This is a genomic window from Arthrobacter sp. CJL-S3 (assembly GCF_056711635.1).
Window position 1 is genome coordinate 1,652,260 of record NZ_CM160046.1, and the last position, 461,373, is coordinate 2,113,632.

The 461,373-nt window shown below is 67.4% G+C and carries 398 protein-coding genes, 7 tRNA genes, 11 pseudogenes and 1 riboswitch (2 of these 417 cut by a window edge); of the genes and pseudogenes, 236 read left to right on the forward strand and 180 right to left on the reverse strand.

Going from position 1 to position 461,373, the window contains the following annotated elements:
- Positions 1–2,499 carry the 3' portion of a pyruvate carboxylase gene (locus AC06G6_RS07470; RefSeq protein WP_479827768.1) on the forward strand. Its footprint begins 897 nt before the window's first position, so only the last 2,499 of its 3,396 coding nucleotides appear in the window; the start codon falls outside the window, past its left edge; the stop codon is at positions 2,497–2,499.
- A 104-nt stretch (positions 2,500–2,603) separates the two neighbouring features.
- Here AC06G6_RS07470 and AC06G6_RS07475 read toward each other — a convergent pair whose 3' ends face one another.
- Positions 2,604–4,424, reverse strand: coding sequence for an AMP-dependent synthetase/ligase (locus AC06G6_RS07475; protein WP_479827770.1), 1,821 nt, complete (start codon positions 4,422–4,424; stop codon positions 2,604–2,606).
- A 181-nt stretch (positions 4,425–4,605) separates the two neighbouring features.
- Here AC06G6_RS07475 and AC06G6_RS07480 point away from each other — a divergent pair, with 181 nt between their 5' ends.
- Positions 4,606–5,697, forward strand: coding sequence for an ROK family glucokinase (locus AC06G6_RS07480; RefSeq protein WP_479827773.1), 1,092 nt, complete (start codon positions 4,606–4,608; stop codon positions 5,695–5,697).
- A 72-nt stretch (positions 5,698–5,769) separates the two neighbouring features.
- Here the strand turns inward: AC06G6_RS07480 and AC06G6_RS07485 are convergent, their stop codons facing one another.
- Genes AC06G6_RS07485 through AC06G6_RS07495 form a run of 3 tightly spaced genes read right to left on the reverse strand, consistent with a single transcriptional unit; the run spans position 5,770 to position 8,094 of the window.
- Complete coding sequence (locus tag AC06G6_RS07485; RefSeq protein ID WP_479827775.1) at positions 5,770–6,477, reverse strand: hypothetical protein; 708 nt, start codon at positions 6,475–6,477, stop codon at positions 5,770–5,772.
- Positions 6,470–7,273: an alpha/beta hydrolase gene (locus tag AC06G6_RS07490; RefSeq protein WP_479827777.1), complete on the reverse strand. Its 804-nt coding sequence runs from the start codon at positions 7,271–7,273 to the stop codon at positions 6,470–6,472. Before AC06G6_RS07490 ends, AC06G6_RS07485 begins: the two co-directional genes overlap by 8 nt.
- Positions 7,270–8,094, reverse strand: a complete 825-nt coding sequence (locus AC06G6_RS07495) for an alpha/beta hydrolase (protein WP_479827780.1) — start codon at positions 8,092–8,094, stop codon at positions 7,270–7,272. Before AC06G6_RS07495 ends, AC06G6_RS07490 begins: the two co-directional genes overlap by 4 nt.
- Positions 8,095–8,206: 112 nt before the next feature.
- On the opposite strand from AC06G6_RS07495, the gene AC06G6_RS07500 reads away from it, so the two are divergent.
- On the forward strand, positions 8,207–8,950 hold the full coding sequence (locus AC06G6_RS07500) for a lysophospholipid acyltransferase family protein (protein ID WP_479827782.1): 744 nt from the start codon (positions 8,207–8,209) through the stop codon (positions 8,948–8,950).
- A 124-nt stretch (positions 8,951–9,074) separates the two neighbouring features.
- Positions 9,075–10,463: a class II 3-deoxy-7-phosphoheptulonate synthase gene (locus AC06G6_RS07505; RefSeq protein ID WP_479828576.1), complete on the forward strand. Its 1,389-nt coding sequence runs from the start codon at positions 9,075–9,077 to the stop codon at positions 10,461–10,463.
- Between the two features lie 142 nt (positions 10,464–10,605).
- Here AC06G6_RS07505 and AC06G6_RS07510 read toward each other — a convergent pair whose 3' ends face one another.
- Both AC06G6_RS07510 and AC06G6_RS07515 read right to left on the reverse strand, forming a co-directional pair.
- Positions 10,606–12,741, reverse strand: coding sequence for a Stk1 family PASTA domain-containing Ser/Thr kinase (locus tag AC06G6_RS07510; protein ID WP_479828577.1), 2,136 nt, complete (start codon positions 12,739–12,741; stop codon positions 10,606–10,608).
- A gap of 140 nt (positions 12,742–12,881) precedes the next feature.
- On the reverse strand, positions 12,882–14,267 hold the full coding sequence (locus AC06G6_RS07515; RefSeq protein WP_479827785.1) for a lytic transglycosylase: 1,386 nt from the start codon (positions 14,265–14,267) through the stop codon (positions 12,882–12,884).
- Between the two features lie 332 nt (positions 14,268–14,599).
- Here AC06G6_RS07515 and AC06G6_RS07520 point away from each other — a divergent pair, with 332 nt between their 5' ends.
- Complete coding sequence (locus AC06G6_RS07520) at positions 14,600–14,953, forward strand: Rv2175c family DNA-binding protein (RefSeq protein ID WP_307463183.1); 354 nt, start codon at positions 14,600–14,602, stop codon at positions 14,951–14,953.
- A gap of 120 nt (positions 14,954–15,073) precedes the next feature.
- Here the strand turns inward: AC06G6_RS07520 and AC06G6_RS07525 are convergent, their stop codons facing one another.
- Positions 15,074–16,168 carry a polyprenyl synthetase family protein gene (locus AC06G6_RS07525; RefSeq protein ID WP_479827788.1) on the reverse strand — a complete coding sequence of 365 codons (1,095 nt, stop codon included), beginning with the start codon at positions 16,166–16,168 and terminating at the stop codon, positions 15,074–15,076.
- Positions 16,165–16,698, reverse strand: a complete 534-nt coding sequence (locus tag AC06G6_RS07530) for a hypothetical protein (protein ID WP_479827791.1) — start codon at positions 16,696–16,698, stop codon at positions 16,165–16,167. The genes AC06G6_RS07525 and AC06G6_RS07530 overlap by 4 nt, the downstream gene beginning before the upstream one ends.
- Positions 16,699–16,847: 149 nt before the next feature.
- On the opposite strand from AC06G6_RS07530, the gene dinB reads away from it, so the two are divergent.
- The 23 genes from dinB to dnaE all read left to right on the forward strand — a co-directional run bounded on the left by dinB (position 16,848) and on the right by dnaE (position 44,641).
- Positions 16,848–18,035 carry a DNA polymerase IV gene (gene dinB, locus AC06G6_RS07535; protein ID WP_479827793.1) on the forward strand — a complete coding sequence of 396 codons (1,188 nt, stop codon included), beginning with the start codon at positions 16,848–16,850 and terminating at the stop codon, positions 18,033–18,035.
- A 278-nt stretch (positions 18,036–18,313) separates the two neighbouring features.
- The gene (locus AC06G6_RS07540) at positions 18,314–18,688 is read left to right on the forward strand and encodes a DUF3040 domain-containing protein (protein WP_282383623.1); all 375 of its coding nucleotides are present in this window, start codon (positions 18,314–18,316) and stop codon (positions 18,686–18,688) included.
- A 381-nt stretch (positions 18,689–19,069) separates the two neighbouring features.
- Positions 19,070–19,498, forward strand: a complete 429-nt coding sequence (gene mraZ / locus AC06G6_RS07545; protein ID WP_479827795.1) for a division/cell wall cluster transcriptional repressor MraZ — start codon at positions 19,070–19,072, stop codon at positions 19,496–19,498.
- 196 nt (positions 19,499–19,694) lie between these two features.
- Positions 19,695–20,693, forward strand: a complete 999-nt coding sequence (gene rsmH / locus AC06G6_RS07550; protein ID WP_479827798.1) for a 16S rRNA (cytosine(1402)-N(4))-methyltransferase RsmH — start codon at positions 19,695–19,697, stop codon at positions 20,691–20,693.
- Positions 20,690–21,388 carry a cell division protein FtsL gene (gene ftsL / locus AC06G6_RS07555; RefSeq protein WP_479827800.1) on the forward strand — a complete coding sequence of 233 codons (699 nt, stop codon included), beginning with the start codon at positions 20,690–20,692 and terminating at the stop codon, positions 21,386–21,388. The genes rsmH and ftsL overlap by 4 nt, the downstream gene beginning before the upstream one ends.
- A gap of 42 nt (positions 21,389–21,430) precedes the next feature.
- Positions 21,431–23,233 carry a peptidoglycan D,D-transpeptidase FtsI family protein gene (locus tag AC06G6_RS07560; RefSeq protein ID WP_479827802.1) on the forward strand — a complete coding sequence of 601 codons (1,803 nt, stop codon included), beginning with the start codon at positions 21,431–21,433 and terminating at the stop codon, positions 23,231–23,233.
- A gap of 126 nt (positions 23,234–23,359) precedes the next feature.
- Positions 23,360–25,024, forward strand: a complete 1,665-nt coding sequence (locus AC06G6_RS07565) for a UDP-N-acetylmuramoyl-L-alanyl-D-glutamate--2,6-diaminopimelate ligase (RefSeq protein WP_479827804.1) — start codon at positions 23,360–23,362, stop codon at positions 25,022–25,024.
- Between the two features lie 6 nt (positions 25,025–25,030).
- Complete coding sequence (locus tag AC06G6_RS07570) at positions 25,031–26,578, forward strand: UDP-N-acetylmuramoyl-tripeptide--D-alanyl-D-alanine ligase (RefSeq protein ID WP_479827806.1); 1,548 nt, start codon at positions 25,031–25,033, stop codon at positions 26,576–26,578.
- Complete coding sequence (gene mraY, locus AC06G6_RS07575) at positions 26,575–27,684, forward strand: phospho-N-acetylmuramoyl-pentapeptide-transferase (RefSeq protein WP_479827808.1); 1,110 nt, start codon at positions 26,575–26,577, stop codon at positions 27,682–27,684. The genes AC06G6_RS07570 and mraY overlap by 4 nt, the downstream gene beginning before the upstream one ends.
- Positions 27,666–29,267 carry a UDP-N-acetylmuramoyl-L-alanine--D-glutamate ligase gene (gene murD, locus AC06G6_RS07580; protein WP_479827810.1) on the forward strand — a complete coding sequence of 534 codons (1,602 nt, stop codon included), beginning with the start codon at positions 27,666–27,668 and terminating at the stop codon, positions 29,265–29,267. Before mraY ends, murD begins: the two co-directional genes overlap by 19 nt.
- Positions 29,268–29,269: 2 nt before the next feature.
- Positions 29,270–30,712: a putative lipid II flippase FtsW gene (ftsW, locus tag AC06G6_RS07585; RefSeq protein WP_479827812.1), complete on the forward strand. Its 1,443-nt coding sequence runs from the start codon at positions 29,270–29,272 to the stop codon at positions 30,710–30,712.
- A 6-nt stretch (positions 30,713–30,718) separates the two neighbouring features.
- Positions 30,719–31,891: an undecaprenyldiphospho-muramoylpentapeptide beta-N-acetylglucosaminyltransferase gene (gene murG, locus AC06G6_RS07590; protein ID WP_479827814.1), complete on the forward strand. Its 1,173-nt coding sequence runs from the start codon at positions 30,719–30,721 to the stop codon at positions 31,889–31,891.
- Between the two features lie 4 nt (positions 31,892–31,895).
- Positions 31,896–33,311 (forward strand): UDP-N-acetylmuramate--L-alanine ligase, encoded by a 1,416-nt coding sequence (gene murC, locus AC06G6_RS07595; protein WP_479827816.1) that lies wholly within the window; start codon positions 31,896–31,898, stop codon positions 33,309–33,311.
- On the forward strand, positions 33,304–34,185 hold the full coding sequence (locus AC06G6_RS07600) for a cell division protein FtsQ/DivIB (RefSeq protein WP_479827818.1): 882 nt from the start codon (positions 33,304–33,306) through the stop codon (positions 34,183–34,185). The genes murC and AC06G6_RS07600 overlap by 8 nt, the downstream gene beginning before the upstream one ends.
- Before the next feature lie 211 nt (positions 34,186–34,396).
- Positions 34,397–35,617 (forward strand): cell division protein FtsZ, encoded by a 1,221-nt coding sequence (ftsZ, locus tag AC06G6_RS07605; protein WP_282383607.1) that lies wholly within the window; start codon positions 34,397–34,399, stop codon positions 35,615–35,617.
- 99 nt (positions 35,618–35,716) lie between these two features.
- On the forward strand, positions 35,717–36,544 hold the full coding sequence (locus AC06G6_RS07610) for a purine nucleoside phosphorylase YfiH/LACC1 family protein (protein WP_479827820.1): 828 nt from the start codon (positions 35,717–35,719) through the stop codon (positions 36,542–36,544).
- Between the two features lie 12 nt (positions 36,545–36,556).
- Entirely contained in the window at positions 36,557–37,303 is a 747-nt protein-coding gene (locus tag AC06G6_RS07615; RefSeq protein WP_479827822.1) for a YggS family pyridoxal phosphate-dependent enzyme, read from the forward strand.
- Positions 37,304–37,391: 88 nt separating this feature from the next.
- Entirely contained in the window at positions 37,392–37,922 is a 531-nt protein-coding gene (locus AC06G6_RS07620) for a cell division protein SepF (protein WP_307463137.1), read from the forward strand.
- A 138-nt stretch (positions 37,923–38,060) separates the two neighbouring features.
- The gene (locus AC06G6_RS07625) at positions 38,061–38,369 is read left to right on the forward strand and encodes a YggT family protein (protein WP_307463135.1); all 309 of its coding nucleotides are present in this window, start codon (positions 38,061–38,063) and stop codon (positions 38,367–38,369) included.
- A gap of 150 nt (positions 38,370–38,519) precedes the next feature.
- Complete coding sequence (locus AC06G6_RS07630) at positions 38,520–39,206, forward strand: DivIVA domain-containing protein (RefSeq protein ID WP_479827825.1); 687 nt, start codon at positions 38,520–38,522, stop codon at positions 39,204–39,206.
- Between the two features lie 139 nt (positions 39,207–39,345).
- A complete protein-coding gene (gene lspA, locus AC06G6_RS07635) occupies positions 39,346–39,930 on the forward strand; it encodes a signal peptidase II (RefSeq protein ID WP_479827827.1) in 585 nt (194 codons plus the stop codon).
- A 202-nt stretch (positions 39,931–40,132) separates the two neighbouring features.
- On the forward strand, positions 40,133–40,990 hold the full coding sequence (locus AC06G6_RS07640; protein WP_479828578.1) for an RluA family pseudouridine synthase: 858 nt from the start codon (positions 40,133–40,135) through the stop codon (positions 40,988–40,990).
- Between the two features lie 93 nt (positions 40,991–41,083).
- Positions 41,084–44,641 (forward strand): DNA polymerase III subunit alpha, encoded by a 3,558-nt coding sequence (gene dnaE, locus AC06G6_RS07645; RefSeq protein WP_479827829.1) that lies wholly within the window; start codon positions 41,084–41,086, stop codon positions 44,639–44,641.
- 114 nt (positions 44,642–44,755) lie between these two features.
- On the opposite strand, the gene AC06G6_RS07650 is transcribed toward dnaE, so the two are convergent.
- Positions 44,756–45,214, reverse strand: a complete 459-nt coding sequence (locus AC06G6_RS07650) for a flavin reductase family protein (RefSeq protein WP_354349070.1) — start codon at positions 45,212–45,214, stop codon at positions 44,756–44,758.
- Between the two features lie 208 nt (positions 45,215–45,422).
- Between AC06G6_RS07650 and AC06G6_RS07655 the strand changes: the two genes are divergently transcribed.
- The 3 genes from AC06G6_RS07655 (at position 45,423) to nrdR (ending at position 48,130) form a co-directional block, all read left to right on the forward strand.
- Positions 45,423–46,016, forward strand: coding sequence for a hypothetical protein (locus AC06G6_RS07655; protein WP_479827831.1), 594 nt, complete (start codon positions 45,423–45,425; stop codon positions 46,014–46,016).
- An 83-nt stretch (positions 46,017–46,099) separates the two neighbouring features.
- The gene (gene hisD, locus AC06G6_RS07660) at positions 46,100–47,491 is read left to right on the forward strand and encodes a histidinol dehydrogenase (RefSeq protein ID WP_479827833.1); all 1,392 of its coding nucleotides are present in this window, start codon (positions 46,100–46,102) and stop codon (positions 47,489–47,491) included.
- 147 nt (positions 47,492–47,638) lie between these two features.
- Positions 47,639–48,130: a transcriptional regulator NrdR gene (nrdR, locus tag AC06G6_RS07665; protein ID WP_307463116.1), complete on the forward strand. Its 492-nt coding sequence runs from the start codon at positions 47,639–47,641 to the stop codon at positions 48,128–48,130.
- Positions 48,131–48,274: 144 nt separating this feature from the next.
- Here nrdR and ppgK read toward each other — a convergent pair whose 3' ends face one another.
- Together ppgK and map are read right to left on the reverse strand one after the other, a co-directional pair.
- Positions 48,275–49,078: a polyphosphate--glucose phosphotransferase gene (gene ppgK / locus AC06G6_RS07670; protein ID WP_282383593.1), complete on the reverse strand. Its 804-nt coding sequence runs from the start codon at positions 49,076–49,078 to the stop codon at positions 48,275–48,277.
- 89 nt (positions 49,079–49,167) lie between these two features.
- Positions 49,168–50,046 carry a type I methionyl aminopeptidase gene (gene map / locus AC06G6_RS07675; RefSeq protein ID WP_479827836.1) on the reverse strand — a complete coding sequence of 293 codons (879 nt, stop codon included), beginning with the start codon at positions 50,044–50,046 and terminating at the stop codon, positions 49,168–49,170.
- 69 nt (positions 50,047–50,115) lie between these two features.
- On the opposite strand from map, the gene AC06G6_RS07680 reads away from it, so the two are divergent.
- Both AC06G6_RS07680 and AC06G6_RS07685 read left to right on the forward strand, forming a co-directional pair.
- Positions 50,116–50,283 carry an SPOR domain-containing protein gene (locus tag AC06G6_RS07680; RefSeq protein ID WP_128081649.1) on the forward strand — a complete coding sequence of 56 codons (168 nt, stop codon included), beginning with the start codon at positions 50,116–50,118 and terminating at the stop codon, positions 50,281–50,283.
- 126 nt (positions 50,284–50,409) lie between these two features.
- On the forward strand, positions 50,410–52,443 hold the full coding sequence (locus AC06G6_RS07685; protein WP_479827838.1) for an alkaline phosphatase family protein: 2,034 nt from the start codon (positions 50,410–50,412) through the stop codon (positions 52,441–52,443).
- 123 nt (positions 52,444–52,566) lie between these two features.
- Here the strand turns inward: AC06G6_RS07685 and AC06G6_RS07690 are convergent, their stop codons facing one another.
- The 4 genes from AC06G6_RS07690 to panB all read right to left on the reverse strand — a co-directional run bounded on the left by AC06G6_RS07690 (position 52,567) and on the right by panB (position 55,374).
- A complete protein-coding gene (locus tag AC06G6_RS07690; RefSeq protein WP_479827840.1) occupies positions 52,567–53,325 on the reverse strand; it encodes an MBL fold metallo-hydrolase in 759 nt (252 codons plus the stop codon).
- Positions 53,326–53,338: 13 nt separating this feature from the next.
- Positions 53,339–53,656 (reverse strand): carboxymuconolactone decarboxylase family protein, encoded by a 318-nt coding sequence (locus AC06G6_RS07695; protein ID WP_307463100.1) that lies wholly within the window; start codon positions 53,654–53,656, stop codon positions 53,339–53,341.
- Positions 53,657–53,763: 107 nt separating this feature from the next.
- Positions 53,764–54,159, reverse strand: a complete 396-nt coding sequence (locus AC06G6_RS07700; RefSeq protein ID WP_307463097.1) for an SHOCT domain-containing protein — start codon at positions 54,157–54,159, stop codon at positions 53,764–53,766.
- 261 nt (positions 54,160–54,420) lie between these two features.
- On the reverse strand, positions 54,421–55,374 hold the full coding sequence (gene panB / locus AC06G6_RS07705; RefSeq protein WP_479827843.1) for a 3-methyl-2-oxobutanoate hydroxymethyltransferase: 954 nt from the start codon (positions 55,372–55,374) through the stop codon (positions 54,421–54,423).
- A 266-nt stretch (positions 55,375–55,640) separates the two neighbouring features.
- Here panB and glnA (AC06G6_RS07710) point away from each other — a divergent pair, with 266 nt between their 5' ends.
- From glnA (AC06G6_RS07710) to AC06G6_RS07725, 4 genes are all read left to right on the forward strand, one after another.
- A complete protein-coding gene (gene glnA, locus AC06G6_RS07710) occupies positions 55,641–56,981 on the forward strand; it encodes a type I glutamate--ammonia ligase (protein WP_306918712.1) in 1,341 nt (446 codons plus the stop codon).
- A gap of 9 nt (positions 56,982–56,990) precedes the next feature.
- On the forward strand, positions 56,991–60,002 hold the full coding sequence (locus tag AC06G6_RS07715; RefSeq protein ID WP_479827845.1) for a bifunctional [glutamine synthetase] adenylyltransferase/[glutamine synthetase]-adenylyl-L-tyrosine phosphorylase: 3,012 nt from the start codon (positions 56,991–56,993) through the stop codon (positions 60,000–60,002).
- Positions 60,003–60,128: 126 nt separating this feature from the next.
- A complete protein-coding gene (locus AC06G6_RS07720) occupies positions 60,129–60,545 on the forward strand; it encodes a VOC family protein (protein WP_479827847.1) in 417 nt (138 codons plus the stop codon).
- A 54-nt stretch (positions 60,546–60,599) separates the two neighbouring features.
- On the forward strand, positions 60,600–61,115 hold the full coding sequence (locus tag AC06G6_RS07725; RefSeq protein ID WP_479827849.1) for a GNAT family N-acetyltransferase: 516 nt from the start codon (positions 60,600–60,602) through the stop codon (positions 61,113–61,115).
- A gap of 43 nt (positions 61,116–61,158) precedes the next feature.
- On the opposite strand, the gene AC06G6_RS07730 is transcribed toward AC06G6_RS07725, so the two are convergent.
- On the reverse strand, positions 61,159–62,748 hold the full coding sequence (locus tag AC06G6_RS07730; protein ID WP_479827851.1) for a hypothetical protein: 1,590 nt from the start codon (positions 62,746–62,748) through the stop codon (positions 61,159–61,161).
- A 169-nt stretch (positions 62,749–62,917) separates the two neighbouring features.
- Between AC06G6_RS07730 and AC06G6_RS07735 the strand changes: the two genes are divergently transcribed.
- Complete coding sequence (locus AC06G6_RS07735) at positions 62,918–63,118, forward strand: AsnC family protein (RefSeq protein ID WP_479827853.1); 201 nt, start codon at positions 62,918–62,920, stop codon at positions 63,116–63,118.
- A gap of 93 nt (positions 63,119–63,211) precedes the next feature.
- On the opposite strand, the gene glnA (AC06G6_RS07740) is transcribed toward AC06G6_RS07735, so the two are convergent.
- The gene (glnA, locus tag AC06G6_RS07740) at positions 63,212–64,636 is read right to left on the reverse strand and encodes a type I glutamate--ammonia ligase (protein ID WP_307463079.1); all 1,425 of its coding nucleotides are present in this window, start codon (positions 64,634–64,636) and stop codon (positions 63,212–63,214) included.
- 296 nt (positions 64,637–64,932) lie between these two features.
- Here glnA (AC06G6_RS07740) and AC06G6_RS07745 point away from each other — a divergent pair, with 296 nt between their 5' ends.
- A complete protein-coding gene (locus AC06G6_RS07745; RefSeq protein ID WP_479827855.1) occupies positions 64,933–65,370 on the forward strand; it encodes an RDD family protein in 438 nt (145 codons plus the stop codon).
- Positions 65,371–65,587: 217 nt separating this feature from the next.
- On the opposite strand, the gene AC06G6_RS07750 is transcribed toward AC06G6_RS07745, so the two are convergent.
- The 4 genes from AC06G6_RS07750 to lipB form a co-directional block, all read right to left on the reverse strand.
- Entirely contained in the window at positions 65,588–65,950 is a 363-nt protein-coding gene (locus AC06G6_RS07750) for a DUF3817 domain-containing protein (protein WP_479827857.1), read from the reverse strand.
- Between the two features lie 113 nt (positions 65,951–66,063).
- Entirely contained in the window at positions 66,064–66,825 is a 762-nt protein-coding gene (locus AC06G6_RS07755) for a DUF4191 domain-containing protein (protein ID WP_479827859.1), read from the reverse strand.
- 89 nt (positions 66,826–66,914) lie between these two features.
- Complete coding sequence (gene lipA, locus AC06G6_RS07760) at positions 66,915–67,922, reverse strand: lipoyl synthase (RefSeq protein ID WP_479827861.1); 1,008 nt, start codon at positions 67,920–67,922, stop codon at positions 66,915–66,917.
- Complete coding sequence (gene lipB, locus AC06G6_RS07765; protein WP_479827863.1) at positions 67,919–68,587, reverse strand: lipoyl(octanoyl) transferase LipB; 669 nt, start codon at positions 68,585–68,587, stop codon at positions 67,919–67,921. Before lipB ends, lipA begins: the two co-directional genes overlap by 4 nt.
- A 108-nt stretch (positions 68,588–68,695) precedes the next feature.
- On the opposite strand from lipB, the gene AC06G6_RS07770 reads away from it, so the two are divergent.
- Positions 68,696–70,648 carry a serine/threonine-protein kinase gene (locus tag AC06G6_RS07770; protein WP_479827865.1) on the forward strand — a complete coding sequence of 651 codons (1,953 nt, stop codon included), beginning with the start codon at positions 68,696–68,698 and terminating at the stop codon, positions 70,646–70,648.
- 60 nt (positions 70,649–70,708) lie between these two features.
- Here AC06G6_RS07770 and AC06G6_RS07775 read toward each other — a convergent pair whose 3' ends face one another.
- On the reverse strand, positions 70,709–71,611 hold the full coding sequence (locus AC06G6_RS07775; protein ID WP_479827867.1) for a TIGR01777 family oxidoreductase: 903 nt from the start codon (positions 71,609–71,611) through the stop codon (positions 70,709–70,711).
- A gap of 74 nt (positions 71,612–71,685) precedes the next feature.
- On the opposite strand from AC06G6_RS07775, the pseudogene AC06G6_RS07780 reads away from it, so the two are divergent.
- Positions 71,686–75,298, forward strand: a pseudogene (locus AC06G6_RS07780) (hypothetical protein); the annotation flags it as partial.
- Positions 75,299–75,403: 105 nt separating this feature from the next.
- Here the strand turns inward: AC06G6_RS07780 and AC06G6_RS07785 are convergent.
- Positions 75,404–75,832: an OsmC family protein gene (locus tag AC06G6_RS07785; protein ID WP_307463050.1), complete on the reverse strand. Its 429-nt coding sequence runs from the start codon at positions 75,830–75,832 to the stop codon at positions 75,404–75,406.
- Positions 75,833–75,966: 134 nt separating this feature from the next.
- Between AC06G6_RS07785 and AC06G6_RS07790 the strand changes: the two genes are divergently transcribed.
- Positions 75,967–76,233, forward strand: a complete 267-nt coding sequence (locus tag AC06G6_RS07790; RefSeq protein ID WP_479827869.1) for a VOC family protein — start codon at positions 75,967–75,969, stop codon at positions 76,231–76,233.
- A gap of 195 nt (positions 76,234–76,428) precedes the next feature.
- Here AC06G6_RS07790 and AC06G6_RS07795 read toward each other — a convergent pair whose 3' ends face one another.
- The 4 genes from AC06G6_RS07795 to AC06G6_RS07810 form a co-directional block, all read right to left on the reverse strand.
- The gene (locus tag AC06G6_RS07795) at positions 76,429–76,779 is read right to left on the reverse strand and encodes a hypothetical protein (RefSeq protein WP_479827871.1); all 351 of its coding nucleotides are present in this window, start codon (positions 76,777–76,779) and stop codon (positions 76,429–76,431) included.
- Positions 76,780–76,941: 162 nt separating this feature from the next.
- Positions 76,942–78,720 (reverse strand): 2-oxoglutarate dehydrogenase, E2 component, dihydrolipoamide succinyltransferase, encoded by a 1,779-nt coding sequence (gene sucB, locus AC06G6_RS07800; RefSeq protein WP_479827873.1) that lies wholly within the window; start codon positions 78,718–78,720, stop codon positions 76,942–76,944.
- 125 nt (positions 78,721–78,845) lie between these two features.
- On the reverse strand, positions 78,846–80,231 hold the full coding sequence (gene lpdA / locus AC06G6_RS07805; protein WP_479827875.1) for a dihydrolipoyl dehydrogenase: 1,386 nt from the start codon (positions 80,229–80,231) through the stop codon (positions 78,846–78,848).
- 253 nt (positions 80,232–80,484) lie between these two features.
- The gene (locus AC06G6_RS07810) at positions 80,485–82,011 is read right to left on the reverse strand and encodes a leucyl aminopeptidase (protein WP_479827877.1); all 1,527 of its coding nucleotides are present in this window, start codon (positions 82,009–82,011) and stop codon (positions 80,485–80,487) included.
- A 289-nt stretch (positions 82,012–82,300) separates the two neighbouring features.
- Here AC06G6_RS07810 and AC06G6_RS07815 point away from each other — a divergent pair, with 289 nt between their 5' ends.
- The 4 genes from AC06G6_RS07815 (at position 82,301) to AC06G6_RS07830 (ending at position 87,944) form a co-directional block, all read left to right on the forward strand.
- Positions 82,301–83,239 carry a proteasome assembly chaperone family protein gene (locus AC06G6_RS07815; protein WP_479827879.1) on the forward strand — a complete coding sequence of 313 codons (939 nt, stop codon included), beginning with the start codon at positions 82,301–82,303 and terminating at the stop codon, positions 83,237–83,239.
- Between the two features lie 35 nt (positions 83,240–83,274).
- Entirely contained in the window at positions 83,275–84,606 is a 1,332-nt protein-coding gene (locus tag AC06G6_RS07820) for an MFS transporter (protein WP_479827881.1), read from the forward strand.
- Between the two features lie 193 nt (positions 84,607–84,799).
- On the forward strand, positions 84,800–86,188 hold the full coding sequence (locus AC06G6_RS07825) for a DUF4192 family protein (protein WP_479827883.1): 1,389 nt from the start codon (positions 84,800–84,802) through the stop codon (positions 86,186–86,188).
- Positions 86,189–86,609: 421 nt separating this feature from the next.
- Positions 86,610–87,944, forward strand: a complete 1,335-nt coding sequence (locus tag AC06G6_RS07830; protein ID WP_479827885.1) for an RNA polymerase sigma factor — start codon at positions 86,610–86,612, stop codon at positions 87,942–87,944.
- Between the two features lie 178 nt (positions 87,945–88,122).
- Here AC06G6_RS07830 and AC06G6_RS07835 read toward each other — a convergent pair whose 3' ends face one another.
- Entirely contained in the window at positions 88,123–88,344 is a 222-nt protein-coding gene (locus tag AC06G6_RS07835; protein ID WP_282383279.1) for a DUF7455 domain-containing protein, read from the reverse strand.
- Between the two features lie 235 nt (positions 88,345–88,579).
- On the opposite strand from AC06G6_RS07835, the gene AC06G6_RS07840 reads away from it, so the two are divergent.
- Both AC06G6_RS07840 and AC06G6_RS07845 read left to right on the forward strand, forming a co-directional pair.
- Positions 88,580–90,688 (forward strand): DNA gyrase/topoisomerase IV subunit B, encoded by a 2,109-nt coding sequence (locus tag AC06G6_RS07840; RefSeq protein ID WP_479827887.1) that lies wholly within the window; start codon positions 88,580–88,582, stop codon positions 90,686–90,688.
- Between the two features lie 169 nt (positions 90,689–90,857).
- Positions 90,858–92,381 (forward strand): M20/M25/M40 family metallo-hydrolase, encoded by a 1,524-nt coding sequence (locus AC06G6_RS07845; RefSeq protein WP_479827889.1) that lies wholly within the window; start codon positions 90,858–90,860, stop codon positions 92,379–92,381.
- 220 nt (positions 92,382–92,601) lie between these two features.
- On the opposite strand, the gene AC06G6_RS07850 is transcribed toward AC06G6_RS07845, so the two are convergent.
- The 3 genes from AC06G6_RS07850 to AC06G6_RS07860 all read right to left on the reverse strand — a co-directional run bounded on the left by AC06G6_RS07850 (position 92,602) and on the right by AC06G6_RS07860 (position 95,568).
- Complete coding sequence (locus AC06G6_RS07850) at positions 92,602–93,591, reverse strand: M56 family metallopeptidase (protein WP_479827891.1); 990 nt, start codon at positions 93,589–93,591, stop codon at positions 92,602–92,604.
- A 6-nt stretch (positions 93,592–93,597) separates the two neighbouring features.
- Positions 93,598–93,984 carry a BlaI/MecI/CopY family transcriptional regulator gene (locus AC06G6_RS07855; RefSeq protein WP_069951345.1) on the reverse strand — a complete coding sequence of 129 codons (387 nt, stop codon included), beginning with the start codon at positions 93,982–93,984 and terminating at the stop codon, positions 93,598–93,600.
- Positions 93,985–94,131: 147 nt separating this feature from the next.
- The gene (locus AC06G6_RS07860; protein ID WP_479827892.1) at positions 94,132–95,568 is read right to left on the reverse strand and encodes a DUF2252 domain-containing protein; all 1,437 of its coding nucleotides are present in this window, start codon (positions 95,566–95,568) and stop codon (positions 94,132–94,134) included.
- A gap of 283 nt (positions 95,569–95,851) precedes the next feature.
- Between AC06G6_RS07860 and AC06G6_RS07865 the strand changes: the two genes are divergently transcribed.
- The 4 genes from AC06G6_RS07865 to AC06G6_RS07880 are packed head-to-tail and all read left to right on the forward strand — an operon-like array spanning position 95,852 to position 103,143.
- Positions 95,852–97,453: a cytochrome ubiquinol oxidase subunit I gene (locus AC06G6_RS07865; RefSeq protein WP_479827893.1), complete on the forward strand. Its 1,602-nt coding sequence runs from the start codon at positions 95,852–95,854 to the stop codon at positions 97,451–97,453.
- Between the two features lie 35 nt (positions 97,454–97,488).
- Complete coding sequence (gene cydB, locus AC06G6_RS07870; protein WP_479827895.1) at positions 97,489–98,538, forward strand: cytochrome d ubiquinol oxidase subunit II; 1,050 nt, start codon at positions 97,489–97,491, stop codon at positions 98,536–98,538.
- Between the two features lie 6 nt (positions 98,539–98,544).
- Positions 98,545–102,129, forward strand: coding sequence for a thiol reductant ABC exporter subunit CydD (gene cydD / locus AC06G6_RS07875; RefSeq protein WP_479827897.1), 3,585 nt, complete (start codon positions 98,545–98,547; stop codon positions 102,127–102,129).
- Positions 102,130–102,150: 21 nt separating this feature from the next.
- Positions 102,151–103,143 (forward strand): GNAT family N-acetyltransferase, encoded by a 993-nt coding sequence (locus AC06G6_RS07880; protein WP_479827899.1) that lies wholly within the window; start codon positions 102,151–102,153, stop codon positions 103,141–103,143.
- A 30-nt stretch (positions 103,144–103,173) separates the two neighbouring features.
- Here the strand turns inward: AC06G6_RS07880 and AC06G6_RS07885 are convergent, their stop codons facing one another.
- From AC06G6_RS07885 to AC06G6_RS07895, 3 genes are all read right to left on the reverse strand, one after another.
- A complete protein-coding gene (locus AC06G6_RS07885) occupies positions 103,174–103,692 on the reverse strand; it encodes a DinB family protein (RefSeq protein ID WP_479827901.1) in 519 nt (172 codons plus the stop codon).
- 155 nt (positions 103,693–103,847) lie between these two features.
- Positions 103,848–104,144 carry a hypothetical protein gene (locus AC06G6_RS07890; protein ID WP_479827903.1) on the reverse strand — a complete coding sequence of 99 codons (297 nt, stop codon included), beginning with the start codon at positions 104,142–104,144 and terminating at the stop codon, positions 103,848–103,850.
- Positions 104,145–104,508: 364 nt separating this feature from the next.
- Complete coding sequence (locus tag AC06G6_RS07895) at positions 104,509–107,028, reverse strand: DNA gyrase/topoisomerase IV subunit A (protein ID WP_479827905.1); 2,520 nt, start codon at positions 107,026–107,028, stop codon at positions 104,509–104,511.
- A 67-nt stretch (positions 107,029–107,095) separates the two neighbouring features.
- On the opposite strand from AC06G6_RS07895, the gene AC06G6_RS07900 reads away from it, so the two are divergent.
- The 3 genes from AC06G6_RS07900 (at position 107,096) to AC06G6_RS07910 (ending at position 111,876) form a co-directional block, all read left to right on the forward strand.
- A complete protein-coding gene (locus tag AC06G6_RS07900; protein WP_479827907.1) occupies positions 107,096–109,780 on the forward strand; it encodes a bifunctional acetate--CoA ligase family protein/GNAT family N-acetyltransferase in 2,685 nt (894 codons plus the stop codon).
- 121 nt (positions 109,781–109,901) lie between these two features.
- Positions 109,902–110,648, forward strand: a complete 747-nt coding sequence (locus AC06G6_RS07905; protein ID WP_479827909.1) for a DUF5998 family protein — start codon at positions 109,902–109,904, stop codon at positions 110,646–110,648.
- 1 nt (position 110,649) lies between these two features.
- A complete protein-coding gene (locus AC06G6_RS07910; protein ID WP_479828579.1) occupies positions 110,650–111,876 on the forward strand; it encodes an alkaline phosphatase family protein in 1,227 nt (408 codons plus the stop codon).
- Positions 111,877–111,930: 54 nt separating this feature from the next.
- Here the strand turns inward: AC06G6_RS07910 and sepH are convergent, their stop codons facing one another.
- Entirely contained in the window at positions 111,931–113,286 is a 1,356-nt protein-coding gene (gene sepH / locus AC06G6_RS07915; protein WP_479827911.1) for a septation protein SepH, read from the reverse strand.
- 356 nt (positions 113,287–113,642) lie between these two features.
- Here sepH and AC06G6_RS07920 point away from each other — a divergent pair, with 356 nt between their 5' ends.
- Positions 113,643–113,942: a DUF4193 domain-containing protein gene (locus AC06G6_RS07920; RefSeq protein ID WP_354348955.1), complete on the forward strand. Its 300-nt coding sequence runs from the start codon at positions 113,643–113,645 to the stop codon at positions 113,940–113,942.
- Here AC06G6_RS07920 and AC06G6_RS07925 read toward each other — a convergent pair.
- Positions 113,939–114,424: a DUF3093 domain-containing protein gene (locus AC06G6_RS07925; protein WP_479827914.1), complete on the reverse strand. Its 486-nt coding sequence runs from the start codon at positions 114,422–114,424 to the stop codon at positions 113,939–113,941. The two genes, AC06G6_RS07920 and AC06G6_RS07925, sit on opposite strands and share 4 nt — an antisense overlap.
- A gap of 120 nt (positions 114,425–114,544) precedes the next feature.
- Here AC06G6_RS07925 and dut point away from each other — a divergent pair, with 120 nt between their 5' ends.
- From dut to AC06G6_RS07945, 4 genes are all read left to right on the forward strand, one after another.
- Positions 114,545–115,099, forward strand: a complete 555-nt coding sequence (gene dut, locus AC06G6_RS07930; protein WP_479827915.1) for a dUTP diphosphatase — start codon at positions 114,545–114,547, stop codon at positions 115,097–115,099.
- A 168-nt stretch (positions 115,100–115,267) separates the two neighbouring features.
- On the forward strand, positions 115,268–115,996 hold the full coding sequence (locus AC06G6_RS07935; protein ID WP_307462982.1) for a DUF3710 domain-containing protein: 729 nt from the start codon (positions 115,268–115,270) through the stop codon (positions 115,994–115,996).
- Positions 115,989–116,426, forward strand: coding sequence for a hypothetical protein (locus AC06G6_RS07940; RefSeq protein WP_479827917.1), 438 nt, complete (start codon positions 115,989–115,991; stop codon positions 116,424–116,426). Before AC06G6_RS07935 ends, AC06G6_RS07940 begins: the two co-directional genes overlap by 8 nt.
- Positions 116,423–117,244, forward strand: coding sequence for a DUF3159 domain-containing protein (locus AC06G6_RS07945; protein WP_479827919.1), 822 nt, complete (start codon positions 116,423–116,425; stop codon positions 117,242–117,244). Before AC06G6_RS07940 ends, AC06G6_RS07945 begins: the two co-directional genes overlap by 4 nt.
- Positions 117,245–117,318: 74 nt before the next feature.
- Here AC06G6_RS07945 and AC06G6_RS07950 read toward each other — a convergent pair whose 3' ends face one another.
- Together AC06G6_RS07950 and AC06G6_RS07955 are read right to left on the reverse strand one after the other, a co-directional pair.
- A complete protein-coding gene (locus AC06G6_RS07950) occupies positions 117,319–118,083 on the reverse strand; it encodes a potassium channel family protein (protein ID WP_479827923.1) in 765 nt (254 codons plus the stop codon).
- Complete coding sequence (locus AC06G6_RS07955) at positions 118,084–118,755, reverse strand: potassium channel family protein (RefSeq protein WP_479827925.1); 672 nt, start codon at positions 118,753–118,755, stop codon at positions 118,084–118,086.
- 225 nt (positions 118,756–118,980) lie between these two features.
- Here AC06G6_RS07955 and AC06G6_RS07960 point away from each other — a divergent pair, with 225 nt between their 5' ends.
- The 13 genes from AC06G6_RS07960 to AC06G6_RS08020 all read left to right on the forward strand — a co-directional run bounded on the left by AC06G6_RS07960 (position 118,981) and on the right by AC06G6_RS08020 (position 135,412).
- On the forward strand, positions 118,981–120,957 hold the full coding sequence (locus AC06G6_RS07960; RefSeq protein WP_479827927.1) for an APC family permease: 1,977 nt from the start codon (positions 118,981–118,983) through the stop codon (positions 120,955–120,957).
- Positions 120,954–122,327: a class I SAM-dependent RNA methyltransferase gene (locus tag AC06G6_RS07965; protein WP_479827929.1), complete on the forward strand. Its 1,374-nt coding sequence runs from the start codon at positions 120,954–120,956 to the stop codon at positions 122,325–122,327. Before AC06G6_RS07960 ends, AC06G6_RS07965 begins: the two co-directional genes overlap by 4 nt.
- Positions 122,328–122,497: 170 nt before the next feature.
- Positions 122,498–125,311: an aconitate hydratase gene (locus AC06G6_RS07970; protein WP_479827931.1), complete on the forward strand. Its 2,814-nt coding sequence runs from the start codon at positions 122,498–122,500 to the stop codon at positions 125,309–125,311.
- A gap of 161 nt (positions 125,312–125,472) precedes the next feature.
- The gene (dxs, locus tag AC06G6_RS07975) at positions 125,473–127,446 is read left to right on the forward strand and encodes a 1-deoxy-D-xylulose-5-phosphate synthase (protein ID WP_479827933.1); all 1,974 of its coding nucleotides are present in this window, start codon (positions 125,473–125,475) and stop codon (positions 127,444–127,446) included.
- A complete protein-coding gene (locus AC06G6_RS07980; RefSeq protein WP_479827936.1) occupies positions 127,443–128,000 on the forward strand; it encodes a DUF402 domain-containing protein in 558 nt (185 codons plus the stop codon). The genes dxs and AC06G6_RS07980 overlap by 4 nt, the downstream gene beginning before the upstream one ends.
- A complete protein-coding gene (locus tag AC06G6_RS07985) occupies positions 127,997–128,554 on the forward strand; it encodes a hypothetical protein (protein ID WP_479827938.1) in 558 nt (185 codons plus the stop codon). The genes AC06G6_RS07980 and AC06G6_RS07985 overlap by 4 nt, the downstream gene beginning before the upstream one ends.
- Positions 128,555–128,649: 95 nt before the next feature.
- Positions 128,650–128,868, forward strand: coding sequence for a helix-hairpin-helix domain-containing protein (locus tag AC06G6_RS07990; RefSeq protein WP_307462951.1), 219 nt, complete (start codon positions 128,650–128,652; stop codon positions 128,866–128,868).
- Between the two features lie 119 nt (positions 128,869–128,987).
- On the forward strand, positions 128,988–129,965 hold the full coding sequence (locus AC06G6_RS07995) for an aldo/keto reductase (RefSeq protein WP_479827940.1): 978 nt from the start codon (positions 128,988–128,990) through the stop codon (positions 129,963–129,965).
- Positions 129,966–130,067: 102 nt separating this feature from the next.
- Positions 130,068–131,099, forward strand: a complete 1,032-nt coding sequence (locus AC06G6_RS08000) for a nucleoside hydrolase (RefSeq protein WP_479828580.1) — start codon at positions 130,068–130,070, stop codon at positions 131,097–131,099.
- A 62-nt stretch (positions 131,100–131,161) separates the two neighbouring features.
- On the forward strand, positions 131,162–132,010 hold the full coding sequence (locus AC06G6_RS08005; protein ID WP_479827942.1) for an ECF transporter S component: 849 nt from the start codon (positions 131,162–131,164) through the stop codon (positions 132,008–132,010).
- Between the two features lie 13 nt (positions 132,011–132,023).
- Positions 132,024–132,788 (forward strand): energy-coupling factor transporter transmembrane component T, encoded by a 765-nt coding sequence (locus AC06G6_RS08010; RefSeq protein ID WP_479827944.1) that lies wholly within the window; start codon positions 132,024–132,026, stop codon positions 132,786–132,788.
- Positions 132,785–134,389 carry an ABC transporter ATP-binding protein gene (locus AC06G6_RS08015; protein ID WP_479827946.1) on the forward strand — a complete coding sequence of 535 codons (1,605 nt, stop codon included), beginning with the start codon at positions 132,785–132,787 and terminating at the stop codon, positions 134,387–134,389. The genes AC06G6_RS08010 and AC06G6_RS08015 overlap by 4 nt, the downstream gene beginning before the upstream one ends.
- Positions 134,390–134,440: 51 nt before the next feature.
- Complete coding sequence (locus tag AC06G6_RS08020) at positions 134,441–135,412, forward strand: hypothetical protein (RefSeq protein WP_479827948.1); 972 nt, start codon at positions 134,441–134,443, stop codon at positions 135,410–135,412.
- 96 nt (positions 135,413–135,508) lie between these two features.
- Here the strand turns inward: AC06G6_RS08020 and AC06G6_RS08025 are convergent.
- From AC06G6_RS08025 to AC06G6_RS08065, 9 genes and pseudogenes are all read right to left on the reverse strand, one after another.
- Positions 135,509–137,688, reverse strand: a pseudogene (locus AC06G6_RS08025) (3-hydroxyacyl-CoA dehydrogenase NAD-binding domain-containing protein).
- Positions 137,685–138,926, reverse strand: a complete 1,242-nt coding sequence (locus tag AC06G6_RS08030; RefSeq protein ID WP_479828581.1) for a thiolase family protein — start codon at positions 138,924–138,926, stop codon at positions 137,685–137,687. Before AC06G6_RS08030 ends, AC06G6_RS08025 begins: the two are co-directional and overlap by 4 nt.
- A 283-nt stretch (positions 138,927–139,209) precedes the next feature.
- The gene (locus tag AC06G6_RS08035; protein WP_479827950.1) at positions 139,210–140,652 is read right to left on the reverse strand and encodes an HRDC domain-containing protein; all 1,443 of its coding nucleotides are present in this window, start codon (positions 140,650–140,652) and stop codon (positions 139,210–139,212) included.
- Positions 140,653–140,738: 86 nt separating this feature from the next.
- The gene (locus AC06G6_RS08040) at positions 140,739–141,389 is read right to left on the reverse strand and encodes a DUF3000 domain-containing protein (RefSeq protein ID WP_479828582.1); all 651 of its coding nucleotides are present in this window, start codon (positions 141,387–141,389) and stop codon (positions 140,739–140,741) included.
- Positions 141,390–141,491: 102 nt separating this feature from the next.
- The gene (locus tag AC06G6_RS08045) at positions 141,492–142,580 is read right to left on the reverse strand and encodes a threonine aldolase family protein (RefSeq protein WP_479828584.1); all 1,089 of its coding nucleotides are present in this window, start codon (positions 142,578–142,580) and stop codon (positions 141,492–141,494) included.
- Positions 142,581–142,636: 56 nt separating this feature from the next.
- Entirely contained in the window at positions 142,637–143,395 is a 759-nt protein-coding gene (locus AC06G6_RS08050) for an SDR family NAD(P)-dependent oxidoreductase (RefSeq protein ID WP_479827952.1), read from the reverse strand.
- Complete coding sequence (locus AC06G6_RS08055) at positions 143,392–144,813, reverse strand: DUF6421 family protein (protein ID WP_479827954.1); 1,422 nt, start codon at positions 144,811–144,813, stop codon at positions 143,392–143,394. The genes AC06G6_RS08050 and AC06G6_RS08055 overlap by 4 nt, the downstream gene beginning before the upstream one ends.
- A 246-nt stretch (positions 144,814–145,059) precedes the next feature.
- Positions 145,060–145,571: pseudogene (gene msrB, locus AC06G6_RS08060) on the reverse strand (peptide-methionine (R)-S-oxide reductase MsrB).
- 14 nt (positions 145,572–145,585) lie between these two features.
- Complete coding sequence (locus AC06G6_RS08065; RefSeq protein WP_307462929.1) at positions 145,586–146,074, reverse strand: hypothetical protein; 489 nt, start codon at positions 146,072–146,074, stop codon at positions 145,586–145,588.
- 158 nt (positions 146,075–146,232) lie between these two features.
- On the opposite strand from AC06G6_RS08065, the gene AC06G6_RS08070 reads away from it, so the two are divergent.
- Entirely contained in the window at positions 146,233–147,516 is a 1,284-nt protein-coding gene (locus AC06G6_RS08070) for an alpha/beta hydrolase family protein (protein WP_479828588.1), read from the forward strand.
- On the opposite strand, the gene ybaK is transcribed toward AC06G6_RS08070, so the two are convergent.
- The 3 genes from ybaK to AC06G6_RS08085 form a co-directional block, all read right to left on the reverse strand.
- Positions 147,513–148,010: a Cys-tRNA(Pro) deacylase gene (gene ybaK / locus AC06G6_RS08075; RefSeq protein ID WP_479827956.1), complete on the reverse strand. Its 498-nt coding sequence runs from the start codon at positions 148,008–148,010 to the stop codon at positions 147,513–147,515. The two genes, AC06G6_RS08070 and ybaK, sit on opposite strands and share 4 nt — an antisense overlap.
- 42 nt (positions 148,011–148,052) lie before the next feature.
- Positions 148,053–148,511, reverse strand: a complete 459-nt coding sequence (locus tag AC06G6_RS08080; protein ID WP_479827958.1) for a SufE family protein — start codon at positions 148,509–148,511, stop codon at positions 148,053–148,055.
- Between the two features lie 80 nt (positions 148,512–148,591).
- Complete coding sequence (locus tag AC06G6_RS08085; protein ID WP_479827960.1) at positions 148,592–149,509, reverse strand: sulfurtransferase; 918 nt, start codon at positions 149,507–149,509, stop codon at positions 148,592–148,594.
- A 231-nt stretch (positions 149,510–149,740) separates the two neighbouring features.
- Between AC06G6_RS08085 and zapE the strand changes: the two genes are divergently transcribed.
- Positions 149,741–150,778, forward strand: a complete 1,038-nt coding sequence (zapE, locus tag AC06G6_RS08090; protein ID WP_479827962.1) for a cell division protein ZapE — start codon at positions 149,741–149,743, stop codon at positions 150,776–150,778.
- Positions 150,779–150,980: 202 nt separating this feature from the next.
- Here the strand turns inward: zapE and AC06G6_RS08095 are convergent, their stop codons facing one another.
- From AC06G6_RS08095 to AC06G6_RS08120, 6 genes are all read right to left on the reverse strand, one after another.
- Complete coding sequence (locus AC06G6_RS08095; protein ID WP_307462914.1) at positions 150,981–151,250, reverse strand: antitoxin; 270 nt, start codon at positions 151,248–151,250, stop codon at positions 150,981–150,983.
- 223 nt (positions 151,251–151,473) lie between these two features.
- A tRNA-Val gene (locus tag AC06G6_RS08100) sits at positions 151,474–151,548 on the reverse strand.
- Between the two features lie 38 nt (positions 151,549–151,586).
- Positions 151,587–151,659: transfer RNA gene (locus tag AC06G6_RS08105), tRNA-Gly, on the reverse strand.
- Positions 151,660–151,715: 56 nt separating this feature from the next.
- Positions 151,716–151,790 (reverse strand) — tRNA-Val (locus AC06G6_RS08110).
- A 39-nt stretch (positions 151,791–151,829) separates the two neighbouring features.
- A tRNA-Cys gene (locus AC06G6_RS08115) sits at positions 151,830–151,900 on the reverse strand.
- Between the two features lie 45 nt (positions 151,901–151,945).
- A tRNA-Gly gene (locus AC06G6_RS08120) sits at positions 151,946–152,018 on the reverse strand.
- A 317-nt stretch (positions 152,019–152,335) separates the two neighbouring features.
- Here AC06G6_RS08120 and AC06G6_RS08125 point away from each other — a divergent pair.
- Positions 152,336–152,407, forward strand: a tRNA-Val gene (locus tag AC06G6_RS08125).
- A gap of 106 nt (positions 152,408–152,513) precedes the next feature.
- Positions 152,514–153,362 (forward strand): cytochrome, encoded by an 849-nt coding sequence (locus AC06G6_RS08130; protein ID WP_307462911.1) that lies wholly within the window; start codon positions 152,514–152,516, stop codon positions 153,360–153,362.
- Between the two features lie 216 nt (positions 153,363–153,578).
- Here AC06G6_RS08130 and AC06G6_RS08135 read toward each other — a convergent pair whose 3' ends face one another.
- Complete coding sequence (locus AC06G6_RS08135) at positions 153,579–155,291, reverse strand: HNH endonuclease (RefSeq protein ID WP_479827966.1); 1,713 nt, start codon at positions 155,289–155,291, stop codon at positions 153,579–153,581.
- A gap of 336 nt (positions 155,292–155,627) precedes the next feature.
- Here AC06G6_RS08135 and def point away from each other — a divergent pair, with 336 nt between their 5' ends.
- From def to hisF, 12 genes are all read left to right on the forward strand, one after another.
- Positions 155,628–156,224, forward strand: coding sequence for a peptide deformylase (gene def, locus AC06G6_RS08140; protein ID WP_479827968.1), 597 nt, complete (start codon positions 155,628–155,630; stop codon positions 156,222–156,224).
- On the forward strand, positions 156,221–157,141 hold the full coding sequence (fmt, locus tag AC06G6_RS08145) for a methionyl-tRNA formyltransferase (RefSeq protein WP_479827970.1): 921 nt from the start codon (positions 156,221–156,223) through the stop codon (positions 157,139–157,141). The genes def and fmt overlap by 4 nt, the downstream gene beginning before the upstream one ends.
- On the forward strand, positions 157,138–158,778 hold the full coding sequence (locus tag AC06G6_RS08150) for an RsmB/NOP family class I SAM-dependent RNA methyltransferase (protein WP_479827972.1): 1,641 nt from the start codon (positions 157,138–157,140) through the stop codon (positions 158,776–158,778). The genes fmt and AC06G6_RS08150 overlap by 4 nt, the downstream gene beginning before the upstream one ends.
- Before the next feature lie 74 nt (positions 158,779–158,852).
- Positions 158,853–159,509: a ribulose-phosphate 3-epimerase gene (rpe, locus tag AC06G6_RS08155; RefSeq protein WP_479827974.1), complete on the forward strand. Its 657-nt coding sequence runs from the start codon at positions 158,853–158,855 to the stop codon at positions 159,507–159,509.
- A gap of 123 nt (positions 159,510–159,632) precedes the next feature.
- A riboswitch (FMN riboswitch) is annotated at positions 159,633–159,783 on the forward strand.
- 271 nt (positions 159,784–160,054) lie between these two features.
- Positions 160,055–161,212 (forward strand): bifunctional diaminohydroxyphosphoribosylaminopyrimidine deaminase/5-amino-6-(5-phosphoribosylamino)uracil reductase RibD, encoded by a 1,158-nt coding sequence (gene ribD, locus AC06G6_RS08160; RefSeq protein ID WP_479828590.1) that lies wholly within the window; start codon positions 160,055–160,057, stop codon positions 161,210–161,212.
- On the forward strand, positions 161,212–161,868 hold the full coding sequence (locus AC06G6_RS08165) for a riboflavin synthase (RefSeq protein WP_479827976.1): 657 nt from the start codon (positions 161,212–161,214) through the stop codon (positions 161,866–161,868). The genes ribD and AC06G6_RS08165 overlap by 1 nt, the downstream gene beginning before the upstream one ends.
- A 131-nt stretch (positions 161,869–161,999) precedes the next feature.
- Entirely contained in the window at positions 162,000–162,602 is a 603-nt protein-coding gene (ribB, locus tag AC06G6_RS08170) for a 3,4-dihydroxy-2-butanone-4-phosphate synthase (RefSeq protein ID WP_479828592.1), read from the forward strand.
- A gap of 13 nt (positions 162,603–162,615) precedes the next feature.
- The gene (gene ribA / locus AC06G6_RS08175; RefSeq protein WP_307462898.1) at positions 162,616–163,308 is read left to right on the forward strand and encodes a GTP cyclohydrolase II; all 693 of its coding nucleotides are present in this window, start codon (positions 162,616–162,618) and stop codon (positions 163,306–163,308) included.
- Positions 163,309–163,415: 107 nt separating this feature from the next.
- Positions 163,416–163,901: a 6,7-dimethyl-8-ribityllumazine synthase gene (gene ribH, locus AC06G6_RS08180; RefSeq protein WP_479827980.1), complete on the forward strand. Its 486-nt coding sequence runs from the start codon at positions 163,416–163,418 to the stop codon at positions 163,899–163,901.
- A gap of 146 nt (positions 163,902–164,047) precedes the next feature.
- Positions 164,048–164,311 (forward strand): phosphoribosyl-ATP diphosphatase, encoded by a 264-nt coding sequence (locus AC06G6_RS08185; RefSeq protein ID WP_018772463.1) that lies wholly within the window; start codon positions 164,048–164,050, stop codon positions 164,309–164,311.
- Positions 164,312–164,445: 134 nt separating this feature from the next.
- Positions 164,446–165,288, forward strand: coding sequence for an ATP phosphoribosyltransferase (gene hisG / locus AC06G6_RS08190; RefSeq protein WP_479827983.1), 843 nt, complete (start codon positions 164,446–164,448; stop codon positions 165,286–165,288).
- Between the two features lie 43 nt (positions 165,289–165,331).
- A complete protein-coding gene (gene hisF, locus AC06G6_RS08195; RefSeq protein ID WP_307462892.1) occupies positions 165,332–166,108 on the forward strand; it encodes an imidazole glycerol phosphate synthase subunit HisF in 777 nt (258 codons plus the stop codon).
- A 106-nt stretch (positions 166,109–166,214) separates the two neighbouring features.
- On the opposite strand, the gene AC06G6_RS08200 is transcribed toward hisF, so the two are convergent.
- Positions 166,215–166,859: a TIGR03085 family metal-binding protein gene (locus AC06G6_RS08200; protein ID WP_307463400.1), complete on the reverse strand. Its 645-nt coding sequence runs from the start codon at positions 166,857–166,859 to the stop codon at positions 166,215–166,217.
- Between the two features lie 155 nt (positions 166,860–167,014).
- On the opposite strand from AC06G6_RS08200, the gene hisI reads away from it, so the two are divergent.
- The 15 genes from hisI to AC06G6_RS08275 all read left to right on the forward strand — a co-directional run bounded on the left by hisI (position 167,015) and on the right by AC06G6_RS08275 (position 185,416).
- The gene (hisI, locus tag AC06G6_RS08205) at positions 167,015–167,479 is read left to right on the forward strand and encodes a phosphoribosyl-AMP cyclohydrolase (protein ID WP_479827986.1); all 465 of its coding nucleotides are present in this window, start codon (positions 167,015–167,017) and stop codon (positions 167,477–167,479) included.
- Positions 167,480–167,622: 143 nt separating this feature from the next.
- On the forward strand, positions 167,623–169,188 hold the full coding sequence (locus AC06G6_RS08210; protein WP_479827988.1) for an anthranilate synthase component I: 1,566 nt from the start codon (positions 167,623–167,625) through the stop codon (positions 169,186–169,188).
- Positions 169,185–169,820: a Trp biosynthesis-associated membrane protein gene (locus AC06G6_RS08215; RefSeq protein ID WP_479827990.1), complete on the forward strand. Its 636-nt coding sequence runs from the start codon at positions 169,185–169,187 to the stop codon at positions 169,818–169,820. The genes AC06G6_RS08210 and AC06G6_RS08215 overlap by 4 nt, the downstream gene beginning before the upstream one ends.
- A gap of 114 nt (positions 169,821–169,934) precedes the next feature.
- Complete coding sequence (locus AC06G6_RS08220; protein ID WP_479827992.1) at positions 169,935–170,225, forward strand: HGxxPAAW family protein; 291 nt, start codon at positions 169,935–169,937, stop codon at positions 170,223–170,225.
- A 2-nt stretch (positions 170,226–170,227) separates the two neighbouring features.
- The gene (gene trpC / locus AC06G6_RS08225; protein WP_479827994.1) at positions 170,228–171,046 is read left to right on the forward strand and encodes an indole-3-glycerol phosphate synthase TrpC; all 819 of its coding nucleotides are present in this window, start codon (positions 170,228–170,230) and stop codon (positions 171,044–171,046) included.
- A gap of 96 nt (positions 171,047–171,142) precedes the next feature.
- On the forward strand, positions 171,143–172,471 hold the full coding sequence (gene trpB / locus AC06G6_RS08230) for a tryptophan synthase subunit beta (protein WP_479827996.1): 1,329 nt from the start codon (positions 171,143–171,145) through the stop codon (positions 172,469–172,471).
- Positions 172,468–173,310: a tryptophan synthase subunit alpha gene (gene trpA / locus AC06G6_RS08235; protein WP_479827998.1), complete on the forward strand. Its 843-nt coding sequence runs from the start codon at positions 172,468–172,470 to the stop codon at positions 173,308–173,310. The genes trpB and trpA overlap by 4 nt, the downstream gene beginning before the upstream one ends.
- Positions 173,311–173,313: 3 nt before the next feature.
- Entirely contained in the window at positions 173,314–174,579 is a 1,266-nt protein-coding gene (lgt, locus tag AC06G6_RS08240) for a prolipoprotein diacylglyceryl transferase (protein WP_479828001.1), read from the forward strand.
- Between the two features lie 263 nt (positions 174,580–174,842).
- Positions 174,843–179,462 (forward strand): glutamate synthase large subunit, encoded by a 4,620-nt coding sequence (gene gltB, locus AC06G6_RS08245; protein ID WP_479828003.1) that lies wholly within the window; start codon positions 174,843–174,845, stop codon positions 179,460–179,462.
- Positions 179,455–180,912 (forward strand): glutamate synthase subunit beta, encoded by a 1,458-nt coding sequence (locus AC06G6_RS08250; RefSeq protein ID WP_479828005.1) that lies wholly within the window; start codon positions 179,455–179,457, stop codon positions 180,910–180,912. Before gltB ends, AC06G6_RS08250 begins: the two co-directional genes overlap by 8 nt.
- Before the next feature lie 83 nt (positions 180,913–180,995).
- Positions 180,996–182,495, forward strand: a complete 1,500-nt coding sequence (gene pyk / locus AC06G6_RS08255; RefSeq protein WP_479828007.1) for a pyruvate kinase — start codon at positions 180,996–180,998, stop codon at positions 182,493–182,495.
- Between the two features lie 104 nt (positions 182,496–182,599).
- Complete coding sequence (locus tag AC06G6_RS08260; protein ID WP_479828009.1) at positions 182,600–183,010, forward strand: rhodanese-like domain-containing protein; 411 nt, start codon at positions 182,600–182,602, stop codon at positions 183,008–183,010.
- A 150-nt stretch (positions 183,011–183,160) separates the two neighbouring features.
- The gene (locus AC06G6_RS08265; protein ID WP_479828011.1) at positions 183,161–184,576 is read left to right on the forward strand and encodes an MBL fold metallo-hydrolase; all 1,416 of its coding nucleotides are present in this window, start codon (positions 183,161–183,163) and stop codon (positions 184,574–184,576) included.
- A gap of 88 nt (positions 184,577–184,664) precedes the next feature.
- Entirely contained in the window at positions 184,665–185,033 is a 369-nt protein-coding gene (locus tag AC06G6_RS08270) for a YidH family protein (RefSeq protein ID WP_479828013.1), read from the forward strand.
- Entirely contained in the window at positions 185,033–185,416 is a 384-nt protein-coding gene (locus AC06G6_RS08275; RefSeq protein ID WP_479828015.1) for a DUF202 domain-containing protein, read from the forward strand. Before AC06G6_RS08270 ends, AC06G6_RS08275 begins: the two co-directional genes overlap by 1 nt.
- Positions 185,417–185,478: 62 nt before the next feature.
- Here AC06G6_RS08275 and AC06G6_RS08280 read toward each other — a convergent pair whose 3' ends face one another.
- Positions 185,479–186,084, reverse strand: coding sequence for an ANTAR domain-containing response regulator (locus AC06G6_RS08280; RefSeq protein WP_301226264.1), 606 nt, complete (start codon positions 186,082–186,084; stop codon positions 185,479–185,481).
- A 205-nt stretch (positions 186,085–186,289) separates the two neighbouring features.
- On the opposite strand from AC06G6_RS08280, the gene AC06G6_RS08285 reads away from it, so the two are divergent.
- Positions 186,290–186,371 (forward strand) — tRNA-Leu (locus AC06G6_RS08285).
- Between the two features lie 1,221 nt (positions 186,372–187,592).
- On the opposite strand, the gene AC06G6_RS08290 is transcribed toward AC06G6_RS08285, so the two are convergent.
- Positions 187,593–188,363 (reverse strand): isocitrate lyase/PEP mutase family protein, encoded by a 771-nt coding sequence (locus tag AC06G6_RS08290; protein ID WP_479828596.1) that lies wholly within the window; start codon positions 188,361–188,363, stop codon positions 187,593–187,595.
- Between the two features lie 103 nt (positions 188,364–188,466).
- On the opposite strand from AC06G6_RS08290, the gene AC06G6_RS08295 reads away from it, so the two are divergent.
- Both AC06G6_RS08295 and AC06G6_RS08300 read left to right on the forward strand, forming a co-directional pair.
- Positions 188,467–188,916 carry a DUF4913 domain-containing protein gene (locus AC06G6_RS08295; RefSeq protein WP_479828598.1) on the forward strand — a complete coding sequence of 150 codons (450 nt, stop codon included), beginning with the start codon at positions 188,467–188,469 and terminating at the stop codon, positions 188,914–188,916.
- A gap of 370 nt (positions 188,917–189,286) precedes the next feature.
- A complete protein-coding gene (locus tag AC06G6_RS08300) occupies positions 189,287–189,730 on the forward strand; it encodes a hypothetical protein (RefSeq protein ID WP_479828017.1) in 444 nt (147 codons plus the stop codon).
- 303 nt (positions 189,731–190,033) lie between these two features.
- Here the strand turns inward: AC06G6_RS08300 and AC06G6_RS08305 are convergent, their stop codons facing one another.
- Positions 190,034–190,813 (reverse strand): alpha/beta fold hydrolase, encoded by a 780-nt coding sequence (locus tag AC06G6_RS08305; RefSeq protein ID WP_479828020.1) that lies wholly within the window; start codon positions 190,811–190,813, stop codon positions 190,034–190,036.
- Positions 190,814–191,069: 256 nt separating this feature from the next.
- On the opposite strand from AC06G6_RS08305, the gene AC06G6_RS08310 reads away from it, so the two are divergent.
- From AC06G6_RS08310 to AC06G6_RS08335, 6 genes are all read left to right on the forward strand, one after another.
- On the forward strand, positions 191,070–191,990 hold the full coding sequence (locus tag AC06G6_RS08310; RefSeq protein WP_479828023.1) for a nuclease-related domain-containing protein: 921 nt from the start codon (positions 191,070–191,072) through the stop codon (positions 191,988–191,990).
- A 1,437-nt stretch (positions 191,991–193,427) separates the two neighbouring features.
- Positions 193,428–193,727 (forward strand): hypothetical protein, encoded by a 300-nt coding sequence (locus AC06G6_RS08315; protein ID WP_479828027.1) that lies wholly within the window; start codon positions 193,428–193,430, stop codon positions 193,725–193,727.
- Positions 193,728–194,184: 457 nt separating this feature from the next.
- The gene (locus AC06G6_RS08320; RefSeq protein WP_479828029.1) at positions 194,185–196,296 is read left to right on the forward strand and encodes a hypothetical protein; all 2,112 of its coding nucleotides are present in this window, start codon (positions 194,185–194,187) and stop codon (positions 196,294–196,296) included.
- Between the two features lie 15 nt (positions 196,297–196,311).
- Positions 196,312–196,566, forward strand: coding sequence for a hypothetical protein (locus AC06G6_RS08325; RefSeq protein ID WP_479828032.1), 255 nt, complete (start codon positions 196,312–196,314; stop codon positions 196,564–196,566).
- Between the two features lie 640 nt (positions 196,567–197,206).
- Positions 197,207–197,926 carry a TSUP family transporter gene (locus AC06G6_RS08330; protein ID WP_479828035.1) on the forward strand — a complete coding sequence of 240 codons (720 nt, stop codon included), beginning with the start codon at positions 197,207–197,209 and terminating at the stop codon, positions 197,924–197,926.
- A 1,522-nt stretch (positions 197,927–199,448) separates the two neighbouring features.
- The gene (locus AC06G6_RS08335) at positions 199,449–200,234 is read left to right on the forward strand and encodes a PASTA domain-containing protein (RefSeq protein WP_479828038.1); all 786 of its coding nucleotides are present in this window, start codon (positions 199,449–199,451) and stop codon (positions 200,232–200,234) included.
- Between the two features lie 436 nt (positions 200,235–200,670).
- On the opposite strand, the gene AC06G6_RS08340 is transcribed toward AC06G6_RS08335, so the two are convergent.
- Positions 200,671–201,150 carry a hypothetical protein gene (locus tag AC06G6_RS08340; protein ID WP_479828040.1) on the reverse strand — a complete coding sequence of 160 codons (480 nt, stop codon included), beginning with the start codon at positions 201,148–201,150 and terminating at the stop codon, positions 200,671–200,673.
- 476 nt (positions 201,151–201,626) lie between these two features.
- Positions 201,627–202,601: a LodA/GoxA family CTQ-dependent oxidase gene (locus AC06G6_RS08345; protein ID WP_479828042.1), complete on the reverse strand. Its 975-nt coding sequence runs from the start codon at positions 202,599–202,601 to the stop codon at positions 201,627–201,629.
- A gap of 364 nt (positions 202,602–202,965) precedes the next feature.
- Here AC06G6_RS08345 and AC06G6_RS08350 point away from each other — a divergent pair, with 364 nt between their 5' ends.
- Complete coding sequence (locus AC06G6_RS08350; RefSeq protein ID WP_479828044.1) at positions 202,966–203,778, forward strand: hypothetical protein; 813 nt, start codon at positions 202,966–202,968, stop codon at positions 203,776–203,778.
- A 34-nt stretch (positions 203,779–203,812) separates the two neighbouring features.
- Here the strand turns inward: AC06G6_RS08350 and AC06G6_RS08355 are convergent, their stop codons facing one another.
- Complete coding sequence (locus tag AC06G6_RS08355) at positions 203,813–204,424, reverse strand: IS110 family transposase (RefSeq protein ID WP_479828046.1); 612 nt, start codon at positions 204,422–204,424, stop codon at positions 203,813–203,815.
- A gap of 387 nt (positions 204,425–204,811) precedes the next feature.
- On the opposite strand from AC06G6_RS08355, the gene AC06G6_RS08360 reads away from it, so the two are divergent.
- A complete protein-coding gene (locus AC06G6_RS08360; RefSeq protein WP_479828048.1) occupies positions 204,812–205,030 on the forward strand; it encodes a three-helix bundle dimerization domain-containing protein in 219 nt (72 codons plus the stop codon).
- A gap of 266 nt (positions 205,031–205,296) precedes the next feature.
- Here AC06G6_RS08360 and AC06G6_RS08365 read toward each other — a convergent pair whose 3' ends face one another.
- Entirely contained in the window at positions 205,297–206,592 is a 1,296-nt protein-coding gene (locus AC06G6_RS08365) for a PucR family transcriptional regulator (protein ID WP_479828050.1), read from the reverse strand.
- A 211-nt stretch (positions 206,593–206,803) separates the two neighbouring features.
- Here AC06G6_RS08365 and AC06G6_RS08370 point away from each other — a divergent pair, with 211 nt between their 5' ends.
- From AC06G6_RS08370 to AC06G6_RS08390, 5 genes are all read left to right on the forward strand, one after another.
- On the forward strand, positions 206,804–208,363 hold the full coding sequence (locus tag AC06G6_RS08370; RefSeq protein ID WP_479828052.1) for an FAD-binding oxidoreductase: 1,560 nt from the start codon (positions 206,804–206,806) through the stop codon (positions 208,361–208,363).
- A gap of 34 nt (positions 208,364–208,397) precedes the next feature.
- Entirely contained in the window at positions 208,398–209,852 is a 1,455-nt protein-coding gene (locus AC06G6_RS08375; protein WP_479828054.1) for a carotenoid oxygenase family protein, read from the forward strand.
- A 43-nt stretch (positions 209,853–209,895) separates the two neighbouring features.
- Positions 209,896–211,371 carry an aldehyde dehydrogenase family protein gene (locus AC06G6_RS08380; protein WP_479828057.1) on the forward strand — a complete coding sequence of 492 codons (1,476 nt, stop codon included), beginning with the start codon at positions 209,896–209,898 and terminating at the stop codon, positions 211,369–211,371.
- An 815-nt stretch (positions 211,372–212,186) separates the two neighbouring features.
- A complete protein-coding gene (locus tag AC06G6_RS08385) occupies positions 212,187–213,737 on the forward strand; it encodes a serine hydrolase domain-containing protein (protein WP_479828059.1) in 1,551 nt (516 codons plus the stop codon).
- 920 nt (positions 213,738–214,657) lie between these two features.
- The gene (locus AC06G6_RS08390) at positions 214,658–215,347 is read left to right on the forward strand and encodes a nucleoside/nucleotide kinase family protein (protein WP_479828063.1); all 690 of its coding nucleotides are present in this window, start codon (positions 214,658–214,660) and stop codon (positions 215,345–215,347) included.
- A 382-nt stretch (positions 215,348–215,729) separates the two neighbouring features.
- On the opposite strand, the gene AC06G6_RS08395 is transcribed toward AC06G6_RS08390, so the two are convergent.
- Positions 215,730–216,419 (reverse strand): PAS and ANTAR domain-containing protein, encoded by a 690-nt coding sequence (locus AC06G6_RS08395; protein WP_479828066.1) that lies wholly within the window; start codon positions 216,417–216,419, stop codon positions 215,730–215,732.
- Positions 216,416–216,682: a YegP family protein gene (locus AC06G6_RS08400; protein WP_479828069.1), complete on the reverse strand. Its 267-nt coding sequence runs from the start codon at positions 216,680–216,682 to the stop codon at positions 216,416–216,418. The genes AC06G6_RS08395 and AC06G6_RS08400 overlap by 4 nt, the downstream gene beginning before the upstream one ends.
- 753 nt (positions 216,683–217,435) lie before the next feature.
- Here AC06G6_RS08400 and AC06G6_RS08405 point away from each other — a divergent pair.
- Entirely contained in the window at positions 217,436–218,206 is a 771-nt protein-coding gene (locus AC06G6_RS08405; protein WP_479828071.1) for a VldE C-terminal domain-containing protein, read from the forward strand.
- A gap of 515 nt (positions 218,207–218,721) precedes the next feature.
- Here the strand turns inward: AC06G6_RS08405 and AC06G6_RS08410 are convergent.
- The 6 genes and pseudogenes from AC06G6_RS08410 to AC06G6_RS08435 all read right to left on the reverse strand — a co-directional run bounded on the left by AC06G6_RS08410 (position 218,722) and on the right by AC06G6_RS08435 (position 224,508).
- Complete coding sequence (locus AC06G6_RS08410) at positions 218,722–219,048, reverse strand: hypothetical protein (protein WP_479828073.1); 327 nt, start codon at positions 219,046–219,048, stop codon at positions 218,722–218,724.
- A gap of 451 nt (positions 219,049–219,499) precedes the next feature.
- A pseudogene (locus tag AC06G6_RS08415) lies at positions 219,500–220,657 on the reverse strand (IS30 family transposase).
- Positions 220,658–220,837: 180 nt separating this feature from the next.
- Positions 220,838–222,202: a DUF2252 domain-containing protein gene (locus AC06G6_RS08420; protein WP_479828075.1), complete on the reverse strand. Its 1,365-nt coding sequence runs from the start codon at positions 222,200–222,202 to the stop codon at positions 220,838–220,840.
- A 267-nt stretch (positions 222,203–222,469) separates the two neighbouring features.
- Positions 222,470–223,237 carry an SCO1664 family protein gene (locus AC06G6_RS08425; RefSeq protein ID WP_479828077.1) on the reverse strand — a complete coding sequence of 256 codons (768 nt, stop codon included), beginning with the start codon at positions 223,235–223,237 and terminating at the stop codon, positions 222,470–222,472.
- A complete protein-coding gene (locus tag AC06G6_RS08430; protein ID WP_479828080.1) occupies positions 223,237–223,791 on the reverse strand; it encodes a DUF3090 domain-containing protein in 555 nt (184 codons plus the stop codon). The genes AC06G6_RS08425 and AC06G6_RS08430 overlap by 1 nt, the downstream gene beginning before the upstream one ends.
- 24 nt (positions 223,792–223,815) lie before the next feature.
- The gene (locus AC06G6_RS08435; RefSeq protein ID WP_479828082.1) at positions 223,816–224,508 is read right to left on the reverse strand and encodes a histidine phosphatase family protein; all 693 of its coding nucleotides are present in this window, start codon (positions 224,506–224,508) and stop codon (positions 223,816–223,818) included.
- 1,059 nt (positions 224,509–225,567) lie between these two features.
- Here AC06G6_RS08435 and AC06G6_RS08440 point away from each other — a divergent pair.
- Complete coding sequence (locus AC06G6_RS08440; RefSeq protein WP_479828084.1) at positions 225,568–226,227, forward strand: dihydrofolate reductase family protein; 660 nt, start codon at positions 225,568–225,570, stop codon at positions 226,225–226,227.
- A 40-nt stretch (positions 226,228–226,267) separates the two neighbouring features.
- Here AC06G6_RS08440 and AC06G6_RS08445 read toward each other — a convergent pair whose 3' ends face one another.
- The 4 genes from AC06G6_RS08445 to AC06G6_RS08460 all read right to left on the reverse strand — a co-directional run bounded on the left by AC06G6_RS08445 (position 226,268) and on the right by AC06G6_RS08460 (position 230,211).
- Positions 226,268–226,723, reverse strand: coding sequence for a nucleoside deaminase (locus AC06G6_RS08445; protein ID WP_479828086.1), 456 nt, complete (start codon positions 226,721–226,723; stop codon positions 226,268–226,270).
- 83 nt (positions 226,724–226,806) lie between these two features.
- Positions 226,807–227,193 (reverse strand): VOC family protein, encoded by a 387-nt coding sequence (locus tag AC06G6_RS08450; protein WP_479828089.1) that lies wholly within the window; start codon positions 227,191–227,193, stop codon positions 226,807–226,809.
- A gap of 56 nt (positions 227,194–227,249) precedes the next feature.
- Positions 227,250–228,065, reverse strand: a complete 816-nt coding sequence (locus AC06G6_RS08455; RefSeq protein ID WP_479828090.1) for a hypothetical protein — start codon at positions 228,063–228,065, stop codon at positions 227,250–227,252.
- Between the two features lie 349 nt (positions 228,066–228,414).
- Positions 228,415–230,211, reverse strand: a complete 1,797-nt coding sequence (locus tag AC06G6_RS08460) for an alpha-amylase family glycosyl hydrolase (RefSeq protein WP_479828092.1) — start codon at positions 230,209–230,211, stop codon at positions 228,415–228,417.
- Positions 230,212–230,542: 331 nt separating this feature from the next.
- On the opposite strand from AC06G6_RS08460, the gene AC06G6_RS08465 reads away from it, so the two are divergent.
- From AC06G6_RS08465 to AC06G6_RS08500, 8 genes are all read left to right on the forward strand, one after another.
- Positions 230,543–231,277 (forward strand): AfsR/SARP family transcriptional regulator, encoded by a 735-nt coding sequence (locus AC06G6_RS08465; protein ID WP_479828095.1) that lies wholly within the window; start codon positions 230,543–230,545, stop codon positions 231,275–231,277.
- A gap of 97 nt (positions 231,278–231,374) precedes the next feature.
- Positions 231,375–231,773 carry a RidA family protein gene (locus tag AC06G6_RS08470; RefSeq protein WP_479828097.1) on the forward strand — a complete coding sequence of 133 codons (399 nt, stop codon included), beginning with the start codon at positions 231,375–231,377 and terminating at the stop codon, positions 231,771–231,773.
- A gap of 1,042 nt (positions 231,774–232,815) precedes the next feature.
- The gene (locus tag AC06G6_RS08475) at positions 232,816–234,177 is read left to right on the forward strand and encodes a phenylacetate--CoA ligase family protein (RefSeq protein ID WP_479828100.1); all 1,362 of its coding nucleotides are present in this window, start codon (positions 232,816–232,818) and stop codon (positions 234,175–234,177) included.
- A 130-nt stretch (positions 234,178–234,307) separates the two neighbouring features.
- Entirely contained in the window at positions 234,308–235,351 is a 1,044-nt protein-coding gene (locus tag AC06G6_RS08480; RefSeq protein WP_479828102.1) for a Gfo/Idh/MocA family protein, read from the forward strand.
- A gap of 156 nt (positions 235,352–235,507) precedes the next feature.
- On the forward strand, positions 235,508–236,305 hold the full coding sequence (locus AC06G6_RS08485; protein WP_479828105.1) for a dioxygenase family protein: 798 nt from the start codon (positions 235,508–235,510) through the stop codon (positions 236,303–236,305).
- Positions 236,306–236,494: 189 nt separating this feature from the next.
- Complete coding sequence (locus tag AC06G6_RS08490) at positions 236,495–237,145, forward strand: alpha/beta hydrolase (protein ID WP_479828107.1); 651 nt, start codon at positions 236,495–236,497, stop codon at positions 237,143–237,145.
- The gene (locus AC06G6_RS08495) at positions 237,142–238,176 is read left to right on the forward strand and encodes an LLM class flavin-dependent oxidoreductase (RefSeq protein WP_479828109.1); all 1,035 of its coding nucleotides are present in this window, start codon (positions 237,142–237,144) and stop codon (positions 238,174–238,176) included. The genes AC06G6_RS08490 and AC06G6_RS08495 overlap by 4 nt, the downstream gene beginning before the upstream one ends.
- Before the next feature lie 241 nt (positions 238,177–238,417).
- Positions 238,418–239,449, forward strand: a complete 1,032-nt coding sequence (locus tag AC06G6_RS08500) for an NADPH:quinone reductase (protein ID WP_479828111.1) — start codon at positions 238,418–238,420, stop codon at positions 239,447–239,449.
- 226 nt (positions 239,450–239,675) lie between these two features.
- On the opposite strand, the gene AC06G6_RS08505 is transcribed toward AC06G6_RS08500, so the two are convergent.
- From AC06G6_RS08505 to AC06G6_RS08530, 6 genes and pseudogenes are all read right to left on the reverse strand, one after another.
- Positions 239,676–240,452 (reverse strand): SDR family NAD(P)-dependent oxidoreductase, encoded by a 777-nt coding sequence (locus AC06G6_RS08505; protein WP_479828115.1) that lies wholly within the window; start codon positions 240,450–240,452, stop codon positions 239,676–239,678.
- A 27-nt stretch (positions 240,453–240,479) separates the two neighbouring features.
- Positions 240,480–241,859: an MFS transporter gene (locus AC06G6_RS08510; RefSeq protein WP_479828119.1), complete on the reverse strand. Its 1,380-nt coding sequence runs from the start codon at positions 241,857–241,859 to the stop codon at positions 240,480–240,482.
- A gap of 139 nt (positions 241,860–241,998) precedes the next feature.
- Positions 241,999–242,145, reverse strand: a pseudogene (locus AC06G6_RS08515) (3-hydroxyacyl-CoA dehydrogenase NAD-binding domain-containing protein); the annotation flags it as partial.
- Between the two features lie 2 nt (positions 242,146–242,147).
- Positions 242,148–242,246 (reverse strand): annotated as a pseudogene (locus AC06G6_RS08520) (D-erythrulose-4-phosphate isomerase 1); the annotation flags it as partial.
- Positions 242,228–242,506, reverse strand: a pseudogene (locus AC06G6_RS08525) (sugar phosphate isomerase/epimerase); the annotation flags it as partial. The pseudogenes AC06G6_RS08520 and AC06G6_RS08525, both read right to left, overlap by 19 nt.
- 187 nt (positions 242,507–242,693) lie before the next feature.
- Complete coding sequence (locus AC06G6_RS08530) at positions 242,694–243,377, reverse strand: DedA family protein (RefSeq protein ID WP_479828122.1); 684 nt, start codon at positions 243,375–243,377, stop codon at positions 242,694–242,696.
- 354 nt (positions 243,378–243,731) lie between these two features.
- Between AC06G6_RS08530 and AC06G6_RS08535 the strand changes: the two genes are divergently transcribed.
- The gene (locus AC06G6_RS08535; RefSeq protein WP_479828124.1) at positions 243,732–244,166 is read left to right on the forward strand and encodes a DUF7144 family membrane protein; all 435 of its coding nucleotides are present in this window, start codon (positions 243,732–243,734) and stop codon (positions 244,164–244,166) included.
- A gap of 127 nt (positions 244,167–244,293) precedes the next feature.
- Here AC06G6_RS08535 and AC06G6_RS08540 read toward each other — a convergent pair whose 3' ends face one another.
- Complete coding sequence (locus AC06G6_RS08540; protein WP_479828126.1) at positions 244,294–244,821, reverse strand: DUF427 domain-containing protein; 528 nt, start codon at positions 244,819–244,821, stop codon at positions 244,294–244,296.
- Between the two features lie 97 nt (positions 244,822–244,918).
- On the opposite strand from AC06G6_RS08540, the gene AC06G6_RS08545 reads away from it, so the two are divergent.
- Positions 244,919–245,704 (forward strand): SRPBCC family protein, encoded by a 786-nt coding sequence (locus AC06G6_RS08545; RefSeq protein ID WP_479828128.1) that lies wholly within the window; start codon positions 244,919–244,921, stop codon positions 245,702–245,704.
- A gap of 181 nt (positions 245,705–245,885) precedes the next feature.
- Here AC06G6_RS08545 and AC06G6_RS08550 read toward each other — a convergent pair whose 3' ends face one another.
- Together AC06G6_RS08550 and catA are read right to left on the reverse strand one after the other, a co-directional pair.
- Positions 245,886–247,184, reverse strand: a complete 1,299-nt coding sequence (locus tag AC06G6_RS08550) for a benzoate/H(+) symporter BenE family transporter (protein ID WP_479828130.1) — start codon at positions 247,182–247,184, stop codon at positions 245,886–245,888.
- Between the two features lie 105 nt (positions 247,185–247,289).
- On the reverse strand, positions 247,290–248,186 hold the full coding sequence (catA, locus tag AC06G6_RS08555) for a catechol 1,2-dioxygenase (RefSeq protein WP_479828132.1): 897 nt from the start codon (positions 248,184–248,186) through the stop codon (positions 247,290–247,292).
- Positions 248,187–248,506: 320 nt separating this feature from the next.
- On the opposite strand from catA, the gene benA reads away from it, so the two are divergent.
- From benA to AC06G6_RS08580, 5 genes are all read left to right on the forward strand, one after another.
- Positions 248,507–249,889: a benzoate 1,2-dioxygenase large subunit gene (gene benA / locus AC06G6_RS08560; protein WP_479828134.1), complete on the forward strand. Its 1,383-nt coding sequence runs from the start codon at positions 248,507–248,509 to the stop codon at positions 249,887–249,889.
- Positions 249,890–249,925: 36 nt separating this feature from the next.
- Positions 249,926–250,462, forward strand: a complete 537-nt coding sequence (gene benB, locus AC06G6_RS08565; protein ID WP_479828138.1) for a benzoate 1,2-dioxygenase small subunit — start codon at positions 249,926–249,928, stop codon at positions 250,460–250,462.
- Positions 250,463–250,585: 123 nt separating this feature from the next.
- The gene (gene benC, locus AC06G6_RS08570) at positions 250,586–252,157 is read left to right on the forward strand and encodes a benzoate 1,2-dioxygenase electron transfer component BenC (RefSeq protein ID WP_479828140.1); all 1,572 of its coding nucleotides are present in this window, start codon (positions 250,586–250,588) and stop codon (positions 252,155–252,157) included.
- Positions 252,157–252,984, forward strand: a complete 828-nt coding sequence (locus AC06G6_RS08575) for a 1,6-dihydroxycyclohexa-2,4-diene-1-carboxylate dehydrogenase (RefSeq protein ID WP_479828142.1) — start codon at positions 252,157–252,159, stop codon at positions 252,982–252,984. The genes benC and AC06G6_RS08575 overlap by 1 nt, the downstream gene beginning before the upstream one ends.
- 62 nt (positions 252,985–253,046) lie before the next feature.
- Entirely contained in the window at positions 253,047–255,878 is a 2,832-nt protein-coding gene (locus tag AC06G6_RS08580) for an ATP-binding protein (RefSeq protein WP_479828146.1), read from the forward strand.
- 50 nt (positions 255,879–255,928) lie between these two features.
- Here the strand turns inward: AC06G6_RS08580 and catC are convergent, their stop codons facing one another.
- From catC to AC06G6_RS08600, 4 genes are all read right to left on the reverse strand, one after another.
- Positions 255,929–256,207: a muconolactone Delta-isomerase gene (catC, locus tag AC06G6_RS08585; RefSeq protein ID WP_479828148.1), complete on the reverse strand. Its 279-nt coding sequence runs from the start codon at positions 256,205–256,207 to the stop codon at positions 255,929–255,931.
- Between the two features lie 25 nt (positions 256,208–256,232).
- Complete coding sequence (locus AC06G6_RS08590; protein WP_479828153.1) at positions 256,233–257,336, reverse strand: mandelate racemase/muconate lactonizing enzyme family protein; 1,104 nt, start codon at positions 257,334–257,336, stop codon at positions 256,233–256,235.
- Positions 257,336–258,277 carry a LysR substrate-binding domain-containing protein gene (locus AC06G6_RS08595; RefSeq protein WP_307464311.1) on the reverse strand — a complete coding sequence of 314 codons (942 nt, stop codon included), beginning with the start codon at positions 258,275–258,277 and terminating at the stop codon, positions 257,336–257,338. The genes AC06G6_RS08590 and AC06G6_RS08595 overlap by 1 nt, the downstream gene beginning before the upstream one ends.
- Before the next feature lie 135 nt (positions 258,278–258,412).
- Positions 258,413–259,798, reverse strand: a complete 1,386-nt coding sequence (locus tag AC06G6_RS08600) for an MFS transporter (RefSeq protein WP_479828600.1) — start codon at positions 259,796–259,798, stop codon at positions 258,413–258,415.
- 283 nt (positions 259,799–260,081) lie between these two features.
- Here AC06G6_RS08600 and AC06G6_RS08605 point away from each other — a divergent pair, with 283 nt between their 5' ends.
- Entirely contained in the window at positions 260,082–260,780 is a 699-nt protein-coding gene (locus tag AC06G6_RS08605; RefSeq protein WP_479828156.1) for a maleylpyruvate isomerase family mycothiol-dependent enzyme, read from the forward strand.
- Positions 260,781–260,890: 110 nt separating this feature from the next.
- On the opposite strand, the gene AC06G6_RS08610 is transcribed toward AC06G6_RS08605, so the two are convergent.
- Positions 260,891–261,706: an alpha/beta fold hydrolase gene (locus tag AC06G6_RS08610; protein ID WP_479828158.1), complete on the reverse strand. Its 816-nt coding sequence runs from the start codon at positions 261,704–261,706 to the stop codon at positions 260,891–260,893.
- A 781-nt stretch (positions 261,707–262,487) separates the two neighbouring features.
- Here AC06G6_RS08610 and AC06G6_RS08615 point away from each other — a divergent pair.
- A complete protein-coding gene (locus tag AC06G6_RS08615) occupies positions 262,488–262,826 on the forward strand; it encodes a hypothetical protein (protein WP_479828160.1) in 339 nt (112 codons plus the stop codon).
- A 98-nt stretch (positions 262,827–262,924) separates the two neighbouring features.
- On the opposite strand, the gene ligD (AC06G6_RS08620) is transcribed toward AC06G6_RS08615, so the two are convergent.
- From ligD (AC06G6_RS08620) to AC06G6_RS08630, 3 genes are all read right to left on the reverse strand, one after another.
- Positions 262,925–264,169 (reverse strand): non-homologous end-joining DNA ligase, encoded by a 1,245-nt coding sequence (gene ligD, locus AC06G6_RS08620; RefSeq protein WP_479828162.1) that lies wholly within the window; start codon positions 264,167–264,169, stop codon positions 262,925–262,927.
- Positions 264,170–264,268: 99 nt separating this feature from the next.
- On the reverse strand, positions 264,269–265,435 hold the full coding sequence (locus AC06G6_RS08625; protein ID WP_479828164.1) for a cytochrome P450: 1,167 nt from the start codon (positions 265,433–265,435) through the stop codon (positions 264,269–264,271).
- 260 nt (positions 265,436–265,695) lie between these two features.
- Entirely contained in the window at positions 265,696–266,337 is a 642-nt protein-coding gene (locus AC06G6_RS08630; RefSeq protein WP_479828166.1) for an NADPH-dependent F420 reductase, read from the reverse strand.
- 447 nt (positions 266,338–266,784) lie between these two features.
- Here AC06G6_RS08630 and AC06G6_RS08635 point away from each other — a divergent pair, with 447 nt between their 5' ends.
- Positions 266,785–267,723 carry a 5'-3' exonuclease gene (locus AC06G6_RS08635; RefSeq protein WP_479828168.1) on the forward strand — a complete coding sequence of 313 codons (939 nt, stop codon included), beginning with the start codon at positions 266,785–266,787 and terminating at the stop codon, positions 267,721–267,723.
- Positions 267,724–267,880: 157 nt separating this feature from the next.
- On the forward strand, positions 267,881–269,350 hold the full coding sequence (locus AC06G6_RS08640; RefSeq protein ID WP_479828170.1) for an APC family permease: 1,470 nt from the start codon (positions 267,881–267,883) through the stop codon (positions 269,348–269,350).
- Between the two features lie 125 nt (positions 269,351–269,475).
- On the opposite strand, the gene AC06G6_RS08645 is transcribed toward AC06G6_RS08640, so the two are convergent.
- Positions 269,476–270,885 carry an aldehyde dehydrogenase family protein gene (locus AC06G6_RS08645; protein WP_479828172.1) on the reverse strand — a complete coding sequence of 470 codons (1,410 nt, stop codon included), beginning with the start codon at positions 270,883–270,885 and terminating at the stop codon, positions 269,476–269,478.
- 330 nt (positions 270,886–271,215) lie between these two features.
- On the opposite strand from AC06G6_RS08645, the gene AC06G6_RS08650 reads away from it, so the two are divergent.
- Positions 271,216–272,697 carry an APC family permease gene (locus AC06G6_RS08650; RefSeq protein ID WP_479828174.1) on the forward strand — a complete coding sequence of 494 codons (1,482 nt, stop codon included), beginning with the start codon at positions 271,216–271,218 and terminating at the stop codon, positions 272,695–272,697.
- A gap of 161 nt (positions 272,698–272,858) precedes the next feature.
- Here AC06G6_RS08650 and AC06G6_RS08655 read toward each other — a convergent pair whose 3' ends face one another.
- Positions 272,859–273,818, reverse strand: a complete 960-nt coding sequence (locus AC06G6_RS08655; protein ID WP_479828176.1) for an AraC-like ligand-binding domain-containing protein — start codon at positions 273,816–273,818, stop codon at positions 272,859–272,861.
- Between the two features lie 112 nt (positions 273,819–273,930).
- Positions 273,931–274,572, reverse strand: coding sequence for a TetR/AcrR family transcriptional regulator (locus tag AC06G6_RS08660; protein ID WP_479828180.1), 642 nt, complete (start codon positions 274,570–274,572; stop codon positions 273,931–273,933).
- 122 nt (positions 274,573–274,694) lie between these two features.
- Between AC06G6_RS08660 and AC06G6_RS08665 the strand changes: the two genes are divergently transcribed.
- Entirely contained in the window at positions 274,695–276,611 is a 1,917-nt protein-coding gene (locus tag AC06G6_RS08665; RefSeq protein WP_479828182.1) for a primary-amine oxidase, read from the forward strand.
- A 10-nt stretch (positions 276,612–276,621) separates the two neighbouring features.
- A complete protein-coding gene (locus AC06G6_RS08670) occupies positions 276,622–277,080 on the forward strand; it encodes a hypothetical protein (RefSeq protein ID WP_479828184.1) in 459 nt (152 codons plus the stop codon).
- 9 nt (positions 277,081–277,089) lie between these two features.
- Here AC06G6_RS08670 and AC06G6_RS08675 read toward each other — a convergent pair whose 3' ends face one another.
- The 3 genes from AC06G6_RS08675 to AC06G6_RS08685 form a co-directional block, all read right to left on the reverse strand.
- Complete coding sequence (locus tag AC06G6_RS08675; protein ID WP_479828186.1) at positions 277,090–278,220, reverse strand: serine hydrolase domain-containing protein; 1,131 nt, start codon at positions 278,218–278,220, stop codon at positions 277,090–277,092.
- Between the two features lie 81 nt (positions 278,221–278,301).
- Positions 278,302–279,645, reverse strand: a complete 1,344-nt coding sequence (locus AC06G6_RS08680) for a GntP family permease (RefSeq protein ID WP_479828188.1) — start codon at positions 279,643–279,645, stop codon at positions 278,302–278,304.
- Between the two features lie 397 nt (positions 279,646–280,042).
- The gene (locus tag AC06G6_RS08685) at positions 280,043–281,146 is read right to left on the reverse strand and encodes a baeRF11 domain-containing protein (RefSeq protein WP_479828190.1); all 1,104 of its coding nucleotides are present in this window, start codon (positions 281,144–281,146) and stop codon (positions 280,043–280,045) included.
- 186 nt (positions 281,147–281,332) lie between these two features.
- Here AC06G6_RS08685 and AC06G6_RS08690 point away from each other — a divergent pair, with 186 nt between their 5' ends.
- The 6 genes from AC06G6_RS08690 (at position 281,333) to AC06G6_RS08715 (ending at position 285,507) form a co-directional block, all read left to right on the forward strand.
- Positions 281,333–281,770, forward strand: a complete 438-nt coding sequence (locus AC06G6_RS08690) for an SRPBCC family protein (protein ID WP_479828192.1) — start codon at positions 281,333–281,335, stop codon at positions 281,768–281,770.
- Positions 281,771–282,058: 288 nt separating this feature from the next.
- Entirely contained in the window at positions 282,059–282,658 is a 600-nt protein-coding gene (locus tag AC06G6_RS08695; protein ID WP_479828194.1) for a ferritin, read from the forward strand.
- Positions 282,659–282,670: 12 nt separating this feature from the next.
- Positions 282,671–282,976 carry a DUF1905 domain-containing protein gene (locus tag AC06G6_RS08700; protein WP_479828196.1) on the forward strand — a complete coding sequence of 102 codons (306 nt, stop codon included), beginning with the start codon at positions 282,671–282,673 and terminating at the stop codon, positions 282,974–282,976.
- 96 nt (positions 282,977–283,072) lie between these two features.
- Positions 283,073–284,338 carry an MFS transporter gene (locus tag AC06G6_RS08705; protein WP_479828602.1) on the forward strand — a complete coding sequence of 422 codons (1,266 nt, stop codon included), beginning with the start codon at positions 283,073–283,075 and terminating at the stop codon, positions 284,336–284,338.
- A gap of 296 nt (positions 284,339–284,634) precedes the next feature.
- Complete coding sequence (locus tag AC06G6_RS08710; protein ID WP_479828198.1) at positions 284,635–285,015, forward strand: VOC family protein; 381 nt, start codon at positions 284,635–284,637, stop codon at positions 285,013–285,015.
- A gap of 189 nt (positions 285,016–285,204) precedes the next feature.
- Complete coding sequence (locus AC06G6_RS08715) at positions 285,205–285,507, forward strand: hypothetical protein (RefSeq protein WP_479828201.1); 303 nt, start codon at positions 285,205–285,207, stop codon at positions 285,505–285,507.
- Between the two features lie 10 nt (positions 285,508–285,517).
- Here AC06G6_RS08715 and AC06G6_RS08720 read toward each other — a convergent pair.
- Positions 285,518–285,645: pseudogene (locus AC06G6_RS08720) on the reverse strand (EamA family transporter); the annotation flags it as partial.
- Positions 285,646–285,728: 83 nt separating this feature from the next.
- Between AC06G6_RS08720 and AC06G6_RS08725 the strand changes: the two are divergent.
- Complete coding sequence (locus AC06G6_RS08725; RefSeq protein WP_479828203.1) at positions 285,729–287,192, forward strand: protein adenylyltransferase SelO; 1,464 nt, start codon at positions 285,729–285,731, stop codon at positions 287,190–287,192.
- A 79-nt stretch (positions 287,193–287,271) separates the two neighbouring features.
- Here the strand turns inward: AC06G6_RS08725 and AC06G6_RS08730 are convergent, their stop codons facing one another.
- The gene (locus AC06G6_RS08730) at positions 287,272–287,529 is read right to left on the reverse strand and encodes a metal-sensitive transcriptional regulator (protein ID WP_354173995.1); all 258 of its coding nucleotides are present in this window, start codon (positions 287,527–287,529) and stop codon (positions 287,272–287,274) included.
- Positions 287,530–287,660: 131 nt separating this feature from the next.
- Here AC06G6_RS08730 and AC06G6_RS08735 point away from each other — a divergent pair, with 131 nt between their 5' ends.
- From AC06G6_RS08735 to AC06G6_RS08765, 7 genes are all read left to right on the forward strand, one after another.
- Complete coding sequence (locus AC06G6_RS08735; RefSeq protein ID WP_479828206.1) at positions 287,661–288,308, forward strand: rhodanese-like domain-containing protein; 648 nt, start codon at positions 287,661–287,663, stop codon at positions 288,306–288,308.
- Entirely contained in the window at positions 288,305–289,213 is a 909-nt protein-coding gene (locus AC06G6_RS08740) for a sulfite exporter TauE/SafE family protein (protein ID WP_479828208.1), read from the forward strand. Before AC06G6_RS08735 ends, AC06G6_RS08740 begins: the two co-directional genes overlap by 4 nt.
- Positions 289,214–289,260: 47 nt before the next feature.
- Positions 289,261–289,557: a rhodanese-like domain-containing protein gene (locus AC06G6_RS08745; protein WP_479828210.1), complete on the forward strand. Its 297-nt coding sequence runs from the start codon at positions 289,261–289,263 to the stop codon at positions 289,555–289,557.
- A 61-nt stretch (positions 289,558–289,618) separates the two neighbouring features.
- The gene (locus tag AC06G6_RS08750; RefSeq protein WP_479828212.1) at positions 289,619–289,981 is read left to right on the forward strand and encodes a thioredoxin family protein; all 363 of its coding nucleotides are present in this window, start codon (positions 289,619–289,621) and stop codon (positions 289,979–289,981) included.
- A gap of 130 nt (positions 289,982–290,111) precedes the next feature.
- Positions 290,112–291,527: an MBL fold metallo-hydrolase gene (locus AC06G6_RS08755; RefSeq protein ID WP_479828215.1), complete on the forward strand. Its 1,416-nt coding sequence runs from the start codon at positions 290,112–290,114 to the stop codon at positions 291,525–291,527.
- 107 nt (positions 291,528–291,634) lie between these two features.
- Positions 291,635–292,927, forward strand: a complete 1,293-nt coding sequence (locus AC06G6_RS08760) for an MFS transporter (protein WP_479828217.1) — start codon at positions 291,635–291,637, stop codon at positions 292,925–292,927.
- Between the two features lie 224 nt (positions 292,928–293,151).
- A complete protein-coding gene (locus tag AC06G6_RS08765; RefSeq protein ID WP_479828219.1) occupies positions 293,152–295,890 on the forward strand; it encodes a hypothetical protein in 2,739 nt (912 codons plus the stop codon).
- A gap of 52 nt (positions 295,891–295,942) precedes the next feature.
- On the opposite strand, the gene AC06G6_RS08770 is transcribed toward AC06G6_RS08765, so the two are convergent.
- On the reverse strand, positions 295,943–296,953 hold the full coding sequence (locus AC06G6_RS08770) for a LacI family DNA-binding transcriptional regulator (protein WP_479828221.1): 1,011 nt from the start codon (positions 296,951–296,953) through the stop codon (positions 295,943–295,945).
- Between the two features lie 247 nt (positions 296,954–297,200).
- Here AC06G6_RS08770 and AC06G6_RS08775 point away from each other — a divergent pair, with 247 nt between their 5' ends.
- The 9 genes from AC06G6_RS08775 to AC06G6_RS08815 all read left to right on the forward strand — a co-directional run bounded on the left by AC06G6_RS08775 (position 297,201) and on the right by AC06G6_RS08815 (position 308,753).
- Positions 297,201–298,745, forward strand: coding sequence for a sugar ABC transporter ATP-binding protein (locus AC06G6_RS08775; protein WP_479828223.1), 1,545 nt, complete (start codon positions 297,201–297,203; stop codon positions 298,743–298,745).
- The gene (locus AC06G6_RS08780) at positions 298,742–299,788 is read left to right on the forward strand and encodes an ABC transporter permease (RefSeq protein ID WP_479828225.1); all 1,047 of its coding nucleotides are present in this window, start codon (positions 298,742–298,744) and stop codon (positions 299,786–299,788) included. The genes AC06G6_RS08775 and AC06G6_RS08780 overlap by 4 nt, the downstream gene beginning before the upstream one ends.
- On the forward strand, positions 299,781–300,863 hold the full coding sequence (locus AC06G6_RS08785; RefSeq protein ID WP_479828227.1) for an ABC transporter permease: 1,083 nt from the start codon (positions 299,781–299,783) through the stop codon (positions 300,861–300,863). The genes AC06G6_RS08780 and AC06G6_RS08785 overlap by 8 nt, the downstream gene beginning before the upstream one ends.
- Before the next feature lie 76 nt (positions 300,864–300,939).
- Positions 300,940–302,001, forward strand: coding sequence for a rhamnose ABC transporter substrate-binding protein (gene rhaS / locus AC06G6_RS08790; RefSeq protein WP_479828230.1), 1,062 nt, complete (start codon positions 300,940–300,942; stop codon positions 301,999–302,001).
- 206 nt (positions 302,002–302,207) lie between these two features.
- Positions 302,208–303,656: an arabinose isomerase gene (locus AC06G6_RS08795; protein WP_479828235.1), complete on the forward strand. Its 1,449-nt coding sequence runs from the start codon at positions 302,208–302,210 to the stop codon at positions 303,654–303,656.
- Complete coding sequence (locus tag AC06G6_RS08800; RefSeq protein ID WP_479828237.1) at positions 303,653–304,030, forward strand: L-rhamnose mutarotase; 378 nt, start codon at positions 303,653–303,655, stop codon at positions 304,028–304,030. Before AC06G6_RS08795 ends, AC06G6_RS08800 begins: the two co-directional genes overlap by 4 nt.
- Before the next feature lies 1 nt (position 304,031).
- Entirely contained in the window at positions 304,032–305,198 is a 1,167-nt protein-coding gene (gene rhaI, locus AC06G6_RS08805; RefSeq protein WP_479828239.1) for an L-rhamnose isomerase, read from the forward strand.
- Between the two features lie 4 nt (positions 305,199–305,202).
- Positions 305,203–307,239 (forward strand): bifunctional aldolase/short-chain dehydrogenase, encoded by a 2,037-nt coding sequence (locus AC06G6_RS08810; RefSeq protein WP_479828241.1) that lies wholly within the window; start codon positions 305,203–305,205, stop codon positions 307,237–307,239.
- Positions 307,236–308,753 (forward strand): rhamnulokinase, encoded by a 1,518-nt coding sequence (locus AC06G6_RS08815; RefSeq protein WP_479828243.1) that lies wholly within the window; start codon positions 307,236–307,238, stop codon positions 308,751–308,753. Before AC06G6_RS08810 ends, AC06G6_RS08815 begins: the two co-directional genes overlap by 4 nt.
- On the opposite strand, the gene AC06G6_RS08820 is transcribed toward AC06G6_RS08815, so the two are convergent.
- The 3 genes from AC06G6_RS08820 to AC06G6_RS08830 all read right to left on the reverse strand — a co-directional run bounded on the left by AC06G6_RS08820 (position 308,750) and on the right by AC06G6_RS08830 (position 312,011).
- A complete protein-coding gene (locus AC06G6_RS08820) occupies positions 308,750–309,016 on the reverse strand; it encodes a hypothetical protein (RefSeq protein ID WP_479828245.1) in 267 nt (88 codons plus the stop codon). The genes AC06G6_RS08815 and AC06G6_RS08820 overlap by 4 nt on opposite strands.
- Positions 309,017–309,113: 97 nt before the next feature.
- On the reverse strand, positions 309,114–310,790 hold the full coding sequence (locus tag AC06G6_RS08825) for an alkaline phosphatase D family protein (RefSeq protein WP_479828247.1): 1,677 nt from the start codon (positions 310,788–310,790) through the stop codon (positions 309,114–309,116).
- Positions 310,791–310,910: 120 nt separating this feature from the next.
- The gene (locus AC06G6_RS08830) at positions 310,911–312,011 is read right to left on the reverse strand and encodes a M20/M25/M40 family metallo-hydrolase (protein WP_479828249.1); all 1,101 of its coding nucleotides are present in this window, start codon (positions 312,009–312,011) and stop codon (positions 310,911–310,913) included.
- 352 nt (positions 312,012–312,363) lie between these two features.
- On the opposite strand from AC06G6_RS08830, the gene AC06G6_RS08835 reads away from it, so the two are divergent.
- The 3 genes from AC06G6_RS08835 (at position 312,364) to AC06G6_RS08845 (ending at position 316,018) form a co-directional block, all read left to right on the forward strand.
- Positions 312,364–313,725 (forward strand): hemolysin family protein, encoded by a 1,362-nt coding sequence (locus AC06G6_RS08835; protein ID WP_479828251.1) that lies wholly within the window; start codon positions 312,364–312,366, stop codon positions 313,723–313,725.
- Entirely contained in the window at positions 313,718–314,758 is a 1,041-nt protein-coding gene (locus AC06G6_RS08840) for a hemolysin family protein (RefSeq protein WP_479828253.1), read from the forward strand. Before AC06G6_RS08835 ends, AC06G6_RS08840 begins: the two co-directional genes overlap by 8 nt.
- 72 nt (positions 314,759–314,830) lie before the next feature.
- On the forward strand, positions 314,831–316,018 hold the full coding sequence (locus AC06G6_RS08845; RefSeq protein ID WP_479828257.1) for a TerC family protein: 1,188 nt from the start codon (positions 314,831–314,833) through the stop codon (positions 316,016–316,018).
- A 61-nt stretch (positions 316,019–316,079) separates the two neighbouring features.
- Here the strand turns inward: AC06G6_RS08845 and AC06G6_RS08850 are convergent, their stop codons facing one another.
- The 5 genes from AC06G6_RS08850 to AC06G6_RS08870 all read right to left on the reverse strand — a co-directional run bounded on the left by AC06G6_RS08850 (position 316,080) and on the right by AC06G6_RS08870 (position 318,895).
- Positions 316,080–316,682 (reverse strand): nucleoside/nucleotide kinase family protein, encoded by a 603-nt coding sequence (locus tag AC06G6_RS08850; RefSeq protein ID WP_479828604.1) that lies wholly within the window; start codon positions 316,680–316,682, stop codon positions 316,080–316,082.
- A 106-nt stretch (positions 316,683–316,788) separates the two neighbouring features.
- Complete coding sequence (locus AC06G6_RS08855; RefSeq protein WP_479828259.1) at positions 316,789–317,313, reverse strand: hypothetical protein; 525 nt, start codon at positions 317,311–317,313, stop codon at positions 316,789–316,791.
- 34 nt (positions 317,314–317,347) lie between these two features.
- Positions 317,348–317,674, reverse strand: coding sequence for a GYD domain-containing protein (locus AC06G6_RS08860; RefSeq protein ID WP_479828260.1), 327 nt, complete (start codon positions 317,672–317,674; stop codon positions 317,348–317,350).
- Between the two features lie 112 nt (positions 317,675–317,786).
- Positions 317,787–318,263, reverse strand: a complete 477-nt coding sequence (locus AC06G6_RS08865) for an NUDIX hydrolase (RefSeq protein ID WP_479828262.1) — start codon at positions 318,261–318,263, stop codon at positions 317,787–317,789.
- Positions 318,260–318,895, reverse strand: coding sequence for a hypothetical protein (locus AC06G6_RS08870; protein WP_479828267.1), 636 nt, complete (start codon positions 318,893–318,895; stop codon positions 318,260–318,262). The genes AC06G6_RS08865 and AC06G6_RS08870 overlap by 4 nt, the downstream gene beginning before the upstream one ends.
- 131 nt (positions 318,896–319,026) lie before the next feature.
- On the opposite strand from AC06G6_RS08870, the gene AC06G6_RS08875 reads away from it, so the two are divergent.
- Complete coding sequence (locus AC06G6_RS08875; protein WP_479828271.1) at positions 319,027–320,250, forward strand: alanine racemase; 1,224 nt, start codon at positions 319,027–319,029, stop codon at positions 320,248–320,250.
- Positions 320,251–320,283: 33 nt separating this feature from the next.
- Here AC06G6_RS08875 and AC06G6_RS08880 read toward each other — a convergent pair whose 3' ends face one another.
- The gene (locus AC06G6_RS08880; RefSeq protein WP_479828274.1) at positions 320,284–321,198 is read right to left on the reverse strand and encodes an MBL fold metallo-hydrolase; all 915 of its coding nucleotides are present in this window, start codon (positions 321,196–321,198) and stop codon (positions 320,284–320,286) included.
- Positions 321,195–321,632 (reverse strand): winged helix-turn-helix transcriptional regulator, encoded by a 438-nt coding sequence (locus AC06G6_RS08885; protein ID WP_479828278.1) that lies wholly within the window; start codon positions 321,630–321,632, stop codon positions 321,195–321,197. Before AC06G6_RS08885 ends, AC06G6_RS08880 begins: the two co-directional genes overlap by 4 nt.
- Before the next feature lie 98 nt (positions 321,633–321,730).
- On the opposite strand from AC06G6_RS08885, the gene AC06G6_RS08890 reads away from it, so the two are divergent.
- Positions 321,731–322,591, forward strand: coding sequence for an SDR family oxidoreductase (locus AC06G6_RS08890; RefSeq protein ID WP_479828284.1), 861 nt, complete (start codon positions 321,731–321,733; stop codon positions 322,589–322,591).
- On the opposite strand, the gene AC06G6_RS08895 is transcribed toward AC06G6_RS08890, so the two are convergent.
- The 8 genes from AC06G6_RS08895 to AC06G6_RS08930 form a co-directional block, all read right to left on the reverse strand.
- Entirely contained in the window at positions 322,578–323,993 is a 1,416-nt protein-coding gene (locus AC06G6_RS08895) for an MFS transporter (RefSeq protein ID WP_479828287.1), read from the reverse strand. The two genes, AC06G6_RS08890 and AC06G6_RS08895, sit on opposite strands and share 14 nt — an antisense overlap.
- An 11-nt stretch (positions 323,994–324,004) precedes the next feature.
- On the reverse strand, positions 324,005–324,718 hold the full coding sequence (locus AC06G6_RS08900) for a FadR/GntR family transcriptional regulator (RefSeq protein WP_479828293.1): 714 nt from the start codon (positions 324,716–324,718) through the stop codon (positions 324,005–324,007).
- Between the two features lie 9 nt (positions 324,719–324,727).
- Positions 324,728–325,855 (reverse strand): L-talarate/galactarate dehydratase, encoded by a 1,128-nt coding sequence (locus tag AC06G6_RS08905; RefSeq protein WP_479828297.1) that lies wholly within the window; start codon positions 325,853–325,855, stop codon positions 324,728–324,730.
- 96 nt (positions 325,856–325,951) lie between these two features.
- A complete protein-coding gene (locus tag AC06G6_RS08910; RefSeq protein ID WP_479828303.1) occupies positions 325,952–326,872 on the reverse strand; it encodes an AEC family transporter in 921 nt (306 codons plus the stop codon).
- Between the two features lie 125 nt (positions 326,873–326,997).
- Positions 326,998–328,326, reverse strand: a complete 1,329-nt coding sequence (locus AC06G6_RS08915; RefSeq protein WP_479828308.1) for an enolase C-terminal domain-like protein — start codon at positions 328,324–328,326, stop codon at positions 326,998–327,000.
- A complete protein-coding gene (locus AC06G6_RS08920; RefSeq protein WP_479828311.1) occupies positions 328,323–329,954 on the reverse strand; it encodes an aldehyde dehydrogenase (NADP(+)) in 1,632 nt (543 codons plus the stop codon). Before AC06G6_RS08920 ends, AC06G6_RS08915 begins: the two co-directional genes overlap by 4 nt.
- 10 nt (positions 329,955–329,964) lie before the next feature.
- A complete protein-coding gene (kdgD, locus tag AC06G6_RS08925) occupies positions 329,965–330,879 on the reverse strand; it encodes a 5-dehydro-4-deoxyglucarate dehydratase (protein WP_479828314.1) in 915 nt (304 codons plus the stop codon).
- Positions 330,880–331,009: 130 nt separating this feature from the next.
- Positions 331,010–331,894: a LysR family transcriptional regulator gene (locus AC06G6_RS08930; RefSeq protein ID WP_479828318.1), complete on the reverse strand. Its 885-nt coding sequence runs from the start codon at positions 331,892–331,894 to the stop codon at positions 331,010–331,012.
- A gap of 143 nt (positions 331,895–332,037) precedes the next feature.
- On the opposite strand from AC06G6_RS08930, the gene AC06G6_RS08935 reads away from it, so the two are divergent.
- The 7 genes from AC06G6_RS08935 (at position 332,038) to AC06G6_RS08965 (ending at position 341,271) form a co-directional block, all read left to right on the forward strand.
- A complete protein-coding gene (locus AC06G6_RS08935; RefSeq protein WP_479828323.1) occupies positions 332,038–333,039 on the forward strand; it encodes a tripartite tricarboxylate transporter substrate binding protein in 1,002 nt (333 codons plus the stop codon).
- Between the two features lie 5 nt (positions 333,040–333,044).
- Complete coding sequence (locus AC06G6_RS08940) at positions 333,045–333,671, forward strand: tripartite tricarboxylate transporter TctB family protein (protein WP_479828327.1); 627 nt, start codon at positions 333,045–333,047, stop codon at positions 333,669–333,671.
- A gap of 10 nt (positions 333,672–333,681) precedes the next feature.
- Entirely contained in the window at positions 333,682–335,214 is a 1,533-nt protein-coding gene (locus tag AC06G6_RS08945) for a tripartite tricarboxylate transporter permease (RefSeq protein WP_479828331.1), read from the forward strand.
- A complete protein-coding gene (locus AC06G6_RS08950; RefSeq protein WP_479828333.1) occupies positions 335,211–335,615 on the forward strand; it encodes a universal stress protein in 405 nt (134 codons plus the stop codon). The genes AC06G6_RS08945 and AC06G6_RS08950 overlap by 4 nt, the downstream gene beginning before the upstream one ends.
- A gap of 472 nt (positions 335,616–336,087) precedes the next feature.
- Positions 336,088–338,967 carry a SulP family inorganic anion transporter gene (locus tag AC06G6_RS08955; protein ID WP_479828337.1) on the forward strand — a complete coding sequence of 960 codons (2,880 nt, stop codon included), beginning with the start codon at positions 336,088–336,090 and terminating at the stop codon, positions 338,965–338,967.
- A gap of 103 nt (positions 338,968–339,070) precedes the next feature.
- Entirely contained in the window at positions 339,071–340,687 is a 1,617-nt protein-coding gene (locus AC06G6_RS08960) for an MFS transporter (RefSeq protein WP_479828340.1), read from the forward strand.
- 197 nt (positions 340,688–340,884) lie between these two features.
- Positions 340,885–341,271, forward strand: a complete 387-nt coding sequence (locus AC06G6_RS08965; RefSeq protein ID WP_479828343.1) for an SHOCT domain-containing protein — start codon at positions 340,885–340,887, stop codon at positions 341,269–341,271.
- Between the two features lie 49 nt (positions 341,272–341,320).
- Here the strand turns inward: AC06G6_RS08965 and AC06G6_RS08970 are convergent, their stop codons facing one another.
- The 5 genes from AC06G6_RS08970 to AC06G6_RS08990 all read right to left on the reverse strand — a co-directional run bounded on the left by AC06G6_RS08970 (position 341,321) and on the right by AC06G6_RS08990 (position 346,140).
- The gene (locus tag AC06G6_RS08970; RefSeq protein ID WP_479828345.1) at positions 341,321–341,986 is read right to left on the reverse strand and encodes a GAP family protein; all 666 of its coding nucleotides are present in this window, start codon (positions 341,984–341,986) and stop codon (positions 341,321–341,323) included.
- Between the two features lie 36 nt (positions 341,987–342,022).
- Positions 342,023–343,177, reverse strand: a complete 1,155-nt coding sequence (locus tag AC06G6_RS08975; RefSeq protein WP_479828349.1) for an AI-2E family transporter — start codon at positions 343,175–343,177, stop codon at positions 342,023–342,025.
- A 49-nt stretch (positions 343,178–343,226) separates the two neighbouring features.
- Positions 343,227–345,107: a glycoside hydrolase family 15 protein gene (locus AC06G6_RS08980; RefSeq protein WP_479828351.1), complete on the reverse strand. Its 1,881-nt coding sequence runs from the start codon at positions 345,105–345,107 to the stop codon at positions 343,227–343,229.
- A 91-nt stretch (positions 345,108–345,198) separates the two neighbouring features.
- Positions 345,199–345,585 (reverse strand): SHOCT domain-containing protein, encoded by a 387-nt coding sequence (locus AC06G6_RS08985; RefSeq protein WP_307464195.1) that lies wholly within the window; start codon positions 345,583–345,585, stop codon positions 345,199–345,201.
- A gap of 93 nt (positions 345,586–345,678) precedes the next feature.
- The gene (locus AC06G6_RS08990; RefSeq protein ID WP_479828352.1) at positions 345,679–346,140 is read right to left on the reverse strand and encodes a hypothetical protein; all 462 of its coding nucleotides are present in this window, start codon (positions 346,138–346,140) and stop codon (positions 345,679–345,681) included.
- A gap of 454 nt (positions 346,141–346,594) precedes the next feature.
- Between AC06G6_RS08990 and AC06G6_RS08995 the strand changes: the two genes are divergently transcribed.
- Both AC06G6_RS08995 and AC06G6_RS09000 read left to right on the forward strand, forming a co-directional pair.
- Positions 346,595–346,972, forward strand: a complete 378-nt coding sequence (locus AC06G6_RS08995; protein WP_479828353.1) for a PLDc N-terminal domain-containing protein — start codon at positions 346,595–346,597, stop codon at positions 346,970–346,972.
- A gap of 107 nt (positions 346,973–347,079) precedes the next feature.
- Positions 347,080–347,910: a class II glutamine amidotransferase gene (locus tag AC06G6_RS09000; protein ID WP_479828354.1), complete on the forward strand. Its 831-nt coding sequence runs from the start codon at positions 347,080–347,082 to the stop codon at positions 347,908–347,910.
- Positions 347,911–347,979: 69 nt separating this feature from the next.
- Here the strand turns inward: AC06G6_RS09000 and AC06G6_RS09005 are convergent, their stop codons facing one another.
- The 4 genes from AC06G6_RS09005 to AC06G6_RS09020 form a co-directional block, all read right to left on the reverse strand.
- Complete coding sequence (locus AC06G6_RS09005) at positions 347,980–349,398, reverse strand: hypothetical protein (RefSeq protein ID WP_479828355.1); 1,419 nt, start codon at positions 349,396–349,398, stop codon at positions 347,980–347,982.
- Between the two features lie 179 nt (positions 349,399–349,577).
- A complete protein-coding gene (locus AC06G6_RS09010; protein WP_479828356.1) occupies positions 349,578–349,949 on the reverse strand; it encodes an SHOCT domain-containing protein in 372 nt (123 codons plus the stop codon).
- Complete coding sequence (locus tag AC06G6_RS09015; protein ID WP_307464184.1) at positions 349,906–350,334, reverse strand: DUF6325 family protein; 429 nt, start codon at positions 350,332–350,334, stop codon at positions 349,906–349,908. The genes AC06G6_RS09010 and AC06G6_RS09015 overlap by 44 nt, the downstream gene beginning before the upstream one ends.
- Positions 350,335–350,674: 340 nt before the next feature.
- On the reverse strand, positions 350,675–351,235 hold the full coding sequence (locus tag AC06G6_RS09020; protein ID WP_479828357.1) for a potassium channel family protein: 561 nt from the start codon (positions 351,233–351,235) through the stop codon (positions 350,675–350,677).
- Between the two features lie 178 nt (positions 351,236–351,413).
- On the opposite strand from AC06G6_RS09020, the gene AC06G6_RS09025 reads away from it, so the two are divergent.
- From AC06G6_RS09025 to cls, 3 genes are all read left to right on the forward strand, one after another.
- A complete protein-coding gene (locus AC06G6_RS09025) occupies positions 351,414–354,047 on the forward strand; it encodes a helix-turn-helix transcriptional regulator (protein ID WP_479828358.1) in 2,634 nt (877 codons plus the stop codon).
- A gap of 151 nt (positions 354,048–354,198) precedes the next feature.
- A complete protein-coding gene (locus AC06G6_RS09030) occupies positions 354,199–354,585 on the forward strand; it encodes an SHOCT domain-containing protein (RefSeq protein ID WP_479828359.1) in 387 nt (128 codons plus the stop codon).
- Positions 354,586–354,651: 66 nt separating this feature from the next.
- A complete protein-coding gene (cls, locus tag AC06G6_RS09035) occupies positions 354,652–356,118 on the forward strand; it encodes a cardiolipin synthase (protein WP_479828360.1) in 1,467 nt (488 codons plus the stop codon).
- Between the two features lie 39 nt (positions 356,119–356,157).
- Here the strand turns inward: cls and AC06G6_RS09040 are convergent, their stop codons facing one another.
- Both AC06G6_RS09040 and AC06G6_RS09045 read right to left on the reverse strand, forming a co-directional pair.
- A complete protein-coding gene (locus AC06G6_RS09040) occupies positions 356,158–356,853 on the reverse strand; it encodes a DsbA family protein (RefSeq protein WP_479828361.1) in 696 nt (231 codons plus the stop codon).
- 85 nt (positions 356,854–356,938) lie between these two features.
- Positions 356,939–357,277 (reverse strand): YnfA family protein, encoded by a 339-nt coding sequence (locus AC06G6_RS09045; RefSeq protein ID WP_479828362.1) that lies wholly within the window; start codon positions 357,275–357,277, stop codon positions 356,939–356,941.
- Positions 357,278–357,705: 428 nt separating this feature from the next.
- On the opposite strand from AC06G6_RS09045, the gene AC06G6_RS09050 reads away from it, so the two are divergent.
- Together AC06G6_RS09050 and AC06G6_RS09055 are read left to right on the forward strand one after the other, a co-directional pair.
- The gene (locus tag AC06G6_RS09050) at positions 357,706–358,008 is read left to right on the forward strand and encodes a DUF4193 domain-containing protein (protein WP_479828363.1); all 303 of its coding nucleotides are present in this window, start codon (positions 357,706–357,708) and stop codon (positions 358,006–358,008) included.
- A 174-nt stretch (positions 358,009–358,182) separates the two neighbouring features.
- Complete coding sequence (locus tag AC06G6_RS09055) at positions 358,183–359,199, forward strand: hypothetical protein (RefSeq protein ID WP_479828364.1); 1,017 nt, start codon at positions 358,183–358,185, stop codon at positions 359,197–359,199.
- A 40-nt stretch (positions 359,200–359,239) separates the two neighbouring features.
- Here the strand turns inward: AC06G6_RS09055 and AC06G6_RS09060 are convergent, their stop codons facing one another.
- The 3 genes from AC06G6_RS09060 to AC06G6_RS09070 form a co-directional block, all read right to left on the reverse strand.
- Positions 359,240–359,575, reverse strand: coding sequence for a YegP family protein (locus AC06G6_RS09060; protein ID WP_479828365.1), 336 nt, complete (start codon positions 359,573–359,575; stop codon positions 359,240–359,242).
- A gap of 206 nt (positions 359,576–359,781) precedes the next feature.
- Complete coding sequence (locus AC06G6_RS09065; RefSeq protein ID WP_479828366.1) at positions 359,782–360,759, reverse strand: dienelactone hydrolase family protein; 978 nt, start codon at positions 360,757–360,759, stop codon at positions 359,782–359,784.
- Positions 360,760–360,838: 79 nt separating this feature from the next.
- Entirely contained in the window at positions 360,839–361,570 is a 732-nt protein-coding gene (locus AC06G6_RS09070) for a TetR/AcrR family transcriptional regulator (RefSeq protein ID WP_479828367.1), read from the reverse strand.
- A gap of 107 nt (positions 361,571–361,677) precedes the next feature.
- On the opposite strand from AC06G6_RS09070, the gene AC06G6_RS09075 reads away from it, so the two are divergent.
- The 4 genes from AC06G6_RS09075 to AC06G6_RS09090 all read left to right on the forward strand — a co-directional run bounded on the left by AC06G6_RS09075 (position 361,678) and on the right by AC06G6_RS09090 (position 364,879).
- Complete coding sequence (locus AC06G6_RS09075) at positions 361,678–362,400, forward strand: DUF2306 domain-containing protein (RefSeq protein ID WP_479828368.1); 723 nt, start codon at positions 361,678–361,680, stop codon at positions 362,398–362,400.
- A complete protein-coding gene (locus AC06G6_RS09080) occupies positions 362,397–363,392 on the forward strand; it encodes an NAD(P)-dependent alcohol dehydrogenase (RefSeq protein ID WP_479828369.1) in 996 nt (331 codons plus the stop codon). Before AC06G6_RS09075 ends, AC06G6_RS09080 begins: the two co-directional genes overlap by 4 nt.
- Positions 363,393–363,487: 95 nt before the next feature.
- Positions 363,488–364,501 carry an isopenicillin N synthase family dioxygenase gene (locus tag AC06G6_RS09085; RefSeq protein WP_479828370.1) on the forward strand — a complete coding sequence of 338 codons (1,014 nt, stop codon included), beginning with the start codon at positions 363,488–363,490 and terminating at the stop codon, positions 364,499–364,501.
- Positions 364,502–364,672: 171 nt separating this feature from the next.
- Entirely contained in the window at positions 364,673–364,879 is a 207-nt protein-coding gene (locus AC06G6_RS09090; protein ID WP_479828371.1) for a hypothetical protein, read from the forward strand.
- An 87-nt stretch (positions 364,880–364,966) separates the two neighbouring features.
- On the opposite strand, the gene AC06G6_RS09095 is transcribed toward AC06G6_RS09090, so the two are convergent.
- The 4 genes from AC06G6_RS09095 to AC06G6_RS09110 all read right to left on the reverse strand — a co-directional run bounded on the left by AC06G6_RS09095 (position 364,967) and on the right by AC06G6_RS09110 (position 367,033).
- Positions 364,967–365,434, reverse strand: a complete 468-nt coding sequence (locus AC06G6_RS09095; protein WP_479828372.1) for an SRPBCC family protein — start codon at positions 365,432–365,434, stop codon at positions 364,967–364,969.
- 82 nt (positions 365,435–365,516) lie between these two features.
- On the reverse strand, positions 365,517–365,930 hold the full coding sequence (locus tag AC06G6_RS09100) for a VOC family protein (protein WP_479828373.1): 414 nt from the start codon (positions 365,928–365,930) through the stop codon (positions 365,517–365,519).
- A 145-nt stretch (positions 365,931–366,075) separates the two neighbouring features.
- A complete protein-coding gene (locus tag AC06G6_RS09105; RefSeq protein ID WP_479828374.1) occupies positions 366,076–366,426 on the reverse strand; it encodes a hypothetical protein in 351 nt (116 codons plus the stop codon).
- A 112-nt stretch (positions 366,427–366,538) separates the two neighbouring features.
- Entirely contained in the window at positions 366,539–367,033 is a 495-nt protein-coding gene (locus AC06G6_RS09110; RefSeq protein WP_479828375.1) for a hypothetical protein, read from the reverse strand.
- A 61-nt stretch (positions 367,034–367,094) separates the two neighbouring features.
- Here AC06G6_RS09110 and AC06G6_RS09115 point away from each other — a divergent pair, with 61 nt between their 5' ends.
- Positions 367,095–367,736, forward strand: a complete 642-nt coding sequence (locus AC06G6_RS09115; RefSeq protein ID WP_479828376.1) for a universal stress protein — start codon at positions 367,095–367,097, stop codon at positions 367,734–367,736.
- A 22-nt stretch (positions 367,737–367,758) separates the two neighbouring features.
- Here the strand turns inward: AC06G6_RS09115 and AC06G6_RS09120 are convergent, their stop codons facing one another.
- Positions 367,759–369,273, reverse strand: coding sequence for a CYTH and CHAD domain-containing protein (locus AC06G6_RS09120; protein WP_479828377.1), 1,515 nt, complete (start codon positions 369,271–369,273; stop codon positions 367,759–367,761).
- A gap of 146 nt (positions 369,274–369,419) precedes the next feature.
- On the opposite strand from AC06G6_RS09120, the pseudogene hrpB reads away from it, so the two are divergent.
- From hrpB to AC06G6_RS09135, 3 genes and pseudogenes are all read left to right on the forward strand, one after another.
- A pseudogene (gene hrpB, locus AC06G6_RS09125) lies at positions 369,420–372,100 on the forward strand (ATP-dependent helicase HrpB).
- 104 nt (positions 372,101–372,204) lie between these two features.
- Positions 372,205–372,477 (forward strand): hypothetical protein, encoded by a 273-nt coding sequence (locus AC06G6_RS09130; RefSeq protein WP_479828378.1) that lies wholly within the window; start codon positions 372,205–372,207, stop codon positions 372,475–372,477.
- The gene (locus AC06G6_RS09135) at positions 372,474–372,773 is read left to right on the forward strand and encodes a hypothetical protein (RefSeq protein ID WP_479828379.1); all 300 of its coding nucleotides are present in this window, start codon (positions 372,474–372,476) and stop codon (positions 372,771–372,773) included. The genes AC06G6_RS09130 and AC06G6_RS09135 overlap by 4 nt, the downstream gene beginning before the upstream one ends.
- A 26-nt stretch (positions 372,774–372,799) precedes the next feature.
- Here AC06G6_RS09135 and AC06G6_RS09140 read toward each other — a convergent pair.
- The 4 genes and pseudogenes from AC06G6_RS09140 to arsD all read right to left on the reverse strand — a co-directional run bounded on the left by AC06G6_RS09140 (position 372,800) and on the right by arsD (position 377,411).
- Positions 372,800–374,121 (reverse strand): annotated as a pseudogene (locus AC06G6_RS09140) (nicotinate phosphoribosyltransferase).
- Positions 374,122–374,188: 67 nt separating this feature from the next.
- Positions 374,189–375,181, reverse strand: a complete 993-nt coding sequence (trxB, locus tag AC06G6_RS09145; protein WP_479828380.1) for a thioredoxin-disulfide reductase — start codon at positions 375,179–375,181, stop codon at positions 374,189–374,191.
- 91 nt (positions 375,182–375,272) lie between these two features.
- The gene (gene arsA, locus AC06G6_RS09150; RefSeq protein WP_479828381.1) at positions 375,273–377,009 is read right to left on the reverse strand and encodes an arsenical pump-driving ATPase; all 1,737 of its coding nucleotides are present in this window, start codon (positions 377,007–377,009) and stop codon (positions 375,273–375,275) included.
- Between the two features lie 6 nt (positions 377,010–377,015).
- Positions 377,016–377,411, reverse strand: coding sequence for an arsenite efflux transporter metallochaperone ArsD (gene arsD / locus AC06G6_RS09155; protein ID WP_479828382.1), 396 nt, complete (start codon positions 377,409–377,411; stop codon positions 377,016–377,018).
- 116 nt (positions 377,412–377,527) lie between these two features.
- Here arsD and ligD (AC06G6_RS09160) point away from each other — a divergent pair, with 116 nt between their 5' ends.
- A complete protein-coding gene (gene ligD, locus AC06G6_RS09160; protein ID WP_479828383.1) occupies positions 377,528–378,550 on the forward strand; it encodes a non-homologous end-joining DNA ligase in 1,023 nt (340 codons plus the stop codon).
- A 6-nt stretch (positions 378,551–378,556) separates the two neighbouring features.
- Here the strand turns inward: ligD (AC06G6_RS09160) and AC06G6_RS09165 are convergent, their stop codons facing one another.
- Entirely contained in the window at positions 378,557–379,477 is a 921-nt protein-coding gene (locus AC06G6_RS09165) for an amidohydrolase family protein (RefSeq protein ID WP_479828384.1), read from the reverse strand.
- A gap of 83 nt (positions 379,478–379,560) precedes the next feature.
- A complete protein-coding gene (locus AC06G6_RS09170; protein WP_479828385.1) occupies positions 379,561–379,833 on the reverse strand; it encodes a hypothetical protein in 273 nt (90 codons plus the stop codon).
- A gap of 221 nt (positions 379,834–380,054) precedes the next feature.
- Between AC06G6_RS09170 and AC06G6_RS09175 the strand changes: the two genes are divergently transcribed.
- Positions 380,055–380,771 (forward strand): TetR/AcrR family transcriptional regulator C-terminal domain-containing protein, encoded by a 717-nt coding sequence (locus AC06G6_RS09175; protein WP_479828386.1) that lies wholly within the window; start codon positions 380,055–380,057, stop codon positions 380,769–380,771.
- Between the two features lie 7 nt (positions 380,772–380,778).
- A complete protein-coding gene (locus AC06G6_RS09180; RefSeq protein WP_479828387.1) occupies positions 380,779–381,009 on the forward strand; it encodes a zinc-ribbon domain-containing protein in 231 nt (76 codons plus the stop codon).
- A gap of 81 nt (positions 381,010–381,090) precedes the next feature.
- On the opposite strand, the gene AC06G6_RS09185 is transcribed toward AC06G6_RS09180, so the two are convergent.
- On the reverse strand, positions 381,091–381,456 hold the full coding sequence (locus AC06G6_RS09185) for a hypothetical protein (protein ID WP_479828388.1): 366 nt from the start codon (positions 381,454–381,456) through the stop codon (positions 381,091–381,093).
- Positions 381,457–381,604: 148 nt separating this feature from the next.
- Between AC06G6_RS09185 and AC06G6_RS09190 the strand changes: the two genes are divergently transcribed.
- Entirely contained in the window at positions 381,605–382,888 is a 1,284-nt protein-coding gene (locus tag AC06G6_RS09190; RefSeq protein ID WP_479828389.1) for a class I SAM-dependent methyltransferase, read from the forward strand.
- A gap of 13 nt (positions 382,889–382,901) precedes the next feature.
- On the opposite strand, the pseudogene AC06G6_RS09195 reads toward AC06G6_RS09190, so the two are convergent.
- Positions 382,902–383,572 (reverse strand): annotated as a pseudogene (locus tag AC06G6_RS09195) (alpha/beta hydrolase family protein).
- 61 nt (positions 383,573–383,633) lie between these two features.
- Here AC06G6_RS09195 and AC06G6_RS09200 point away from each other — a divergent pair.
- The 3 genes from AC06G6_RS09200 to AC06G6_RS09210 all read left to right on the forward strand — a co-directional run bounded on the left by AC06G6_RS09200 (position 383,634) and on the right by AC06G6_RS09210 (position 387,055).
- Positions 383,634–384,632, forward strand: a complete 999-nt coding sequence (locus AC06G6_RS09200) for a pirin family protein (protein ID WP_479828390.1) — start codon at positions 383,634–383,636, stop codon at positions 384,630–384,632.
- 67 nt (positions 384,633–384,699) lie between these two features.
- Positions 384,700–385,047, forward strand: coding sequence for a GNAT family N-acetyltransferase (locus tag AC06G6_RS09205; RefSeq protein ID WP_479828391.1), 348 nt, complete (start codon positions 384,700–384,702; stop codon positions 385,045–385,047).
- A 142-nt stretch (positions 385,048–385,189) separates the two neighbouring features.
- Complete coding sequence (locus AC06G6_RS09210; RefSeq protein WP_479828392.1) at positions 385,190–387,055, forward strand: glycoside hydrolase family 15 protein; 1,866 nt, start codon at positions 385,190–385,192, stop codon at positions 387,053–387,055.
- Here the strand turns inward: AC06G6_RS09210 and AC06G6_RS09215 are convergent.
- On the reverse strand, positions 387,044–389,311 hold the full coding sequence (locus tag AC06G6_RS09215) for a putative bifunctional diguanylate cyclase/phosphodiesterase (RefSeq protein ID WP_479828393.1): 2,268 nt from the start codon (positions 389,309–389,311) through the stop codon (positions 387,044–387,046). The genes AC06G6_RS09210 and AC06G6_RS09215 overlap by 12 nt on opposite strands.
- Positions 389,312–389,425: 114 nt before the next feature.
- Positions 389,426–389,728, reverse strand: coding sequence for a DUF4193 domain-containing protein (locus tag AC06G6_RS09220; protein ID WP_024367177.1), 303 nt, complete (start codon positions 389,726–389,728; stop codon positions 389,426–389,428).
- Positions 389,729–389,991: 263 nt separating this feature from the next.
- On the opposite strand from AC06G6_RS09220, the gene AC06G6_RS09225 reads away from it, so the two are divergent.
- Entirely contained in the window at positions 389,992–390,258 is a 267-nt protein-coding gene (locus AC06G6_RS09225; RefSeq protein ID WP_479828394.1) for a hypothetical protein, read from the forward strand.
- A 35-nt stretch (positions 390,259–390,293) separates the two neighbouring features.
- Here the strand turns inward: AC06G6_RS09225 and AC06G6_RS09230 are convergent, their stop codons facing one another.
- Positions 390,294–390,797: an HtaA domain-containing protein gene (locus AC06G6_RS09230; RefSeq protein ID WP_479828395.1), complete on the reverse strand. Its 504-nt coding sequence runs from the start codon at positions 390,795–390,797 to the stop codon at positions 390,294–390,296.
- A gap of 181 nt (positions 390,798–390,978) precedes the next feature.
- Between AC06G6_RS09230 and AC06G6_RS09235 the strand changes: the two genes are divergently transcribed.
- Entirely contained in the window at positions 390,979–391,959 is a 981-nt protein-coding gene (locus AC06G6_RS09235; RefSeq protein ID WP_479828396.1) for a S1C family serine protease, read from the forward strand.
- A gap of 508 nt (positions 391,960–392,467) precedes the next feature.
- The gene (locus AC06G6_RS09240; RefSeq protein WP_479828397.1) at positions 392,468–393,253 is read left to right on the forward strand and encodes an AfsR/SARP family transcriptional regulator; all 786 of its coding nucleotides are present in this window, start codon (positions 392,468–392,470) and stop codon (positions 393,251–393,253) included.
- 34 nt (positions 393,254–393,287) lie between these two features.
- On the opposite strand, the gene AC06G6_RS09245 is transcribed toward AC06G6_RS09240, so the two are convergent.
- The 3 genes from AC06G6_RS09245 to AC06G6_RS09255 form a co-directional block, all read right to left on the reverse strand.
- The gene (locus AC06G6_RS09245; protein WP_479828398.1) at positions 393,288–394,580 is read right to left on the reverse strand and encodes a Y-family DNA polymerase; all 1,293 of its coding nucleotides are present in this window, start codon (positions 394,578–394,580) and stop codon (positions 393,288–393,290) included.
- Positions 394,573–395,004, reverse strand: a complete 432-nt coding sequence (locus tag AC06G6_RS09250; protein WP_307464106.1) for a LexA family protein — start codon at positions 395,002–395,004, stop codon at positions 394,573–394,575. The genes AC06G6_RS09245 and AC06G6_RS09250 overlap by 8 nt, the downstream gene beginning before the upstream one ends.
- 110 nt (positions 395,005–395,114) lie before the next feature.
- Entirely contained in the window at positions 395,115–396,056 is a 942-nt protein-coding gene (locus tag AC06G6_RS09255) for a GNAT family N-acetyltransferase (protein ID WP_479828399.1), read from the reverse strand.
- A gap of 255 nt (positions 396,057–396,311) precedes the next feature.
- On the opposite strand from AC06G6_RS09255, the gene AC06G6_RS09260 reads away from it, so the two are divergent.
- Positions 396,312–397,076 (forward strand): class I SAM-dependent methyltransferase, encoded by a 765-nt coding sequence (locus AC06G6_RS09260; protein WP_479828400.1) that lies wholly within the window; start codon positions 396,312–396,314, stop codon positions 397,074–397,076.
- Between the two features lie 283 nt (positions 397,077–397,359).
- Here AC06G6_RS09260 and AC06G6_RS09265 read toward each other — a convergent pair whose 3' ends face one another.
- Both AC06G6_RS09265 and AC06G6_RS09270 read right to left on the reverse strand, forming a co-directional pair.
- The gene (locus AC06G6_RS09265; RefSeq protein ID WP_479828401.1) at positions 397,360–398,028 is read right to left on the reverse strand and encodes a hypothetical protein; all 669 of its coding nucleotides are present in this window, start codon (positions 398,026–398,028) and stop codon (positions 397,360–397,362) included.
- Positions 398,029–398,254: 226 nt separating this feature from the next.
- Positions 398,255–399,142 (reverse strand): methyltransferase family protein, encoded by an 888-nt coding sequence (locus tag AC06G6_RS09270; RefSeq protein WP_479828402.1) that lies wholly within the window; start codon positions 399,140–399,142, stop codon positions 398,255–398,257.
- A gap of 440 nt (positions 399,143–399,582) precedes the next feature.
- On the opposite strand from AC06G6_RS09270, the gene AC06G6_RS09275 reads away from it, so the two are divergent.
- The gene (locus tag AC06G6_RS09275; RefSeq protein WP_479828403.1) at positions 399,583–399,861 is read left to right on the forward strand and encodes a hypothetical protein; all 279 of its coding nucleotides are present in this window, start codon (positions 399,583–399,585) and stop codon (positions 399,859–399,861) included.
- A gap of 10 nt (positions 399,862–399,871) precedes the next feature.
- Here the strand turns inward: AC06G6_RS09275 and AC06G6_RS09280 are convergent, their stop codons facing one another.
- The 3 genes from AC06G6_RS09280 to AC06G6_RS09290 are packed head-to-tail and all read right to left on the reverse strand — an operon-like array spanning position 399,872 to position 402,407.
- Positions 399,872–400,462, reverse strand: a complete 591-nt coding sequence (locus tag AC06G6_RS09280) for a dihydrofolate reductase family protein (protein WP_479828404.1) — start codon at positions 400,460–400,462, stop codon at positions 399,872–399,874.
- An 8-nt stretch (positions 400,463–400,470) separates the two neighbouring features.
- Positions 400,471–401,337 carry a class I SAM-dependent methyltransferase gene (locus tag AC06G6_RS09285; protein WP_479828405.1) on the reverse strand — a complete coding sequence of 289 codons (867 nt, stop codon included), beginning with the start codon at positions 401,335–401,337 and terminating at the stop codon, positions 400,471–400,473.
- A gap of 5 nt (positions 401,338–401,342) precedes the next feature.
- Complete coding sequence (locus AC06G6_RS09290; protein WP_479828406.1) at positions 401,343–402,407, reverse strand: NAD(P)/FAD-dependent oxidoreductase; 1,065 nt, start codon at positions 402,405–402,407, stop codon at positions 401,343–401,345.
- A gap of 121 nt (positions 402,408–402,528) precedes the next feature.
- On the opposite strand from AC06G6_RS09290, the gene AC06G6_RS09295 reads away from it, so the two are divergent.
- Positions 402,529–403,113 (forward strand): helix-turn-helix domain-containing protein, encoded by a 585-nt coding sequence (locus AC06G6_RS09295; protein ID WP_479828407.1) that lies wholly within the window; start codon positions 402,529–402,531, stop codon positions 403,111–403,113.
- Here the strand turns inward: AC06G6_RS09295 and AC06G6_RS09300 are convergent.
- Complete coding sequence (locus AC06G6_RS09300) at positions 403,108–403,638, reverse strand: methyltransferase family protein (protein ID WP_479828408.1); 531 nt, start codon at positions 403,636–403,638, stop codon at positions 403,108–403,110. The genes AC06G6_RS09295 and AC06G6_RS09300 overlap by 6 nt on opposite strands.
- A gap of 266 nt (positions 403,639–403,904) precedes the next feature.
- Between AC06G6_RS09300 and AC06G6_RS09305 the strand changes: the two genes are divergently transcribed.
- Positions 403,905–404,198 carry a hypothetical protein gene (locus tag AC06G6_RS09305; protein WP_479828409.1) on the forward strand — a complete coding sequence of 98 codons (294 nt, stop codon included), beginning with the start codon at positions 403,905–403,907 and terminating at the stop codon, positions 404,196–404,198.
- Between the two features lie 13 nt (positions 404,199–404,211).
- Here AC06G6_RS09305 and AC06G6_RS09310 read toward each other — a convergent pair whose 3' ends face one another.
- The 10 genes from AC06G6_RS09310 to AC06G6_RS09355 all read right to left on the reverse strand — a co-directional run bounded on the left by AC06G6_RS09310 (position 404,212) and on the right by AC06G6_RS09355 (position 414,949).
- On the reverse strand, positions 404,212–404,832 hold the full coding sequence (locus AC06G6_RS09310; RefSeq protein WP_479828410.1) for an L-threonylcarbamoyladenylate synthase: 621 nt from the start codon (positions 404,830–404,832) through the stop codon (positions 404,212–404,214).
- A 441-nt stretch (positions 404,833–405,273) separates the two neighbouring features.
- Positions 405,274–406,401, reverse strand: coding sequence for an XdhC family protein (locus tag AC06G6_RS09315; RefSeq protein WP_479828411.1), 1,128 nt, complete (start codon positions 406,399–406,401; stop codon positions 405,274–405,276).
- Complete coding sequence (locus AC06G6_RS09320) at positions 406,394–407,251, reverse strand: SRPBCC family protein (protein ID WP_479828412.1); 858 nt, start codon at positions 407,249–407,251, stop codon at positions 406,394–406,396. Before AC06G6_RS09320 ends, AC06G6_RS09315 begins: the two co-directional genes overlap by 8 nt.
- Positions 407,251–408,579 carry a vWA domain-containing protein gene (locus AC06G6_RS09325; RefSeq protein ID WP_479828413.1) on the reverse strand — a complete coding sequence of 443 codons (1,329 nt, stop codon included), beginning with the start codon at positions 408,577–408,579 and terminating at the stop codon, positions 407,251–407,253. Before AC06G6_RS09325 ends, AC06G6_RS09320 begins: the two co-directional genes overlap by 1 nt.
- A gap of 5 nt (positions 408,580–408,584) precedes the next feature.
- Positions 408,585–409,508 (reverse strand): AAA family ATPase, encoded by a 924-nt coding sequence (locus tag AC06G6_RS09330; RefSeq protein WP_479828414.1) that lies wholly within the window; start codon positions 409,506–409,508, stop codon positions 408,585–408,587.
- The gene (locus AC06G6_RS09335) at positions 409,505–410,155 is read right to left on the reverse strand and encodes a nucleotidyltransferase family protein (RefSeq protein WP_479828415.1); all 651 of its coding nucleotides are present in this window, start codon (positions 410,153–410,155) and stop codon (positions 409,505–409,507) included. The genes AC06G6_RS09330 and AC06G6_RS09335 overlap by 4 nt, the downstream gene beginning before the upstream one ends.
- Positions 410,139–411,104, reverse strand: a complete 966-nt coding sequence (locus AC06G6_RS09340) for an XdhC family protein (protein WP_479828416.1) — start codon at positions 411,102–411,104, stop codon at positions 410,139–410,141. The genes AC06G6_RS09335 and AC06G6_RS09340 overlap by 17 nt, the downstream gene beginning before the upstream one ends.
- Before the next feature lies 1 nt (position 411,105).
- Entirely contained in the window at positions 411,106–413,499 is a 2,394-nt protein-coding gene (locus tag AC06G6_RS09345) for an aerobic carbon-monoxide dehydrogenase large subunit (protein WP_479828417.1), read from the reverse strand.
- Positions 413,496–414,065, reverse strand: coding sequence for a (2Fe-2S)-binding protein (locus AC06G6_RS09350; protein ID WP_479828418.1), 570 nt, complete (start codon positions 414,063–414,065; stop codon positions 413,496–413,498). Before AC06G6_RS09350 ends, AC06G6_RS09345 begins: the two co-directional genes overlap by 4 nt.
- 5 nt (positions 414,066–414,070) lie before the next feature.
- Entirely contained in the window at positions 414,071–414,949 is an 879-nt protein-coding gene (locus AC06G6_RS09355; protein WP_479828419.1) for an FAD binding domain-containing protein, read from the reverse strand.
- Positions 414,950–415,069: 120 nt separating this feature from the next.
- Between AC06G6_RS09355 and AC06G6_RS09360 the strand changes: the two genes are divergently transcribed.
- The gene (locus tag AC06G6_RS09360; protein WP_479828605.1) at positions 415,070–416,050 is read left to right on the forward strand and encodes a LysR family transcriptional regulator; all 981 of its coding nucleotides are present in this window, start codon (positions 415,070–415,072) and stop codon (positions 416,048–416,050) included.
- 170 nt (positions 416,051–416,220) lie between these two features.
- Positions 416,221–416,538 (forward strand): DUF6457 domain-containing protein, encoded by a 318-nt coding sequence (locus AC06G6_RS09365; protein ID WP_307464072.1) that lies wholly within the window; start codon positions 416,221–416,223, stop codon positions 416,536–416,538.
- Between the two features lie 324 nt (positions 416,539–416,862).
- Here AC06G6_RS09365 and AC06G6_RS09370 read toward each other — a convergent pair whose 3' ends face one another.
- Positions 416,863–419,214 carry an FdhF/YdeP family oxidoreductase gene (locus AC06G6_RS09370; protein WP_479828420.1) on the reverse strand — a complete coding sequence of 784 codons (2,352 nt, stop codon included), beginning with the start codon at positions 419,212–419,214 and terminating at the stop codon, positions 416,863–416,865.
- 212 nt (positions 419,215–419,426) lie between these two features.
- Here AC06G6_RS09370 and AC06G6_RS09375 point away from each other — a divergent pair, with 212 nt between their 5' ends.
- Both AC06G6_RS09375 and AC06G6_RS09380 read left to right on the forward strand, forming a co-directional pair.
- On the forward strand, positions 419,427–420,272 hold the full coding sequence (locus AC06G6_RS09375) for a dienelactone hydrolase family protein (RefSeq protein WP_479828421.1): 846 nt from the start codon (positions 419,427–419,429) through the stop codon (positions 420,270–420,272).
- On the forward strand, positions 420,269–420,793 hold the full coding sequence (locus AC06G6_RS09380) for a TspO/MBR family protein (protein WP_479828422.1): 525 nt from the start codon (positions 420,269–420,271) through the stop codon (positions 420,791–420,793). The genes AC06G6_RS09375 and AC06G6_RS09380 overlap by 4 nt, the downstream gene beginning before the upstream one ends.
- Before the next feature lie 30 nt (positions 420,794–420,823).
- On the opposite strand, the gene AC06G6_RS09385 is transcribed toward AC06G6_RS09380, so the two are convergent.
- A complete protein-coding gene (locus tag AC06G6_RS09385; protein WP_479828423.1) occupies positions 420,824–422,623 on the reverse strand; it encodes a long-chain-fatty-acid--CoA ligase in 1,800 nt (599 codons plus the stop codon).
- Positions 422,624–422,932: 309 nt separating this feature from the next.
- On the opposite strand from AC06G6_RS09385, the gene AC06G6_RS09390 reads away from it, so the two are divergent.
- Together AC06G6_RS09390 and AC06G6_RS09395 are read left to right on the forward strand one after the other, a co-directional pair.
- The gene (locus AC06G6_RS09390) at positions 422,933–424,315 is read left to right on the forward strand and encodes an MBL fold metallo-hydrolase RNA specificity domain-containing protein (protein WP_479828424.1); all 1,383 of its coding nucleotides are present in this window, start codon (positions 422,933–422,935) and stop codon (positions 424,313–424,315) included.
- Positions 424,312–425,625, forward strand: coding sequence for an erythromycin esterase family protein (locus AC06G6_RS09395; RefSeq protein WP_479828425.1), 1,314 nt, complete (start codon positions 424,312–424,314; stop codon positions 425,623–425,625). Before AC06G6_RS09390 ends, AC06G6_RS09395 begins: the two co-directional genes overlap by 4 nt.
- Here the strand turns inward: AC06G6_RS09395 and AC06G6_RS09400 are convergent.
- Entirely contained in the window at positions 425,622–426,329 is a 708-nt protein-coding gene (locus AC06G6_RS09400) for a hypothetical protein (protein WP_479828426.1), read from the reverse strand. The genes AC06G6_RS09395 and AC06G6_RS09400 overlap by 4 nt on opposite strands.
- A gap of 195 nt (positions 426,330–426,524) precedes the next feature.
- Here AC06G6_RS09400 and AC06G6_RS09405 point away from each other — a divergent pair, with 195 nt between their 5' ends.
- The 5 genes from AC06G6_RS09405 (at position 426,525) to AC06G6_RS09425 (ending at position 430,430) form a co-directional block, all read left to right on the forward strand.
- On the forward strand, positions 426,525–427,391 hold the full coding sequence (locus AC06G6_RS09405; RefSeq protein ID WP_479828427.1) for a universal stress protein: 867 nt from the start codon (positions 426,525–426,527) through the stop codon (positions 427,389–427,391).
- Between the two features lie 102 nt (positions 427,392–427,493).
- Positions 427,494–428,177: a hypothetical protein gene (locus tag AC06G6_RS09410; protein ID WP_479828428.1), complete on the forward strand. Its 684-nt coding sequence runs from the start codon at positions 427,494–427,496 to the stop codon at positions 428,175–428,177.
- Positions 428,178–428,377: 200 nt separating this feature from the next.
- A complete protein-coding gene (locus tag AC06G6_RS09415) occupies positions 428,378–429,589 on the forward strand; it encodes an inorganic phosphate transporter (protein ID WP_479828429.1) in 1,212 nt (403 codons plus the stop codon).
- A complete protein-coding gene (locus tag AC06G6_RS09420; protein ID WP_307464053.1) occupies positions 429,589–429,810 on the forward strand; it encodes a hypothetical protein in 222 nt (73 codons plus the stop codon). Before AC06G6_RS09415 ends, AC06G6_RS09420 begins: the two co-directional genes overlap by 1 nt.
- Positions 429,811–429,878: 68 nt before the next feature.
- Positions 429,879–430,430 (forward strand): dihydrofolate reductase family protein, encoded by a 552-nt coding sequence (locus AC06G6_RS09425; RefSeq protein ID WP_479828430.1) that lies wholly within the window; start codon positions 429,879–429,881, stop codon positions 430,428–430,430.
- 33 nt (positions 430,431–430,463) lie between these two features.
- Here AC06G6_RS09425 and AC06G6_RS09430 read toward each other — a convergent pair whose 3' ends face one another.
- On the reverse strand, positions 430,464–430,928 hold the full coding sequence (locus AC06G6_RS09430) for a hotdog fold thioesterase (protein ID WP_479828431.1): 465 nt from the start codon (positions 430,926–430,928) through the stop codon (positions 430,464–430,466).
- A 223-nt stretch (positions 430,929–431,151) separates the two neighbouring features.
- Here AC06G6_RS09430 and polA point away from each other — a divergent pair, with 223 nt between their 5' ends.
- From polA to AC06G6_RS09455, 5 genes are all read left to right on the forward strand, one after another.
- Entirely contained in the window at positions 431,152–433,788 is a 2,637-nt protein-coding gene (gene polA / locus AC06G6_RS09435) for a DNA polymerase I (protein ID WP_479828608.1), read from the forward strand.
- A gap of 73 nt (positions 433,789–433,861) precedes the next feature.
- Positions 433,862–435,151: a GNAT family N-acetyltransferase gene (locus AC06G6_RS09440; RefSeq protein ID WP_479828432.1), complete on the forward strand. Its 1,290-nt coding sequence runs from the start codon at positions 433,862–433,864 to the stop codon at positions 435,149–435,151.
- A 199-nt stretch (positions 435,152–435,350) separates the two neighbouring features.
- Entirely contained in the window at positions 435,351–436,832 is a 1,482-nt protein-coding gene (gene rpsA, locus AC06G6_RS09445; RefSeq protein WP_282379167.1) for a 30S ribosomal protein S1, read from the forward strand.
- Positions 436,833–437,219: 387 nt separating this feature from the next.
- Positions 437,220–437,942 (forward strand): nucleotidyltransferase domain-containing protein, encoded by a 723-nt coding sequence (locus tag AC06G6_RS09450; RefSeq protein ID WP_479828433.1) that lies wholly within the window; start codon positions 437,220–437,222, stop codon positions 437,940–437,942.
- Between the two features lie 94 nt (positions 437,943–438,036).
- Positions 438,037–438,969 (forward strand): hypothetical protein, encoded by a 933-nt coding sequence (locus AC06G6_RS09455; protein WP_479828434.1) that lies wholly within the window; start codon positions 438,037–438,039, stop codon positions 438,967–438,969.
- A 53-nt stretch (positions 438,970–439,022) separates the two neighbouring features.
- Here AC06G6_RS09455 and AC06G6_RS09460 read toward each other — a convergent pair whose 3' ends face one another.
- The 3 genes from AC06G6_RS09460 to AC06G6_RS09470 form a co-directional block, all read right to left on the reverse strand.
- Complete coding sequence (locus AC06G6_RS09460; protein WP_479828435.1) at positions 439,023–439,154, reverse strand: hypothetical protein; 132 nt, start codon at positions 439,152–439,154, stop codon at positions 439,023–439,025.
- Between the two features lie 161 nt (positions 439,155–439,315).
- Complete coding sequence (locus tag AC06G6_RS09465) at positions 439,316–439,840, reverse strand: GNAT family N-acetyltransferase (protein WP_479828436.1); 525 nt, start codon at positions 439,838–439,840, stop codon at positions 439,316–439,318.
- Positions 439,824–440,525 (reverse strand): IMPACT family protein, encoded by a 702-nt coding sequence (locus AC06G6_RS09470; protein WP_479828437.1) that lies wholly within the window; start codon positions 440,523–440,525, stop codon positions 439,824–439,826. Before AC06G6_RS09470 ends, AC06G6_RS09465 begins: the two co-directional genes overlap by 17 nt.
- A 22-nt stretch (positions 440,526–440,547) precedes the next feature.
- On the opposite strand from AC06G6_RS09470, the gene coaE reads away from it, so the two are divergent.
- The 4 genes from coaE to AC06G6_RS09490 all read left to right on the forward strand — a co-directional run bounded on the left by coaE (position 440,548) and on the right by AC06G6_RS09490 (position 446,563).
- Positions 440,548–441,807, forward strand: a complete 1,260-nt coding sequence (gene coaE / locus AC06G6_RS09475) for a dephospho-CoA kinase (RefSeq protein WP_479828438.1) — start codon at positions 440,548–440,550, stop codon at positions 441,805–441,807.
- Positions 441,808–441,847: 40 nt separating this feature from the next.
- Positions 441,848–443,929 (forward strand): excinuclease ABC subunit UvrB, encoded by a 2,082-nt coding sequence (gene uvrB, locus AC06G6_RS09480; RefSeq protein WP_479828439.1) that lies wholly within the window; start codon positions 441,848–441,850, stop codon positions 443,927–443,929.
- A 174-nt stretch (positions 443,930–444,103) separates the two neighbouring features.
- A complete protein-coding gene (locus tag AC06G6_RS09485; RefSeq protein WP_479828440.1) occupies positions 444,104–445,132 on the forward strand; it encodes a TerC family protein in 1,029 nt (342 codons plus the stop codon).
- A 27-nt stretch (positions 445,133–445,159) separates the two neighbouring features.
- Positions 445,160–446,563, forward strand: coding sequence for an MFS transporter (locus AC06G6_RS09490; protein ID WP_479828441.1), 1,404 nt, complete (start codon positions 445,160–445,162; stop codon positions 446,561–446,563).
- A 77-nt stretch (positions 446,564–446,640) separates the two neighbouring features.
- Here AC06G6_RS09490 and AC06G6_RS09495 read toward each other — a convergent pair whose 3' ends face one another.
- The 3 genes from AC06G6_RS09495 to AC06G6_RS09505 form a co-directional block, all read right to left on the reverse strand.
- Complete coding sequence (locus tag AC06G6_RS09495; protein WP_479828612.1) at positions 446,641–447,915, reverse strand: alpha/beta fold hydrolase; 1,275 nt, start codon at positions 447,913–447,915, stop codon at positions 446,641–446,643.
- 139 nt (positions 447,916–448,054) lie between these two features.
- The gene (locus AC06G6_RS09500) at positions 448,055–448,555 is read right to left on the reverse strand and encodes a GNAT family N-acetyltransferase (RefSeq protein WP_307464029.1); all 501 of its coding nucleotides are present in this window, start codon (positions 448,553–448,555) and stop codon (positions 448,055–448,057) included.
- Positions 448,556–448,607: 52 nt separating this feature from the next.
- On the reverse strand, positions 448,608–451,154 hold the full coding sequence (locus AC06G6_RS09505) for a DEAD/DEAH box helicase (protein WP_479828442.1): 2,547 nt from the start codon (positions 451,152–451,154) through the stop codon (positions 448,608–448,610).
- Positions 451,155–451,265: 111 nt separating this feature from the next.
- On the opposite strand from AC06G6_RS09505, the gene AC06G6_RS09510 reads away from it, so the two are divergent.
- The 8 genes from AC06G6_RS09510 to uvrC form a co-directional block, all read left to right on the forward strand.
- Positions 451,266–452,045 (forward strand): trans-aconitate 2-methyltransferase, encoded by a 780-nt coding sequence (locus AC06G6_RS09510; RefSeq protein ID WP_479828443.1) that lies wholly within the window; start codon positions 451,266–451,268, stop codon positions 452,043–452,045.
- A gap of 146 nt (positions 452,046–452,191) precedes the next feature.
- Positions 452,192–453,919, forward strand: coding sequence for an ABC transporter ATP-binding protein (locus AC06G6_RS09515; RefSeq protein WP_479828444.1), 1,728 nt, complete (start codon positions 452,192–452,194; stop codon positions 453,917–453,919).
- 236 nt (positions 453,920–454,155) lie between these two features.
- Entirely contained in the window at positions 454,156–455,937 is a 1,782-nt protein-coding gene (locus AC06G6_RS09520; RefSeq protein WP_479828614.1) for an ABC transporter ATP-binding protein, read from the forward strand.
- Positions 455,934–456,326 carry a GntR family transcriptional regulator gene (locus AC06G6_RS09525; RefSeq protein ID WP_479828445.1) on the forward strand — a complete coding sequence of 131 codons (393 nt, stop codon included), beginning with the start codon at positions 455,934–455,936 and terminating at the stop codon, positions 456,324–456,326. Before AC06G6_RS09520 ends, AC06G6_RS09525 begins: the two co-directional genes overlap by 4 nt.
- 89 nt (positions 456,327–456,415) lie before the next feature.
- Positions 456,416–459,403: an excinuclease ABC subunit UvrA gene (gene uvrA, locus AC06G6_RS09530; protein ID WP_479828446.1), complete on the forward strand. Its 2,988-nt coding sequence runs from the start codon at positions 456,416–456,418 to the stop codon at positions 459,401–459,403.
- Between the two features lie 122 nt (positions 459,404–459,525).
- A complete protein-coding gene (locus AC06G6_RS09535) occupies positions 459,526–460,302 on the forward strand; it encodes an HAD hydrolase-like protein (protein ID WP_479828447.1) in 777 nt (258 codons plus the stop codon).
- Positions 460,289–460,957, forward strand: a complete 669-nt coding sequence (locus AC06G6_RS09540) for a lysophospholipid acyltransferase family protein (protein ID WP_307464018.1) — start codon at positions 460,289–460,291, stop codon at positions 460,955–460,957. Before AC06G6_RS09535 ends, AC06G6_RS09540 begins: the two co-directional genes overlap by 14 nt.
- 92 nt (positions 460,958–461,049) lie before the next feature.
- Positions 461,050–461,373 carry the beginning of an excinuclease ABC subunit UvrC gene (gene uvrC, locus AC06G6_RS09545; RefSeq protein WP_479828448.1) on the forward strand. Its footprint extends 1,707 nt past the window's final position, so the window shows 324 of its 2,031 coding nt (coding positions 1–324); it begins with the start codon at positions 461,050–461,052; its stop codon lies off the right edge, out of view.

Here is a 461,373-nt window from a genome sequence, read left to right on the forward strand (position 1 = left end):
GAGCACACCGTCACCGAGGAAGTCACCGACGTCGACCTCGTCCAGGCACAGCTGCGCATCGCCGCCGGCGAGACCCTCGCGGACCTGGGCCTCTCCCAGGAGACGGTCCAGCTCAAGGGCGCCGCCCTGCAGTGCCGCATCACCACCGAGGACCCGGCCAACGGCTTCCGGCCCGACGTCGGCAAGATCACCGGCTATCGTTCGGCAGGCGGCGCCGGCGTCCGGCTCGACGGCGGCACCGTCTACTCGGGCGCCGAGATCAGCCCGCACTTCGACTCGATGCTGGTCAAGCTGACCTGCCGCGGCCGCGAGTACCCGGCCGCCGTGGCCCGGGCACGCCGGGCCCTTGCCGAGTTCCGCATCCGCGGCGTCTCCACCAACATCTCGTTCCTGCAGGCCGTCCTGGACGACGCCGACTTCATCGCGGGCGACGTGGCCACCTCCTTCATTGACGAACGCCCTGAACTGCTCAAGGCCCGGGTCTCCGCGGACCGCGGCACCAAGCTGCTGACCTGGCTCGCCGAAGTCACCGTGAACAAGCCCAACGGCGAGCTCACGGTCCACAGCGATCCCGCCGCCAAACTCCCGGCACTGGACGACGCCGCCGCCGCGCAGGGCTCCCGCCAGCGGCTGCTGGAGCTGGGCCCGGAAGGCTTCGCGAAGGCCCTGCGCGCGCAGAACGCCGTCGCCGTCACGGACACCACGTTCCGCGACGCCCACCAGTCCCTGCTCGCCACCCGGGTCCGCACCCGCGACCTCGTGGCCGCCGGCCCGGCCGTGTCCAAGCTCCTCCCGGAACTGCTCTCCGTCGAGGCCTGGGGCGGCGCCACCTACGACGTCGCCCTGCGCTTCCTCGGCGAGGATCCCTGGGACCGCCTCGCGGCGCTGCGCAAAGCGCTGCCGAACGTCTGCCTGCAGATGCTCCTCCGCGGCCGCAACACGGTCGGCTACACCCCGTACCCGGAAGAAGTGACGGTGGCCTTCGTCAATGAGGCGGCCGCCACCGGCATCGACATCTTCCGCATCTTCGACGCGCTCAACGACGTCAACCAGATGGCCCCGGCCATCCGCGCCGTCCGCGACACCGGCACGGCCATCGCCGAGGTGGCCCTGTGCTACACCGCTGACATGCTGGACCCGGACGAGACTCTCTACACCCTGGACTACTACCTGGAGCTGGCCCAAAAGATCGTCGACGCCGGCGCGCACATCCTGGCGATCAAGGACATGGCCGGGCTCCTGCGTCCCGCCGCCGCCGCCCGCCTCGTGACGGCCCTGCGCGAACGCTTCGACCTCCCGGTCCACCTGCACACGCACGACACCGCCGGCGGCCAGCTGGCCACGCTGCTGGCAGCGGTCGACGCCGGAGTGGACGCCGTGGACGTGGCCTCCGCCTCGCTCGCGGGCACCACCAGCCAGCCCTCAGCCTCCGCGCTGGTGGCGGCTCTGGCCCACACGCCCCGCGACACCGGGCTGAGCCTGGCAAACGTGTGCGCCCTGGAACCGTACTGGGAGGCCGTCCGCCGCGTCTACGCGCCGTTCGAATCCGGCCTTCCGGGCCCCACCGGCCGGGTCTACCAGCACGAGATCCCCGGCGGCCAGCTCTCCAACCTGCGCCAGCAGGCGATCGCGCTGGGCCTGGGGGAGCGGTTCGAGGCCATCGAGGACATGTACACCGCGGCCGACCGGATCCTCGGCCGGCTGGTGAAGGTCACCCCGTCCTCCAAGGTCGTCGGCGACCTGGCCCTGCACCTTGTCGGTCTCAACGCCGATCCCGCGGACTTCAACGAGAACCCGCAAAAATACGACATCCCGGATTCCGTGATCGGCTTCCTCTCCGGTGAACTGGGCGATCCTCCCGGAGGCTGGCCGGAACCGTTCCGCACCAAGGCGCTGCAGGGCCGCACCGTGAAGGTGCGCGACGTCGAGCTCAGCGCCGAGGACAGCGCCGCGCTGAAGTCCGATTCAAAGACCGTGCAGCAGACCCTGAACCGGCTGCTCTTCGCCGGTCCCACCAAGGACTACCAGAAGAGTGTGGAGTCCTACGGCAACCTCTCGGTGCTGGACACCCGCGACTACCTCTTCGGGCTGCAGCGCGGCGCCGAACACGAGATCGAGCTGGAGAAGGGCGTCCGCCTGATCGCCTCGCTCGAGGCGGTGTCCGAACCGGACGAGAAGGGCATGCGCACCGTGATGTGCACGCTCAACGGACAGTCCCGCCCGGTGGTGGTCCGTGACCGGTCCGTGGTCAGCAACGTCAAGGCCGCCGAACGCGCCGACACTACCCAGCCGGGCCAGGTGGCCGCACCGTTCGCCGGGGCCGTCACCCTGACCGTCAAGGCCGGCGAGACGGTCAAGGCCGGCGACACCGTCGCCACGATCGAGGCCATGAAGATGGAGGCGTCCATTACGACGCCGGTCGCGGGCACGATCTCCCGGCTCGCCGTGGGCGCGATCGAACAGGTCCAGGGCGGAGACCTGCTGCTGGTCGTCGAATAGCCGCCAGCACCACCGCGCAGCACTACCGCGCACCACCGCACGACAGCAAAGAAGGGTCCTTCCGGCCGAGAGGCTGGAAGGACCCTTCTTTGGTGGTGCGCTGGTTAGACCTGGGCGGGACGCGGTGTGCCGTACATTTCCTCGATGACGTTCTCGAAGTCCTTCATCACCTGGGCCCGCTTGACCTTCATCGACGGCGTGAGGTGCCCGGAGGCCTCGGTGAAGTCGGCCGGCACGATCCGGAAGGACTTGATGGCCTCGGCCTGGGAGACCGTCTGGTTCGCGCCGTTGATGAGTTCCTGCACCGCGGCCTTGACCACCGCGTTGTCGGTGGCCTCGGCAAGGGTCGTGGAGGCGGGCAGCCCGTGGCGGTGCAGCCAGCCGGGCAGGGCCTCCTCGTCCAGGGTGACCAGCGCGCCGATGAAGGGGCGGTTGTCACCGACCACCAGCACCTGGGAGACCAGCGCGTCGGCACGGATCTGGTCCTCCAGCAGGGCCGGCACGACATTCTTGCCGCTGGCCGTGACGATGATTTCCTTCTTGCGCCCGGTGATGGTCAGGAAGCCCTGCTCATCGAGCTGTCCGATGTCGCCGGTCCGGAACCAGCCGTCGACGAAGGACTCGGCGGAGAGGTCCTCACGCTTGTAGTACCCGCGCATGACGCAGACACCCTTGGCGAGGATCTCGCCGTCGTCGGCGATCTTCACGGCATTGCCGGGAATCGGGGCGCCGACCGTGCCGATCTTGATCAGATCCGGCGTGTTCACGGTGACGGGGGCCGTGGTCTCGGTGAGCCCGTAGCCTTCCAGGATCTGCATGCCGATGCCCTGGAAGAAGTGGCCCAGCCGCTCGCCCAGCGGGCCGCCGCCGGAGACGGCGTGGGCCACCTCGCCGCCCATGGCCGCGCGGAGCTTGCTGTAGACGAGCTTGTCGAAGACGGTGTGCTTGAGCTTGAGGCCCAGGCCGATCTTGCCGGCCTGGCGGGCGCGGGAGAACTCGATGGCCGTGTCCGCGGCGCGGTGGAAGATGGCGCCCTTGCCGCCGTCCTCCGCCTTGGTCAGTGCCGAGTTGTAGACCTTTTCGAAGACACGCGGCACCGCGAGGATGAAGGTCGGCTTGTAGCTCTGCAGGTCCGGCAGGAGGTTCTTGATGTCCGGCGTGTGCGCCACCGTGACGCCGGCGGCGACCGCGAGCACCGAAATGAAGCGCGCGAACACGTGGGCCAGGGGCAGGAACATGATGGTCCGGGCCTGCTCGTGGACGATCTTGTTCAGCGACGTGGCGAGCGCGTTTTCGGAGAGTTCCACGAAGTTGCCGTGGGTCAGTTCGCAGCCCTTGGGCCGTCCGGTGGTCCCCGAGGTGTAGATGATGGTGGCGAGGTCGTCCAGGGAGGCCAGGCTGCGCCGGGTCTCCAGCTCCTCGTCGCTGACCGCGGCGCCGGCAGCGCGGACCTCGTCCAGGCCGGCTCCTTCGAGCTGCCAGACGTGGGCCAGGGCGGTGAGGCCTTCGGAGGTGGCGGCCTGCCGGATGACGTTCTCATGGTGGGCGGACTCGCCGAACGCGGCGACCGCGCCGGAATCGCCCAGGTTCCAGGCGACCTGGGAGGGGGAGGAGGTCTCATAGATCGGCACGGAGACGGCACCGGCGAACCAGATGGCGAAGTCGATGAGGGCCCACTCATACCGGGTGCGGGACATGATGCCGACCCGGTCGCCGGCGCCCACGCCGCTGGCCATCAGGCCCTTGGCGAGCAGCGAAACGTCCGCCAGGAAATCGGTGGCCCGGATGTCCTGCCATTGTCCGGCCGCGTCGAGGCGGGAGAACAGGGCCGGGTTGGACGCCTTCGCGGCCTGGCGCAGGACCAGGTCGGTGACGTTCGTTTCCGGGGGGACGGTGACCAGGGGCGGGACACTGATTTCTCGCACGTTAGCTCCTTTGATATCCATGGACCCGCGAGGGGTACGACTAACACTAGTATGCGGTCGAAGGCATGTGTGTTCCACCACACCTACTGGCGAGTAACCTTACGTTTTGGTAACCGCCGGTTCCGGCCGCAGCGGTGATGCGGCCCCTGCCCGGCCGCTCCGGCGAATAGGATGGGGAACCATGCACACACCTACACCCGGCCAGCAGCCCGGACCCTACCGCAGGACCGCCGCCTGGCGGCGCAGGACGCTGGCGGGCGCAGCCGCCGGACCCTCCGGGCAGGGCCTCCGGGAGCACCTGCGGCTGGGCCGGAAAGGCCTCGCCATCGGTGTGGACATTGGCGGGACCAAGGTGGCGGCCGGTGTGGTCGACGCCGAGGGCAGGATCCTTTCCCAGGCCAAGCGGTCCACTCCCGGCAACGATCCCCGTGCGGTCGAACAGGTGATTGTCGAGCTCGTCGAGGAACTGGGCGAAGGCCATCGGATCTGGTCGGTCGGAATCGGTGCGGCCGGCTGGATGGACCTCGACGGCGGGACCGTGCTGTTCAGCCCCCATCTTGCCTGGCGCAACGAGCCCCTCCGGGACAACCTGCAGCGGCTGCTCCGCCGGCCTGTGCTGCTGACCAACGACGCCGACGCGGCCGGCTGGGCGGAATGGCGCTTCGGGGCCGGGCAGGGCCAAAGCCGCCTGGTCTGCATTACCCTCGGCACCGGGATCGGCGGGGCCATGGTGATGGACGGCCGGCTGGAACGCGGGCGCTTCGGTGTGGCCGGGGAGTTCGGCCACCAGATCATCATGCCCGGCGGACACCGCTGCGAGTGCGGCAACCGGGGATGCTGGGAGCAGTACGCTTCCGGCAATGCCCTCGGCCGGGAAGCCCGGGAACTCGCCGCCGCCAATTCACCAATGGCCCAGGAGCTGCTCAAGGCGGTGGACGGCCACGCGGAGCGCATCACCGGAGTGATTGTCACCGAACTGGCCAAGGCCGGTGACCCGACCTCCCGGGAGCTGCTGGAGGATGTCGGGGAGTGGCTCGGTCTGGGCCTCGCCAATCTCGCCGCTGCGCTGGATCCGGGCAAATTCGTGATCGGCGGCGGACTCTGCGACGCCGGGGAGCTGCTGGTCGGCCCGGCCCGGAAGGCCTTCGCCCGGAACCTGACCGGCCGCGGGTTCCGGCCGGCAGCGGACATCGAGCTCGCGGCCCTGGGCCCGAATGCGGGCCTGATCGGTGCTGCGGACCTGTCCCGGGTCAGCAGCCGCATGCACAGTTAGCCGGACCCGGGCCGGCCCGCGCCCGACCTGTGCGGAGGGAAGCGCATTGCCCGATCGGCCGGGCCAGGTCAGTTAGATGCGCGCGCCGTCGTCGTGTTCGTCCTTTTCGCCCGGCAGCTTCATGATCAGGAAGACCACCGACGCAGCGAAGGCGGCCACCATTCCCAGGATGGCCAGCAGCGGGGCGGAGCGCCAGAACATCGCGGAGATCAGGAGCGCCACGGGGCCGCCGACGGCTCCCAGCCAGGCCAGCATGGTCAGCGGGTCGGTTCCGGCGAGGCTGGGCGGTTCCTCCGGCACGAACTCGCCCGGGCCCAGCGGATCGTCCTCCGTGCCCTCGTAGTCCCGCGGCCCGGGGGCAGCCCCGGGGCGATCGGCGCCGGACGGGGGGCCGCCGTCCGCGTGGCGCTGCGCCTGCCGCTCCTCGGCGGAAAGCTCAATCGGCACCCCGACGGAAAGTCCCAGCGGGTCGAAATCGCTGAAGGGCCGCGGGCCGGAGCCGGCGGGGTCCGCTGCGGGCGCATCGTCTGTGCCGGGTGCGTCCGTCGCGTCCTCGCGCTCCGCGCCTTCCCGGGCGCCACTGCCTTCCCTGGCGTCCTTGCCTTCCCGGCCATCCTTGCCGTGCCGGGATTCCGGACCTTCTGTGCCTGCCGTGGCCGCGGTCACGGGGCCGGCGGCCGCGTCCGTGTCCCTGCCTTCCAGCCTCGCGACCAGGTCCAGCCAGACGGCGTCGTCCTGGTTGGCGCTGGAATCCGCGGAGTTGGGGTCCGGTCTAGTCATCTGCCGTGTCCTTTTGGCTAGCGTGGGCGGCGTCCGGGCCGCCTCCCGCGCCCAGCGACCGGATAAATTCGGCCGTGCCGCGGAAGATCTCGGGCGCGTCGTTGTCCATCGTAGCCACGTGGTAGCTGTTTTCCAGCCGGATCACCTCCAGCGGCGCGTGGGTCAGTCCCCGGCGCAGGGCCACCATGCTCGAGTCGGAGACCACATGATCCACCGCGGAACGGTACACCCGCACGGGCGCGGTGATCCGGGGGAGCAGCCGCACGGTGTCCTTGAACATCCTGTTCAGTTCGTGTGCCGCGGCAACGGGCGTCCGGGGGTAGGCCCCTTCGTCGATGCCTTCCCTGAGGATGTCGTTGGCGATCGCCGGGGTGCTCTTGAGCACGAATTTCAGGATGCCCGCCAGCGGTGCCCGGGGATCGTCAATGACCAGGCCGGGGTTCACCAGCACGGCGCCCGCGACCGGACGCGTGGCCGCAATCCGCAGCGCCAGCGCCCCGCCCATCGACAGCCCGGCCACGACGACCTGCTCACATTCCCCGGCGAGCTCAAGGTAGGCGGCGTCCAGCGACGCGTGCCAGTCCTGCCAGCGGGTCCGGGCCAGTTCCTGCCAGCTGGTGCCGTGTCCGGGCAGCAGCGGCATCCGCACTGCGTAGCCGGCGTCGGCCAGCGATCTGGCCCAGTCCCGGACGCCGTGCGGGCTGCCGGTGAAGCCATGCGACACGACGACGCCGGTGCGGGTCCCGGTTCCAGTGAACGGGCTGCTGAACGGTGTGTGGTCCAGGGGGATGGTCATGGGGTCTCCGGGGTGCTGGTGGCGGGCTGGTCTGGCCCCGCCGCGGACGGCGGCGCGGCGGCTGCATGGTGCAGGAAGAACCGGACGGACTGCTCGAAGATCAGCGGGGCGTCGACGTCGAGCGTCGCCACGTGCCCGCTGGCCGGCAAACTGACCACTTCCAGCTCCCGGGACCCCAATCCCTTCCGCAGCAGCTCGATCGAGGAGGGCGGGACCACGATGTCGGTGGCGGACTTGAACACGAGCGCCGGGGCGGCGACGGCGGGCAGTTCGCGCCGCGCCGCCTTGAAGAGCCTGCTCAGCTGGTGGACGGCTTCCAGTGGAGTCAGCGTATAGTCGCCGTCCTCGGTGGCGGCCGCCGTCGGATGCGGTTCCTGGACCGGGACGGTGGTGCGCTGGATGTGCTTGAGCAGGCCGATGTAGCGCACCCTGCGGTCGTAGAAGCTCAGTCCCGGGTTGACGACGGCGACCCCGGTGACGTTGTGGCGCGCCGCGGTGCGCAGGGCGATGGTTCCGCCCATGGACAACCCCGCCACGTAGCAGTGCCCGGTTCCGGCGGAGAGCTCCAGATAGGCAGCCTCAAAGGCCCGGTACCAGTCCTGCCAGCCGTGCCGGGCCAGGTCGCGCCAGTCCGTGCCGTGTCCCGGCAGCAGCGGGACGGACACCGCGAAGCCCTGCCCGGCCAGATGCTCAGCCCAGGGAAGGACGCTCAGGGGGCTGCCGGTGAAGCCGTGGCAGATGGCCACGCCGATGCCCGCGTTGGCGCCGTGGCCGGGATAACTGAACGCTGCGGGCGCCAGGGGAGTGCTGCTTCCGGTCATGTGCCCATCGTGTCACTGTTCCGGACAAAACTCACTAGAGTAGGGTGTCATTTGAAGTGCCGGCCGGGTCCGATGGAGGGCCGGCCGGACACGTCCCGGAGAGGTTCACCACGTGTTTTATTGGTTCATGAAGACGTTCGTTCTCGGACCCGTTCTGAAGACGCTTTTCAGGCCGTGGGTCAAGGGCCTGGACAACGTCCCCGCCGAAGGCGCAGCCATTCTGGCGTCCAACCATCTCTCCTTTTCCGACTCCATCTTCATGCCGCTGATGGTGCCCCGCCCCGTCGTGTTCCTCGCAAAATCGGAGTACTTCACCGGCAAGGGGATCAAGGGCAGGCTGACGGCCACCTTCTTCCGGCTGACCAACCAGCTGCCGATGGACCGATCCGGCGGTGCCGCGTCCGCCCGCTCACTCGATGCCGGCATGGACGTGCTGAAGAACGGCTCGCTGCTGGGCATCTACCCGGAGGGCACCCGCAGCCCTGACTCCCGGCTCTACCGCGGCAAAGTGGGGGTGGCGCGGCTGGCCCTGCAGGCCCGCGTCCCGGTGATCCCGGTCGCGATGATCGGCACGGACAAGGTCCAGCCGATTGGCAAGCGGATGCCCAACATCCGGCGCATCGGGATGATCTTCGGCGAGCCGCTGGACTTCAGCCGTTACTACGGCATGGAGGATGACCGGCTGATCCAGCGGTCCGTGACCGATGAGATCATGTACGAACTCATGCGGCTCTCCGGCCAGGAATACGTCGACGAGTACGCCGCCGTCGTCAAGCTCCGGCTCGCCGGGAAAGCCACCGAAGTGCCCGGGGACGGCGCCGCCGGCACCGGACCCGCTGCCCCGGAGAGTGTGTAACCGGAGCGTGTGACGGGCCGGGCACAGTCAATGACGGCCCGGGTCCGACGATCGCCACGGAGGCAACTATCCTTAGAGGGTGACTGAGCTATCTGCGCCTTCGGCCTCCCCCCTGAACAGTTCCCTGAGCGGCTCGCCCGTGGCGGGCTCTGCCCTGACCAGCACCGCCCAGAGCGGTGCCGCCAACTATCCCGGCCTGGACCACTGGCGGGAGCTGCCGGCCTCCCAGCAGCCGAGCTGGTCGGACAAGGCCGTCTTCGAAGCCTCCGTCAAGGAACTCTCCGTGCTTCCGCCGCTCGTGTTCGCGGGCGAGGTGGATATCCTGCGCGAACGCCTCGCGGCGGCGGCGCAGGGCAAGGCGTTCCTGCTCCAGGGCGGCGACTGCGCGGAAACGTTCGAGGCAGCCACGGCGGACAAGATCAGCGCCCGCGTCCGGACCATCCTGCAGATGGCGGTGGTCCTCACCTACGGTGCCGCCATGCCGGTCATCAAGATGGGCCGGATGGCCGGACAGTTCGCCAAGCCGCGCTCCTCCAACGATGAGACCCGTGAGGGCGTCACGCTGCCGGCCTACCGCGGCGACATCGTCAACGGCTACGACTTCACGCCGGAGTCCCGGGCCCACGACGCCAGCCGGATGCTGAAGGCCTACCACACCTCCGCCTCCACCCTGAACCTGATCCGTGCGTTCACCCAGGGCGGCTTCGCGGACCTCCGCCTGGTGCACCAGTGGAACAAGGGCTTCACCGAAAACCCCGCCCACGCCCGCTACGAGTCGCTGGCGCGGGATATCGACCGGGCCATCAAGTTCATGTCATCCTGCGGCGCGGACTTCGAAGCCCTCAAGCGCGTGGAGTTCTACGCCAGCCACGAGGCGCTGCTGCTCGACTACGAGCGCGCACTGACCCGCATCGACTCCCGCACGGGCTTCCCGTACGACACCTCCGCCCACTTCCTCTGGATCGGTGAGCGCACCCGCGAACTGGACCACGCCCACGTCGACTTCCTCTCGCGGGTCCGCAACCCGATTGGTGTGAAGCTGGGGCCGGGCACCAGCGGCGACGACGCGCTGCGCCTGATCGACAAGCTGGACCCGGACCGCGAACCCGGCCGCCTGACCTTCATCACCCGGATGGGCGCCGGCAACATCCGCGAGAAGCTGCCCCCGATCGTGGAGCGGGTCACCGCGTCCGGCGCCCAGGTCCTCTGGGTCACCGATCCGATGCACGGCAACACGGTCACCTCGCCGAACGGCTACAAGACCCGCAACTTCGACGACGTCATTGATGAGGTGCGCGGCTTCTTCGAGGTCCACCACGCGCTCGGCACGGTCCCCGGCGGGCTGCACGTCGAAATGACCGGCGACGACGTGGCCGAGTGCCTCGGCGGGGCCGATCCGGTGGACCAGGAGTCCTTCCTGGACCGCTACGAATCGGTCTGCGATCCGCGCCTGAACCACATGCAGTCCCTCGAGATGGCCTTCCTGGTGGCCGGGGCCCTGGCCAAGCGCTAAGGAACGGTCCAGGCACCAAAAAGCTCCGCCCGGCTGGTTTCAGCCGGGCGGAGCTGTTTAACGCGGAGCCTGCCTGACGCTGGCGCTGTTTGACGCCGGGCCTGCTTTGACGCGGGGCCTGCCTGACGCTGGACCGACCCGGTCAGACCACGGTCAGGGTGATCACGGAGCCTTCCGGAACCTTCTTGTTCACGGGGTCCTGGTAGCGGACCGTACCGAAGAACCCGCCCAGGATATCCTCCACCTGGACTTCAAACCCCAGGTCCTCGAGTGCTTTGCGGGCCTCGTCGACCTGCTTTCCGACGAAACTCGGAACGTCAACGAGCCTGGGCCCCTTGGAAACGGTCAGGGTCACCGCGCCGCCACGGGTGAGGTTGCCGGAGGCCGGATCCTGCGCCACCACGGAGCCCTTGGGCACGGTCCGGTCAAAGACGGTTTCCGGCGAGATCACGGCCTTCAGTCCGGCGGCCTCGATGGCCTTGACCGCGTCCCCCTGCTCCTGGCCCCGCACGTCAGGCACCGGAAGGGGCTGCGGGCCCTTGGACACGGTGAGGTCCACCGGGGTGCCGTGCCGGACCGGATTGCCGCTGCGCGGTGCCTGCGCCAGGACGGTGCCGGCGGGCGCGGCTTCGTCAAAGGTCTCGGAGATCTGTCCGAGGGCCATGCCCGCGCCGTTGAGGGCGGTCTTGGCCTCGTCGAGGGATGTCCCGACCAACTCCGGCAGCGGGAACAGCTCGGGGCCCTTGGAGACCGCGAGGGACACCGGCTGGAACTTCCGGATGACTTCCCCGGCTGCGGGTTCGGATCCGACCACCAGCCCGGGGGCGACGTCGTCGTGGAACACGTCCTGGATGGTGGACTGGAAGCCGGCCGTGCGGAGCAGCTGCTGGGCCTCCGCCACCGTCTTGTTCTCGAGCTCCGGAATCGTGCCGGGGGAGCCCGGCCCCATGCCGAAGAACCAGCCGGCTCCGCCGGCCAGCAGCGCCGCGATGACCAGGACCAGTACCCAGAGCAGCCCCCGTCGCCGGGGGTTCCCCTCGCGCAGGCTCCGGACCGGCGTAGCCGCGGCACGCTGCCGCGCCTTCTCCTCGTCACGGTCGTATTTGCGCTGCAACCGCTTGCTGGCAGGAAGCGCCGCGTCGTGTGCGTCGTCGTCGCCGTCATGGTTGCCGTAGTTGTCGTAGTTCACGTCGTCGGGGGCCGACAGCGGGCCGTAGCCGGGGTGCCGCGGGGCCGCGGACATCACCGTGGTCGGGTTGCTGCCGCGGGCGATGAACTCCGTGGGCTGCTGCCGTCCGCCGATGACTTCGGTGGCTCCGTTGGCCTCGCGCGGATCAGGCGAACCACCCGGGCGCCGGGCCGGCGGACCCGGCGGGGGCGGCACGGCCGGCAGGACCGGACGCGCCCCAGGGGGCTGCAGGTCGAGTTCGGCGTCGCTGAGATTCCTCCGGATGTGGCGGAGCTCGGAAAGCAGGGCGTAACCGTCGACGGGGCGTTTGTCGGGGTCGTTGGCCGTGCACCACTGCACGAGTTCGTCGATTTCCGCGGCGAGTCCGGGCACCAGCACGGAGGGGGCGCCGACGGACGAGTTGACGTGCTGGTAGGCGACCTGGATGGGAACCTCGCCGTCGAACGGCTGGCGGCCGGTGATCATCTCATAGAGCATGATCCCGACCGAGTAGATGTCACTGCGCGCATCGGCCTGCCGGCCCAGCACGAGTTCGGGGGAGAGGTAGGCCACGGTGCCGATCAGCGCGCCGGTGCTGGTCGACGTCGAAATGGCGCGGGCCAGCCCGAAGTCGCCGAGCTTGATCCGCCCGTCGTCGGCGATCAGCACGTTCTCGGGTTTGATGTCCCGGTGGATGAGGCCCGCTTCATGGGCCGCGCCCAGGCCTTCGACGACGGGGTCGATCAGCGCCAGGGCCAGGCGCGGCGGAAGTGCGCCCTTTTCCTTGAGGACGTCGCGCAGGGTGTGGCCCTTGATGTACTCCATCACCAGGTAGGCCACCCGGTCATCCTCGCCCTGGTCCAGCACGCCCACAACGTGCGGATGCGACAGCCGGGCGGCGGCCTTGGCCTCACGGCCCAGCCGGTCGAGGAACTGCGGGTCGCCGGCCATGTGGGGGTGCAGCACCTTCAGTGCCACGTCCCGCTCCAGCCGGCGGTCGGTGGCCACGTACACAGTGGACATGCCGCCGCTGGCGAGCCTGAACTGAATCAGGTAGCGGCCATCCACCAGGGTGCCAACGAGCGGGTCCGACGAATAATCCTGCACTATACGATCCTAATCGCTGCACGGAAACGGGCCCGAATCAACATGCGATCCGGGCCCGTATCGTTATCCTTCGGGGCTTGGCAGTGCCTGGGCAGTGCCCTGGCCGGGGCGGCCGGCGCCGCGGCCGTGGTTGCCCTGGAGGCCTAGCCGAAGTTCTTCTGGTGTGCCTTGATGGACTCCACGTAGCTCTTAGTGTCCTCGTACATGCCGTACTTGCTGACCGAGTACTGGCCCTGGTAGTAACCGGCGATGGCGCTGTCCTGGTCCGGGCTGGTGCGGATCAGCTGGCGGATGATCGCGACGCCGGCCGTGACGTTGTCGTACGGGTCCAGCAGGTTCAGCTGGCGGCCGACGAGGTCCGACGCCCACTCGCCCGAGGAGGGGATGACCTGCATGGTTCCGATCGCGTTGGCCGGGGAGACCGAGCGGTGGTCGAAGCTGGATTCCTGGAACGCGAAGGCGAGGGCGAGTGACGGGTCGACGCCCATGCGGCGGGCGGTGTCCGCGATGATGGTCTTCATCTGTTCGCGGCTGGGCACCGGCGAGGCGTTCAGCAGGGCCTTGTTCTGGTTGGCGGAGCTGACGACGGCGGCCGGATACGTGTAGCCGAGGAAGGTGCTCGGGACGAGCGGCGTGACGGTGGCGGCGGGCGGAGTGGCAGCCGGTGCGAGGGACGCGCCCGGGAGCGCCAGCTTCTGGCCGGGGTAGATGATGCTGGACATTGTCAGGCGGTTGGCGGACAGGATGTCGGCGAGCTTGACGCCGTTCCTGGCAGCGATGCCGGAGAGGGTGTCCCCGGACTTGATGGTGTAGGAACCCGAGGCGGGGGCCGTCGCGGCCGGTGCCACCGGGGCGGGGGCAGCAGGGGCCGGGGCAGCCGGGGCCGACGGGGCAGGTGCCTCGGTGCCGCCGCCGATCTTGATCTGCTGGCCGGGGTAGATGATGGAGCCCAGGTTGAGCCCGTTCCAGCCGAAGACCTCGGAGAGCTTGACGCCGTGGCGGGCTGCGATGGCGCCGAGCGTGTCGCCCGACTTTACGGTGTAGACGCTGCCGGCGGCCGCGGCGGCGGGAGTGGCGGGAGCCGCCGGCTCCGGCTCCGTGGACGAGCCGCCAAGCTTGATCTTCTGGCCGGGGTAGATCAGGGTGTTCGCCTGCAGCCCGTTCAGTTCCAGGATGGCGTAAGTGTCCAGGCCGAACTTGCCGGCGATTCCGCTGATCGTGTCACCGCGGGCAATGGTGTACTCCTCGGGGACGGAGACCTGGGCGGGCCGGAACGCGGACGGCACGGCCGCCGGTACCGAATTGGCAGGGATCAACGCCGAACCCAGCGAGCGGGCGGTCTGACCCTGTGCCTGTGCCTGCATTGCCGCGGCGAGGGTGGCCGGGATGGCGCGGGTGCGGGATTCGGCCGCAGCCGGCTGGGCCATCGCCAGTGAAGAAAGGACGACGGCGGGGAGGGCAGCCGTCGTGGCCGCAATCATCGGCAGGCTGGACCGCGTGGTGGGCTTTGGCGAACGTGACGTCGTCATGGGAAAGGTCCTCTTCTCAGCGGCGAACGCTGCGGGTCTGGCCGGCAATACTGGTGTTACCAGTGTGACTCAAGTTATAGCTGTTACAAATGTGATCCATGTGAATCTCTCATGATTTGCGAATTAGCACAAGAACTGTTTGACATTCCGCAAACAAGTGTTTGCGGAGTGTCGGTCCGGGAGCCCCGGCGCGGAAACGCCGCCGCTGCCCGGCACCCGGCATTGAGCTGCCCGGCACCCGCATTGAAAAGAAAGCCGCAGCCGGGGCAGCCGGCATTTAATCGGCGGGCGCCGACTAGGCGCAGAGCCTGCCGGCATGGCAATCTTGATCCGTGAGTAATGTAGAAAGCCTTGTGGGCGAATGGCTGCCCCTGCCCGATGTCGCACAGCTGCTGAACGTTTCGATTACGAAGGTCCATGCCCTCCTGGACGAGCGCGCGCTGGCGGCACTGCGGGTCGGTGAGCGCCGGATCCGGTGCGTTCCTGCCGACTTCATCCAGGACGGCCACGCCGTGGAGAGCCTCAAGGGAACGATTGTGGTCCTCGCGGACGCCGGCTATTCCGACGAGGAACTCATTACCTGGTTGTTTACGCCGGATGAATCCCTGCGCGGCCGTCCGATCGATGCCCTCCGCGAGGGGCGCAAAACGGAAATCCGGCGCCGGGCGCAGTCCCTGGCCTGGTAGCACCGAAGAACGCTCCGGTCCTCAACGACTGCAGGCCCTGCACCTCCCATGTGAGGTGCAGGGCCTGCAGTCGTTGATGCCGCAGTCGATGCCTGCGTGGAGTGCCGCCGGGGCCGCGGCTCAGGCCGCGCGGCTGACAGTGGCCTCGGCCAGCTTCCGCAGCGCCGTTTTGGGCAGTTCGTCCAGCGGCAGCAGATCCAGGGCGGCAAAGGCCGCGCGGCCGAATTCCTCGATCAGCACCTCCGTGGCCTGGAGTGCGCCGCAGTCCGCGATGATGCGGCGGATTTCATCCACGTCGGCGTCGCCCAGCCCCGGGCTGCCGAGCTTCGCGTCGATGAACTCGGACTCGGCAGGGCCGGCCAGGTCCAGGGCAAAGGCGATCAGCACGGTCCGCTTGCCTTCACGCAGATCGTCGCCTGCAGGCTTTCCGGTGGTGACCGGATCGCCGAAGACGCCCAGGACGTCGTCGCGGAGCTGGAAGGCCTCGCCCAACGGAAGGGCAAAGGCCGAGTAGCCACGCAGCAGCTCGTCGCCGGCGCCGGCCAGGGCGCCGCCCAGGGCCAGCGGATGCTCGGTGGAGTATTTGGCCGATTTGAAACGGATGATGGACTGGGCGCGGCTGACTGCTCCGGCCCGGTCCCGCCGGGGCCCGGCAACCTCCTCGAGGATGTCGAGGTACTGGCCCGCCATGACCTCGGCGCGCATCAGGTTGAAGATCAGCCGCGCCCGGCTCCCGGAGGCTGCGCTCTGCCCGATTTCGGTGAAGGACTCCTCGCTGAACGACAGGCACAGGTCACCGGTCAGGATGGCTGCGGCGTGTCCGAACCGTTCACTGTCCAGGGCCCAGCCCTGCGTCTCGTGCAGGTCGCTGAAGCGGCGGTGCACGCTGGGGCCGCCCCTGCGGGTGTCAGAGCGGTCGATGATGTCGTCGTGGATCAGGGCGGCCGCCTGGAACAGCTCCAGCGCGGAGCCTGCAGTCACGACCTCGTTGGCCCCCGCCCCGCCGCCGGCGCCGCGCCAGCCCCAGTAGCACATCAGTGCCCGGAGACGTTTGCCGCCGGTGACGAGGTTCGAGATGGATCCCATCAGCGGATCGATGTCCGGGGAGATCGAGGACATCACCGCCTGGCGGGTGGTCAGGAAATCGGTGAGTTTTCCGGCGACGGCGGCCACATAGGCGGCCTGTTCCAGACGCAGCTGCTCCGCGAGGGTCACTTGACGGACTCGGCGGCGACGTTCGCACCGATGGTGAAGGTGGAGACCCCGGCGGTTTCCAGCACGGAAATGTTGACCGTTTCGGTCTCACCGCGGAGGAAGTCCTTGGACGGTACTGCCCCGACAGTTTCCCCCGGAACCGCCTTGAAGCCCTGGGCTTCCAGTTCCTTCGTGTAGAAGGCAAGCACCTCGGCCGACGGCGCGGAGATGCTGCCGACGAGGGCCACCGTGGCGGGCTCCGTGGTCTTGTCAAAGCTGCTGGAGACGACCTTCGCTCCGGGCATCACCGGCAGGAGCGTTTCCGGGAACCCGGGAACCATCGCACCGACGGTGGCCGAGGTCCCGGGTTCAGCGGAGGGGCTGGCCGGCGCGGTCGTGGTGGGCTGGGCCGCGGACGGCGCAGCCGAGACCGACGAGGAGCCCGAGGCAGCGGCCCCGGGGTTGGCGGGGGTGCATGCCGCCAGGGCCATCAGCGTGCCCGCCGCCAAAACGGCTGCCGCGGCACGCTTGCGCTGTCCAAATACCTTCACAGGGACTTTCCTCCTGGTGTTGACGCCGGATTCAGCCTCCAGTTTAGTCAGTCCCGGGGCATAGGATTGAAGTTGTGGTGCCGGACGAGGATATACAGCAGCGGGAGCAGTCTCCCCAGGGCGCAGCCAGGCGGCCCAGCGAAGCGCAAATGCGGGAGCTCCGGCGGAGCAGCATCATGCACGTCGACATGGACGCGTTCTTTGTGTCCGTGGAGCTGCGCAGCCGCCCGGCGCTCGTGGGCAGGCCCGTTATCGTGGGCTACCCTGCGGACCGGTCCGTCGTGCTCTCCGCCTCCTACGAAGCCCGGAAATTCGGCGTCAAATCCGCCATGCCGATGGTGGTGGCCATGCGGATGTGTCCCTCAGCCGTCGTCATCGAGCCCCGGCACAAGCTGTACTACGAGGTCTCCGTCCAGATTATGGAGATCTTCGGGTCCATCACCGAACTGGTGGAGCCGCTCAGCGTGGACGAGGCCTTCCTTGACGTCGGGGGAGCGATCCGCCGGCTGGGCCCGCCCCGCGCGATCGGCGAACTCATCCGCACCCGAGTCCGCAGTGAACTGGGCATCACCGCGTCCGTGGGGATAGCCGCCAGCAAGTTCGTGGCGAAGATTGCCTCCACCCGGTGCAAACCGAACGGGCTGCTGCTCATCGGTCCGGAGGAGACCGTCCCGTACCTGCACAGCCTTCCGGTCAGTGCCCTCTGGGGCGTCGGCGCCAAAACGGTGGAGGTGCTATCCCGGATGGGCATCCGGACCGTGGCCGACGTCGCGGCCTCCCCGCTCCCGTCCCTGAAGAAGGTGCTCGGTGCCTCCGGGGAACATGTCTACCGGCTGTCGTGGGGAATTGACCCCCGCCCGGTGACCCCCGTCCGGCTCGAGAAGAGCATTGGCGCGGAAGAGACCTTCGCGGTGGACACTGCGGACGAGGCACTGCTGCACCGGGAACTGCTGCGCCTCTCGCACCGCACGGCGGAGCGGCTCCGCAGTGCCGGCATGCACGCCCGTACCGTGGCCCTCAAGCTGCGCTATGCGGACTTCTCCACGATCACCCGCAGCCGCACTGTCAGCACGCCGATCGACAGCGCCCAACTGCTGTACGCCGTCGCCCTCCAGCTCCTGGAGTCGGTCGGCGACCGCCCCATGACCGTGCGGCTCGTGGGCATCCGCGCCGAACAGCTCGAAGAGGCCGCACAGGCGCCCCTGCAGCTCAGCCTTGACCGCCGGGACGACAACTGGCGGGCCGCGGAGCAGGTCCTGGACCAGGTGACCAGGAAATTTGGCACAAAGTCCGTGCTTCCGGCCAGGCTCCTGGACCCCGGGAGCAACTCAGGCTGATCCCGGGTTGTCAATCACGCACTTCTTGAAGTCAAGGGGACGTTCGGCATCTTTCAGAACAGGGCGCAACAAACTATCCTTATTTATACGTAAGTTTGGAACGACTGGAACGAGCGTTCGGACTAAATGCAGGACCAGCTGAACACCCCGGAAGGGGCCGTGGAGAACCCCATTCGACCAATGGCGGCGATTGGGAACCACGCGGGGATCCCGCACGTTGTGGGTTTAGGGACACTGGCCGCGTCAGTCTGGACGTCGGCCGATTTAAGGAGGTCGTGATGCCGCTCTCGGAGCACGAACAGAAGTTGCTGGAGCAACTTGAGAAGCAGCTGCATGAGGACGACCCAAAGTTCGCCAGCTCGATGGGCTCGGACGCGGGACGTTCATGGTCAACCCGCCATTTGGTGATCGGTGTCCTGGCCACGCTGGCCGGCGTCGTGCTCCTGCTCTTTGGCGTGACGATCCAAAATATCTTCGTCGGAGTCCTCGGCTTTGTGGTCATGGGGGCCGGTGTCTACTACGCCACCATGCGCGGTGCTGCCGCCGGCAAGGCCAAAGCCTCCGGTGCGGCCCGGAAGTCCGGGAAGCCCAGGAGTTCGTTCATGAGCAATCTTGAGGAACGCTGGGACGAGAGGCACCGCGGGGAACCCTAAACCCCGGCCCGGCTCGCCGAACCTCCAGTCCGTTCTCCACTTTCCACCACAGGGAAACCCCAGGTGGCATAGAAGACCCGCCCCGGCGGGTCTTTTGTCGTTAACCAGGGTTGGCCATGCCCGGACGGGGCCGGGAGCCGCGCCGTGCGCCGGATGCCGTGGCGCCGTCCGATAAATCCCCTCCACTTTCCCTCCACTGCGCCCCACGGCCCCGATTCCCAGCCATTACGGGGAAGAAAGCGGCCCTCGACCCACAAATTGACGCCGAATCGTTCGGCGTGTCGTTGACTGGGGAGGGATGTGGAGTAATGTGGAGGACGTAAGAGGGTAGTGGCAGCACAGGGGACGTTGGGCTTCCTACGATCAGACAGGCGGTGGGCCGTGTTTCTCGGCACACATTCGCCGCATCTGGACGAAAAAGGTCGAATCATCCTTCCCGCGAAGTTCCGCGAGGAGCTTGCCGGGGGACTGGTTCTCACAAGGGGCCAGGAACGCTGCATCTACGTCTTCAGTGAGGCGGAATTCGGCCGGGTTCACGAGCAAATGCGGGAGGCCCCAATCTCCAGCAAGCAGGCTCGTGACTACATCCGTGTTTTCCTCTCTGGAGCCTCCGACGAGGTACCTGACAAGCAGGGGCGCGTGACGATTCCGCCGGCGCTCCGGGAGTACGCAGGGCTCGGCAGGGAACTCGCCGTTATTGGTGCAGGAACCCGCGCTGAGATCTGGGACGCCCAGGCCTGGAACGAGTACCTCGCCGAGAAGGAAACGGTCTTCTCGGAGACCGACGACGCAATACCGGGGATTCTCTGAGTCCCCACAGGAACCAGGCAGCACTGCATGATTCTTGACCGAGATCTCCAGCCGCCCATCCGGTTGTTTTCCTGGCTCACTTCCCCGGAGCCAGGCGGACGCAGGGTAGGCGCGGATGGGGATCTGGATTAAGAAGCGGCACGCGCAGCCAGCACCGCACTCCAGGAACCAGCCGGACAAACGAAAGGACGCAGGCATGACGGACCCTGACCAGTCGAAGCCCACGTCCGAACGCCATGTACCGGTCCTCAAGGACCGGTGCATCAATTTGTTGGCACCAGGGTTCGAGGCGGCGCGCAGCCGCGGCGAGACCCCCGTGGTCATCGACGCCACCCTGGGCATGGGCGGCCACGCCGAGGCCATGCTGCAGCGCTTTCCGGACCTGCACCTGATCGGCATCGACCGTGACGAGGAAGCCCTGGCCCTCGCGGGGGAGCGCCTCCAGCCCTTCGCCGGCCGGATTGACCTCGTGCACGCCGTGTACGACGAAATCCCCGAAATCCTTGCGGACCTGGGCTTCGCGGAGGTCCACGGGGTCCTGATGGACCTCGGCGTCTCCTCCCTCCAGCTGGACGAACGGGAACGCGGCTTCGCGTACTCCTTCGACGCCCCGCTGGACATGCGCATGGACACGAGCCGCGGCCAGACCGCCGCCGACGTCGTCAACAACTACAGCGAAGAGGATCTGGTCCGGATCATCCGGAAATGGGGCGAGGAGAAGTTCGCCGGCCGCATCGCCAACCGGATCGTCACCGCCCGCGCCGTGAAGCCTTTCACGACAACGGGGGAGCTCGTCGAGCAGATCCGCGATGTTGTCCCCTCCGGCGCCGCAAAAACGGGCGGACATCCGGCAAAGCGCACCTTCCAGGCGCTCCGGATCGAAGTCAACGAAGAACTCGATGTCCTGGAACGCGCCGTCCCCGCGGCCATCAACGCCATCGCCGTCGGCGGCCGCGTGGTCGTCATGTCGTACCACTCGCTGGAGGACAAGATCGTCAAGGGCTTCTTCCAGGCAGGATCCAAATCCTCCGCACCGCTCGGCTTCCCCGTGGAACTCGAAGAGCACAAGGCCGAGCTGAAAACCCTGACGAAGGGCACGGAAGTGCCCACCGCCGCCGAAATCGCCGAGAATCCACGCGCGGCGTCCGCCAGACTCCGCGCCGTGGAACGCATCAAAGCCAGGAGGGCCGCATGAGCACCGCCGCTGTCAACAGATTCCCCGTTGCCACAGGCGCGACGGCCCGCGCCCTGCCCGGGATCACCCCCGGCACCGGCCCCGCCCGGAAGGCGCGCACTCCGCTCTCCCTGGTCCGGTCAACCCCGCAGAAGCGCCGCGCCCCGTTCGTTGTGCTCTGCTTTGGCCTCCTGGCCGTGGCGCTGATGGCGGTACTGGTCCTCAACATTTCCGTGTCCACCGCGCAGTACCAGCTGGTGCAGCTGCGGAGCGAGCAGTCCACGCTGACGAAACAGAACCAGGACCTGACCCAGCAGGTGCAGAACTTTGACGCCCCGCAGAACCTGGCCGCCAAGGCCACCGAGCTGGGCATGGTGGCTTCGACCGCCAAGGGCCAGATCGACCTTTCCACCCTGACCGTCACCGGCAAGGCCAAGCCCGCGGTGAAGGGCGACGCCCCCGGCGCCGTCATTGCCGCCCCCGCCGTGGCCGGACAACTCAGCGTCGTCCCGCCGGCCACCGTGAAGGAGCCGCTCGCGAACCGTAAACCCGCAGCCCCGGCCGACTCGGCCGATGGGCCTGCTGCCGCCGCACCGGCTGCCGCTGCCGCCGCCAAACCGGCCGCCGAGGCCGTGCCGGTCCCGCCGGCAAAACCGGCAGTCGAACTCCACGGAGGCTCCGTTCCTGCCCCCGCGCAGAAGGTGCCGGGACAGTAACGCAGGACGGACCACCAGCCAGGCAAGCAGCAAGGAAACATCGTGGCCCAGAACACCGGCAAGGCACGCAAAGCGAAAGCGCCGAGCGCGACCCGGCGGCTGCGGCTGGGCCTCGGCGTCATGCTGACGCTACTGCTCGTCGTCGGCGGAAAGCTCTTCCTGGTCCAGGGCCTCGACGTCGGCGGCATGGCTGAGGCCGCCCTGCAGAACAGGCTCACCCCCATCGAACTGCCCGCCGAGCGCGGCAGCATCCTGGATGCCAACGGCACCGTCCTGGCCAGCAGCGTGATCCGCTATAACCTCGTGGTCGACCAGACCGTCAACACCAAGACCGAGGAGTTCCGCCGGCTGGAGCCGGTGGACGGCAAGGAAGAGCTCGTCAAGGTCTCCCGGGACCAGGGCATCAACGAACTCGCAGCCGTGCTGGGAATGGCCAAAGACACCCTCAAGGACGCACTGACGGGGGACCAGCGCTACTACATCGTGGCCAAGGACCTGAAGCCCGACGTCGAGGACCGCATCGCCAAGCTCCAGATCCCCGGCATCGTCACCGAAGGCACCAGCAAGCGGGTGTACCCCAACGGATCGGTGGCCGGCGGGATCGTTGGCTTCCTCAAGGACGGCACCACCGGCCAGGCCGGCCTCGAGCAGACCCAGGACGAGGTCCTCCGGGGAACCGCGGGCAAGCGGCTCTTCGAAATCGGCGCCGACGGGCTGCGCATCCCGGTCGGAGTCGACCAGCTGACCCCGGCCGTCAACGGCAAGGACATCAAGCTCACCCTGAACGCGGACCTCCAGTACTTCGCCCAGCAGGCCATCCAGAGCCAGCGGGACAAGCTCAGCGCCGAGTGGGGCGTGGTGATCGTCCAGGACATCAAGACCGGCGACATCATCGCCATGGCGGACACCAACTCCCCGGACCCCAACGACCCGGGCAAGTCCGATGCCCAGGACCGCGGCGTCCGTGCCGTCACCGCGGCCTACGAACCCGGATCGGTGCAAAAGATGATCACGGCCGCGGCCCTGATCGAGGAAGGCGAGTCCTTCCCGCTGGACAAGTTCACCATCCCGTCCTCGTACACCGTGGACGGGCAGACGTTCAGCGACTCCTTCGCGCACGGCACCGAGGAACGGACCCTGGCCGGCATCCTGGGCTGGTCGATGAACACCGGCACGGTCATGGCCGGCGAACGGCTCAGCAAGGAGCAGCGCTACGACTGGCTGAAGAAGTTCGGCATCGGCGAAGCCCCGGACATCGGACTGCCCGCCGAGGCCACGGGCATCCTGACCCCCCACGAGCAGTGGGACGGGCGCCAGGAGTACACCGTGCTGTTCGGCCAGGGCGTCTCGCAGTCCACGCTCCAGACCGTCCGGGCCTTTCAGAGCGTCGGGAACAACGGGGTGATGCTCCAGCCGCGGCTGATCGACAGCTACATCAACCCGGACGGCACCGAGGAAAAGGTTCCGGCGCAGCCGTCGCGGGAGATCGTCACCCCGGACACCGCCCGGCAGGTGCGGGACATCCTCGAGAGCGCCGTCACGGAGGGCCAGATCAAGGAGGCCGGCCTGGACGGCTACCGGGTCGGGGCGAAGACCGGCACCTCGCAGTCGCCGTGCGACGACGGCACCGCCGGCTTCTGCGGCTTCACGGCGTCGATGGTGGGGATGGCGCCGATGGACGATCCGCGGTTTATTGTTGAAGTGGTCCTGCAACGGCCCAAGGGCGATATCTACGGCATCTCGAACGGACCGGTGTTCCGGTCCGTGATGAGCCAGGCGCTGCGGACGTACAACGTCCCGCCGTCCACCGGGGAACCCGTCCGGCTGCCGCAGTTCGTCAAGTAGCACCCGCGCGGGAACCAGCACCACGCACGTCCGCCACCAACCTGTACCGGGAATACTGAGCCTGCGGGCCGGAGCAATCCTCCGTGCGCAGCGCCAGATCCACCAGCACCACCAACGGAGATCCACGTGTCAGACCAGAATGCCCCCGGCGCTTCCGCAGCGCCGTCCGGCCCGGGCTCCACCCCGGGCTTCCGGCCCACGGCCGTAGCTGCCGTGCCGCTCGCCACCATCGGCGAGGCAATCGGCGTCGTGGTCCCCGGAGCGTCCGGCTCCGTCCCGGTCACCGGGATCTCCCTGAATTCCCGCACCGTCCAGCCCGGCGACCTCTACGTGGCCCTGCCCGGCGCGAGCCGGCACGGTGCCGACTTCGTCTCGCAGGCCGTGGCGGCCGGAGCCGCCGCCGTGCTGACGGACGACGCCGGCGCGCGCCTGCTGGCGTTCTCCCACGACATCGCCGTGCCGGTGCTGCTGGCCGAGGAACCCCGCAGCCTCGTGGGGCGGCTGTCCGCCCTGATCTACCGGAGCCGGCCGCAGGACCAGCCCGCTCCGGCCCTCTACGGCGTCACGGGCACCAACGGCAAGACCACCACGACCTACTTCATCAACGCCCTGCTGCAGGCCCTCGGGCAGAAGACAGGACTGATCGGCACCATCGAGATCCTGGCCGGCGGGGAGCCGATCCCCAGCCTCCTCACCACCCCGGAGTCCACCGACGTCCACGCCCTGCTGGCCCTGATGCGCGAACGCGGCCTCGATGCCGCCTCGATGGAAGTCTCCTCGCACGCGATCTCCTTCCACCGCGTGGACGGGGTCGAGTTCGACGTCGCCGGCTTCACCAACCTGACCCAGGACCACCTCGACCTGCACGGCAGCATGGAGGAGTACTTCCAGACCAAGGCCCGGCTCTTCACCCCCGGGCGGGCCCGCCGCGCCGTCGTGACCGTCGACGACGACTGGGGCGTGCAGCTCGCCGCCTCCGCCGGCATCCCGGTGACCACGCTGGCCACGCACGTCACCGGCGGGGCGACAAGTCTGCCCGCGGCCGCGGCCGCGGACTGGACAGTCCTCCAGCCGGCCCCGCGCGGACTCGGCACGGTCTTTACCCTCCGCCACCGCGACGGCACCGAGCTGCGCGTCCACACCGGGCTGCCCGGAAGCTTCAATGTGGCCAACGCCGCGCTGGCGACCGTCATGGTGCTCGCGGGCGGCCATGATGCCGCCGCGGTCCAGGCCGCCCTCGATACCGGTGACCCCTTCACCGTCGCCGTCCCCGGCCGGATGCAGCTCGTCTCCACCGCCCCGGCCGCGGTGGTCGACTTTGCGCACAACCCCGACGCCCTGGCCCGCGCACTGGAGGCCGTCCGCTCCCCGGAGCCGGGGTCCCGGGTGATCATCGTCTTTGGCGCCACCGGACAGCGCGACCAGGGCAAGCGCCCCGCCATGGGTGCCATCGCCGCCCGTCTCGCCGACATCGTCATTGTCAGCGACGATGACCCGCACGACGAGGACGCCGCGGAGATCCGCGCCGACGTCCTGGTGGGCGCGGTCGAGGCGAAGGAGCACGAGGGCCTGGACTGCAGCATCATGGAGGTTTTCCCCCGCGATGCCGCCATCCGGAAAGCCGTGGAACTCGCGGAGCCGGCCGACACCATCCTCGTCGCGGGACGGGGCCACGAAATTTGGCAGGAAGTCAAGGGCGTCAACCTCGCCCTGGACGACAGGGTGGAGCTCCGCTCTGCCTTGACAGCCCGGGGATTCACCGTTCTCGAAGACCAGCGGATAGAGTCCTAAACCGAGATGATTGCATTTACCGCGGCGGAAATCGCCGACATAACCAATGGCCGGCTGGCCGCCGAACCGGGAACCACCCCCGGCTCCGTGGTCACCGACTCCCGGGAAGCCACCCCGGGTTCCCTCTACGTGGCCAAGCCGGGCGAGGCGGCCGACGGCCACAACTTCGTCGGGGCTGCCTTCGACCGCGGCGCCGTGCTGGCCTTGGTCGAACACGACGTCGCCGACGCCGCCGGCGGCAACTACCCCGCCGTCGTGGTCCAGGACTCGGTCCTCGCGATGGGCGCCCTGGCCGCGGAAACGGTCCGGCGGATCCGCGCGGGCCGCGCGGCCGACGGCGAGCCGCTGACCGTGATTGGCATCACCGGGTCCGCCGGCAAGACCACCACCAAGGACCTGCTGGCCGGGATCCTGGCCGCGGAAGGCAACACGGTTTCCCCGCAGGGTTCCTACAATGGCGAAGTCGGCGTCCCGCTCACCGTCTTCAAGGCCGGGCTCGACACCCGGTACCTGGTGATCGAGATGGGCGCCACCGGCGTCGGACACATCCGCTACCTCGCCGAGATGGTCCGCCCCGACATCGGGGTGGTCCTTGGTGTCGGCACGGCCCACGCCGGTGAATTCGGCGGCGTGGACAACATCGCCCTCGCCAAGGGCGAGCTCGTCGAAGCCCTGCCGGCCACCGGCACGGCCGTCCTCAACCTGGACGACGCCCGCGTCGCCGCCATGGCCGCGCGCACCCGGGCCACCGTGCTCGGCTACAGCGCCCAGCCGGCCCGCGACAGCCTGACTGCCGAAATCCGTGCCGGGGTCCGTGCCGAAGGCCTTGAGCTGACGGCCGGCGGCAGCCCCGAATTCGACCTTTTCCTGCCGGGTGAAAGCGCCGGGCAGCACGTCGCGGCCCGGCTGATCGGCGCCCACCACATCGCCAACCTGCTGGCAGCGGCGTCGGCGGCCCACGCCGCCGGCGTCCCCGCCGCACGCATCGCGGCCTCCCTGAGCGCCCAGACTGCCGCCAGCCGGTGGCGGATGGAACGCACCGAACGGCCCGACGGCGTCACCGTTATCAACGACGCGTACAACGCCAACCCGGAATCCATGCGCGCCGCGCTGCGCACCCTCGCCGACCTCGGGCAGGGCCGCCGCACCTGGGCCGTGCTCGGGGCCATGCTGGAACTGGGCCCCGACTCCATCCGTGAACACATGGCGGTGGGCACCCAGGTGGTCCGACTCAACATCTCCCGGCTCGTCGTCGTCGGACGCGAGGCCCGGTCGCTGTATGTCTCAGCCGTCAACGAGGGGTCCTGGGGCGACGAGTGCGTCTTCGCCGAGACCTCGGAGGAGGCCTACGAGCTGCTGCAGGCCGCGCTGGAGCCCGGTGACCTGGTGCTCTTCAAATCCTCCAACAGCATCGGCCTGCGCCATCTGGGCGATCGGATAGCATTACCCCCACAGACCCCCGGGGCCGCTGCCGGTCCCGCTGAGGGAGGGGCTGCCGTAAACGCAGCCGGAGACGCCGCCGGAACCGCCACTGAAGGGAGTGCGCTGCTGTGATTGCACTGCTGATGGGCTCTGGTCTGGCCTTGCTGTTCGCCTTCCTGGGCACCCCGCTCTTTATCCGCTTCCTGGTCCGCAAGAGCTACGGACAATTCATCCGGGATGACGGACCCACCACACACCACACCAAGCGCGGCACTCCCACCATGGGCGGGACTATCGTGGTCCTGGCGGTGCTCGCCAGTTACGGCATCACGCACGGCGTGATGTGGATGATCAACCCGGCATCCCCGGGCCCGTCCGCCTCGGCCCTGCTGCTGTTGTTCCTCATGGTCGGCATGGGGCTGGTCGGTTTCCTGGATGACTTCATCAAGATCTCCAAGCAGCGAAGCCTGGGCCTGAACGCGAAGGCCAAGCTGTTCCTGCAGGCCGCCGTCGGCATCATCTTCGCGGTCCTGGCCCTGCAGTTCCCGGACGAGAACGGCGTGACTCCCGCGTCCTACCAGATCTCCCTGGTCCGCGACATCCCGTGGCTGAACCTGGCCTTCGCCGGCACCCTGATCGGCGCCATCCTCTTCGTGCTGTGGTCGAACCTGATCATCACCGCCGCCACCAACGGCGTGAACCTCACGGACGGCCTCGACGGCCTCGCCGCCGGCGCCTCCATCATGGTCTTCGGCGCCTACACGCTGATGGGGATCTGGCAGAGCAACCAGTCCTGCGGTTCGCCCCGGCAGGCCGGCGCCGGCTGCTACACCGTCCGGGACCCGCTGGACCTGGCCCTGCTCGCCGCCATCCTCAGCGCGGCGCTGGTCGGCTTCCTGTGGTGGAACACCTCACCGGCCAAGATCTTCATGGGCGACACCGGGTCGCTGGCCATCGGCGGCGCCGTCGCCGGCTTCGCCATCCTGTCCCGGACCGAGCTGCTGCTCGCCTTCATCGGCGGCCTCTTCGTCCTGATCACCCTCTCGGTGATCATCCAGGTCGGCTACTTCAAGATCACCAAGGGCAAACGTTTCTTCAAGATGGCCCCGCTCCAGCACCACTTTGAACTTAAAGGCTGGGCCGAGGTCACCGTCGTCGTCCGGTTCTGGATCCTCTGCGGACTCTTCGTCGCTGCCGGCCTGGGCATCTTCTACGCCGAATGGGTGGTCCTGCTGTGACCGGTCAGATTCCCGCACCCCTCACCACCTCACCGCGGCTCCAGGGCCTGGTCAGCTGGGACTCCGACTGGGCCGGACTCCGCGTCGTGGTCACCGGCATCGGGGTCTCCGGCTTCGCCGCCGCCGACACGCTGATCGAACTGGGCGCCCGCGTGGTTGTCGTAGACGCCGCCACCAGCCCCACCGCGCTGGCCCAGGCGGACACCCTCCGAATCGTCGGCGCCGCCGACGTCCTGCTGGGCGAGGATGCCGTGGAGACCGTTCCCAAAATCGATGGCGCCAAGCCGGACCTGATCGTCACCTCCCCGGGCTGGCGTCCGGACCAGGCGCTGCTCGCCGCCGCGGCCCGGGCCCACATCCCGGTCTGGGGCGACGTCGAACTCGCCTGGCGGCTCCGCGAACGCCAGGGGCGCAAGACCGCCGACTGGCTGACCATCACCGGCACCAACGGCAAGACCACCACCGTCGGGCTGACTGAGTCGATGCTTCAGGCGGCCGGGCTCAAGGCCATCGCCGTCGGCAACGTCGGCACGCCGATCCTGGACGCCCTGCGCGATCCGGTGGACTACGACGTCTTCGCCGTCGAGCTCTCCAGCTTCCAGCTGCACTGGAGCCACTCGGTCTCGCCGGTGGCGAGCGTCTGCCTCAACGTCGCGGAGGACCACGTCGACTGGCACGGCTCCTACGCGTCCTACCTGGCGGACAAGGCCAAGGTCTACGAAAACACCCAGAAGGCGGCCATCTACAACGCCGAGCAGATCGAAACCGAACGCATGGTTGAGGACGCCGACGTCGTCGAAGGCTGCCGTGCGGTGGCCTTCACCACGCTCACGCCGGCCGTCAGCATGCTCGGCGTCGTCGAAGGTCTGCTGGTGGACCGCGCCTTCATCGCCGAGCGCAAGGACAGTGCCGCCGAACTGGCAGCGGTGTCGGACCTCGGCCCGGTGGCTCCCCGCCACATGGTGGCCAATGCCCTCGCCGCCGCTGCCCTCGTCCGGGCCTACGGCGTCGAACCGGCCGCCGTCCGCACGGGCCTGCTGAACTACCTGCCGGGGGACCACCGCATCCAGCCCGTCGCCCGCCACGAAGGTATCCTCTGGGTCAACGACTCCAAGGCCACGAACCCGCATGCCGCCGCCGCCTCGCTCTCCGCATTCGAGAGCGTCGTGTGGATAGCCGGCGGGCTGTCCAAGGGCGTCAACTACGAGCCGCTGGTCCAGGAGCACGCCCGGCGGCTCAAGGCCGTGGTCCTGATCGGGGCCGACTCCGGCGATCTCCGCTCCGCGCTGCAGCGACACGCACCCGATGTCCCCGTGATCGATGCGGGGAAGGGCGAAAATGAAGACGTGCAGACTGCCGGGACGGCCGGCGCCGTGGCAGGATCCCCACCGATTACCGGTGCGACTGTGATGGCCCAGGCCGTTGCGTCGGCGGCGCAGCTGGCCGCCTCAGGGGACACTGTGCTCCTGGCCCCGGCGGCAGCATCCATGGATCAGTTCTCTTCCTACGCTCACCGTGGCGACGCCTTCATCGAAGCTGTCCGCGAGCTCGTGGAAGGGCAGGCTCAGACCAGCGAGGAGTAACAATGGTCAGCACGCCCACACGTCACCCCGCGGCCGCATCGGCCGCAACCAAGACGCCCGTCGCGAAGTCACCGTCAGCGAAAGCCCCGGCGCCCGCGGCGGCAACAGGCCCGCAGGCGGCCGTCCGGAAGGCCCAGGGCTGGCACCGGGCCTTTTGGTCCGCCCTGGAAGGAACCGGGAAGTCCCGCAACGGCTCCACGTACTACCTGATCCTGGGATCGACCCTCGCGCTGACGGCCATCGGCATCATGATGGTGCTGTCCGCTTCTAGCGTCGAAGCCATCGCGGCCGGGGAGTCGCCCTACTCCGCGGCCCTCAAGCAGGGGATGTTCGCCGGGATCGGCCTGTTCAGTATGTTCCTGCTCTCGCGCGTCAACGTGGTGTGGCTCAAGCGCGGCGCCTGGTTCGCCATCCTCGTGGCGTTCGTGCTGCTGGTGCTCGTGCTGCTCATCGGCCGCAGCGCCCTCGGCAACCAGAACTGGATCGACGTCGGACCCTTCACGTTCCAGCCCTCCGAGGCGGCCAAGCTCGCGCTTGCCCTGTGGATGGCCACCGTCCTGGACCGCAAGGCCAAGCTGCTGTCCCAGGCCAAGCATGCCCTGATTCCCGTCGTACTGCCGGGCGCCGCCGGCGTGATCGGGCTCATCCTCATGGGCAACGACCTCGGCACCGCCATGATCGTCATGATGATCACCGCCGCCGCCCTGTTCTTCGCCGGAGTGCGGCTGTACCTGTTCGGCATCGCCGGGATCTTCCTCGCCGCGGCCACCGCCGTCCTGGCCATCACGAGCCCCAACCGTGTCTGCCGCATCCTGTCCTGGACCGGGCAGACCTGCGCGGACGGCTCCGACCTGAACTACCAGTCCACCAACGGCCTCTACGGGCTCGCCTCCGGCGGATGGTTCGGCGTGGGGCTGGGCCAAAGCCGGCAGAAGTACAGCTGGATCCCGGAAGCCCACAATGACTTCATCTTCGCCATCATCGGCGAGGAGCTCGGACTCGTCGGAACCCTGGTGGTGCTTGTCCTCTTCGCCATCCTCGGCACGGCCATCTACCGCGTCGTGGTGGCCCAGAAGGCCATGTTCCACCGGGTCCTGGCCGGCACCATCATGGTCTGGCTGCTCGGCCAGGCGACGGTCAACATGGCCGTGGTCACCGGACTGGCCCCCGTGGTCGGCATCCCGCTCCCGTTCATTTCCTACGGCGGCTCGGCGCTGCTCATGTCGCTGTGCGCGATCGGCGTAGTCTTGTCACTGGCCCGCGCCCAGATGGCGCCCGGCCTGCAGCCCAAACGGCTGTTCAGGTTCGGCCCGGCCGGGCTCGCCGCGTCCCTGCGGAAGCGGACCGCGGCGCGTGCCGCGGCCGGCAAATCGGAAAAACCCGGCAAATCCGGCAAACCCAGTAAATCCGGCAAACCCAGCAATCCCGCACGAAAGCGTAATTAGGCCTCTATGAGCACCGAATCCTCCTTGTCCGTCGTCCTCGCCGGCGGCGGAACAGCCGGGCACATCAGCCCGCTCCTGGCCATCGCCAACGCACTCCGCGAGGCCCGCCCCGGGGTGCGGCTCCTGGCTGTCGGAACGCCCGGGGGGATGGAAGCCCGGCTGGTCCCGGCCGCGGGACTGGACCTCGCCACGGTCAGCCGGGTGCCCTTCCCGCGCAGGCCTTCCATGGACCTGCTTCGGCTCCCCGGCCGGCTGGCCGGTGCGGTGAAGCAGGCCGGCGTCATCCTCGATGAGGCCGAAGCGGACGTCCTGGTCGGCGTCGGCGGGTACGTCTGCACCCCGATGTACCTCGCCGCCTGGCGCCGGAAAATTCCCATCGTCATCCACGAGGCGAACACCCGCCCGGGACTGGCGAACCGCGTGGGTGCCCGGCTGGGCGGACACGTCGCCGTGGCCTTCGCTGCCACCAGGCTGGGCGCCTCCCGGCACGTCGGCATGCCGATGCGCAAGGAAATCTCCGGCCTTGACCGGACCGCGGCCAGGACCGCGGCCCGGGCCGCCCTCGGCCTGGACCCGGACCGTCCGGCACTGATTGTCACGGGCGGCTCCTCGGGCGCCCAGAGCATCAACCGCACCATCGCCGCTTCGGTCGGCCTCCTGGCGGAGGCCGGCATCCAGACCTTGCACCTCACCGGACGCGGCAAGGCAGTCCACGACGCTGGCGGCAAGCCCCTCGCGGCACCCGGCTACCAGCAGCGCGAGTACGTCGACGGCATGGAAACCGTGTACGCCGCGGCAGACCTGCTGCTGGCCCGGTCCGGAGCCGCGACGGTCTGCGAGGTCGCCGCCGTCGGCCTGCCCGCCGTTTTCGTTCCGCTGCCGATCGGCAACGGCGAACAGGCGCTCAACGCCGCCGGACTCGTCGCAGCGGGAGGTGCCCTGCTCGTGGAGGACAGCACCTTTTCGCCCGGCTGGGTCAGCGAGCACATCATCCCGCTGCTGCAGGACCCCGACAGGCTCGCCCGGATGGCGGCCAGCGCCGAACAGCTCGGCATCCGGGACGCCGACCAGCGCATGGCCGGCCTCGTCCTTGAAACGGCGGCCTCGGTGCACGCTAAGCAGTCGAAGGCACAGTCGGCAAAAGCAAAGCCCCCGACGCAGCACAGCAGGAAGCGGTAACGGAATGACCCAGCCCGAACACCAGCACGCCCCCGCGGCGGCCCGCACCGGGGACGACCTCGGCCGGGTGCACTTCATCGGCATCGGCGGTGTCGGGATGTCCGCTGTCGCCCGCATCCTGGTGGCCCGCGGCCTGCCGGTCAGCGGCTCCGACGCCAAGGACCTGCCGGTCATGGCGGACCTCGCCGCCGCCGGCGCCCGCATCTGCGTCGGCTACGACGCCGCCAACCTGGGCGACGCGCAAAGCGTGGTCGCCGGTTCAGCGATCCGCCCGGACAATCCCGAACTGGCTGCGGCCCGGGCCGCCGGGCTGCCCGTGCTGCACCGCTCCGAGGCCCTGGCGGCCGCGATGGCACAGGACACCGCCGTCACCGTGGCCGGCACACACGGCAAGTCCACCACGACGTCGATGATCACCGTCCTCCTGCAGGGCGCCGGCCTGGACCCGTCCTTCGCCATCGGCGCGAACGTCCCGGCCCTGGGCGTCAACGCCGCCAGCGGCAGCTCGCCGGTCTTCGTCGCGGAGGCCGACGAATCCGACGGCTCCTTCCTGAACTACCGTCCGCAGATCGCCGTCGTGACCAACGTGGAGCCGGACCACCTCGACTACTACGGCACCGCCGAGGCCGTCTACGCCTCCTTCGACCGTTTCACCGCCCTGCTCCCGGCCGACGGCGTGCTGGTTGCCTGCGCGGACGACGCCGGCGCCCGGGCCCTTGCGCAGCGGACCCTGGAGCGCGGCAACACCCGCGTCGTGCTGTACGGCACCGGCGATGACGCCCAGGTGGTGCTGCACGACGGCGGCCCCGGGGACGTCGCGATCACCACCCCGGCCGGACGCTTCCCCCTCGAGCTGCACGTTCCCGGGCGGCACAACGCCCTGAACGCGGCGGCGGCCTTCGCCGTCGCCCTGGAACTCGGAGTGGACCCCGGCACGGCCGCCGGGGCCCTGGCCCACTTCACGGGGGCGTCCCGGCGCTTCGAATTCAAAGGCGAGGGCCGCGGGGTCCGGGTCTATGACGACTACGCCCACCACCCCACCGAAGTGCGGGCAGCCCTGTCCGCCGCCCGGTCAGTGGCCGGCGGCCACAAACTGCACGTCCTGTTCCAGCCGCACCTGTTCTCCCGGACCCGGGAATTCGCCGAGGAGTTCGCCGCGGCGCTCAACACCGCCGACACCGCCCTGGTCCTGGACATCTACCCCGCCCGCGAAGATCCGATTCCGGGCGTCAGCAGCCAGCTGATCGCTGCGCATCTTGGCTCCGGAGGCCGGCTCGTCGGACCGGGCGACGAGGCGGTGCAGTCCGTTGTCTCCGCCGCCGGGGCCGGGGACATCGTGCTCACGGTCGGAGCCGGCGACGTCACCGCCTACGGGCCGCTGATCGTCACTGCCCTGAACGACGGTGCCCACGGTGCCTAGCACCCGCCGGCCCAGCTACCGGGCGGGCGCACGCCGGCCGCCCACCGCCCGCGGGGAGTCGGGGTCCTCCGACGTCATCTCCGCCTCCAAGGACAGCCCGGCGACCGGCCACGCCACCGCACCGGCGGCCCCCGCGGCCCCCGCGGCCCCCGACAACGTCCTGTCCTTCCCTGAACCCAAAGCCAAACGCCGCAGGCGCATCCTGCAGGGCACCATCGCGGCCCTGGCGGTGCTCGTCGCGGGCATCCTGGCCGCCGCCGTCTACTCGCCGGTCCTGGCCCTCCAGACAGTCACCGTGGAGGGGACCAAACTGCTGACACCGGACCAGGTCCGGACGGCCCTCGCGCCGCTGCAGGGCAAGCCGCTGCCGCAGATCAGCGACAACGACGTGACAGCCCTCCTGCAGCCGCTGGTCCAGGTCAAGAAGGTCACCGCCGAGGCCCGCCCGCCGTCGACACTGCAGGTCACCGTGACCGAACGCGTGCCGGTGGCGCTGGTCAAGCAGGGCGAGGCGCACCAGCTTGTCGACGTCGACGGCGTGAAGCTCAGCGACACCGCAGACCCGGAGTCGATTCCGCTTCCGGTCATCGACGGCGGAGGCGGCACACTGCCCAAGGACCTGTTCCATGCGATCACCGGAGTCCTTGGGGCCCTGCCGGCCGATGTGCTGGCCAGGCTCTCGAACGCCTCGGCGAAGTCAGTGGACGCCGTTGAGCTCAAGCTCGTCGACGGCCAGACGATTGTCTGGGGCAACGCGGGGGAGAAGGAACTCAAGGCCAAGGTCCTCGAAGCCCTGCTGAAGGCGCCCGCGGACCCCAAAAACCCGGTGCGGACCTACGATGTCAGCGTGCCGCGGCACCCGGTCACCCGATAGCCGCCGCTCACTTCCGGGAAGCTATTTCAGCGGTAATACCGCGACACGCGGCGCCGGTAATTGAATGTCCCCGGCATAGGAAATAGCGTCACAACATGAGTTACTTGACATAACTATAACCTTCAACTCGAAGGTTAGGGTTTAAAGCTTCAAGCTCGACTCCATCAGTTTTCGCAATAGCGCAATAGAACACGAACAAGGGACACGTAACGTGGCAGCTCCGCAGAATTACTTGGCCGTCATCAAGGTCGTCGGCATCGGCGGCGGTGGCGTGAACGCAGTCAACCGCATGATCGAGGTGGGTCTTCGCGGCGTCGAATTCATCGCGGTCAACACCGATGCTCAGGCACTGTTGATGAGCGATGCAGACGTCAAGCTCGACATCGGGCGTGAGCTGACGCGCGGCCTGGGAGCCGGTGCGAACCCGGAGGTCGGCCGGCAGGCTGCAGAGGACCACGCCGAGGAAATCGAAGAGGTCATCCGCGGCGCGGACATGGTCTTCGTCACCGCCGGCGAAGGCGGCGGCACCGGCACCGGCGGCGCTCCCGTCGTGGCCCGCATCGCCCGGTCGCTCGGCGCGCTGACCATCGGCGTCGTCACCCGCCCCTTCACCTTCGAAGGCCGCCGCCGCGCCGGCTCCGCCGAAGCCGGCATCGACGCCCTCCGCGACGAAGTCGACACCCTGATCGTCATCCCGAACGACCGCCTGCTCTCCATCAGCGACCGCAACGTCTCAGTCCTTGACGCGTTCCGTTCCGCCGACCAGGTCCTGCTGTCCGGTGTCCAGGGCATCACCGACCTGATCACCACCCCGGGCCTGATCAACCTCGACTTCGCCGACGTCAAGTCCGTGATGCAGGGTGCAGGCTCGGCACTGATGGGCATCGGCTCGGCCCGCGGCGAGGACCGCGCGGTCAAGGCTGCGGAACTCGCCATCGCCTCCCCGCTGCTGGAGGCATCAATCGACGGAGCCCACGGCGTGCTGCTCTCCATCCAGGGCGGCTCGGACCTTGGACTCTTCGAAATCAACGAGGCGGCCCGCCTGGTCCAGGAAGTCGCCCACCCCGAGGCCAACATCATCTTCGGCGCGGTCATCGACGACGCCCTCGGCGACGAGGCCCGCGTCACGGTCATCGCGGCCGGCTTCGACGACGTCAAGGCCACCTCGCCGTCCATGGACCAGTCCCTTCCGCAGTCGGCTCCGCAGCGTCCGGCAGCGCCGGCAGCAGCCCCGGCCCAGGCTCCGGCCTCGGCCCAGGTCCAGCCCCTGCATGCCACGGTCGGCGCCTCCGGCTACGGCGGCTGGGGCCAGCAGCGTCCGTCCGCGGTCCCGGCAGACTCCGGCTTCGACGTCGACCTGCCCTCCGTCGTGGAGCCGGACCTGTCCGGCCGCCACTCCGACGACCTGGATGTCCCTGACTTCCTCAAGTAGATCCTGAAGCACCATGGCACTGCCGGATGGCAGTGCCATGGTGCTTTCTCGTAGGATCGAAGTTCTGCAAACAAGTTTGGCAACGATTCGGGGTTTTGAGTGTTCTCGTGGCGGGCGGAAGTCCGGCCCGGCGTGTGGGTGGCTTTCACCGACGCCGCCGCCGGCAACCTGGCGCTCCATGTCGGCGACGACCCGGCCGACGTCGGACGACGGCGCCGGACCATCGAGGCGGCGCTGGGGCTCAGCGGCCGGCCCTTCCAGTACATGAACCAGGTCCACGGCAACAACGTCGCCTTCGTCGGCCCCGCCTCGGCGGCGGCTGCCGGTTCTGGCGTCCCGGCGGACGGTGCCTCGACCGCTGGTGCCCCGGCTGCCGGTGCCCTGACGGCTGTTGCCCCGGCTGCCGGTGCCCCCACCGCCGACGCCATGGTGTCCTTCGGCGAACCCCTGGCCGTGATGGTGGCGGACTGCGTGCCGATCGTCCTGGTGGGGGACAGGGCCGGCGGGAAAGCCCCCGTCCTGGCGGTGGTGCACGCAGGGCGCCCCGGCGTCGCGTCCGGCGTCGTCCCGGCGGCGGTGGCGCGCATGCACGCACTGGGCGCGGCGGGGCTGGGCGCCTGGATCGGCCCGTCCGTCTGCGGGCGCTGCTACGAGGTCCCCGCGGACATGCGCGACGACGTGGCCGCCCGCGTGCCCGCGGCCCGGTGCACCACCTCCCGCGGCACCCCCGGCCTGGACCTGCCGGCCGCCGTCCGCAGCCAACTGCAGGACGCCGGCGTCAGGGTCGAATACTCCGGGGGATGCACGCTGGAAGACGACACCCTGTTCTCCTACCGCCGTGATCCGAACACCGGACGATTCGCAGGACTTGTATGGACCGACGCCGGGCACTCCGGCCAGGGACCCCTCGGGCGAATGAGCAAATGAGTGAATGAGCGGATGACTGAACACGAGCCCGCACCCGGGCAGCACGATCCCCGGCTGGACCAGCTCCGCGAGCGGCTTGCCGCCGTCCGGCAGCGCATCGACACCGCCGTCGCGGCGGCCGGCCGACAGGAACAGCCGCCCCAACTGATCGTGGTCACCAAGTTCCACCCCGCCGAAGACGTCCGGCGGCTCGCTGCGCTTGGTATCACCGACGTCGGCGAGAACCGGGACCAGGAGGCTGCGGAAAAGGCCGCCGCACTCGGCGGACTGCAGCTCCGCTGGCACTTCATCGGCCAGCTCCAGAGCAACAAGGCCAAGTCGGTCGTCAAATACGCCCACGCCGTGCACTCCGTGGACCGGCCGCAACTGGCCAGCGCCCTGGCCAAGGCCATGGCCGTCGAACAGGAACGCACCGGACGGGCGCCGCTTGAGTGCTTCATCCAGGTCAGCCTCGACGACGACGCGGGCGCCCACCGCGGCGGCGCCCTTCCGGTCGACGTCCCGGCGCTGGCGGACCAGCTGGCCGCTGCGGAGGGCCTCCGCCTGGCCGGCGTCATGGCGGTCGCCCCCTTCGGCGGGGATCCGGTCCCGGCATTTGAGAAGCTGGCGGAGCTGTCCGCCGAACTGGCCGCCGTCCATCCCGGCGCCACCGGCATTTCCGCGGGCATGAGCCAGGACCTGGAACAGGCCGTCCGGTTCGGGGCGACACACCTGCGCGTTGGCTCCGATATTCTCGGTCCGCGTCCGGCGTTGCGGTAGGTTCGACGTATTGGAAGGTAATGGCGGGGATTCCAAGGCTACTAAGTCAAATGATCGGCCCGCTGACGGACACGATTAGGAGTCGACCATGGCCGGCGCTCTGCGCAAGACAATGATCTATCTTGGGCTCGCCGATGGCGACGAACACTATGAGTCCGAGCACCAAACATCACACAAGGATGAGGACAATTCCATGGATCATGACCGCGAGGAACGCCGCGCACCGGCGCCTGTCCGCGAGGTCCCCAAGGAAGAGCCCTACGCCGCTGAAGAGGAATATCGCGCACCTGTGACACCCATCAAGCGAGCGGCATCAAGCCGTGAAGAGCACACCGGACTCCGCCAGATCACCACGATCCACCCGCGGTCCTACAACGACGCCAAACTCATCGGTGAAAGCTTCAGGGACGGCATCCCCGTCATCATGAACGTCACTGACATGGGCGAAGCGGACGCCAAGCGACTCGTCGACTTCTCCGCGGGGCTGGTCTTTGGACTCCGCGGCAGCATCGAGCGGGTCACCAACAAGGTCTTCCTGCTGTCGCCGTCGTACGTTGAAGTCATCGGCGATGACAAGAAGGTCAGCGAGACACAGGCAAGCTTCTTCAACCAGAGCTAGCCAAGGATTCTTCCGACAGATGCCAGGCAAGGACACCTTGTCTGGCATCCGTGCTGAAATTTCCGTGTTGAAATAGAGGCGTAACCATCAAGAGGACACTGCGGTATCCGGAATGAACATGGAGATATGAGTTAACTCATGGGAATTGTTTTCGGACTTGTCTATATCGCCCTGCTGTTGTTCTTTGTTGCCCTCATCATCCGGCTGATCTTCGACTGGGTGCAGATGTTTGCGCGGAGCTGGCGGCCGCACGGCGCGGCCCTCGTCACCGCGCACGCTGTGTATTCGGTCACAGACAGGCCCCTCAAACTGCTCCGTCGGCTCATCCCGCCGCTGCGGCTGGGGGGAATCTCCCTGGACCTCGGCTTCCTGCTGCTCTTCGTGGCGGTCACCATTGCCATGGCGGTAGCCAAGTTCCTGGTGTTCTCCCAGCCCGTCGTGGCGTAGCCGGGCCGCGGACCCTGTCCGCAGCCACCAACAGATAGAAAACTCCGGTTTGACACTGCGGTGTTGAATTAGAGTAACCAGACCATATTTAGGTACCGTAGTTTGATGGCCGAAAGGCCTACTGACTAACTAGACCAACGAGGTGACCAGATGGCTTTGACGCCAGAAGACGTTGTCAACAAGCGCTTTCAGCCGACCAAGTTCCGCGAAGGCTACGACCAGGATGAAGTTGATGACTTCCTGGACGAGATCGTCGTCGAACTGCGACGCCTGAACCAGGAGAACGACGAGCTTCGCAAGAAGCTCGCCGAACTGGGCGCCGGCACGCCTGCCAGCTCCGCCGCCGCGGCTCCGGTCGTGGAAAAGGTTCCGGCACCCGTCAAGGTCGAGAAGGATGACCGCGCCAAGGCCGAGGCCGAGGCCAAGGCCGCCGAAGCTGCCAAGGCTGCTGAAGCTGCCAAGAAGAAGGAAGCCGAGCAGGCAGCCACCCCGGCACGCACCGTCGCCTCCCCGGCAGCCGAGTCCGCTGCAGGCCTGCTGGCCATGGCGCAGCAGATGCACGACAAGCACGTCGCCGACGGCGAGCAGCAGCGCGACAAAATCATCGCCGAAGCGCAGATCGAGGCCAGCAGCCTCGTCAACGACGCCCAGGAGAAGTCCCGCAAGATCCTCGGCGCCCTCGAGCAGCAGCGCTCCGTGCTGGAACGCAAGGTCGAGCAGCTCCGCGGCTTCGAGCGCGACTACCGCTCACGCCTCAAGGCCTACATCGAAGGCCAGCTGCGCGACCTGGATGCCCGCGGCTCCGTCGCGGCCCCTGAGGTTGAAGCCAACAGCTAGGGCGGAAAGCCAAGTATTCTGAAAGCCGGTGGCTGAGGATTCCTCGGCCGCCGGCTTTTGGCATTAACCACCGGTTCCCCGGCGGCCGTGACCAAGCACCAGCTCCCAGTCCCCGCACTGGCCCCTGAACGAAAGCCCTATGACTGACGCACCGACACCTGACGCCACGCAGCCCGCCGAGCCGGTCGACGCTGGTCCCACCAGACCGCGGCCGCGCCGTGCCCTGCTGCTCGCCGTCTTCTTTGGCCTGGCCGTGTTCGCCTACGTCTTCGACCAGCTGACCAAACTGTGGGTTACCGGGAACATGACCGAGGGGGAGCGGATCCCGGTGCTGCCCCCGCTGCTGCACTGGTACTACATCCGCAACTCCGGCGCCGCGTTCTCGATCGGCGAGAACGTCACCTGGGTGTTCACCATCATCATGACGGCGGTCTCCATCGCCATCCTGCTGCAGCTTCGCAAACTGGGGTCGCTCTGGTGGGCCCTGGCCCTCGGCTTGCTGCTCGGCGGCGCGCTGGGCAACCTCACGGACCGGCTCTTCCGCGAGCCCTCGTTCGCCATGGGCCACGTCGTGGACTTCATCCAGCTCCCCAACTTCGCGATCTTCAACATCGCCGACTCCGCCGTGGTGTCCTCCGTGGTGATCATCTGCCTGCTGACGCTGCGCGGGATCTCCCTGGACGGCACCCACCTGACGAAGGACACAGTGAAACATGACTCCTGAGCGTACGGCGCCGGAGCACAACACGCCCGAGGACCTGGCCCCCGAGGACCTGGCCCCGGCCGGTGCCCCGGCGGAGGACATCCTGCCCGAAGACGTCGACGATGACACCGACGCCGGCGGCGCCACGGCTGCCGCCTCCTACCGGTTCGTGGTGCCCGATGAACTGGCGGGAAGCCGGGTGGATGCCGGGCTGGCGAAACTCATGGACATTTCCCGCTCACAGGCCGCCGTGCTGATCGCGGAGGGCAACGTCATCAGCAAGGACAGGGCGGTCGGAAAGTCGCTCAAGCTCGCCCCCGGCGCCGTGCTCGACGTCACCGTCCCGGCACGCCGGGACCCCCTGGAAATTGTGGAGGAAGTCGTGGAAGGCCTGAACATCCTGCTGGACGATGACGAGTTCGTCGTCATCGACAAACCGGTCGGTGTGGCCGCGCATCCCTCGCCGGGCTGGGTGGGACCCACGGTCGTCGGCGGCCTGGCCGGCCTCGGCTACCGGATCTCCACCTCCGGCTCCCCGGAGCGCGCTGGCATCGTCCACCGGCTCGACGTCGGGACCTCCGGGGTGATGGTGGTCGCCAAGACCGAAGAGGCGTACACCGCGCTCAAGCGGGCCTTCAAGGAACGCACCGTGGACAAGGTCTACCACGCCGTGGTCCAGGGCCTTCCGGATCCGCTGGCCGGCACCATTGACGCGCCGATCGGCCGCCACCCGGGCCACGACTGGCGTTTCGCCGTGATCGAGGACGGCCGGGACTCCATCACGCACTACGAGGTCCTGGAAGCCTTCGGGAAGGCCTCTCTCGTGGAGGTCCACCTCGAGACCGGCCGCACCCACCAGATCCGGGTCCACTTCGCCGCCCTGCGCCACCCCTGCGCCGGCGACCTGACCTACGGCGCCGACCCGCGGCTCGCCGCCACCCTGGGACTCACCCGGCAGTGGCTGCACGCCCGGCAGCTGGGCTTCGACCACCCCCGCACGGGGGAGCGGGTCACGGTCACCAGCGAGTACCCGCAGGACCTGCGGTACGCGCTGGAGGTCCTGGAGTCCGGACAGGCCTGACGGTCCTGCTGCGCCGCCGGATGTGACCTGTCCGATCCGGCGGCGGCCGGAGTGCCGCGCCGAAAGGTCGGTGCGCGGCACTAGAATGATTCGGTGACTTCCAGCAACGACTCGTTTGTCCATCTCCACAACCACACCGAGTACTCGATGCTGGACGGCGCCGCCCGGCTCAGTGAACTGTTCGACGAAACCGAGCGGCTCGGCATGCCGGCCCTCGCCACGACGGACCACGGCTACCTGTTCGGCGCCTTCGACTTCTGGAAACGGGCCACCGACCAGGGCATCAAACCGATCATCGGCGTCGAGGCCTATGTCACGCCCGGGACGGCCCGCACGGACAAGACCCGCGTCCGCTGGGGCGAGGAGAACCAGCGCAAGGACGACATCTCCGGCGGCGGCGCCTACACGCACATGACGCTGCTCAGCTACAACAACGTGGGCATGCGGAACCTGTTCCGTGCCTCGTCGATCGCCTCCCTGGACTCGGTCTTCGGCAAATGGCCCCGGCTGGACCGCCAGCTGCTCAACACCTACTCCGAAGGCTTGATCGCCACCACCGGCTGCCCGTCCGGTGAGGTCCAGACCCGGCTGCGGCTCGGTCAGTACCGCGAAGCCGTCGAGGCGGCCGCCGAGTTCCGCGACATCTTCGGCGCGGAAAACTACTTCTGCGAACTCATGGACCACGGCCTGGACATCGAGCGGCGCGTCACCGGTGACCTGCTGCGCCTGGCCAAGGAACTGAACCTGCCGCTGGTGGCCACCAACGACCTGCACTACACTCACGAGCACGACGCGAAGGCGCACGAGGCCCTGCTGGCCATCCAGTCAGGCTCCACCCTGCTGGAGCCCACATATGACAACGGCGGCTCGCGCTTCGCCTTCTCGGGCAGCGGATACTACCTGAAGTCACCGCAGGAAATGCGGGAGCTGTTCCGCGACCACCCGGAGGCGTGCGACAACACCCTCCTGATCGCCGAGCGCTGCGAAGTGTCCTTCAACACCGGCGCCAACTACATGCCCCGGTTCCCCTGCCCCGAGGGGGAGGATGAGACGTCCTGGCTGGTCAAGGAAGTCGACAAGGGACTCCAGTACCGCTATCCCAAGGGCATCCCGGACAAGGTGCGCACCCAGGCCGACTACGAACTCGGTGTCATCACGTCCATGGGGTTCCCGGGCTACTTCCTCGTCGTGGCCGACTTCATCAACTGGGCCAAGAACAACGGCATCCGGGTGGGTCCCGGACGCGGTTCGGGCGCCGGGTCCATGGTGGCCTACGCCATGCGCATCACCGACCTCGATCCGCTGCACCACGGCCTGATCTTCGAGCGCTTCCTCAACCCGGACCGCGTCTCCATGCCTGACTTCGACGTCGACTTCGATGACCGGCGCCGCTCCGAAGTCATCGACTACGTCACCCGCAAATACGGCGACGAACGCGTCGCGATGATCGTCACCTACGGCACTATCAAGACCAAGCAGGCCCTCAAGGACTCCTCCCGCGTGCTGGGCTACCCGTTCAGCATGGGCGAACAGCTGACCAAGGCCCTTCCGCCGGCCGTGATGGCCAAGGACATCCCGCTGGCGGACATCCAGAACAAGGACTCCAAGCGCTACAGCGAGGCCGGTGACTTCCGGCAGCTGATCGCCACGGACCCCGAGGCCGCCAAGGTGTTCGAAACGGCGCTCGGCATCGAGGGCCTGAAACGCCAGTGGGGCGTCCACGCGGCCGGCGTCATCATGTCCTCGGACCCGATCATCGACGTCATCCCGGTCATGCGCCGTTTCCAGGACGGCCAGGTCATCACCCAGTTCGACTACCCCACGTCCGAGGGCCTCGGACTGATCAAGATGGACTTCCTAGGCCTGCGGAACCTCACGATCATTTCCGACGCCCTCGAGAACATCAAGATGAACCGCGGGATCGACCTGGACCTGGAGGCGCTGGAACTCGACGACACCGCGTCCTACGAGCTGCTGGCCCGGGGCGACACCCTCGGGGTGTTCCAGCTCGACGGCGGACCGATGCGCTCCCTGCTCAAGCTCATGAAGCCTGACAACTTCGAAGACATCTCCGCCGTGCTGGCCCTCTACCGGCCCGGCCCCATGGGCGCCAACGCGCACACCGACTACGCCCTGCGCAAGAACAAAATCCAGGAAGTCATCCCGATCCACCCGGAGCTGGAGGAACCCCTCTCCGAAATCCTCGGTGGCACCTACGGCCTGATCGTGTACCAGGAGCAGGTCATGGCCGTGGCGCAGAAGCTCGCCGGCTACACCCTGGGCCAGGCCGACATCCTGCGCCGCGCCATGGGCAAGAAGAAGAAGTCCGAGCTGGACAAGCAGTTCGCCGGCTTCTCCCAGGGCATGCAGGACAACGGTTACTCCATGGCCGCGGTCAAGACCCTCTGGGACATCCTGCTGCCGTTCTCCGACTACGCCTTCAACAAGGCCCACTCGGCCGCCTACGGCGTGATCTCCTATTGGACCGCCTACCTCAAGGCCCACTATGCGCCCGAGTACATGGCCGCCCTGCTCACCAGCGTCGGGGACGACAAGGACAAGTCGGCGATCTACCTCAACGAATGCCGTCGCATGGGCATCACCGTGCTGCCGCCGGACGTCAACGAGTCCGCGCTGAACTTCACCCCGGTGGGCACCGACATCCGCTTCGGCATGGGGGCCATCCGCAACGTCGGCGTCAACGTCGTCGAGGCCATGGTGGCCGCCCGGGACACGGAAGGCGCCTACACCTCCTTCAAGGACTACCTGGTGAAGGTCCCGGCGGTGGTGTGCAACAAGCGCACCATTGAGTCGCTGATCAAAGCCGGCGCGTTCGATTCGCTCGGCCACCACCGGCGCGCCCTGGCAATGATCCACGAAGAAGCGATCGACTCCGTCATCACGCTCAAGCGCAACGAGGCGATCGGCCAGTTCGACCTCTTCGCCGGGTTCGACGAGGCGGAATCCGAGGCCTCGCTGAGCATCGAGATCCCGGATCTTCCCGAATGGGAGAAAAAGGACAAGCTCTCCTTCGAACGGGACATGCTCGGCCTGTACGTCTCGGACCACCCGCTGCAGGGGCTCGAGGGGGTCCTGAGCCAGCACGCCGACCAGTCCATCACCTCGCTCATCGCCGAGGACGGCCCGCACGACGGCACCATCGTCACCATCGCCGGCATGATCACCTCACTGAGCCGGCGGATCGCGAAGGCCAGCGGCAACGCCTACGCCCGCGCGGAGATCGAGGACCTGGGCGGTTCCGTCGAGGTCATGTTCTTCGGCCAGGTCTACGGCCCCATCGCCTCCGTCCTCGCCGAAGACCTGATCGTGGTGGTCAAGGGAAGGCTGCAGCGCCGCGACGACGGCGCCGTCGCCCTCAACTGCATGGAACTGTCCGTTCCGGACCTCAGCGAGGGCCTCAACGGCCCGGTGGTGATCACCATGCAGACCCACAAGGCGACCGAAGCGGTCGTGACCGAACTCGGAGACGTGCTGCGCACCCACCGCGGCAAGTCCGAGGTCCGGCTGCACCTGCAGGGCGACTCCAGGGTGGAGATCATGGGCCTGCCGGTGCATCTGCGCGTGAACCCCAGCCCCTCCCTGTTCGGGGACCTGAAGGTCCTGCTCGGCCCGACCTGCCTGGACAACTGATATGCAGGGGTTCGCCGGCCCGGGTTAGCCTGCGCACCCGCGAGGTGACAGTTAACGCCCATGCCACTCAAAGACATGGGCGTCAACTGTCACCTCGCGAGGCGAGGTAGCCGGTCAGATCTCGTAATCGAGCGGGGCGGGCTGCCCGTAGGCGCCCGAGTGGTAGAGCAGGGGAGCGCCGTCGGCGCCCACCTCACCCTCCACGACCTCGACCACCACCACGGCGTTGTTCTCGAAGGAGAGCCGCATCTGGACCTTGCCGATCAGCCAGCCGGCCACGTCATTCAGGATCGGCACTTCGTGGGGGCCGAGCGCCCAGTGATCGCCCTCGAAGCGGTTGCTGGTGCGGGCGAAGCGGTCGGCCAGCGACTGGTTCTCCAGCCCCAGCATGTGGACGCCGATATACGTGGTGTTGGCCACGGCCGGCCAGGAGCTGGACGTGCGGGCCATGTTGAACGTGAACCGGGGCGGCTTCGCCGAGAGCGAGGCCACGGAGGTTGCCGTGAAACCGAAGGGGACGCCGTTGAAGTTGGCGGTGATGATGGCCACGCCGGCCGCATGCCGGCGGAACATTTCCTTGAAGGTTCCCTCGAAGGCTTGGTCCTCTGTGGCCACTGCGATCCAACTCCCTGCTGCACGTGTGTGATGTTCCTACCTTCCAGCGTATGGCGCCCGCGAACGGCGGCGGTACTTGTTTACCCGGAGGCGTCATGTGGAACGTCACCCGCGGACACACAGTGTCATGTGCCCCGCCGGGGGAAAGCTTGTTAAGGTTTGTTGCATGACACAGCCCGCAGTGCACGGCCAGGTCCCGCAACATGCCCCGGGAGCCGCTCCCCGGTTCCCGCTCCCGGGGTCCGGTCCGGACGCAGCGGACGGCCAGCCGGTCCACGACGCCGGCGTCCGCGCCACGTCGTGGCGGAAGGCCGCCGTCATCGCCGCCGCAGGCATCCCCGTGGGGCTGCTCTGGTGGCTCCTGGCGCCCTCCGGGCTGAACCTGCTCTCGGGCGATCCGGAGCTGCGGAGCGGCGGCAACACGGAAGGGTGGCTGCCGCGGGACCTCGTTCTGGCGGGCCTGTTCCTGCTCGCCGGCTGCATTTCGGGCGCTCTCGCCTCCGGCAGCAAGCACAACCCGCCGTCCGGCTTGGACGTTGTCCTCGCTGTCGCGGCCGGGGCGATGGGCGCCCTCGCAGCCTGGGGAACCGGCGTCGTGTGCGGCTTCTGGTGGGGGACGCCCGAAGACGCCTCGGCCAGCGCCAGTATTGCCTTCTCGCTGCGGTCCTTCGCCGTCCTCGCGATCTGGCCCGCCGCAACCGCACTGACCATCTTCCTGAACACAGTCTTCACGACGCCGGACCCCGGGCCCGGGGCCTGACCACGATGCCGCAGGGCAGCCCCAAACCGCAGTCCCGATGTAACAGGCGCGGGACCCGCCGGGGCTGCCCGTAAAATGAACGGGTGACCCCTTCAGCTGACAGCTCCGTGCCCGCCGTTACTGCGCCCCCGGTTCCCGCCGATCTCAATTTCCGCACCGTCGACCTCCGCGGCCAGCGGCTGACCCTCGCCGGCCTCCGCGCCGCAGTGCCCCGGGCGCAGGCCGGCACCATGGCCGATGCCGAGCACAAAGTCCTGGACATCATCGACGCCGTCCGGACCCGGGGCTTCGAGGCGCTCAGCGAGCTTGCCCTTGCCTTCGACGGCGTGGAGCAGTCGCACCCCCGGGTCCCCGCCGACGCTCTGACGGCGGCCCTGGCCGGGCTCGACCCCGCCGTGCGGGCGGCACTGGAAGAGTCCATCCGGCGCGCGCGGCTTTTCGCCGACGCCCAGCGGCCGGCGGACACCGACGTTGAACTCGGCGAAGGCGCGGTGGTCAGCCAGAACTGGGTCCCGGTGGCACGCGTGGGCCTCTACGTCCCGGGCGGACTGGCGGTCTACCCGTCCTCCGTGATCATGAACGTCGTCCCGGCCCTCGCCGCCGGCGTCGAATCCATCGCCCTGGCATCTCCGCCACAGAAGGACTTCGGCGGGCTCCCGCACCCCACGATCCTTGCCGCGGCGTGCCTGCTCGGGATTGACGAGGTCTACGCCATCGGCGGCGCCCAGGCGATCGCGGCCTTCGCCTACGGCATCCCCGCCGGGGAGGACCGGGCCGGGCTGGACCCGGTGGACGTCGTCACCGGCCCGGGCAACGTCTTCGTCGCCACGGCGAAGCGCCTCGTCAAGGGGGTCGTCGGCATCGATTCCGAGGCCGGTACCACCGAGATCGCGATCCTCGCCGACGCCACGGCACAGCCGGGGCTCGTGGCGGCCGACCTGATCAGCCAGGCCGAGCACGACCCCAAGGCGGCGTCCGTGCTGATCACGGACTCCGAGGACCTCGCCGCCGCCGTCCGGGTGGAACTGGAGCGACAGGCGGCAGCGACCAAGCACAGTGCGCGGGTCCGCGAGGCCCTCTCAGGCCCGCAGTCCGGCGTCGTCCTGGTCGACAACCTGGACGGGGGCATCGCGGCGTGCAACGCCTACGCCGCCGAACACCTGGAGATCATGACGGCGGACGCGGCAGCCGTCGCGGGCCGGATCCGCAGCGCCGGGGCGATCTTCGTGGGGGACTACAGCCCCGTCAGCCTGGGCGATTACTGCGCCGGCTCCAACCACGTGTTGCCGACCAGCGGCACCGCGGCGTTCTCCTCGGGGCTGAACGTGACCACCTTCCTGCGCGCCATCCAGGTGGTCAACTACACCCGGGCCGCCCTGGCAGAGGTCAGCGGCCACATCGTGAGCCTGGCCGGGGCGGAGGACCTGCCGGCGCACGGCGAGGCGGTCACCGCCCGGTTCCCGCAGGGCGCCTGACCACAACATGTAGTAATTACAGGCTTGTTATTCAGCTACATCTAGTCGTAAACTGATGGCGGAGCCAACCGCTCCGGCGATCTACAACGGCGATCCCTAACGGCGATCACCGTCCGGCCATTCGCGTGCGACAGGGGAGGAAACGTCATGTACTGTCCGTTTTGCCGTAACCCTGATTCGCGTGTGGTGGACAGCCGGATCGCCGACGACGGTTCCGCCATCCGGCGTCGCCGGCAGTGCCCCGAGTGCGGCCGCCGGTTCACCACGGTCGAGACCACCAGCCTGACCGTGATCAAACGGTCGGGTGTCGGTGAGCCGTTCAGCCGCAGCAAGGTCATCAACGGCGTCCGCAAGGCCTGCCAGGGCCGTCCCGTCACCGAGGACGACCTCGCGATGCTTGCCCAGGAAGTCGAAGAGGCGATCCGAGCCTCCGGCGCCGCGGAAATCGACGCGCATGAAGTCGGCCTCGCCATCCTGAACCCGCTCCAGCGGCTCGACGAGGTCGCCTACCTGCGCTTCGCGAGTGTTTACCAGGCCTTCGAATCCTTGGAGGACTTCGAAGCGGCCATTTCGCTGCTCCGCCATGAGGCCGAGACCAAGGGCCGCGAGGGCACGAGCCAGCAGAAGAGCGCGCTCTAAGCCCGTTCCAGGAGCGCCGGCTCACAGACTCCGGTGGTGGCAACGGAGGGGAAGCCGCGGCCACCACCGGCACCACACAACAAAGAGCTATCACTCCGGGTCGTTCCCAGCGTTCAGAACGACCCGGAGTGATAGCTCTTTTGGCTACTTGGCGAGCTTGTGTTTCAGTGCGATCTCGAGGGCGGCGCCGACGATGCCGGCGTCGTTCTTCAGCTCGGCCGGAACGATGGGCGTGCGCAGCTGCAGCCGCGGAAGGTATTCGTCGGCGCGCTTCGAGATGCCGCCGCCGATGATGAACAGTTCCGGGGAGAAGAGGAACTCCACGTGTGACAGGTAGCGCTGGAGCAGCACGCTGTACTCTTCCCAGCTCAGGCCGTCCCGCTCACGGGCAACCGCCGAGGCCTTGCTTTCGGCGTCGAACCCGTCAATTTCCAGGTGTCCGAGTTCGGCATTGGGGACAAGCTTGCCGTCGAAGATGAAGGCGGAACCAATACCGGTGCCGAGCGTGATGACGAGCACGGTGCCCTCGATGAATTCACCGGCGCCGTAGCGTGCCTCCGCGAGGCCCGCGGCGTCGGCGTCGTTGATGACCTCCACGGGCCGGCCCAGGCGGGCGGTCAGCATTGCGTCGATGTCCATTTCCAGCCAGGATTTGTCGACGTTGGCGGCGGAGTGGACCACGCCGTGCTGGATGATGCCTGGGAAGGTGACGCCCACCGGCGAGTCGGGGGCCGGAGCATCGGGCCGGGCGGACAGCTCGGCGACAACCTGTGCCACGACCTCGGCCACGGATTCGGGAGTGGAGGGCTTCGGGGTGGGCATGCGCAGGCGGTCACCGACCAGCTTCCCCTTCTTCAGGTCCACGATCCCGCCCTTGATGCCGGTGCCACCGATGTCGATGCCGATCAGCGGGGCGTTCTTCTTCGACTTCTCGTCCTTCTTGGCCAATGTGGTTCCGTTCGTGGCAGGGGGCGGGGCTAGGAGGGTGCGGCCCAGGGCCGACGGGCGAAGACCGGGATCTTCTGGTGGAGCGGGAATCAGGGGAGCGTCAGAACTTCGGCGCCGGACTCCGTGACAAGCAGGGTGTGCTCGAACTGTGCGGTGCGTTTGCGGTCGCGGGTAACGACGGTCCAGTCGTCGGCCCACATGTCCCAGTCCACGGTGCCAAGCGTCAGCATCGGTTCGATCGTGAAGACCATACCGGCTTCGATGACGGTGTTGTACGCGGGGGCGGCGTCGTAGTGCGGGATGATCAGGCCGGTGTGGAAAGCCTCGCCCACGCCGTGACCGGTGAAGTCGCGGACCACACCATAGCCGAAGCGCTTGGCGTAGGACTCGATGGTCCGGCCGATCACGTTGATTTCACGGCCCGGGGCCACGGCACGGATGGCGCGGTTCAGCGACTCCTGCGTGCGCTCCACGAGCAGCCGGGATTCCTCATCGACGTCCCCGGCCAGAAAAGTGTAGTTGGTGTCGCCGTGCACGCCGCCAATGAAGGCGGTGATGTCGATGTTGAGGATGTCCCCGTCCCGGACCACAGTGCTGTCCGGGATGCCGTGGCAGATGACTTCGTTCAACGACGAACACAGGGACTTGGGAAAGCCGCGGTAGCCGAGGGTGGACGGGTACGCGTTGTGGTCGAGCAGGAACTCGTGGCCCACCCGGTCCAACTGGTCCGTGGTGACGCCGGGCTGGATGTGCTTCCCGACCTCCACGATCGCCTGCGCGGCGATCCGTGAGGCGATTCGGATCTTCTCGATGGTCTCCGCCGACTTGACCTCGGAGCCGGTGAACTTGGCCGGTGCGGGCTTACCCACGTATTCGGGACGCGGGATCGACGCCGGAACGGGAAGCTGCGGACTGACGGCTCCCGGGACCAGGGTACCGATGGGTGCAGTCGAGGCTAGAGAAGGCATACATTGATCATATAAGGCACGGCCGGAGGCAAATAAACAACGGCCACGAAAATCAGTGAAGGAGCATCGATGCCGGAGTACTGGTACAACGTCAACACGCACGAGGTTGAAGAGGACGCCATGTCCGATTGGAGCCAGCTGATTGGCCCGTACAAGACCCGGGAAGAAGCTGAGCACGCCCTCGAGAAGGTCAAGGCCCGCAACGAATCCTGGGAAAAGGGCGACGAGGACGACTAGGCGCCGACCGCCGCGCCGCTGAAAGTGTCCCGGGCGGCCACGGACGGGCCGCCCCGCCCGCGGGGCCGATTTTTCTCACCCGGTGCGGATGAGTGCCCGCCGGTCGACGCGGGCCATACTGGGGAAATGCCGACGAGCGATACCCGCACCCGCGGCGTCCGAGTCACCGACCTGACCCGGCTGGGCGCTGCCTGGGCCGCCTCGACGGTTGCCCTCATCGTCACCGGTGCGCTGTTGCCGGGGTTCTCTGCTTCCAGTTGGTGGGACTACGCCGTCGTGGCAGCAGTGGCCGGCATCGTCGGTCTGGTCCTCCGCCCCGCGCTGGTGGAGATCTCGGCCAGGGTGGGCTGGCTGGCGGTGCTTCTCACCGCTGTTGTCGGTCAGGCCCTGATCATGTATGTCGCCATCCGTCTGGTGCCCGGCATCGAGTCGACGGCATGGACCGCCCTTGCCGCAACCTGGGTCAGTGCCGTCGTGGCCACCCTCATCTCGTGGGCCACCACGGCCGGGACTGATGACGGCCTGATCACCTCCCTGGCCGGCAGGGCACGCCGGCAGAACACGGTCACCGACCCGGAGGTTGACGGCGTCCTGATCGTGCAGCTCGACGGTGTCCCTTTCCCGGTGCTGCAGTGGGCCGTCCAGTCCGGGGCGGTTCCGAATATCCGGCGCTGGCTGTCCTCGGGGGACTACACGTGCCGCGAATGGACTCCCCAGCTCCCCTGCACCACCCCAGCCAGCCAGATGGGCATTCTGCACGGCACCGTTGACGGGATCCCCGCTTTCCGGTGGTACGACCGGGAGCTCAAGCGGGTCCTGGTCGCCAACCGGCCGGCGGACGCCCGGGTGATCGAGGAAAGGCACAGCACCGGACAGGGCCTGCTGTACGACGACGGGGTCTCCATTTCGAACCTGTTCACCGGTGACGCGCCCCGGTCGCTCCTGACGATGAGCCGGGTGGAGGTCCGGCGCGGCTCCACACAGACGCGCCGTGCGTTCGCCTGGTTCTTCACCTCGCCGAACGGGTTCATGCGCAGCCTCACGCGGACCGTCGGGGAGGTCCTCAAGGAGCGGTGGCAGGCCCGACGACAGGTCCGGCGTGACTTCGACCCGCGGGTGCACCGGGACTGGACCTTCGCCCTGCTGCGGGCAGTGACCAACAGTCTCCTGCGTGACCTGAACACGGCCCTGGTCGCCGAGGAACTGCGTCGTGGCACGAAGTGCATCTATGTCGACTACGTGGACTACGACGAGATCGCCCACCACGCAGGCGTGTTCCGGCCCGAGTCGCTCGCCTCCCTGGATGGCCTGGACCGCACGCTGGGGTCCCTGGCCCGGCTTGCCGGTTCCGCTCCCCGACGCTACCGGCTGGTCGTACTCTCGGACCACGGCCAGTCCCAGGGCACTCCCTTCGCTGACCGGTACGGCCAGACGCTCGGCGACCTGTGTGCCGAACTCATGCAGGAACACGTACAGACTGTTGATGCGTCCGTCGAAGGGCTGGGGCGCGCCGACTCCATCGCCGGCGACATCGCGGCCGGGGGGATGACCGGGAAGCTCGCCGCCCGCGCCGACGAGGGGCTGACCAAGGCCCAGCGGACACAGGATCACGGCAACGCCGCCGAGGAGCCGGTAGTCGTGCTGGGCTCGGGCAACTTGGGCCTGGTCTACGTGCGGGGTGACCGGCGCTGGACGCTTGAGGCGCTCGAGCGGGAGTGGCCTGCGCTGGTTCCCGGCCTGGTGGGCCATCCCGGCGTCGGGTTCGTTGCGGGCATCGATGAAGCCGGCCGGGAATGGGCGGTCGGGAACGGCGGACGCCTCAACATCGCGAGCGGTGCGGTGGAGGGGACGGACCCGTTGGCCGGCTTCGGTCCGCACGCGGCGCGGGTCCTCCGGCGGGCCCTGATGGACCCCGCAGCGCCGGACCTCTACGTCAACAGCATGGTCGATCCGGTCACCAACGACGTCGCGGCCTTCGAGGGCCTGGTCGGATCCCATGGCGGCCTCGGCGGCTGGCAGGACCGCGCGGTGCTGATCGGTCCTGCCGATCTCATGGCCGGGCTGCCCGAGCGGATCGAGGGGGCCGATGAGCTCCACCGGGTGCTGGTGGGGATGCTCGAGGCCTGCGGCCAGCGCGCCACGACGGCGTCCCCTCATTGAGTGGCAAGGACCATTTCCTGGCCTGCCCTGCCCTGGCCTGGCCTGCCCTGCCCTGCCCTGGCCTGGCCTGGCGCGCTGGCGCGCTGGCCCGTTGGCCCGCAGGCCAGTTCGCCGGGCCCCGGCTCACTCGGGCGCGGCCCACGAGTCGCCGGGGGAGAGGACGACGGCGGTGCAGCCGGGGGCCTGCTCAGCCACCGCGTCGGCGAAGCGGCGCCCGGGCAGCTCGAGCCAGCTCCGGGCGAAGTGTGTGACGAAGGGAGGGTGCAGCGTTCCCCAGTGCACCGGCAGGGCGTACCGCGCGCCGCTCAGTGCGACGGCGCGGGCAGCGGTCTCGGGGTTCAGGTGCCCCGCAGAGAGCCTCGGCCCCCACCCCCAGACCGGCACCACGGCGACATCGATCGAACCGCCCGCCATGGCGGGGATCCCGGCCATCCCGGCAAACAGCCCCGTGTCACCCGCGATCCAGACGGTGCCCGAAGGGCCCCGAACCAGCTGCCCGTGGGCGTCGTTGGGCCGGTGCGGCATCGGGCGGTGACGGTGCTCCGCCGGCACCTGGCGTATCTCGACGCCGGGGCCTGCCGGGGTCCAGCCGTCGCCCAGGGAAACTGTGTTCAGGAACTTGCGGCGGCGCAACCAGGCGACGTTCGCCGGGGCACTCATCAGGGCCGCTCCGGGCAGCATGCGGAGGGAGCGCAGCTCCGCGTGGTCGTGGTGCAGGTGGGAGAGGAGTACGACGTCGGGCCGGCTCCACGACGCCGGGTCCGGCCGGGGTGCCAGCCGCCGCAACAGCCCGGCATGAGGACGAAGCAGCGGATCGGTCAGGACCCGTACGCCGTCGAGATCCAGGACCACCGAGGAATGGCCCAGCCAGGTAAGTCTCATACCGGGACCTGCGTTACTCCGTCTCTTCCTCCATGACGGCGATCGCGAAACCAAGTGCCTCGGTGATGTTGATCGCGGCCGACATCGTCCGGGCCGTTCCGATGATGGGGGCCACGGCGACGAGCACGTTTTGAACATCCTTCGCCGTAACCCCTGACTCGATCGCGGGGCCAACATGGGCAAGGTAGGAGATGGGCCGGGCGTCGACGGCGGCCAGGGCTGCGATGCGAATCATGAGCAGCGCGTCGGCCGGCAGGTCGGAGCGTCCCAGGGAGGCGTCAGTAATGGCGCCGATGGTCTCCAGAACCGGGTTCTCACTCTGAGCGGACATGGTCGATCTCCTTCACATGGGTGGCCAGGACAGCCACAGGATGGGGCTGCCGATCGTGCAGAGCTATGAACGCGCCCCGGACTCCGGGCGCATCCCGCCGACTGGGGTCAGGCCATGGCCTTTGCCTTGAGGGACTCAAACTCGGTCTGGCTGATGGCTCCGGAATCGAGCAGGGCCTTGGCATCGGCGATCTGGCTGGCCGGGCTGGCCGACTTGCCGGCCACCTTCTGGATGTACTCCTGCTGGGCGGCCTGTTGTTCGGCCACGAGGGCCATCTGCCGCTCGGTCATGCTGCGGCCGCGGGCGATCAGGTAGATGAGGGCGCCAAGCCAGGGCACGAAGACCAGCAGTATCACCCAGCCGGCCTTGCCCCAGCCGCTGAGCGATCGGTCGCCGAACAAGTCGAACAGGCAGCGGAACCACACCATCAGGGCCGCGATCCAGATGAAGAACCAGAAACTCCACAGCAGGACGTCCCAGAAGTCAGTCGTAATTGAGTCCATGGCTACTCCTCCACTAGTGTCCGCCGCTGTCTGGCCCGTCGCGCCGCGCACGAAGCACGGAGCAGGATCCAATGGCGGAACTTCTGCCGGGGCCCGATGCAGGCCCTCAATGGCCAGACTGCCTGCACTGGCGGAGCACCGCATCGTTCGTCAAGGATGAGGTGGCCCCGCGACCCCGCAGCCGCGGCCTGAAAGGTCGGCCCGCGGCGGCGTGAAAGGGCGGCCCGCGGTGACCTGGAGGGTTAGCCCGCGGCCGGCCGCCTAGAAGGAGTGCTCGGGGCCGGGGAACTGGCCGGAGCGAACGTCCTCGCCGTAGGCCTTCGCGGCGTCGCTGAGGGAGGTGCGCAGGTCCGCGTATTGCTTGACGAACTTGGCCATCCTGCCGCCGCGGAGGCCCGCCATGTCCTGCCACACGAGCACCTGGCCGGTGGTCGCGTTGCCGGCGCCGATGCCGATGGTGGGGACGTCGACGGCGGCGTCCACGGCTGCCGCCGTCGCCGCCGGCACCATTTCCATCAGGACGCAGAACGCGCCGGCGTCGGTGAGGGCGACGGCGTCGTCGATCAGCCGCTGGGCGTCATCGCCGCGGCCCTGCACCCGGTAGCCGCCGAGGGCGTGCTCGCTTTGCGGGGTGAATCCGATATGGGCCATGACGGGAATGCCGGCCTGGACCATGGCCCGGACGGTTTCGGCATAGAACTTACCGCCCTCGATCTTGACCGCGTGGGCGAGTCCTTCCTTGAGGAACCGGACGCCGGTGGCCACCGCCTGCTGGGCGGAGACCTCGTAGCTGCCAAAGGGAAGGTCCGCCACCACGAGGGCGCGCTTGGCCGAGCGGGTGACGGCGCGGCACAGGGGGAGCAGTTCATCGACGGTGACGGGCAGGCTGGTTTCGTTGCCGAAGACATTGTTGGAGGCTGAGTCGCCCACGAGGAGCACCTCGATGCCGGCTTGGTCGAAGATTTCCGCCGTGTACTGGTCGTACGCGGTCAGCATGGCAAAGCGCTCACCGTTGAGCTTGGCCTGGCGCAGGTGGTGGGTGCGGATCTTCGCCACCTGCTTCCGGGCCCCGGGCTCCTGGCCCGCCGTCGAGCCCGGGGCCGCAGCCGGGGACGTCTCCGCAGCCGCGGACGTGCCCGCGGGAGCCGGTCCGTTGCCGTAGGGGGCGGCTAGTTCTGCGGGCATGCTGGAATCGGGGCTTGTGCTTGAGGCCATGGCACGAGCGTAGTGCGACACCTCGCGTCCTAGCTACTGGGCTCCAGCCCGTGGGCGCGTGAGTCACATCACACGGTCCCAGGCGGAACGACCCGGGAACGGGTCCGGGGCGTCGAATTCGGGGCTCCCGGTGTTAACGCTGTGTTACGCGGGGCAGCTGCGCCAGCAATCGGTGGCAATGATTAGTAAAGTGAACGGTGAGCAGCTGCGGGACCCATGCACGACGGGCCTGGGGCACGGACGAAAGAACCGGAAAGAGGGCCAGTATGGACCGCCAGCAAGAGTTTGTCCTGCGGACGATCGAAGAGCGCGACGTGCGGTTTGTGCGGCTGTGGTTCACCGACGTCGTGGGATCGCTGAAGTCCGTGGCGTTGGCCCCGGCCGAAGTGGAAGGCGCGTTCGAGGAGGGCCTGGGTTTTGACGGCTCCTCCATCGAGGGCCTCGCCCGTGTTTTCGAGTCCGACATGCTGGCCCAGCCGGACCCCGCCACCTTCCAGATCCTGCCGTGGCGCGGCGAGACCGAAGCGACGTCCCGGATGTTCTGCGACATCCTGACGCCCGACGGCGAACCCTCCGCCGCTGACCCGCGCAACGTCCTCAAGCGCAATCTGGCCAAGGCTGCGGACATGGGCTTCACCTGCTACACCCACCCCGAGATCGAGTTCTACCTGCTCAAGTCCCAGCAGCCGGGCCCGGACGGTGCCCCCGTGCCCGTCGACGAGGGCGGCTACTTCGACCACGTTCCGGGCGGTGTGGCGCAGGACTTCCGCCGCACGGCCGTGACCATGCTGGAATCGGTCGGCATCTCCGTCGAGTTCAGCCATCACGAGGCCGGCCCCGGCCAGAACGAGATCGACCTGCGCTACGCGGATGCCCTGCAGACCGCGGACAACATCATGACGTTCCGCACGGTGATCAAGGAGGTCGCGCTCCAGCAGGGCACGTATGCCACCTTCATGCCGAAACCGTTCACGGCCCACCCGGGTTCCGGCATGCACACCCACTTCTCGCTCTTCGAGGGCGACACGAATGCCTTCTACGAGGCCGGTGCGGAGTTCCAGCTTTCCGAGACCGCCCGGCAGTTCATCGCCGGCATCCTCAAGCACGCCCCGGAATTCACCGCCGTCACCAACCAGTTCGTGAACTCCTACAAGCGGCTCTGGGGCGGCGGGGAAGCCCCCAGCTACCTCAGCTGGGGCCACAACAACCGCTCCGCCCTGGTCCGCGTCCCGCTGTACAAGCCCGGCAAGGGCCAGTCCGCGCGGATCGAATACCGCGGCATCGACTCGGCCGCCAACCCCTACCTCGCCTACGCCGTGCTGCTGGGCGCCGGGCTCAAGGGCATCGAGGAGGGCTACCAGCTGCCCGCCGCCGCCGAGGACGACATCTGGTCGCTGAGCTCGGCCGAACGCCGCGCGATGGGCCACGACCCGCTCCCGGCCAGCCTGCACGACGCCATCCGCTCGATGGAGGAGTCCGAACTCATGCCGCAGATCCTGGGTGAGCAGGTGTTCGAACACTTCCTGCGCAACAAGCGTGCCGAGTGGCAGGACTACCGTCTCCAGGTCACGCCCTACGAGCTGCAGCGCAACCTCGGCATCCTTTAGGCGGCCCCGGTGAGCCTGGCACGACGCCTCATCGCCGCCGGTTTCAGCGATCTGGAAAACGGCGAACGGTGGCTGGCCGCCCCGGAACTGGAGGGCCTGGACCAGGACCTCCTCTTCTCCGGGCTGCAGCTGGCCGCGAACCCGGACACGGCACTGCAGTCGCTGGTCCGGCTGATCGAAAAGCACCCGGACCTGCGGAAGCTCGCGGTCGCGGACCCGGAACGCAGCGAACCGATGTACCGGGTGCTGGGCGCCTCGGAGGCGCTGGGTGAGTTCCTGATCCGGCACCCCGAGCATCTTGATGTCTTCGAGGTGACCGCCAGCCCGGAACCGCGGGCCGCGGACGCCGCGGAACTGCGTGCCCGGCTGCTGCGGTCGGTGCAGGCCGATCCGAAATCCGCCCGCCCGGTCGCGGCGCTGACCGGGCAGGAAGGCTACGTGGCGCTCCGCACCGAGTACCGGCGCGGCCTCGTCGAGCTCGCCGTCAAGGACCTCTGCGCCGCCGATCCGCTGGACTTCATGCCCTCCGCGGGTGCGGAACTGGCGGATCTCGCCGGCGCCGCGATCGAGGCGGCCCTGGCCGTCTCGCGGGCCGAGGCCGCCGAGCACTTCAGCGCCACCGAGGTGGCCGACGTCGGGCTGGCCGTCATCGGCATGGGCAAGTGCGGTGCCCGCGAGCTCAACTACATTTCCGACGTCGACGTCATCTACGTGATCGAGTCCGGCGAGCTCGACGATTCGCGCGCCAACACGATCGGCACGGCCCTGGCCTCCGGCATCTCCCGGGCGATCATGTCCATCGGCCGTGAACCCGGGCTGTGGGAGGTCGACGCCAACCTGCGGCCCGAGGGCAAGTCCGGGCCGCTGGTCAGGACCCTTGCCTCGCACGAGAGCTACTACGCCCGCTGGGCCGAGAGCTGGGAATTCCAGGCCCTGCTCAAGGCCCGGACCATCGCCGGGGACACCGAACTCGGCGCCCGCTACGAGGCCGCCGTCGCGCCGCTGATCTGGTCCTCCGCCGGCCGGGAAGGCTTCGTGGAGTCCGTCCGCTCGATGCGCCGACGGGTCACCGAACACATCCCTGCCGAGGAGGAGCAACGGCAGATCAAGCTGGGCCGGGGAGGCCTGCGCGACGTCGAATTCACCGTCCAGCTGCTGCAGCTGGTGCACGGCAAATCCGACGAGAGCCTGCGCTGCCGCGACACCACCTCGGCCATCGCCGCGTTGTCCGCGGGCGGCTACATCGGCCGCTCCGACGCCGCCGAGTTCGACCGCGACTACCGCTACCTCCGGCTCCTCGAACACCGGATCCAGCTCTTCCAGCTGCGCCGCACCCACCTCATGCCGGTCAAGGAAGCCTCGCTGCGGGCCCTGGCCAAGGCCGTGCTCGGGCCCTTCTCCAGCGAACGGCCCAAACCCGACGCCCTGGTCGCGGCCTGGCGCAAGACCAAACGCTCCGTCCGTGAGCTGCACGAGCGCATCTTTTACCGGCCGCTGCTCAACACTGCGGCGGCGCTCAGCAGCGAGGAAGCAAGGCTCAGCCCGGAAGCGGCCCAGGGGCGCCTCGCCGCCCTGGGCTACCTCGATCCGAGCGGCGCCATGCGCCACATCGAGGCCCTCACCGGCGGAGTCAGCCGCCGCGCCGCGCTCCAGCGCCAGCTCCTGCCGATCCTGCTCGGCTGGCTCGCGGAGGGTGTGGACCCCGACGCCGGGCTGCTGGCCTTCCGGCGGGTCAGCGAAGCGCTCGGCACCACGCACTGGTACCTCGGGATGCTCCGGGACTCGACGGCCGCGGCCGAGCGGCTTTGCCACGTGCTGTCCAACTCCCGCCTGATCGCGGACCTGCTGGAAGTCTCACCCGAATCCGTGGCCTGGCTCGGCTCGGACAAGGAACTGGTGCCCCTGACCTTCGAGGCTCAGTGGCTTGAGATCGTCTCGAAGATGTCCCGGCACGCGGAGCCGGAAAGCGCGATGCGCCTGATCCGGCTGATCCGCCGCCGCGAGATCCTGCGGATTGCGATCGCGGACAGCGCAGGGCTGCTGGACCAGGACCAGGTGGGCGCGGCGCTGGCCGACACTGACCGGGCCGCGGTCCTGGGCGCACTGCGCGTCGCGGAAACCGTCGTCACCGCCGACGAGCCGCTCAAGACGCATGTGCTGGTGGTCGCCATGGGCCGGCAGGGCGGCCGGGAGATCGGCTACGGCTCGGACGCGGACGTCATGTACGTGCACCGCGGGCTTCCCGGAGTCCCGGAGGACGAGGCCCAGCAGCAGGCCCTGCAGATCGTCAGCAGGCTCTCCAACCTGCTGACCCAGCCGCTCAAGCCCGCCATCCTCGCCGAGCGCGTCCTCATGGTGGACGCGGACCTGCGTCCGGAGGGCAAGAGCGGGCCGATGGTGCGGTCGCTGGAGTCCTATGCGGAGTACTACCGCCGGTGGTCGCTCGTCTGGGAGGCGCAGGCGCTGCTGCGTGCCCGCCCGATGGCCGGCGACGACGAGCTGGCCGCCGGGTTCGTGGCGCTGATCAACCCCATCCGGTACCCCGAGTCGCTCTCCGAACAGGACGCGCGCGAGGTCCGGCGCGTCAAGGCCCGGGTGGAGGCGGAGCGGCTGCCCCGCGGCGCCGATCCGGCCCGGCACCTGAAGCTGGGCCGCGGCGGCCTGAGCGACGTCGAATGGCTGGCCCAGCTGCTCCAGCTGCAGCACGCCGGACGGCATCCCGAGCTGCGGACCACCTCCACCGTCGAGGCGCTCGAGGCGGCTGCCGCCGTCGGGCTCCTCGATGCGGGGGATGTGGCGATCCTGCTCCGCGCCTGGCGCCTGGCGAGCCGGATCCGGTCCGCCAACGTGATCTGGACCGGCCGGGCCTCGGATGTGCTGCCGTCTTCCCGCAGGGACCTGGAGGCGGTGGCCCGCTGGTGCGGTTACGGGCAGGGCAACGCGGCCGCGCTCGAGGAGGACTACCTGCGGCTCAGCCGCCGTGCCCGGAGTGTGTTCGAGCGGGTTTTCTACGGCCAGTAGCGTTGACCGCGGGGATCCTTGGCAGGATCCTGGCGGACTTCGGCTGGGGTCCGCCGGGGCCGGCCGGGGCTCGAGCGGGGGCGTCAAGGGCTGACACGCGCCGGGCGCCGATGCTACTTTGGGCCCATGGCCAAGCAAATGTTCCTGAACCTCCCCGTAAAGGACCTCAACAAATCGGTCCAGTTCTTCAACGCGCTGGGGTTTTCCTTCAATCCCGACTTCACCGATGAGAACGCCACGTGCATGATCATCAACGACGACGCGTTTGTGATGCTGCTGGTGGAGAACTACTTCAAGACCTTCACGTCCAAGACCATCGCCGACGCCCGCAGCACCACCGAGGCGATCATGTCCTTCTCCCTAGACAGCCGCGAAGCCGTGGACGAGCTGGTTAGGACGGCCCTCACCGCTGGCGGGACCCCGTCCGAGGAAGCCCAGGACTACGGCTTTATGTACACCCACAGCTTCCAGGATCCGGACGGCCATCTGTGGGAGGTCTTCTGGATGGACCCGGCCGGGCCGCCCAAGGACGCGGCACTCTGAGCTGACCGAAGCGTCCGGGGGCGGGGCACCCGCCGGCGTGGGTAGGCTTCTTTTATGGCTGAACACGTGTGGCTGCTGCCGCTGAAGGACCTCGACGACGACGCGCGCGCCGTCAAGCTCGGGGAGATTGCCGAACTCGAGGTGCTGGAAGGCCAGCGCAAGTTCGTTGGCGATCCGCTGCGGATGGTGTTGATCGGGCTGGAAGAGGAGTCCCGGCACCCCTTTGCGATCGACGCCAACGGGTCCGCCGTCGGGGTCCTGACGCTACAGACCGGCGCCGCGACCCTGGCTGGCTGGGCGGACGACGACTCTGTCTGGCTGCTGCGTGGCTTCCTGATCGACCGCCGGCAGCAGGGCAAGGGCTTGGGCACACTGGCAGCGGAGGCCGCCGTCCGGGCCGCAGCGAAACTGACGGCAGCCCTCGGCGGCGGGCAGGCCGGCGTCGTGCTCTCGGTCAACGACCAGAACCCCGCCGGGCAGGCCGCCTACCGCAAGGCCGGGTTCGAGGACCGCGGCCAGTACCTGGGCGGCGACGCCGGCCCGCAGCGGACCATGTACCGGCCCTTCTGATTCTCGACGGACGCCGGGGGACGGACGCGGGTCCTGTCGGGCCCTAGGGGGCTTTCCGGCCCGCGATCCTTAGCACCGAAGCGCGGAGCGGGCGGATGATCCAGACCAGGCCGGCGGCGATCAGGACCCCGGCGACCGTGAAGAATACGGGCAGCGGGTTAAAGGGGTTGGCTGCCGTCTGGGTTGTGGCGGTCGCATGTCCTGATGGTGACGACGTCGACGGCGACGGGTTTGCCGCGGCAGCCGGTGCCTGGGCCGAGGGGGCGGACGCCGTCGGGGCAGCAGGCATGTCGGCCGGTTCGACAGCGCCGGTAACGGCAGCCTGTGCCGGTCCTGCGGCCTGGGGCTGGACGTCACCGACGGTCTCCACCGGAACGTACTTCTGAGCGGGGGACGTCCGGGCCAGCGGCTGGACTGCAGGGGACTGGCGGGCAGGTGCCTGTGGGGCGGGTGCCTGAGGGGCGGGTGCCTCGTCGGCGGGTGCCGGTTCCGGGGGTGCTGGGTCGGTGGGTGCCGGGACGGGCGCGGGTTCCGGGGCAGGTTCCGGGACCGGCACGGGGACGGGCGCGGGGGCCGGTTCGCCGCCGGGCTCCACTCCTTCGTTCCCGCCCGAGTCGCCGTCGACGATATCGTTGTACAACGTCGTCTGGGCGTTCGGATTGTAGCCCGGCGCCGTTGCGGTGACCCTCGCCCGGACCCAGTGTCCGCTGTCGGCGGCCACGACGGTGTAGGTGCTTGCGGTGGCCCCGGCGATCGCCTGGCCATCCCGCTCCCACTGGTAGAGAAGAGTCACCAATTCGCCGCCGGCATACCACCCTTGGCTGCGTTCCACACTGAGGGTGCTGCCGACCTTGTCCCCGCCGGACAGCCACATTTCATCGGTGGGCTCGATGAAACCGGGAGTGACCGCCGTCGAAGTGTTTGACATGGATACGCTGGGCACGCCGGCCGAACTCCCGGTCGCCTTCAGGGTCACCACCTTGCCCAGGTCGGCCGCCTTGATCGTGTAGGTGTCTGCGGTGGCCCCCTCGATGTCCACGCCGTCGGCCTGCCACTGCAGCTTCAGGATCATCCAGCCGGGAGACCAGGTCCCCAGGCTCTGGACCTCCAGCGTGGATCCGACCCTGGTCCAGCCCCCCACGGTCGGAACTTCGCCGGTGATGCCGGGCCGGGCGGTGTACTCCGCGGTGTTGGTATTACTGACCTTCGGGGACGGCAGGGTTGTCTCGACCCCGTCGTTCACCCCTGGGGCGGACGCGCTCACACGCAGCGCCAGGGAATGGTCAGTGTCGGACTTCGTGATCCTGTAGGTTTCCCCGACGGCTCCGGGGATGCCGACACCGTCGCGCAGCCACTGGTATTTCAGCGTATCTGTTCCGGACCCCTCGCCGTAGAGCCATACGCCTGGGGAGGATGTGAGAGTTTGTCCCGCTTTGAGGATGCCGGTGAAAGTCGGCTGCTCCGCCGCCCGAACCTTGGCAAGGCCCGCGGCGCTTTCGCGGTAGTCGCGGCACGTCGACCCCGGACCGCTCCAGCAGGCCTCAGTGGCTTGGGCGGGGCCGGCGAAGCCGGCGGTGGACAGGATGATTGCGGCGCCGACGGCTGAAACCGCGCGCGACAGAGATCTCTTCAATTTTCCCCCAAAGAATGCCCTTGCCGTGACCGGGAAGGGACCAAGGACACATGCTACAAGAAAAATCAGTCTGCTCCGGTCCGGCGATCGGGCGGTCCGCTACAACGTCGTCAATCTACGTTGACTTCCGAAGAGAGTGTCAACTATGGTTGACGCCAGGAGGTGTCCGATGAAAACTCTGATCGGTTCGATGGACGGCAAGGGCCCGGCGGAGGCGCTGTACGAGGTGGCTGAACTGCGCAAGGAAGTGGCCCGCGCCGAGACGGAAATCGTCCTCCGTGCCCGCAAGGCAGGGTTGTCATGGGAAGCCATAGCGACGTGTCTCGGCGTCAGCAAGCAGGCCGTGCACCGGAAGTATGGGAAGCGCTGAACCGGGTTGCGGTCGGCGCATGCTTTAAAGACTAACGGCCCCCACCGAAAGGTGGGGGCCGCCGTCGTGCAATCCCTGGGGGACAGCTTCTAGTTAGACGCCGTAGTACAGCTCGAACTCGAACGGGTTCGGGCGCAGCGAGAGCGGACGGATCTCGTTCTCGTACTTGTACTCGATCCAGGTGTCGATCAGGTCCTGGGTGAAGACGCCGCCGGCCTGGAGGAACTCGTTGTCCTCGGCCAGGGCGTCCAGGGCCTCTTCGAGCGTGCCCGGAGCCTTGGGGATGTCCTTGGCTTCCTCGGCGGGGAGCTCGTAGAGGTCCTTGTCGATCGGGGCCGGCGGTTCGATGCGGTTGCGGATGCCGTCAATGCCGGCCATCAGCTGGGCAGCAAAGGCCAGGTACGGGTTGGAGGAGGGGTCCGGCGCGCGGAACTCGATGCGCTTGGCCTTCGGGTTGGAGCCCGTGATCGGGATACGGATACCGGCGGAGCGGTTGCCCTGCGAGTAAACCATGTTGACCGGAGCCTCGAAGCCCTTGACCAGGCGGCGGTAGGAGTTCACCGTCGGGTTGGTGAAGGCCAGCACGGCCGAGGAGTGCTTAAGCAGGCCGCCGATGTACCAGCGGGCCATGTCGGACAGTCCCGCGTAGCCCTTTTCGTCGTAGAACAGCGGCTCGCCATTGGTCCACAGCGACTGGTGGCAGTGCATGCCCGAACCGTTGTCACCGAAGACCGGCTTCGGCATAAAGGTGACGGACTTGCCCCAGGCGTCGGCCGTGTTCTTGACGACGTACTTGAACTTCTGCAGGTCATCAGCCGCGTGGGTCAGCGTGGTGAACTTGTAGTTGATCTCAGCCTGGCCGGCGGAACCGACCTCGTGGTGGCTGCGCTCAACCTCAAGGCCGGCTTCGTCCAGGGCGACGCACATGGCGTCGCGGAGGTCGGCCTGCTTGTCGGTGGGGGAGACCGGGAAGTAGCCGCCCTTGATCGGGGTCTTGTAGCCGAGGTTTCCGCCCTCTTCTTCGCGACCGGTGTTCCAGTGTGCTTCCTCGGAATCGATCTTGTAGAAGCTGCCCTGCGGGGAGGACTGGTACTGCACGTTGTCGAAGACGAAGAACTCGGCCTCGGGTGCAAAGAATGCGGTGTCGGCGATGCCGGTGGAAGCCAGGTAGGCCTCGGCCTTCTCGGCTACGCCGCGCGGGTCGCGGTGGTACGGGTCACCGGTGCGCGGGTTCACGATCGAGAAGTTCAGTGCGAGGGTCTTCTCCATGCGGAACGTGTCGAGGAATGCCGTCGTTACGTCCGGGATGAGCTGCATGTCCGACTCGGCGATGCCCTGGAAGCCGCGGATCGACGATCCGTCGAAGAGCTGGCCGTTGACGAAGAAGTCCGCGTCAACGCTCTTGGCGGGCACATTGAAGTGCTGCTGCACGCCAGGGAGATCGGTGAAGCGAATATCGACGAACTTAACGTCTTCGTCTTTGATGAACTTGAGGACTTCGTCCGCAGTCTTGAACATCTATGCTCCTTATGCATGTGAAAGATCTGGCCGTCAGGCCGTGTGGTCCAGCGCAATCCGACAGCGGGGAAAACACAAAAGTGTCCCCGCTCCTATGCCGCTAGCAACTGTTACCACCCTAAGGACACGGGATTTCCCCGCGGTGTCCGCTTTGTTTCCGGCAGGTTACAGAATGCCCTGACAGGTAAACGGTAGTCGCTGTCCACAACGTGGCCTATCCGTGACCAGAGTGTGGCCCCTGAATGTCCACACTGTGAACAGCGCGGGGAGGTATCCATTGCCGATAGTCTTGGAGGGTGGTTGATCGTAAAGACATAGGTTCATGGCTCACCGGGCCGGACACGTCCGGTATTTCGAAGTACCCGGGGGAGCGGCTGGGCCTGCCCGAGTCCGGGCCGGGATCCATTGCCCGTGCCGGCCGGCGCATCGTCGCCATCTGCGTTGACTGGGCCATCGCGCTGGTCATCAGCAACTACGCTTTCGCCGGCGACCCTTGGGCCACCCTGGCCGTGTTCGCCGTCGAACAGGCGCTGCTGGTCGGCACCCTGGGCTACAGCATCGGCCACCGCATGGTGGGGATCCACGTCGTCCGGCTCGGCGGCGGCCCCGCCGGCCCCGTGCCGGCCGTGGTCCGCAGCCTCCTCATATGCCTCGTGATCCCCGCCGTCATCTTCGACCCCGATCACCGCGGGCTCCATGACAAGGCCATGAACACTGTCCTGGTCCGGATGTAGCTTCCGCCGGGACCCGCTGGGACCCCTTGGCCGCCGGGCAGCGCCGGGTCGCGCCGCAATGTCGTCGGTTCGCCACGAATGGTCGCTACCCGCCGTCGGTTCGCCACGAATGGCCGCTAAACTGCCCGGTTTAGCGGCCATTTGCGTCAGATGGACGTGGGCGCCGGGCTTGGGCTGGCCCGCAAGGGCGGGAACCTAAGCGCGGACACCAGTGGGGCTAAACCCCGGCCGGTTCCTGCGCGGGCTGCGCAGCATCCTGTCCGGCCTTGACCGTCAGGTAGCCGTGGCGGCCCGCCCAGCGCTCAAACCAGACCGTGGCGAACGGGAACACTGCTGACAGCCCCGCGAACAGGGCCACCCGGAACGGCCAGCGCTGCATGCCCCACAGGCTCAGAGCCGCGACTCCGTAGCCGACAAAGAACGCACCGTGGATCGCGCCCGCGATCTCCACGCCGAGTTCCGTGGTCCGGGTGACCCATTTGAAGAACATTCCCACCAGCAGGGCGGCCCAACTGAAGGCCTCGGCGATGGCCAGGACCCGGAAAATACGGATCACGGCAGAAGTGGACGGACGTTTCATGACGGGGTCTCCGGGTTCTGTCCCGAGGGGACGGTATGAGCTGGGCAAAGAAACGCCCCGGCTGCCGGCCTGAAAGGCGGTTACCGGGGCGTTTCTGCGGGCTGGCGTGTGGCCTAGCGTCCGCGGGCCGCCTTGCGGTCCGGACGGGCCTTGTAGGGATCAATGCCCTTGGGGATGGGCAGGCGGCTTCCGAGCGATGAGATCCGCTTGGAAACCGTGCTGACCTCGAGCTTGGTCAGCTCATTCTTCATCTTGGTCATCTTCTTGGAGACCTGGCTGATCGGAACCTGGCCCTCGCCGCGGCCGCTTTCAATCACGTGGATGGTGACGTTGGGCAAGATGCGTGCGAGCCGCTTGCGTTCGGCGTCGAGCAGCGGCTTGACCCGGTGGCTGGGGCCCTCGCTGACCAGGACAACGCCGGGACGGCCGATGGCACGGAAGACGGCGTCCTGGGTGCGGGGGTTCACCGCGACGGGCTGTTCTTCGACGATCCAGCCGCGCTTGAGCGTGCCCAGCGCGGCGCCCGATGCCCCGGGCTGGTTTTCAATCCGTGCGAAGGCGGCGCGCTCGGCGCGGCGGGACAGGATCAGGGTGGCCGCGAGAAGACCCAGCGGGATGCCGATCAGCAGGCCCGTGATCCAGTTCTCCAGCACGAAACCGACCGCGAAGCTGACAGCCACGACACCGAGGAACGCCAGCAGCATGAGCCACGGCACCATCGGATCGTGCTGGCGGGTCATCTGGAAGACCTCGCGGATTTGCTTCAGACGGCTCGGCTTCTTGACCTTGGCCACCTTGGGCTTGCGCGAAAAGAGACCGCGCTTCGGAGCATCAGAAGCCGGAGTGGAGTTGCTGGAATCAGGGGAATTCGCCATAGTGCCTTAATTCTACGTGATGGACGGCGAAAGGCCGGACGCCGGATTCCTCCGGTGCCGGCCCTTCGCCGCAATCATTACAACTGGTTTCAGGCGCGCGCCGCGAGCAGCGAGCTGGCTTCCTGGCGGGTGCTTCCCGAGCTTTCGATGTGCGCCAGCTGGGCCGGGATTTCCAGACCCTTCTTGCGCATCGCGGTGGCCCAGAGCCGGCCCGCACGGTAGGAGGAACGCACCAGCGGACCGCTCATGACGCCCAGGAACCCGATCTCGTCGGCTTCCTGCTGCAGGTCCACGAACTCCTGCGGCTTGACCCAACGGTCAACCGGCAGGTGCCGCTCGCTCGGGCGCAGGTACTGGGTGATGGTGATCAGGTCGCAGCCGGCGTCGTGCAGGTCCCGGAGCGCCTCGGAGATTTCCTCGCGGGTCTCGCCCATGCCCAGGATCAGGTTGGACTTAGTTACCATGCCGAGGTTGCGGCCCTGCGTGATGACGTCCAGCGACCGCTCGTAGCGGAAGGCCGGACGGATGCGCTTGAAAATCCGCGGGACCGTCTCGACGTTGTGCGCGAACACCTCGGGCTTGGAGTCGCAGATCGCGTCGATGTGCTCCGGCTTGCCGGAGAAGTCGGGAATCAGGAGTTCGACGCCGGTGCCCGGGTTGAGTTCGTGTATCTTGCGGACCGTTTCGGCGTAGAGCCAGACGCCCTCGTCGGCGAGGTCATCGCGGGCCACACCCGTGACCGTGGCGTAGCGGAGCTGCATCGCCAGGACCGAGCGGGCCACCTTCGTGGGTTCGAAAACGTCCACGGGGGAGGGTTTGCCGGTGTCGATCTGGCAGAAATCGCAGCGCCGGGTGCATTCGGAGCCGCCGATCAGGAAGGTGGCTTCCTTGTCTTCCCAGCATTCGAAGATGTTGGGGCAGCCGGCCTCTTCACACACGGTGTGGAGGCCCTCTTTTTTGACGAGGTTCTTGAGCTGCACGTACTCGGGACCCATCTGGACCTTGGCCTTGATCCATTCCGGCTTGCGTTCCACCGGGGTGGCCGCATTGCGCTGCTCGATTCGCAGCATTTTCCGGCCTTCTGGTGCCAGGGTCACAGTAGAGCTCCTTCATGGGTTGCAACTAGCGCTTCTTCATTGTTGCGCAGTTCTTCGATGATCCGCGACACGAGGTCGGCGGGAGTGATGTCCCGGCCCGTCTCCTGCGAGATGGTGGTGACGCCGGCGTCGGTGATGCCGCAGGCGATGATCTGGGCGTACGGCGCCAGGTCGTTGTTGCAGTTGATGGCGAAGCCGTGCATGGTGACGCCCTCGTGGACGCGGATGCCGATCGCGGCAATCTTGCGTGCGGGGCCCTTCTCGTCCTGCTCGATCCAGACGCCGGCACGTCCCTTGATGCGGACCGCCTCGATGCCGTAGTCGGCCAGGACGGCGATGATGACGGCTTCCAGCCGCTCCACGTAGTCGCGGATCCCGGCCGGGTTCCTGAGCTTGATGACGGGATAGCCGACCAGCTGTCCCGGGCCGTGCCAGGTGAGCTTGCCGCCGCGGTCCACCGGGACCACGGGGGTGCCGTCAAAGGGGCGTTCGTGGTCTTCGGTGCGTTTGCCGGCCGTGTAGACGGCGGCGTGCTCCAGCAGCAGGACCGTGCTGGGGGCGGTACCGGCGAGGACCCTCCCATGGAGTTCGCGCTGGATGTCCCAGCCGCGCGTGTAATCGACGAATTCCGGGTCGAGACCCAGCTGGGAGAACTCAAGAGTCATGGCATCCAGCTTAGACCCCGGCTGTCGCAGCGGCCGATTCTGTGGCGAACCTCTCACCCCCTGTGGATAACTCCTGCGGGATTCCGCGGGATCCGCTATTCCTAGGTTATGGAAGATCACGCACCCTCCGGCGCAGCGGCGCCCGAGGTTCCCGGATACGACGTCGGCCGTTGCCTCGGGCGCGGCGGCGGCGCCACCGTCTGGCTGGTGACCGAACAGTCGACCGGCCGTGACTACGCGCTGAAGTGCTTCTCTGCCGGCGGTTCCGCCGACCGCGGCGAAGGGGAGGACGCGATCCGGCGCGAGGTGCGGATCCTGTCCACGCTCGACCACGAGCACCTGGTCAAGGCGTACGACGTCGTCCGGCTGGACGGGCCGTCGGGCGGGAGCCTCGGGTTAATCATGGATTATGCCGCGGGCGGCTCGCTGGGACAGCTTACGGCCGGCCGGGGAAGCCTGGGGCCGGGGGAGACCGTGACCGTCCTTACTCCGATCGCCCAGGCCCTCGCCTACCTGCACGGTCACGGCTTTACCCACGGCGATGTCGCTCCCGGCAATGTGCTGTTCACCGCCCACGGCAAACCGCTGCTGGCCGATCTGGGCGTGGCCCGCATGGTGGCTGACGCCACGGCGGTGCCCGACGCCGGCACCGAGGGCTTCCGCGACCCGGCGCCCGTGGACGCCGTCCGGGCCGGGCTGCAACCGGAACGCGATGTGTATTCCCTGGCGGCCCTTGGGTGGTACTGCCTGACCGGGCGCGCCCCTGAGCCGGGCGCGCAGCGGCCGCCGCTGCCGCTATTGATACCCGGGGTTCCGCCGGCGCTGGCTGCGGCGCTGGAATCCGGACTTCAGGAGGACCGCCGGCTCCGGCCCACGGCCGCCGAGCTGGCCTCCGCAGTCCACCGCAGCGCCGTGGCCGCGCCGGTGGACCTCTCGGTTTCCGTCCACCCCACGGTCATTCCGCAGCTGCTGACCCGGCGCACCCTGCCCGGTACGGCACGGGGGCGTCGGGTCGAACAACTCCGGTCCCTGCCGGGCCGGTTCCGCAGGCCGCACGCGGACGCCGCGCTGCCAGCCGCCGCGCTGCCAGCCGCCGCGCTGCCAGCCGCCGCGCTGCCAGCGGGCCGTTTCCGCAGGAAGCGCGCGGACGCCGCGCTGCCAGCCGCCGCGTCGCCTGGCGCCGAGGTTCCCGCGTCCGTCCGTGCGGGCGCCGGGCGCGGGGCAGGCGGCATTGGCGCGCGCCGCTCGGCCCGCCGGGGCATCACCGGCAGGCGATCCTTCGGGCGGCAGTCCATCCGGCCCGGCTCCGCCCTTCCTCCCGCCGCCAGTCCGGCACGGCCGGGCGGGAGCGGTATCCGGGCGGTGGCCGTCGGCCTGGCCCTCATGGGTGTCCTTGCCGCCGCGTGGGGGTTTGCCGGTGCCAGACTGCCGGCGGCGTTCCCCGGCTTTGCCGTCAACGAGGCCGGCTCCGCTACCGAGTCCGCCGCGGCGTCCGACGCTGGCGCGGCCCACCCGGCGCCCGCCCCTGACGCTGGTGCTGATGCTGGTGCTGGTGCCGGCGCCGGTGCCGCTGCGGCGGCCCGGGCGCCCGATCTGCAGGCACACCTCGCATCGCCGGACCCCGGCGAAGCCGTCCGGGGACTGGCCCGGCTTCGCTCCCTGGCGTTCAGCTCGGGGGATTTCGGCTTGCTGGAGCAGGTCAACGTGCCAGCGTCGGCGGCGGCAGTGGAGGACGGGCGGATCAGTGCCAGGCTCAAGGATTCCGGCCGGGTGCTGGCGGGATTCACGACCATCGTGACCCAGGTCGCGCATGATGCGGCCCCGCCGGGGGACAGCGGCCCATCCCTTGCCGTCGTGGCCGTCACCGCGGGCACCTCCGCCTACCAGGAACGCGACGCGAGCGGGGCGGTGCTGGCGGACGCGGCGGCCGCACCGGAACAGCAGCTACGGCTCGTCCTGGCGACGGTCGAGGGACGCTGGCGGATTCAGGACATCCTTCCCGCAGCCGGAACCCGCGCCGACGTCGGTGCCCCTGGTGTCTCCGGTGATACTGGCGGTTAATCTCAGATAATCCCAGATTGGTCCCCACAGGAACCGGCAGGGATCAGCAGCTGCCGGGGTTCAGGACTTCGGGCCGCGTTCCGCCACCCATGCGGCAGCCTCGGCGAGCGAGGGGTGCTGCCATTCGAAGCCCGCCTCGCTCAGGACGGCCGGTTCCATCCGCTGGCTGGAGAGCAGCAGCTCCTCGGCAAGCTTGCCCATCACCAGCCGCAGCACGGGGGCGGGCACACGGAACACCGCCGGCCGGTGCAGGGCCGCGGCCAGCGCCGCGATCAGCGAGTTCACGTCAGCGACCTCCGGTGCGCAGAGGTTCACAGGCCCGGACACCCGGCTGTTGAGCAGAAAACCAAAGGCGCCGGCGACATCCGGGAGCGTGACCCACGGCCAGTACTGCCGGCCGTTGCCCAGCGGACCGCCCACGCCCAGGCGAAGCAGCGGCATCAGCCGTCCCAGGGCGCCACCCGAACGGCTCAGCACGACTCCGGTGCGCGGAGTGACCACCCGGACGCCGGCCGGAGCCTCGTGCGCGGCGGCCTCCCAATCGACGCAGATCCGGGCCAGCACGCCGTCGCCGGCGGGGGCGTTCTCGCGGAGCAGCGCCTGTCCGGCGTTGCCGTAGTAGTTGGCGCCCGACTGGCTCAGGAAGACCGCCGGCGGAGTGTCCAGGCGCCCCATGGCCGCCGCCAGCGTCCGCGTCGGCCCGAGACGGGAGTTGCGGAGTTCGTTGATCCGCGACCGGGTCCAGGGCCGGTCGCCGATGCCGGCGCCGGAGAGGTTGATGACGGCGTCGGCCCCCTTCAGCGCGGTCTCGTCGATGCTGCCTTCCGCGGGGTTCCACTGGAATTCCGACGCCGCCGCAGGAGCCCGCCTGACGAGCGTGCCGACGTCGTGCCCGGCGCTGCGCAGCGAGCTGGAAATGGCGGTCCCGATCAGCCCTGAGGCCCCGGCAATAATGATTCGCATGATCCATCTCACCATGCCCGGCTCGGCAGGGATACCTCCCGGGCGGGAAGGCCCGTCTTGACTATGATCTAACGATGACCTCTTCGAGTTACTTCCGTTTCCCGCATCTGCACGGCGATCTGGTCACCTTCGTGGCCGAGGACGACGTCTGGATTGCGCCCCTCGGCGGGGGCCGCGCCTGGCGCGTTTCCTCGCTGCAGTTGCCGGCCCGCAACCCCCGCTTCACGCCGGACGGCAAGCGCCTGGTGTGGACGGTCGTTCAGGGTACGGCCCCGGAAGTTGTCACGGCGGACGTCGACGGCGGCGGCTACCGGCAGTTGAGCTACTTCGGCCACGCCACCACCAAGGTCAAGGGCTTCACCCCCGACGGCGACGTCCTGGTCACGAGCGCCTTCCGCCAGGCCGACAGCCGCCTCGCCCACGCCTACAGCCTGCCCGTCGCCGGCGGCTGGGCCTCGGAACTCCCGCTGGGCCCGGTGGAGTCCGTTGCCTTCGGCCCGGTGGTCGGCGACGAGCGCCCCGTCGTCCTCGCCAGTGTGCTCTCCCGCGAACCCGCGTGGTGGAAGCGCTACCGCGGCGGCGCTGCCGGCAAGCTGTGGATCGACGCCGACGGAAACGGCGAATTCGAACGCCTCGCCGCCGAACTGGACGGCAACCTGACCGACCCGATGTGGGTCGACGGCCGGATCGCCTTCCTCTCCGACCACGAGGGCTACGGCAACCTCTACTCCGTGCTGCCCAACGGCTCCGAACTGCGCCGCCACACGGACCACGAGGACTTCTACGTCCGGCACGCCGCCACCGACGGCCGGCGTGTCATCTTCGAATCCGCCGGTGAGCTCTGGCTGCTCCCGGACCTCGGCTCGGAGGCCATCAAACTTGAGATCTCCCTGGGATCCGCTTCCCAGGCCCGCCGCGGGACGCCACTTAAGCCGTCAAAGCACCTCGGCGATGTGGTTCCCGACCGTACCGGCGGCTCCAGCGCCGTCGAGTCCCACGGCACCCTGCACTGGCTGCGGCACAAAGACGGCCCGTCGAGGGTTCTGGAAGCCACCCCCGGCGTCCGCGCCCGCCTGCCCCGCCCGTTCGGCGCGGGCCGGATTGCGTACGTTGCCGACCATGACGGTGTCGAAGCCCTGTACCTGAAGGCGATCGCGGCTCCCTTGGAGACCGGATCCGCGCATTCCGGAAACACGGACGCTGGAAACCCCGCAGGAGACCCCGCCGGGCACGAGTCCGGGGGGCAGCCGGGCCGCGCCGGCGCCGCAGACGGCAGCCCATCCGGGCGGAGATTCCGACGCCGGCACACCCCTTCCCAGCCCGGTCCCGGCCGCAGCCAGCGCCCGTCCCGGCACCATAGCCGCGGTCCCCGCAGCGCGTCCGGCCACCCCTGACGATGCTGCAACCCCGCCCACACCGGACACTGCCGACGCGGCCGACACCGCCGGGCCTGCGGACGGCAACGTCCCGGCGCGGCAGGAACCGTCCGGCCGCCTGACCAGGATCGATTTCCCCAAGCCGACCAGAGCCAGCGCCATCGAGGCCAGCCCGGACGGCAACTGGCTCGCCGTCGGCACCGCCTTCGGCGACATCTACCTCGCCGACACCCGGACCGGGGCCCTGTCGCTCGTGAGCAGCATCGGCGAGGGCAGCATCGAAGGCTTCAGCTGGTCCCCGGACTCGGCCTGGCTGGGCTGGTCCGAGCCGGTTACGTCCTTCGGCTCCCGCAGCCGGCTGCGCCTCACCGGCGTGGAAAATACCGGCGCCGCAGCGGACGGGAAGCGCACCATCATCGAGGTCACCGACGGGCGCTTCCGCGACGAATCGCCGTCGTTCACCCCCGACGGCAAGTACCTGGCGTTCCTCTCCAACCGCAGCTTCGACCCGGTCTACGACGGTCACTCCTTCGACCTGTCCTTCCCGAGCCCGATCAAGCCCTATCTCGTGGCCCTCGCCGCGGACACACCCTCGCCCTTCGGCCCCAGCGTTGACCTGCAGGACGACGAGGACGCAGACGCCGGCACCGGTGCCAAAGCCGAGGGTGCAGACCAGGACCAGGTGCCCGCGGTCCGAGTCGACGCCGAGGGCCTGGCCCACCGCGTCATCAGCGTGCCGGTGCCGCAGGGCAACTACTCGGCCCTCACCGCGACCGACGGGGCCCTGCTCTGGCTCGACCACGAGCTTTTCGGCGTAACCGGCGACGGCCGTGCAAGCCTCGAGGACAAGAACGCGGCACCCTGCCTCGTGCGCTTCGACCTGGCCCGGCGCAAAACCACCACCATCGTGGACGCCCTGGACAGCTACCGGCTCTCCGGCGACGGCGAGAAGGTCGTGATCCTGCAGGACAAGCAGATCCGCGTCTCGCCCGCCAACACCAAAGCGGACGAGGAATCCGGGCAGCTGGTCAAGGTTGACCTCAGCCGCATCCGCGTGCAGCTTGACCCGCTCAGCGTCTGGGGACAGGCCTTCGACGAGGCCTGGCGGCTCCAGCGCGACTTCTTCTGGACCGAGGACATGGCCGGGCAGGACTGGGACTCGGTGCACGCCCGCTACCGACCGATCGTGGACCGGCTCGGCTCGCACGACGACCTCGTGGACCTGCTGTGGGAGCTCCACGGTGAACTGGGAACCTCGCATGCCTACGTCCGTCCGTTTGCCGTCACCGAGAACGGCAGCAACGGCCAGGGCCGGCTCGGCGCGGACCTCGCCTTCACCGGAGAAGGCTGGGAAATCACCCGGATCCTCGCGGGGGAGTCCTCCGACCCGCTCGCCACCTCGCCGCTGACCCGCCCCGGTGCGGACGCGAAAACCGGCGACGTGCTGCTGGCGATCGACGGCGTCGAACTGACCGAAGCGCGCACACCAGCCATGCAGCTGGTCGGCGCCGCGGGACGCGCCGTCGAGCTCACGCTGCGCAATGGCGCCGGGCACGGCAGCCAGGCAGGGAAGCAGCGCCGTGTGGCAGTGGTTCCGGTCAAGGACGAAGAGCGGCTGCGGTACCAGGAATGGGTGGCCGCGAACCGCCGGACCGTCCGGCAGGCGTCGCAGGGAACCTTCGGCTACCTGCACATCCCCGACATGATGGCCAACGGCTGGGCCCAGCTGCACCGCGACCTCGACACAGAGACGGCCCTTGACGGGCTGATCGTCGATGTCCGCCGCAACCGCGGAGGGCACACCTCCCAGCTCGTCGCGGAGCTCATCGGCCGCAAGGTCACCGGCTGGAGCATGCCGCGCGGGGAGCGGCCGCGGACCTACCCGCACCACGCACCGCGGGGACCGGTCATCATCCTGACCGACGAATTCGCCGGGTCCGACGGCGACATCATCACCCAGGTCTCCAAGCTGCGGGGGATCGGCCCGGTCATCGGCACCCGGACCTGGGGCGGCGTCGTCGGCATCGACAACCGCTTCGCCCTGGCCGACGGGACCGGCGTGACCCAACCGCGCTACGCCACCTGGTTCTCCGGCGGCGTGGGCTGGGGCGTCGAGAACTTCGGCGTCGCCCCGGACATCGAAGTGACCTTCCCGCCGCACGCGTATGCCGCCGGCACCGACCCGCAGCTGGAGTACGGCATCGGCGCCCTCAAGGAAATGATCCAAGAGCTGCCCACCGACCGGCCGCCCCTGCGCGAGGGCTACCGACAGGTTCGGCCCGCCCCGCTGCCGGCCCGCCAGCCCGGCAGCTAGGCCCAGCGCCCGCCGCGGCCCGCCCGCCGCGGTCCGCCCACGGAGAAGGCCCCCGTTCCCTTGGTCAGGGAACGGGGGCCTTCGCCGTTAGTGCGTGGAAAGCTAGGAGGCCAGGGTGGCGTCCAGGGTGATCTTGAGGCCGGTCAGGGCGCCCGAGACGGGGCAGCCCACCTTGGCTTCCTCGGCGATCCGCTGGAAATCATCTTCCGTGATGCCGGGGATCCGCGCGTTGACGGTCAGGTGGCTGTCGGTGATCCCGGTACCGGGCACGAAGGTCACATCGGCCTTGGTGTGGACTTCCTCGGGGGTGTGGCCGGCCTGCGCGAGGGCATGGCTGAACGCCATGGAGAAACAGGCCGAGTGTGCTGCGGCGATGAGCTCTTCGGGGCTGGTCTTGCCCTCGGAGGCCTCGGTGCGCGCCTTCCAGGTGACATCGAAGTTGCCCAGGCCGGAGCTGTCCAGCGTGGTGTTGCCTGCGCCCGTCATCAGGTCGCCATTCCATACAGTGTGTGCGGTGCGTGTAGCTGCCATGTCCACTCCTCAAGTTCGTTGAAATCCCACAGACCCGGCGAAACCGGATCATGCCGTGTCCCATCCTAGGGATTCGGCGCCTCCGGCGCACCGGTGTCCGCTCTCGGAGGATTGTGACCACGTACAGTGTCGGCATGGACATCAGCGACTCCGGCGCGGCGCCCTCGGCGCGCATCGCCACGATTATGGTCAACGCGGTGGACGCAGAGCGCCTGGCAGGATTCTGGGCGGCACTGCTGGGCACCCCGGTTTCGGCGCGCTTCGAACAGTTCGTCTGGCTCCGGCCCGCCGGCCCGGGCGCCCCGCAGCTGGCCTTCCAGCAGGTCGGGCTGCCCACCGGGGGCAGGCGCCGGCTGCACCTGGACATCCACGGGCCCGATCCCCGGGCGCTGCGGCCCTAGCCGAGTCGATCGGGGCCGGGTTCGTGGAGGGCAATGACATCGGCGATTTCCACTGGGACGTGATGCAGGATCCCGAAGGCAACGAATTCTGCATCGCCGGCGACTGAGCTTTCGGGGGGACGACGACGGCGACGCACCCCCGCGGGGGTACGTCGCCGTCGCTGCTGGAAGGAGAGCTGCTGCCGGGAGGGAGGGCTACTGCCAGAGGGTGGCGATGGCCACGTTGAGCAGGGCCAGGCCGCCGACGGCGTGCGCGAGGCCGTTGCCGACCTCCTCGCCCTTCTTGTACTTGCGGCGGCCGATGAAGGCCAGGACGCCCACGGCCAGGGCCACGGCCAGCTTGATGCCGAGCTTGGCGTAGTTGGCATCCATGTCCAGGGCCGGGATGAGCCCCATCATGGCGATGCCGGTGAGCAGCTGCAGCATGGCGCCGTCGAACTGGCGCGGGTGCACGGTGGGCTGTTTCATCTGGCCGATCCAGATGCCCACGATCATGGCGGCGCCGACGATGTGCAGGAAGACCATGACGTTATAAACGATATTCATGGCCCCAGTCTAGCCAGAAGGTTCTACGCTCCGTAGTAGGACCCGCCCGGTCCGGGAGCGCGCCATGCGGGCCACGAAAACGGCGACGGCGGCGCGGGTTCCGGTGGTTGCCCACCGGTGTCCCGCACCGCCGTCGCCGTCGGTGTTCCTTGCCCTTGGAGGCTAGAGGCCCAGATCGGCCTCGAAGGCGCCTTCCTCAAGGCGTGCCTTCAGCGTCTGCAGGAAGCGTCCTGCGTCGGCGCCGTCGACCAGCCGGTGGTCGTAGGTCAGGGAGAGGTACATCATCGAGCGGATGGCCAGCGAGTCATCGCCGTTCTCATCGGCGACGACGACAGCCCGCTTGACGATCGCCCCGGTGCCGAGGATGGCAACCTGCGGCTGGTTGATGATCGGGGTGTCGAACAGGGCGCCCACGGAACCGATGTTGGTGATGCTGAACGTTCCGCCGGAGAGCTCGTCCGGGCCGATCTTGCCGTTGCGGGTGCGGTCTGCGACGTCAGCGATCTTGCCGGCCAGGCCAGCGAGGTTCAGGTTGCCGGCGTCGGCGATGACCGGAACCAGCAGGCCCTTGTCCGTGTCTACCGCAATCGCCAGGTGCTCGGCGTTGTGGTAGGTGATCTCCTGCTTGTCCTCGTCGTAGGACGCGTTGACCTTCGGGTGCTGCTTCAGGGCCTCGGCCACAGCCTTGGCGATGAAGGGCAGGAAGGTCAGCTTGGACCCGTTCTGGGTCTGGAAGGAGTTCTTGGCCTTGGCGCGCAGCTTGGCGACCTTGGTCATGTCGACCTCGTGCACCTGGGTCAGCTGGGTGGAGATGTCCAGCGACTCGCGCATGCGGCGGGCAATGACCTGGCGGATCCGCGGGGCCTTCTGCACGGTGCCGCGCAGCGAGGACTGGTCAGCGGAGGGACGCGCCGCCGGAGCAGCGGACGGGGCCGGGGCAGCTGCTGCGGGCGCGGGGGCGGCCTTGGCTTCTGCCGCCGCCAGCACATCCTGCTTGCGGATGCGCCCGCCGACGCCGGTGCCGGAGAGCGCGGAGATGTCCACGCCCTGCTGGTTGGCCAGCTTGCGGACCAGCGGGGTGACGTAGCCGGACTCCGCGGCCGCGGCGGCCGGAGCAGCAGCTGCGGGCGCAGCCGGGGCGGCTTCCGCTGCCGGTGCGGGGGCTTCCTGCTTCGGTGCCTCCTGCTTCGGTGCCTCCTGCTTGGGGGCCTCGGCGGGGGCGGCTTCCTGCTTCGGGGCTGCTGCCGCTTCCTTCGGGGCTTCCTTGGCGGGAGCCGCCGCGGGGGCCGCGCCGGAACCGATCACGGCGAGGACGGAACCGACCTCGGCCGTTTCATCCTCGGCGACACGGATTTCCTGCAGGGTGCCGGCGACCGGTGACGGGATCTCGGTGTCGACCTTGTCGGTGGACACCTCCAGCAGCGGCTCGTCGACCTCGACGGTGTCGCCGATGCTCTTGAGCCAGCGGGTGACGGTGCCTTCGGTGACGCTCTCGCCGAGGGCGGGGAGCGTGACTTCGTGGCCTTCGCCGGCGGGAGCAGCGGCCTCGGCGGCCGGTGCTTCAGCTTCGGGGGCCGGAGCTTCGGCGGCGGACGGGGTCTCGGCGGCGGGGGCTTCAGCCTCGGCTGCCGGTGCTTCCTCGGCCGGCGCTTCCTCGGCCGGGGCCTCGGCGGCGGGGGCTTCGCCTGCGCCGGCGGAACCGGAACCGGAGCCGATGCGCACCAGCGGCGCGCCAACTTCAGCGGTCTCGTCTTCGGCGACGAGGATTTCCTCGATCACGCCGGCGATCGGAGAGGGGATCTCGGTGTCTACTTTGTCGGTGGAAACCTCGAGCAGCGGCTCGTCCACCTCTACCCGGTCACCTACCTGCTTGAGCCAGCGGGTGACGGTTCCTTCGGTGACACTCTCACCGAGGGCGGGCAAGTTAACGGATTCAGACATGTCGTCCCCGTTCTCCTTATTGATCTTTGTGCGGATGATTGCTGCCTTGGTCGAGCTTAGTGCACCCGGCGTTTCGGGCCGGGTGCACTAAGCACGGAGTTCTTGCGGTGGTGCGGGGGGAACTGCTAGCCGTGCAGGGGCTTGCCGGCCAGAGCCAGGTGGGCCTCGCCCAGGGACTCGTTCTGGGTCGGGTGGGCGTGGACCAGCTGGGCCACGTCCTCCGGGTAGGCTTCCCAGTTCACGATCAGCTGGGCCTCGCCGATCTGCTCGCCCATGCGGGCGCCGATCATGTGGACGCCGACGACGGGGCCGTCCTTCTGGCGGACCAGCTTGACCAGGCCGCTGGTGCCCAGGATGGAGCTCTTGCCGTTGCCGGCGAGGTTGTATTCCTGGGTCTGGATCTGGTCGTCACCGAACTTGGCCTTGGCGGCCTTTTCCGTGTAGCCCACCGTGGCGATTTCCGGCTCGGAGTAGGTGACCTTGGGGATGTTGACGTCTTCGACGACGACGGGCTTCAGGCCGGCGATTTCTTCGGCGACGAAGATGCCCTGCTGGTAGCCGCGGTGTGCCAGCTGGACGCCGGGGACGATGTCGCCCACGGCGTAGACGTTGCCGACACCGGTGTGGAGGCGCTCGTTGGTGATGACGAAGCCGCGGTCGATGGTGACGCCGGCTTCCTCGTAGCCAAGGTTGGCCGTGACCGGGCCGCGGCCGACGGCGACGAGCATGAGGTCGGCTTCGAAGGTCTTGCCGTCCACGAGGGTGACCTTGACGCCGTCGGCGTTCTGCTCAACGCCCTGGAAGAAGGTGCCGGTGGAGAACTTGATGCCGCGCTTCTTGAAGGCGCGCTCGAAGGCCTTGACGATCGTCGCGTCCTCGTTCGGGACCAGCGAGGGCAGGCCCTCGATGATGGTGACGTCGACGCCGAAGGACTTCCAGACTGAAGCGAACTCGACGCCGATCACGCCGCCGCCCAGGATGATCGCGCTCTTGGGGATGAAATCCATGGTGAGGGCTTCGTCGGAGGTGATGACCTTGCCGCCGATTTCCAGGCCCGGCAGCGAGCGGGAGTAGGAGCCGGTCGCGAGGACAACGTTCTTGCCCTTGTACGCGGTGCCGTTCACGACGACGGTGTCGGTGCCCTGGAGCTTGCCTTCGCCCTCAATGACGGTGATGCCCTTTTTGCCCTTGATCAGACCCTGCAGGCCCTTGAACTTGCCGGCGATGATGCCGTCCTTGTAGGCGTTGACAGCGGTGATGTCGATGCTGTCAAGGGTGACGTTGACGCCGTACTTTGCCGAGTCACGGGCGTGGTCGGCCAGTTCCGCCGAGTGCAGCAGGGCCTTGGTGGGGATACAGCCGTTGTGCAGGCAGGTGCCGCCCAGCTTGCCCTTTTCGATCAGGCCGACGGTGAGGCCGAGCTGAACGGCACGCAGGGCAGTTGCGTAGCCGCCGCTGCCGCCGCCGAGTACCAGGATGTCGAATTCTTGCGCAGTTGCCTGATCGGCCACTAAAACGCTCCCTCGCGTGAACGATGACACGAGAGTACGCATCATCTGGTCTTGGAACTTCCCTGCCGTGATTATGCCAGCAGGTAAGTTCCCTTTCATTTGTGACTACCGGTGTTCACCTTAGCGAACCACTAATACATGCTCCACCTTGCCGTGGCGTTTGTGGAGCCCTTGTGTCCAGAGTCACGCGGCCCTTGTGGCCGGGGCAGGCTGCCCCGGCCACCAGGCCGCGCGACGGCTGGGCGGATTGCGCCTAGGCGGTTTTGGCCGAAATGTCCTCGGCATAGGCCACCAGCGTGCGCACGGTGCAGCCCGTGCCCTGCTTGTGGTTGTAGCCGTAGGGGCTGCCGTTGTTGAACGACGGGCCGGCGATGTCGATGTGGGCCCAGGGGATCGGCTCGCCGTCCTTGCCCTTGCCCACAAACTCGCGCAGGAACACGGCGGCCGTCATCATGCCGCCGTGGCGTTCGCCGATGTTGGCGATGTCCGCAACCTGCGAGTCGAGGCTGGGGCGCAGCTCTTCGGGCAGCGGCATCGGCCAGACCAGCTCGCCGGCGCGGTCCGCGGCCGCCTTGAGCGGGCCGGTGACGGAGTCGGCGCCCATCACGCCGGCGGTGCGGTTGCCGAGGGCGACCAGCTGCGCGCCCGTGAGCGTGGCGACGTCGATGATGGCGTCCGGGAACTCCTGGCTGGCGGCGACGATGCCGTCCGCCATGACCAGCCGGCCCTCGGCGTCGGTGTTGAGGACCTCGACGGTCTTGCCGCCGAACATGGTGAGCACATCGGCCGGGCGCTGCGCGGCGCCGGAGGGCATGTTCTCGGCGATGCAGAGCCAGGCGGTCGCCTTGACGGGCAGGCCGAGGCCGGCGATGGCCAGCACGCTGTTAAGGACGACGGCGGCGCCTGCCATGTCGGACTTCATGTCGCCCATGCCGAGGGCCGGCTTGATTGAGATGCCGCCGGTGTCGAAGGTGATGCCCTTGCCCACGAGGGCGATCTTGGCGGTGGCCCGGGCGGGGGAGTATTCGACCTTGACCAGGCGCGGCTGCCGGGTGGAACCCTTGCCGACGCCGAGGATGCCGCCGAAGCCTTCCTTTTCCAGGCGCTTCTCGTCCCAGACGGTGACCTTGACGGGCAGGCCCTTGGAGAGCTCCTTGGCGGCGTCCGCGAAGGATTCCGGGTAGAGGTGGCTCGGCGGCTGGTTGACCAGCGAGCGGGTGGCGTTGACGGCCTTGCCGATCAGGGCGGCACGGTCCAGTACCGGCTTCAGGGCCCTGTTGGTGGCAAAGTCCGTGACGATCACAACGTTCTTGACCGGGTCCTTCAGGTCGTCCTTCGAGGACCGGTATTCGGTGAAGGAGTAGGCGCCCATCGCGGCGCCCTCGGCGACGGCGGCAACGTCGCCGAGCGACGCCGTCGGGAGGGCCAGGGTGACCGTGCCGACGCCGGCCAGCTGGCGGACGGCCGAGCCGGCGGCGCGGCGGAGCGCCTCTTCGGTGAGCGGCTGCGCGGCGGAAATCTTTCCGACACCGGCGAGCACGACGACTTTCGCGCCGGCTTCGCTCAGGCCCGGGAGGCGGTGGGCCTGGTCGGCTGCGCCGGTGATGCCAAGAACACTCAGTGATTCTGCCAGGGCTTCGGCGGCTTTGGCCGTCAGGGGGTTGCTGAGCAGGACGGGGCCGTCCGTACCCTGCCCGACGCCGATGACAAGGGCGTCGCTGGGGGACTTCTTAAGGTCCCCTGCGACTGCACTAAGTTTGACTTCAGTATTCTTGACCACGAGGACAGTCCTCAATTCTCTGAGTTTTTACGGCAGGAACTGCATGTTCGGCGCCCTGCCTTGGAGCCTGGGCCGCTGCCGGTTGAGACGTAACCCAAGTGTCTTCAAGCCGTCATAAGGCCAGCTCCGATCGTAGTCTCTCCGCGGCGCGGGTGTTCAATTGAATGAGAGCTGGAGCACACCCCGATCCGGAATGCGCGGGCACTCCGCCGTGTTGTACCCCATATCAGCGCCGGCGCCCCGCAGGGCCCGTCCGGCTGCCCTCTGACTACGACGAAAGGAACATGCCGTGCTTGAACGGATTTCCGGCTCCCTGCTGGACCCCGAATCGCTTTACCTGCGTGATGACGCGCTGTTCCACAGCCCCGAATTGCAAGGGCTGAACCTCGTCATGGGCTTCACCGGGTTCGCCGACGCAGGACACGTCGTCCGGCAGATCACCGCCGAACTGCTGGACACCCTGGACTCCGAAATGGTGGCCGAATTCGACGCGGACCAGCTGATCGACTACCGGTCCCGCCGCCCGCAGATCAGCTTCGTCGAGGACCACCTGCAGGACTACCAGGCGCCGCGCCTGGCGCTCTACCGCCTGGTCGACGGGCTGGGCAGCCCGTTCCTGCTTCTCGCCGGATTCGAACCGGACCTGCAGTGGGAGCGGTTCGCGCGCGCCGTCGTGGGCATCGTCGAGGAACTGGACGTCAACCTCGTCACCTGGATCCATTCCATCCCCATGCCGGTCCCGCACACGCGGCCCGTCGGGGTGACGGTGCACGGCAACCGCCCGGACCTCATCGAGGGCATCTCGGTGTGGAAGCCCACCGTCGAGGTGCCTGCCGCCGTCGGCCACATCCTGGAACTGCGGCTCACGGAGGCCGGCCGCAACGTCGCCGGCTACGTGATGCACGTGCCGCACTACCTTGCCGAGGCCGAGTACCCGACGGCGGCCGTCGCCGGCCTCGAATACCTCGGGGCGGCCACCTCGCTGATGCTGCCCGCCGACCGGCTCCGCGAAGCGGGCCGGGATGTCGGGCGCCAGATCGCCGAGCAGATCGAGGCTTCGGAGGAGGTGCAGCAGGTGGTCTCCCGGCTCGAAACCCGGTACGACGAGAACGCCGAGGGAACCGTGCGACGGTCCCTGCTCGCCGATGAGAACGACCAGCTGCCCAACGCCGATGACCTCGGGGCCGCCGTCGAGGCCTACTTGGCCCGTAAAGAACCCGGCGAATAAATACTATTTCTATCTCCGCTGGGCATAATGGGGGAGTGACTTCACCCCGCGCCTGGCTGATCTGGATCGTCGGGGTCTTCGCGTACCTTGTGGCGGTCAGCCAGCGCACCTCGTTCGGTGTCGTGGGGCTGGAAGCCACGGAACGCTTCCACGCCAGCGCGGCCGAGATCTCCTTCTTCACCGTGCTGCAGCTCCTCGTCTACGCGGCCCTGCAGATTCCGGTCGGCATCCTGGTGGACCGCTTCGGCTCCCGGGCCATGATCGCCGGCGGCGCCGTGCTGATGGGTCTGGGGCAGCTCCAGCTGGCCTTTGCCGAGAACATCCCCGGAGGCGTGCTGGGCAGGGTCCTCGTGGGGGCCGGCGATGCGATGACGTTCATCGCCGTGATCCGGCTGATCCCGATCTGGTTCGCCACCGCCCGCGTCCCGCTGCTCACCCAGCTGACCGGAATGTCCGGCCAGCTCGGCCAGCTCTTCAGCGTGGTGCCCTTCGCCATGATCCTGCACCTCGCCGGCTGGACCCCCGCATTCCTGACGCTCACGGGCATGTCTGTCCTCGCCGTGGTCCTCGTGCTGGTCCTGCTCCAGGACCGCCCGCCCGGGCACCCGGCACCGGAACCGTCCCAGGGGCTGCGCGCCACGGGAATCTCCATCTCCCACGCCTGGCGGCAGCCCGGCACCCGGCTGGGGCTCTGGAGCCACTTCACGGTCCAGTTCAGCGGCACCGTCTTCGCGATGACCTGGGGCTACCCCTTCCTGATCTCGGCGCAGGGCCTGGAAACGCCGGCCGTTTCGGCGCTGATGACGCTCTACGTGGCCGCGGCCATCGCCGCCGGGCCGCTGATGGGCAGCTTCGTCGCCCGGCACCCGCTGCGGCGCTCCACCATGGTGCTGCTGATTTCCGCCGCCACCGCCGCGGCGTGGGCGGCCGTGCTGCTGATTCCGGGACGCTCCCCGCTGTGGCTGCTGGCCGGCCTCGTGGTCGTGCTCGCCATCGGCGGCCCCGGTTCCATGATCGGCTTCGACTTTGCCCGCACCTTTAACCCGGCCCACCGGATCGGCACCGCGACCGGGATTGTGAACGTGGGCGGCTTTATCGCCTCCCTGATCGCCATCTACCTGATCGGCCTGGTCCTGGACGTGCTGTACGCCACCGGCTTCTCGCAGGGCGAGCTGTACGGGCTCGATCCGTTCCGGATCGCCCTGAGCGTGCAGTTCCTGCTGCTGGCCGGAGGGGCCGGAGCCATCGTTGTCAGCCGCCGGAAGGTGCGGAAGCAGATGGCGGCCCAGGGCGTCCGGGTGCCGCCGCTGCTGGCGGCCCTCGCCGAACAGCGCCGGCGCAGCGCAGAGCGGCGCCGCACGCCCTGACGCGGTGACCTGGCCCGGCCTCCGGCCGTGGTCCACGCCGCGTTGTCCAGCAGGGTTGTAAAGCCGCGTTGTTCGGCCGCGTTGTTCGGCCGCGTTGTCCAGCAGTCTTGTCCAGCTGTCTTGTCCGGCCGCGTTGTCCACATAGGACAGGCCGGCCCTAACGCGGGCGTGCCCGGGCCGCGAAGCTGGCTTCATGACAGCTCCCGATCACCTGAGAATCACCGGCCCGGAGGACATCCTCGGGTTCATCCCGCATTCCCTGGGCTACTGGCCGGCGCGCAGCCTCGTCGCCATGACCATGCAGGGCAAACGGCTCGGCGCCACGCTGCGGGTGGACCTCCCGGGCGACGGAGGAAGCCCGGACTGGTCCGGCACTCCGGGGCCGGCAGGCTTTGCCCGTTCCGTGGCGTCCTATCTGGCGGCCGACGCCGAGGCGGACGGCTCGCTACTGGCCCTCTTCACCGAAACCGACGGGGACGGCGCGCCGTGGGCGGAACTACTGGCGGCGCTGGAAAACACGCTGGCCGACGCCGGCATGCCCGTGCGGGACACTTGGCTCGTCGGCGCCGACTACTGGCGCAACGCCTACTGCCTGGACCCGTCGTGCTGCGCACCGCCGGGGCGTCCGGTGGAGGAGATCAGGAACAGCAGGCTCAACGCTGAGATGGTCTACCGCGGCAGCACCGTGGGAGCGGCGCCCGGCGCCGCGCTGCTCACGCCGCCGCCGGGTCCGCCGGATCCCGCCGTGCTGGATGCCCAGCGGGAGTGGGCGCAGCTGTTCTCCGCCGTCGTGCGGGACAGGCGCCAGTTCAGCCAGGTCCTGGACGTGTGGGGGCGGGTGCTGCAGGCCCACGCGCCGACACTGTCCATAGCGCTGACCGGCTACCTGCGCGCATCCCTGTGCGTCCCGTCCTGGCGCGACGCCGTGCTGGTCATGGCGGCTGCCGGGTCGGAGGCAGCTGAGCGCGGAGCCGACGACTTCGGTGTGTTCCACGGCGGGCCACCGGATCCCGATGGGGACGGTTCCCTTTCTGCCTCCGAACAGTCATCATGGCCGCTGGCTCCGTTGCCTCCGCTGGAAGGCTTCCCTCCGCGCGGCCCGGCCCCCAGTCGGCAGCGCCCCGGGGGAGCGGGCACCAGGGGCGAGACGCCCAGGGGAGGGGCGCCCAGGAAAGGTGGCGCCAGGAAAGGGGGCCCCCGGAAAGAAGACACCGGCCGAGCGGGAGGCTGCGGTGGTGCCGGCCATGAGCGGCCGGATGTTCCCGGGTACGGTGAAGTCCTGCTGGGTCTGGCGCCCCCATTGCCGGACTGGGCCTTGATGGCACGCCTGGACCGGGTGCTGGAGCATCTGTGCGCCGCCGGCGGTGAGGCGGGAGCGGCCGCCTTGACCGGGCGGGGGTGGATTGAGTGGTGCAGGGGCAAAGGATCGTTTGCCGATGCACTCTTCCGCCGCGCGGACCAGGAGCTTCCGGGCTACCGGCTGGCCGAACTGCTGGCGGAGCTCGTCCGCCGCGGGACGCTCTGCGGCTGGGCGGCGCGGAGGGAGACGGCCTGGCAGCGGTTCGAGCCGGACGTTGCCTGACACCGGGCCAACACGAAGCCACCACCGGGCCACCGCGGCCGCGGCGCAGCCAACACCAAGCGGACGCCGGGCCAACGCCGGGCCGCGCCGTGGCCATCACCAAACGAACGCCGGGCCGGAGCCGGGCCGCGGCGGCGCCACCGCCGTGGGCCGTGGGGGTGCCGCCGGATATCGGGGCCTACGCCCCGCGTCGGTCCCGATCGAGAAAACCGTGAGACAATGGTTGCCGAGACCCGGTTGGGTCCGTGTATTAAGTGCTTGTAGTGAACCTTGGAAACAGGGAACATTACGGTCACCCCAGGAGTTCTACTTAGTGGCTCTGCTGGTCGTGATCGCACCTGATGTGAAACACGGACTTGACAGGGTCATAGTGGTGTTGCCCGTATGGTGATTCCACAGACCGCCGCTAGAAAGGTTTTCTGTGACCCCGTCTTCCGCGAAGAAGGAACCCGCCGACCAGGCCGTATTGTCCCCCGAGGAGAAGAAGGCGGCGACGAGCGCCAAGCGCGCCGCCACGCGCGCAGCCAACAAGGCTGTCAAAGACGCAGCCTCGGCCGAAGGTGACAGCACCGCATCGGCAGTCGCCAAGCCTGAACCCAAGAAGCGCGGGCCCAAGCCCGGCGCTAAAGCCGCGGCGCAGGCCGCCGGCAAAGCCAACGGTGACGATGACACCGATGAGGAAGTTGAAGTAGATCTCGACGACGTCGTCGTGGAGGCCGTCGAGATCGGTGAGGACGGGGAGGAAATCCCCGCCAAGGCCGCCGCCGCAGCCACCGGCTCCGGCTTTGTCTACTCCGACGCTGACGACGATGACGCCCCCGTGCAGCAGGTCATGTCCGCCGGCGCCACCGCCGACCCCGTCAAGGACTACCTGAAGCAGATCGGCAAGGTCGCCCTGCTGAACGCCGAGCAGGAAGTCGACCTCGCCCTGCGCATCGAGGCTGGCCTCTTTGCCGAGGAAAAGATTAACGCCGACGACGGAACCATGGATCCGAAGCTCAAACGTGAGCTCGAATTCGTCATCCACGACGGCAAGCGTGCCAAGAACCACCTGCTGGAGGCCAACCTCCGCCTCGTGGTCTCGCTGGCCAAGCGCTACACCGGACGCGGCATGCTGTTCCTGGACCTGATCCAGGAAGGTAACCTGGGCCTGATCCGTGCGGTCGAGAAGTTCGACTACACCAAGGGCTTCAAGTTCTCCACCTACGCCACCTGGTGGATCCGCCAGGCCATCACGCGTGCCATGGCCGACCAGGCCCGCACCATCCGCATCCCGGTGCACATGGTGGAGGTCATCAACAAGCTTGCCCGCGTGCAGCGCCAGATGCTGCAGGACCTCGGCCGCGAACCCACACCCGAAGAGCTGGCCCTCGAACTGGACATGACCCCCGAAAAGGTCGTCGAAGTCCAGAAGTACGGCCGCGAGCCGATCTCCCTGCACACCCCGCTGGGCGAGGACGGCGACTCTGAATTCGGTGACCTCATTGAGGACTCCGAGGCAGTGGTCCCGGCCGACGCGGTGAGCTTCACCCTGCTGCAGGAACAGCTGCACTCGGTGCTGGACACCCTCTCCGAACGCGAAGCCGGCGTGGTCGCGATGCGCTTCGGCCTGACCGACGGACAGCCGAAGACTTTAGACGAAATCGGCAAGGTCTACGGGGTCACGCGCGAGCGGATCCGACAGATCGAATCCAAGACCATGTCCAAGCTGCGGCACCCGTCGCGGTCCCAGGTCCTCCGGGACTACCTGGACTAGGCACGCACCAAACAACGCGGGGTCATTTCCCGCCCGTCCTCCCCGGAGGATTGGGCGGGAAATGGCCCCGCGTTGTTCGTTAACTGACGTGCAATGTTCGCGGAAGTTGCCGTTAACGCGGAAAGAGCCCCTCCGTAACCGGAGGGGCTCTTTCTCACGTGGTCTAATCGACCGGACTCTAGTCGACCGGGACTGCCGGCTTCTCGTGAAGGCGTCCGGTCTCGTCGTGCCAGTCTGAGCTGAGCGGCCTGAGCGTCGGTTCTACGGCGCGGGCGTGGTGGCCGCAGAAAAGAAGCTCACCTCCGGAGGCGCCGAGAACAACCCGGACATACGCCTGTGCTCCGCAACGATCGCACCGGTCGACGGTGGTGAGTGTGCGGTCCGCAACTGCTGTTGTCATGTTCGGCCTCCTTGGTAGATCGGTATACCTATATAACCAGCATTCGCAGCGAAACCGTGGCACGGATGGCCCACTTTCGCTGTACGCGTATCACGTCTCGGTAACGGGTTCCGGCACGTGGGGCGCCGGAAGAGTGGCGGCACGCCGGACGCCGGCACTCCGACTACCCTAGGAAGAGCGCCAAAAACCTTTGTCCGTCCAATGACGGTCCCGTTCCTGAAGGAGTTTCCGCCCCGTGGCACCAAGTTCTGATTACACCGCCCGGCATCTCTCCGTGCTGGAAGGCCTTGAGGCCGTCCGCAAGCGACCGGGCATGTACATCGGTTCCACCGACTCCCGCGGACTCATGCATTGCCTCTGGGAAATCATCGACAACTCCGTCGACGAGGCCCTCGCCGGGTTCGGCCACGACATCAAAATCATCCTGCACGCGGACAACTCTGTGGAGATCCACGACGACGGCCGCGGCGTCCCGGTGGACATCGAACCGAAGACCGGGCTCAGCGGCGTCGAAGTCGTCTTCACCAAGCTGCACGCGGGCGGCAAGTTCGGCGGCGGTTCCTACACGGCCTCCGGCGGGCTGCACGGCGTGGGCGCCTCGGTCGTGAACGCCCTGTCCGCCCGGCTGGACGTCGAAGTGGACCGCGGCGGCAAGACCTACAAGATGTCCTTCCGGCGCGGTGAGCCAGGCCGTTTCAAGGACACCGGCACGCGGCCGGACCCGGCTTCGGTGTTCTCGCCCTTCGTCGACGGTTCCGTCCTGGACATCGTGGGCAAGGCCAAGCGCGGCGTCACCGGCACGCGGATCCGCTACTGGGCGGACCGGCAGATCTTTACCCCGGACGCCAAGTTCTCCTACGACGAACTCGCCGCCCGCGCCCGCCAGACCTCCTTCCTGGTGCCCGGTTTGAAACTCACCGTCCGGGACGAGCGCAAGCTCCCCGGCACCCCGGGCGAGCTCGGCGGGCACGAGGAGGTCTTCCACCACGACGGCGGCATCTCCGAGTTCGTTGAGTACCTCGCCGCCGACCCCGCCGTCACGGACGTCTGGCGGCTGCACGGCGCCGGCAAGTTCAAGGAGACCGTCCCGGTCCTGGACGACAAGGGCCACAGCCACCTCACCGAGGTCGAGCGGGACTGCGAGGTCGACGTCGCCCTCCGCTGGGGCATCGGCTACGACAGCACGGTGCGCACCTTCGTCAACATCATCTCCACGCCCAAGGGCGGAACCCACCAGACCGGGTTCGAGCAGGCGCTCCTCAAGACCTTCCGCAAGGCGGTCGAGACCAATGCCCGGAAGCTGAAGGCCGGCAACGACAAGATCGAGAAGGACGACATCTTCGCCGGGCTCACCGCCGTCCTCACCGTCCGGCTCGCAGAGCCGCAGTTCGAGGGCCAGACCAAGGAAATCCTGGGCACCTCGGCCGTACGCGCCATCGTCGCGAAGGTGGTGGAACAGGAAATCAACGCGAAGCTGACCTCGTCCCAGCGCAACGACAAGGCCCAGTCGGCGCTGCTGCTGGAAAAGGTCGTCAGCGAGATGAAGTCACGCATCTCCGCCCGCGTCCACAAGGAAACCCAGCGCCGCAAGAACGCCCTTGAGACGTCCTCCATGCCCACCAAGCTCGCCGACTGCCGAACGGACGACGTCGCGCGCTCCGAGCTGTTCATCGTCGAAGGCGACTCGGCGCTCGGCACCGCCAAGCTGGCCCGCTCCTCCGACTTCCAGGCGCTGCTGCCCATCCGCGGCAAGATCCTCAATGTCCAGAAGGCCTCGGTGGGCGACATGCTCTCCAACGCCGAATGCGCCGCGCTCATCCAGGTCGTGGGCGCGGGATCCGGCCGGAGCTTTGACATCAGCGCCGCCCGGTACGGCAAGGTCATCCTGATGACCGACGCCGACGTCGACGGCGCCCACATCCGCACGCTCCTGCTTACGCTGTTCTTCCGCTACATGCGGCCGATGATCGAGGAGGGCCGGGTCTTCGCGGCCGTCCCGCCGCTGCACCGGGTAGAGGTCATCAACGCCGGGCAGAAGGCCAACGAGATGATCTACACCTACTCGGAGGCCGAACTGCATGTCCTGCTGGCCAGGCTCGCCAAGGAAGGCAAGCGGTACAAGGAGCCAATCCAGCGGTACAAGGGCCTGGGTGAGATGGACGCGGAGCAGCTGGCCGAGACCACGATGGACCCGAGGCACCGCACCCTGCGCAAGGTTGGCATCGACAACGCCAAGCACGCCGAAGAGACCTTCGACCTGCTGATGGGGTCCGACGTTGCACCGCGCAAGGACTTCATCATCGCCGGGGCGGCGGGCTTGGACCGGGAACGCATCGACGCCTGACCCCTGCTGTATTGACGTACGACGGCGCGCATTGTCCTTGCCGTTGCCGGATCGCGCCAGTGCCCAAATGCCCTCTAACCCGGTATGCCTCCTTCCGATAGTGTCGTCTCACGGCCCCGGGCAATGACGCCCGGGGCCGGATTCCGCAGCATAAATCCAGGAGACCCCTATGAGGCAAACTCGGAATATCCAGCGCGCGGCCATCGCCGCCACGATCGGGCTGGCGGTCAGCTTCGCGCCGCCGGCCCTTGCAGCAACCGGCACCAATACGGAGGCTCTGCGCTCCGCGGTGTCGGCAACAAACATCACTGCCCATCTCGAAGCCCTGCAGGCCATCGCGGATGCCAACGGCGGCAACCGCGCGGCGGACAGCCCGGGCTACGAGGCGTCGGTCGAATACGTAAGAGGCCTGCTGGATGGCGCCGGCTACACTACGCAGCTTCAGCCGTTCAGCTACGACCGCTACGACTTCACGTCGGCTGCTCTGCAGCGCATCTCACCCAATCCGGAGACCTACACCTACGGGACCGGTTTCGTGGACATGTCCTATTCGGGCGCCGGCGACGTGACTGCCCCGCTGACCGCCGTCGACCTTAACCTCGCCGGTGACCATGCCTCGACCAGCGGCTGCGAAGCGGCCGACTTCGCCGGCTTCACGCCGGGAAACATCGCCCTGATCCAGCGCGGCACCTGCACCTTCCGGATCAAGGCGGACAACGCCGCCGCGGCCGGGGCCTCGGGGGCCATCATCTTCAACCAGGGCAACGTCGTCGCGGGCGATGACCGCCTCGGCCTCTTCGGCGGGACCCTGGACCTGCCCCAGGCTGACATCCCGGTGGTCAGTACGAGCTACGCCACCGGCGCCGAACTCGCCGCGCTCAGCGATGTGGTGATGCGTCTGGCTGTCGAGGCAGGCGTGAGCAGGATCGAATCCTTCAACCTCCTCGCGGATTCCCCAGTTGGACGTGCCGACCGCACCGTGGTGGTGGGCGCGCACCTGGACTCCGTGGCCGAGGGACCCGGCATCAACGACAACGGCTCAGGCTCAGCCGCCATCCTGGAGACCGCGCTCCAGATGGCTGCTCTGGGCATCACGCCGACCAACCGGATCCGCTTCGCGTTCTGGGGCGGGGAAGAGGACGGCCTGATCGGGTCCGAGCACTACGTCTCCCAGCTGACGACCCGCCAGGTCAAGGACCACGCGGTCAACCTCAACTTCGACATGGTCGGTTCGCCCAACTTTGTCCGCTACGTCTACGACGGCGACGGCTCGGCGTTCGGAGAGAAGGGCCCCAACGGCTCCGCGCTGGTGGAGAAGGTGTTCCTGGACTACTTCAAGTCCCAGAACCTGCCCGTTGCGCCCACGGCCTTCGACGGACGGTCCGACTACTTCGGGTTCATCAACAACGGCATTCCGGCCGGCGGATTGTTCACCGGAGCGGAGGACCTGAAGACCGCGGAGGAAGCGGCGATCTTCGGCGGCACGGCCGGCGCCCCGCTGGACCCGTGTTACCACGCGGCCTGTGACACCATCGCCAACGTGAACGAGACGGTGCTGGAGGAGATGGCCGACGCGATCGCGCACACCACGCTCACGTTTGGCATGACCACCTCGGCGGTCAACGGATCGGCGAAGGGGAACGGGGCCGGCAATGTGGACCTCGAATACAAAGCCAACAAGCTGCTGAAGTAACCGCTGAATCACAGCGGTGCAACGGGTGCCGGGCCGCTCCGCCTTCGGGCGGGGCGGCCCGGCCTCTGCGTGGGGGCTGGCCGGCACAACAAGGCACCGGCCATGGCCGGTGCCTCGGAGGGGCTCAGCCCAGCGGGACAACCAGGAGGGGCTCAGCCCAGCAGGCCGGGGACAACCAGGAGGGGCTCAGCCCAGCAGGCCGGGGACAACCAGGAGGGGCTCAGCCCAGCAGGCCGGGGACAATCAGCAGGGCCGTTGGAACCGCCAGCAGGAGCAGGCAGGCCGCCAGGACCGCCGCGCGCAGGGGCTCCGGGAGCGGAGGCTGCGGCGAGAGCAGGCGGCTGACGCGGGACGCCGTCGTCCGGGCGGAACCGGCCCCTCCGGTGGCACCCGGCTGGCCTGGCTCGCCGTCGGACAGTTCCGGCTCGCCGAAGGCCATCCGGGCAGCGGGCGAGCCGGGGGAGCCGCTCGCCACAATCGCGATCGCCTTGATCAGGGTGGCCTTGCTCTCGGTCTTCAGCGCGACGTCGTCGGCGAGCATCTCGATCAGCGAGCTGACGGCTTCCTGCGCCAGCCGCGTGGTGGGCAGCCACGGCAGCGCCTGCCGCCAGGCCGCGAAAGCCCAGAGCAGCAAGTGGTGGCGCTGGTCCAGATGGGCGTTCTCGTGGTTCAGGACCGCACGGAGTTCGGCGGGTTCCAGGGCCGCCATGAGCCCGTCGGAGAGCACGGTGACTGAACGCGCTCCTCCCGGCAGGCAGTACGCGACGGGGGAGTCGACGTTGATCACCATGGTCCGCGGGCCGTCAGCGGACGGGGACGCGAGCAGGGCCAGCAGTTCACGGTGCCGGCGCCGCTGGCGCTGAATCTTGTAGTACGTCAGCAGCAGCGTGAAGACCAGATGTGCCGTCAGCAGGGCCGCGGCCGAGAGCGCAAAGATGTGCCAGAAGCCCAGTGCCGTGGTGGGCGCATTGTTGAAGACCATCCCGGCCAGGGCCTTGAGGCCGGCCAGCAGGTTGTCCCCGATCGGTTCCAGCCCGTAGACCAGCATGGCGCCGATCATGGACAGCCCGCCGGCAAGGGCGATCGCCTGCCAGAGCAGCATTGCCGTGAACGGCGAACGTGCCGGCCACTGGGCGCGGGAAAGCAGGATAGGCACCGGCCAGGCCAGCGCTATCGCCAGGACCGCCAGAAACCATGAGGTCCAGAACATTGGGCGCTAGCTGAGTCCCAGCAGCTTGCGCAGCGTTTCTGCCTCGGTGTCGGTGACGGAACCGATAAAGCGGGCCAGCACGGCCTCGCGGTCGGGTGCGGAGCCCAGCACCTCGTGCATGAGCTCAGCGGTGTGGTCCTCACGGCTGGAGACTGCCTGGTAGCGGTGCGGGCGGGTGCCGCGTTCGCGCTCGACCAGGCCCTTGCGCTCCAGGCGGGAGAGCACGGTCAGTACCGTGGTGACGGCCAGATCCTTGCCCTCATGGCCTGCGGTACCGTTTTCGGGGCGCGTGCTCTGCGCGAGCAGATCCCGCAGGGTGTTCGCGGTCGCAGCCTCATGGCCTGCCCAGAGCAGATCCATCACTGCCCGTTCCAGTTCACCGAGACTTGCCATTCCGTACATCCTTCGTGAGGGCCGCCCGGCGGATCGACTCTGCCGGGCGGTCAGTGGATACTTCAGTCTTAAATTTAGCGTGTTTTGCGGATAGTTTCTACATGAGGTAGAAGTACCGGCCGTGGGCGTGTCGTGGGCGATGTTGACCTAGAGGCCCTCGATTGCTTCCAGCCGGCCGGAGCGGACCGCGTCGGCGAAGGCCTGGTAGTCCCGTTCGTTCTGGTCGGCGTAGCGCTCGGAGAAGTCGGTGACAGCCACATCGAACTTGTCGCTCTTGCCCAGGTAGGTGGCGATCGCGACGGCGTCACCCGAGCGGGCGTGGGCGCGCGCAAGTGTCCACCCGCAGGCGTTGGCGTAGAAGTTCATGCCGAGCGGTTTCATCGCTTCCACAACGGCTGAGCCCTTCATGTCACGCAGTTGGCGCCAGTACAGGTAGCGGTTCTCCTGTGCGCCCTTGGTCCACCCCAGGAAGATGTCGCTCGCAGCCTGCATCATCCGCTGCCCCTGCACCACGCGCTCGCCCGGCTGTTTGAATTTGCTCTTGGGCAAGTGGTCCTCCAGCACGGATCGTGTGGCCTCCTTGACCTGGAGGAACAGCGGGTCCTGTTGATCGCGCCCCTGGAGCAAGGCGATAAATGCCCGGGTCCCGACACTGCCGACGCCGACGACCTTGCGGGCGACGTCGATAATTTCGAAGCGCTCGAGGAGGTGGCGCCGGTCCTCCTGGAGTGTGGCCCGGTAGGAACGGAGCTGCTCGCGGATCACGTGCTCAAGTTCATCGGCGGACATGCTGAACGATCCGCCCAGTTCCCGGGCCGGGATGACGATCGGTGGCTGGCTGACGATCCGGTACTTCCCGTCCACACGCTCGGCGAGTTTGGACAGTGCCTGCAGGCTGTCCCGCGTGTGGGCCTTGGCGACGTTCGCCCGCGCGGTCTTTGCCATGCCCTGGGCTGCCTTCTTGAGGGCTTTTCCCTTCTGCGTTGCCGCGGCCAGGTCAATGGCTTCAATCAGTTGCTCCTCGGACAAGCGGGCGTACCAGATGTCCAGGGTGCGCATTTGTGCGAACTGGGCCATCGCTTCCCGGTAGGCCCGAACCGCGGCCAGTGTCACGTCGCGGGTTTCTTCCGTGGTGAACGCGTTGTTCCGGGCCGCGATGGTGAAACTCGCGGACATACGCTTGACGTCGTATTCAAACGGCCCCGGAAGTGTTTCGTCGAAGTCGTTCAGGTCGAACAGCAGTGTCCGCTCCGGCGAGGCGAACACGCCGAAGTTCGACAGGTGGGCATCCCCACACAGCTGCGTGATGAGGCCTGCCCGTGGCGTGTCTTTCAGGTCGGCGGCCATGATTTTGGCCGCGCCCCGGTAGAAAGTGAACGGTGAGACCATCATCCGTCCGTGGCGCACCGGGACGAGATCCTGTTCGCGGGTCAGGTTCTGTTCCTTGAGGAGCGCGACCGGATCCGGCCGGTCCGGCGCCGGAACCCAGCCCGTGGAGCTGGACACCGGCGTCTTCTCCCGGTATCCCTTGCCCTTCGCAGCCCGCTCTTCAACGCTCCGGTGCTTGACTTTCGTCTCGGCCATGATCGACGACCTCCCTTTGACGTCAGGTACCGCCGCCGGGCACTCGCTGCCTGGGGCAGTACCTGCTGAGTTGCGCAAACGCGCCTCGGCTTCGCGCTCCATCAGAATGGCTGCGCAGGTATTTGCGATTGTGGCCCTGAAGCTGCCCGTGGTCAACGCCTCCATTGCGGGCCGTTACGTGCCGTGGGACTCTGGGTGCAGTGAACCATCAAAGTGTTCTACACTCTGTAGAAGAATCTTTCTACGTCATGTAGAAGTTGCTCCTAGCAAGTGAGGGACTGCCTTGGACGCCTTGGAAATCGCACGGTGGCAATTCGGAATCACCACCGTCTACCACTTCATGATGGTGCCGCTGACGATCGGCCTCGGGCTCGTCGTCGCCGTGATCCAGACGATGTGGCACCGGACCGGCAAGCCCGAGTACCTCCGGATGACCAAGTTCTGGGGCAAGCTCTTCCTGATCAACTTCATCATGGGCGTCGCCACCGGCATTGTGCAGGAATTCCAGTTCGGCATGGCCTGGAGCGAATACAGCCGCTTCGTCGGCGACGTGTTCGGGGCGCCGCTGGCCATGGAGGCCCTGCTGGCGTTTTTTGTGGAGTCAACGTTCCTGGGGCTCTGGATCTTCGGCTGGAAGCAGCTCAAGCCCGGCGTCCACCTGGCCTGCCTCTGGATCGCCGTGATCGGTTCGGTCTTCTCCGCCTACTTCATCATCGTCGCGAACAGCTGGATGCAGCACCCCGTGGGCGTGGAGATGATCAATGGCCGTCCCGTGATGACCGACGCCTGGGCGGTCTTTACCAACAACACCGCCCTCGTCGCCGTCCCGCACACCATCTTCGGCGCCCTCGCCGTCGCCGGCGCCTTCCTGCTCGGCATCGCCTGGTACCACCTGTGGCGCCGCCGGCACGACGGGATCGACACCATCGGCGCGGACGGCAAGGTCATCCCCGGCGAGGCCGCCATCCCCGGCCGGGACCGCGCCGACCACGCCGTCTGGATCCGTTCCCTGCGGATCGGCGCCGTCGTTGCCATGATTTCCTTCGCCGGCACCGCCATCACCGGGGACCTGCAGGGCAAACTCATGTTCGAACAGCAGCCCATGAAGATGGCCGCCGCCGAAGCGGCCTGCCACGACGGCACGGGCTTCTCCATCCTGAGCATCGGCAATGTCGGTTCCAAGAACTGCGATGACATCGTCGCGCTCATCGAGGTCCCCGGGATCCTGTCCTTCCTCGCCAAGGGCGATTTCACCACCGAGGTCAAGGGCGTCAACAGCCTGATCGACCAGTACAAGGCCGACTACGGCACCCACCTGCCGGACAACCCCATCTACGGGGAACGCGCCGGGCAGGAGATCCAGTACGTCCCGGTCATGGAGGTCACCTACTGGGGCTTCCGGATGATGATCGGCTTCGGCGGACTGGCGGCCCTGGCCGCGCTGGTTGCCCTCTGGGTTACCCGCAGCGGGACAGTGCCCGCCTCCCGCGGCCTGATGCGGCTGGCTGTGTTCGGGATCCTGGCGCCGTTCGGAGCCAACGCCGCCGGCTGGATCTTCACCGAGATGGGCCGCCAGCCGTTCGTCGTCGCCCCCAACCCGGACCCCAGCGGGATCGACCAGGTCTTTATGTTCACGGCCGCCGCCGTCTCGCCCGGTGTCTCCGCCGGCGAGCTTATGACCTCCCTCGTGGTGCTCACCGCCGTGTATGCGGTTCTGCTGGTGGTCGAGGTGAAGCTGCTGGTCAAGTACATCCGCGGCGGGGTGGTCGCGGCCATGCCGGAACTGGCGCACGTGCCCGCGGACGAGAACGAGGATGCCACCCCCAAGGGCGGTGGCCCCGGCAAGCCCGGGGACGCCGACGACGTCCTGGCCTTCGCCTACTAGCCTTCGCTCCCCAAGAAACGCAGAGGATACTCAGCATGGATCTCCTTCCCACCATCTGGTTCATCGCCATCGCGGTGCTATGGACGGGCTATCTCTTCCTCGAGGGCTTTGACCTCGGCGTCGGGATGCTGATGAAGGGCTTCGCCCGGAACAACACCGAACGCCGCGTGCTGCTCAACACCATCGGCCCGGTCTGGGACGGTAACGAGGTCTGGCTCCTGACCGCGGGCGGCGCCACCTTCGCGGCCTTCCCGCTCTGGTACGCCTCCCTGTTCTCCGCTCTGTACCTGCCGCTGCTGCTGGTCCTCGTCGCGCTCATCTTCCGCGCCGTGGCCTTCGAATACCGCGGCAAGGTGGACAACCCCCGCTGGCGTGCCCGCTGGGACTGGGCCATCTCCCTCGGCTCCCTCGTGGCGGCCTTCGGCATCGGCGCAGCCCTGGGGCTGACCACCACGGGACTCCCGCTCAACGCCAACGGCGACCGCGAAGGCGGTCCGTTCGCCTGGTTTAGCGCCTACGCGGTGCTCGGCGGCCTCGCCGTCGTCGGTTTCTCGCTGCTCCACGGCCTCGCGTTCCTGGCCCTGAAGACCGACGGCGACGTCCGGCACCGCGCCCGCCGGTGGTTCGTCCGGCTCCTGCCCGTGCTGCTGCTGCCGATCGCGGGCTGGGCGATCAGCCTGCAGCTGCTCAGCGGCGAGGTGTGGACCGTGCTCGCGGTCGTCGCCGCCGTCGTCGCCGCCGTGCTGGCGTGGAACTTCGCCCGCACCGGAGCCGAAGGCCGCGCGTTCCTGTCCCTGGGCGCCTTCCTGCTCCTGGGCAGCGCCTCGATCTTCGGCGCCGCGTTCCCGGTGGTGCTGCCGTCCACGCTGAACCCGGACTTCAACCTCACCGTCTCCAACGCCTCCTCCTCGGACTACACCCTGGGCCTGATGAGCGTCGTCGCCCTCATCGGGCTGCCGCTGGTGCTCGCCTACCAGGCGTGGACCTACTGGGTGTTCCGGCGCCGGGTGAGCGACGCCCACATCCCCGAGGCGCACAGCTTCCTCCCCGCCATCGCCGCCAAAGCCCTGGCACCCAAGGACTAGCACCTGATGAGACCGCAGTTCCCCCCGGGCCCCGCCAACCGCGCCGCCCTCTACCTGCTGGGCCTGCTCGCGGCCCTGAAGGCCCTGTCCCTCGTGCTGATCGCGCAGGCGGTCGCATCCATGCTGGCGGGGCTCATGGCCGGCGACCCGGCCTGGGGCGGGCAGCTGTACTGGGGGATTGCGGGAGTGGCGCTACGGTCCCTGACGGTCTGGGCGCAGGCTGTCGCGTCGCGCCGGGCGGCACTGGGTGTGAAGGAGGAGCTGCGCTCGCAGCTGCTCGAGCGTGCGCTGCGCAACGGCACCCGGTCCGCCGGCCCCTCCGACGGCGGCCTCGCGATCCTGGCGACCCGGGGGCTGGACGCCCTGGACAGCTACTACACCCAGTTCCTTCCCGCCCTGGTGAACTGCGCCGCGATCCCGCTGCTGCTGGGGGCCCGCATCCTGTACGCCGACTGGATCAGCGCCGCCGTGATCGTGCTGACCGTGCCGCTGGTCCCGCTCTTTATGGTCCTGATCGGCCGCTACACCGATGACCGCGTCCGGGAAGCCCAGTCGGCCCTGTCACGGCTCTCCGGCCACATGCTGGAGCTCGCCAAAGGCCTGCCCGTCCTCGTGGGACTGGGCCGGGCCACCGCGCAGCGCAAGGCCCTCGAGGACCTCTCCGAGGAATACCGCCACCGGACCATGGGCACCCTGCGGACCGCCTTCCTCTCCGCCCTCGCGCTGGAACTCATCGCCACCATCTCCGTCGCCGTCGTCGCAGTGTTCATCGGCGTCCGGCTGGTCCATGGCGACATGGCGCTGGAAGCGGGGCTGCTGGCCCTGATCCTCGCCCCGGACTGCTACCTCCCGCTCCGGGAACTGGGCACCGCCCACCACGCGAGCGACGACGGCCGTGCCGCGCTCGCCGAAACCACCGCCGTCCTCGACGCGCCCGAGCCCACGCCGCTGCGGCCCGCCGGGCCCGGGGCGGACACCGCCTCCGCTGCCGCCGTCACCGGGACGGCCGCAGCTGCCGCCTCCACCGCCGCTGCCACCTCCACCGCCTCTGCCGCCGCCTTTGCCGGGGCTGACGGCGGAACCGGCCGACCCCCCGCCCTGAGCGTGGCCGGGCTGACCGTCCGCTACGGCGGCCGGCCGGATGCCGCCGTCGGGCCGCTGACTTTCACCGCAGCCCCGGGGCGCATCACCGCCCTCGACGGCCCGAGCGGCGCCGGCAAGAGCACCGTCCTGGGCGTGCTGGCCGGTACCATCGGGACCGGCAGCGGCACGGACCAGGAAACCACCGTCACCGGACGGCTTGAAGGATTCACGACGGCGGATGTCGCCTGGGTGCCGCAGCATCCCGTGATGGTGGCCCCCACCGTGCTGGACGAGATCCGCCTGTATCTGGGTTTCGCCGCGGGAACTGCTGCGGACGGCACCGGCGATCCGGGGCACGCCGCGGCCCTGCGCTGCCTGGCCGCCTGCGCCGCGGAGCACCTCGCCGAAAAGCACCCAGCCGAACTCAGCCCGGGGGAGCTGCGCCGCGTCGCACTCGCCCGCGGCCTGGCGAGAATCGACGCCGGGGCCCGGGTGCTGCTGCTGGATGAACCCACCGCCCACCTGGACCGGGAATCCGCCACCGCCGTCAGCCGTGCCATCGCCGCGCTCCGCGGAAAGGTCACCGTCCTGCTGGTGGCCCACGACCGGCTGACCCGCGAACTCGCCGACGAAATCGTGGCCGTGGCACCCGGTGCCCAGGCTCCCGCGCCCGCGACGCCGCCCGGCGTCACAGCATCCGCCGCCACAGCGTCTGCCCTTGAAACGTCGGCTGCCGGTTCGGCCACCGCCGTGGACCCCGCCACCCAAGCCGCACTGCTTGAACCCCGGCCGGCCGCCGTCGGGCAGCCCGGACGCACCCCGCCCGGGTCAACGGCAACCCGGCTCCGCCGGCTGCTCGCACCCGTAGGCGCCAAGTTCGCCGCGGCCGGCGCCGTCGGCACCCTGGCGGCGCTCTTCGCCGTCGCCCTCGCCGGGCTCTCCGGCTGGCTGATCATCCGCGCCAGCGAGCAGCCGCCCATCCTGTATCTGCTCACCGCGATCGTGGGCGTGCGCTTCTTCGGCATCGGCCGCGCCGCGCTGCGCTATCTGGAACGCCTCCTGCTGCACGACGCCGTCTTTGCGGCCCTGACCCGGCTCCGCGGCCGGCTCTGGGAGTCGCTGAGCCGGCGCGCCCTCTCGCTGCGCCGGCTGCTGCAGGGCGGCAACGTCCTGGGCACCGTGGTGGACGACGTCGACACGGTCCGGGAACTCCTGCCGCGGGTGGTCCTGCCTCCGCTCACCGCCGTGGCCGTCGCCGCAGCCTCCGTCACCGGCATCGCGCTGCTCCTGCCGGCGGCGCTCCCCGCCGTGATTGCCGCCGCGGTGCTGAGCCTCGTGGCGGCCCCCGCCCTGGCGCTGGCAGCGGACCGGATGTCCGCGGGCACCGAACAGCGGCTGCGCTCCGGGGTCCTCCGCCAGGTGGCGGCCGCCCTCGACGCACGCGCCGAACTCCACGCCAATGGCGTCTCCGCGCCGGTGCTCGCCGCCATCACCCGCGCAGACCGCTCCGCCACCGCCGCGTCCCAGCGCTCGGCGTGGGCCGAAGGGCTCGGCCAGGGACTGACGGTGCTGGCCTGCGGCACCGCCGCCCTGGCCAGCGCGGTGCTGGCCGCTCCGCTGGCCCTCAGCGGAGCCGTTGAGGCATCCACCGTCGCCGTCGTGGTGCTGCTCCAGCTCGCGCTCGTGGAGCCCTACGCGGCCATCACGACGGCGGTCCGGCAGTATCCCGCGCTGCGGGCCGTGCTGGAGCGCATCGGCGAAGCGGGCGTCCTGGACGACGGCGACGCCGACCCGTCCGGCGGCCTGGTCCCGGTCGCCGGACGGCCCGGCGGCAGGCCCGGCATCGAGCTCCGGGACCTAGCGGCCGCCTGGCCCGGCGGGCCGCCGGTCTTCACCGGCCTCACTGCCACGGCGGAACCCGGGCGCTGGCTGGCCGTCACCGGGACCTCCGGCTCCGGCAAGTCCACCCTGCTCGCCGTCGTCCTGGGCTTCCTCCCGGCATCCGGGGGCCGGATCCTGCTGGGCGGGCGTGCCGCCTGGTGCCCGCAGGAGGCGCACCTGTTCGACTCGACCATCCGCGGCAACCTGCTGCTGGGGCTGCCCGAGGGCCAGCGCGGGGGAGAACCGGAGGCCAGGCTGCAGGACGCCCTGGCCGCCGTGGGCCTCGGACCGCTGATCGCTCGGCTGGAGCACGGCCTGGACACCCGGATCGGACCCGGCGGAGCCTTCCTCAGCGGAGGCGAACGCCAGCGCCTCGCCGTCGCCCGCACGCTCCTGACCGGTGCGGACGTGATCCTGCTCGATGAACCCACGGCACACCTGGATGCGGAGTCCGGCCGGGCGATGCTGGCCGAGCTCCGGCACGGCCTGCGGGACCGCACCGTTGTCCTGGTGACCCACAACCCGGATGACATCGCCGCGGACGACAGCCGGCTGGACCTTGACCGGGCGGCGGCCGCGCAGGCTGCGCTGGCCCCGGAGCCAACGCCGTTGCTGGCGCGGGGGTAGGCCGGACGTTAGCCTGTTGCCATGAACGGACACGCCGACGCCCTGGCCAGCCTGGACCCCCGCCTTGAGTGGCGGGCCGCCGGCACCGCGGACCTGGACGACTGGGCCGCACTGATCGCCCGGACCGCCGCCGTCGAACGGCCCGTCTGGTATGAGCGCCGCGCCGACCTGGAACAGGTCCTCGAATCACGGACGAACCCGGCCGCAGCGAACACGGTTCTCGGCTTCGACGCGCGGGGCGCGGTCCGCGCCTACGGGCGGATCACGAAGAACCCGGACGGCGAGAAGGCGATCGGGTACGGCTGCGTCGACCCCGCATGGCAGGGACACGGGATCGGCACCGGGCTGCTGGGCTGGATGGAGGCGAGAACGCGGCAGCGTTTTGCCCAGGACGCGGTGCCGGGTTCCACGCCCAGGCTGCGGCTTCATATGGAGCAGCAGCACATGCACCAGGCCGCCCTGTTCGGGGACGCGGGCTACCGGATCGTCCGCTACTACAACGAGATGCACCGGCCGCTGGCGGACGGTTTTCCCGAGGCCGTGCTGGGCGGGGGGCTGGAACTCGTGGGCTTCGGCCCGGAGCTGCACGAGCCGGTGCGGCTCGCACACAACGAGGCGTTCCGGGACCATTGGGGCAGCGAGCCGCGGGACGAGGAGGCCTGGGGCTTCGTGGTGAACGATCCGCTGGCCCGGCCGGACCTGAGCGCCGTCGTCGTGGAGCTGTCCACCGGGAAGGTGGCCGGCTACCAGCTCGCCAGCCATGACGCGGTCAGCGCCGGGTCGCGCGGCTACAAGGAGGGCTACACGGACCTGCTGGGCGTGCGGCGCGAGTTCCGCGGCCGCGGGGTGGCGCAGGCGCTTCTGGCCGACGCCATGCGCCGCTTCGCCGCGGCCGGGATGGACAAGGCCTCGCTCGACGTCGATTCGGAGAACCCCACCGGGGCCCTGGCCCTCTACGCCAAGATGGGCTACGTCGCCGTCAACACCAGCATGGCCTGGGACAAGGAACTGTAGCTACCCGTCCACGCGCTACCCGTCCACACGCTATCCATCCACATCGTGGAGATGATGGACGACGTCGTGCAGGAAGTACTGCGAGAACGTCAGCACGGTGAACTCCGAACCGTTGCTGCGGGTGCCCGTGCGGCCCCACTGCTCCTCCGGAACCCGTCCGAAGGAAGCGGCGATCTGCTCGCCCTCCGCGGTGAGTTCCGCACTGACCTCCGCCGGGTCGGCGTTCGCGTAGTCCTTCTCGACCGCGGTCGCGTCCTGGTCCCAGTCATCGAACCGGGCGTCCTCCTCGCGGAGCATCAGGTCCAGCCGGTGGTCGAACAGGCTGAAGACGTCCCGGACGTGGCAGGCGTACTCCAGCACGGACCACGTGTCACTATTCGGGCGTTCCGTCACGTCCGGACGCCGCAGCGCGGCGCGCCAGCGGGGGAGCATGCTGGCCAACTGGCCCGGCACCGTGGCCGGGGTGCAGGCTGAGACGTCGAAACCGCACTCGGGGCAGGGCCGCTGCAGCACCCAGGTCCAGTCCTTGTTGTCCGCGATGATAGGCATGCGAGCAGTCTAAACGCATTTTCCCGGCTGCGGTCGAGGGCCGGATGCGCTGCACGACCCGGCCAGCCAGGCGGCGGAAGGCCAACGTGCTCTTGCCCAAGGCAGGCGAACGGCGTGGCTTTTCCCTCTTGCGTCACACCGGTCCGCCGAGGCGGTCATCGAGCCATAGGTCGAGACACCGTCTCGGGCGGGTCCTCATTATCGCGCCACTCCTCCCAAGCCTTTTGCTCGGAGGGCGAGAGGTAGCCGTAATTGTCCTTCTCTCGCAGGGCAACAAGCCTTTCGCGGGTGGCCGGACTGGCTGCTTCCCACAGGGCATCTCGTTCACGGAGTAGATACTGCAGTTCGATCCAGCGGATCTTCACGAAGCGGGTTCTGGGGCGCTGTTGGGCTGCCTGTCGCATCTTGATCAACCAGTACGGTTCGGACTTGCTGTAACCAGAGAAAGTCATGCCCTTACCATAGGCGTGTCGGACCAAGGACAGCTATGGCGAGCTAGCTGAGTAAGGCAACCTTGTTGGCCGCCGTTGGCGCGTAAGAGGTCATACTTACAAGTTGTCCCGTTGTCCCGTTGTCCCGTTGACCCGTTGACCCGTTGTCCGCTGTCGTGCGACGCCACCGTTGCGCCGCTTCGTGCCTGCACGTTCCACCCCGGCCATTCACCACGAATGGCGGCCATGGCGGGCCCCATGGCGACCACTTGTGGTGAATGGATGAGCGATAGCGACCCCTTGTGGCAAACGGGTGAGCGGCGGGCGTCACGGATGCGGGGCGCTGCCGGGAAACCCGGCGCCGGGCGCCTGCCCCCCGGTGGGCCTACTCGTCGGCCCCGGCGACCGGCTGCCAGGACATGCTCGGACCAATCGCGTCGATGGCCTGGGAGAGCGGGAGGCCGGAACCGTCGCGGCGGCCGTGTTCCCCGGGCAGGGAACGGGCCACCCCGGCCTGGGAGGACGCCTTCGCGGGGCCGTGGCCGGCCCACGCGAGCAGCAGGCTGTCCTCGCCCTTGAGGAAACGGTGCGCCCGGACGCCGGCGGTCGCGCGGCCCTTGGCCGGGTATTCACTGAGGGCGGTAACTTTGGCGGCCCCGGGGGCGGTGCCCGGGAGTGCCCCGTCCGGGCCGGCGATGGTCACCACGACGGCGTCGGTGTCGGCCGGGCTGGCGGCGCCGAAGAACATCACCTGGTCCCCGGCAGCCAGCTTGATGCCGGCCATGCCGCCGGCGGTCCGGCCCTGCGGACGGACCGCGGAGGAGGGGAAGCGCAGCAGCTGCGACTGCCGCGTCACGAAGACGAGGTCGACGTCGTCCGAACCCGCGGGGGCGACACCCACCACGGTGTCCTTGTCCTTGAGCGCGATGACTTCCCAGTCCTCGCGGTTCAGCGGGTAGTCGGGCTGGACACGTTTCACCACACCTTGGGCCGTGCCGATCGCCAGGACTTCATCCAGCGGCGCGAACGCCACCAGCGATTCGCCCTTGAGCAGGGTGATGAAGTCTTTGGCCGGCACACCGCCTGCCATGTTCGGGGTGCCCTGCGTCGGCGGAAGCACGGGCATGTCCATCACCTGGAGCCGGAGCATGCGCCCCTGGGAGGTGACGGCGGCAATCTCGCCCCGGGCCGACGTCTTCACCACGGAGGTGAACACGTCGTGCCGGGTCCGCGGGCCGGACTCGGCGAGGCTGTCCTGGTTGGCGGTGCGCGCGATCTGGCCGGAGGCGGTCAGGATCGCCCAGCAGGGATCGTCCGCGATCTCCAGGGCCAGTGGATTGGCCTTGCCCTTGGCTCCGTGCGCGGCGGCCAGGGCGGCGACGGTGGGGGAGACGGCCTCGGATTCGAGCAGCACGGTCCGGCGCGGCGTGCCGTATTTCTCGGCGATCTCGGCCAGCTCGGACGACACCAGGGCGCGGAGCCGCTCGCTGGAGCCGAGGATGGCTTCGAGTTCGGCGATCTCCCGGCGTAGTTCCTCCTGCTCCTTCTCCAGTTCGATCCGCGAGTACTTGGTCAGCTGCCGGAGCCGCAGCTCCAGGATGTAGTTGGCCTGGATCTCGGAGAGGTCGTAGATGGACATCAGCCGGGTCCGGGCGGCGGCCGGCTCGTCCGAGGAACGGATGATCTGGATGACCTCGTCGATGTCCACGATCGCGATGAGGAGGCCCTCGACCAGGTGCAGGCGGTCCTTCTTCTTGCCGAGGCGGAAGGCGGTGCGCCGGCGCACCACGGTGATGCGGTGCTCCACATAGACGGTCAGCAGCTGCAGCAGCCCCAGGGTCTGCGGCTGCCCGTCGACGAGGGTGACGTTGTTGATGCCGAAGGAATCCTCCATCGGCGAGTAGCGGTACAGCTGCTGCAGCACGGCGTTCGGGTTGAAGCCGTTCTTCAGCTCGATCACCAGGCGCAGGCCGTGCTTGCGGTCCGTGAGGTCCACGATGTCGCTGATCCCGGCGAGCTTCTTGCCGTTGACGGCGTCCTTGATCTTCTCGATCACCTTTTCCGGCCCCACCATGTACGGCAGTTCCGTGACCACCAGCCCGGTGCGGCGGGCCGAGAGCTGTTCGACCTCCACCTTGGCGCGGGTCTTGAAGGAGCCGCGGCCGGTGGCGTAGGCGTCGCGGATGCCGTCCAGGCCCACGATCCGGCCGCCGGTGGGCAGGTCCGGGCCGGGGACGAACCGCATGATGTCCTCAAGCGTGGCGTCCGGATGCTCGATCAGGTGCCGGGCCGCGGCGATCACTTCCACCAGGTTGTGCGGGGCCATGTTCGTGGCCATGCCGACGGCGATGCCGGTGGCGCCGTTGACCAGCAGGTTCGGGAACGCGGCCGGCAGCACGTCCGGCTGGGTCAGCTGGTTGTCGTAGTTGGGGACGAAGTCGACGACGTCCTCGTCGAGGTGGTCCGTCAGGGTCAGGGCCGCCGCCGCGAGCCGGGCCTCGGTGTACCGCGGGGCTGCCGGGCCGTCGTCGAGCGAGCCGAAGTTGCCGTGCCCGTCGATGAGCGGCAGCCGCAGCGAGAAGTCCTGCGCCATGCGGACCATGGCGTCGTAGATCGCGGTGTCGCCGTGCGGGTGCAGCTTGCCCATGACCTCGCCCACCACGCGGGCGCTTTTGACGTGGCCGCGGTCCGGGCGGAGGCCCATCTCGCTCATCATGTACAGGATGCGCCGCTGCACCGGCTTCAGGCCGTCCCGCGCGTCCGGAAGCGCCCGCGAGTAGATCACCGAATAGGCGTACTCGAGGAACGAACCTTCCATCTCGGAGGTGACGTCGATATCAACGATGTTCTCTACGAAATCCTGGCTGGCTTCCCCTGCCGGGGACGGGGTTTGGCGGCGGGCCATGAGGCTGGTGGGTCCTTCTGAGCGGTGCTGAACGGGTGCGGCGTGAGTTTATGACTAGGCTAAGCCTATGGTGGATCAGCCCGTGGACGGCGTATATCCGGAATATTGGGAAGCCGATGTTGTGCTGCGCGACGGCGGGACGGCCCATCTGCGCCCGATCCATCCGTCCGACGCGGACGCGGTGCAGACCTTCCATGTGGGGCAGTCGCAGAAATCGATCTACATGCGGTTCTTCGCGTTCAAGTCCAAACTCTCCGCCAAGGAGCTCAAACGGTTCACCGAGGTGGACTACAAGGACCGTGTGGCGCTCGTGATCACGATCGGCGGGGAAATCATGGGCATCGGCCGCTACGACCGGCTCGATGACCCCGAGGAAGCCGAAGTCGCGTTCAACATCTCCGACGCGCACCAGGGCCGCGGCATCGGCTCCATCCTGCTCGAGCACCTCGCCGCCGCCGCCCGCGAAAACGGGATCCGGAAATTCAGCGCCGAGGTGCTTCCGGAAAACCGCAAGATGCTCATGGTGTTCTCCGACGCCGGCTACGACGTCAAACGCCACTTCGACGACGGTGTGGTCAGCCTCGAATTCAACATCGACCCCACGGACAAGTCCCGCGCCGTGATGGAATCCCGGGAGCACCGCGCCGAGGCCCGCAGCATCCAGGAACTGCTCGCCCCGTCCTCCGTCGCCGTCATCGGGGCCAGCCGCAAATGGGGCACCGTGGGCTACCAGCTGCTGGAGCACATCATCGAAGGCGGGTTCACCGGCCCGGTCTACGCAATCAACCCGGAGGCCTTCGAGCTCGCCGGCATGCTCTCCTTCGCCCGGCTCTCCGAAGTGCCCGGACCGGTCAAACTCGCGATCATCGCGGTCCCGTACGCCGAGGTCCCCAAGGTCGTGGAGGAATGCGGCGCCGCCGGGGTCAAGGGCATCGTGGTGGCCACCGCCGGCTACGCGGACGACGGCGAACGCGGCCTCGCCCGGCAGCGTGAGCTCGTCCGGCAGGCCCGCGCCGACGGCATGCGCGTGATCGGCCCGGCCTCGCTGGGCATCATGAACACCAACCCTGACGTGTCCCTCAACGCCTCGATGGCGCCCTCGCTGGGCCGCCGCGGCGGCCTGGGCCTGTTCAGCCAGTCCGCAGCGATCGGCGTCTCCCTCTACGCGGCCTCCAGCCGGCGCCGCGTCGGGATCTCCACGTTCCTCTCCGCCGGGAACCGCGCCGACGTCTCCGGCAACGACATGATGCAGTACTGGGAGGACGACGCCGACACGACCGCCGTCGGGCTCTACCTCGAATCGATCGGCAACCCGCGCAAGTTCTCCCGCCTGGCCCGCCGCCTGGCCCGGACCAAGCCGGTCATCGTGGCGAAATCCGACGCGATGGGGCTGCCCCCCGGCCACGCCGTCCGCACCACCCAGGCCCCGCCGGAGGCCCTCGACGCGATGATGCGCCAGGCCGGCGTGATCCGCGTCGAAACCATCGAACAGCTCATGGACGTCGCCCAGATCGTCTCCAGCCAGCCCCTGCCGAAGGGCCCGGGGATCGCCGTGTTCAGCAACTCCCGGGCGCTCGGCAAGGTCGTCGCGGACAGCGCGGCCGTGCAGGGACTCGGTGTGGTGCGGATCGTCACCGACGTCGACCTGGACGCCGGGATGTCCGTGGCGCTGCCCGCACTGCGGCACAGCCTCCAGGAAGTCCTCACCGCCGACACCGTCCACGCCGTGGTGGTCGCGCTGCTGCCGGCCCACGGCCTCACGGTCGAAAAGATCGCCGGGGTGCTCGCCGAATGCTCGGTCGCGGCCGGCAAACCCGTTGTGGCGGCGTTCAGCGGCCTGCTGGACCCGTCCATCTACGTTGAAGGAATGGTGGGCGACGAGGCGGGGTCGCCGGTTGTTCCCTGCTACTCCAACCCCGGCGCGGCCGTGGCCGCGCTGGGATCCGTGGTCCGCTACGCCCAGTGGCTGGACCGGGACCAAGGCCTGTTTGTGGAACCCGAAGGCTGTGACCCGGACGGCACCCACGACGAGCTGGAGCGCCTGCTGGACAAGGTGGGCGGCGAGCAGCTGGTCCGGCTGGACGCGGAGACGGCCTCGGGCCTGCTCGCCCGCTACGGCATCCGGGTGGTGCCGTCGGTCGGCTTCGACACCCCCGACGAGGCCGTCGCCGCCGCGGACCGGCTGGGCTGGCCGGTGGCGCTGAAGACCACCGACCCCGCCCTGCGGCACCGGCTGGACCTCGGCGGGGTGCGCCTGGACATCCAGGACGCGGAGTCGCTGCGGCGGAATGTGCTGGAAATGCGCAAGTCCCTGGAGCGCTACGGCTCGCCGTCGCTGGAAGTTCAGACCATGGCCCCGGTGGGGCAGGCCTGCACGTTCCGCGCCATCGAGGACCCGCTGCTGGGCCCCGTGGTGTCCTTCGGCCTGGCCGGTGACGCGGTCAACCTCCTGGACGACTGGGCCCACCGGGTGCCGCCGCTGTCCGGCTCGGACCTGCACGACTTCATCCGGGCCCCCCGCGCCTCACGGAAGCTCTTCGGCTACCAGGGCTTGCCGGCGGTGGACGCCCGGGCCCTGGAGGACCTCGCCGCGCGGCTGACCAGGCTCAAGGACAACCATCCGGAAATCGCCCTCGTCGACTTCAACCCCGTGCTCGCCGGGCCGGAGGGGGCGTCGATCCTCGCCGCCGACGTGCGGATCGCCAACGCCGCCCAGCGCACCGACAGCGCCCGCCGCGCCATGCGCAGCTGACGTTCCAGTAGTTCTTCGCCGCGGCTGCGGGGCGCCTGCGTACGGTCACGGTGCGCCGGCGGTGGCGCCTCGCCGCGGCGATGGTTAGCATGTCCCCAGCCGATCTGTGAAAATGGAGACCATGAGCTTTCAGTCTCCGACACCCAAGCCCCAGGCGACCATCTCCGGACGCCCGGGCGGCGCGAACCACCACGGCCTGCATGACCACAGCGCGCAGGGTCAAAGCCTGGAAGGTGCCCTCCAGCAGGCCGGCTTCTACCCGCGGCTCGTGGCCGACGTCGTCGCCGACGCCCTCGACGGGCGCGACTGCGTGGCCCACCTGGTGCACCTCGAGACACACTTCGACCGCGCCGAGGTCCGCCGCCACATCACCGTGCTGGTCCTGACCGAGGACATGCTGGTCATTACCCACGTGGACGACCAGCAGCTGGATGAGGCGGGGGAGCAGACCGTCGCGCAGGTCTCCACGGAATCCGTGCCCGTGACGCAGATCCGCTCCGTGGTGCTCAGCTACGTGTACGCGCAGCCGCAGGAATACAAGTCCTCGGATCCGGTCCGCGAGCTGACCCTGTCCATCGCCTGGTCCGGCGGCCAGCGCCTGGACATGGGCCCGGCCAGCTGCGGCGACCCGCAGTGCGAGGCCGACCACGGCTACAGCGGCACGATCGCGCAGGAGGACATCGTCATCCGGATCAGCGCCGAAGCCGACGGCCTGCAGGCGGTCCAGGACGCCAAGCTATTCGCCCGCGCCCTCCGTGCCGTCAACACCGGATCCACCGCCCCGGTGCCGCACACCGGCCCCGGACTGCCGCCGCGTCCCCGGATGGGCGTTTTTGGAAACCGCGCCAGCCGCGGCCACCAGCGCTGAGATGACGCCGGTCCGCATGCCCGAACCGCTGTCCACCGCCCGGACCCTTCCGCAGAGCCTGCCCGCGGCCCCGGCCTTCGGCGAACGCTCCATTGCCGAGGTGCTCACGAGCGCCGCGGCAAGCGTGGGTGTTCCCGGCTTCGAGAACCGCCTGAACCTGCCTGCGGCCAAGCGCATCTGCGTCGTGCTGGCCGACGGGCTGGGCCGTAACCTGCTCAAGCAGAAGTCCGCGCACACGCCGTTCCTGCGCGCCGTGATGCAGTCCGGCCAGGGACAGGTGCCGGTCTCCCTGGATTCGGCGTTTCCGTCCACCACGGCAGCGTCCCTGGCCAGCTTCGGCACCGGACTCGCGGCCGGGCAGCACGGCATGGTGGGCTACGACGTGCTGGATCCGGACCAGGACCAGGTGGTCAACATGCTGGGCGGCTGGGATGCCGGCGTCGATCCGGAGCTGTGGCAGCCCTTTCCCACCGTCTTCCAGCGGGCCGCGGAGCACGTCGATGTCACCACCGTCAGCCTCCCGCAGTTCAGCGACTCCGCCATGACCCGGGCTGCGCTCCGGGGCGGCCGTTACGTCACGGCCACCACCTCGCATGCCAGGACCGCGGCTGCCGCCGAGACGATGGCCGGGTCCGGCGCCTCGCTGATGTACTTCTACGTCAACGAACTGGACAAGGCCGGGCACCGCCACGGCTGCCAGTCGCCGCAGTGGGAACACCAGCTCGAGGAACTCGACGCGACGGTAAAACGGCTCAGCGAGACCCTGCCGGCAGGCACCACCATCCTGCTCACGGCGGACCACGGCATGCTGGACGTGCCGGAATCGCAGCGGATCGACTACGCGGCCGACCCGGCCCTCGTTGCCGGCGTCCGCCACACCGCGGGCGAGCCGCGAATGGTCCACCTGTATCTGGAGGAGTCGGAAGGCGAATCCGGCCGGGTCCGGCTGCTGGAGGCCTGGCGGGCGCGTTTCGGCGACCGGATCTGGGCCTTCACCCGGGAGGAGGCCATCGCCGCGGGGCTTTTCGGTGCGGTCCGGGCCGAGGTCGGCCCGCGGATCGGCGACGTGATGATCGCGGCCCGGGACGCCCTGGCCTTCTATGACACCCGCCGGGTCCGGCCCACAGCCCTTGAAGTCGTGGGCCAGCACGGTTCGCTGACAAAAGCCGAACGCGAAGTCCCGCTGGTGTGTTTCCAGGCCGACGGAAAAAGGGCCCCCCGCGCCTGACTGCGCGTGAAGGGCCCTTGTGCGCGTCGCCGCGCCGTCACTCCGTGCTGAATGCTAGTCCCCGCGGGCTCCGAAGACGATGTCATCCCAGCTGGGAATGCTGGAGCGCTTCGGCTTCGCCGGCTGGCGTTCGGGCTGTTCCGCGTCCCGGTCATCGCGGGCGGCGGGGGTTTCCCGCTGCTGGCGCCGCGGGGTTCCGCCGCCGAGCAGTTCGTCCAGCCCCGGGCTGGAGGTGGGACCCTGCTGGCCGGCGGGCCGCAGCTGCGAGGCCGCGATGGTGATTTCCCGGGTGTCGGTGCTGACGCCGTCATGCAGTTTCAGTGCGTCGTCCGGCGCCTCCTCCTGGCGGGGCGCCAGGCTCAGCCTTGACATGATCGAGGGCCGGCCGTCGCGGCGGCGTTCCCAGGGACCGGCGGCGGTCCGGGGTTCCTTGTCCGCTGCGTCCGGTTTCTCCGGCCCGCCCGTTGACTTCCCGGACCCCGCGGGTTCCGGCTCGGCCGGCGGCTCGGCAAGGAGCTCCGAGGGCCTCGGGTGGGCTGCGGGAACACCGTTGGTCAGCAGCGTGGCGAGGGCGTCGTCGGCGTCCTCGTCCACACCGAGGCGCTGCCCGCGGCGGGAGCGCAGCATGTCGAGCAACCCGTCGGATTCCTGTTCCTGCTGCAGCTGGAGCTGCTGGACGACCTGGAGCTGGGCGGTCGCCGTGCGGGCGGCAGCATCGGCGTCTGTTTCAAAATCAAAGGGCCGGTCCGAGACGGCGGTCAGCCGGCGCGCGGGGACGGGACCGTCGAGGGGCTCAAGTTCGCTGAGCTGCTGGGCCCAGCGGTTGGCGTTCTGCAGGGATTTGCGGGCCGGGCTGAAGGTCCACATGGCCGGCGGTTCCTCGCCGATGCCGGCGGGGCCGCCGGGCTTGGCCTCGAAGCGGGCCACCACGTTCCAGCTCCCGTCCGGGCGCCGCCAGGAGTCCCACTCCACGGTGGCGGCATCAATGCCGTGCGCGCTGAGCCGGTGGTCCACCATCTCCCCGAGCGAGGCCGGCTGGTCACCAAACACGGAGCGGTACACGTCGTGGCCGGGGGCGGGGGCGGCGACCTCCACCTTGCGGGCCTGCCGGGCGACGTGCTCGCGCTCGGCGAGTACCGGACCCTCGTAGCGCTGGACCTTAGCGAGCGGGATTCCGGAGAGTTCCGCCACCTCGGCCGCCGTCGAGCCGCTGCGGATCCGCGCCTGAATATCGCGCGGAGACATGGCAATGGGCGCGGCGACCGCACCGGAGGCGGCCTTGACCGTCGTCCGGCTGGCTGCCACCCGAAGTGCTTCATCGATTGGCAGCTGGAACATCTCGCCGCCGGCGCCGCTCAACAGGAGATGCTCCCCGTCGTCGTGGACGCCTACAAGCCGTAGATCCTGCATACAAATCCTCCACCCTGGCATTACTAACAATCGAAACTCTGCCACCGATGCGGGCGAAATCCGGTGAGGACAGAGGGCGCGCCGTCAATTTCCGCGAATTTCCGCCACTTTCTGACCCCTCGGCGGGTCGGGAGCCCTCCGGGTCCCGGATGCGGCACCCCGGGGCCCAAAGCCCGGACCGGAGGACTCTGGCTTTCACCGGGCGCTTAAGCAAAAATGACGCGACATCGGGCACAAAAACCGCGTGTCCGGCGTTGACATCGGAGAACCGCTCCGGGGACCCAGGGCTACCGCCCTTGAGGACCCTCCGGGCCCGGCGAACCAACCGAACGACTGCGGAGTGTGAGCAACAAACAATGGCGACAGACTACGATGCGCCGCGCAAGACCGAGGAGGACCTCAGCGAGGATTCCCTCGAGGCGTTGAAGGCGCGGCGTACGGAAAAGCCTTCCGCAGTGGTCGATGAAGACGAATCGGACCTTGCGGAAGGCTACGAACTCCCCGGCGCGGACTTGTCCGGGGAGGAACTGCTGGTCCGGGTCCTGCCGGCCCAGGCCGACGAATTCACCTGCGCCTCCTGTTTCCTCGTCCGCCACCGTTCGCAGATTGCCCGCGAAAAGGACGGCCTCAAGTACTGCAAGGACTGCGAGGGCTAAGGGTTCAGCACGGCGATCAGCTTGTCGGGGTGCCGCGTGGACGTCAGCCAGTACGGCGTGCGGTCCGAGGGGTCGGTGATTTCAATGCGGACCACCGGATCGATCCAGCCGCGGATGCACATGAACGCGAGGCCGTTGAGCCGGGTTCCGCGCTCCGCTGTCGCCTCCGGGCCCCGGAACGCGGTCGCGGCGCCGACGAAGCGGCGTTCGATCGTGGCGCGGCCGACGCGCAGCGTGGAGCCGGTGACCGTGATGGCGGGGGTCGAGAGGACCAGCAGCACGGTGAGGATCGTGAACAGGACGACGGCGGCGGTGAGCCCGGCGGTCATGCTGATCGGGGCGAAGACCAGGATCCCGGCGCCCGAGAGTCCCGCAGCCATCACCCAGATCCAAAAGTTCGGCCAGAGCTTCTCGCTGTACAAGACGGTGGCGTCGCTGGGGGTGCTGTTGGGGGCAGGCACGGCTGCACTGGATTCGGGCATAAGCCCAGCTTTCCACTTTTCCCGGGCTATTTCACCTTGACGGCCGAAGCCGGACCAGGGGTCCGCGCCCGCCGGCCGCGGCTAGGCCTATCTTCCCGGCGGGCGTTAGAGTGAGGGACTGTGACTGAAGAAACGACTGCACTGGACGCCGCCGAAGCGGCAGGGCCGGTAGACCATCCAGATACACAGACAAAAGACCAGCCAGCGGCAGTGTTCGGGGCTCCCACCCTGACGGTGCAGCTGAAGATGCTCGACGACGGCCTGGAACCGCCGTCGTACGCGCACCCGGGCGACGCCGGAGCGGACCTCCGCGCCCGCGAGGACGTGGTGCTGGAACCGGGGGAGCGCCGGCTGGTGCCCACCGGTGTGGCCATTGCCCTCCCCGACGGCTTCGTGGCCCTGATCCACCCGCGGTCCGGGCTCGCGACCAAGCACGGACTGACCGTTGTGAACGCCCCGGGCACAGTTGACGCCGGTTACCGCGGAGAAATCGCGGTGACGCTGTTGAATACCGACCGCGAGCACGCGATTGAACTCAAGCGCGGCGATAGAATTGCACAAATGGTTATTCAGCGCGTGGAGTACGCCAGGTTCCTGCCGGTCCAGGACCTCAGCGGCTCGGTTCGCGGCGGCGGAGGCTTCGGATCCACCGGCGGCTTCGGCGCGCCGGTCTGACCCGAAGCCGGCCAGACCGCAGTATTGCAGTGACTTATGAGCAGGACCCATTGGCAGGACGTACCAGCCGACCACTGTTTCTGCTGAGTGCAGAATGAGACAGCAGCAGGCGCCGCGCGGTCGCGGGGCGACGCGGCGGCACGGAATCACAACTAAGGAGACAACCCCATGGTTTTTGGGCGTGGCAGGAAAGCCAAGCAGGAACAGCTGACAGATCCCGGGGAAACCCAGGAGGCCGTCACTGACGCTTCCGCCGACGACTCCGCCGGGACGTCCGCCGCCCCCGTGCGCGGCGCCACGGGTCCTTTCGACGTGTCTGAAATCGAGGACCAGGAAGGCTACGTGGATCTCGGGGCGCTCCTGATCGCTCCCGCCGAAGGCCTGCAGCTCCGGCTTGAGGTCGAGGAAGCCACGCAGCGGGTCGTCGCCGTCACCATGGACCTGAACGGCTCCAGCCTCCAGCTCCAGGCTTTCGCGGCCCCCCGCTCCGAGGGCCTGTGGGAGGAAATCCGTGAGCAGATCGGCCAGTCGGTGGGCAGCCAGGGCGGCCAGATCGAGGAGATCCAGGGCGGGTTCGGGACCGAACTGCTCGCCAAGCTCCCCGCCAGCGGCGCCGACGGAAGCCACGGCTACCGCGTGGCCCGCTTCATCGGCGTCGACGGTCCGCGCTGGTTCCTCCGCGGCGTCTTCGGCGGCGAGGCCGCTGTGGACCGCGACGCCGCCGCCGGCCTCGAAGGGCTGTTCCGGCAGATCGTGGTGGTGCGCGGCGAGAACCCCATGCCGCCGCGCGACCTGCTGCAGCTGCGCCTGCCGAAGGAAAACGCCGTGCCCGCACCGCAGTCCGCCCCGGACCTCGGGCAGCCGGAACGTGGACCGGAGACTACCCAGATTGGCTGATGCCCCCCGCCAGGATCCGGCCTCCTCCATCTCCGTGAGGGGGTTGCCGGACCGCGGCCGCGTGCTGTGCCACGGCTACATCGAGTCGGTCACCTACGCACCGGCCAGCCAGGTGGCCGCCTTCACCGCCGTCGTCGTCGACCACGAAGCGCCCAAAACCCGCGGCGCCAAAGCGGGCCCCGGAGGAACCGTGACGGCAGGCGCCCAGCCCGCTGCCGACACCGCAGCGCAGCCCGCCGCCGGACCGCGGCGCCAGCGGCCCGCCGTCCCGAAGGACCGGCTCCGCGTGGTCTGGCTCGGGCGGCGCAGGATCCCCGGGATCGACGCCGGCACCGAACTCCGGCTGCAGGGCATGGTCACCGTGCGCGACGGCCTCCCGACCATGTTCAATCCCCGCTACGAAATAGTCTCCCGCCAGGAGGAACAATGACCGTTCCCGAGAAGCCCGAGCCCGCTGTTCAAACCGGCGCAACCCAGCCCGGCGCAGCCCAGCCGGGCGCTGTTCAATCCGGCGCAGCCCAGCCGGGACCGGCCCAGCCGGCGCCGGGCGGGGACACCGCCGCAGCCCAGCCGACCGTCGCTCAGCTCGCCGAGGGCTACGCGGCCAAGGCCGGACTGCACCGTTCCGGCAACGGCAACATCGACGTGCTCAAGAGCGCCGGCGGGGCCCAGGGCATTGCCGAAAGCATTCTCCCGGGCCTGGTGTTCCTGGTTGCCTTTACGGTAACGCGGGAGCTGCCCGTGGCGCTGATCGCGGCACTGTCCGTGGCCGCGGCCTTCACCGTCGTCCGGCTGGTCCAGCGCAAACCGCTGACGCAGGCACTGGCGGGGATCGTCGGCGTCGGGATCTCCGCGTGGCTGGCCAACACCACCGGCAAGGCCGAGGACTTCTACGTTCCGGGGTTCTTCACCAACTTCGCCTACATCGTGGCGATGACCATCTCGATTGCCGTGCGCTGGCCCTTTGCCGGGCTGATCTTCGGGTTCATCCGCAACGAGGGTCTGGACTGGCGCAAGGACCCTGCCCGGGTCAAGGCCTACCAGATCGGCACGTGGGTGATCATCGCGGTGCTGGCGCTGCGGCTGCTGGTCCAGGTTCCGCTGTACTTCATGGGGGAGTCCGGCTTCGCGGCCCTCGCCACGACGCGGCTGCTGATGGGTGCGCCGCTGTACATCCTGGGCATCTGGGTCGCGTGGCTGCTGACCCGGCCCGCCCCGGCTGCCGCACAAACCACCCCAACGGCCTAGCCGGCCTGCGGTTGCGCTATCACTCTTGGTGCTTCTGAGAGCTCAGAAGCACCAAGAGTGATAGCGCAACCGGGCTAGCCGTCGAAGCCGTCGTCCTCCGGCAGCGGGTTCTCGTGGCCGAGCCGGCCCGAGGGGACGGGGTGCTGCCCGGCGGCGTCCTCGTCCTCGTCCTCGTCCTGCGACTCCGGCGAGAGCAGGGCCCGCAGCTGATCCTCGGCCGCGATCGTGGTCACAAAGAACAGCTCGTCGCCGCCGTCGATCACATCATCACGGCTCGGCGTGATCGGTGCCTGATCCCGCAGGATCGCCACCAGGGTCGAATCCTCCGGCCAGTCGATGTCGCCCACGGTCAGGCCGATCACATGCGAATCGTGGGGGACCGTGAACTCCACCAGCGATGACACACCCGTCTGCAGGGTCAGCAGGCGGACGAGGTCGCCGATCTCCACGGCCTCCTCGACCAGGGCGGTCATCAGCTGCGGGGTGTTGACCGCGACGTCGACGCCCCAGGAGTCGTCGAACATCCAGTCGTTCTTGGGGTTGTTGACCCGACCCACCGTGCGTCCGACGCCGAACTCGGTCTTGGCCAGCAGCGAGACCACCAGGTTGACCTTGTCGTCACCAGTCGCGGAGACCACGACGTCGGCGTCCTCCAGTTTCGCGTCCTGGAGCGTGCTCAGCTCGCAGGCATCGCCGACCAGCCAGTGCGCGCCGCGCAGGCCGCTGCGGCCGATCACCTCAGGTTTCAGGTCGATCAGCAGGATCTCGTGTTTGTGGGCCAGCAGTTCGCGCGCGATCGAGGAACCGACGCTTCCCGCCCCGACAATGACGACTTTCACTTAGGACTCCTTGGCGGGGGACTTGGCAAGAATGTGGGCGACTTCGGTGCTGCGGTCCACACCCAGCATGGCGTGCACGGTGTCGCCGTCCTGGTAGAGGGTGCCGGCCACGGGCAGCATGCCCTCGCCGAACCGTGTCAGGTAGGCGACGCGGACCCCGGCGGCCCTCTCGATCGCGGTGACCGGGTGGCCGATCCAGTCAGGGTTCAGATCCACCTCGGCGAGCACGAGCCGGCCGGAGGGGTCCCGGAAGTCGCCGGCGAGGTGCTGTTCGGGCAGGATCCGGCGGAGCACCTGGTCCGCGCTCCAGCGCACGGCGGCGACCGTGGGGATGCCCAGGCGCTGATAGATCTCGGCGCGGCCGGGGTCGTAGATCCTGGCGACCACGTGCGGGACATGGAAGGTCTCGCGGGCCACGCGGGTGGCCAGGATGTTGGAATTGTCGCCGCTGGAGACCGCGGCGAAGGCATAGGCCTCCGCGACGCCGGCCTGCTTAAGGGTTTCCCGGTCAAAGCCGACGCCGGTGACCTTGCGGCCGGTGAAGCCCGTGCGGAGCCGCCGGAAGGCGCGGTCGTCCTGGTCGATGATGGCCACGGAATGGCCCGCGTCCTCGAGTGTGTGCGCGAGGGTTGCCCCCACGCGGCCACAACCCATAATCACGAAGTGCGCCAACCGTGCCTCCTGTTGTTCCTGTACTGCTGCTGGGTAAAACTCTACCGGCCACCACGGCCCGGGCAGCCAGCCCCGCGGGCGCCGCATGGGCCCTCCCGACAACAGGCCCGGGAGCCCGCAAGTCAGCGGCCTCTGGTGCAGGTCATGCGGCCCTCCCGGAGCTGCCCGGACGACGGGGAGCGTCGCCGTCATGACATCGCGTCCGAATCGGACTAGCTTTGTCTGGTGCCGACAATTTTCAATGCCGTGAAGCGGGTGCTGGTAGGCAGGCCGTTCCGGAACGACAACCTGGCTCACACCCTCCTTCCCAAGCGGATCGCCCTGCCCGTTTTCGCCTCCGACGCGCTGTCCTCCGTGGCGTACGCGCCGGACGAAATCCTCCTGACGCTGGCGCTGGCCGGCGTCAGCGCCGTGGCGTTCTCGCCCTGGGTCGGACTGGCCGTCATGGTGGTGCTGCTGACCGTCGTCGCCTCCTACCGCCAGAACGTCCACGCCTACCCCTCCGGCGGCGGCGACTACCAGATCGCCAACGAGAACCTGGGCAAATATGCCGGGCTCACCGTCGCCTCCGCGCTGCTGGTCGACTACGTGCTGACCGTCGCCGTGTCGATGTCCTCCGCCGCGACGTACCTGACCACCGCGGTGCCCTCGCTGCACGGCCAGCAGGCGCTCATCGCGACGATCGGCGTCGTGATCCTGGCCCTCGTGAACCTGCGCGGGGTCAAGGAAGCCGGGACCCTGTTCGCCCTGCCGACCTATATCTTCATGGCCTCGATCCTCGGCATGACCGCCATCGGCGTCTTCCAGGCCGCCACCGGCCAGCTGGGCGAGGCGCCCTCGGCGGCCTTCACAATAGTTCCCGCGCCGGGCTTCGACGAGGGTCTGGTCGGCCTCGCCGGCGCGTTCCTGCTGCTCCGGGCCTTCTCTTCCGGAGCCGCGGCGCTGACCGGCATCGAGGCCATCAGCAACGGTGTGCCGAACTTCCAGAAGCCCAAGAGCAAAAACGCGGCCACGACGCTGCTGCTGCTCGGCGTGATCGCCGCTTCCATGCTTGCCGGGATCATCTACCTCGCGAACGCCACAAAGGTGCACATCGTGCTGGACCCGGCCACCGAGTTCCTGCTGAACGGCGAGCCGCTGCCGGAAGGCTATATCCAGAGTCCGGCGATCAGCCAGATCGCCCAGACGATCTTCGGTGCAGCGTCCATCCCCTTCTTCATCGTGGTCGCCGCGACCGGCGTGATCCTCGTCTTCGCCTCCAACACAGCCTTCAACGGTTTCCCGGTGCTCGGCTCGATCCTCGCCCAGGACGGCTACCTGCCCCGCCAGCTGCGCACCCGCGGGGACAGGCTGGCCTTCAGCAACGGCGTGCTGGCGCTGGCCGCCGGCGCGCTGGTGCTGATCATCGCCTTCAACGCGGACGTCACCAAGCTCATCCAGCTCTACATCGTGGGCGTCTTCATCTCCTTCACGATCAGCCAGCTCGGCATGGTCCGGCACTGGGGCCGGGAGCTCAAGCTCGCCAAGGACCCCGCGGTGAAGCGGCGGATGCTCAAATCGCGCACCATCAACGGCATCGGCTTCGGCATGACCGCCACGGTCCTGCTGATCGTCCTGATCACCAAGTTCGAACAGGGTGCGTGGATCGCGCTGCTGGCCATGTTCGTGCTGTTCCTGATCATGTGGAGCATCCGGGCGCACTACGACAACGTGGCCAAGGAACTCGCCGTGGACGAGGACTCGTCCCCGCGTGCCCTGCCCACCCGGGTGCACGCTGTGATCCTCGTCTCGCACGTCCGCAAGCCGGTGCTGCGGGCACTGGCCTATGCCCGCGCGTCGCGGCCCTCCCGGCTGGATGCCATCACCGTGGACATCAGCAACGAGGAGACCGAACAAACGGTCGCGGACTGGGAGAAGCTGGAAATCCCGGTACCGTTGACAGTGCTGGCCAGTCCGTTCCGCGAAACGGTGACGCCCATCATGGAGTACATCAAGAACATGCGGCGCGATTCGCCCCGCGACCTGATCGTCGTCTACATCCCCGAGTACGTCGTGGGCAAGTGGTGGGAGCAACTGGTGCACAACCAGACCGCACTGCGCATCAAGACCCGGCTGCACTTCGAGCCGGGCGTCATGGTGGCCAGTGTGCCGTGGCAGCTGAAATCATCCGAAGAAGCCAAGAGACTGCAGGACATCCAATGAGCTCCGACACCCAGACCCAACCGCACACCGAACTGATCGTCGACGTCGGGCCGGTCGCCCACGGCGGGCACTGCGTGGCCCGGCACGAGGGGCGTGTGGTGTTCGTCCGCCACGGCATCCCCGGCGAGAAGGTCCGCGTCCGGCTCACCGAGTCCGGTCCGGACGCCAAGTTCTGGCGCGGCGACGTCGTGGAGGTACTGGAGGCATCCCCCGACCGGGTAGGGCATTTCTGGGACCTGGCCGATTCCGTGCGTTCCTGGTCGCACCGCCACCCGCCGGTGGGAGGCGCCGAACTGGGCCACATCTCCCTGGCGCGCCAGCGCAGCCTCAAGGCCGAGGTGCTGGCCGAACAGCTGCGCCGCCTCGCCGGCGTCGACCTCACGCACGTGGGGGAGGGACTCACCGTAAAGGGCGCGGTGGAAGCCGTGGGGGAGCCCGGAACCGAAGCGGCGGCGGGCCTCGCCTGGCGCACCCGCGCCGGTTTTGCCGTGACTCCTGCCGGAAAGCTCGGCATGCACGCGCACCGCTCCGACCAGATCCTCCCGGTCCGGGAGATGCCACTGGCGTCGGAGGCCATCAACGCCCTCCGGCTCTGGGACATCGACCTGCAGGGCATCGAACGCATTGAGGTCGCCGCCCCGGCCAACGGCTCCCGCCCGCTGGTGCTCCTGGTCCCGGCCCCGGGAACGCGGGCCAAGCGGCTCAGCGCGGTCCTCGCCCAGCTGCCCGAGGACGTCTCGGTGGCGAGCTTCGATCCGGTCAAGGGCGAAGTGCTGCGGCTGCGCGGACGCACCTACGTCCAGGAGACCGCGTCCGGCCACGACTTCCGTGTCACCGGCGACGGTTTCTGGCAGATCCACCGGGACGGCCCGGACACCCTCGCCGCGGCTGTGACCGGATTCCTGCACGACGGCGGCTTCCTGGAACCGGGCGCCGTGGTGGCGGACCTGTACGCCGGGGCGGGGCTGTTCACCGCTCCGCTCGCGGACGCCGTGGGTGTCACCGGGTCCGTGCTGTCCGTGGAAGGATCGCCCGGCAGCAGCCGGGACGCCCGCAAAAACCTCCATGACGCGGCCCAGGTGGAGATCGTCCAGGGCCGGGTGGAACGGGTCCTGCGCGAGAAAGCCCGCAGCTTCGACGCCATCCTGCTGGACCCGCCCCGGGCCGGTGCCGGCAAGGCCGTCGTGAACCAGCTGGTCGGGGCGGGTCCGCGGGCCGTGGCCTATGTGTCCTGCGATCCGGCGTCCTTTGCCCGCGATGTGGGCTACTTCCAGCAGTACGGCTGGGAACTGGCGGGGCTGCGGGCCTTTGACCTGTATCCGCATACGCACCACATGGAGACTGTGGCGCTGCTGACTCCCCGGGGCTGAGGCCACTAGGATGGGCGGAGTAGTCCGACGTCGCGCTCCGTAATCACGGCTGACCTCCTGCACCCTGTACCGGACCTTGTACGAACAAGGCCGGCACTAGTTAGGACAACCTAACTAGCAAGGGGTCTGCGGCGCGACAAAGATGAAACTGTTGCGAGAGGAGTCCTGCGATGAGCATTGTGGACAGCTTCGGTTCAAAAGGCAAACTTAATGTAGCCGGTACCGAATACGAAATTTTCCGGTTGAACTCCGTTGAAGGTGCAGAAAACCTTCCGTTCAGCCTCAAGGTATTGCTTGAAAACCTGTTGAGGACCGAGGACGGCGCCAACATTACGGCCGATCACGTCCGAGCACTGGCCGGCTGGGACCCCAGCGCCGAGCCCGACACTGAAATCCAGTTCACGCCGGCGCGCGTGATCATGCAGGACTTCACTGGCGTGCCCTGCGTTGTGGACCTTGCCACCATGCGTGAAGCAGTCAAGGAGCTCGGCGGTGACCCCAAGCGGGTCAACCCGCTGGCACCTGCCGAAATGGTGATTGACCACTCCGTGCAGATCGATGCCTTCGGTAACTCCGGCGCACTGGAGCGCAATATGGAGATCGAGTACCAGCGCAACGGCGAGCGGTACCAGTTCCTGCGGTGGGGCCAGACGGCGTTCGACGACTTCAAGGTCGTCCCGCCCGGAACCGGCATCGTGCACCAGGTCAACATCGAGTACCTGGCCCGCACCGTCATGACCCGCGAAATCGACGGCGTTGTCCGGGCCTACCCGGACACCTGCGTCGGCACCGACTCCCACACCACCATGGTCAACGGCCTGGGTGTGCTGGGCTGGGGCGTCGGCGGCATCGAAGCCGAGGCGGCCATGCTTGGCCAGCCCGTCTCCATGCTGATCCCGCGCGTCGTTGGCTTCAAGCTGACCGGGTCCATCCCGGCCGGTGCGACCGCCACCGACGTCGTCCTGACCATCACCGAGCAGCTCCGCAAGCACGGTGTGGTCGGCAAGTTCGTGGAGTTCTACGGCGAAGGCGTCGCGGCTGTGCCGCTGGCCAACCGCGCCACTATCGGCAACATGAGCCCGGAGTTCGGCTCCACGGCCGCCATGTTCCCGATCGACGACGTCACCCTCGACTACCTGCGCCTCACCGGCCGCTCGGACGAGAACGTTGCCCTCGTGGAGTCCTACGCGAAGGAACAGGGCCTCTGGCACGATCCTTCCAAGGAGATCAAGTTCTCCGAGTACCTCGAGCTGGACCTGTCGACGGTTGTCCCGTCGATCTCCGGCCCGAAGCGCCCGCAGGACCGCATCATCCTCACGGAGTCCAAGGACCAGTTCCGCCAGGACCTGCGCAACTACGTGAAGGAAGAGCTGGTCGGCGGCAGCGTGGACGAGGCAATCGACGAAAGCTTCCCCGCTTCCGACGCGCCGTCGTTCACCGGTTCCGCGAGCCACCTCACGGACGAGGCCCCGCACGCGCACGGCCCGGCGGCCGACGGCCGCCAGTCCAACCCGGTCAGCGTCAAGACCGCGGACGGCCGCGAGTTCGAACTGGACCACGGCGCGGTGTCGATCGCCTCGATCACTTCCTGCACCAACACGTCCAACCCGTCCGTGATGCTGGCCGCCGCACTGCTGGCCCGCAACGCCGTCGACAAGGGCCTGAGCTCCAAGCCGTGGGTCAAGACCTCGGTGGCTCCCGGGTCCAAGGTCGTCACCGACTACTACAACAAGTCGGGCCTGACCCCGTACCTGGAGAAGCTTGGCTTCTACATCGTCGGTTACGGCTGCGCGACCTGCATCGGCAACTCCGGCCCGCTCGACGCCGAAATCTCCGAGGCCATCCAGGCCAACGACCTTTCCGTCACCGCCGTGCTGTCCGGTAACCGCAACTTCGAAGGCCGGATCAACCCGGACGTGAAGATGAACTACCTGGCCTCCCCGCCGCTGGTCATTGCTTACGCCCTGGCCGGCACCATGGACTTCGATTTCGAGAACGACGCCCTGGGCCAGGACGAGGCCGGCAACGACGTCTTCCTGAAGGACATCTGGCCGAACCCGGTCGAGGTCCAGCAGGTCATCGACTCCTCGATCGACAAGGAAATGTTCGCCCGCGGCTACGAGGGCGTCTTCGAAGGCGACGACCGCTGGAAGGCACTCTCCACCCCGGCCGGCGACACCTTCGCCTGGGATCCGAAGTCCACCTACGTCCGGAAGCCGCCGTACTTCGACGGCATGAAGGCCACGCCGGAACCCGTCACGGACATCACCGGCGCTCGGGTGCTGCTGAAGCTCGGCGATTCCGTCACCACGGACCACATCTCCCCGGCAGGTTCGTTCAAGTCGGACACCCCGGCCGGGCAGTACCTGCTGGCCAACGGTGTGGAGCGCAAGGACTTCAACTCCTACGGCTCGCGCCGTGGCAACCACGAGGTCATGATCCGCGGAACGTTCGCGAACATCCGGATCAAGAACCAGATCCTGGACGGCGTCGAGGGTGGATTCACCCGCGACTTCACCCAGGCCGACGGCCCGCAGGCCTTCGTCTACGACGCCGCGCAGAACTACCAGGCCGCCGGCACCCCGCTGGTCGTCCTGGCCGGCAAGGAGTACGGCTCCGGCTCATCTCGTGACTGGGCAGCCAAGGGCACCGCACTCCTGGGCGTCAAGGCTGTCGTGGCCGAAAGCTACGAGCGCATCCACCGCTCCAACCTGATCGGCATGGGCGTCCTGCCCCTGCAGTACCCGGCCGGCCAGAACGCTGCCAGCCTCGGGTTGACCGGCACGGAGACCTTCGCGGTTGAGGGCGTGACCGCCCTCAACGAAGGCACCACGCCGAAGACGCTCAAGGTCACCGCCACGGCCGAAGACGGCACCGTCACGTCCTTCGATGCGGTCCTGCGCATCGATACCCCGGGCGAGGCTGACTACTACCGCAACGGCGGCATCCTGCAGTACGTTCTGCGGCAGATCTCCGCCAGCTAGCACAGCGCTCCTCCCGCAGGGGAGGAACAGGTGCCAGGTGCGAAAGCCCCGGCCGGTCCCAGACCGGCCGGGGCTTTTTCGTGCCCAGCGCGTTCCGGCACGAGGGCTACCCCGGAGGCGTTAGAGTTAAAAGGCATGTCTACCACCCGAAGGAGGGGCCGTTGGGAATCTTGGAGACCATCCGGAATCCGCAGGACCTGAGCAAGTTGTCCGAGGCGCAGCTGGATCAGCTGGCCGCCGAGGTCAGGGAATTCCTGATCGGCAACGTTTCCCAGACGGGCGGGCACCTGGGCCCGAACCTCGGCGTCGTCGAACTCACCATCGCGGTCCACCGGATCTTCGATTCCCCCCGCGACAGCATCGTCTTCGACACCGGCCACCAGTCCTACGTGCACAAGCTCCTCACCGGACGCCAGGACTTCAGCACCCTGCGCCAGCAGGGCGGCATGTCCGGCTACCCGGACCGCGCCGAATCCGAGCACGACATCGTCGAAAGCTCGCACGCGTCCTCCTCGCTCTCCTGGGCGGACGGGATCTCCCGCGCCCGGCAGCTGACCGGCGACGGCGACCGCTACGTCATCGCCGTCGTGGGTGACGGCGCCCTGACCGGCGGCATGGCCTGGGAGGCCCTGAACAACATCGCCGCGGACAAAAAGCGCCGCGTCGTGATCGTCGTGAACGACAACGGCCGCTCCTACGCCCCGACCGTGGGCGGCTTCGCGGACTACCTCGCCTCGCTGCGCCCCACCATCGATTCCTTCCGCGCCGCCCCGGCCTACGAGGGCACCCTGGACTGGTGGCGGAAGAGGCTGCAGAACGGCGGACCCGCGGGCCAGTTCACCTACCGCAGCCTGCACGCCATGAAAAAGGGCGTCAAGGACTGGTGGGCCCCGCAGGGCATGTTCGAGGACCTCGGGATGAAGTACATCGGACCCGTGGACGGCCACAACCTCCAGGCCATGGAGCACGCCCTGGCCACCGCCAAAAACTACGCCGGTCCCGTGATTGTGCATGCCATGACCGAGAAGGGCCACGGCTACGCGCCGGCCCGCGCCCATGAGGCGGACCAGTTCCACGCCGTCGGGATCATCGACCCGGAGACCGGCGAACCGACCGAGGCCGGCGGCGCCAAGTCCTGGACCGCCGTCTTCGCCGACGAGATCGCCGACATCGCGGACGAGCGCAAGGACATCGTCGGCATCACCGGCGCCATGCTGATCCCCGTCGGGCTGCACAAGTTCGCTGCCCGGCACCCGGAGCGGGTGTTCGACGTCGGCATCGCCGAACAGCACGCCCTCACCTCTGCCGCGGGCATGGCCTTCGGCGGGCTGCATCCCGTCGTCGCGGTCTACGCGACGTTCCTGAACCGCGCCTTCGACCAGCTCCTGATGGACGTCGCCCTGCACAAGGCCGGCGTCACGATCGTCCTCGACCGCGCCGGCGTCACCGGGCCCGACGGCGCCAGCCACCACGGCATGTGGGACATGGCCATGGTCCAGATCGTCCCCGGCCTGCACCTCGCGGCCCCCCGCGACGCCAGCCGGCTGCGCGAGGAACTCCGCGAAGCCGTCGCCATCGAGGACGCCCCCAGCGTGATCCGCTACTCCAAGGGCACCGTGGGCGCCGAGGTGGAGGCCATCGAGCGGCTCAACGACGGCGTGGACGTGCTCGCCCGCCGCCCGGCCGGCTCCAGCGACAACGACGTGCTGATCGTCAGCGTCGGGGCGATGTCCGAACTCGCCCTCGACGTCTCCAACCGGCTCGGCGCGCAGGGCATCAGCTCCACGGTCGTGGATCCCCGCTGGCTGCTCCCGGTCCGGAAATCGATCATCGCCCTCGCCTCCCACCACCGCCTCGTCATCTGCATCGAGGACGGGGTGCGTGCCGGCGGCGTCGGGTCCCGGATCCGCCAGGAAATGCGGGCCGCCGGGGTGGACACCGCGCTGAACGAGGTCGGCCTCCCGGTCGAGTTCCTCGTCCACGGAACCCGCAGCCAGGTGCTCGAACGGGTCGGACTGACCGCCCAGCAGATCACCCACGACGTCGTGGCGCAGGTCCTGGGGACCAAAGTGCCCTTCGCGCGGCCCCTCCCGGGCCAGGAACACCCCAGCACGGGCAGCCTGCCGATCCTGTGAGGGACTCTGTGAGGATTCCCGATGGACTGGCGCCGGGGGACCTGGTCGTGTCCCGGAACCGGAAATGGAACGGCAAGGCCCACTGGGTGGTGCCCGGCACCTACCTCGGCGAGGACCACCACGGCTGGTGGATCTTCCAGGGAACCAACGAGTTCTGCTCCCGCCCGGGCGCGGCGTTCTACGCCGAATCCGACGCCGTGCTGCTCATCCCGCGCACCGGGGAGTACGTGGCCACGTTCTACGACGAGGCCCATCCCGCCGGCGTCCAGGTCTACGTGGACCTGGCGACCGGCCACGGCTGGACCACGATCCGGCCCGGAGTCACCGAGTTCCACCTGATCGACATGGACCTGGACGTGATCCGCACCGCGGACCGCGGCGTGTACGTGGACGATGAGGACGAGTTTGCCGAGCACCGGATCGAGATGGACTACCCCGCAGACGTGGTGGACCGGATCAGCGCCGCGTCGGACCAGCTTTACCAAGCCGTCAAGGCACAACAGCCACCGTTCGACGGCGCAGACCGCGAATGGTTCAGGAAAGGACGGGCATGAGCGGAATTATCCGGGTTTACAAACGCAACGACGACGGGGTCCTCGAATTCCGGGAGGGCTGGTTCGACGAGGATTACAGCCAGTTCGTGATGAACCACGGCGTCGTCGGGCACCAGAGCAAAACCGATGAGACCGACGTCGCCGACGCCGCCGCCGCGGAGGGCCTGATGGATGCCTTCGCCGTGCAGTGCGCCGAGGACGGCTTCGCCGAGATCCCCGAGGAGGAGCAGTTCTGGGTCGTGGCCCAGTACGCCCTGAAGACCAAGGACGGCACGGACCGCGACCGCTACCTCGAGGAAAAGGCCAAGGACGCCCTGATCAGCCACCTGGCCTGGCGCGGGCTCGGCATCGTGGACCGCTCGGAATTCTCGGATGCCAAGCTCAACATCTTCATCCTCACCCCTGACGTCAACAAAGCCGTCAACGCGATCAAGGTCTGCATCCGCGGCGAGGACCTGGACTTCACCAAACTGAGCATCGGCGCCGCAGCCTTCGGCGAGACCGCCTTCAAGCTCAAGCACTCTCCGAAGCCGGCCAACAGCTTCAGCCTGTAGGACCTGTAGGACCTGTAGGACCCTGTTGCACCAGGGCAGTTTCACCGGCACGATCCACATCAGTTTTGGGGGACACCGACTGGAAGGCATGCATCATGGCACCGAAATCCGTTGAACCCGGCCGTACCCCGCTGCCGCGGGGGATCGCGGCACCCGCCCGCCGGTCACTGGCCCACGCCGGCGTCGAGACCCTTGAGCAGGTGGTGGCGCTGGGCGGCCGCGCACTTGCGGGGATGCATGGGATGGGTCCGCGGACCCTCGCCCAGCTCGAGGATGCCCTGGATGAACACGGTCTGGAACTGCCCGCAGGGTAGGCGCTGGACCTGCAGTGCCGGGCCTGTAGCGCCGGTCCTGCAGTGCCGGGCCTGTAGCGCCGGACCTGCAGGTACGGCCGTGCCCAGGCGGCGCTGCCGGCCGTTATAGGCTGAACACCATGACTGAATACCGCCGCGTAGGAAATTCCGGACTGACCGTCTCTGTCGTAGGGCTTGGCTGCAACAACCTGGGCCGCTCCAACACCGCGACCGAGTCGCAGGAGGGAACCGACGCCGTCGTGCATGCGGCTTTGGACGCCGGGATCACCTTCTTCGACGTCGCCGACAGCTACGGCCGGGAGCCGGGCCTCAGCGAGACGATGCTGGGCAAGGCCTTGAAGGGCCGCCGCGGCGATGCCGTCGTCGCCTCGAAGTTCGGCCTGGACATGCGCGGGACCAACGGCAACGACTTTGGGGCCCGCGGCTCCCGCCGCTACATCATCACCGCCGTCGAGGCCTCGCTGCGCCGGCTCGGGACAGACTGGATCGACCTCTACCAGTTCCACACCCCCGACCCGCTGACCCCGATCGAGGAGACCCTCGCCGCCCTCGACGAGCTCGTCACCAGCGGCAAGGTCCGCTACATCGGCCACTCCAACCGCGCCGGCTGGCAGATCGCCGAGGCCGAGTTCGTGGCCCGCGCCCGCGGGGGAGCACGCTTCATCTCCAGCCAGAACCACTACAACCTGCTGGACCGCCGCGCCGAGCTCGAGGTCACGCCCGCCGCCGAGGCCTACGGACTGGGCGTCCTGCCGTACTTCCCGCTGGCCAACGGCCTGCTGACCGGCAAGTACGCCAAGGACACCGCGCCCGAGGGCTCACGCCTCAGCCACACCCGCACCAACCTGGTCCACGACGCCGACTGGGACCAGCTGGCGGCCTTCAGCGCCTTCGCCGCCGAGCGCGGCCTGACGGAGATCCAGGTGGCGTTCTCCTGGCTCGCAGCCCAGCCCTCGGTCAGCAGCGTCATCGCCGGTGCCACCCGGCCCGAACAGGTCCGGCAGAACGCCGCCGCCGTGGCCTGGATTCCCAGCGCCGCGGAACGTGCCGAACTGGGCGACATCTTCCCGCGGACGCCGAAGGTCGCGCTGTTCTAGATGGAACCGCTGTCACCGGGGGCCGCCGACGGGTCCGCCGCCGGGTCCGGGTCCGCCGCCGGGTACGGGGCCGGCGTGCCCGCACCGGCGCACACCATCCTGATGGACGTCGACACCGGAATCGACGACGCCCTGGCCCTCGTCTACCTGCTGTCCCGGCCGGAGGTCCACCTGCAGGCCATCACCTGCACCGCCGGGAACGTCGGTGCCCGCCAGGTCGCGCTCAACACCCTGGCGCTGCTGGAACTGTGCGGGCGGCCGGGCGTCGAGGTGGCCACCGGCGCCGAGGCTCCGCTGGAAATCCCGCTGGTCACCACCGAGGAGACCCACGGGCCGCAGGGAATCGGCCACGCAGAGCTGCCGGCGCCCGCGCAGCAGATCTCGCCGCGCCACGCCGTCGACGTCTGGGTGGAGGAGGTCCGGGCGCACCCGGGGGAGATCACCGGGCTGATCACCGGTCCGCTGACCAACTTCGCCCTGGCCCTGCGCCGCGAACCGGAGCTGCCGATGCTCCTCAAGGGCCTCGTGATCATGGGCGGAAGCTTCTACTACCAAGGCAACACGACGCCGACGGCGGAATGGAACGTCTCGGTGGACCCGCACGCGGCCCGGGAAGTCTTCGCCGCCTACCGCGGCCTGCCGGAGGACAAGCTGCCGGTGGTGTGCGCGCTGGAGACCACGGAGCGGATCGAGATGCTCCCGGACCACCTCCGGCGCCTCGGCGAGGCCGCCGGCGCCGGGCCCGAACTCGTCCTCCCGGAGCAGCCCGAGGGGCTCCGCAGCGCCTCGGCCAGCCCGCTTGTGGCCTGCCTGTCGGATGCGATCCGGTTCTATATGGAGTTCCACCGGATCTATGACCAGGGCTACGTGGCGCACATGCATGACGCGTTCGCGGCCTGCGCCGCCGTCGGACGGACCCCGTTCACCACCCGCCTGGCCACCGTCGACGTCGAAACCCGCTCGCCCCTGCTGATCGGGACCACGGTGGCGGACTTCCGCGGGCTGTGGGGCCTGCCGCCCAACGCCCGGATCGTCACCTCCAACGACCCGGAGCACTGCTTCGAGGAGCTGATTTCCTCCGTGGGGGCGCTGGCGCGGCGACGCATGTCCTCCGGGCCGCCCGCCACTGGCTAGGATGGTAGCTGCGCCGAGGTGACATAGGCGGATGTTGCAGCCCCCACCGAAGGACCATCCCTATGTCACAGCAGTCCCTGATCCTCCCTGCCCCCGGAAGCGGCCCCGGCGCCGGTACCGGGTCCGCCAAGGCACGGCGCAACCGCCGCCTGCTGGAGCTCGCCGGCGCCGCCGCGATCGCGGCCACCTACATCTTCCTTGTCCTGACCCAGCCAGCGGACATCGCCAACGGACCGGCCAGCTTCTCGGCGCTCGTGGCCCTCGGCGGGTTCCTGCTCGGCGCGGTCCTGCTGATCGCCGCGGCACTCCCGGTCCTGCCCACATCGACCCTGGTGCTGATGCCGGTGGCGCTGGTCCTGAACGTGGTCCTGGGCCAGCTCATGGGCAGCACCGGGCTGCCGTTCTACTTCGACGCCATCGGCACCGTCCTGATCGCCGTCCTCGCCGGCCCGGCGGCTGGAGCCGCCACGGGCGCCCTCAGCAGCATCGTCTGGTCCTTCTTCAACCCGACCGTGCTGCCCTTCGCGGCCGGGGCGGCGCTGATCGGCTTCCTCGCCGGACTGGCAGCCCGCGGCGGGCTGTTCCGCCGCTTCTACCTGGCACCCGTGGCCGGCTTCGTCACTGGCATCCTCGCCGGCGTCGTCTCCGCCCCGATCGCAGCCTTCGTCTTTGGCGGCACCGCGGGCCTCGGCACCGGAGCGGTCGTCAGCGCCTTCCGCGCCATGGGCGACACCCTGCTCGCAGCCATCACCAAGCAGGCGCTGATCTCGGACCCGATGGACAAGGCCATCGTCTTCGCGATCGCCGCGCTGCTGGTCTACGCATTGCCGCGCCGCACCACCTTCCAGTTCCCCTTCGTGCGGCGCTTCCGGGTGCTCGCCGGCAAGGGGCCGGAAACGCCCGAAGCCTGAGGCCGGCACCCCATTGAGAACGCCCTCTACCCTCCATCCGCTGACATCACTGACGGCAGCCGGCTGCACCGCGGTGATCACGACGGCGGCAGGCACCTGGCCGCTGTCGCTCGCGGTGGCCCTCGCAGCCGTGCTGCTGGCCCGGCGCGCCGGCGCCGGACGGCGGGTGTTGGGAACGGCCGCGGCGGTGCTGCTTCCGCTGGGCCTGTCCCTGCTGCTGCTGCACGGGCTGTTCTTCCCGGAGGGGCGCACCGTCCTGGCGGCCTGGGGGCCCGCCCGGGTCACGGCAGAAGGCCTGGCCTTCGCCTGGGAGGCAGGCACCCGCACGGGCGCCTGCGTGCTGGTGCTGCTGCTCTTCTCCTTCACGGTCAGCGCCCCCGATCTCGTCGCCGCACTGGCCGCGCGGGGGCTGTCGCCGCAGTTCGGCTTCGTCCTGGCCTCCGCCCTCACCCTGCTGCCGGCCATGGTCGGCCGGCTGGAGCGCATCAGGGCAGCACAGGAGTCCCGCGGCCTGGTGCTCCGCGGCGGGGTGCTGCCAAGGCTCGCCGCCGCCCGGCTGCAGATGGTCCCGCTGGTGCTGGGCCTGATCGAGGATTCCGGCAGCCGCGCCCAGGCCCTCGACGCGCGCGGCTTCGGCGCCGCGGGTCCCCGGACCAGCTACCGCGAAGTCACCGACCCGCCCGCCCAGCGCCGGCTCCGCACCGCGCTGCTGCTGCTCACCGCCGCAGCCGTGGCACTCCGGCTCGTGGCCTCCTGGCCCGGCGCGGGGTCCGTATGACAGCCACGGAGCCCGCCGCCGCCGGGGTCGCCAGCACCGCGGCAACCGCGGGGATGGCAACCGCCGGGACCGCAGGCACCACCGTCACAACCGCCTCAGTGCTTGCCCCCGCCGCAGGCGCCCCCTTGCTGGCCGCCCGGATCGGCAGCTTCAGCTTCCACGGCGAGGCCACCCCGGCGCTGCACGGCATCGATCTCAGTATCCGTCCGGGCGTCCTGACGGCGGTCCTCGGCGGGTCCGGGAGCGGCAAAACCACCCTGGGCAAGCTGCTGGCCGGCTGGCTCCGGCCCGGACACTCCGGAACCCTTACCGGATCGCTCACGCTGGCCGGGGAACCGCTGACGTTCCGGGGCCTGGAGGACGACCCCCGGATCAATCCCTCGGCATGGTCCACCCGGGTGGGCTACGTCCCCCAGGATGCGGCCGCCATGCTCTCCACGGTCCGCTCCACCGTGGCCGAGGAACTGGCCTTCGGCCTGGAGAACCGCGGCACCCCGCGGCCCGACATGCTCCGCGCCGTGGCGGGCACGGCGGAGCAGACCGGCCTCACGGCGCTCCTGGACCGGGATCCCGCCACCTTGTCCGGCGGTGAACTGCGCCGGCTGGCCATGGCCTGCGCCGTAATCCAGAACCCCGGGGTGCTGGTCCTTGACGAACCGCTCGCCTCCCTGGACGCGGCGGGCATCATCCAGGTCCGGGACCTCATCAACCGGCTCACCGGCGCCGGGACCGCCGTCGTGCTGCTGAGCCAGTCCGCCGACGGGCTCGCCCGCTCCGCCGAACACTGGATCATCCTCGACGGCGGCACCGCCACCGCGAGCGGCCCGCCCCGGGAACTGATCCGGTCCGCGGAACTGGCCCGGACCGGGACCGTGCTGCCCACGGTCATCCACACCCTGCCCGCCGTCCGGGCCGGCGCGCCCGAGCCGGAGGCCGCACCGGTGCTGGAACTGGAGGGCCTCGGGTTCGGCTACCCCGGGACCGGCGACGCCCCGGGGGAGCCGATGCTGCGGGACCTGGGGCTCACGGTGCGGCCGGGGGAGATCGTGGCGATCACCGGCCCGAACGGGGCCGGCAAATCCACGCTGCTGCGCCACTTCAACGGACTGCTGCGGCCGCACTCCGGGGACGTGCGCGTCCGGGGACGCAGCATCGCCGGGATCCCGACCGGCCGTATCGCCGCCTCGGTCGGCCTGCTCTTCCAGCATCCCCGCGACCAGCTGTTCGAGCGGACGGTGCTGCGGGAGGCCAGCTTCGGCCTCCGGCGGCTGCATGGCAGGGACGCCGGCGCCAGGGCGTACGAGGCGCTGGCGGCCGTCGGGCTGTCCGGGGCCGCCCGGTCGCACCCGGCGGAGCTGCCGGCCTCCCAGCAGCGGCTGCTCGCCCTGGCCACGGTCCTGGCCCGCCGCCCGGCCGTGTTCGCCTTGGACGAGCCGACCGTGGGGCTGGACCGTCATGGCCTCGACCGGCTGGACCACGCCTTAGCCGCCGCCGCGGCACGGGGCGCCGCCGTCGTGCTGGTCACCCACGATGCCGCCTACGCCCGGGCCACGGCGGACCGTGTCCTGGCGCTCGACGGCGGGAGGCTGCGGGAATACTGACGGGGGCTTGTGACTCTACCGGGCTGCCCTCCGGCACCCGAGGATGGGGCCATGGGCACCCCAGCAGACACCGCCACAACCGCGAATCGTCCGGCCGTCCTGGCCATTTCAGCCCAGCTCTGGCTGATTCTCGGAACCCTCGGTGCTCTCTGGACGCTCTCGCGGCTGCTGCTGATGATGGTCATGGGTGGGTTGCTCGCGCCCGAGGCGTACCTCCCGACTCTGTTGCTTTACCTGGCCAACGGGGCTGTGTTTGTGGCGTGCATTGTGTTTGCCCAGCTCCTGGGTCAGGGCAGGCGGCTGGCACGCCTTGTCCTGTCGGCGTATGTGGTGATCCTTCCGGCGCTCCTCTACATCCCTGACCTGGCGGCCGGCCCGCCCGCCGCCGGGATGCCCGAACGGGACGTGCTGCTCTCGCCCGCCAGCGCCGCCGTGGTGCTTGCGGTCGCCGCGACTGTGCTGATGTGGCTGCCGCCGGCCAACGCGTATGTCGCCCGCGGCGGTGCGCGCACGCTGGAAACCCCGGACGGTTCGCAGGCCGCGTCCGTCAGTGTGCCGCCAGCCGTCCGGGCGGCTGTCGTGATCCTGGTGGTCTCCGGGGTGATCGCCGCGCTGGAGGCAGTTGCGGGCCTGCTCCTCCTGACGGAAAGTATCGGTACTGATGCGAAGACGACGCCGGCACTGGTGCTGTTTCTGACGCTGGCCGCGGTGGCGGTGGGGAACCTCGCCTGCGCCTGGGCGGTCCGGCGGGGAAAGCCGTCCGTCCGGCCCGTCCTCACGGTCATCTCTGTGGCGGGACTCGTCCTGGTCGTGCTGGCGACGGTCGGCGCCTTCTCCAACGTACGCGCCGGGGACCCGTGGGCCGAGGCCGGGCTGCCCGCGCTGATCCTCATGACCGTTTTCTCCCAGGGGCTGCCGGTCGTCGGGTGTCTGGCCGCTGCGGTCCTCATCTGGCTGCCTTCTGCCCGGCATCACTTCGGCCGCGGCGCGGTAGTTCATCCGGCCGGCACCATCGCATCCTGACACGGCAGCGCCGCCGCCCGCACTCGTTAGGAGTGCCGACGGCGGCGGGTACGGTGCCCGGGACTGGCCCCGGGTCCGGCAAGGATCAGCCGCGGGTCAGGCGGCCGGTTCGGACGCCACGCCGGGCGCCAGGAACTTCCGGCCGTTGACGCGCTCGGAGGCCCCGACCCGGTCCAGGTACGGGGTGATGCCGCCCAGGAACATGGGCCAGCCCGCACCGAGGATCATGCAGAGGTCGATGTCCTCCGGGCCCGCGACCACGCCTTCGTCCAGCATCAGACCGATTTCCTCGGCGAGGGCATCCTGCGTGCGGCGCAGCACCTCCTCGCCGGTGGAGGGTGTGTCGCCGAAGGACATCAGCGCGAGGGTCTCGGCGGGGATGAACGGCTTCCCGTCCGGTCCCTTTTCCGGCGTTCCGTTCTGCACGGCCCAGATGGACTTCACCCCGTTGTCGATGAGTTTCTGCAGGTTCTGCGAAACGGTGAAGCGGCCGGGGAACGCGGCGTGCAGGGACTCCTGGACGTGCTGTGCGACCGGCAGCCCCACCATGGCGCCGAGGACGAACGGCGTCATCGGCAGTCCCATCGGGCGCAGCGCGTTGTCCGCCACCTCGGCCGGGGTGCCCTCGTCGAACGCGGCGGTGACTTCGCCCATGAGGCGCAGCAGGAGGCGGTTAACCACGAACGCGGGCGCATCCTTGACGAGCACGGCGGACTTCTTGAGGCCCTTGGCGAGCTCGAACGCGGTGGCCAGCACGGCGTCGTCGGTCCTGGGGGCGCGGACGATTTCCAGCAGCGGCATCACGGCCACGGGGTTGAAGAAGTGGAAGCCCACCAGGCGCTCCGGATGCTCCAGGTCTTCGGCCATGGCGGTGACGGACAGCGAGGAGGTGTTGGTGGCGAGGATGCACTCGGCGGAAACGATCGCCTCGACTTCCTTGAAGACCTGCTTCTTGACGTTGAGCTCCTCGAACACCGCCTCGATCACGAAGTCGGCGTCGGCGAAGGCTTCCTTGGAGACCGATCCGGTGACGAGCGCCCGGGTCCGGTTGGCGGCGTCGGGGCTGATCCGGCCCTTCTGCAGCAGTTTGTCCACCTCGGCGTGCACGTACCCCACGCCCTTGTCCACTCTGGCCTGGTCGATATCGGTCATCACGACGGGCACCTTGAGCTGGCGGGCGAAGAGCAGGGCGAGCTGGCTGGCCATCAGGCCGGCGCCGACGACGCCGATTTTGGTCACCGGGCGGGCCAGCTTGCGGTCCGGGCGCCGGCGGGGCGCTTGGACCGGCGCTGCACGAGGTCCAGGAAGGCGTAGACGGTGGAGCGGAATTCGTCGGTCTGCATCAGGTCCGCAAGGGTTTCGCATTCCAGTTCCGCGGATTGGGCCTGCGTCAGCGTGCGGTTGGCCTCCATCACCTCGAGGACCTTGGCCGGGGCGGGGGAGGCGTTGGAGGTCTTGGCCTCCACGAAGGCCCGGCCCGCGGCGATGGCGCCGGCCCAGCGGGCCGCGACCTCCGGGGTGGAGGGGTCGACGGCGTTGGCGCGTGCCGGGCTCGCAGCGCCCGCGATGACCTGCGCGGCCCAGGCGACGGACTGTTCGACGAAGTCGGCGGGCTCGAACAGGGCGTCCGCCATGCCGAGCTTGAACGCCTGCGGACCGGTCAGCGTCCGGTTGTTGCTCAGCGGGTTCTCGATCATCACCTTGACGGCGTTTTCCGGCCCGATCAGCCGCGGCAGGATGTACACCCCGCCCCAGCCGGGGATGAGCCCGATGAACGCCTCGGGCAGGGCCAGGGCCCCGGCGCCGGTGGACACGGTGCGGTAGGTGGACTGCAGGGCGATCTCCAGCCCGCCGCCGAGGGCGAGTCCGTTGATGAAGGCGAAGCTCGGCACCCCCAGGTTCGCCAGCGTGCCGTAGACGTCGTGGCCGAGCTGGGCCATCCAGAGGCCGTGTTCGCGGCCGCTGATCGACTTGACCGTGGACAGGTCCGCGCCGGCGACCAGGAAGTAGGGCTTGCCGGTGACGCCGACGCCGGCGATCTCGCCGCGGGCGGCACGCTCCTTGAGTCCTTCCAGGACGGTGCCGAGCTCGATCAGGGTGTTGGGGCCCAGCGTGGTGGGCTTGGAGTGGTCCAGGCCGTTGTCTAGCGTGACCAGGGCGAAGGTGCCGGGGCTCTTGCCGTCCACCGCGGGGAGTTTGATGTCCTGGACGTAGGAGTGGGTGACCGTCTCGTTCGGGAAGAGGTCGGCAAGCTTGCGGAAATCGGCGGCGCTCATGCTGCGGCTCCAGTCTCGGTGGTGGTGGCGGTTGTCTCTTCAAGGGCGAGGCCGTAGGCGGCGTGGTGCGGGTTTTCCCAGATCACGGTGGCGCCCATGCCCAGGCCGATGCACATCGTGGTCATGCCGAAGCGGACCGAGGGGTCCTCCTCGAACTGGCGGGCCAGCTGGTTCATCAGCCGCACGCCGGAGGACGCAAGCGGGTGCCCGACGGCGATCGCCCCGCCGTAGCGGTTGACCCGGGGGTCGTCGTCGGCGATGCCGAAGTGGTCCAGGAAGCTGAGCACCTGGACGGCGAAGGCCTCGTTGATTTCGAACAGGCCGATGTCCCCGATGCCCAGCCCGGCGTTCTTGAGGGCCTTTTCCGTGGCGGGGACCGGGCCGATGCCCATGACTTCGGGTTCGACGCCGGCGAAGGCGTAGCTGACCAGGCGCATCTTGACCGTCAGTCCCAGTTCCTCGGCGGCGTCGGCGGAGGCCAGCAGGGCGGCGGTGGCGCCGTCGTTGAGTCCGGCGGCGTTGCCCGCGGTGACCCGGCCGTGGGCACGGAATGGGGTCTTGAGCGCGGCGAGGTCGTGCACCGAGGTGCCCGGCCGCGGCGGCTCGTCCACCGTGTTTACCGTCCAGCCCTGTCCCGGTTTCATCGTGGCGACGGGCACCAGGTCCGGCTGGATCTGGTCCCTGGCGTAGGCGGCCGCGAGCTTGTCCTGGGAGGCGACGGCGTAGGCGTCGGTGCGGTCCTTGGTGATGGCCGGGAAGCGGTCGTGCAGGTTCTCGGCGGTGTTGCCCATGTTCAGGGCCGCCGGGTCCACGATCCGTTCGGACATGAAGCGCGGGTTGGGGTCCGCGCCGGCGCCCATCGGGTGGTTGCCCATGTGTTCGACGCCGCCGGCGATCACGACGTCGTAGGCGCCGAAGCCGATGCCGCTCGCCGTGGTGGTCACCGCCGTCATGGCGCCGGCGCACATCCGGTCGATCGCAAAGCCCGGCACGGTCCGCGGCAGTCCGGCCAGCAGGGCGGCGGTGCGGCCGATGGTCAGGCCCTGGTCGCCGGTCTGGGTCGTCGCCGCGATGGCCACTTCGTCGATCCGGTCCGCCGGCAGGGACGGGTTGCGGCGCATCAGGTCGCGGATGCATTTGACCACCAGGTCATCGGCGCGCGTTCCCGCGTAGATGCCCTTCTCGCCGGCGCGGCCGAACGGGGTGCGGACGCCGTCGACGAAGACGATCTCGCGCACGGCGCGGGGACCTGCGGCGCGGGGACCCGCGGTTCTGGGACCCGCGGTGCGGGGATTCGCGCTGCTCTGTTCTCCGCTGCTGGGTGTTCCGCTGCTGGGGGGCTGGCTCACGTGTTACTCCTCATCGAGACATGGGTGCCGGATCCGCGCCCCTGGCGTAAGGAGCCAGGGACAGCAGGGGGCCGGGCGACATCAGACAACATGTTACTCGTCAGTAACATAGCTGGCAAGGAGTCCGGTGGCGCGCCGCCCGGGAGACCTTCCGGCAGCCGGGCGGGCGGGCCTAGTGCGCCGTGTCCGGTGCTGCGGTGTCCGGTGCTGCGGCGGCCGTCGTGGCGGAAGCGGTCGCTGCGGGAGTTGCGGCAGCCGCTGCAGTTGCGGCCGGCACGGATCTGGCCTCCTTGACCGGCAGCGGCTGCGGGTTCTGGAAGGCCTCGGTGATCAGGGGAGCCACGAGTTCGATCTGCCACTGGCGGGCCCCCAGGTTCGCGAGTTCCTCGGCGATGCCTTCCTCGCTGGGCTCGACCGGCGGGCGCCAGCAGACACGGCGGAGGTAATCCGGCGTCAGCAGGTTTTCCACCGGCATGTTCAGCTCCTCGGCCTTGGCCTGCAGCAGCGGCCGGGCGGTGGCGAGCCGGGCGGCGGCCTCCGGATCCCGGTCGGCCCAGACCCGCGGGGGCGGGGGGGCGTTGGTGGGCAGGTGCAGGGGAGGGAGCTCCTCGAGGGCGCGGGCGGTGCTGATGCAGCGCAGCCACCGCGGCGCCTCGCGCTGGGCCGCGCGGCCGTGGAAGCCCTTGGTGCCCAGCAGCTGGGGCACGGTGGCGGGCATGGCCTTGGCCGCGGCGACGAGGGCGGAATCGGGGATCAGCCGGCCGGGTGCGACGTCGCGCTTCTGCGCCAGCGAGTCGCGCTCGAGCCACAGTTCGCGGACCGCGGCCAGCTGGCGCCGGTCGCGGATCTGGTGCAGACCGGATGTCTTGCGCCACGGGTCGATGCGGGGCGGCGCCTGCCCGGCCTCGAGGATGGCGGCGAATTCCTGTTCGGCGAACTCCAGCTTGCCGTCGGCGACGAGGAGTTCAATGAGTTCCTCGCGCAGTTCGGTGAGGACCTCGACGTCGAGCGCGGCGTAGCGCAGCCAGGGCTCGGGCAGCGGACGGGTGGACCAGTCGGCCGCGGAGTGTTCCTTGGCGAGGCCGAAGCCGAGGAGCTGTTCGATCACGGCGGCGAGTCCCACGCGGGGAAGCCCGGCGAGGCGGGCGGCGAGCTCGGTGTCGAAGAGCTTGTCCGGCCACATGCCGAGTTCGGACAGGCAGGGCAGGTCCTGGCTGGCGGCGTGCAGGATCCATTCGACGCCGCGCAGGGCGTCGTTGACGATGGCCAGGTCCCCGAAGGGTTCGGGATCGATCAGCCAGGTGCCGGAACCCTCCCGGCGGATCTGGACCAGGAAGGCGCGCTGGCCGTACCGGAAGCCGGAGGCCCGCTCGGCGTCCACGCCGGCGGGGCCGTGGCCCGCGGCGAGGGCCGCGGCGCAGCGTTCCAGGCCGGACTGGGTTTCAATGACGAGCGGCACGCCGTCGCGCGGTGCATCGAGGTCGATGATCTCGGGGACCAGGCTGTCGAAGCCGTCCACCGCGATGTGGGCTGTGGTGTCAGCCGCCTCGGTCTTGTTCGGCACTGTGTTGGCGGCCGCGCCCGCGGTGGTGATTTCCGGAATATGAGGGGTCATGATGACTTCAGTTTAGCGACAACACGGTGCCGGGGGCCGCGCACCCGCCAAAACGAAGCGGGTTCCGCCGGTGCGCGGGCCGCATCTCAGGCCGGTCCGCGGCGCCAGCGCGGCAGCGGCGTGACGCCTTCGGGCAGCGGGGGAAGGCCCGCGAAGGTGCAGACCATGTCGGACCAGGCTTCAAGGTGGGAGGTGATGTCGGGGGTGGCCGGCGTCCAGGATGCGCGGAGTTCGATGTCGATGGAATTGGGCCGGTCCGCGAGGGTCCCGAAGCTTTCGGACAGCACCCGCGTCGCGGTGCCGCCGGCCGAGCGGTACGGTGCGGCATGGTTTTCGAGGGCCTCGACGAGCCAGGCCCACGCGACGGAGCCGAGCATTTCGTCGTTGCCCATTTCCGGCTCGAGCTGGGCGCGGATGTAGGTGACGACCCGGAACTCGCCCTCCCAGACCGCGGAGCCGTCGGGATCGTGCAGCAGGATGAAGCGGCCGGTGGCCAGCTCGATGTCGTCGCTTCCGGACGCACGGGCCAGGGCCGCGGCCGCCGGGCCGTGCACGGCACCGGAGGGCGTCACCGCGCCGGGGGCGACCACTTCCGCCCCGAGGGCGACGGAGAACGGTGCCAGCCGCGCGGGCGCCGGGATCTCCTCCAGGCGCAGCTCACTGCGGGTTCGTGCCTGCCGAAGGGTTCCCAGGGCAAAGAGAAAATCCGGCGGAACCTGGTCGAGTGCGTTCACAATGGAAGATTATGCACGGGGCGCCCCCAAGCCCGGCAGGCTCGCCGCCGCTGCCCCGCCCGGCTTTCACCGGGCCGGGCGGCGGCGGCCGTCCTGCCGCCAGGGTCAGCCGGCAGCGAGTTCGCGCTTGATCGCAGCGATGAAGGAATCAACGTCGTCCTCGGTGGTGTCGAAGGAGCACATCCAGCGGACCTCGCGGGCCGCCTCGTTCCAGTCGTAGAAACGGAAGGACTCGCGCAGCCGGTCCGCCACCCCGGCCGGCAGGATCGCGAAGACGCCGTTGGACTCGGTCTTCTGGCTCAGCTCGACGCCGGGGATGGACTCGACGCCGGCGCGCAGCCGGGCTGCCATCGCGTTGGCGTGCGAGGCGGAGCGCAGCCACAGGTCGCCCTCGAGCAGGGCGATGAACTGGGCGGACATGAACCGCATCTTGGAGGCCAGCTGCATGTTCATTTTGCGCAGGTAGATCAGCCCCTGGGCCGCGGCCGGATTCAGTGCCACCACGACCTCGCCGAAGAGCAGGCCGTTCTTGGTGCCGCCGAAGGAGAGGATGTCCACGCCGGCGTCGCGGGTGAAGGCCCGCAGCGGCACGTTCAGGTGGGCGGCGGCGTTGGCCAGCCGGGCGCCGTCCATGTGCAGCTTCATCCCCTTGGAATGGACATGCTCCGCGATGGCCCGGACTTCCTCGGGGGTGTAGCAGGTTCCGAGCTCGGTGGTCTGGGTGATGGAGACCGCCAGCGGCTGGGCGCGGTGCTCGTCGCCCCAGCCCCAGGCTTCCCGGTCGATCAGCTCGGGGGTGAGCTTGCCGTCGGCCGTGGGGACCTGGAGCAGTTTGATGCCGCCGATCCGCTCCGGTGCGCCGTTCTCGTCCATGTTGATGTGGGCGGTCGACGCGCAGACCACGGCGCCCCAGCGCGGCAGCAGGGATTGCAGCGACAGCACGTTGGCGCCGGTGCCGTTGAAGACCGGGAAGCATTCGATTCCTTCGCCGAAGTGCTCCTCCATCAGCTGCTGCAGCCGGGCGGTGTACTCGTCCTCGCCGTAGGAGACCTGATGGCCCTCGTTGGCGGCGGCCAGGGCGGCCAGCACCTCGGGATGGACGCCGGAGTAGTTGTCCGAGGCAAAGCCGCGGACCGAGGGATCGTGGAGCCGCACTGCTGTGCTGGCAGGGGCAGTTTCAACTGTGCTTGTCATCGGTTTGCTCACGCTTTCAGTCTAAGGAGGTCCGGGGTGAAGTTCAGCGTCCGGGCTCAGTGCCGGGGTTCCGGGCCCAGCAGTAGCCGCCGGCCGTTCAGTTCCGCCGCGGGGGAGGTGAAGAGCCCGACGGCGGCAGCCGCCAGGTCCTCCACGTCGGTGAACCCGGGGAAGCTGCGGTCCGGGGACTTGGCCCGCATGCCCGCGTCCACGAGGGCCTTCACCACGAAGACCACGGCGGCGCTGTGCTGTTCCGTCGGGTCTTCCTTGCGGCCCGACTGGCCGCGGTGGAAGCCGTCGGCGACGGCCAGGGTCCAGGCTTCGGCGGCGGCCTTGGCCGCCGCGTAGCTGGCACCGCCCGCCGTCGGCTTGCCCGCGGCGGTGGAGGACATCATGGCGAAGCGCCCGGCGTCCGAGGCGGCGAGGTCGTCGTAGAAGACCCGCGTGACATTCCGCAGTGTGGTGATGGCGCCGCGTTCCAGGAATTCCCAGTCCTCGTCGGTCTGGTCCGTGATGCCCTTCGCGCCACGCCAGCCGCCGACCAGGTGGATGACGCCGTCGACGGACCCGCCCGTGTCGGCCAGCCGGGCCTGCACCGTGGTGTGCAGCGACCGGACCTGCGCGAGGTCAGCGAGGTCGCACACCATTGGCGTGACGCCGCTGCCGGCTTCCGCCGCGGCTGCCTCAATCCGGGGGCCGTCCGAGCCCACGGTGAAGACGGTGTGCCCGGCGCGGCGCAGGGCGCGGGCGGTAGCGATCCCCGAAGGGCCGCTGCCGCCCGTCACCACGACGTTCAGGGGGCGTCCGGTGCTCATCCGGCGTTCAGGGCGGTGTGTGCCGCGCCGGCGGAGGTGCCCGTGGGGGAGCCCGTGTCGGAGGTGCCGGTGATGCCGGCCGTGGACTCGATGACGGGGCGCATCTTCTTCTCGAGGGCCTCGTAGAACATCGAGAGCGGGAACTCGTCGTCGAGCACCTGGTCGGTGAGGCCGCGCGGCGGGCCGGCCAGCGGCAGCGCGTCCGGCCCCTTCGCCCAGACGGAGGCCGGGTTGGGCGTGACGGTGCCGGAGATCAGCTCGTAGGCAGCCAGCCAGTGCGCCATCTTCGGGCGGTCAATCGAGCGCCAGTAGAGCTCCTCGATCTTTGCGCCGAGTTCAACCACGACGTCGGCCGCCGCGTCCCAGTCGATGCTGAGTTTGCTGTCGGTCCAGTGCAGGACGTGGTGCTGGTGCATCCACGCGAACAGCAGCTGGCCGCCGAGGCCGTCGTAGTTGCGGACCCGGGTGCCGGTGATGGCGAAGCGGAAGATCCGGTCGAAGATGACGGCGTACTGCACCAGCTTGGCGTGCCGGCGTGCCTCGGGATCGGCGTCCTCGTCCTTTTCGATCTTCACGGATTCGCGGAAGGCGGTCAGGTCGCAGCGCAGTTCCTCGAGCGAGTAGAGGAAGTAGGGCATGCGCTGCTTGATCATGAACGGGTCGAAGGGCAGGTCGCCGCGCATGTGGGTGCGGTCGTGGATGAGGTCCCACATCACGAAGGTTTCCTGGGTGAGTTCCTGGTCCTCGAGCAGGGCGGCGGCGTCCGCCGGCAGCTGCAACGAGGTGATGTCCGCGGCGGCGCGGAGCACGCGGCGGAAGCGCGCGGCCTCGCGGTCGGCGAAGATGGCGCCCCAGGTGAAAGTGGGGGTCTGGCGGACGGCGACGGTCTCCGGGAACAGCACCGCGGAATTGGTGTTGTAGCCGGGGGTGAAGTCCAGGAAGCGGATCGGGACGAAAAGCTTGTTGGAGTATTCGCCCTCCTCCAGGCCGGCGATGAACTCGGGCCAGATCACTTCGATCAGCACGGCCTCGACCAGGCGGTTGCTGCTGCCGTTCTGGGTGTACATCGGGAAGACCACGAGGTGCCGCAGGCCGTTGACCCGGTGCTGCTGCGGCTGGAAGGCCTGCAGGGAGTCCAGGAAGTCGGGCACGCCGAAGCCGCCGTCGGCCCAGCGGCCGAAGTCCGTCACGAGGAGGGCGAGGTAGTCGGCGTCGTGCGGGAAGGCCGGGGCCAGGGCCTCGATGGACGCCGTGATGGTGCGGACATGCCCGGCGGCCGCCTCGTGGTCCGCGGTCTCCGGAACGGAGCCGTCCTGAACCTGCAGTGCCTGCAAGGCGGTGGCGGCAGCCTTGAGCTGCAGCCATTCCGGGGAGCTGGCGGAGATCGGGGCAGTGGTGGTGATAGCGGTGGTGGTCATCGTCAGCGGGCGCCTTTCTGTGTACTGGGAGCGTCGCTCGTCAGTGATTAAAACGAGCGTAGCAAGCAAACAGGAGCCCTAATGCAAAATAGGCCTGAGCGTAAGAAAGTCTGTGGCAAGTGGGCCGCGCAGCCCGGGTCAGCTCCAGCGGACGAGGGGCTGCCCGCACAAAGCAGGGGACCCCCGCCGGCGCCGCTGGTGCGGCTCCGGACGGGGGTCCCTGGTCAAATGCGGCCTCGGCGCCGGTTACTGCTTGGCGTCGTCTGTTGTGACCAGCCTCAGCGAGACGGAATTGATGCAGAAGCGCTGGTCGGTCGGGGTTCCGTAGCCCTCGCCCTCGAAGACATGGCCCAAGTGCGAATCGCAGTTGGCGCAGCGAACCTCGACGCGTTCCATCCCCAGGGTGCGGTCGTGGATGTACCTGACCGTGCCGTCCGCGAGCGGGGCCCAGAAGGAGGGCCAGCCGCAGTGCGAGTCGAACTTTTCCTGGCTGGTGAAGAGCTCCGAGCCGCAGGCGCGGCACTGGTAGACGCCGGCGGTGTGGGTATCCCAGTACTCGCCGGTGTAGGGCCGCTCGGTCCCCGCCTGGCGGAGCACCCGGTACTCCTCGGGTGTCAGTTCCTGGCGCCACTGCTCGTCGGTCTTTCGGCCGGCGAGCTGCCGGCCGGTGCGGTGCCGTGGGCTGTGGCGCTGTCGGTATCGGACCCGGCGGGGGCGGCGACGGGCGAAACTTTTGGCTTGTTACTAAAGATGCTCATAGCCTCAATAACGCTTAGGAGTCCCCGATAAATCCCGATCCGGCGTAGAGATGCAGGACCGGCAGGCCGAGCTTGTCCTGCGCCTTGGTGGCCCAGTCGGTGTGGAACGTATCCGCGACGGCATGCGGGCGGGTGATCACCACGGCCTGCCCGGCGCCGAGTTCCTTGACCTTGGCGACCATGCTGTCGACGGCCTTGCCCTCGAGGATTTCGCCGGTCACACCGCTGCCCAGGCCGGCCAGGGCGGCGAGGGAAACGGCCAGGGTCTCGGCGGCCTCGGCGCGTTCCCCGGCAGGGTCGGAGTGTCCCGTCAGCTCACGGAAGGCCTTGGAGATCTCCAGCAGGGAGAGGTTCTCCAGGAAATCCACGAGGAGGTGCCGCTCCGTGCTGGCCGGAACCAGGACCACCAGCGGTGCATCACCCCCGGCGAGCAGGGTTTCGATGTTGACGCGGTCGTCCGCGCCCAGGGGCTCTTCTGTCAGGATGACGATTGGATCACTCATGCCCCCAGCCTAGTCGCGCCCCGGTGGGCCCGCACGGATTGGTGCCCGTGTGCCCGGCGCCGGTGGTCCCCGGCGCCCCGGATGCCACTCCCGGCGGTGAGTTCGGTAAGAATGGTGCCATGGCTTCCTCCTCACGCCTCCTGTCGGACCCGCAGCTGATGTCCACCGTCCGTGGAAAAGCTGCCCGCGCCGTCGCGGACTCCGCCGGCGAAGTTTCGGTCACAGGCAGTGCCAAATGGGCTCTGGGCGGCATCATCGGCGGCAGCGCCGCGGCCGGACTGCTCGCCGCCGGGTCCTCCGCCCTTGCCCTCTATTTCGCCCGCCGCGTGATCACCCCCGCCCGGGTCCGCGAGGAGGACCAGGAGATTCTCGCGGTGATCCGCGGCAGCCACCGGCTGCAGGTCATCCTCGCCGCCACGCCCGAGGCGACGGTCGAGGGGGTCTACGGGTTGTTCTTCGACGGCGGCCGGGGGCACGCCCGGATCGGCCGGATCGTGTCCTATTCGCCGGCGGAGCGCACGGTGCAGCGAGAAGTCGAGGCCGTCTACAGCGGCGACCTGAGCAAGACGCGCCGCGGCTACTGGAGCGGCGCCGCACACCCGGACCCTGCCAGCATCGGCCTGCCGTCGGAAGACGTGGACATCGAGGTCGAGGGCGGGACCGCCCCGGCGTGGCTGGTCCGGGCACCGCAGGAATCCGGCATCTGGGCGATTATGGTGCACGGCCGCGGCGCGAGCCGGCAGGAGTGCCTGCGGGCCGTCCGGACGGCCCGGGAACTGGGCATGTCCAGTCTGCTGATCACCTACCGCAATGACGGCCTGGCGCCCTCGGCGCAGGACGGACGCTACGGGCTGGGCTCCACCGAGTGGCGCGACGTCGAGGCAGCCATCGGCTTCGCCCTGGAACAGGGCGCCCGTGAAGTGGTGCTCTTTGGCTGGTCCATGGGCGGCGCCATCTGCCTCCAGACCGCCGACTTGTCCCGGTATCACCACCTGATCCGGGCCATGGTGCTCGACGCCCCGGTCATCAACTGGGTGAACGTGCTGGCACACCACGCCGAGCTCAACCGGATCCCGTCGGCGGTGGGCCGGTACGGGCAGCTGATGATGAGCCACAAGCTGGGCCGGCGGCTGACCGGCCTCGCCGCGCCGGTGGACCTGAAAGCCATGGACTGGGTGTCCCGTGCGGTGGAACTGCGCACACCGACGCTGATCATCCACAGCGTCGACGACGAATACGTCCCCTACGGCCCGTCCGCCGCCCTGGCCGAGAAGAACCCGGAGATGGTCACCTTCGAGATGTTCGACCGCGCCCGGCACACCAAGGAATGGAACGTGGATCCGGAGCGCTGGGAACGGCTGGTCGCCGCCTGGCTGGGGCAGCAGATTGCGCCCCGCCCGAATCCGGGCCAGCAGGACCCCGGGGCCCCTGTTCCCGGCTAATTCCTGCCGCTGCCGATCCGCGCCGTGTGCGCACCGGTGAGCCGGATCAGTTCGGCGGGGCTCAGCTCGATGTCCAGTCCGCGCCGCCCGCCCGATATCAGGATGGTGTCCAGTCCCAGGGCGCTGTCGTCGACCACGGTGGGGGAGGACTGCCGCTGTCCCAGCGGCGAGATCCCGCCGAGCACATAGCCCGTACGGCGCTCGGCGGCCGCCGGGTCGGCCATGGTTGCCTTCTTGCCGCCCAGCGCGGCCGCCATCGCCTTGAGGTCCAGGTTCCCGCTCACGGGCACGACGCCGACGGCGAGCCGGCCGTCGACGTCGACCATCAGGGTTTTGAACACCCGGGCCGGATCGACGCCGAGCACCTCCGCGGCCTCCAGCCCGTAGCTGGCGGCGGCGGGGTCATGGCTGTAGGGGTGGGCGACGAAGGGAACCCCGGCGGCCGCCAGTGCTGCGGTGGCCGGGGTTCCCTGTGACGCCTGTTTGCGTGCCATTCGGTCCGTGTGTCCCTTAGTGCCTGCGTGGCCGGGTGTGGCTCAGGGCTGCTGCGGGAGGGCAGCAACCTTGCGCTTGATCCGGCCCAGCATCGCCGTCATCCCGCGCATCCGTAGCGGCGTGATGGCCCGGGTGAGGCCCAGCAGCTCCGGCATGTCATCCGGAACGGCCAGGATCTCCGCCGGGCTCAGCCCGTCGAGGCCCTCATGCAGCACGCTGGCGAAGCCGCGCGTGGTGGGGGCTTCGGGCGGTGCCTTGAAGTAGAGCCGGACGCTGTCGGCAGCGCCGCCGTCGGACTTTTCCGTTTCGATGGTCAGGAACAGCGGCGACTGGCACTCGACCACCTGCTCCATCAGTTCCGGGTGGTCCTTGAGCCGGTCCGGGAGCTCCGGGAGTTCACGGGAGAACTCAAGCAGCAGCTGGAGCCGTTCAGGTTCGGTAACGGCCTGGAAGTCATCAACAATTTCCGCCAGTGCGGTGGGGAGGGCAGCAGTATTCATCTCTTCCAGCTTACGCACGCGCGGCGATTGTGTCCCGGTCGCGGTGGCAGCGTCCATTCACGGCGGCTACTTGACGGCGCCTACTTGACGGCGGGGACCGTGCCGCGTTCGCTGCCCTTGACGATCGGGACGCGGACGGCGTTGCCCCATTCGGTCCAGGAGCCGTCGTAGTTGCGGACCGTCTCGAAGCCCAGCAGGTACTTCAGCGCGAACCAGGTGTGGCTGGAACGCTCACCGATGCGGCAGTACGCCACGACGTCGTCGCCCTCCTTCAGCCCGGCCTCGCCCAGGTACAGCGCCTCGAGTTCGGGGCGGGACCGGTAGGTGCCGTCCTCGGCGGCCGCCCGGGCCCACGGGATGGAGGCCGCGGTGGGAATGTGTCCGCCGCGCAGGGCGCCTTCCTCGGGGTAGGCGGGCATGTGCGTGCGCTGGCCGGTGTACTCCTCGGTGGAGCGGACGTCGATGAGCGGCTTGCCGAAGTGGGCCAGCACGTCGTCCTTGAAGGCACGGATCGGGGCGTCGTTGCGCTCGACGACGGGGTACTCGCCCGGGGTGACCGCGGGCTTGTCCGTGGTCAGGGCGCGGCCCTCGGCGATCCACTTGTCCCGGCCGCCGTCGAGCAGGCGGATGTCCTCATGGCCGAAGAGCTCGAAGACCCAGAGGGCGTAGGCCGCCCACCAGTTGGATTTGTCGCCGTAGATGACAACGGTGCTGTCGCGCGAGATGCCCTTGGCTGCGGCGAGGGCGGCGAACGCCGCGCCGTCGACGTAGTCGCGGGTGACCTCGTCGTTCAGGTCGGTGTGCCAGTCGATCTTGACCGCGCCGGGGATGTGGCCCATTTCGTAGAGCAGCACATCCTCGTCGGACTCCACCACGACGAGCTTTCCGTCAGCGAGGGCGCCGGAATCGATGGCGGCGGCCAGCCACTCGGTGGACACGAGCCGCTCGGGGTGGGCGTAGGCGGCGAACTTCTCGTTCTGCTCAACGGGGTAGGGCATTGGAATGGCCTTTCACTGAAACGGTCAGGGGGCCGGGCCATGGAAGGATCGAGCGCGGCGCCGGGCCTTCTCCAACACTAGCCACGCCCCGCCGGGATTGCCCCTCAGGGTTCACACTCGGAAATATGGCCTTCGTCACGTGCTGCCCCGCCCGTCCCGCGGGTGCCGACGGGCGGCCCGCGCATTGCCGGTATTCTTTCTGGGGACAAGAGACCAGCAGAACGGACCACCTTGGTACAGATCGAACAGCTCGCCGCCCGCACCCCGGCAGTTTCAGTGGATGAACTCCTCAACGGGTTTTATCCGTCGCCGCGCTTCGGTGAGGTTTCGTTTTCCAGCTACCGGCCGGATCCGGAGCAGCCCAGCCAGGCCGCCGCGGTCAGGGCGCTGTCGGGATTCGCGGCCAACGTCGGTGCGCGCGACGGCGACGGGCTCTTCAAGCGCCTCTTCGGCAAGAAGGACATGTCCCGCGCCGGGATCTACCTCGACGGCGGTTTCGGCGTCGGCAAGACCCACCTGCTCGCCTCGCTGTGGCATGCCGCCCCGGGACCGAAGGCGTTTGGCACCTTCGTCGAATACACCAACCTGGTCGGGGCGCTGTCCTTCCGCAAGACGGTCGAGGCCCTGAGCCACTACAAGCTGGTCTGCATCGACGAATTCGAGCTCGACGATCCGGGCGACACCGTGCTGATGTCCCGCCTCATGCGCGAGCTGGCCGACGCCGGCGTCAAGCTCGCTGCCACCTCCAACACCCTGCCGGGATCCCTCGGCGACGGCCGCTTTGCCGCCGTCGACTTCGCCCGGGAAATCCAGGTGCTGGCGGACCAGTTCGACGTCGTCAGGATCGACGGCGAGGACTTCCGCCACCGCGGCCTGCCCGCCGCGCCGCAGCCGCTGCCGAACGACAAGCTGACGCACCACATGCAGCAGGAGTTCCACGGCAAGACGGTGGCCCGCGACGAGTTCAGCACCCTGATCAACCACCTGGCCGGTGTCCACCCGAGCCGGTACCGCCAGATGCTCGACGGGATCGAGGGTGTGGTCTGGAAGAACGTCCACACCATCACCGAGCAGGCCGTCGCGCTGCGCTTTGTGGTGCTCGCAGACCGGCTGTACGACAAAGATGTGCCCATCCTGGCCAGCGGTGTTCCGTTCGACCAGCTCTTCACCGAGGAAATGATGACCGGCGGGTACATGAAGAAGTACTTCCGCGCCGTCTCGCGGCTCACCGCCCTGGCCCGTGAAGGCCAGAACCACGAACCCTCCTGACGCCTAAAGCAACGCGGGGTCAGCTTCGGCCCATCCTGACGTACCGGATGGGGCAGGGGTGACCCCGCGTTGCTGCTTTAAGCGCGCCCTTGGACGCCGGATCGCCGTAACTAAACGCCGGAGGTCTCGTTAACCGCCGTTAAACGCCGGAGGTGCCGGCGCCACCTCTCGGCGGGACCGGCACCTCGCTGACGTATCTGGGTCAGAGGCCTGGCTTGCGGGGCTCCCCGGTTACGGGGGGCTCTCCGGCAACGGGATTCTGCTCGGCGACCGGCGGCGTATTCGGCCGGTTGTTCGCCTTGTCCACGAAGTCGGAAGCGCCTCGCTGCGCAGCATCGATCTTGTCGGCGTGCTTTCCGCCGGTCTTAGTGTCGACGAAATCGCCGGCCTTTTCGATGCCGTTCTTGATGGCTTGTTCGTTGCCACCAATCACTTTCTGAGCCTTGCCCTTTAGATCGTCAAGTAATCCCACGGGCACCTCCCTTCGGTCGCGGAGCCAGATCGCTCCTAGCGGTTTCTACCCTAGCGGGAGGCGCGGGGAGTGCCAAGGGTGTCCGCCCACAGGGTAAAAGCTGCCGGACCGGATGCACAGGGTATAACGGCCCCACAGAGCCCAGGACCCGGGCCCTGGAACCCCCACCGCGACCCGGGGCGGCAGGGTACAAAAAAGAGCAGCTCCGGGGGAGCCGCTCTTGTGGTGGGCGATACTGGGATCGAACCAGTGACCTCTTCCGTGTCAGGGAAGCGCGCTACCGCTGCGCCAATCGCCCGCAACCGGAAGGATCCGGAGTGGAGTTGTAATGAAGAGAGCGGACGACGAGATTCGAACTCGCGACATCCACCTTGGCAAGGTGGTGCTCTACCAGCTGAGCTACGTCCGCATTTTAGTCCATGCCGGCTGGGCCGGTGGTGCTGCATCAAGCAAGTTGCCTTGCTTTGGTGGGCGATACTGGGATCGAACCAGTGACCTCTTCCGTGTCAGGGAAGCGCGCTACCGCTGCGCCAATCGCCCCTTGCATCCAGTCGAAACCGGAAACCAGGGTTTTCACCGAGGTGGGTACGGGATTCGAACCCGTGTTAACGGCTTTGCAGGCCGCTGCCTCGCCTCTCGGCCAACCCACCGTGTAGATAGGATTCCGAAGAACCTTACCGTGACAGTGTCCTGCGAGCGGACGACGAGATTCGAACTCGCGACATCCACCTTGGCAAGGTGGTGCTCTACCAGCTGAGCTACGTCCGCAGTATTGTCTGCAATTCCCCGCCGCAATCGGCATTTCCTCGCGTTCCAACGAGTAAGAACTCTATAGGAGGTTCAGGGAACTTACAAATCGGGACGACGACGGCGGACGCGGGGAGCGCTGCATCGTTGAGTTCTAGCGGTTCCTGCGAATTACAGCCCTGTAATTCGCGCGCCTTTTCCGGGCGGCACCCGGACGGCTGCGGGTGCCTGCCGGGGGTCGCAGGTTCCCCGGTGGAGGACTCATTCGCTGACTTCGGCGGAACGCAGCGCCCCGATTTCTAAATTCCGCCGGGGTGGGCTAGCATTCAATGGCATTGGGGCGATTGGCGCAGTGGTAGCGCGCTTCGTTCACACCGAAGAGGTCACTGGTTCGAACCCAGTATCGCCCACCCAATAAATGGTCCGTTCCGCTCACCGAGCGGGGCGGACCATTGTTGTTAGTGCAGTGGTGCCACTGTTTGCCTCACTGTCAGAGCCCCGTGAAAGAGTCTTGCCATGACCGCCCCACTTCTTGCCCACGCCACGGACTATGGCCGGATGTATGCCCGCTCCACGACGGAGCAGTTCTCCGTGCCGTCCATCACCACGGTGATCGGCCAGCAGCCCCACGGCCTGGACGGATGGTTTGGGTACATGGGCGCCAACAGCCTTGCCCAGGATCCGACTCTGCCCGGCATTCTCGGCAGCCCGGCAAAAGTGCGCCAGGCAGTGAGCCGCGCGGCGAAGGCGGCGGAGACTTACCGCGACGACGCGGCGAAGCGAGGGGACCGGGTGCACAACTACTGCGAGCAGGTTGCCTTGCGTGCCCTGGGCCGCCCCCACCAGATGAAGGAAACGCGCGAAGCCCTTGCCGCCAACGGCGAGGAAGGGTTTGCGGCCCGCTTCGACGAGTGGTGGGAACTCTTCCAGGTGGAGCCGATCGCCCCGGAAATTACCGTCTGGAACAAGACCGTCGGCTACGCCGGCACCTTGGACCTTGTGGCCAAGATCAATGGCCGGACCTGCCTCATCGACTACAAGACCAAGGGCACCAGCCGCGACGGCACCGTCAAACCGCTGGATGACAAAGTAGTCATGCAGCTCGTGGCCGGCATGAAGGCCGAGGAAAGCCTCGTAGACCCGGTTGCAGGGGAGTGGGAGGCCTGGCAGCACGGCGAATCCCCGATCCTGCTGGCGGTGGCGATCGGCGAGACCGAAGTCCGTCCGCTGCGCGCCAACCCGGACGTCCTGAAGCACCACTGGTGGAAGTTCTGCGCCCTGCGGCGCGTCTGGGAAATGTCCGCCGACACCACTGCTGCCGGAACGGCGCTGCTCCCGCTGGCGCCGCCGCCTATCACCCGGTAGTCCCAACTCGGCCGACCCTGCCCGCCGCGCCTCAGGCTGGTGGCGGCGCGGCCAACATTCGTGCGGGTGCCGGAATTAGCTGCGCTGTCCTGCAGGCTCCCGAGTTGCCCAGCTGCACTGTCCTGAACACTCCCGAGTTGCCCAGCTGCGCTGGCCTGCACGCTCCCGAGTTGCGACGTTACTGGCCACCGCAGCCTTGCGGCCGGGCTGGACCCATCAGGCGGCGGTGCCGAGGTCTGCGGGGCGGAAGTAGTGGTTGCGTCTGGGTTTTTGGCGTGGGTCGAGGTGGGGTGGCGGGGTGAACCAGGGGATGCCGGTGCGGACCTGGATGGTCCAGTGTTCTTTGTGGATTACGTGGTGGTGGTGGGAGCAGAGAAGTGCCGCGTTTTCGGTGCCGGTGGTGCCGCCGCGGGACCAGTAGTCGATGTGGTGTGCTTCGCACCAGGGGGCGGGGATGGTGCAGCCGGGGAACGCGCAGCCCTGGTCGCGGGCGGTGAGGGCTTTGCGGATGTGCGGCGGGAAGACCCGTGAGGTGCGGCCGATGTCCAGGATCCGGCCTTCGCTGCCGAGGAGGATGGGGATGATGTCCGCGTCGCAGGCGATCTTGCGGACCGTGGAGGCGGTGACGGGTCCGGTGAAGAGCAGGTTTCCGGTGTGCTCCGGCGTGGCTCCCGGGCGGAAGGGGTCGCCGGCGGCGCTCCGGACGTCCGTGTCGCTGGTCCCGTCGCTGGTCCCGTCGCCGTGTCCGAGCCGGGCGAGGAGGTCGCGGTAGTCGATGGTGACCATGACCTGGGGCCGGAGTCCGCCGGCGGCGGGCAAGGTCCCGGCGACGAGGGCCACCTTGGCGGCGCCGACGAGGCCGTCGAGTTGCCGCTGCGGCCGGGTGCGCTGATCCAGCCGTTCCGCTGCAGCCGTGTCGTCCGCATCACCGTCGACGGCGGAACCACCCCCGGCCCCGGATACGACGCCGGTCCGCGGATTGGTGGCGGTGTTCATGACGGTCAGGAGGTGTTCGAACTGTTCGGCGGTCGCGAAGATTTCCAGGTGCTGGAGTCCGTGGCGGGGTTTGCGGATGAAGGCGCCCTGAAGCTGGCGCAGGAGTTCCTCGGAGGGCTCGGCGCCGTCCTGATCCAGCGCATCGGTCCAGCTCCGAGCGACCCGGGTCAGGAAGTCCGGGTCATTCTCCACCGCGGTGCGGGTCAGGGCGTGTTCCATCCGGTCGGTGGCCTCGGCGTCGCAGACGTGCCGGACACGGTCCAGGGCCAGGGTGATGATGGTCGCGGCCCGGGACGCGACCTCACCGGCGGCAACGGCGGACCCGAGGTCCCCGTGCACCGGCGGGAGGGTTTCGCCGGTGAATCCCCGCCGCGGCAGCAGACTGTCGGCGAGGGACAGCCGGCGGCGGGCCTCGCCGGCGCTGATCCGCAGCCGCGCCCGCAGGAACTCCGTGGTATTCCGGTACCCGTCATCCGCAGACACAGCCGGGGCGTCAGCAACAGCGACAGCAACCGCCCGGCCGTCAGCTGCTGCCGGGGAATCCACAGCACCAGCCCCAGTGCCGACCCCGGCCTCCGTGGAAGCGGCGGGGCCGGTGGTTTCCCGCCAGCCGGTGGTCCACGAGGTGCTGGCTTTCGTGGCGGCGGCCGTGGCCTGTCGCCGGGTCCGGTCCACGGCCCCGGCCGCCACGAGCTGCAGGTACTCCGCGACCCGCGAGAGCTCCTCCACGGTGCCGGCGAAATCCGACGCGCCCTGGAACCCCAGCAGCGCCGCGTCCTCGACCGCCGTCAAACCAACTTCCCGGAGGATGGCGAGGGCCTCCTCCACACCGTCGATACCGGGCTGTCCGGCCCGGGAGGATCCGAGGCCGGTGCTGCGTTCAGCGTCCCGGTCCGTGTCCTCGAAAGGAATGAAATCCCTGACGGTTTCCATGAAACAAAATCTACCGTCGAGCTCTGACATTCTTCGGAAGCCCGGAACGGGGCAACAGTTCTGCGGGCGGGCTTCTTGCACAGGGCGACACTTTCGCCCTCCACCCAGGGCGACACCGCCCCCGCCCACGGGCGACACTTCGCCCTCCTCCCAGGGCGACACTTCGCCCTCCTCCCAAGGCGACACCGCCCCCGCCCAAGGGCGACACTTCGCCCCAGCCCGGGGCGCCGATGACCCCGCCCAAGCCGATTCCTCGGAACCCGTCCGGGCCGAGACCCGGTGTGCAACTAAACTGGACTGGATCCCGTCGCCGCCCACTGTAAGGACAGATTGCACATGGCCATTTTGAATATCCGCATCATCGGGGATCCTGTGCTGCGCACAGTTGCCGATCCCGTGACGGAATTCGGGCCTGAGCTGGCGAAGCTTGTTGCCGACATGACCGAAACCATGGAGGACGTGGACGGTGCAGGCCTGGCCGCGCCCCAGGTCGGCGTCAGCCAGCGCGTCTTCACGTACCGCATCGGCGGCGTCGAGGGACACATCATCAACCCCGTGCTGGAAAACAGTGACGACTTCCAGCCCGACGAGGTCGAGGGCTGTCTTTCCATCCCCGGTCTCGGCTTCCCCGTCCGCCGGCACCGGCACACCCGCGTCACCGGCGTCGATCTGCACGGCAACCCCGTGACGGTGGAGGGCGAAGGCATGCTGGCGCGGGCCTTCCAGCACGAAACCGACCACCTCGACGGCATCCTCTTCACGGACCGGCTGGAAGGTGAAGACCGGAAGACCGCGCTGCGCGCCATCCGGAACGCCAACTACGACTCCATCACCGAACAGACGACGGCGAAGCGCGCCAGGACTGTCGGCACCAGCTTCGGGTCCGGCAACGCGGGTTCGGGCAGCTTCGGCACTTTCGGTAACTCCCAGTGAGGGTTCTCTTCGCCGGGACGCCGGCCGTGGCCGTGCCGTCCCTGGACGCCCTCGTCGCGGCCGGGTTCGACGTCGTTGCCGTTCTCACCCGCCCGGACGCGCCGCTCGGACGCAAACGCGTGCTGACGCCGTCGCCCGTTGCTGCCCGTGCGGCGGAACTGGGCATCAGGATCATCCACGCCGCCAAGGTCGACGCCGCGGTGACGGAGCAGATCGCGGCCGCCGCTCCCGACGTCGCCGCCATCGTGGCGTACGGCGGGCTCATTCCCCGGCCGGCCCTCGACCTTCCCCGGCATGGCTGGATCAACCTGCACTTCTCCCTGCTGCCGGCCTGGCGCGGCGCGGCGCCCGTGCAGCGGTCCCTGATCGCCGGAGACGACGTGACCGGGGCGGTCACCTTCCGGCTGGAAGAGGGACTGGACACCGGCCCGGTGTTCGGCACCCTGACCGAAGCCGTGCGGCCCGACGACACCGCCGGGGCCCTGCTTGAGCGGCTGTCCCACAGCGGCGCCGTGCTGCTGACCCAGACACTGTCAGCCGTCGACGCCGGCCAGGCCGCAGCGGTGCCGCAGCAGGGCGAGGTCAGCCTCGCCCCCAAACTCACCCTCGAGGACGGCCGGCTCGACTGGCAGCAGCCCGCCCTCGCAATCGGACGGCGGGCCCGCGGGGTCACCCCTGAACCAGGCGCGTGGACCACCCTCGACGGCCATCGGATCAAGCTGGAACCCGTGATTCTGCGGCCCGGCGACCCGGCGTTGAAACCCGGACACCTGGCCCTGGAGGGCAAGAGTGTGCTGGTGGGGACCGGCTCGCACCCGGTGGAGCTCACCCGGGTCCAGCCTTCGGGGAAGAAAATGATGACCGCCGCCGACTGGGCGCGCGGACAGGCAACACTGGAAAGCGTGGTATTCGAATGAGCGAGTCCGGGACGAGCGGCAGCGGCCGCGGCAACGGCCCCCAGCGCGGCGGAGCCGGCGGCCAGCGCGGCGCCGGCCAAAGCGGCCAGGGGAGCCAAAGCGGCCAGGGCGGTCGGGGCCGGGACGGGAGCCAGCGGAACGCGCAGGGCCGGGAACGCAACCGCGGGCCGCAGCGGGGCTTCACCGAGAACGCGCCGTCCCAGCGCACCCGACGGGCGGACCCCGCCCGGCTCGTGGCCTTCGAGGTCCTGCGCGCCGTCGCCGCCGAGGACGCCTACGCCAACCTCGTGCTGCCCGCCCGGATCCGGCACCATAACCTCGACAAGCGCGACGCCGGCTTCGCGACGGAGCTGAGCTACGGGGCACTGCGCGGCCAGGGCACCTACGACGCGATCCTGGCCCGCTGCGTGGACCGGCCGCTGGACCAGTTGGATCCGGCCATCCTCGATGCGCTCCGGATCGGCGCCCACCAGCTGCTGGCCATGCGGGTCCCCGCCCACGCCGCACTGGACCAGACCGTCGGCCTGGCCCGCGCCGTGATCGGCGCCGGGCCGTCGGCGCTCATCAACGCCGTGCTGCGCAAGGTCTCCGCCCGCACGCTCGACGAGTGGCTGGACCTGCTGCTCAGCGACGAGACCGACGAAACCAAAAAAGCCGCCATCCGCTACGCCCACCCGGAATGGATTGTCCGGGCCCTCCGGCAGTCCCTGGTGGCCCACGGGCGCCCCGTCAGCGAAATCAGCGACCTCCTCGAGGCGGACAACGCCGCCCCGGTGGTCAACCTCGTGGCACTCCCGGGGCTCGGCAGCCTCGACGAGGCCCTCGACGGCGGCGCCACCCCCGGTGAACTCGTCGAAGGTTCGGCGCTTTCCAGCGGCGGAGACCTCGGCCGGCTCGCCTCCGTCCGTGAAGGCACCACCCGCGTCCAGGACGTCGGCTCCCAGCTCGTGGCCCGCGCCATGGCCGCCGTCGAGCTTGACAGCAAAGGGACTGGCACCGGGACTGCAGGGAACCCAGGCGCCGGGACGGAACCGGCAGCCGAACGCTGGCTGGACATGTGCGCCGGCCCCGGCGGCAAGGCGGCCCTGCTCGGAGCCCTCGCCCGCGAGCGGGGCGCCACCCTGCTGGCCAACGAACCCGCACCGCACCGCGCCAAACTGGTCCGGCAGGCCCTCGCTGCCGTGCCGCACGAGGTCTGGCATGTGCGGACCGGCGACGGCCGCGAGGTGGGCACGGAGATGCCGGAGAGCTTTGACCGCGTGCTCGTTGACGCGCCCTGCACCGGACTCGGCGCCCTGCGCCGCCGCCCGGAATCCCGCTGGCGCCGGACGCCGAAGGACCTGACGGACCTCGGCCCGCTGCAGCGCGAGCTGCTCAAATCCGCGCTGGCCGCCGTGAAGCCAGGCGGCGTGGTCGCCTACGTGACATGTTCACCGCACCCGGCGGAGACAACCGCCGTCGTGAGCGATGTCATGCGCAAACGTGAGGACCTCGAACTGCTCGACGCCGGTGCGGTGCTGGACAGCGTCAGCCTCACAGGCCACCTCGACGCCGGACACGAGCTCACCGCCCAGCTCTGGCCGCATGTGCACCGGACGGACGCCATGTTCCTGGCGCTCATCCACAAAAAGGCCTGACCAACAGGGAATACTGGGGCACTGGAGCCCGCGCCTTCCACCGGACATCTCAGCAGAACGACAAGGAATTCCACATGGCCAAGTGCTGTATCAACCCGAGCATCCTCTCCGCCGACTTCGCCAACCTCGAAGCCGAACTGCGCAAAATCAGCACCGCCGATGCGGTGCACGTGGATGTCATGGACAACCACTTTGTCCCCAACCTCTCGCTGGGGCTCCCGGTGGTGGCGCGCCTGCAGGAGATCAGCCCGGTGCCGCTGGATGCCCACCTGATGATCGAGCACGCGGACCGCTGGGCTCCGGCCTACGCCGACGCCGGCGTCGCCTCCGTGACGTTCCACGCCGAGGCCTCGATTGCGCCGATCAAGCTCGCGCGGGAGCTGCGGGCCCGCGGCGCTAAGGCGGGGCTGGCGCTCCGGCCGGGCAGCGGTGTGGAACCGTTCCTGGACATGCTCGGTGAGATCGACATGCTGCTGATCATGACTGTGGAACCGGGATTCGGCGGCCAGGAATTCCTGGACCTCACGCTGCCGAAGATCCGCCGGGCCCGCGCGGCGATTGACGCGTCCGGGCTGGACGTGGCGCTGCAGGTCGACGGCGGCATCACCGAGGACACCATCGGGCGTGCCGCGGACGCGGGTGCCAACGTCTTCGTGGCCGGATCCGCCGTCTACGGTAACGATGATCCGGCCAAGGCCATCGAACGGCTCCGCGCCGCAGGCCAGCGCTAACCGCACTAATGGCCGTGCGCCACGGGCGGCCCGCGCGGCGGGGCGAAAATGACGCAAGCTGTAACATCCAGCCGGCGGGAATAGCCAAAGCTACCCTGCGGTTGTGCCAGAATAGCAAGACACATACGTGCTCCGGGGTCGGTGTAAGTCCGAACCGGCGGTTATAGTCCGCGACCCGCGCGCCGGCGCTTCCCTCGGGAAGGCCGCCGGCAGACGGTTGAACCGGTGGAACTCCGGTACCGACAGTTAAAGTCTGGATGAGAGAAGCACGTACAGCTGTTACTGCGGTGCCCTCGTGGCGCCGCGGAAGTTCGCTGTCGTATACCCCCGGAGCCATCGCGGCTTTTGAGGGAAGGAACGACACACAACATGAACTCTCTGCGATGGCTCTTCACCACCACTCCGGTCTTCGAAAGCCCGGTGGCAGGTTGATGAGCCTCAAACACTCAACACACGAGACGGCCGACTCCACAGACGAAACTGTGGCCGACGCCGTCGCCGACGCCGTGGCCGTTGCCGGCTTCAGCGCAGCCGAAGTCGCCGCCATGGAGGCCGCCCTCGCAGCAGCCCGGCAGGGGCCGCGGGGCGCGAACCCGCTGGTCGGCGCCGTCGTCATCAACGCTGACGGAACCCCGATAGTCACCGGCCACCACCGCGGAGCCGGCACCGCCCACGCGGAAGCCGACGCGATCGACCAGGCAAAAGCCGCCGGCCTGGACCTCAGCGGCACCACGATGGTGGTCACGCTGGAGCCGTGCAACCACTCCGGACGCACAGGGCCCTGCGCCCAGGCGATTATCGGGGCCGGCATCTCGGACGTCGTCTACGCAATCGACGATCCGCACGACCCCGCCGCCGGCGGCGCGGCAACCCTGCGCGCCGCGGGAGTCCGCGTCCGCTCCGGCCTCGGCGCCGAGGCTGCGTTGGAACTGAACCGGCGATGGTTCGACGCCGTTGCCGAGACCCGCCCCTTCGTCACCCTGCACATCGCACAGACCCTTGACAGCCGGATCGCCGCCAGCGACGGCACGAGCCAGTGGATTTCCAGCCCGGAATCGCTCGCCGACAACCACGCCCTGCGCGGCCGGATCGACGCGATCCTGGTCGGAACGCAGACCGTACTGGTCGACAATCCGCGGCTCACCGCCCGCGGTGCCGACGGCGAACCTGCCGGCCGTCAGCCGCTGCGCGTCGTGATGGGCTACCGGGGGATTCCCGACGGCGCCGCCATCAACGGCGACGACGGCAAGGTCCTCCACCTGCCCACGCGGAATCCGCGGGAAGCGCTGGACGAGCTGTTCGCCGCGGGAGTCCGTCACCTCATGGTGGAAGGCGGCTCCCGGATCCTCAGTGCCTTCCTCGCCGCCGGGCTAGTGGACGAACTCATCGTCTACCTCGCCCCGACGCTCCTCGGCTCCGGAACGTCGGCACTGGAGGACCTTGGCATCACCACCCTGGCGGACGCCCAGCAGTGGGAATGGGACCCCGCCTCCGGCGGGGCGGTCCAGCAGCTCGGCCGCGACCTGCGGCTGCATTTGCGCCCCGCCCTGACAGCCAGCGCCTCAGCCAGCGCCCGGACTGCCAGCGCCCAGACGGCCAGCGCTACAGCCACCGCCCCGGCACCCGTGCCGGCCGCCACCAACACTTCAGCCGATTCAACCCCGCTCCGCACAGGTGCGGACACCGCCGCAGGAGGCAACTGATGTTCACCGGAATTATTGCCGAGCAGGGGAAGGTGTTGTCCGTTGACCGCAACGGCGACATCAGCGCCACCGTCCGGCTCCACGCACCCGGCAGCACCGAGGGACTAGCGCTCGGCGGCTCCATCGCCGTCAACGGCGTCTGCCTCACGGCCACGGAAATCGACGGCAAAGACTTCAGTGTTGACGTGATGGGCGAAACCCTGACACGCAGCACCATCGGCGAACTCGCCGCCGGCGACCCCGTCAACCTGGAACGCTGCGTCCCGGCCGGCGGCCGGCTCGACGGGCACGTCGTCCAGGGCCACGTCGACGGCGTCGGGCAGCTGCTCGAGCGCGAGGCGCTGGGCAACTGGGACCGGCTCCGCTTCGGCGTTCCCGCCGGACTGGCACGCTACATCGCCGAGAAGGGGTCCATCGCCGTCGACGGCGTCTCCCTGACGGTGACCGCCGTGAGCCCGGCCGCGGAACCGGCGCCGTGGTTCGAGGTCGGGCTCATCCCCACCACGCTGGCGGACACGGGACTGGGCGCGAAAACCCCCGGCAGCCACGTGAACCTCGAAGTTGACGTCCTGGCGAAGTACACTGAGCGCCTGCTCGCTTTTTCAGGTGCGGCAGCCGGGGGAGCAGCAGTACGCGCGAAGGGGGCAACAGCGTGAACAACGTCAAGGACATCCCTGCCCCGCAGCCCCTTCTCACCGAGCCCGCCGAGTCTGCCCTGCCCGCGGAGCTTGCCGCCCCGGTCATCCCGCCGGTGGGCCTGGACCTGATCGAGGACGCCATCCGGGCGATGGCCGCCGGCCGCCCCGTCCTCGTGGTCGACAACGAGGACCGCGAAAACGAAGGCGACATCATCTTTGCCGCCCAGCACGCCACTCCGGCGCTGATGGGCTGGACCATCCGGTACAGCTCCGGTGTGATCTGTGTACCGCTCGACGCCGGCCGGGCCGACGCCCTTGCGCTGCCGCCGATGGTCGAAATCAACGAGGATGCCAAGGGCACCGCCTACACGGTGTCCTGCGACGCCGCGGTGGGCGTCAGCACCGGAATCTCCGCCACGGACCGGGCCCTGACCGCCCGGATCCTGGCCGATCCCGGCAGCCAGCCGGCGGCGCTGACCCGCCCCGGGCATGTTTTCCCGCTCCGCGCGGTTAAGGGGGGAGTGCGGGAACGCCCCGGCCACACCGAAGCGGCCGTGGAACTGTGCCGGCTGGCCGGACTCGAGACCGTGGGAGTGATCGCTGAAGTGGTGCACGACAACGGGGAAATGATGAGACTGGACGGACTTCGGGGCTTCGCCCGCGAGCACGGCTGCCCGCTGGTCTCGATTGCGGATCTGGTGGCTTACCTTGAGGCCGGACAGCCTGCCGGCCCCACGACGGACCCGGTTTGATGGAGGAGAAACGATGACGACGTCGGAAGCACAAGAACAGCGGTCTGCCGGACGCCAGCCGCATCCGGTCAGCGCCGGCCCGGTCGTCCAGCTGCCCACCGCCTTCGGTGAATTCGTGGCGCAGGCCTGGACCGACCTGGCCACCGGCGCCGAGCACCTGGCGGTCAGCTCCCCGCTGCCGCCGGTTGACGGGATGGCCCCGCTGGTCCGGCTGCATTCGGAGTGCCTCACCGGGGACGTTTTCGGCTCCTACCGCTGCGACTGCGGGGAGCAGCTGGCCTACGCCCTCGAGATGATCAACGAATTCGGCGGGACCCTGCTGTACCTGCGCGGCCAGGAGGGCCGGGGGATCGGCCTGGCCAACAAGATGAAGGCCTACGCCCTGCAGGAAGCCGGCTTCGACACCGTGGAGGCCAACGAACAGCTGGGCCTGCCGGTGGATGCCCGCTGCTACAAGGCCGCGGCCCAGATCCTCGCGGACATGGGACTGCACGAGGTCCGGCTGCTGAGCAACAACCCGGACAAGCAGGACCGGCTGGCCCAGGCCGGGGTCCACGTTGTGGAGATGGTGCCCACGGAGGTTCCCTCCCGGGAGCAGAACATCCGGTACCTGCAGACCAAAAAGGACCGGATGGACCACCGGCTGGTCCTGGACATGGAGCCGGCTGCGCCGGTATCCGGCCCCCGCGGGTTCGACCAAGACTGACAGACTTCCGGGCGGCCCCGCGCGGGGCCGCCCGACGTTTCAACGCGCACACGTGTCGACGCACACGTGTCGACACACACCACGACTGAACAGAACAAGGATTCCCAATGAGCGGACACGGCGCACCACAGATTGACCTCAGCACCTTCAAGCCGGAGGAAACCTCCCAACTGAAACTGGCCATCGTGGCCGCGAGCTGGCACACCCAGATCATGGACGGGCTGCTGGACGGCGCCCTGCGCGCGGCGAAGGACGCCGGCATCAGCGAACCGACCGTGCTCCGCGTCCCCGGCACCTTCGAGCTCCCGGTCGCCGCGGCTAGGCTGGCACCGCACTTCGACGCCGTCGTGGCGCTCGGCGTCGTGATCCGTGGCGGAACGCCGCACTTCGAGTACGTCTGCGAGGCGGCCACGCTGGGCCTGACCGAGGTCTCGGTGCGCACCGGCGTCCCTGTTGGCTTCGGCGTGCTGACCTGCGACACGGAACAGCAGGGCATCGACCGGGCCGGGCTGCCCGGCTCCACCGAGGACAAGGGCCACGAGGCCGTCACCGCCGCCCTGGCCACCGCGGTGACGCTCCAGCAGTTCAGCTAAGCCCGCAGTCACCAGGTCCGGCCGTGCCCCCCGCGGGGCACGGCCGGACCCCGACCGACCCGCCCAATGTGCAATCGCTCACATCCCCGCCGTCATGCAAGGGCCCGGCAGGCGCCCTCCGCCCGCGAGCAAGTAGGCTGGAGGGTGTGAAGAATTTCGAATCGCTGTTCGCAGAACTGAGTGAGAAGGCAGCCGTCCGTCCGGAGGGCTCCCGCACCGTCGCCGAACTGGATTCCGGAGTCCACGGCATCGGCAAGAAAGTCGTGGAGGAAGCAGCCGAGGTCTGGATGGCTGCCGAGTACGAATCCGATGAAGCCGCCGCCGAGGAAATCTCGCAGCTGCTCTATCACCTGCAGGTTCTGATGCTCGCCAAAGGACTCACCCTGGAAGACGTCTACAAGCATCTCTAGCCACGTCCGCGCCGGTTCCCGCCAGGCCCTGACCTGCGATTCCGGTGTATAGCGTGGCCCGCTGTGCCTGAACTGACTGACCCCGGACGGGCTGTTCCCTAACGGACCCGTCCCCACCAAGAAAGACTTCCCCCATGCTGAGAGTTGCCGTCCCGAACAAGGGATCCCTGTCCGAAGCCGCCTCCGCCATGCTCGCCGAGGCCGGCTACCGCCAGCGCCGCGACACCCGCGAGCTGGTCATGCTGGACCCGGACAACGACATTGAATTCTTCTTCCTCCGCCCCCGCGACATCGCCGTCTACGTCGGCCAGGGCACGCTCGACGTCGGCATCACCGGCCGCGACCTGCTCCTGGACGCCGAGGTGGAGGCCGAGGAACTGCTTCCGCTGGGCTTCGCCGCGTCCACCTTCCGCTTCGCCGGCCCGGTCGGCGACTTCGCCACGGTCGAACAGCTCGAAGGCAAGCGCCTCGCCACCAGCTACGACGGGCTGCTCCGCGGCTACCTCGCCGAGCGCGGCATCAAGGCCAAGGTCGTCCGCCTCGACGGCGCCGTCGAATCCTCCGTGCGCCTCGGCGTCGCGGACGCGATCGCCGACGTCGTCGAAACCGGCAACACGCTCAAGGCCGCCGGCATGGAGATCTTCGGTCAGCCCATCCTGCACTCCGAAGCCGTCCTGATCGGCCGCAAGGGCGAGCAGAACCCGGCCGCCGACGTGCTGATCCGCCGGCTCCAGGGCGTCCTCGTGGCGCACCAGTACGTCATGATGGACTACGACATCCGCAAGGAACTCGTGGAGGAAGCCGCGGCCCTCACGCCCGGCCTGGAATCGCCCACGGTCTCGCCGCTGCGCGATTCGGACTGGGTTGCCGTCCGCTCGATGGTGCCGAAGAAGCAGACCAACCGGATCATGGACGAGCTCTACGACCTCGGCGCCCGCGCCATCCTGGTCAGCACGATCCACGCCTGCCGCATCTGACCGGCGCGCGTCAACCTTTCGTAAGCGAATACCAGGAGAAGTCATGGCTGTAGCCGTCCGCGTTATCCCGTGCCTGGACGTCGACGCCGGCCGCGTCGTCAAGGGCATCAACTTCGAGGGCCTGCGCGACGCCGGGGACCCGGTGGAACTGGCGCACCGCTACGACAACGGCGGCGCCGACGAGCTGACCTTCCTGGACGTCACGGCGTCCTCGGGCAACCGGGAGACCACCTTCGACGTCGTCCGGCGCACCGCCGAGGAGGTCTTCATCCCGCTGACCGTCGGCGGCGGCGTCCGCGGCGTGGCCGAAGTGGACAAGCTCCTGCGCTACGGCGCGGACAAAGCCGCGATCAACACCGCCGCCGTCGCCCGGCCCGACGTGATCGACGAGATCACCCGGCACTTCGGGTCCCAGGTGCTGGTGCTGTCCCTCGACGCACGGCGCACCCGCCCGGGCTCGCAGCCCACCGCCTCCGGCTTCGAGGTCACCACCCACGGCGGACGGCAGGGCACCGGCATCGACGCGATCGCCTGGGCCCGCGAAGCGGCCGACCGCGGGGTGGGGGAGATCCTGCTGAACTCGATCGACGCCGACGGCACCAAGGACGGCTTCGACCTGGAACTGATCCGCCTCGCGCGGGCCGCGGTCAAGGTTCCGCTCATCGCGTCCGGCGGTGCCGGCAAACCGGAGCACTTCCCGCCGGCCGTGGCGGCCGGCGCCGACGCGGTGCTCGCCGCGTCCGTCTTCCACTTCGGCCCGCTGGACATGATCGCCCAGGTCAAGGCCGCGATCCGCGACGCCGGATTCGAAGTCCGCTGACGCCCACTACCCGGCGGCTTAAAACAACGCGGGGTCACCTGGCGCCCATCCCGGAGGGGATCACGGGCGGCAGGTGACCCCGCGTTGCTGCGTTGTGTGGGGAGGCTCAGAGCCCGACTTCCGCCGACTGCAGGAGCGCGACGGCGTCCGGCTGGCCCTCGAAGGTCACGAGCGCGTGGCGGGTGCGCCCGTGCGCGTGCATCAGGAGTTCGCCCGGTTCGCCGACGATCGCCACGGAGACGGGGGCGCGCTTGGCGACGTGCCGGGGGCCGGAGGGGCGCACCAGCACGATTCCGAGGTCTACGCCGCGGTAGAGGATGGCCGCACGCTTCACCAGTTCATCCCAGAGGGCGTCCGAATACTCCTCATCGAGGGCGCGCGGCGCCCAGCGGTCCACGGCGCGGCGGACGTCCTCGGTGTGGACGAAGTATTCGATCAGGTTGGCGCTTTCGTCCACGGCCTTGATCTTCATCGGAGAGAACGCGGAGGGGCCGGCGCGGAAGGAGTTGACCAGCTTGTTGTACTCCTCCGGCGTCGTGAGCTTGGCCGCCAGCGCGGCCGTGGCCTGGTCCGACGCCTTGGCCAGGCGCTTGATCAGCAGGCCGAGTCCGACGGCGGCCTTCCGCTCGCGCAGGTACAGGTGGGCGGCAAGGTCCCTGGTACGCCAGCCCTTACAGAGCGTGGGGGAGTCAGGACCGGCCGCCAGCAAGGTTTCGGCCAGAACTTCTCGGGAGGGATCGACGAAATACATCACTTGTGAAACTAGCACGAGACGACGGCGCGTGCGCACCTGAACCGCCGTCGTTCTGGCCCCGGGGAAGTGATCCGCGCCGCGGTGACGCTGATGTTAAGCCGGCCGCCGGGGAACTGGGCGGCGGCCCGCGCCGAGGCACTAGACTTGAGCTGATGTCTGAGCAGCCCGCCCCCGCCCTTATTACTGGAAGCCCCGCTGATGGAACCACCGTCACGGGCGAGCCCGTTGGCACCGCCGTTCCCGGCCCGCCCGCGCCCGCAAGCCCGCTCCCGGCGGGCCTCGCCGAGGCACTGAAGCGCGACAGCGCCGGCCTGGTCGCGGCGATCGTGCAGCAGTACGACACCAACGAGGTGCTCATGCTGGGCTGGATGGACGACGAGGCCCTGCACCGCACCATGACCAGCGGACGGGTGACGTTCTACTCCCGCTCCCGCCAGGAATACTGGCGCAAGGGGGACACCTCCGGCCACGTCCAGTGGGTCAAATCCCTCGCGATGGACTGCGACGGCGACGCGCTGCTGGTCCGCGTGGACCAGGTCGGCGCGGCCTGCCACACCGGGACCCGCACCTGCTTCGAGGGCCGCGGACTCGACGTCGTCACCGGCCACGCCGGCTGACCCGGTCAACGCCGGCCGGCCGGTGAGCGCCGGTCGGCCCGGCAGCTGAGGCGGCGTACAGCCGCCCGACACAGCCGCACCGGGTCACCACCCCAGACACTCAACCTTCAGGACCACTGAAAGAACAGGCGGAAACCACAGCCATGCAGGACCTTGGAATCATCAGCCCGGGCCTGGAGGAGTTCCGTGAACTCGCAGGCCACAGCCGTGTCATCCCCGTCCGGCTGAAGGTGCTGGCTGACGCCGAAACCCCGATCGGGCTGTACCGCAAACTCGCCCAGGGCCAGCCCGGCACGTTCCTGATGGAATCCGCGGCCGTCGGCGGCTCCTGGTCCCGCTACTCCTTCATCGGCGCCCGCTCACGGGCCACCCTGACCACCAAAGACGGCCAGGCGCACTGGCTCGGCGAACCGCCCGTCGGCGTTCCGCTGGGCGGCAGCCCGGTGGACGCCATCCGCGACACCGTCGAGGCCCTCCGCACCGACCGTTTCGACGGCCTTCCGCCCTTCACCTCCGGCCTGGTCGGCTTCCTCGGCTGGGAAACCGTCCGGCACTGGGAGAAGCTCACCAGCCCGCCCGAGGACGATCTGGAGCTGCCGGAAATGGCGCTGAACCTCGTCACCGACATGGCGGTGCACGACAACATGGACGGCACCGTGCTGCTGATTGCCAACGCGATCAACTTCGACAACAGCACCGAACGGGTCGACGAGGCCTGGCATGACGCCGTCGCCCGGGTCAAGGCCCTGCTGGCGCAGGTCAGCACGCCCGTGAAGCAGCCGGTCTCCGTGCTGGACCCCGCCGCCCTGGACTTCGCCTCCAGCGTGCAGGAACGCTGGGACGAGACCGACTACCTCGCCGCCCTGGACCGCAGCAAGGAAGCGATCGTCGACGGCGAGGTCTTCCAGGTGGTCATCTCGCGCCGCTTCGAGATGGAATGCGGCGCCGACCCGCTGGATGTCTACCGGGTGCTCCGGAACACCAACCCCAGCCCGTACATGTACATCTTCAGCCTCGAGGACGCCAACGGCCGGCAGTACTCCATCGTCGGGTCCTCCCCGGAGGCGCTGGTGACCGTGACCGGCGAGGAAGTCATCACCCACCCCATCGCCGGTTCCCGCCCGCGCGGCAAGACCGTGGAGGCCGACAAGGCCCTGGCCGAGGAGCTCCTCGCGGACGAGAAGGAACGCGCCGAGCACCTGATGCTGGTGGACCTGTCCCGCAACGACCTGTCCAAGGTCTGCGTGGCCGGCACCGTCGACGTCACCCAGTTCATGGAGGTCGAACGCTTCAGCCACATCATGCACCTGGTCTCCACCGTTGTCGGCAAACTCGCGCCCACCGCCAAGGCCTACGACGTGCTGAAGGCGACCTTCCCGGCCGGGACGCTGTCCGGCGCCCCCAAACCCCGCGCGCTGCGCCTGCTCGACGAGCTGGAGCCGCACCGCCGCGGGATCTACGGGGGAGTCGTGGGCTACCTCGACTTCGCCGGTGACATGGACATGGCCATCGCCATCCGCTCTGCCCTGCTGCGGGAAGGCCGCGCCTACGTGCAGGCCGGCGGCGGCATCGTGGCCGACTCGGTGAACGCCACCGAGGCCCTGGAAACCGTCAACAAGGCCGCCGCCCCGATGCGGGCCGTCCACACCGCCCGGTCGCTGCGCAACATCACGCCGGAATCCATTTCCGACGCCGGGACGCAGTCATGAGCGGCACCACGGTCCGGAGCACCAGCCCCGCCGTTCCCCGCTGGGCCAGGAAATCCACCCTCGTGCTGGCCATCGCCGCCCTGGCGCTGGCCGTCTTCGGCACCACCACGCAGACCTGGCTCACCGTCCACCTCGACCCGGCCCAGCTCGGGGCGGCCGTCGACAGCCAGGGCGGCCTGCAGGTGCAGGGCAGCAAAGCCGCGACCACGGTGACGGCCCTGGCGCTGGTGGCCCTCGCCGGCGGACTCGCCGTGTCGATTGCCGGCCGGATCGGCCGCTGGATCATCACGGCGCTCATACTGCTCGCCGCTGCCGGCATCGTCAGCGCCGCAGCGGTTGTGATCGCGGACCCGCTGGCCGCCGCCCAGGGCTCCATCGCCGCGGCCACCGGGATCACCGGCAGCGACGTGCAGGTGGACGTCACGGTGTTCCCGGCCCTTGCCGTCGTGGCCGGCATCCTGCTGGGGCTCAGCGCCCTGCTGGTCATCCCGGCGGGCCGCTACTGGAAGACGCGCACGAAATATGACACCGCCGTCACGGGCGCCGCAGCCGGCGGCTCCGCGGCGCCGGCCGGGCCGGCGGACGAGATCGACAGCTGGGACCGGTTGTCACGCGGTGACGACCCCACCTGAGCCGGTGCCGCGTGCGGGCCCGGTAACGGAGCCAGTAACGCGGCCGGTAATCCGGACAATAGCGCCGCCAATAAATGGCAGAATGTAAGCAGTATTCACCCTGAGGAGATTTCAATGAGCAAAGCATCTGTTTCCGCCCCCAAGCCCGCTGCCGGGACCGGCTACTCCTACGACGACATCGATCACCGCGAACCGACCGGCCACGGCAACAGCCCGGCCGCCTGGACCACGGTATTCGTCATGCTCGTCGGCGCCCTCATCATGTCCGTCGCCTTTGTCATCGCCAACACCACGATTTTCATCGCGGGCGGCGTTGTGATGCTGCTCGGCCTGGTCGTCGGCTTCATCATGCGCAAGGCCGGATACGGCGTGGGCGGCAGCAAGCTGAAGAACTCCGGCCACTAAGGGTGACTGTTCTCGATGACATCAATGCCGGTGTCAGGGAGGATATGGAGGCCCGTCAGCGCCTCGTCACGCTCGCGGAACTGAAGGAGCGCGCCGCCGCGGCCGCTCCGGCCCGCGACGCGTGGACCGCCCTGGGCGGGGCATCGGCGACACGCGGGGAGCTGAAGGTCATCGCCGAAATCAAGCGCCGCAGCCCCTCCAAGGGCGATCTCGCGAGCATCGCGGATCCCGCCTCGCTCGCCGTGCAGTACGCCGACGGCGGCGCGGCCGCGATCAGCGTCCTGACCGAACAGCGCCGCTTCAACGGCTCCCTCGCCGATTTTGACGCCGTCCGGACCGCCGTGGACACCCCGCTGCTGCGCAAGGACTTCATGATCGACGAGTACCAGATCTGGGAGGCCCGGGCACACGGGGCCGACCTGATCCTGCTGATCGTGGCGTCCCTGTCCGACGCGCAGCTGCGCGAGTTCAGCGCCCTCAGCCGCGAACTCGGCATGAACGTGCTGGTCGAGACGCACACGGCCGAGGAAATCGAGCGGGCGGTTGCCGCCGAAGCCCGGATCATCGGCGTCAACGTGCGCAACCTCAAGACGCTCGACGTCGACCGTTCCGTTTTCGCCGAACTCGCCGGAGGCATCCCCGCCGGCGCGCTCGTCATCGCGGAATCGGGCGTGCGCGGCGTCGACGATGTCCGGCACTACGCCGCGAACGGCGCCAACGCGGTCCTCGTCGGCGAAGCCCTGGTCAGCGACGCGACCCCGCGGGAGCGGATCGCGGAATTCATGGCCGCCGGAGCCGAAGCAATCGCCGCACGTTCCTGACCAGCGGTTCCTGCGGGGCACCTCCCGTCGGGACGCCGGCAGCGCCTCCGTGCGGCACCCAGATCTAATCAACAGTGGAACAGGATGGTGAGACCGATGGTCGATGCGCCAGCAGCCGGCTCAGACGAAAGCGCCGTGGACGCGTTCCTGCAGGGTGGAGAATCCCTGCGGCACGCCCCCGGACCCTACTTCGGCTCCTACGGCGGCCGATGGATGCCCGAGTCACTCATCGCGGCCCTGGATCAGCTTGAGGACACCTTCGAGAAAGCCAAGGCGGACCCCGAGTTCACCGCGCAGATCGCGGAGCTGAACAAGAACTACGCCGGCCGGCCTTCGCTGCTGACCGAGGCCAAGCGCTTCGCCGAGCATGCCGGGGGAGTCCGGATCTTCCTCAAGCGCGAGGACCTCAACCACACGGGCTCGCACAAGATCAACAACGTGCTGGGCCAGGCACTGCTGGCCAAGCGCATGGGCAAGACCCGGGTCATCGCCGAAACCGGCGCCGGCCAGCACGGCGTCGCCAGCGCCACCGCCGCGGCCCTGATGGGCCTGGAATGCGTCGTCTACATGGGCGCCGAGGACTGCCGCCGGCAGGCCCTCAACGTCGCCCGGATGGAGCTCCTCGGAGCCACCGTCATCCCGGTGACCAACGGCTCCCAGACCCTCAAGGACGCCATCAACGAGGCGCTCCGCGACTGGGTCGCCAACGTGGACAACACCCACTACCTGCTGGGCACCGCCGCCGGCGCGCACCCGTTCCCGGCCATGGTCCGCTACTTCCACGAGGTCATCGGCGAGGAGGCCCGCGCCCAGATCCTGGAGCAGACCGGCCGGCTGCCCGACGCCGTCTGCGCCTGCATCGGCGGCGGCTCCAACGCCATCGGCATCTTCCACGGCTTCCTGGACGATCCCTCGGTCAAGATCTACGGCTTCGAGGCCGGCGGCGAGGGCGTCGAAACCGGCCGCCACGCCGCCACCATCACCCTCGGCAAGCCCGGCGTGCTGCATGGCGCCCGCTCGTACCTCATGCAGGACGACGACGGCCAGACCATCGAGTCGCACTCCATCTCGGCGGGCCTGGACTACCCCGGCGTCGGCCCGGAGCACTCCTACCTCGCGGACATCGGACGGGTCAGCTACGAGCCCATCACGGACAGCGAGGCCATGGACGCGTTCCGGCTGCTGTGCCGCACCGAGGGCATCATCCCGGCCATCGAGTCGGCCCACGCCCTGGCCGGCGCCATGAAGGTCGGCCAGCGGCTCGCCGCCGAAGCCGGGGAATCCGGCGATGCGTCAGAGAAGATCGTGCTCGTGAACCTCTCCGGCCGCGGCGACAAGGATGTGGCCACCGCAGCGGAATGGTTCGACCTGCTGGACAAGGATTCACCCGAGCACGAGATCGCCAAAGAGGGGGAGCAGCTGTGAGCACCGTCCAGGATCCGGGTACCGCCCGGAACGCCAGCAAGTCGACGGCCAGCAAGTCGGCCGCGGCCATCGACCGCGCCAAGGCCCAGGGCCGCGCGGCCCTGATCGGCTACCTGCCCGCCGGCTACCCGAGCGTCGAGGAGACCATCGCGGCCGGCATCGCCCTGGCGGAAAACGGCGCGGACCTGATCGAAATCGGCATCCCGTACTCCGACCCGGTCATGGACGGCCTGGTCATCCAGGCCGCGACAACCGAGGCCCTCGCCAAGGGCTTCCACGTCAAGCAGGTCTTCGACGTCGTCCGCGGCATCACCAGCAAGACCGACGCCGCCGTGCTGGTCATGACCTACTGGAACCCCGTGGTCCGGATGGGCGTGGAGGAATTTTCCCGCCAGCTGGCCGAAGCCGGCGGAGCCGGGCTCATCACCCCGGACCTGATCCCGGACGAGGCGTCCGAATGGATGGCAGCCTCGGACAAGTACGGCCTGGACCGGGTGTTCCTGGTGGCGCCGTCATCCTCCCCGGAGCGGATGAAGCGCACCGTGGAGGCAAGCCGCGGCTTCGTCTACGCCGTGTCGATCATGGGCGTCACCGGCGCCCGCAGCTCGGTCAGCTCCGCGGCCAAGGACGTCGTGGCCGCCGCGCACGCCGCCGGCGCCGAGCGCGTCTGCGTCGGGCTGGGCGTGTCCAACGCGGACCAGGTCCGGGAGATCGCCGCCTACGCGGACGGCGTGATTGTGGGCACCGCGCTGGTTGTCGCCATCGGCGACGGCGGCGTGGACGCGGTAGCGTCCTTGACGAAAGACCTCAGCACCGGCCTTACCAGGGAAGAAGCCTAAGCAATGCAGTCAGTCCTCCACGCGGCGGCGATGATCCCCGCGAGTATTCCGAGCCCGGACTGGTCCGGTTTCGACATCCCGCTGCCGTGGGGGTCACTGCGCATCCACGCCTACGCCCTGTGCATCCTGCTCGGCATCATCGCCGGCCTCTGGCTCACCTCCGTGCGCTGGGCCAAACGCGGCGCCCCCGAGGGCAGCGTCTGGGACATCGCCATCTGGGCCATCCCGTTCGGCATCATCGGCGGCCGGCTCTACCACGTGGTGTCCTCCCCGGACGCCTACTTCGGCCCCGGCTTCGACGGCACCGGCGACCTGTCCCTGATCCCGCAGCTCCAGCGCGGCGGGCTCGGCATCTGGGGCGCAGTGCTGCTGGGTGCGGTGGGTGCGTGGATCGGCTGCCGCAAGGCGGGCGTCAAACTGAGCGCCTTCATGGACGCCGCGGCCCCCGGGCTGCTGCTGGCCCAGGCGATCGGCCGCTGGGGCAACTACTTCAACCAGGAACTCTTCGGCGGGCCCACCACGCTGCCGTGGGGGCTGCAGATCGACGCCGAGAACCCGAACTTCCCTCCGGGCATGGCCGCGGACACGCTCTTCCACCCGACCTTCCTGTACGAATCCCTCTGGAACTTCGCCGGCGTCGGCATCCTGCTGCTGCTGGACCGCAAGTTCCGGTTCCGCCGCGGCCGCCTGTTCTGCCTGTACGCGGTCTACTACACGCTGGGCCGGGTCTGGATCGAAGCGATGCGGATCGACGACGCCGAGCTGATCAGCCTCTTCGGCATCACCACCCGGCTGAACGTGTGGACCAGCATCTTCGTCCTGCTGGGCGCACTGGCCGCGTTCATCATCCTGGGACTGCGCAAGCCCACGGAGCCCGACACGGTCTACCTGCCCGGACACGAACCGTCCGAATCCGACACCCGCACGGACACCGACGGCGGCACTGACAGCGGCACCGACGGCGGCACCGACTCCGGCACGGCGCGCTCCGGCACCGGGGATAACACTGCGGACAAGGTGCCGGCCACCGTTCCGGCGGGCGCTGTTCCTGCCCACAGCAATGTCCGCCATTCGGATTCTGCTGTCTCAGATAGTGAATCGCGTGATAATCTCCCTGATAACCAAAGCGGTCCAGGCCACGTTTCCGCCCCAGCTGAAGCGTCAAAGGAATCCACCGGCGGCACCAAGCCCGCCAGCGGAGTACCGGCGGCCGGAGCACCCGGCCACCAGGCCACCGGAACCGCGCCGGAAGCTGAGGGCACCAAGTAGCTCAGCGCCGGCAAACCGGGCCGCGGAGTCACCCCTCGCAGGGCCCGTATCCACAGCGTCGTGGCAGCAGGGAACGCAGCGGACTGCAGAGTGTTGCGGTTCGCGCAAACCCGGGTCTGTGGTCGCGTAACTGTTAGTGCAGAAGGCGGCCCTGACCTACAATTCGAGTAAGAAAATACTTTGTTGTGCCCATCACACCGGCGCACCGATGCGGGCCAATGTTGTCCCTCCCATACGCACGATCAGGAGGAAGGACGTCTCCCATGACCCAAACCCTGCACAGCCCCAGTTGGTCCGACACTAGCGAGCCCCAGCAGCCCGCCATGTCACCCTTCAAGCGCTTCGCGGCGCTTCCCGAAGCGGCCGGGCTCTACAACCCGGAGCAGGAGAAGGACGCCTGCGGCCTCGCCATCATCGCCACGCTGCGGGGGGAGCCAGGCTATGACATCGTTGACGCCGCCCTGACGGCCCTGCGCAACCTCGAGCACCGCGGCGCCGTGGGCGCCGACGAGGGCACCGGCGACGGCGCCGGACTGCTCATGCAGATCCCGGACGAATTCTTCCGCGCCGTGACCGACTTCGAACTTCCCGCCCCCGGCCAGTTTGTCGCCGGCACCGCGTTCCTCCCCGCGGAGCAGCGCGAATCCGACGCGGCCAAGGCCGGCATCGAAGGCCTCGCCGCCGACGAGGGCCTGAAGGTCCTCGGCTGGCGCGAAGTGCCGATCGTCGCCGACCTGGTCGGGGCCATGGCCCGGGCCTGCATGCCCTACTTCTCCCAGCCGTTCTTTGCCTCGAGCACCGGGGAAGTGCTGGAGCGCAACGAACTCGACTCGCGCGCCTGGCGCATCCGGAAGCGGGCGCAGAACAAGTTCGGCGTGTACTTCCCGTCGCTGTCCTCCCGGACCATCGTCTACAAGGGCATGCTGACCACGGCCCAGCTCGAGCCGTTCTACCCGGACCTCTCGGACAAGCGCTTCAAGACCAAGCTCGCGATCGTCCACTCGCGCTTCTCCACCAACACCTTCCCGTCCTGGCCCCTGGCCCAGCCCTTCCGGACCATCGCCCACAACGGCGAAATCAACACGGTTAAGGGCAACCGGAACTGGATGCGCGCCCGCCAGTCGCAGCTGGCCAACCCGCTGCTGGGGGGCTCGCCCGAGGAGCTGTACCCGATCTGCACCCCGGGGGCCTCCGACTCGGCGTCCTTCGACGAGGTCGCAGAACTGCTCTGGCTCTCCGGCCGGCCGATCACCCACTCGATCATGATGATGATCCCCGAGGCCTGGGAAAACCACGCCACGATGGACCCGGCCCGCCGCGCCTTCTACGAGTACCACTCGCTGCTGATGGAACCGTGGGACGGCCCCGCCGCCGTGTCCTTCACCGACGGCAACCTCGTCGGCGCCACCCTGGACCGCAACGGCCTGCGCCCGGGCCGGTTCTGGATCACCGAGGACGGCCTGATCATCTTCGCCTCCGAGGTCGGCGTGATCGACGTCGAACCCTCCAAGGTGGTCAAAAAGGGCCGCGTCTCACCCGGCAAGATGTTCCTCGTGGACACCGACGCCGGCCGGATCATCAGCGACGCCGAGGTCAAGGCCGAGGTCGCCGCGGCGAACCCCTGGGCCGACTGGGTCAAGGAAAACCTGATCGACCTCAAGGACCTGCCCGAGCGCGAGCACGTGGTGCACACCGCCGCGTCGGTCAACATCCGCCAGCGCACCTTCGGCTACACCACCGAGGAACTGAAGATCCTGCTTGGCCCGATGTCCCGCACCGGCGCCGAGCCGCTCGGCGCGATGGGCTCGGACACCCCCGTGGCCGTGCTCTCGAAGCGGCCCCGGCTGCTGTTCGACTACTTTGTGCAGTCCTTCGCGCAGGTCACCAACCCGCCGCTGGACGCCATCCGCGAGGAACTTGTCACGTCGCTGACCTGCGCGATCGGGCCCAACGGCAACCTGCTGGACACCAAGCAGGTCCGCCAGCCGCAGGTTTCGCTGCCGTTCCCGGTGATCAACAACGACCAGCTCGCCAAGATCGCGAACATCGAGAACGCCGACGGCGACAAGGTCGCCATGAAGGTCCGCGGCCTCTACCGCCCCGAAGGCGGCGAAAACGCACTCCGCGCCCGGCTGACCGAAATCTGCGAGCAGGTCTCCGGCGCCATCAACCGCGGCGTCCAGTACGTCGTGCTCTCGGACCGTGACTCGAACGCCCAGTGGGCGCCGATCCCGTCCCTGCTGCTGGTCAGCGCTGTGCACCACCACCTGCTGCGCAGCGCCAACCGCACCAAGACCGCCCTGGTGGTCGAGGCCGGCGACGTCCGCGAAACGCACCACGTGGCCGTGCTGATCGGCTACGGCGCCTCCGCCGTGAACCCGTACCTGGCCATGGAATCCGTGGAGCAGCTCATCTCCACCGGCGACGTCCTCGGGGTCACCCCGCAGGACGGCGTTTACAACCTGATCAAGGGCCTCGGCAAGGGCGTCCTGAAGATCATGTCCAAGATGGGCATCTCCACCGTCGCCTCCTACACCGGAGCCCAGACCTTCGAGGCCCTGGGCCTCGGCCAGGACCTGGTGGACGAGTACTTCTCCGGCACGCACTCCCAGCTCGGCGGCGTCGGCCTGGACGTCATCGCGGCCGAGGTCGCGGCACGCCACCGGATGGCGTACCCCGAGAACGGCATCGAACAGCCCCACCAGGCCCTGATGGGCGGCGGCGAGTACCAGTGGCGCCGCGACGGCGAGCCGCACCTGTTCAACCCGGAGACCGTGTTCCGGCTGCAGCACGCCACGCGTGAACGCCGCTACGACATCTTCAAGGCCTACACCCGCGGTGTGGACGACCAGTCCGAGAACCTGATGACCCTGCGCGGGCTGCTGAAGTTCAAGGCCGGGCTGCGCCCCGCGGTCCCGCTCGAGGAAGTGGAGTCCGTCTCCAGCATCGTCAAGCGGTTCTCCACTGGCGCGATGAGCTACGGCTCCATCTCGCAGGAGGCCCACGAAACCCTCGCGATCGCCATGAACCGGCTGGGCGGCAAGTCCAACACCGGTGAGGGCGGCGAGGACGTGGACCGGCTGCTCGATCCGACCCGCCGCTCGGCGGTCAAGCAGATCGCGTCCGGCCGTTTCGGCGTGACGAGCCTGTACCTGACCAACGCCGATGACATCCAGATCAAGATGGCGCAGGGTGCCAAGCCCGGCGAAGGCGGCCAGCTGATGGCGCAGAAGGTCTACCCCTGGGTGGCCCGGACGCGGCACTCGACGCCCGGCGTCGGGCTCATCTCCCCGCCCCCGCACCACGACATCTACTCGATCGAGGACCTCGCCCAGCTGATCTACGACGCGAAGCGGGCCAACCCCTCGGCACGGGTGCACGTCAAGCTGGTCTCCGAGGTCGGGATCGGCACGGTGGCCGCCGGCGTCACGAAGGCCAAGGCCGACGTCGTCCTGGTCTCCGGGCACGACGGCGGCACCGGCGCCTCGCCGCTGAACTCGCTCAAGCATGCCGGTGTGCCGTGGGAGCTGGGCCTCGCCGAGACGCAGCAGACCCTGATGCTCAACGGCCTGCGCGACCGCGTGGTGGTGCAGGTGGACGGCCAGCTCAAGACCGGCCGCGACGTCGTGATTGCCGCGCTGCTCGGCGGCGAGGAGTTCGGTTTCGCCACCGCCCCGCTGGTGGTCTCCGGCTGCATCATGATGCGCGTCTGCCACCTCGACACCTGCCCGGTGGGCGTCGCGACGCAGAACCCGGAGCTGCGCTCCCGCTTCAACGGCAAGCCGGAATTCGTGGTCAACTTCTTCGAGTTCCTTGCCGAGGAAGTCCGCGAGATCCTGGCCGAGCTGGGCTTCCGCAGCATCGAGGAAGCGATCGGCCACGCCGAAATGCTCGACACCCGTGAGGCGATCAACCACTGGAAGGCCGAAGGGCTGGACCTGGACCCGATTCTGCACGGGCTCGAGTTCGACGACGACGCCCCGCTGCGCAACCTCACCGGCCAGAACCACGAGCTGGACAAGCACTTCGACCAGCGCCTGATGGTGATGGCCGCGGAAGCCCTGAGTGACCGCACCCCGGTCAAGATCGCCGTCAACGTCATCAACACGGACCGCTCCGTCGGCACGATGCTGGGCCATGTGGTCACCAAGACCTTCAGCACGGACGTGCTGGCGACGGACACCATCGACATCACGCTGACCGGCACCGCCGGGCAGTCGCTCGGTGCGTTCCTGCCGGCCGGCATCACGCTGCGGATGTTCGGTGACTCCAACGACTACGTCGGCAAGGGCCTTTCCGGCGGGCGTATCATCGTCCGGCCGGACCGCACCAACGTGTTCCCGGCCGAGCGCAATGTGATCGCCGGCAATGTGATCGGCTACGGCGCCACCAGCGGCGAGATGTTCCTGCGCGGCCAGGTCGGCGAACGCTTTATGGTCCGCAACTCCGGCGCCACCGCGGTGGTCGAGGGAATCGGCGACCACGGCTGCGAGTACATGACCGGAGGCCAGGTGCTCATCATCGGGCGCACCGGCCGCAACTTCGGCGCCGGCATGTCCGGCGGCACGGCCTATGTGCTGGACCTGCAGACCGAACGCGTCAACAAGCAGGCTCTCGAAGCCGGCGAGCTGCAGCTGTGCGAACTGGACGCCGAGGACCGTGAGATTGTCCATGGGCTGCTGCTGAAGCACTCCGAGGAGACCGAATCGCTGCTCGCGGCGCGGCTGCTGGAGAACTTCGACGACACCGCAGCCCGCATAACCAAGGTGCTGCCGCGCGACTACGCGGCCGTCCTGCAAACCCGTCTCGACGCCATCGAAGAGGGCCTTGACCCCGACGGCGAAGAAGTTTGGTCTCGAATCCTGGAGGTGACCGGTGGCTGATCCACGCGGATTTCTGAAAGTACGTCAGCGCGAAACCCAGCCCCGCCGTCCCGTTCCGGTCCGCATCATGGACTGGAAGGAAGTCTATGAGGCCCAGGAAAAGGGTGTCCTGAAGGCGCAGGCCGGCCGGTGCATGGACTGCGGCGTGCCGTTCTGCCACCAGGGCTGCCCGCTGGGCAACCTCATTCCGGAATGGAATGACCTCATCTGGCGGGACAAGGGCGAGGAGGCGATGGAGCGGCTGCACGCCACCAACAACTTCCCCGAGTTCACCGGCCGGCTCTGCCCGGCCCCCTGCGAGGCGTCCTGCGTGCTGGGCATCAACCAGCCCGCCGTGACCATCAAGCAGGTCGAGGTCTCGATCGTGGACCAGGCCTTCGAGAACGGCTGGGTCAACCCGCTGCCGCCGGCCCGCCTCAGCGGCAAGACGGTCGCCGTCGTCGGCTCCGGCCCCGCCGGGCTCGCCGTCGCGCAGCAGCTGACCCGGGTGGGCCACACCGTCGCCGTCTACGAGCGCGACGACAAGATCGGCGGCCTCCTGCGGTACGGGATCCCCGACTTCAAGATGGAAAAAGAGCACGTGGACCGCCGCCTGGAGCAGATGAAGGCCGAAGGCACCCGCTTCCGGACCGGCGTCGCCGTAGGCACGGACGTGACCTGGGAGCAGCTGCGCCGCCGTTACGACGCCGTTGTCATCGCCACGGGCGCCACCGTCCCGCGTGACCTGCCGATCCCGGGCCGCGGGCTCGAGGGTGTGCATTTCGCGATGGACTACCTCGTCCCGGCCAACCGGGTGGTGGCGGGGGAGACGGTCGAGAACCAGATCAACGCCGCCGGCAAGCACGTGATCATCCTCGGCGGCGGCGACACCGGCGCGGACTGCCTCGGCACCGCGCACCGGCACCAGGCCGCGTCCGTGACCACCCTGGCGATCGGCAAGCAGCCGCCGGCGGAGCGCGCCAGCCACCAGCCGTGGCCGACGTTCCCCACCCTGTTCGAAGTTGCCAGCGCCCACGAGGAAGGCGGCGAACGCACCTACCTCGCCTCCACCGTGGAGTTCGTCGGCGAGAACGGCAAACTGACCGGCGTGAAGGTGGCCGAAACCGAATTCGTCGACGGCAAGCGCCTCCCGAAGGCCGGCACCGAGCGGATCATCCCGGCGGACCTGGTCTTCCTGTCCCTGGGCTTCACCGGCCCGGAACCGGCCGGGATCACCGAGCAGGTCAGCGCAGAGTTCGACGGCCGCGGCAACGTGGCCCGCGACGGCTACTACATGACCAACACGGAAGGCATCTTCGTCGCCGGAGACGCCGGCCGCGGACAGTCGCTCATCGTCTGGGCCATTGCCGAGGGACGCGCCTGCGCCGCCGCGGTGGACAAGTTCCTGATGGGCAGCACCATCCTCCCGGCTCCCGTGGCGCCGACCGACCGGGCCATGGCCGTCCTGTAGGCCGAAGCCGCTTCCCGGTGCCCGGCGACGGTCACATTCTGCCAATAACTTCATCCAGACAATCGACTACATAGGGTAGGTATATGAGACGCGCTAAAATAGTGGCCACCTTCGGACCGGCAATCGCGAGCTTCGAGAACACTCTCGCCGTGCTGGAAGCCGGCGTCGACGTGGCCCGCATGAACATGAGCCATGGCGACTACGCCGTCCACGACACCACATACGAGAACGTCCGCAAGGCCGCCGGCCAGCTCGGCAAGCCGGTCGCCATCATGGCCGACCTGCAGGGCCCGAAGATCCGCCTCGGCCGCTTCGTGGACGGGCCGCACCTGCTGGCCGTCGGTGACACCTTCACCATCACCACCGAGGACGTCCCGGGCACCAAGGACATCTGCTCCACCACGCTCAAGAGCCTCACCGAGGACGTCAAGCCCGGCGACGCGCTCCTGATCGACGACGGCAAGGTCGCCCTCCGCGCGATCGACGTCGACGACGTCAAGGTCGTCGCCCAGGTCATCGTCGGCGGTTATGTGTCGAACAACAAGGGCATCAACCTGCCCGGTGTTGCCGTCAACGTGCCGGCGTTGAGCGTCAAGGACGAGGACGATCTGCGCTGGGCCATGCGCCGCGGCGTGGACATGGTCGCCCTCTCCTTCGTCCGCGACGCCTCGGACATCAAGCGCGTCCACGAGATCATGGACGAAGAAGGCCGCCGCGTGCCGGTCATCGCCAAGATCGAGAAGCCGCAGGCTGTGGAGCAGCTCCCCGAGATCATCGACGCCTTCGACGCCATCATGGTGGCGCGTGGCGACCTCGGCGTGGAACTTCCGCTGGAGGAAGTGCCGATCGTCCAGAAGCGCGCCGTTGAACTGGCCCGCCGCTGGGCCAAGCCGGTCATCGTGGCAACCCAGGTGCTGGAGTCCATGATCGACAACCCGCGTCCGACCCGCGCCGAGGCCTCCGACTGCGCCAACGCCGTGCTCGACGGCGCCGACGCGGTCATGCTCTCGGGCGAGACCAGCGTGGGCAAGTTCCCGATCGAGACCGTCAAGACCATGGCCCGGATCATCGAATCCACCGAGGTCCACGGCCTGGAGCGCGTCCCGCCGCTGGGCACCAAGCCCAAGACCCGCGGCGGCGCCATCACCCGTGCCGCGGTCGAGATCGCCGACCAGCTGGATGCGAAGTACATCTGTGCGTTCACCCAGTCCGGTGACTCCGCCCGGCGTCTGTCGCGGCTGCGTCCGATCCGCCCGGTCTTCGCCTTCACCCCGGTGGAGCATGTCTGGAACCAGCTCGCGCTGACCTGGGGCATCCAGCCGGTGCTGGTCCCGATGGTGGGCCACACCGACGCGATGACCGCCCAGGTTGACCGCAGCCTGCTGAACATGGACGTCGTCGAGGACGGCGACATGGTGGTTATCGCCGCCGGGTCGCCTCCCGGAAAGGCCGGTTCGACGAACATGCTTAAGGTCCACAGGGTCGGCGACCTCGCCGACGCCGGCAGCACCGGCGACGCCGAAGTAGCCAAGGACAAGCTCGGCCCCTGGCCGGAAAAGAAGAAGCGGAACAACAAGATCTAGTTCCGCGCTTCAGCACAAGGGAGGGTTCCCGCCGTTCACGCGGCGGGGACCCTCCCTTTTTGCGTTCTTCAGGGCCGATACCCTAGGGGGTATACGATGGGATTATGGCAAGCAGCGGCAACATACCCATTCCCGTCCGCACCGTCTCTGCAGATGATCTCGCGGGCGTCTGGCCCGGCGTTGCTGTGGTTGACGTCCGCAGCCGGGAGGAGGCTGCCGTCGCCAGCATTCCCGGAAGCGTCAACATTCCGCTGGATGAGCTCCCGTCCCGCCTGAAGGACGTGCCGAACACCACGGTCTACCTGCTGTGCGGGTCCGGCAAGCGCAGCCGTCAGGCGGCGGAGCTGCTTTCGGCGCGGGGCTACGACGTCGTGAACGTTGCCGGCGGCATCACCGAGTGGTACCGCGCCGGTTATCCCGTGACCTGCACCCCGGACCTCGGGGAGGCGCCCCGCCCCGGCTTCTGGCGGTCGCTGGCGGTCCGGCTCCGCGGGCGCGGGCCCGGTGTGGCCTGACCGGTGGCGGGGCTGACCGGGCGCCGCCCGGGAGGTTCCGGGCGCCGGACCGCCGGCGCCCGCCCGCCTTGCAAGATACCCCCGGGGGTATTATTGTTGTTAGTAGTAGTCGACGGGGGACACAGCCCATTTCTTTACGAAGGAGAGCACATGCTTCTGGAACGCATTTATGATGAGGACCTTGCCCAGGCCAGCTACCTGATCGGCTGCCAGGCCAAGGGCGAGGCCGTGGTCGTGGACGGCCGCCGGGATATCGCGGTATACCAGGCGCTGGCGGCGAAGAACGGCATGAAGATCGTTGCGGTCACCGAGACCCACATCCACGCCGATTACCTCTCCGGGACCCGGGAACTCGCCGCCGCGACGGGGGCGAAGATCTACCTCTCGGGCGAGGGCGGACCGGACTGGCAGTACGGGTTCGAGGGCGAGCGGCTCTTCGACGGCGACACGATCACGCTGGGCAACATCAGCATCCAGGCCCTGCACACCCCGGGCCACACCCCGGAACACCTCTCCTTCCTGGTCACCGACGGCGCGTTCAGCGACCAGGCCGGGTACCTGCTCTCGGGTGACTTTGTCTTCTCCGGGGACCTGGGCCGCCCGGACCTCCTCGATGAGGCCGCCGGCGGGATCGACACCCGCTTCGCCGGGGCGAAGCAGCTCTTCGCGAGCCTGCGGGATAAGTTCCTGACCCTCCCGGACTACGTCCAGGTCCACCCGGCCCACGGCGCCGGCAGTGCCTGCGGCAAGGCCCTGGGCGCGATCCCGTCCTCCACGGTCGGCTACGAACGGCTCTACGCCTGGTGGGGCCCGTACCTGGCCGCCAACGACGAGCAGGGCTTCGTCGATGAACTCCTCGACGGCCAGCCCGACGCGCACGCTTACTTCGGGCGGATGAAGCGGGAAAACCGTGAGGGCCCGGCCGTCATGGGCGACCGTGCCCCGCTGCAGGAACTGGACCTGGACGCCGTCGCCCGGGGCCTGGCCGCTGACACGCTGACCTTCATCGACACCCGCCCGAACGAGGCGGTCCACCAGGGCACCGTGACCGGGTCCCTGAACGTCCCGGCCGGCAAGTCCGTCGCCAGCTTCGGCGCCTGGGTCGTGAACCCGGAAACCGATCCGAACCCGCTGGTGCTCCTCGCCGAAGACCAGGACGCCGCGCAGGAGATGTGGGACCACCTGGTCCGGGTCGGGATCGACAACGTCGCCGGGTACGTCACCGGCTTTGACGGGCTGCCGACCAGCACCCCGAAGCTGATCTCCCCGGCGGACCTCGAGGGCTTCGAGGCCGCCATGATCCTGGACGTGCGCAACCGCACCGAGCACACCGCCGGGCACATCCCGGGCTCCCACCAGCTCAGCGGCGGCCGCGTGATGTGGCACCTGGACGAACTCCCGGCCCGGGGCACCATCGTGTCCTACTGCCAGAGCGGGGTCCGGAACTCCGTCGCTGCCAGCGCGCTGCGCCGCGCCGGCTACGACGTCGTCGAACTCGACGGCAGCTACAACGCCTGGACCGGATACCAGCAGGCACAGGCACGCGAAACCGTCCCCGCCAGCTAACCCCGCCACCAGCACCTCACCGACCAGCACCCCGGCGGCGGCCCTGACACCAGGGCCGCCGCCACAACTTTGCCAACCAGAAAGAGCCATGACCGACGCAACGAGACGTTTTCCCGCAGCCCTGTTCGCCCAGGGATCCGATCCGGATGCCCGGTTCAGCCTCGCCAACGAGCGCACCTTCCTGGCCTGGATACGGACGTCCCTGGCTCTGATTGCGAGCGGGGTCGCCCTGGAGGCCCTGGGGCTGAATCTTCAGGAAGGACTGCGCCTGTCGGCCTCCATTGTGCTTATCATCGCCGGGATCGCCGCGCCCGTGCAGGCCTGGTTCGGCTGGATCCAGATCGAACGCGCACTGCGCCTCGATAGGCCGCTGCCTGCCGCCCGTCTCACGTTTCCGATCGGTGCTGCCGTTTCCGTGGCGGGAATCCTGGTCTTCCTCGGGGTTGTCCTCGCCTGATGGCCGGCGCTCCTGGGAACGAACCCGGCCGGGGCCACCGGCCCTTCGACGCCGGCCTGCAGCCGGAGCGGACCGCGCTGGCCTGGCGCAGGACGGCGCTGGCGGTCGCCGTCGCGTCGCTGGCGGCGCTGCGCATCTTGCCCGAGGTGCTGGGCGTATGGGCGATGATTCCGGCGGCGCTGGGGGCTGGCGTGTCGGTCGTGGCGGTTGTTCTCACGCACCGGCGCTACCGCCGCATTCACACGATGCTGACCTCATCCGGGAGCGACAGGGTGGCGCTCAGCGGGGGATTTCTGCCGGCCTTGATGGCCGGGGCCACCCTTGGTGGCGGGGTCATGGCGCTCGTTGCCGCGGTGCGTTTCAGCGAGTACTTGACCCACTAGCGTTAAACTGCCGGATCCGGGAGGCCGCGGCTGCGGCGTCCCGGATCCGGGGGAGAAGTGTCCTAGTTGACCTGGTTGATGATGGTCTCGGCAACCTCGCGCATGCTGAGGCGGCGGTCCATGGAGGTCTTCTGGATCCAGCGGAAAGCTTCCGGCTCCGTCAGGCCCATCTTGGTGGTCAGGAGGCTCTTGGCGCGTTCGACAAGTTTGCGGGTGGCGAACTGCTCCTGCAGGTCGGTCACTTCACTTTCGAGGGCCTTGATTTCCTCGTGGCGGGAGAGCGCGATTTCCAGGGCGGGGATGAGGTCCGCGGGGGTGAACGGCTTGACGACGTAGGCCATGGCCCCGGCGTCGCGGGCGCGTTCGACGAGTTCCTTCTGGCTGAACGCGGTCAGCAGGACGACGGGGGCGATCCGGGCCTTGACGATCTTCTCTGCGGCGGTGATGCCGTCCATGACGGGCATCTTGACGTCCATCAGGACCAGGTCCGGCTTGAGTTCTTCGGCGAGCTGCACGGCCTTCTCGCCGTTGTCCGCTTCGCCGACGACGTCGTAGCCCTCGCCCCGCAGGATCTCGATGATGTCGAGCCGGATGAGGGTCTCGTCCTCGGCGACGACCACGCGGCGCGCCGGTTTGGACGTGGGGTTTGACTCCGTCTGTTCTGACACGGGAACTCCTTGGAAAGGTACGGCGGGAACTAGACCATCTTAGGTTGTCACCGCTGCTGTACTGGGACCGGATTGGTTCGATGCGGCGTCACTGGCGCGATTCTGGAATTCAGCCTATCTGCATGTAGAGTAATTTCGCGCACTGGAAGCGATCGCGTTGCTCACAGCACTGTGGTTGGGCGATTATGACACCGGTGTACTCCGCGCCCGAGTGGCGGAATTGGCAGACGCGCCGCACTCAAAATGCGGTATCGAAAGGTGTGTGGGTTCGAGTCCCACCTCGGGCACAGTGTTTCCGCAGGTCAGGGGCTTTCCGGTGTTTTTTTCGTGTGGACAGTGTCCACACTCTTGCCTCTGACCTAATGTTCCGGGTGTGTGGGGTCCCGGAAACGGCCTATTCGGTTGTGTGGGGGAGCGGCTGACTACAGGGGACCGGGTACCTCCCTCCGGGGCCCTTGTGCGTGTTCATACTCGTTCGTCCTTCCCTTTGTTTTTCGCGTTCACCACTTCATGGTGGCCAGGGACGCGTACAACATGATTTGCTGATTGCCTTTTTTGATCGATCTGGGATTGCGGCCGATCCGGAATTTTTGCTCTGATACCTGTTCATGCAGGAATGCGGGGGGAACGGCATGACTCGGCAACTGCTTCGGAGCTGATCATGAGCTCGCTTAGCCTGGCCAGTCGGTAGGCGGCCCGGTTTCGAGGGCGATTCGCAGGGACTGGTGGTTTTGCTGTCATGGCCTTCCCACCAGTTACCTCACCGCGGCACTTACCGGAAGTGACCTGCACGTTATTCACGGTGCACAGCACGGCTGCAACGTGAGTGACCCCGATGAATTCAACCAGGCATTGCTGGACTCCTACAAAAATAGCGGTCCAGCGCCACAGTCGCGGACCATTGAACCATCGAATGTGGTGAGGCGCCCATCAGGGCGCCTCACCACCTTCTAGGTTCTTCCTGTAGGGACGCCGTCTCCCTCATTGCTTGAGCCAGCAAGCCATGCCGTTCAGAAACCCGACAGCCGCCAATAACTGCTATTTAGACACTTCCTCCGCACCGGAAACGCCCACACCCGAGGGTGCGGGCGTATGCGCTGACAGGCCCTGTCTTATGCGGCGCACGCGGTACCGGCACCGCGGCCAGCGCAGTGCTGATCTCCGGCCCGGTGCGGCCGGTGACGGCGGCGAGGCCCCCGCCAGCCACGGGCCCGCCCATGGCCACCAAGTGCAGTCAGAGACCCTACGTTTCACGCCGCGGCGGGGGACGAGTCCGGTGCCCGTACCCAGCGGCAGCCGCCGCCGCCGGAACTTCCGGCGGCGGTTTCCCGCCCCTTCCGGAGCGGGGTCGGGCGCCGCCCGCGCAACTCGAAAGCAGGAACAGCCCGGCCAACACTGCCTGAACGAACTTCGGTGATCCGGGCATCGCAAAGCCCAACTCTGTTCATACATCACCAACGCTGTCATCTGCTGTTCGCAGCGGCACCATCCGCCAACTTGGTTTTCGTCTAATTCAGGGGCGGGGTATCGGCGGGAAGGACGCCCGTCCCGTAAAGGTCGGTGGCGAGGTCGCGGAGCGCGCGCAGGGCCACACGCTGCGTGAACGGGCCGTAGGAGACCCGGGCTACCCCGAGGTCCTGCAGTTCGGCTGCGGGGAGGGCCCCCGGTGCGCCGATGACTGAGAGTTTTCCGCTGCCGAGTCCCTCCACCAGAGGCTCAATGACCTCGCGGGTGAGTGCTCCCGGCACGAAGACCAGCGCGGCGCCGGCGTCGAGGAACGCGCGGCCCCGGCTGATGGCGTCATCGATGCTGACCTTGATGGGCCTGTCACCGGCCCGTGCGATCGCGTCCGTGCGGGCGTTTAGCTGAAATGCGATGCCTTCGTCGTTGGCTGCGGCCATGATGGCCTGCACGCGGGCGACTGCTTCATCGAAGGGCACCAGCCGGTCTTCAACGTTGGCACCGACAACGCCGAGCCCGATAGCCCTGCGAATCGTCTCGGCCGGGTTGTCGTAACCATCATCAAGATCGGCCGTGACGGGAACGTCAACGGCGCCCACGATGGTCTTGATTCCTGCCAGCGCTATTTCCAGGGGCATCGTCCCGTCGGCGTAGCCGTACGCGGCGGCGATAGAGTGGCCCGCGGTCGCAATCGCCTTTGTCTCCGGCAACGCTGCGACCGTCGCTGCGCTGATGGCATCCCAGACGTTGACAACCCGAAGGATCTCCGGGGCCTCATGCAGAGCTTTCAACTGCTGTGCCCACTCTGACGTGTTCATGTTCATGCCGGTCATCGTATTTTTCTCCGTTTTCTGTTGGTCACTTGGCAAGGAAGCTGAGGAGTATGTTAGCGCCTGGGGATGCAGCCGCGTGGCATCACCGATGCCTACTACGACGAGCGCAACCTGTTGTTCGAGAAGACGTTGCCCCGGTAGGGGTTCCCGCCAGGACGTCACAATCACTCTTGCTACCTCCGTTGTTGGATGCGGGATTGGCGGCCTTAGATCGACCGACTTACGGGACGGTTTGAGGGCTCTATACGGGACGCCCCTTACGGTGCAGCCCCGGCCGGTCCTAGACCCGCGGCGATACGCTGTGGACCCCGAGTGGTACAAACGCCCCGAAGCCCTCATCCGGATGGAAGCAATCTGGCGTGCTTGGGAGCACCTCCGCACGGAGCCGGCCCTCGGCATCAGCACCTGGTGGCTAAACCACGCCGACCCCCACATGCGCGTCCTCATAGACAAAGAAGGCCCGTTCAAGAAATGCGCCTACGACGGACACAAACCACCCCGGTCCCAACTTCTCGTGTCGCTCCCTCAGACCGCCTGAGGGCGGCATTTTTGACTAAGAAATTTTGCCGACGACCACGACTAGGAGAAGTTTCGTTCAGTTGGACATCTCGCCCTGACTACACGCCGAAATGACCGCCTCCTTCAGGGAGCGTTTTGCAGACAAGGTGCTGCTCGCACCTTTGTAAAACGTTGAGGAGTGGAGTCCTTCGCTTCTTGTGGAAAGCCCAATAACCCCTTGCCGGACCCGTCCGGCTCAGATCGGGGAAACGAAACCGAAAAAGAATCGCAAAAAACATCGATTGGAGCAATGACAGAAAGCACTCCTTGCTGTGATAATAGTCGCGGCTCGGCCCCACTGGGTGGAGTTCAATAGGGCGGGCTCTTCGCTAGCCTGGGGGGAGATTTGCATGTTTAGAGTCGAAAAAACCGAGGGCAATCTGGTGCCTCGAGTAGCAGATGCCGACGCCGGCGTATATCTCGAATGGTTAGTAACAGGCAGCCGCTACACCACGGAAGTTTTCGAGCTGCTAACTGAAAGCGGCGGAATTCCTTTCACCACGTCGCGAGAATCCGACGTTGACGCTAAAACTGGACTTAGGTTCACGCTTTTCAAATTTAACACCTTTGGAAGTGCCCCTCGATCTCAAAGTAGAGCCGCGCACCTAGTCAATCGCACATTCAGCGACGAGAACGAAAAGCAATATTGGATGAAAATTGCAGTGGAGGCTCTGCTAGTCTTTGGAACTGCTTTCAATGGCTTGGATGCGCCTTACAAAGGGTTCACGCGAGTTGAATTGAATAACAATATCTACACGATTGAGGATTTCGGATATACGCTACACCATAAATAGAGCTATTTACATTGGATGATTTCGAGAAACTAGTTCGCCAGGCATCCGGGGCCCAGAGAGATGGTTCAACCCCACCTGTCGCTTATGCGGACAGCGGGCCAAGCAATCCGTAGGAGTGGGACCATCGCTTCCTTTGCAGAAGAACTTAGATCAAGGCTGGTAAAGACTTACAGACCATGGGAAACGTCGCCGCTGGTGACCGCCGGTGTCCAGGCTGTGCATAGCCGCCGGCCCCGTTGGTGAGGCGCGAGGCTGAGGTTCACTGGCGGTTGTCATGGCTCCGCCCAGGCGGTCAGCCGCAGCTCAGCTGGTGCTATCGAGGATCAGGCGCGCCGCCTCCGTTGGTTGGTCCCAGTGTGGGAAGTGACCGCAGTTTTCGAACCAGTGGAGCGTTGCATCCGGGAACAGCTCCGTGGCCCGCGCCGCCTCGCCGGGAGCGGTGACTTTGTCCTTCCGCCCCCATCCAATGACCATTTTGCCCTTGAGTGAACCGGCCGGTGCGCCTTCCTGGCGTGGTCCGTGAATCAGCGCGTTGAGGGCCGGGTCCAGACTGGTCGACGTCTTGAACCCGCGAAGCTCATGCAGGACCAGATCCTGCGGCAGCTTCCAGGGGTGGGCGGAGAACTGAGCCAACAGGGCCGTGCGGCCCACGGGGTTGCCCGTGAGGAAGGGCAGCGCCGGTTGGATGCGGCGCACCAGTGCGACGGATGCTTTGATGCTTGCACCAAAGATCGCTGCCTGGCGGTCATTCCAGAATCCACCAGGGTCCAGTGCGATCGTGGTGCCAGCGTGCCCTCGCCGAGCCATTTCCATCGTTATCCGGGCGCCCATGGAGCTGCCTACCAGATCAAGGTCACCCAGTTCCCCGTCGCGGATAAAGGCTTCGACGGCATCGGTCAGCGTGGCAATGGTGGTTTCGCCGGTCAGCGGCGCGGATTCGCCGCAACCGGGGAGGTCGACGGCGATTACATCGCGTTCAGCGGCCAGCGCCGGGACTACCGGGTTCCAGTTACCAATACTGGAACCGAGCCCATGGATCAGGAGGAGTGGCTTGCCGGAGCCTTGCCGGGTTGAGTGCAGCATGACTTCACTGTAGGGGCGCTGCAACATATATGGCTAAAAGTCATCTTACGAAAGGCCCGACGGCACAGCGATAGGCGATTAGGCAGCGCATCCAACACACCTCAGGTCGAACACATCGCCTGGCTCAACGAGCTTCCGAGTACGTGCCTTAAATGCCCGGAATTGGAGCCGGCGGACTGCTAACCAACCTCCACTACTAGACTCGCTGGAAAACACGATGCTCGCTGGATAAAGCGAGAAACTTTTGGGGGACAGCATGGTTCAAGGCGTGCAGGATTTGCGGCAGTATGGCATCCGACCGGAGGACTGGCATTGGTACCGCCAACACGGCCGGGTACGCCCGGATCGGTCGCCGCATTACCGGACCACGACGCGGCGGGTCGCTCGAAAGTCTGTGATCCTTCTGGCCTTAGTCCTCGTAGCAGTCGTGCTGGCCATGCCAGTGATTTACTGGACGGCAGTGATTGCTCATGTCAGCCTGTACCAGATTGCGCCGGCAACACTGGTTGTCCTTGTGGTGGGAGTGGCGTTGTTCCTCGCTATCTGCGTCGCGTGGGCCCGTGCAGTGCGCGAGGCGCGTGTCGAGGCGGTCAGGGAAGCCAACAGCGGCCGAATCTTTGGTGCCCCGGGCGGTGTGCTAGCCGCGGCGGCCAAGTTTGGTCAGGGCAGGGTGGAAGCAGGGGCCAAGGGCGAAGAGAGCACGGCGCTCCTGCTGGAGCTTTTGCTGCGAATCCCCGGGACCACCGTGTACCACGGGCTCCAGTTCCCGGGAAACGACGACGCCGACGTGGACCACGCGGTTGCCTTCGGGAACTTTGTCTACCTGCTGGACTCCAAGCTCTACCGCTGGGGACAGTATGAATGGCGGGCCGGCGGGGAGAAGGATCTACTTGTCCGCTCCGACGGCTACGGGCGCGGCAAGGCAAACTGGATGCACGCCGCCGCCGCCGGATACCGGACCCTGCTCGGGCCCGAAGTGGAAGTGATCCCCCTGGTCATGATCCATGGACGCCGCACGTCCGTTGGGTCGTGCAGCATTTCGGCCCACGGGGTCCATATGCTTACCGCCGGGGATGCGATGCAGCGGATCGGCGACACTGTTGCGGGATCTATCGGCCTCTGGCAAGACAATCCCGACGTGCGTGCTGCCCTTATCAGCAAGCTGAAGACAGGCTAGGCACCCCTTCTTCTCGGAGGTCTTCGCCGCCGATGTTGCCACCGGCAGGCAACAGGCAGTTTGGGAGATCAAGGAACAGCTACGGGTATGGCCTCGCACCGACTCCCTGGCCGAAGTGATCACCAATATCAGCACAGCATAGGCAGCGCGTCTTAAGCGCCGGAATTGCACCTGGCCGATTCGGCAACACTAGAGAACCGGTCATGCGGCTGTCGGACATTCGGACCATGAAGGGAATGAAGGGAGGCGGAATCGCTATGCAGAGACTGGAGACTCAGTTCGCCTTGCGGGCGTGGGCGTGGCCGGTAGTCCGTAGCGAGTGCGGGCAGGACTCGGTTGCAGTCGAGGTTGATCTTCTCCGGCAGGATCAAGTTTTCAGGGCGAAGAAGCGCCGCACCCTGTGAAACGCGGTGTGCGGCAGTTTGGGGGAGGCCTCTGGTGGGGAGAGTTGGGGGTGTGGACAGTGTCCACACTTTGGGTCACGGACTGGGCCGTACCGGTGCCGGACTGGCCCGGATTCCCTATGTTTGGGCGGGAGTCCAGTGTTTGTAAGGGCTGGAACCCGGTTCGAGTCCCACCTCGGGCACGTGTTTTCCCTGCTCAGGGGCCTGAGGGCCTCTGGGTGTGCACAAATCTCCTTTTGTGGGCCCCTGCGGGGGCCCATTTTTGTTGGTGGTCGTTGTTTCGGCGTCAGCCAGCCAGGGACTTTGAACAGACCATTCCACACGGGATCCGGCTTTTTGCGGCCCCGGAAGACGCCAGTATCGATGCCCAGTTCGTATTCCGCCCGTCGTGCCCGACTGAGCAAATCGTCGTACAGGTCATCATTCCGGCGGTCATATACGCGTAGTCCAAGGACTACCAGGAATCCGAAAACCGCTGCGGCCACCCTGACGGGGCTGTCCGCTTCCTCCAAGATGCCCTTCGGCGAGACGATTGCGGTCAAAGCCAATGCCGAGATTGGAGGCAGGAGAGCCAGCAGCTTAAAGCGGACATCCGTGAGCATTCGCCATGCCGTAGCGGCTTCGTTCAGTTCCGCCAGGAGCACCTTTCTAGAGACCTCATCGTTGGCGACGATCGGTACCGGGGTGAGTACCGGCAGACCAGAACACTTGTACGCCCGGTTCTTCCGATCCTTTTGCTCACGGGCCTGCGCGCCATCACTGTCAGGCTCAGGATCTTTGGCGCCTTCACCCGGGATGTCTGCCATATTGGTCCCTTCCTTGGCTTTCTGGGCCACCTGCCCCGCAACTCACCGAGCGAATTCCTAACTCGCCCATTGCACCTGCCTGAGCGTCACCGCTGCGTTACTGGCTGCCCCGCCCTGCCGTGCCGAAAATTTCCCATTACCTGTAGAACGCTGCCGTAACGCTGCCGTAACGCTTGCTTCCTACCGTGGTATTTGGCAGACCGGACTTCCCGAAGGCGGTAGAGCGCATGAACGCTAAGCACGAACATGAGCCACATGAAGGCGACGACGGCAACGGCGCCTTGACCAAAGACGACGAATACTACGCCAGCAAGAGCGGCGGCCGGCAGGATGACGGTGAAGGCGGCCACGCCCGGAGGCGCCTGGACGAATTACTCTCCCAGCGTGTGCCCGACCAACCGGATGCCGGGGAGACGTCCACCAAGGATTTTCCCGACAAGGATTCAAAGGCGGAACCGCCGTCTTCAGACCAGGCGCCTCCCCCTTCTAAGAAACAACCAGACAAAGGAGCACCCGGTGAAGGGTGAAGTGGATGGCACAGTCCCGGGACGGCTGGATTCTGGCAGTGATGAAGGCGCGGAACGCGATACGGCCGACGATGGGCTGCCGGGAGGAAAAGTCCTGCTGCGGCTCCTGCAGATTCTGGAACGAGAGGGACTTGACGAGGTGGCGGCCGAAACCATGGCCGTGACCGTGCCGGGGGAAGATCTTGGCCGCCTGACCCGGGTACTGGAAGGTTTCACGTCCTCGCCTACTGGCGACACTGCGGCAGCACCTCCTGAGGCGCGGGCGGGAACGTCCAGGGACTCCGCCGGAAGCCAAGAGGAGAGCCTGGCCCAGGCCATGGCGGAGGCAGCGGAGGCGGCGGGCCCGCCCACTGCGGCTGGGCCACAATGGCGTTCGTTGGGTCCGTGGACCATCCCGAACGGTCAGACATACGGTTCCAACAGGGTGAATGTTTCCGGGCGCGTGTCCTCCGTGGCCGTGGACCCCGCCAACCCCGCTCATGTTCTGGTCGGTGCAGCACAAGGCGGCGTGTGGGAGAGCTTCAACCGCGGCATCAGCTGGGCGCCCCGGACCGACTACGCAGCCACCCTCACAGTCGGTGCCGTAGTGTTCGATCCGACGGATTCAAGGACGGTGTTCTGCGGCACGGGTGAAGGTAATTTTTACTCATGGCTCGGGGCCGGAATACTCCGCTCAGCCGATGGAGGCAGCACCTGGTCCACCCTGTGCACTACACCGTTCGTGGGTCAGGGGTTCTACGACCTGGTCATCGACCGCGCCGACCAGCGCCATCTTCTGGCCGGCACAACCCATGGACTGTACGTTTCCACGGATCGCGGGGTCACGTGGACGCGCCGGCGAACCGCCCGTACCTGGTCGCTGTCGATGGCCCCGGCTGGAGGTGCCGCGGCGGAGATTCTTGCAGCCTGTCGTGACGGGCTCCACCGGTCCACAGATGGCGGCACCGGGTGGAATCCGGTAGCCCTACCTGGCGCACCCGGTACATTTGACAGGCTCGAAGTGTCGATCGCGCCGTCCAATCCCGACGTCGCCTATGCGTGGGGAGCCGCCGGTGCTACCGCGTACCTGTGGCGCCGCGCCGGTGGTACATGGACTGCCGTTGCCGCCCCGCCCGGCGTCAGCGTCAACCAGGCGTGGTACGACTGGTTCCTGTCCGTCTCACCAGACCGGGACAACCAAATCTACTGCGGTGCCATCGAAGTCCACCGGGGCGACCTCGCCGGAACAGCCTGGACTTGGCGTAACCTCAGCAACAAAGGCGCAACCGGACAGTCCATACACCCTGACCAGCATGCCATTGCATTCGAACCGGGTGCCCCCGATGCGATCTACATCGGCAACGACGGGGGCCTGTTCCGAAGCGCTGATCGGGGCATCACGTGGCAGCACTGCAACAACGGGCTTGTCATCAGCGAGTTCGAATATTTAGGCCAGGACCACGGATCCTCCCGATGGCTGCTCGGCGGTACGCAGGACAACGGCACTCAGCGCTGGACCGGGCCCTCCACTATGGAACATGTGGCCGACGGTGACGGCGGTGACTGCGGGGTCAACCGAAGCAATCCGAACACTGTCTTCCACACCTTTTACAGCATGACTCCCCAACGGTCCACCACGCGGGGCGGCTTTGGAACCTGGACCAGCATCTTCCCGCCGGTACCCGCTGGAGAGGGCAGCCTGTTCTATCCGCCGTTTGAAACCAGCGCGACCACGGGAGACACCATCGCAATGGGAGGTGACTCGCTCTACATTTCCCGTAACAACGGAACCGCGTGGACGCGCCTGGCGTTCCCTTCCGCGGCCCGTTCCAGTGCCCTATACATTCCCGGTCCGGACGACGTCTATGTGGGAACCACCACTGGCGGGGTATTCCACAGCCACTGGAACGGGACGTCCTGGGGCACGCTCACCGCCCTGACCTCGCCCCGCGCCAACGCAAACATCAGCGATCTGCATGTCCGGCCGGGCGGGAACAGGATCTGGGCGACTTCGACCACGCTAAACGGCGGACGGGTGTTCCGCTCCGATGACGGCGGAGCCGCTTGGACCGACCAGTCCGCCGGTCTTCCCCCACTCCCAATCAACGCCATCGAAGTCGACCCGGGCAACACCAACCGGTTCTGGGTGGCCGCGGACGTAGGCGTTTACCAGTCCCTTAATGCCGGTGCTTCATGGGCCGACTTTTCCAACGCGCTGCCGAACTCGATGATCGGCGATCTGATCTTCCATCCGCACGCTCGGGTGCTCCGTGCGGGCACCCGGAACCGCGGAATCTGGGAGATACCCGTTGACGGCTGGCAGACCCAGCCCCAAAACGGCATCCAGTTCACTGGCTCCCTCGCCGCCAACGAATCGCGCCGATGGTTCACCTTCAACTGGCCCGCCACCTGGCACATCGTCTGGACCGTGATGCCGGTGACCCCCCGTCCCGGTTCACCGCAGGTCAACTGGACCGTACAGGTGGAGCGCGCCACCGCTGAGTACGTCACGTACTGGATCACAGTACGCAATCTCACCCCCGCCCCGCTCACCTTTGAGGGCCGGTACAGCATCTTGAGCCGATACTGAGCAAAGGACAAAGACATGTGGACCAACATTCAATTCACCGGTTCCCTGGGCCCTGGGGCCTCCAACAGGTGGTTCACCTTCAACTGGCCCACGGCCTGGCACGTTGTCTGGTACATGATGCCCACCTCGCCACAGGGGGGAAATCCTCAAGTGGATTGGGACGTCGCGGTTGAACGGGCAAACGCCACGCAGTGCACTTACTGGATCACCGTGAAGAACCTCACGAACCAGACCGTGACCTTTGAAGCCCGCTACGCGGTCCTGAGCTAAGGAGACCAGCCCCATGCGCGTCGTCATTAAAATTGACAGCGGAGACGAGAAACCGGCCATTGCCATGAATTCAGGGAGCACGTCGCAGGAACCCACGGGTGCCCAGGGTACGGACGCCGGGTCAGTCCCGGCTTGGCCAGTCCCGGAACCAGGGATACCGACGTCCCGGGACTTCGCCGAGCATGACGCACTTTACGGCGGGGCTGCCGGAGCGGAAGGACAACCGGGACCGGCTCCGTCTGCCGCCCCATCCTCGGACCTGCTGACGAGGGCGGGAACCGTAGGAGCGCTTGACGGCGGTCCCGCACCGAGTGCCCCGCCATCTGATGCAGCGCCGCCACCTTTCACCGGGGCTCCCCCCTCTGCGGCATTCGCCGAAGGAGACGTTCCGGCCGACGGGCACTTCTCAGGCCTCGCTGTCGATATATCCGCGGGCCCCGCTCCAGCAGAGCCTGAGACCGATGACTATGTCACCACCATAACCGGAACCGGAACCGCAGAAGATGACGTCGAAAAGCCTGAACCACCGGAAGCCAAACCCGCAGGGAATAAGCCGGACCATAGGGAAAAGAAATAGGCCCGAGACCCAACGGGACCCGCTCCAAGGGCGGGTCGTCGGGATGACACGGAGATCCGCGCCATGACACCGGAGATCATAGCACTGACGCTGCTGGGAACTGCCTTGGCGTGCACGCTGTCCGCTTCGGCCGGACTTGGCGGTTCCCTCGTGCTGGTGCCAATGCTTGCACTAGCCATCGGCACAAAGGAGGGCGTGGCTCTGGCAGCCCTGCTGCTGGCGGCAAATAACCTGGTCAAACTCGTCGCCTACCGGGGCACCATCCCATGGCGAAAATCCCTGATCGTCCTGGTGCTGGTGGTGATCGGTTCCGCGTTGGGTGCTGCCCTTCTCATCGCCGCCCCCGAAACATGGGTGAGCGCCGCAGTGGTCTTAAGCATCGTATTGGCGCTGGCTGCCGAGCGTCTCAGACTCCCCGCGATGCAGAAGATCGGAGCACCGGTGCTTGCCTTGGCCTCCGGCGCGACCTCCGGGTTCTCGGGAACATCGGGACCGTTGAAGGGGGTCGCCCTGCGCCTACTCAGTTTGGACCGAAGCCACCTGGTCGGCGCTGCTTCGGTTGTTTCCCTGGCCGGAGATGCCACGAAGGCCAGCGTCTACGCCGGAGCAGGGCTGCTTAGCACCGAGTCTCTGCTGTTGATGGCGGGACTCTTTCCTGTCATGATCGCCAGCACCTTTTTCGGCCGGTATCTGAACTCACGGGTCGGAGAGCGCGGCTACGCGGTCCTCTTTTGGACCGTCATGGGCGGCTATTCCCTGAGACTGCTTGGCTTTGCACCCTAAGCCCGGTGGTCCGTCACGACGAAATGTACGGTCACACAATTCCCAGGAATGAGGGAACGTCAGATGAGCGCAGTGGAAAATGTAAGCCTGGTCAGGGAGCGGTCGGACCCGGCCGTCTACCTCATCGTCGGCGACACCAAATTCCGGATCGAAGATACTGCGGAATTCGCAGCACTGGGAATGCGCTTGGAGCGGGTGCGCATCGTCAGCGACGGATCCCTTCAGGGGTTCCGCGAAAGCCGGCTGCATGCACCCCCTGGCGTACGCCCCAGTGATGTTTTCTTTGACTGCCGGGAATCCTACGATGCGATAGACGGCAAGTACTACAGCAATTGCTGCTCGTCCAAACACTTGGTACGCAAGGACATACTCATCGCTGGGTGGCTCAGTGCCGCCCCATATTTCAACCGTGCCCCGCATGGACTGGAAGACGTGTTTTACGACCTGGCGCTTGACGCTGCCTTCCTGGACCGGATGTACGGAACCACAGGGCTAAGCAACGCGTTAGCGGGGGCACGATGGCCGGGAAATCCTCTGGCTCCCTTAGCTCTAACCATGGCAACGACCCCGGCCCCAGCGGGCGGGCAAGCCGGGACACCATACTCTTCATGGTTTGTGCCGGGCCTTTCGGCCGGAGGAACTCAGATACATCCCGAACTGCAGGCATGGCACCCCCAAGACCAACCACCGTTTGGCAGTTTTACATCGCACTGGCAGGGCCGTGGTCCCGCACCGGCGGCCTGGCGACCCCTCCCAGATGATTCGAATTCGTGGTTCCCATTCAACCCCCGGGATCCAGAGGGAACCGGTATATCACTGGCCGTCGGCGACTACGTTGTTATGCGGGGTTCGCTCTGGCAGGACCATGGCCACGGCCCAAGCTCGTGGGATAACGGTCCGACGAAAGGCCACAGCGGCTGGTCCGAAATTCACCCGCCCGACTGGATCGTCCGGGTAAGAAATCCTGGACCTAACGCCAGACTGACCGGACGCTCAATCGGGCTGAGCACGAATGAAGTCACAGGTGGTGAATTTCTTGAGGAGGCCGAAATAGTCCCGGACTTTCAGCCGTCTTCCCCGTCGCACTACCTACGGGTCAGAACGGTGAAAAGGGAAATCCAACCCGCGGCCACGTACAGTTCCACCTTAACCACATCCCAGATCAGCCGGGCATCCTGACAAGGTTGTCACCCGGTTCGGTGTCACGCCGACAGGTGGCTTGCAGGGCCGGGTCAAGGGTGCCGTCATTGTGGGCTGGGCCGAGCAGCACGTACGGGATCAGGTCTGGGTTGACGACTCCCTGCCCGCCGGTGCGACGGTCGGCAGCAGCGGAGGGGACAGCTGGGAGTGGACCCTGGCCGGACCAGGTCCCTTCACCAGCTATCTTGCGCACCGCTCCGCACCGGCGCCCGGTTTACACCAGCACTTTTTCTGGGGATCATCCCAGCCGCTCACTCTGCTGCCTGTCGACCGGATGTTCTGCATGGTCCACATGGACCCCTCGCTCCCCCCAGAAGAATTGATGCTTCAGTTTTTCGACGGTACATGGGAACACCGCGCGTTTTGGGGGGAAGATCTGATCGGGTGGGGAGTCCCGGGGACTGCCAGCAGGTTCAGGGCCGGAGACCTGCCCGCCAGCGGTGAGTGGGTGAGGCTGGAAGTTGACGCCGCCGCTCTGGGATTGAGCGCAAACCCGATCAGCGGAGTGGCGTTCACCTGCTACGGCGGTGCCGCTTTATGGGATTACACCGGAATAAAGCGAGCCCCGACCCGCGACGCCTCGTTCGTTTCACAGACGGTCCCCGATTCCTTGGTGACCGGTCAGATACAGGACGTCACCGTAACGATGCGGAACACCGGATCTGAAACTTGGACGCCGACCGGGCAGTATCGGCTGGGGTCGCAGGGCCCCCAGGATAACCAGATCTGGGGCCCGGCCCGCGCGGGATTGTCCGGTCCTGTCCTCCCCGGCGAAGAGGCCACCTTCGCATTCCGGATCACAGCGCCATCGTCCACAGGGTTCTTCCGCTTCCGGTGGAGGATGCTCCAGGAAGCAGTCGAGTGGTTCGGAGATTACACTGCCGACATCCGGGTTCGCGTCTTCTCTGGCACAGGTCCGGTCATGGTGCCGGATGTTACCGGCATGCGCCGGGCGGAGGCGGGCCGGGCGATACGGGAGGCGGATCTGGTACCCGCCTTCAGCGGTCCTGCTGGCAATCTCACCGAGGTGGGCGGACAGTCGCCGCCAGCTTTCAATATGGTGGAAAGAGGTTCCACTGTCAGGCTTCGGATGGTGAACATGGTCTGACTACAGACAGGGCCTGTCGATCTGTCCAGCCACCGGCGCCTCCAGCCCTCATCCTGTCAGGTTGAGTTCTAGGCCCGTCTCAGAATGAAGTCAAGACCTCCGGACCCGCTCGTCAGGTTGAGGTGTACCAACCTGACGTCTTTTCGGTTATACAGGTTAGCCTAAATGGCTCCACCTGGCAGATTCCTTTTGGCGGATCTACGGTCCAACTCACGAGGCGAATGTTCTCCGGTTGAAGGGAAAACGGAAGTCCGCGGAGCCGCCAGAGAACGTGGCCAAATTGAAACTGAGAACCAGAACAGCGGCTGCGTCCCGGTGGCCATTGCGGCAAACAGCGGCGGGCGTCGGGGTTGCAGAGCCAACCGGCAACTGCAGGGGAACTTGGCGAGGGGTTGAAAGAGTAGCCGTGATCCATCTCTCTGAGGATCGGCCACTCCTAGGCGTCGGAGCCGAGCCTCGCCTGGAACGGCCCCCAGAACGGTGATGCGTAGGGTACGGCTTCATAGGCTGCGCGCCCCGCACGCTCGTGTCCGTCAGCCTGCTCATTCAGCCATAGGGGGTAGTCCGAGTCGGAACATCGCATGGCGCTCTCGAAGGCGATCGTGAGGCCGTGCCCGGAGAGCGGGTCGACGCTAAGGGCAGCATCTCCGACCCGTAAGTCTGCACCTGCAGCGTCGAGGGACAACCTGCTGCGGACCGGACGGACGCGGGGCGCGGCCTTGGCGGTTGCGGCTGGCAGCCATCCTGGGCCGTACGCAACGCTCCGCGCCCACAACCGCCGGACAGCGTCCTTTCCCCCCGAGAAATGGGCCAGATCTGTAGTGAACGTTACGGCCAGGAGCCTGCGGTCGTCGAGAGCAGACCACCATCCGTCGTCGACGGCTTCAACTAGGAGCCGGGCGGCCAGTCCAGACACAGATCCAGCCGGCAGGGTGGCTGTTAGTGCGACCAAATCGGGGCCGAGCGGACGGCGGGCTTTGGACGACGGAGCGTGCTTGCCCGTCGCCAGGACGAGGCGATGATCAGTCGGAGCCTCGGGGCGGTGCGCGACAGGCACGACGCCGTCGCGCGCGGCGAGCCAACGTAGTAGCGGATCGAACCAGGCCCGGTCTACAATCCAGCCGAGCCCTCGGGGCTCGAGGATTTCCAACCGCCCGACGTAAGAGCCATCGCTCCATCGCGAGATGATCGCGTCACACGGCAGGCTGCGGCTGATAACTGCGTCATACCAATCCAAAGAGCGCAGGCTGTCCGTCGCCCGCGCGGATAGGAGTTCCAGGGTTCCTTCCCGATGGTTTCGCCCGCGACCGACGAGCCAGGCAGACTCACCCCGGCGGGCAACTACGGCAGCGGCGGCCGCCCCTGCCGGTCCGTCACCGACAACGACTGTGCTCACGGAATGCTCCCTGCGCGTTCAGACTCTGCGAAACCGGTGACCGGAGTTCCTGTGATGTACGCCAATTTCCACCAGTTCTGCACCATTTGGGAGTAGGACGGCGTTTCCGGCGCCCGATTGGGCCCCTCACCCGGCACGGGTGGCCAAGTGTTCCCGGCGCCCGCCTGGGCCCTTGTCCAAGCATGCATTGTGCCTTGCGTTGCCGCTTCGGCTGTGGAGGCGTAGACGAAGTCGGGGCGTTGGCTGGGCCACCATCCCCAATCCGATTTGGGCACCGCATTCGCCTGCTCTTCGGTTTTACACTGTAGGAAGTCCGCTAACCAGGGCAGAGCCATCTGGCGCGAAAAGTAGCCGGGCCCAATTACGGTCCCAGCCTTGTCACCAACGTAACGGCTGCCAGTCCCGGTTTTGATCCGGAACGGCTCCGAGAAGACACCGGCCTCGCGGATCATCCGTCCGACTTCGATGCCGGGAAAGAACGCACCGCCCGACGCAAATTCGAGGGCCGCGCGATCCAATCCCTCAGGCGTAACCGCCAATGCGACACGTGGCGAGTTCAGTGACCCTGGGCCCAGTCCAGACGCAAGGAACGCCCCCTTGGCCCATCGTTCCATGACGGTATACTGCGTTACCGTCAGGCTGAGGCCGATCCGGCCGGTCTTGAAATTGTCATAGGGATCATCACCTAGCAGCCGAGGCATGTCGTCCTGCGGTGTGCGTCCGGGAGTACCGGGCTTACGTAGCCGCTTGAAGATGATGTCGCGAGTGGTGTTGGGCTGCGCCGGATCCGAAAGAAGTGGCCAGAGCGCCGCTGGTGGAGCGGGTCCGCCGAGCGTCGTGTGAGCGTACTGTCCGGGATCAAAGGTCCATCTGGATGCAATCGCCGAGCGCAGGATCGGCGCGACGTCCTCGTCGAAGCGGACCTTGTACGACGAGAACGTCGTAGCTCCATGGTTCAGGTCCTTGGCCATTCCGCTCATCCAGGCTAGGGGACCGGTCGTGTAGAGCGACTCGTCCTTTGGGACCAGGCCGGTGCGGACCGCGAGGTCGAGAAGTACGTCGTACAGGGTCACCATTTGCCGCCGGCGATCGTCCAGCCGCCGAACTCTGGGCCGACTCAGTCGGCGGCCTCTTAGGACACTTGCTGCAGCCGGCGTCCCAGAAGTTGGGCCCAAGCAGCAGTACATTTCTCAGCAAAGCAAGCCGGCGTTTGCGGCACCGTTTAGGTATGACGCACCCTCAGCTCCCTTGCCTTATCAGGCTAGCGAGCAGATTCTTGGGTTCATGACCGTAACGTTACGCCGCCTACTGGCAGTGATTTACCATTGCCGAAGGATGATCGGGTCCTCGGACACGGACGAGACCGCACTGCTTGGCTCGGAAAAGCACCCGATATCGTGCGCATGGCTCGTCAAACGACTTGACCGCGAGAAATCCCGCGACTTCGATATCCCTAAGCTCGAGGGCTTCATCCACGTAGAAATCATTAGGGGACAGGATGTTCCCGGGCCGGATATCAAGCCCTTGGAGAACCACTCGGAAGACGGCGGCACAGACAAATGGGTCCTGCTGGCTTCCGGCCACTCCCGCTACGTGCAATCGGTCCTACCCTTATTGGGCGTTGGCACGGTCCGTCAATTCGAACTCAAATTGGGCAAGGAGCGCCTCGCCGATCGGCTTGGCAGTGAAGTGGTTCAGGCTGGCGAGAGCGGAATGCTTGTCGATGCCCGCAAGAACATGCCTTTGGCAGTGTATTCCGAAATCGGCGCGCAAATGCGTGCGCTCACTGACATCCGTTTCAAGCTCTTGGCACTCGTTCCGCCACTTAGTGCCATCGCTTTAGTGTCCGTCATTTCCCCGGATGGACCTCTGAAGGGGGTACCTCCATTTGTGCGCGTTGCTGCCGCCTTGTCGGGTACCGCAATCACCCTTGGCCTTCGAATCTACGATGTCCGCAATTCGCAGCTTTACGACGACCTCGTGAGCCGTGGCCGCGCCCTTGAAGCTGCTCTGGGGGTACAGCGGGGACCGTATTTCCGACGCCGCAGCAGCCTTTGGCCGGTTCAGCATGAAACCGCATTACGGCTCATCTATGGCGCAGTCCTTCTGGCTTGGATCGGTGCCGTGATATTGGCGCCGTTTGTCTGAGGAGAGATCAACCCGCCTCTCGCTGATGAAGGTCTTAGCCCGGCTGACCGTCAAATGTCGCTCGTTGGCGCAACGGCTGGGGGCGGATACAAGAGCGGGTTGTAACGCCGCGATAACGCATGTGCGCTGATCCTTGGTGCACATGTTCGGAGCAAGACGAGGGGCCCGATGAACGAGTGACCCTGCGGGTCCGGTGCGCCGCCCACGGGCCCAGCTCACCGGTCACGGCCTCACGGGCGGAGACCGGGATGCCCCGGCCGGCCAGCACCAGCTCAGTGATCGCCTCCAGATCCAGGGCGTCCGTCTTGAGCCGCCGGCGTCCCTGGACCCTGCGCTGCTCGGCTACATGCGCCGGATTCAGCTCCAGAACCTGCCAGCCCGCCAGCCACACGGACGGTCCCAGCAGCGGCCGGTGATAATGACCGGCGGCCTCGATGCCCACCCTTACCGGAGCATCGACCCCGACCAGTTTGGTCCTGATCAGAGCAAGGACCCCGTCCAGGCCCCGTCCGGTCATCTCGAAGTCCACCGGACCCAACAGACGATGCCGGCCAGCATCGGTGACCGACAATGCGACCACCGTCTTGCCGACATTGACAGCCACTACAACTGGCAAATCCACCATCGGGACTGACTCACCAGACATAACCCCACCTCCGACGCTCAGGGGGGATCCCACGGAACCACGCCAGATCCCCAAAAGAATCAGATACATCCCGTCCTGACAGCTCCGGAAGTGTTTGGGAAGGACTACCTCAACTCATATCAGCGGAGCGCATCGATTCCCCTGCACCAACCGATACCTATCGGGTGTCACCCCGCGGACTTCCCATCGCAACAGCCTGTCAAAGAGCACGCCGAACTCATCGGCTGAACAACACCAGTCCGGAAGGTGCGTGCTGCGGAGGGCCGACTGCGCCCCTACGGGGTTTTCGCAGATTGCTGGTCAGGGCCGGGCATCCTGTGACGCACAGCGTCGTGCTCCGGCATTTTTGGATTGACCAAGGCCCGTGCCCGGGTCGACACCAACCTCGTGAGCGAGACTGAGAAGGAGCCCACGATCCGGAAGGTCACTGACCGTCTGGTCGTCCGGTTTCCTGATGCCCGCAAGACCGTGATCGCCGGAATCATGGTGGAGGAGTATGACTCCCTGGACACGGGCCGGATCAGAATCTACATACCCACCCTGATCGAGAACTCCGCCAGGAACCGTCTGCGCCGCGAATTCGGTACCGTCACAACCACCGACTGAGGTACTCGGGGACCCGCCGTCCCGGGCCCAGCTCCGTCCCGCCCCGGCCGTGGCCGAGGGAAATGGGCTGATGCTGGTCGAGATAGCTGAGGTGCGGGCTATTCAGAGGTGCCCCTGTGAAACAGACCGGAAGAATCCACCGCCCGTTCGGCCGCAAGAGCTGAGGCGCCATCGATCAGTCTGGCAGCCTCCATGGCCCGGCGTTATTGCTTTGAGGGACGAAGCGAGCAAGCACTGGAAGCCTAGCGGGACGCAATACTTCGGGATCAGCTCTCAGCCCACTCGGTTCCTGGCTGCATGAGGCGGGGGAATGCATGTGCCAGTTCCAGCGCCACGAGCGTGGTCACAGGGTTTTCATTGGCAGCCCGACCGAGGAGATCGGCGGCACGTTTGACCCGGTACGCCACGGTGTTGGTGGCCAGATGAAGGGCTTGGGCTGCGGCGATCCGGCTGCTGCCGGCCAGCAGGAAGTGCCGTAGGGTGTCGCGGATGTCGGTCAGTTTCTGGTCCGGTCCGAGCAAACCCGCGAGCTGGACCTGCACGAATCTCGCGGCCCCCTGCGGGTCGGCAATTAGCAGCGCCAGCAGGCCGGCGTCGTCGTAATCCCAGAATTTCCGCTGCGGCGAAATCCTGGCGACCCGGGCGGCCTGCTGTGCCTCGAAGTGGCTTTCACGCAGGCCTGCCAGCCCGGAGCCTGGCCGTCCCGCCGCAAGCCGGATCCAGCCGGGGCGGGGCACCGCCCGGAACGCGTTCACGATCGAGGGGTCCGGGCGGGTGTTGAACCCCCACCAGAAGAGGGTGGTGCCCTGGTACTCGACGCTCAGGACGCCGGCCGCGCCCAGCGCCTTCGCCGCGTCGGTGCCGAATCGCTGGCGCGCCGCCTCGCGGTCCGGGATGTGCCCGCTGGTGGCGGGCCAGGCCAAGGCGACCAGATGGTGCCTGCCGAGCCGGATGCCCAGGATGCGTTCGGCGTCTTCGCCCGGCTCTTCACCGTCGAGGATTGCCGTGAGAACCCGCAGCCGTTCGGCTGGAAGCCTGCCATGCCACAGGGAGAGCTCGTCCTCGTACCCGTGCATGAGGTCGCTGACGTAGGAGTTCACGTAAGCGAAAAGCGCCGCGTTCAGCTCGCGCACTTCGGCGACCATTCGATCCGCAGGAATTTCCCGCTCGATGACGGCGAGCAGCGCATCCTGGACCCGGGTGTGGCAGGCCCAGACGGTGCGCAGCACGGAACCGATCGGGACGCCCTGCCGCACGGACAGCCGAACGTTCTCCTGTGCGCCGCGAGGGGCCACAATGTCCGCAGCCGCGGTGCCGCGGTGCAAGCCGATCAGGGTCGTGAGCAGGCACGCTTCACAGCCCTCCCGCTCGGTGCCTGTCATCATGCCGGTCGTTCCGGCAAGACTGAAGTCCTCATCTACCTGACGGACTATCTCTGCGGCAGCCTCGGCTGCCCATGCAGTAGCGGGCGCGCCGATTTCCGCCTCAGCGCTGGCAATGATCTCCGGATCCGACGCCGGACCGTCGCCCGCGCGGTTCGCTGTCGGGCGGAGACTCTCCATCCAATTCATCACTGCTACGAACCACCTTTGGTCTTGGCCATCGGAAGCCAAGTATAGGGATTGCGTACCGAGCCCTTTGCTCCCGGACGCCATACCGGACGACTTTTCTTGCCGTCCGGCACCAAGAACCACCTACGTGTCCCAGCCCACACTGGATAGCAACGGTGTTCGGAGGTGAACACCCGTCAAGCAACGGAGCGTGACACAGCACATGACAACAATCTCTGAGCTCAATAACTCATCTTCGGTCCTGACTAGGGCGATTGCGCAGATGATCGAGGCCCTCGGCGCCGACGCCGTCCTCCTGGACGACAACCAAGTCAAGGATTTCCGCGACCCCTACGAGGGCGACGACGCTAAGGACTACCAGCCCTCCTTCGTGGTCCAGCCCTCCACCGTGGAGGAAATCCAGGCCGTGGTCCGGATCGCCAACGAACTGCAGATCCAGCTCTGGACCTCCTCCACCGGACGCAACTACGGCTACGGCGGCTCTGCCCCGGTGGTCAACGGTTCCGTGGTCCTGAGCCTGCGACGGATGAACAAGATCCTGGAAATTAATGAAGCCGCCGGCTACGCGTTGCTTGAGCCCGGTGTCAGCTTTTTCGACCTCTACAACGAGATCAAGGCGCGCGGGCTGAAGCTCTGGATTTCGGTCCCGGACCTTGGCTGGGGAAGCATCGTCGGCAACACCCTGGAACACGGGTATGGCTACACCGTCAACGGTGACCACGCCAGCGCGGTCTGTGGCATGGAGGTGATCCTGGCCTCAGGCGATGTCGTCCGGACCGGGCTTGGCGCCATGAGCAACAGCCCGATGTGGCAGCGGCACAAGCGCGGTTTCGGCCCTTCTTTGGACAGCCTGTTCATGCAGTCCAACTTCGGCATCGTGTCCAAGATGGGCGTTTGGCTCATGCCTGAACCCCAGGTATTCACCACGGGGGCGATCATCTGCCATAAAGACGAGGACATCGCCCCGCTGATCGATGCCCTCCGCCCGCTGGTGCTGGACGGCACCATCCAGGGCCTCCCGCTGATCACCAGCTCGCCTGAACCAGAGGACGGCCGGGCGAACCCGATGCAGGATACTGCCGGTATGTCGAAGGCGGCGAAGCTGTCTGCGACACTGCCCCCGGGACGGTGGCATGCCCGCATTGCCTTCTACGGCCACGAAGCCATCGTGGAGGCGCGGCGCCGCATTGTCACCGACGCCGTCGCCCACCTTCCCGGCGTCACCGTGGACCTACGGTCCTACCGCGGCGACGTCAGCCCCGCCGAGGTCCACCCCCTGGACCTGGTCCCGGCCGGCATCCCCAACATGTTCCTGCTGGACATGATGAAGAAGCACATCGGCGAAAACGTGGGCCACATCGACTTCTCGCCCGCGATCCCGTTCGACGGCGAATCCGCCGCCAAACACGAGCTCATGGTCCGCACCATCCTGGAAGAAGCCGGACTGGTGGCAGGCTTCGGCTGGATTGCCAACACCCGCAGCCTCGTCGGCGCCTGCATGGTCTTCTTCGACGTGAACGACCCGGCCGAAGCGGCAGCCGCGCACGCCGCCGTCGACCTCATGTGTGAAAAGGCCGCCGAATGGGGCTGGAGCGAATACCGCGCCCACCCCTCGCTGATCGAGCACGTGGCAGAGAACTTCGACTTCAACGACCACGCCCTGACCCGCCTCTACACCTCCATCAAGGACGCCCTGGACCCCGCTGGAACGCTCTCGCCGGGCAACCACGGCATCTGGCCCTCGTCGGCCGAGAACTCCTAGAACTTCAAGAACTCCAATACCGAAAGGCACCACCATGTGGGAGACAGACAACAAGTTCCTCAACGGACCCTTCACCCCCTGGCATGAGGAGACCGAAGCCTTCAACCTTGAGGTCATCGGCAAGATTCCCGATGACCTGGACGGAGCCCTGTTCCGCACCGGGTCCAACCCAAAGTTCAAGCCACGCAATTCGGACCGCTATCACTGGTTCGAAGGTGACGGCATGGTTTACGCAACCTATCTCCGCGACGGAAAAGCCGCCTACCGGAACAAGTGGGTCATGACCGACGCGCTGAAAGTCGAGATGGAGGCGGGGGAGGCGGTCTACTCCGGGTTCGTCAACGGCGGCACGGCCCCATCACTGCCGGCCGGCGCCCCGCCCATGAAGAACGTGCCCAACACCAACGTCGGCGTCCTCGCCGATCGTCTGCTTGTGTTCTTCGAGGGCGGCCTGCCGCACCAGATGAATCCGCAGTCCCTGGAAACATTCGGAACATATGACTTCAACGGCGATGTCCCGTTCAGCTGCACGGCCCACTACAAGCTCGACCCGGACACCGGCAACATGCTCTTCTACTCCTACATGGGCACCAACGTCACCTGGTACGAGGCGGACCGACACGGAAAGGTCCTCGACACCTTCGCCTTCAGCACCAGTGCCCCGTCAATGTTCCACGACTTCGCGGTGAGCAAGAACCACGCGATCTTCTTCGTTACCCCTGGACTGTTCCTGGCACCCAACATCGGCCAAGGGAAGCCGGGCCTGGTGTGGGACCCCGCAGCCACGAACAACGGCGTCGAGATCGTCACCATGCACCGGACGACCCACGAAGTTCGGACCTACCGGGTCGACGAGACGTTCTTCCCGACGCACTTCTTCAATGCCTACGAGCGAGGCAACGAAATCGTCATCGAAGCCCCCCGCATCAAGGAACGCTTCGGCACCCCGGCGGACCGTATCACCCGCCCCGTCGACTCCCATGAGTGGTTCATGAACGCAATCCCGTGGCGCTGGACCGTCAACACGGCCACCGGACGCGTCACTAACCAGGCCACCAGCCACATCGCGGGCGAATTCCCCGCCATCAACCCGAACAAGGTCGGCCTGGAACACAAGTTCGGCTACTTCGCCACCACTCGTGGCCGGGACGCCGACACCATGAGCGACGGCCTTGCCAAGACGGACCTCACCAAGGAAACGGTCACGGTGATCGAGGGACTGGATGACCTGACCAACCCCTCAGAACCGATCTTCGTACCACGGGCCGGGGCCGTGAATGAGGACGACGGATACCTGCTCTCGATCTGGTGGAACCGCCAGACGGAACTATCAGAGCTGTGCATCTATGACACTTCCGATTTCGGGCGTACCCCGCTCGCCCGGGTGAAGCTTCCCGGGCGCGTTCCCTTCGGCTTCCACGGCAGCTGGTCTGACCGCGAGCAGATTGAAGATTCACTGCGGGTCCTCGCCAGCGAACACGCCAACTAATCCAGCCGCACAGTCCCGCACATCTAAACAGGAGCGACACCCCATGAGCATCACCACCACCGAAGCCCCAGCGACATTCGCCGGTCAGGCTACAACCCTCCAGTACATCGCCGGACAGTGGCGTGAGGGCCGGTCAGCGAAGACCCTCAACGTGACCAACCCCTACGACGACAGCGTGCTGACGACCATCCGCCAGACCTCCGTGGCCGACGTCGACGACGCCTACAGTGCCGCCGAGGCAGCCCAGGTCGGGTGGGCCGCACTGCCCCCGGCCAAGCGCCAGCAAGTGATGCGCCGTGCCGCGCAAATCCTTGAGGAGCGCCGCGAAGAGATCGTTCACTGGCTGGTACGCGAGTCCGGCTCCACCGTACTGAAGGCCAACATCGAGGTTTCCCTCGCCATCGGCATCACTCAGGAGTCGGCATCGTTCCCCACCCGGGTCCACGGCAAGATCTTCGATTCCAACACCCCTAACCGAGAGATGCGCGTCTACCGCAAAGCGATCGGCGTGGTGGGCGTTATCAGCCCCTGGAACTTCCCACTCCATCTATCCCAGCGGTCCGTCGCCCCGGCATTGGCTCTGGGTAACGCAGTGGTCCTCAAACCGGCCAGCGACACTCCCGTTACGGGCGGCCTCATTCTGGCACGGGTCTTCGAGGAAGCAGGCCTGCCGGCCGGGGTGCTCTCCGCTGTCATCGGAGCGGGCTCCGAAATCGGCGACGACTTCGTGGCCCACTCCGTGCCGGGGCTGATCTCCTTCACCGGCTCCACCCCGGTCGGACAGAACGTGGGTAAGGTGGCCACCAGCGGCGAACACCTGAAGAAGGTGGCCCTGGAGCTTGGCGGTAACGCCCCCTTGGTCGTTCTTGACGACGCCAACCTCGAAGCGGCCGTGGCCGCCGCCGTCCCGGGCGCTTTCCTGCACTCAGGCCAGATTTGCATGTCCGTCAACCGGATCATCGTCGAAGCCCCGGTCTACGAGGAGTTCGTCTCCCGTTTTGCCGAGGCTGCCCGGTCCGTGGCCCACGGCGATCCAGCCGCCGAGGGCACCCTGGTGGGCCCGGTGGTCAACGACTCCCAGCTCGCAGGACTCAAGCACAAAATCGCATGGGCCCGGGAGGCCGGTGCCCGTACCGTGGTCGAAGGCGAGATCAGAGGCAGGGTCGTGCCCCCGCACGTCTTTGCCGACGTCACCCCTGACATGGAGATCGCCCGCGAGGAGATCTTCGGTCCCATGGTCGCCATCCTGAGAGCCGAGGATGAGACGCACGCACTTGAACTCGCCAACGATCACGCTTACGGCCTCTCCAGCGCCGTCTTCACCCAGAACCTCGAACGCGGTCTGCAGTTTGCCCACAAGGTCAAGGCCGGTATGACCTTCATCAACGAGATGACAATCCAGGATGAAGCGCACGTGGCCTTCGGCGGGCAACGCAATTCCGGGTTGGGTCGCTTCAACGGCGACTGGGCCATCGAGGAGTTCACCACCGACCACACAATCGGAGTCACTCGTCTCTGAATCAAGCGGGAACAATCGAAAGTGGCCTGCACGGAAACCACGTCCGGGCAGGCCACTTTCGTGCCGCCAAAGCACCAATTGGGCATGCAGCGTGGCGCGGGCCGAAACACACGGACTGGTCATCCCAGGCTTATGCAACGGCGCAGCGCAGAGCCTTCGTGCCCCACTTCTGCAAGGGGTCCGGTGAGTGTCGGTCATGCCGTTATGTACCCGCTTTGGCTATGAGATGTTCGGAAAAGAGGAACGAACAGCCATTGACCCTTGTCGATTCCCAGACTGTGCAATGCCAACTCGGTGGGTGTGTGATCGCAGTCATCACCGACGCTTCGAGAGCATTAGGCCGGAGCGGGGCCACATCACGGACAGCGTGAACTTGTCGTGGCCCGCACTGTCCCGGCAGACTTCTGGGCCCGGCAACAAAATGGGCAAAAATGAGGGTGTGCACAATGTGCACACCCTGGGCTTCGGATCGGGCCGTACTGGTGCCGGTCTGGCCCGTACTCGGCAACCTAAGATCGCCGCCAGCGGCAGGCACGTCGCCATCCCGGTCTTCTGGGTGATGACTGTCGAAGACTGCAGGATCGCCAGAGTCAGCGACTACCGGGACGTGTTCCGGATATTGGCGGGGCTTGCGGTGGCCGCCCGCAACTGTTCACGGTGCCGCCCCGCTTGGGCAGCGTGTCTGAATCCGCTGGCCTATGTGTGCGCCGAGCCGTGGGACGTTCGGCCCTGTCAGCCTCCGGCCTGGGGTGCTCACGATTGGAACGGGGGCACCTGAGTTCAGCCGCGCCGGGGGGTGTGCGAGGGAAGGGACAATGATGGGCGAAAGCGACAAGAACCAGGACCAGCCATCGTCGGATTTGACCGGTAGCTCCGAAGTCGACCTTGAGGGGAGGGTGGCGGCGCTCCTAGCCCGCTGGCCCTCGGCCGGCCTCGCGGCCGCCGTGGTCAGGAACGGAGCCGTGGACTGGTTCCTAGGGCACGGAGCGGCGGATATCGAGTCTCGGACGCCGATCACCGCCGACACCGTGTTCCGTGTGGGTTCGCTGACCAAGACTGTCACGGCCGTCGCGGTGATGCAGTTGTGTGAGCAGGGCCGCGTCGATCTCGACGCGCCCGCCAACGAATACCTGCGTACCTTCCCGCTGATCCCGGCCCACCCGAGGTTCCGCCCCGCAACCATCCGGCACCTTCTAACCCACACGGCCGGCATCGGCTACTGGCGGCGACTGTCGGATGTGATATACCCGGGCTTCGGCTCCGGAGACACCGCACGCTCGGCGCCTTCGCTCGCGGACTACTACCGGAAAGGTTTGCTGGTCGAGGTGGAGCCCGGCACCAAGTGGGCTTACACCAACCACGGCTTCGCCGCACTCGGCCAGGTCGTCGAGGACGTCACCGGCGAACCTTTCGACCAGTACCTGCGCGCCAGCATCTTCGACCCACTCGGCATGGACCACACAGATCTCGTCCGCTCGGCTCGGGTCCTGGGCCGCTTGGCCTCAGGGTACGTGATGCGTTCGCATGGGTTGGCGGCCGTCGCCGATTTCGCCGTACCGACAGCCGCGGGCTGCGGCGCCTACTCCACCCCCAGAGACATCGCACGCTACATCGCCGCCCTTTTGCAGGGAGGCACCAACGACCACGGCTCGGTCCTGAAACTCGAGACCGTCGCATCAATGTTCGAACCCCATTATCGACCCGATCCCGGGGTGGCCGGCATGGGGCTCGGCTTCGAACCCGGCGAGGCGGACGGTCACCGGACCGTCGGCAAGGGTGGCATCTTATCCGGCTTCCTGTCGGCGATCCTGCTTGCACCCGACGACGGCGTAGGTGTCGTGGTTCTCGGGAACACCGGGCGGCTCGACGGTCGTGGCGTGCCCGAACCGCTGGCAGAGGCCCTTCTGCGCCGACTTCTCTCGCTGCCCGACGACCCGGTCCGAGCCGACATCGCCCCGCACGCAGAGAACTGGCACAGGTTCTGCGGCTGGTACGGCCCCGAGCCGGGCCCGGTCACGAATCTGTTCACCAGAGTGGTGCTCGGGGCCGGGGTCGAGGTGGTGGTCCGGAACCGCTGCCTCATGCTCAAGCCGCTTACCCTGGTCCCCTCCATGCGCCACGGCGTGCCCCTCCGCCCCGATGATCCCCACGATGACCGCGTGTTCCGCGCAGTGTTCCCTGACTTCGGCAAGAGCTTCCGCGTAGTGTTCAGCAAGGAGCAGCGAGGCGGCAACGCCGCCGGGCTTCTCATCGATCTCGTGTCCCTTCGACGGCGGTCCGACAACAGCAACCCGAGAACCTGGATCGCCGGCGCCGCGGCGGTTACAGGCATCGCGCTTGCGGCGCGGCAGGTACGGAAGATCTGACCAGGGGAAGAGCGCTACCGCAGCTACCTTGAGCCCGAGGAGTTTGGAGCTGCCGATTCAAGGCTCAATCGAGACGGTGAGGGTAAACGGTCACTGATTCCGCCGGGACGCTGACGACGATCCCGATGCTGGGCGCTTAGCCTTCTCTCATCGAGACTCAGTGCGCCGTGCGGGTTGGCCCCGTGGGCCGCACCGGGCGCTACAGGACCCAGTTGCAGCCGCGGTTGGACTTCTCCAGCAGGACCAAGTTTTCAGGACAAAGAAGTGCCGCACACATCTCGATGCTGGGTGCGGCAGTTGGCGGGAGGTCTTTGGCGGGGAGAATTGGGGGTGTGGACAGTGTCCACACTCTGGGTCACGGACTGGGCCTTACCGGTGCCGGACTGGCCCGGATTCCGCATGTTTCGGCGGGAGTCTAGTGTTTGAAAGGGCCGGAACCCGGTTCGAGTCCCACCTCGGGCACGTGTTTTCCCTGTTCAGGGGCTTGCGGTCCGCTGAATGTGTACAAATCTCCATGTATGGGCCCCTGCGGGGCCCATTTTTGTTGGTGGCCGTTGCGGTTTGGCGGCTCCTTCACCTGGCTTGACAGCTGTGTTGCTGCTTTCTCCTTCATGGCCGGGAGCGCTGCATGACTTGCTGAGACTTGGGGTCAGTCGGGCCTCCTTTCCTGCTGTTTGTGTCGGGCGTGGTTCGCCTTGTACCTATTCATCTCCCAGAGTTGTGGTGATGACATGACCTGCGGGAAGTTTCTGGGAGATTTTCTGGTCCTCGATTCGTTCCTTTTCTTGGCCGGGGAGAGATGGGCGGGCGTTTGTCCGGCAAAGGTTGTGCGGACATTGTCCACACCGATGTAACGTGATGCCGTAGAACACCGGTGACCCTCCTGCCCTGGTCCAGGCGAGTGCCGGAAAGGAGAAGCGATGAAGACCCCTCCCTACCTGCGCTGGGACGAATCAGGCCAGCAGCAGCTCCTCGCCCGGGCCGAAGCGCTGCTCCAACGGCGAAGACGGTGCCTGCTCGGAATAGCCGGGGCGCCCGGCGCCGGAAAATCCACCATCTCCGATTGGCTGCTGGAGCACCTGCTCACCAACCATCCCCGGCAGGTCGCCCTGGTCCCCATGGACGGATATCACCTGGCGCAGTCGCTGCTGGAGTCCCGCGGGCTGGAGCACCGCAAGGGCGCTCCGAACACCTTCGACGGTGCCGGGTACGTCGCCTTGCTGCGCCAGCTGCGCTCAGAGACTTCGCGGGAGATCTTCGCACCGGTGTTCCGCCGCGAAGTCAACGACGCGATTGCCGGGGCAATCGCCGTCCCGCCGGAAACACGCCTGATCATCACCGAGGGCAACTACCTTCTCTTAGACGAGGCCCCATGGAACGAGGTTGCATCCCTCCTGGATGAAACCTGGTTCGTGGAGCTCGAACAGGACGAACGCGTGCGCCGGCTCACCGCCCGGCACCTGAGGTTCGACAACGACGCCGCCATCGCCGAATGGCGTGCAACCGGCAATGACGAACGCAATGCCCGGCTGGCAGCTGCAGGAAGCCAGCGGAGCACGCTCGTCATCAAACACACACCCGCGACCGTCGCCGCGCCCGGCCGCGAGTAAGCGACCGGAAACCGAGCCGCGGCTCCGGCGGCGTTACTCGCTACCTGGAACACAAAATGCCCACAAGCCTCATCATCGATGAGTGCCCACCAAACGTGCCTTCGTAGCTCTTCTGAGCGGCGCAGTAATAATCCGGGCTATCGGCCAGCGGCTATGGGAGCCCGGAGAGTGGCCTGAGGGCGAGACAGGTCTTCGCCTGCTGAGCTTCCCAGCAAGCACCAAGGTTGACGTACCCATAATGGACCGAAGCTCCGGTCAACCGCTATTTGATCGGAGCTTCGCCAATTGACAGGCATGAGCGTCACGACACCCGCTGCCCTGGAATGTGTCATCTTCCCACTAGAAGCCTTCTGCACTAACAACTAGACGGCGGTCCCCATACCTAAGCCAAACCCTCGCTGGGCGTGCCCCGGCGTACCGCAGGGGCATGAGATGTGTGGCGTTGAAGGTCATGGATGAACGCAGTGAGCGCGGCCGCGTTGCGGGCGTCGTCGGCGAGGCCGACAAGCTGAGAGGCGATGGTGGCCAGTTTTTTGTTGGTGTGGTTGCTGTGGACACGGAGCAGAGCGAACGCTGCATCGGCACCGATGCTGAGCCGTCCCATAAGAATGCCCACGGCTCTTTCGATGACGGCGCGGGCGCGGACGGCTCCGGCGACGGCATCCCTTGTGGCCCGTTCAGTTTCGGCGCGGACAGTTGAGGTCAAGTCGACCATGATTCCCGTGATGGAGAAGAGCCTGCCGTTTGCGTCGAGGACGGCCTCCCCGGTAGTCAGTACCCTGTGTTCGCGCTGGCGGGAGTCAATCAGGCGGTGGTAGGTGGTGAAGTACCCCCCGACCTCGGCCAGGTCGGTGTGCAATTCCCGTATTTTTGCCCTGTCGCCCGGGTGCTTGTGCGCCAGGACGAGCTCAACGGTGGGCACGACCTCTCCGCGCTGGTATCCGTGGATCCGGTAGAGCACATCGGACCACACCACCACCCCGGTCACGGCATCGATGAGAAACGCCCCCGAGGTGCAATCACTAGTCTCCAGCGCGCTGGAGTACGTGAACATGCTGTCCAAAGTACTCATACCGTTCGCACCAGTCCTCCGTGGGAATCCCCCGGCATGGGGCAAAGATCGGTGATCAAACCCACTCCGACACACTCACGGACGGCACGGATACCCTCGACAGCCGGCACCTTGTCCGGGAACAGGCCGGATACCGCCACGACCGTCCCATCGGGAGCCTTCAACCTAAAGCCGAAAGACGGGTTCCCGTCGTGAAAAAGCTCGAACGCTCCGATCATAGTTACCCTTCCGGACGCCCGGCGGAAAACCCAGGGCGACCTCATCAAATCCGAAAGGCACCGCTGTGCCCCGGCTGGCCCGGTAACGGGAGAGGGCGTACCCAATGCGACCCCAGCCACACCCACTTCTACGGTACGGACGAGACCGCGTACGGGCGAGTAGGCGGTCGCCAGCCAGGAAGACCGGCGGACGGGTTCGGACAACTCGTCCTGGTTCCTGGGAGTTCATCTTTGTTCGGCCTTCCTTCGGGATTCCGCGTTCACCGCTTCATGGTGCGAGACCCGGTCGACGCGTACTACCGCGACGTGCTCGCGGACTACCAGGCCGCATCCGGCGATCGCATGCAGGTGACGATCAGCGTCGGACGGTATTAGCCGCGAAGACCTCGCCGATCTACTCCCTGCCTTATGCCATCGCCGAGGGGGAGTTCTTTATCGTCGGCCCGAATCCCGCCGTGCTGGCAAACCAGCGCCTGCTGCGGAAAGTAGGAGTCTCTGCGGGACGGATCCATCAAAAACGCCTCACACAATGTGAGTGCAGCCCGGCGACCTCCGTGCCAGGCCACTGGTCGACTCCCTGTCGCGTCGGCCATCAGAAGGCGGTTCTTTGCCTGCGCCAGCTATGAAAGTACACAGGACAAAGTGCTATGACTGAATCATTGCCACACAAGGAAAGGGACACATCATCGTAAGCAACATTGCCGTGGTCGGCCCTGAATTCTTCGGATCGGCCCTGGCCTGTGAACCTGACGATACCGGGACCCCTGGGGTTCCCGCGCGGCATGCACGTTTGTGCCCGTGTTGACCAACGACAAGACGCTCAGGGCCCGGCGCGGCCCGCTTCAGCTGATCTTCGGCCTTTTCCTGCTCGGGGTGCTCGCCTTCGCGCTGGGACTTCTCGGGCCCGGCTTGCTCAGTGGTTTGCGCACTGAGAACGGCCCGTTGTTGCTGTCCCCGGAATGCATTGTCGAAACCGCTGAAGGGGACGTCGGCCTCAACCGTGAACAGGCCGAGCTGGCAACGACGGCCGTCGCGCTCCTGGCCCGCGGGATGGGGGCCCCGGACACCTCCGGCATCGACGAGGCAGTGTTGCAGCGCCTGGCCGAAGGACCCCCCGAAAACGCTGGTCCTGCCCTAGCCTGCCGGGGCTCGGACGCCGGCGATCTGCAGGAACAACAGCTGGGTGTCACTGGCCTGACGCCGCGCGCCGAGGAGGTCCGCGAAGCAATGACCGAAGTGTTCGGTGACCAAAGCCTGGGCGGGTTCGCCCCGGGTGGGATCGGTCAAGGACACGGAGCGGACTCAACGCACTACGACGGCCGGGCAATTGACATCTTCTTCCGCCCGGTGACCGAGGAGAACCGCCGTGAGGGATGGATACTTGCCCACTGGCTCGTCGCTCATGCCGAGGACCTGGACATCCAATACGTGATCTTCGACGACCGGTTCTGGAGCGTTCACAGCTCCCGGGGGCAGTGGAACGACTACGACGCACCCGAGCCTGGCAACGAGATCCTGCGTCACCTTGACCACGTACACGTGGACGTGCTCGGCGGAAGTTCTGACTAAGACTGAGGTCAGCCCGGGCTCATCCCCTCAGTCCCCCTGTCCAACTCCATTGCTGGAAAGCCGAATGCTGGCGCCACAGTCTAAATGGAAGGGTCCCATCGGCTGTAGGTGGCTGACCGGATAGACAGCCCTGAGCACAAGGCGGCATCTTGGCCACCGGATCAGCCATGTCAGCAGAACAACGCGAGCCCCCAGTACTCCTGGCAGGCGCACTGGTATTCGCCACCATGGTCGCCTTGTGGGCACTCTATCTCGGTGGTTCGGACAGGCTCGTCAGCAACCGTGCCGAGTCAACCACTGATACTATCCGAGCTGCCCGAATGGTCCCGAACTAATCATGGTTGTTGAAGCAAGCCCCCGGACCTAAGCCGCTGAGCATATCGAAGGCAGGCAGGACCCTGGAACGTGTTGCAGTGGGGGATCCCTCAGCGGTGCACCTCATCCCCGAATAAGGCACTCCTAAGAAGACGGGCCGCATCTTCCGCCAGGGTGCGGCCCGTCTTTTCGCCCGGTGGTCAGGACTTTATGCGTTGCGAACGGACGGCAACCCCGCCGATGATCCCGGCAAGTCCCAGCGGCACGGCTGCCAGGGCCGCGAGGTGCGGCAGCAGGCTGTCGCCCGCCACGAGGTTGAGTCCGCCAATGATCACGGCCGGGGCGGCGATCATCCCGGTGACCCAGACGGGGTCACCGCGGTACAACGCCCAGCCTGCGGCGGGCAGCCCCAGGAGCGCGCCGGCCAGGATGAGTGTGTTCCCGATCTGGTCCCGCTCAAAAGCATTCGTGACGGACCCGAGGTAGAGCTTCTGGCTCAGGCCCAGGCACAGCAGGACGAGGCTCACGGCGGCCGCTCCTGCCCATGCTGCCCTTGCGGGAACGGTCGATCCTCTCATGAGCCCTCCCCCTATCACTTGGTGAACTAGAACCGGGCTGACTGGACGCTGCCGACATCGAGCGTCACGGTGAAGACCCAGCCCGTGCCTTGTCCGTTTTCCAGACGTAGCTGTAAGTGCCGCTAACCGGATCGTACGCCAGGGTGCTTGCTCCCGGTGTGGTTGTCGGGGTAATCCATAATTCCTGACGGCGGCGCTTCGGACACGAACGAGTGACTATCCACAGCGGGCATCTCTTATGACCGACGATCCATGCCGACGCCTGTTGCCGACAGGGGAAGCGGCTGGCCCAAGGGACTGAGGCTGCAACATCATGAAGTCCTGCCCTAGCGGCTAGTCCTGTCGCGCCCACCGGTACGGACTTGCAATGTCCCGTTAGAGGATCGGCGGATTCAGGCGGTCATTGCAACAGGAGTCCTTCGATCAATTCGATCGGTTTTCTGAACTCTAGTCTTTTGCGTGGCCGGTCGTTGAGTTCCTGGGCGACCCAGTCGAGGTCTGTCGCGCTGTGGATGCCCAGATCGGTGCCTTTCGGGAAGTACTGGCGGAGCAGGCCGTTCGTGTTTTCATTGATGCCGCGCTGCCAGGGCGAGTGCGGGTCGCAGAAGTAGATGTCGATGCCGGCGTCGATCTTCACGGTTTTCCAGTCCTGCATCTCGATGCCCTGGTCCCAGGTGAGGGAATGCCTCAGCGCCTCGGGAAGCGTCTTGATCTTCGCGATCAGCGCATCACGCATCTGCTCGGCCCGGTACCCGTCCGGCAGATGAACGAGCATCGTGTAGTTGGTGGTTCTCTCCACGAGGGTCCCGATCGCGGACTGGTTGCCTTTGCCGATGATGAGGTCCCCCTCCCAGTGCCCCGGCATGGCCCGGTCCTGAACCTCGGGAGGACGTTCGGAAATGTTGATCATGCCCGGGATCCGGTTCTTCCGCTGGCCGGCTTTCCTGCAGGGCTGCCTGACCGCCCGCCCGGTGCGCAGGCACGCCGTCAGATCACGCTTCAGCGCCCCGCGGGACTGCACGTACAGGGACTGGTAGATCGTCTCGGGTGACACCCGCATCTCCGGCTCATCGGGGAACTCGACCCGGAGCCGTCCTGCGATCTGCTCCGGCGAGTACTTCTTTTTCAGGTCTTCTTCCACCTTCGCACGCAGCACGGTGTTCGTGTGCAGTTTCGCCGGTTTCGGCCGCGAGGCCCGCTCATACGCCAGCGCGTGGGCCGAGGTCGCCCGGTAAGGCAATCCTGCCACCGAGTTACGCCGCAGCTTCCGGGACACTGTCGAGGCCGACCTGCCCACCCACCGCGCCGATCACCCTTCGGGAGCTTCCCTGGGCTTGCAGAACCGCGATCTCTCCCCGCTGGGCGAAGGTCAGGCACCGGCCCTTCAGATCCCGGCCGCGGCGGGGCCTGACACCCCCGGCCCCGCCAGGACCCGGCGCCCGGTCCGCCTGCTCGTCTTGATCGGCACCACCGCGTCGGTGATGAAATCACCGGCCTGCATCCCGGCCCAAAACACCTGCAGCCAATCCGGTCTCACGTAGATCGAATACCTCGCCATACAACACCCATCCGCTAAGTGTTGCAATCACCGCAAGAACCCAAGGATCCTCCTAAGGCGCATCCCCGCTTGCCGGCCGCGCACCCGGGTCCGGGCTTGCGGCGGGTGCTTCCCGGCGAGGGACGTGTGTACCCCCGCCGGGTGGCTCGAACGCGGTCAGTCAGTGTCCGCACCTGACGGTCAGTGCGCAGCCCGAAGGGCCTCATAGTCGAGCAGCGATTGCCGGGCGTAGCTGAACGACCAGTCGACAACAGCTTCGGTGGCGGCCTCGGATTTGCCCAGGTAGCCGAGGATTTGGCCTGCCGCGGGGCTTTGCGCGTGGGCGCGTGCGAGCAGGAGTGCGCACGTGCGGACGTAGTCGAAGAACGGGACAAACTCGAGTCCCGCCAGGTCGATGGATCCTTTCATGTCATGGAACTGGCGCACGTAGTAGTCGCGTTCGTCGTTCTGCAGATGCCCTAGGAACGGATCCGACACTGCCTGCAGCACCCGTTGGAGCTGGACCACGCGCTTACCCTCACCATGCGCTGCCACATCCAGCACGCTGCTGCTCGGCTGCGGGATGCCGCCATAACGTTGCAGCACTGACTGCCCGGCCTCCTTCACCTGGAGCAGCAGCGCATCCCCATCGGGGGACTGCAGTAACTGCAGGAAGCAACGGGTCCCGACGCTCCCGACGCCGACGACACGGCGGGCCAGATCGGTAGGGGTGTACTGGGCCAGAACGGTGCGGACGTCGAGACTGACCGTGCGGCGGTATTCGGCGAACAGGCGCGGTACCACGTCGGTGATCTGCGCGGGCGCAGTCGTCATTGCCGGAGGCCGTTCAACGAAACGCAGGCGACCGTCGTGGTCTATCTGCGTGGTGCGACGCACGGCCCGCTGGTTGGTGCGCTTCCTGGCCGTCCTGATCGCGTGGTGCAGCACCTTCTGGGCGTCCGCGCTCAGGAGGCTGCGGGCGAATTTGATGTTGCTATGCATGTAGTAGCGCTCGTACGGGTTTCGTTCTAGCATCGTCGTCAGTGCGCTGCGGTACGCCCTCACGGTCCCTTGTGCTGCCTTGCGCACCTCGCGTTCCGTGTACTCGGCGTGCATTCCACCGACCACCACGCTCGTGACGAGCCGCTTGAGGTCCCAGTCCCACGGGGCTGCGCCGGCCTCGTCGAAGTCGTTGAGGTCGAAGACGAGTTTGCGTTCCGGGGAGGCATAGAAGCCGAAGTTGCTGATGTGCGCGTCACCGCATGCCGCGACCACGATCCCCGAGTGCGGGTCGCGGGCGAGGTCCATGGCCATCAGCCCGGCCGTCCCTCGGTAGAACGCGAAGGGGTTCTCGAGCATGCGCTCCATCCGCAGGGGCACCAGTTCCTGGTTGCGGTCTTCGTTCTGCTCGCGGATATGAGCGACGGCGTCACGATGTGCAGTGCTCCGCTCGGCCAGTGCACTCCGCGGCGTGGTCCGGCGCAGTTGGCGGCCGCGGGCATACGCATCGGCACGGCTCAACTGCAGCTCTTCGTGAACCGGTGCGGAGTAGGACTCGGCAGGCATGACGTCATTGTGGGCGCTGCCACCCCGTTCCGCAACCACCCAGAGCGAGGTGGCGATCAGCCAGCCCTTGTTGAACGCATACGCATCCTCGAAGGGGGCTTGAAGGTGGCCGGCCGGCCGGTGGGGAACGGCTAACGGGACAGTCTGTGCGGGCGGGGGTCCGATAATGTTTCGCTGTGTCTCGCGGGTGCCCGTTGCCGGTAGGGGTCCCGGCAACGGGCACCCGCGGCCCCGGCAAATTCTGCGAAGACCGTAGCCGCAATTCCCCTAGAACAGCGGCCAGGGCACCGCCGACATCTCACCGCTCGGCGCCGGAAATCGCCCTGCCAAGCGCAACCGGGCGCAGCGCGCAGCGAGCGATGCGATTTCTTCGGCGCTGAGCAAGTCCGCCAGGTTTCGGCCCAGCCCACCGTGCAGTCCTTCGCTGACACGGTCGATGCCGTCGCGTTCCTCGGCGGTCAGAGCGTCACCCAGCCATCCCCACAGCACCGTGCGCAGCTTGTGGTCACGGTGAAAGGTGAGCCCATGGTCCACGCCGTGCCGGTGTCCGTCCATCATGGCAAGAACGTGGTCGCCTTTGCGGTCGGCGTTGTTGACGACCGCGTCGAACACCGCCATGCGTCTGAGCGCCGGCGAGTCTTCGTGAACGAGGGCGACCATCCGTCCGTTTTCATCTCGTCCCTTGAGAACGTGTTTCCAGCCCGTCTCCGGCACGTGCTCCGTTGCGACCAGTTTTACGGCGCTTTGGGCGGGGTCTTGCTCCTGCCAGAGCTGCACCATTCCTTCGCCCAGCGGACCATCGCGCAGCCAGGTCTGCGGCGCGACGTCCCAGCCGAAGACCTGCGAGACCAGGTAGGCGGCCACCTCCCGGTGAGCTAGGGTGCCGTGGGGAAAGTCCCACAGCGGACTTTCGCCTGCTATCGGCTTATAGACGACCGCCACGTCTCCGATGCTGCCCAGAAACGTGGCGTTTGAAGCCGTCGTGATGCGGCCGGTGAGCGTCAGCTCGGCGGTCACTAGGTCCGGCGCTGGCATCAGACCTCGGGAAGGGTGCAGATATGCCCGCCGGCGTCTATGGGGTAACCGCAGAGCGAGCACGTCGGACGCCCGGCGCCCACGATCTCACGGGTGCGCTTGGCGAATGCGCGGGCGGTGCCGACCGGCATTCGCACCAAGAGCATTTCGGACTCGTTGTCGCCGTCCTCATTAAGCGATTCGTCGATGTCATCAGCATCGACATCGGTGATGGGGTGGGCCTCTATTACGACCTGGGCCGTGGTTGGGTCCCAACCTAAGCTCATGGCGCCGGTGCGAAACTGCTCCTGAACGGACTCGAGCTGGTCATTGTCGACAAGTTCAATGGGAGTATTCGTGGGAACGCTGAAGGGGTTGCCCTCGACGGTGATGAGCTGGTCGAGAATTTCGTCGATCTTCTCCGCGAGCAGGGCCGACTGCTGCTTCTCCAGGGCAATACTGACGATCTGTGCCCCTGCGCGCACCTGAAGGTAGAACGTGCGCGCTCCCGGAAGGCCAATGGTGCCAACGACGACGCGATCTGGCCAGGCAAACTCATGAACACGTGTAGGCATGTCAGTATTTTAGGCACATGAGGTTCATGGAGCCTTTTGCCCTGCGCCGCCGCCCACCGGCGCGTCGCCAGAGTGGATGCCGTTTGACAGCCACGACAGATCACCGGCGTCGGTGTTGGTCGCGTAGACGCTCGGCCGACTAGCGCCGTAGCGCACGATTGATACGGAGGCGGGGCCCACGTTGATTCGCTGGAACAGGTCAAGGTGCATGCCGAGCGCGTCGGCGAGGATTGACTTGATGATGTCACCGTGACTCACCGCCACCCACACGGCCCCTGGCCCGTGCTCGGCTTCGAAGGCTGCATCGTGGCGTCGAATCGCTGCCACCGACCGAGCCTGCATCGCGGCCATGGATTCACCGCCGGGAAAGACGACGGCGGATGGTTGCGACTGCACAACCGGCCATAAATCCTCGGTCGCGAGATCACTGAGCGCGCGGCCCTGCCACTGGCCGTAATCGCACTCGGTGAGATCGAGATCGACAGGCGCGTACGGCGTGCCAGCCTGGCGGTCGAGGATGAGCTGGGCGGTCTGCTGACAACGCTCAAGAGGGCTCGACACCACCCCGACTACGGGCACGGCCGCGAGCCGTTCTCCAGTCAGAGACGCCTGGTCGCGCCCGATCTGGTCCAGGCTGACGCCGACGGCCCGACCGGCCAGCAGTCCAGTGGCATTTGCTGTGGTGCGGCCGTGCCGCACGAGAATCACTGTCGCCATCCACCCAGCCTAGCCACCCCCTCGACCGCGACGTGAACCGTGCCGGGCCGCGCGTCGAACTGGAGGCAGATAAAGCACTAGCGGAGCCCTTCAAGCACACCGACGCGATAAAAGCCGCCCAGAACGCACCAGAGCCGGCCTCGCCGCAGCCGCGGTCAACAACCGCCACGGTGGAAGACCCGAAAAATGTCGCCATCAAGACCCATGGCCGTTTCGTCACTTGCTCGCTCTCGCGCGGATTCTAGCCCGCGGTAGCTGTACGCAGGTATGTCAAGCACCCGCATCGGACTTTTCGTCGTTGATCTGGCCTATCTCGCACCAGCTATGCTGGATTTAGCCAAGCAGCCGGCTCCCCGATCACTCCGGAAGGCTCCGGCATGGCACTCTCCTCAGAGCACCCGATCCCACACCTCAATTCAATCGCCTCCGTCCCTTCAGCTGAAGGCGAGGTACGGGCTGCGCGTCACGTGTTTGGCCGTTGGCCGCTTGTTCCTTCGCGGGAACTTAGACGCATCCGTCAGATCCTGCTGCACGCCGAGAGCGCCGCTGGAAATAGATTGACGGACGACTTGCCTGAGTCCGCGAGGGACCTCCTCGAGCATGTGACAGTGGAGCTGCAGCATCGAGGACAATTAGGTAGCCCCATCCAGCCTGCGCATAGCCATTCAGTCCAGGCACACACGTGGCCTTGGAAGAAAGGGGCGCAAGTTCATGGTCGGTCCCTTTGAACTCATCGCGGCCACGGAATTTTATAGCTGAACGGTACCAACGGGAGTTAGGCGGCTGAATGTTCGGGATGTCCTTGGATTAGTTGATCCACGCGGTCGGGGGAGCGCGAGGATTCTGGGTCCCTGGTGGTGGTGAAGCGTTCGGGGAGTCTCGCCCGTGCGGCAGCGAGGGTTGCCGAGCGCCGGCCACGGTGAATGCCACGAGGTGCATTCCGCCGGCGAGGATCCAGGAGGCCGGCCGTACCCTACTCTGACTTGGCCAGCAGACCTTGAGTCGTTGGGTTCGATCACCATAAAGTGATTGCGAACGACAAGCACTCCAGGAGATGACATGTCCCTCGTCCGCGTGCATAACTTCTCGGTCTCCCTCGACGGCTTTGGCACCGGCGAGGGCCAGCAACTAGATGCCCCGTTCGGTCACGCAGGCTCACGGCTGGTGGAGTGGGCTTTCGAGACGCGCACATTCCGCGAGATGGGCCTCCACGGGGAGTCGGAGGGATCCTTCGGCGTCGACGAGGCGTTCGCCAGCCAGTGGGGCCCCGGGATCGGCGTGGAGATCATGGGGCGCAACAAGTTCGGCCCCCAACGCGGTCCCTGGGAGGACGATGAATGGAAGGGATGGTGGGGCGATAACCCTGTCTTCCAAACCCCTGTCGTTGTTCTTACACACCATCCCAGGCCGGTCCTTGAGATGGAAGGCGGAACAACCTTCCATTTCGTGGACGCCGACCCCATCTTCGCGCTCAAGCAGGCCCGCGCCCTGGCCGGTGACCTCGATGTCCGGATCGGTGGCGGCGTCAGCACGGTTCGACAGTTCCTCGAGGCCGACCTGATCGACCACATGCACATCGTCCAGGTGCCGATCGTCCTGGGCCGGGGCGAGCGGCTCTGGGATGGACTCGAAGGACTCGAACAACGCTTCGAAATCGAAGCGACCCCTTCTCCAGCCGGAGTTCTCCATCTGATCTTCACCCGTCCCGCCGCCCGGTAGGCCGGCATGGGGGCGGGTCCTCGCCCTCGGTCAACTGAGACTACTCGGCGATGTCCTCCGCCCATAGTTCGGCGTGTTCGTCCTGGAATGTGCGCATCATCTCGACGCATCGGGCATCATTCAACACCACCACTTCTACGCCGCGTGAGCGGAGAAGTTCGAATTCGCCGGGGAATGTCTCGGCCTCTCCCACCACCACGCGCGGAATCTTGAATTGGATGATGGTCCCGGTACACATCGCACACGGCGCCAATGTGGTGTAGAGGGTTGTGTCCCGGTAGCTCTTCTGGCGTCCGGCAGCACGCAGGGCAGACATCTCGCCGTGGGCGATTGGATCGCCGTGCTGGACACGCCGGTTGTGGCCGCTGGCAATGACGACGCCGCCGCGGGCCAAGGCAGCACCGATCGGAATACCGCCCTCTCGAAGGCTCTTTTGTGCGGCCTCGTAGGCAGCCTCGAAGACCGGGTCTGTGATGGTTCGTTCAGTTTCGGACATGGGTGCAGTCTAAATCCCGCGCGTCGAAGAATAGTTGGTGGATAGGGCGAGCTGCCAGGGCGGCCGTCAGCGTACCCAGGACTTCATGCAGCACCCGATCCGTACGGACGAGTGATCGCTTCGAGGAAATGCCCATCAGGATCCGCGAAGTAGATGCCACGTCCGCCGTCGTTGTGGTTGATCTGCTGCGGGCGGGACCGTCCCGGGTCTGCCCAGTAGGGGATGCCCTGGGCCCGAATCCTTGCGTGAATTCCGTCAAAGTCCTCCTCGCTGACCAGGAAGGCGTAGTGCTGCGGTGAGATGGGCCGGTCTGCCGTGGCGAAATCGAGGGCCACTCCGTGGTCGAGGGACACGGTCATGAATGACCACATGGCCTGGGGTCTCGGCAGTCCGAGCACGTTGGCCAGGAACTCCGCCGAATGGCGCTTGTCTGTGGCATAGACGATGGTGTGGTTGAAACTGACCGTCAAGGTGGCCTCCTCGGCTGTCTTGTCTGCGACAATCTACGTCCAGCGCTCCTGCGGTATCAGGAGTTGGCGATCGGCAGCACCAGCATGTAGCCGGTCGGCAGCTCGCTGCTCCAGCGTCGCGGCTCGCGGACGACGAACTGCGTCGCCAACTGTTCGGGGGTGAGCAGGGCGTTGGGCGCGGGGGACGGTCCCCACCGGTCGTCGCCGTAAGGGTAGAGCGGATCCTGGACACGGATGCCGGTGACCGGGAACTCCGGGAACTGGTCGGGATCGCCGAGTGACTCGAAGCCGCTCATCACCCATACGTGGCGGCCGCGCCACATGACCAGCCCGACCGGCCGATCCGTGTCGGCAATGGCCCTCGCCGCGGTCTGCAGCGCTTCCTCATAATCAGCGACGCTCACAACGGCGTACGGCCCCATCCCGAGCTCGTTCAGCACCTGCGCCCAACCCAAGGGGTTGGCACCGTTGAACGAGTTGGACGACCGTGCCCGGGCCATCTCCCACAGCTCGCCTTGCTGAACGCGATCGGCCCACGTGCCGGCCCCGGTGTCGTCGATGAGGTTGTGCATCATCTGGATGCTCGCCGCCACACACCAGTCAAAGGTGTACTGCCGCACGAAGTCCCCCTCCTGGTAAATGTTCAGCGCAAACGCCTGGGGCGCCGGGGGCGGCGTGGAAACCGGCGTCGGGGTGGGGGACGGGGGCCGGTGAGGAGCGGGGACCTCATCGCGTGCGGCCGGCGGGGCCGAGGAGGTCTGGGCCGGTGGAACGGTGGTGGCCTCATCGAGTCTGATCGCCGGCGAGCAGGCCGAGAGCAGGGTCGCCAGGATGACGAACCAGGCCAGAGGACGGAGCGGGGCACCGTTCATGATCGGTCCAGTTTATCGCGACGCGGCGGGAGTTCGTCGGGGATCGTCGGTGGCTGTTTATGCTTTGGGGCCTCAGGATGGACTGAGGCTCACTTGCGCAGCATGATGAACCCGTGACAACTGATGATGCCGTAATCGGGGCGGCACGTTCACGACATTAACGTCGATGGCGAGGACACGGGGGCCCGACGATTCTATGATCAATGGCTGGCCGGCCTGAACTTCTCGAACTGCGCAGTACTCGAAGGGTTGTTTTTTCGGAACATCGCGGCATTTTGGACGGGTATGCGGGGATACCGCGATTTTCCGGGTCAAGGCGGCTAATGAGGCGAAGGGCTCGGCGGAAGTATTAAAATGAGCGTCCCAGCATCCGGATCTCTAGTGGGCGTAGTTGCACAGCTACTGATGCCAAGCCGTTAACTGTGCTCACCTGTCCCGGCGTCCCCGAAGTGGCCTTATTCGTGAAGAGGTCGGAGAAGGTGCTGCCCGCTGGGTTCAGGATGCTGTCGACAAGGACCCGGCCACTCCAGTCGGACGCGGTGCTGGTGTTTGCGGCCACCACAATCTCCGTATCATTGAGGATCCGCGAGAAGGACACGACGCCGCCGGAGTACTGGGAGATGCCGAAATCCGTGCCGTTGCCTGACACCGGCCGGAAATACTGCCGCCCATACCGCAGTGCAGGCACCTGCCGACGGATTTCGGACAGTTGCCGGATGGCACGGTAGAAGGCGTGGCCCGTATCAAAGGCCCCAGGTTTTCCCCAGAGGGCCTCGCGCACGGCTTCCAGTACGTTTCCGCCGCCGTTTAGCCCTTGCTCGGTCCCGTAGTAGAGGCAGGGAATGCCCTGCAGCGCGAACAGGCATCCGACTGCCAGAGTCAGTTGATCGTCGAATTTGTGCGGATCTGCGGGATCGGTGAAATATAGCCGCTGGTGCTGGTCGTGGTTGTCCAGGAAGGTCACGAAGAACCTGCCGGCATCACCATGGGAACTCAGGATTCCGCGTTGGACATTCTTGCGGTGGTCATACAGCCCTGCCAGCGCTGACGGCGGGCGCAGGCCTTTGGCCACCCAAGGCAATTCATAAAACAGCGGGAAGTCAAGCGCGGCGTCGACTCCGATGAGGTCAGAGGAGTCCGTAATCGTATTACGGCCGATATAGGAGGCGATTTTTTCCTCGTCGTCGTAAACCTCGCCAAATGTAAAGAAGTTCTTTTTGCCGATGCTCAGCGCATATTCCCTCATGGCGTTGCCGAACACCCGCGCGAATTCCGGTTCGATGAACTTGAGTGTGTCGATCCGGAACCCGTCCGCGTCGAACTTGGCGACCAGGTACTGATGAGCCCTGATGAGGACGTTGCGCAGATACTCCGAGCGCTCGGTGGCCAGCTCCTTCAGTGAGGCGAAATCCCCGGCCCCATCCCCGATCCCTTTACCCTGTCGACGAAAGAAACCGTTGTCCTGCAGTTCGCGCGGCCACACCAGTTCGCTGGCCGAGGCTCCTGTGACTCCGGCCGCATCCGCCCAGTCAGTCCGACCGTGCCCGCTACTGTCACGCCAACGGACCGCGTAAGGATTCTCACGGAAGGGCGCCTCCGACGCGCCGCCGCCGTTAGTGGCATATTCGAAAACATCGCCGACGTGATTCAGGACGACATCGAAGATGACGTACAAACCGCGGGCATGGGCGGCATCCACCAAGTCGGTCAGCTCGCTTTCTACGAGGCTGGGGTCATTTAGGGCTGCTGTGGGGTCGGAGGCCAGGCGCGGATCGAACTCAAGAAAATTCTGAATCCCGTAGCCATGATACGAAGGCCGGTAGAGGCAGTTCATCTGGACCGGTGATAGCCAGATGGCCCCCACCCCGAGATCTTGCAGGTAATCCAGCTTTGCACGTACACCGTTCAGTGTGCCGCCCTGGAAATCCTCTGTGGTGTCGTCCCAGTGCCGGTGCGGCTGCGCCAGAGGATTGTTGAAGCGATCAGTCACTAGTTGGTAGATCCAGACGTCCCGCCAGTCCTGCGGTGACGGGAACGGCACCGGGATGGTCCGCGTCTCGCCCGCGACGTCGATGTTTCGCTGCTCCGTTGCACGTGACCGGAGGAAGATCTCGTCGACTTCGGGACCGAAAACAGATGCTGTCATGATCATTCCTTGCGATTGAGCTGATGGACTACAACCCAGCATCGGTCGCCTTCCACACGCATTAGGGCGACTCGGGTTCCTGCGGGAATTGTGCTTGTCCGTTCCGCGGTGGCCCCGGGCAGATATGCCACGTCGCTGACATGAGTAGCGAAGCACCCGTCCGTTACACGAGCGTTACAGATGTACGCCCGAATCGACGTGATACGGGTCTAGCTGTGGTTCCGGGCGGGAAGTTCAGGCGGGCCATTGACATCACTCTCTGAACTGCGGAAAGGTCGTTGCTACACAGGTTTCCAGCTCTTCAGGCCCACGCCGGATTTTGGGGGTGCCCATGGGCAATGACGGCTATGGTTTTACGTTGAGCCTGCTTCAATCGTGGCAACTTCGTCGGGAGGCGGAGGTCGTGCGCGTTGCAGCCCGGCAGCAACGGCTGATTGCTGCTCTGGCCATTAACGGTCCCCGTCCCCGAGGTTTTCTCGTCGGCCTGTTGTGGCCTGAGTGTCGCGAGACCAGAGCGCTCGAAAGCCTGCGCGTCAGCATGCATCTCGTCTCGCGGCAGGTCCCTGGCCTGCTCATCAACGGCGGCAAGGTGCTGTCCCTGAGCGAACTGGTCGACGTCGACCTGCACAGGGTCCGGGCCCAGATCCGGGAGCTGAAACGGGCTGGACTCAACGGAAACGTGGCCTCGTGTCTGCACCAGTTGCGGGACGCGGAATTGCTCCCGGGTTGGTACGACGACTGGGTGCTCTTCGAACAGAGCAGGTTGCGGCAGGACCGGCTACACGCGTTCCAGATCATTGCTCGCGAGTCGCTGGCGCGCTGTGACTATGAATCGGCCTTGGAGGCCTCGGAGGCAGCGCTGGAAATCGAACCGCTCTATGAAAGCGCCGTTGGGATTCTCATTCAGGCTGAAAAACGGCAGGGCAACATTGCTGCCGCGCTTTGGGCGTTCGAAAGGTATAAAGCGAAATTGAAGGAGGACGTGGGCCTTGTGCCATCGGAGGCCATTCGGCATCTCGTTGCGGACATTTCGTCACAATCCGGCCGCAAACATAATGAGAGATAACCGCTAATGCGTGCCCCCTTGGCCCATCAGGCCAGCCTCCAACAAAAGTGATCGCCAGATTGTGCCTGGCCCTCCCCAACAGAAAGCAGGGATTCCAATGTCAAGCCGTAAGTTGTTGAACCCACCCGCCCTTCATGCCGCACCCGGATTTACGCACGTCGTCACCGCGCCCGGGGCCGGGCTCGCCTTCCTCTCCGGGCAGGTCGCGCTCGACTCCAACTTCGCCATAGTCGGCGGGGACGATCTCGCAGAGCAGACTAAGGCAGCGATGCGAAACATCAAGACCGCACTCGATGCCATCGGAGCTTCCTGGGAAGACGTGTACCGACGCACCATTTACACCCTGCAGCCCACTCAATATGAAACGATCACGGCCGCTATCGAGGAGGTGCAGGGTTCTTCGGACCATCCGGCCCAGACGATTGTCGGCGTCACCGGCCTCGCACTGGACGGCTTGCTGATCGAAATCGAGACCACCGTCGTGCTGCCCGAATAGCAGGCTCAAATGGCGCCCGGCCGATTGTGGGATGCAGATGTTCCTCTTCCCGACGAAATTTCGGTGGTGGCGGGTTTCGACCTTTCCAGCCGTGCCGCGGGCGTTCAACTGACAGGAAGCTCTCCTGCGAACAAGGGTGAGGTCGGGGATTGCCCGCCATCACGCTCGATCTCATCGAACAACGGTGCCGCACACAGCCCGATTCTTGATCTCGCGACACCCTTCATGATGACCGTCCGCTGGGGAGCCGTCTGCCACGTTCTTGCAAGCATCAGTACGGACAACGCACTGCCATGGTAAGATTGCTTAGTATCACTCTCTTTCTAGAAAAAGGCGGAGAGGGAAGACGCAGAAAAACCCCGTTCGCCCATCGAGGCCAGCGGGGTTTTCTGCGAAAAACCCGCGGCATGGACCTTGCCACCGTGCAGGGCGCGTCAGATCAGGACCGTTCTACATCAAAAAAGCGGCCGTCGACGATTGCTGCGCTAATACCCTGGCCGCAGCTCGAAACTCTTCGTTTACGAGACTGCTTAGCGCAGAGAAGAGTTCGACGGGACAATGCCTCTTGCGCCCCGGGGTCGTTTCCAGATGGAATTCGGACAGGCGCCACCGATGGCGGTTGCGCCAGCCCTCACGGCAAACGGGAGGGCCATCGTGAGTGAGATCGAGGGAGCCTCCATGGAGAAGCTAGGACGAAAGCTCGCGGCGGGCCTGCTGGTTGCGTCGTTCGGCGTGATCGGGTCGGCCCTACCCGCTGCTGCAGAGCCGGGTCCGGGGCCAGGTCGCGAGTTCGGGCAACACGTGGTCGCATGCAACGACCACTTCAGCGGCGAGCACAACCCGGGTGTCCACCATCGAGGGTTCTCCGGATGGCCAATGCACGACGACTGCAATTGACTGGCGCTGCAACAGGAGTCCGAAGAGAACGGACGGGCCTGCTGCTCCAGAGGCTCAGGCTGCCCTGGCCGGAGACACGCGGGGCCACCACCACGCGTGATTTCCGGCCGCTGGCCCCGGCCGGAAACCGCTAGACAACCCGGCCATGGATCTCCGCCTCATCTCCCGCGTGCTGTTCCTGCGCGCCGCGTGGCGGCGACGGGACCACTGGGACGCGCCCCGGATCGCCGCCCATCAGGCCCGCGCCCTCCGCGAGCTGCGCCGGGAAACCTACGCGGGCTCGGAGTTCTACCGGCGCCATCACGCCGGCCTTCACGATGCGCCCCTGGACCGGCTGCCGTCCGTGACGAAAGCGGACCTGATGGAGCACTTCGACGAGGCCGTCACCACACCGGAGCTGAGGCTGGCGGATCTGGAGAACCACCTTCTGTCCCTGACGCAGAGCGGGGGAGACCCGGGGGTGCCGTGGAAGGGCCGGTGGTGGGCTGCGGCAACGGCCGGAACCACCGGCCGGCGCGGAACCTTCATCTGGGACCGTTCCGAATGGGCGACCGTCCTGGCCTCCTACGCCCGCGCCAACGACTGGGCCGGGATCTCCGCCGGGCTGACCCGGCCGCTGAAGATGGCCTTGGTGAGTTCCCGCGTCCCCACCCACCAGTCCGCCGTCGTCGGTGCGTCCCTGCGCTCCGGGGTTGTCCCCGCCCTCCGCCTGGACGTGACCGCACCGATGGAGGAGACGGTCGCGGCGCTGAATCGGTTCCAGCCCAGGATCCTTGTCGGCTACGCCTCGGCATTGAAACCCCTCGCGGCTGAGCAGCGCGCTGGACGGCTGCACATTTCACCCCAGGGCGTGATGTCCGCCTCCGAAGTTCTCACCCCGCACACCGCCGCCGAGCTGGAGGCCGCCTGGGGAAGTGCGCCCTTCGATGTCTACGCCGCCACCGAAACTGCCGGAATAGCCTCCCCCTGCGCCTACCGGAACCGCCACGTTTACGAGGACCTGCTGATCATCGAACCCGTCGACCAGAACGGAAACCCCGTGCCCCCGGGGACAACCGGGGCAAAGCTCCTCGTCACAGTCCTGTTCTCCCGAACGCTTCCACTGATCCGTTACGAAATGTCCGACACCGTGAGTCTGGGAGGACGGGGCTGCCCCTGCGGGCGGGCCTTCACGATGCTGGAGGACATCGAAGGGCGCATCGAAGACGTCCTGCAGCTGCCGGGGAAGGCAGGCGCGGCAAATGTCCACCCGATCGTGTTCCACCACATTCTCGACCAAGCCGCGGCTGCGGGGTGGCAGGTCATCCAGGAGACGTACGGGCTGCGGGTCCTCGTGGCGGGCCTCGCGCCCGGAGCCTCCACCGAGGGGGTGCGGAGTGCCGTAGCCGCCGCGCTCGAGGACGCCGGTGTAGTGGACACCCACGTGGAGGTGCATGTTGTTGAACGCGTTGAACGGACGGCTTTGGGGAAAGCACCCTTCGTGCGGGGGCTGCCGGGCCGGCGGTGACAAGGCTTTCCTCCTGAACGCAACCCTGCCCGTCTGGTCCAGAGCGAAGGGGTTTTGTTATTATGTCAGGACAAAATGTGGCGGGCCTGGGCCTTCCCTGAGAAGCGATATCGACTTAAGGCGGACGAATTTGACCGGCAACCGCTCGCTCCCTGAGTCCCGGGTTCCAGAATCCCGCGATGCACCCGCGCTCCGCTGGGGGATCATGGGTCCCGGATGGATTGCGGAACGCTTCACGGAATCCGTGCAGGCGCACACCTCGCAGGTGATCGCCGCGATCGGATCCCGCTCGCTGGACCGATCCGAGGCGTTTGCCGGTCGATACGGCGTCCCTGCGGCCTATGGCAGCTACCAGGAGCTGGCGGCCTCCGACGTGGACGTGATCTACGTGGCCACGCCGCACAATTTCCACTACGAAGCTGCGCTCATGGCGCTCGACGCCGGCAAGCATGTCCTGGTTGAAAAGCCGATCGGCATCAATCGCGAACAGGCGGCAGGCATCGCGAGCCGGGCAGCCGGGGCCGGCCTGTTCGCTGCCGAAGCCATGTGGACGTTCTTCCTGCCCAAGTTCGACGTCATCCGTCAGGTGCTCGACTCCGCAATGCTCGGTGACCTCACCACGGTCTTCGCTGAATACGGCGAGTATTTCGACCGCAGCCACCGGATCTTCGACCCGGCCCTGGCAGGCGGCCCGCTGCTGGACCTCGGGACCTATCCGCTCTCGCTCATCACGTCCGTCCTCGGCGAACCGGACCGCCTCGTGGCCCTCGGCGAACCGCATGAATCCGGAGTCAACGCCCAGCTTTCCGCTGTTATGTCCTTTACCGGCGGACGCCAGGCCATAATGAACACCCAATTGCACAATTTCACGCCGACCTCGGCCACCATCGTGGGCACGAAGGCCTCCCTGACCATTCACGGGCCGTTCAACATGCCTGGCGGCTTCACCATCCGCTTCCCGGACGGCACCCGGCTGGCCTATGAGGAGCCGGTCGGAACGCAAGTGGACGGCCTGCACTATGAGGCTGCCGCTGTCGCCCGGGCCGTCGCGGCAGGGCAACTGGAAGTCCCGCAGCGGCCGCTCGCCGAATCCATCCGGACCATGGCCGTAGCCGATGCCATCCGGAACCAGCTCGGAATCGAGTTCCCGGGCGAACGGCCACGGAAGCCATGAAGTCGGGGGCCAGAGGCCGCTGCAAGCATCAGAGCCCTGCGCTCTTAGGGGTGCCGGGCCCTGTTGCTGGCCCGGTTTTGTTTGGCGGCGGACGGTGGGTTCGATCGGCTGCCAGATAAGCTTGAACCTTCAAGTAAACCAGGGTAGGCTGATTGCATGACAACGACCCTCGACCGCCCGCCAGTTCTCTTCCTCAGCCATGGTGCCCCGCCGCTGGCTGACGATGCCACGTGGACCCGCGAACTCAAGGATTGGTCCGGCACTTTTGACAAGCCCAAGGACATCCTTATGGTGTCCGCCCACTGGGAAAACGCCCCCGTCACGCTCAGCGCCACCCGGCGTAACCCGGGACTGGTCTATGATTTCGGCGGCTTCGCCCAGAAGTACTACGACGTCACCTATGACGCCCCGCAGGCCCCCGGGCTGGCCATTGAGGTGGAGAAGCTCGTGGCGGGCCATGGCCACCATGTCGAACGCGACGAGGGCCGCGGCTTGGACCACGGCGCCTACGTTCCGCTCAAGGAAATGTTCCCGGACGCGGATGTACCGGTGGTGCAAATGTCCATGCCCACCCTTGATCCGCAGGGCCTGTTCGACCTGGGCAAGTCGCTGGCGCCGCTGCGTGACCGCGGCACGCTGATCGTCGGTTCCGGGTTTACCACACACAATCTGCGCTGGTTCAACCCCGCCGGCGGGCCCGACAGCACACCGCCGTCGGTCTCCCGGGAATTCGATCAGTGGGCCGAGGAAGCGATGGCGCGCGGCGACGTCGACTCCATCCTGGACTTCCTCCACAAGGCCCCGGCAGCCCGGGAGGCGCACCCTCGCAGCGAACACTGGGCCCCGCTGTATGTCGCGCTCGGGGCAGCCTACGAGTCCGGCGACCTGCAGGCCAAAACCGCGATCGACGGGTTCTGGTTCGGCCTGTCAAAGCGCTCCTGGACCCTGACCTAAGCCGCTCTGACACCGCTCGCCGTTCCCGCCGTCGAGGCGACCATCGTTGAACCCGGAGAACTGCCCGCTGCCGTGCCTGTGGCCGGACGGCTGTTCGTTCCCTGCCATCCTCCGATCTCAGGTCTCCGCGGTCCACGAGCCGCGCGCCGGATCCCGGATTCCCTTTGACCCAAGGAGCTAAGTCTTCGAATGAACACCACACTGCGCGACGTGCGCTCGCAAAACTGGACCGCCGATGCGGTTCCCGATGCGGTCGCACTCTTACTGCATGGCTTCGGCTCCAACGAGCACGACTTGGGCTCGCTGGGCCCCGCGCTTGGGTTGAACCTGCCTTGGGCTTCCCTGCGGGCACCGATTGAGCTCGGCAACGGCGGTGCGGCATGGTTCTCGATCACCACGCCCGGAAACCCAGCGGCCGGGCCTGTGGAGAAAGCAACCGACGCCATCTGGGCCTGGGTCGAGGCAAACGTGGACCCCGGCACGCGCATCGTGCCCATCGGGTTCTCGCAGGGAGGGCTCATGGCCAGCCAGCTGCTGCGGGCGCGGCCCGAACGGGTGCTGGCCCCCGTAGTGCTGGGCGGATTTGTGCTGGGCGCACCGCAGCCGGGCGACGAGACACTGCGCGGCAGCCGACCAACCCTGTTCTGGGGCCGAGGCTCGGACGACCGCGTCATCGCCCCCGCGGCGATTCGCCGCAGCAGCGAGTACCTCCCACAGCACACGACGCTGATTGAGCGGGTGTATCCAGGACTGGCACACGGCATCAACTCACCCATGCTCGACGACGTTCGCGACTTCCTCGCCAGTGGCGTCGGTTCTCAGGCGGTGCCACGCGCATGAGCGCCACCGTCCCCTTCGAGATCGGCATTTTCACCTTTGGCGAGCTCACCCGCAACCCTGAGGGGAAGCCGATGGATGCAGGTGCGCGAATCCGCGACATCCTTGAATGGGCGAGGGTCGCCGACGAGGCGGGGCTGGACGTCTTTGGCGTCGGCGAGCACCACCGGGAGGACTTCGCGGTGTCCTCGCCCCCGGTCCTGCTGGCCGCAGCGGCCGCGCAGACCCAGAGAATCCGCCTGACCAGCACCGTCACGGTCCTTTCGAGCGCCGATCCGGTCCGCGTCTTCGAGGACTTCGCAGCGCTGGATCTCATCAGCGCCGGACGCGCCGAAATCACCGCTGGACGCGGTGCCTACCTGGAGTCCTTCCCGCTCTTCGGCCAGCCCCTGGAGCGGTACGACGAATACTTCGAGGACCGGCTCGAGCTGCTGCTGCGGATCCGCGACGAAAACCCCGTCACCTGGAAGGGAACCACCCGCCCCTCGCTGACGGATGCGGGAATCTGGCCACGCCCGGCCCAGGCCGTCTTGCCGATCTGGGCTGCGGTCGGCGGGACGCCCGCCTCGGCAGTGCGTGCCGGAAGGCTTGGGTTGCCGTTGTACCTGGCGATCCTCGGGCGACCGGAGGGGTTCGGACCTTTGGCCGAACTATATCGACGCTCGGCGGCACAGGCTGGCCATATGCCGGGGCGGATCGGCGTGACCTCGCATTTTTACGTCGAGGAGACCTCCCAGGGAGCGAAGGACACGTTCTTCCCGCACTACTCTTCATACATCCAGCAGAACATGCCCCGCGCCGGGCGGCTCGATCGCGCAAGCTTCGAGGCCTGGGCGGCCCCGCGCGGTGCGCTTTTCGCTGGCAGCCCGGCCGAGATCGTCGACAAGATCCTTTGGGAGCACGAGATCCTAGGCCATACCCGCTTCCTCGCCCAGGTCGGTCTGGGCGGTCTGTCGCAGGCGGACACTCTGCGCTCCATCGTGATGCTGGCGACCGAGGTGCTGCCTGCTGTCCGGGCGGCGCTGAAGCAATAAGAACGCGTCCGCGACTTCCGGACATCGATAAAGTCTGTCGGCCCCGCCGCTGTGATGTTTCCGCTGGCCAGGCCTCGTTGAGTCCCTGAGCGTCGATCGCGAACCCCGCTGCGGAGGTCTTGACGTCCGGCCGACTGCCCCGCCATAGGCTCACTGAGGGGGCATCTGATACCGGTTCGTGCCCAGCACCGGTCCGGCACCCGGCGGGAATTTTCGGTCCGGGCCGGTGTTAGGTCTGAGTATGAAAGCAATCGTGTACCGTGCCACCGGCGATCCGTCTGTTCTCGAGCTCGTCAACCGCGTGATCCGGGACCCGGGGCGCGGGGAGGTGCGCGTGCGGATAGTGGTCTCCGCGGTGAACCCCACCGACTGGAAGTCGCGCCGTGGTGCCAAACCGGGGGAGCCCCTGCCCTTCGCGGAGGTCGTGCCGAACCAGGACGGCGCCGGAGTGGTGGACGCCGTCGGACCGGGCGTCGAGCACCTCCACGTCGGCGACAGGGTCTGGCTGGCCTTGGCCGCCTACCAGCGCGCCGACGGCGGGACAGCGCAGGAGTTCGCCGTCCTGCCGGCCGGGCGGGTCTTTCCGCTGCCGGAGAATGCCGGGTTCGACCTCGGCGCAAGCCTGGGCGTTCCCGCGATCACCGCCCACCGGGCCCTCACCATCGCCGAGGACGGCCCGCGGCGGCTGCGCCCGGGCGCCTTGGACGGCAAGGTAGTTCTCGTTGCTGGAGGGGCAGGCGCCGTCGGCCATGCGGCGATCCAGCTCGCCAAGTGGGCCGGCGCCGTAGTGGTCACGACCGTGAGCGGACCGGCGAAGGCTGCGCTGGCCACGGCCGCCGGCGCCGACCACGTCATCAATTACCGGGAAACCCACGCCGCCGCGGAGATCCGACGGATCGCTCCCGACGGCGTCGACCAGATCGTGGAGGTGGCGCCCGCGCGGAACGCGGAACTCGACCTGGCAGTAATCCGCAACCGCGGCTCAGTCGCGGTCTACGCCAACAACGGCGGCGATCAGGTGACCCTGGACGTACGCAGGCATTTCAGCCTCAATATCCGCTACCAGTTCGTGTTGCTCTACACCGTTGGCATGGAAGCGGTGCACGCTGCCGCCGAGGACATCAATGCGGCCCTCGCCGACGGCGCCCTTCCGGTGGGGGAGGCCGCTGGCCTGCCGCTGCATCGCTTTGACCTGACTGACACGGCTGAGGCCCACGCTGCGGTGGAAGCGGGCATCGTCGGCAAGGTGCTGATCGATGTGTCAGCGGGCTAGCCGATAACGCCTCGGGGGCCTCGCGGGGGTCATCACGCCGTACAGGCGCGGCGCTGAGCCGCCCGAGCAGCCCGCCCTGCGGACCGGTACCCCGGCACTGAAGACCCCGGCCTCCGAATCGCCGGAAGTCTCAAAGCCGGGGAGTAGATCCGAGGATGAGATTCCTTCGTCTCCTGGTGCGGCTGCGGGAGAAGGGCAAAGGCCACTCAGACAGACGGCATTCTCTTCAGGAAATCTGCAGTCCGCCGTTGATGTCATACGTCGCGGCCGTGATGAAGCCGGCGTCCTCGCCCATGAGGAATACCATCAGCGCGGCGATGTCCCGCACGGTTCCCACCCGGCCCACGAGGATGTCTGCCGCCATGGCGGCCTTTCGCTCCTCCGTCAGGGTTCCACCCATGATGTCAGTGTCCACGGGGCCGGGGGCCACACAATTGACGGTGACACCGTGCTGGCCCATTTCCCGGGCCAGTGCCCTGGTGAAGCCGATGATCGCAGCCTTTGAGGCACTGTAGGCCACCTTGGAGTAGGTCCCGCCTCCGCGCTGGGCGGAGATGGACGAGACGCTCACGATCCTGCCTAGCTTCCGCTCGATCATGCCCCTGAGCACGCGCTGGGTGACCAGGAACGTACCGGTCATGTTGATCTTGAACACCCGCTCCCAGGCCTCGAGCGTCTCGTCCATGAACTCCGTGGGTGAGCTGATGCCTGCCAGGTTGGCCAGGCCAATGATCGGCGGCAGCGTGGATTCGACCTCATCGATGGCAGCGTTGACGGCGGCCGGATCGGACACGTCAGCGCCAACCCCGACCGCCTTGACGCCGTAGGCTTCGGTGATTTCCTCCGCCGCTTTCCGCGCCGCGCCGCCGTCGATGTCCAGGATCGCCACCGCCCAGCCTCCGCCGGCGAGCATTTCAGCCGTCGCCCGTCCGATGCCGCGCGGAGAGGCGGCGCCGGTCAGCACCGCCGTCCGCTCTGCCGGGAACTTTGCTTGCTGAGTCATGTCCTCAAGCCCCTTGTCACCTGGTTGTCAGCTCTTGATGTCAAAGTCGTCGGCGGCTACAGCTTCCTCGCCGACGGTGGCCGGCGTACCGGGCCTCACATGCCCTTCCGGACGCTTGCGTGCGTAGAGATAGGTGGCCACAGCGGTGATGCCGAGGCAGGCTGACAGGAACACGAGGCCGGAACGGTTGTCTCCGGTGGCGTCATTGAACAGCCCCACGGCGTAGGGAGCCACGAACCCGCCGAGGTTACCGAGCGAGTTGACCATCGCCAGCCCGGCCGCTGCCGCAGCGCCGACCAGAGCCGTCGCAGGCATGGCCAGGAACGGGGCAATGGCGGAGTAAATACCCATTGCCGCCAGGGTCAGGGCCAGAAGTGACAGGATCGCGTTGACCTGGACCAAGTAGCCGGCGGCCAGGAGGCCAATGGCCGCCATGACCATGCTGAGGGTCGCATGAAGGACCCGGTTGCCGGTCCGGTCCGAGCGCTTGCTCCAGAAGTACACGAAAACCGCCGCAATTGTGTAGGGGATGGCAACGATGAAACCGACCTGCGTGGTAGTGAAGTCGCCCAGTGCGGCAACGATCGTCGGCATCCACAGCCCGAGTCCATAGATACCGCAGACCAGTCCGAAGTACAGCGCGGAGTAGGCAATGGTCCGCGGGTCCTTGAGGCCGGCCAGGAAGTGATGCGGCCGCCCCTTCTGGTGTCGGGCAAGCTCATCGTCCATGGTTGTGGTCAGCCATTCGCGCTCGTCGTCGGCCAGCCAATGCGCCTGGCTGGGACGGTCGGTCATCAGGACCGGGGTCAGAATGCCGAGGATAATGGCCGGGATGCCTTCAATGATGTAGAGCCACTGCCACCCCTGCAGGCCCCATGTTCCGTCCATTTGCAGCAGCAGGCCCGAAACGGGTGCGCCGAGGGCGTTGGAGATGGGCTGCGCCAGGATGAAGATGCCCAGCACCGTGACGCGCTGGGCGGCCGGGAACCACAGGGTCAGGTAGAACAGGATGGCCGGGAAGAACCCTGCCTCGGCCGCGCCCAGCAGGAACCTGATGATGTAGAAGCTGGTCTCGCCGGTCACCAGGCACATGGCCGTGGCGAAGATACCCCAGGAGATGAGGATCCGGGCGATCCATTTGCGGGCGCCGAACTTGTACATGCCGGCGTTGCTCGGGATTTCCAGCAGGGCGTAGCCGAGGAAGAAGATGCCTGCGCCAAGGCCATAGGCAGATGCGCTCAGGCCAATGTCCTCGCTCATGGTCAGCTTCGCGAAGCCGACATTGTTCCGGTCGAGATACGCAATGAAGTAGAGCAGGACAATGAGCGGCATAATGCGGCGGCGCACCCGGCGCAGAGTGCGCTGGCCAAGCTCGTCGAGTTGATTAGCAGGATTGCTGGACGTCATGGTGCACCTCGCTGTCAGAAACGAGCCAGCCGGGTTCCTCAGCGGAACAGTTCTGGTTTACCACTCTGTGGCGCAATAGTCACCAAATTCCGTGCAACCGCGCTTGCCCGGGAGGGGCTCAGTTGATGGGGGCTGGGCCAACTTCGGCGGACACGTCTGCCAGTGCCACCCGGGCACCGCCGAGGGCCAGGACCTGCGCGATCCCGCGGCCCATGTACCCGGAGCCGACGACGGCGATCTTGCGGGCGGCGTTAAGGGCGGCCGCGGTGGTGGTTGATTCGGTCATGATCAGACTGCCTTCGTGTAGTGGGGCTCATAGGAGCAGATGGCGTCCACCTTGGCGGCGGAGGAAGAGGTCTCGTCGAAGCGGTGGCTGAGCCATTCGCCAGGTTCGCTTCCCCGTTGCCTTCCTCGATGACGCTGCGGCGGATGGCGGAGATGACGGGGATGCCGATGCCGACGTTTGCGGCGGTCTGCTTGAATTCGGCGAGGCGGGCGGGGCTGAGGTCACCGGGGCGGACCCAGCTGTCGGTGAGGTCCGCGTTGGTGAATCCTGCGTCCTTGACCTCGGTGAGGACCTCGGCCCTGGCGGAGGCCTCGGCGTCGTTGATCTCGGTTCCCGCGGCGTCGGTTCCCGGGAACTGCAATCCTGTTTCCTAGGAACTGCGCGCGACAGGCAGGATGGAGTCAACGACACGCTGACTGTCCTGGCGCCACTCAAAACCTTTCGGGGGTGGCCCTGCCTTGTGAAGGGTCACCTCTGAACCGGCCCTGACTGGAGCACTGACCTGCTGGCGCTGGGGACGCCGGTCGTCGGTCACGTAGGCGCCGGCTTCATTCGGCGTCGGGCACGCCGTCCCCTGACCCTTCCGCTGGCTTGAGCTTCCGGCGTCTGCGCCGGCGGCGGACGATCACCAGGCCAAGCACGACGATGGGGACCAGCACCCAGCCGCCGATGTCGAGAGCGTCACCGATGGCCTGTGCGAGAGCACCGGCCAGGGCGGCGAGAACGCTCAGGCTCGCGACCCAGGCAATGGACCCTGTGACGGTCCACAGCAGGAACTTGGGCCACGGCATCTTGGCAGCCCCCGCGGCAATGGCGCCCCAGAGCCGGACGACAATGACCCAGCGGCCGAAGAACAAGGCTGTGCCGCCGTGCCGGTCGAAGAACGACTCCAGCTGGACGATGCGGTTCTCGTCGGCGTGGAAGCGGTGTGCAAGTCGCAGCATCAACGGGCGGCCTCCCACGCGCCCAAGTATGTAGCCAATAGTGCTCCCGAGCATGGCGCCCAGGCTGCCGACCGCGATCACGGCTGCAAGGTTCAGATCTCCGTGGCGTGCCGAGGCGTAGGCCCCAAGCAGAACGGCCACGGCGGGAAGCGGTACACCGGCGCACTGGGCCAGCACAATCACGAAGACGCCGAAGTAGTACGGCCAATCGTCCGCCACCCCTGCCTCCGCGGCGACGAAGCCTGCCCAGCCGAGCGCCACGAAGCGGAGGGTAGAAAATCCGGTCATCGCTCACACCTCACTCCGCCGTGTCTTCCTCATGGCGGTCCCGCGCTCCCCGCGGTTATTTTGCGGTCGTTGCGCCCGCGACGACACCGGGATGGCCCTTGTATACCCTTGTGGCCCGGGCCGCGTCAAGAGCACGCTGCAGTCACACCCTGACCCGGTGCGTGAATTCACCCGGAGCGGATGAGGTGCCGCACTTCACAGAGGGCACAGGATGGAGCTGCAGCGGTCCGTCGGATCCCGCTTGACCGGCCCGGACTGTGAGGAACATCAGCGGAATCGGTACCAGCTTCACGACACGACTGCGCCGACCACAAGGCCGACGGCAGAACATTTCAACGGAAAGCGGTCGACAAAATGAGTACTGCCCATCATCCTGTCGCTTCAACTGGCTGGACCGGTTGGGTCCGTTTCGCCGGAGTCATTCTGATCATCAACGGCGTTTTCAGCGGCCTTCAAGGTCTCGTCGCGCTCACCGGGCCCGATACCTACTACCTGTCGACCCAGGGCGCGCTGTTCCTCTTCGACGCGGAGGGCTGGGGCTGGTGGAATGTGGCTCTCGGGGTGCTCCTGATCCTCACCGCTGTCGCGCTCTTCTCCGGTGCAACGTGGGCTCGAATCGTTGCTGTCGTCGTTGCGGGCGTCAGTGCGGTCGTTCAGCTGATGCTGATTCCGGCGCAGCCGTGGTGGTCCTTGATCGTCATCGCCATCGACGTGCTGATCATCTACGCGATCATCGCCCACGGCGACGAGCTACGGACCGGTGAAACGCCGTCGAACGTCGCCTCCTGAACTGGGAAGCAAACGAGTTTCCACTTGACCGGGAAGGCAAGGGAAACCGGCAGGGTGCCCCGGTTCCGCATCCTGACATCCCGCGCCGGCGCTCCGATGGGACCGTCCCGGCGCAAGGGCGATGCGCTCACCACCCCGCCGTGCCCGGGCCACCCTTGAACGGACCAACGATCTGCGCGGTGATCCAACCGCCGTAGAAGTCCCCCTCCTGGGAGGTCACCTGCTCGCCGTCGACCTCGCAGGAGTCCATGTGACCCGGGTAGAGGGCCACCCGGATACTGAGCGCCTCGAAACCCCGGGAGGGTTCCGGGTAGGTCCACCCGGCACGGGGAACAACGACTCCGCCGGAAACGACGTCGAAGTAGTGCGCTTCCCCCTTGAACTCGCAGAAGCTGGTGCCCTCGACCGGGACGAGTACACCGGCAGGGAAAGCGTCAAAGGGCAGGTAGTAGACAGGGGGATGACTCGTCTCCAGGACGCGGACTGCATCGGTGGTGTCGGCTATAACCTGCCCGCCAAGCCGCACGATAACCCGTTCGGATCGCGGCTCGACCCGTGGCGGCCGCGGGTAGTCCCACACCGATTCCTGACCGGCCCTGGGTTTGATGGGCTGGGGACGCCGGAAATAGCCGGAAAAACCTTGAACGGGAGTCATCTCCCCATGTTGCCATCTTCTGCTGGGAGGCCACCGTGAATGCCCGGGTTCCTGGGACCCCTGGACGTGCTCCTGAACGGTGTAGTGGAAGGCGTGAATGAATTCAGCACTGAACCCGATGAAACCAAGCGCCACGTTGGTTACCAAACCGGGGGTTAGCGCCGGACATCCATTTCGGAGTGGGCGGGCCTCGGGGCTTATGGCCCGTGACAGCGGACTCGGCGGTCTGGAGGATTGCCCGATGACGATGCCCCAAATCATGAAACAGCCTTACAAGCCAGCCGCGGTGTTCGTGGGGCTGGTGGCATCGGGCTTCCTGTTCCGGCGCTTTCAATTGCGCTGGGGTGCCACCCCCGCCGAAGCCGACGGCGGGCTGCCGGGCGACGACTTCCTGGCCAGTGCCGGCCTGCAGTTAACGCGGGCGATCACCATCGAGGCTCCGGTGGATGCGGTGTGGCCCTGGCTGGCGCAGATGGGTCAGGGACGCGGCGGACTCTACAGCTACGACTTCCTTGAAAACCTGGCCGGTTTGGACATCCACAGTGCTGACCGTATCCACCCGGAGTGGCAGGACATCAAGGTCGGCGACCGCTTTCATCTGGCACCGGCTGCTTCCGCGGACTTGGAAGTGGGGTTGGTGGAGCCGGGCCACGCCCTTGTGCTGCGCGTTCCTCCCGGTTCCCCGCCCGGCCCGTTCGATTTTTCCTGGGCATTTGTCCTGCAGCCCCGGCCCGGCGGCACCACCCGGCTGCTGGTGCGGGAGCGGTATGCCTACCGGCAGTGGTGGGCCCGGTGCCTGGTCGAGGCGGTGGAGGTTGCCAGTTTCATCATGTCCCGGCGGATGCTCCAAGGGATCAGGAGCCGCGCGGAGGGCAACGCTTAGCAGCGTTCCTTGAACCTCTGGGGAAGGCCGTCACCTGTCGTCCGGGCGAGCCCGGTCAAGCCAGTCACTGAGCAGCGCGGCGAGGAGCTCTGGCCGCTCGTTCAGGTGCAATTGCGCGAAGCTGCCTGGCAGGAGTACGGGGAATTGAAGGGGTCAGGTGCCGAACGCGCAAGACGTGCCACTAGCGATCTTGGCGTTGGGACTTGGCGTGGTCCGGGCGTTCAAGCAGTCGGGACACCGTGTAGCCGGTGACGAGGCCCCAGAACGCCGGATGGATGTTGAAGAGACTCAAACCGGAGATGGTGACGACGAATGTCACCAGGGACCCCAGGGTGAAGGCTGTGGCGAAGGCGGTCACGAAGGCCTGCTGGAGAGCCCGCAACATCGCAATGCCGCCCAGGGCCAGGATGAATTCCTTGGGCGCGGCGAGCATGAGGCGGGTGAGGGTGGGGGCCAGGAGGGCACAGACCATGGCCAGGATGCCGAACACGACGGCAGCTGTGTACTGGCGCTGCCTGCTTCCCGAGGAGGTCATGAGGGCGTTGGTGGGCCCGGTCACGCAGGCTGAAACGGCGCCGCAGCAGGCGTTGAGCAAGGAAAACGCGCCTGAAGCGATGGCGAAGACGTTGACCGGCGGATTGTGGCCGGCGGCGCGGAGCACGGCGACGCCCTGACCATTCTGAACAAACAACACGGTGAGGGCCAGGGGAACAACCAGCTCGAGCTGGGCAGCCCAGGTGAACTCAGGAAGCGTAAAGACGGGGGTGGCCAGGATTGGCCCGCCGTCCCGGAGGGCAAATTGGCCACTTGCCGCCACTGCGAGGCAACCGACCACAAGGGTGCCGAGCACCGGCGGAACGAACCTGCCCAGGGCGGGCACGGCTGTGAGGACCAGGAATGCCGCCACCATCGGGACAGCAACCACAGGGTTGGCCTGGGTTGAGGCGACGATGTCCGTGCCGAATTTCAGGAACACAGCGGCCACCATGGCCATCACAATGGGCATCGGGACCGCCGCCATGATGCGCCGCACCATTCCGGTGGCACCCAGGGCGAGGATGAGAACAGCGGACGTGAAGAAGGCGCCGACGACCTCAGGAAAGGACAGGTGCTGCAGCGACGGGCCAAGGAGCACCGTGCCGGGAATGGACCATGCGAAGCCCAGGGGCTGGCGATAGAGGAGCGACATGAAGACTGTCGCGGCCCCGCCCGAGAAAAGGATGGCAAACACCCAGGATGCGAGCTGGCCCTGGGTAAGTCCGCCCGCTGCTCCAACGGCCAAGGTGACCGCTATCGGGCCGGAGCTGGAGAAGATGAGACCGATCACCCCATTGGATACATAGGGAGGGCCCAGGTCACGGAGGAATTGGCGTACGCCTGCGGGGCGACCCTCGGGGCGTTCAAGCAGCGGTTGGGACTCCGCAGCCACAGCGGCCTCCGCGTGGGGCATGGCGGGCGGGATCAGACGGGATCGCGGCATTCTGGCTCCTGGGATCGGCGGAAAAATACTGGCGCCCCGGAGCTGACACTCCGGGGCGCCTTCCGTGCCAGATCCGGGGCCGGCACCGATTGCGAGGGGTGGTTCCTACTTGTGCTGGCCTTCCTTGGCGAGGACGTAGTCATAGACCACTTCTTCGCCGGTCTGGCCGTCCGTGCGCGGACGCGGGTCCAGCATCAGCTCGGGCTTGACTGCCGATGCGATGTCATCGGCGTTGTGAGCATCGCCGGGGAAGTACAGCTGCTGGGTGACAGGCTGGAAGCCGGGCGCGGAGACCTTGATGTGGATGTGCGCCGGGCGCCAGGCGTGCCACCCGGCCGCGTTGATCAGCTGTCCGCAAGCTCCGTCGGTGGGAATCTGGTACGGCGCCGGGCGCATCGTGTTGATTTCGAAGCGGCCGTCGTCGTCTGCCTTGACCGTGGCGCGGAAGAGCCACTCGGGGAGGCCCGGGGCGTACTGGGAGTAGAACCCGGCGCTGTCCGCGTGCCAAATTTCCACCTGGGCTCCCTGGATTGCATTGCCTTCGGTGTCAGTGAAGTGGCCCGTGAAGTGCAGCGGGGTGCCCTCCTCGTCCTCGCGCATCTCCACGGTGCCAGGGCTCTGGAGCACGGGGGCGCCGGGCACGTAGTAGGGTCCCTCGATGGTGCCCACGGTGCCTGGACGGTCCTGGGAGTTGACGTCCTCGACAGTGTGTTCCAGCCACACGTCCAGGAACAGCGGCCATTCCCCGTCCGTCCCTACCTTGATCAGCCAGGCCTTGAGTGCGTTGTATTCCTCGTAGGTGACCTGGTGTTCGACGACGATGTCGTTGGCGGCCTTGATAAGTGCCCCTGCCAGCAGGCTCACCCGTTCCTTCGGCACATCCAGATGAGCGAGCTTTCCTGAGGCGGTGAAGCGTTCGGTGGCCTTTGAGCCGGCTTCGACGGCAGTGCCCTCGTCCTCTGTGCGGGTGTCCGCTTGGGTCTCAGTCATGGTGTTCTCCATACTCTTCATTGAACAGGGGAGGAAAGGTCCCTGCACCCGTTGCGAGCCTCCGTGCGTCAGGATTTGAATCCGCGGTGACGTGGCTGCGCGTGATGTCTGTCTCATGGTAAGCCTCGCGATAAGGACGCCACAAATATCTATTTGGGGGCTTTTGTGTCATAAAGCCTACATAGTTGCACCCTTGGTCGAACCTAGGTATTTGCCTGATGTGAGGGTGGTCACGATAGGACAAAATTGGCGGACAACGTTCCCCGTCGGCGCCACCGTCTGACCCTGACCTGCCGCCAATCCGCACAGCACTCTCCAATGAAGGAGCAGCCATGACCGAGAACCTGAACCATGTCCGTGAGGTCCTTGCCGACGCAGTGATCGACGACCGTGAGAACGGCGTCATCCGGGCCAAGCGCGAAATTTTTACCGATCAGGAGATTTTCGAACTGGAGATGAAGCACATCTTCGAGGGCAACTGGGTTTATCTCGCGCACGAGTCCCAGATTCCCAACGTGGGGGACTACTTCACCACCAACATTGGCCGCACCCCCGTGGTGATTACCCGAGACAAGGACGAGAACCTTAACTGCATCGTCAACGCGTGCTCCCACCGCGGCGCCATGCTGTGTCGCCGGAAGACGGACAACCGCACGACGTTCACTTGCCCGTTCCACGGCTGGACGTTCAAGAACTCCGGTGAGCTGCTGAAGGTCAAGGACTCACGCAACGCCGGCTACCCGGAGAGCTTCAACAAAGAGGGTTCCCACGACCTCACCAAGGTTGCCCGCTTCGAGTCGTACCGCGGTTTCCTGTTCGGTTCCTTGAAGGCTGACGTTCTCCCGCTCGAAGAGCACCTGGGTGACGCCACCAAGGTGATCGATTCCATCGTGGATCAGTCGCCGGAGGGCCTCGAAGTGCTGCGTGGGGCATCCACATACACCTACGACGGCAACTGGAAGGTGCAGGCCGAGAACGGCGCCGACGGTTACCACGTCACCGCCGTGCACTGGAACTACGCCGCCACCACGGCCCGCCGCAACTCCGGCGACTCCGCCAACACCACCAAGGCCATGGACGCCGGCAAGTGGGGCAAGGTCAAGGGCGGCTTCTATTCCTACGATCACGGTCACCTGCTGCTGTGGCAGGAATGGACCAACCCGGAGGACCGCCCGCTGTGGGACCGCCGCGAGGAGCTCGTTGCCAAGTACGGCGAGGAGATGGCGAACTTCATGATCAACATCTCGCGAAACCTCTGCCTGTACCCGAACGTCTACATCATGGACCAGTTCTCCTCGCAGATCCGGCACTTCCGTCCCATCTCCGCGGACCAGACCGAGGTGACGATTTACTGCATCGCACCCAAGGGCGAATCGCAGGAGAACCGGTCCAAGCGCATCCGGCAGTACGAGGACTTCTTCAACGCCACCGGCATGGCCACCCCCGACGACCTCGAGGAGTTCCGGTCCTGCAACAAGACCTACTGGGCCACCTCGGCGCCGTGGAACGACATGACCCGCGGGTCTACCCACGAGATTGCCGGCCCCGACGAACAGGCCAAGGCGCTGGGCATGACCAAGGTGATCGCGTCCGGCGTGCGCACCGAGGACGAGGGGCTCTACCCCATCCAGCACGGGTACTGGAAGGAAGTCATGGACCGGGCCCTGGCGGAAGAGGAACAGTCCGCACTGGACACCGTTCCTGTCACCGCATGACCTAGACCACGTGGAACCAGAGAGAGTGCATAACCCATGACAAACCTGATCAGAACAGTTGCGGCGCTCAAGAGCGCTGAGGAGATCGCCACCCTCGAAACCGTCCGCGCCTTCCTTTACAAGGAGGCCCGGCTGCTGGATGAGCGCCAGTTCGATGAATGGCTCCAGTGCTACCACCCGGACTCCGAGTTCTGGATGCCCGCATGGGACGTCGACGACCGGTTGACCGAGGACCCGCAGAACGAGATCTCGCTCATCTATTACGATAACCGCGGCGGCATTGAGGACCGTGTCTTCCGGATCAAGACAGACCGGTCGTCGGCAACCTCCCTCCCGGAGCCCCGCACCGGGCACAACCTCACAGGCATCGAGATCGTGGAGCACGACGGCGACCAGGTGAAGGTGCGCTTCAACTGGTTCACCCTGTACTTCCGCTACAACACAACCGACACGTACTTCGGCACCAGCTTCTACACGATCGACCTCGCCGGCGAGGCGCCGGTCATCATGAAAAAGAAGGTCATCCTGAAGAACGACTACATCCACCACGTGGTGGACGTCTACATGATCTAACGGCCGCGTGCCGGTGCCCGGCACTTCCCGGGCACCGGCGCGGACGGTTCCAAACCCCGTGCCCACACAGGCACATCCGCACTTTCCGGATCGCGACGACGCGACCCCCAGCAGGAGGAAATCATGGGCCACAAAGTAGCCCTCAGCTTCGAAGACGGCGTCACCAAAGTCATCAAGGTAGGCGACTACGAGACGGTGATGGACGCCGCATACAAGGCCCGGATCAACATTCCGTCAGATTGCCGGGACGGCGCCTGCGGCACCTGCAAGGCCTTTTGCGATTCCGGCTCCTTCGACCCCGGCGACTTCATTGACGACGCGATGACGGAGGACGAACTCGCCAAGGGCTACATGCTGACCTGCCAGGCGGTCCCGGAGTCGGACCTGGCCATCCAGATCCCTGCCACATCGGCATCCGCGAAAACCTCGGCCACGACCTTCACGTCCACCCTGACGGAACTCAACAAGCATTCGGAAACCACGGTTTCCTTCAGCCTGGAGGTCGAAAACCGCGACGCCCTGGCCTTCCTCCCGGGCCAGTACGTCAACCTCAAGGTCCCCGGAACCGACGCGGAGCGCTCCTATTCGTTCAGCAGCGGCCCCGAGGTTCACACCGCCTCCTTCATGGTGCGGGTAACGCCGCAGGGCGCGATGTCCGAGTACCTGCGCGACCGGGCGGCGGTGGGCGACACCATCGAACTCACAGGTCCCTACGGTTCATTCTTCCTGCGGGAGCCCAAGCGCCCCCTGCTGCTCCTGGCGGGCGGCACCGGTCTGGCCCCGCTCCTGTCCATCCTCGAGAAGCTCACCGAGAACCCGCCGTCGACGCCGGTCCACCTGATCTACGGGCTGACCCGCGAGGCGGACATCGCCGGCCTGGGCTGGCTGCGGGAATATGAGGCGAAGCTGCCCGGATTCACCTGGGACTACATTGCTTCCGAACCCGGAACGTCCGCTCCCCACACCGGCTATGTCACGCAGATCATCGAGCCGTCCCACCTGAACGACGGGGACGTTGACATCTACCTGTGCGGCCCGCCCCCCATGGTCAATGCCGTGTCGAAATGGCTGGACGCCGAGGGCATCAAGCCCGTCAACTTCTACTTCGAGCGCTTTGCCCCGAAGGAGGCCACCGGCGGCGACGCCGAGACCGGTGCACCGGCACCCGTGGAAAAGATCCAGGCCGAAGGCGACACGATGACCCGCAGCGAGGCCGTCTCGTCGCTGGAGACCGGCCGGCTGGATTTCCGCAAGGAGGACAGCTTCGCCCAGCTGGACGCCCGCATGGGCCTGGAGCTCGCGGTGAGCGAGCTGATGCTGGGCCGCCTCACCGAGGAACAGCTGCACCAGTTCCGGCGGCTCGCCGAGGCCACCACCCGCTCTGTGGCGGCCGGCGTCGTTCAGGAACCGGGTGAGTTCGCGCGGACCAACGAGGAGTTCCACGAATACCTCTTTATGATCTGCGATAACCCCATGCTGCTGGAGTCCTACCGCCGGCTCGATGTCCACGCGCAGATGGCTGCGGCCTTCGAGATCGGGACGCACATCTTTGAGCGGGTCACGCAGGACCACGTTGATGTCGTTGATGCCTTCGAGCGTCAGGACAAGGCGCGGGTGCGGGAGGTCATCATGGCCCATGCGCACGACGCCAAGGAAACCATGGCCACGGCGATCGATGCCAAGGCTGGCCAGTGATGCCGCAGCCATATGCTGGTCAGTTCATTACTCCGGGCCGCTATGCCGGCAAGGTGGCCCTTGTGACCGGCTCCGCCCAGGGCATTGGCCAGAAGGTAGCGGAGCGGATCGGGGCCGAGGGCGGCGCCGTTGTCCTCGTGGACCGGTCCGACCTGGTCCACGAGGTGGCGCAAGGGATCGAGGAGGCCGCACAGGCCTCCGGTTCAGGAAGCTCGGCCACCGCCGTGACCGCAGATCTTGAGACCTTCGCAGGTGCGAAGCAGGCCGTGGAGGCTGCGCTGGCCGCCCACGGCCGGGTGGACGTCCTGGTCAACAATGTCGGCGGCACGATTTGGGCGCGCCCGTACGAAGAGTACGACGAGGACCAGATCGAGAAGGAGATCCGCCGCTCACTCTTCCCCACCCTCTGGACCTGCCGGGCGGTGCTGCCGGCCATGCTGGGACAGGGCTCCGGCACCATCGTCAACGTTTCATCGGTGGCCACCCGCGGGATGCACCGGGTGCCCTATGCAGCGGCGAAAGGCGGGGTCAATGCCCTAACGCAGTCGTTGGCCATGGAGGTGGGCGGACGCGGCATCCGCGTGGTCGCAACCGCCCCGGGGGGTACCGAGGCGCCGCCGCGCAAGGTCCAGCGGGGGCCGGAGGCCGAATCCTCCATGGAAAAGGCCTGGTACCAGGTGATCGTCGACCAAACCGTGGATTCTTCTTTCTTCAAGCGCTACGGGACCTTGGACGAACAGGCCGCGCCGATCGTATTCCTTGGATCAGATGAAGCGTCGTACCTCACCGGAACCATCCTTCCAGTTGCTGGCGGGGACCTGGGCTAAGGCCACGGGCGATGAATTCCCGCAGCCCGGGGCGGGCGGTCCGCTCCAGTAGGATTGCGGTCATGACGACGGGCTCCATAAGCGGCGAAATGGCGGAGGACCTTCCGCTCGTCGGCCGGCGGGGGGTCTTCGAGGAGCTGTTGGAGATGCTCCGGACCGTCCGCAAGTCAGAGGTGGGCGCAGTGGTGATTTCCGGGCCATCGGGCTCCGGGAAGACCGCAGTGCTCGATTTGTTTCTTGAGCACTGCCGCTCCGGCTTCCGTGGTGTCCGCGTGCTGTCCGCCATGGGCGACGAGTGGGAGGCTCAGTTTCCCCTCGCCGGCTACTCCCAGCTTATGCTCACGGTGCCGCTCCGCTCGGCCAAGGATGACGACGGCGGCCCGCCCGTTCCCTCGGGCCCCGTCGCGGCTCTCACCCCGGCCCAGGTGGTCAACTACGCGTCGACGCTGAGCGCCCACCTGGAAGGGCTGCAGTCGCACGGCACCGTAGTTGTCGCCGTCGACGACGTTCACAAACTCGACGCCGAGAGCCTGCGCATCCTCACCTTCGTCATGCGCAGGCTGCACGGAAAACGGATTCTGTTCCTGCTCACGATCAACCCTGATGACGCAACACGAGTCCCCGTAGGTGCACTGGACTTCCTTTCCGGTCATCAGGTCACCCGTATCCCGCTGGATCCGCTCACTCCGCAGCAGGTCCAGCATCTTGCCCGGACAACGCTCGGCATCGACCTGAGTGCCACGGCGGCCCACGGGCTGGTCCAGCACACCGGCGGAATTGCGCAACCGGTCGTCGAGCTGCTCCGCGAGTTACCAGCGGAGACGTGGCAGTCGTGGTTTCCCTCCCTGCCCCCGACCTCCCGGGTGCGCGCCCGGATGCGCAGCGTACTGGCAGCGGCCTCTCCCGGGCTGGTCTCTCTGGCAGAGGCTGCGTCCGTGCTTGGACGCAGCGCGGGTCTGGCAGAGGTTTCCCAGGTCAGCGGGCTGGAGTCGGTCATGGAGGTACTCGACGAGGGACACCGGGCAGGGCTGCTGGGGCTGACTGTGGATCAGGCCCGTTCTTCCGTGGTGTTCTTTGAACCAGGCATAGCCGAGGCCATCTACGAACAGATCGTCCCCAGCCGGCGCATTGCGCTGCACCGGCTGGCAGCTGAGGCCGTACAGGCCGAGGGTGAGCGTCTGGGGCACCGCGTCGCAGCGACTCCCGGTCCAGACGAGGCCCTTGCTGAGGAGTTGGAGGAGTATGCCCGGGGCCAGGCCGTGCTGGGGGTGTGGCAGGATGCCGCGACGGCACTGTTCTCCGCGTCCCGGCTTTCGAAGGACATCCGGTCCCGGAACGACAGGCTGTTGAGGGCCGTGGATGCCCTGGTGGGCTCCGGGAATATAGCCCAGGCGCAGATGTGGAGCGCGGCAGTGGACGCCCTGCCGTCCTCACCGCTCCGCTCCTCAGTCCTGGGATACCTCTCTACCGTGTCCGGACAAAATGACAGCGCGCAGACGCAGCTGGAGATGGCCTGGCGCACCTGCAACCCGCAGCGTGATCCCGCGGCCGCGGCGCAGGTCGCGCAGCGCTTCGTCCTGCACGGGGTGGCGTCCTGGGACGGCCCGCTGATCACCGGCTGGGCTGAACGGGCCATGGAACTTACGCAGCCGGGAACTCCCGCGCACATTGAATCAGAGGCGATCTACGGCTTGGGACTGTATGCACAGGGCCGGCTTTCCGAGGCGGAGGCCTCTTATCACCGGGCCTTCGAACATGCTGCCGAGAACGCCCAAAAGCAGCGGGTGCAGATGGGTGCCGGCTGGCTGGCATTGCGCCTTGATAACGTTGAGTCGGCGTTGGTGAACTTCGAGGCGGCTGCTCCCACTGAATACCGTGGCGGCTCGATGCGGATTTCCCTGTGGGCGGAGGCCTGGCTGGCGCGCACCCACCTGGTGCTTGGCAACTGGGATGCGGCTGCCGCCACCGTGGCGCGCGCCTCCGTCCGCCTCGAGACCACGCGGATGCCGCTGATCCGGCCCCTGCTTTACTGGACGGCTGCGGAACTTTGGTCCATGCGGGGGGACTGGGACCGGGCCCGATACTACGTTTCACAGGCCGCGGTGCAGCCGGGGACCTACCGGGCCATGCAGGTGCCGGCAAGCCTTGCCCGGGCCCGCTTCCACGAGGCGCGGGCCGACTATGAAAGTGCTTTGGCTGTGCTGCAGCCGCTGACGGAGCTGGACCCCTGGACGGAGAACCGGGTGTCCTTCTGGCCCTGGCAGGACACCTACGTCAACGCCCTGGTCATGACTGACCAGCTCGACGCCGCCGACTCGTTCCTCACCGCGTTTGAACGGGTCCCGCGAGAGCGGGAAGTGCCGTCGGATCTGGCGCGGATGGCGTGGGCAAGGGGCCGGCTCGTGGCCGCCCAGGGGGACCCTGACACTGCCAGGGAACACTTCGAGGCGTCCCTGGGCCACCTCCGCGGACTTAACCGGCCGTATTTGCGGGCCCGGATCAGCTTTGCCTTCGGCCAGAGCATGCGCCGGGCGGGCAAACGTCGTTTGGCGTCCTCGGTCCTGCGCGTGGCCCGGGACCTGTACGACACCCTTGGGGCGGCCACCTACGTGGAGCGGTGCGACCGTGAGCTCAAAGCAACAGGTCTCGACATTGGTAACCTGCCCGATCCGGCCGATCCCGTGCTCATGGCGGCCAGCGAGCACCACCTACAGCTCACAGTGCAGGAACGGGCGGTGGCCGAACTGGTAGCGGCAGGGGCCACCAACAAGGAGGCGGCCCGCGCCCTGTTCCTGGCGGAGAAGACGGTGCAGTACCACCTGACCCGGGTCTTCCGGAAAATGGGGATCCGCTCCCGCAGCGAACTTGCGGCTGCGTTCCGGGCCAAGGACTGACCCGGGACACAGCTTGTTCTGATGCAAGCAGGGGTAATTTGGCCCGGCGTTTACTTGACGTCGGACGGGTGCTTGGCGAGCGGCACCACCGAGATGTCCATGAACGGGAACAGCGGCAGGTTCTGCAGGATCTCGTGAAGTTCGTCGTTCGAATCGACGTCGAAGATTGAGTAGTTGGCGTACTCCCCAACCACCCGCCAGATTTCCGGCCACTTTCCCGAGCGCTGCAGCTCATGCGAGTAGGCCTTTTCCTTGGCCTTGATCTCCGCGGCTTCAGCGGCGGGGAAGTCGGCGGGCAGGTTTACGTCCATGTGGACCAGATATTTCACGGGTGTACTTTCGGAAGTTGGGATGTTATCGGTCTGAGCGGTACAGGGAGAGCTTGTCTTCATCAACAGCTGTGCCTACGCCCGGTCCCTCGGGAACACGGATGCGACCGCCGGTGATGGCCAGGGGCTCGGCCAGGAGGTCGTCGGCCATGTCCAGGTAATTGGACAGCTCCGCTGCACGCTTGGCCGTATGGGCGAAGGCGGCGCCGAAGACCACCGAGGCAGCCGTGCCGACCTGGGTGTCGATCTGGTTGCCTATATAAACATCGATGCCCATACCCTCGGCCATCCCGACGATTTTGGCCGCCTCGGTAAAACCGGACCGTGCCGTCTTGACAGCCAGAAGGTTTGCGCCGCCGGTGAGGATTTCCCGTGCGGCCTCACCAAGATTGGCGGCAGACTCGTCCGCGGCAATGGGGATAGGGGAGTTCGCCACGAGGCGACGGCGCCCGAGGACTTCGCGCGCATCGTCGGGCTCCTCCAGGAACTGAAGTCCCAACTCCGCCGTGCGTCGCAGCACCTCGGCGGCCTCGTTGGCGGACCACCCGCGGTTGGCGTCCATGTAAAGCTCAGCGTCCTCGCCAAGCCCATCCCGCAGTACCCGGGCGGCCTCGATGTCGAGGTGAAGGGGGCGGCGGCCGGTCTTGAGCTTGAACGTGTTGATGCCATAGGTCTCGCGGAACTCCAGCGCCAATGCCAGCAATTCCTGGGCAGGCTTGAAGCCGAGCATATGGGAGACCCGGAGCGAGTCGGAGTACCCGCCCAGCAGCTTTGTGACCGGCTGCCCGAGAGTCTTGCCAATGACGTCCCACAGGGCGATATCCACGGCTCCCTTGGCCGTCTGGTTGTGGACAGTCCGATTCAGGATCTCCTGGACCTTCTCGCGGTCAAAGATGTCGACCCCGATCAGCTGCGGGGCAAAAATATCCTCTACCACCGCGACGATGGACTTCTGCGTCTCCCCATAGGTGTAGGGGCGCGGCGGTGTGTCGGCAGTGCCCACGACCCCGTCGTCGGTGCGAAGCCTGATGAGCACATGGTCTGCCTCGTGCACGGATCCGGAGGCGAAGTGCAGGGGGTGGAGATAGGGGATCGAGTAGGGAATCGCCTCAATGGCTGCGATCTTCATCAGCGGGTCAGCCTTTCATCAGTGGGAAACGGTGCGGGGCCGGGGTGCGGGGGCAGGTGCCCGGGCTCTGCAGTCGCGGTGTCAACGACTTCGAGGAAATTCTGCAGCAGGGCGGAGGGATGCCCTCGCATCCAGGCGACTGCGAGTTCCACCGCAGGGACGTTTTCAATTTCCCGGTAGACAACGCCTTCGAGTTGAATGGCCCGCACGCTGGACGGCATGACGGCCACCCCGCCCCCTGCGGCTACAAATGCCAGCATCGTGGAGGTCTCTCCTACCACCTGGGCAATGCGCGGCCGGAAGCCCGCCTGGCGGCACAAGTCTGACGTGGTGCGGTAGAGCACAGACTCGGGTGCATAGGCGATGAACTCCTGGTCCTGCAGTTCGTGCATGGCCACGTTCCGGTCTATCGCCAGGGCGCTGAACGAGGGAAGCGCGACGACGAGCGGCTCCTTGGCCACAATCCGGTAGTCGATGTCCGGGGACGCAACGGGGGGGCGCAGCAACGCGGCGTCCAACGTACCCTCCCGCAGCCCTGCTTCCATGGAAGGTGTGAGCATCTCGCCGTGCAGCGCCAGCGACAGTCCGGGCAGGACCTGCTTGGCAAGGCGGGCGATCTGCGGCATAACGCCGTAGGTTGCCGACCCTGAGAAGCCCACCCTCAGAACGCCGGTGGCGCCCTTACCCACTTGAGAGACATCGGCCTGAAGTGTCGCCAACTCGTTGACGATCTGCCGACCGCGATCCAGCAGGAGTTGGCCAGCCGCTGTGAGGTCCACCCTCCGCGTAGTGCGGTTGAGCAACTTCACGCCAAGCTGGTCCTCCAACTGACGGATCTGCTGCGAGAGAGGTGGCTGCGCCATGTGGAGGCGCTTGGCGGCGCGGCCAAAGTGCCGTTCCTCGGCCACCGCGATGAAATAGTTCAATTGGCGGATGTCCAAGGTGCTGCCGTCCTTCTGCCGGGACCGGCCTCAAGGATGCTGCCCTGTGCGCGGTGATTAGTTCAAATAATAACCATAATAAGCACTACTAGGTCATTTAGCACGCGTAATAATGTCAGGGCAGCATCACGCGGGCTACCTGAGTTGCTCCGAAGGGATGCTGTCCCTTGTCCGCCCTTCGACGATCTCCTCCACTCTGTGCTCGGCTTCCTCCAGCTTTCGCTGGCGGGGGACCAAAATGGTCACGACAGCGCCGACGAGGGCTACGGCCCCATAGATATAAAACGCTGTGGCCCCGCCAATGCCTGCGGCAGCCAGCCAGCCACCGATGATGGGCCCTAGAATCCCGCCGAAGCGTCCCACACTTGCACACCATGCCACGCCAGCGGCCCGGGCATTGGTGGTGTAGTAATTCGACTGGAACCCATAAATCAGGACCTGGGTGCCCAGTGTGCCTACGCCGGCGAAGGCGATGAAGGTGAACAGCAAGGGCAGCGGGAAGCTGAAGGTCATCAGCACCAGGCTGATGGTCGCCAGAACAAAGGTGGAGGCGATGACCCGCTGGGGGCCGCTCTTGTCAGCGAGGCGCGAAAGCAGGAGACCGCCCGCGACGGCACCCAGGTTCAGCGCCAGGGGGAAGAACAGGGAGTATGTGCGCCCGTAGCCGTAGCCTTCCATGATTTTCGGCAACCATGTGTTCAGGCCGTAAGTCAGGAGCAGGCCACAGAACGACATCAGGCCAAGCAAAATGGATGGCACAGCGAACTGCCGGGAGAACACTGCGGCGAAACCTGTTTTTTGCGGTGCGGCGCCCACCTGTTGAATGACCCGTTCCTCGATAAGCGGAACGCCGGTGCGTTGTGAAGCGGCCTGGGCTTCCTGCTCACGGCCGCGGGCCAGCAGCCAGCGCGGAGACTCAGGGAGCTTGAACCACGCGATGGGCACGAGGAGGACGAGGGGTAGTGCGCCGATCATGAACAGCCCGCGCCAGCCGATGTCATTGAGCAGCAGGATGCCCAGGATTGATGCCAGGACGCCGCCCGCAGGGACTCCGGAATACACAATTGCGTTGTAGAACTGACGTCTTCCGGCGGGTGCGAATTCAGCCATGGTGGCGCCGGCAGTAGCGATAACCACTCCCAGGCCAAGCCCGGTAACAAACCGCAAGGCTCCAAAAGCAGTGACGCTGGTGGCAAAGGCCGTCACGAACATGCCCACGGAGAACCAAGAGATGCCCAGGAGCATCAGCCGGCGCCGGCCGAAGAAGTCGCCGACTGCGCCGCAGACCAGGGAACCCACGAGGACTCCGATGAGCGCCCAGGACCCCAGGAGGCCGGCGGCAACTGTATCAAAAGCGCCGATCTGGCTCGGGTCCGCAAGCAGTCCCGGAAGGACGGTGCCGTAAATAACGAGGTCGTATCCGTCAAACACGAGGGCCGCGCAGATGATGAAGGCGACCCAATTCGCCGTGCGCGCCTCCTTTTTTGGATTTTCGGCTACAACGGCATGTGGTTGTGTCATGGTGCCAGGTCCTCTCTGCGCGAAGTGAAGACGGAGCGGCGCAGCGAAGGATCTTCGGGGCCAACTTCCGATTGCTTTCAGCCTGACAGAGGTGTGATTCAAGTCATATGAGGGAAATGCCCTGCTTTTCGCCCGGGGGTTATTCATATGCTGCTGATATCAAACAGCCTGATTTAGGAGGTGCCGCCCTGGCAGTCCTGTCTGTCTCAGTCCATACGATCTGGATATGGAACAGCGGGCAGGAACGCTGGTCCTTACCCGGGCGCATGGATAGGCTGGCAAAATGATCAAGCCCGCACGCCTTCACTCAGACCTGTCCCGCCTCGGCAGGGAGTCGGACATGTTCCTGGCTACCGTCGAGTCACTTGTCGACGACGAGCTGACCGCTCCCTCGCTGTGCGAGGGATGGACGCGCGCCGATGTCATCGCCCACGTCACGTCCAACGGGCGCGCTCTGGTAAAGCTCGTCGACTGGGCCGTCTCAGGCGAGGAACGTTCCTTGTATGCCTCGCCGGACGCCCGTTCCCAGCAGATCGCCGCCTTGGCCGCTCTCCCGCGGAAAGAGCTCGTCGCGGAACTGCGGGACTCGGCCCGGAGCTTTGCCGAGCAGGCACAGCGGCTGGGCGGGGAGCTTGCGGCCCCCGAGGTGCAGCTGAACGGCAGGGCCCTCCCTGCCACGTCCATCGTTGCGCTCCGGATTGCCGAGGTGGTGGTGCATCACCATGACCTCGACACCGCCTGGACCATCGAGGAGGCCGATCCGGATTCGCTGCTGAACGCCCTTGAAGCCGTGGTGCGTTCGCTCCGGGCCAAAGGGTCACCGGGAATGACGTTGGTGACCGAGGAGCGTGACGAGTGGGTGATCGGCGACGGCGGTCTGCGCGTGGTGTCCGACCGCGAGGGGCTGCTCCAGTGGCTGGCCCGCGGGGACGCGGAACATATTGACGTGGACGGACCGGTGCCGGTGCTGCCAGCCTGGTGAGCCAGGATGAGAGCGAGCCCACATGGGCCGGCCAGAAAAGCGCGGTGTCCAGCGCCGCCCTGCAGCCCCGGCCCGACGGCACCACCCAGCTGCTGGTTGGGGGAAGGCCGTTACCTGTCGTCTCGGCGAGCCCGGTCAAGCCAGTCTCTGAGCAACGCGGCAAGGACCTCTGGCCGCTCGTGCATGAGTGCATGGCCCGCGCCGTCTACCACTGCCAGGGTGGCGTGCGGATAGCGCTCGAGTAAGTCCATTGCGTCGGTGTATCCAACGACCGAATCGCGTCGTCCCGCCGCGATCAGGGTCTGCCCCAGGAAGGTGCCCGACCCGACGTCGACCGTCCATTCCGCGAAAATCCGGCCCAGCCCGGTCGCGTCGACCAGCCTCGTGCCCGGCACGATATGGCTGCGGTAGCGGCGGGCGGTGGCCGGTGTGCGCACGACGAAGTATTCATCGAAACCTTGCCGATGCTCAGGTTCGAGTTCGTCGTACGCGTCAGCGTCCTGACAAATCACCTGATGGTCGGGCACATTTTGTGAGCGCTCGGCGACGGGGCATAGCAAAGCCAGGGCGCGCACGACGTCCGGCCGCTGCGAGGCCACGCCGCGCGCAAGATATGCGCCGTAGGAATGCCCAAGCAACATCACCGGTCCGGCCTCGAGACCATCAATGAAGTCGGCGATGAGCCCGACCACGTCGTCGTTGCAGGCCAGGTCCCCGGTGGTGGAGCGGCCCATTCCTGGCAGATCCGGATAGATCCGCCGGTATCCCGAGCCGGGGACGACGGCCTCGATCGCCGCCTCAATCTCGCGGTGATCAACACCGGCGCCGTGCAGCGCAATCAGCGGCACGCCGCTACCGTGCTCGACGTAATGAATCAGGACGTCATTGATCCGTCGCTCCATGTCAACATCGTATTGATCGATCATTAACAGCAACACCGCCCTCAATAGTGTGGCCTCCCGGGGCCTGTTGGCGGGGTTTTCCCGCTGGTCCGCTGACGATTGCCCCAAGGCATCAGCACCTCCTGATGGGCCGTTCTGGCGTGACCGATTTCGTTATGAAGCAGTTATGGTCATGCCCCTGAATAAGCTCTGACAGGGCAATTTCTTCCGTCTAGTCTTTGACTAATGCCGCTGGTCCCGATAAAGGGGCTGTTGAGGGGGCAGACACTGCGCTATTACGCGCCTTTCAGGGGGAACTAGAAACATGACGTCCAAACGCTTCAGACTCTGCAGTGCCGTGACTATGACCGGTCTTACTCTCAGCCTTGTGCTTTCAGCCTGTGGACCCCAGCCGGCGGAGAATGCGACAGCACAGAGTGCGGCCCCCAGTCTGAGCGCCTCCGCGACACCTTCCGCCACGGCCCTTGCCACCCCGACAGCCACTCCCAGCGCCGACGTGCCTTCCACTGAAGTCCCCGCCCCGCCAGCGGCGCCTGCGGCCCCGCCTGCTGCGCCTGCTGCCCCGCCAGCTGTCCCTGCCGCGCCGCCTGCTGCGCCGGTCCAGCCAGCTCTGAAAACCTTCACATTTCCCGATGGGCACATCTCCTTCTCCTACCCGGGTTCCTGGTCCGTTAGGACGCAGCGGGGGCCGGGCCAGGAGGGGCCGCCCTGGCAGCCGGTTGAAGCGATCGTCTCGGACGGCACGGGCGCCGACCTCTTCAGCGTCTCAAGCGGCGCCAATGGCATCGGCTGCTCGGCGGGACCCGTGAACCGCACGGTGTTCGACAAGGCACCCGTCCCCGGAATGCGCGAAGTTGACGGCACGACGCCGATGTTCGGATTTATTGTGGAAAGGAGTGGCGGGGATGACTCGTACTTCATGGCGGTCATGAACCCCAGCAACCTGGAGCAGGGGGACGTCGCGTCGCAGTGCACGTTGCTCAAAATGGGAAACGGCGCAGCGCAGAACCGGGTCATCTTCAACCAGTCGGTCTACCCGAACCACGTGCCGGGCTTCCCGAGCCGCCAAGCGGCGAAATCGTGGATGGCCACGCAGCAGTACGCGCAGCTCAAGGCCCTGATGCTGAGCCTGAAGTACTCCTAGGGGTCCTCTCAGCGGTCGATTGCGCTGCTGGCACGGAGGGGGCGGTCAAGGACTTCGTGCGACGTCGGCATCCACCTGCCCGATCCGGCCCGGTGGTGTCAGGGCCCAGGCCGCCCCGGCCACTCTTTGCCCGCCCATGGGTCGAAGTCGGCGATGAGTTCCTCCTGCGGCGGACGCTCCTTTTCGGGGACGTGCTGCAGGTTCACCCGCACCCGGTACCAGAGCGAACTCGACCCCCGCATCCCGTCGACGAGTACGTCGGCGGGATGCAGGGCCGGGACGAGGTCCGCATGCCGGGCCTTCCATTCATCGAGCGCCGCAAGCGCCTCGGGCTTGGTCTTGGTTCGTGCCACTTCGATCAGGGGCATCACCGACTGCCGGCGACCCGAGCCGTCGCCGCTCCGCGGCGGCTTTTCGGCGGGACCGAGCTCGGCAGCCAGGGTGAGGAGCCCGTCCAGTGACCCCACGGCGTCGTCGATGCCCTCGTGGGGGTCGCCCGCCGCGGCGAAGCGCTCGAGCACCGTGGGCACCGTGAATTGTTCCGGGCGGGTGGAGGCCACCTCGTCCCAGGTGAGCGGCGTCGAGACGCGGGCGTCGGGCAGCGGCCGGACGGAGTACGCGGACGCCACGGTGCGGTCCTTGGCGTTCTGGTTGAAGTCGACGAATACACTTTCGCCGCGCTCCTCCTTCCACCACCGCGCGGTGGCGAGTCCCGGGGCGCGGTTTTCGACCTCGCGGGCGAGAGTTTCGGCGGCGAGCCGCACGTCGCGGTAGGACCACAGGGGCGCGATGCGCACCAGGACGTGGAGTCCGCGCGACCCGCTCGTCTTCGGCCATCCGACCAGCCCCATGTCGTCGAGCACCTCCCGCGCGACGTAGGCGACGTCGACGATCTGCTTCCAGTCGACCCCCGGCATCGGATCCAGGTCGACCCGGAGCTCGTCGGGGTGTTCCAGGTCCTCGGCGCGGACGGGGTGCGGGTTCAGGTCCAGGCAGCCAAGATTCACAACCCACGCCAGGCCCGCAGCATCCCGGATCACGGCCTCCTCGGCTGACGTCCCCGACGCGTAGTGAAGCGTCGTTGTGTGGATGAAGTCGGGGTGGTTTTCCGGCACGCGCTTCTGGAAGAACGGCTCGGCGTCGATTCCCTTCGGAAAGCGCTTAAGCACCATAGGCCGCCCGCCGGCGCCCCGCAGGGCACCATCCGCGACCGCGAGGTAGTAGCGAACCAGGTCCAGCTTCGTCAGCCCGGGCTCGGGGAACACCACCCTGTCCGGACTCGAGATGCGAACCTCCGTGCCGGCGATGCTGAGGATCTCGGCCGGGGTCTTCGACGGGTTCATGCCGCCACGCTAGCAACGATCAGATGTCCCGGCCAGACCCGTTGCACGGCAGGCGGATTGACCCGGGGACCTCCGACTCCTGGCACGACGGGTCTGCGGTCAGGCTGCCTGCCAGCTCGCCGGGAGCGACTTCACCCCGTAGACGATGGTGCTGTCCATCCGTTCCAGCTGGGCCCCCGGGGCGAGGGTCAGTCCGGGCAGCCGGGCCAGGGTGGCCTCCAGCGCGATCCGTGCTTCCAGTCGTGCCAGCGGGGCACCGAGGCAGAAGTGGATGCCGTGGCCGAACGCCAGATGCCGGATCTGGCCGCGGTCGATGTCGAACCGGGCAGGCCGCTCGAACTGCCGCTCGTCGCGGTTCGCGGAGCCGATCCACGCCACCACCGGGGCGCCGGCCGGAATCCCCATGTCGCCCAGGGTGGTGTCGGCAACTGTCACCCGGTACATGGACTGGACGGGGGACCGAAAGCGGAGGACCTCTTCTATGGCCTGGGGGAGCAGCGCTGGTTCCTGCACCAGCCGTTCGATCGTGCCGGGCACTTCGGTGAAGCAAAGAACCGCGTTGCCGATCAGGTTGGTGGTTGTTTCATTGCCGGCGACGAGCAGCAGGGCGCAGAAGCCCAGCAGTTCGGCCACGTTCAGCTTCTGCCCGTCGATCTCGGCGGCGAGCAGGTTGCTGATCAAATCATTGCCGGGCCGGCTGCGTCGCTGTTCGATCAGGGCCAGGAAGTACCCGGTCATCTCCTGGTTGGTGGCCTGGTGGTCCTCCGTCGCCGCGCCGGTCCGCGTCTGGCTGACGATGACGTCGGACCACTGCTTGAAGCGGTCACGGTCAGCGGCCGGTATGCCCATGAGTTCGGAGATCACGATAACCGGCAGCGGGTACGCCAGCGCCTGGATCAGGTCCGCTGTTCCGAGCGAAGCGATCCCCTTCAGAAGCTCGTCGGTGAGTTCTGAGATGCGGGGAGCCAGCGCGTCCACAGCTTTCGGTGTGAACGCCTGGGTCACCAGGGAGCGCAATTGCCGGTGCCGCGGGGGATCGGTGGTGATCAGGCTCGACGCGAACAGGTGGCCTGTCTCGGATGGATCGTCGCCTTGCATGCGGGAAGAAAACCTGGCATGTTCGGAGAGCACCCGCTGCACGTCGTCATACCGGAAGACATGCCAGCTTCCGGATTGCTCGTCGTGAAATACCGGTGCGGCTTCCCGCATGCGCTCGTAATGGGGAAAAGGGTCCAGCGGATGCTCACTGGCCGGGGCGAAGTCCATGGCTGGCCTCCCTGCTCAGCCCGGCGATCTATCGGCCTTGATGACCGTCGGGGCGTCGAATTGATGGACCCGTGGAACCCTGAGTTTATTCGACCCCCGCTCGGCCTGTCAGTAGCTAACTGTGGCGGCTTCGCCCTTGACCGGGGGCCGTCCACCCGGAGCGAGGGACTTGTCGGCGGCGTACTAAAGAGGACGACGGCGGGAGAGTTCCCGCCGTCGTCCTCTTGGCTATTTGGGTGTCGGCTGCGGCCAGACCCCTACTACTTGGTGACCTGGAGTCCGGTGTCCCAGTTGAAGTCGGCGAACTCCGGGTTGGCCTGCATGGTCATGAGGACGAACTGGAAGCCTTCGAGTTCGCGGGCCCGCTTGAGCGGACCGACGACCAGGGGGCGCATGCCGCCGGCGCTGACGAAGCCGCTGACGGCGGCATTGGCCTCTGCGTTGTCCCCGGCGATGAAGACGTCCAGCGGCTGTCCGCCGGACTCGCCGGCCACCAGGGTGCCGGCGAAGGTCGTGTTGAACGCCTTGACCACCTTGGCGCCGGCGGGAACAAGCTGCGCGATTTCTTCGGCGGCGGAGTTCCCGGCCTCGACCACCAGGGAATCGAAGGTCTCAAAGTTCACCGGGTTGGTAATATCCACGACGGTCTTTTCGGCCAACGCATCGCCATAGCCGCGGACCACGGACTTTGCGGCGTCGAACGGGACGGCAAGGACCACGATGGCGCCCTGCGGAGCATCGACCGTGGTGCCGAAGGTGACGCCGGCGCCGAGCTCTGTGGCCAGTTCCTTTGCTTTGGTGGCGTCCTGTCCGAGGATCTCGACGGTCAGGCCGCCAGCGAGGGCACGGGTGGCGATGCCGCGGGCCATGTTGCCGTTGCCGATGATGGTGAGGTTCGTCATGGGGGTCTTCTTTCCGAAAATGCGGGCCAGGAGGGTTTTCATCAGGTTCTGTTCTACTGGAGGAGCGTTTGTTGAAGCTACAACTAATGTAGCCCTCGCTGCTTGAAGCGTCAAGTATCTGCGCCGGCCCGACTTCAGCACTCCATGCCAAGGCGGAGACGGCGGGATTGAAAACTTCACCGCCTGAGCTGGTATCCCCGGGGGTCCCAGGCTTCCGAAACGTCCCAGGACCCGAGCAGCGTACGCCAGGGTGAACGCCGGCTCATTGCGCCCATCATGATGAAGCGGTGACTGCTGATGTGTGGCACGCCGCTTCTACGAAACACGCGGTTTCACCAACACCCAGCCCAATGGCACAGAGCCGATGCTGTATCTCTACCGAGAGCCCTGCACGGCAGTCCGGGCACGTCGGGTTCTCAGGGAAGGTCTTCCGTGTCAGGATCAGGTATGCCCGACCGCCTGATGCTGCTCGACACCGCGTCGCTGTATTTCCGCGCCTTCTACGGTGTCCCCGACACGATCCGCCGCGACGACGGCACTCCGGTGAACGCCGTGCGCGGGCTGCTCGACATGATCGCGCGGCTCACCACCGACTACGACGCGACGCATCTAATTGCGTGCTGGGACGACGACTGGCGCCCGCAGTGGCGGGTCGACCTCATCCCGAGCTACAAGTCGCACCGGGTCGCGGAGGAGGTCGCGGCTGGCCCCGACGTGGAGACCGTGCCGGACGCGCTCGAGGCGCAGATTCCGATGATCCGCCGGGTGCTCGAGCTCGCCGGCATCGCCGTCGTGGGGGCTGCCGGACATGAGGCCGACGACGTCGTCGGCACCTACGCCAGCCACGCTCAGCTCCCCGTCGACGTGGTGACCGGCGACCGCGACCTCTTCCAAGTCGTGGACGACGCCCGTCAGGTGCGCGTGATCTACACCGCGCGGGGCATGAAGAACCTTGAAGTCCTCACCGACGCGGTCGTCGTTGAGAAGTACCGCGTGCTGCCCGGGCAGTATGCAGACTATGCGGCCCTCCGCGGCGACACCTCCGACGGGCTGCCGGGCGTCGCCGGCATCGGCGAGAAGACCGCCTCGTCTCTGCTTGGCGAGTACGGCACGCTCGACGGGTTGTTGACCGCCGCGGCGGATGCGGGAAGCGGTCTGTCCGCATCCGTGCGGTCAAAGCTCGCCGCGGCCACGGACTACCTCGCGGTTGCGCCCGCCGTCGTCAACGTCGTCCGCGACCTGACGCTGCCGACGCTGGAGCAGGCGGGCGCGCAGCTGCGCCCTGTCGCGGGCGATTCGCGCGCCGAACTCGAACGTCTTGCGACCGACTGGAACCTCGGCGGCTCGGTCAGAAGGCTCCTCGACGCGCTCGACCGGCGTGGCTGAGGGGAAGCCGCACTACTGGACCGCGCCGGAACGGGACTCCGGTACTCCGCCCTGACTGTTGCCAAAGCGACGTGACAAGGCCAAGGTGAAGTAGGTCACATCGAGATCGGGAGCCGCGGCCCATCAGGGAGCCGCCTACCTGTTGTGGAGGTCAAGCATGAGCACAACTGAAGACAAAGTGTTCGACGCAACTCCCGAAGGCAACCCGCCCGAACTCAAGCGGGTCCTGGGACCGAAGCTCCTACTGCTGTTCATCGTCGGTGACATCCTTGGCGCCGGTGTGTACGCCGTCACCGGAACCATGGCCGGCACGGTCGGCGGCCTCGTATGGCTGCCGTTCTTGCTCGCGTTCATGGTCGCGACGCTGACCGCTTTCTCCTACCTGGAGCTGGTCACGCAGTACCCCCAGGCAGCCGGTGCGGCGCTGTACACGCACAAGGCGTTCGGTATCCACTTCGTGACCTTCCTGGTGGCGTTCGCCGTCGTCTGCTCCGGCATCACGAGCGCCTCGACCTCCGCGAACGTCCTCGCCCAGAACCTCTTTGGGGGTTTTGAGGTCAACGGCTGGATGGCCATGCCCGGACAGGGAGCGATCACGGCCGTCGCGATGGGCTTCATGCTGCTGCTGGCGGCGATCAACCTGCGCGGCGTGGGCGAGAGTGTGAAGTTCAACGTGGTCCTTACCCTGGTCGAGATGACCGCCCTGTGCATCGTGATCGGCGTCGGTTTCTACGTGATGGCCCAGGGGACCGGGAACCTCGCGGAGATCACGGTCTTCACCGACTCCCAGGACAAGGGGTTGTTCCTGGCCGTCACCGCCGCCACCTCCATCGCGTTCTTCGCAATGGTCGGCTTCGAGGACTCGGTGAACATGGTCGAGGAGACCCAGAATCCCGAGCGGATCTTCCCCCGGACCATGCTGACCGGTCTCGGCATCGCGGTGATCCTCTACATGCTGGTGGCGGTGTCCGTGGTGACCGTGCTGACGCCCACCGAACTCGAAGGGATCAGGGAGGCCGAGGGCGCCGCGCTCCTCGAGGTGGTGGGTAAGGGCTCACCGGACTTCCCGATTGACCAGGTGTTTCCATTCCTCGCGGTCTTCGCAGTCGCCAACACCGCCTTGATCAACATGTTGATGGCCAGCCGCCTGATCTACGGCATGGCCCGGCAGGACGTCCTGCCGCGGGCGCTGGGAAAGGTCCTCCCGGGGCGCCGCACGCCGTGGGCCGGGATCGTTTTCTCGACCGTCCTCGCGCTGGGGCTGATCCTGTACGTCACGTCCGACCCGGACAGCAACGTCGTCGCGAACCTCTCCGGCACGACGGCGTTCCTGCTCCTGTGCGTCTTCACCGTGGTGAATGTTGCCTGCCTCGTGCTCCGCGGCAAGAGGGACCCCCACCGCAAGGTGTTCTTCACCTCGCCCGGGCAGCTGCCGCTCGTCGCGGCCCTGCTGTGTGCCTTCCTCGCCGGTCCATGGGTCGGCCGGCCCGTCATTCAGTACCAGATCGCCGGGGGGCTGATGGCGATCGGCGTCGTGCTGTGGTTCATCACGTGGCTGATCACGAAGCGGACCAACACCCGGCCGGGCGAACCTGTCGGCATCCAGAACATCGGCAAGGACGGGTAGCGTCCGCGTCGCGGATCACCAGGATCAGGGAGTTGTCCGCGGCCCGCAATGGCGGGGCTGTCTCATGGCTGAGGGCCGGCGCCATCGACGCCGGCCCTCAGCCATGGTGCTGAACTGCTGCACCCTCAGCCGTTGATCACCTGCGGGACACCCAGGGCCTTGAGCCCTTCGACGCCGAACTCGAGTCCATAGCCGGACTGCTTGGCCCCGCCGAAGGGAACGCGCGGGTCCACGGCCCCGTGTTTGTTGATCCACACTGTTCCGGCTTCGATCCGGGCTGCCACCGCACGGGCCGCGGCCGGGTCTGCTGACCAGACGGAGGCGCCGAGGCCGACGTCGAGGGCGTTCGCCATGGCCACGGCCTCATCGACGGTGCTGTAGCGGATGATGGGCAGGGCCGGGCCGAACTGTTCCTCGGCGACGAGGGGGTTGTCATTGTCGATGTCGGCCACGAGCGTGGTGGGGTAGAAGTAGCCCGGCTGGCCTGACTCCGGGTTGCCTCCCAGCAGGATCCGGGCGCCGGAGTCGCGCGCCGCATCGACGAGCCGGGCCACGACGTCGAACTGCTGCCTGTTCTGCAGCGGGCCGAGGACGTTCACCTCGTCGAGTCCGACGCCCATCGGCATGGCCGCGGCGACGGCGGCGAGTTCCGTGCAGACCGCATCGTAGATGTCGTCGTGGACGTACAGCCTCTTGAGCGCCGCGCAGGTCTGCCCGGTGTTGATGAAGGCGCCCCAGAACAGGCCTTCCGCGATCGACTTCGGGTCGGCGTCAGGGAGGACGATGCCGGCGTCGTTGCCGCCGAGTTCGAGGGTGAGCCGTTTGACGGTGCCGGCGGAGGATCTGATGATCGCCTTGCCGGTGGCGGTGGAGCCGGTGAACATGATTTTGCCGATGGCGGGGTGCTCGGCCAGGCGTGCGCCGACCTCGCGTCCGCCGGACACGACGGACAGAAGGCCCTCCGGCAGTTCCTGGTTCAGGACGCTGACCAGCGCCAGGACGCTGAGCGGCGTGTACTCGGAGGGTTTGACCACCACGGCGTTGCCCATCCGCAGAGCGGGGGAGATCTGCCAGATGCTGATCATCATGGGCCAGTTCCACGGCCCGATCGCACCGACGACGCCGATCGGGCGGTAGCTGACGACGGCGTGCGTCTCGCCGTCGTCGACGACGGTGTCCGGCTCCAGCCCGGTGGTGGCCGCGGCACGGAGCCAGGCCGAGCAGGCGCCGACCTCGAAGCGGGCGTTGGGGCCGTTCAGCGGCTTGCCCTGCTCGCGGGAGAGGAGCCGGGAGAGTTCCTCGGCGGAACGGTCGACGGCGTCGGCGGCCCTGAGCAGTGCGGCGCTGCGGGCGTCGTGACCCAGTGCGGCCCAGGCCGGCTGGGCGGCCGCGGCGGCGGTGATGGCGCGCTCCAGGTCCGCCACGTCATGAACAGGTGCTTCCCCCACGGGCTCGCCCGTGGCCGGGTCAAGAATCGTGCGGGTCGGGCCGGACGACGGCGTGATGGCGGCGAGAAGGGCATCGTAGGTTTCCATCGGTACTCCACTTCGAGTAGTTAAGGCGCAACTGGTGATCCGTCCCGGCCCTGCGGCCTGAAGACGCTGCTCCAAGCGTCCTCCTGCGGAAGCCCGGTGGCTTGTCTCTGCGGGAACGACTCTTGACGACGAGCGAACGATGGCGGCCAGGTTCCGGGCGAAGCACGTCAATCGGGGGAAGCGCGGATCGGTGCGGAAAAGGCGTCGCTGCGCTCAGCTACAACAAACGGTCACTGATCGACAAAAGCCGGACACGGGGCCGCTGCCATGCTGGTTTGCACGGTGCCAGGCACCACTGACCCAGCACTCATGACCGTGAAGAAGGATCCAATGAGTATTTCAAATTCCGAGTCCCGGACCGCAGAAACCACTCCCCGGCACGAGCACTCCACTGCCCTCCGCGCCGGCAGCGTCGGTGTCATGGGCATTCTGTTCTTTGTTCTTTCCGCACAGGCGCCGCTGACCGGCATCGTCGGGGCGTCCCCGCTGGCCGCAGCGCTCGGCAACGGCCCCGGAGCGCCCGGCGCCTATCTGGTGGTCGGCATCGTCATCGTGATTTTCGCGGTGGGTTTCGTTGCCATGAGCCGGAAGATCCAGGCCAACGGCGCCTTCTACGCCTACGTCACGGCGGCGTTCGGGCGGAAGATCGGCGCCGGCGCCGCGTGGCTGGCGCTGCTGGCCTACAGCACCGTGCAGGCCGCCATGTACGGCCTCTACGGCGCGGCTTTTTCCGGCCTCCTCGGCAGTGCCGGAATCAGCGTCCCCTGGTGGGTGCTGGCTGTGGTGACCATGGCCGGCGTGCAGGTCCTGGGTTCCCTGAACATCGAACTCGGAGCCCGGGTCCTGGCAGTTCTCGTGGGCCTGGAGGTCGCGATCCTGCTGATGTTCGGGCTGACTGTGCTGTTCCGGGGCGGGGGACCGGAAGGGCTCAGTATTGCCGCGTCCTTCTCACCAGACGCGATCGCCAGCGGCGCCCCCGGCGTGGCCATCATGTTCGCGGTCGCTTCCATGTTCGGATTCGAATCCACCGCCATCTATTCGGCTGAGGCCAAGGACGCGCAGCGGACCGTGGCCCGGGCCACCTACCTGTCCGTGGGCGTCATTGCCGTCTTTTTCTCCTTCATTTCCTGGATGCTGGTCAGCTATTACGGCCCGTCGCAGGTCGTCGGGGCGGCGGGGGCGGCGCTGGAGTCCGGCGACTCCACGGCGTTCGTGCTCACGCCCATGGTGGAGCTGTTCGGGCCGTGGGCAGGGGTCACCACCGGCATTCTGCTCGTGACGTCCCTGCTGGCCGGCATCATCGCCTTCCACAACGGCATCAACCGCTACCTGCATTCGCTGGCGCTCCGCGGTTCCCTGCCCGGCGTCGTCGCACGGACCAACGCTCACCGGGCCCCCGCGGTGGCAGCCCGGATCCAGACCGGCATCGCCCTGCTGCTGGTGGCGCCCTTCGCGCTGCTCGACCTGGACCCGGTCCTGACCCTCTTCTCCTGGTTCAGCGGGCTGGCCGTTGCGGCACTGCTGGTGCTGTACATGCTGTCCTCCCTTGCCGTCGTCGTGTATTTCCGGCGCGAACGGGTCTCCGGGCAGTACTGGCAGACGCTCGTGGCGCCGGTGCTGGCCACCGTCCTCCTGGCCTGGGTGCTTTACCTGGTGGTCAGCAACTTCACGTCCCTGATCGGCGGCAGCGCCGAAACGGCCGTGGCGCTCCTGGTGGCCGTCCCCGCGGTGTTCGTGGCCGGCCTGCTGGTGGAGGTCCGGGTCCTGAGCCGGGGCGGAGACCGGGCCGGAGTGGCGGAGTTCGCCGGTTAGGCCATCACTGCGCGCGGAAACCGGAAGCCGGACGCCGGGCGTTAGGACGACGACGGGCCAGGACGACGACGGAGGGTGCGGTTCCGGATATTCCGGAACCGCACCCTCCTCACTCGTTAAAGCGTTGCAGCGGTCGTTGCAGTGGCCTATGCAGGCGCCTCTCAGGCGCCGCGGCGCCAGTCGCTGGGGGACTGGCCGAAGGCATCCCGGAACGTGCGGCTGAAGTGCGCCGCATCCAGGAATCCCCAGCGGGCGGCGACCGTGCCCACGGAGTCCCCGGCATGCAGCGGATCCCGCAGGTCCCGCCGGGTCCGTTCCAGCCGCTGGGTCCGGATCCAACCGGAAACGGTGGCTCCTGATTCGTGGAAGACGTTGTGCAGATGGCGGGTGGAGATGAAATGGGCCGCAGCAATTGAGGCGGGGGAGAGCGCGGGGTCGGAGAGATGCGCCTCGATGTACTCGCGGACGGAGGTGGCGAGGAGCGCCTGCGGCTTCATCCGGTCCGGAGTCATGGACAGTTCTGCATGGAGCATCGTGGACACGAGGTCGAGGGCGTTGGTGGTCAGCCGGGAACCGCTGGGGCCGTTCAGGACGTCCAGGTTTTCCGCGAGCCGGGCAATGAACGGCCCGACGATGCCGGTCAGGCTGCCGCCTGCGGCCATCCGCACGGCCGAAAGCTGCCCCACGCAGTCGGGCGGCAGCGACAGGGCATCGTAGGGGAACATCACGACCATCACGCGGGCCTGCTCCTCGAACGCCAGGGTGTACGGCCGGTCGGTGTCATAGATCGCCAGGTCCCCCGGGCGCAGCACGGCTTCGCGGTTGTCCTGGATGAGGAGCCCGGTTCCGTGGAGCTGGAGGTTGAGTTTGAAGTAGCGCTGGCCGGAATGGGCGATCAGTGCGGGCGTGCGGTGGACTTCGTGGCTGGATGCCGTGACCTCGACGATGCACACGCGGTCGAGCAGCCGGGACCTCATGCGGCCGCTGAACGTGTCCGGATCCTCCGTCTGGGCCACGAGCGGGACAAAGGACTCCGCGACCAGGTGCCTCCAGTGGTCAAAGGAGGTTGCCGTGCTGGTGCAGACGTCCTGGGAGTCTCGGTGGGTTGTAGCTGTGGCCATTGCAGATCCTGACGCCGTCATAATCCTGGGGGTGTGTCTTGGGACACAGTCCTTTCAGATTAGCGCCGGAGGCCGCCGGTGTCATCTTTTTTCGACGCTCGGCGAAAAAAGATTAGCGGGCCGGGCCAAGAAGGCCCAGGTAGCCCTCCAGCTGGGCCACGAGGGCCGCGCTGAGCGGCTGCCCGGCGGCGGGGCGGTCGGCCGCGGGCCCCTCCGCCGCCTGCGCCGCGGGCGCAAGGGCGGCGGTAATCTGCGCGCCCAGCAGCATGTTCAGCAGCTGGCCGGCTATGGCGTCATCCGGAATCGGGGTGGTGACGTCGCCGTTCTTCCTGGCCTGGTCGAGGTATCCGAGGATCATGTGGTGCCACTGGTCCATCGAGGCGCGGTGGATTGCGGATTTCTCCTCGTCATTGACCGCCTTTTGCCAGAAAGGGATCACGATCCGCGCCTCGTTGACGCGCTCCTCGTCCAGCGGGAGCACTTCGCGGCAGAAGTCCCGCAGGGCCGGCAGGCCTGACTTCCCGGCGGTGACCGCTGCCACCCGCGCGTTGGTCCGGTTGAAGACATGGTTGAAGGCAAAGGCCAGCAGGACGTCCTTGGTCGGGAAGTAGGGCTTGAGGGCGCCGTTGGCGAACCCTGCCTCGATGGCAATTTCGCGCATGGTGGCACCTTCGATGCCCAGCCGGGCAATGATCCGCCACGTCGCGTCCACGAGTTCCAGGCGGCGCTCGTCATGATCAACAATCTTTGGCACGGAACTGCTCCCCGGGAAAATATTTCGTGGCCGACTCTTGTGGCACATCTTACGGATCGGTATTCTCTACAACTATAGAAAATAAACATCCGACCCGCAAAGGTCCCGGACAGAAGGCCCCCATGATGCCCCCAATGACTGACACCGCTGCGCCGTACCGCCTGGCGACGGGCGCCGAAATCGCCGAAGTCCGGAGCGTTCTGCTCGCCGCCGGCCTGCTCGGACCGGAGAAGCGCATTGCCTACCTGGGCCTGCTGGATCCGGCCCGCGAGGCCGCCAGGGACCGTGAAGACCGCCGCTTCCGTGTGTTCATTCACGACGTCGACGGGGGCCGCCCGGCGGACGTCACGGTCTCCGTGACGGCCCAGGCGGTGGTGTCCGCCGTTGAACTGGACACCGCCGTCGTGGGGGAGCTCCCGGTCCTGGAGGAAGAGTTCGAGGTGGTCGAGGAACTGCTGGCAACGGATGAGCGGTGGCTCAAGGCGCTGGCCGCGCGCGGCCTGGACGCCGGCAAGGTCAGGGTCGCACCGCTGTCTGCCGGTGTCTTCGAGTATCCCGAGGAGAGGGGCCGCCGCATCCTCCGCGGGCTGGCGTTCGTGCAGGAGTTCCCGGAGGACAGCGCCTGGGCGCACCCCGTCGACGGGCTCGTGGCCTACGTCGATGTGGTCAGCAAGACGGTGACCCGGGTGCTGGACACCGGAGCTGTGCCGGTTCCCGCCGAACACGGCAACTACACCGATCCGGAGCTGACCGGGCCGCTTCGGACCACGCAGAAGCCCATCAACATCACCCAGCCCGAAGGGCCCAGCTTCACCGTGACCGACGGGAACCACGTGGAATGGGAAAAGTGGAGCGTCGACGTCGGCTTCGACGTCCGGGAAGGCGTCGTCCTGCACAATATCGCCTTCCAGGACGGAGACCGGCTGCGACCGATCATCAACCGGGCGTCCATCGCCGAGATGGTGGTGCCCTACGGTGACCCGTCGCCGATCCGCTCCTGGCAGAACTACTTCGACACCGGCGAGTACCTCGTGGGCCAGTACGCCAACTCCCTGGAACTGGGATGTGACTGCCTGGGGGAGATCACCTACCTCAGCCCGGTGATCAGTGATGCCTTCGGCAATCCGCGCGAGATCCGCAACGGCATTTGCATGCACGAGGAGGACTGGGGCATCCTGGCCAAGCACAGCGACCTCTGGTCCGGCATCACGTACACCCGGCGCAACCGCCGCCTGGTGATCTCGTTCTTCACCACCATCGGGAACTACGACTACGGGTTCTACTGGTACCTCTACCTCGACGGCACCATCGAGTTCGAGGCCAAGGCCACCGGCGTCGTGTTTACCAGCGCCTATCCCGAAGGCGGCTCGGCCAACATCTCCCAGCTGGCGCCGGGACTGGGCGCCCCGTTCCACCAGCACCTCTTCAGCGCCCGGCTGGACATGGCCATCGACGGCTTCACCAACCGCGTTGAAGAAGAGGACGTGGTCCGGCAGGTGATGGGCGAGGGCAACGAACGCGGCAACGCCTTCTCCCGGAAACGGACGGTACTCAGCCGCGAATCGGACGGCGTCCGCGAGGCCGACGCCCGCAGCGGGCGGACCTGGGTCATCTCGAACCCCGAATCGCGGAACCGGCTGGGCGAAGCCGTGGGCTACAAACTCCACGCCCAGGGCCAGCCCACCCTGCTGGCGGATCCCGGATCCTCGATTGCCCGCCGGGCGGCGTTCGCCACGAGGGACCTCTGGGTGACCCGCTTTGCCGACGACGAACGTTACCCCACTGGCGATTTCGTGAACCAGCATGCGGGGGGAGCGGGGCTGCCGGCCTATATCGCGCAGGACCGGGACATCGACGGCCAGGACATCGTTCTCTGGCACACTTTCGGGCTGACCCATTTCCCCCGGACCGAGGACTGGCCCATCATGCCGGTGGACACCGTGGGCTTCAAGCTGCGGCCGGACGGCTTCTTTGACCGCAGCCCCGTGCTGGACGTCCCCGCCTCCGCCCAGCCGGCCGGCGGCCACTGCCATGCGTAGCAGCTAGCCCATGGCACGGATTCGGGCGTGGGGCCGGTCGGCCGGCCCGACGCTCCACGCCAGGATGTGCGCCGCCGTGACGGCCGGCTCCTGCCTCTTCCACGTGTGGCTGGTGGCGGAGAACCAGCACGCACTGTGGCTGAATGCGGTGATGGTTGCCATGGTTGCCGTGTGTCTCCCGTGCACCGTGCACATTTGGCGGTACCTCCGCGTCGGCGCCCTGCAGCGGGTTATGGCCGGTGCGCTGGCGATGGCCCTCCTGCACGCGTTCCTGTTCCTGGGCGCCGGCGCCGCCGGCCACAACCACGCACCGTCGGCCGCGGCCGTGACAGGGCCGGGAGGCCATCCGGCGGCCATGACGCTGGGAGTCATCGGGTTGGAACTTACGACGGCGTTGCTCGCCGCGACGTTGGTGGCCCGGCTGCGAATCCGGCGCCGGCGTGCATCAGCATTGGGCACCGCGGCCTAATGCGGCCCGTTACGACCATGGCGCTGATGCCAGAAGCGCGAGGAGCGGTTCGAAGTCGTACCTGCGGGTGCTGTTGCTCATAACAACGACGCCGAGCCCGGGGCCGGGGTAGAGGCGCATGACGTTCCAGAAGCCCGCGCCGGCACCGAAATGCTCCACCCACTGCCCCGGGGTCTTCGTCGGTTGGCGGAACCAGCCGGTTCCGTGGTCGAACGGCTTGCCCGCCTGGTCAATGGTGCGCATGCTGCGGGCCGACCCGGGGGAGAGGACCCGGGTGCCGTCGATCTCGCCGTCGCGAAGGTGCAGGCGAAGGAACCTGCCCGCATCCAGGACGTCGCCCACCAGGCCGCCGTACGCCGGACCGTCCACGAAGAAGGGGTTCAGTGACAGGTACGGCCCGTGACGGGATCCGGCGATCCCGCCGGGCAGCAGGCTGCGCAGCAGGGGGTCCGCGATCCGGGGCGCCTTGACGTAACCGGTCGCCCTGGCCGCGCCGTCGGGATAGCGGAATCCGGTGTGATCCATGCCCGCAGGCCGCAGGACGGACTGGCGGACATAAGCCTCGAAGGGCATCCCGGCCGCGGCGGCGATGACCTGTCCGGCGGCAAGGTAGCCGACGTTGGAGTACCGGGCATGCCGCCCCGCCGGGTACCGGTAGGCGCGGCGCCTGCCCATCAGGCGGCGGAGCAGGGCCTCGGGATCCGGGGGATCCGCGTCCGACGGGTGCACCCAGCGGATGGGCATCGGGTTGCCGAGCCCGGCGGTGTGGTTGAGCAGTTGGCCCACGTTCGGCGTCGCCGTCCCGGGCGCCCGCAGATAATCCACGTATTCGTCGGCCGGGGCATTCAGGTCGAGGCGGCCCTCGTCGACGAGCCGGCACGCCGCTGTCGCCGTCACGATCTTGGACATGGAGAACCACAGGTACGACGTCGAGGCGGTTGCCGGCGTCTCCGCGGCACGGTCGGCGAGGCCGTAACCGGCGGCGAGGAGCACTCGATCGCGGTTGACCACGGCCAGGGAGAGGCCCGGGACGCCTCCCCGGCGCATCATCGCGGTCACGGCCTCCGTCACGCCGTCGGGTGTTCTGCCCGCTGCGATGTTTTCGCCCGGCGCGCCCGGGTTGATGCCGTCAGTCACCATGGTTCATCCTTCTCGGCCCGGCCAGCGAACGTGCCGGTTCACCACTTCCCTCGTCGTTTCTCTGCAATCGCGGCCCCGTCCCTAAGCAATGAGTGCCACCGCCATGACCATCGGCAGCGAGACCACCGAAGCGATCGAGGTGACCATCGTCAGCGTCTTGAAGGTTCCTTGGGTCGACAACCCGAGGAGCGACTTGAACATCCAGAAGAAATTGCTGTTGACCTGAAGGGCGAACATCGCGCCGGACGCGATGGCAAGGCCGATGGTGATCGGCGAGACGTTGATGGATTCGAGTACCGGGGCGATGATCCCGGCAGCCGTGATGGCAGCCACCGACACCGACCCGATCGCCAGGTGCAGCACAGCGGCGATGAACCAGGCGAGCAAGATGCTGAGTATGACCGGAGCCGCCGCGTCGGCGGTGAAGAGGTCGGCCAGGATTTTGTCGAGCCCGGTCTCCTTGATGACGGCGCCCAGGGACCCGCCGATGCCGGTGATGAGTAGGATCTCGCCGCTGGTGTGGAAGCCCTCGCTCATCGCCGTCCCTGTACCCGCCGAGCCGAGGGTGCGCCGGGAGAGCACGTATGCACCGAGCAGGCCGACGAAGAGCGCGAAGTTGGCGTCGCCGACGAAGGCGATGAAATCATTGGAGAAGCCGAACAGTTGGGCGAAGGCACCGAAGGCGATCATCACCAGGGGCACGAGGATAGGCAGCAGGCAGACAAACAGCGGCGGCGTCGCGGTGTCCTCCTCGGCCAGTTCGGTGGTCTCTTGCACGACCATCGCCTCATCGACCTCTTCATCCTTGGCCGGATTCCAGTATCGGCCGCGCAGGAGCAAGCGGAAGATCAGCGTTGTCGCGATCGCCGTCAACGGCCCGAGCACGAAGCCGTAGATCAGCCACGTGCCGAGTGGGATGCTCAGAAGGCCCGCGATGGAGACCGCTGCCAGTCCCGGGACCACGAAGACGTAGCCGGCGAAGATCCCGGTCCCGAGTGCACCGCACATGTGCGGCAAACCGGTCCGGCCGATGAAGGGCCCGGTCGAGCGCGCCACCGGAGAGGCCAGCACAACCTGCACGTCCACGTAGATCGACGGGAAGATCGTCGCCATCGCAGCCGTCAACGCATATGGGAGCCGGCGCGCGCCTACGCCGTTGACGAGCATCGTCACCATCTTCCGGAAAGCGCCCATCGCGTGGAGCATCGCCCCGATGAGCACACCGAATCCGATAAGCAGGCCCACCTCGCCCATGATCTCGCCGAAGCCGGTGGCGATCGCCGTGATCGTCGCCGTGAAACCGACACCGGTTGCGAGGCCCAGGTAGAGCGAGCCGATCATCAGGGAGATCACCGGATCGACCTTGACCTTGATGATGAGCACGACGACGACGACGATTGCTATAACAGTGTGAAGGGCGATCATGACCTGCTCCTGCCGATACGGGCAGGGGCGGGATCATCCGACACCGTCGCCGCGTCGATCCCAACGACTGGCACCGATCGGGCTCGGCCGTGCGGCTGCCGACGCCGGGCTTGCCCTTGTAGGTACGCACTCACTGCAGGGTTCCGCGAGAGTGAACAGCGGGTTCTCCGCGGTGAGCTCGTAGTTTGCCTGATCCCAGTTGATACTCCGTGCCGGCCCGCAGTGTCAAGACTGACTGCTGCGCTCTTCGGCAAGAAGCAACCCCTGGTCGACCGGGTGCGCGACGCCGCCGCGCACACCGATGAGCAGGTCTGGCAGCTGCCGCGGGAGCGCCAGTACCGGAAGCAGCTGCCGCCACCGCCACCGCCACCGCCCTTCAGACCGAATAGTGCACGCGTCAGATGGCGTAGCGAAGAATTCCGGCGGCCTGCACGTTCTCCGGCATATCGGATCGCCGCACCGCGAGCACGCGGGCACCCGACCCGAGCGCCCGCCGCGCAATCTCCTCGATCGCGTCCAGGCCCGTATCCCCATCCAGGCTGAGCAGGCCATCGTCTCCGACAGAACCTTTGACCTCTGCATCCATGTCCACCAGGAGCGTGGCAACCGCACCGAAGGCAGCCGCCCGCGCCAGATCGCTGAGGTCCGTCGAGGCACGCCCGTTGGTGCGGCGCTCTTCAAAGGTCGCTTGCAGCCCAACGAGATCGGCGGCGTAGATCCGGTCGAGTACACCGCGCGCCGCATCCGCCAATTGGGCCGCGGTCAGTTCGTCAGGGTTCCCCTCAATGACCTCTGAAGCGAGGTGTGCGTAGCCTGTGAGATTGCGGTAGATGCTCCTAAGCGGCTCCGTCGCAGCGATAACCAGCGGCAAGGACTGACCGTTCAACATTGGACGGAGCGCGTGGTCGACGGACCGGGCATACTGGGTCAGCCGCACTTTGCGTCCCTCGTCGCCCTGCAGCCGCCCGGAGGGGGCACGGCCGCCGATGGAGTCGAGCCCAACGGCACTCGCGGCATCACTGGGCATGCCCGGCACGGTCACTTCTTCGGCAGGCCGGTCAGCCGAGACTTCCACGAGGCGGGCCCCGTTCTGGGAGATTGCGAGCACGAGCGCCGCGTTCGGGAAGGTCAGGGCCCGGAGGAGCGGCGTAATGGCAAAACGATCAGCCACGCTGACATGGTCTTCGAGGTCGTTGGGCAAACGGAACTCAAGAACGGACGACGGCGTTGCGAAGATGGCCAGGCTGCGCCCCATGTCAAACCAGAACTCCGGGGCCTCCAGTAGCTCGTTGAGAAACGTTTCTATCGCCGCGACCGATTCCTTGTCTCCCCCCTCACGCAGCTGATCCACTGCGGAACCGAACAATGACCGCGCCCTGGTCTGGTTCTTCTCCGAATCGGCCGGCACGCTGCTTGTCGAAAGATAGACTGTGACGCTGTGCGGATCGCGTGCGGCTGCGAGACGTTCCACGTCGTTTCGGGTCGGCATATCAATGTGCATGGGGTGCTCCTTTGCTATATCTCCGGTGGGTGCATGGTGAGGGGGCATAGTCCTGCAACTCCTCGGTGCTGACTATCCCGCCGATTGGCAGCACAACCTGATCAGCCCAGCTTTGGACCCTCGGATGCCGGTGTCAACAGACGGCGGAACAGACCCGCGCCCGACGCCTGACGGAAGAGAAAAACTATGGTTGATGTGGCAACAGAGATTGTCATCCACCGACCGCGCGAAGTCGTTGCCGGTTATGCTTCGGACCCCGAAAACGCCCCCAAGTGGTACACCAACATCAAGACGGTCCGCTGGGAATCCACGCCACCCCTGGGGGTCGGATCCCGGGTGGCCTTCCGTGCCCACTTCCTGGGCCGGAATTTGGAGTACGTCTACGAGTTTCTCGAGTTGGATCCGGGGACGAAACTCGTCATGCGGACAGCGCAGGGCCCGTTCCCGATGCAGACCACCTACACCTGGGCGGACGCAGACGGCTCCGCAACCCGGATGACACTGCGCAATACCGGCACGCCGGCGGGATTCTCCGCCGTCGTAAACCTCCTGATGGTGCCGATGATGCGCCGCGCGATGCGGAAGGACCTCGCCGTGTTGAAGCAGATCCTCGAGGCGGCCTGATCGCCCTGCCGGTACACACGAGGCACGATGTAGTGTCGCGAGCTTGTGGCCCAGGTGAAGAAGCCGGCTCTGCAGGCCGTCATTGAGGACTGGATCCGGGACCGGTCCTAAGTCGCAGCCGTTGTCATTTTCCGGGTCGGCTGCCCCGTCGTCAGAAGATACGGCAGGGTCTTGACGCGGAGATCCCTAGCGGAGGACGCTCGTTGCAGGCCCTCCGGCAGCCCCGGGCCCAGCAGAGGCCCGGCGCCGCAGGTCCACACCCCTGAACAGCGACCTGAGGAGAGCCCAATGAGCCCCCAATTCAACGAGCTGCTGACCCGCCAGGTGGGTAATGAATTCGCGGCCTCCCAGCAGTACATCGCCATCGCCGCCTGGTTCGACGGACAGGACCTGCCCCAGCTGGCCAAGCACTTCTACCGCCAGTCGCTGGAGGAACGGAACCACGCCATGATGATGGTCCGCTACATCCTGGACCGCGGCATCAAAATCACCATCCCGGGAATCGACCCGGTCCGGAACGATTTCGCCTCGGCGGAGGAACCACTGGTCCTCGCCCTCGCCCAGGAGATCGAGGTGACCAACCGCATCAAGGAACTGTTCGCGGCGGCCCGGGCGGAAAACGACCCGCTGGGTGAACAATTCATGCTCTGGTTCCTCAAGGAACAGGTCGAGGAGGTGGCATCGATGTCCACACTGCTCAATGTCGCACGACGGGCCGACAACCTCTTCGACGTCGAGACGTTCCTTGCCCGCGAAAAAGTGGGCGACGCAGGCCAGTACGGGGGAGGACACGGCGGACACCATGGCCGCGGAGGCGGCCACGGAGGCGGCCACGGGGGACCCTCCGATGACACGGGGACGCCGGAAGTCGCCGGCGGCTCGCTCTAGGCTCCGGCAGGAATGGCGCTGAGCTATGCCTTCACGGCCACCCTGTGGCACTATCCGGGAGAAGCGGGGTGGCACTTCCTCACCCTTCCGGAAGAGCTTGCAGCAGAGATTCGGGAGGAGACGGCAACGCTCCGTCGCGGCTTTGGCTCCGTCAAAATCACGGCCACGGTCTCGGGCCACAACTGGTCCACGTCCCTCTTTCCCGACAGCAGGAGCGGGACGTATCTGCTGCCCGTCAAAAAGGCCATCAGAACGGCGGCCGGCCTCGAAGCAGGAGACCAGGTCGCGGTTCACCTTGAGGTGCCCGACTCCGGCTGAGCACCCCCGGATGCGGTCCCTGTTCCTCTGGTGCGGGCGGGCGAAGGAGACGAGAATGGGCCCGTGGTTCCCCGCCCTGACGGGCACGGCCCTCCGATGAACGCCGCCGCCCGCAAGATCCAGCGCATCTACCTCACACTGACGCTGGGCAATACCCTCGCGGCCTCGTTTATCTGGGGGATCAACACGCTCTTCCTGCTGGACGCCGGTCTCAGCAACCTCGAGGCCTTTGCCGCGAACGCGTTCTTCACGGCGGGGATGGTGCTGTTCGAGGTGCCCACCGGGGTGATTGCCGACGGTTGGGGCCGCCGAATGTCGTTCCTGCTCGGGACCGTGACCCTGGCCGTCTCGACCTACCTCTACTACTTGCTCTGGCAGCTTTCCGCCCCGTTCCTGTGGTGGGCGGTGGTGTCGGTTCTGCTCGGGCTGGGATTCACGTTTTTCTCCGGTGCGGTCGAGGCGTGGCTCGTCGACGCGCTGCGCTATTCGGGCTATGAAGGCGGTCTGGAGGCGGTGCTAGGGCGGGGACTCATGGTCTCGGGTGTAGGAATGCTCGTGGGTTCGGTAGCCGGCGGGGTGATAGCGCAGGTCACCAATCTGGGCGTGCCGTTCCTGCTGCGCGTCGGTGTGCTGCTGGTGATGTTCGCCGTGGCCTTTGCCCTCATGCGCGACGTCGGATTCACCCCCGAACGTTCGACCCATCCTCTGCGGGCAACCCGGGCCGTCCTCTCCGCCTCAATCGAGAACGGATTGAAAAATCCGCCGGTCCGTTACGTGATGCTGGCAGCGCCGTTCAGCGCCGGCGTCGGGTTCTACGTGTTTTATGCCCTCCAGCCGTACCTCCTTGAGCTCTTCGGCGACCCGCGCGCGTACTCCGTGGCAGGCCTGGCGGCGGCGCTCGTGGCCGGAGCGGAAGTGCTCGGCGGCTGGCTGGCGCCCCGCATCCGGAACCTCGTCGGCAAACGCACGACGGTGCTGATTCTGAGCAGCATCTTCAGTGCCTTGATTCTGGTCGTCCTCGGGTTCACCCGGGTGTTCTGGGTGGCCCTGGTGCTGCTGGCGCTCTGGGCCGTGGTCGCCTCGGCGGGGACCCCGGTGCGGCAGGCGTACCTGAACGACATGATCGCCTCGAAGCAGCGGGCGACGGTGCTGAGCTTTGACTCGCTCATCGGCTCCAGCGGGGGAGTGGTGGTGCAGCCGGTGCTTGGGCGGGCGGCCGACGTGTACGGCTATCCCGCCTCGCTGGCAATCGGCGGAATCATCGAGTTGATCGCTGTGCCCTTCCTGCTGGCGAGCCGCCGGCAGCACCACCAGTCCGACCAGGTCAACGCCCCGGCCAGCACGACGGACGCAGGTTCCTAGCCTTCCCCACCGGCGCCGCCACGCCCCGGCGGCCACGAAGTTCCTGCCGCGACGGCAGTGATGCCGGACGGTCTTGACTCCCGCGGCGCCGAGCCTACGATAGTGCGCATCAGCACCTGCGAGTGTGTCCACCGCTGATGCTGGGCATGTCGATGGCCCCCGGGACGCTTGGCCCCGGGGCATGCACGGCGGGGCCGGATACGTAGAGTTGCCGGCGGACGTCGATCACATCGTGGATGGCAGCTGGGGTGACTTCCAGGAACCTGATCAACACTGATCAAAAGGGAGAAACAATCATGCTGAAGGATCTCGAAATCATCGCAGTCCTCCCCGCGAAGGACATCGTCCGGGCGCGCAACTACTACCGTGACGTGCTGGGACTGGAGCCCGCCGACAGCCTGGACGAGGAGAATCTGCTGTATCGCTGCGGCAAGGGAACGGCCTTCCTGCTCTACCAGACGGACAATGCCGGAACGGCGAAAAACACCCAGATGGGCTGGGTAACAGGCGACATCGACGCCGAGATGCAGGATCTGCGCAGCCGCGGCGTCGTGTTCGAGGAGTACGACTTTCCTGGTCTGAAGACCGAGAACGGGATCGCTGCGACTCCGGCCGGCAAGGTTGCGTGGTTCCTGGACAGCGAAGGCAACATTCTCAATGTTTCCGAAGGCCTGTAGCGCTGGAGCCTGATAGCGCCGCCCCCGCACTTGATGCAGGGACTTTGCGGGGACGGCGCACCAGCACGCCCGGCTGCGGGAGCGACGGCGAGGACCCGGCCGGAAACAATCTCCTGCTCGCCGTCTTACGTGGAGCCGCCTTCCGGGCCTACAGTTGGGCATGTACAGGCCGTCGACAGGAGTGCCCCAGTGATTACCCTGCAGATCGAACACCAGGTCCGGGACTTCGGCATGTGGAGGAGGGCCTTCGACACTGACCCCCTGAACCGCGCCGCGTCAGGGGTGCGGTCCTACCGGATCTCGCGTCCCCTCGACCAGGAGGACTACGTGATGCTGGAGATGGATTTCGATACGCAGGCGGCTGCCGTGGATTTCCTGGGCCGGCTGCAGAACGACACCTGGAAGACCGGTGTGACGGCGCCGGCGCTGGTCGGTGAGCCGTCGACCAGGATCATCGAGACGGTCGCCATCGAGAAGGTGCCTGCGCTCTAGTTCCGCTGTTCACCTGGCCGACCTGGGCCATCGGACCGATTGCAAGCCCGTGGTAGCAGGCGAAGAACCCGAGGAACATACTGACGATGCCGAGGTAGCGAAGGCTGCCCACTGCACTGGTGTGCCCGAGGGCGGATGCTGGGACATCGAAGGAGCGCGTATCCTCGGCCTAGCACTGGAACGTCACAGCCGCTGAAGGCGCCGCAGGATATTCTGTTGGTATGACTGCCGCAGCCCCCTCAACCGTCGCCTTTGACGGACGCTTCGCCAAGGAGCTCGCGGAAATGGCCATACCCTGGCAGGCAGAGGAAGCACCCGACCCGAGGCTCCTCGTGCTCAACGAGCCGCTGGCCGCCGAGCTGGGCCTGGACCCCGCTTACCTCCGGGATGCCGACGGGGTACTTTTCCTGATCGGCAATCTGGTCCCGAGCGGCGCCACTCCGGTGGCCCAGGCTTACACCGGCCACCAGTTCGGATGGTTGGCCCCCCGGCTGGGCGATGGCCGGGCGCTGCTGCTCGGTGAGATCACGGACACGGACGGCCACCTCCGCGATGTCCACCTCAAGGGCTCCGGGCGAACCCCGTTCGCCCGCGGCGGCGACGGTTTGGCGGCGGTGGGCCCGATGCTGCGGGAATACATCGTGAGCGAAGCGATGCACGCCATGGGCATTCCCACCACACGCTCCCTCGCCGTGGTGGCGACGGGCCGCCCGGTGCTCCGCGACACCATGCTGCCGGGCGCCGTGCTCACCCGGGTCGCCTCCAGCCACCTGCGAGTAGGCAGCTTCCAGTACGCCCGGGCCACCGGCGACCTGAACCTCCTGCGCCGGCTCGCCGATCATGCGATCGCCCGCCACCACCCCGGCGCCGCCGACGCCGGGAAACCCTATCTCGCGCTGTTCCAGGCGGTTGTCGCCGCCCAGGCGTCACTGGTGGCCCGGTGGATGCTGGTGGGATTCGTTCACGGCGTCATGAACACCGACAACATGACCATCTCCGGCGAGACCATCGACTACGGGCCCTGCGCCTTCCTGGACGCCTTCGACCCGTCCGCGGTCTACAGCTCGATCGACGAGACCGGGCGCTACTCGTACCGCAACCAGCCGGTCATGGCGGAATGGAATCTCACGCGGCTCGCGGAGTCCCTGCTGCCCCTCTTCCACGAGGAGCAGGAGCAGGCGGTCGCCCTGGCGCAGGAGTCCCTCGGTGCCTTCCGCCGGCAGTACAGCGCGGCCTGGTCGGCCGGCATGGCGGCCAAACTGGGGCTGCCGGACGGGCTCGACGACGGCGTGGCCTCGCCTCTGGTGGACGACGTGCTTAGTCTTCTCCAGGCGGCCGGCGCTGACCACACCTCGTTCTTCCGGAGCCTCAGCACGGCCGCCCGGGGGGATGCCGGACCGGTGCGGAGCCTGCTGCCTGATCCGTCCGCGTTCGATGCCTGGTCCGCACGCTGGATCGCCCTGGGTCCCGACGCCGACGCGATGGACCGGGTCAATCCCGCCTACATCCCGCGCAACCACCTGGTGGAGGAGGCCCTCGCGGCCGCCACGGGCGGCGATCTTGACCCGCTCGGACGCCTCCTGGAGGCAGTGACCGGGCCGTTCGACGAGCGCCCCGGGCTGGAGCGGTACGCCGCCGCCGCGCCCGAGGACTTCGGCGCCTACCGGACCTTCTGCGGAACCTGAGCCGCTGTTCGACGGGCAGTCCGCGACAGCCGGCGCCTCAGGCGGGTGCGTTGAGGATCAGCCCGCGATAGCCGCCGCCTCAGGCCAGGGACAGGAAGAGCTTTTCCAGGTCCTTCGTACTCATGCTTGAGTCCTTCCGCACCGCGCACTGCTCCAGTCCGCTGGCAATGATGGCGAATCCCGCCCGGTCCAGCGCTTTCGAGACGGCGGCCAACTGCGTAACGGTGTCCTTGCAGTCGCGCCCTTCCTCCAGCATGCGGATGACGGCCCCCAGCTGTCCCTGAGCGCGCTTGAGCCGGTTGATGACGGGGGCGAGCTCGGCTGAATCAAGGTCCATGGGTGTCTCCAAAGTTAGGGATGGCTATGCTCAAGGATATACCCCCATGGGTATTTTTGACTACCCCCAGGGGTATCTGCAATACTCGGTGGGGTATTCAGTTGTTGTTAGCCCGTCTCGAAAGGACACCCATGACGCCCTCTTCCACTTCCTCCGCCCAGGCCCCTTCCGCCACACCGGCAGTCACCTCGCTGGCACCGGAAACGCTGCGCAGCTGGTTCCAGGAACACCAGGACCTCATCGTGATCGACGTCCGCTCGGCCGCCGAGTTCGAAAACATGCACATCCGCGGCTCCTACAACGTCCCGCTGCCGTTGCTCTCCGAGCACACTGACGAACTGGCCGCCCGCCTGGGCAGCCGTGTCGTGCTTGTCTGCCAGTCGGGAGCGCGGGCCGAGCAGGCCCGGCAGCGCCTGGGCGGAGCGGGCATCGGCACCGCCTACGTCCTGGCAGGCGGCGCCCCTGGCTTCGCTGAGGCAGGCGGCGACGTGGTCCGCGGCAAGGCGCGCTGGGACCTCGAGCGCCAGGTCCGGCTCGCCGCAGGTTCCCTCGTGGTTCTGGGCCTTGCCGGCGGCAAGTTCGTCTCGCCGAAGATCCGGCTCCTCGCCGGAGCCATCGGCGCCGGACTGACCTTCTCGGCCGCCACGAACACCTGCGCCATGGGCCAGGCAATCTCGGCCATGCCCTGGAACAAGGCCGCCCAGGAGCCGACCCGCGAGTCCGCCATCCTGCAGTTCCCCGTCGCGGGTTCCCTGACCCCGGAGTCCAAGGCCTCATGACCACGACGCTGATCCTCGTTCTTGCCCTGTCGGTGCTCATCGGGCTGTCGCTCGGTGTGCTCGGCGGCGGCGGATCCATCCTGACCGTGCCGATCCTGGTCTACGTGGCCGGATTCGAAGCCAAGGAAGCCATTGCCGCCTCCCTGTTCGTGGTCGGCGTCACCTCGGCCGTCAGCGTCTTTAGCCACGCCCGCGCCGGGCGGGTCATGTGGCGCACGGGCCTGCTGTTCGGCGCCGCCGGCATGGTCGGCGCCTTCGTGGGCGGTCTTCTGGGCGGGCATATCCCCGGCCAGATCCTCCTCATCGCATTTGCCCTCATGATGGTTGCCACCTCGATCGCCATGATCCGCGGACGCAAGAAGAAGGCTGATGCGGGCACCGATGCCCCCAAGCACACCGAACTGCCGCTGTTCCGTGTCCTGCTCGACGGCCTCGTCGTCGGTCTGGTCACCGGCCTGGTGGGCGCCGGCGGCGGATTCCTGGTGGTGCCGGCCCTGGCGCTGCTCGGCGGCCTGCCGATGGCAATCGCCGTCGGAACGTCACTCGTCGTGATCGCGATGAAGTCCTTTGCCGGCCTGGCCGGCTACCTGACCACCGTTGAGCTTGACTGGGGGATCACGCTGGCCGTGACTGCTGCCGCCATCGTGGGCACCCTGATCGGGTCCAAGCTCGCCGGGCGCATTCCGGAAGCGGCCCTGCGCAAGGGCTTCGGCTGGTTCGTGCTGGTGATGGGCGCGTTTGTCCTCATCCAGCAAGCCCCCGTTGATCTGCGCGGACCGATCGCCCTGGGTGTCGCCGGAGCAGCGGTCCTCGCGGCCGCAGTCTGCTGGTTCCTTGTCAGCGCCTGCCCGCTGCGCAGGTCCACCCGCACCACCCGCAAGGACGCCCAGCCCACGCCGGTCTGAGTCGACCGGCCAACCAATCAGCCACTCCCGAAACGAAAGGCATCACCATGGCAGAAATCAGCATCACCGAAGCAGACCAGCGCCGGAACCAGGCACAGGTCCTGGACGTCCGCGAGGACTTCGAAGTCGCCGAGGGAATGATCCCCGGCGCAATCCACATCCCCATGGGCGAATTGCAGGCCCGCCTCTCCGAGCTTGACGCCAAGGTCCCCGTGATCGCCATCTGCCGCAGCGGCAACCGCAGCGCCCGTGTGGCGGATGCCCTCAACGCCGCCGGCTTCACCGCAGACACCATGGACGGCGGCATGATCGCGTGGACCCGCGCTGGCCTGCCGACCGCCTGATCCGCCCCTGAACAGCAGTTCCCTCCCACGCCCCACGACCTAAGAGGAATGGAAGTTAGTTATGGCAACCATCGACATCACCGAAAAGACCCTCGCCGACACGCTGGAAATCAACGACATCGTCTTTGTCGACTTCTGGGCCGGCTGGTGCGGCCCCTGCCGCAGGTTCGCCCCCACCTATGAAGCGGCCTCAACCCAGCACCCGGACGTCGTCTTCGCCAAGGTGGACACCGAGGCCGAACAGGCCCTGGCGGCCGCGGCGGGAATCACCTCGATCCCCACGCTGATGGCATTCCGCGACAAGACCCTGGTCTTCTCACAGCCGGGCGCGCTCAACGCCGCCGGCCTCGAGCAGGTCATCGAGGGCGTCAAGAAGCTGGACATGGCCAGCGTGCGGGCCCAGGCAGCACAGCCACAGGGCTGACCGGTTGCGGGGCTGACGGGGCGCCGGACCGCCGGCGCCCGCCCGCCCGCCTTGCAAGATACCCCCGGGGGTATTATTGTTGTTAGTAGTCGACGGGGGACACACCCCGTTTCTTTACGAAGGAGAGCACATGCTTCTGGAACGCATTTATGACGAGGACCTTGCCCAGGCCAGCTACCTGATCGGCTGCCAGGCCAAGGGCGAGGCCGTGGTCGTGGACGGGCGCCGGGATATCGCGGTGTACCAGGCGCTGGCGGCGAAGAACGGCATGAAGATCGTTGCGGTCACCGAGACCCACATCCACGCCGATTACCTCTCCGGGACCCGGGAACTCGCCGCCGCGACGGGGGCGAAGATCTACCTCTCGGGCGAGGGCGGACCGGATTGGCAGTACGGGTTCGAGGGTGAGCGGCTCTTCGACGGCGACACGATCACCCTGGGCAACATCAGCATCCAGGCCCTGCACACCCCGGGCCACACCCCGGAACACCTCTCCTTCCTGGTCACCGACGGCGCGTTCAGCGACCAGGCCGGGTACCTGCTCTCGGGTGACTTCGTCTTCTCCGGGGACCTGGGCCGCCCGGACCTCCTGGACGAGGCCGCCGGCGGGATCGACACCCGCTTCGCCGGCGCGAAGCAGCTCTTCGCGAGCCTGCGGGATAAGTTCCTGACCCTCCCGGACTACGTCCAGGTCCACCCGGCCCACGGAGCCGGCAGCGCCTGCGGCAAGGCCCTGGGCGCCATCCCGTCCTCCACGGTCGGCTACGAACGGCTCTACGCCTGGTGGGGCCCGTACCTGGCCGCCAACGACGAACAGGGCTTCGTCGATGAACTCCTCGACGGCCAGCCCGACGCGCACGCCTACTTCGGGCGGATGAAACGGGAAAACCGTGAGGGCCCGGCCGTCATGGGCGACCGCGCCCCGCTGCAGGAACTGGACCTCGCCGCCGTCGCCCGGGGCCTGGCCGGTGACACGCTGACCTTCATCGACACCCGCCCGAACGAAGCGGTCCACCAGGGCACCGTGACCGGGTCCCTGAACGTCCCGGCCGGCAAGTCCGTCGCCAGCTTCGGCGCCTGGGTCGTGAACCCGGAAACCGACCCGAACCCGCTCGTGCTCCTCGCCGAAGACCAGGACGCCGCGCAGGACATGTGGGACCACCTGGTCCGGGTCGGGATCGACAACGTCGCCGGGTACGTCACCGGCTTCGACGGGCTGCCGACCAGCACCCCGAAGCTGATCTCCCCGGCGGACCTCGAGGGCTTCGAGGCCGCCATGATCCTGGACGTGCGCAACCGCACCGAGCACACCGCCGGGCACATCCCGGGCTCCCACCAGCTCAGCGGCGGCCGCGTGATGTGGCACCTGGACGAACTCCCGGCCCAGGGCACCATCGTGTCCTACTGCCAGAGCGGGGTCCGGAACTCCGTCGCGGCCAGCGCGCTGCGCCGCGCCGGCTACGACGTCGTCGAACTCGACGGCAGCTACAACGCCTGGACCGGATACCAGCAGGCACAGGCACGCGAAACCGTCCCCGCCAGCTAACCCCCACCACCGGCACCTCACCGACCGGCACCCCACCGACCGGCACCCCGGCGGCGGCCCTGACACCAGGGCCGCCGCCGGACCTCGTCCCCACCGTATGGAGCACCATGAACTCCGGCACCACCCACCCGCTGCAGCATCGGCGCCGCAGGTCCGGCCCAACGCTGGGACTGCGGCAGAACCTGGCGCAGTTCATGCTGCTCGTCGCCGTCAACGCGCTCGTCGGCGGCACGCTCGGCCAGGAACGCACGGTGCTCCCGCTGCTGGCCGGACAGGTCTTCCACCTTGACCTCTACACGTCCGCGCTGACCTACATCCTCGCCTTCGGCCTCGCCAAGGCCGCTACCAACTACTTCGCCGGCACTCTCTCGGACCGCTACGGCCGCAAACCCGTCCTGGTCGCCGGCTGGATCATCGCCCTGCCCGTCCCGCTGATGCTGATCTTCGGACCCTCCTGGGGCTGGATCGTGGCGGCCAACGTGATCCTGGGCATCAGCCAGGGCCTCACCTGGTCCACCACCGTCATGATGAAAATGGACCTCGTCGGCCCGGAACGCCGCGGCTTCGCCATGGGCCTGAACGAAGCGGCCGGTTACCTCGGTGTCGCCGGCACCGCCCTGGCCACCGGCTACATCGCCGCCACCTACGGGCTCCGGCCCGGACCTTTCCTGCTCGGCGCCGCCTACATCGCCCTGGGCCTTGGACTGTCCGTCTTCGCCGTGAAGGAAACCCGCGGCCACGCGAAGCTTGAGGCGGCCAACCATACGTCCGCCCACGCCAATGCCCACGGACAGCTGAGCAACCGGGAAATCTTCACCCTCACCAGCTTCCGGGACAAATCCCTGTCCTCGGTCAGCCAGGCCGGCATGGTCAACAACCTCAACGACGGCCTTGCCTGGGGTCTCTTCCCCGTCCTGTTCGCCGCCGCCGGACTGACCATCGAAAAGATCGGCATCCTCGCCGCCGTCTACCCCGCCGTCTGGGGAGCCGCGCAACTCGTCACCGGCGCCCTGTCGGACAAATACGGCCGGAAGTGGCTGATCGTCGGCGGCATGCTCCTCCAGGCCGCCGCCCTGGCCATGATCGCCGTCGGCCAGGACTTCGGGATCTGGCTGACCGCCGCCGTCCTCCTCGGCCTCGGCACGGCCATGGTGTACCCCACCCTGCTCGCCGCCATCGGGGACGTCGCGCACCCGGAATGGCGGGCCCGCTCCGTCGGCATCTACCGGCTCTGGCGCGACGGCGGCTTCGCCGTCGGCGCGCTGCTCTCCGGCATCATCGCCGACGCGTACGGCATTCCGGCCGCCGTCGGCGTCGTCGCGGCACTCACCGCACTGTCGGGCCTCCTCGTGGCTGTCCGGATGCGCGGCACCGACCACCGCAGCTACCGCCCGGACTAGCGCAGGGCCCATCGGTAGCACGGCGCCCGGTCATTGCAATCCGGGACCGCAAGGTCCACTATCGAGTTCAGTCCTGCGCCGTCCCGCTGAGGCAGGAGGTCATCGTGGCGGAATTTGCCAGGCAGCCCCTTCAGGCTCACCCCGATGAGTGCCGCCGGGCTGCCCTGCCGATGCCGGCGCGGCGGCCTAACCCGGTTGTCGGCTGACGGCAGCCACGGGCCGCGATGAGCGACAACGCGAAGGGCGGCAACAAGGAATCCGCCGGACTCGTTCCCGACGCCGTGAACCTCGACGGTCTGACGGAGATACGCGTCCACGGCGTCGGCGGCACACCGCCGGAGGATCTTCTCGGCGATCTGCGGCCGACGAGGGTCGCAGGGGATCGCATCGCCGGGTTCTACCGGACGAGCGATGCCCGCGGCCGTCACCGTGAGGCCTACTCGTGGGGCGGTCTGACCTCGCACTCGCCGCTCCGGGTGCTGTGGACGCCGCTGCTTCCGTCGATGCTGGCCAACATGGCAGGGTGGATGGCCCGGCGCCGGGTGATGTCCGACGATGAGGAGGCAAGCGCAGAGCCGGCTACGAGGAGGTTCCGGTGGTTTGCGCGGCTCGCCGCCCTCGCGCTGACCCTGAGCACCGCGATCATGGTCACGATGCCCAGCCTGGATACCTTCGCCTACCAATGCCTGGGCCAACAGCCGTGCCGCTCCCGGCTGTGGGGCGCCCCGTTCCTGAACTTCGTGGCGCCGTACGACCGCCCCGGTTTCCGGCTGGCCGCGGGCATCATCGCGCCCGTAGCCGTCGCGGTGCTCTTCCACATCCTGGCTTCCCGATCGCGCACCAGCTATGAAGGCGTTGAGCCGCCCGCACCGGGAACGGCCAGGCCCGTACCCTACGGCCGCTGTGCCGCGGCGCAGCCGGGCGGGTTGCGCAGCGCTGACTTCTGGTCGGGGCGCCGGTGGCACCAGCACCTCTCCGAACTGCACCTGGCGGCCGGCCTGGCGGTGGGGGCAGGGATTCTGGGCTGGTGCGTGTCCGAACTCGGCGGACGTGCGGACCTCACCGATACGGGCGCCCACGTGACTGCCCGGACCGCCAGCATGGCCTCCGCCGTAGTGATCGCTGCCGTCATCGTGATGCTCGGATCGGACGAGGCACACGAGCAGCTCGCGCGCGGAACGCTTTTGGCCGCAGTCGGCGCGCTGCTGGCCTCGGTCGCCGGCGCCCTGGCGCTGCCTCTGGAACTCAATGAAGCCGGCGGCGGGCCGGAGGCCGTCACCCAACCGGCCGGCGTCCTTCCGGGGATCGGTTCGGCGGTCTCTGCTGGCTGGACGCTCACAATTGTGCTGCTGGTCCCGTTGATGATCCAGCTGGTGGCGGCGTGGGTCATCCGGTGGCGGAACGCCCTGACGGTCGAGCACCGCGGGCCCGGACGGATGAAGCGCTTGACGGCGCTGGCGCGCGGCTCCGTCAGCGTGTTCCCGTGGGCGGCGCCGGTGGTCCTGAATGTCGTTGCGCTCATTCTGGCCAACGCGGTGCTGTTGTCGTTGATGATGCTGGTCGCCGACGGGCTCGGGACTGTCGCCTACGGGCTCGGGCCACAAGATGCCAGCGGCGCGCCGGCTGCGGGCGACTACGCGGGACCGGTGCTGTGGGTGCCGAAGGCCGTGGCGTCCATTGCTTCCATTCTGGCCCTGGGCCTCGTCGCCGTCCTGGCTCTTTTCGCCGCGGCCGCCGGCGTGTGGCTGTCCGTTAAGTCACGCCAACGGGCGGTGAGCCTCGTGGTCGAACTCCGGCGTGACTACGACGCGGCGGAAACAGCGCAGGCCGGTCCGCCCGGGGAAGCTCCCGCACCGGCAAGCGGGACGTCCCGGAACAGCGGCGACGCCTGGACGGTGTCGGCCTTTGATCCGGCGCCGTTCAGCCGGGGCCGGGCGGCGACCACACGGGCAGGCGACGGCACGCGCCCCAGCGCCTGGGTCCGCAAAGTGGCGAGGATGCGCCTGATCGGGGAGTACGCCCCCACCCTGGCGGCATATCTGATGATTGCGGTCGCCGGCTCGGCGCTGCTGGGTGCGGCGCTCTTCGCCACTCAGGTCTTTGTGTTCGGCCAGGATCCGCCCTTCCTGAACATCGGAGCGGCCACGTGGATCAGTGCCTCGTTGCCCATTGTCTACGGCGTGGTCCTCCGGCTCGCGTTCCGGCAGGAGAAATGGCGCAAGGTCCTGATGTCGCCCTTCGACGTCGGGACGTTTTTTCCGCGGTCGTTCCACCCGTTCGCGCCGCCGTCGTACACCGAGCGGGCGGTGCCCGAGCTGACCCGCCGGATCTGGCGGTTGCATGACAACCAGGGGCGGGTGGTGCTCACCGCGCACTCGCAGGGCAGCATGGTCGCCGCCGCCGTGCTGGCGCGGCAGTCCGCCCGCCATGAGGAGAAGGCCGTCGGCCTGGTGACCCTCGGCTCCCCGCTGGCGAAGCTGTACCGCTGGGCGTTTCCCGCCCTGGTCAGCGACGGACTCCTGCAGAATTTCGCCGGGGGACACGGAGGCATTGGTGCCCTCCGGTGGCGCAACGTCTACTACGAGACCGATTACATCGGCGGACCGGTCGCCACGGATGACTGGCCCGCGTCCGCCGACACGGACGTCCGCCTGGTCGACCCGCCGACGGACAAATTCGTGTTTGCCCAGCCGCTGCCTCGGATCCTGAGCCATACCGGCTACTGGGTTGACGCGAGGTTCTGGCAGGAAGTCGACAGCGTCTGCGACGCAATCGCGGCGGACACCGCGGCCTTCGCCGCGCCGGGCGGTCAGAGCCCCGGCGGGCCCGAAGCGCCCCGCGAACTTCCCCCGGAAAAACCGGGGTCCGACGGGGTGGCACCCGGCGGCGCCACCGATGACGGCCGCCAGGGTCTGGCGGACACCATCGCTCCTGACCCCGCGGCGCCGCTCCAGTACCGGTAGCCGTGCACCGGTCCGCGACGACCGCAGCGGACTCGGGGATGCCCCGGCCCCGTCAGGCTTGGGTGGACGCCCGGACCACGAGTTCGGGGGGAAAAACGACCTGACGCGGCACAAACCCGTCGTCCGGGCCGGCCTCGCGGAGCAGCAGCTCCAGGGCGGTTGAGCCAATCAGGGCGCTGGGCTGCCGGATGGACGACAGGGGCACCACGGCGGCCGCGGCGAACTCGATATCGTCATAGCCAATCAGCGCAATCTCCTGCGGCACCTTCACGCCGCCCATCAGCATCAGGCCCTGCAGCACACCCACCGCGAGCAGATCGTTGGCCGCAAAGATCGCATCGGGCCGTTCCGCCGCGGGCCGGCGCCGGATCGCCTCACCGGCGGCCCGGCCGGACAGGACGGTCAGCGACTCCGTCCCGATGACTTCCAGGCTGGCGCCGGGCACCGTCCCGATGGCTTTGCGCGCGCCGGTCAGCCGGTCTGCCACCTGGCGGATGCTGTCCGGGCCGCCCACGAAGGCGATCCGCCGCCGGCCCACCGACAGCAGGTGCGCGACGGCCATTTCCCCGCCAGCCAGGTCGTCCACGGCGACCGAGGAGAAACTCAGGTTTTCCGACTGCCGGTCCACGAGGACCGTGGGGATGCCCCTGCGGCGCAGCTGTTCCAGCCGGGGGATCACATTCCCGACCGGGGAGATCAGCACCCCGCGGACCCGCTGTTGTTCAAACAGATCCAGATATGCCGCCTCCCGTCGCGGGTCCTCGTTGCTGTTGCCCACCAGAACGGTGAAATGTTCGGCGGCCGCCCGGTCCTCGGCGCCCCTGGCCAGATCGGTGAAGAACGGGTTCGCGGCGTCCAGCACCACCAGGCCAACGCTGTGGCTCATGCCGGCGCGGAGCTGGCGGGCGGCGTCGTTGCGCACGAAGCCAAGTTTGTCGATCGCGGCCTGCACCCGGGAAGTGACCTCCGGGGACACCTTTTCCGGCCGGTTCAGCACGTTCGATACCGTCCCGACGGAGACGCCGGCCAGGGCCGCAACGTCTTTGACGCTGGCTGATAACATTCCTGAGCTCCTGAAGCTGGACGCCGCTGCCGGGGGCGGGGCTAGCGGGCGTACCGAAGGTGATGCCCTCAGGATACCTGCCGCGGGCCAGTTTTGAACCCTTTCATTGAAACGAATCAAAAAATTCCGGCGGGGGATTCCGCCGCCCCTTGACGACCGTCCCGCCGTACTCCTATGATTCAAATCACAGCAGCTCTGAAACGATTCATTCTGACGTTCACTCAGCCCCAAAGGTGCGGTTATTTTCATGCAGCAGACAGACAGTTCCCGGTCCGCTCCCTCAGCGGACGCACCGGGGCCGGTACTTTCCCTTACCCATGCGGCCAAGACCTTCGGCCCGGTGGTTGCGCTGGCCGACGGCACCATCGAAATCCGGGCCGGCGAAGTCCACGCCCTGGTCGGCGAGAACGGCGCCGGCAAGTCCACCCTGGTCAAGATCCTGGCCGGCCTGCACCATCCGGATTCCGGCGACTTCAGGGTCGGCGGGGAGAGCGTCCAGTTCCGCAACGTCGGCGACAGCAAGGCAGCGGGCATCTCGGTCATCTACCAGGAACCCACGCTCTTTCCGGACCTCACCGTCGCGGAGAACATCTTTGTCGGACGCCAGCCCAAGGGCCGGTTCGGCCTGATCAGCAGGGCCGCCATGGTCCGGGAGGCCAGCAGGCTCTTCGACCGCCTGGGCGTCCCCATCGATCCGACCCGCATCGCCGAGGGGCTGTCCATCGCGGACCAGCAGATCATCGAAATCGCCAAGGCCATCTCCCTCGACGCCAAAGTGCTGGTGATGGACGAGCCGACGGCCGCGCTCAGCGGAGTGGAAGTGGAGCGGCTGTTCGCCGTCGCCCGCAGCCTCCGGGACAAGGGCACCGGCATCCTCTTCATCTCGCACCGCTTCGACGAGGTCTTTGATCTGTGCGACCGGATCACCGTCATGCGGGACGGCCGGTACATCTCCACGCACCGCACGTCCGACGTCACCGTCGCGGAGATTGTCCGCGAGATGGTCGGCCGCGACATCGAGGCGCTCTTCCCCAAAACGGTTGCCGAGATCGGCGACACCGTCCTGAAAGTGGACGGCCTCAGCCGGGCCGGGGTTTTCAACGACATCAGCTTCGAGGTTCGTTCCGGGGAGATCGTGGCGCTGGCGGGCCTGGTGGGCGCGGGCCGCACGGAGGTCGCCCGCGCCGTGTTCGGCATCGACCCCTACGACGCCGGTGAAATCACCTTCAGGGGCCGCAGACTCAAACCACGCGATCCGCAGGCGGCCATCACCGCGGGCATGGGATTCGTCCCGGAAGACCGCCGCAAGCAGGGCCTGGTCATGAACCTGTCCGTTGCCCGCAACATCACCCTCACGCTGCGCAACCAGCTGGCAACCGCGGGCCTGATCAACGGCGCCGCCGAACGCCGGGCCGCCCAGGACTGGAGCAAACGGCTCCAGGTCAAGGCCGGATCGCAGGAGCACGCCGTGTCCACCCTCTCCGGCGGAAACCAACAGAAGGTGGTGCTCGCCAAGTGGCTGGCCACCGACCCGCAGCTGCTGATCATTGATGAACCCACCCGCGGGATCGACGTCGGGACCAAGAGCGAGGTCCACCGGCTCATTTCCGACCTCGCAGGGCGTGGGATCGCCATCCTCATGATTTCCTCCGAATTGCCGGAAGTCCTCGGGATGGCGGACCGGGTCCTGGTCATGCGCGAAGGGCGGATCACCGCCGAACTGGACCGCGCCGCGGCCAACCCCGAATCCGTCATGCACGCCGCAACATCTTCCGCAGGAGGAACCCTGTGAGCTCAGCCCTTGACCACAAGAAGCCAACGACGGCGGCGCCCGCCGGCGGCGCCCGCGGCGCCCTGGCCTCCGTGCTGCGGTTGCGGGAACTGCCCGTGATCATCGCGCTGGTGCTGCTGGTGCTCGTCACCTACCTGATCAACCCGCTGTTCCTCACGCCCCAGGGCATCAAGGACCTGCTGCTGAATGCCACCATCGTGATGATCCTGGCGGTCGGACAGACCCTGCTGATCATCACCCGTAACATCGACCTGTCCGTGGGGTCGATGCTGGGACTGGTGGCCTTCGGTACCGGCTCCATCTTTGCGGCCATGCCCGATATTCCGATTTTTGCGGTGTTCGCCATCGGCATGGCTTTTGGCGCTCTGCTGGGGGCGATCAACGGCCTCCTGGTGACCGCAGCCAAGGTGCCAGCGCTCGTCATCACCCTCGGAACCCTGTACGTTTTCCGCGGCCTGAACAACGCCTGGGCCGGCGGGAAGCAGTACTTCGCCGGGGACCGGCCGGACGCCTTCGGCGCCCTCTCGGTGGACACCGTACTGGGGTTCCCCATCATCACACTGCTGGCCATCCTGGTCGTCGTCGCGGTGGCGGTCTACATGGCCGGCACCCGTCCGGGACGCGACCTGTACGCCATCGGTTCGGATCCGGACGCGGCCACCGCCTTCGGCATCAAGGTGTCCAAGCGCGTGCTCCTCGCGTTCCTGGCCAACGGCGCCCTGGCGGGGCTGGCCGGCGTGCTCTACGCCAGCCGCTTCAACTCCGTCGGCGCCACCACCGGCACCGGCATGGAACTGACCGTTGTGGCTGCCGCCGTCGTCGGCGGAGTGGCCATCTTCGGCGGCAGCGGATCGGTGACCGGGGCCGCCCTCGGCGCGCTGCTCCTCACCACCATCACCAGCTCCCTGACCGCCCTGCGCGTCGACAAATTCTGGCAACAAGCCATCGTCGGCGTGCTGATCCTCACGGCCATCATCATCGACCGCGTGGCAAGCCTGCGCACTGCCAAGAAACTGCGGATAAGCGAGGCACGCAATGTCTGAATCCACATCGACAACCGGCACGGCACCGGCCCCGGTGGCTGACAGCACCAAGCCGCTGGCCTCCGAACCCAAGGGCAGGACCGGCGCAGCCCGGATCCTGGCCGGCCGGGACGCCATCACCATCTACGCCTTGGTGGCGTTCCTGATCTACGCGGCCATCGCCATCCCGCGTTTCGCCTCACCCGTCACCACCGGATTCCTGCTCCTGGACGTCATCCCGGTCCTGCTGATCGCCATGCCGATGACCCTGATCATCATCACCGGGGAAATCGACCTGTCCGTCGCGAGTATCGCCGGACTGACCAGCGCCCTGATGGGTGTGCTCTGGGCAGGCGGCATGGACATCTGGCTGGTCCTGGCGGTCAGCCTGCTCGCCGGCATCGCGGCCGGCATGTTCAACGGCTTCCTGATCGCGGTCCTGGGGCTGCCCTCCCTGGCCGTCACGATCGGTACCCTGGCGCTCTTCCGAGGCCTGGCCCTGGTGACCATCGGCGACAACGCCGTGGCCAACTTCCCGAAACCCTTGACGGCCTTCTTTACCTCCAAGCTCGGGGGCACCGGCATCCCCACCGTCATGATCGGCGTCGTGGTCGTCATTGTCTTCTTCGGGGTCCTGCTGCACTTCACGCCTTTTGGCCGCGGGCTGTTCGCCATCGGCTACAGCAAGGAAGCGGCCGGCTTTGTCGGCATCAACGTGGCCCGCAGCAAGTTCTGGCTCTACGTGGCCTCCGGCGCCGTCTCGGCCCTGGCCGGGATCTACTGGACGCTGCGCTACACGAGCGCCCGCAGCGACAACGCCTCCGGCCTGGAACTGGCCGTCATCGCCGCTGTCCTGCTGGGCGGCGTCTCCATCTTCGGCGGCAAGGGATCCATCCCCGGCGTGATCGCCGGTGTCCTGCTGATCGGAACCCTCAACTACGCCCTCCGGCTGGCTCGCGTGTCCGACGTCGTGCTCATCACCGTGACCGGGCTGCTGCTGATCGTCTCCGTCGTGGCACCCAGCGTCGGCGCCGCGATCAAACAATGGCGCCACACCAGGCGGGTCCGGAGAAGTTTCACCGGAAGCCCCAGCTGAAAATTTGCCCACTGCACCACCCGCCGCGTCCAGAACGGACCGGCGGCACCGACCGCACGAGGAAAAAGGAAGAACAATGATGTTGAACCGCAAGAGCACAGGCCAGAACGGCCGTCTGGCGGGCATGGTGGCCATTGCCGCCGCTGCCGCGCTAGCCCTGACCGCCTGCAACAGCGGCTCGGGATCCACCGGTGGAAGCAGCCCCGCCGCGGGTGGGGACCTGAAAATCACCTTCATCCCCAAGCAGCTCAACAACCCCTACACCGATGTTGTCCTGGGCGGCGGCGAGAAGGGTGCCGCGGAAGCGGGCTTCGCCTCCTCCCAGGTCGTCGGACCGCTTGAGGCTTCCGCCTCCAGCCAGGTCTCCTTCATCAACGCCGAGACGCAGGCCGGCACCAACGTCATTGTGATCGCCGCCAACGACCCCGACGCCGTGTGCACGGCGCTCGGCGAGGCCCGGACCGCAGGCGCCAAGATCGTCGCGTTCGACTCGGACGCCAACCCGGACTGCCGCGACGTCTTCATCAGCCAGGTGGTGGCCAAGGAAGTGGCGCTGATCCAGACCAAGCTGATCGCCGAGCAGATCGGCGGCAGCGGCGAAATCGCCATCCTGTCGGCCACGGCGAACGCCACCAACCAGAACGAGTGGATCAAGTTCATGGAGGAGGAGCTGGCCTCCAACCCCGCCTACAAGGACATCAAACTCGTGGCCAAGGTCTACGGCGACGACAACGACACCAAATCCTTCCAGGAAGCCCAGGGCCTCCTGCAGGCCCACCCGAACCTGAAGGGCATCATTTCACCGACCACCGTCGGCATTGCGGCCACCGCCCGGTACCTCTCAACCTCCGAGTACAAGGGCAAAGTCGCCCTCACCGGACTGGGGCTGCCCAATGAAATGCGCCCCTTCGTCAAGGACGGAACCGTGAAGGAATTCGCCCTCTGGGATCCGGCCCAGCTGGGCTACGTTGCCGCCTTCGCCGGCAAGGCGCTCACCGACGGCAAAATGACCGGCGCCGAAGGGGACACCTTCACCGCCGGCGAGCTGGGCGAACGCAAGGTCGAGAAGGGTGGCCTCGTGATCGTCGGACCGCCCACGGTCTTCAACGCGGAGAACATCGACAAGTACGACTTCTGAGCCGCCGCCACTGAGCTGACGGGATTGAGCGGCCGGGATTGAGCGGCCGGGACTGAGCGGCCGGGCAGGCTGGTGACAGCCTGCCCGGCGCCCCCACCGCCACCCCCGCACCGACCCTCCCGCACCGACCCTCCCGTACCGACTCTCACGGGAGTTGCGCACTGAACTCCCACGACTTCCTTTTCCATGCCGGAAGGCCCCCTCACATGAACCAGAAACAACCGGATGCGCGGCTGCTCCCGCCGCACCGCCGCAGGCCCACCCGCATCGGCTTGGTCTCCGGCGGCCTCGGCGCCTACTGGCCCCAGTTTCCCGGGCTGCTGCCGCAGCTGCAGGAGTCCGTCCGCTACGTGACGGGCCGCTTCGAGGCCCTCGACGCCGACGTCGTCGACACCGGCTTCATCTCGGATGCGCAGGAAGCCGCCGCGGCCGGCGAAAAGCTGCGCGTCGCCGACTGCGACCTCATCGTCATCTTCCTCACCACCTACCTGACCTCGTCCATGGTGCTGCCGATCGCCCAGCGCGCCAAGACCCCGGTCCTGGTGATCGACCTGCAGCCCACCGAGGCCATGGACCACGCGAGCTTCGACACCGGAAAATGGCTGGCCTACTGCGGCCAGTGCCCGGTCCCCGAGGTCGCCAACGTCTTCCGCCGGGCCGGCATCGAGTTCCGCTCCGTCTCCGGACACCTCAAGCAGGAATCCGCCTGGGACCGCATTACCCAGTGGGTGCACGCCGCCGGCGTCCGCGCCCGCCTGCGCAACGCCCGGCACGGGCTGATGGGCCACCTGTATCCGGGCATGCTGGACGTGGCCACCGACCTCACCACCGTCTCAACGACGTTCGGCTCCCATGTGGAGGTGCTGGAATTCGATGACCTCCGGGAACGGGTGAACGCGGTCACCGGGGCAGAGGTCGCAGAACGCCTCGACCTGGCCCGGCAGCTGTTTGCCCTTGACGGTTCCGTGAACGACGACGACTTCGCCTGGGGCGCGAAAGTTTCCGTCGGCCTGGACCGGCTCGTGGAGGACTTCGACCTGGACTCGGTGGCCTACTACCACCGAGGGCTTGCCGGCGAACAGCACGAACGCCTCGGCGCCGGGATGATTCTCGGGTCCTCCATCCTCACGGCCCGGGGAATCCCGATGGCCGGCGAGTTCGAGCTGCGGACCTCCATCGCCATGCTCGCCGCTCAGGCGATCGGTGCCGGCGGATCGTTCACCGAAATCCAGGCCCTGAACTTCTTCGACAACGTGGTGGAAATGGGCCACGACGGTCCCGCCCACCTGGCCGTCTCGGCGCAGCAGCCGCTGCTGCGCGGACTGGGCGTCTTCCACGGCAAGCGCGGCTGGGGGGTTTCGGTCGAATTCGACGTCCGGCACGGCCCGGTCACCACGTTCGGGCTCGGCCAGGACCCGGACGGCAGCTACGTGTTCATCACCTCCGAAGGGGAAGTCGTGCCCGGCCCGCTCCTGGCGATCGGCAACACGACCTCGCGGGTGGACTTCGGCGGTGACCCGGGACTCTGGGTGGACCAGTGGAGCCAGACCGGCATCGGCCACCACTGGGCACTCTGCCTCGGACACCGCGGGGCCGACATCAGGGCGGCCGCGTCCCTGCTGGGCATCGAACACCGGCAGGTGGTCCTGTCATGAGCACCCGGCGCGTCTGCTTCCAGCTCCAGCTCAAACCCGGACTCATCGCCGAATACACAGCCCGCCACGCCGCCGTGTGGCCGGACATGCTCCAGGCCCTGAAGTCCGCAGGCTGGAACAACTACTCCCTCTTCCTCCGCCCCGACGGGCTGCTGATCGGCTACTTCGAAACCGAGAACCTTGAGGAAGCCCAGGCCCGGATGGCCGCCACGGACGTCAACGCCCGCTGGCAGGCCGAGATGTCCGGATTTTTCGAAGACCTGGACGGAACGCCCGATGCGGGGTTCCTCCAGCTGACCGAAGTATTCAACCTCGAGGACGAACTGGCCGCCGCCGCGTCAGCCCTCACCCAGTCCAAGTCCCTAGGAGACTGACATGTCTATCCCCACCGACGTACTCACCACGCTTGAACATCAGAGCATCGAACTGCCGTCCTGGGCCTTCGGCAACTCCGGCACCCGCTTCAAGGTCTTCGCCACACCGGGAACCCCGCGCACCATCGAGGAAAAACTCGCCGACGCCGCCCAGGTCAACGCCCTGACGGGGCTGGCCCCCTCGGTTGCCCTACACATTCCCTGGGACAAAGTCGACGACTACGCCGCGCTGGCGGACTATGCGGACGGCCTGGGCGTCAAGCTCGGGACGATCAACAGCAACACCTTCCAGGACGACGACTACAAGTTCGGCAGCCTCACGCACAGCGATCCGGCCGTGCGCCAGAAGGCCGTGGACCACATGTACGAGTGCCTGGAAGTGATGAACATGACCGGCTCCCGTGATCTGAAAATCTGGCTGGCCGACGGCACCAACTACCCGGGGCAGGGCAACCTGCGGGCCCGCCAGGACTGGCTGGCCGAATCCCTGCGGAAGGTCTACGACCGCCTCGGCGGGGACCAGCGGATGGTGTTGGAGTACAAGTTCTTCGAGCCGGCTGTCTACCACACCGACGTTCCGGACTGGGGCACCTCCTACGTGCACTGCGCCGCCCTGGGCGAGAAGGCCCTCGTGTGCCTGGACACCGGCCATCACGCGCCGGGGACGAACATCGAGTTCATCGTTGCGCAGCTGCTGCGTCTGGGGAAGCTCGGTTCCTTCGACTTCAACTCCCGCTTCTACGCGGACGATGACCTGATTGTGGGGGCGGCGGATCCGTTCCAGCTGTTCCGCATCATGCACGAGGTGGTCCGCGGAGGCGGGCTCGAACCGGCCGCCGGGGTGGCGTTCATGCTGGACCAGTGCCACAACATCGAGGGGAAGATCCCCGGCCAGATCCGTTCCGTGCTCAACGTCCAGGAAATGACCGCGCGGGCCCTCCTCGTCGATACCGCCGCCCTCGAGGCCGCACAATACGCGGGCGATGTCCTCGCGGCCAACGCGGTCCTGATGGACGCGTTCTACACCGACGTCCGGCCCGGACTCGCGGAATGGCGCGCAACCCGAGGCCTGCCGGCAGACCCGATGGCAGCCTTCGCCGCCAGCGGATACCAGGAAAAGATCAACGCCGACCGCCAGGGCGGCCACCAGGCCGGATGGGGAGCCTAAGACCATGACCAATTCAACCGCTGAACAGCTCATCGCCCGTTCCAACCGCCTCGGGGCCGACAAACGGAACACCAACTTCGCCGGCGGCAACACCTCCGCCAAGGGCACCGAAAAGGACCCCGTCACCGGGAAGGACGTGCAGCTCCTGTGGGTGAAGGGCTCCGGCGGTGACCTGGGCACGCTGACCGAATCCGGGCTCGCGGTCCTCCGCCTGGACCGGCTGCAGGCCCTCAAGGATGTCTACCCCGGCGTCGAGCGCGAGGATGAGATGGTCGCCGCGTTCGATTACTGCCTGTTCGGCTTGGGCGGGGCGGCCCCCTCGATCGACACGGCCATGCACGGGCTGGTGGACGCCGCCCACGTGGACCACCTGCACCCGGACGCGGGCATCGCGATTGCCACGGCTGCCGACGGCGAGGCGCTGACCGCCAAAATCTTCGGGAACAAGGTGGCGTGGGTGCCGTGGCGCCGTCCCGGTTTCCAGCTCGGCCTGGACATCGCCGCAATCAAGGACGCCAACCCGCAGGCCGTCGGCACCATCCTGGGCGGCCACGGCACCACCGCCTGGGGCGCCACCAGTGAGGAAGCCGAAACGAACTCCCTGTGGATCATCGAACAGGCCGAGAAGTACATCGCGGAGCACGGCCGGCCCGCACCGTTCGGGGCGAAACTGCCCGGCTACGCCGCCCTGCCGGAAGCGGAGCGGCGGGCCAAGGCCGCCGCCCTCGCGCCGGTGATCCGCGGACTGGCCTCCAGCGACAGGCCGGTCGTCGGGCACTTCAGCGACGACGCCGCCGTCCTGGACTTCCTCGAAGGCGCCGAACACCCCAGGCTGGGTGCGCTGGGCACCTCCTGCCCGGACCATTTCCTGCGCACCAAGGTCAAGCCCTTGGTCCTGGACCTGCCCGCGGAAACGTCCGTCGAGGACTCCATCGCCCGGCTAAAGGAACTGCACGCCGCGTACCGGGAGGACTACCAGGGGTACTACGACCGCCACGCGGCCCCGGACTCACCGGCCCTGCGCGGGGCGGATCCGGCGATCGTCCTGGTCCCGGGGGTGGGCATGTTCTCCTACGGCAAGGACAAGCAGACCGCCCGGGTCGCCGGGGAGTACTACCTCAACGCGATCAACGTCATGCGCGGCGCGGAGGCCGTCTCCACCTACGACCCGATCGAGGAAGCCGAGAAATTCCGGATCGAATACTGGTCGCTGGAGGAGGCCAAGCTGGCCCGGCTGCCCCAGCCGAAGTCCCACGCCACCCGCATCGCCCTGGTGACCGGGGCGGCGTCGGGCATCGGCAAGGCCATCGCCACCCGGCTCGCGGCCGAGGGCGCGTGCGTGGTCATCGCGGACCTGAACCTGGACACCGCCCGGGCTGCCGCGGCGGAGCTCGGCGGCCCCGACGTCGCCGTCGGGATCCAGGCCGATGTCACCGACGAGGCCCAGGTCGTCGCCGCGGTGAACGCCGCGGTGCTGGCCTTCGGCGGCCTGGACCTGGTGGTCAACAACGCCGGGCTCTCCATCTCCAAACCCCTGCTGGAGACCACCGAGCAGGACTGGGACCTCCAGCACAACGTCATGGCCAAGGGCTCCTTCCTGGTCTCCAAGGCCGCCGCGAGGGTCCTCATCGACCAGGGCATGGGCGGGGACATCGTCTACATCTCCTCGAAGAACTCCGTGTTCGCCGGGCCGAACAACATCGCCTACTCCGCGACCAAGGCCGACCAGGCGCACCAGGTCAGGCTGCTCGCGGCCGAACTGGGCGAGTACGGCATCCGGGTCAACGGGATCAACCCCGACGGCGTGGTCCGCGGCTCCGGGATCTTCGCCGGCGGCTGGGGCGCCAAGCGCGCCGCCGTCTACGGAGTCGACGAGCAGGACCTGGGGAAGTACTACGCCCAGCGGACCCTTCTCAAGCGCGAGGTCCTGCCGGAAAACGTTGCGAACGCCGTCGCGGTCCTCACCGGCAGCGAACTCTCGCACACCACCGGACTACACATCCCGGTGGACGCCGGCGTTGCCACCGCCTTCCTCCGATGACCAGCGCACCAACAGCGCACACCGCCCCGGCCGGCGCCGGGACGGTGTTCGCCGCGGTCGATATCGGGGCGTCCTCCGGCCGGGTGATGCTGGGACGCATCACCCGCGGCGGCGGGAACCCGGGGGTGGAGCTGGAGACGGTCCACCGTTTCCCCAACGGCGTGGTGGAATCCGGCGGCACGCTCCGCTGGGATTTCGATGCCCTCTTCGCCGAGGTCCTCACCGGTCTCGCCGCGGCCGGGAGAAGCGCCGCCGGGCACGGGGAACGGATCACGAGCATCGGGATCGACACCTGGGCCGTGGACTACGGCCTCCTCAACGCCGCCGGCGAACTGGTCGCCCAGCCCCACAGCTACCGGGATGACCGGAGCCGCGGTGCCGTGGCCCAGGTCCACCAACTCCTGGACCCCGCACGGCTCTACGCCACCACCGGGCTGCAGTTCCTGGCGTTCAACACGATCTACCAGCTCGCCAGCGAGCCCGGCCTCCACGGCCTGCAGGCCCTGCTCATCCCGGACCTGATCGCCTTCCTGCTGACCGGTCAGCGCCGGACCGAGGCCACCAACGCCTCCACCACGGGACTTTTCGATGCCGTCGCGGGGGAGTGGGCCACGGAATTCCTGACCGCCCTGGACCTGCCCCCGGATCTGTTCCCGCCCCTGATCCAGCCCGGCGAACAAATCGGCACCCTGCTCCCGGCCGTTGCCGCCCGGACTGGCCTGCCGGAGTCGACCCCGGTGGTGGCGGTCGGTTCGCACGACACCGCCTCGGCCGTGGTCGCCGTCCCGGCGCAGACGGAGGACTTCGCCTATATCTCTTCCGGGACGTGGTCCCTGGTGGGCGTGGAACTCCGGCACCCTGTCCTCACCGAGGCGGGCCGGCTGGCGAACTTCACGAACGAACGCGGCGTAGACGGCACCATCCGCTACCTAAGAAACGTCGGCGGACTGTGGCTCCTCAGCGAATGCCAGCGCACGTGGGCTGCCCGGGGCCTCGCCGTGTCCCTGACCGACCTGCTCGCCCGCGCCGCGGCCCTGCCGGCCGGGGGACCCCTGATCAACGCCGACGATCCCGTCTTCACGGCGCCAGAAAACATGCCCGCGCGGATCCGGGGCGCCGCGCACAGAGCCGGGGCCGTCCTTCCGGACGAGCCCGCGGCGATCGTCCGCTGCATCCTGGACAGCCTCGCTGCCGGTTACGCCCGGACCCTCCGCGACGCCGAACGGCTGGCCGACCGGACCGTCGGCGTCGTCCATATTGTCGGTGGCGGTTCGCAAAACCGGCTCCTGTGCCAACTCACCGCCGATGCCACCGGCAAGCCGGTCATCGCGGGCCCTGTTGAAGCGACCGCCCTGGGCAACGTGCTGGTCCAGGCCCGCGCCGCGGGCGAAGTGTCAGGAGGGCTCGCTGACTTGAGGAAGATCGTCGCCGGCGGCACAGCCCTGGACCGGTACGAGCCGGCCGGACCCAGGGAGGAGCCGCTGTTGTCGCCCCCCGCGGTCCATCAGGGCTAAGGCTCCAGGGTTACCGTGATGTCTAGATAGATGCCGTTGGTGACCAGGCGGTCCGCCAGGTACCTGGCGAGGCTCGCCTCGGTCGCCGTGTGCTCGCTCTTCGCGATCGCGCCCCGCAGGCACGCCATCGTCGCCGTGGACTTGACCGTGGACAGGGGTGCACGGTGGTCGGATGCCAGCCGCTCAATATCCGTCCGGAAGGCGCGCTGGTGTCCTTCCCGTGCGGTGGCGAGCAGGGTGAAGGGTACAAAAGCTGTCGGCACGAAGAGTCCTTTTCTGGCGGCGGCCCCGTGGCCGTCCAATGAGAACAAGTCTTCGAAGCCTCCGGCTATTCCGCGAACGGGTGTACTGAGTCCGAGCTCACCCGGCGGGCTCTCCGGCCTGCCGGGGAGCCACCGTGACGGAGGAGACGAGTTTCAGCCGGGGATGCAGCTGGTCACCGCCGTCCACGACGCCTGTCTGCCACCACAGCTTCAGGCCCTCCGGGGCCACCTCCAGGCAGGCGAGGTTGTTGTCGAACCAGGGCCCTTTCACGCCGGACCAGCGGAACGGCGGGTCCGGAACCTTTGCCGAGCGGGCCACAAGGGCGCCTACCGGCGTGGCCAGGCCATAGGACATAACGGCCGCGAAGGACCTCATCAGCCGGGGCAGCGGGTTGCGGATGGGGGAGCAGACGGCCTGCACGATCCGGCTGCCCGAGGAGCGCTCCACCTCCGAAACGTAGGAATAGTGAACGTCGCCGGAGAGAAAAGTGATGGTTTCCGGTGCCGGGCCCCGTTTGCCGTCGGCGACCTCGGTCACCATGGCCGCCACCTCCTGGAAGCTGTTCTGGAAGGCGCCCCAGTGTTCCAGGTCCACCGCCTGGCGCAGCTTTTCGCCGGCACGGGCGGCAGGTTTCCCCCACGCACCCTGGGATATGGCCTCATTCCAGGATTCGACGTAGTGCAGGCCCATCGGCAGCAGGAAAGGCAGTGACGTCGCCACCAGCAGGTGGCGGAAACCGCCGCGCATCCGTTCGTCGAGCCAGGCCATTTCCGCTTTGTCCACCAGTGCGCGGTCGTCCGGCGTCAGGTCCCGGGCGGCTCGGGAATCCACCACCACCAGCCGCGTGTCCCCGAAATCCCGGTAGTAGCTCCACCGGTACGATCCCGGGTCCTGATCGGCCCGGTCCGCGAAACTGTCCAGTGCGGCGCTTACGTCGATCTCATCCTCGCCCGTGTGCCCGGCGATCTGCTGCCAGACGGCGTCCCCGGCCCGCTCCTGCGGTGAGAGGTTCCCCAGGTGCTGATAGACCCAGTACGAGGCCAGCCCCGCGACGATGCGCCCATGCCACCAGGAGGTGGCCTCCATCTCCTTCTTCCAGCTGAGGGAGGTGTTCCAGTCGTCGCGGATGTCGTGGTCATCGAAAATCATGGCGCTGGGCAGGGTGGACAGCAGCCACCTGTTCGCGGGGTCTGACCAGGCCAGGTTGTAGAGGTGGGCGTATTCTTCGAAGTCCTTGAGCTCCTCGCCGGGCGGTTCATCAATATCCCGGCGGGCGCGGATGAACTCCTGCATCTGCTCGCTGGTCAGGTCGGCGTACACCTGGTCGCCGAGGAAAGCCACCAGATCCGGCCACGGCTGGTCACTGCCGGAAGCCATCTCAAGCGCGTAGGCGCGGAGTGAGTCGACGCCGTGGGTCCGGTTGCCGGATTCATCGTGCGGCACACTGGTCCGGCACGAGCCGAAGGCCATCCGCAGCGGCTTGCCGGTCTGCAGCGTCGCGATCATGGACGGCGGAAACTCCGATTCGGGATCGGGCCACACCTGGCTTCCGTTGATGTCGAGGGCGTACGGCGTGACTGTGCCAGGCTCCAGGCCGTCCAGTTCGACGAGGGCGTAGTGGTGGCCGTGAACCGCGAAGGTGGCGGTGACCCAGTCCCTGCCGCCCGCGCGAAGAGTCACCCGGGCAGCGGTCCGGGTCTCCACCCAGATGCTCGCTGAGGTCTCATCCACGTACCGCATCATCGGGCCGAGCACCAGGGGTGAGGTAGTCATGACTCAGTTCTACCTGCTCGGCACCGGTGCGGCCATGCTTTGGCGGCAAATGCTCCAGCGGAGCCGTCGCGTTTTGTCATCGTGCACCGCCGCCCGCCCCGCTGGCCACGGACCCGGAGGTCAGCCCCGCGGAGCCATGGCGTAGGTGGCGGTGGCGTAGGCCAGGGCCGCCGACATTTCCTTGAGCAGGTCCGCGTTGGTGTTGCTGATGGTGTCGCAGGCCTTGTGGTAGCACGAATCGAGGTCCTTGCCGGCCGTGCCGCCGTAGGCCTGCACCTGGGCCTTGGTCTTGGATTCCACATCGCCGGTGAACAGCCCGCCGCCGGGAATCCCGGCCCGCAGGAACGGTTCGTAATCGGACCCGCCGTCGAAGGGTGTGGTCTCCGCCGGCAGCGAATTGGCCTCGAAGAACCGGAACAGGACGTCCTCCAACTCCCGGGAGCCTTTCGGCCCGGCCTCCTCGAAATCCGAACCGTCGCCGTCGTGGATGGACCTTACGCCGTTCGGCGAGGCTGCCATGTCCACATTCAGGTACAGCGCCGTCCGGCGGACGTCGGCCGCACTCAGCTCGTCCACGTAATGCCGCGAACCGTCGAGGTCATCCTCTTCGGCGCCCCAGAACGCGAACCTGACCCGGTTCGCCGGCGTGATCCCGGACTCCTTCATCCATCGCGCGGTTTCCAGCACGGCCGCGACGCCGCTGGCATTGTCGTTGATGCCAGGGCCGTTTTCCACTGAATCCAGATGGGCGCCCACCACAATGGTGTTCTCGGCGCTGCCCTCCGTGTCGGCAAGAATGTTGAACGTCTCCACGCGCTCGTCATCGGGCCGGTGGGTAAACGTCTGCCTGACCGGGGTGTAACCGGCCGCGCGCAGCTGGTCCTCGACGTAGCGGGCGGAGTCCTCATAGCCCGAGGTGCCGGAGGCGCGGTTGCCGTCATTGTCATCAGCGACACGCTGCAGCGCCTCCATGTGCTCCACCAGGCCCCTGCCTTTGAACTCCTCCAGCACCGTTCGCGCGTCGACCGCACTCGCGGGGCCCAGCCGTGGAGCAGCCGCGCCGGGGCCGGCGGACGTCGCGCCGCTGCCAGGGGTGCTGGTCACTTCCTCGGGCAGGAAATCTGGCCGCGCGCCGGCCGCGGACTCGGACGTGCAGGCGGTTGCCGACAGCAGCAGAACGGCCAGGACTGAAGGAAGTACGTGCTTGCGCAGATTCAACATGCTTGGAAACCCGTCGTTAGTCGGTTTCAGCTCGGGTGTTCGGGACGCTCGCCACTGACCGTTGGTAGGCCGCGGTCATCATTGAACCTCGGATTCCACTATCAGTTGCGACCATTCTTGTGGAATCCGCTGTATCTTCAATAGCGCCTGCCTGTGAAAATGCTGTGCGAATCGCTTGGCGCCGCTGCACGGCAGGATGGCCGGACGACGGTTCGCCTGCAGCGGATAGCTCCGCGGCGTCACGGCCAGGCGGATAGACTGGCAGGCACTATGGATGACCCTCCCTCACATATGCCCTTGCCCCTCAACTTCCTGACCGGATTACCGGCCACCGCAGGAGAGGGGCGCCCGAATGTATGAATGGATCATGATAGGCGTCGGGCTCGTGCTGACAGTCGGCACGGGAATGTTCGTTGCCTCCGAATTCGCCCTGGTCAACCTGGACCGCAACGACCTTGAGGCACGCCAGGCGCGCGGCGAAAAACGGCTGGCGCCGACCATCAAGGCCCTCAAGATCACGTCGACGCACCTCTCCGGCGCGCAGCTCGGCATCACGTTGACCACCCTGCTGACCGGGTACACGTTCGAGCCGGCCATCAGCAAACTGCTGAGCGGACCGTTGACGAGCGCCGGTGTCCCCGAGGCCGTTGTCCCGGGCGTGGGCGCCGTCATCGGCATCTTCCTGGCCACGATCTTCTCCATGGTGATTGGCGAACTCGTCCCCAAGAACTTCGCCCTGGCGCTGCCGCTGGCCACGGCAAAAGTGGTGGTTCCGTTCCAGACGCTGTTCACCACGGTCTTCAAGCCCGTGATTGTCCTGTTCAACAACACGGCCAATTCCATCATCAGGTCCTTCGGCATTGAACCCAAGGAGGAGCTCTCCGGCGCACGCAGTGCCGAGGAATTGAGCTCCCTGGTCCGCCGCTCCGCGCTGGAAGGCGTCCTCGACCAGGACCACGCTGCCCTGCTGCACCGGACGCTGCGGTTCTCGGACCACAGCGCCGCCGACGTGATGACCCCCCGCGTGCGGATGGCGACGATCGGAGCCGAGGACACGGCCGAACGGATCGTCAGCCTGGCGACCGCCACCGGTTACTCGCGCTTCCCGGTGATCGGCCGGGACCGGGACGACGTCATCGGTGTGCTGCACGTCAAACAGGCCTTCGCGGTGGCCCTCGACGGCCGGTCGGGCGTCTCGGCGTCCGACCTGATGATCGAGCCGCTGCGGGTGCCTGAGTCCATGGGCGTCGACACCCTCCTGGGTCTCCTGCGCCGGCAGGGCCTGCAGGTGGCGATAGTCTCGGACGAGCACGGCGGCACCGCCGGCATCGTCACGCTCGAGGACCTGGTCGAGGAAATCGTCGGGGAACTCGAAGACGAACACGACCGTGCCCGCACCGGCGTCGTGCGCACGGGCCGGTCGCTGACCTTTGATGCGTCCCTCCGGCCGGATGAGCTCCTGGACCGGACGGGCATCACCGTCCCGGACGGCGAGGAGTACGACACGATGGCCGGGTTCGTCACTGACCGGCTGGACCGGATCCCCGAGCTCGGCGACGAGGTAGCCATCCACGGCGGAACGCTCCGCGTGGAACGCGTGGTGGGGACGCACGTCGAGCGGCTCCGGTTTACCCCGGACGAATCCACGGAACCCCCGCAGAGCGCCCATGACCGGATCATCGACAATCTCACGCAGGAGCTGACCCATGAGTGAATATCTGCCAGGCATCATCTGGCTCGTCGTCCTGCTGGTTGTTAACGCCTTCTTTGTCGGTGCTGAATTTGCCGTCATCTCCGCCCGGCGTTCGCAGATCGAGCCGAAGGCCGAGGCCGGCAGCAAGGCCGCCAAGACCACCCTCTGGGCGATGGAGCACGCCACGCTGATGCTGGCGACCAGCCAGCTGGGCATCACGGTGTGTTCCCTGGTCATCCTGAACGTCTCGGAACCGGCGATCCACCACCTGCTGGAGATTCCCCTGGGCCTGACCTCCCTCTCGGCCGAGACGATCGGCATCGTTGCGTTCGTCGTCGCCCTGCTGCTGGTGACCTTCCTGCACGTGGTGTTCGGCGAGATGGTGCCGAAGAACATCTCCTTCTCCGTTCCGACGCGGGCGGCGCTGCTCCTGGCCCCGCCGCTGGTGCTCGTGGCCCGTGTTTTCAAACCGGTGATCTGGACCCTGAACGGCATCGCCAACTCGATCCTGCGGCTCTTCAAAGTCGAGCCGAAGGACGAGGCCACCAGCGCCTACACCCTGGACGAGGTTGCCAACATCGTGGAGCAGTCCACCCGGGACGGGGTGCTGACGGATACCAGCGGGACCCTGACCGCGGCCTTCGAGTTCACGGCCAAGACGGTCGCCGACGTGGAAGTGCCGATCGACTCGATGGTGCTGCTGCCCTCGACGGCCACCCCGGCTGACATCCAGCGGGCGGTCGCGGTGCACGGCTACTCCCGTTACATCCTCACGGACGACGACGGCGCCCCCACCGGCTACCTGCACCTCAAGGACGTTATGGACCTCACGACGCCGGCCGCGTTCAGCGAGGCGGTACCCGCCAAACGGATCCGGAAGCTGGCCTCGGCCTTCAGCGGCAGCGAACTCGAGGACGCCCTGGCCGTGATGCGCCGCACGGGAGCCCACGTGGCCAGGGTATTTGACGCCCATGGCACAACAACGGGCGTGCTATTCCTCGAGGACATCATTGAGGAACTGGTCGGCGAGGTGCAAGATGCCACCAGCGCTTAAAATCCCCAGACCACCTGAAGTACCGGACCGAACCGGCCGCGGAGGCCGGATCCTTCACGGAAGTTGAGCAACATGACCGTTTCTCCCCTTATCTGGGCCGTCACCATTGCCGTGATCCTGGCCTTGCTGGCTTTCGACTACTTCGTCCACATCCGCAAGGCCCATGTACCCACGCTCAAGGAGGCCGCCGCGTGGTCGGCGCTCTACGTGGGCCTGGCTGTCGCCTTCGGTGTCCTGGTGTGGATCTTCGGCGGCACCGAGATGGGGTCGGAGTACTTCGCCGGCTACATCACCGAGAAGGCACTCTCGGTGGACAACCTCTTTGTCTTCCTGATCATCATCGCAAGTTTCCGGGTCCCCCGCGAAGACCAGCAGAAGGTGCTGCTCTTCGGCATCATCTTCTCGCTGATCGCCCGCACCGGGTTCATCCTGCTGGGCGCCGCGCTGATCAATTCCTTCGCGTGGGTGTTCTACATCTTCGGACTGATTCTGCTGATCACCGCTGGCAACCTGCTCCGGCCGGACGCCCACGGCGAGGACCAGGCCGATAACTTCATGATCCGCATCGCCAGGAAGTACTTCCACACCACGGAACACTACGACGGGGACAAGCTCTTCACGATCCAGAATGGCAAGAGGGCGCTGACGCCGATGCTGCTGGTCATGGTGGCCATCGGGGGAACCGACATCCTGTTTGCCCTGGACTCAATCCCGGCGATCTTCGGCCTGACCCAGAACGTCTACATCGTCTTCACCGCCACGGCGTTTTCCCTGATGGGCCTGCGCCAGCTGTACTTCCTGATCGACGGGCTCCTGGACCGCCTCATCTACCTCGCGTACGGCCTGGCGGTCATCCTTGCCTTCATCGGCGTCAAGCTCGTGCTCCACGCCCTGCATGAGAACAACCTGCCGTTCATCAACGGCGGCCAGCCGGTTCCCGTCATCGAGATCACCACGGCCACGTCCCTGACCGTCATTGTTGGGGTGCTGGTCCTGACCGTGGTGGCGTCGCTGCTGAGCAAGGCCGGCAAGGCACAGACCTCCATCAACAATGCGCGCCGGCACGCCGTCAATTACCTTGACCTGGAATACACCGCTGACTCGGCGGAACGTGAGCGTATTTACCGGATGCTGACCGATGAAGAGTCCCAGATTCTGGCCATGGATCCGAAGTACCGGAACAAGGCCAAGGACATTGACAAGATCCGGGCGCTGGTCGCGGAAGCGCACCGGCAGCACGAGGAATACCTCGCACGTTAGGTGCCGGGCCCGGCAGGGTCTCCGGCCCGGCTCCCTGGCCCGTGCTCCGTCCCGTGCGAAATCAGGCGGCGGGGCCGGCCGGGGAGTGCTCCCCGGCCGGCCCTCCGCAGGCCTGGGTGATGGCGGCCTGCAGCCGGGCCAGCACCTCAGCCGGCTGCCCCTCGGCGGGGATGCTCGTAAAGCCGGGGAATTCCGGGAGGGATCGGTAGGCCTCGCTTAAGGATTCAAGGTCTTCGAGCCGCTCGGAGTCCGTGCCCCGCGCCAGGATCCGTGCATGCGCCACGCGCGGGTCAATGTCGAGGTAAATGAGCAGATCGGGCCGGGGGAGCGCGCGGATCAGGAACGGCAGCACGCGGCCCCGGGGCAGTCCATGCATCCGGCGCAGCGCGAGCTGGCAATGCAGGTCCCGATCCATGACCACCAGGCCGTGAAATCGCCTGGCGCGGCGGTGCGAATTCAGAAGGTTGAACGCCCGGACTGCCGTTTCAATAACGTCCGCCAGCCGCGGGGGCAGGTGCACCCCGAGCCTGGCGCCAATGAGGGCCATCTGCCGGCGACCGGCATAGTTGCCGAGAAACAGGGCGCCGTTCCCCGCCTTGCGGGCGGCATCAACCAGGCCGCGTGCCGCCGTCGTTTTTCCTGAACCGTCTATTCCGGTGAGCACGATCAGCAAGCAGTCTCCTTTGGTGGGGTGGGTGTTGGCCGCTACCCACCCAACGAATGGAAGCGCGGGCTTGATCCCCGGGCCGGGGCCGTCCGCGGCGCCGCGGTCAGAGATTGTGCGCCAGCAGTTCGAGCCCGATGACCACCAGGCTCAACACTACTTCGGCGAACATGATCAGAGCTTTGTGGCGGAACGGCAGATCGAGCCGCCGGATCGCGAGGTAGCCGACGACGAGGAGTGTCACCACGAGAACGACGGTTGCCCACTGCAGTGCCACGGCAGTCGACCAGAGTCCGAAGCCGGCCGCCGTGAGGAGCAGCAGCGGAGTCACCAGGACGCTGAGGGACTCGGTGCTGACGGCGATCATGTGCTGCAGTTCCTGGCCGCTGGGGAGCTGCGCATGGACCGTGAGGTGGCTCAGCAAGTCGGCGACGAGGATCCCCAGCAGGGAACCGATGACCACGATGCTCAGCGTTACGGCCGCCGCAGCGGGCGTCGTCTCGTCTGCGTGGCTCCGCAGGGCCAGCACCACAGCCAGGCTGGTGAAGCTGATGTAGACGCGTTCCTTGAGGCTCGCCGCGCGGTGGACGGCAGACAGCTCACGCCGCCCGGTCGGTTCGATTGCACTCATCGGGGGAGTCCTCTCTGTGCGTGGGACGGGATCGTCAGGTGCCGGGAGCCCGGTACCCGACCTCCGCGGCCATCCGCAGGGCGTCCAGCGTTTCGTCGACGGTCAGCAGGACCGTTGTTTCCAGCGAGCTCAGTGCTCCGCCTCCCGTGATGGCCAGCGCCACCGCCGCCATGGACACGTTGTCCGGGGCCTCCCACAGGTTGTAGCCGTCGTGGCTGCCGAAGGCGTACCACAAGCCGTGGAGCTTTCCCCCGACCGATTCGATGTAGGCCTCGGCGGCTTTGCCGCGGTCTTCCGGGTTCCGGATCATCCTGGCCCAGGTCTCGGGGGTATAGCTGAACTTCGACAGATAGAGCGGCATCGTCTTTCCCTTTCGTTCGCTTCCGGGAGTGCGGATTACCCAAGGATGGCAGTCCTCTGCCGGGCCAGCAATGGCCCACGGCCGTCAGGGAGGTGGCCGGGGGACGGGCGGATCAGGTGCCGCGGCTCTCCAGATGTTGGACCAGCGCGTCAAGGATCGGCAGTTGGCCGCTGACCAGCTTGGCGCGGGCCGCCTCCACTCCGATCCACCTGGCGTCGTCGACTTCGGGGTAGTTGCGGACCATGCCGGATCCCTTCGGCCATTCCAGGGCAAAGGTGTTGCTCACGATCCTTTCGGGAGCGAAATCGGACTCGGCCGTGAAGACCGTGATGACCTTTCCCGAGGGCTGCCGGAAGGCGCCGAGGTCGTGGTAGTCGGCGGAGGGTGCAGGAGTCCCCATTTCTTCGGCGAACTCGCGTTCCGCGGCGGCCAGCGGGTCCTCGCCGGGAAGGTATTCGCCCTTGGGAATCGACCAGGCGCGGGCGTCCTTGCGCGCCCAGAACGGTCCGCCCATGTGCGCTATCCACACCTCAAGGTCGCCGCCGCCAACGCGGCGGTACAGCAGAATGCCCGCGCTCCGGACCGTCATTGACCGGCTCCTGCCCGGAGCGGCCCGGGGTCCCCGTCGCGCCCCGCACCCGCGCCCCCGGCCGGGAGGAACTGGCGGTTCCGGATCCGTGATTCGCCGAACTCGATGGCCAGCGGGCTGATGGGCCACGGCCCGCGGCCCCTCGACTTGGGGCGGCCGACGGCGATGTGCGGCGTCCAGCGGGGGTACCTGAAACCGAGGGCGCGTGAGCCGAGGATAAAGTCATCGACGTTGTCCACCAGCAGCTCTTCCAACAGTTCATGCAGCGCCGTCACAAGGGAGACCTGGTAGTCCCGCACATGCGGGGGCACTTCCACTTCCAGCCCGCTCACGCGCCCGCCGCCCAGCAGGACCAGGCGCTCGGACGTACCGGAGAAGCCTCCCAGCACAGGCAGCCCCTCCAGCCAGGAGACCGCCGCGGCGACGGCGTCCTCGGCGGTGGTGATGCCCCTGGTCCACTCCGCGACGTCCCGGGCGAAGTCCGCCAGGATGCCGAGGTGCAGCAGGGTCAGGTGCAGTCCCTGCTGCCTGCGCAGCGCGTCGACCTGGCCGCCCAGTCCCTCGTAGTCGGACGGTCCGGAGCCGATGGTGAGCACCGGGACTTCCACCGTGATGCGCGGCGGCGTTTGCATTCGGCCCCTCCCGTCCGCAGTGGCTGCTGGCTCTCGCTGTCATTATCCTCCCGGCCGGCCAACCTGGCAGGTCGAATGTGGCAGGTCGAATGTGGAAGGCGCCGTGGCAGGCACCGTGGCACAATAGCCCCGTGAGCAGCCCCATCCAGCCCCAGACCGGACCCGACGACACTGCCGTGGCGGGAATGGCCGCGGCGGGGATGCCGGCCGCCCCGGCGCATCCACAAATGCGGCTCAATATCGCTGCCCTCGAAAACAACATCCGCGTGATGGCCTCCTGGTGCGGGCAGCGGGGCGTGGAGCTCGCCCCCCACGTCAAGACAACGATGTCCGCGCCGATCATCGCCCGTCAGCTGGCTGCCGGCGCCGTCGGCGTCACGGTCGCCACCCCCGACCAGGCCGCCTCGGCGCTGGGCTGGGGACACCGGCACGTTCTGGTGGCCAACGAGGTCGTCGACCGGCACGGCCTGATGCGCCTGCGCTCCTGGCTGGAGGAAGACTCCGGGCGGGAAATCCGATGCTTCGTGGATTCTGCCGCAGGTATCGAGGCGGCAGCCCGGGTGTTCGCCGGGTCCGCCGTCAGCCTTGAGGTGCTGATCGACGTCGGGACACCGGCCGGCCGCACGGGAACCCGGAGCCTCGACGAGGCACTTCGCCTGGCCGGGCTGGTCCACGGAACGTCCGGCCTCCGGCTCGTCGGTGTTGCCGGCTACGAAGGGGTCGTGCCCAACAGCCGGTCGGAGGCCACGATCGACGCCGTGGACCGGCACTGCAGGCTGGTGCGGGAGGTGTTTCTGGGCACCGCGCAGTACTTCGAGACCGCCGCCCCCATCTACTCCATGGGCGGGTCCGCCTTCCCGGACCGCGTCGTGGCGTACCTGCCGGACGACGGCCTGGTGCCCGGTACCCGGACAATCCTCCGGTCCGGCTGCTATGTCACCCACGATCACGGCACCTACGCCAGCGTCAGCCCGGTGCCGGGCCTGAGTCCCGCGCTTTCGGTCCGGGCCGTGGTCCTGTCCACGCCCGAGGCGGGGATGGCCGTCGTCGGGGCCGGCAAACGGGACCTTCCCTACGACGCCGGGCTGCCGGTTTTCCTGTCGGCCCACACCGCGGACGGCGCCCCCAGGGACGGGGCAGCCGCCGTGGTGCGGAACCTGTTTGACCACCACGCAGTCCTTACCGGGGTGAGCGGACTGGATGTCACCGATGTGGTCGACTTCGGGATATCCCACCCCTGCTCCGCCTTTGACCGCTGGCCCGAATACGTCGTTACCGACGGCGACGGGCATGCCACCGGGGTGTGGAGCACGGACTTCCACCGGTCCTCCCTGGCGGCGGGCCGGCTGCCGTGATCTGCCGCCGTTTCCAGTGACCTTGGGGCGGCGCTACCTGCCCGGTGCGCGGAGGAGGCCGACAGCCCGGAACAGCAGGAGCCGGACGGACTGGGAAGCGGACTCCAGCCGGCAGGGCCCGTTCCAGATGATGAAGTTCGCGTAGCGGTGCGCCCCGAGCCGGCCGGCGATCCGAGCGGCCGCGTCCCGGATCGCGTGCAGGTCCCCAACCGTCAGGGGTAGAGGAGATTCATCGGGGTGCCAGGTCGAGCCGAGCGGAAAGTCCCGGAACGGACGGGCCGACATTTCGATGTGGGCGCCAAGAACCACGCTGACCGGATGTGCCGCGCTGAAGTCGCAGAGGGCGCGCAGCGAATCCTGGAAGGCCGGAAAATCCTGCACATAGAGCCGGCCGGGATAGACCGTGTCGCCGGTGAGGAGCATGCCCGTGGCTTCGTCATATATGGCAACGGCGGAGGGATGGTGACCCGGCGTCGGTATCACGTCAAGCACCCGGCCGCCGAGGTCAACGCGGGCCCTGCCGCGGGGCCAGTTGGGGATCCCGAAGAACGAGGCAACATCCGCGGCGGAATGTCCCACGACGCTGGTGCGGGGCCGGTCTGCGAACTGGCCGTCCCCGGCGACGTGGTCCCCGTGGGCGTGCGAGTGGGCGACGATGAGTTCATAACCGTCCCTGGGGTGTGCGCGCAGCCAGCCGTCGATGAGGGTGTCCACTGTCGCCCGGAGCGGAAAACCGGTGGCGTCCGCCGTCGCGCCCGTATCAAGAAGGAAGGCACGGTCCGCACCGAACAGCAGGTAGAGGAAGGGTGCCTCGAAATTCGTCGCGATGCTCTGCCGGAGGATGACCGTGTCGGGCGCGGCCGGGTGCACCTGGATCGGCGGGGCCGCGCCGCGCCGGCCGGACCTCGTCCCCGCGTACCAGCGCACGTCAAGATCGAGTTCCGTCACGGCGCTGGTTGTCCGTTCGCGGCGTCCGTGGCTGACGTGGTTTCCCCGGACCCGGCGGCGCCGGGGGAGTTGACGATTTCGTCGGCGTGCGCCGCAATCCAGGTCACCAGCGGAAGCAGCACGGCAACAAGCTCCCGGCCACGTTCGCTGAGGCTGTAATCGACCCTGGGCGGGATGACCGGCTGGGCCTCGCGATGGAGGAAGCCGTCCCCTTCCAGGGTTTTAAGGGTTTGGGCGAGCATCTTCTCGCTGATGCCTTCGGCGCGGCGTCGAAGTTCGCTCCAGCGCTGCGGGCCGTTCCACAGCGCGACCAGGATCAGCACGCCCCATTTGCTGGAGACGTGATCGAGGACCGTGCGGCTGGGACAACCGGCGGGGAAGATCCCATCTGCGCCCTGCAGGGGAGGCAGGACCGCCTCTGTACTTACTTTCATAGCAGTACCTTACTTCAAAGTGCGTACTCTCTTTCGGGAAGTAACGCGGTCGCGGTGCAGTTGGCATGCATGTCAGCCATCCCCGTGAAAGGACCATCATGACCATCGTTATCACCGGCGCCACCGGACAGCTCGGGCGCCTTGTTGTTGAAGCCCTCCTTGACAGCGGCGTGCCCGCGGGGCAGCTTGTGGCCGCCGGACGGGATCTGGCCAAGGTCGCAGACCTCGCCGGCCGTGGCGTCCAGGTCCGGCAGATCGATTACCAGGACCCGGCCTCCCTGCGGCGGGCCTTTGCCGGTGCCGGCAAGGTGCTGTTGATCTCCGGCAGTGACGTCGGCCAGCGTCTTGAGCAGCATCGGAACGCCATCGAGGCCGCCAAGGACGCCGGCGTCGGGCTGATCGCCTACACCAGCATCGCGAACGCCGACCGCACGGACATGCAGCTGGCGGCGGAACACCAGGCCACGGAAGAGGCCCTGTCGGCGTCCGGTCTGCCGTTCACCCTGCTCCGCAACGGCTGGTATCTGGAGAACTACACGGACCAGCTGGGCAGCTACCTCCAGCACGGCGCCGTGGCCGGCAGCGCCGGGGACGGCCGGGTCAGCGCGGCCACCCGCGCCGATTATGCCCGCGCCGCCGCGGCGGTGCTCGTCCGCGATGACCAGGCCGGGAAGGTTTACGAGCTCGGCGGCGACGTGCCCTTTACCCTCAGCGAGCTGGCGGAGGAAGTCAGTGCCGCCGCCGGGCAGCCGGTGACCTACCGGGACCTGCCCGTGAAGGAATACGCGGAGCTGCTGGTGGGCGCCGGACTGCCCGCCGGCTACGCGGCCATCCTTGCCGACAGCGACCGGGGCATCGCGCACGGTGAACTGCTCGTCACCAGCGGTGACCTCAGCAGGCTCATCGGCCGGCCCACAACTTCCCTGCGCGAGGCAGTAAGGGCGGCTACGGCGCGTTGATGGCTTGCCGGGAAATCCGCCCGGCCCGGTCCCGGACCCCGGCCCCGTAGCGGACGCCGGCCACCTCCCGGACGGCCCCGTCCCGGACCCCGGCCCCGTCCCGGGGTCCGGTGCGGGTTCGGCGTTCCCTGAGGAAATAGACCAGGCCGGCGGCGGCCGTGGAGGCTGCGGCGAGAGCGAAGAGCCCCGGCGTCACGCTTCCCGTCTGTTCCTTGATGATCCCGAACCCGAAGGGCGCCACGAAACCGCCCAGGTTTCCCAGCGAGTTGATGACGGCGATCGCGGGAGCGAGGACCAGCGGATGGAGGCCGGACTGGGGAATGGTCCAGAACAGGGGCGATGCGCTCTTGAAGCCCATCGCGGCGACGGACAGGAAAACCAGCGCCAGGACTGGGGACGCGACCGCGGCCGCGAGGGTCCCGGCGGCGGCCACCAGCAGCGCAACAGCCAGCAGCGGGCGCTTGGAGGTTGCTTTGTCCTGCCACCGGGCCGCGAAGTACATGGCAACGATGGCGCACACCCAGGGAATGGAGGACAGGAAGCCGACACTGAGATCCGTGGTTCCCGGGATCCGCCTGATGATGCTGGGGAGCCAGAAGGTGTTGGCGTAGACGGAGAGCTGGATGGCGAAATAGATGCCGCACAGCAGCAGGATCTGCGGGTCCAGCAGCATCTTCCAGCGGCTGGCACGCCCTTCCCCGGCGCCGGAGTGCCGGGCGTCCTCTTCCGCGATGGCAGCGCCCAGGGCGGATTTTTCACCGCGGCTCAGCCACTTGGCGTCCTGAACCGTGGCGTCCAGCACGAAATACACGGCGATCCCGACCACCACGGAGAGCAGGCCCTCGAAGCCGAACAGCCACTGCCAGCCGCGCAGGCCCAGAACGTCGTGCAGGCTGAGCAGCATTCCTGCGACGGGCCCTGAGATGGCGGCGGCGACTGAGGATCCGGCGATGAAGATCGCCGTGGCCTTGCCGCGCTGGCCCGCCGGCACCCAGCGGGCAAAGTAGAAGATGACCGCTGGGAAGAATCCGGCCTCGGCGGCGCCCAGCAGGAACCGCAGGACGAAGAACCAGGTCTCGTTCTGCACGAACGCCATCAGGAAGGAGACGATGCCCCAGCTGACCATGATCCGGGAGAGCCAGATCTTCGCCCCGAACTTCTCCATCATGACGTTGCTGGGCAGTTCAAAGATTGCGTAGGCGATGAAAAACAGTCCGGCGCCAAGACCGTAGGCCGCAGCACCGATGCCCGCGTCTGCTTCCAGCTGGGCCTGGGCGTAGCCGATGTTGGACCGGTTGAGCTGGTTGCACACGAGCATGACCAGCATGATGGGCAGCACGCGCCGGAAGAACTTCTTCGTGGCGGTGGCCAGATCCGTGACAGCGGTGTCCGCAGACTGCATCCGGACAGTTCCTAGCTGTCGGCCCGGCGCCCGGCAGCGGGCGTGCGGAGCCGGCGTCGGGAGTTTGCCAGATGGCTGCGCATGGCGGCCGACGACGACGATCCGTCGCCCTCGGCGATGGCGGCGTAGATGGACTCGTGTTCCAGCACCACTTGCTCGAAATGCTCCCGCACGTGGTGCTCACCGCCGGTCATGAGGCGGGTCCGGGGCATGGCGATCATGGTCTGCCCCAGCGCCGCCAGGCAGTCGGAATAGAACGGATTGCCGGTGGCGGCTGCGATGGCCCGGTGGAACTCGTAGTCCGATTTCATGGCGTGCGCCGGGTGGGTCCCGCTGGCGGTGAACTGCTCCAGCGCCGTCCGGACCGCCTGCAACTGCCGTTCCGAGCGGTTCCGGGCCGCCAGGGCGGCGGCCTCGGACTCGACGCCGATGCGGAACTCGAGCAGCCTGGCGCGGTCTTCCAGGCTGACCACCGGCCGGATCCCGGGCACCGGCTGCGCGTCGGCCGGGGGAGGGGTCAGCGCAAAGCTGCCCCGCCCCCGTTCGGTTTCGACGAGCCCTTCGGCCTGCAGGCGGGTGAGCGCGGAGCGGACCACTGTCCGGCTGACGCCGAATTCGCTGATCAGGGTGTTTTCGCTGGGAAGCTTGTCCCCCGGCTGGATGACGCCGTCGACTATGCGCATGCGAAGATCGGCGGCGAGGTCCGCGGTCAGGTTCCGGCTCATGGTTCTAGGTTACTTGCCGAATTCCACCGACTCGGTCGTCCAGGCCCGCGCCTGGTCGCTGAGTGTGATGCCCAGTCCGGGGCGGTCCGGGACCAGCATGCGGCCGTTCTTGGTTTCGAGGCGTTCGTTGAAGAGCGGATCCAGCCAGTCGAAGTGCTCCACCCACGGTTCGCGCGGGTAGGCCGCGGCGAGGTGGAGGTGGATTTCCATGGCGAAGTGCGGGGCCAGGCCCAGTCCGCGCTCGTCCGCCAGGGCAGCGAGGCGGAGGAACTGGGTGATGCCGCCGACGCGCGGCGCGTCGGGCTGGATGATGTCGCAGCCGTTGGCTTTGATCAGCCCCTGGTGTTCGGCGACGGACGCCAGCATTTCGCCGGTGGCGATGGGAGTGTCCAGGATTTGGGCGAGGTGTGCGTGGCCTTCGAAGTCGTAGGCGTCGAGGGGCTCCTCGATCCAGACCAGGTTGAATTCCTCCAGCTGGCGGCCCATCCGCAGGGCGGTGGCGCGGTCCCACTGCTGGTTGGCGTCGACCATCAGCGGCACGTCCCAGCCGATGTGTTCGCGGACCCCGGCCACACGGCGGAGGTCCTCGGCCGTGTCCGGCAGGCCCACCTTGATCTTGATGCCGCCGATGCCCTCGTCCAGAAGGGCCGTGGCGCGGGCCTTGACCTCGTCAAGCGAGGCGTTCAGGAAGCCGCCGGACGTGTTATAGGTCTGCACGGAGTCGCGGTAGGAGCCGAGGAACTTGGCCAGAGGCAGTCCCGCGCGCTTGGCCTTCAGGTCGTAGAGCGCGATGTCAATGGCGGCCAGTGCCTGCGTGGCGACGCCGGAACGGCCGACGGACGCGCCCGCCCACAGGAGCTTGGTGTAGAGCTTGCCGATGTCGTTCGGGTCCTCCCCGATGATGCCTTCGGCGACCTCCTTGGCGTGGGCGTACTGGGCCGGGCCTCCGGCGCGTTTGGAGTAGCTGAAGCCGATGCCGCTGTGGCCCTGCTCGGTGGTGATTTCGGCGAAGAGGAAGACAACTTCGGTCATGGGCTTCTGGCGCCCGGTGAAGACTTTCGCGTCGCTGATCGGGACGGCGAGCGGAAGCCGCGCAGTGGAAAGTTTTACGTGGCGGATCAGGTCTACGCTGGTCATGGATTCTCCCTGGAGGTATTGCCGGGCTGCACCGCCCCGCACCAACTTAGGATACAAGTTCTTAACTTGTATAACAAGTATTTTAGGGAAGGGACCCTAGCCGAGCAGCCGGGCAACGACGAGCAGCGCGCCGGCGCTGAGGACGGTGGTGCAGAGGATCACGTCGCGGGCCATCGTCATGCCCCGCCCGTAGGGGGAGGCGAAGAGGAACACGTTCTGTGCCGTGGGCAGGGCCGCCATGATGACGATTGCCAGCAGGTGCTGGCCCTCCAGGCCAAAGACAAAGCGGCCCAGTGCCCACACGATGAGCGGCATCCCGGCAATCTTCAGGGCGGTGGCGACCAGTGTCTCGGTGCGGCCGTCCCCCTTTTGCAGCGGCGCATTGCCGGCCAGGGAGAGTCCAAAGGCGAGCAGGACCATGGGGACGGCCCCGCCGGCGAGCATGTCGATGGGTTTCTGGAGCAGGACAGGTGCGCTCCAGCCGGTCAGGGCGACGGCGGCGCCCAGCCCGGACGCGATGATCATCGGATTCGCGAACGGCTGGAGCAGAAGCTTTTTCCAGGAGATCCTGGAGCCTCCGGCCAGGCCCAGGACGGTGAGGTAGAACGGGGCCATGACCAGGATCTGTACCAAGAGCACCGGGGCCACATGCTGTGCGGTCCCCACGGCGTAGAGCGACACGGGGATGCCGATGTTATTGGCGTTGGCATAGCTGCTGGCCATGGCGCCGACGGCGGTTTCGGCGACGGGCCGCCGGAAGAACAGGAAGCTGAGCAGGCAGTAGAGGACGCCCACGGCAGCCGCGGACAGCAGCGCGAGCGGGGCGTCGGTGCCCAGCGCGGCGCGGATGTCACTTCCGGCCACGACCGTGAACAGCAGTGCGGGGTTGGTGACGTAGAAGGCGGTGCGGGTGAGGGCGCCCTGGACCTCGGGGCCCAGGATGCGCAGCCGGGCGGCGCAGTAGCCGACGGCGATGACTGCGGAGACAATCAGGATTCCGGAGACAACGCCGCCCAAAATTTGCCCTTCGAAGGTAGCTGCGGGCCGGCATCCGGCCGGACGTGGGATGCCGCACGGCCGGCTCCGGTTGCGAGGGGAGGCGGCCGTGCGGGGTTTCAGGGGCGGCTGTTCGGCCGCATCGGTCAGCGGACCAGGCAGGGCCGCTTGGGGTCGAAGGTCCAGCCATCGATGTAGTACTGCATGCCGATGCTGTCGTCGCGGGCGTCGAGCCCGTGCTCCAGGTACAGCTGGTGTGCCCTGGCCAGGGCGTCGCGGTCCAGTTCGATCCCGAGGCCGGGCGTAGCCGGAACCTCGATCGCGCCGTCCCGGATCTGCAGCGGTTCCTGGGTCAGGCCCTGGCCGTCCTGCCAGATCCAGTGCGTGTCCAGGGCCGTGATCTCGCCCGGGGCGGCCGCGCCGGTGTGGGTGAACATGGCCAGGGAGATGTCGAAGTGGTTGTTCGAGTGCGAGCCCCAGGTCAGTCCGAACTCGTTGCACAGCTGGGCCACCCGGACGGAGCCGTGCATGGTCCAGAAGTGCGGGTCGGCCAGCGGGATGTCGACGGCGTTGCTCCGGATGGCATGGGACATCTCCCGCCAGTCTGTGGCGATCATGTTGGTGGCCGTCCTCAGCCCGGTGGCGCGGCGGAACTCCGCCATCACCTCGCGGCCGGAGAACCGGCCCTCGGCGCCGCAGGGGTCCTCGGCGTAGGCCACCACGCCCTGCATCCGCTTGCCCAGGCGGATCGCCTCGTCCAGGAGCCAGCCGCCATTGGGGTCCAGGGTGACCCGCGCTTCCGGGAAGCGCCGGGCCAGGGCCGTGACCACGTCCACCTCGGCGTCGCCGGAGAGCACTCCGCCCTTGAGCTTGAAGTCGCTGAATCCGTAGCGTTCCTGGGCGGCCTCGGCCAGGGCCACCACGGCCTCGGGGGTCATGGCCTCCTGCCGGCGCAGCGTCTCCCAGCGGTCTGCCGGGTTGTCCTCCACCAGATACGGCAGGTCCGTCCGGGCGTGGTCGCCGATGAAAAAGAGGTATCCGAGCATCGGCACCGAGCCGCGCTGCTGCCCGTCGCCCAGGAGTTCCGCGACAGACACGCCGAGGAACTGCCCGTGGAGGTCCAGCAGCGCCGATTCGACGGCGGTGACGGCGTGGACCGTGGTGCGCAGGTCGAAGGTCTGCAGGCCCCGGCCGCCGGCGTCGCGGTCCGCGAACTCCGCCGAAACTTCCCGCAGCAGCGAGCGGTACCGTGCCACGGGCCGGCCCGTGATCAGTCTGCCGGCCTCCTCGATGGTGCTGCGGATCTTCTCCCCGCCGGGCACTTCACCGAGGCCGGTGCGGCCGTCCGAATCGGTCACGATGACAATGTTGCGGGTGAAGAACGGGCCATGCGCGCCGCTGAGGTTCATCAGCATGCTGTCGTGGCCCGCGACGGGAACGACTTCGACGCGGGCAATGGTGGGCTGCGTGGTCACGCGTTGACCTCTGCTTTCTCGGTTGCTGCCTCTTGTGCTGCGGCGGCTTCGACGACGCCGTCGATCCGGCGGTTCAGCCGCCACGGATTGCCGTCCCGGAGCGGCGCCGGGAGCAGTTCCTGCGGCAGGTTCTGGTAGGCGACCGGCCGCAGGAAGCGGTTGATGGCCAGGCTGCCGACGGAGGTGGTCCGGGTGTCCGAGGTGGCCGGGAAGGGGCCGCCGTGGACCATGGCGTGCCCGACCTCGACGCCGGTGGGCCAGCCGTTGACGATGATCCTGCCGACCTTCTGCTCCAGCACCGGCACGAGGGGTGCCGCCGCCGGGTAGTCGGCCGCGGTGAGCTGCAGGGACGCGGTGAGCTGGCCTTCAAGCCGGCTGGCGGCGTCGATCAGTTCCTCGGTGTCCGAATAGCGGATCACGAGGCTGGCCGCGCCGAAAACTTCCGTGTGCAGCACGGGGTTGGACACGAACTCGGCGACACCGGTGCCGAAGATGGCGGGGGCCGGGGCGTTCTCGGTGGCGCCTTCCGCGCCGTGCCCGAGGACGCTGACATTGTCGGCGGAGCCCAGGGCCTCCGCTCCGGCGCGCCAGGATCCGGCGATTCCGGCGGTCAGCATGGTCTGTCCGGCGCTGGCGGACACGGCGCGGCCGACGGCGGCGGCAAGTTTGTCGCCCGCCGCGCCGGTGGGGGCGAACAGCAGCCCGGGGGAGGTGCACAGCTGTCCCGAGCTGCCCGTGACGGCCGCAACGTACTGCGAGGCCAGCCCGTCGATGTCTTCGGCGCTGCCGGCGATGGCCCCGGGGAAGACGAAGACCGGGTTGAGTGAGGACATTTCCGCGTAGACCGGAATCGGCTCCGGCCGGGCGGCGGCGGTGCGCATCAGGGCGATGCCGGCGGACTGCGAGCCGGTGAAGCCGACGGCTTTGATCGCCGGATCGGCGACGAGGGCCTGGCCGATGCTGCTGCCGGGCCCGTAGATGAGGGAGAACACTCCCGGGTGGAGCCCGAAGTCCTTGACGGCTTTGACAATCGCCTGGCCGACGAGCTCGCCGGTGCCCGGGTGGGCGTTGTGCGCCTTGAAGACCACCGGGCAGCCGGCGGCGAGGGCGGAGGCGGTGTCCCCGCCCGCCGTCGAGAAGGCCAGCGGGAAGTTGCTGGCGCCGAAGACGGCCACCGGGCCGAGCGGGATCTGCCGCTGCCGGATGTCAGCCCGCGGCAGGGGGGCGCGGTCCGGCAGTGCGGGGTCGACCCGGACGCCGCGGAAATCGCCCTGCCGGACGACGGCGGCGAAGAGGCGGAGTTGGCCCTCGGTGCGTGCCCGCTCGCCCTTCAGCCTCGCCGCCGGCAGGCCGGTCTCGAGGCCGGCACGCGTGATGAGCTCCTCGCCGATCGCCTCGATGTTATCGGCGATGGCCTCCAGGAAGCCCGCATGAGTCTCCGGGTCCAGGGTGCTGAAGGAGGGGTAGGCGGCGGCGGCTGCGCCGGTCGCCGTAGCGAGCTGTTCTTCGGTCAGGAGTGTGTAGCCGGGCTCGAGCTGCTCGTTGGTGGCGGGGTTGCAGCCGTGGGCGGTCTTGCCGTCCCCGGCGACCGCCCGGCCTGCGATGAGTGAGTGTCCGTTGAGGGTCACGGGGTTCCTCCTAGGAAACGGTTGCGATGAGGGCTGTGAGGTCCGCGAGGTCCTGCGGCGCGAGGTTCTGCAGGGGCGGCCGGACCCCGCCGGCGGAGCGGCCGATCGCGTCGAGGCCGCCCTTCACGATGGACACGGAGTAGCCCTTGACCCGGTCGCGGATGTCCAGGTAGGGGATCACGAAGTCGTTGAGCTTTTTGTTGACGGCAACGCGGTCCTCGTTGCGGACGTCCTGGTAGAAGTCCAGGGCGAACTGGGGGACGAAGTTGTACATCGCGCTGGAATAGGTGCTCATGCCCAGCTGGAGCAGCGGCAGGGCGAACGTCTCCGCCGTGGGCAGGCCCCCGAGGTAGAACAGGCGGTCGCCGAGCTTGGCGTATACGCGGGCGTCGTGCTCGAGATCGCCCACGCCGTCCTTGAAGCCGATCAGGTTCTCATGGCGGTCCGCCAGGGTGGCGACCGTCGTGTCCTTGTAGATGGCGTTGGCCCGGTTGTAGATGATGACGCCGAGCGAGGTGGACTCGCAGATGGCGCCCACGTGGTCGATCAGGCCGCCCTGGTCCGCTTCCGTCAGGTACGGCGGCAGAAGCAGGATGCCCTCGGCACCGGCTGCTTCGGCGGCCTGGGCGTTGCCGATGGCCTGCGCGGTGGAACCGCCGGCGGAGGCCAGGACGGGCACCAGTGCACCGACCTCCTCGACGGCGGCGCGGACCACCCTGGCCGACTCGTCCGGTGTCAGGGAGAAGCCTTCGCCGGTGCCGCCGGCGGCAAAGAGGCCCGCAACCGGGAAGCTGGCCTGCCATGCCAGGTGTTTGCGGTAGTTCTCCTCGTCGAACTGCAGCTGTGCATCGAATGAGGTCACGGGGAACGACAACAGGCCGTTCTTGAGGGTGTCTGCGAGTTCCAGGGGTGTGTACTTTGCCACGATGGGGTCCTCCGGGTGAGCGCCGTGATGGGCGTGAGTGGGGCGGTTCCCCTCCAGCGTAGGCTCGGCTGTCATGCCTGTCTAAGTTCATTTTTGTATGTATTGATACCCTCGGAGCATCACCGGGGATTTACTCCATTTGGTAGTCGAGCTCGGTCAGCAGGCGGCGCAGAGCCGGGTTCGCCACCTTGCGGTTCCAGATGGCGTGCAGTTCCACGGGTTCCCCCGGGCTGCCGCTCAACGGCAGGAATTCAACACCCTGGATGCCCAATGCCGTGGCGGAGTGCGGCACGAAGGCGACCCCGCGCTTGGCGGCGACCAGCGAAACCATGGTGAGGATCTGGCTGACGGTGTGGACCACATTGCCGTGCTGGATGGGAAACGTGCGGATGACAAGGTCGTAAAAGTAGCGGGCCTGCTGCGGCGAGTGCATGATGAGCGGCTCGTCCTTCAGTTCCTCGTTGTCGATGTCCCGGCCCAGGCCTGCCAGCCGATGACCGGACGGAACGGCGAGCACCATCGACTCGCGGTATAGCAGGTGGGAATCAAAAACATCGCGGTCAAAGGGCGGCCGGGCCAGGCCCAGATCCAGCTCCCCGGTCTGCAGCGCCTGGATCTGCTCGCCGGTCACCAGCTCCTGGAGGTCGATGTCGACGTCGGGCAGCCTCGTGGAGATCTCTTCGAGCAGCGGACCCAGGATGCTGAGGCCGCTGGCGGCCGTGAAGCCGATGCGCAGCAGGCCCGAGCGGCCGGACGCGATGCGGCGCGCGGTCACGGGGGCACGCTCGGCGAGCGCCAGCAGGCGCCTGGCCTCGTTGAGAAAGGCCACCCCCGCGTGCGTCAGCTGGACCTTCCGGTTGTCGCGCTCAAGGAGTTCCGCGCCCACGCTCCGCTCCAGTTTCTGAATCTGGCGGCTCAGCGGCGGCTGTGTCATCTGCAGGCGTTCCGCCGCGCGGCCGAAGTGCAGTTCCTCCGCGACGGCGATGAAGCCGGCCAGCTGGTCAAAGGTGAACATGATGCCTTCCTGGTATCACCCTATGCATATTTGGGCTTAGACAGGCATCATACCGGCTCCCTAGACTCGATTCAGCGAACCGGGAAGTGACCCGGTTCACATACTTCCGGGGCCCGGCCCCGCAGTGTCAACGAGGAGTCCCAATGATGCACTTCCCCAACCGCCGCGCCGTACTCGGAGCGGCCTCCGCCGTCGCGCTGCTGGCACTGACCGCCTGCGGCAACGTCGCGGCCGGCAGCACCAGTACTGCCAAGTTCCCCAGCGGTCCGGTCAACCTCACCGTCGGACAGGCCGCCGGCGGGAGCACCGACCTGATTGCCCGCGCCATCTCGGAGGGGGCCGGCAAGACGCTCGGCGTCCCGATGCCGGTGGTGAACAAGCCGGGCGCCAACGGCGCCCTTGCCACCAAGGAAGTGGCGGGCAAGCCCGCCGACGGCCAGAACCTGCTGCTGGTCACCGCCTCGCTCATCACCATCACCCCGTTGGCGGTCACCGCGGACGAAGCCGTCAACATCGACGATTTGGACATCATTGCCGGCCTGTCCCAGGACGACTACGTGCTCGTGGCCAGCAAGGCATCGGGACTCAACAGCATTGCGGACCTGACCGGCGCCGGCCGGAACATCACCTTCGGCACCACGGGCGTCGGCACCGGCAGCCAGCTCGCCCAGACTGTGCTCTTCAAGCAGGCCAACGTTCAGGGAACGGACGTCCCCTTCGACAGCGGCAAGCCCGCCCTCACGGCGGTCCTCGGCAACCAGGTCGAGGTGTCCACCATCCAGCTCGGAGAGGCCATGCCCCAGATCCAGGCCGGCAAGGTGACCCCGTTGCTCGTCTTCTCCGAAGAGCGGAACTCCTTCCTCCCGGACGTCCCCACCGCGAAGGAATCCGGATATGACGTCCCCGTGGCGCAGTACCGCGCCGTCGCGGCTCCCAAGGGAACCCCGCAGGATGTGAAGGACAAACTGTTCGCAGCCATCCAGGAGACCCTCAAGACGGAGTCCTACAAGGAATTCAACAAGAAGAACATGCTGACCCCGAAGGAAATCTCCGGAGAAGAGGTCGTGACCCAGTGGAAAGAGTACGCCGCCAAGTACAAGTCCCTGGTTGAGAAGTACGACATCAGCCTCAGCGGAACCAAGTGACCCGAGTGAAGACGACAGACGCTGTGCCCGGCGGAGCGGAGAACGCCCCTTCCGCCGGGCCCGGCCCCGACGGACTTCCGGTCGCACCGGCCGGCGGGGTCGCGGGCGGACTTACGGGCGGTGCTGCGAACGGCGGCGAGGACAACCTGACACCCGAACAGCTGGCCGCGCAGTGGGAGGAGGAGAAGCCGCCCGCCGCCGGGCCGCGGGCCAATGCGGCATCCTCAGCGGTGGTGATTGCCGTTGGGCTCGGCGCCCTCATCCTGTCCCTGGCGATGGGCCTCGGTACCCCCGCGGCACCCCAGCCCGGTCTGTGGCCGTTCATCATCAGCTGCGTGATGGTGGCCCTGGGGCTGTTCCAGCTGATCATCGGCCGGCACAACCGGGATGCGGAAAAGTTCACCCGGATGTCCCTGGCGCCGCTCACCGGTCTGGTCACGCTGGCCGCCATGGTGGCGCTGATGCCGGTCATCGGCTTTGAACTGCCCGCCCTCGTCCTGTGCGTGATCTGGATGCGGTTCCTCGGCGGCGAAACCTGGCGCTCCACGCTGCTGGTCAGCGCGATTGTTGTCGGTGCGTTCTACGGCATTTTCGTCCTGGCCCTCAACACGTCCATTCCCCACCTCTTCTAGGAGCACCCCCGTGGATTTTCTGAATCCCGTGATTAACGGTTTCGCCGTTGTCCTGGAGCCCACCAACCTCCTGTACTGCCTCATCGGCGTCGTCATCGGCATGCTGATCGGGGTGCTGCCCGGTCTGGGGCCCGCGGCAACCATCGCCATCCTGCTCCCGCTGACCTACAACGTTGAGCCCGTGACCGCCATCATCATGCTGGCGGGCATCTTCTACGGCGCCCAGTACGGCGGCACCATCACGTCGGTGCTGCTGCGGCTGCCCGGCGAAGCCTCCTCAGTGGTCACCGTCTTTGACGGCTACCAGATGGCCAAACAGGGCAAGGCCGGCACCGCCCTCGGCCTGGCCTCCATCGGTTCCTTCGTCGGCGGCACGGCATCGATCATCGGGCTGACCTTCCTGGCCCCGGTTGTGGCGAGCTTCGCCCTGGACTTCGGACCCGCCGAGTACTCCGCCCTGGCCCTGCTGGGCATCCTGCTGGTGGCCACCATCAGCAACGGCGCCAAGACCAAGGCGCTCATCGCCGCGGCCCTCGGCCTGCTGCTGGCGACGGTCGGACGCGATGTTTTCACCGGCGAAAGCCGCTTCACCTTCGGAAGCCTGGAGCTCGCGGACGGCATCGACTTTGTGCCGATCGCCATGGGCGTTTTCGGCCTGGGAGAAATCCTGTACAACCTCGAGGAACGCCACCGGGCGGCGAAAGCCCCGTCCAAGGTCACGAACGTGTGGCCCTCACGCAAGGACCTGAAGCAGGCATCCGGCGCTATCGGCCGGGGCTCGGTCCTCGGGTTCTTCCTGGGAATCCTGCCCGGCGGCGGCGCCACGATCGCCTCCATGGCCTCCTACGCCATGGAAAAGAAGCGGGCCAAGCAGCCGGAACGCTTCGGAAAGGGCGCGCCGGAGGGGGTTGCCGGACCGGAGACGGCCAACAACGCTGCCGCCACCTCGTCGTTCATCCCGCTGCTGACCCTCGGAATCCCCGCCAACGCCACCATGGCCCTGATGTTCGGCGCACTCCTGATCCAGGGCGTGACGCCGGGGCCCCAGCTCGTGGAGCAGGACCCCGAACTGTTCTGGGGCGTGGTGAACTCCATGTATATCGGCAACATCCTGCTGCTGATCATGAGCCTGCCGCTCGTCGGACTCTTCGTGAAGATCCTCCGGGTCCGCGCCGCGATCCTGGCACCCGTCACCGCCCTGATCACGCTGCTCGGCGCGTACACCATCAACAACAGCATGTTCGACGTCACGCTCGTGGTGGTCTTCGGCATCGTCGGCTACCTGATGAAGAAGTTCGGTTTCGAACCGGGACCGCTGGTCCTGGCGTTCGTCCTCGGCTCCCTGCTGGAGAGCTCACTGCGCCGTTCACTGCTGGTCTTCGGCGGCGACGCGACGGGGTTCTTCAGCCGCCCGATTTCGGCGACGCTGCTCATCGCCTTCGTGCTGGTCGCCGTCCTTCCGGGCATCCGGACCATGCTGGCCAAGCGCAAGCCCTCCGCCCCCGGAGTGCCCGCCCCCGAAAACATCAAGGAGAAGGTATGAGCATCATTGTCGGATTTGTCCCCACACCCGCGGGGGAGGCGGCGCTCACGGCCGGCATCTCCGAAGCAACCCTCCGGAACGAAGATCTCGTCATCGTCAATTCGGCCCGGGAAGGTGCCCTGGTGGACAAGGCCGTGGCCACTGCCGGGCTCCTTGAGGAGGCCGCGAAGCGCGCCACGGATGCCGGTGTCAGGACGTCCGTGCTGCAGCCGTCCTATCAGCACGACCTCGCCGATGAGTTCCTGGAGCTAGCGCGGGAGGTCAACGCCTCGCTGATCGTCATCGGACTCCGCCACCGCTCCCAGGTGGGCAAGTTCATCATGGGCAGCCACGCCCAACGCATCCTGATCCAGGCCGACCGGCCGGTTCTCGCCGTGAAGGCCGACGGCGCAGGCCGCTAGGACGTTCCCAGCGAGCGGTCCAGGAAAAGGGGCGGGCCTGAACCGAACGGTTCAGGCCCGCCCCTTTGTCCGTTCCCGGAAGGCCAGGGGGGCCGACGACGGCTGGGGGGAGAGAACCCCGGTCTCAGAGGGTTCTCAAGCGTCGCCGACCCCGTCTCACACCGGACCACCCCCACGGCTCCGGCAAGTAAACGTACTCGGTCCAACACCTCGCAGCGTTCGGCGGGGTGCGGACCTAGTACCATTCAACACCTTGAATGCTGGAACGGCGAGAAAAATCTGACGTCCACCAGGAAGTGTCGGGCCGAAGCGTTTCATCCTTTCCGGGTGACGGCACCCGGGCGGGGCAGCCGTAGCGTTGGCGGTACCCCGGAAACGGACCGGGCCCCGCGGCGTTTCGCCCGAAGCAGGACGAGCCGCCGGTCGCGGCGGCTCTCCAGGACCCCAACGCCCAGGCGAAGCGAAGTGAACGATGATAACCCTGAAGAAACATGGTGCGGTCACGGCCGAGTCGCGGGCGCTCATCATCGGCAGTGCGGGCTTCCTTCTCCTCGGCGTGGTCGCTTTCCTGCTGGTGGGGAGGGAACCCGTTGCCTTGTCCGGCCGGGGCTCGGCGGGCGACATTGCCGCGCTCGGGACGGCGGTTCTCGGCGCCGCAGCGGTGGTGGTCGGTTCCCTGCAACGCCTGAGGCCGGAATCGTCCCGGCCTGCCGCCCGCGGCCGGACACGCCACAACATCGACGTCGCAGCCCTGGCGCTGGCCCACGCCTGCATCTTCCTGCTCGGCTGGCTGGCGCTGTTCTCGATCTTCCAGCGGGCATTCGTGGGTGCAGTGCTGTACCCCCTGGCCGCGGCAATCCTCGTCGGGGTCACCGGAGCCATCAGCGCCTACATCGCCTACCTGTCGGCAGTCACCATGAACGCCTACCGGCTCGCCGCGATCCTCGCCGTCTTCCTCGTCACGGGCGTCCTGACGAGCATGCTCACCGCAGAAGACCCTCAGTGGTGGCAGGAAAACCTCAGTGCCCTCGGCACGAGCTCCGACGTGTCCGGGGCGGCGTTCAACGTCACGCTGATCGTTGCCGGCGTCGTGGTCACCACCCTGGCCGGATACTCCACCAGGACGCTCGAAGCGACGGCCGACACCGCGCCCTCGCGCCGCCGGGTCCGGCAGCTGGAGGGCGGCATCATCCTCATCGGCATTCTCCTCGCCTGCGTGGGACTGTTCCCCGTGGATGAGCAATTCTGGCTCCACACCGCGGCCGCGTCCGGCATGGTCGTGGTGTTCGGAACCCTGATTGTCCGCATGCGGTCACTGGTGCCCTCGATCCCGGCGACGTTCAACGTGCTGGGATTGGTGTTCCTGGCGGTCATCGCCTTCGCCGTGGTGATGTACTTCCCTGTCGGCTACTACAACCTCACTGCCGTGGAGCTCATCGCCGCCTCGCTGGTCTTTGCCTGGCTGATCGTCCTGATCCGCAACCTTGCCGCCGTCGACGCCGACCAGCTCGCGGCCGGCCGCCGGCCCTTCCGCAGTCCCAGGGCACCGACACCGCCGGCAATACCGCGGCACCCGGAACGGACAGGACCGCCGCGGGGTCCTGAAGGCAAAGCGACAGGGGAACAAGGCATGAAGAAATTGCAGCCGGGACGCCCGACCGGATTGCCCATCGCCGGCCAGCTCCGCTCCTACGACCGCGCCTGGCTGAGAGGCGACCTGATCGCCGGGGTGACCGTCGCGGCGCTGATCGTTCCCAAGAACCTGGGCTATGCCGGGATCGCGGGGATCCCGCTGCAGAACGGCCTCTATGCGGCGGCTGCCGGCGCGATCGTGTACGGGATCTTCGGCTCGTGCCGGCAGATCTCGATGGGTCCAAGTTCGGGCCTGGCGGCGGTGGCCGCGAGCGCGGTGCTCGCGGCCGGCATCACCAGCGGGCCGGATGTCGCCTCGTTCGTCGCGGGCATCACCCTCGCCTCAGGCGTCCTGTTCCTGCTGCTTGCCGTCCTGCGGATGGGCTGGATTGCGCAATTCCTCTCGCGGGCGGTGGTCACCGGCTTCCTCTTCGGCGCGGCGATCGACGTCGTGATCGGGGAACTTCCGAAGCTCACCGGGACCGAAGTCACCGGCTCCAACCCGATCCAGGAACTGCGGTCGTGGCTGGGGACCTGGGGCGAGGCGCAGCAGACCACCGTGGTCGTGGGCGTCGTCTCGCTCGTTGTGGTCTTCGGGCTGAAGGCGGTCGCGCCCAGGGTTCCCGGCGCCCTGGTCCTGGTGGTGGGCGGACTGCTGGCGGCGGCGGTGTTCGATCTCGGGGCGAGGGGAGTGGCACTGGTGGGTGATGTGCCCAGCGGGCTGCCGCGGCCGGAGCTCCCGGACGGCCAGCTGATGTGGGACAACGCGGGAACCGTCGCCCTCGCGGCGGTGGCGCTGGTCCTGATCGGATTTTCCCAGACCGCGGGGGATGCCCGGGCGTTCGCCGCCAAGCACCGCTACCAGATTGACATCAACCAGGAGTCCGTTGCCCAGTCGTTCGCCAACATGGCCGCGGGAGTATGCAAGGGGATGCCCGTCTCGACGAGCCTGTCGGCGAGCTCGCTCAACGACCATTCCGGAGCAAAGACCGGCCTGGCCTCGCTCACCGCCGGCGCCACCGTCCTGCTCACGCTGCTGTTCCTGGCGCCGCTCTTCTCGAACCTTCCCAAACCGGTGCTGGCGGCGCTGATCATCGAAGCCGTTGTCATGGGCATGATGAACGTGCCGGAGATGCGGCGGCTGGCCCGGGTGCAAAAGTTTGACTTCTGGATTGCCGTCGCAGCCATTGTCGGCACCCTCATCTTCGGTGTCCTGGCGGGCGTCATCATCGGGATCGGACTCTCGCTCATCTGGCTCGTCGGTGTGGCCACCCACCCGGAGATGCCGTCCCTCGGACGGGAGCGGGGCACGCAGGTCTTCCGCGAAGTGGCCGAGCACCCCGGAGACGAGGTGATCCCGGGGGTTGCCGTGATCCGGTTCGACGGCGGCCTATTCTTCGCCACCGCGGACGCCCTGGAGGATCGCCTGCGCGAGACGATCCACTCAACGTCCGGCCTCACCGGCATCGTCCTGGACTGCGGCGGTATCAATTTCGTCGACTCCCAGGGCGCCGCGAAGATGGCAGACATCGTGGACCTCGCCCGGGAAGCCGGGGTCACCCTGCGCCTGGCCCGGCTGAAACCCGCAGTCCGGGCCACGCTGGCCAGGGACGGGGTGATCGAGCGCATCGGCGCTGACCGGATCCACGGCAACATCTACCGGGCCGTGGAGGCGGAAGAGGCCGCGGCGAACCAGGCACGCGACGAGCGGCAGGGTTAGCAGCCTGACGCCAAGGTCACCCGCCGGGAATGATTTGCCCGGCAGGCCGACTGGCTAGCGTTGGGGGAGCAGCACATCCGACAAGCCCGGGAGTCGATGACAGATGAAAAAGCCGGACGACGGCGGCCTTCCGGCGGAGCCTTCTAACACTCCGGCGGAGCCCTTTAACAGCAGGCTCGCGCTGTTGCTGGCGATGGCGATGTTTGTGCTGGTGGTCGACACGTCGATCATGAACGTTTCGATCTCCGCTGTGGTGCGGGATATCGGCTCGACCGTCAGCGGCCTCCAGTCGGCGATTGCGCTCGAAGCGCTGGTGTCCGCCGCTTTCATCCTGATCGGCGGAAAAATCGGCGATCTGATCGGGCGGAAGCGCGCCTACGTGATCGGTCTGGTCTGTTATGCCATCGGCGCCGTGGCGATGACGATGGCGCAGAGCCTCCTCCCGATCATCATCTTCTGGGCCGTGATCGGCGGCCTGGGCGCCTCGCTCCTGCTGCCCGCCATGCAGTCCCTCATCCATGGAAATTTCGAGGGAGCGGCGCAGAAACGGGTCTATGCACTGGTCGGCGCCTCGGCGGCGATCGCTGCGGCGGTGGGGCCGCTGCTCGGCGGGTTCATCACCACGTTCCTGTCCTGGCGCGTCGCCTTCATGCTTGAGGCCCTGATCATCGCGGTCGTGCTGTCCGGGATCAAGCTCGTCCGCGACGTGCCGTTCGAGGGTTCCCGGGAACTGGATATTTTCGGGTCACTGCTGTCGATCGTGGGCATGGGCGGCGTCGTGCTCGGCATCCTGGTCTGGCAGGAAGGCGGCGAATCGGTGGGCGCCCTCCTGGCCGTCGGCGCGGTCGGACTGGGCGGCCTGGTCTACTGGCTCCGTCAGCGCAAACGCCGCGACAAGCCGACACTGCTGGACCCGGATCTCTTCCAGTCGAAAGCGTTCCGCTTTGGTGCCACAGGCCAGATGCTTCAGCAGATCGCCCTCGGCGGCACGATGATCGTGCTGCCCATCTACCTGCAGATGGTGCTCGGATACAACGCGATGCAGTCAGGGCTTTCGATTGCCCCGCTGTCGCTCACGATGTTCGCGGTGGCCATGCTCGCCGGGAAGAGGTCCGGGACGCGGCGCCCGGCGAGCCTCATACGGTGGGGCTTCCTGCTCCTGATCGTGGGCCTGGTGGTGCTGGTTCCGGTCGTGCCGCGCGCGGACTCCGGCTGGTGGCTCCTGATCCCGCTGATCATCGCAGGCGGTGGCCTGGGGCTGCTGGTATCCCAGCTCAACAACTACACCCTGTCCCCGATCTCGGACGAGCGGGTCAGCGAGGCCGCCAGCGTGAACTCCGCGGCAGGGTCGTTCGGGCTGTCGTTCGGGCTCGCGTTTGCCGGCGGCATCATGCTGGCATCGCTCTCGTCCATTTTCATCGGCATGGCCACGTCCAGCACGGTGCTCGCGCCCGATCAGCAGCAGCAGGTCGCGCGGAGCCTGGAAGAGGACGCGCAGGTGATGAGCGACGCGCAACTCGAGGAACTCCTCGCCGGCCAACCGGAGGACGTCGCGGACGAGATCATCCGCATCAACACGGAGGCACGGCCCCTGGCGCTCCAGATCGCACTGTTCGTGCCGATTCTTGCCGGCCTTGCCGGCCTCGGCACCTCCTTCCGCATGATGAGGCTTCCTGATCCCAAGCCCGCCGGTGCCGGTGAGGGGACAGTCCTGGGTTGAGTTTTGCACGGTGCCGCCTAAACCCGGGAATTCACCCTCAGTGGATGAGGAATTCGCCCGGGTCCGGGGCAGAAGATGTTTATACCTGCCGATGGTCAGGCTGCCAGGCGACGACCCGGACCTGCAGTTAGCTCCATTCCCACCCGAGGCTGCGTTCACGTGCAAAGCCGCATTCAATTGAAAGTAGGGAAGTCGAAATGAGTTTCTGGGAGAATTTTTGGGAAGTTTTCTGGTGGTTCATTTATGTGTACGCATTCTTCGCGTTCCTCTTCGCGTTATTCGTCATTATTTCCGACGTCTTTCGCGACCGGGAGTTGAACGGCTGGTTGAAAGCTGTCTGGATCGTTTTCCTGGCCTTCCTCCCTATCTTGGGTGTGCTGGTGTACCTGATTGCCCGCGGTAAGGGCATGACCGAGAGAATGATGGAACGGTCCCGCCAGCACCAGGAAGCGTCCGAAGCGTACATCCGCGAGGTGGCCGCGCCGAGCCCAACCGACGAGATTTCCAAAGCCAAGGCCCTTCTGGATGCAGGAACCATCAGCCCTGACGAGTACGAAAAGATCAAGAGCAGCATCCTGGTCTGACGATAGGGTGCTCTGGCGTCGCAACTCTGAACGGACCCGAAAGGTCCGTTCAGAGCTGGACTACGGTGTATCCGACAATGAACACGCCGATTGTCAATGTGACGATTGCCGCAATCGTCTGGCCGTGTCGCTGCATCCACGTGTAAATTGCGGTCAGCGGCACTTCGGCCCGCTCCGGCGAATGCATCCAGACGGCGATCGGCACCACGACTGCTGACTGGGTGACGACGGCATAGGCGAGGACGAACAGGGTCCCCTGGAGCATCGGGGGTTCCCGGACGCCGATGAGCGCGCCGGCTGTGACGGCAAGCAGAATTGCCTTGGGACGCAGGTTCAACCCCAGGCCCAGGACCACGTATTCCCACCGGTGTGCGTCTTGGAACCGCGTCTTCATCTTGCCCAGGACAGCGCTGTCCCCCTGGCTTCTGTGCCCGAAGAGATAGAGGGCGTAGGCGATCAGGAAGAATCCGATCAAAAAGCCGAGCCACGCCAGCAGCTCGTCCTGCTTCCAGGCCGGCGTGCCCGGCAGGAATTGCAGCCCGACAGCCGAGAGGCCGACCACGACGATTGATCCGGCGACGCTGCCGACCAGGAAGGGCACTGCACCGCGGCGCGGCTCCGGGGAGAGCAGGATCATGATGGTGATGCTGACAGGCACGGTGCTGATCGCCCCTGCCAGGGCGAATAGCAGCAGGCTGGGGATAATGCTCAGCACGCTGTCACCTGGTCTGGGGGATTGACCGACGGCATGTCATGCCTTCGGTGGTATGCCGGGGCCCGGGTTGTCCGATCCCCGCCGTACCCGGCGGGCGCGGATCGCATCGTCTTCCTGCTTCAAGAGCTCCTCAAGGTCCTTGTTGTCTCCTGTCAGGGGCCGCCACCAGGCGATGGCAGGGTCGGAGTCGAGGAGGATCGTGCGGCCTAGGAGGGTGAGGGGCACGGCGAGGATCGCGCCGACGGGTCCCAGGATGACAGCCCAGAACAGCACTGAAGTGAACGTTATCGTCTCGCTGAGAGCAACCGCATTGCCGACGTACTTGGGCTGGATGATGGACTGGATGACACCGTTGATCCCGCCGTAGATGACGATGACCGCCAGGGCGGTCGGCCATCCGCCGGTAAGGAATCCAAAGAACAACGGCGGGATGATCGCGATGAAATAGCCGATGTTCGGGATGAAGCTGCAAATGAAGGAGAGCAGCCCCCACAGCAGGGCACCCGGGACCTGCAGGAGGACGAGGACCAGCCAGTTGAAGAGGCCCTGGGCCACTCCGAGGACCGTGGTAGCGATCATGTACCGGCGGACGCCGTTGCCAAAGCCGTTGAAAGCCGTTACCAGGGCCGGACGGTGGTGGTTCAGATGGGTCAGCAAGGCGGGCATGCGCGAGCCGTCGACCGCCATGAGGATCAGCATCGTCAGAATGACCACGAGGCCGCCGGCGATGCTAGTGATGTTGCCCAGGATGCCGCCGATGAATTCTATGATGCTCTCGGGGGTGAACTCCTGCTGCACTGTTTGGGTTTGCTCGGGGCCGAAGCCCACTGCTTCCAGCATCTGGGCGATGGAGGCACCCAACTGCTCAATTTGGGGAGCATATTGCGGCAATAGCGCGGAGAACTGGGCCAGAGAGGCCACCAGCACCGCGGCGAAGCCGGTCAGCAGGGCGAAGACGGCCGCGATGGTGGATCCCGTGGCGAGTCCCCGCGGCACTCCGTGCCCCTGCATCCAGCGCCGAAGCGGATGAACGCAAAGTGTTAGAACAAAAGCGAAGAACACCGGGGTGACAATCCCCCGCATCGCGGCAAGGCCGAAGGCCACGACCGTTGCGCAGGCCAGGGCGAGGAGGATGACGGCGGAACGGGGGAGGAAAGGGCGTGCATTTGAGTCCGCTGGTTCCGGTTCCATGGCCCCTCCTTTGTTTGGCACGGACACGGTCTGAAGTCGCGGCAGCCGCTTAGCCGTGACCGTGTATCCTCCCCGCCCGGCGGGGGCGGCTGGGTTGGTGCGCCGCGTCGTCCAGACAGTCATTCAGGGTAATGGCGGCATCGATGAGGGCGAGATGCGTGAAAGCCTGCGGAAAATTGCCGATCTGTTCACCCGTGGGCGCGATTTCTTCGGAGTACAGGCCGAGATGGTTCGCGTACGTCAGCATCTTCTCGAACGTAAGGCGGGCATCATCCACCCGGCCTGCCCGCGACAGGGCATCGACGTAGAGAAAGGTGCACAGCGAGAATGTACCTTCGGAGCCACGGAGACCATCGGGCGAGGCGCTGGGGTCATAGCGGTACACCAGGCTGTCGGATACGAGTTCGGCGTCCATGGCGCGGAGGGTCGACTGCCACATGGGTTCACTGGGAGCCACGAAGCCGACTTGTGACATCTTCAGCAACGACGCGTCGAGAACCGTTTCGCCGTACTGCTGCACGAACGCCCCACGCTCGGTGCTCCAGCCTTTGGCCATGATTTGGTTGTAGATCGCGTCGCGCTCGGTGATCCACCGCGCAAGGGGTCCCGGACGGCCGTGCGCGGTCGCGAGCCGGATGGCCCGGTCGAAGGCAACCCAGCACATCAGCCGTCCGTAGGTGAAGTCCTTCCGGCCGCCGCGCGTCTCCCAGATGCCTTCTTCCGGCTGGTCCCAGTTGTCGGCGAGCCACTCCAGTAGTTCGCAGATGGCAAGCCAACCGGGGTGCCCGATGCCGTCTCCGATCCGGTCGAGGGAGTACACGGCGTCCAGCGCTTCGCCGTAGATGTCCAGTTGAAGTTGACCGGCAGCGCCGTTTCCGATGCGCACAGGATGGGAGCCTCGATAGCCCTCCCAATCAGCGAGGACTTCTTCATGAAGTTCGGGGTTTCCGTCGATGCGGTACATGATGTTCAGCGGGCCGGTGTCGCTCTCCAGCCGCTCGGCGATGCGGTCGCGGAGCCACAAGCTAAAGGCTGCGGCCTCGTCGACGAATCCCATCCGGATCAGGGTGTGAACCGAGAAGGAGGCATCGCGTATCCAGGTGTACCGGTAGTCCCAATTGCGTTCGCCGCCGACTTGTTCCGGCAGGCCGGCGGTGGGAGCCGCCACCAAGGCACCCGTCGGCGCGTAGGTCAGCAGCTTCAGCGTAATGGCCGAGCGTTCCAACTCTTCGCGCCAGCGCCCGGTATAGGTGGATTGGCTCAGCCAGTCGTGCCAGAAGCGCGCGGTTGCATCGAGCATCCGCTGGGCCTGTGAGGGAGGCATCTTTCGTGGCACAACGTCCGGACCCGTCTCCAGGACGACGCCGCGCATTTGGCCCTGCTCGAGACTCAGCGAGACATGCAGGTCACCGTCCTCGGTAGCTTCGTACCGGCCGGGCCGGTCGTCCCCCGGCTCCCGGATGAGGCTGAGTGCCAACCGGGTGTCGCCGGTATCGAAGATCGCGCCGTCTTCGCTGAGGTTCAGGTGGTGGGACCGCCGGCCGTAGTCGAAGCGGGGCGCCACCTCAACGTTGAACGAGATCTGTCCCCGCACACATCGGAGCATGCGCACCAGCCGGTGCTGTTCGCTGGCCGCCTCACCCGTGATCGGCATGAAATCCATCAGTTCGCCGACGCCGCCCTCGGTGAGGAAGCGTGTGATGAGGACAGCCGTGTCGGGCAAATACAGTTGCTTGGTGGCGAAGGCCTCGTCGACGGGCCGGGTGCTGAAGTGGCCGCCGCGGGAACGGTCCAGCAGGGACGCAAAAATGCTGGGCGAGTCGAAACGGGGACTGCAGAACCAATCGAGAGTGCCGTCCGTGGATACCAGGGCCGCAGTTTGCAGATCACCGATCAGGCCATGGTCTGCGATCAGTGGGTATTCGTTCAACGGGACGACCTTCCGGGTACTCTTCCTCGGACAGCGAATCGATGTTCATCAGCGCAGGCCAACGTTGCAGGCGGTCACGTCGACGGAGGGGTCAGCTCATGACCCTGGTCTTGAGCCTCTGGAACTCGTCAGGGCTGATGGTTCCGGAGTCCAGCAGGGCCTTGGCCTTGGAGATCTCCTCGGTTGGGCTCGCGGTCGCTACCTGTCGGATGTACGCATCGGCTTCCTCCTGGTTTCGACGGGCCCGTTCCATCGACCGTTCAGTCATGCCCTTGCCGCGGGCAATCATGTACACCAGGAGCGTCAAGAACGGAACGAATGCCAGGAAGATGAACCAGACGGCCTTCCACCAGCCGCTCAGTTCATGGTCGCGGAAAAGGTCGGCAATGACGATGAAGAGCGCGTAGAGGAAGGCGAAGATGGCATACACAATAAAGAACCACCAGAAGATATCCCAGAAATTTTCCCAGAAACTCACTTGGCATCCCTACTTTCGATTGTTTCGGCGTGAACCCTTATGCAGGCTTGCTTGAAATGGTGCCGGTTGCAGGCGTCCGGAGCTGTCGTGTCGTCAGCACTGAACATCAGTCACGAGGTCGCTCAGTGCGGCCTGGACGTTGGCAGCTTCCTCCTGTAGGGAGTCGGCCGCCTCGCCGAGCGTGGTGTCGTCGTTGATCTCATTGACGGCCGAAGCGAACTTGTCCTCAGCCGACCTGACGGCGTCCACCCGCCCCTGGGCCTCGCCGCCTATCGCCGTCACCAGATCGTCGTAGGTCTTGACTACCTGATCCCGTGCCGCGCGGACCTGCTCCAGAGTGGCGCCCGGCACGAGGGTGTCCTTGAAGCCTGTCAGGGCGTCGGCATAGGCATCGGCGGCAGCGCAGACGGGAGAAACGGTCACCTGCGGGGTGGACGTGGTCGCCTGCGGGGTGGAGGTGCTCGCTGGCGGGCTGGGAGTCGTGCAGCCGGCGAGAAGCACGACCGCGGCAGCGAGCGCCAGCAGTCGTGCGAGGACTGGTTGTGGTCTCGACATTGGAGGCCCCTCTCAGATGGGCATTCGCCTGGCAGCCCAATCACTGGCAGGTAAGACCATCGTTCGCCCGTGCCGAGCCCCATGGATCACCCGGCGGGGGTGATATCGGGGGCCGCTGCAGCCACCCACTGTCCCAGCAACAGGGCCACTTGATCCGCTCCTGACCCCGTCCGGGAAGCGGTCCGGATCGGGGCCGGAGGACTGTTCCGGCCGGGGAAGGATTGTGGGATGATGCGCTCATGCGCGCCAAAAAACTGACGCAACCGCTGGCGTTCTGGAAGCCTCGGGCGTGTTCACGTCCGCTCCCCAGCGGCGCGGGCTGGCCGTGAAAACCGTGCCGGGCCAGGCGCACAGAGATTCCATCGCCCGTGCCCAGGCAGCAGGGCGGGAGGCCCGGAATTCGCGGCCACGCCGGGATTTTGAACGCGGTGTTTAACGTCTGGGAGGAATTGCCATGACTTTCTGGGACTTCTTTTGGCTCATGATTTCGTTTCTGCTTTATATGTCGTACCTGGTGGTTCTTTTTCTGATCGTTAAGGACATCTTCGCTGATTCGACGCGTACCGGATGGAGCAAGGCGGTCTGGGTGCTGGTTCTGCTTCTTCTGCCGGTCCTCGGCGGCCTGGCGTACCTGATTGCCTTCGGGCAGTCCATGTCCCTGCGGCAGGCGGCCCGGAACGATGTGGCAAGGGAAGATTTCGACGACTACGTCCGCCGAACTGCCTTGACCAACCCCGCGGAGCAAATCGCCCAGGCCAAGACCTTGATGGACGACGGCGCGCTGACGGCCGAGGAATTCACCGCGCTCAAGCAGCGCGTGCTTCGCCAGTAACCCGAACGGCGCCACCCGCGGATGAGTCACCCGCGGGGAGTGATGCGCCGACGCGATGCCCGGTGATGGAATCGTGAGGATTCCCGCCTGAGTAGAAGGAGAATGACATGTGCCGCTGGCTCGCTTATTCGGGTTCTCCCGTGCGATTGGATGAGCTCCTGTACAAACCCGCCAATTCGCTCGTGATGCAGAGCAAACACGCACGCATGGGGGTTGAGACCACCAACGGGGACGGCTTCGGCGTCGGCTGGTACGGAAACGCGCCGGTTCCCGGCGTCTTCCACAGCACGGAGCCGGCCTGGCATGACCGCAACCTGCGTGAGCTCGCAGGGCAGGCATCGGCCGGCCGCGTCTTCGCGCACATCCGGGCCACGACCGGCACGGCCGTCCAGCAGACGAACTGCCACCCGTTCCGCCACGGCCGCTGGCTGTGGATGCACAACGGCGTCCTCACCGATTTTCCGAAGATGAAGCGGGACCTGGCCATGGCCGTGGATCCGAGCCTATATCCCGAGATCGAGGGATCGACGGACTCGGAACTGTTCTTCTTCCTCGCGCTGACCTTCGGCCTGGAACAAGACCCCCGCGCTGCCGTTGCTGCAGCGGTTGGACTCATCGAAGACGTCGGACGGCGCCATGGCATCGAGCACGCGATTCAGATGACGGTGGCAACCACCGACGGCGACACTACCTGGGCGTTCCGCTACTCCAGCGTGGGCAATTCCCGGTCACTCTTTCACAGCACCGACATCGCAACTCTTCGCGCCCAGTACCCGGACAACCCCCTGCTCCACGAGCTCTCTGACGATACCCGGCTGGTCGTATCCGAACCGCTGGGGGATCTTCGCGGGGCCTGGCAGGAAGTTCCGGAGGCCACCAGCGTTGTCGTGCACGGAGGCGGAGAAGACCTGTTCTCCTTCTCTCCTTCAAGAGCCTAGCGCCGGTTCGGTTCCTTCACGCCCGCGGCACCTGGACCCCATGGTGAACTGCGGGCACCTACCGGTTCCTCAGGGCAGGGGGAGTGTGGGATTCGAGTCCTTCGGAGGCCCGCCCGCCATCGGCACGGCGGTTTGCCCTGCGCCGGTTGCCGGGCCGGCAACCACGGCAGGGCGGCACATAAGTTCGATCAGGAGAATCACCAGAACTGCAATAACTGCAGTCCAGATGGCCACGGCCGCTGTCGGGTACTGCCAGAGGATGAGGACCAGCACGGCGACGCCGATGATGATGGCCTCCAGGATCCTCCGGTACCGGGCCAGCCAGTGTTGCCATGGTTCGGCCTGCCCGGTTCCGAGCTTTCCGGTCAGGTAGTCCCCGGCCCGTGCCAGGCCTTGCCGGACGGCCTCGGCCGGGCGCGAATGGCCGGTCAGGAAAGCGGCTACAGCAATCAGCAAACCCAGGACAAAGACAAACCGCACGCCGGTTCGGAGCGGCGTCAGGAGGGTATCGACGAGGCTTTGAGCCGCCGCGGGGGAGACTGTGGCCGACGGGATCGTACCCAGGAAGATGTCCAGCCCGATGGCAAGTCCGAGGGCCAGCACCGCCATGGCCACTGCGAGGGCCAGCCCCACGCGGCTCGTCGTACGCCGTCTCCAACCCTGAGGCGCCACCGCAATCGCGCCGAGGGCGCTCAGCACCGTCAGCCAGGCCAGTATGGGGGCCGTCCTGTCCAGCGTCCTGATGGCCTCTGCTGCCCTCGCAAGTTCGGGTGACTGCAGCAAGGTGATCTGCGCGTCAACTTCCGGGATCCTGGACGCCAGGTCCACCCCCTGCTCAATGAGGATGGTCTTGACCCGGGCAATGATCTCCTTCGTGGAGATCGTTACGGTGCCGCTCTCATCGATACTGACGGTGCCGCCGGTGTTTCCAGTTGCAAGGTTGATGAGTCCCTGATGGGCGACCCGGTTGACCTGGATCCAGAGATCCTGGAACTGCGGGCTGGCGACGAATCTGGAGACCGCGGAGTTGATGAGCGACTTGGTCTGTTCAGCAATCGCGGGCGCCAGCCCGCTGATCACTGCGGCGGCCCGGGGCGCGACGTTGCCGAGTTCCGTCATGGCCTCCCGGGTGATGCCTTCGACGTCCACTGCCTCGGTGATCTGGGCGGTGACCTTATTGGAGATCTCCGCCTGGATGGCGGGGTCCGAAGCCAACGGTGTAACCGTGGCCACATAGCGATCCGTATCGAGCACCTCGCTGCGCAGATACAGGGCGGGCACGGCGGCGCAAGCCAGGACGGCCGTCAGAACGACGAGGACGATGGCAACTATTCGTCGAGCGAGGCCTGCTCCCCGTCCGGGAGGTCTCAGGCTTGTCTTTCTGGCATCGTCGCGCTCAAGCTGAAGCCGCGCAACTTCGGCGCGCAACCTCTGGATTTCCTCCTGCTCGGGGCTGCCAGGGCTTCCGGCTTCATCATGGAGTGACATGAGCGCACCCCGCCTGATGAACGTCTGGTCGCACGGGCTCGACTGTCGGGCCCGGGGGGACCGGATGAGCCGGCGCCGCCTTCAGCGCGGTGATAACGGCGAAACTAGGGGATCGCAACACGGGAACCACCTCCAACGTCTGGTTTGCGGTGAGGAATACCTGGCTTCCCAGGCTGAGTTCACATCAGGAGCCGGGCCTTGGCCGCAGCGAATTCCTCCTCAGTGAGGAGGCCCGCGCTGTGCAGATCGGCGAGTCGGGAGAGCTGGTCCGCCAGTTCTCCTCCGCCTGACGGCGGGGGAGGGGCTGCGGCTGGCGGAACGGGCGGGGTCCGGGCACTCGGCGCCGCTGTTTCCTCTTCCCGTCGGGTTGCGCGGCGAATGGCTGCAGTGGCGCTCACCTGTGGGGTCCCCGAAATAACAGCCGTTCGGGAGACCGTTCCGAGCAGCCCCGGACGGCCGCTTCTGGCAAATGGCATGAGAGGGTTTCCTTTTGTCGGTGTATCCCGTTCAGCTCGTGGTGACGCCATCTGCCTCGATGGCGATGACTGCATCTTCCTGCGGAATTCTCGCCTGCAGCGCCGTCACACCACCTGAGCGCCGCACCTCCTCTGAAAGTCGCTGGGCCCAGCGGTGTTCGACGACGGCGACCAGCGCTATTTCGTTGCTTCCGATTGTTTCCGCCGCCAACTCAAGGTCGGCGTCGTTGAGAAGAGTCAGCGGCCGGGAATCACGGATCATGCCGGACCACGCCGCCGGCAGGTCATCCTGCAAGTCACGGACGTGCACAACTCCTTGCCCGTCCCGGCTGACCAGGGCCAAATCCGCCAGGGCCACCGCACCAGACTTGACCGTCTCGCTGAGTGCCTTGATGACGGTGGCGTCAATGGTTGGCTTCGGAAAGGCACAAATAATCACTTCCAATGGGCCGATCTTCATGTGAGGCTCCTGTTCCCTGGCGGGCAGTCGTGACAAAATTCATTGTCCACGTGGCGTGCCGGCCCAACCCCACCCGCTCAGGGTGATCTGTCGTCCCGCCACAGGGAACTCCGCCTGCGGTGGGGGCGGGCGCCGGGGACGGCACCCCTACTCCGGGGAGCTGGTCTGTGCGGCCGCAACCGACGTCGGGGCTTCGTTTTCACGGCCCGGCCGTTCCCGCGGCAGCTGCCCTCAACGCAAGGTGGCTTCGCTCATCCGTTCGGGGTGACCGTCTCCGTCGTGCTCCTGCGGAAAGGGTATGGCCGGTCCCGCATCGGGGCAGCAGCGGAACGTTCGGGCATTACCCGCTCAGGCGCCGCCCCGCCGCGAAGAAGGCGACCTTTGCGACCAGGACGAGGGCGCCCAGGCCGACGATCATCTGCACGGTCACAACTGCCCGCGCGAGTTGACTCACGGGCGTAATGTCGCCGAAGCCCACCGTGGCGAAGGTGACTGTCGTAAAGTACAGCGCATCCGTCCGGCTCAGTCGTTCCGTGAATGCCGAAGGGTCCGTTACCGACATCGCCGTGTACAGCAAGGCGAAGAGACACAGGAACATCAGGACGGTCTCAACGACTGCCTCGGCCGCGCGGATTTGGGGTACTTCGGCGGCGATGATCATTCGCAATTGCAGGGCCAGGGCAGTCAGAACCAAGAGCAGGACAATTCCGAGCCGGATCCATGCCGCGGCCGGGTTGTTCTCATTGAACCCACCGATTGGAATAGCGAAGTAGAAAAAGAGGAGTACAGCCAGGAAAGCCGCCATCCGCAGGATCGCGATGACAAGAACATGGCGCCTGGCGGCTTTACCGAGTTCACGGACAAAGACCGGATCCTTCCGGCTCCCCTGCTTAGCGGCCATGCCTGATGGTACCCCCGGGAAGACAAATAGGTCCCGGGCCCTGCGGCCCCTAGTTGCGGGCTCCGCGTCGCCGCCGGTTGGCCGGAATTGTGGCTCAGAAGATGCCTCCACAAGGACCTTATGCCCCTATTGAACCCAATTGGGCGCTCCTACAGTAAAAGACGTGGGAGAGACTCGAGTGTCTGCATCTGTGCCGGGTCCGCAGTCCAAGACCCGGCCACCCCTGCGCGGTCTTGGGGCGCTGGAGCGCCCGCGGCTGGACGACGCTTTGACCGCAGCCGCCGATGCCCACCGACTGACCGTCGTTGCGGCCCCGGCAGGCTACGGCAAGACAACCTTCCTGGGCGACTGGGCCCGCAATTGCGATCTGCCCTGCGCCTGGCTGTCGCTCGACCGCTTCGACGCCCAGCCAGCACGGCTTTTCCAGGGGGTGGTCGGGGCCATCCAGGCCGCCGCCAGCCAACTCCCTATGCCCGGCAACAACGCGCTGCTGGCCCTGGATCAGACTCTCGCCGACGATCGTGCTGCGTCCTATGACCTCCTGCTCGGCGCCCTTGAACAACTGACGGAGCCGATGGCGCTGGTCATCGACGATGTCCATCTGGCCGGGCCGGAACTGTCCGGCGGGATCGTCGGAGTGCTCGTCGCTTCAGCCCCTCCGACGCTGCGGCTGGTCCTCTCCGGGCGGGGTCATCCCTCCATCCAGTTGGAACGGCACAGGTTTGGGGAAGGCCTCGGGCAACTCGGTTCTGCTGAGCTCGCCCTAACGCAGGATGAAGTTGCCCAGGTTGCCTATTCGCTGGGACAGGACGCGTCGTTTGATGCTGAACCCCTCTGGAGGCTGACTGCCGGATGGCCGGTCGCCGTCCATGCAAGCCTCACCGCATTGGCGCAGGGCCGTCACTTGCCGGGCAGGACCACCACTACTCCGCCGGAGAACCTGCCGCTTTCCGATTACATCGCCGAGGAAATACTGGACCAGCTTGACCAGCCACTGGCGGACTTCGTCCTGCGCGCCACGACGTGCGACTGGCTGGGCCGCCGGCTCGCCGTCGAACTTCATGGCCAGCCCGACGGCGGCCTGCTCCTTGAGTCCTGCCTCCGCAACGGTCTGTTCATCGAGGAGTACGAATACCGCGACGGTGAGTCCATGTACCGGTGGCATTCCCTGTTCGCTGCACAATGCCGGCGAATACTGGAACGAAGGGACCCGCTTCTCGCCGAACGTCTCCACCGCATCGCGGCACGGTACTACCAAGACACGGACGTCACCGAATGCGTGAACCAGGCGCTGCAGGGGCAGGCGCCCCGCCAGGCAGTCGTGTCCATCGGAGGTCACTGGCTGGAGTTCCTGCTGCGGAACGGCGCACCCGCCCTTGAGCAATTGTGTCGTGACCTCCCGGCGCCGTGGAGCGCAGACGCCGAGATGCTCATGATCAGGTCCGTCTGCCGGGAACTGGACGGCGACAGGGGCGGGGCCTTGGAACTCAGCCAACGTGCCATGGCGCGCACCGCCGACCTGGATGCCGCGCGGCGGGGAATGCTCGACAGCTGCCGCGGACTCTTCGAGCCCGTGCCACCAACCGCCACCGGCCGGTTGGACTTGCGACTCCCGGGCGACGACGCACGGGCACGTCCCGAATTCCCGGCGGAAGGACACTCCGGCACCACTTCCACCGGCATGTTCCTGCTGGCCAGGGCCGAGTTCAAGCTGCATCGCGCCGGACACCAGGCAACCGTATTGCTCGAATCAGTCGTGACCGACGGCAGCGGTCTGCAATCGGGGCAGGCGGAAATAGTCGCCGACGCGGAAATGGCTTTGGCGTACGCCGTCGCCGGCGATCTCGTGACTGCTGACGAACTAGCGACTCAAGCGCTGGAGAAGGCGGATGCCCGCGGCTGGAGTTCGAAGAACCGAATGGCAGCTGCCTGGCTTGCGCGCGGCATTGCGCACTACTGGCGGGACGAGCTGAAGGGTGCGCGGGCCCATCTCGTCAAGGCCCTGCGGCTCGGGGACAAGCTGTCCGCGCTCGGCGCGCTCGGCGTCGTCTATCAGGTTCTGGTTGACTGTGCCTCAGGCGACGAATCGCATCTTGCCGACTCCAGCGCTGCGCTGGAGTCCCTCCACAATCGGGGGCTCTATGGGGTTTCGTGGAATGACTTCCACACCATTGCCAGGGCGAAGCTCGCTGAAGCCAAAGAGGACCTCGACAGCGCGCTGGCTATCGTCGAGCCAATGGGTGCCGGCGGGCACGCGCCCCTGGTGGGCACGCTGCTGGCGGAACTCCTGCGTCGTGGTGGCGAAATCAGCGCCGCCCGGCGCTGTGCCAGGGAACTGACAAGTCAGCACCGCATCCGCTACCTCGACACCAGCATGAGCCTAACCGAGGCGCTCCTGGCCCACGGGAACCGAGATGAGGCCAGGACTCACGAGCGGATCGAACATGCTGTCTATCGCGCGGAGCCCCAGTCCGTCCTGCGCCCCTTCACCGAGCGGCGAGATGACATTGCAGAGCTGTTGATTCGGCACGCCGTGTGGGGCACTACCCATGAGTCCTTTATCGCGGCCCGGATGGCACACCACGCGCAAGGTCACCCGCACCTGCGGACACGGTCATACTGGACCCTCACCGACCGGGAACGCGAGGTCCTGGCCTACATGCGCTCGGTCATGACTGCGGCCGAGATCGCCGAGGCCCTATTCATCTCGGTGAACACTGTCAAGACCCACGAACGGTCCATCTACCGCAAACTCGGTGCGGCGGGACGACGCGATGCCCTCAAAACGGCGGCGGAACGCGGGATCGTCTAAGCCCTGCGGTCCGCATTGCCGGCACGGAATGTCACCCGCCGGGGGTGATGGCCAGCAGCGGTGACGGGCCAACAATTGTTGTACCGGCCTCACATCGAAGTCACGTCGGCATTCACGTGTTACGCCGCAATATTGAGAGCAGGGCAGCCACATGAGTTTCTGGGAGAACTTTTGGGATATCTTTTGGTGGTTTTTCACCGCCTGCGTGTTCGTTGCCTACCTGTTTGGAGTGTTTGCCATCATCGGTGACCTCTTCCGCGACCACAAGCTGAGCGGATGGTGGAAGGCGGTCTGGATCTTCTTCCTGTGTTTCCTGCCCTTCGTGACACTACTGGTCTATCTGGCCGCCCGTGGCGAGGGCATGGCCGAGCGGTCGATCGAACGCTCCCGGCGGGACCAGGAAGAAGCTGATTCCTACATTCGCAGGGTCTCTGCCGCGAGCCCTGCTGACGAGATTTCCAAAGCGAAGGCCCTGCTGGACGCCGGAACCATCAGCCCGGAAGAGTTCGCGAAGATCAAGAGCAGGGTGCTGGTCTGACAGCGTGCGTGAGGTCCCACGAATCCGGGGGACCGTCGTTATACCCGGCAGAAGGGCCTCAGGTGAGTGCGCGACTTTCTTAACGACCCCGAAACCATCGCTTTACTCGCGCTGGCGGCCCATATCTTCCTGGTGGCCGTGGCAACTGTCCTCGTATCAATGAACCGTCGCCCGTCGTCGGCGATTGCCTGGGTGCTTGCCATTATCTTCATACCGCTGCTCGGTGCAGTCGCGTACCTCTTCGTTGGATACTCGAAGCTGCCCAGGCCCCGCCGCGACAAACAGCGGGAGGTCAATGACCTCGTCCTGGCACGCACAGAGGGGAGTCCCCTGGTCAGCAGAGGCGCTGACTGGCCCGAGTGGCTGCATTCGATGGTGGCATTGAACAGCAACCTGGGGGCGCTGCCCATGGTTAAAGACAACAGCGCCGAGCTTCTTCCTGACTACGACGGCACTTTCGATGCCATGATCGCGGAGATCGAGACGGCCGAGAGCTACGTGCACGTGGAGTTCTACATTCTTGTCCTCGATTCGACCACGGAACCGTTTTTCCAGGCGCTCGCCCGGGCCCGGGGGCGGGGCGTCGCGGTGAGAGTGCTCTCTGATCATCTGGCGGGCGTCATGTTCCCGGGCCGGAAAGAAACCATAAAGTACCTTCGGGACGCCGGGGCGGAATATCACCCCATGCTGCCGCTGCGGCCGTTCCATGGCCAGTGGCAGCGGCCGGACCTGCGCAACCACCGCAAGATCCTCGTCGTCGATGGTCGCATCGGATTTACGGGATCGCAGAACGTCATCGACGCCAGCTACGACAAGAAGGGAAATCTCAAGCGCGGGCTTCGGTGGCACGAGCTGATGGTGCGCCTCGAAGGCCCCGTTGTCCGCGAGCTGGATGCGGTCTTCGCGACAGACTGGTACAGCGAGACGGGGGTGCTGCTGCCGCTGGATTCGCCGTCCCGAGTCCCCGGCCCAGGGTCCGCGCCGATCGACGCGCAGGTGTTGCCCAGCGGTCCCAGCTTCGACAACGACAACAATCTCAAGCTCTACGCCGCGCTCATCCACAAAGCGGAGCGCCGGGTCAGCATCACCAGTCCGTACTTCGTGCCGGACGAGTCCATCCTGATGGCCATCGTCACGGCCGCCGCCCGGGGACTCAGCGTCGAACTCTTCGTTTCCGAGGTCGGCGACCAGAGCATGGTCTACCACGCACAGCGCTCGTACTACGAGGCGCTGCTGCGGGCCGGCGTCAGGGTCTACCTCTACCGTGCCCCCAACGTGTTGCATTCCAAGCACTTCACGATCGACGAGGAGGTTGCCGTGATTGGGTCCAGCAACATGGACCTCCGATCCTTCAGCCTCAACATGGAGGTGTCGGTCCTGGCGCACGGGCGCGGTTTTGTGGACGCAATCCGCAGGATTGAAGACGGGTACCGGGTGAACAGTCTTGAACTCCACCTCGAAGACTGGGTCCGGCGGCCCGTAGCCCAAAAAGTGTTCGACAATCTGGCCCGGCTGACGGCGTCCCTGCAATAGCGCCGGAGCGGCCCGGGCCAAGGCCTCGGGGCACCGCGCCTATCGGGCGGCGTCGGTGAGCAGCTGCCGGAAGTCCGCTTCGGTGTTCAGGACCAGTTTCTTGCCATTGAGGAAGAAGGTGGGCGTGCCGGTGACCCCCAGGGCCGTGCCGTCCTCGACGTCCTGACGGATCCGTTCCCTGGTGCCCTCGTCTGCCACGGCCGCGTCGTACCTGGCCAGGTCCAGCCCCAGTTCCTGCGCATAGCCGCGGAACAGGGCGGCCTGGGACTCCTGCTTTCCGCCCCACTGGGGTTGGGTTTCGAAGAGCTTCGCTGCCATCTGCTCATATTTGCCTTGCTGTGCGGAGGCCTCCACTGCCAGGGCGGCCGTCCCGGAGTTGCGGTGTCCGGGGAGGGGGAAGTAGCGGTTTACGAACGTGATCCGGTCACCGTATTCCGTTTTGAGTTCCTCGACGAGCGGATGGGCGGCGCGGCAGGATTCGCATTCGAAATCGAGGAACTCAACCAACTGGGCCTTCTCGATAGCCGGGGCGGTGAGACGGTGGCTGTCGCCGCGGACGAGTTGCGCATTGGCCGCCGGCTGCGGAACTTCTGGTGCGGGCCTGCTGGTCGTCAGGGCCGCGTACCAGACAATTCCGCCCGCGACGATGACCGCCAGCAGGATCCAGAGGACCAGGCGGATTTGCTTCGCCCTGTCACTCGGGGGCGGGAATGGTTTTGTCGGGGTTTGAGTCATCACTTGCGGATAGCTTTCCTGGTCGCGGCGGGCGGTGGGTTCGATTGAGGCGGGGGATGCCACAGGGCGTCTTCGACGCGGATCGCTAGCTGGCGATTCGGGGCGCAAACATGATCACGGCGACGCCGAACAGGCAGACCACGGAGCCGATAATGTCCCAGCGGTCGGGCCGGAAGCCATCGAACATCATGCCCCACGCGAGCGATCCGGCCACAAATACGCCTCCATAGGCTGCGAGGATGCGGCCAAAGTGCGCCTCGGGCTGGAGGGTCGCCACGAAGCCGTATGCGCCCAGCGCAAGGACGCCCAGCCCGGCCCACCACCAGTCCCTGCCTTCGCGGACCGACTGCCAGACCAGCCAGGCGCCGCCGATTTCCGCTGCGGCGGCGAGCACGAACAGCAGCACCGATTTTGCGATAGTCACGCCACCATCATGGCAGGGAGCCTGCGGGTGGGCAGCGACTCACGATTCCCGCCAGTTCAGAGTGTCAGCCAGGACGCAGCCCCGGCGGCTGCATTGCCGGGCACTCACCCGCCAGTCGGGCTGGCTCGAATCCGCAGTGCGCTCGTCTTTCCAGATCGGTATGACCCGCGAACCGCACTCCCGGCAAGGCGCCTCCACGTGGGCGCGCCGCTGAGCTTTGTTCATAATTTCCCCCCAAAGAAACTCACCAGAATATAGCCGTAAATCGAACGAATGTACAAACTAAATGCTGCCCGGGTCAGGGAAGCGTTCACGGCAGCCGGTTTCGGGGTGTAAAGTATTGAGATTGTCGTGCGGGGAATACCCGAGTGGTTCCGTCTGTTGAACAGCTATCCGACACGCAATCCGACGAAGAGAGAATCACGGCAGTGGCAACCGATTACGATGAAGTACGTTCCGACGTCAAGGAATCGCAGGACAGGTCCCTGGAGGCACTGCAGTCTGCGAATGCTCCGGACGCTCGCAGCGTGGCACGCGAGCTGGACGAGACGGATTCGCTGGACGACTCAATCGTCCCCGGCGGAGAATTCGTCGCCGAAGAGCTAGTTGTCCAGGTCATCCCGCAGGCGGAGGATGAATTCGTCTGCTATTCCTGTTTCCTGGTCCGGCACCGGTCCCAAATCGCGCGGGAAAAGAACGGCCACGCCTACTGCGTGGACTGTGAAGGCTAGGCGCGCGCCGAAATTCTGATCATGCCATCGGACGTCGCGCACCGGGTGTGAAACGCGAAACGCCCGGCCGGGGTATCCCGGCCGGGCGTTTCCGTGTGGAGCTAACGTGGCTCAGGCCGCCGTCGCCCTAGCCGCACTCTGTGACGGAACCCTGGCAGCACTTACAATCGGCCCATGACCGTACTGGACTGGCTGCTGGATTCTGATCCTTCCGTTCGATGGCAGGCGCTGCAGGACCTGGCCGGCGCGCCTGCCGACGTCGTGGCCGCGGAGCGCGCACGCGTGGTTACCGACGGATGGGGCGCCCGGTTGCTGGCTCTGCGCGGCGAGGACGGCCAATGGGCTGGGGGAGCGTATTTTCCGGCGCAGGGCGGCGACTCCGACGTCGGGCCCTCCGATGGGGCCGATGCGCCGTACGGCCCGGGGGATTCCGGCGGGGCAGACGGGGCCGGCGAAGAGGTCCAGCCCTGGACTGCCACCACGTACAGCCTCCTGCAGTTGCGCGACTTTGGCGTCGACCCGCGCAGTGAACAGATGCGCCGGACCGTGGCTCTCGTGCGGGACAACTGCCGCTGGGAGGAGGGCGGACAGCCCTATTTCACCGGCGAGGTCGAGCCCTGCATCAACGGCATGGCCGTTGGGCTCGGCGCCTACTTCGGCCAGGACGTCGACGGCGTGGTCGCCCGTCTTGTCAACGACCAGCTCGACGACGGCGGGTGGAACTGTTGGGCGGAGTACGGCGCCGTTGTGTCCTCGGCTGCGACAACGATCAACGTGCTGGAAGGCCTGCTGGCGCACGAGCAGTCAACGGGCGGGTCCGCTGAATCCATCGAGGCACGGCGGCGGGGCGAGCAGTACCTCCTCGAACGACGGCTGTTCCGCCGCAAAAGCACCGGCGAAGTCATTGACCCGGCGTGGCTGCAGTTCTCCTTTCCGACCCGCTGGCATTACGACGTGCTCCGTGCCCTGGAATATTTCCGGTCCGCCGGTGGCCCGCCCGACCCGCGCCTGGCTGAGGCAATCGAGCTGCTCCGGTCCAAGAGGCAGCCCGACGGCACGTGGCTGCTGGAAAACACGCATCCCGGGCAGGTCCACTTTGAGCTTGAGGAAGGTGACGGGCGGCCCAGCCGCTGGAACACCCTGCGAGCGCTGCGGGTCCTGCGATGGTACGGGGACGGAATGCGCCCGTAGCCCACACTGCGTGCCCGTGACCGTGTCATTTCCGGTCGGCCTACGCTGCGCCCGTCCATCTGGGCGATGATGCTGCCCGTCGGATGGTCTTGGCGCGGGTGTGGAAGGCGTCGGCCCGCTTATGCCAGTCGTGGCGGGCATGCGGGGCGCCGACGGTAGACGCCGAGGCCTGGACCCGGCCCCGCGTGGCTGGCTCGGAGGACAGGTCGCTGATCAGCCCCATCCCGGCGCACTCCCGCACTGCGGCTATGCCGGCCACAGCGGCCGTCTTGTCTTCGAACGCGGCCGACACGGCCATCACGGTTCCGTCCGGTGCCGTGAGCCGGAATCGGAAATTGGACTCCGCGTCAAGAAACAGTTCAAAGGTGCCGGCCATTGCCATCCTCCCGGTTCGGGAAAAGCCTGCCCCGCGGCGTCACTACCGTGGATCAGGCCGGAACGCATCACTGCGTCCTAGTCCCGGTGTTCTCGTCGACCGATCACCAAAGATCGGTTCATCTGGTGATTACCAGTCTGTTGCAGGCCCCCGGGACCCACAAGACAAGGCACGTAAACCCTGGGTAAAAGCTGTGCAACAACGGCTCAGACGTATTTGGTGAACCAGGCCAGCGTGTCATTCCAGGCGGCGGTGGCCTGCGCTTCGACGTAGCGCGGCCCGGTGTCATTGTGGAAGGCGTGGTCGACGCCGGGATAGACGGTGAGCTGGTGGCGGACGTCCGTGGCGGCCAGGGCATCCCTCAGCGCCGGGAGCGCGCCGGTGATCCGCTGATCGAGCTCGGCGTAGACGCCGAAAACCGCCGGCTTGATGGCCGGGACTTTCGCCAGATCGGGGGACGGGCCGTAAAACGCCGCAGTCGCCTTCAGCCCGGGAAGATCCGTCGCCGCCTGCCAGGTGATGCCCCCGCCGAAGCAGTATCCGGTCATGGCGATCCGCCCCTCTTCGACGAAGTCCTTCGTCTGAAGGTAATCAAAAGCCGCGGCGAAATCGGCGACATGACGCTGGGCGCCGGCCGCCGTCAGGGCTCCCGGGACGGCGTCGCGGTCCATCCGCGCGGTGCCGCCTTCCCGGCTGAGCAGGTCCAGCGCAAGGGCGGCGTAGCCGGCCTTGGCGAAACGGCGTGCCACGTCCTCGATGTGCGGGGTCAGCCCGCGGTTTTCGTGGCAGATCAGGACGGCAGGTCCGGCTGCCCCCGCCTCCGGCCGGGCCAGGTAGGCACTGACCGCTGTCCCCTCGGCAGGAAACTGCACGGTCTCTGTCACGAGACCAGGCGCTCCCTCGGGAACCGAGAGCGGGCTCTTGGCACCCGGCACCGGGCCGAGGGACGCGGTGCCGGTCCCCGTGCCCGACGGCGAGGGGCTGGGGGTGGGCATGGGGTCGGTGCTGCGCGGGACTTCCTCCGGTGTGCAACCCACCAGCAGCATCGCCGCCGACGCGGCGGCCATGCTCCCGGTAATGAAAGCCACCCGGCGCGTGAACGTCCGCTGGCTCAGGGTGCCTGCGCGGTAATCGTCGAAGAATTCCTCGATCAGGTACTTTTCAAACTTGCCAAGCTTGGTCATGAAAGGCCTCCTGGAGTGTGCGCATATCCTCCTCCGAAGTCCCCCGACCGGCAAGGGCAGTCTGGGACGGGACGGCCGCCTACGTCCGTTCCGGCTTCGCCTGCGTCGATGACCAGCCCTGCTTGTGCAGCCGCTCAAAACCGTCGAGGAGGAGGTCGAGGGCGAATTCGAACTCGAACTGGTCGTCACAGCCGTGCCCGACCACCGAACCTTCATCATGGTTCACCGAGGTGGCGATCGCGACGATGTTCGGATAGCGGGCCGCCATCTGCTCGAGCATGGCGGCCCGGGCTTCCGGTGGAATCTCTGCCGGGGACGCCGCCGTCGGGCCCGCCGGGGCGTCGAACAGCTCCTGGGTGAAGCCCCACATGCGGCCCCCGATGGCATGCATCACGTGATGGGTGAGGTCGGCGGAGAAGCCGCCGGCCAGGAACATGCCGGTGAAGGAGTCCATGTAGTCAAGGACGGCAGGCGTCTTGTTGGTCCGCGATTCGATGGCCTGGCGGGCCCACGGGTGCCGCTGCAGCGCCTGTCTCGCCGAAAGCACCCGCAAGCGGACTGCGCTCTTCCAGTCCTGTTCCGGGGCAGGGGGATCGATCTCGCCGATGAGGGTCGCGACCATCCCGTCGAGCAGCTCGTCCTTGTTCGCGACGTGCTTATAGATCGCCATCGGCACCACCCCGAGCTCCTCGGCGAGCCGGCGCATGCTGAGCGATTCGAAGCCCACGGCATCAGCGAGTGAGACGGCGGCCTGCAGCACGCGTTCCCGGTTCAGGGGCGTGCGGGCCGTGGCCTCAAGCTGCTGGGTCATCCCGACAACCTTTCCCTAGCGGCATCCTCTTGACAAGTGTACGCCGTACACCTAGCGTGGGGCCAACGAGGTGTACGCCGTACACTACCTGAACTGAGGACCAGGCCATGACAGCAAAACCCAGCAGCATCCTCGAGCCCACCAGCCGCACCCGGCCACGGCGCTGCCCCTCGTGGGCCGTGCCCGCCGCCCTGATCCTCCTGAGCCTCATTCCGGTCATCGCCGGGGCGTCGCGGATGGCGGAGCTGGCCGGGGGAGCCTCCGTCACGCCGCAGAATGCAAGGTTCTTTGCCTCCCCGGTCCCCGTCGTGGTCCATATTGTCAGTGTCACCATCTACAGCCTGCTCGGGGCGTTCCAGTTCGTTCCCGCGCTGCGGGGCAGGCGCGGATGGCACCGTATCGCCGGGGGCATCCTCATTCCGGTCGGCCTCTTCGCGGCTCTCTCCGGACTGTGGATGTCGGCCTTCTACCCCCTCCCGGATGGCGACACCGACGTCCCGGTTCGGCTCCTCTTCGGCTCGGCAATGCTGGTCAGCATCGTCCTTGGGGTGATCGCGCTGAAGAACCGGGATTTTGTCCGGCACGGCGCGTGGATGACGCGCGGCTATGCGATCGGGGTCGCTGCGGGAACCCAGGCGCTGGTGATTCTGACCTGGATACTGCTCTTCGGAACGCCCGATGAGCTGACCCGGGCGCTGCTGATGACGGCGGCCTGGGTGATCAACCTGGCTGTGGCCGAGTATGTTATCCATCGGCGCGCCCAACGCTCCTCCCGCACTCCCGGTCCCGCCGTCCGCTCCGTCCGGACCGCTGCGGGGGTGGCGCGATGAAGGCCGCCGTGTACCGGCGGTTCGGCCCTCCGGAGGCCGTGCGGATCGAGGAGGTGGCCACGCCGTCGCCCGGCAGGAACGAGGTGCTGGTCAAGGTGCACGCGAGCACCGTGAGCGCCGCCGACCACCGCGCGCGCGGCCGCGATGTTCCCCGCGGGCTGGGGGTGCTGGCAGCGCCGGCGCTGGGCATCTTCCGGCCGCGACGCCGCGTGCTGGGCATGGACGTCGCCGGCGTCGTCGAGTCCGTCGGTGCGGATGTCACAGAGTTCCAGCCGGGCGACGCGGTGATCGCAATGCTCGGCGCCAGCTTTGGCGGGCACGCCGAATATGCCTGCGTCCCCGCGGACGGCGCCATCACGGCCAAACCCCGCAACATGACGTTCGAGGACGCCGTGACGCTTGTCTTCGGCGGCCTCACGGCACGGGCCTTCCTCGGCCGCGCAGGCATCAAACCGGGCGGGAGGGTACTGGTCAATGGAGCCTCCGGCGCGGTGGGTACGGCGGCCGTGCAACTCGCGAAGCAGTCGGGGGCGCATGTCACGGGCATAAGCAGCGGCGCCAAGGCGGATTTGGTGGCGTCCCTGGGCGCGGACCGGGTGCTCGACTACGCCGCCGTCGAGGTCACTACGGAGGGCAGGACCTACGACGTCGTGATGGACTGTGTCGGCAATCTCCCGTTTGAGCGGGCCGCGGCATTGATCAACCCCGGCGGGGCGCTGCTGCTCGTCGTCGCCGACCTCAAAGGGATACTGCTGGCCCCGTGGCGGAGCCGGGCGAGCGGCAAGCTCGTCACTGCGGGCAGCGTCACGTACACGGCCGAGGATCTGGCGTTCCTCGTCGGCCTTGCGGAACAGGGGCACTACCGGTCGGTCAGGGACCGCAGCTACGACCTTGCCGACGTCGTCGCCGCGCACCGCTTCGTCGACGCGGGGCGCAAAAGGGGCAACGTGGTCCTGAGGATGCCGGCCTGGACAGCGGCCGGAATGTCGTAATTCGACATGCTAATGCCCCACGCCGGCCACAACTCCGTAACATTGAAGAAAGTACAGCCCCCAGCTTGCCAAGTTCACTGAAAAGGACTAATAAGGTGCCCCTCGAATCATTGCCCGTCCTGGACCTTTCCCGATTGAGCGCTGGCCCGGAGGAGGCTTCGCGGTTCCGCGATGACCTGCGCAACGCCATGCATGAAGTCGGTTTCCTCTACCTGGCCGGACACGGGATCCCGCAGGAGCTGATGGATTCCATCATTGACGTCTCCCGGCGCTTCTTCGACCTGCCCGACGAGCAGAAGCTCGCGGTCGAGAACGTCAACAGCCCGCAGTTCCGGGGTTACACCCGGGTCGGCGGCGAGCTCACCGACGGCGCTGTCGACTGGCGGGAGCAGATCGATATCGGCGTCGAACGCGCTGTGGTGGAGCAGAGGCCCGGCGTCGCCGACTACTGGCGGCTCGAGGGCCCCAACCTGTGGCCGGACGCCCTCCCCGAAATGCGGGGCATTGTCCAGGAGTGGACCGAGCGGCTGAGTGACATTTCGCTGACCCTCCTGCGTGCCCTGGCCGTGTCCCTCGGGGCGCCCGAAGACACCTTCGACGAGGCATTCGCGGCACGGGCCTTCCCCCTGCTGAAAATTGTGCGGTACCCGGGGGAGTCCGACCCCGAGCCCAAGCAGGGCGTGGGCTCGCACCGCGACGGCGGCGTCCTGACCCTGCTGCTCGTGGAGCCCGGCAAGGGAGGGCTGCAGGTCGAATACCAGGGGCAGTGGATCGACGCCCCCCAGGTGCCGGGGACGTTTGTGGTCAACATCGGTGAGATGCTCGAACTGGCAACCAACGGGTACCTCAAGGCGACCCTGCACCGGGTGATCTCGCCGCTGCGCGGTACCGACCGGATATCGCTCCCATTCTTCTTCAACCCGGCGCTGGACGCGACGATGCCGCAGCTCGCGGTCAGTCCGGAGTTCCAGGCCAAGGCCCGCGGTCTGTCCGTCGATCCGACGAACAGCCCCATCCTTGAAACGTACGGGGACAATGCCTTGCGCTACCGGCTGCGGGCCCACCCGAACGTCGTCGCCGAGCACCACGCGGACCTGCAGAGCAGCTGAGCCGCCCGCTCACGCCGCCGCCGGCAGGAGCCATGCTGCCAGCGGTGACGGGTAAGCTTCCTGTGCCACGAAGGCCAACAAGTCTTGGGGGGAACCTTGTTCAACCGCAGCCAAACCACGTTCATGCTGGGACTAGTCCTAATTGCAGTGGGGCTGGCCGTAGCCTTTGCCGTGCGTGTCGTTTCATTTTCACGCTACATGCGCCTTGAGGACCTGGGCCTGGATGTGGATCCTGCCCTCGGCCCCGGACTGTTCAGCCAGGTCGTTGCACCCACCATGGCCGAACGGACGATTTTCTACGGCGCTGTTGCCCTCGTCCCGGTCGGCCTGGTGCTGCTGATCCTCGCCTGGCGCACACGCCCGAAGGCTGGCCGCTGACGGCAGCCCGGTTCGCTGCGGGGAAGCATGTTCATGGCTGCCCAACGCACCGCTGAGAGGCAGCGGCGGTTTTCTCAATCCGGGAATTTAGGAGTCCGTGAGGCCGTCATATGTGGACCAGAAGTCAGCCATGAAGCGGGGCTTACCCAGGAGCAGCGCTTCAAGGTAAAGGAGGTGTGTGTGCCAACCGGGGAGGTAGTCGACGGCCTCGCTTCCGAGCCCATCGTGCTGCAGCGCCAAGTGCGTTGACTCACCGGCCGGAGTGAGCACAATCGTCACCTGCGACGGTGGTTCGTCCGGGAACTCCCATGTCATGCTGAGAATTCTTTCCGGCTCACACTCCTTAAGACGGCTGGTGCAGAGATACCCTTCGGCATGCTGAATAGTGACGGAATTACCGACGACGAATTTCCCGGAGGTCAGTTTCCCCAGCCAGAGTGGTAACGCCTCCGGGTCCGTGAGGGCCCACCAGATGTGGTGCGCAGGCGCGGCAATTGACCAGCTGTGAGACACCCGTTCATTCGCACGATCAAGCGAACGATTTATGAGCGGCATAACCGGAGCCTCACGCAGTCGTGGGAATGTCTAGCACCGGGACAATGGGATCAACGCTCGGACATTTCATATGGACGCTGTTCTAGTTGAAGTTCTCAGGTGACAAGAACTCGAGTCGGTTGCCGTTGTTGTCCCATAGGTAGAACCGACGCATGCCCGGAAAGTTCTCATCCCATTCGACAACAAGATCGAAACTTTCGATTCGGCGGGCCAAGGCATCTATGTTGCCGACAAGGATCCCTGGATGAGCTTTCTTCTGGGGCCTGAAGTCCTCCTCGGCGCCTAAATGGATTTCAAGGTTGTCGGCTCGAACCCAAAGTCCGCCACGTGCCGCCAACATAGGTGGTTTCTGAACCTCCGTAAGACCCAGGATGTCCACGTAGAATTTTCTGCACTCATCCTCGCCACCTGTGGGGAGTGCTAACTGGACGTGATGGAGTCCCCAGCCAAGGGCAGTTTGCGCGGGAAGAGTTTCATAGGGATCTACTTCGGACACGAAGCTCCTTCATCGGTGTGGACCCGAGTATGGCACCATTCCAGCATCTTTCCCTGTCAAGCCAGGTATCTCTGCGATTCACAAGTATTCGCAGTCCCCATCACTGCAGCGGTGAGGATGGTGTTGCCGCCGGTCAGCGGCCCGGTCATTCCAGGATGATGGTCAGCGGCTTCTGCGGAAGGACGCACGACACCCGTTCGAAACCGCCCGCGGCGCCCGCGGCTCGGTTGTTCCTGCCGGTGTCGTCGCACCAGTCGATGTTGAAGGGCATCGCCGTGATGGAAGCTTCCCCCGGACCGGTCCCGGCGGGGACCTCAAAACTGTAGGTGAAGCCCCCGGCGTCGTTCATGGGGGCGGTCGCCGTCAATACGTCCAGGCCGGCGGCGTCGGTCATGGTCACTTGGATGCGGGCATTCGCCCCGTAGCGCGGGTTGCAGTCAGCGTCCGGAGCCTCCACGGTCACGGAGTCGCCCGGTTTCGCGCTCGACGGTGCCACGGAAAATCCCGGCGGGAAGCAGGGCGGCTCCCCGTCTCCAGAGGAGGAACCCGCGCAACCGGAAACAGCGGCAACCAGCAGCACCAGACACACCCGGGCGACGGCCATGGCTTCAGGCACCTCGGAACCACTTCCCCTGGGCGGCCATTCCAACCAGAGCCAGCAAAGCGAGACCGCTGGCTGTGTAGAGCAACCCGCCCCACGGGGCATGATCGCCGCCTGAGGTGGCGAAGGCATCGGCAATGCCCATGCCTCCCGTAAAGGCGACGAACCAATGGGACGGCGCCGCGAGGACGATCAAAGCGAGATAGCCGGCGACCACGCCGCCCGCACGTGGAGCCTTCGCGAGGATTGTTGCTATCAAGGCACCGGCAGCCAAGGCGACGCCGACAGCGCTCCAAGCGATCACCCGGGAAGCGCCCAGGGACTCACCGGCGGCGTCGAGGGCTGCGTATATCTCGCCGAGGGTTGCGCCCGGGACCGCGGCCAGCGGATTCCACACCAGGGTCTGGAAGGCGCCGGCGATCGAGTAGGCCGCCAGCGCCGCGGAACCTACCACCGCCGCAAGGACAGCCCTGCGCTTCGGAACATTTCCCCCATGAACCATGGACAGAAGCTATCACCCGCCGGCGCCCGGTGTACCGCGAACCCCGGGTCTCGGGCCAGGGATGAAGTACGACCCGGGCCGCGCCCGCAGTGTCGTGTCCGGCCTTTCGGGCAAAGTGCTGGGCTTGATTGCGGGCAATGGCTATCCTGTCGATTATGGACGTGCTGGCAGCACGCGGTACGGGCCACCGCTAATGGACTCCCCGGGCCATGAACGGCCTGCCGCGGCCGACAGGCAATGGCCGCCCGGCCCGGTGGTGCTCGGAGTGGCATGGGAACCGTCCGAATCCTTGATCCGGTCAGGGGCGCGCCTGGCTGCAAGGCTGGACGCACACCTCATTTGCGCCTACGTGGATCCGGCCAGTTACCTCACGGAGTGGGAACCCGCGGTCTCGAGGACAAGCGCATCCCTGGATCCGGCCGTCAACACTGAGACGGACTTTCCCTCCGGCCAGGTTCGTGACGTGCTCCAGGGCATTCTGGGCCCGCCGGGCGAGGAATGGTCCTTCCGGGTGCTGAACGGTGCCGTTGCCCAGGCTCTTGGGCGGCTGGCGGCAAGCACGGATGCCTCGCTGCTGATCGTCGGGGGACAACGCCCCGGACGGCTCCATGCCGTGGAACGGATGCTGGAGGGATCGGTCGAAGGGGAGCTGGCTGGTCTGCAACACAGACCCGTGCTGGTCATTCCACAGCCGGGTCGCTGACGCCGGGGGACCGGCGGGCCGCCTATTTCCAGCGGAGAGGCTCGGGCGGAGACGAGCTCCACGTGCGGAAGAACCGCTCGCGGGATTCCTCCCCGGCCGCTTGTTCCAGGGCATGCAGCCGCCCGTAGGTGAACGCACTTTTCCCGCGGTGACTGGCGGCCAATTCGCGCAACAGCTCACGGGTGACGGCGCTGTCATGGTGATCCCCCAGGATCTCCTGGATCTCTTCGGCGGCACGTGCCACCCTGGTGGCCCGTTTCCCGAAAATCGGGGCGGCCGCTTCTGCCGCATAGCGCAGTCGCTTCGCGCTCTTTCGGACCTCATGCAGCGCGGCGTCCGCGGCTGGACTGTCGGAACCGGCGTCGAGGGCACGCACCTCCTTTTTCAATCGCTTGCGCTGCTTTGACACGAGCCGGCCCACGGTCTGCAGGGCTTCCGTCCCGGCAGTCTCGGTCAGCGGCGGCTCCGCCAGGAAGGCATCGAGGGAATCGAGCAGCCGGAAGTAGCGGGCGCTCTTCAGCGCAGTCAGGCCCTTCGCGCGGGCCTCGTGGGCAGCGGCATCGAAATGCTCCCTGACCTGCCGCGCCACCGGACCCAGCAACAGGTCCGGCGGCTCTGCGCCGACCAACTCCAGCAGCCGGGCCTCCATCACCTCGTTGTCCCGGGCCTCACCCACGGTGCCGGCAAGCCATTGAAGTTCTGTGCGCAGCGAGCCGGTGACGTCCCGGTCGGCAAGGTTTCGGAAGGTAGCCAGTGCGGATCGCATCCGGCGGGCGGCCACCCGGAGCTGATGGACGGCGTCCGGCGCGTTTTCCCGCACCCCGGGGTCATGTTTCTTGAGCGCCTCGACCTGCTGGGCAAGATAGGAAAGGAGCACCGCCGACGCCGGTCCCTCGGGTTCCGGTCCGGGTGCGGGTTCACTGGCCGCGGGGTATTGGTCGCCCAAGCCGCGGGCGAGTTTGGAGGGCATCGCCGACTTATGGAGGCCGGCCTCGGCGAGCAGTGCGTCGGCGCCCTTAAGCAGCCGCTTGGGGCCGTCGATGAGTTCGATTTCCCACTCCCGCCACGTGGAGTGGGTCTGTGGCTCCAACAGCGTCCGGGCATCCACCCGGTCATCGCTGAAGTCGGCCAGGGCGGTCCCATCGGACGCGAAGAGGCGCTGCGTGGTGCGCCGGGTATTCAGCCTCGCCACCGGAACCAGGTCCTGGTCCCTCGTATGGACCTGCACGAGCCGGCGCAGCCGCCGGGGCACCGACTCCGGGTTCTTGCCGAACTGCACCGTGAATTCCTGGCGTTCCCCTACCGCCACCGGGAGTTTCAAGTGCCATCCGTCGTCATGTCCGCCGGTCCGCCGGCGCAGGGTGATCCCGCGGGACGCCAGTACCAGGCCGGCGGTATCGAAGTAGACGGCGTCGAGGGCCTCGTCCTCGGGTGGTCCCACCCGGTCCACCCCCGGCAACGACTCCAGGACCGGCAGTTCATCATCCTCGCCGGCGTCGTATTTTCGCTCCACCTCGAGCATCTCGGAGTCGGTCATGGGCCAGCCTAGGCCCCGGGGACGGGGAACCGCATGAGTCAAAAGTCCCGGCATCGACGCGAGGCAGCGTTCCGTGACGAAACCACCGAGGAAGCTGCGCCTTTGGCCGGAACACGGCGTCCCGGCTTTGTAGGGACAATGGAGGTGTGACTACTCCGGCTGTTCCGCTGACCTCTGCCCGCGCGCCGTTCAGGCTGGACGTCATCGGGTCCGGCCTTGCCTTCGGGCACTCGCTCGGCGATCTGGCCGGGGCACTGCAGGCCGGCGGCCCGGCCGCGACCGCCGTCGTGCAGGCGCCGCCGGGCACGGGCAAGACAACGCTGGTGCCGCCGCTGCTCGCCAACCTCTCCTTAAGCGCCGCGGGGCAGCAGGAGCACGGGACCGGCGCGCGCATCATTGTCACCCAACCCCGCCGGATCGCCGCACGCTCCGCAGCCCGGCGGCTCGCCGCGCTGGACGTCAGCCGGCTGGGGGAGCGGGTCGGGTACACGGTCCGCGGCGACCGGCAGGCCGGCCCCGGCATGCTGATCGAATTTGTCACCCCGGGCATCCTGCTGAACCGCCTGCTCGCGGACCCGGGACTGGAAACCGCCAGCGCCGTCATCCTCGATGAAGTCCACGAACGCGGTCTCGAAACCGATCTGCTGCTGGGCATGCTCACCGAGGTCCGCCAGCTGCGGGGCGATCTCGCACTCGTCGCCATGTCCGCGACCCTGGACGCGCCGCGCTTCGCCGCCCTCATCGGGGCGGGCGGCGACGCGGAGGACCACGAGACGACGGAGCACGGCGCCGCCCGCCCGGCGCCCGTCGTCGACTGCCCGTCCGCGCTGCACCCGTTGGCGGTGGACTGGGTACCGGCCGCGGTGCCACGGCTGGATGAGCGCGGAGTGACCCGGGCCTTCCTGGACCATGTGGCAGACACGGCCGCCGTGTCGCATGCTGAAGCGCTCGCATCCGGCCTGGACATTGACGCCCTCGTGTTCGTCCCGGGCGCGTGGGAAGTGTCCTACGTCGCGGCCCGGCTGCGCAGCCGCACGCGCGCGGACGTCCTGGAGCTGCACGGTCAGATCGGCCCCGCGGAGCAGGACCGCGCCGTGTCCGGGCGGGAACCCGGCGGCAGCCCGCGGATCATCGTGTCGACGTCGCTGGCCGAGTCCTCGCTGACGGTTCCCGGCGTCCGGCTGGTCATCGACTCCGGGCTGTCCCGGGAGCCGCGGCGGGACGCGGGCCGCGGAATGTCCGGGCTGGTGAACGTGTCCTGCTCCCGGGCGTCGGCCGAGCAGCGCGCCGGGCGGGCGGCCCGCCAGGGACCGGGACGGGTGGTCCGCTGCTACGACCAAAAAACCTACGGCGCCGCCCCGGCCCACGCGACGCCGGAGATCGCCGTCGCGGACCTCACCGGCGCGGCCCTGGTCCTGGCATGCTGGGGATCGCCCGGCGGCCGCGGGCTGTCGCTGCCGGACGCCCCGCCGCAGTCCGCGATGGATGACGCCGTGGAGGTGCTGCGGGAACTCGGCGCGGTGGCACCGGACGGACTGGCCACGGATCTCGGCAAAGCGCTGTCCAGGGTCCCCGCCGATCCCCGGCTGGCCCGGGCCCTGCTGGACGGGGCGGCCGCCGTGGGGAACCGCACCGCCGCGGAAGCCGTCGCGCTGGTCGCCGGGGACCAGCGTGCCCCCGGCGCCGATCTCCCGCGCCTCCTGGCGGGCCTGCGCACGGGCAAGGATCCGGCGTCCCGGCGCTGGGCGGAGGACGTCCGGCGGATGGAAACCATCGCACGGCAGGAGCGCTCCGGCGCCGTATCCCCACCCATCACGCCCGCGGTCACCCCCCGGGAGGCTGTCGGGTTCGTCGTCGCCCTCGCCTTCCCGGACCGGGTGGCGCGCCGGGTCCCCGGAGAAGGCCCGGAACGCTACCTGCTCAGCTCCGGGACCCGGGCCGGGCTCCCGGCCGGAAGCTCCCTGTCCGGGCACGCATGGCTTGCCATAGCCGAAGTCTCCCGGGCCCAGGGGCGCGACGCGGCCGGCACGGGAGCTGTCATCCGTTCGGCAGCACCGCTGACGGCGGACACGGCCGAGGCCGCCGCCCGGCACCTCCTGAGCGACACCGTGGAGGCCGGATTCAGCCAGGGCCGGGTCACGGCCCGGAAGGTGCGCCGGCTGGGCGCGATCGTCCTTTCCTCCACGCCGGTGCGTCCCTCCGCCGCGGAAGGCCGTGCGGCGGTAGCCCGGGCGCTGGAAAAGGAAGGTCTGGGAACGCTTGGATGGTCGACGGCGGCCGACGCCCTGCGCCGCCGGCTTGCCCTGCTGTACCGGGAACTCGGGGATCCCTGGCCGGATGTGTCCGAGCCGGCGTTGCTGGCCCGCCTCGGTGAGTGGCTCGCGCCGGAACTCGAGGCACTGGCCGGAGGCGCTGCCACAAGCGCGATTGACCTGACGGATCCCCTGCGGCGCCTGCTGCCCTGGCCCGACGCCGCTCGGCTCGGGGAACTGGTCCCGGAACGGCTGGAGGTGCCGAGCGGTTCCTGGGTCAAAATCGACTACCCCGGTGTCGGCGACGACGGCGCCCGCCCGGTGGTCGCCGTCAAGCTCCAGGAGTGCTTCGGCTGGGACCAGACGCCGCGCCTTGTCAACGGCAGGGTGCCGGTGCTGTTCCACCTGCTGTCGCCGGCCGCCGGCCCCTGGCCGTGACGGACGACCTGGCCTCGTTCTGGTCCGGGCCCTACGCCCAGGTCCGTGCCGAGATGCGGGGCCGTTACCCCAGACACCCCTGGCCGGAGGATCCGTGGTCGGCGCCGGCGACCGCCCGGACCAAGAAACGAAGCTGAAGCAGGGTCGGCTGTTACGTGATTGTGACGAGACTCACGGCGTGTCGGGTATCCTAGAGGAGGTCATGCAGTCGGCCGTACTTGCTTTACAGGGGAATTTTTACATGACTAGCAAACTCGGCATCACTGTCGCCGTTGACCTCAGTTCAGAATCCGCACTCGTATCACCGGTGGGCCAGCTCACCGTCAGGAACGTCGCAAGTCTCATCGCAGTGGCCCGCCGCGCAGATTCGTTTGGCTCCGGCCTCCACACCGTCGTGGACCTGGGGAAGCTCACCGCCGCCGACCCGGAAGCCGTCGCGATGATCCGCGATTCGGGATGGCGGGGAAGCCGTCTGCTTGGAGCCGGGACCGCCGGCCGGAAGCACGCAGCATGAGGCCGGAACTGGCCGGCGGATACGGTCCGCTCGCCCACGCCCACGGCGCAGAACTGATGTTCGATTCTTTCCGCCGCTGGCCCCTGGTGCCCTCCGCACAGCTGGTGCGTCTCCGCTCGGCGCTGCTTCAATGCGTCGAGTTGGCCTCGCCGGACAAGGGCAGGGATCTCTCGGAGTCCGCCGGAAAGCTGTTGCGGCTCGTCACCGATGAGCTGGACCGCCGCAACGGCCACCCGGCCGGTCACGCGGAACCGCCGGCAGGATACCGGCCCGCACGGCGCCGCCCTCACGCCTAGGCGCCGCCCTCACGCATAGGCCGTCCTCACGCATAGATGGTCGGTATGGCCGGTTCGCCCCGCTGGAGCCGGTTTACGACGGCGGGCAGTTCGGCCATGGTGTCGGCGTGCCGGCTCCGGGCCCGCACCACGGCCTCCGGCCCGGTCCATCCGGGAAGGAGCTCGCCGGCCCGGATGAACTGCTGCAGTAGTGGCCTGCCGTGGGGTTCCTCCGCCGGCGGGTGGCCGACCCCGAGGACCTCGTGAGTGGCTGTGCCGGAGCCGTCAAGCCGGCGGACTGCATGCTTCCGGCCGCCGACGTTGATTTTGTTCTTGGAGCTCTTGGCGACCGCGATGAACTCCCCGGCGTCGTTGGTGCGGCTGACCAGCTTGTAGACCATGCCGGCGGTGGGGGCGCCGGAACCCGTGACCAGCGCCGTGCCGATGCCGTACGAGTCAGCCGGCGCGGCCTGGAGCGCGGCGACGGAATATTCGTCGAGATCGGACGTGACGACGATTTTCGTGTGTACGTTGCCCAGGCTGTCCAGCAGCTCACGGACCCACCGGGCCTGCGCCAGCAGGTCCCCGGAATCGAGCCGCACCGCCCCCAGCTTGTCGCCGGCGAGGTCGACGGCGGTCCGGACGGCCGCTTCGACGTCATAGGTGTCCACCAGCAGTGTGGTCCCGGGGCCGAGCGAGTCCAGCTGCGCCCGGAACGCGTCGCGTTCGGTGTCGTGCAGGAGGGTGAAGGAATGCGCTGCCGTGCCCACGGTTCGGAGGCCGAAGCGCGGCCGGCCTCCAGGTTCGAGGTTGCGGCGAAGCCCGCGATGACGGCCGCCCGGGCAGCCGCGGCGGCGGCTTCCTCCTGGGCCCGGCGCGAACCCATTTCGATGCAGGGCCGTCCGCCCGCCGCGCTGACCATCCTGGACGCAGCCGAGGCGATGGCACTGTCATGGTTGAGGACGGACAGCACGAACGTCTCCAGGATGCACGCTTCGGCGAAGGTGGATTCGACAATCAGGACGGGGGAGTAAGGGAAGTAGGCCTCCCCCTCGGGGTAGCCCCAGATGTCGCCGGAGAACCGGAAGTCCGCGAGCCGGGCCAGGGTATCGGCATTGACGACGCCGGTCCGGCCCAGGAACTCCAGCTCCGCCGGGCCGAAGCGGAAACCGGCGAGGCCCTCCAGCAGCCGCCCGGTGCCCGCCACGATTCCGTACCGGCGCCCCTCCGGCAGTCCGCGGGCGAACGCCTCGAACACGGTCCGTCGCTCCGCGGCCCCGGAGTGGAGGGCCGCCTGCAGCATGGTCAGTTCGTAGTGGTCGGTATAGAGGGACGAAATGGGGCGGTTCCACTCCGGCGAGGTGTCCATGATTCACCCTAGTCCTCCCGGCGCTGAGGGTCAGCCCGGAGCGTCCGCCGCCGGGTTCCTGCCGTTCTCAGGAGTGGGTGGGTTCCTCGACGAGGGCAGTGGCGATGCTGTCGGCGTCGTCCAGGGCGGCGAGGTAGCGTTCGGCGTCCAGGGCGGCCGCGCAGCCGGTGCCGGCGGCCGTGATGGCCTGGCGGTAGCGGTGGTCCACGGCGTCGCCGCACGCGAAGACGCCGGAGAGGTTGGTGACCGTGGTGGGGGAGTCCACCTTGATGTAGCCCTCGGCGTCGAGGTCCACCTGGCCGGTGAGCAGTTCGGTGCGCGGGACATGGCCGATCGCGACGAAGATGCCGGTGGCGTGCTGTTCGCGGGGTTCGCCAATGCGGGTGTCCGTCAGGGTGACGCCGGTGACCTTAGTATCGCCGTGGATGGCGGTGACGGCGGAGTTCCAGGCGAAGCTGATCTTGGGGTTGTCCTTGGCGCGCTGCGCCATGATCCGGGAGGCGCGGAGCTCGCCCTTGCGGACCACGACGGTGACGGACTTCCCGAAGCGGGTCAGGAAAGTGGCTTCCTCCATGGCCGAGTCTCCGCCGCCGACCACAATGATGTCCTGGTCGCGGAAGAAGAACCCGTCGCAGGTGGCGCACCAGGAGAGTCCGTGCCCGCTGAATTTCTTCTCCTCCGGCAGGCCGAGTTCCTTATAGGCGGAGCCGGTGGCGAGGATGACGGCCGGGGCCTCGTGCGTCTCCCCGGCCGCCGTGACCACACGCTTGAGGTGGCCGGCGAGCCGGACCTCGGTGACGTCGTCGAACACCACCTGCGCGCCGAATTTCTCGGCCTGCTGCTGGAGGCCGTCCATCAGCTCGGGGCCCTGGACGCCGCCGGGGAAGCCGGGGAAGTTTTCGACCTCCGTGGTGTTCATCAGGGCTCCGCCGGCGGTGACCGCCCCGGCGATGACGAGGGGCTTCAGGCCGGCCCGGGCGGCGTAGATCGCTGCGGTGTAGCCGGCGGGTCCGGACCCGATGATGATCAGCTGTTCGGTGGTGGCAGTTTCGGCGGTCATTCGGGTCTCCTGGGTGTGAAGGCTGAAATTTAGCGCGAGGCCGGGGTGGAGTCGCGTACTCCGGGTCCTCAGACCGGCTGCGGCATCGCCGTCAGGGAAGCGAGTTTCTCTTCGCCGATCGGTTCGGCGGCCAGCAGGGGCACGAGGGCGATCCTGTCGGCCAGCGCGCGGACCCTGGTGATTTCCGGGAGCTCGGCGGCGGCGCGGGCCTGCAGGAACGGGGTCTGCGGACGGGCGGCGGCAATGGAGTTGTTGATGACCCAGGCCCACGGGTGGATGCCGGCCCGTTCCAGGTCCTCCTGCAGCCCCTGGGCCTCCAGGACGGGAGTTGTTTCGCCAGGGTGATGAGCAGTACCTTTGTCTGGGCCGGATCCTGAAGCCGCATCAGCGGAGTCACGAACCCCATGGTGCTGCCCACCTGCCGGGCGATCTCGCGGTGGTAGGAGCCGGTGGCGTCCAGCAGCAGGAGCGTATGTCCGGTCGGCGCGGTGTCCATCACCACGAAATTGCGGCGGGATTCCTGGACCACCCGGGAGAACTGCCGGAAGACGGCGACCTCGTCGGTGCACGGGGACAGCAGGTCCTCGGCGAGGGCGGCCCGCCCGTCGGCGTCGAGGCGGTGGCCCTTGGTGGTCATGACGTGGTCCCGGTATTCCTGGATTGCCGCCGCCGGATCGATGCGTGAGACCGTCAGGCCCGGGATGGAGCCGTGCAGGGTTTCGGTGAGATGGGCTGCGGGATCGGTGGTGGTGAGGTGCACGGCGTGGCCACGGCTGGCCAGTGCGACCGCGAGCGCCGCAGCGACGGTGGTCTTGCCGACACCGCCCTTGCCCATACACATCACGAGTCCGTGGCCGTCGCGTTCCAAGTCGGCGACAAGGTCCGACAGTGTGGCATCTCCGAGTTCCGCCGAGGGCGGGGCGTCCGCTGACGTGGTTGCGAAGCTGTCCGGGGTAAACAGGGTCTCCAACGCTGGAATGCCGACCATGTTGCCGGCTTTCAGCTCCAGGACATCGCGGGGGAGCGCGGCAATGCCGCCGGTCATGGCGGCGACGGCCGCGGCCTCGCGGTCCCGCACGGCCTGTGCCAGCGGTTCGTCCCCGACGCTTTGGGGTAGGACGCCGTTGATGACAACAAATCCGCCGGCAATGCCGATCTGGTTGAGCTCCAGGAAGGTCCGCTCGATTTCCGTCAGCGAGGAGGTCTGCGCGCGCGCGACCAGCACGAGGCGCGTCCGGGCGGGGTCGGTGAGGGTCTGGACGGCCTTGGCGTAAACCTGCTTGTGTTTCTCCAGTCCCGATAGGGGGCCGAGGCAGGACGGATCGCCTTTGCCGGCATCGAGGAAGTCGGTCCACGACCCGGGCAGCTGCAGCAGCCGGATGGTGTGGCCCGTGGGCGCCGTGTCGAAGACGATGTGGTCATACTGCCCATAGGCCGTGTCGTCGGCGAGCAGGTTCGTGAACTCGTCGAAGGAGGCGATCTCAGTGGTGCAGGAGCCGGACAGTCCCTCGGCGATGCTCTCCAGTTCGCTCTCCGGCAGGAGTCCGCGGACGGGGGCGATGATCCGTTCCCGGTACGCTGCCGCGGCCTGCTCCGGATCAATCTCCAGCGCGGCCAGGCCGGGCACCTCCGGAATGGCCGTCACGGTGTTCCCGATGCTGACACCGAAAACCTGCCCCACGTTGGACGCGGGGTCGGTGCTGACCAGGAGAACCTGCTTGCCTGCCCGGGCCAGGCTGAGGGCGGTGGCGCAGGCCACGGAGGTTTTGCCGACGCCGCCCTTGCCGGTGAAGAACAGGAAACGGGGCGTGTTCGCGAGGAACTCCATGCCGGTCTAGCAGCAGCCCGTTGAGCCGCCGCCGCCGCAGCAGCCGCCGGACTTCTCGCTGAGGCCGAGCTCCGGGCGGGTCCGCTCCCGGGCCTCGCCCGCGAGGCCGGCGAAGCTGAGCAGCTGCTCCCGGTTCGGGTAGCTGCCGATGGCGACCGTGACGCCGTCGACCATTGTCAGGGGAAGCCCTTTGGAACCGACGGTGTGCAGGAAGCCGCGAACGGACTCGTCGGCACTGAAGGCGGTGGGATCGCTCGCAAGGTTGTGGCGCGCGATGTCAGCTCCGAGGCCCTGGAGATGACGCACGTCGGCGGTGACCTCAAGGAGGGACTCGTCGACGTCGGGGCCGCAGACTCCGGTGTCGCAGCACAGTGCGGATTCGTAGATACGGATGGCAGGCATGTGGGTCTCCTTGGCGGAAGTGCGATCGAATGCGTGTTCAGTATATCGAGGTTTGTCGATAGATAGGGCGGCGCGGGGCTCTTCAGTTGTCCCCGGTCTTCGAGTACCTTGTCCCCATGGCCAAGGACGAAGCCACCATCACGGTAGACAGCCCCAGCGGACAGCGGAACCTGCGGATCTCCAGCCCCGGCAGGATCCTGTGGCCGCAGCTCGGTCTCACGAAACTGGACCTCGCCCGGTACATTGTCGACGTCGGGGACGCCTTCCTGGCGGCGAACGGCAACCGGCCCGTGACGCTCCAGCGGTTTGGCGGCACGATCGAGGGCGAGCAGTTCTTCTCGAAGAATCCGCCGCGGGGCGCCCCGGACTTTGTGCGCTCGGTGATGGTGGTCTATCCCAGCGGACGCTCGCATCCGCAGCTCGTGATCGACGAGATTGCCGCCGCCGTCTGGGCGGTGCAGATGAACACGGTGGTGTTCCATCCCTGGGCCTCGCGGGCCGGCAACCCGGACAACCCGGACCAGCTACGGATCGACCTCGACCCGCAGCCGGGCACCGGATTCGACGACGCCGTGCCGGCCGCGCTGGAACTGCGCTCCGTGCTGTCCGAGGTAGGGCTGGAGTCCTTTATCAAGACCTCCGGCAACCGGGGACTGCATGTGTTCGCCCCGATCGAACCCAGCCATGAGTTTCTCGAGGTGCGGCACGCCGTGATCGCCGCCGCCCGGGAACTGGAGCGGCGGATGCCGGACAAGGTCACCACGGCCTGGTGGAAGGAAGAGCGGGGCACCAGGATCTTCGTCGACTTCAACCAGGCGAACCGCGACCGCACGATGGCCGGGGCCTACAGCCCGCGCGCCCTGCCCGGTGCCACCGTTTCCTGCCCGATCGGCTGGGATGAGCTGGAGCACGTCACCACCAAGGACTTCACCATCACCACGGTGCCGCAGCGGCTCAAGGCCACCGGGGACCCGTGGGCGGAGATGCACGCGAAGCCGGGACGCATCGGAGTTCTGCTGAAGTGGTGGGAGCGCGACGTCTCGGACGGGCTGGGGGAACTTCCGTTCCCGCCGGACTTCCCGAAAATGCCGGGCGAGCCGATGCGGGTGCAGCCCAGCCGGGCCAGGAACAAGGAGTAGGGCAGGTCAGACGCCCAGCAGGCGTTGGCCGTTGAACCAGCAGACCGTGCGCAGCCAGTCGTCGTCGAGCCGGGGCTCCTTGTCGCGGAGCCGTTCCAGCGCCTCCAGCTGATGGGCGTAGGCGTACGGGATGTTCGGGAAGTCGCTGCCGAGCACAATCCGCTCCGGCATCGCGGCCAGCCGCGGCAGGAGCTCGGGCGGAAACGGTGCGGCGGCTTCGAAGAAGTCCGTGAAGACCATGGTGGTGTCCAGGTGAATGCGGGGGTACGTCCCGGCCAGGTCCAGGAACTCGCGGTATTCCGGGGCCCCCAGATGGGCGACGACGGCGGTCAGCTGGGGATGGCGGCGCATGACCCCCTCAAGCTTGTCCGGGCCGGTGAAGCCGGGACGGGGAACCGGGCCGCTGCCGACGTGCACAACGACCGGAACGCCCGTCTCGGCGAGCAGGCCCCAGACCGGGTCGAGGACCGGCTCGCGCAGATCGAATCCGCCCACCTGGGCGTGGATCTTGAAGACCCGGGCGCCGCGTTCCAGGGCCGACCGCACCTGATCCAGGACACCGTCCTCGGGGAAGAAGGTGGCGCTCGGGACGCAGTCGGGCTCTGCTGCGGCCAGTTCGAGGGCAAAGTCAGTGAGTTCCGCCGCCATGCCCGGGCGGTGCGCGTAGGTCAGTGCGGTGAAATGGCGCAGCCCCAGCTGCCGCAGCCGGGCCAGCCTGCTCGCCTCGTCCGTGCGGTAGGTAATGGGCCAGGGTCGGCCGATGAGCGGGCCGGCCTCGTCGAAGTGCGCCCACACCCGCCGCAGCATTCGCTCCGGAAGGAAGTGCGTATGGATATCGATCAGGCCCGGAAGCCCGAGCCGTCCCCACCACTGCGGCACGTCAGCGTCCCGCATCGTCTCCACCGGCACGTCCATTGGGTTGTTCACGCCCACAGTCTGTCACGCCGTGCCGTGCGCAGTGCCCCGGGCCGGGCAGGCGCGCCGAGGGACACGTGCGGCCTCCGCCACGCTCAGTTCAGCGCCGGATACGACGCCAGGATGTAATCGGTGGCTGCCGGTCCCGCCATCCGGAGCCGGCTGCGGCCGGGCTTGATGCGGTGGGCCTTCAGGGCAGCCCAGAAGCCCGAGACAGGGTGCGGTGCGGCGTTGTGCAACAGGCACCAGCTGATGTACAGCCCGTAGAGCTGGTCCTTCCGCAGCGAGTTGCCGTCGTCAGTTCCTTCGGTGGTTGCCTCGGCAAGGAAGCGGTCGATGTGGGCAGAAGCAGTCAGTGAAGCGGCCATGGTTGGCTCTCTTCCGTGCTGTGCGGTGAATGCCGCCATGTGGCTACAGCAGCGTGTCCTGCGGCGCCGTGCACAAGGCGCTGAAGGGGTTGGCCCGAAGGCCGGGGCCCGGTGTTATACCGGAATGTCTACAATGTAGATATTAGGCGTAGACTACGTGTTAGGCAAGTGGTGCCGCGGTCGCGGCGCCTGGCCCGAAGCTTGAGGAAGTGGCACGCACCATGACAATCCCGCAGCAAACCGCAGGCGACGAAGCCCGCAGTGGCGCCCGGAAAAACCGCCTCAGCCGCGAAGTCGTTCTGGCCGCCGCGCTGAAACTTGTCGACGACGAGGGGCTGGAGGCGTTGACCATGCGCCGGTTGGGGCAGGCCCTGCACCGGGACCCGATGGGGCTGTACCGTTACGCCGCCAACCGCGCCGCGCTCCTGGACGGCGTCACCGAGCTCGTCCTGGACGAGCTTGCCATCTTCGGTGACGACCCGGACTGGCAGGGACAGCTGCGGCGCATCGCCCACGACCTTCGGCTGCTCGCTCTCCGCCATCCCAACGTGGTCCCGTTGCTGGTGACCCGCCCGCTCTCCACCCCGCTTGGTCTCCGCCCGCTGGGCACCCTTCGGCCGCTGGAGCAAATATTGGGTCTGCTGATCGACGCCGGTTTCACCGCCTCCAATGCCCTGCACGTCTACCGCGCCTACTATGGTTTCCTCTACGGCCACATCCTCAACGAACTCCAGGAGTTCATCGTGGACCCCGACGAGAACGAGGCCTTGCTGCGTCTTGGCCTCCACCGCCTGCCGCCGAAGGAATTCCCGCGGCTGCGCGCCCTGGCTCCCCAGCTCGCCGACTATGACGGCGCCGCAGAACTGGATGAGGGGATCACCATCCTTCTGTCGGGGCTATCGGCCCACCTTGCCGCCCCGGTGATCAAGAAGGACTGAGGACACGATGTTCATTCTCTTCGGACTCAGGACCGTGCAGCACCCCCTGCCCGGCCGTCCGGCCAGTTGCCAGCGCTGCGGGCGGTTCGTTCACCACGGACTGGAAGAGCGGTCCACCAGGTTCACGCTTTTCTTCATCCCGGTGTTCACCACGTCGCGGTCCTACCGCATCACGTGCTCGAATTGCGGAACGGTCAACAGCCTGACGCGGCGGCAGAAGAACTCCCTGGCACGTTAGTGTGACCCCCAGCCCTCTGGTGTGACCCGGGCATGCCCGTGCCCGGGCGTGTGTCTGGCCTGCACGGTCGAGGCGGCGGGCTCAGCGGCGGCGGACGGTGCGCAGCACGCCGCGGACCGAGTAACCGACGGCACACACGAGCGGGACCAGCCCGGCAAGGACGGCGATGGTGTTGGGCCGGAACGACACCTGCCCGTCCCCTCCCCGGCAGTACACGCCCAGCGGGAGCACAAAGCCTCCTCCGCCGCCGCCGGCAGCGGGCCCTTCGCCGGCCCCGGCAGCTGCGCCGGCGGGGCCGGGCCCGGAGTTCCCGCCGCCGCCGAAGCCGAAGGACACCAGGGCCACCGGGATCAGTTCTTCACCGTCCACGGTCACCGCCGGTCCGTATGCCCTGGACACACCCACGTTTTTGAACGTCTCCGTGAGAGACGACAATGCTTCAGTCATCCCACGACCATAGGTGCCCCGCGCGGGCGAGCACCAGAGGCATTGGCCCCGGAACCGCAATGCGGCAGGGCCATCCGGCCCCTGTTCGTCTGCGGACCGCCGAAATAGATTGGAAGCGGACTAAGGCGCCGGAAGAAAGGTCATGATTATGAGCAAAAAGAGCGGGGTGGCACCACGGCTGGCGGAAGTGCTCTCCGTCGTCCTGGGCACGGCGGAGATCCCTGTGCGGCTGAAGGCCTGGGACGGTTCGGAGGCCGGCCCCGTCGGCGCGCCGGTCATCGAGTTCCGCTCGCGGCGGGCGCTCCGCCGGATGCTGTGGTCGCCCGGGCAGCTCGGCCTCAGCCGCGCCTACGTTGCCGGGGACATCGACGCCCCGGGCGACATTTTCGCGAGCTTCGCGGCCCTGAGTTCCACCGGTAAGTTCACGGAGCCCGGGCCCTTCCGGCGTCCCACTGTCCGCGAACTGGCAACCATCCTGAGGAACGCCGCCCTGCTCGGCGCGCTGGGCCCGAATCCGGCGCCACCCCCGGAGGAAGCCCGGATCGTCCGTGCCGGCCGGCGGCACACGCGGCAGCGTGACGCTGCGGCCATCTCGCACCACTACGACGTCGGCAACGACTTCTACGCCCTGGTCCTGGGTCCGTCGATGGTCTACTCCTGCGCGGTCTGGCAGGACGAAGGCACCGGACTGGAAGCCGCGCAGGACGCCAAACTCGATCTGGTCTGCCGCAAGCTGGGACTGCGGCCCGGCATGAGGGTGCTGGATGTCGGCTGCGGCTGGGGGAGCTTCGCCCTCCACGCGGCGCAGAACTACGGAGTCGACGTCGTGGGCGTGACACTTTCGGGGGAGCAGGCGGCCATGGCGGGCAAGCGCGTGGCGGACGCCGGCCTGACAGACCGGGTGTCCATCCGTATCCAGGACTACCGCGATGTTGCCGACGGGCCGTTCGACGCGATCAGCTCCGTCGGCATGTCCGAACACGTGGGCCGCGAACAGATGCCCGGGTATGTCGCCAGGCTGCACGGCCTGCTCCGGCCCGGCGGCCGGCTGCTCAACCACGCCATTTCCTGGAACGCGGGGCCCACCGCCCCGGATCCGGACTCCTTCATCCCGCGCTACGTGTTCCCGGACGGCGAGATGCTGGCCCTGGCGGAGATGGTGGGAGCGCTGGAATCCGGCGGACTGGAAGTCCTCGACGTCGAGGCCCTGCGCCGGCACTATGCCCTGACGCTGCGGGCCTGGGTGCGGAACCTGGAGGAGCACTGGAGCGAGGCGGTGCGGCTGGCCGGCGAAGGCCGGGCCCGGGTCTGGCGGCTCTACATGGCCGCCAGTGCCCTGGGCTTCGAGTCCGGAATGACCGGCGTCAACCAGATCCTGGTGCAGCGGCCCGGCGGCGAGGAACCGCCTTTGCGCAGGACCGCCTGGATCTGACGCCGCCGATGCCTCAGCCGGGGCGGTGCGCGGCGATGAAGGCCGCGGCGGATCCCGCCAGTGATGCCCCGACCTCCTCCGTGCTGCGCCTGGTCCCTTTGACATCGAAGGTGTGGCCGCCGCCGTCGCGCCACTCAAGGGTCGCTGCCGGACCGACCCTTGCCGCCACGGCCTCCAGCAGTTCCGGCGTCGCAAACGGGTCGCGCGTGCCTTGCAGGAAGAGCATCGGCAGGGTCAGCCCGTAGAGGTGCTCATCGCGGAGCTTCTCCGGCCTGCCCGGGGGATGGAGCGGGTAGCCGAGATAGATGAGTCCGGCCGCGGGCATCCCCTCGGCAACCGCCATCGAGGCCATCCGTCCGCCAAAAGACTTGCCTCCGGCCCACAGCGGTTCGCCCGCCGACCGGGCAGCGGCGTCAGCCATGGCCGCGCGCCAGGCCGCAATCGCTGCCGGAGGCTTGTCAGGGAACTTCCGCCCGGCTTCCCGGTAGGGGAAGTTGAAACGGAGCGTGGCGATTCCCAGCCCGTTCAGGGCGCGGGTGAATCCGGCCAGGAACGGGTGTTCCATGCCGGCCCCGCCCCGTGGGCGACAACCAGGGTCGCCGACGCCGTCCCGGGACGGGCGTAGAGACCTGAAACGGCGGACTCGCCCACGCTGATCGTGACGGGCAACTCGGGGATGGTCATAACTCCATCATGACGGCTGCGCGGGCTGCGGATACCGCAGTGCGGTGGCTAGGCTGTCATTATGAGCAACACCGAGGTGGCACCCCAGGAAATCCTGTGCGAAACCGATGACAGCTGCGTGGGCGTGGAAGTTCTGGTGCCCCGGCAGGTCCCGCTGGGCGGGCCGCGGGCGATGGACGTCAGACGCACGCTGCCGCAGCGCCAGCGGAGCCTCATCGGCGCCTGGTGCTTTCTTGACCACTACGGCCCGGACCGTGTCGGCGAATCGGGGGGCATGCACGTGCCGCGCCATCCGCACACGGGCCTGCAGACGGTCAGTTGGCTGTTCACCGGCGAGATCGAGCACCGCGACTCGGCCGGTTTCCACGCCGCAGTGCGGCCTGGCGAGGTCAACCTGATGACCGCCGGACGGGGCATTAGCCACTCGGAGTTCTCCACGCCCGGGACCGACGTGCTGCACGGGGCGCAGCTGTGGGTTGCCCTGCCGGACAGTGCCCGCCAGATGGAGCCCACCTTTGAGCACTACCGACCCGATCCGTTGTCCGGACCCGGCTGGGTCATGCGGGTCTTCCTGGGATCCGTGGCCGGGTCCACCTCGCCGGTCACCACCCACACACCGCTGCTCGGAGCTGAAATCCTGCTGGACGCGGGGGCGACCCTGAATCTGGACACCGAGCCGTCCTTTGAACACGGGCTGCTGGTTGACGCCGGAGCCCTCATGGTGGACGGCCACCCGGTCGCCAAGGACCACCTCGCCTACCTGCCGGCCGGGCGGACCTCCCTGACCCTGGCGGCTGGCGTCGAACCGCTGCGGGTGCTGCTAATCGGAGGCGAACCCCTGGGCGAGCAGATCGTGATGTGGTGGAACTTCGTGGGACGCAGCCATGAAGAAATCGTCGAATACCGGGCGCAGTGGCAGGCGGAAATCGGCGCCGAGGACGCACTCGCTGATGCCGGGACGGAACCCGCGGGCCTGCGCTTCGGCACCTTCCCCGCGGGTGAACCGGCGCCGCTGCCGGCGCCTGCACTCCCGAATGCCCGGCTCCGACCCCGCGACTGAAGCCGGCCGCTGAGCCTGTCCACTGCCGGCGCGGCCCGAGCGAACATCCCACTTTGAAACGAGACCAATGCAGACCGCCATCACCATCCGCAACAACCCGGACCGGCCGCGCTATGAGGTGCTCGACGGCGACACTGTCATCGGCCAGGCGGCCTACGTCGACGACGGCGAGGGGCACCGGATTTTCTACCACACCGCCATCGATGCGGAGTACGGCGGCCAGGGGCTCGCCGGCCGGCTCGCGGCTCAGGCCCTGGACGAGACGGTCGCCGCCGGTTTGAAGATTGTCCCGGTGTGCCCGTTCATCAAGAAGTTCCTTCGAAAAAATACCCGGTACGCGGCCAGTGTGCAGCGCCGCACCCCAGAGCTGCTCGCGGTTCTTGATGCCGCGCTGGCGCAGCGCTCCCGGCACTGACCCGCGGCCCAGGTTCCCGGCACAGCACCGCACAGCATGGCCTTGGGCCGGGTGTCAACCGCCCGAGCATCGTGCCGCCGTCGCATTTGTGGTCTACGGGCCCGGTCAGGAGGAGAATAAATACGGCAAGGCATTCAGGAGAGTGAAGGAGTCCGCAACCGTGTTCCCTGCGGCGCACATGCGCGCGGTGGTTCGCCGGGACGGGTACCTGCCCATCGAGGATCATGGTCTCATCGGCGACGGGTCCACCTGCGCCCTCGTCGGCCGCGACGGCGCCATCTCCTGGCTCTGCATCCCGGAATTCGACAGCCCGCCGTTCCTCGCCGGCATCCTCGATCTGGAGAACGGCGGCCGTTTCGAGATCGCGCCGGTCTCCATCCATTCAGCGGCCCAGCGGTACATGGAGGACTCCTGTGTCCTGGTCACCACGCTTGCCTCGGACCGCGGCACCCTGCAGATCACGGACTGCCTGACCCTTCGCTCCGGCGCCGACCTGGTCGAACCCGTGCCCGCCGGCCGCAGCGAACTGCTCCGGCACGTCCAGGCCGTGGGAGGCGACGTGCGCCTCCGTATCCGGCTGGAGCCCAAGACCGGCGTCACCTTCGACGAGCTCGCCGGCGGCTGGCGCTTCGACTGGCACAGCGGGCGTGTGTCGGAAGTCTATCTGTGGACGTCAGTGGAGCTGGCACCGGACGGGCGGGGACTGTCCGCGGAGCTGACGCTGCGGGCCGGGGAGACCATCACGGCAACCGTGCATTGGTCCGGGCGGTTCCGGCTCCGCCAGCACCCGGATCCAAGGAAGCTCATCGATCAGACAGTGGCCGCCTGGCGGCGCTGGGCCTCCGCGCTGGACTGCCAGGGTTCCCAGGCGGAGCTGATGAAGCGCTCGGCGCTGACCCTCAAGCTGCTGGACCACGCAGAGACGGGCGCCATCATGGCCGCCGCGACGTCCTCCCTGCCCGAGTGGCCCGGAGCACCGCGCAATTGGGACTACCGCTACACCTGGGTGCGCGACGCGTCCTTCTCGAATTACGTGTTCCGGCGCATCGGTGACCGCAGCGACGCGGAGGTCTTCCTCGCCTGGGTGCTGACGAATGTTGAGAGGGACGGCGTACCCCACGTGATGTACGCCCTGGACGGCTCGCAGCCGCCGGAGGAGATCCAGGACCCGTTGCTGCGCGGCTACCGCGGCTCTGCCCCGGTCCGGTGGGGGAACGGTGCCATCCACCAGCAGCAGCACGACGTCTACGGGGAGATCATCGATATCGCCTACCAATGGTCGAGCAGCGGCGCGCGCGTGGACGCACGGCTCTGGGCCGCGCTGGTCCCCATCGTTGAACTGGCGATCAGCAGCTGGCGGACCCCGGACAGCGGACCCTGGGAGATCCGGTCCACGGGCCGCCCGTTCACCTACTCTGCTGCGCTCTGCTACGTGGCCGTGGACCGGGCCATCCAGATTGCGCGCAAGCACGGGCTGCCCTACCCGAAAGGGAGGTGGGAAGCCGCAGCCAAGGAGATCCGCGAGGCCGCACTGACTCAGTCGTGGAACCCGGAACTGCAGACGTTTACCGAACACCTCGGCGGTACCGGCGGCCTGGATGCGGCACTTTTGACGCTGCCCGTCCGCAACGTCATAGCCTTCGACGACCCGCGGATGGTCGCCACCACCAAGGCCGTAGCCGAGGGCCTGGACGCCGGGAACGGGCTGCTGTACCGCTACCTCCCCGAGGTATCCCCGGACGGGCTGCCGGGAGGCGAGGGCGCATTCTTGCTGTGCAGCTTCTGGCTGGTGGACAACCTCGCCGGCCAGGGCCGGCTCGAGGAGGCTTACGCGTTGTACGAGACGCTCTGCGGCCGCGCGAACCCGTTGGGATTGTTGCCGGAACAGATCCATCCGGAAACGGGGGAGTTCCTGGGGAATTTCCCGCAGGCCTTCAGCCACGTCGGCGTCCTGGCCAGCGGACTGCGACTTCTCAAGGCCGGACGGCGGGCCGCGTCAGGCGTGTGACGCCGCCCCGCCAGGCTGCCCTTCAGGCGGTGGCTGGAGCCGGGCCCCCGCGGCGAGGAGGGCCTCGATCGCCCGCGCGGGTCCGGGGCGGGAGAGCAGGTATCCCTGCCCCAGGCGGCAACCCAGGCCGCGGAGCGAAGCCAGTTGCGCGGGGTCCTCGATGCCTTCCGCGATCGCATCCAGGTTGAGCTTGTGCGCCAGCCCCAGGATGCCCTCGAGCAGGGCGGCGGACGGTCCGTCGGCGGCGTCTCCGGCAAGGAACGAGCGGTCGATCTTAAGGATATCGGCGGGCAGATCGGCCAACGTGCTCAGCGACGAGTAGCCGGTCCCGAAGTCGTCGATGGCGATGCGCACCCCGAGGCTCTTCAACCGGTTGAGCGCGGCAATGCCTCCGTCGACGCTGCTGGCCAGCGCAGTTTCGGTGACCTCCAGGACGACCTTGTCCGCCTGTGAAGCGGGGTCCCTCAGGATGCTCTCAATCGCGGCCAGGTTCCGGGGGCTGGGCAGTTGGAGGGTGGAGAGGTTGATGGAGACCCACAGGTTTCCGCAGTGGTTCATCGCGGCCCGCCAGCGGGCGGCCTGCCGGCTGGCGGTGCTCAACACCCAGCGGCCGATCGCTTCGATGTCTCCGGTCTCTTCGGCCAGCGGGATGAATTCCCCGGGCTGCAGCAGTCCCAGCGTGGGGTGGTTCCAACGCACGAGCGCCTCCACACCCACGATTTCGCCGGTGCGCAGCTCGGCCACTGGCTGGTACTCAAGCTGAAGTTGCTGCCTGGCTACCGCTGTGGCGAGGTCCGCGCGGAGGGCTGCGCGGTGCGCCATCCTGTCGTAACCCTCGGCGTCGAACCGCTGGTAGCGTCCCTTGCCGCCCTGCTTGGCCATGTACATGGCGAAGTCCGCCTGCCGCGAGAGCTCGGCCGGCTCCCCGGTGTCGGGCCGGCGAAGCGCGGCGCCCATACTCACTGAAACCTTCAAGCGCACGTCGCCGACGGAGAACGGGGGCCGCAGTGCGTCGTGAATCCGTTCAGCGATCGCGGCTGTGACGGATCCGTCGGCGTCGTCCCCGACGACGATCGCAAACTCATCACCGCCGAGGCGGGCGGCAAGGTCGTGGGCCCGTACGCAACCCTGCAGGCGGCCGGCAAGCTGGATCAGGAGCGCGTCTCCGCCGTCGTGCCCGAGTGAGTCGTTGACGTCCTTGAAGTCGTCGACGTCAATGATCAGCAGGCCCTCGTGCCGGAACCTGCGTTCTGAACCGGGCCTGAAGGACGCCGCGAGTCGCTCCGTCAACGCGGCACGGTTGGCGAGCCCGGTCAGCGGATCATGGGTGGCGCGGTGGGTCAGCGCCCGGTGGCTGTCCTGGACCGCGGCGGCCATGGCATTGAACGCCGTGGCCAGTTCGCCGAGTTCGTCGTGCCGGACGACGGGAATGCGGTGGCTGTAGTCGCCGGTTTTCAGTTTGAGAACGCCGCTGTGCAGGCCCTCGATGGGCCGGATCAGGAACCTGACCATTCGGCTGCGGAAGTAGACGACGCCGGCAGCGGCCAGGCCGAACAGGGCGCTGCGGGCCGCGATCACAATCTGCTGGAGTTCGGCGCTGTAGGCCAGACCGGATTCCATCGATTCCAGGGCTGACCGCTGGATCCCGTCCAGCAGGGAGCGGACACCGGCGCCGGACGCGGCGAGCCCCGGAGACTCCGCTACCCGGTTTCCCGTGAGGCCCTGCACCTGGCCATCCCACAGTCCGTGTTCCGTGAGGCCGCTCTGCCACGCCGCGCGGGCCCGGCCCGCGGCGGCGCCCATGTCTCGCTCCGCCGGCAGGGACCGGATGGCCTCATCGAAGCGGCGGGCAAGGTCCCCCTGCTGCTGCAGGAACGCCGACCGGTCGACCGGGGCGCCGGACAGGAGCCGGTGGCCGGCCAGCTCGTGGGCGTCGAGGGCGGAGCGCAGCCCCGCGACGGTATCCGAGACACCTTGGAGCTGGGCGGCCGTTTCCTGGACCTGGTCCGCGACGCCCCGGACGCCGACAATTGTTGCCAGAGCCCCCACGAGCAGCGCCACCAGCATCAGGGCGAAGGCCCTCGACCATTCCGTCTTGAGACTCCAGCCGCGCCCTGGGCGTGGGGTTCCGGTGCCAACCCCAACAGCTCCGGCCCCGGACGTACCGGTGCCGGAGCTGTCAAAAGCAGACTGGCCATCCACGGCGTCGTCGGCCACGCCCGGAGAGTCCTCCGGCTTGGTGGTCCAGTTCCGCATGATTCCCGCCTCCGGCTCCGTGCCGGCAGGCGCCGCATCGTCAAAGAGGAGCGTATCGGAACGTGCCGGGCACGGCATTCGCGGCGGCGTTGTGGCCGGAATGTGAAGCGGTGTTTAGCTCATGCAGTCAGCGCAGTACGAGTGCCCTGCCTTCTCGCGGGCGAGTTGCGAGCGGTGCCGGACGAGGAAGCAGGAGTAGCACGTGAACTCGTCGTCCTTCTGCGGAATGACGGTGACCGTCAGTTCCTCGCCGGACAGGTCGGCGCCCGGCAGTTCCACGCCTTCGGAGGTGTCGGCCTCATCGAGCTCGCGGGTTACGCTCCGGGCGTCCGGAGCATTCGCGGAGCGAAGTGCCTCCAGCGAGGCGTTGCGTGACTCCGCAACGTCGGATCGGACTTCGTCATAGTCGGTTGCCACCTGGTTAATTCTCGATTCCGTTGTTCTGGGTTTCCCGGGATAGAACGGTACAGCATCTATCCGTTAATTGGCTGGGTGTACAGAGGCGGCGTGCAGTGACACTCACAACACCGGCACTCACACCAGCGAAACCCACTCCACCGGTGCGTGGCGGCCGCGGGGGCCGTGCAGGTGTTCGACGATCTTCGTCCGGATTTCACGTGCCGTTCATGCCGCGGTCCTAGGCTGATTCTTCAAGCACCGTCCGCCAGAAGGGATCCGTGATGGCCGATATCGCCGCAGTACTCGGGAGGCTCACGCCAGAGGAATTTGACGGCCTCCGGGCCCTCGGCCCGGCAGGGCACCTGCCGAGGCAGCTCACCGATGCCCTCGACCGCGCAGCGGGCGGTCCGGGCGCGGGACGTGGGTACTACGTTCCCACCGGAAGCGTCAGCGCCACGGGCGGACCCCACTTCGTCCTGCGCAGCGACGTCACCGGCTGGTTGTTCGGTTCCGCTGCCCCGGTGCCGCAAGCCCACGGCGACGTTTAGGAGCCCCGGCGCTGTCCTACGCCGGCGCGGTTCTGCTAGCTGGTGACCCGGATGAACAGCGGATCCATCGGCTGCCCCGCGGCATACTGGCCGTCGAAGAGGTCTGACCCTTCCGGGGAAATGACGACGTCGACGTGTTCCCAGACCAGCGAGCCGTCGGTGAGCCGGGGTCTCGACGGGCTGAGGAACGCGACGACGGTGCGGTCCTGGCCGCCGCCGTCGCCGGTGCTGATGGAGAGCACGCCGCTGCCGGCCGTGAAAGTGATCCACGGGTCCAGCAGCCGGACCAGCAGCATGCCGTGGTGGCCGGCGAGCCGGACGTCACCCCGGAAGCGCAGCACGCCGGTGCCGCGGGCGACGTCGTAGTCGGACGATTCGGGGCTGAAGCAGAACAGGGACGACCCGGCCACCGTCGCACCCTCGGTCGCTGAAACGGACCCGTCCGGCAGGCTGGTGATGTAGTCGATGAAGCTGCGTTTGATGCCCCAGCTTAGGCCCAGCGCAGGCAGCGGATCGGGTGAAGCGGACGCTGGGTTCACGTAGGTTCTCCTGTTGCTGAAAGGCTGATCCTCTGAGCCTAGCGGCCGATTGCCCGCGTGATGAACTGCCGCCCGGGTGGCGTGACATCCGGGGTATTTCTCTGAGGGCGTAGGGAGCGCCGGACTACCCCGGACGGGCCGGTGGTTGACTTGAATAAGTACCAATTCCAGGAGGTGCGCTGTGGCCACTGCCACCAATCGGGTTCCCGTCCCCGAGGCGTCCGGGGACCCGCTCGATTCCTACTCCGCCACGGTCATTCGCGTAGCCGCTGCCGTGACCCCCCACGTGGCAGCGCTCGAAGTGGGCGGCGCCGGCCGGCGCGGCCAGTTCCGCATGGGCGCCGGCTCCGCCGTCCTGTTCACCTCGGACGGGTACCTCCTCACCAACGCCCACGTGGTGGGTGGTGCCCAGCGGGGCAGTGCGGTGTACTCCGACGGGACCCGTACTGCGGTGGAGGTGGTCGGCTCGGATCCCCTTTCGGACCTGGCTGTTGTTCACGGCAGGGCCCCGACGGCGGCCCCGGCGGAGCTTGGCGATGCGGAGTCGCTCAAGGTCGGGCAGTTGGTCATCGCCGTCGGAAACCCCCTGGGACTCTCGGGCTCGGTGACCGCCGGTGTGGTCAGCGGGCTGGGCCGTTCCATCCCGGTCTGGTCCGGTCGTAACAGGCGCATGATCGAGGACGTCATCCAGACTGACGCTGCCCTCAACCCGGGCAGCTCCGGAGGGGCACTCGCCGACTCGCGGGGAAGAATCGTTGGCATTAACACCGCGGTGGCCGGCGCCGGGCTGGGTCTGGCGGTTCCGGTCAACGCCACGTCGCGACGGATCATTGCGGCGCTGCTGAAGGACGGGCGTGTACGCCGGGCCTATCTCGGCCTCGTCAACACCCCGGTCCAGTTGCAGCCCAGTGCAGTGGTCCGGACCGGGCACCGCGAAGGGCTGCTGGTGGTCGAGGTCCTGCCCGGTTCACCCGCCGAGCGGTCGGGACTCCGGGCGGGCGATGTGCTTATCAAGGTCGGCGAAAAGGCCGTTTCCAATGCGGAAAGTCTGCAAAAGCTGCTGTTTGCCGAAGCGATTGGCGTGCCGCTCGAGCTGGCCGTGCTGCGTGACGGAACGGAAATGCGGGTACTCGCCGTCCCCGAGGAAATGACGGAGAAGTAACAGCCGCCCGCCCCGCCGGAGCGTGCTGGCCGGAGGCAATGTCCCAGGCCTTTGTTCACAGGGCGTGATAAAGCCGCCTACCCGATGGGCTGGCGGCAGCTGTGAGTGAAGATACTTGCCCGACAGCCCCTGTACTCGCATAACTCGTGGCGGATACTTGGCGGCCCTCCAGGGTGTACCCGACTTTCCGTGCGGTAAAGGAACGGGTAGCTGCATTCCTTGTTGCGCCCCATTTTGCGTGTCACGGTTTTCCTAGAAAGCCGAAGGAAGTGAGTCTCAGCACGGCGTTCCTATAATTCCTTCCGGCTCTCCGAATATGAATAAATGATGCCTGGGGAAATCGGAGATCATGGTGGATAAAGTGGGCGGTTCCACGCCGGCAATTTCGGTACGACTATTCGGAACATTCGAAGTCCGGCGAAATGGTGCAGTACTCAGGGCAGCGGACATGGGAGGCTGCAAGCCCCGGCACATTCTGGAGATCCTTTTACTGAATCTGGGGACACCTGTGTCCAAGACGCGCCTCGTGGAGCTTCTCTGGGGGCCGCAGGCCAGCGACGGCGCAGTCGCCACCCTGGAGAGCTACGTCAGCGGCATTCGCCGGGCGATCCAGCCGGGCAACACCAAGTCGGGTCCGCTCCGCACCGCGAACGGCGGCTACGTGCTCGATCCACAGCTGGTCGAACTCGACCTGTCGGAGTTCCACGGTCTGGTCCGCGCGGCCAGGCAGTCCGCGCCGGCCGAGGCGCATGCCCTCTCGATGCAAGCCCTGGAGCTGGCCGCAGAGCCGCTGCTGGGCTTTGAACTCGTCGCGGACTGGGCAGAGGAGGCGCGAACCCGCCACGCAGCCGAGAAGGTCGCCGCCCTGATTCTCGCGGCAGAGACCGCAGCATTTCTCGACAAACCCGAGCTCGCCATTTCGCTGGCACAGACAGCCGTCCGGTCCGAGCCGCTTAATGAACGTGCGTGGACCATCCTTGTCGCGGGATATGAGCAGGCGGGACTGCCCGTGGAGGGCCTGTCCGCCTATGAACGCTGCCGCCGGCTGTTCGACCGCGACCTGGGCTGCGCCCCGGGACCGGCCCTGCAGGCTGCCCACTTGAGATTGTTGCGGCAGCGCGCTGAAGGAAACACCGAGCTCTCTGAGGTCCTGGCGGCCCTGCTTTATCTGGGGGAACGGCTGCACGGACCCAAATGCACGCAGCTTGCCGCCGAGGAAACCCGGCGCATGCAGGAGAACGCCGGCCGGGTCCTCGATTCCTTCCTGCAGCAGGCGCTGGCCACGACCGGATGACCCACCGTCTTTACCCGGCGGCCGTCCCGGGCAGTCACCCGGCCTTGACGACCGGGAGCTCGGCCCAGTGGGTCGTATACCGGGGGGACAGCATGTCGCGCCTCATGGTCCAGTCCGGCCCGCCCCGGAGTCCGGCGTGGCCGAGCCCGATGGAGCCGCGCCCGTACCTGCTGCTGACCTGCTCCAGCAGCGAGCCGATGCCGCGTTCCTCGTGCGGGTTTTCGAAGATCGCCAGGGGCGCCTGATTTCCGGTGGGGCGCAGATCGGTGACCATGATCCCCGCGCGGACATACGGGAGGCCGTCGTCGACCCTGGGGAGCAGCGCGTACGCCGCCCTGGCCAGGAGGAGCGGGTCAGCGGTGGGCATCGGCAGCGGCACGCACACCGAAGGGTAGGAGCTGGCGTGCCTGCTGTAGTGGGATGTGGCGGCAAACGCGGTCAGCACCTTTGCCTGCAGTCCGTGCCTGGCCAGCCGTGCACTGGCCTGCTGGGCATAAACGCCGAGGACCTGGCGCAGCCCGGCGCCGGTGGTGATCGGGGTGGCGAAGGAACGGCTGAAGATCAGCTGGTCGCGGCCGACCCTTTCCTCCTCCAGGGGGATGCAGGCAGTTCCCCGGAGTTCCAGGACGGTCCGCATCAACACCACAGAGAAACGGTCCCGGATCGTGACCGGGTCCGCGCGCGCGAGGTCCAGGATCGAATGGATTCCCAGGGCGTTGAGCCGTTTGGTCAGCCGCGCCGCGACTCCCCAGAGTTCGACGACGGACAGGCCCGCCATCAGCTTCTCCTGCTGGGCCACGGGCACGGCCTCCCAGTGGCAGACGCCGTCGAACGCCGGATTGTGTTTGGCCCACTTATTGGCCAGCTTGGCCAGTGTCTTGGTGCCGGCGATGCCAACGCAGACGGGGACACCGACGTTCCGGCGGACCGCCGTCTTCATGGTGTGGCCCAGCCGGTGGAGCTCCTCCGGGGTGCCGCTGACGCCCAGGAATGCCTCGTCGATGCTGTAGATCTCCAGCCAGGCGGAGTAGCGCCCGAGGAGTTCCATCACCCGGGCACTGATGTCCCCATAAAGCTCGTAGTTGCTGGACCGTGCGACGAGCCCCCATTCCCTGGCCCGGGGTGCGAGCTTGAACCAGGGCTCGCCGAGGGGGATCCCGAGTGCCTTGGCCTCGGGGGAGCGGGTCACCGCGCAGCCGTCGTTGTTGGAGAGCACCACCAGCGGGCGGCCCTCCAGGGAGGGGTCGAAGGCACGTTCGGCGCTGGCATAGAAGCAGTTCACGTCCACCAGGGCGATGCTGCCCCGGCCGGATCCGGCCCTAGACATGGTGCAGGCAGCGGGTCGCGACGCCCCAGATGACCAGATCGGACAGGCCCGGGACCCGGATGTCCGGATAGCGGGGATTGTCCGCCTGCAGCACCACGCCCGAAGCCGTCAGGCGCAGCCTCTTGACCGTGAGTTCGCCGTCCAGGACTGCAACGACGACGCAGCCGTCGCGGGGCTCGAGGGCACGGTTGACGATCAGCTCGTCGCCGTCGCTGATCCCCGCGCCCTCCATGGAGTCGCCGGAGACCCGCACGACATAGGTGCTCGTGATGTCCTTGATGAGGTGCTCATTGAGGTCGATCCGGCCGTCGAAGTAGTCCTGGGCCGGTGACGGGTAGCCGGCGGCGACCGGCACCGGCGAGATCAGGACCGACAGAAGAGAAGTGCCCGCGTCTATCACGCGGGGCCCGATGATTACGCCCACAACACACCTTTATTCGAATATATGTTCGATACATCCAGTGTAGCTCCGGGTGCTGACATTGGGCATTCTTTGCGGAGTGGCCGCTGTCCCAGGCTGCGGGGCCGGCCATTTCAGTTCGCGGACAGGCTGACGAAGTACTCCTGCTGGACCGGCCGCCTGCCCAGCTTCTGGGCCGTGCGCTGCGAGGGCAGGTTCCCTGCGTGGATGTGACCCCAGACGGTGTCCGCGCCCGAGCGTTGGCCGGTCAGGAAAGTTGACTGCACTGCCGGAGCCAAGCCCCTGCCACGCAGGCGTTCCGTCAGAAACACGTCCAGCATGCAGACTGCACGTCGGCCAAAGATCGGTGAGATTGTGGCAGCCACCAACCCGGCAAAGCCGTGGTCGTCCCGGAGCGTCATCAACAAGCCCTGGTCCGCCGCTTCCTGGAGCCCCTCCTCGTAGGACTCTGAAACAAACGGGGCGAGCATCGGGGCATCGGACCGCCACGCTTGATGTCCTTGCTGGTAATCGGCGAACACTTCAGTCGCCGCTTCGGGCCAGGAGATCGTCAGAGCCCCGGTCAGGTCCCGCTCGTCAGCTCTTGCTGCCACGCATAGGGACCCGGCCATGACTGTTGCCCACCTCTCTGTGGCGGATAGGTCGAGGCCTGGCTGCTCCCAAAATGTGAAGCCACGCACGCCCACCCCGTGGTAGGCCTCGGCCACCTGGGCGGCCAGTGTATCCGCAGACTCGGCGTCGTTTACTCGGGCAGTCGTCTTGACCGCCACGAACGGGAAGGCCGGATCGAGGTTGCGGTATCTGAGGCCCGAAATGACGGTGCTCCCATCGCTTGCGTCAAGTAGCCGCTCTGTCATGTTCCCGGTGCTGACGTCGACTCCGAGCCGGCCGATCCTGGCCGCCACAACGTCCGGTAACGCAAGAGCGGCGAGGGACCCTATGTCATCCATCTCGGCCTGCACTGCGTCCTCGGTGTCGTACCCGGCAGGAAGGTAATCCAATACCGGACGGGCGAAGGCGGCGAGTTGGTGGTCCGGCAGTCCAAAGGGGTTCATTGATCCCAAGGCTAACCGAATTGGCCGCTGGAGCTATTCGATCAAAAGCCGCTCCGCAAACTACGGCTAGTTCCATGGAAGACAATCCCCAGGTTCTATGGAAATGGCGGCAGAAAGGGGCGGATCACAACCACTTTGGAGAAGGCATAAAAGACACTATGGGGCGTCCTATAAGTGGTAGAGAAGGGCGGCTCTTGCTTGCTAGGGTCGACCCTGTTGTCCCGCCCGTGAGGAATCGCCTGAAAGGGAAGAGAAGTGAAGGCCAACCACTATGACGATTTCGCCGAGAACTACTCGGCTGAAAATGAGTCCAGCCTCCTCAACGCGTACTACGAGCGGCCGGCGATGATTGGCCTTGTCGGCGACGTGACCGGTCACCGTGTCCTGGACGCAGGGTGCGGCTCCGGGCCCCTGTCCGCGGCACTGACCGCGAAAGGCGCGATCATGACCGGCTTCGATTCCAGTCCTGCGATGCTGGCATTGGCAAGACAGCGATTGGGCGCGACCGCGGACCTGTTCGTGGCCGACCTGAGCAAGCCGCTCCCTTTCGCCGATGACTCCTTCGATGACGTTGTCTCGTCCTTGGTCCTGCACTATCTGGAGGACTGGTCAGCACCACTTGCCGAACTGCGGCGCGTGCTGAAGCCGGGCGGTCGCCTGATCCTGTCGGTCAACCACCCCACAGTCAGCGTTGTCACCCAACCAACGGAGGACTACTTCGCCATCCGGCAATACTCGGAGGAGTACGAGTTCGATGGCAAGTCTGCGGTCCTGACCTTCTGGCACCGACCACTTCACGAGATGATCAGCGCCTTCACGTCGGCGGGATACCGCGTAGCCACCGTGAGCGAACCAGGGCCAGCTCCAGACACGCCGCACGAACTCCTTCCGCCGCGCATCATCAGCGGCGAGAGGACGGCGTTCCTGTCCTTCATCTTCTTCGTCCTCGAAGCAAACAAAACCGCCATGCCCGTTTCGGCCGATGAGGAACTGGCGCCGGGGGTTGTTGGCAGCCGGTGAAGCTGGGCCTACTTCCATGACCGAACAGAATTCAACTGAAATAGCGGCAAAACTCTCAAGCTATGAGTTTCTGGGAATCGAATGGGTGGCAGCCCAGTCGAACGCCAAGAAGGCAAACAGGATCCTCCTCGAATTGCACGGGCTCCCCTCGTTGCCTTGATCAACCCCGAGGGCGACTACTCCTTCACCGCCAAGATGACTCTTCGTGAATACAGAGCCGGCGGATGAAGTTCGACTGGTAGAACGATCCGCGCCGCCCCCGCGGCGGCATGGGGAAGCGGAGTTAGGTGGCATCGTAGGGGGTTCCGAAGAGGGTGATTCCCCATTCCGGGTTGTGCAGCACAATTCCACTTTCCCGGCGCGCAAACTGAAGCGGAGCCTGAAGATACCGTTCCATCCGCGCCCGTTCCTGATCCCACGGGAAGGTGCACGTGTCCACATAGCTTTCCAGTGTCCCCGGATCCGGCGTGATTATTTCCCCGACAATGGTGATCTTGACCGCGTAGGAGGCACAGGGGATCCGCACGGTCATCAGCGGGTGGCCACGAACGATGCCGAACCTTATGGCGTAGTCGCCGGAACTCATTCCCGGACCACGGGGCACGGAGGCCGGCATCAAGGAACCGGAAGTGAAGTACTCACACTCCAGCATTCCGTTGGCCACGGAGTCCTCGGCACGCTGTGGGAGGCATTCATCTGCACCATGCCCGGCGGGGGCTGACGGAACCGATGGAGCCGAGGCGAGGGCCAAGCCTGGCAACAGTCCGGCGCCCGTCCACGGTTCGGCCGAGGCCGACAGTGGCCCGTTGGCTGGTTGCTTGCCGACCGACGTGCCTTGTGGGGGAGCCGAGCCGCAGGCTGCCGTCACCGCGACGATGACGAGGCACGCAACAGACAATAGGGTCGGCGACATGCGTTTGGCATAACGAACGGGTCCCCTGTGCGCAGCCATGATCCGAACACTAGGGGTCCGGGGTTATCACTGCAACGGGGGCACACGGTAACCGCTATGACAAAGGGATGCCGCTGATAGGAATGCCGGTCGGGAGGTTTGCTACTTGTTTGTGGATTTGCTGCGGAACCCGAAAGCTGTACACCCAGTCGGGCCCCAGCAGCAGGCCATCTTGCTCCAGCCGTCGGATCCACTGATCGCCACTCACCAAGATGCCGCAGCACAGTCATCGCCTCAGAGAATGCTGACTCGCAGAAATTTGAGGGATCCAGCAGCGGACCGTGTCGCGGTATTGCTGGAATTCTTCGCCGAACCTTTCCCTGAGGTCAGACTCCTCAAGCGGCCTGACGGCGTAGTTCCACACCAAGGAGCCCACGACTGCGTAGGCGACGACGAGCCAAGACTCGAGGATGAGGCCGACGGCGCCGCCCTGGACAATGCCAGCTACTGCCATCGGATTCCGAATCCAGCGATACGGGCCTGCGATGACCAGACGGTTGGGCATCGCCGATGGCAACGGCGTGCCATCTCCAAATGCCGACATCACTACTGCCGACCAGAAGCCCAGAGCGCTGGCGAGTCCTAGAATCGCGAGACCGATGGGACCTGCAACCGATGGGAAAGGGAGCGTCACCGTCCAGCGCTGCTCGAGTGCCGCTATGGCCAACGGAATCACTGCCAGGAAGAACCCCCAGAAGAGGACGATTTGCCCGAATGTGGAAGCCACATGGCCAGCAGCCTTCCGGCGGCTGCTGGCGGGACGGAATGCGAACGGTCCGCGGACAATCCACGCGGTCGGTATGCGCGCCAGCAGGACGAGGCAGAGAGCGCCCAGCGAACCTGCGGTGGCAGCGCCCATGCTCAGTAGGCCCCAGCCGGCTTCGGTCGTGATGGTGGCATATACCGCCAGCGCGGCGGCGACGACGCCGGTCCAGACGGTAGTCACTACCGCGGCAGCCCTCACGCCGAATGCCGCCGCGGCCGAGGCCATGACGAACAGCGGAATGTCGAAGACCGCCACCACGGCCGGGTCGAGACTGCCGAGGGTCATGTTGCGCACCACGGGCGACACGAAAACCGCGGTCCACCAGAACAAACCGGCGATCGCCTGCACGGCGAAATATGCTCGACCCCACCTAACCGACCGCGTCACCGAATCAAGACAAACATTGATCGTCCCGTCACTTTGTCCCCTAATTTCCTCGAGCAGTTGGGCGCCCCTAAGCGGAAGACGATTATGGCCTTAGCCTACTGACTGTGATCGGTGCGTCTGGCATTCGGTGGGTACCCGACCGCGGCCCCCAAATCGGTAAACGTTAACCAACCGACAATGAGCGATAGAAGCGCGCCATTTCTCGTTGCGACTCTCAAGGGTTTCCCGTCTATAGCGCTGTTGAGCCAGCATTCGGTCGGCCCGATCACTGGCGGATGCGCGCAAAGTCGTTGAAACAGGAATTCTGATACCTTCAAATCGAACCTGCTGAGAGAGGGTTGAGACCCCCCACTTTGACCGGTGTGAAGGGGCCCCGCTCATGGCTTACGTGGTTTGGGCACGTGCTGCACACGGAAGTGCCCAAAAACCCCGGCGAGACCTGGGGCCTGTACCGGAATCGGCTCGATGCAACCGACTCCCCGGAGGAACGGGAAACGTGGTGGACCATCCGGACACACGCCGATGCGGAAACTGCAGCTTTCGGTATGGTTCAAAAGCTGGAAGTGGAAGGCCTGCCCACGCTGTTCCCTCTGCTCGAGCGTGACAAGTTGCTGACAGCTGGCGAGATGATGGGCCCTGTGGACCGCGTCCGCGCCGAGGACCACCACAACTACGATTGAGCTTCAGCCTTCAGCGGACTACCTGATAGCGCACGTGGGTGACGAGCTTGGTACCGCCCACTTCCGTCGGCTCAAGCTTGAGGTTCGCGACGCCGTCCAGCAGCCGCTCGCCCGCCCCCAGGACGATGGGCGCGATGTGGAGCCTCAGCTCGTCGATCAGCCCCGCCGAAAGGTACTGGCGGACGGTCTGCGCTCCTCCGGCAATGGCCACGTCCTTGCTCCCGGCGGCCTTCCGCGCCTGGGCCAGCGCGGATTCGATCCCCTCGGTGACGAAGTAGAACGTGGTGCCGCCCTGCAGTTCCAGAGGCTCCCGCTGATGATGGGTGAGAACGAACACGGGCGCGTGATACGGCGGTTCCTCGCCCCACCATCCCCGCCACTTCTCATCCCACACCCCGGGCCCTGCAAACATGTTCCGTCCCATGATGAAGGCGCCGGCCGCGAGGATGCCTTCGCGCTCGGCTGCATTGGACTCGGGTTCTTCGAACTGCCACCGGTGCAGGAGCTCCCCGCCCTCGCCCAGGGGTTCCGCCAGGCTCTGGTTCGGACCGGCGGCAAATCCGTCGAGGGAGATGGTCAGATCGCACGTGACTCGGCTCATGCGCCCCATCATGTCACCGCCGGCCAGCTTGAAAGAAGGGGGTTGAACTTGGCCTGGTCGGGGGTGGCCACCCAGACTGTCCGCGTGGCGCGGGGTTCCAGCTCGATGTCGGCGGAGAACCGCTCCAACAGGACCTTCACGGCGTCCCGGTCGTCCGCGGTAAGGGCTGCCAGGCGCGAAAACCGGGCGAACCACTGCCGGGCGTACTCCCGTGCGGCCGGAGTCACAGGGGCGACGGCCGTCACCTCGGACCGGGTGACGCGGAACCCGGCGGCCTCGATGACCGGCGTCCAGTCCGGGTGCTGGTTCCACCCCTCGGCCGCCGCAGCGGCGTGGCAGCGCTGTTCCAGCAGCGCTCCGCGCGGCTGGCTGAGGAAGCGGGGCAGGGCGGCGAGCTCAACGACGACCAGGACCCCGCCCGGCGCCAGTGCCCGGCGGACCCCGGACAGCAGCCGGGCGGGGTGGGCGACGTGGTGGAGCGAGGACGATGCCCACACCAGGTCAACCGGCGCCTCGGCCACGGCATCCGCCGTGATCAGGGAGCCGGCCAGCGTGGGGAAGCCGTCGTCGAGGTCGGCCTCGACCACGGCGAAGCCCTGCCCGCGCAGCAAACCGAGCATCTCCGGGTCGTTGTCGACGCACGTCAGCTCGGCCTCGGGGTAGCGTCGGCTCAGCAGTCGGCTCCCTGCGCCGGTGCCGGCGCCGAGGTCAACGATCCTGCGCGCAGCCGGGACCCCGGTCAGGTCCAGGACGGCCGCAAGGTGGTCGCCGAACACCTCGGCATCGAGGTCGAGGACGCGGGGCTGGTCATGACCGCCGGTTTGCTGGTGGGGCTGATGGTCGTTGTGCCGCGTCTGGTGGAGGTGGTGATCCATGATGATCAACTTTCTCTTGGGGCCGAAGGGCCCATGCCGGCGGCGTTCGGCCCATCATCTAGGCCGTGGCGTCGGTGACCCAGCATGATGCTAGAGACGGCGGCTTCCGAGGCGGCCGAGAAGGGGCCGAAGCGACCCTCGACGGCCCACCGGGTTTCCTCTTCAATGAGGTCGGCGTTGATCCGCGCGCCGGACATGACACCCTCGGCCGCCGCGGTGATCACCTGAGCCATCAGGTTGGAGACGTTCCCCGCCGCATACACCCCGCGGACGGCCGTCGCACCACCCATAGCGTCGGTCTCGATAAACCGTCCAGCACCCGACGGGTGCACCTGAGCACTGAGTCCGAGTGATTCCAGCAGCGCGGATCTGGCCTCCATCCGTGTTCCGACCGCCAGGGCCTGCACGGCGAACGATGTGCCCTGGCGGAGCGTGAGCCCCGTGAGGACACCATCGACAGCGTCAACGGAAGCCACGGCGCCGTCGACGACCGTTACGGACCGGGCAGCGAGCTTGTCCCATTCCTCGTCGGTGGGTTCCACGGTGTCGTTGAGGAAAAGGGTGATGTCCCGGGACCACTGCCTGAACAGCAACGCCTGATGGACGGACAGCGGGCCTGTCCCCAGCACTCCGATCTGTTGCCCGCGGATTTCCCAGCCATGGCAGTAGGGGCAGTGCACAACGCCCTTTCCCCATTGCTCCCGCAGCCCGTCGATGGGAGGCAGCTCGTCTGTCAGTCCGGTGGTGACGAGGAGGCGTCTGCCGGAGAACCGGCGGGCATCTCCGAGAATCACCTCGAATCCGTCGGGGGTTCGCCGGGCCGAAACGGCTTCGCCGTCAATAACGGTTCCTCCGTAGGAGAGCAGTTCGCTGCGCCCGATGGACAGGAGTGCCCCGGGGGTCATGCCGTCCCTCGAAAGATAACCGTGGACACCCGCCGCAGGGGCGTTGCGGGGTGTTCCGGAATCGATGACCAGCACCGAGCGCAGCGCGCGGCTCAGCGTCGTGGCCGCGCTGAGTCCCGCCGCGCCGCCGCCAACAATTACAACGTCATACCGTGTGGTGTCCATGCAGGGCTGTCCTTCGTCGCGTCCTGAAAATTCGCCGCCAGCGTCCTTGGGCGGCTACACCAGACTCCATCGCTAGAGCGGATTTTGACAAACATGATTGCCGTTATGGCAAACTGGGTGCATGGAAACTGAGTTTGACGATGTTCTCGGGGCGGTCGGCCCCCGGCTTCGCGCACTCCGTACGGAACGGAACCTCACCCTCGGAGATGTGTCTTCCGCATCCGGGGTATCGGTGAGCACCCTGTCCCGCCTGGAATCCGGCCAAAGGAGGCCAAACCTTGAAATCCTGCTGCCCCTCGCGAGGCTGTACGGTGTTCCGCTCGATGATCTGGTCGGCGCCCCGCCCACCGGGGATCCGCGGATCCACCTCCGGCCCATCACCCATGGCGGCATGACGGCTGTTCCTCTTACGCGCCGCCCAGGCGGACTGCAGGCCTTCAAGATGGTGCTTGCCGGTGATGCCCGCGGGGCAGAGCCCGACCCGCGTGTTCACGAAGGCTACGAATGGCTTTACATCCTCAACGGACGCCTGCGTCTGGTGCTGGGCGACAAGGACTTTGAACTTCGCGCCGGCGAAGCCGCGGAATTCGACACTCGCACGCCGCACTGGTTTGCCAGCGCCGATGGCAGGCCCGTCGAATTCATCAGTCTGTTTGGACAGCAGGGCGAGCGGATGCACGTACGCGCGCGGCCCAAGCCCTCATAGCAGGCCCGGCACTGGCGCGGGGAATCCGAAGTAGCGCGGAACCCTTGCCGCATATTCAAGGTAGGTCCGGTCGAAGAGCTCAGCCAGCATGGCCTCTTCGCCGAGAATACTGCGGTGTTCCACAAGCACTTCGGCCGGCAGAGTTGCGAGGACCCAGGATGAACCGGCCAATGTTCCCGCACCCAGTTGGATGAGCCACCAGCCGATGTACATAGGATGGCGGGTGATTGCATAGGGGCCGGTGGTGACCACGCCCTCCGGCCGCTCCAGCGCGAAGGGGCCCGCCGTGCGGCGTCGCCGTTCAGCCAGCGCCCAAAGATTCAGGCCGACGCCTGCGAGCACCAGTACCGCCCCCGCCAACCGGTGGAGAGCTCGGGGCCCGGGAAGCGGCACCGGACGGAGCCGGCCAAGGAGGAGATCCAAGGCCATCGCGGCCACGACAGCAGGTGGCAGCGGGAGGTTGCCATAAAGTTCCTTACCCCGCCGCACCAAGGGTGCGGCCAGGTGGCATGTGTCGATCCCCATGCAGAACTATAACCCGGGGCCAGACGGGTCGTCCTTGAGCGGGGCTCCGTTCCTGCCCCGGAACAGAGGCGTGTTTTCATCCCTGTGAGCAGGCTTCCCGGCAGGGAGAGCCAAGGACCATTCCGCGGCGCCTCCGAGCCCCTATCCAGCCGCCGAGTTAGCTTCGTCACGTGCCGGTCATTCGTCAAAAATACGGGCTTGGCGGGCCCCATACTTGGAATGACCCCGGCGGACATTCTCCCACCGCCAGGTATGAGGAGGGTCCAATGAAAACCTTGAGAATTCTGCAGAGCACCGTAAAAAGCACCGTCACGAACGAGTACTTTCCCTCGGCGGCTGTGCTCGCCGGAGTGGTCCTGTTCTGGGCCATCGGGCTCTTCGGCGGACTCTCCCTGCTGAGCAACCACCAGACGCTGCTGACCACGCTGAGCTGGTTGCTGTTCGTCTACGCCGCGGCCGTGCTCACGCCCCTCGCAGGACTGGTGGCGGCGGTGGATCTGTCGCGCCGCTGGTTGCGAAATCGGGCGTCCGGCACCGCCACGTCTGCCGAAAACGCGTAGGACACTACAACGCCTATTCGAACCGGGACGGGTCGCCCATGCCGCGCCGGACGATTTCGGCCACGCCGCTGGAGTAGTCGATCACGGTGGTCGGCTCCGCGCCGCAGTCGCCGGAGTCAATTACGGCGTCCACCACATGCTCAAGCCGTTCCTTGATTTCCCAGCCTTGCGTCAGCGGCTCTTCCTCGTCCGGCAGCAACAGGGTGCTGGAGAGCAGCGGCTCGCCCAGTTCGGCCAGCAGTGCCTGCACCACCGGGTTGTCCGGGATGCGCACACCGACCGTCTTCTTCTTCGGGTGCAGCAGCCGCTTGGGAACCTCCTTGGTGGCAGGCAGGATAAAAGTGTAGCTCCCTGGAGTGACGGCCTTGATGCTGCGGAACACGTCGTTGTCGATCTGCACGAACTGGCCCAGCTGGGCGAAGTCCTTGCAGACCAGGGTGAAGTGGTGCTTGGAATCGAGCTGGCGGATGGACCTGATCCGGTCCAGCGCCTCCTTGTTGCCCAGCTGCGCGCCGAGCGCGTAGCAGGAGTCGGTGGGGTAGGCGATCAGCCCGCCGGAACGGACGATCTCCACGGCCTGGCTGATGGAGCGTGCCTGCGGGTTTTCGGGGTGTACATCGAAGTATCTCGCCATGGGACGAGCTTACGCCCGACGGCGGCCCGGCCGGCTAACGCCCGGCGCGTCCGGCAGGCTCGCGTCACGCAGCTGAAGTCCTCAACCGTCAGACCGCGAGCGCCGCGGACTTAGCGGCCATCGACGTCGAAAACGCGAACTCCAGGAATGCATCGCCGCTGCGCGGACGGCCGGGAGTGTGGGGCCGCCGGAGCAGGCCCCCACGGCGCCGGCGAGCCCGAAGGCAAGCGCGAGGACGACGGCGGGCTGGCTTGCCCAGTCTTGCTCCGCGCCAGGCAGGGAACCCGGCAGGGACAGCACAGGTCCGCCGTGGTGCGGCGTCTGGACCGGAAGTCCCGCGGATTCAGGACCCGCCAGCGGGGCGCCGGTGCCGTGCGCGTCCATGGCCGCGAGCATTTAGGCCATGGTCAGCAGGACGTTGTTTCCGATCACGATGCCCGGTCAGCGCTGCTCGTCGTGGTGGATCCGCTCGTCGAGCTGCCGGAGTGGCTCCCCGCTGCCGCTCCACTGCTTGGCAATGAACTCCGCGGCGATGGACACCGCTGTCTCCTCCGGCGTCCGGGCGCCAAGGTCCAGGCCCACGGGGCTGTGCAGCCTCGACAGCGCCTCCTCGCCCAGGCCCGCCTTACGCAGCCTGGCGACCCGGTCCGCGTGGGTCCGGCGCGACCCCATGGCACCGATGAAGGCGATCGGCGGGCCGCGCAGGGCAACCTCCAGCAGCGGAATATCGAACTTCGGATCGTGCGTCAGGACGCACAACACGGTGCGCTCATCGACCAGGCCCTTGTCCAGCTGCTCGGCGAGGTAGCGGTGCGGCCATGCGTTGACGACCTCCGCCGCATCGGGAAAGCGTGCGGGGGTGGCGAACACCGCCCGGGCATCGCACACGGTGACGCGGTAGCCCAGGAAGGTTCCCAGCCGGGCGAGCGCTGACGCGAAGTCGATCGCGCCGAAGACCAGCATCCGCGGCGGCGGGGCGTAGCTCGCGAAGAAGACCCGCATGCCGGTGTCCAGCCGTTCCCCGTCGGGGCCGTAGCTCAGGACGCCGGACCGGCCGGCGGCGAGCAGGCCCTGGGTGTCATCGCCCACCGCCTGGTTGGCCCGCTCTGAACCGAGGTTCCCCTCGAAGCCGTCCGGCCGCACGATCAGATGCCGCCCCAGCCAGCTGCTGTCCGGGTGTTCGATCACCGTGGCGACCCCGATGCGCCGCTCCCCGGCGATGTCCTGCCGGACGGCGTCGAGTTCCGGGAAGCTGTGCCGGGACACCGGCTCGACGAAGATGTCGATGATTCCGCCGCAGGTCAGGCCGACGGCGAACGCGTCGTCGTCGCTGATCCCGTAGCGCACCAGGACGGGAACGCCGTCCTCTTTGACCTGGGTGGCCAGCTCGTACACGGCGCCTTCGACGCAGCCGCCGGAGACCGAGCCGACCGCTTCCCCGCCGGCGGTGACGAGCATCGAGGCGCCGGGGAGCCGGGGCGCTGACTTGAAGGTGCTCACCACGGTGGCCAGGCCGGCGGTGTCGCCTTTTTGCCAGCCCGGCATCATGGCGGCTAGGACATCACGCACGGTCGGTCTTCAGCCTTCCGATCGCCCGGACCAGCCGGAAGGCGGAGCACCGGCCCGCCCAGTAGGAGACACAGGCCACCACTGCTACGAGTGCCAGGACCTTCCCCGGGCTGGACAGCTGATCCGCCGCGATGCCCTTCGCCAGGCTGAGGGCGTCCAGGCTGCCGGCGGGGGCAGGCGCCGGGGAAGGCGCGGCTGCAGCCCGGCCCCCGGCGGGCGGAGACACCCGCGGGGCCGCTGCGGGCACGGCGCTGGCCGGCACGCCGGGAAGTTCCGCCGCCGGGGCCGGGGCCGTCGCCGCGGCGACCTTGGCTGCGGCGGCTTCCGCCTCCGCCTCCGCGTCGAGCCCGGCCGCGGGCACGGGCGCCGGCAGGCCGCCTGCTGCTGGGGTTCCGGGGGCCGGCGCGGTGATCATGGCCTGCAGGTTGCTGGCGAACAGGGCCATCATCTGCTCGGTGACACTGCCAATGACGCCCTTGCCCATCGCGGCGGCCTTGCCGGACAGTGACAGTTCGGCGTTGACGGTGCCGCGGGTGGTGCCGCCGGCCTCCTCCGTCAGCTCCAGGGTCACCGTGGCCTCCGCGGTGCCCTGGCCGCGGGTTTCCTGGGCTTTGCCGCCGAGCACGGCGCGGTGTTCGGCGGCGTTGCGTTCGATCACGTTGAGCAGCCCTTTGTACTGCATGTTCACCGGGCCCAGCTTCACGGTCATGCCCACCTGGTAGGCGTCGTCGGAAAGCTTGTTCAGGATCCGGGCGCCGGGGACGCAGCCTGCCACGCGTTCGAAGTCCATGATGGTGTCCCAGACGGTGTCGATCGGTGCGACGACCGAGAAAGCACTGTTGATCTGCATTAGGTCCTTCTTCCCTTGAATGATGACCGGCCGATAAGTGCTGACCGGCCGATAAGTGCTGACTGGCCGTTGAGTGATGACTGGCCGTCGCCGCGGATGGCGGCCGCGACCTCTGCCAAAGCGGTGTAGCTGTGTCCGCTGACGAAGGCGTCGCAGTAAGGCAGGGCCGCTGCCATACCGCCCACCAGCGGCTGGTAGTGCGGGGCGGCCTTGCGCGGATTGACCCAGATGATCCGGTGCGCCAGGCGCCGCAGCCGCGCCATCTGGGCCGCCACCTGTCCGGGGTCCTCCTGTGCCCAGCCGTCCGAGAAGATCACCACCACCGCACCCCGTGCCAGGCCGCGGCGGCCATGTTCGTCGACGAAGTGCCGGATGCTGTCGGCGATCCGGGTGCCGCCGGCCCAGTCCGGGGCGGCGACGGCGGCACGGGCCAGGGCCGCGTCCGGATCGCGCAGCGCGAGCTGCCGGGTCAGGCGCGTCAGCCGGGTGGAAAACACGAAGGCCTCGGCGCCGGCGGTTGCCACGGCGCCCTGGAGCAGCGAGACGAAGATCCGCGCATACGGTTCCATGGAGCCGGAGACGTCGCACAGCATCACCAGCTTCCGGCGCTGCTCCCGCCGCCGGGCATACAGCAGCCGCGTGGTGTCTGTGCCCGAGCGCCGGGCCGCGCGGACCGTGGCGCGGACATCCAGCCGGGCGCTGCTGTGGGCGGACTTGCGGGTGCGGCGGCTCAGGCGCGTGGGGGTGGCAAGCAGCAGCCGGGATGCCAGCCGCCTGATTTCCAGGACTTCCGCCTCGGTGAGCTGCGCGAAGGACATCCCGTGCAGCCGTTCCTCGGTGGAGGCCATGGCCAGGACCGCCTCCCGTTCCGGGGTGTTGGGGTCGCCGCTGCCGTCCGGTCCCGCGGAGGCAACCGCCGGCGTCGTCTGCCGCGGTGCCGGCGCCTGTCCGGGGGCGCGGTCCCCGGCCGGGGAGGGCCGGGTGCGGGCCTGTTCGGGGCCGGCGGGCGGGGACGGGGGCGGCGCGGTGCTGCTGCGGCGCGCGGACGGGTCGAAGCCGCCGCGGAAGACCGCGGCGAACACGGCGTCGAAGACCGGCAGCTGTCCGCGCGCGGACACCAGCACCACCCGGGACGCCCAGTAGAGCCGTTCGACGTCGGTGGGCGGGATCAGGCGGAGGGCCTCGGCCAGCCGCACGGCCCGGTCGGGCGAGCACGTCAGCCCGGCCTGCCGCAGGGCGGTGACGAACGCCGCGGACAGGGTGGCTGCCTCCACCGCGGGGGGTGCGGCGGCAGTGTTCCGGGGGTTCCGGGTGGTTGGTGCCGTCACCGGACTCACCCGCCCGTGCCGGCCACGAGCCAGTCGGCCCCGCGGGCGCCGACCAGTTCCAGGTCATCGCGGTTCTTGACGATCGAGCCGAGTGTCCGGTCCGCCGTCGTGGCGTCGATGTGGTCGATGCCCAGCACGGCCAGGGCGGACACCCAGTCGATGGCCTCGGAGATCCCCGGCGGTTTGGCGAGATCCAGGCTGCGCAGCCTGGTGATCACCGCGGCGGCCTGGAGCGCCAGCGGGCCGCTGCTGGCGGGCACGCGGCGGCGCACGATCTCCGCGATGCGCTCCGGGCCGGGGTAGTCGATCCAGTGGTAGAGGCAGCGCCGGGTCAGGGCGTCGTGCAGGTCCCGCGTCCGGTTGGAGGTCAGGATGACAATCGGGGGGTGGGTGGCCCGGATGGTGCCGAGCTCCGGGATGGTGACCGCGGCCTCGGCGAGGAGTTCGAAGGTGAAGGCCTCGAACTCGGCATCGGCCCGGTCGATCTCGTCCAGCAGGAGGACCGCGGGGCGCGGGCCGGGATGTTCGATCGCCTGCAGCAGCGGCCGGCGCAGCAGGTACTCGGGGCCGAAGAGGTCCGTCTCGGTGACGGAGGCGTCCCGGACTTCCGCCAGCCGGATCCCCAGCAGCTGGCGCTGGTGGTTCCACTCGTAGAGGGCCTCGCCGGCGTCGATCCCCTCGTAGCACTGCAGCCGGTACAGCGGCGTGTCCAGGAGTTCGGCCAGGGCCTTCGCCGCCTCGGTCTTGCCGACGCCCGCCTCGCCCTCCAGCAGGATGGGCTGCGGCAGCCGGACCGCCAGGAACAGCGCCGTGGCCAGCCCGACGTCGGCCAGGTAGTCCCTGCTGTCCAGCGCCTCCATCAGCGAGGCGACGTCGGGAACTCTGCGCTGGACGTCCTCCTCCGCGCCGGTGCGCGCCGCGGTGTTCATCGCGCGCCTTCCAGGCCGGCGAGGACCCGGCGGTAGTCCTCGTCCGTGTCAACGTCCGGCGGGACGGGGCCCGGAACCCGGAGTTCGACGACGTCGCCCGCCCGCTGCTCCAGCAGTTTCCAGACCGCCTTGTCGCCGTGCAGGGCGGTCAGCTCCGGGAACATCCGCCGGGTGAACGCCAGGGGGTGGCCGACGCCGTCGTCGTAACGGCAGACGGCGATGCCGGGGGCGCCCTGTCCGGGGCCCGGCCCGCCGGTGAAGAGGCGTTCCAGCAGGGCCCGTGCGGTGACCGCCCGGATGCCCGGCTGGTCCCCGAGCAGCAGGACGACGGCGTCCGTGTCCGGGCGGAGCGCGGCGATGCCGGCGGCGATGGAGGAGGAACAGCCCGCGCCGAAGTCCGGGTTGAGCACAATCTCGCAGCCGGTGGTGTCGACCGTGCGCTGCACCTCCCCGGCGGCACCGCCCAGGGCCAGCACGGTCTGGTCGAAGCCGCAGTCGCGGGCGGCCGCGATCACGGCGTCGAGGAGGACCCCGGGGCCGTACGGGAGCAGCTGCTTGGGCCGGCCCAGCCGCCGCGAGGCCCCGGCCGCCAGGATCAGCCCCGCCGTCCGATGCTCGCGGGCTGAGCGTTCAGGGGGTGAGGGCATAGCGCTCCGGATCTTTGCGGAAGGCCGCGCGGCAGCCGGGCGAGCAGAAGTACACGGTGACTCCGTTGTGCTCGAGCTGCAGCGAGGAGTCCGCGGCGGCGACGGTCATACCGCAGACGGGGTCGACCGCCGTCGCCTGGTCGTCCGCCGCAGCCGGGGCCGGGGATGTTGTGGCCGACGACGCCGTCACCGCCGCCGTCGGCGCCGTCACCGTGGCGGCGTCCCGGGACCTGGCCCGCTCCTGGATGAGCTCAGCCAGGATCGAGAGTGCGATCTCGCCGGGGGTGCGGGCACCCAGCTGCAGCCCGGCGGGGGTGAAGACGCGTGCGCGCAGCACCGGGTCGACGTCGAGGGATTCCAGCACCGCGGCTCCCCGCGTCCTGCTTGCGACGAGCGCGACATAGGGCACGCCGGCGCGCAGGGCCGCCTCGAGCGCGGCTTCCTCCGCTTTGCCGTGCGAGGCCACGATCAGCGCGGCGTCGTCGCCCCGCGGCGCCGCGGAATCGCCGTCGGTGAGTTCCACGGCCAAGCCCACACCGGCGCCGAGGGTCTCCAGGGCCTGCGCCACGGGCGTGGTGCCGACCACGATGACCCGCGCCGGCGGGATGCGGGGCTGGAGGAAGATCTCGATCGCCCCGCCGCTCAGGCAGGGGTTGGAGACCTCAACCACGCCTTCCCCGGCGGTGCGGGACGGCTCGCCCGGGACCACGCGCAGCAGCAGGGGTTCCTGCGAGGCCAGGACCTGCCGGCTGTACTCCCGCACCGAGGACTCGACGCAGTTTCCGCCGACGAAACCCTGGATCTCCCCGTCGGGGAGCACCAGGGCGGTGTCCCCGGCGTGGGCGCTGGTGGGATGCTGGGCGCGGACCACCGTGGCGTGCACGAACGGCTCACGCCGGGATGCGAGGTCGTTCGCCCGGGCCGTGAGGGACTCTGTTGTCGTGGTCATCCTAGATCGGCGGCCTTGCCCGGCCCTGCATGGCGGCCCAGACCCGGGCCGGGGTGCAGGGCATGTCCATGTGAACCACCCCGTAGGGGGCCAGCGCGTCGACGACGGCGTTGACGATCGCCGGGGGAGAGCCGACGGTGGCGGACTCGCCGATGCCTTTCGCGCCGATGGGGTGGTGCGGGGACGGGGTGATGGTGAAGCCGGTCTCCCAGTCCGGCACTTCCATCGCGGTGGGGATCAGGTAGTCCATGAACGACCCGCCCAGGCAGTTGCCGTCGGCGTCGAACTCGATGATCTCCATCAGGGCCATCCCGACGCCGTCGGTCAGCCCGCCGTGCACTTGGCCCTCGATGATCATCGGGTTGATCCGGGTGCCGCAGTCATCCACGGCGATGAAGCGGCGCACCTTGACGTGTCCGGTGCCCGGATCGATGTCGACGACGCAGATGTAGGCACCGAAGGGGAAGGTGAGGTTCGGCGGGTCGTAGGTGACCTCGGCGTCGAGGTTGCCGTCGACGCCCTCGGGCAGGGTCATGGTGCCGTGGGCCGCCATGGCGATCTCGGAGATGGTCTTCCCGGCGCCGGGATCGCCCTTGACGAACCAGCGGCCCTTCTCCCATTCCAGGTCCTCCGGCCGGGTCTCCAGCATGGCCGCGGCGATCAGCTTCGCCTTCTCCCGCACCTTCCGGGCGACGAGCGCGACGGCGCCGCCGCTGACCGGCGTCGAACGGCTCCCGTAGGTGCCGAGGCCGAACGGCGTCTGGTCGGTGTCGCCGTGGACGACGTCGATGTCCTCCGGCGGGATGCCGAGTTCCTCGGCGACGATCTGCGCGAAGGTGGTCTCGTGGCCCTGGCCCTGGCTTTGCACCGAGAGCCGGACGACGGCCTTGCCGGTGGGATGGACCCGCAGTTCGGCGCCGTCGGCCATGCCTAGGCCCACGATATCGAAGTGTTTGCGCGGGCCGGCGCCCACCGTTTCGGTGAAGAAGGAGATGCCGATCCCCATCAGTTCGCCGCGCTCCCGTTTCTCCCGCTGCTCGCGGCGGAGCTCGTCGTAGCCGGCCAGCTGCATGGACAGCCGCATGGCCGGTTCGTAGTTGCCGGAGTCGTAGACCCAGCCGGTCTTGTTGGCGTAGGGGAACTGCTCGGGCTTGATGAAGTTCTTCAGCCGCAGTTCCGCCGGGTCCATCTCCAGCTTGCGGGCGAGGATGTCCACCATCCGCTCGACGAGGTAGACGGCTTCGGTGACGCGGAAGGAGCAGGCATAGGCGACGCCGCCGGGGGCCTTGTTCGTGTAGACGCCCGTGACGGAGCAGTAGGCGGCCTTCAGGTCGTAGCTGCCGGTGAAGATGGAGAAGAAGCCGGCCGGGTTCTTGGTCGGCTGCGCGGTGGCGTTGAACGCGCCGTGGTCGGCCAGGACGTTGGTGCGCACTGCAAGGATCTTGCCGTCCCTGGTGGCCGCGATTTCGCCCTGCATGATGTAGTCGCGGGCGAAGGAGGTGGACATCAGGTTCTCCGAGCGGTCCTCCACCCACTTCACCGGCTTGCCGGTGACGATCGAGCCGACGACGGCGAGGATGTAGCCGGGGTAGATGCCGACCTTGTTGCCGAAGCCGCCGCCGATGTCCGGGGACACGACACGGATCTTGTGCTCGGGGATCCCGGCGACGATCGCGAAGAGGGTGCGGTGCGCGTGCGGCGCCTGGGTGGTTTCGTAGAGGGTCAGTTTGCCGTCGACGGCGTCGAAGTCGGCGATCGCACCGCAGGTTTCCATCGGGGCGGGGTGCACCCGCGGGTAGACCATCTCCTGGGAGACGACGACGTCGGCGCTCGCGAAGACAGCCTCGGTTTCGGCTTTGTCGCCGATTTCCCAGTCGAAGATGTGGTTGTCCGTCTTGCCCTCGATCTCGTCGCGGATCACGGGGGCGTCGGCGTCGAGGGCCTTGCGGGCGTCGATGACCGGGGGCAGGACGTCGTATTCCACGTCGATCAGCTCCAGCGCGTCGCGCGCGGCGTAGCGGTCCTCGGCCACAACGAACGCGACCTCCTGGCCCTGGAAGCGGACCTTGTCCGTCACGAGGACGGCCTGGACATCCGCGGAGAGGGTGGGGGCCCAGGCAAGCTTGAGGCCCAGCAGGTCCTTCCCGGTGATAACGGCGAGGACCTTGGGGTGGGCGAGGGCGTTGGTGGTGTCGATGGAGACCAGCCGGGCGTGCGCCACCGGGGCGCGCAGGATGGCGCCGTGCAGCATGCCGGGCAGGACGATGTCGTCCAGGTAGTTGCCTTTGCCGCGGACAAAGCGCGGATCTTCCTTCCGCTGGATCCGGCCGTAGCCGATCGGGCGGTCCTCGTCGCCGGCCGCCGGGTTGCTGGGCCGTTCGTGGATGACGGTCATGCCTTCACCTCGTTGTCTGCTGTTTCCGCTGTTTCCGCGGGGATGTCCTCGATGACGGTGTCCGTGCCGTCGATGACCTCGTCCACCGTGGCGTCGGTGTCGCCGCCGGCCGGGTGGGCGGCGGCCCACTGCACCGACCGGACGATCGTGGCGTAGCCCGTGCACCGGCAGATCTGGCCCGAAATGGCCTGGCGGATCTCGGTGGTGTCCGGGTGCGGGTTCTTGTCGAGCAGGGCGCGGGCGGTCAGCATCATGCCGGGGGTGCAGAACCCGCATTGCAGCCCGTGTTCCTCCATAAAGCCCTGCTGGACCGGGTCGAGGGTGGCGCCGCTGGCGAGGCCCTCGACCGTGCGGATGTCGTGTCCGGCAGCCATCGCCGCGAGGACGGTGCAGGACTTCACCGGCTGGCCGTCCATCAGGACCACGCAGGTCCCGCAGTTGCTCGTGTCGCATCCCCAGTGGGTCCCGGTCAGGCCCAGGACTTCCCGGATGTAGTGGACCAGGAGCACCCGGGGCTCAATGTCGGACGTGACTTCGTTGCCGTTGACGGTCATGCTGATCTGCATCCGCTTCAGCCTTCCTGTGTCTGGGCGGCGCGGGTACAGGCCTGCCGCAGTACCCGCCGGGTGAGTTCGTCGGCGAGATGCCGTTTGTAGTCAATCGGGCCGCGCTGGTCGGCCACGGGGTCGCAGGCCGCTGCCGCGATCCGTCCGGCTTCCACGAACAGTTCCTCCCGGGGCTGCTGGCCGCGGAGGACGTCGGCGGCCCCGGCGATGGTGTGGTCGAGTCCGAGGGCGGTGAGTCCGACGGCGGCGTCGGCGATGGTGCCGTCCGCGGCCAGCGTCACGGAGGCGCCGGCGGCGCCGACCGCCCAGTCGCCCACGCGGCGTTCGACCTTTTCGTAGGCGCTGCCCGACCGGGGGCGGACGGGGATGCGGACCTCGCAGAGCATTTCGTCCTGTCCCACGGCCGTCTCGTAAGGTCCGCGGTGGAAGTCTGCCATGGCCAGGATGCGCTCGCCGGCCGGTCCGCGGATCACGGCTTCCGCACCCAGCACGTCGCACACGGTGGACAGGTCCTCGGCGGGGTCGGCCTGGCAGAGCGAGCCGCCGATGGTGCCCCGGTTCCGCACGACCGGGTCGGCGATCACGGCTTCGGCGTCCCGGACGATGGAAAAGAGCGCCGCGATTTCGTCGGACTCCAGGAGCGTCGTGTGGCGCGTGAGGGCGCCGATGCGCAGTTTGTCGCCGTCGCGCAGGATGAAGTCGAGCTCGTACAGGTCGTTGATGTCGATCAGCCACTCGGGCCGGGAGAGCCGGAGCTTCATCATCGGCAGGAGGCTGTGGCCCCCCGCGATGACCCGCGACTCCGCACCGTGGCGGGAGAGGAGTTCAAGGGCGTTGTCCACCGACGTGGCCCGAACATAGTCGAAAGGAGCCGGAATCTGCATAGTCCCCACCTCACGCCAAGGCGCTGGCAACGTCGCGCAGCACCGATGTCAGGCCAGTCTTGCCCTGCCCGGAACGGAGTGTCAATATCGTCATAAGCGAAAGGTTATGACGCCGTGTCGATGACATTGAGCCAGCTCCGCACGTTCGCCCTCGTTGCCCGTCTCGGCTCGCTGCACGCTGCCGCGGAGACCCTCGGCGTCAGCGAACCGGCAGTTTCCTCCGCCCTGGCGGCGCTCCGGCAGGACCTCGGCGATCCGCTCTTCGTGCGGGCCGGGGGTGGCATTGCGCTGACCCCCGGCGGCCGGGCGCTGGCCGAATATGCCCAGGACATCGTCGGGCTGGCGGACCAGGCCCGCTGGGAGGTTTCCAACGCCAAGAACGACGCCGGGCGGCTGAAGATCGTGGCCACCGCGCCCTTCGCCGAACATGCGGCCGGCCGGCTGCTGGACCTCTTCACCAAGCGTGTTCCCGGCGCTTCGGTGGACGTGGTGGTCGAGGCCGCCGAGGACCTTGCCTCGCTGCTGCAGGAACGGGCGTACGACATCGCCCTGGGGGCCCGGCCGACGGCGCCGGCGGGGACAGCGGTGACCAGTCCGGGGCTCAAATGCGTGCCGTTCCTGCGCTACCAGCGCACCCTGGTCGCCGCGGCGGGGCATCCGCTGGCCCGGCTCCCCGGACCGGTGTCCCTGGCCCGGCTGCTGGACCGGCCGTGGTTCGCCGGACCGGCGGGGATCCAGGACAGCTCGGAGGAGGGCCGCTGGCTGGCGTCGATGGGGGTGGCGCCGGAGATCATCCGGCTCAGCAGCGAGACGGAAGCCCTGGCGGCGGTGCGGGCGGGGGAGGGCATCATGCTGGCGCTCGGCCACATCGTCCGGTCCGAGCTCCAGGGCGGGGTCCTCGTCCGGCTGCCCGTCGTCGGGACCCCGGTCACCGGGTTGTGGTGGGCGAGCACCCTGGACAACCACCGGACCACCACGATGGCGCGGACGCTGCAGCGCTTCGCCGGAACCGCCGACGCGACCGCGGCGATGGTTGCTCCGGGCGGCTCCCGGGGACTGGAACGCCGCGGATCGAAGTTCCACGTCGCGTTGTGGAGCTGAGGCAGTTCAGGCGATGGCCGGTTCCGGCGGCGGCTGGTTCCGGCGGCGGCTGGTTCCGGCGGCGGCTGGTTCCGGCGGCGGGTTGCCGTGTCGCGTTGCGGAACCCCGGCGTCGGTGCTAACCCTTGTGGGAACGCCAATCGGCTGACGCACCAATGAAGAGGAGCAACAATGACTTTGACCCGGGACGAAGACAGCGCGCTGCGGCACTGGAGCGCCCGCCTGATCCAGGCACTGCAGATCCTTGATCTGGAAGTAGACCACGACAAGATCGTCCAGGTCGCGGATGAGTCGCTGAAGGCCGTCGGGCCGCACGCGGACGCCATCAGCGCGTTCATCGTCGGATACGCCGCGGGAACCGCGTCGACCGACGGCAGGAAGAGCACGCAGGAGGCCGTTCACGCGGCGTCCAACAAGGTCCTCGAGCTCTGTGAGGAAGGCGAGTCCGGCGGCCCCGACGAAAAGGGCTGGGCCAAGCGCGCCCAGTAGCCACAGGATCCCGCCCCCCCCGGGGGACATGCCCTCCCTGAGCGCCGGCGCACGGACGTATTGGCATGATGTCCAGTGGCCGCGGCCAAGGCGGGACATGTCCTCCGGAGGATCTGGCACACGCCGGGGGACATGCCCTCCCTGAGCGCCGGCGCACGGACATATTGGCATGATGTCCAGTGGCCGCGGCCAAGGCGGGACATGTCCTCCGGAGGATCTGGCACACCCCGGGGGACATGCCCTCCCTGAGCGCTGGCGCATGGACATATTGGCATGACGTCCAGTGGCCGCGGCCAAGGTGGGGCATGTCCCCCGGAGCGTGCCCTACTGCGTGCGGGCCGCCCCGGACGCCGCGGTGGTGGAACCGTCCGGGGTCTGGTCCTCGCTCGGTTCGAGCCGCACGATCACGGCCTTGGAAACCGGGGTGTTGCTGCCTTCGGCCGTGTGGTTCAGCGGCACCAGCACGTTCGCTTCCGGATAGTACGCCGCCGCGCAGCCGCGGGCCGTCGGGTAGGAGACCACCCGGAACTTGCGGACCATACGTTCCACACCGTCCTGGTACTCGCCCCTGATATCCACGAACATTCCGTCCGCCAGGCCCAGCTCGGTGATGTCGTCCGGGTTCACGAACAACACGTGGCGGCCCTTTTTGATGCCCCGGTAGCGGTCGTTGTGTCCGTAGATGGTGGTGTTGAACTGGTCGTGGGAGCGCATGCTCTGCAGGATCAGGGTGCCCGCGGGCTTCTCCACGTGCTCCAGGTCGTTGACGGTCAGCACCGCCTTGCCGGTGGGCGTGGGGAAGGTCCGCGAATCCCGGGGGCCGTTCGCCAGGATGAAGCCGCCCTCGTGCCGGATCCGCTCGTTGTAGTTCTCGCAGCCGCCGACGACGTGCGAGATGTGGTCCCGGATCAGGTCGTAGTTCTTCTCGAAGCCATCCCAGTCGGCTTTGATCTTGTCCCCGACCAGCGCCTTGCCGAGCCGGCTGACAATCGCCGGTTCGGAAAGCAGGTGGTGCGAGACCGGCTCGACCTTGCCCCAGGAGGGGTGCACGGCGCAGACCGTATCCTCCACCGACACGAACTGCGGGCCGGACTCCTGGATGTCGATTTCGCTCCGGCCCATCGTCGGCAGGATCAGGGCTTCCGCGCCGGTCACGGTGTGCGACCGGTTCAGCTTCGTCGAAATCTGCACGGAGAGTTCGGTGTTCTGCATGGCCGCTTCGGTGGCGTTGGTGTCCGAAATGGCGCCGACGAAGTTCCCGCCGAGCGCTATGAACGCCTTGATGCCGCCGTCGCGCATCTTGTTAATGGTTTCCACGGCGTCCACGCCGTGGTCGCGGGGCGGCTCGAAGCCGAACTCCTCACCGAGGGAGTCCATGAAGGACTGCGGCATCTGCTCCCAGATCCCCATGGTGCGGTCGCCCTGGACGTTGCTGTGGCCCCGGATGGGCGAGGCGCCGGCGCCGGGCTTGCCGATGTTCCCGCGCAGCAGGAGCAGGTTGATGATCTCCTTGATCGTCGCCACGCCCTTCTTCTGCTGCGTGATGCCCATGGCCCAGGTGATGATGACTTTCTCGGCCTTCAGGTAACGGGCCGCGAGTTCATCAATTTCCTCGGTGCGCAGGCCGGTGGCCAGCAGGACCTCCTCCTCGTCCAGCAGGCTGAGGTGTTCCTTGAGTTCGTCCAGCCCCTCGCAGTGCTCGGCGAGGAACGCGTGGTCCAGGACGGTGCCCGGGTTCCGGGTCTCGGCGTCGAGGACACGCTTGGAGATGGCCTGCAGGAGAGCCATGTCGCCGCCGATGCGGATGTGCAGGAACTGGTCCGCGATCTCCGTCCCGCGGCCGATGATGCCCTTGACCTTCTGCGGGTTCTTGTACCGGCGCAGGCCGGCCTCCGGCAGGGGGTTGACGGCGACGATCTCGCCGCCGTTTTCCTTGCACGCCTCCAGCTCGGTCAGCATGCGCGGGTGGTTGGTGCCGGGGTTCTGGCCCATGACGATGATCAGGTCAGCCTTGGCAAAATCATCAAAGCTGACGGTGGCCTTGCCGATGCCGATGGTCTGGCCCATGGCCCAGCCCGAGGACTCGTGGCACATGTTGGAGCAGTCCGGCAGGTTGTTGGTGCCGTAACCGCGGACCATCAGCTGGTAAAGGAAGGCAGCTTCGTTGGAGGTGCGCCCGCTGGTGTAGAAGGCGGCTTCGTCCGGTGAGTCCAGGGCCTTGAGCTTGTCCGCGATGATCCGGATCGCCTCCGGCCAGCTCACCGGCTTGTAATGGTCCTCGCCGGCCGGCTTGTGGACCGGCTCGGTGAGCCGGCCCTGCATCCCCAGCCAGTACTCGGAATGCGTCCGCAGTTCACTGACGGAATGTTCCGCCCAGAACTCCCGGCCGATGACCACCGGCGTCGCCTCCCAGGTGACGGCCTTCGCGCCGTTCTCGCAGAACTCGAAGGCCTTGCGGTGGTTCGGGTCCGGCCACGCGCAGCTGGGGCAGTCGAAACCGTCCTTCTGGTTCATCGCCAGCACGGTCTTGCGCGTGCGGTTCAGGCCCATGTGTTCGATCGCGGGCTTCATGGAGTGCAGCACCCCGGGGATGCCGGCGGCCCAGTCCTTTGGACCGTCGCCGACCACGAGGTCCTTTTCGTCGTTTTCCTCGACCTGGGGATTCTTGCGGGTCACGTGAACTTCCCTTCTGCAACCACCGCCTGCTCAGGCCGTGGGTCTCTACTAATAAGCACCCTACCTTTTGGCCTGTTACAGGCCTATCAGCTGGGTCGGAGCGCCGCAAGTGATCTGCCGTCGACGGCGGCGCCACGGTTCCGTAGCATGTGCGGTACGCGGGGCGGCGGAAGTGACTCCAGCAGTGCCGCCCGGAACCGAGGGGGCCGTCCATGCCGGAACACCGGGAACCGTCGGAGCAACGGGAGACGTTGGAGGGCTTCACCGAATCGACCTTCAGTCACGGCGGCATCCGCCACCAGGTCTTCCGGGCCGGGGCGGGCCCGGCCGTGATCCTGATCCATGAGGTTCCCGGGATCCACCCCGGCGTCCTGGACCTCGGCCGCCGGCTGATCGACCGGGGCTTCACGGTCTATCTCCCTTCGATGTTCGGGCGGCCTGGCGGCAAGGCGGGCGAGGGGATCGTGAAGTCCATCGCGAAGGTGTGCATTTCCCGCGAATTCGCCGTGCTGGCGAACCGGAGCAGCCCGGCCACGGGTTGGCTGCGTGCCCTCGCCGCCCAGGCGCACCGGGAGTGCGGCGGTCCCGGCGTCGGGGCGATCGGCATGTGCATGACGGGGAGCTTCGCCCTGGCGATGGCGCTGGAACCGGCCGTCCTGGCGCCGGTCATGAGCCAGCCCGCGCTGCCGGCGGGCCTGACCGCGCGGAGGCGGGCCGCCGTCGGGCTGGACGACGGCGAACTGGCGCAGGTGAAGGCGCGGACCAGCCAGGGACTCCGGCTGCTCGGCCTGCGGTTCAGCAACGACCGGGGGTGTCCGGCGGAACGCTTCGCCACCCTGCGGCGGGAATTCGGTGAGAGCTTCGAAGGCATTGAGGTCGATTCCTCGCCCGGCAACCCGTACGGCATCGCCCCGTCCGCGCACTGCGTCCTGACCGTGGACCTGGTGGACACGCCGGGGCACCCGACGAAGGCGGCGCTGGAACGGACCATCGAGTTTATCGGCGAGCGGCTGCGGCCGGACACGGCGGCAGCGACGGGAACAGAGGAGCAGGAATGAAACTCATGACAGTGGTGTGGACCGCGGCTGCGACCGCGGCGACGGCAGCGGCCGGCGGAATCGCGACGGATCCGGACAGCCGCTGGTACCGGCGGCTGCGTAAACCGGACTGGCAGCCGCCCGCCATCGCCTTTCCCGTGGTGTGGACGGCGCTGTACGCGGACCTGGCCGTGAGCTCCGCCGCCGCCCTGGACAGCGGCGGAGCAGCCGCGGCCGCCCCGGACACCCCGGGCGGCAGGACCCGGCGTCGGGAGCTGGCCGCCTACCGGGGGGCCCTGGCGGCCAACCTCGTCCTCAACGCGGCATGGAGCTGGCTTTTCTGGCGTGCCCGCCGGCCGTGGCTGGCCGCGGCGGAGTGCGCCGTGCTGACGGCGAGCAGCGCCGACCTGGTGCGGCGGACGCACCGCCTGAACCGCGGCGCCGGTGTGTCCCTGGCCCCGTACGCCGTGTGGTGCGGCTTCGCCACCGTCCTGTCGACGGCGATCGCGCGGCTTAATCCGGGACCGGGCCGCCGGCGGTAACCAGGTCCCGGGCACCAGCGGCCCCTCGGTTCAGTGCCCTGCGACGAGGGTGTCCCGGATTTCCCGGCGGAGGACCTTGCCGATGAGTGAGCGGGGCAGGGAATCGAGCACCACCACCCGGCGCGGCACCTTGTAGGCGGTCAGGTGTTTCCGGGCAAAAGCCAGGAGCGCGTCGGGATCGATGGTCGTGCCCGGGATCGGCACCACGGCGGCGACCACGTCCTCGCCGCCTCCGGGGCGCGGCAACCCGACCACGGAGACTTCCGAAACACCGGGGAACGTGGCGAGGACGTCCTCCACCTCGCTGGGTGAGACGTTGAACCCTCCCGTGATGATCAGCTCCTTGATCCGGTCCCGGATCGTCACGAAGTAGTCGTCGTCCACGGAGACGATGTCGCCGGTGCGGAACCAGCCGCCGTCGAGCAGCGCCTCCTCGGTCTCCTCCGGGCGGTTCCAGTAGCCGGAGAACACCTGCGGGCCGCGGATCAGCAGTTCCCCTTCCTCGCCCGGGGCGCGGTCCAGCGCGACGTTCCTGGGATCCACCACCCGGATGTCGGTCAGCGGGAACGGCACCCCGACGGTGCCCGGCTTCCGGCTGGGGCCGAAGGGGTTGCCGATCGCGATCGGGGACGTCTCGGTCAATCCGTAGCCCTCGATGAGGTAGCCGCCGGTCGCCTTCTCCCAGGTCTCCACCGTGGACGTCGGCAGGTTCATGGCGCCGGAAATGGAGAAGCGGATGCTTCCCAGTCCGATGCCGCGTTCCGCCGCCGCCGCCGCGATCCGGTCGTAAATCGGCGGCACGGCCGGGAGGAAGGTCGCCGGGGACTTCCTGAGCGCCTTCAGCACCAGGTCGACGTCGAATTTGGGGAACAGGACCAGCTTCGCGCCGATGCTCAGGGCAAATGTCATGCAGAGCGTCAGGCCGTAGGCGTGGAACATCGGCAGCACCGCGTACACGGTCTCCCGGCCGTCCTTGAGCCCCGGCACCCAGGCCCGGCCCTGCGCGGCGTTGGCCTGCAGATTGGCGTGGCTGAGCATGGCGGCCTTGGGCAGTCCCGTGGTGCCGGAGGTGTACTGGAGGACGGCGAGGTCCCGGGCCGCGGGGCGCGGATGTTTCCGCTTGAGTTCTCCGGCGTCCAGAAGCTTCCGCCAGGGCAGCACCGGGCGCGCGGCGGGAGCCGTCCGGCCCCTCGGCTGGTCCCTGCCGACGGAGAGGGCGGCGCGGGCCTTGCGGGCCGCCGGAACCGGAAGGCGCAGCGCCAGCCGCTGCAGCAGCGGCATCGCGGGGATCAGTTCCACCGAGACGATGCTGCGGAGCCCGACGTCGGCCGGCAGCTGGCGGACCCGTTCCACCGCCTTGTCCCAGACGATCGCGACGGCGGCCCCGTGGTCCTCGAACTGGTGGCGCAGTTCCCGGTCCGTGTAGAGGGGATTGTGCTCGACGACGACGGCGCCGAGGCGCAGCACGGCATGGAAGGCAACGATGTGCTGCGGGCAGTTCGGCATCACCAGGGCAACCCGGTCCCCGGCCTTGACGCCGAGTTTCTCCAGCCCGGCGGCGGCCCGGCTGATCAGCGTGCCGAGCTCGCGGTAGCTGGTGCGGGCGCCGAAGAATTCCAGGGCGGTCTTCGACCCGTAGCGGCGCACGGAGCTGTCCATGAGGTCCACAAGCGAACCCTCGGGGAGCACCAGGTCCGCCGGAACACCGGGCCCGTAAGCACCGGTCCACGGGCGGTCACGCCAGGGCTGCCCAGGCTGCCCGTGCTCATGGGCAGCGCCGTCCGGGCCCTTGCCGTGGGGCGCCGTCCGCGTGGATTTCTTCTTCATCATCAGTCCTTGCCGCTGGAATCGCCCGGTGTTCGCGGGCAAAAGGGCCCGCCGGAAAATCCTACCGGTGCCCGGGGCGGGGCTGCGCCTGGCCCAGTGCCGGACCCTGCGCCGGACCGAGTGCCGGGCGCAGTGCGGGGCCCGGTGCCGGGCGCTGCGGCGGCTCCGCGGCGGCGCTGCGGCTCGTGACTTATGGCCCTAGGGGCGGGCCGGGCCCGGGCGGAAGCTTGGTACATCGCCTGCGCGGATCAGCCGTGCCGTTTCGTGTCGATGAAGGTCAGTCCAGGCAGGACATCCGGGATCGGGAGCACCATGAAACACCAGCAGCCCACCCTCCGTTTCCTCGGAGCCACCGACACTGTCACCGGTTCCCGGTACCTGCTCGAGGCCGGCGGAAAACGCGTGCTGGTGGACTGCGGGCTCTTCCAGGGCTACAAACGCAGCCGCGAACGGAACCGGATGCCGTTCCCGGTCCGGCCGGCCTCGATCGACGCCGTGGTCCTGACCCATGCGCACCTGGACCATACCGGCTACGTCCCCGCGCTGGTGCGGGACGGGTTCACCGGACCGGTGATCGCCACCGACGGCACCACGGACCTGTGCAAGCTGCTGCTCCCCGACAGCGGCTACCTGCAGGAGGAGGAGGCCCGGTACGCCACCCACCGCGGATCGTCCACGCACAGTCCGGCCCTGCCGCTCTACACTGCGGCCGACGCGGTGAAGTCCCTCAACAGCTTCGAGATCCAGGATTTCGACGATCCGCTGGACCTCGGCGGGGGGATGGAACTGACGTTCCTGCCGGCCGGGCACATCCTCGGCGCCGCGCAGGTCCACGTCCGGATCGGCTCACGTTCGGTCCACTTCACCGGGGACCTGGGCCGGGCGGACGACCCGCTGATGTACCCGCCCCGGCCGCTCGTCGCGAGCGACGTGCTGGTCACGGAGTCCACCTACGGGAACCGGAAACACCCTTCGGTGGACCCTGAACAGCAGCTCGGGGACATCATCAACCGGGTCGCGAAGCGCGGCGGCGTCGTGCTGTTCGCCGCGTTCGCCGTCGGCCGGGCGGAAACCCTGATGCTGCACCTGTCTCGGCTCCGTAGCAAGAACCTCATCCCCGACATCCCCGTGTTCCTCAACAGTCCGATGGCCATCGATGCGTCCGGGATGTACCAGCGGCACCCCGAGGAGCACCGGCTCAAGGAGCAGGAATACATGAACATGTACAAGGTCGCCAAGCTCACCCGCTCGGTCGATGAATCCAAACTGCTGAATCTCCGCGGCGGCCCGATGATCATCATCTCCGCCAGCGGCATGCTCACCGGCGGAAGGGTCCTGCACCATCTCTCGGCCTACGGGCCGGATCCGAAAAACGCGGTGATCCTCAGCGGCTACCAGGCCGGCGGCACCCGCGGCGCCACCCTGGCGGCCGGCGAGCGCGAGCTCCGGATCTACGGTGAGGACGTCAAGGTCCGGGCTGAAGTGGTCCAGATGGAGAGCCTGTCCGCGCATGCCGACGCGGACGGCATCATCTCGTGGATGCAGGCCGCGGAAAGGGAACCCCGGATGACCTATATCACGCACGGCGAACCGGACGCCTCGGATGCCCTGCGCATCAGGATCAAACGTGAGCTCGGCTGGCGCGTGCGGGTCCCCGAACACCTGGAGCAGATCTCGATCGAGGAGCCCCGATGACTTCCGGCGTCGCCAAATCCTCGGTCCTGGCCGAAATCCACTCACTGGCCCGGCCGCTGAAGACGGACCGGGACCTCAACGGGCTGGTCCGGCGGGCGGCGGACTGCCGGTTCGTCGCGATCGGGGAAGCCTCCCACGGCACCCACGAGTTCTATACCTGGCGTGACACCCTCAGCCGGCGCCTCATCGAAGAAGAGGGCTACAACTGGATCGGGGTGGAGGGGGACTGGCCCGACTGCTGGCGGATCAACCGCTGGGTGCGGGGCGAGACGGGACAGGGGCAGGGCGTCCATGCCCTGCTCGCCGGCTTCGAACGCTGGCCCACCTGGATGTGGGCCAATGAGGAGGTTGCCGCGTTCCTGGACTGGCTGCGCACCTGGAACCTCAGCCGACCGATGAACCGGCGGGTCGGGTTTTACGGACTCGACGTGTACTCCCTCTGGGATTCGCTCCGGGAGATCATCGGCTGGCTGGAGGACAACGTGCCCGACGCCGTCCCCGCCGCCCTGCGTGCCTGGCAGTGTTTCCTGCCGCACCGCGAGGACCCGCACAAGTACGCCTGGAGCACGCGGCTGGTGCCGCAGTCCTGTGAGGCCGACGTCATCGCGCTCCTCACCGAGGTCAGGAGCCGGGTGTCCACCCCGGGCGGCCACGACGAGGCCGCCTTCGGAGCGGTGCAGAACGCCGAAGTGGCCGCCAACGCCGAACACTACTACCGGATCATGGTCCGCGGCGACCGCCAGTCCTGGAACGTCCGGGACCACCACATGGCCGACACGATCGACCGGCTCAGCCGGCACCTTGGGCCTGAGTCGAAGGGCCTCATCTGGGAGCACAACACCCATGTGGGGGATGCCCGGGCCACCGACATGGCCCAGGACGGACTCGTCAACGTGGGGCAGCTGCTGCGCGAACGGCACGCCGCGGACGGCGTCATGCTCGTGGGCCTTGCCTCCCACCGGGGCGAGGTGATCGCCGCGGACGCCTGGGGCAGCCCGGAACGGATCCTGCCGGTTCCGCCGGCCCGGCGCGGCAGCCACGAAGACTTCCTGCATGAGGCCCTGGGGGTGCCGTCGGTGCTGGAGTTCGGTGAGGACAGGTCCGGCCCGTGGCTCTCGACCTGGCTCGGCCACCGGGCGATCGGTGTGGTCTACCACCCCGAGCGGGAACTCGGGAACTACGTTCCGACCCGGATCGGCGAGCGCTACGACGCGCTGATCTGGTTCGAGCACACCAACGCCCTGCGGCCGGTGCACCATGAAGGACCGCCGCGGGAACCGGAATTCGAGACGGAGCCCACCGGCTTCTAACCCGCTCCCCGCGGCTGGACGCCGGGCCGGCGCAGCATGACGACGGCGGCCGGAACGTACCAGAGCAGCGGCACCAGGCGCAGCGCCGTCGTCACGGCGCCGGTCGGGGACAGCGGGCCGTCCGCCGGGACCAGCGAGAAGGTGGAAACGACCGACGCCGCAGCTGCCGCCGCCGCCGTCCAGCCCAGCCACCGGGGATAAGCCCGCAGCCGCAGCGACAGCAGCGCGATGGCCAGGAACATCACTGCTGCCGGCAGGTTCGCCAGGTTCAGGGTGACGAGGCACAGATCCGCCACCGCGGCTGCGACCTCCGGGGGAATCCGGGCCTGGGAAGGAAGCGTCAGGGTGATCTGGGCTGCCTGGCCCAGGATGTTCAGACCTACGGCCAGCGCACCGGCGCCGAACGCTATTCCGGAGACCGGGCCCGGCTCCCGTTCGGCGCGCAGCAGCCGGGCCCGGACGTAGCCCAGAAACCAGAGCAGTGCGGCGGAGCTGAAGACGAAGAGCATGCTCTGTGCGAGCACCGGGGCCCGGTTCGCCACAAGGAATTGCGCGTAGCCGGGGTCAGCGGCGTCCGGCCACGGACCCGTCAGGGCCCCTTCCAGCAGGCCTCCGGCGATGCCCAGGCCGGCGGAGAGCAGACCGCTGAGCGCGCCGCTGATGAAGTACAGCCCGGCGGGGGCCTCCGGAGGCCTGGGGTCCATGATGGCTCCTGTCCGGCAACGCGTCCTGCTGCATGGCTCGACGCTACGCACGGGGCCTGTGGGGAGTGAGGGGCTTAAGGCCCTAACCGGGGGTCAGGGCCCAGCGCACACTGAAGTGTCGGCGGACTCTTGGGCTGCCGCCCGGATCATGGCCTCGCAGAACTGACCGCGCCACGGAAAAGAGCAGGATTCAGAATGAATAAACCAATTGTCGTCGGATTCAACGCATCAGCCGGCAGTGAGGCCGCGCTGACGTGGGCCCTCCAACGGGCAGGCAGCTACAAGCTTCCGGTCACCATCATCCATGCCGTGGACGACCGCTGGATGTCCCCGGATTTCCAGTACCACGAGCTGATCAGGCAATCGGGCATGGACATGCTCCAGAAGGCGCAAGCCAGCGCCGCCGAGCAGGCGCCCGACGTGAAGGTGGACATCCAGTTGCGTCATGGCAGCGGCGGATCGGTCCTGCGCGAGGTGTCGAAGGAAGCGTCGATTGTGGTCGTCGGCGAGCACGACAAGCACTGGATGGACGGCGGTCCGCTGACGGACCGCGCCCTGCAGATCGTCTCCGCCTCGGAAATCCCGGCGGCCGTGATCCCGCTGAAGCGCGGCTCCGACCACGGCGTCGTCGTTGGTGTGGACGGCTCCGAAGAATCCCTGCAGGCGGTGGACTTCGCCGCGGCGGAAGCAGACCGGGGCGGTGACGAGCTGACCGTGGTCCTCGCCTTCCGCAGGCCCGCCCGCTGGATCGAAAACCAGTTGCCGAAAAGCGGGCTCGCCGAGACCATCCTCGAAGAGGACCGGATCGTCCTGGCCGAATCCGTGGCCGGGCTGGCCGACAAATATCCGGACCTCGTTGTCCACCAGAAGCTTGAGCCTGACACCGAACCCGCCAAGGCCCTGGTCGAAGCGGCCAAGGACGCCCGGCTCCTCGTGATCGGCAGCCGCGGACGTGGCGGTTTCTCCCGGATGGTCCTCGGGTCCACAGCCCACGCCGTCCTCCTCAACCTGCCGTGCCCGACCATCGTCACACGGGTGCACAAGGTCAAGCACGAGGATTGAGCGGCGGAGGAGTCAGTCCTGCGCAGGACAGCCCCTTGAGCGAGGGGGCTGTCCTGCGGCGCGACCCTTGAGCCTGTCCTGGACGGATGGGAGGATGATGCCGTGGAGGAGATTTTTGATTTTGTCGGTCACTTCTGGTGGCTCGTCTTCCCCCTGAGCGGACTGTTCGGCGGCTGGGCACGCTCCTGGTCCAAAGCCAGCGAACGCCGGCACCGGCGCCGGGTGGAGCTCTATAAGCTCCGCAACCAGGCGGCAGCGCAGGAGAAGGCCAGCCGGACCCAGGTCCGGCAGCTCATTGACAGCCACGACGCCGTCAACCGGCGCTGGCTCGACTACGAGCTTGACGTGGGGAAACTCATCGACTTCCCGGTCATGACCGATGTGCGCGAACCCTTGACCGTGGCGTTCCTGCGGGCCAAGCGGACGGCCGACAGCCTGCGGCCGGGGGCGCCGGAGGACATCACGACGGCGGCGCAACTGGGGGAGTACCGTGAGGCCGTCCACAGCTTCGAGTTGGCCTTCGACGTCGCCGAGCGGGAAGCCCGGCGGATCAAGGACAGCAACTTCACCGGACCGGAGCGGGACCGCCTGGCGACGGCCCGCAAACTCCTGCGGATCGCTTCGGACGCTGCCGCGACACCGGCGGAGCGGCAAACCGCGTACAAGCGTGCGCGGCGCGAACTGGACGGCCTGATTGTGCTGCCGGACGCGACGCTTGCCGCGCTTGAGGAGAAGATCGCCGGAATGATCGGCGCCGGCGGAAAACCAGACTTCCGTCAGGGCTGACGGAAACCGGCGCGGGAGCACACACCATAGGGGGAAGCACCCTTGCCGGTCGTTTTTGCACTGCTCTCTTTCCCCCGGTACGATTTAAGACGTCAAGCTACTTTGCTGAACGCTGCACTCCCTCCCGGTAAATCCTGGATGAATCTTGCGGCAACGGGGAATGAAACTGCTGACCGTCGACTCTGCAGATTGGGCAACAGGTGGAAATCACCATCATGGTGGCGCTGGTAATAACGCTGGCGCTTTTTTTTGACTTCACCAACGGATTTCACGACACGGCCAATGCGATGGCCACGCCCATCGCGACCGGTGCCATCAAACCCAAAACGGCTGTCGCCCTTGCGGCGGTGCTGAACCTGGTGGGGGCATTCTTGTCCACGGAAGTGGCGAAGACCGTGTCGGGCGGCATCATCAAGGAAGGCTCCGACGGGATCCAGATCACGCCGGACATCATCTTTGCCGGCCTAATGGGCGCCATCCTCTGGAACATGATCACCTGGCTGAAGGGTCTCCCGTCGAGTTCCTCGCACGCACTTTTCGGCGGCCTGATCGGCGCGGCCATCGCCGGCATCGGCATCCACTCGATCAACTTCGAGAGCCTCATGCAGAAGGTGATCCTCCCGGCAATCTTCGCGCCGATCATCGCCGGCGCGGTGGCCTACCTCTGCACCAAACTGGCCTACGCGCTGACTTCCCGCCACGACCCGGAGACCGGCACCAAGCTCACACAGAAGCGCGGCGGCTTCCGCAACGGCCAGATCTTCACGTCCAGCCTCGTGGCCCTGGCGCACGGCACCAACGACGCCCAAAAGACCATGGGCATCATCACCCTGGTGCTGATCGCCGCGGGCACGCAGGAACCGGGTTCCGGCCCGCAGTTCTGGGTCATTGCCTCCTGCGCCTTCGCCATCGCGATCGGCACGTACTCCGGCGGCTGGCGGATCATCCGCACCATGGGATCCGGGCTCACCGACGTCAAGCCCGCCCAGGGCTTTGCCGCCGAAAGCAGCACGGCGTCGGCCATCCTGGCGTCCTCGCACCTGGGCTTTGCGCTGTCCACCACCCAGGTGGCCTCCGGCTCCGTGATCGGGTCGGGCATGGGCCGCCGCGGCACCACCGTCCGCTGGGGAACCGCGGGAAAGATTGCGATCGGCTGGCTCTTCACCCTCCCGGCCGCCGGGCTCGTGGGCGCGCTCACCGCCATGCTGGTGCAAACCGGCGTCGTAGGCGTTGTCATTGCCGCCGTGGCCGGGACCGGTGCGGTGCTCTACATGTTCCTGCACTCCAAGAAGTCCCACGTCGGGCACCACAACGCCGTCGAGGTTGAGGAAGCCGGCGCGGCCGTGCGTTTCCGCAAGAAGAAGGCCCTGGCCGTCAGCCGCGCGAACAACAAGCCGAAGGACGAACTGTAATGAAGTGGCTGGAACTCGTTCAAGTGGCCGGCGCAACGCTTGTCTCCGCGGTGACCGTGGTGGTCCTGTACTCGCTGGGCGTCCGTCTCACAGCCATCGCCGGTGACGTCAGCGAGCGAAAGCCTGCCTGGCTGCGGCCGCTCGCCTACGTGTGCTTCGCCCTGTGCGGCCTCGCCGTGCTGTTCGGGCTCTACCTGATCATTCCCTACTTCAGCAAGTAGCCTCCGGCTTCCCGGAGTGGAACGCGGGGACGATGGGCACCCCGGCCGGGAGTGGCTAGGCTGGGGCCATGTCCGGATTCCAGTATTTTGTCGCGTCCTCGCTGGACGGGTTCATCGCCACCGCCGATGACGACCTGGACTGGCTGCTCCAGTTCGACGGGTTCGCCGGCGGCAAGGACAGCTACGACGCCTTTATGGCCGACGTCGGCTGCATCGTCATGGGGGGCGACACCTACGCCTGGCTGCGGAAGCACGAACCCGGCCACTGGCCGTATCCCGCCACGCCGTGCTGGGTGTTCACGCACCACGAGCTCTCCGCCCCCCGGGGCGCGGACGTGACCTTTGTCCGGGGCCCCGTGACCGAATTCGTCGAGGACCTCAGGGCCGCTGCGGGCGGCCGGAACGTTTGGATCGTCGGCGGAGGGGTCCTCGCGGCCCAGTTCGCGGACGCCGGTGCGCTGGACGAGATCATCATCTCGATCATTCCCGTGGTCCTCGGCAGCGGCAAGGCGGTGCTGCCCATGACGGGCCCGACGGCACCGCTGGAGTTACTGTCCTCGCACACCATGGGGCGGGGCATCGTGGAGCTGCGGTACCGGTTCGGGCGCGCCCCGGCGTAGCCCCTGCCCGGGGTGGTGCCGACCGGCAAGTGCCTATTCGGCGGTGTCGCGGATCAGGTTGGTGATGCGGGCCGTGGACAGCCGTCGGCCCTTCTCGTCCGTCATGACGATCTCGTGCGTGGTCAGGGTTCGGCCCAAGTGGATCGCCGTGCACGTGCCGGTCACGGTGCCGGTGGTGATGGCCCGGTGATGGGTTGCGCCGACCTCAATCCCCAGTGCCTGCCGCCTCGGCCCGGCGTGCATACCGGCGGCGAACGAACCCAGCGTCTCGGCGAGGACCACATGGGCGCCGCCGTGCAGGATCCCGGCCACCTGGGTGTTGCCTTCCACCGGCATGGTGGCGACCGTGCGCTCCGGACTCATCTCCAGGAAATGGATCCCCATCTTCACCACCAGGGCCCCCACGCCGTATTGCCCCAGCCAGTCGTGCAGTTCCTCGGGAATCCCGGCAGCCGCCAGTTCGGCCGCGAACGGGCCCGGCGTGAAATTGTCCTTCATGGGAACTAGGCTGGCACCTGTGAGCGAAACTACCAAACCGGCCCTTGCCCCCCTTTCGGCGGACACCGCAACAGACATTCTCCCGGCGACTGAGACCGAATCCGTGATTGCGGCCAAGCCCGTCCGGAAATCGAGCCGGGCAGCGGAGTCGGTTTCCGCCACCGTGGCGCCCGTCATTCCGATCACGGACCAGCCGCGCCTTCTGGTCCTTGACGGACACTCCATGGCGTTCCGGGCGTTCTTCGCCCTGCCCGCGGACAAGTTCTCCACCGCGACGGGCCAGCACACCAACGCGATCCACGGGTTCACGTCCATGCTCATCAACCTGATCAAGGAGCAGAAGCCGACCCACGTGGCCGTGGCCTTTGACGTCTCGGACGACACCACCCACCGCAAAGCCGAGTACAGCGAGTACAAGGGCGGACGCAACGAGACCCCGCAGGAGATGAGCGGCCAGATTGACCTCATCGACAAGGTGATGGGCGCCTGGGGCATCAAGACCATCAAGATGCCCGGCTATGAAGCGGATGACATCCTGGCAACGCTCGCCGCAATGGGTGAAAAAGCAGGCTTCGAGGTACTTCTCGTGTCTGGCGACCGTGACGCCTTCCAATTGATTACGGACAACGTTTTTGTGCTGTACCCCAGGAAGGGCGTCAGCGACATTCCCCGGATGGACGCAACGGCCATCCAGGAAAAGTACTTCGTCAGCCCCGCCCAGTATTCGGACCTCGCCGCCCTCGTGGGGGAGTCCGCGGACAACCTTCCGGGCGTCCCCGGCGTCGGGCCCAAGACGGCGGCCAAATGGATCAACCTGTACGGCGGGCTGGAGGGGGTCCTGGAGAACCTCGACGCGATCGGCGGAAAGGTGGGGGAGTCCCTCCGCGAAAACGTGGAGGAGGTCAAGCGGAACCGGCGGCTGAACAGGCTCCACACGGACCTCGAGCTCCCGGTGACGCTGGAGGAGCTCGCGGATCCGCGGCCGGACCAGGCCGCCCTCGAGGAGTTGTTCGACGCCCTCGAATTCAAGACCATCCGGGCCCGGCTCTTTGCCCTCTACGGCAGTGAGGTTACCGAAGCGGAGCGGGAAAGCCTCGATACCCCCCACTACGTGATCCCCTCGGACGCTGCCGGGCTGACCGCTTTCCTCGAGTCCGGGACGGGCCTGCGTGCGGCCGTCGCCGTCGACCTCGTGCCCGGCAAGATCGTCGAGGATGCCGCCGCCCTGGCCATCGTCCATGACAACGGGGCCGCGTACATCGACCTCGCCAGCCAGGACGCGGCTGCGGAAAACGTCCTGGCCGGCTGGCTGCGGGACGCCGGCGCGGCCAAAGTCATGCACGGCTACAAGGCAGCGCTCAAGGCCCTCTCCAGCCGGGGCCTGGGCCTGGAAGGCGTGGTGGACGACACCTCCATATCCGGCTACCTCATCCAGCCGGACCGCCGCAGCTATGAACTTGCCGAACTGGCCCAGCACCACCTCAACCTGAGCGTCTCGACCGACGCCGCCAAGGCCGGCCAGCTGGAGCTGGCGTTCGACGGCGATGACGCCGCCGCCGGCGAGCTGGTCCACGTGGCCGCCGTCGTCCGGGCGCTAAGCCGGTACTTCGAGTCGGAACTGGCCGAGCGCAAGGCCCAGGACCTGCTGACCACCCTTGAGCTGCCCGTCAGCCGGGTTCTCGCCGACATGGAACTCGCGGGAATCGCCATCGACATGGCCCGCATGGACGAGCAACTGGCGGATCTCGCCAAGGTGATCGACAACGCCCAGGAACTCGCCTTCGCAGCGATCGGGCACGAGGTGAACCTCGGGTCACCCAAGCAGCTGCAGACCGTGCTCTTCGAGGAGCTGGGGCTGCCGAAGACCAAGAAGATCAAGTCCGGCTACACCACCGACGCGGCGTCGCTTAAGAACCTGCTGGAAAAGACCGGGCACGAATTCCTGGTCCAGCTCATGGCGCACCGTGAGTCCTCGAAGTTGCGCCAGATGCTGGAGTCACTCAAGAAGTCCGTCACCGACGACGGCCGGATCCACACCACCTACGCGCAGAACGTCGCGGCCACGGGCCGGATCTCCTCCAACAACCCGAACCTGCAAAACATCCCCATCCGCAGCGAGGAGGGCCGGCGCGTGCGCGGCATCTTTGTGGTCAGCGACGGCTACGACTGCCTGCTGTCCGCGGACTACTCGCAGATCGAAATGCGCATCATGGCCCACCTTTCCGGGGATCCCGGGCTGATCCAGGCCTACAAGGACGGCGAGGACCTGCACCGGTTCGTGGGCTCCAACATCTTCCACGTGCCCACCGACCAGGTCACCAGTGCGATGCGTTCGAAGGTCAAGGCCATGTCCTACGGCCTCGCCTACGGGCTGACCTCGTTCGGGCTCTCCAAGCAGCTCGAGATTTCCGTCGACGAGGCGCGGACCCTCATGAAGGAGTACTTCGACCGGTTCGGCGCCGTCCGGGACTACCTCCGCGGCGTGGTGGACCAGGCTCGGATCGACGGCTACACCTCCACGATTGAAGGGCGCCGCCGCTACCTCCCGGACCTCACCAGCACCGACCGCCAGCTGCGCGAGAACGCGGAGCGCATTGCGCTGAACTCGCCCATCCAGGGCTCGGCCGCGGACATCATCAAGCGGGCCATGCTGGGCGTCTCCGGAGCCCTGGCCGAACAGGGCCTGAAATCCCGGATGCTGCTGCAGGTCCATGATGAACTGGTCCTCGAAGTGGCCCACGGCGAGCGGGAGGCCGTGGAGAAGCTAGTGACCGAGCAGATGGGCTCGGCCGCCGAGCTGACCGTTCCGCTCGACGTCCAGATCGGCGTCGGCTCCAGCTGGTACGAGGCCGGGCACTAGTCATTCAGCCAGCGCGGCGCTGGGGTCCCCTCCGGGGTACCCGGTTCCGCAACATTCTCAGGGGGAGCAACACGTGGCAGAAAAGTACGAAATCCGGCGGTTCCGTGCGGCCGAAAAGTGTGAACCGGACTACGCGCTGGGAGTCGCCTGGCTGCGGGGCGTCGGCGTCGGGTTCTACGACGAGCGGCACAAGGACGAGTTCGTCGACAAGGTCATGGCCATGTACCGGACGGACAACCGGGAGATGACCGGGGTCTACCAGACCGGCACCGTGGCCGCGCACTCCCTGGCGGCCGATATTCCGGTGGCAACCTTCGGGACGCTGCGCAAGCACCTGAACGTCGGCTACGGCCGGCAGCTCGAGGCGCAGCTGATCACCGCCGTGACCGTCCGCGGAACCCACCGCCGGCAGGGGCTCCTGCGCCGGATGATGACCGAAGACCTCGCCGCGTCGCGGGCCGACGGCCTCGCGATGGCCGCCCTGACGGCATCGGAAGCCTCCATCTACGGCCGCTTCGGCTTCGGCGTCGCAACGTTTGAGCGCAGCATCAAGGTGAACACCGGCCCGCGGTTCCGGCTGCGGCACACCCCGACCGGCTCCGTGGAGATCGCCGACCGGAAGGTCCTGCTGGAACTGGCCCCGGTCGTGTTCGACCGCGTCCACCGGGCCACCCCGGGTTCCCTCGTGCGGCAGGACGCGTACCGGCAGCGCAGCTCGGGCACGCTCGGCCAGGACGGCGCGGAGGACGAATCAATGCGCTGCGCGCTGCACTACGACGCCGACGGCGCCGTGGACGGCTATGTCGCCTACAAGTTCTCCGGGTGGGACACCAAGCCCCCCGCCATGGAAGTCATCGACCTCGTGGCGGCCACCGAATCCGGCTACCTGGAGCTGTGGCAGTTCCTCGGCAGCCTCGACCTCATCGACCGGGTCACCTGGGCCGAAGCGCCCGTGGACGATCCGCTGGCGTGGGCCCTGGAGGACCCGCGCTGCATCGAGTCCAGCGAAAACGGCGACATGCTCTGGCTCCGGATTCTGGACACGGCCAAGGCCCTCGCCGCGCGGCGCTATTCCTCCGACGGCAGCCTGGTGCTGCGCGTCACCGACAATCTGGGGTTCGCCGCGGGCGTGTTCACCCTGACCGTGCGTGCCGGCGAAGCCAGCGTCGCGGCGGCCCCGGACAGCGCCGACCCGGAGCTGTCCCTCGACGTCGCGGAACTCGGATCCATCTATCTGGGCGCCGTCTGCCCGGTAACCCTGGCCGCCGCGGGACGGATCACCGAGCACGCGCCCGGGGCGGCGCTGACAGCGAGACTCATGTTCGCCGTCGAGCGCGCACCGCACTGCCTGACGCATTTCTAGGCGGATCCGGACCGACCCGTTGCGCTTTGACCGGCGTTCCCGTATACGACTAGACTAAACGGGCGTGTACTACGTGCGCGCATCTACAATCCACAAATCAGGATGACCCGGTGAAATGCCGTGTTCTGTGCCCGTGTCGCCGACGCGGGCGCAGCGGTTTGCCTGACCGACTAACTATCCACAACGGAGCCCCTACTACATGACCATCACCTCCACCGAGAAGCCCGGTACACCCGTAGTCGCGATTAACGACATCGGTACCGCTGAGGACTTCCTCGCAGCAGTCGACGCCACCATCAAGTACTTCAACGACGGAGACCTCGTCGAAGGTACCGTCGTCAAGGTCGACCGCGACGAAGTTCTGCTCGACATCGGTTACAAGACCGAAGGTGTCATTCCCTCCCGCGAGCTGTCCATCAAGCACGATGTTGATCCCGGAGACGTTGTCTCCGTTGGCGATCTCGTCGAAGCCCTGGTGCTCACCAAGGAAGACAAAGAAGGCCGCTTGATCCTCTCCAAGAAGCGCGCTCAGTACGAGCGTGCTTGGGGCGACATCGAGAAGGTCAAGGAAGAAGACGGTGTCGTCACCGGTACCGTCATCGAGGTTGTCAAGGGTGGTCTTATCCTCGACATCGGTCTGCGCGGCTTCCTGCCCGCATCCCTCGTCGAGATGCGCCGTGTGCGCGACCTTGCTCCGTACATCGGTCAGAAGATCGAAGCCAAAATCATCGAGCTGGACAAGAACCGCAACAACGTTGTGCTGTCCCGCCGTGCCTGGCTCGAGCAGACCCAGTCCGAGGTCCGCTCCACGTTCCTCAACAAGCTGGAAAAGGGCCAGGTTCGTCCCGGCGTCGTTTCCTCCATCGTCAACTTCGGTGCCTTCGTGGACCTGGGCGGCGTAGACGGCCTGGTTCACGTTTCCGAGCTGTCCTGGAAGCACATTGACCACCCGTCCGAGGTTGTCGAAGTTGGCCAGGAAGTCACCGTCGAGGTTCTCGAGGTCGACCTGGACCGCGAGCGGGTTTCCCTGTCGCTCAAGGCTACGCAGGAAGATCCGTGGCAGACCTTCGCCCGCACCCACGCCCTCGGGCAGGTTGTTCCGGGTAAGGTCACCAAGCTGGTTCCGTTCGGCGCGTTCGTTCGCGTTGAAGACGGCATCGAAGGCCTGGTCCACATCTCCGAGCTCGCCGTGCGCCACGTTGAGCTGGCCGAGCAGGTTGTCTCCGTCGGCGACGAGCTGTTCGTCAAGGTCATCGACATCGACCTCGAACGCCGCCGCATCTCGCTGTCCCTCAAGCAGGCCAACGAGGGCGTCGACGCCGAGTCCACCGAATTCGATCCGGCTCTCTACGGCATGGCCGCTGAGTACGACGAAGAGGGCAACTACAAGTACCCGGAGGGCTTCGATCCAGAGTCCAACGAGTGGCTTGAAGGCTACGAGACGCAGCGCGCCGCCTGGGAGCAGCAGTACGCTGACGCTCAGACCCGCTGGGAAGCCCACAAGAAGCAGGTTGCCCAGCACGCTGCCGACGACGCTGCAGCTGCAACGTCCGGTGAGAGCGACTCCGGCACCACCAGCTACTCCTCCGAGCCGGCTGCAGCCGAGACCAACACCGGTGGCGGCACGCTCGCTTCCGACGAGGCTCTTGCAGCACTGCGCGAGAAGCTGACCGGCAACTAATTGCCTCTGGTCCGCAGGGAGTCCGCTTCCTGAGGCTGGGCAGTTGGTAGCTTGAAGTAGCACCGTGAAGGTGGCCGTCCCTGATGGGGCGGCCACCTTTCGTTAAGGACATGCCCACGGGGTGCTTGCCCGGTGGACATGCCCAGTCGTTGCCGCCGCCACTGGACATATGGGCATTATGTCCAGTTCCGGGCCGGCGGGAGGGGCATGTCCGGGCCGCGAACCGGGCGCCCGCGGGACATGTCCACTCTTCCCGCCGCAGCGTGGGGCACGGTGGCGCTATGTCCGGTCCTGGGTCCGTGCGCGCGGCATGCCCGGGACCCCGAACCGGGCGCGACGGGCGCGTGGTTGCAGGCCGCGCCGGGCCGGCTCCGGCAGGATGGGCTGATGGACCCAGTCAGTGCAGCCCGCGCCTTCGTGGCAGAAAAACACCCCGACGCCGATGCCGCCATCCTCGGCGGCAGCACGGCCCGGGCCCGGAGCACTCCCACCTCGGATCTGGACATCGTGATCCTGTACCGTGACGGCGCGGACAACTACGCCGAAACGAGCCGCCATGCAGGGTGGATTGTTGAAGCATTTGTCCACACCCCGTCCAGCCTGGCGGTCTGGTACGCCCGGGAGCGGGCCGCCCGCTGCGCCGTCCTCGGCGACCTGTGTGCCCAGGGAGTCCTGCTTGCCGACCGCGGGCCGGGGGAAGCGTGGCAACGGGCGGCGCAGTTATACATGGAACGCGGGCCCGAGCCGCTGACGGACCAGGACCGCGGCCTGCGCCGGTACGAGCTGAGCAGTTCCCTCGACGACCTGCGGGGATCGGCCGTCGCGGCGGAATCCTTCGCCATCGCCGCAGAGGTCTTCCTGCAGTCGGTAGAGCTGCTGCTCCTGCAGCACGGAAAGTGGCTGGGCAAGGGCAAATGGGCGGTCCGCCGGCTGGACCAGCTCCCGGGTGATGAGTCTGCCGCCGGGCTAAGGGACTGGGCTGCTTCCCCGGAGCGCAGCCCGGAGCGGCTCATCCAAATCGCGGACAAGGTCCTTGAGGGGAGCGGCGGATACCTGATGGAAGGTTTCCTCCGCGGATCGCGGCCGGGTCCCGGCGTGCCCCATGACTGAGGACCTGCTGGCTGGCCCGCGGGGACGGCGGTTCTGCTTAGGCGTGCTCACGGCCGCGAGACCGGAGATTTGGACGCTGGCACTGGGATCTGCCATGGCTCCGCGGGATCAGAGGCTGCTGGATGAACTCGCCCGCGCTCTCGGCAGCCCTGATGCACGAGCGGTGGCTGAATCCGCCAGAGGTTCCGTGCTGCTGGCCGGACTGGCAGAGGCCGTGGATTCCGCCCGCTACTGGCAGGAACCCGACGAGACCGATGAGTTGCTCCGGCAGCGCCCTGTCCTGACGGCCCTCGGCCCCGTTGCCGCTTTGCTGTCGGCTTCCCTGGCGGGCTGGTTGCGCCCAAGCTCGGTGGCTCTGGACCGGCAATGTTTCGTGCAATGGACTGATGAACGCAAGCTGCAACCTCCAAGCCTCACTGATGCCGCCGGAAAGCTCGCTCGCTGGAAGGCCTCGACCATCGCCGACGAACGTCAAGCAGCGGAACGCCCGCGGGACCCCGCAGCTCCCTGGAGCGGGCGGTGGTGGTCCACGCCGGCCCTGTCTGATCTGGTGACAACCACCAGGAGCATCACCGGGCTGGGGGCCTTAAAACTCATGCTGGTCGAGGACAGCATCGGCTGGAAGCGCGCCAGGGTCTGGCCGCTCGCGCCGGCCTCAGGGTCTCGCATTTATGAAATATCCGAGCCAATGGCGTGGACGGGCCTCGTGGCCCGCTACCCCCTGGTGGTCACCCTGGCCAAGCGCCACGACTGGTGGCGAACAACAGGGGTCGACGCGTCCTGGCTCATGCCCGACTGGTCCGCCGTCGCCGCGGATTACGACGGCGTTCACCTCACCGTTTCTGGCTACCTTACGACCGCCGGGCGGCACCTCGCCGTCGGTCAGTCCGGCACGGTGCTCGCGGGCTGGAACCCTGACGAGACCTACTGGCTCAACGACGTTCTCCGCCCCGGGGCGGCACCCTCGGAGTGGCACAGCACCGAATCCCAGCCGCCCACGTGGGCGGGCGACACGCCCAGCCAGTAGACACCGGGGAAACGCGAGAATGACGACTCCTGCAGCGCATCCGGAGCACGGCACTAACTGGCAGGGTTGAGGGCGGTTCGCCACGCTCCCACTGCTTTGGCGGTGAACGTCCAGGTGGCGGCGCCGGTGGCACCGGCAATGGCCTGGATCCTGTCGGCCCGCTCGGCGATCATGCGGACGGGCACAATGGGCGTATGTCCAGCGGCTGCGGCCCAGGGTGGGGCATGTCCAGCCGGGGCCGCGGAGCCAGCGGGAGGACATGTCCAGCCCTGGGCCATGCGGATGGGCACAATGGGCGTATGTCCAGCGGTTGCGGCCAAGGTGGGGCATGTCCAGCCGGAGGGCCTCAGCGCAGCGGGATCCTGGCCTTGACCGGGACCGCTGCGGCGTCGGAGGCTTCGCCCTGCTCAAACTCTGCGCCGGCCGAGCGCAGGAGGACCAGGGCCGCGGCATTGCCCGCTGTGGTGTCGGCCTCCAGTACGGCAGCCCCGGACGCCGCGGCCCGCTCAATCACCAGGCGCAGGGCCTCCCGCGCGATGCCGTGGCCACGGAAGCTGCGGCCCAGCCAGATTCCCGTTTCCAGCGAGTCATTTCCGGTCCGCTTGAGCCGGATGGATCCTGCCAGCTTCCCGTCGGAGCTGATCGCCCAGCTCTTCTGCTGCGCGGGCCCGTCGAGCCCTGCGGCAGCATGATGGTACTCGCGGAACCAGCTGATCCGCTCGGAGTTCCAGCCGGAGGCGCTGCCCAGCGGAGGAGTCACCTCGTCCGGGTCGGCGTCCTGGATCGCGACGGTCAGGAGCTGCTCCAGGACCGGCTCGTCGACGTCCACGAGCCGGACAGCGGCAGGGAAAGGCTCAGCCGAGGGGGACATCGATCCACTCCGTTTCTCCAGGCAGCAATGCGGCGGTTCCGGCGGACAGGGCGGCGACACGTTCCCCCGCCCGGGCCAGACCCGCCGGATCATCCGGCAGTGCAAGCCTCAGGACAGTAGTCTGCGCCTCATAACTGGTTTCGGCCATCACATAGCCCGCGGCGCGCAGCTCGTTCTCCAGCCGGCCGGCCGCCGTGTGCGGGACCGTCACCGCGCAGATCCGCAGCCGGCGGCGCTGCGCGAGCGGCGCCCGGTCCAGGGCAGCGGACACGGATTCGGAGTAGGCCCGGACCAGTCCGCCGGCGCCGAGCAGGATGCCGCCGAAATAGCGGACGACGACGGCGGTCACGTCGCTGAGGTCCGTCACACCCGGCGCGGTTTCGCGTTTCAGCAGCGCGTCGAGCATCGGGGTGCCTGCGGTGCCGGACGGCTCGCCGTCGTCGTTGGAGCGCTGCACGGCCCGGTCGGGACCGAGCACGAACGCGGAACAGTGATGCCGCGCATCGTGGAATTCCTTGCGCAGACCAGCCAGGACGGCGCGGGCGCCCTCCTCGTCCCCGGTGCGGTGCAGCACGGTGATGAAGCGGGAGCGCTTCACTTCGATCTCGTGGCGGAACTCCGGCCCCGCCGCCAGCGTGGTGTACACGGTGGCCCTGCTCTCCGGGAAATCCGCATCTTCAGCCACCGGATCAGTTTAGTCTGGAGGGGTGCTGAAAATCGGGTTGACGGGCGGCATCGCCTCAGGGAAGTCAGTGGCCGCCGCACGCCTGCGCGAACTCGGGGCCGTGGTGATCGACGCCGATGCCCTGGCCCGTGAGGTCGTGGAACCCGGAACGCCGGGACTCGCCCAGGTCGTGGCTGCGTTCAGCAAGGCCGTCCTGGCGCCCGACGGCGGCCTGGACCGGCCGAAGCTCGGCGCCCTCGTCTTCGGCAACCCGGAACGCCTCGCCGTGCTCAACGGCATCATCCATCCCCTTGTCAGGGAGCGCGCCGCCGCGCTGGCCGCCGCCGCTCCGAAGGGCGCCGTCGTCGTGCAGGACATCCCGCTGCTGGTCGAGACCGGCCAGGGCGCCAACTTCCATCTGGTGGTGGTGGTGGACGCCCCGGACGACGTCCGGGTGCAGCGCATGGTGCAGCACCGGCACATGACCGCCGCGGACGCCCGGGCCCGGATGGCCGCCCAGGCCGCGAGGGCCGACCGGCTGGCAGCAGCCGACGCCGTCCTGGATAACTCCGGCGCCAAGGAGGAGCTGCGGGACGCGGTGGACCGGCTGTGGAAGTTCCGGCTGGCCCCTTTTGCCGTGAACCTGAGCAGGCACCGCCTCGCTCCGCGGACCGGGGGGCCGGTGCTGGCGCCCGCCAACCCGGACTGGCCCGCGCAGGCCGCCCGCCTCATCGCACGCCTGCGGGCGGCGGCCGCCGGGGACATCCTCACCCTGGACCATGTCGGTTCCACCGCCGTCCCCGGACTCCCCGCGAAGGACATCCTGGATCTCCAGCTCGGCGTCGAGGACATGGCCGCCGCGGAGCGGATCGCGCCGCTGCTGGCCGACGCCGGCTTCCCCGCCTGGCCCGGCATCCTCGCGGACAACCCCAAGCCCTCCCACCCGGACCCGTCGGACTGGCCGAAACGGCTGCACGGCAACGCGGACCCCGGCCGCGCGGTCAACCTGCACGTCCGCGCCGTGGGCTCCCCGGGCTGGCGCTTTGCGCTCTGCTTCCGGGACTGGCTGCGCGACGACGAGACCGCCCGGGCCGACTACCTCGCCGAGAAGCGCCGGGTCGCCAAACTGCACGGCGTGGACAAATCCACCGCGCGCTACGCCGCCGACAAGGAAACCTGGTTCACCGGGCACGCGGTCCCTCGGATGGAGGCGTGGGTGCAGCGCACCGGCTGGCACCCGCCGTCGTACACCAGCCCCGGGCCGGGGACCGGTCCGGAGCCGGACCGTACCGCCCAAAGCTGAATCAGGACTCCGTGTCGGGGGCCGGCGGTAGATTAGATACATGAGTCTTGCGCAGCAGATCAATCGTGTCGTGGCGCCCTTCGAGGTCATCAGCGAATTCCAGCCGGCCGGTGACCAGCCGGCCGCCATCGCGGAGTTGACCGAGCGCATCAAGAACGGCGAGAAGGACGTGGTGCTGCTCGGTGCCACCGGTACCGGCAAGAGCGCGACCACGGCGTGGCTGATCGAACAGGTCCAGCGGCCCACCCTGGTGATGGTGCAAAACAAGACCCTCGCCGCGCAGCTCGTCAACGAATTCCGCGAACTGCTTCCGAACAACGCCGTCGAGTACTTCGTCTCGTACTACGACTACTACCAGCCGGAAGCCTACGTGGCGCAGACGGACACCTTCATCGAGAAGGACTCCTCCGTCAACGAGGAAGTCGAACGGCTCCGGCACTCCGCCACCAACGCGCTCCTGACCCGCCGTGACGTGATCGTGGTGGCCACGGTGTCCTGCATCTACGGCCTGGGCACCCCGGAGGAGTACATCGCCGGCATGGTGACGCTCCGCAAGGGCGCCGAGATGAACCGGGACGACCTGCTCCGCAAGTTCGTCTCCATGCAGTACGCCCGCAACGACATGGACTTCCACCGCGGCACGTTCCGGGTCCGCGGCGACACCGTGGAAATCATTCCGATGTACGAGGAGCTGGCGATCCGGGTCGAGTTCTTCGGCGACGAGATCGAGAACATCTACACGCTGCACCCGCTCACCGGGGAGATCATCCGGGATGAGACCGAAATGTACGTCTTCCCGGCCTCGCACTACGTGGCCGGTCCGGAACGCATGGGCCGGGCGATCAAGCGGATCGAAGACGAGCTCGCCGAGCGGCTCCAGGTCCTGGAGAGCCAGAACAAGCTCGTGGAGGCGCAGCGGCTGCGGATGCGCACAACTTACGACCTGGAAATGATGCAGCAGATGGGGTTCTGCAACGGCATCGAGAACTACTCAAGTCACATCGACGGCCGCGCCCGCGGGACCGCGCCGCACTGCCTGATCGACTACTTCCCGGACGACTTCCTCCTGGTGATTGACGAATCGCACGTCACCGTGCCGCAGATCGGCGCCATGTACGAGGGTGACATGTCCCGCAAGCGGAACCTCGTGGACCACGGCTTCCGGCTGCCCTCCGCGATGGACAACCGGCCGCTGAAGTGGGACGAGTTCCAGGACCGCGTGGGCCAGACCGTCTACCTCTCCGCCACGCCGGGCAAGTACGAGCTCGGCAAGGCTGACGGCTTCGTGCAGCAGATCATCCGGCCCACCGGACTGATCGACCCCGAGATCGTCGTCAAGCCCACCAAGGGCCAGATCGATGACCTGCTCGGTGAGATCAGGACCCGCACGGCAAAGAACGAGCGCGTCCTGGTCACCACCCTGACCAAGCGGATGGCCGAGGACCTCACCGACTACCTGCTGGGCCACGGCGTGAAGGTCGAATACCTGCACTCGGACGTGGACACCCTGCGCCGGGTGGAACTGCTCCGCGAGCTCCGGATGGGCGTCTTCGACGTCCTGGTGGGCATCAACCTGCTCCGCGAAGGCCTGGACCTGCCCGAGGTCTCGCTCGTCAGCATCCTCGACGCGGACAAGGAAGGCTTCCTGCGCTCGGCGACCTCGCTGATCCAGACGGTCGGCCGCGCCGCCCGCAACGTCTCCGGCCAGGTGCACATGTACGCGGACCGGATCACCGACTCGATGGCCAAGGCCATCGACGAGACCAACCGGCGCCGCGAGATCCAGGTGGCCTACAACACCAAGCACGGCATCGACCCGCAGCCGCTGCGGAAGAAGATCGCCGACATCACGGACCAGATCGCCAAAGAGGATGCCGACACCCGCGAACTCCTCGCCGCCGCGGGCAAGACCCGCGGCAAGGGCAAGGGCTCGGACAAGATCCGGGCGGACGGCCTCGCGGCCGCACCGGCCGAGGACCTGGTGGGGCTGATCGAGCAGCTCACCGAACAGATGCACTCCGCCGCCGGGGAGCTCCAGTTCGAACTCGCCGCACGGCTCCGCGACGAGGTGGGGGAGCTCAAGAAGGAACTGCGCCAGATGCAGTCCGCGGGGCACGCCTAGGGTATTGTTGGGCGGACGTAGGGGAGTATCCCAAGCGCTACGATCGTCAACACGCACGGCACAGATGCCCTGCCGGGCGTAGCGGGCAGCCAAGCAGAACCGGGTTCGTACCGGACACTCAGGCCAGTCGGAGAGACTTACACCGCACCGTCACACCCTGCGAAAGGTATCTTCGTGCCCGAACTTCCCGTCTGGTTTGAGATCGGCTCCTTTGTCGTTCTCGGCATCATCCTTGCCATCGACCTGCTGCTGGTCCTCAAACGTCCGCACGAGCCCTCCATGAAGGAAGCCGGCCTGTGGGTCTCCTTCTACATTGCCCTCGCCCTGGTCTTCGCCGGTGCCATGTTCGCCTTCACCGGCCCGGAATACGGCGGCCAGTTCCTCGCCGGCTGGGTGACGGAATACAGCCTCAGCATCGACAACCTCTTTGTCTTCATCATCATCATGGCCCGCTTCTCGGTACCCCGTAAGTACCAGCAGGAAGTCCTGATGGTCGGCATCATCATCGCGCTGATCCTCCGCGGCATCTTCATCCTGCTCGGCGCCCTCGTGATCGAGCAGTTCAGCTGGGTCTTCTACATCTTCGGCGCCTTCCTGCTCTGGACCGCCTGGAAGCAGGCCCAGGACGACGGTGAGGACGAAGAGGACAAGGAAAACCCGCTCATCGCCCGGATCCGCAAGGTCCTGCCGATGTCGGAGAAGTTCGACGGCGGCAAGCTCCGCACGGTGGTCGACGGCAAGAAGGTCTTCACCCCGATGCTGATCGTCTTCGTGACCATCGGCCTCACGGACCTGCTCTTCGCGGTGGACTCCATCCCGGCCATCTTCGGCCTGACCCAGAGCGCGTTCATCGTTTTCACCGCCAACATTTTCGCCCTGATGGGCCTGCGGCAGCTGTACTTCCTGCTCGGCGGCCTGATGACCCGCCTGATCTACCTCAAGCACGCACTCTCGGTGATCCTCGCGTTCATCGGCGTGAAACTGGTCCTGCACGCCATGCACGTCAACGAGCTTCCCTTCATCAACGGCGGCCAGCACATCGAGTGGGCCCCGGAAATCCCGACCTTCGTCTCGCTCGGGGTGATCATCGGCACCATCATCGTGGCCGTGATCGCCAGCCTGGTCAGCTCCAAGGCCACGCAGTCCAAGCTGGACGCCCGGCTCGAAGAGGACTCCCGCAAGAGCCTGACCGACGCCGAGTAGCCCCCACGGTTCGGCTATGCTCGGACCGTGAAAATTTTCGACACTGCAGCAGCCAACGGTACGGCGCTGGACCCGCAACGGGTCCAGCGCCGTACGGTTTGGGTGCTGAGCAGCGCGCAGCTCCTCAGCGGCGTGGGCAGCGGCGCCAGCCTGTCCGTCGGGTCCCTGCTGGCCGTCCAGCTCTCCGGCTCGAACGCCTGGGCCGGCTCGGTCACCACCATCATGACCCTCGGCGCCGCGGCGGCCGCACTGCCCCTCGCCGGTCTGGCCGGACGGCGCGGCCGCCGGGCCTCCCTCGTGACGGGTCTGCTCGCCGCCATGGCCGGGGCCCTGCTGGTGATCGCCTCCACAGTGACGGGCAGCTTCCCGGTGCTGCTGCTGGCCGCGGCACTGCTGGGGCTGGGCACGGCCGCCAATCTGCAGGCCCGCTTCGCCGCCGTCGACCTCGCCGCCCCGGAACACCGCGGCCGGTCCCTGTCGATCGTGGTGTGGGCCGTGACCATCGGCGCCGTCGCCGGGCCCAACCTGATCCGTCCCGGCGCCCTCGTGGGGGAGGCCCTCGGGCTTCCGGCGCTGGCCGGACCCTTCGTGTTCTCGGCGGCGGGGCTGGCGCTGGCCGCGCTGCTGCTGCTCATCGGCCTGCGCCCGGATCCCCTGCTGCTCGCGGCCCGGCTCCGGGCCGGCGCACAGCCCGCCGCCGCTGGCGGCGGAACGGCGGACACGGCAGGGAGCGCTGGCGGCGGCTCCGCCGGCGGCACGACGAGTGCCCGGCGTCGGCACGGCCTCCGCCACGGCATGCGCGCCATCCGGGCCTCCCCGCGGGCCGGACTGGCCCTCCTCGCCATCATTGCAGCGCACGGCTGCATGGCCGCCGTGATGTCAATGACGCCCCTGCACCTGCAGCTGCTGACCGAGGGCCCCCTGACCGACATGCCCGCCGGCCACGCCCACGCGGCCAGCACCGACGTGCTGGTCCTGATCGGGTTCACCATCTCGCTGCACATCGCCGGGATGTACGCGCTCTCGCCGGTGATGGGCTGGCTGACCGACAAGGCCGGGCGGCTTCCCGTCATCCTGCTGGGCCACGGACTGATCCTGGTCTCCGTGCTCGTGGCAGGCTTCGGCCAGGCCGCGCCGGCGCTGGTGACGGTCGGCCTGGTGCTGCTGGGGCTGGGCTGGTCCGCGGCCACGATCGCCGGCTCCACCCTGCTCGCCGAGAGCGTCGGCACCGACGACCGCGTCCTCGTCCAGGGCGTCTCGGACACCATGATGGGCGTCGCCGGCGCCGTCGGCGCAGGGTTCTCCGGGCTGGTGATGAGCGGCGTCGGCTACCAGGGGCTCAACCTGGCGGCCGCCGCCGTCGCCGCGGTGGTATTCGCCGTCGCCCTCCGCGCGGCCGGCCGGGACCGCGCCGTGCACCCGCCGGCCTAGCCACCGGCCCCGGCGCGGGGGAGCGCCGGGTTCAGCACGGGTTCAGTGCAGGGTTCAGTGCAGGGTTCAGTCCCGGTTCAGTCCCTGACGGACCGGGTCAGGCCAAGGAGCCGGGCGAAGATGCCCTCGCCGTCGTCCGCGATGCCGTCATGGTGGAAATCAGCGGACTCCCAGACCTGCAGGCCCCGGACGGCCGCGGCCGTCTCGAGCGACAGTCCGCGGTCGACGTAGATGTCGTCGGTGTAGACGGCAGCGGCCACCGGGACCGTGTTAAGCGCGAGCCGTTCCGGGTCGTAGAGCGGGGGCCAGTCGTCCTTTTCGGCGAGGCGCCGGGCGACGTCCCGCAGCGGGCGGAGGGCGGGATCCTGCTCGAAGTACCAGGGGTAGACCATTTCGCCGGTGAGCAGCGGCTCGGGGGCCTCGGGGGAGAACTCCGGGAAATCCTGCAGCACCCGCCAGGCGGCCCAGTCCGTGGACTCGCCCTGGCCGTAGATGGACTCGTGCATCAGCGCGTACAGGGGGTTGGCGGCGCGGGACACGAGCCCGCGGAGCTGGTCGAGGAACGCGTCCGAGAGGCGGTCCCCGCCGGGCGTGCCGACGAAGGCATCCTCCAGCAGGTGGTGCAGCGCATCCACCCGGGTGTTGCCGCCCAGGAAGGACCCCACCATCTGGAAGCGTTCCACGGTGAGCCGTTCGCCGTCGGGCAGGTATTCCTCCGTGTCGCGAAGGTGCCGGGCGATCCGGGTGACCGCTGCGCGGTCCTCGGGGTACCGGCCGAAGTATTCGGCGTTGCGGGCCGCCACCCGCTGGAACGTGGCCCGGTAGACCCGGTCCGCGGGCCCGGCGAGCGGCGCGAGGCCGCCGGTGATGAGGGCTTCCCGCAGGCCCTCCGGGGCGAAGGAGAGATAGCTGAGGGCGCAGAAGCCGCCGTAGCTCTGCCCGTAGATCGTCCACGGGCCGGAGCCCAGCGCCAGCCGGATCGCCTCGGCGTCGGCGACGATCGAGTCCGCCCGGAAATGCGCGAGGTAGGCCGCCTGGTCGGCGTCGTTCCCTCGCAGCGGCAGCGTGTTGCGGTCGACGGCGGCGGACAGGCCGGTGCCGCGCTGGTCCAGCATCAGGATGCGGAAGTCCTTGGCGGCGGCCTTGCTCCACCCGCCGAGCGCCGGGAGACGGTTGCCGCGTCCGCCGGGGCCGCCCTGCAGGTACAGCAGCCACGGGAGCTGGGCGGCCTCGTCCTCGCTGTAGTCCGCGGAGACGTACTCGCGGGCAAAGATTGTGATGGTCTCGCCCGGCGGCGCGGCGGCGCGGGAGTGGTCCAGGGGCACCTCGAAGTAGTGCTCCGCCGTGCGCATCCCGCGGTATTCGTGCCGCGCCTTGATGGTGTGGGGGACGGTCGGCGGCGCGGCCTCCAGCACCCCGGCGGCAGCCGTCCCGGCCAGGGGACCGCCGGTCAGGGGACGGCCCGCCAGCGGCAGGCCCGTCAGGGGCAGGTCAGCCATGGGCTTGGACTTTGTGCGCGGTCCCGAAGGCTTCCAGCGCGTCACCGGTCAGCCGGAACGTGGACCATTCCTCCATCGGGCTGGCCCCAAGCTTCTTATAGAAGTTGATGGAGGGCTCGTTCCAGTCCAGGACGCTCCACTCGACGCGGGCGTAGCCGCGGTCGACGGCGGTCGCGGCGAGATGCTGCAGGAGCGCCTTGCCGTGGCCTTCGCCCCGGGCCTCGGGGCGCACGTACAGGTCCTCGAGGTAGATGCCGTGGACGCCTTCCCAGGTGGAGTAGTTCAGGAACCAGAGGGCGAAACCCCGGACCTCGCCGGCCTCGTTCTCGGCCATCGCCGCGAACACCCGCGGGTGCTCACCGAACAGGGCCTCGGTCAGCATCTCGGGGGTGTTCCGGACGGCGTCCGGCTCCTTCTCGTAGATGGCCAGGTCATGGATCATCTGCAGGATATCGGGGACATCGTTCGCCGTCGCGGGCCGGATTACACTCATCCCACGAGTTTACTAGCGCCGGGCCGCTGCTGCCGATCCGGTTCGCGGACCGTCAGAGCCGGTTCACTTCCGTGACCCGCACGACGGCGGTTCCGGTCTCGTCCGAGGCCGCGAGGTCAACCTCCGCGGAGATGCCCCAGTCATGGTTGCCGGCCGGGTCCTCGAAGATCTGCCGGACCTTCCACCGGCCCGGCTCCTCGGTGATGATCAGCAGGCCCGGGCCGCGGGCGTCCGGGCCGGTGCCGATGTCGTCGTGTTCGTCGAAGTAGTCATCCAGCACGTCCTCCCAGCGTTCGGCATCCCAGCCGGAACCCGCGTCGAGTTCGCCGAGGGCGGTGGCATCCTCGTCCGCGAAGAGCTCCACCCGGCGGAACATCTCATTGCGGACCATCACACGGAAGGCCCGGACGTTGGAGGTCAGCGACGGCGGCGGCGGCGGGGGAGCGTCGTGCGGCGTCGGCGCCTTGCCGGAGGTCAGCTCCTCCCACTCATCGAGCAGGCTGGAGTCGACCTGGCGGACCAGCTCGCCGAGCCACGCGATGAGGTCCTCCAGGTCTTCGCGGAGGGCGTCCTGCGGGACGGTCTGCCGCAGCGCCTTGAAGCCGTCGGCAAGGTAGCGCAGCACAATCCCCTCGGACCGGGCCAGTCCGTAGAACTGGACGAACTCGCCGAAGTTCATCGCCCGTTCGTACATGTCCCGGACGATGGACTTGGGCGCGAGTTCGAAGTCGCCGATCCACGGCGCGGCCCGGCGGTAGACATCAAACGCCTCGCCAAGCAGCTCCGCGAGCGGCTGCGGGTAGCTGACCTCCTCCAGCATGGCCATGCGCTGGTCGTAATCGATGCCGTCGGCCTTCATCGCGCCGATCGCGTCGCCGCGCGCCTTCTTCAGCTGCGCGGACAGGATCTGCCGGGGTTTCTCCAGTGTGGACTCAATCACGGACACGACGTCGAGGGCATACGACGGCGACTCCGGATCCAGCAGCTCCAGTGCCGCGAGGGCGAAGGGGGACAGCGGCTGGTTCAGGGCGAAGTTGGCCTGCAGATGGACCGTCAGGCGGACCGTGCGGCCGTCCGCGCCCTGCTCCTGCAGCGGGATCCGCTCCACGACCCCGGCGGCCAGGAGCTCCCGGTAGATGCCCAGGGCCTTCTTCATGAGCTGCAGCTGGGATGCACGCGGCTCATGGTTTTCCGTCAGCAGGCGGCGGGCGGCCTTGAACGGATCGCCCGGCCGTTCCATCAGGTTCATCAGCATCGCGTGGGTCACGCTGAAGCTGGACGTCAGCGGATCCGGGACCGACTCCACAAGGCGCTTGTAGGTCGGTTCGCCCCAGGAGACGAAGCCCTCGGGCGGTTTCTTCTTGACCACCTGGCGGAGCTTCTTCTGGTCGTCGCCGAACTTCGCCGTGGCCTTGGCCATCGCCTTGACGTTCTCCGTGACATGTTCCGGGGCCTGCACGACGACGGTCCCGGCGGTGTCGTAGCCGGCCCGGCCGGCGCGGCCGGCGATCTGGTGGAACTCCCGGGAGTTCAGCAGCCGGGTGCGGACGCCGTCGTACTTGCTCAGCGCCGTGAGCAGCACGGTGCGGATGGGGACGTTGATGCCCACGCCGAGGGTGTCGGTGCCGCAGATGACTTTCAGCAGCCCGGCCTGGGCAAGCTGCTCCACGAGCCGGCGGTATTTGGGCAGCATGCCGGCATGGTGGACGCCGATGCCGTGCCGGACCAGCCGGTTGAGCGTCTTGCCGAACCCGGCCGCGAAGCGGAACCCGGCGATCAGCTCCGCGATTTTGTCCTTTTCCTCGCGGGTGCAGACGTTGATGCTCATCAGGTTCTGGGCCCGGTCGATCGCCTCCACCTGGCTGAAGTGCACCACGTAGACCGGGACCTGCTTCGTCGCGAGGAGCTCCTCGAGCGTCTCGTGCACGGGCGTCTGCTCGTAGTAGTAGTGCAGCGGGATGGGCCGTTCCATCGAACTGACGGTGGTCGTCGGCCGGCCGGTCAGCTCCGTGATGCCGGCCTCGAAGCGGCTCATGTCGCCGAGCGTGGCGGACATCAGCAGGAACTGCGCCTGGGGGAGTTCCAGCAGCGGGACCTGCCAGGCCCAGCCGCGCTGCGGGTCGGAGTAGAAGTGGAATTCGTCCATGATGACGGCGCCGAGCTCGGCGGCGGCGCCTTCGCGGAGGGCGATGTTGGCCAGGATCTCCGCCGTGCAGCAGATGATCGGGGCGTCCTGGTTGACGCCGGAGTCGCCGGTGATCATGCCGACGTTCTCGGCGCCGAAGATCTCGCACAGGGCGAAGAACTTCTCCGAGACGAGGGCCTTGATCGGTGCGGTGTAATAACTGCGCTGTCCGCGGGCCATGGCCTGGAAGTGCACCGCGATCGCGACGAGGGACTTCCCCGATCCGGTGGGGGTCGCCAGGATGACATTGGCGCCGGCGGCAAGCTCCATCACGGCCTCGTCCTGGGCGGTGTACAGGGCCAGCCCGCGGGTTTCCGTCCACTCGACAAAGCGGGTGTAGAGCTCGTCCGGGTCCAGGCCGGTCCGGCCGGGGACTCGGGCGGCCGGGGCGGGGAGCTGATCAACAAGTTTCATTGCTCACCAGCTTAGTGGCCGGTGCGCTAGGGTCGCGCGCCTCCTAGGCGGCCCTTCCGGCCGGGGTTAGGCTTCGGACGTCGCGTCGTTCGCCGGTGACTGGAGGAAGCAGTGAAATGGGATCCCGCCAAGTACGTGCAGTTCGGGGACTACCGGGACAGGCCGTACTTTGACCTGACGGCCCGGGTCCATGCGGACGCTCCCCGTTCCGTCGTCGACCTCGGCTGCGGTCCCGGGAACCTGACGGCCACCCTCGCCGAGCGCTGGCCCCTGGCCCGGGTCTCCGGCCTGGACTCCTCGGCGGAAATGCTGGCCCAGGCTGCCGGCCTCGTGCAACGGCTGCCCAACCTCTCCTTCGGCGCGGCAGACATCGCCGGCTGGATGCCCGCCGCGGACACGGACGTCGTCGTCACCAACGCCGCGCTGCAGTGGGTTCCCGGCCACCGGGACATGCTGCCCCGCTGGCTCGCGGCGCTCCGCCCCGGCGCCTGGTTCGCGCTGCAGGTCCCCGGAAACTTCAATTCGCCCTCGCACACGCTGATGCGCGGGCTGGCGGAGTCCGCGGCGTGGGCGGGACGGCTCGCCGGGGTCCTGCGCCACGTTGACGTGGTGGGCGAGCCGGACGACTACCTGGCCATCATGCTCGACGCCGGCTGCGACGCGGATGCGTGGGAGACGACGTACTACCAGCTCCTCCCGGGAGCGAACCCCGTCCTGGAGTGGGTCCGCGGCACGGGACTCCGGCCCGTGCTCGCGGCGCTGTCCGCCGCTGACGCCCGTGAGTTCGAAGCCGAATACTCGGCGTTGCTGGCGGAGGCCTACCCGGCCGGGCCGCACGGCACCGTGTTCCCGTTCCGGCGGATCTTCGCCGTGGCCCGGAAGCGGGCCTGATCCGCGGCCGGGTTCCGGACCGGCAGACAGGCCGGACAGCGTATGACAACGGAGCAGTGTGTGAGAGTGCTTACAATGTCGAGGCAGCGTGGGGGCGGCTGCCTTGGTCGATCCGATCCGTGCCCTGACGTAGCGATGGAGGTTCGGTGCTTATTGGTCTGACGGGCCGGCTGTTGGCCGCCCACAAGGGGACCGTGCTGGCCATCGTGGTCCTGCAGCTCGTGCAGACGACCGCGAACCTCCTCCTGCCTACCCTCAACGCGGCCATCATCGACGACGGGATCGTCGGCGGCGACATCCCGGAGATCCTGAACCTGGGTTCCTGGATGGCCGCGATCGCCTGTGTGCAGGTGGCGGCGGCGATCGCGGCCGGGTATCTCGGCGCCGTCGTGGCGATGGAGCTCGGCCGGAAACTGCGCGAAGAACTGTTTGCCAAGGTGCAGTCCATGTCCTCCCAGGAAGTCGGCGCGTTCGGCGCCGCCAGCCTGGTCACCAGGGCCACGAACGATGTCGCGCAGATCCAGAACCTCATGGTCCTCGTGTTCACCATGCTGGTCGCGGCGCCCGCCATCTTCATCGGCGGCATCGTGCTGGCCGTGCACCAGGACATTGCCCTGTCCGGCATCGTCGTCGCGGTCATCCCGGTGCTCGCCGTCATTATGGTCCTCATCGTGCGCCGCCTGGTCCCGCTCTACCGCCAGGGCCAGGAACTCATCGACCGGATCAGCCGGGTGCTGCGCGAGCAGATCATCGGTGCCAACGTCATCCGGGGCTTTGTCCGCCAGGGGCACGAGATGGGGCGCTTCGACGGGGCCAACCGGGACCTGACCCGGAACAACCTGCGTTCGGCGCTGCTCGTCGCGGGAATGATGCCGCTGATCATGGTCGTGGTCAATCTGTCCTCGGTCGGTGTGGTCTGGTTCGGCGGGCACCGGATCCAGTCCGGTGACATGCGGCTGGGCGCACTGACGGCGTTCATCGCCTATATCCTGCAGATCCTGATCGCGATCATGATGGCGATGTACGTCTTCATGACGGCACCCCGCGCGGCTGCCTGCGCCGAACGGATCCAGGCGGTGCTGGACACGGCGCCGGCGATCACGGACGGCCCGGGCGGGTCGGCGCCCGAGGGCCATGCCGTGGAGTTCAGCGACGTGTCCTTCGCGTACCCGGGCGCCGAGGCCCCGGTCCTGGACGGCGTCAGCTTCACGGCTGCTCCCGGGGCCGTGACGGCGGTCATCGGCGCCACCGGCAGCGGCAAGACCACCCTGCTGAACCTGCTGCCCAGGTTCCTGGAGGCCACCGGCGGGCACATCAGCATCGGCGGTTGCGATGTCCGCGCCCTGCCCCTGGCGGCGCTGCGGAACCTGGTCGCCGTCGTTCCCCAGCACTCGTATTTGTTCTCCGGAACGCTCTCCGGGAACCTGAGGATGGCGGCGCCCTCGGCGACGGACAAGGATCTCTGGCAGGTGTTGGACGCCGCGCAGGCCGCGGAGTTTGTCCGGGAGCTGCCGCTGGGCCTGGAGTCACCGGTGAGCCAGGGCGGCACGAATTTTTCCGGCGGTCAGCGGCAGCGGCTGTGCATCGCGCGCGCGCTGCTCCGCCGGGCTCCCGTGTACGTGTTCGACGACAGCTTTTCGGCGCTGGACTACGGCACCGACTACCGGCTCCGCGAGGCGATGGCACCGCTGCTGCGCACGGCCACCGTCCTGATCGTCGCCGAACGGGTCGCCACGATCGTGGACGCCGGACTGATCCTGGTCCTCGAAGACGGCCGGGTCGTGGCGCAGGGGACACATCACCAGCTGATGGAGTCCTCGCCGAGCTACCGGGAGATCGCAGCGTCGCAACTGGTGCTGGAGGAAACCCTGTGACCCGTGAACCGGCGCTCGACGCCGGGACCGACGCGCCCACCGACGCACCCACCGACGCCCCGACCGACGCACCCACGGCCCGCGGCACCCGGGACCAGCCCCCGGTGGACCAGCCCTCCGGCGGCGGCAACGCATCCCTCCCGGTTGTTTCCCCTGAGGACGCCGGGACAGGCGGCCGGTTCCGCTGGCGCACGGCCGGACGGCTGCTCGGGCTGCTGCGGCCATCGAAATGGCGGATGGCCGGCGTCATCGCCGCCACCTGCGCCTTTGTGGCGCTCAATGTGGCGGCACCGAAACTCCTGGGCGACGCCACCGACGTCGTCGTCGAGGGCGTGGTCGGCGGATCCTTCGACCAGGGGAAACTGGGCGGCCTGCTGGCAGCGGTCTCCGTCATGTATCTGGGGGCTTCCGTCTTCAGCTGGATCCAGGGAACCCTGACGGCCGTGGCGGTGCAGCGGCTGGGCTACGGGCTGCGAGCCTCGGTGGAGGAGAAACTCCACGTCCTGCCGTCCAGCCATTTCGACGAGCAACACCGCGGGGACGTGCTGAGCCGCGCCACGAACGACGTCGACAACATCGCCCAGGCCCTCAACCAGCTCCTCAACCAGCTGATCCTGTCGCTGCTGATGCTCACCGGTGCCCTGGCCATGATGCTGTGGCTCTCCCCGGTCCTGGCCGTGATCGCGCTGGTCTCCGTCCCGGTGTCCACCCTCCTCACCATCCTGGTGGCCCGCAAATCCCAGGCCCACTTCACCGAGCAGTGGGGGAGCACGGGCGAGCTGAACGCACAGCTCGAGGAGTTCTTCACCGGCCACGAGGTCCTCAAGGCCTTCGGACGGCAGGAGGCGGCCGCGGCCAGCTTCAAGGACGGCAACGACAAGTTGTGCCGCGCCAGTGCCCGCGCCCAGTACGTCTCCGGCGTCGTGCAGCCCCTCATGGTCCTGGTGTCCAACCTCAACTACGTCGCGGTCGCCGTCGTCGGCGCGCTCCAGGTCCTGTCCGGCGCCCTGACCATCGGCGGCCTCCAGGCCTTCTTCCAGTTCAGCCGGCTCTTCAGCCAGCCGATGGGGCAGATCGGCGGCATGCTGACGCTCATGCAGTCCTGCCTCGTGTCGGCCGGGCGGGTCTTTGAGCTCCTCGACGCACCGGAGATCCCGCCGGAACCTGCCCCGCGTCCGGCGGCGGGGACCGCCGGGGCCTCCGCCGCGGCGGCCGTCGGGCCTGCCGGCGGCGGGGTGCCGGCGTCCGCTGCCGCCGGCCGGGTCACGTTTGAGCGTGTCACCTTCGGCTACCGCCCCGGCTCGCCCGTCGTCCGGGACCTGTCCTTTACAGTGGAGCCGGGGCAGACCGTGGCAATCGTGGGGCATACCGGCGCCGGCAAGACCACTGTGGTGAACCTCCTGATGCGGTTCTACGAACTGGATTCCGGCCGGATCACGGTCGACGGGGCGGACATCGCCGCGCTGCCGCGGGATGAACTGCGGGCCAATTTCGGCACGGTGCTGCAGGACACCTGGCTGTTCACCGGCACCATCCGGGACAACATCGAGTACGGCCGCCCCGGCGCGGGCGACGCCGACATTGTGGCCGCGGCGCAGGCCAGCCACGTGGACCAGTTCGTCCGGGCCCTGCCCGGCGGCTACGCCACGATGCTCGGCAACGACGGCGACTCGCTGAGCCGCGGCCAGCGCCAGCTGATCTCGATCGCCAGGGCACAACTGGCCGGGCGCAGCATCCTGGTCCTCGACGAGGCCACCAGCTCAGTGGACAGCCGCACCGAGGCGCAGATCCGGCAGGCCATGCGGCGGCTCCGGCAGGGACGCACCAGCTTCGTGATTGCCCACCGCTTGTCCACCGTCCGGGACGCTGATCTAATTCTCGTCATGGACCAAGGACAGATCGTTGAACAGGGCACCCACCGGCAACTCATGGCCAGGGGCGGGCTGTACCTGAATCTGTACGAGGCGCAGTTCGCCCGCCGCGAACACCGCACCCCCGCCCAGGAGCCCGGACAGTGACCCCCACCGGGACATCCATCACACCATTCCCCGGTGCCTGGCGGCCCAACCCGGGCAGCTCCGTCCCGCTGTTCGAACAGCTCCGGCTCAACATTATTGAACGGGCGGACAACGGCACCCTGGCGCCCGGAACCAAGCTTCCCGCCGTGCGGAGCCTGGCCGGGGAACTGGGCGTCGCGCCGCACACCGTGGCCCGCGCCTACAAGGAACTGGAGGCGGCCGGCGTCGTGCTGACCAGGGGCCGGAACGGCACCGTGGTGTGCGCCCGGGACGAGGCCTGGAGCTCCCTCTCCGCAGCCGCCGGCGAGTTCGCCGCCGCAGCAAAGGCCCAGGGCGCCAGCTTCGCCGAGGCCGTGCAGCTGCTCGCCGCCGCCTACGACCGCGAGTAGCGCACCATTAACACAGCGGGCGGCCTGACCCGCCCGGCGGCACGGCCGGAAATGGAAATTCGAAGAAGTTTTCGATTAGCATTGGTAGCGTGCCTAAAGCCGTAGCTGAAGATCCAGCCGTTGATTCCCCGCCCTCCGCAGTCCGTGAGAGCCCAGTTCCGATGGACTCCGCTCCGGTGAGTCCGGTCAAACCGGGCCGCGCGGAGGAATCCCGCCCCGCGGTGAAGCGCCCGGACATGTCCCGGCTCATTGTCAAGGGAGCGCGCGAGCACAACCTGCGCAACGTCGACCTGGACCTGCCCCGCGACTCCATGATCGTCTTCACCGGGCTCTCCGGGTCGGGCAAATCGTCCCTGGCCTTCGACACGATCTTCGCCGAGGGCCAGCGCCGCTACGTCGAATCCCTGTCCGCGTACGCCCGGCAGTTCCTCGGCCAGGTGGACAAGCCCGACGTCGACTTCATCGAGGGCCTCTCGCCCGCGGTGTCCATCGACCAGAAGTCCACCAGCAAGAACCCCCGCTCCACCGTGGGCACCATCACCGAGATCTACGACTACATGCGCCTGCTGTGGGCCCGTGTCGGCCGGCCGTACTGCCCCGTGTGCGGGGAGCTCGTCGCGAAGCAGACCCCGCAGCAGATCGTTGACCAGCTGCTGGAACTGCCGGAGGGCACCCGCTTCCAGGTCCTGGCACCGGTGGTCCGCGGCCGCAAGGGCGAATTCGTCGAACTGTTCAAGGAACTCACCGCGAAGGGCTACTCGCGGGCGCGGGTCGATGACAAGCTCATCCAGCTGAGCGAACCCCCCAAGCTGGGCAAGCAGTTCAAGCACACCATCGAAGTGGTCGTGGACCGCCTCGTCGTCAAGGAGGGCATCAGGCAGCGGCTCACCGACTCGGTGGAAACCGCGCTCGGCCTGGCCGAGGGGCGGATCCTGGCCGAATTCGTCGACCTTGAAGCTGACGACCCGGAGCGGATCCGGGCGTTCTCCGAACACCTCGCCTGCCCCAACGAACACCCCCTCGCGATCGACGAGATCGAGCCCCGCTCGTTCTCCTTCAACAACCCCTTCGGCGCCTGCTCGGCCTGCAGCGGCATCGGCACGAAGCTGGAAGTCGATGAGGAACTCATCATCCCGAACGGGGAACTGTCCCTCGCGGAAGGGGCCATCGCCCCGTGGTCCCTCGGCACCGCCACGACCGAGTACTGGAACCGGCTGCTCGGCGGCCTCGCCAAGGAACTCGGTTTCTCGATGACGACCCCGTGGGACAAGCTCTCCGAGGACGCCCGCCAGACCGTGCTGCACGGCAAGGACCACAAAGTCGTGGTGCAGTACCGCAACCGCTTCGGCCGGGAACGCAAATACAGCACCGGCTTCGAGGGCGTCATCCAGTACGTCCACCGCAAGCACCTCGAAACGGACTCGGACTCTGCCCGCGACCGGTACGAGGAATACATGCGGCAGATCCCGTGCCCGGCCTGCAACGGCGCGCGCCTGAACCCGGCGTCGCTCTCTGTGCTGATCAACGGCAAGTCCATCGCCGCGGTCGCCGCCCTGCCGATGCGCGAATGCGCCCACTTCCTGGACAACCTCGTCCTCACCGGCCGCGAAGCCCAGATCGCGAACCAGGTCCTCAAGGAGATCCAGGCCCGCCTGACGTTTCTGCTCGACGTCGGCCTGGAGTACCTGAACCTGGAGCGCCCGTCCGGCACCCTGTCCGGCGGCGAAGCCCAGCGCATCCGGCTGGCCACCCAGATCGGTTCCGGCCTCGTGGGCGTGCTCTACGTCCTGGACGAGCCGTCCATCGGCCTGCACCAGCGGGACAACCGCCGCCTGATCGAAACCCTCACCCGGCTCCGGGACCTCGGCAACACCCTGATCGTGGTGGAACACGACGAGGACACCATCCAGGAAGCCGACTGGGTGGTGGACATCGGACCGGGAGCCGGCGAACACGGCGGCATGGTGGTGCACTCCGGCTCCTACAAGGAGCTGCTCGAGAACACCGAATCGCTTACCGGCGACTACCTCTCCGGCCGGAAAAAGATTGAGATCCCCAAGAAGCGCCGCAAGTACGACAAGAAGCGCGAACTCAAGGTCGTCGGCGCCAAGGAGAACAACCTCCTGAACGTGGACGCCACGTTCCCGCTGGGCCTGTTCACCGCGGTGACCGGCGTCAGCGGCTCCGGCAAGTCCACCCTGGTCAACGAGATCCTCTACAAGGTCCTGGCCAACAAGCTCAACGGCGCCAAACAGGTGGCAGGGCGGCACAAGTCCATCCAGGGCCTGGAGCACCTCGACAAGGTCGTCCACGTCGACCAGAGCCCGATCGGCCGGACCCCGCGGTCCAACCCGGCGACCTACACGGGTGTCTTTGACAACATCCGCAAACTCTTCGCCGAGACCACCGAAGCCAAGGTCCGCGGCTACCTGCCGGGCCGGTTCTCCTTCAACGTCAAGGGCGGCCGCTGCGAGGCGTGCTCCGGCGACGGCACACTGAAGATCGAAATGAACTTCCTGCCGGACGTCTACGTGCCCTGCGAGGTGTGCCACGGTGCCCGGTACAACCGCGAAACCCTGGAAGTCCACTACAAGGGCAAAACGATCGCCGATGTCCTGAACATGCCGATCGAGGAAGGCGCGGAGTTCTTCGCTGCCTTCTCGCCGATCGCCCGGCACCTCAGGACCCTCGTCGACGTCGGACTCGGCTACGTCCGGCTGGGCCAGCCCGCCACGACGCTCTCCGGCGGCGAGGCGCAGCGCGTCAAGCTCGCCGCGGAGCTGCAGAAGCGCTCCAACGGGCGCAGCATCTACGTGCTGGACGAACCCACCACGGGCCTGCACTTCGAGGACATCCGGAAGCTGCTCCTGGTCCTCCAGGGTCTCGTGGAAAAAGGCAACACGGTCATTACGATCGAGCACAACCTCGACGTCATCAAGAGCGCGGACTGGATCGTGGACCTGGGCCCCGACGGCGGGTCCGGCGGCGGCCGGATTGTCGCCTCCGGAACCCCGGAACAGGTGGCCAAGTCCACGGAAAGCCACACGGCGGCCTTCCTCGCCGAAATCCTGGCCTGACGGGGGCACGGCGCCGGAGCGTCCACGGAGTTGCCGCGGAGGCACCGGCCCGCCGCCACAGATACATTCCCGCCGGGGCATGTGAGTTTCTGGCATCCGTGCTCTCGTGAGAAACTAAGCCGGTGACGCAAACAACAGTGCCCGTAATCTTCGACCTGGACGGCACTCTTGTCGATCCGGCCGGAGGGATAACGGACGGAATCGCAGCGGCCCTCACCGAGCTTGGACTCGGGATTCCCGATAAGGCCCTGATGGATGCCATGATCGGCCCGAAACTCAGCCATTCCCTCACGGACATCGCCGGGGTTCCCGCAGAACGGCTGGACGACGCCATTCGGATTTACCGCGCGCATTACCGCGCCACCGGCATCGGCCAGAGCCTGCTGTACCCGGGAATCCGGGCGCTGCTGGAATCCTTCGTCGAGGCGGGCCGGCCCATCGCCGTCGCTACCCAGAAACCCGAAGGCATCGCCCGGACCGTCCTGGAGCACCACGGCATCGCCGCGCTGTTCCACACCATCCGCGGCTCGGCCGCCGACGAGGCGGCAGCGGTCGGGGTGCCGTCCGGGAAGGCGGCGATCGTGGCCGCGGCACTGGCGGACCTGGCCAACGACCACGGCGTGGACACCCGGAATGCCGTGATGGTGGGGGACCGGGCGCAGGACGTGGCCGGGGCGGCTGCCAATGGAATCGACTGCATCGGCGTAGGCTGGGGCTTCGCTCCGGACGGCGAACTCGACGCGGCCGGCGCGGTGGAGATCGTGCACAGCAGCGCGGCCCTCCACGAGACCATTGCCCGGCGGGATCCGGGGCGGGCTGCCGCCGTGATCCCGAAGGCAGTGACCGCTGACCCGATGACCGACGCCGCAGACGAGGTGCACACCGATGGCAATGTTTGATGCAATCCGCTGGACCACGCGGGGACTGGTGACCTCGACGTGCCGGCCCACGGTCATCGGACTCGAAAACGTGCCCAAGGAGGGCCCGTTCATCGTGGCCCCCAACCACTTGTCCTTCCTGGACAGCGTCATCGTCCAGGCCCTTATGCCCCGCCCCGTGGCCTTCTTCGCCAAAGCGGAATATTTCACCACCGGCGGGGTCAAGGGCAAGGTGATGAAGTCCTTCTTCGAGGCTGTCGGCTCCATCCCGGTGGAACGCGGCGAACAGGCCGCCAGTGTCCAGGCGCTTAAAACGCTGCTGGCAATCCTCGACTCCGGCAAGGGCGTCGGCATCTACCCGGAGGGAACACGCTCCCGCGACGGCATCCTCTACCGCGGCCGCACCGGCGTCGGCTGGCTTGCCCTGACCACGGGCGCCCCGGTGATCCCGGTCGGACTGATCGGCACCGAGCACCTCCAGCCCGCGGACAGCAAGTCGGTCAAGCCGCAGCACTTCACCATGAAAGTCGGTGCACCGCTGTACTTCGACAAGACCGGTCCGGACCACTCCCTGCCCGCCCGCCGGCAGGCCACCGACCGCATCATGGACGCGATCGCGGAACTCAGCGGCCAGGAACGCTCCACGAGCTACAACCAGAGCAAGTCCGTTGATTAAATAGGAGACTGGCAGGGCCCTGACCCGCACGGCCAGGCCCCGTCCTGGCCTGCCCGTCCGGGGAACGGCCTCAGGCTCAGTAGACTTGAACTGTGGCAGATCCAGCGACTTACCGACCCCAGACGGGTGAGATTCCGACCAATCCGGGCGTGTACCGCTTCCGCGACCCGCACGGCCGGGTCATCTATGTCGGCAAGGCCAAGAACCTCCGTGCGCGGCTGAACTCCTACTTCGCCAACCCGGCCGGGCTGCTCCCCAAAACCTACGCGATGGTCCATGCGGCCAGCAGCGTCGAGTGGACCGTCGTCGGCAGCGAGCTCGAGTCGCTGCAGCTCGAATACACCTGGATCAAGGAATTCAAGCCCCGGTTCAACGTGATGTTCCGGGACGACAAAAGCTACCCCTACCTGGCCGTC

Bases quoted from the DNA above. Each gene is read 5' to 3' on its own strand.
- AC06G6_RS09040 (WP_479828361.1), bottom strand. From the start codon at position 356,853: ATGACTCAAACCCCGACAAAACCATTCCCGCCCCCGAGTGACAGGGCG.
- uvrB (WP_479828439.1), top strand. From the start codon at position 441,848: ATGAGTCTTGCGCAGCAGATCAATCGTGTCGTGGCGCCCTTCGAGGTC.
- AC06G6_RS07890 (WP_479827903.1), bottom strand. From the start codon at position 104,144: ATGACTTTCTCTGGTTACAGCAAGTCCGAACCGTACTGGTTGATCAAG.
- AC06G6_RS08015 (WP_479827946.1), top strand. From the start codon at position 132,785: ATGACAGCCACGGAGCCCGCCGCCGCCGGGGTCGCCAGCACCGCGGCA.
- AC06G6_RS08965 (WP_479828343.1), top strand. From the start codon at position 340,885: ATGAGTTTCTGGGAGAATTTTTGGGAAGTTTTCTGGTGGTTCATTTAT.
- AC06G6_RS08710 (WP_479828198.1), top strand. From the start codon at position 284,635: ATGCTGAAGGATCTCGAAATCATCGCAGTCCTCCCCGCGAAGGACATC.
- AC06G6_RS08950 (WP_479828333.1), top strand. From the start codon at position 335,211: ATGAGCATCATTGTCGGATTTGTCCCCACACCCGCGGGGGAGGCGGCG.
- AC06G6_RS08440 (WP_479828084.1), top strand. From the start codon at position 225,568: ATGTCCCTCGTCCGCGTGCATAACTTCTCGGTCTCCCTCGACGGCTTT.
- cydD (WP_479827897.1), top strand. From the start codon at position 98,545: ATGAGACCGCAGTTCCCCCCGGGCCCCGCCAACCGCGCCGCCCTCTAC.
- AC06G6_RS08400 (WP_479828069.1), bottom strand. From the start codon at position 216,682: ATGAGGTCGCCCTGGGTTTTCCGCCGGGCGTCCGGAAGGGTAACTATG.
- hisF (WP_307462892.1), top strand. From the start codon at position 165,332: ATGGCTGTAGCCGTCCGCGTTATCCCGTGCCTGGACGTCGACGCCGGC.
- AC06G6_RS08430 (WP_479828080.1), bottom strand. From the start codon at position 223,791: ATGCCTACACGTGTTCATGAGTTTGCCTGGCCAGATCGCGTCGTCGTT.
- ligD (WP_479828383.1), top strand. From the start codon at position 377,528: ATGGCCAAGGACGAAGCCACCATCACGGTAGACAGCCCCAGCGGACAG.
- AC06G6_RS08885 (WP_479828278.1), bottom strand. From the start codon at position 321,632: ATGAAAGTAAGTACAGAGGCGGTCCTGCCTCCCCTGCAGGGCGCAGAT.
- murG (WP_479827814.1), top strand. From the start codon at position 30,719: ATGAGCACCGAATCCTCCTTGTCCGTCGTCCTCGCCGGCGGCGGAACA.
- AC06G6_RS08630 (WP_479828166.1), bottom strand. From the start codon at position 266,337: ATGACGAACCTCACCATCATCGGCAACGGCAACATGGCCCGCGGCATC.
- sepH (WP_479827911.1), bottom strand. From the start codon at position 113,286: ATGCAGGATCTACGGCTTGTAGGCGTCCACGACGACGGGGAGCATCTC.
- AC06G6_RS09265 (WP_479828401.1), bottom strand. From the start codon at position 398,028: ATGGCTGCGCACAGGGGACCCGTTCGTTATGCCAAACGCATGTCGCCG.
- polA (WP_479828608.1), top strand. From the start codon at position 431,152: ATGGCGTTCCGGGCGTTCTTCGCCCTGCCCGCGGACAAGTTCTCCACC.
- AC06G6_RS07490 (WP_479827777.1), bottom strand. From the start codon at position 7,273: ATGACCATCCCCCTGGACCACACACCGTTCAGCAGCCCGTTCACTGGA.
- lgt (WP_479828001.1), top strand. From the start codon at position 173,314: ATGCAGTCAGTCCTCCACGCGGCGGCGATGATCCCCGCGAGTATTCCG.
- AC06G6_RS08845 (WP_479828257.1), top strand. From the start codon at position 314,831: ATGACCGTTTCTCCCCTTATCTGGGCCGTCACCATTGCCGTGATCCTG.
- AC06G6_RS09520 (WP_479828614.1), top strand. From the start codon at position 454,156: ATGGCCGGCGTCATCGCCGCCACCTGCGCCTTTGTGGCGCTCAATGTG.
- AC06G6_RS08290 (WP_479828596.1), bottom strand. From the start codon at position 188,363: ATGAACACGTCAGAGTGGGCACAGCAGTTGAAAGCTCTGCATGAGGCC.
- AC06G6_RS07480 (WP_479827773.1), top strand. From the start codon at position 4,606: ATGCACACACCTACACCCGGCCAGCAGCCCGGACCCTACCGCAGGACC.
- ybaK (WP_479827956.1), bottom strand. From the start codon at position 148,010: ATGGCACGCAAACAGGCGTCACAGGGAACCCCGGCCACCGCAGCACTG.
- AC06G6_RS08535 (WP_479828124.1), top strand. From the start codon at position 243,732: ATGAGTACTGCCCATCATCCTGTCGCTTCAACTGGCTGGACCGGTTGG.
- catA (WP_479828132.1), bottom strand. From the start codon at position 248,186: ATGGAGAACACCATGACTGAGACCCAAGCGGACACCCGCACAGAGGAC.
- AC06G6_RS09310 (WP_479828410.1), bottom strand. From the start codon at position 404,832: ATGGCGAGATACTTCGATGTACACCCCGAAAACCCGCAGGCACGCTCC.
- AC06G6_RS08770 (WP_479828221.1), bottom strand. From the start codon at position 296,953: ATGTTATCAGCCAGCGTCAAAGACGTTGCGGCCCTGGCCGGCGTCTCC.
- AC06G6_RS09390 (WP_479828424.1), top strand. From the start codon at position 422,933: ATGAAACACCAGCAGCCCACCCTCCGTTTCCTCGGAGCCACCGACACT.
- AC06G6_RS08295 (WP_479828598.1), top strand. From the start codon at position 188,467: ATGCCTACTACGACGAGCGCAACCTGTTGTTCGAGAAGACGTTGCCCC.
- AC06G6_RS08435 (WP_479828082.1), bottom strand. From the start codon at position 224,508: ATGGCGACAGTGATTCTCGTGCGGCACGGCCGCACCACAGCAAATGCC.
- AC06G6_RS07845 (WP_479827889.1), top strand. From the start codon at position 90,858: ATGAGGCAAACTCGGAATATCCAGCGCGCGGCCATCGCCGCCACGATC.
- AC06G6_RS09280 (WP_479828404.1), bottom strand. From the start codon at position 400,462: ATGAGCCGAGTCACGTGCGATCTGACCATCTCCCTCGACGGATTTGCC.
- hisG (WP_479827983.1), top strand. From the start codon at position 164,446: ATGCTGAGAGTTGCCGTCCCGAACAAGGGATCCCTGTCCGAAGCCGCC.
- AC06G6_RS07755 (WP_479827859.1), bottom strand. From the start codon at position 66,825: ATGGCGAATTCCCCTGATTCCAGCAACTCCACTCCGGCTTCTGATGCT.
- lspA (WP_479827827.1), top strand. From the start codon at position 39,346: ATGACTGACGCACCGACACCTGACGCCACGCAGCCCGCCGAGCCGGTC.
- AC06G6_RS08670 (WP_479828184.1), top strand. From the start codon at position 276,622: ATGGCACGGATTCGGGCGTGGGGCCGGTCGGCCGGCCCGACGCTCCAC.
- benB (WP_479828138.1), top strand. From the start codon at position 249,926: ATGACAAACCTGATCAGAACAGTTGCGGCGCTCAAGAGCGCTGAGGAG.
- benC (WP_479828140.1), top strand. From the start codon at position 250,586: ATGGGCCACAAAGTAGCCCTCAGCTTCGAAGACGGCGTCACCAAAGTC.
- AC06G6_RS09340 (WP_479828416.1), bottom strand. From the start codon at position 411,104: ATGACCACGACAACAGAGTCCCTCACGGCCCGGGCGAACGACCTCGCA.
- AC06G6_RS08685 (WP_479828190.1), bottom strand. From the start codon at position 281,146: ATGCACATTGATATGCCGACCCGAAACGACGTGGAACGTCTCGCAGCC.
- AC06G6_RS08305 (WP_479828020.1), bottom strand. From the start codon at position 190,813: ATGCTGCACTCAACCCGGCAAGGCTCCGGCAAGCCACTCCTCCTGATC.
- AC06G6_RS07900 (WP_479827907.1), top strand. From the start codon at position 107,096: ATGGTGGATCAGCCCGTGGACGGCGTATATCCGGAATATTGGGAAGCC.
- AC06G6_RS07540 (WP_282383623.1), top strand. From the start codon at position 18,314: ATGCCGCTCTCGGAGCACGAACAGAAGTTGCTGGAGCAACTTGAGAAG.
- AC06G6_RS08540 (WP_479828126.1), bottom strand. From the start codon at position 244,821: ATGACTCCCGTTCAAGGTTTTTCCGGCTATTTCCGGCGTCCCCAGCCC.
- AC06G6_RS09000 (WP_479828354.1), top strand. From the start codon at position 347,080: ATGTGCCGCTGGCTCGCTTATTCGGGTTCTCCCGTGCGATTGGATGAG.
- sucB (WP_479827873.1), bottom strand. From the start codon at position 78,720: ATGTCTGAATCCGTTAACTTGCCCGCCCTCGGTGAGAGTGTCACCGAA.
- AC06G6_RS09320 (WP_479828412.1), bottom strand. From the start codon at position 407,251: ATGCAGATCAACAGTGCTTTCTCGGTCGTCGCACCGATCGACACCGTC.
- AC06G6_RS07935 (WP_307462982.1), top strand. From the start codon at position 115,268: ATGGTTTTTGGGCGTGGCAGGAAAGCCAAGCAGGAACAGCTGACAGAT.
- AC06G6_RS09345 (WP_479828417.1), bottom strand. From the start codon at position 413,499: ATGACCGTCATCCACGAACGGCCCAGCAACCCGGCGGCCGGCGACGAG.
- AC06G6_RS08345 (WP_479828042.1), bottom strand. From the start codon at position 202,601: ATGGCCAAGGACCTGAACCATGGAGCTACGACGTTCTCGTCGTACAAG.
- AC06G6_RS07485 (WP_479827775.1), bottom strand. From the start codon at position 6,477: ATGACTAGACCGGACCCCAACTCCGCGGATTCCAGCGCCAACCAGGAC.
- AC06G6_RS08860 (WP_479828260.1), bottom strand. From the start codon at position 317,674: ATGCCGCTCTATCTGTCGAAGTTCAGCTATACCCCCGAGACCTGGGCC.
- AC06G6_RS09300 (WP_479828408.1), bottom strand. From the start codon at position 403,638: ATGGGGATCGACACATGCCACCTGGCCGCACCCTTGGTGCGGCGGGGT.
- murD (WP_479827810.1), top strand. From the start codon at position 27,666: ATGGGTGGTCCTGCTGTGACCGGTCAGATTCCCGCACCCCTCACCACC.
- AC06G6_RS09205 (WP_479828391.1), top strand. From the start codon at position 384,700: ATGCAGACCGCCATCACCATCCGCAACAACCCGGACCGGCCGCGCTAT.
- AC06G6_RS08350 (WP_479828044.1), top strand. From the start codon at position 202,966: ATGATCGGGTCCTCGGACACGGACGAGACCGCACTGCTTGGCTCGGAA.
- nrdR (WP_307463116.1), top strand. From the start codon at position 47,639: ATGTACTGTCCGTTTTGCCGTAACCCTGATTCGCGTGTGGTGGACAGC.
- trpB (WP_479827996.1), top strand. From the start codon at position 171,143: ATGGTCGATGCGCCAGCAGCCGGCTCAGACGAAAGCGCCGTGGACGCG.
- AC06G6_RS07790 (WP_479827869.1), top strand. From the start codon at position 75,967: ATGGACATCAGCGACTCCGGCGCGGCGCCCTCGGCGCGCATCGCCACG.
- AC06G6_RS08825 (WP_479828247.1), bottom strand. From the start codon at position 310,790: ATGACTACCTCACCCCTGGTGCTCGGCCCGATGATGCGGTACGTGGAT.
- AC06G6_RS08795 (WP_479828235.1), top strand. From the start codon at position 302,208: ATGAACCAGAAACAACCGGATGCGCGGCTGCTCCCGCCGCACCGCCGC.
- AC06G6_RS08300 (WP_479828017.1), top strand. From the start codon at position 189,287: ATGTTTAGAGTCGAAAAAACCGAGGGCAATCTGGTGCCTCGAGTAGCA.
- AC06G6_RS08625 (WP_479828164.1), bottom strand. From the start codon at position 265,435: ATGGACTTCGCCCCGGCCAGTGAGCATCCGCTGGACCCTTTTCCCCAT.
- ribD (WP_479828590.1), top strand. From the start codon at position 160,055: ATGGAGGCCGCCCTCGCAGCAGCCCGGCAGGGGCCGCGGGGCGCGAAC.
- AC06G6_RS08990 (WP_479828352.1), bottom strand. From the start codon at position 346,140: ATGTCGAGACCACAACCAGTCCTCGCACGACTGCTGGCGCTCGCTGCC.
- AC06G6_RS08775 (WP_479828223.1), top strand. From the start codon at position 297,201: ATGCAGCAGACAGACAGTTCCCGGTCCGCTCCCTCAGCGGACGCACCG.
- AC06G6_RS09180 (WP_479828387.1), top strand. From the start codon at position 380,779: ATGTTCATTCTCTTCGGACTCAGGACCGTGCAGCACCCCCTGCCCGGC.
- ftsW (WP_479827812.1), top strand. From the start codon at position 29,270: ATGGTCAGCACGCCCACACGTCACCCCGCGGCCGCATCGGCCGCAACC.
- AC06G6_RS07650 (WP_354349070.1), bottom strand. From the start codon at position 45,214: ATGTTCCGCCGGCATGCGGCCGGCGTGGCCATCATCACCGCCAACTTC.
- AC06G6_RS09385 (WP_479828423.1), bottom strand. From the start codon at position 422,623: ATGATGAAGAAGAAATCCACGCGGACGGCGCCCCACGGCAAGGGCCCG.
- AC06G6_RS08840 (WP_479828253.1), top strand. From the start codon at position 313,718: ATGAGTGAATATCTGCCAGGCATCATCTGGCTCGTCGTCCTGCTGGTT.
- ribB (WP_479828592.1), top strand. From the start codon at position 162,000: ATGGCCGCCGGCCGCCCCGTCCTCGTGGTCGACAACGAGGACCGCGAA.
- AC06G6_RS08550 (WP_479828130.1), bottom strand. From the start codon at position 247,184: ATGCCGCGATCCCGTCTGATCCCGCCCGCCATGCCCCACGCGGAGGCC.
- AC06G6_RS09375 (WP_479828421.1), top strand. From the start codon at position 419,427: ATGCCGGAACACCGGGAACCGTCGGAGCAACGGGAGACGTTGGAGGGC.
- arsD (WP_479828382.1), bottom strand. From the start codon at position 377,411: ATGCCTGCCATCCGTATCTACGAATCCGCACTGTGCTGCGACACCGGA.
- AC06G6_RS08530 (WP_479828122.1), bottom strand. From the start codon at position 243,377: ATGACCGGATTTTCTACCCTCCGCTTCGTGGCGCTCGGCTGGGCAGGC.
- AC06G6_RS08590 (WP_479828153.1), bottom strand. From the start codon at position 257,336: ATGAAGATCGCAGCCATTGAGGCGATTCCCTACTCGATCCCCTATCTC.
- ribH (WP_479827980.1), top strand. From the start codon at position 163,416: ATGAGCGGACACGGCGCACCACAGATTGACCTCAGCACCTTCAAGCCG.
- AC06G6_RS08080 (WP_479827958.1), bottom strand. From the start codon at position 148,511: ATGAATACTGCTGCCCTCCCCACCGCACTGGCGGAAATTGTTGATGAC.
- AC06G6_RS08315 (WP_479828027.1), top strand. From the start codon at position 193,428: ATGAACGCTAAGCACGAACATGAGCCACATGAAGGCGACGACGGCAAC.
- AC06G6_RS08210 (WP_479827988.1), top strand. From the start codon at position 167,623: ATGCAGGACCTTGGAATCATCAGCCCGGGCCTGGAGGAGTTCCGTGAA.
- AC06G6_RS08835 (WP_479828251.1), top strand. From the start codon at position 312,364: ATGTATGAATGGATCATGATAGGCGTCGGGCTCGTGCTGACAGTCGGC.
- AC06G6_RS08375 (WP_479828054.1), top strand. From the start codon at position 208,398: ATGTGGGAGACAGACAACAAGTTCCTCAACGGACCCTTCACCCCCTGG.
- AC06G6_RS08905 (WP_479828297.1), bottom strand. From the start codon at position 325,855: ATGACCAGCGTAGACCTGATCCGCCACGTAAAACTTTCCACTGCGCGG.
- AC06G6_RS09130 (WP_479828378.1), top strand. From the start codon at position 372,205: ATGACTAGCAAACTCGGCATCACTGTCGCCGTTGACCTCAGTTCAGAA.
- AC06G6_RS08755 (WP_479828215.1), top strand. From the start codon at position 290,112: ATGCTTCTGGAACGCATTTATGACGAGGACCTTGCCCAGGCCAGCTAC.
- AC06G6_RS07570 (WP_479827806.1), top strand. From the start codon at position 25,031: ATGATTGCATTTACCGCGGCGGAAATCGCCGACATAACCAATGGCCGG.
- AC06G6_RS09065 (WP_479828366.1), bottom strand. From the start codon at position 360,759: ATGACCAAGCTTGGCAAGTTTGAAAAGTACCTGATCGAGGAATTCTTC.
- AC06G6_RS08385 (WP_479828059.1), top strand. From the start codon at position 212,187: ATGATGGGCGAAAGCGACAAGAACCAGGACCAGCCATCGTCGGATTTG.
- AC06G6_RS08420 (WP_479828075.1), bottom strand. From the start codon at position 222,202: ATGCCTGCCGAGTCCTACTCCGCACCGGTTCACGAAGAGCTGCAGTTG.
- AC06G6_RS08510 (WP_479828119.1), bottom strand. From the start codon at position 241,859: ATGACGTCCAGCAATCCTGCTAATCAACTCGACGAGCTTGGCCAGCGC.
- AC06G6_RS08275 (WP_479828015.1), top strand. From the start codon at position 185,033: ATGGCCGGCGCTCCTGGGAACGAACCCGGCCGGGGCCACCGGCCCTTC.
- AC06G6_RS07885 (WP_479827901.1), bottom strand. From the start codon at position 103,692: ATGCCTATCATCGCGGACAACAAGGACTGGACCTGGGTGCTGCAGCGG.
- AC06G6_RS08610 (WP_479828158.1), bottom strand. From the start codon at position 261,706: ATGATCGATCAATACGATGTTGACATGGAGCGACGGATCAATGACGTC.
- AC06G6_RS08165 (WP_479827976.1), top strand. From the start codon at position 161,212: ATGTTCACCGGAATTATTGCCGAGCAGGGGAAGGTGTTGTCCGTTGAC.
- AC06G6_RS09295 (WP_479828407.1), top strand. From the start codon at position 402,529: ATGGAAACTGAGTTTGACGATGTTCTCGGGGCGGTCGGCCCCCGGCTT.
- AC06G6_RS08485 (WP_479828105.1), top strand. From the start codon at position 235,508: ATGACAACGACCCTCGACCGCCCGCCAGTTCTCTTCCTCAGCCATGGT.
- AC06G6_RS09225 (WP_479828394.1), top strand. From the start codon at position 389,992: ATGGCCGATATCGCCGCAGTACTCGGGAGGCTCACGCCAGAGGAATTT.
- AC06G6_RS08830 (WP_479828249.1), bottom strand. From the start codon at position 312,011: ATGTTGAATCTGCGCAAGCACGTACTTCCTTCAGTCCTGGCCGTTCTG.
- AC06G6_RS08270 (WP_479828013.1), top strand. From the start codon at position 184,665: ATGACCGACGCAACGAGACGTTTTCCCGCAGCCCTGTTCGCCCAGGGA.
- AC06G6_RS09055 (WP_479828364.1), top strand. From the start codon at position 358,183: ATGACCGTACTGGACTGGCTGCTGGATTCTGATCCTTCCGTTCGATGG.
- AC06G6_RS07615 (WP_479827822.1), top strand. From the start codon at position 36,557: ATGACTGAACACGAGCCCGCACCCGGGCAGCACGATCCCCGGCTGGAC.
- AC06G6_RS08890 (WP_479828284.1), top strand. From the start codon at position 321,731: ATGACCATCGTTATCACCGGCGCCACCGGACAGCTCGGGCGCCTTGTT.
- AC06G6_RS08370 (WP_479828052.1), top strand. From the start codon at position 206,804: ATGACAACAATCTCTGAGCTCAATAACTCATCTTCGGTCCTGACTAGG.
- AC06G6_RS07725 (WP_479827849.1), top strand. From the start codon at position 60,600: ATGGCTGAACACGTGTGGCTGCTGCCGCTGAAGGACCTCGACGACGAC.
- AC06G6_RS08335 (WP_479828038.1), top strand. From the start codon at position 199,449: ATGCTTCAGTTTTTCGACGGTACATGGGAACACCGCGCGTTTTGGGGG.
- AC06G6_RS07695 (WP_307463100.1), bottom strand. From the start codon at position 53,656: ATGTCCGCTCAGAGTGAGAACCCGGTTCTGGAGACCATCGGCGCCATT.
- AC06G6_RS07690 (WP_479827840.1), bottom strand. From the start codon at position 53,325: ATGAGACTTACCTGGCTGGGCCATTCCTCGGTGGTCCTGGATCTCGAC.
- rpsA (WP_282379167.1), top strand. From the start codon at position 435,351: ATGACCATCACCTCCACCGAGAAGCCCGGTACACCCGTAGTCGCGATT.
- AC06G6_RS08750 (WP_479828212.1), top strand. From the start codon at position 289,619: ATGGCAACCATCGACATCACCGAAAAGACCCTCGCCGACACGCTGGAA.
- AC06G6_RS09290 (WP_479828406.1), bottom strand. From the start codon at position 402,407: ATGGACACCACACGGTATGACGTTGTAATTGTTGGCGGCGGCGCGGCG.
- AC06G6_RS09075 (WP_479828368.1), top strand. From the start codon at position 361,678: ATGACAGCAAAACCCAGCAGCATCCTCGAGCCCACCAGCCGCACCCGG.
- AC06G6_RS08085 (WP_479827960.1), bottom strand. From the start codon at position 149,509: ATGCCCTACCCCGTTGAGCAGAACGAGAAGTTCGCCGCCTACGCCCAC.
- AC06G6_RS08355 (WP_479828046.1), bottom strand. From the start codon at position 204,424: ATGTCTGGTGAGTCAGTCCCGATGGTGGATTTGCCAGTTGTAGTGGCT.
- AC06G6_RS08325 (WP_479828032.1), top strand. From the start codon at position 196,312: ATGTGGACCAACATTCAATTCACCGGTTCCCTGGGCCCTGGGGCCTCC.
- AC06G6_RS09400 (WP_479828426.1), bottom strand. From the start codon at position 426,329: ATGGACCCCAGGCCTCCGGAGGCCCCCGCCGGGCTGTACTTCATCAGC.
- AC06G6_RS08045 (WP_479828584.1), bottom strand. From the start codon at position 142,580: ATGACAAGCACAGTTGAAACTGCCCCTGCCAGCACAGCAGTGCGGCTC.
- AC06G6_RS07795 (WP_479827871.1), bottom strand. From the start codon at position 76,779: ATGAATATCGTTTATAACGTCATGGTCTTCCTGCACATCGTCGGCGCC.
- AC06G6_RS08395 (WP_479828066.1), bottom strand. From the start codon at position 216,419: ATGAGTACTTTGGACAGCATGTTCACGTACTCCAGCGCGCTGGAGACT.
- AC06G6_RS08700 (WP_479828196.1), top strand. From the start codon at position 282,671: ATGGCGCTGAGCTATGCCTTCACGGCCACCCTGTGGCACTATCCGGGA.
- AC06G6_RS07770 (WP_479827865.1), top strand. From the start codon at position 68,696: ATGGAAGATCACGCACCCTCCGGCGCAGCGGCGCCCGAGGTTCCCGGA.
- AC06G6_RS09005 (WP_479828355.1), bottom strand. From the start codon at position 349,398: ATGTCACTCCATGATGAAGCCGGAAGCCCTGGCAGCCCCGAGCAGGAG.
- map (WP_479827836.1), bottom strand. From the start codon at position 50,046: ATGCCTTCTCTAGCCTCGACTGCACCCATCGGTACCCTGGTCCCGGGA.
- AC06G6_RS08055 (WP_479827954.1), bottom strand. From the start codon at position 144,813: ATGACCACCACCGCTATCACCACCACTGCCCCGATCTCCGCCAGCTCC.
- AC06G6_RS07630 (WP_479827825.1), top strand. From the start codon at position 38,520: ATGGCTTTGACGCCAGAAGACGTTGTCAACAAGCGCTTTCAGCCGACC.
- AC06G6_RS08265 (WP_479828011.1), top strand. From the start codon at position 183,161: ATGCTTCTGGAACGCATTTATGATGAGGACCTTGCCCAGGCCAGCTAC.
- AC06G6_RS08470 (WP_479828097.1), top strand. From the start codon at position 231,375: ATGTCAAGCCGTAAGTTGTTGAACCCACCCGCCCTTCATGCCGCACCC.
- rhaS (WP_479828230.1), top strand. From the start codon at position 300,940: ATGATGTTGAACCGCAAGAGCACAGGCCAGAACGGCCGTCTGGCGGGC.
- AC06G6_RS08545 (WP_479828128.1), top strand. From the start codon at position 244,919: ATGAATTCAGCACTGAACCCGATGAAACCAAGCGCCACGTTGGTTACC.
- AC06G6_RS08035 (WP_479827950.1), bottom strand. From the start codon at position 140,652: ATGACCCCTCATATTCCGGAAATCACCACCGCGGGCGCGGCCGCCAAC.
- AC06G6_RS08365 (WP_479828050.1), bottom strand. From the start codon at position 206,592: ATGGAGAGTCTCCGCCCGACAGCGAACCGCGCGGGCGACGGTCCGGCG.
- AC06G6_RS09420 (WP_307464053.1), top strand. From the start codon at position 429,589: ATGAAGTGGCTGGAACTCGTTCAAGTGGCCGGCGCAACGCTTGTCTCC.
- AC06G6_RS09135 (WP_479828379.1), top strand. From the start codon at position 372,474: ATGAGGCCGGAACTGGCCGGCGGATACGGTCCGCTCGCCCACGCCCAC.
- AC06G6_RS08215 (WP_479827990.1), top strand. From the start codon at position 169,185: ATGAGCGGCACCACGGTCCGGAGCACCAGCCCCGCCGTTCCCCGCTGG.
- AC06G6_RS08260 (WP_479828009.1), top strand. From the start codon at position 182,600: ATGGCAAGCAGCGGCAACATACCCATTCCCGTCCGCACCGTCTCTGCA.
- AC06G6_RS08675 (WP_479828186.1), bottom strand. From the start codon at position 278,220: ATGGTGACTGACGGCATCAACCCGGGCGCGCCGGGCGAAAACATCGCA.
- AC06G6_RS07825 (WP_479827883.1), top strand. From the start codon at position 84,800: ATGACAGCTCCCGATCACCTGAGAATCACCGGCCCGGAGGACATCCTC.
- arsA (WP_479828381.1), bottom strand. From the start codon at position 377,009: ATGGAGTTCCTCGCGAACACGCCCCGTTTCCTGTTCTTCACCGGCAAG.
- AC06G6_RS09350 (WP_479828418.1), bottom strand. From the start codon at position 414,065: ATGCAGATCAGCATGACCGTCAACGGCAACGAAGTCACGTCCGACATT.
- AC06G6_RS07785 (WP_307463050.1), bottom strand. From the start codon at position 75,832: ATGGCAGCTACACGCACCGCACACACTGTATGGAATGGCGACCTGATG.
- AC06G6_RS08740 (WP_479828208.1), top strand. From the start codon at position 288,305: ATGACCACGACGCTGATCCTCGTTCTTGCCCTGTCGGTGCTCATCGGG.
- AC06G6_RS08505 (WP_479828115.1), bottom strand. From the start codon at position 240,452: ATGACTCAGCAAGCAAAGTTCCCGGCAGAGCGGACGGCGGTGCTGACC.
- AC06G6_RS07895 (WP_479827905.1), bottom strand. From the start codon at position 107,028: ATGGCCCGCCGCCAAACCCCGTCCCCGGCAGGGGAAGCCAGCCAGGAT.
- AC06G6_RS08150 (WP_479827972.1), top strand. From the start codon at position 157,138: ATGAGCGAGTCCGGGACGAGCGGCAGCGGCCGCGGCAACGGCCCCCAG.
- AC06G6_RS08655 (WP_479828176.1), bottom strand. From the start codon at position 273,818: ATGGCCACAGCTACAACCCACCGAGACTCCCAGGACGTCTGCACCAGC.
- AC06G6_RS07985 (WP_479827938.1), top strand. From the start codon at position 127,997: ATGAGCGGAATTATCCGGGTTTACAAACGCAACGACGACGGGGTCCTC.
- AC06G6_RS08500 (WP_479828111.1), top strand. From the start codon at position 238,418: ATGAAAGCAATCGTGTACCGTGCCACCGGCGATCCGTCTGTTCTCGAG.
- rhaI (WP_479828239.1), top strand. From the start codon at position 304,032: ATGTCTATCCCCACCGACGTACTCACCACGCTTGAACATCAGAGCATC.
- AC06G6_RS07680 (WP_128081649.1), top strand. From the start codon at position 50,116: ATGCCGGAGTACTGGTACAACGTCAACACGCACGAGGTTGAAGAGGAC.
- AC06G6_RS09465 (WP_479828436.1), bottom strand. From the start codon at position 439,840: ATGTCCCCCTCGGCTGAGCCTTTCCCTGCCGCTGTCCGGCTCGTGGAC.
- AC06G6_RS07925 (WP_479827914.1), bottom strand. From the start codon at position 114,424: ATGCCCGAATCCAGTGCAGCCGTGCCTGCCCCCAACAGCACCCCCAGC.
- AC06G6_RS08445 (WP_479828086.1), bottom strand. From the start codon at position 226,723: ATGTCCGAAACTGAACGAACCATCACAGACCCGGTCTTCGAGGCTGCC.
- AC06G6_RS08810 (WP_479828241.1), top strand. From the start codon at position 305,203: ATGACCAATTCAACCGCTGAACAGCTCATCGCCCGTTCCAACCGCCTC.
- AC06G6_RS09365 (WP_307464072.1), top strand. From the start codon at position 416,221: ATGACTTTGACCCGGGACGAAGACAGCGCGCTGCGGCACTGGAGCGCC.
- dinB (WP_479827793.1), top strand. From the start codon at position 16,848: ATGCGGGAGCTCCGGCGGAGCAGCATCATGCACGTCGACATGGACGCG.
- AC06G6_RS08935 (WP_479828323.1), top strand. From the start codon at position 332,038: ATGATGCACTTCCCCAACCGCCGCGCCGTACTCGGAGCGGCCTCCGCC.
- AC06G6_RS08895 (WP_479828287.1), bottom strand. From the start codon at position 323,993: ATGCAGTCTGCGGACACCGCTGTCACGGATCTGGCCACCGCCACGAAG.
- AC06G6_RS09505 (WP_479828442.1), bottom strand. From the start codon at position 451,154: ATGAAACTTGTTGATCAGCTCCCCGCCCCGGCCGCCCGAGTCCCCGGC.
- AC06G6_RS09200 (WP_479828390.1), top strand. From the start codon at position 383,634: ATGAGCAACACCGAGGTGGCACCCCAGGAAATCCTGTGCGAAACCGAT.
- AC06G6_RS07945 (WP_479827919.1), top strand. From the start codon at position 116,423: ATGACCGTTCCCGAGAAGCCCGAGCCCGCTGTTCAAACCGGCGCAACC.
- AC06G6_RS08380 (WP_479828057.1), top strand. From the start codon at position 209,896: ATGAGCATCACCACCACCGAAGCCCCAGCGACATTCGCCGGTCAGGCT.
- AC06G6_RS08900 (WP_479828293.1), bottom strand. From the start codon at position 324,718: ATGAGCCGGAACCTGACCGCGGACCTCGCCGCCGATCTTCGCATGCGC.
- AC06G6_RS08640 (WP_479828170.1), top strand. From the start codon at position 267,881: ATGAGCACAACTGAAGACAAAGTGTTCGACGCAACTCCCGAAGGCAAC.
- AC06G6_RS08765 (WP_479828219.1), top strand. From the start codon at position 293,152: ATGAGCGACAACGCGAAGGGCGGCAACAAGGAATCCGCCGGACTCGTT.
- AC06G6_RS09190 (WP_479828389.1), top strand. From the start codon at position 381,605: ATGAGCAAAAAGAGCGGGGTGGCACCACGGCTGGCGGAAGTGCTCTCC.
- AC06G6_RS08695 (WP_479828194.1), top strand. From the start codon at position 282,059: ATGAGCCCCCAATTCAACGAGCTGCTGACCCGCCAGGTGGGTAATGAA.
- AC06G6_RS08495 (WP_479828109.1), top strand. From the start codon at position 237,142: ATGAGCGCCACCGTCCCCTTCGAGATCGGCATTTTCACCTTTGGCGAG.
- ligD (WP_479828162.1), bottom strand. From the start codon at position 264,169: ATGAACCCGTCGAAGACCCCGGCCGAGATCCTCAGCATCGCCGGCACG.
- AC06G6_RS09120 (WP_479828377.1), bottom strand. From the start codon at position 369,273: ATGACCGACTCCGAGATGCTCGAGGTGGAGCGAAAATACGACGCCGGC.
- AC06G6_RS08995 (WP_479828353.1), top strand. From the start codon at position 346,595: ATGACTTTCTGGGACTTCTTTTGGCTCATGATTTCGTTTCTGCTTTAT.
- AC06G6_RS09380 (WP_479828422.1), top strand. From the start codon at position 420,269: ATGAAACTCATGACAGTGGTGTGGACCGCGGCTGCGACCGCGGCGACG.
- AC06G6_RS08650 (WP_479828174.1), top strand. From the start codon at position 271,216: ATGAGTATTTCAAATTCCGAGTCCCGGACCGCAGAAACCACTCCCCGG.
- AC06G6_RS08600 (WP_479828600.1), bottom strand. From the start codon at position 259,798: ATGACACAACCACATGCCGTTGTAGCCGAAAATCCAAAAAAGGAGGCG.
- AC06G6_RS08680 (WP_479828188.1), bottom strand. From the start codon at position 279,645: ATGATCGCCCTTCACACTGTTATAGCAATCGTCGTCGTCGTCGTGCTC.
- AC06G6_RS08735 (WP_479828206.1), top strand. From the start codon at position 287,661: ATGACGCCCTCTTCCACTTCCTCCGCCCAGGCCCCTTCCGCCACACCG.
- pyk (WP_479828007.1), top strand. From the start codon at position 180,996: ATGAGACGCGCTAAAATAGTGGCCACCTTCGGACCGGCAATCGCGAGC.
- cydB (WP_479827895.1), top strand. From the start codon at position 97,489: ATGGATCTCCTTCCCACCATCTGGTTCATCGCCATCGCGGTGCTATGG.
- AC06G6_RS07735 (WP_479827853.1), top strand. From the start codon at position 62,918: ATGAAAACTCTGATCGGTTCGATGGACGGCAAGGGCCCGGCGGAGGCG.
- AC06G6_RS07970 (WP_479827931.1), top strand. From the start codon at position 122,498: ATGAGCATTGTGGACAGCTTCGGTTCAAAAGGCAAACTTAATGTAGCC.
- AC06G6_RS08855 (WP_479828259.1), bottom strand. From the start codon at position 317,313: ATGAGTGCAATCGAACCGACCGGGCGGCGTGAGCTGTCTGCCGTCCAC.
- glnA (WP_307463079.1), bottom strand. From the start codon at position 64,636: ATGTTCAAGACTGCGGACGAAGTCCTCAAGTTCATCAAAGACGAAGAC.
- AC06G6_RS08635 (WP_479828168.1), top strand. From the start codon at position 266,785: ATGCCCGACCGCCTGATGCTGCTCGACACCGCGTCGCTGTATTTCCGC.
- AC06G6_RS09455 (WP_479828434.1), top strand. From the start codon at position 438,037: ATGGCTCCGCGGGATCAGAGGCTGCTGGATGAACTCGCCCGCGCTCTC.
- AC06G6_RS08580 (WP_479828146.1), top strand. From the start codon at position 253,047: ATGACGACGGGCTCCATAAGCGGCGAAATGGCGGAGGACCTTCCGCTC.
- AC06G6_RS07515 (WP_479827785.1), bottom strand. From the start codon at position 14,267: ATGACGACGTCACGTTCGCCAAAGCCCACCACGCGGTCCAGCCTGCCG.
- AC06G6_RS07655 (WP_479827831.1), top strand. From the start codon at position 45,423: ATGACACAGCCCGCAGTGCACGGCCAGGTCCCGCAACATGCCCCGGGA.
- AC06G6_RS07625 (WP_307463135.1), top strand. From the start codon at position 38,061: ATGGGAATTGTTTTCGGACTTGTCTATATCGCCCTGCTGTTGTTCTTT.
- AC06G6_RS07860 (WP_479827892.1), bottom strand. From the start codon at position 95,568: ATGGCCGAGACGAAAGTCAAGCACCGGAGCGTTGAAGAGCGGGCTGCG.
- AC06G6_RS08460 (WP_479828092.1), bottom strand. From the start codon at position 230,211: ATGACAGCATCTGTTTTCGGTCCCGAAGTCGACGAGATCTTCCTCCGG.
- AC06G6_RS09215 (WP_479828393.1), bottom strand. From the start codon at position 389,311: ATGCGGAACTGGACCACCAAGCCGGAGGACTCTCCGGGCGTGGCCGAC.
- AC06G6_RS07995 (WP_479827940.1), top strand. From the start codon at position 128,988: ATGACTGAATACCGCCGCGTAGGAAATTCCGGACTGACCGTCTCTGTC.
- AC06G6_RS08960 (WP_479828340.1), top strand. From the start codon at position 339,071: ATGAAAAAGCCGGACGACGGCGGCCTTCCGGCGGAGCCTTCTAACACT.
- AC06G6_RS08725 (WP_479828203.1), top strand. From the start codon at position 285,729: ATGACTGCCGCAGCCCCCTCAACCGTCGCCTTTGACGGACGCTTCGCC.
- AC06G6_RS07850 (WP_479827891.1), bottom strand. From the start codon at position 93,591: ATGTTCTGGACCTCATGGTTTCTGGCGGTCCTGGCGATAGCGCTGGCC.
- AC06G6_RS09015 (WP_307464184.1), bottom strand. From the start codon at position 350,334: ATGAAGATCGGCCCATTGGAAGTGATTATTTGTGCCTTTCCGAAGCCA.
- AC06G6_RS08865 (WP_479828262.1), bottom strand. From the start codon at position 318,263: ATGACGGTCCGGAGCGCGGGCATTCTGCTGTACCGCCGCGTTGGCGGC.
- AC06G6_RS08475 (WP_479828100.1), top strand. From the start codon at position 232,816: ATGGATCTCCGCCTCATCTCCCGCGTGCTGTTCCTGCGCGCCGCGTGG.
- AC06G6_RS08800 (WP_479828237.1), top strand. From the start codon at position 303,653: ATGAGCACCCGGCGCGTCTGCTTCCAGCTCCAGCTCAAACCCGGACTC.
- AC06G6_RS08785 (WP_479828227.1), top strand. From the start codon at position 299,781: ATGTCTGAATCCACATCGACAACCGGCACGGCACCGGCCCCGGTGGCT.
- AC06G6_RS09170 (WP_479828385.1), bottom strand. From the start codon at position 379,833: ATGGCCGCTTCACTGACTGCTTCTGCCCACATCGACCGCTTCCTTGCC.
- def (WP_479827968.1), top strand. From the start codon at position 155,628: ATGGCCATTTTGAATATCCGCATCATCGGGGATCCTGTGCTGCGCACA.
- AC06G6_RS09430 (WP_479828431.1), bottom strand. From the start codon at position 430,928: ATGAAGGACAATTTCACGCCGGGCCCGTTCGCGGCCGAACTGGCGGCT.
- AC06G6_RS09405 (WP_479828427.1), top strand. From the start codon at position 426,525: ATGAATAAACCAATTGTCGTCGGATTCAACGCATCAGCCGGCAGTGAG.
- AC06G6_RS09010 (WP_479828356.1), bottom strand. From the start codon at position 349,949: ATGCAGTCATCGCCATCGAGGCAGATGGCGTCACCACGAGCTGAACGG.
- AC06G6_RS09255 (WP_479828399.1), bottom strand. From the start codon at position 396,056: ATGAACCCCTTTGGACTGCCGGACCACCAACTCGCCGCCTTCGCCCGT.
- benA (WP_479828134.1), top strand. From the start codon at position 248,507: ATGACCGAGAACCTGAACCATGTCCGTGAGGTCCTTGCCGACGCAGTG.
- trxB (WP_479828380.1), bottom strand. From the start codon at position 375,181: ATGACCGCCGAAACTGCCACCACCGAACAGCTGATCATCATCGGGTCC.
- AC06G6_RS08745 (WP_479828210.1), top strand. From the start codon at position 289,261: ATGGCAGAAATCAGCATCACCGAAGCAGACCAGCGCCGGAACCAGGCA.
- AC06G6_RS08005 (WP_479827942.1), top strand. From the start codon at position 131,162: ATGTCACAGCAGTCCCTGATCCTCCCTGCCCCCGGAAGCGGCCCCGGC.
- AC06G6_RS08665 (WP_479828182.1), top strand. From the start codon at position 274,695: ATGATGCCCCCAATGACTGACACCGCTGCGCCGTACCGCCTGGCGACG.
- AC06G6_RS09305 (WP_479828409.1), top strand. From the start codon at position 403,905: ATGAAAACCTTGAGAATTCTGCAGAGCACCGTAAAAAGCACCGTCACG.
- AC06G6_RS07855 (WP_069951345.1), bottom strand. From the start codon at position 93,984: ATGGCAAGTCTCGGTGAACTGGAACGGGCAGTGATGGATCTGCTCTGG.
- AC06G6_RS08870 (WP_479828267.1), bottom strand. From the start codon at position 318,895: ATGCAAACGCCGCCGCGCATCACGGTGGAAGTCCCGGTGCTCACCATC.
- AC06G6_RS08135 (WP_479827966.1), bottom strand. From the start codon at position 155,291: ATGGAAACCGTCAGGGATTTCATTCCTTTCGAGGACACGGACCGGGAC.
- AC06G6_RS09355 (WP_479828419.1), bottom strand. From the start codon at position 414,949: ATGCAGATTCCGGCTCCTTTCGACTATGTTCGGGCCACGTCGGTGGAC.
- AC06G6_RS07495 (WP_479827780.1), bottom strand. From the start codon at position 8,094: ATGACCGGAAGCAGCACTCCCCTGGCGCCCGCAGCGTTCAGTTATCCC.
- AC06G6_RS08705 (WP_479828602.1), top strand. From the start codon at position 283,073: ATGAACGCCGCCGCCCGCAAGATCCAGCGCATCTACCTCACACTGACG.
- AC06G6_RS09080 (WP_479828369.1), top strand. From the start codon at position 362,397: ATGAAGGCCGCCGTGTACCGGCGGTTCGGCCCTCCGGAGGCCGTGCGG.
- AC06G6_RS08730 (WP_354173995.1), bottom strand. From the start codon at position 287,529: ATGGACCTTGATTCAGCCGAGCTCGCCCCCGTCATCAACCGGCTCAAG.
- AC06G6_RS08310 (WP_479828023.1), top strand. From the start codon at position 191,070: ATGGTTCAAGGCGTGCAGGATTTGCGGCAGTATGGCATCCGACCGGAG.
- lipB (WP_479827863.1), bottom strand. From the start codon at position 68,587: ATGACTCTTGAGTTCTCCCAGCTGGGTCTCGACCCGGAATTCGTCGAT.
- hisI (WP_479827986.1), top strand. From the start codon at position 167,015: ATGTCTGAGCAGCCCGCCCCCGCCCTTATTACTGGAAGCCCCGCTGAT.
- AC06G6_RS09185 (WP_479828388.1), bottom strand. From the start codon at position 381,456: ATGACTGAAGCATTGTCGTCTCTCACGGAGACGTTCAAAAACGTGGGT.
- AC06G6_RS09395 (WP_479828425.1), top strand. From the start codon at position 424,312: ATGACTTCCGGCGTCGCCAAATCCTCGGTCCTGGCCGAAATCCACTCA.
- AC06G6_RS07640 (WP_479828578.1), top strand. From the start codon at position 40,133: ATGGACATTTCCCGCTCACAGGCCGCCGTGCTGATCGCGGAGGGCAAC.
- AC06G6_RS08020 (WP_479827948.1), top strand. From the start codon at position 134,441: ATGGGCACCCCAGCAGACACCGCCACAACCGCGAATCGTCCGGCCGTC.
- AC06G6_RS08000 (WP_479828580.1), top strand. From the start codon at position 130,068: ATGGACGTCGACACCGGAATCGACGACGCCCTGGCCCTCGTCTACCTG.
- gltB (WP_479828003.1), top strand. From the start codon at position 174,843: ATGACCCAAACCCTGCACAGCCCCAGTTGGTCCGACACTAGCGAGCCC.
- AC06G6_RS07910 (WP_479828579.1), top strand. From the start codon at position 110,650: ATGACGCCGGTCCGCATGCCCGAACCGCTGTCCACCGCCCGGACCCTT.
- AC06G6_RS09070 (WP_479828367.1), bottom strand. From the start codon at position 361,570: ATGACCCAGCAGCTTGAGGCCACGGCCCGCACGCCCCTGAACCGGGAA.
- AC06G6_RS07775 (WP_479827867.1), bottom strand. From the start codon at position 71,611: ATGCGAATCATTATTGCCGGGGCCTCAGGGCTGATCGGGACCGCCATT.
- glnA (WP_306918712.1), top strand. From the start codon at position 55,641: ATGGACCGCCAGCAAGAGTTTGTCCTGCGGACGATCGAAGAGCGCGAC.
- AC06G6_RS09020 (WP_479828357.1), bottom strand. From the start codon at position 351,235: ATGGCCGCTAAGCAGGGGAGCCGGAAGGATCCGGTCTTTGTCCGTGAA.
- AC06G6_RS07685 (WP_479827838.1), top strand. From the start codon at position 50,410: ATGCCGACGAGCGATACCCGCACCCGCGGCGTCCGAGTCACCGACCTG.
- AC06G6_RS08455 (WP_479828090.1), bottom strand. From the start codon at position 228,065: ATGAACGGTGCCCCGCTCCGTCCTCTGGCCTGGTTCGTCATCCTGGCG.
- AC06G6_RS07905 (WP_479827909.1), top strand. From the start codon at position 109,902: ATGAGCTTTCAGTCTCCGACACCCAAGCCCCAGGCGACCATCTCCGGA.
- AC06G6_RS07835 (WP_282383279.1), bottom strand. From the start codon at position 88,344: ATGACAACAGCAGTTGCGGACCGCACACTCACCACCGTCGACCGGTGC.
- AC06G6_RS08975 (WP_479828349.1), bottom strand. From the start codon at position 343,177: ATGGAACCGGAACCAGCGGACTCAAATGCACGCCCTTTCCTCCCCCGT.
- AC06G6_RS07720 (WP_479827847.1), top strand. From the start codon at position 60,129: ATGGCCAAGCAAATGTTCCTGAACCTCCCCGTAAAGGACCTCAACAAA.
- AC06G6_RS09450 (WP_479828433.1), top strand. From the start codon at position 437,220: ATGGACCCAGTCAGTGCAGCCCGCGCCTTCGTGGCAGAAAAACACCCC.
- AC06G6_RS08130 (WP_307462911.1), top strand. From the start codon at position 152,514: ATGACCGCCCCACTTCTTGCCCACGCCACGGACTATGGCCGGATGTAT.
- AC06G6_RS08605 (WP_479828156.1), top strand. From the start codon at position 260,082: ATGATCAAGCCCGCACGCCTTCACTCAGACCTGTCCCGCCTCGGCAGG.
- AC06G6_RS08815 (WP_479828243.1), top strand. From the start codon at position 307,236: ATGACCAGCGCACCAACAGCGCACACCGCCCCGGCCGGCGCCGGGACG.
- AC06G6_RS07920 (WP_354348955.1), top strand. From the start codon at position 113,643: ATGGCGACAGACTACGATGCGCCGCGCAAGACCGAGGAGGACCTCAGC.
- AC06G6_RS08065 (WP_307462929.1), bottom strand. From the start codon at position 146,074: ATGAGTGATCCAATCGTCATCCTGACAGAAGAGCCCCTGGGCGCGGAC.
- AC06G6_RS07620 (WP_307463137.1), top strand. From the start codon at position 37,392: ATGGCCGGCGCTCTGCGCAAGACAATGATCTATCTTGGGCTCGCCGAT.
- AC06G6_RS09425 (WP_479828430.1), top strand. From the start codon at position 429,879: ATGTCCGGATTCCAGTATTTTGTCGCGTCCTCGCTGGACGGGTTCATC.
- AC06G6_RS09030 (WP_479828359.1), top strand. From the start codon at position 354,199: ATGAGTTTCTGGGAGAACTTTTGGGATATCTTTTGGTGGTTTTTCACC.
- rpe (WP_479827974.1), top strand. From the start codon at position 158,853: ATGGCCAAGTGCTGTATCAACCCGAGCATCCTCTCCGCCGACTTCGCC.
- AC06G6_RS07880 (WP_479827899.1), top strand. From the start codon at position 102,151: ATGAACGGACACGCCGACGCCCTGGCCAGCCTGGACCCCCGCCTTGAG.
- AC06G6_RS08930 (WP_479828318.1), bottom strand. From the start codon at position 331,894: ATGTTCACCTTTGACCAGCTGGCCGGCTTCATCGCCGTCGCGGAGGAA.
- AC06G6_RS07965 (WP_479827929.1), top strand. From the start codon at position 120,954: ATGAGCTCCGACACCCAGACCCAACCGCACACCGAACTGATCGTCGAC.
- AC06G6_RS09500 (WP_307464029.1), bottom strand. From the start codon at position 448,555: ATGAGTGTAATCCGGCCCGCGACGGCGAACGATGTCCCCGATATCCTG.
- AC06G6_RS09360 (WP_479828605.1), top strand. From the start codon at position 415,070: ATGACATTGAGCCAGCTCCGCACGTTCGCCCTCGTTGCCCGTCTCGGC.
- AC06G6_RS09060 (WP_479828365.1), bottom strand. From the start codon at position 359,575: ATGGCCGGCACCTTTGAACTGTTTCTTGACGCGGAGTCCAATTTCCGA.
- AC06G6_RS08425 (WP_479828077.1), bottom strand. From the start codon at position 223,237: ATGCCAGCGCCGGACCTAGTGACCGCCGAGCTGACGCTCACCGGCCGC.
- AC06G6_RS08465 (WP_479828095.1), top strand. From the start codon at position 230,543: ATGGGCAATGACGGCTATGGTTTTACGTTGAGCCTGCTTCAATCGTGG.
- AC06G6_RS07990 (WP_307462951.1), top strand. From the start codon at position 128,650: ATGGCACCGAAATCCGTTGAACCCGGCCGTACCCCGCTGCCGCGGGGG.
- AC06G6_RS08955 (WP_479828337.1), top strand. From the start codon at position 336,088: ATGATAACCCTGAAGAAACATGGTGCGGTCACGGCCGAGTCGCGGGCG.
- AC06G6_RS09540 (WP_307464018.1), top strand. From the start codon at position 460,289: ATGGCAATGTTTGATGCAATCCGCTGGACCACGCGGGGACTGGTGACC.
- AC06G6_RS08760 (WP_479828217.1), top strand. From the start codon at position 291,635: ATGAACTCCGGCACCACCCACCCGCTGCAGCATCGGCGCCGCAGGTCC.
- AC06G6_RS09110 (WP_479828375.1), bottom strand. From the start codon at position 367,033: ATGGTTCATGGGGGAAATGTTCCGAAGCGCAGGGCTGTCCTTGCGGCG.
- AC06G6_RS09245 (WP_479828398.1), bottom strand. From the start codon at position 394,580: ATGTCTAGGGCCGGATCCGGCCGGGGCAGCATCGCCCTGGTGGACGTG.
- AC06G6_RS08390 (WP_479828063.1), top strand. From the start codon at position 214,658: ATGAAGACCCCTCCCTACCTGCGCTGGGACGAATCAGGCCAGCAGCAG.
- AC06G6_RS07700 (WP_307463097.1), bottom strand. From the start codon at position 54,159: ATGGACTCAATTACGACTGACTTCTGGGACGTCCTGCTGTGGAGTTTC.
- panB (WP_479827843.1), bottom strand. From the start codon at position 55,374: ATGGCCTCAAGCACAAGCCCCGATTCCAGCATGCCCGCAGAACTAGCC.
- AC06G6_RS09115 (WP_479828376.1), top strand. From the start codon at position 367,095: ATGAAGTACGACCCGGGCCGCGCCCGCAGTGTCGTGTCCGGCCTTTCG.
- AC06G6_RS09285 (WP_479828405.1), bottom strand. From the start codon at position 401,337: ATGGATCACCACCTCCACCAGACGCGGCACAACGACCATCAGCCCCAC.
- AC06G6_RS08220 (WP_479827992.1), top strand. From the start codon at position 169,935: ATGAGCAAAGCATCTGTTTCCGCCCCCAAGCCCGCTGCCGGGACCGGC.
- ribA (WP_307462898.1), top strand. From the start codon at position 162,616: ATGACGACGTCGGAAGCACAAGAACAGCGGTCTGCCGGACGCCAGCCG.
- AC06G6_RS09335 (WP_479828415.1), bottom strand. From the start codon at position 410,155: ATGCCCTCACCCCCTGAACGCTCAGCCCGCGAGCATCGGACGGCGGGG.
- AC06G6_RS08200 (WP_307463400.1), bottom strand. From the start codon at position 166,859: ATGTATTTCGTCGATCCCTCCCGAGAAGTTCTGGCCGAAACCTTGCTG.
- rsmH (WP_479827798.1), top strand. From the start codon at position 19,695: ATGACGGACCCTGACCAGTCGAAGCCCACGTCCGAACGCCATGTACCG.
- AC06G6_RS08690 (WP_479828192.1), top strand. From the start codon at position 281,333: ATGGTTGATGTGGCAACAGAGATTGTCATCCACCGACCGCGCGAAGTC.
- AC06G6_RS08575 (WP_479828142.1), top strand. From the start codon at position 252,157: ATGCCGCAGCCATATGCTGGTCAGTTCATTACTCCGGGCCGCTATGCC.
- AC06G6_RS07750 (WP_479827857.1), bottom strand. From the start codon at position 65,950: ATGAAACGTCCGTCCACTTCTGCCGTGATCCGTATTTTCCGGGTCCTG.
- ftsL (WP_479827800.1), top strand. From the start codon at position 20,690: ATGAGCACCGCCGCTGTCAACAGATTCCCCGTTGCCACAGGCGCGACG.
- AC06G6_RS09095 (WP_479828372.1), bottom strand. From the start codon at position 365,434: ATGCCGCTCATAAATCGTTCGCTTGATCGTGCGAATGAACGGGTGTCT.
- AC06G6_RS08050 (WP_479827952.1), bottom strand. From the start codon at position 143,395: ATGAGCACCGGACGCCCCCTGAACGTCGTGGTGACGGGCGGCAGCGGC.
- AC06G6_RS09330 (WP_479828414.1), bottom strand. From the start codon at position 409,508: ATGAACACCGCGGCGCGCACCGGCGCGGAGGAGGACGTCCAGCGCAGA.
- murC (WP_479827816.1), top strand. From the start codon at position 31,896: ATGACCCAGCCCGAACACCAGCACGCCCCCGCGGCGGCCCGCACCGGG.
- AC06G6_RS09495 (WP_479828612.1), bottom strand. From the start codon at position 447,915: ATGCGCACGGCGGAGCACTACTTCGAGGTGCCCCTGGACCACTCCCGC.
- AC06G6_RS08330 (WP_479828035.1), top strand. From the start codon at position 197,207: ATGACACCGGAGATCATAGCACTGACGCTGCTGGGAACTGCCTTGGCG.
- AC06G6_RS08645 (WP_479828172.1), bottom strand. From the start codon at position 270,885: ATGGAAACCTACGATGCCCTTCTCGCCGCCATCACGCCGTCGTCCGGC.
- AC06G6_RS08490 (WP_479828107.1), top strand. From the start codon at position 236,495: ATGAACACCACACTGCGCGACGTGCGCTCGCAAAACTGGACCGCCGAT.
- AC06G6_RS09175 (WP_479828386.1), top strand. From the start codon at position 380,055: ATGACAATCCCGCAGCAAACCGCAGGCGACGAAGCCCGCAGTGGCGCC.
- AC06G6_RS08070 (WP_479828588.1), top strand. From the start codon at position 146,233: ATGTCCACCGTCCGTGGAAAAGCTGCCCGCGCCGTCGCGGACTCCGCC.